This is a genomic window from Ramlibacter agri, from assembly GCF_012927085.1.
In the GTDB taxonomy this organism is placed as follows: domain Bacteria; phylum Pseudomonadota; class Gammaproteobacteria; order Burkholderiales; family Burkholderiaceae_C; genus Ramlibacter; species Ramlibacter agri.
The window spans coordinates 1106380-1555358 of sequence record NZ_JABBFX010000001.1 but is presented as its reverse complement, the minus strand read 5'-3'; the positions used below and the strand labels follow the sequence as shown (position 1 = coordinate 1555358).

Genomic DNA, 448979 nt, shown 5'->3' with positions numbered 1-448979 from the left:
ATTCGGCGGCGATGGCGTCGCGGGTCTTGCGGCCCTGCACGCCGTCGGGCACCACGTCCGCGTGCCCCTGGTCCACCAGCCACTGCTGGAATTGCTTCACCTGCGCGCGGCTCAGGCCCGGGTCGTCGGTGGGCCACGGCGTCCAGAAGTCGCGGCCGCCCGCTATCTTGTGCGCCAGCAGCGAGACCTCCATCACGTAGCGCTCGGCGCCGTTGTAGCGCAGGATGGTGTTGAAGTTGCGCGTGACCAGGAAGGCCGGCCCGGGCAAGCCGACCGGCAGGAAGGGATAGACCTCGGGGTCGCCCGCGCGCTGCAGCGGCACGCTTTCGCCATTGGGCCCGAAGCCGCGCCAGCCCTGCGCCGCCCAGGCCGACAAGGGCTTGATCTGGTCCTGCTGCCGGATCGAATCGCCTTTGCCGGCAAAAGCGGCCTGCTGGTCCGGCGGGATGCTCACCTCGATCCAGACCGGCGCGCCGGCGATCCAGCCGCCGCGCGTCTTCAAATGGTTGGCCGTCGAGGCCCAGGCATCGGCGTCGGAGCCGACGACGTCGACGACCCCGTCGCCGTCGAAGTCCACGCCCACCTGCTCCAGCGTGTCGGGTACGAACTGCGTGCGGCCGAAAGCCGCAGCCCAGGAGCCGACGAAGTCGTCGCGCCGCACCTTGTTGTCGCGCAGCAGGCGCACGGCCGCGAACGCGCGCTCGCGCGAGCGGCAGGTGGCGGGCTTGCCCGGCTGGCCCGTGTCGGGCGGGCAAGGCCGCAGGCAGGCCAGGCTCATTGCCGCATCCAGCACCGGGATGCGGCCGCCGGCCGGGCCGTAGTTGGTCTCGATGCCGTAGATGGCGACCACGATTTCCTTGGGCACGCCGAACCGGGCCTCGATGCGATTCAGCACGTCGGCGTTCTGCGCGATCACGCGCTGGCCGTCCGCCACGCGCTGCGCATCGGTGGTTGCGGCGAGCTCGTCCCACCAGTAAGTGGGTTCACCGGCGGCGACCTGCATCGACTGCCGCACGCGGTCGTCGTAATGCGCGTCGGCCGCGATGCGCAGGAAGTCGTCGCGCTTCAAAGGCCGCAGCGCGCTGTCGGTCACCTGGCTGAGGTCCTGCACGCAGGCCTGGAACTGCTCGGCGCCGAGCGGCTGGTCCAGGGTCTGGGCGTCGGCCTGCAGAGCCAGCAGCCCGACGAGAAGGAGGAGACGGATGTGCTGCACGGATCCCCGGGAGGAAAGGGTGCGGACCAGTATAGGGTTGGGCGCCGGATGCGTGGGGCTCAGCCGGAGGCGCGACAATCGGGGCATGGAAGAAGAAACCAGCAGCAGCAACCGCCCGCCCCTGCCCGACCACCTGTCGGTCGACCCGAGAAGCCCGCACCACGTGGCCGCCGTGTTCGAGCACGAAGTCGGCATCCGCTTCAACGACAAGGAACGCCACGACGTGGAGGAGTACTGCATCAGCGAAGGCTGGGTCAAGGTGCCCGCCGGCAAGACGCTGGACCGCAAGGGCAAGCCCCTGATGATCAAGCTCAAGGGCAAGGTCGAAGCCTTCTACCTCTGAGTCTGAAGGATGAACTCGCGGATGGTGTGCGCGGCGGGGTTCGCCGCGTCCGGCCGCCACGCGAGGTAGATCTCGGCCACCACGTCGGCACGCCACAGCGGCCGGAACACCACGTGCTCGAAGCGCAACTGCTGCGCCGATGCGGGCACGATCGCCAGGCCCAGGCCCGCGGCCACCAGCGCCATGATCGTGTGCGTCTGGCCGATGTGGTGCAGGTACTGCGGCTGCGCCGCGCTGGCGGTGAACAGCGCGGCGATCTTGTCGTGGAAGTACTTGCCTTCCTTTTCCGAGTACATCACCAGCGGCTGGCCCGCCAGGTCCGCCAGCCGCGGCTTGGCCTTGCGCGCCAGTGGATGCCTGGCTGGCAGCGCCAGCATCATCGGCTCGCGCGCGACGCGGTGGTAGCGGAAGGCGCCGGCCGTGTGCAGCGGCCGCGCGAAGGCGAGGTCGATCGTCTCCTCCTCCAGCGCCTTCAGCTGCTCGGTGGACACGGCCTCCATCAACTCGATCTCGATTTCGGGGAAGCGCCGCCCCGCCTCGGCCAGCAGCGCGGGGATCAGCTTGTAGCCTGACACCGCGGTGTAGCCCACCACCACGCGGCCGGCTTCGCCCTTGCCGGTGCGCTCCGCCGCCCGCGCGGCCTGCTGCGCCAGCCGCAGCAGCGTGGCGGCGTCCTTGTACAGGACGGCGCCGGCGGCGGTGAGCTTCACGCTGCGGCTGGTGCGTTCCAGCAGCTGCACGCCCACCGCGTGTTCCAGCAGCTGGATCTGCCGCGACAGCGGCGGCTGCGTCATGTGCAGGCGCACGGCGGCGCGGCCGAAGTGCAGTTCCTCGGCGACGGCGACGAAGCAGCGCAGTTGGGCCAGGTCCAGCATCGATGCACGGATTGTATGGATCGATCCACGAATCGGCTTGGACTTGTCTCGATCACCCGACTATCCTTTTTTCGGCAGACCCCAGGAGACAAAAGGCATGAAGTCGAAGATCGCCGCCCTCACCGTGCTGGCATTCACCGCGCTCGGCGCGCTGGCACAGGGCAGCTGGCCCAGCCATCCGGTCACGCTGGTCGTGCCCTTCCCGCCCGGCGGCGGCACCGACACCGGTGCGCGCATCCTCGCCGAGCAGCTCTCGCGCAAGTGGGGCCAGACCGTGCTGGTGGACAACCGCGGCGGCGCGGCCGGCCAGATCGGCGCCGACTTCGTCGCCAAGGCCAGGCCGGACGGCTACACCATCCTCATGGGCAACATCGGCACGCAGGCGATCAACCCCGCGCTGTATCCGAAGATGAACTACGACCCGGACAAAGCCTTCGCGCCGATCACGCTGGTGGCCGAACTGCCGCTGGCGATGATGGTGAATCCTTCGGTGCCGGCGAAGACGGTCAAGGAATTCGTGGCGCTGGCCAAGGCGCAGCCCGGCAAGCTGAGCTACAGCAGCAGCGGCGCCGGCGGCGGCCCGCACCTGGCGGCGGAGATGTTCAAGGACGCCACCGGCGCCTACATCCTGCACGTGCCCTATCGCGGCGGCGGCCCCGCCATCGCCGACCTGCTGGGTGGCCACGTGCAGTTGTCCTTCATGACGGTGCTGGAAGCCAGCGGCCACATCAAGCAAGGCAAGCTGCGCGCGCTGGCCGTCACCAGCGACAAGCGCGTGAGTGCCCTGCCCGACGTGCCGACCTTGGCCGAGAGCGGCCTGCCCGGCTTCAACAGCATCTCCTGGATCGGCCTGCTGGCGCCGGCCGGCACGCCCAGGGAGATCGTCGACAAGATCGCGGCCGACACGCGCGAGACCATCTCGCGCGAAGAGGTCAGGGACAAGCTGGTGGGCCTGGGCGCCGTCCCGGGCGGCACCACGCCGGCGCAGTTCACCAGCTTGATCGACAATGACCGCAAGCGCTATGCGCAGATCATCCGCGAACACAAGATCACCGTGAACTGATGTCCCAGAACAAGCCCAAGCTCCTGCAAGCCCTCGCCCTCGTCCCCGCGCTGGAACGCGCGCTCGCCGAGACCTACGACGTCGACAAGCTGCCGCCGCCCGGCGCGGAGCGCCAGGCCTGGCTGGCCGCGCACGGTGCGCGCTACGAAGCGTTGGTCACGTCGGCTGCACATGGCGCCGATGGCGCGATGATCGGCGCGCTGCCCAAGCTGCGCGTCATCTCCAGCTTCGGCGTCGGCCTGGACAAGCTCGATCTGGCCGCGGCGAAGGCGCGCGGCATCCCGGTGGGCTACACGCCCGACGTGCTGAACGACTGCGTGGCGGACATGGCGTTCGCGCTGCTGCTGGCCATCGCGCGCCGCATCGGCGAGGCGGAGCGCTACGTGCGCGCCGGCCGCTGGGCGGCGGCGCCGGGCACGCCCGCGTCCACGCCCTTCCCGCTGGGCCGCCAGGTCAGCAACGCGAAGCTCGGCATCCTGGGCCTGGGCCGCATCGGCCGCACGATCGCGAAGCGGGCGAGCGGCTTCGACATGCAGGTGCGCTACCACAGCCGCCGGCCCGTGGCCGATGCGCCGTGGCAGCACGAGCCGCAGCTGCTGGAACTGGCGCGCTGGGCCGACTTCCTGGTGGTGATTACTGCCGGCGGGCCGGAGACTAAGCACCTGGTGAACGATGCCGTGCTGGATGCACTGGGAAGCAAGGGCTTCCTGGTGAACGTGGCGCGCGGCTCGGTCGTGGACGAAGCGGCACTGGTGCGCGCACTGCAGGAAAAGCGCATCGGCGGCGCCGGCCTCGACGTGTTCGAGCGCGAGCCGAGCGTGCCGCCCGAACTCTTCACGCTGGACAACGTGGTGCTGGTGCCGCACATCGCCAGCGCCACGGTGCAGACGCGCGAGGCGATGGCGCAGCGGGTGCTGGACAACCTGGCGGCGTTCTTTGCGGGCAAGCCGCTGGTGAGCGCAGCGGGGTGATGGATTGCGGGTCAAGCCCGCAATGACAAGGCGGTCAACGTTCGAACGGCGGGCCGTTGACGACGATGCGATGCATCAGCCGCTCGCCGGCCGCGTAGTCGTTCACGGCGAAGTGCCAGGTCTGGTAGTTGTCCCAGAAGGCCAGCGAGCCTGGCTCCCAGCGCCAACGCATGGCGAACTCGGGCCGCTCGCCATGCTGGAACAGGAACTGGAGCAGCGGCCGGCTCTCGGACTCGGTCCAGCCCTCGAAGCGCATCGTGTAGCCGGGGCTCACGTACAGGATCTTGCGGCCGCTTTCGGGATGGCGGATCACCACCGGGTGCACCACGTCCGGTTCCGGCTCGCGCCCGGTCTTCATGCGCGCCTGCACGCCGGCGTTGGAGTGCACCGCGCGCAGGCCATCCAGCGTCTTCTTCAGGCCGTCCGACAGCGTGTCGTAGGCGGCGCCCATGCTGGCCCATAGCGTGTCACCGCCCGTGGGCGGCAACTCGCGGCACAGCAGCATGGTGCCCCAGCTCGGGTTAGGCCGGTACACCTGGTCGGTGTGCCAGCTGCCGCCGACGTTGCGCTCGCGGCCTTCCTCCTTGCGCACTTCGGCGATGACGCGCGCGCCCTGCAGCTTGGGAATGATCCCGCTGTTGGGAAGCACGGCCTCGCCGAAGCGGGCGGCGAAAGCCTCGTACTGCTCCGAGTTCAAGGCCTGCTCGCGGAAGAAGATGACGCCGTGGTCGACGATGGCCTTGCGGATGGTGCCGATGGTGGCGTCGTCCAGCGGCGCCGCCAGGTCGACGCCGCGGATCTCCGCGCCCACGGCGGGCGTGACGCGCTCGATGCGGATGCTCATGGCTTGTTCCTTCAGCGGCCCGAGGCCTTCTCGTAGATTTCGCGGAAATTCGTGCGCTGCACGAAGGCGCCATAGCGCTGCCAGTCCGCCTTCAGCGCTTCGGCAAAGGCTTCAGGCGCCATCACGTCCGGCTCCATGCCCATGAGCTGCAACGCCTCGGTGCCTTGCGGCGAACGCTGGATCTCGCCGACCAGCTGGCTCAGTTCACGCACGCGGGCGGGCGCGGTGTCGGCCGGGGCGAACATGCCCAGCCAGTCCTGGAACAGCACGTCCTTGTAGCCCAGCTCGGTGAAGGTGGGCACTTCGGGCAGGTAGCGCGAACGCGTCGAGCGCGCCACGGCGAGCACCCTGATCCGGCCCTGCTTGTGCAGCGGCAGCGCCGCCGCGATCGGCAGGACCACGGCGGGCACGTGGCCGCCCAGGGTGTCCTGCAGCGCCGGCGCGTCGCCCTTGTACGAGACGTTCTCCAGCGCCACGCCGGTGGCCTGCGCCATGATCGCGCCCATCAGGTGCTGGCTGGACCCGGTCTGCGCCGCGTACAGCCCCTGCTTCGGGTTGGCCTTGACCCAGGCCAGGTAGTCCGCCAGCGTCTTCACGCTGGCCGGCGTGCCGGGCCCGACCGCGAAGGTCATGCCGGACCGGCCCGTGGTCGCCACCGGCACGAAGTCGCGCAGCGGGTCATAGGGCAGGTTGCTCACCAGATGCGGCGTGATGACGATGGGGTATGCCGGCGAGATGAAGAACAGGCTGCCGTCCTTGACGCCGCTGCGCTTCACGTAGTCGTAGGCGATGACGCCGCCGGCGCCGGGCCGGTTGTCCACCACGACGGTCTTCGCGTAGTGCTGCTGCAGGCCCTCCGCATACATGCGCGCCAGTTTGTCGGTGGTGCCGCCGGCCGGCGAGCCGACGACCATGGTTGCCAGCTTCAGCGGCTCCTGCGCCAGCGCGAAGCGCGGCACGGCGGCCCCGAATGCGGCTGCCTGCAGCAAGGTGCGCCTGGAAATCACGCTCATGCGCTTCTCCTCAATGGCGGGGCGGATGCGCGCGCACCACGTCCTCGACGATGTCCGCGCCCCAGCCCGGGCCGGTGGGCAGCTGGAAGCTGCCGTTCTTGACGGTCCAGGGCTGCGTCAGCAGGGCGCGGCGCCAGGGCACCTCGTCCTCGTCGTACTCCATGATCCGGAAGTTGGGGATCACCGAGCAGAAGTGCGCGCTCATCAGCGAGCCCAGCGGCCCGTGCGAGTTGTGCGCGGCGACGTTGACGTCGTAGGCATCGAGCAGCGCCGCCATCTTCACCGACTCCAGCATGCCGTTGAACACGACGTCGACGATGGCCACGTCCACGGCCTGCGCGTCCAGGTAGGGCAGCAGCGCGCGCCGGCCCAGCACCGCCTCCAGCGAGGCGATGGGCGTACGGCTCGTCGCGCGAATGCCCGCCAGCGCCGCAGGCGCGTGGCTGTCCATCTCCAGCCAGGTCATGTCGAAGTCCTCCACCGCGCGGGCCATGCGGCGGAAGCCTTCGGGCTTGAAGTTGAAGTTCAGGTCCATCATCAGCCCGACCCCGGCGCCGGCACCGCCACGCAGCGTCTCCAACTGCGCGACCACCATGTCCACCAGCTCCTTCGTCACGTTCAGCTCGAAGGCGCCGGCGCCGCGCGCCACCGCGGCGTTCTGGCCCGGCGCAAAGCGCAGCAGGTTGGTCTTGAGCGCGCCGAAGCCCTTGGCCTTCACTTCGGCGCCCAGCGCTTCCAGGTCGGCCACGCTGCGCACCGGGGCGGCGTCGATGACGCTGCCGAACAGGTGCGCGCTCTTCGCGCGGTACAGCCCGCAGTGCGACCAGTAGACCGGCATGGACTGTCGCAGCGCGCCGCCGAACAGCTCGTACACCGGGACGCCGAGGGCCTTGGCCTTCAGGTCCAGGCAGGCGTTCTCGTAGGCGCCCGCGGCCAGCGACTGCAGGCCGCCCGTGGTCGATTGCGTCGCGGAATACAGCTTCGCCGCCAGCTTGCCGACGTTGCGCGGGTCCTCGCCGATCACCAGGTCCGCCAGCCCGCGGATCACCTGCGCCAGGCCGCGGCGGCCGCGCGCCTGGTTGAACTCCGACCAGCCCACCAGGCCGGTGTCGGTGGTGAGCTTGAGGAAAGACCAGTCGTCCCAGCCGCCGTCGACGTGCAGGTCCTCGACCGCGACGATCTTCACGCCTCGATCTCCACGCGATGCTCCAGCGGCTGGCCGGCGCGGAAGCGCTCCAGGTTGGCGGTCAGCACCTTGGCGATGCGGGCGCCGGTGCGCGTGCCGCCGTGGCCCGCCGCGTGCGGCGCGATGTAGAGGTTGGGCGCGTCCCACAGCGGGTCGTCCGCCGGGAAGGGCTCCGGCTCGGTGACGTCGAGGAAGGCCGAGCGCAGCCGGCCTTCGGTGAGCGCGTTGCGCAGCGCGACCTGGTCCACGATCTCGCCGCGCGCGACGTTGACGAACAGCGCGCCCGGCTTGATGGCCGCGAAGGCGGCCGCGTTCATGAGGTGGCGCGTGCTGCGCGCCGAGGCGATCGTCACCGCCACCACGTCCGCGCGTGCCAGCACGGCATGCAGTTCGGACAAGGGCTGCATCTCGTCGGCCAGCGGGTCGCTGGCGAGCGAGCGCGACAGGCCGATGATCTTCATGTCGAAGCCGCGGGCGCGCTGTGCCAGCTGGCGCCCCAGGTTGCCGTAGCCGACGATGGCCAGGGTGCGGCCTTCCAGCGCGAGCAGCGGCGGCTCGAACTTGGGGTTCCACTCGTGCTTGGCGCTGCGCCACAGGATTACCGGGAGCTGGCGCGACATCGCAAGAATCATGGCCATGGCGCTCTCCGCCACCGTCGGCGCGACGGCGCCGCCCTGGTTGGTGACCGTCACGTGCGGCGGCACGCCGGCACCGAGCAGGCCCTGGGCGCCGGCGGTGGTCATCTGGATCCAGCGCACCTTGCAGCCCGGCGCGCGCAGCGCCTGCGCGATCGGCGCGCCTTCGTTCCCCTTGGGATCGGACAGCACCAGCACGTCGGCGTCGTGGATGGCCTGCGGCACTTCGCCGTGGTCCTTGCAGGCATGCAGCTCGATGCCTTCGAAAGCCTTGATGGCGGTGAGGACGGGGTCGACGGCGACCCGGCTGGCAACGACTACTTTCATGTCAATGTCCCTTGCTGGAAAATTCCTGGTAGACCCGGTCGTAGACCTTGGCCCGTTCGTGAAACTGCGGCACCGTCGGCCGCGGGTCGGCGGCCGTGAGCCACAGGCGCAGCAGCAGCCGCTTGTGTTCGGCGTCCGACCCGTTCTCGAACTCGGTGCGCGAATGCAGGTTGGTGAAGTTGTGCCAGAGCAGCATCTCGCCCGGCTCCAGCATGAAGCGCAGCGCCAGGTCCTCGCGCTCGGCGGTCTGCTGGAACAGGCGGATGCCCTCTTCCAGCTGCGGCGGCAGCGGCGTGCCCAGTTGCTCCGCGGCGGCGCGCATGAAGCTGCCGGCGAACATGCAGCTCACCTGGCCGTCCACGTAAGAGAACACGGGGATGGGCGTGTCGGTGATCGGGCGCGAGCTGGTGCGCGCTTCCGGGATGGCCATCGGGAAGCCCTGGTACAGCGCCGGCAGCAGGTCCGGGCGCTGGCGCGCGATCTCGTTGTGGATGGCGAGCGAACTCACCAGTGCGCTCTGGCCGCCGCTGGCCGCCTTGCGGATGCACAGCAGGCCGATCAGCTCGTAGGAGTCGGTGTGCATGCGCAGCTCGCCGCTGCTGCGGTAGCCGCGCTGCACCGGGTCCTGGTCGTCCTGCTCCACGCGGCCCAGCCGGTCGCCGGTGCGGCTTTGCACGGCGGACGTGCCCAGGTGCGTGCCCATGCCCCAATAGATGCGTTCCAGCGCCTCGGGCGAATAGCGCTTCGGGTCCAGGCCGGCGAGCAGCAGCACGCCGCGGCCTTGCGTGATCTCGCGGCGGACGTCGTCGATCAGGCGGCCCAGCGCCGGTTGCTGGAAGTCGGCGCGCGTGACGGCCTGCGGCGCGAGCTGCGCAGTGCGCGCCAGCACCTCGTCGAAACCGGCCAGTTCTTCGGCCGTCAGGTGGCGGGTGATGGCAGCCTTGCCGCCCAGGGTGGCGGCGGTCCAGGCAGCAGGATGGCGAATGGCTTCGGTGCGGATGGCTTGCATGGCGCGGTCCTCAGTTGGCGACGCCCAGTGCCTTGGCCATCGCGCGGCGGCGCTCTTCGGGCACGTCGAAGCGCATCAGCTCGCCGTCTCGGAAAGGCACGCAGCCCTGCGCGCCCTTCGGGTCGCCGAACACCGAAGTCTTGATGTAGGTGCAGTAGGTGCGCACGCCCTCTTCCGACACCAGCCAGTTCACCAGCAGGCGGGCGGCGTTCGGGTGCGGCGCCTTGGCCGCGATGCCGATCGAGCGCGCCGAGATCACGGAAGGATTCGCCAGGTACTGGATCGCGATGGGCGCATGCTTGGCGATCAGCGGCCGCGAGAAGGCGGTGAAGGTGGGCGCGTTGAACAGGTAGGCGCCCGCGGCCACCTGCTGCACGCCGGAGGCGCCGCTTTGCGTGACCTTGTAGTTCTGCGTCGCGATCTTCTTCAGCAGCTCGGTGCCCTGCGAGCGCTCCACCGCGTCCAGCCAGCCCATGTAGTTGTCGGCCACCTGCGGGTCGGTCAGCAGGAACTTGCCCTTCCACTTGGGGTTGGCGAGGTCGGCCCAGGTCTTGGGCACTTCGTCCGGCTTCAGCAGCTCGGTGTTGTAGACCAGCGCCACGATGTCCATCGTGTGGTTCAGGAAGTTTGCCTTCACCTGCGCCTTGGGCCAGCCGCCCAGGTTGGGGATGACCTGCGGCGTCAACGCGAGGAAGCGGTCGGCCTGCTTGTCGAAGGGCACGGTGGAACTCACGCTGACCACGTCGGCCTGCACCTTGCCGGCGTCGTGCTCGGTGTTGAAGCGCTGCATCAGCGGGCCGGTGGGGAAGCGGATGAAGCTGCCCTTGATGCCGTACTTCTTCTCGAAGGCGGCCAGGGTCGCCTTCTGCGTCGATTCGTCTTCCGAGGAGTACAGCATGATGCTGCCCTCGGCCTGCGCCGCCTTCACGAGGTCGGCGGGCTCCTGGGTGCCGAGCGCCTGCGCGCCGGCCGTGCCGGCACAGGCCAGCGCCGCGGCGGAAAGAATGAGCTTGCGGATCATGGTGCTTGCTTGGGGTGGAAGTTCAACCTTGGTAGCGGGGCCGGCCCAGCAGCAGCACCAGCGACACCGTGGCCGCCGAGACGATGCCGATGATGCTGGCGATGGCCGCGAGCTGCGAGTAGGTGCCGTTGTCGAACAGCGTGAGGATCACGTAGCCGATGGTGGGATTGCGCGGGCCGGACAGGATGGCCGCCGCGTTCAGTTCGCCCAGCACCAGCGCGAAGATGGAAGCCCAGCCCGCCGCCAGCCCGGGCAGGATCAGCGGCAGCTGCACGCGCCAGAAGGTGCGCGCGGGCGTCGCGCCGAACACGCGCGAGGCCTCCACCAGCTGGCCGCCCACTTGGCGCACCGCGGACTCCGCCGCGATCGACGCTGTGGGCAGGTAGACCGCCAGGTAAGCCAGCAGCAGGATCAGCCAGCCGCCCTGCAGGTTGAAGGGCGCGAAGCCGAAGGCGATGAGCACGCCCACCGCGAACACGATGTGCGGGATGGCCGAGGGCAGCTTGGTGGCGATGCCCAGCGCCTTCTCGGGCGTGCCGCCCAATGCAGCTGCGACGACCGCCAGCAGCCCGGCGATCAGCACCACGCCGGTGGACGTGGCCACCGCGAGCAAGGTGCTGTTGACGATCGCGGCGCGACCAGTGCCATCGGCGAAAAGCTCCTGGAAGTTGGCGAAGCTCAGCACCGAGACGTCGATGGCGGGCCGCCAGAACGGCTGCAGCGCCACCACCACCAGCGCCAGCAGCGGCAGCACCGAGGTGAGCACCACATAGGCGAGGATCAGCGCGCGCGCCGGCCAGCGCCAGCCGCCCAGCTCCACGCGGTTCGCGCGCACGCCCATGCCACCCAGCGTGGCCGCGCCGGTGCGCGAGGCCAGCTTGCGCTGCGCCAGCCACAGCGCGCCGATGAACAGCATCAGCAGCAGGCCGATCACCACTGCCTGGCCGGTCTTGGGCGGATAGGAGAAATTCAGCAGCCGGTAGATGTACACCGCCAGCACGTCGATGCGCGCGGCTGTTCCCATCAGCGCTGCGATCGAATAGAGGCCGACGCTGGAGATCATGCACATCAGGACCGATGCGCCGACGGCGTGCCGAATCGAGGGCAGCGACACCTGCCAGAAGATGCGCAGGCGTCCTTTGCCGCACATGCTCGCCGCTTCCTCCAGCGCCGGGTCCAGGTTCCCGAAGGCGGCGGCGGTCATCACGTAGACGTGCGGCACAGCCCACAGCACGTAGAGGAACACCAGCCCGGGCCAGCTCTGGATGGCGAAGTCGTTCGGGTCGAGCGCGAGGCCCAGGGATGCGAGCGCGGCCACCAGCGGTTTGGCCAGGAAACCCGCGCGCGGGTCGGCCAGGAACAGCCAGCCGATCGCCATGGCCACCGGCGGCAGCAGCAGCGGGATGACGGGCAGCAACCGCGACAGGGCGCCCCAGTGCGCGTCGGTGCGCGCTATCAGCCAGGCGAAGAAGGTGCCCAGCGGAACCGAGATGGCGGTAGTGGCGACGGCCAGCACCAGCGTGTTGCGCACGGCCACGTAGAGGTCGGGCGCGGCCAGCGTCTCGCGCCACAGTGCGGCGTCGAAAGTGCCCTGCGGAAACAGCGCGCGCAGCGCGATCACCAGCATGGGATAGAAGACGACGAACAGCGTGCCGGCCGCGAGCAGCGTCACCGCGGCCTTGCCCGCCCAGGCCGCGCGCGGCTGGCGCGCGGGAACGCCGGCCAATGTGTCGGGCAGCGCTACGCCGGCAGCCACAGCAGCTTCTCCCGCGGCAGGATCATCTCCACCTGCGCGCCCGGCTCCAGCTCGCCGCCCTCGCCTTCGGGCAGGCTCGCGGTGACGGCCTGCGCGCCGGCGCGCAGCCGCATCTCGATGCGCGCGCCGAGATGCACGCTGTCCTCCAGCTGCGCCGGCACCCGCAGCGCATCGGTCGTGGCGGCACGGCCCGCCGGCACGACGCGCACGTGTTCGGGCCGGATGCCGATGTGGCCTTGCGTGCCGGCCGGCGCGCTCAGCGCCACGTCGCCCAGCGAGCAGGCAACACGGCCATCTGCACCGGCACGTGCCGGCCAGCGATTGATCTCGCCGACGAAGCCGGCAACGTAGCTGTTGGCGGGCCTCCGGTACACCTCGCGCGGCGGCGCGGCCTGCACGATGCGGCCGGCCTCCATCACCACCAGCGTGTCGGCGAGTTCCATCGCCTCCTCCTGGTCGTGCGTCACGTACACGCCGGCGAAGCCGTTGTGCCGCTTCAGCTCGCGCAGCTCGGCGCGCAGCTTGCGGCGCACCTTGGCGTCGACGTTGGACAGCGGCTCGTCGAACAGGACCAGCGACTGCGATGCGATCAGCGCCCGCGCCAGTGCCACGCGCTGCTGCTGGCCGCCGCTCAATTCACCCGGATAGCGGTGGCCGAGGCCGGCAACGCCCAGCCGCTCCAGCATCTCGGCGACACGCGCCTCGCGCTGGACGCGCGGCACCGAAGACGGCAGCGGATAAGCGATGTTCTCGGCCACCGTCATGTGCGGCCACAGCGCGTACGACTGGAACATCATCCCGATGCGGCGCTGCTCCGGCGGCACGAACACCTGGTCCCGCGCCGAGAACACCGTGCGGCCGGCCACGCGGATCTCGCCGGCCGGCGGCCGCTCCAGGCCGGCAATGCAGCGCAGCAGCGTCGTCTTGCCGCAGCCACTGGGGCCGAGCAGCACCACCAGTTCGCCGGGCCGCACGACGAGGTCCACGCCATCGAGCGCATGCACCACGATCTTGCGACCGGCGTAATGCTTGCGCAGCCCGCGCACCTCCACCACGAAGTGGTCGTTGGCCGCCACCACGGGCGTGTCGCCTTGCACGGGCGCCGCCTCCGAGCTCATTGAAAGTTCAGCGCGCACAGCTTGCTGGTTCCTTCTGCTGGTTCCGAGCGCCGGATGATGGCCGTATTCGCCAAATTTCAGCTTTGGTGTTTACCCCGAGAACACTTTGTCCACTATGTGAACACACTACAGGCTATTGTGAACGGAACCGCTATGTCCGCCGTCATCCCCGAAATCGAAACCAGCGCTGGCGACGCCTCACCGCAAGCCGCCGTGAAGACCCTGGGCAAGGCCCTGGCCCTGCTGGACCTCGTCGCGCGCGCCGGGCACCCGCCCACCATCGGCGAGCTCGCCGTCATCGCGAAGCTGTCGCGCCCGACCACGCACCGCCTCGTGCAGACGCTGGTGGCTGCTGGCTTCCTGCAGCAGAACGCGCGCGACGGACGCTTGTCCATCGGCCTCGCCGTGCTGCCGCTGGCCGCGAGCCTGCTCGACACGCACAGGCTGCGCGCGGATGCGATGCCGCACATCCAGGCGCTGGCGCAGAAGCTCAATGCGCGCGTGAACCTGGGCATCCTGCACCAGCAGAAGATCATGATCCTGGGCGGCGCCGAGAAGCCGACCCTGCCGGTGATCCACTCGCGCTTCGGCCGCACCGTGCCCATGCACTGCTGCGCGCTGGGCAAGGCCATCCTGGCCTGGCTGCCGCCGGCGGAGACGCAGGCGATCCTGCGCGACCAGCCGCTCGTGGGGCGCACGCCCAACACCATCACCACCGCACCCGCGCTGCTGGCGGACCTGGAGAAGACGCGCGAGCGCGGCTGGTCCACCGAGTTCCGCGAGAACACCGCGACCTCCTGCTGCATCGGCGTGCCCATCCTCGATGGCATGGAGCGGCCGGTGGCCGCCATCAGCGTCGCCGGCCGCTCCATCGAGCTGCTGGAGCAGGACGTCGGGCCGGTGCTGGAAACGGCCGAAATCATCTCCCACATGCTGCAGTAGGACCATGAAGATCAAGAGCATCGACTGCGTGCGGCTGGAGCTGCCGCCCCGCGCCAACCCGACGAAACCGCGCCGCGCCAGCTACAACCAGTCAGCCCGCCGCGCCTTCCCGATCAACAAGTACCCCGAGTTCCCGCGCGAGCTGCGCAAGATCCCCGGCGAAGTGGCCGGCGAGATGTGGGTGAAGGTCACCGCGGAAGACGGAACCTGGGGCATGGGCACCTGCCACTGGGGCAACCTCGTCGAGCCGCTGGTGCGCGAACACTACGCGCCGCTGCTGGTGGGCCGCGACTGCTTCGCCATCGAGTTCCTCAACGACCTGATGTGGCGCTCGACGCAGCGCTTCGGCGCGACGGGGCTCGCGTCGGTGGCGCGCAGCGCGGTCGACCTCGCGCTGTGGGACCTGAAGGGCAAGCTGCTCGAAGTCCCGGTGTACAGCCTGATCGGCGGCCCGTGCCGCGAAGCGATCAATTGCTATGCCACCAGCGACGACCTCGACTGGTCGATGGAGCTGGGCTTCAAGGCCTTCAAGGTCAGCAACCCCGTGCACTACGAGGAAGGCACCGAAGGCCTGAATCGCCTCGAGGAAAAAATCGCGAAGGCGCGCGAGACCGTCGGCCCCGATGCGGACCTGATGTTCAACCCGGTGATGTCCTTCAACGTGGATTTCGCGGCGCGGCTGATGGAGCGGCTGAAGCCTTACCGGCTGCGCTGGATCGAAGAGCCGCTGATGCCGCACGACACCGACGGCCTGGTCGCGCTGAAGAAGGCCGTGCCCACGCTGCCTATCGCCACCGGCGAGGACCACAAGGGCCGCCATGCGCTGCGCGAACTGGTGGACCGGCGCTGCGTCGACGTGATCCAGCCCGAGCTGCGCTGGGCCGGCGGCCTGAGCGAAGCGCTGAAGGTCTACACCATCGCCGAGGCCGCAGGGCTCACCACCATCCCGCACTCCGGCGCGGGCCTGCCCTTCGGCCAGCACTTCCACTTCTCGCTGCCGGAAGCACAGCTGGCCGAATACTGGCTGGGCTCCGACCCCGGCATCCCGCTGGCCGAAGCGCAGAAGCTGCCCGGCGTGCCGGTGCCGGTGGATGGCAAGGTGAAGCCTTCCGACGCGCCGGGCTTCGGGATCGAGGTGCAGGAGAAGCAACTCGTGCCCTGGCGAGCCTGATGCCGCTCAACCGAGCAATGTTTGGCCTAGTGCCAAGCCAGGAAATCCCTTAAGAACTCTTACCCGGCCGTGCCTGTCCCACCTGTCGGAGACGACAACACGACATGACCACGGCCGCACAAATAGATCACAGTTCCGAGGCGCTTCCAGAGCGCGCGTCGCCCGCGCGCGGCGCGGCGCGCAGCACCTTTGCCGGGCTCGGCCTGGCGTGACCGCGGGCAAGCGCATGCGCAAGCTGATGCAATGGGCCACCTCGCGCGGCGACTGGCAGCGTTCCGACTTCCTGGCCCTGCCGACGGTGGACGCGCAGGACGACGCCATGCTGCAACGCTGGCAGGTCGTGGTGGGCGGCCTCGCGCTGCTGCTCTCGCGCGAATCGCCTTCGGGCCGGAGCGCCCGCTTTCCCCACACCATGCGCCTGTACCAGGGCCTGCGGCAGCGCCTGCGCCAGGGCCGCTACGTCGATGCCAGCCCCGAGCTGATCGGCGACGTCATGCACGAGACCGCCAGCGTGGCGGATCCGCTGACGACGCGCTGCCTGCGCGCCTGCTTCCAGGCCAGCCTGGGCCGCGACCCGGATTCGGCCCTGCCCTCGCAGTTCGACGCCAGGAACACCTCGCGCCTGCAATCGCAGCCGACGTGGGAAGACACGCGGCGGGACTGAAGCAAGTCCTGATCACCCGCGCGGGATCGCCTCCCACCAGCTGCCGCCGAAGCGCCCCTGCAGGAAGGCGATGAAGGCCTGCACCTTCTGCGGCACCAGCTTGGGCGAGGGATAGACCGCGTGGATCTCCTGCTCGGGCAGGCTGTGGCCCTTGAGCACCTCCACCACCGCGCCGCTCGCCAGCGAATCCGAAGCCACGTACCAGGGCAAGGCCGCGATGCCCAGGTCGGACCGCGCCGCCGCCAGCACCGCCGACAGGTTGTTGGAGCGCAGCCGCGCCGTCACCGGCACCGTCACCGCCTCGCCGCGCGGTGACAGCACCCGCCACACGTCGTTGCCCTGCACGCTGCTGTAGATGAGCGTCTCGTGCCCGCTCAGGTCGGCCGGCTTGCGCGGCATGCCGGCCTTCTTGAGGTACTTGGGCGAGGCCACCATCAGCCAGGGATTGGTTCCGAGGAAGCGCGCGCCCAGCGAGGAATCGGCCAGCTTGCCCATGCGCACGGCGACGTCGATGCCCTGCGCCACGAGGTCCGTGTAGCGGTCCTCGAAGCTCAGGTCCACCTGCAGCTGCGGGTGCTGCCCCATGAACTCCAGCGCCAGCGGCACCAGCACGCGGCGGCCGAAGGCGACCGAGCTGCCGACCCGCAACAGGCCCTGCGCCTGCGTCTGCCGCACCTGCACCACGCTGTCGGCTTCCTCGGCCGCCCGCACGATGGCCTTGCACTTGTCGTAGTAGAGCGCGCCGGCCTCGGTCAGGCTGACGCCGCGCGTGTTGCGATTGAGCAGCCGCACCTTCAGCCGCGCCTCGATGGCGGCCACCTGCTTGGTCACGGTCGGCTGGGTGGTGGCGAACTCGCCGGCCGCCTTCGAGAAGCTGCCGGTCTCCACCACCCGCACGAACATCTCCATCGCCTGCAAACGGTCCATGGCTTATTCGCTCCTGGAATAGATCTTATGGACCGGCGCCCTCTTCATCAACGCCACTCAGGTTCCTAGAGTCTCAACCAGTGAACAGGAGACCACCATGGCAAAGATGACCGCGGCCCAGGCCGCCGTTTGGGTGCTGGAAAAGGAAGGCATCACGCAGGCCTTCGGCGTGCCCGGAGCCGCCATCAACCCCTTCTACGCGGCGCTGCGCAAGCAAGGCGGCATCGCCCACGTGCTGGCGCGCCACGTCGAAGGCGCCTCGCACATGGCCGAGGGCTACACGCGTGCCGCGGCCGGCAACATCGGCGTGTGCATCGGCACTTCCGGGCCGGCCGGCACCGACATGATCACCGGCCTCTATTCCGCCCTGGCCGACTCCATCCCCATCCTCTGCATCACCGGCCAGGCGCCGCGCGCCCGCCTGTACAAGGAGGATTTCCAGGCGGTGGACATCGAATCCATCGCCAAGCCGGTGACCAAGTGGGCGGTGACGGTGCGCGAGCCGGCGCAGGTGCCGCGCGCCTTCCAGCAGGCCTTCCACCTGATGCGGTCCGGCCGGCCGGGCCCGGTGCTGATCGACCTGCCTTTCGACGTGCAGACCACCGAGATCGAGTTCGACCCGGAAACCTACGCGCCGCTGCCGGTCTACAAGCCGGCGGCGACCCGCGCCCAGGCGGAAAAAGCCATTGCGATGCTGCAGCAGGCCGAGCGGCCGCTGATCGTGGCGGGTGGCGGCATCTTCAATGCCGCCGCCGACGCCTTGCTGGTGGAATTCGCCGAGCTCACCGGCGTGCCCGTGATCCCCACCCTCATGGGCTGGGGCAGCATTCCCGACGACCACCCGCTGATGGCCGGCATGTGCGGCCTGCAGACCAGCCACCGCTATGGCAACGCCACGATGCTCGCCGGCGACTTCGTGCTGGGCATCGGCAACCGCTGGGCCAACCGCCACACCGGCTCGGTGGACGTCTACACGAAGGGCCGGACCTTCGTCCACGTGGACATCGAGCCCACGCAGATCGGCCGCGTGTTCGCGCCGGACTACGGCATCGTGTCGGACGCGAAGGCGGCGCTGCAGCTGTTCATCGCGGTGGCGCGCGAGCTGAAGGCGTCCGGGCGGCTGAAGGACCGCACGTCCTGGGCCGCCGACTGCCGCGAGCGCAAGGGCACGATGCTGCGCAAGACCAACTACGACGAAGTGCCGATGAAGCCGCAGCGCGTCTACCAGTGCATGAACCGCGCCTTCGGCCCCGACACCTGCTACGTCAGCACCATCGGGCTGTCGCAGATCGCCGGGGCGCAGTTCCTGCACGTGTTCAAGCCGCGCCACTGGATCAACTGTGGCCAGGCTGGCCCGCTGGGCTGGACGGTGCCGGCGGCACTGGGCGTGCGCGCCGCCGACCCGTCGCGCAAAATCGTCGCGCTGTCGGGCGACTACGACTTCCAGTTCATGATCGAGGAGCTGGCGGTGGGCGCGCAGTTCCAGCTGCCCTACCTGCACATCGTGGTGAACAACTCCTACCTGGGGCTGATCCGCCAGTCGCAGCGCGGTTTCGACATGGACTACTGCGTGCAGCTCGCCTTCGACAACATCAACACGCCGGCCGGCGGCGACCGCAGCTACGGCGTCGACCACGTCAAGGTGGTGGAAGGCCTGGGCTGCAAGGCGATCCGCGTGCACACCGCCGACGAACTGCGTCCCGCCATCGCGCAGGCCGAGCGGTGGATGGAGGAATACCGCGTGCCGGTGGTGGTGGAGGTGATGCTGGAACGCGTGACCAACATCTCCATGGGCACCGAGATCGACAAGGTGGTGGAGTTCGAGGAGCTGGCGACCACGCTGGCCGACGCACCGACCGCCATCGCCGCGATGCTGGATTGAGGAGCAACAGCATGCCGAAATTCGCCGCCAACCTCACGATGCTCTTCACCGAGCTGCCTTTCCTGGAACGCTTCGCCGCCGCACGCGAGGCCGGCTTCACCGCCGTCGAATACCTGTTCCCCTATGACTTCCCCAAGGAGGAACTGGCACGCCAGCTGCGCGCCAACGGCCTCAAGCAGGTGCTGCACAACCTGCCGGCCGGCGACTGGGCCGGCGGCGAGCGCGGCATCGCCTGCCATCCGGGCCGCGAGGCCGAATTCCGCGAAGGCGTGGCGCGCGCGATCGCGTACGCGCATGCGCTGGATTGCCCGCAGCTGAATTGCCTGGCCGGCAAGCTGCCCGCTGGCGTGACGCGCGAACAGGCGCAGGCCACGCTGGTTGCGAACCTGCGCTTCGCCGCTGCTGAATTGAAGAAAGCCGGCTTGCGGCTGCTGGTCGAACCGATCAACACCTTCGACATTCCCGGCTTCTTCCTCACGCGCAGCGACCAGGCGCTGGCACTGATTGAAGAAGTGGGCTCGGACGCCCTGCTGCTGCAGTACGACATCTACCACGCGCAGCGCATGGAAGGCGAGCTGGCGGGGACGCTGGGCAAGCATCTCGCGCGCATCGGGCACATCCAGCTGGCCGACAACCCGGGGCGCAACGAGCCGGGGACGGGAGAGATCAACTACGGCTTCCTGTTCGGCCACCTGGATGCGCTCGGCTGGAAGGGCTTCATCGGCTGCGAATACAAGCCGAAGACGACGACCCTCGAGGGCCTCGGCTGGCTGAAGAAGCTGGGGTCGGCTGCGCCGAACCCGGCCTACGAACTGGGCCTCTGACAAGGAATCAAATGACCAGATCGGGATTGAAACTGGGCTTCATCGGCCTCGGCGTGATGGGCGCACCGATGGCAGGCCACCTGCTGAAGGCGGGTCACCTGCTGTTCGTGCATACGCGCGGCAAGGTGCCGGCGGCGCTGGCGGAAGCTGGCGCTACCCTGTGCACCAACGCGCGTGGCGTCGCCGAGCGCGCCGACATCGTCTTCCTGATGCTGCCCGACACGCCCGACGTCGATGCCGTGCTGTTCGGCGAGTACGGTGTCGCGAGCGGCCTGGCCCGCGGCAAGGTCGTCGTCGACTGCAGCTCCATCGACCCGATCGCCACCCGCGGCTTCGCGAAACGGATCATGGAGCTGGGCTGCGACTACCTCGACGCGCCGGTGTCCGGTGGCGAGGTCGGCGCCAAGGCGGCCAGCCTCAGCATCATGGTGGGCGGCAGCGAGGCGGCGTTCATGCGCGTGCAAGCGCTGCTTGCGCTGATGGGCAAGAACATCACGCGCGTCGGCAACGCCGGCGACGGCCAGGTCTGCAAGGTCGCCAACCAGGTCATCGTCGCGCTGAACATCGCGGCCGTGGCCGAAGCGCTGGTGTTCGCGGCCAAGGCCGGCGCCGACCCGGCGCGCGTACGCCAGGCGCTGATGGGCGGCTTCGCCAGCTCGCGCGTGCTCGAAGTGCATGGCCAGCGCATGCTGGATCGCACATTCGAGCCAGGCTTCCGCATCGCCCTGCACCAGAAGGACCTGGGTCTCGCGCTGCAAGGCGCGCGCACGCTCGGCGTGGCGCTGCCGCAGACGGCGATGGCCGCGCAGCTGATGCAATCCTGCGCGGCCTTGGGCCTCGCGCAAGCCGACCATTCCGCGCTGGTCCGCGCGCTGGAAAACATGGCGCAACTGGGCAGTGTGAAAACAGTTTCACCTCCCTAGCGGCCAACTGTCGGTAGAGAATGAATGGGCGTACCGTGAAGCTGGAACAAGAAGGAGACGCCCATGAAAGAACCCACCTCCCAGGCCGAGCTGGCCCTGCGTGAAGCAGCCCGCGAATACCATCGCACGCCCACGCGCGGCAAGATCGCCGTCACCCCGACCAAGCCCCTGTCGAACCAGCGCGACCTGTCGCTGGCCTATTCACCCGGCGTCGCCTATCCCTGCCTGGACATCCAGGCCAACCCCGCGCTCGCCGCCGAGTTCACATCGCGCGGCAACCTCGTCGGTGTCATCACCAACGGCACCGCGGTGCTCGGCCTCGGTGACATCGGCCCGCTGGCCGGCAAGCCGGTGATGGAAGGCAAGGGCTGCCTGTTCAAGAAGTTCGCCGGCATCGACGTGTTCGACATCGAGCTGGCCGAGCGCGACCCCGACAAGCTGGTCGACATCTGCGCCGCGCTGGAGCCCACGCTGGGCGGCATCAACCTCGAGGACATCAAGGCGCCCGAGTGCTTCTACATCGAGAAGAAGCTGCGCGAGCGCGTCAACATCCCGGTGTTCCATGACGACCAGCACGGCACCGCCATCATCTCGGGCGCGGCGCTGCTCAATGGCCTGGAGCTGGTCGGCAAGAAGATCGGCGACATCAAGCTGGTGTCCTCCGGTGCCGGCGCCGCCGCCATCGCCTGCCTCGACCTGATGGTGGGCCTGGGCGTGGCCAGGAAGAACATCTACGTCGTCGACTCCAAGGGCGTCATCTTCCAGGGCCGGCCGGGCGGCTACGACGAGAGCAAGGCGGCCTACGCGCAGGACACCTCGGCCCGCACGCTGGCCGACGTGGTGAAGGGCTCGGACGTGTTCCTCGGCTGCTCCACCGCCGGCGTGCTGACGCCGGACATGGTGAAGACGATGGCGGACAAGCCCATCATCCTCGCGCTCGCCAACCCCGAGCCGGAGATCCGGCCCGAGCTGGCCAAGGAGGCGCGGCCCGATTGCATCATCGCCACCGGCCGCTCGGACTACCCGAACCAGGTGAACAACGTCCTGTGCTTCCCCTACATCTTCCGCGGCGCGCTGGATTGCGGCGCGACGAAGATCACGGAGCAGATGAAGCTGGCCTGCGTGCGCGAGATCGCCGACCTGGCCAAGGCCGACATCAGCGAGGAAGTGGCCAACGCCTACGCGGGCAAGGAGCTGTCCTTCGGGCCGGACTACATCATCCCCACGCCCTTCGATTCGCGGTTGATCCTGCGCATCGCGCCGGCGGTGGCGCGCGCGGCGGCGGAGTCGGGCGTGGCGACGCGGCCCATCCAGGACTTCGACGCCTACACGCACAGCCTGACGCGCTTCGTCTACCAGACCGGCATGATCATGCGGCCGGTGTTCGTGGCGGCCAAGGCGTCCACGGCCAAGCGCGTGGCCTTTGCCGAAGGCGAGGACGAGCGCGTGCTGCGCGCCGCGCAGATGGCCATCGACGACAAGCTGGCCACGCCCATCCTGATCGGGCGGCCGGCGGTGATCGAGGCGCGCATCCACAAGGCCGGCCTGCGCATGCGCCTGGGCGTGGACGTGGAGAACGTCAACCCCGAGAGCGACGTGCGCTTCCGCCAGTACTGGGAGGCCTACCACCGCATCATGGGCCGCAACGGCATGACGCCGGAAGCGTCCAAGGCGCAGGTGCGGCGCTCCAACACGCTGATCGGCGCCCTGGCCGTGCATCTCGGCGACGCCGACGCCATGCTGTGCGGGCTGGTGGGCCGCTTCGACCACCACCTGGAACACGTGCGCGCCGTGATCGGATCCGCCGAGGGCGAACCGGGCCTGGCCACGCTGAACGGCCTGATGCTGCAGGACCGCACGCTGTTCATCGCCGACACCTACGTCAACGAGGACCCGGACGCGGAGCTGCTGGCCCGCATCGCCAAGATGGCGGCGGAGCAGGTGCAGCGCTTCGGCCTGCCGCCCAAGGTGGCCTTCCTGTCGCACAGCAACTTCGGTTCGTCCACGCGCGGCTCGGCCGCCAGGATGCGCAAGGCGCGCGACATCTTCCGCGAGATCGCGCCGGACATCGAATGCGACGGCGAGCTGCAGGGCGACGCGGCGCTGTCGGAAAGCGTGCGGCGCTCCAGCCTGATGGATTCGACGCTGGGCGGCGAAGCCAACCTGCTGATCTGCCCCACGCTGGACTCGGCCAACATCCTGTTCAACGTGCTGAAGATCACCGGCGGCCACGGCATCACCATCGGGCCGATGCTGCTGGGCGCGAAGGCGCCGGTGCATGTGCTGACGCCGTCCGCCACGGTGCGGCGGATCGTCAACATGACGGCCTTGGTGTCCGCCGCGGCGCGTACGGTTTAAACGAGAAGCTGGGCGAGGCGCGCCAGCGGCACCGACCAATCGCCCGCCTTCTCCTGCCGCAACAGCTTCGCCGTCGGGAACCACGGCGAATCCTCGCGGCCGGCCAGCCAGCGGAAGTCGGCGCTGAACGCGAGCAGCATGTAGAGACGGCAGCCCAGCGCGCCGGCCAGGTTGGCGATCGAGGTGTCCACCGACACCACCGCATCCATCAGCACCGCCTGCGCCGCCGTGTCCGGGAAGCCGTTCTCCTCGAACACCGCGACGCGCTCGCCCATCACCGCGCGGTCCGCCGGCGCAATGTCCTTCTGCAGGCACCAGTAGCGCGGCCCCTCGGGCAGCGCCGGCAGCAAGCTCGCCAGCTCCAGCGAACGGCGGCGGTCCGCCGCGTTGCCCGGGTTGCCGGACCAGGCCAGGCCGATGTTGGGCCGGTCGGTGGGCAGCACGGCGCGCCAGCGCGCGATGCGCTCCGGCGCGGGATGCAGGTAGGGCACCGCCGCCGGCAGCGTGTCCAGCGTCGTGCCGAAAGCCAGCGGCAGGCTCATCGAAGGACACCAGCAATCGAAGGCCGGCAGCGCATCGTCCAGCCCCAGCACCTCGATGCCAGGCAAGGTCTCGCGCAACAGCGCCCTCAGCGGCTTCTGCGCCCGCAGCAGCACGCGCGCGCCGCGCGCCATCAGCAGCGGCAGGAAGCGGACCAGCAGCAGCGTGTCGCCCAGGCCCTGCTCCGCGTGCACCAGCAAGGTCTTGCCGGCCAGCGGCTCGCGCCCCAGCCACTTCGGAGCCTCGTAGCGCGGCTCGGGCACGCCCAGGCCCGGCGCCCGCCAGCGCCACTCGTTCTCGGACCAGCCGCGTTCGTAGTCGCCCGCGGCCAGCAGCGAGAGGCCGTAGTTGAAGTGGATGTCCGCGTTGCCTGGCGCCAGTGTGAGAGCGTGCTCGTAATGCGGGCGCGCCAGTTCGTTGCGCTGCAGTTCGCGCCAGGCGTTGGCGATGTTCATTTCCAGTTCGGCGTCGTCCGGGCGCGCGCCCAGCGCCTGCGCGTAGGCGCGCAAGGCTTCCTCGTGGCGGCCCAGGTCCTGCAGCGCGTTGCCGCGGTTGACGGCGAGTTCGGGCGCGCCCGGCGCCAGCGCTTCGGCCTTCGCATAGGCGTCCAGCGCGTCAGCGGGGCGGCGCTGGCCGTAGCGCGCCACGCCCAGGTTCATCCAGGTTTCCCAGGCGCCGGGGTCGGCGCGCAGCGCCTGCTCGCAGGCCGCGGCCGCCTCGTCGAAGCGGTATAGCGCCTGCAAGGTGGCGCCCTGGTTGCTCAGCACGCGGGCGTCGCCGGGGCGCAGCTGCAGCGCGCGGGCGTAGCAGGCCAGCGCGTCCTCGTGCCGGCCTTGCAGGTGCAGGGTCCAACCCAGGTTGTTGTGGATCTCCGCGGCGTTCGGCTGCGCCGCGGCCGCTTCCTGGAAGCTGGCCGCCGCTTCGTCCAGCCGGCCCTGCTGGCGCAGCAAGGCCCCACGGTTGTTCAGCGCCTCGGCGAAGTGCGGCGCCTTCGCCAGCGCCTGTTCGTAGGCAGCCAGGGCTTCGTCCGCCCGGCCCAGCGCCTTCAGCGCCAGCCCGCGCGCATTGAGCACGGCGGGGTGTCCCGGCGCGAGTTGCAGCGCGGCGTCGAAGCAACCCAGCGCCGCGGCTTCATCACCCAGCGCGCGGCGCGCCAGCCCTTCGCGAAAAGCCAGTTCCGGGTTGCGCGGATCAGCGGCGCGCGCCTGCACCAGCAGCTGCAAGGCGCCGGCGTAGTCGCCGCGGGCGCCGGCATCCAGGGCCAGGGCGACCAGCGCCTGGAGGCCCCGACCGTCAGCGGCCGCCACTGTGGTCCTTCTCCTCCACGATGGCCGAGCCGAGCAGCTGGTTGATCTGCCGCTTGATGGCGGCGCGGCGGTCGTTGTTGTCGTAGATGGACTGGGCGGCGGCCACGAAATCCGCGCCGTGGTCCTGGGCGCGCGCGAACGCCCGCACCTTGTTTTCCAGGTCCCACAACGTGGAGTTCACGGCCAGCAGCTGCGCCTGCAGCGCGTCCAGCTGGGCGCGCATGGCGGCCGTGTCCAGCTTGGCAGCGGTTTCCTCCAGCAGCGCCAGCTCGCGCCGGACGTTGGCAAGCTGCTGCGCGTCGGTCATGCGCTCGCGCTTGATCTGCAGGATGGTGATCTTGTCGACGAGTTCGCCCGCGGAAACGGGCACCCACACAGGTTCGGTCATAGCCCCCAATGGTAGGCGCAAAGAAAAAGGGCGCCCAAGGCGCCCCAGCATGCGGGGCAAGCCCCGCGGTTTCAGTTTCTTGTGTGCAGGGCCGTGCTTAGCGCACGCGGCCGCGGCGGAACAGGTTCACGATGGCCAGCAGGATGATCGCGCCGACCAGCGAGACGAGGACCGAGCCGATGGTGATGCCCTGGTTGATGGTGCCCACGCCCACCAGCGGGGAGATCAGCAGGCCGCCCAGGAAAGCGCCCACGATACCGACCACCACGTTCAGCAGGATGCCCTGCTGCCCGTCAGTGCGCATGACCAGGCTGGCCAGCCAGCCGACGATACCGCCAATGATCAACCAAATCAGAAAACCCATAGTCGCACTCCTTGTGCCGCGAACGGCGTTTTGTTGATAGCGGCTGCCGCCTCGGGGCCGCAACCACCTGCCTTGCAGGGCCGGTGCTGTTCACTATGGGCACACGCCGTCAAAAGGGTCGTAGGGACCTGTAACGCAAAAGGGTCCGGGCGAGTCGCGTGGCCGCGTCGGACAAGGACTTACCGCCGGCGGCCCTTTTTTTCACGGGTTAGACCCGACCGTCCCAGGCCGGGCCTGCGGCCACAATCGACCGGCCCCGCCAGCTCGGCGGCACCGTTCTTGCTACCTCCGTCCGCACAAGCATCTCCGGAGCATCGAACCATGAAAAAACGGGTCTTCCTGCAAACCCTCCCTGCCCTGGCGCTGGCCGCCAGCGGCGTCGCCCACGCCCAGGCCAACACGCCGGTCAAGTTCCTGCTGGACTGGCGCTTCGAAGGGCCGGCCGCCCTGTTCCTGCTGCCGGCCGCCAAGGGCTACTTCCGCGACGCCAGGCTGGACGTGACGGTGGACGCCGGCACCGGCTCCGGCGCCGCCGTGCAGCGAGTGGCTTCCGGCACCTACGACATGGGCTTCGCCGACCTCGCGGCGCTGATGGAGTTCCACGCCAACAACCCCGACGCGCCGAACAAGCCGGTGGCGGTGATGATGGTCTACAACAACACGCCGGCCGCCGTGATGGCGCTCAAGAAGTCGGGCATCAAGGCGCCGGCGGACCTGAACGGCAAGAAGCTGGGCGCGCCGGTGTTCGACGCCGGCCGCCGCGGCTTCCCGATCTTCCAGAAGGCCAACGCCATCCCCAACGTCACCTGGGTGTCGATGGACCCGCCGCTGCGCGAAACCATGCTGGCGCGCGGCGACCTGGACGCCATCACCGGCTTCAGCTTCACCTCGCTCTTGAACCTGGAAGCGCGCGGCGTGAAGCCGGCCGACGTGGTGACGATGATGTACGCCGACTACGGCGTGAAGCTGTATGGCAACGTGATCATCGCCTCGCCCAAGCTGATTCGCGAGAACCCGCAGGCCGTCAAGGCCTTCCTGCAGGCCTTCACGCGCGGGGCCAAGGAGGCGATGGCCAACCCGGATGCGGCGGTGGAATACATCAAGCAGCGCGACGGTATCATCAACGTGGAGATGGAGCAGCGGCGGCTGAAGATGGCGATCAACGACGTGATCGCCAGCCCCGACGCCCGCGCCGAAGGCTTCGGCGTCGTCAACCCCGCCCGGCTGTCGCTGATGGCGTCGCAGGTCTCGGACGCCTTCGCCACCAAGACGCGCGTCAACCCCGACACCGTGTGGAACGGCAGCTTCCTGCCGTCCAGGGCGGAACTGAACATCCTGCCGCCCGCGAGGAAGTAAAGCAATCTTGTCGTTCATCGATTTCAAAGACGTCTGGCTCGCCTACAACGACGAACTGTTCGCGGCCGGCCAGTTCGCCGTCGAGGCCATCGACCTGCAGGTGGGCGCCGGCGAATTCATCGCGATCGTCGGGCCTTCGGGCTGCGGCAAGTCCACCTTCATGAAGCTGGCGACGGGCCTGCGCATGCCTTCGCGCGGGCGCATCGCCATCGGCGGCCAGCCGGTGACGGGGCCGCTGAAGATCTCCGGCATGGCCTTCCAGGCGCCTTCGCTGCTGCCCTGGCGCACGACGCTGGACAACGTGCTGCTGCCGCTGGAGATCGTCGAGCCGTACCGCAGCAGCTTCAAGGCCAGGCGCAAGGAGTACGCGGAGCGCGCCCGCGCGCTGCTGCGCAAGGTGGGCCTGGGCGGCTACGAGGACAAGTTCCCGTGGCAGCTTTCGGGCGGCATGCAGCAGCGCGCCAGCATCTGCCGCGCGCTGATCCACGAGCCGCGCATGCTGCTGCTGGACGAGCCCTTCGGCGCGCTGGACGCCTTCACCCGCGAGGAGCTGTGGTGCATCCTGCGCGACCTGTGGGCCGAGCAGCGCTTCAACGTCATCCTGGTCACGCACGACCTGCGCGAGTCCGTCTTCCTGGCCGACACGGTTTACGTCATGAGCAAGAGCCCGGGCCGCTTCGTGGTGAAGCGCGAGATCGACCTGCCGCGCCCGCGCGACCTGGAGATCACCTACACGCAGGAGTTCACGTCCATCGTGCATGAACTGCGCGGGCACATCGGCGCCATGCGCAAGACGGGCGCGGAGGTGGCGCAATGAAGGTGAACAAGCAATTCGAGCGCTGGGCGCCGCTGCTGCTGGCGGTGGCCTTCGTCCTGCTGTGGCAGGTGGTGGTGTCCGCCTTCGAGGTGCCGGAATTCCTGTTCCCCAGCCCCTGGGCCATCGTGCAGCAGTTCGGCGAGTTCAAGGGCCCGCTCATGGCCGCGGCCTGGTCGACGTTCTGGGTCACGATGGTCGGCTTCGGCCTGGCCATCGTCGTCGGCGTGCTGCTCGGTTTCCTGATCGGCTCCTCGCGCATCGCCTATTCGGCGATCTACCCGCTGATGGTGGGCTTCAACGCCGTGCCCAAGGCGGCGATCGTGCCGATCCTGGTGGTGTGGTTCGGCATCGGTATCGGACCGGGCATCATCACCGCCTTCATGATCTCCTTCTTCCCGATCACGGTGAACATCGCCACCGGGCTGGCGACCCTGGAGCCGGAGCTGGAAGACGTGTTGCGGGTGCTGGGCGCGAAGCGCTGGGACGTGCTGGTGAAGGTGGGCCTGCCGCGCGCCATGCCCTACTTCTACGGCTCGCTGAAGATCGCGATCACGCTGGCCTTCATCGGCACCGTGCTGGCGGAGATGACGGCGGGCGACAGCGGCATCGGCAACCTGATCCAGACGGCCGGCAGCCAGCAGCGCATGCCGCTCGCCTTCGCCGGCCTGGTGGCAATCAGCGTGATGGCGATGGCGATGTACGAGCTGTTCAGCGCGATCGAGAAGCACACGACGGCCTGGGCGCATCGCGGCGCGCAGTCGTGAGCTGGCAAGCCAGCCTCCGGCTCGATTACACGCGGCAGGGCGATCGCACGGTCGCCCGCTTCGCCCACGAAGGGCCGCTGCGCATCCTGCAAAGCCTCTGGCCGGAAGGTGACGCCATCTGCCACAACGTGCTGGTGCATCCGCCCGGCGGACTGGTAGGTGGCGACCACCTGGATGTGCGTGCGACGGTCGCCGCCGGCGCGCATGGGCTGGTCACCACGCCGGGCGCCTCGCGCTTCTACCGCAGCGAAGGCGCGGCGGCGGTGCAGGACGTGCAGCTGCAGCTGGCCGAAGGCGCGCGGCTCGAGTGGCTGCCGCTGGAAGCGCTGTACTACAGCGGCTGCGAGGCGCAGAACCGCTTGCAGATGACGCTGGCGCCGGGCGCCGAGCTGCTTGGCTGGGACATCGCCGCGCTGGGCCTGCCGGTGGCGCAGCAGCCTTTCGTGCGCGGCAGCGTGAGGCAGCACCTGGAGCTGCAGGGCGCGTGGCTCGAACGCGGCCGCATCGCCGCCGACGACCGCCGCCTGCTCGATGGGCCGCTGGGCCTGGCCGGCCACCGCTGCCTGGCGACGCTCTTTTTCTGCGCCGGCAGCGAGATCCCGCGGCCGCGGCGCGAAGCGCTGCTGGAGGCGGCCCGCGGCGTCATCGATGCGCAGTCGCAAGCCACGGCCGGGGCTACCGCGCCGGGGCCGCAGGTGGTCGCCGTGCGCGTGCTGGCGCCGTTGGTGGAGCCGGCGCTGCAGCTGTTGAAGGCCGTGCGGCGGGCATGGCGGCCGCTCCTGTGGGGCGTGGATAGCGCCGATCCCCGCGGTTGGGCCATTTGAAACGGGGCTGCGAGGTCTCGTCCTACCCGGCCATAGGGACGCCGGGACGGCCGGAGAAGCATCTCTCCGGCAGTCCTCGGCCGTAGCGCCAGCCAGACTTCGGGCATCGATTGAATGCAAGGAGTCCCCCATGAAAACCACGGACGTCCGCTCGCGCAAGAGCCTCGTGTCCTTCGGCGTGGCCGCCCTGCTGGCCCTCGGCGCCGCCAGCGCCCAGGTTGCGACCGCCGCCTCCGGCCAGCCCGATTCCACGGGCAGTTACCAGCATGAAGTGCAGTCCTGCCTGAGCGGCAACACCCAGCAGGACCAGGCCACCTGCCTGCGCGAAGCGCGCAATGCCGCCGCCGAAAAGCGCCGCGGCCTGCTGCCCACGATGGGCAGCCTGCAGGCCAATGCCTCGGCCCGCTGTGACGTCTTCAAGAGCAGCATCGACAAGGCCGCCTGCGAGGCCCGCCTGAGCGCCGGCAACACCGAAGGCAGCGTCGCCGGTGGGGGCCTGCTGCGCGAAGCGGAAGTCACCATCCCGGCTGGCCAGGTGATGGGCAACCGCTAAGCGACATGCCGGACCGCAAGGAAGGCGGCGGCCCTGCCGCCCATGGCTGGGCCACCGAGGTCACCTGGGATGGCGGCCGCGGCCGCCAGCCTTACGCGAACCAGGGCGCCGAAGAGCAGGGGCCGGTCGCAGCTGAAACGGAAGCCGGAGACCGCGGCGCGGCCTCCGGACGCAACTACGAGCAGTCGCAGCAAGTGCTCGGCTTCCCCGTCACCGACAAGAGCGAGGCGGACCCCACCGTGGCGACGGAGCGCGCCGCGCCCGCCGAACGGACCAAGCCGGAGTGACTCCGGCCTGGCCGCGCTGGCTCAGCGCTTGAACATCTGCATCGACTTGATGCGGTTTTCCTGGCGCGCATCGTTGGCCGACAGCTGCAGCTGGTCGAACACAGTGCCAGCCGCATAGCCGCCGTTCGAGTCGCAATGCGCGTCGCCGCTGCTTTGCCGCGAGCAGGTGATGGTGGCGCCGCGCGTGCTCTGGCTCACACCCAGGGAATCGTTCCAGCGCGAGCTGCTGCTCTCGGACATGCGGCCGAAAGCCTGCACCTGCGTCGGGTCGACCGCGCCGGAAGGCACCATCCAGCCATCGCCGCCGGCGGCCGTGCCGACGCGGATGCTGGCACCGGCGTTCAGCACGATGTGGCTGAGCGCGGACGAAGCGGCCAGCAGCTGCGACTTGTAGGCGTCGGTGAATTGCGCGAACTTCTTCTGCGCCAGCTCCAGCAGCGTGGCCGCGCGGGCGAGCGTGGTGGCGTACTGCACCACGTCCGCCTTGCCGCTGGTGTTGCCGGCCAGGAAGAACTCGGCCTTCCAGGTGCCGACGTTGTTGACGGCGGCCAGTTCGGCGTTGGTCCAGTCACGGTCGACGCCGCCCGGAGCGGGCGACCAGTAGATGCCCGTGTCGCGCGTGCGGGGCGCTCCCGTCGTCGAGGCGGCAGCGAAGCGGCCCGCCATGCGGACGACCGAGGTGTTGGACAGCGAGCCGTCCGGCAATTGCACCGCGAGGTAGCTCAGGCCGGCGCGCGGCTTGAAGGTGTAGGTCACGCCGGTCGGCGAAGTCACCAGCACGTGGTCGAACGCGGACTGGCCATTGGCCTGCGCATTGCCGATGTTGAGGTTGAAGCCGGTGTTCAGGTAGCTGGCCTCCGGCGAGTTGATGAACTCGCGGTCCTCGGCCCACGGCGACACGACGAAGCCGTACAGGTACTGGTTGCCGGCCATGTGAAGCACGTCGCCATCGAGGCGGACGACCAGCGTGCCGAACGACGTGGTGCCGGACGGCGACTTGGCGCGGTAGCTGACGATCATCAGGCCGTCGGCGCCGGTGAACTCCAGCTGCCCGCGGTCGAACACGATGCCGTTGCCGTTCGCCGAAAAAATCCCGCTGAACGCGCCGTTGGGCCCGACCGTGGCGCCGTTGAAGCGATAGCGGGTCGGGTCGTTGGCCGGGAATAGCGCCAGGCAGTCCGCCGCGACGATGGTGCTGCCACTGGCGCGCTGCGCGAGCGGCAGGCCGTAGCACTTGGTCCACTGCGCCATCAGCGCGCGCACCCGCGCGTCCATGTTGGCGGGCGGCAGCGAGGCCTTGGCTACCGCGGCGGGCAGCGCCGGCGGCGTCGAACCGCTGGCGTAGCTGATGCTGGGCGCCTGGTCCCCGTTGGCCACCATGCTCTTGACCGTGACGACGACGTTCGCGCCGTTGCCGGTCGGATTGACGACGACGGACAGCGCCTCCAGCAGGCGGTCGTGGCCGGTGCCGTCTGCCTTGAAGGAGCCGGTGATCGGGTTCGTGCTGTCGCCGATGTTCTGCTCCAGCGGCTGCAGCGCCGTCATCAGGTCGCCCACCGCCTTGGTGACGCTATCCGAAGTCACCGTGGCCGAGCCGGCCGCCACCTGCGAGGCCAGCGCCGAGGGATCGCCGGTGGGCGACAGCGCCACCGCGACCAGGTTGGTGAGCTTGGTGACGTTCGCGGTGGCCGTGCCGCGCGCGGCCACGGGCGTGAAGTACGCCAGGTCGTCCAGCGACGCCGAGACCACGAAGGGCGGCAAGGCGTTGGCGGGCACCACGTACCTGTAGCTGCCGTCCGTGCCCGTCGTCACCGTGTTGCCGACGACGCCGCCGCTGCGGTCGTAGACCCGCACCGTCGCGCCGGCCAGGGCAGCGCCCTGGGCGGCGACGCCGGACAGCGTGAAGTCCGTGGCCTGGGGTGCCGCCGGCGTGTTGGCGCCGGTGTCGGCCGGCGTGTCGCCGCCACCACCGCCACCGCAGGCGGCCAGCCCTGCCAGCACGCCCGCTGCCAGCGCCCCGCGCCAGCGCGGGAAGGGGGATCGTTCTTGCATTTGGAACCTCGCTTCTTGATGGACTGCCCCGGCTCTGCGGGGCGCGTTCACCATAGGAGGCTCCGGATGCACCGGCATCATCGATAGAAGCGAGACGGGGGCGGATGCCTTCCCCAAACGGGAGAAGCATCCGCCCCCTTGCTGCCTCAAACCGGCGGCCGCGGCGTCAGATGATGTGCATGAACATCAGCAACAGCACGACGACGAGCGGAACGCCCAGAAGCCAGAGGATGACCGGCATGGTTGAACTCCTTCAGAACTTGTTGGTTCCAGGATAAGGAACCGTCCTCGGGAGCGCTGCCGGGCGGCGGCGTGTGCTTCAGTAGGCACGTACCTACCGGTATCAGATAGCGACCATATCGCGCACGCCGTCGCTTTCCATGTCCTTGCCGATGCCGCTCTTCAGCACCTCGCCGCGCTCCATGACGAGGTAGCGGTCGGCCAGTTCGCGGGCGAAGTCGTAGTACTGCTCCACCAGCAGAATCGCCATGTCGCCGCGGTCGGCCAGCATGCGGATCACGCGGCCGATGTCCTTGATGATGCTGGGCTGGATGCCTTCGGTGGGCTCGTCCAGCACCAGCAGCTTGGGCTTGGCGGCGAGCGCGCGCGCAATGGCCAGCTGTTGCTGCTGGCCGCCGGACAGGTCGCCGCCGCGGCGATGCAGCATCTGCTTCAGCACCGGGAACAGTTCGTACAGCTCCGGCGGCACCGGCGTGCTGCCGGACTTCGTCGCCAGGCCCATGCGCAGGTTCTCGTCCACCGTGAGCCGGGCGAAGATCTTGCGTCCCTGCGGCACGAAGCCGATGCCGGCGCGGGCCCGCTCGTAAGGCGTGGCGCGCGTGATGTCGCGGCCGTCGAACTGGACGGACCCGGTCTTCACCGGCACCAGGCCCATCAGCGACTTCAGCAGCGTGGTCTTGCCCACGCCGTTGCGCCCCAGGATCACGGTGACCTGCCCCACCTGCGCCTGCAGGCTGACGTCGCGCAGGATGTGCGAGCCGCCGTAGTACTGGTTGATGTTGTTGATCTGAAGCATCTCAGCGTCCCAGGTACACCTCGATCACGCGCTCGTCCGACTGCACCTGCTCCAGCGTGCCTTCGGCCAGCACCGAGCCTTCGTGCAGCACGGTCACCTTCTCGGAGATGGTCTTGATGAAGCTCATGTCGTGCTCCACCACCATCAGCGAGTGCTGGCCCTTGAGCGACAGGAACAGTTCGGCGGTGCGGGCCGTCTCTTCGTCGGTCATGCCCGCCACCGGCTCGTCCAGCAGCAGCAGCTTGGGGTCCTGCATCAGCAGCATGCCGATCTCCAGCCACTGCTTCTGCCCGTGGCTCAGCGTGCCGGCCAGGCGGTTGACGCTCTCGGCGAGGTGGATCGTGCGCAGCACTTCGGCGAGGCGGTCGCTTTGCTCCGAGTCCGGCTGGAAGAAGATCGACGCGTGCACGCCCTTGTCCGTCTTCAGCGCCAGCTCCAGGTTCTCGTAGACGGTCAGCTGCTCGAACACCGTGGGCTTCTGGAACTTGCGGCCGATGCCCAGCTGCGCGATCTCCGCCTCCTTGTAGCGCAGCAGGTCGATGGTGCTGCCGAAGAAGACGCTGCCGGTGTCGGGCCGCGTCTTGCCGGTGATGATGTCCATCATCGTCGTCTTGCCGGCGCCGTTGGGGCCGATGATGCAGCGCAGCTCGCCCGGCGCGATGTCCAGCGACAGCTTGTTGATGGCGCGGAAGCCGTCGAAGCTGACGCAGACGTCTTCCAGGTACAGGATGCGGCCGTGCGTGGTGTCCACCTCGCCCGGCACCACCGGCCGCGCGAAACCCGCCTTGCGGCCCCCGGACTCGGTGCGGCCCTTCGGGGCGTGCTGCCGGTATGCGGAGACGCGCTCGGCGCCTTCGTCCATCAGGTCCGGCGTCATACGCGCTTCCTTCCCAGTTTCTTCGCCAGGCCGACGACGCCATCCGGCAGGAACAGCGTGACGGCGATGAACAGCGCGCCCAGGAAGTACAGCCAGAACTCCGGTGCGGTCACGGTCAGCCAGCTCTTGGCGCCGTTGACGATGAAGGCGCCGACGATCGGCCCCACCAAGGTCGCGCGGCCGCCGACCGCCGCCCAGATGGCGATCTCGATCGAGTTCGCCGGGCTCATCTCGCCCGGGTTGATGATGCCCACCTGCGGCACGTACAGCGCGCCGGCCACGCCGCACATCACGGCCGACAGCGTCCAGATCGCCAGCTTGAAGCCGATGGGGTTGTAACCGGAGAACATGACGCGCGACTCGGCGTCGCGGATCGCCTGCAGCACCCGCCCGAACTTGCTGGCCACCAGGAAGCGCGCCAGCAGGAAGAAGCCCAGCAAGGTGCAGCCGGTCAGCACGAACAGGAACATGCGCATCTGCGGCGTGGCGATGGCGATGCCCGCGATCCGCTTGAAGTCGGTGAAGCCGTTGTTGCCGCCGAAGCCGGTCTCGTTGCGGAAGAACAGCAGCATCGCCGCGAAGGTGAGCGCCTGCGTGATGATCGAGAAGTACACGCCCTTGATGCGCGAGCGGAAGGCGAAGTAGCCGAACACGAAGGCGACCACGGCCGGCACGGCCACGATCAGGAGGCAGGTGGCGAGGAAGCTGCCGGACAGGGACCAGTGCCAGGGCAAGGTCTTCCAGTCCAGGAACACCATGAAGTCCGGCAGGTCGCTGTGGTAGTTGCCGTCGCGGCCGATCTGCCGCATCAGGTACATGCCCATCGCGTAGCCGCCCAGCGCGAAGAACAGGCCGTGCCCCAGCGACAGGATGCCGGTGTAGCCCCAGATCAGGTCCATGGCCAGCGCGCAGATGGCGTAGCACATGATCTTGCCGACCAGGGCGACGGCGTAGTCGCTCATGTGGAAGGCGCTGGACGCCGGCACCACGAGGTTCAGCACCGGCGCGAGCGCACAGACGGCGACCAGGGCGAGGAGGAAGGCGGTCCAGCCGGTTTTTGTCAACAAGGGATGCTTGGCTGGCTTTCGCGCGTCGATCGAAGACGCACGCGCCACCGGCGCAATCACCACATCATCCAGAACTGCACTCATGCCTCCGCACTCCTCCCCTTCACCGCGAACAGCCCTTGCGGCCGCTTCTGGATGAAGACCACGATGAAGACCAGCACCGCGATCTTGGCCAGCACGGCGCCGGCCCAGCCTTCGATGAACTTGTTCAGGATGCCCAGGCCCAGCGCCGCATACACGGTGCCGGCCAGTTGCCCCACGCCACCGAGCACCACCACCATGAAGGAGTCGACGATGTAGGCCTGCCCCAGGTCGGGCCCGACGTTGCCGACCTGGCTCAAGGCGCAGCCCGCGAGGCCGGCGATGCCGGAACCGAGCGCGAAGGCATAGGTGTCCACGCGCGCCGTGTTCACGCCCATGCAGGACGCGATCGGCCGGTTCTGCGTGACGCCGCGCACGAACAGCCCGAGCCGTGTTCGCGCGATCAGCAAGGACATGCCGGCCAGCACCGCGAAGGCGAAGAGGATGATGACGATGCGGTTCCAGGGCAGCTGCAGGTTGCCCAGCACCAGGCCGCCGCTCATCCAGCTGGGGTTCTCGACGCCGACGTTCTGCGCGCCGAAGGTCGAGCGCACCAGCTGCATCAGCATCAGGCTGATGCCCCAGGTGGCCAGCAGCGTTTCCAGCGGCCGGCCATAAAGGAAGCGGATGACGCCGCGCTCCAGGATCGCACCCATCAAAGCGGATGCCATGAAGGCCACCGGCACCGCCGCCACCAGGTACCAGTCGAAGGCGCCCGGCAGGTACTTGCGGAACACGCCCTGCACGACGTAGGTGGCGTAAGCGCCGATCATCATCAGCTCGCCGTGCGCCATGTTGATCACGCCCATCAGGCCGTAGGTGATGGCGAGGCCCAGGGCGACCAGCAGCAGGATGGAGCCCAGGCTGATGCCGGAGAAGACGGCGGCGGCGCGCTCGCTCCAGGCAAGCGAAGCCTCCACGCCGCGCAGCGACAGCTGCAGTGCGGCCTTCACTTCCGCGTCGGTCTCTTCGCCGATTCTTTGCAGCAGCAGGCTGCGCGTGGCCGGGCTCTTGCTGGCCGCGAGCGCTTGCGCCGCTTGCAGGCGCTTGCCCTTGTCGCTGCTGCCCAGGAGCGCGGCGGCGCGCACCAGGCCCAGCCTTTCCTTGATGGCCGCGTCGGTTTCGGCGGCGTAGGCCTTCTCGATCAGCGGCAGCCGCGACTCGTCGGGCTCTTTCTGCAGTTCGGCGACGGCCGCCGCGCGCAGCTTCGCGTCTTTCGAAAAGAGCTTCAACGCCGCGAGCGCCGTATCGAGCTCGCCGCGCATGCGGTTGTTGATGACGACGTCGTCGGCGTCGGCGGGCACTGCGGCGGCAGCGCCGCTGACGGGATCGCTGCCCTGGCCGTCACGGACGATGAAGACCTGGCCGGCCGGCGTGGCCTTGACCGCTTCATCGGACAGGGCCTGGATGAATGCCGCCGTCTTGTCGTCGGCGTGCTCCACCGCCTTGCCCAGCGCCTCGATGCGGGCGTCGGACTCGCCGATGGCGATGGCCTTCGCTTCGTCGGCGGTGAGGGCGTGGGCAGTTGACCAGGAAAGCGCCAACAGGAAGATGAGTTGCCGAAGCATGAATTCTTTCGATACGCGAGGTGCGCGCGGGGGCGCGCCGCGCCGGGCCGCCCCAAGCGGCCGCGCCGCCCCCTGGAAGGGGAGGCGGCCGCGGGCCGCTTCGGGGTGGGCCTTTACACCTTCGACTTGCCGTCCGGCTCGTCCTTCTTCTTGTCGTTGCCTTCGATGTACGGCGACCACGGCTTGGCCTTCACCGGGCCCGGCGTCTTCCAGACGATGTTGAACTGGCCGTCGGACTTCACTTCGCCGATGAACACCGGCTTGTGCAGGTGGTGGTTCTTCGGGTCCATGGTGGCCGTGAAGCCCGAGGGCGCCTTGAAGGTCTGGCCGGCCATCGCCGCGATCACCTTGTCGGTGTCGGTGGACTTGGCCTTTTCCACCGCCTGCGCCCACATGTGCACGCCGATGTAGGTGGCTTCCATCGGGTCGTTGGTCAGCGGCTTGTCCTTGTGGCCGGGGATGTTCTTGGCCTTGGCGTAGGCCGACCACTTGGCGATGAAGTCCGCGTTGGTCGGGTTCTTCACCGACATGAAGTAGTTCCAGGCGGCCAGGTGGCCCACCAGCGGCTTGGTGTCGACGCCGCGCAGTTCTTCCTCGCCCACCGAGAAGGCCACCACCGGCACGTCCTTGGCCTTCAGGCCGGCGTTGCCCAGCTCCTTGTAGAAGGGCACGTTGGAGTCGCCGTTGATCGTGGAGATCACCGCGGTCTTCTTGCCTTCGCTGGAGAACTTCTTGATCTTGCCGATGATCGTCTGGTAGTCGCTGTGGCCGAAGGGCGTGTACTCCTCCATGATGTCCGACTCGGGGATGCCCTTGGACTTCAGGAAGGCGCGCAGGATCTTGTTGGTGGTGCGCGGGTACACGTAGTCGGTGCCCAGGAGCACGAAGCGCTTGGCACCGCCGCCTTCCTTGGACATCAGGTATTCGACGGCGGGGATGGCCTGCTGGTTGGGCGCGGCGCCGGTGTAGAACACGTTCTTCGACAGCTCTTCACCCTCGTACTGCACCGGGTAGAACAGCAGGCCGTTCAGTTCCTCCACCACCGGCAGCACCGACTTGCGCGACACCGAGGTCCAGCAGCCGAAGATGACGGCCACCTTGTCCTGGGTCAGCAGCTGCTTGGTCTTCTCGGCGAACAGCGGCCAGTTGGAGGCGGGGTCGACGACCACCGGTTCCAGCTTCTTGCCCAGGACGCCACCCTTGGCGTTGATCTCGTCGATGGCCATCAGGGCCGTGTCCTTCAACACGGTTTCCGAGATGGCCATGGTGCCGGACAGGCTGTGGAGGATGCCGACCTTGATGGTGTCATCCGCCGCGAAGGCCGGCATGCCGGCGGCGGCCAGCGCGGTGGCGGCCACGAGGGCCTGGAGGGTGAATCGACGCTGCATTGCTCTTCTCCTGTGAGTGGATGAGGTTCATCCTAGGGAGGGGGGCCGGGACGGCATATACGGCACATGGCGTACGGCGCATGCAGCTCGGGTTGCCGTCCGACAGGCCGCCGCGCCGAGGCACGGCTCAATGGCGACAACCGGATCCACCCGCCCGCACACCATGTCGCCCCTGCTCGCGCAACTCTCCCCCAGCGTCACCAACCTGATCCGGCTGGACCACACGCATGTCCTCAGCGCCTTCCACCAGTACGAGATCGGCTCGTCGGACCGCCTGAAGCGCGGGCTGGCGGACAGCGTGTGCCTGGCCATCGAGCTGCACACGCAACTGGAAGAAGAGGTCTTCTATCCCGCCCTGCGCGTGGTGGCCGACACCGAGATGCTGCGCAAGAGCACGCCCGAGCACGACGAAATGCGCGGCCTGATCGCCCGCCTGCGCGCCATGACGGTCAGCGACCCGGTCTACGACGACACCTTCTTCGAGCTGATGCGCCACGTGATGCACCACGTGGCCGACGAGGAGACACTGCTGCTGCCGGCGGCCGAGCGCCTGATCCCCGAGCAGCTGGCCGAACTGGGCGCGCGCTTCAACAAGCGCCGGCTGGAACTGGCCGCGCCGCGCACGCCCGAGCTGGCCGCCAGCTTCGCGCGCTCGCTGAGCGCCGGCACCTTGCTGGCGGCCGGCGGCGCCGTGCTGGCCGGCGCCCACCTGCTCACGCGCCACCGCCTCGGCGAGCGTGGCCTGGGGCTGGGCCGCGGACGCAGCGCGCGCCCCATTTGACGGTCAGCAGTGCCAGAATGGGGCGACTGCGGAGGTCGCCCGATGAACCCAAGAACACCTGCCGTCACCCGGCACCGTCGGCTCTACCGTTCCCTCTACGTCCAGGTCTTGTGCGCCGTGGTCATCGGCGTGCTGATCGGCCATTTCTTCCCGGCGACCGGCGAAGCGATGAAGCCGCTGGGCGATGGCTTCATCAAGCTCATCAAGATGATGATCGCGCCCATCATCTTCTGTACCGTCGTGACCGGCATCGCCGGCATGGAGGACATGAAGAAGGTGGGCAAGACCGGCGGCCTGGCCCTGCTCTACTTCGAGGTCGTCAGCAGCATCGCCCTGCTGGTCGGGCTGGTGCTGGTCAACACCATCGGCCCGGGCCACGGCATGAACGTCGACCCCGCCTCGCTGGACACCAAGGGCATCGCCGCCTACACGGACCCGCACAAGCTCGGCACGACCACCGAGTTCTTCATGAACATCATCCCCGAGACGCTCGTGGGCGCGTTCGCGAAGGGCGAGATCCTGCAGGTGCTGCTCATTGCCATCCTGTTCGGTTTCGCGCTGCACCGCTTCGGCGGCCGCGGCACGCTGGTGTTCGACTGGATCGAGAAGGCCTCGCACGTTCTCTTCACGATGGTCGGCTTCATCATGCGGGTGGCGCCGATCGGCGCCTTCGGCGCGATGGCCTTCACCATCGGCAAGTACGGCATCGGCTCGCTGTTCCAGCTGGGCAAGCTGATGGGGACTTTCTACCTCACCTGCCTGATCTTCATCTTCGTCGTGCTGGGCCTCATCGGTCGCATGCATGGCTTCTCGGTGTGGAAGCTGGTGAAGTACATCAAGGAGGAGCTGCTGATCGTGCTGGGCACCTCCTCGTCCGAGTCGGTGCTGCCGCGGATGATGGAAAAGCTGGAGAACCTGGGCGCCCGCAAGACCACCGTGGGCCTGGTCATCCCCACCGGCTACTCCTTCAACCTGGATGGCACCAACATCTACCTGACGATGGCGGCGGTGTTCATCGCCCAGGCCACCAACACGCCGATGACGCTGCTGCAGGAGCTGACCTTGCTGGGCGTGCTGGTCATCACCTCGAAGGGCGCGGCCGGCGTCACCGGCAGCGGCTTCATCGTGCTGGCGGCCACGCTGTCGGCGGTGGGCCACGTGCCGGTCGCCGGCCTGGCGCTGATCCTCGGCATCGACCGCTTCATGTCGGAAGCGCGGGCGCTCACCAACCTGGTGGGCAACGCCGTCGCCACGCTGGTGGTGGCGCGCTGGACCGGCGACCTGGACATGGCGCAGTTGCACGCCCGCCTGAACAACCAGGACTGGGAAGAGACCGGCGAGCCGGAGCTGCTGCACGAAGCGAAGACGGCGCACATGAAGCCGACGGAGGAGATTTCGCCCTAGCTGTCACCTCGCCGCGACACGCACATGTATCAGCGGCGCGAAACGTGCGGAATCCGCAGCTTCCGTCACGCGCGCTTCCTACACTGCGGGCATGAACGAGCTCCTGGGGCACCCCGAAGAACTGCAGCGTGCCTATGCCGTCGCCACCCCGGCCGCGCGCCTGCGCGTGATCCGGCAGCGGCTGGCCAGCGCGCACGGTGAGATGGGATCCACGCGCCTGGTCACGGTGGTGTCGGCGGTGGAAGCGCTGGCGCGCTCGCTGGTCGTGCACGCCCCCGGCCGGCCGGCCAGCACGGCGGAGATGCGCCACCGGCAGTTCCGGCACACCGGGCCGGTGGAACTGGTGGAGGAAGTGCTGCGCCTGCGCGGCGCCAAGCCGCCGCAACAGCATTTCGACGCCGACACCTGGAAACTGTTCGAGGCCGCCACCTGCTACCGGGACCTGATCGTGCACGAGTGCACCTTTGTCGGCCAGGACCGCCATCCGCACCTGATCGCGGCGGCGGACGCCGTGCTGCACGGGCTGGTGGAACTGGCGGGACTGGAAGCGCGGCCCAAGGCCGTCGCGTAGTCAGCCAGCTACGCGCAATTCCTCGACGAACGAAGCCGCAGCCGGCGACAGCTCGCGGTGCCGGCGCGTGATGAGGTGCACCGGCGGCACCTTCAGCGGCAGCTCCAGCGGCACCACTTGCAGCAACCCGAGCCGCGCGTAGTGCGCGGCCAGCGAGGCCGGCATGATGGCCGCCATGTCGCTCGCCTCCAGCAAGGCGGTAGTGGCGACCGTCGACGCGGTTTCGGTGATGTCCAGGCGCGCGTGCACGCCCGCTTCGCGCAGCGCCGCCTCGAAGCGGCTGCGCTGCGGCGAGCCATGCGGCTGCAGGATCCAGGGCCAGCGCGCCAGGTCTTCCAGCGCCGGCTGGCGCAGCTCCAGCAGCGGATGGCCGTTGCGCACCACTGCCACTTGCGGCTCTGCCAGCAGCGCGCGCAGTTCCAGTTCCTCCTCGTCGTGGCCCTCGGCCAGCCGGCCCAGCACCACGTCGACGTCGCCGCGCTGCAGGTGCGCCAGCATCACGTCGCTGGTCTCCACCAGCACCGACACCGCCACCTTGGGATGCTTGCGTTTCCACACTGCCAGCGCCGGCGCCAGCAGCTGCGGCAGCGCGCCGGGAACGCTGCCCAGGCGCAGCCGGCCGCGCAGGCCGGAGCGCAGCGCCGCCATCTGGTCGCGCGCGAAGCCGAAGTCCACCAGCGCCTGGCGCGCATAGCGGATCAGCACCTCGCCGCTGGGCGTGGGCTCCATGCCGCGGGCCAGGCGCGTGAACAGCGGCACGCCGACGGCTTCTTCCGCCTGCTGCAGCAGCTTGGTGGCGGCCGGCTGGCTCATGCCCAGCGCGGACGCGGCGCGGCCCAGGTTGCGTTCGCGGCCCAACCCCTCCAGCAGCAGCAGCTGGCGGGTGCGCAGGCGCATCAAAAGCGCGGCGTCGGAAAGCGTCTTGGCCAAGAGAAAAGGGCGCGAGCCATATACATCCGTGCATGGATTCTTCAGGCAAATTCATTGGAGTGGAATGGCAACGACCCTTACCCTGGCGGCGAGCGCGGGCCCACCCGCGCCGCAACAGGAGACAAGACATGCTGTTCCGTCCCGCCCGCCGCCACGCCCTGGGCCTGGCCGCGTCCGCCCTGCTGTTCGCCGCCCTGCCGGCCACCGCGCAGACCTGGCCCGACAAGCCGCTGCGCATCATGGTCGGCGCCTCGCCCGGCGGCGGCACCGACATCCTGGCCCGCATGCTGGCCGACAAGTTCGCGCCGGACTTCAAGCAGACCGTGGTGGTGGAGAACCGCCCGGGCGCGTCCAACACCATCGCCGCCGACCTGACGGCGCATGCAGCCGCCGACGGCTCCACGCTGCTGCTGGCCACCAACACCGGCCAGGCGATCGCGCCACACCTGCTGAAACTGAAGTTCGACCCGCTGAAGGACCTGCAGCCGGTGGGCCTGGTGGCCGTCATGCCCAACGTGCTGGTGGTCTCGGCCGCCTCGCCGTACAGGTCCGTGAAGGACATCGTCACCGCGATGACGGAGCAGCCCGGCATGCTGAAGTACGGCTCCTCCGGCGTCGGCAGCACGCAGCACATCGCTGGCGAAGCCTTCACGCTGGCCACCGGCACCAAGGCGATCCATGTGCCTTACAAAGGCAGCTCGCAGGCGCACATCGACATCATCGGCGGCGCGGTGACCATGATGTTCGATTCCACCTCGTCGGCCATGGGCCAGATCCGCAACGGCAAGCTGCGCGCGCTGGCGGTGATGTCGGACCAGCGTGCGGCCGAACTGCCCGACGTGCCGACGATGGCCGAAGCCGGCTACAAGGGCTCGGACGTGCAGACCTGGTACGGCCTCTACGTGACCGCCGGCACGCCCAAGCCCGCCGTCGACGCGCTGGTCGGCGAGCTGCAACGCGTGCTGAAGCTGCCCGACGTGCAGGCCCGCATCAAGGGCCTGGGTGGCGAAGTCGGCGCGGTCAGCGCCGACCAGTTCGCGGAGATGAACCGGCAGGAATTCGAGCGCTTCCGCAAGCTGGTGAAGGACGCCAACATCAAGGCGGACGGCTCGTGAGCGCCGGGTCCCGCAAGCCGCGGCTGGCCGTGCTGGCCGGCGACCCCGCCGGCGTCGGGCCGGAGATGGCGGTGAAGCTGCTGGCGCGGCAGCAGAACCAGCAGGCGGCCGACCTGCTGCTCATCGCCCCGGCCTCGGTGCTGGCCGGCGGCGAACGCTTCGCCGCCACGCCGCTGGAGACGCTGCCGGCCCAGTCGCTGGACACGCTGCGCTTTGCGCCCGGCCGCATCGCCCATTGGGTGCAGCCGGAGCCGGCCGGCGGCCCGGCGCCGCTGGGCGCATGCAGCGTGCCGGCCGGAGCGGTGGCCTTGCAAGGGCTCGCCTGGGCGGCCGAAGCGGCGCAACGCGGCGTGGTCGACGGCATCGTCTACGCGCCGCTGAACAAGCACTCGCTGCGGCTGGCGGGCATGGCGGAGGAAGACGAACTGCGCTTCCTGCAGGCCTGCTTCAGCGGCCGCGGCTTCGTCTGCGAGTTCAACATCACCGGCGCGCTGTGGACTTCGCGCGTGACCTCGCACGTGCCGCTGCGCGAGGTGGCGGACCTGGTCACGCCGCAATCGGTGAGCGATGGCGTGCGCATCATCGACACGGCGCTGAAGCGCGCCGGCATCGCGCGGCCGCGCATCGCCATCTCGGGCCTCAACCCGCATGCGGGCGATGGCGGCTCGATCGGCCGCGAAGAAATCGAAGTGATCGCGCCGACGGTGGAAGCGCTGAAGCGCGAAGGGCTGGAGGTGAGCGGCCCCTGGTCGCCCGACATCGTGTTCATCGCGGCGCGCCGCGGCGACTTCGATGCGGTGGTCTCGATGTACCACGACCAGGGCCAGATCGCGATGAAGCTGATGGGCTTCGAGAGCGGCGTGACGCTGCAGGGCGGGCTGCCGGTGCCGGTGGCGACGTCGGCCAGCGGCAGCGCCTTCGACATCGCCGGCCGCGGCATCGCGCGGGTCGATGGCCTGCAAGCGGCCTTCGACCTGTGCGTGCGGATGGCCGGCGCCGCCTAGCTTACTTCCGCAGCTTCGCCACTTCCGCGTCGAGCTCCTTCACGAGCTCGGCGTGGCCGGAGGCGGCGAACTTGGTGGTGGCCGGGCGGGCCGTCTGGCGCATCTTGTCCAGTTCGGCTTCGTTCAGCACCGTCACCTGCATGCCCTTCTTCTTCAGGTCTTCCAGGGCGCGGGCGCCCTCGGCGCGGCTGTCCTTGCGCTCGAAGTCACGCGAAGCGACGGCGGACGCCATCACGGCCTTCTTCTCGTCGGCGCCCAGGCCGTCCCACCACTTCTTGCTGGCCAGGACGATCCACGGGCTGTATACGTGGCGGGTGATCGACAGGTACTTCTGCACCTCGTAGAACTTGCTCGACTCGATGGTGTTGACCGGGTTCTCCTGGCCGTCCACCGTCTTCGACTCGAGCGCGGTGAACAGCTCCGAGAAGGACAGCGGCACGGCGTTGGCGCCCATCGAGTTGAACATGTCGATGTACATCGGGTTCTGCATCACGCGCAGCTTCACGCCCTTCAGGTCGTCCATCTTCGCGATGGCGTGCTTGGAGTTCGTGAGGTTGCGGAAGCCGTTCTCCCAGTAGGCCAGGCCCACCAGGCCCTTGGCTTCCAGCTTGGCCATCAGCTTCTGGCCGACCGGGCCGTCGAGGACGGCGTCGGCTTCCTTCTCGTTGGCGAACAGGAAGGGCAGGTCGAACACGCCGAAGTCGTCGACGATGCCCACCAGCGTGGCGGTGGACACCACCGTCATTTCCTGGGCGCCACCGATCAGCGCGTTCTGCATCTGCAGGTCGCTGCCCAGCGCGGCGCTGGCGAAGCCCTTCATGCGGAACTTGCCGTCGGTGCGCTTGGCCAGGTCCTCGGCCAGGAACTTCGCGGCGCGGCCCTGGTTGCTGTCTTCCGCCAGGCCGTAGCCGAAGCGGACGATGTGCGGCTTGAAATCGGCGGCCTGGGCCGCCAGCGAGGCGGCGCCGATGGCGATGGCGAGCAGCAGTCGTTGGAATGGTTTCTTCAAGGTTTGCTCCATGGGTTAGTGGAACCAGGTCATCGGGACGGTGATGAACTCCGGGTAGGCGACGAACAGGAAGACCAGGACGGCCTCCACCAGCAGGAAGGGCCAGACGCCGCGGGTGGCGCTCTCCAGCGAGATGCGGGCGATGCCGCACACCACGTTGAGCACCGTGCACACCGGCGGATGGATCAGGCCGAGCGTGCCGACCAGGATGAACATCACGCCGAAGTAGGTGGGATCGATGCCGGCCTTCATGACCAGCGGCATCAGCACGGGACCGAGCACCAGGATGGTGGGCGTCAGGTCCATCACGCTGCCGATGGCCAGCAGCAGCAGCATCACGGCCGCCATCAGCAGCTTCGGATGGCCCATCACCGGCGCCAGCGCGTCGGTCACCTGCGCCGGCAGGTCGGCCAGCGTGACCATGTACGAGGAGACGAAGGCCGCCGCGCACAGGAACATCACGGTGGCAGTGGTGCGCGCCGCTTTCACCAGCAGCTCGGGCAGCTGCTTCAGGCTTACTTCGCGGTACACGAACAGGCTGACGACCAGCGCATAAACCGCGGCGACGGCGGAAGCCTCGGTCGGCGTGAACACGCCGCCACGCAAGCCGCCGACGATCAGCACCGGCAGCACCAGCGCCCACAGCGAATCGACCAGCGCGCGGCCCCGCTCGCCCCAGCTGCGGCGCGGCTGCACCGCGGTCTCCATCTTCCGGGACAGCAAGGACCACACGGCCACCAGGCCGCCGGCGCGCAGCAGCGCCGGCACGATGCCGGCCACGAACAGGCCGGTGATCGAGGTGTTGGTGGCGACGCCGAAGATGATGAAAGGCATCGACGGCGGCACGATCGGCGCGATCACGCCGCCGGCGGCGATGAGGCCCGCCGAGCGCGGCACGGGGTAGCCGTTGTCGCGCATCATCGGGATCAGGATGGTCGCCACGGCGGCCGTGTCGGCGATCGCCGAGCCGGAGAAGCATCCGAGCAGCAAGGTCGCGCCGATGGCGACGAAGCCGAGGCCGCCGCGGATGTGGCCGACCAGCGCCGCGGCCAGCGCGATCACGCGGCGCGAGATGCCGCCCGCGTTCATCAGCTCGCCGGCGAGGATGAAGCAGGGCACGGCCATCAGCGGGTAGATATCGGCGCCGGCGATCATGTTCTGCGCCACCAACTGGGCGTCGAAGAAGTTCAGCTGCACCATCAGCGCGACGCCGGTGAGCATCAGCGCGAAGGCCACGGGCATGCCCAGCGCCATCAGGCCGACCAGCGTGCCGAGGAAGATGAAGATGCTGGTCATTCGGCGACTCCCACGGCGGGCTGCAGCAGCGGGTCCGGATCGCCGGGCACCATGGCGTCCGGGCGATCGAGCACGATGCGCAGCAGGTTGGCCCCGACGATCAGCAGCATCGAGGCGGCGCACACCAGGCCCGAGGCAGCCATGAAGGCGTTCGGATAGCGCAGCACGGTCGAATAGGTGGTGAGGCCGATCTGCGTCTGCGTCCAGCTGCCCGCGAGGAACAGCCACAGCGCGTACAGCATCAGCACGTGCGTGAGCACCGCGCAGCCGCGGCGCCAGGCGCGCGGCAGGCGCGCCTGCAGCAGTTCGACGCCGAGGTGGGCGCGGCGGCGCAGGGCGAGGATCGCGCCCAGGAACACCAGCCACACGAACAGCAGCCGCGACACCTCCTCCGCGCCGGCAAAGCCGGAGCCGAAGCCATAGCGGGCGACGACGTTGGAGAAGACCAGGAGGACGATCAGCGCGAGGTCCAGCGCCATCAGCGCCTCGACGCTGCGCTCGGCCAGGCGCACCAGCTTGTTGCGGTTCATGCTTGCTTGGTTTCGTTGTTGGGAGCAGCGGCGCCCATCCAGTCCAGGATGCGCGCCGTCACTTCGGCGGCGGGCAGCCCGCCATCGACGCGCAGCACGCCGGGTTCGGTGCTCGGGTCTTCGAGCGTGGCGAACTGGCTGTCCACCACGCTGGGCGGGAAGAAGTGGCTGCCGGCGCGGGCGAGCACGCGCTCGCGCGCCTGCTGCGGCGTGATCGCGAGGAAGGCGAAGCGCAGGCCTGGCGCGGCGGCGCGCAGGCGATCGCGGTAGGCGAGCTTGAGCGCCGAACACGAGACCACCACGCCGGCGTCGTGCGCGGCGAGCTGCTGCGCGATGCGCGCCAGCCATTCGCGGCGGTCGTCGTCGGTGAGCGCCAGGCCGGCGCCCATCTTGCGGATGTTCTCGGGCGGATGGAAATCGTCGCCTTCGACCAGCACGCGGCCGGTGCCGGCGGCGACGGCCCGCGCGATGGTGGACTTGCCGCTGCCGGCCACGCCCATGACCACGAGCGGTGCGGCAGCGGATTGGATAGCGCTATCCGATTGCGGCGAAAAACAAGAAGAAGAGGACAACGGGTACAACAAAGGGGAAAATGCGACAGGCTGGTGCAGGTAAAGTCCCGAACGGGCCTGCACTTGGATACCGCTATCCTAAACCAGCATCGGCTAGGGACTTACCCGTATGACCCATTCATTACCGCCCCGTGGCCGCCGCGCCACCGGCCGCATCACGCTGAACGACGTCGCGCACAGCGCCGGCGTCAGCCCGATCACGGTGTCGCGCGCGCTGCGCGGCGAGCGGCGGGTCGCGCCCGAACTGATAGCCCGCGTGCAGGCGGCGGCACGCAAGCTGGGTTATGTGCCGGACCCGGCCGCGCGCGCGCTGGCTTCGCAACACGGCTCCCACGTGGGCGTGCTGGTGCCCGCACTGTCCAACGCGCTGTTCGTCGACGTCATCGAGGAGGTGCAGCGCACCCTGCGGCCCGCCGGCTACCAGGCGCTGATCGGCATCACGCACTACGACAAGAGCGAAGAGGAACAGCTGCTGCGCGAGCAGCTGCTGCACCGGCCGGCCGGCCTGGTGCTGGCCGGCTTCGACCAGAGCACGGCGGCCCGCGCGCTCATCGCCGACAGCGGCGTGCCCTGCGTGCACGTGATGGAGACCTCGGAGGAAGAAGGCGTCTACAGCGTCGGCTTCTCGCAGCGCGAGGCGGCGTCGGCGCTGACCCGCCACCTGCTGGAACGCGGCCGGCGGCGCATCGCCTTCGCCGCCGCGCAGCTGGACCCGCGCACGCTGCAGCGGCGCGATGGCTGGCGCGGCGAGCTGCAGAAGCAGGGCCTGCACGACCCCAAGCTGGAGTGGATGAACCCCGCGCCTTCGTCGATGGCGCTGGGCGGCCAGATGTTCGAGCAGATCCTGGCGCAGACGCCGAAGGTCGACGCCATCTTCTTCTGCAACGACGACCTGGCCCAGGGCGCCCTCACCGCCGCCTTGCGGCTGGGCGTGCAGGTGCCCGCGCAGGTGGCGGTGGCCGGTTTCAACGACCTGACCGGCAGCGACCAGATGGTGCCGCCGCTCACCACCGTGCGCACCCGCCGCGGCGAGATCGGCGCCGCCGCGGCCCGCATGCTGCTGGGGCTGATGCAAAGGCAGGCGCCGGCGCAGAGCGCCATCGACGTGGGCTTCGAAGTCGTGGTGCGCGGGAGCACCTGAGCTGGGGTCGCGTCGCAGGGCTCCGCGAACCCAGCCTACGGGTTGAAAGGCGGCGTCGCGACGACTTCGCAACGCTGCGCCAGGAACGCGCTGAAGCGGTTGCGCATGTTCTGCACTTCGGCGCTGCCCGCAGTACCCCGCACGAGAATGGCCGGACCTTTCACGAGCCGCTTTTCGGGCAGCGTGCAGTCCAGCCCCTGCCAGTAGCCTACGAACACCTTCTTGGTGCCGCTGGGGTCCCTGGCGACGATGCTGCCCGTCCCCGGGCCGCCGCGCGAGTTGTAGGCAAGCGCCAGGTATTCGTCGTTGGTGAAGCCGCTGTACTCGCGGACGAAGTCGCCCACCTCGCTCTTCGCCTTCAGCACGCGGTCGTTGTTGCGCAGCTTCAGCGCTTCCTCGAACAGCGCGCAGTTGCCTTGCGCGTCCTTGATCTCGCTGCCCACCAGCGTCCACGTGCCGCTGATGCCACGCTTGCCCAGCACGAAGGCCTTGAGGTCCGGATAGGCCGCCTTGGCAAAGGCGCCGGCAATGGCTGCCAGGACGGGGACGACGTAGTCGGTGGAGAGGTCCATCCCGCATTTGTCGCCAAACGCGGGGCCGCGGTCAACCCTCGAACTGCGGGTGCAACTGCCGGATGCGGTTCATCGCCATGCCGGCGGCCGAAGTGCGTGTCTCCACGCCCAGCTTGGCGAAGATCCGCTCCAGGTGCTTCTTCACCGTGGCCGGGCTCGCGCCGACGATGTCGGCGATGTCGCGGTTGATCTTGCCCTTGACCACCCAGTACAAGACTTCCGCCTCGCGCGCCGTCAGCTTGAAGGCGAGCGACATCGACTCGATGATCGCCGCGTCCGACACCTCGCGCATCACGATCAGCCAGTCGTCGTCGCCGGTCTGCTGGTGCAGGCGGATCGACAGCCGCCGCGCGCCCAGTTCGGCGCACAGCCGCGGCGGCTCGATCTGGCGCTCGGCGTCGGCGAGGTGGCGGCGCAGCCAGTCGAGGATGGCCGCCGGCGTCTGCGGCGCGACCGTGCCGTAGTAGTCCTGCAGCAGCGTGCGCGCCAGCGGCGTCTGCCACATCAGGCGGCCGTCGCTCGCGCGCACCGTGAAGCTGGCGTAGCCGAAGGCGTCCAGCGCGTTGCGCGTCTGCCGCGCGAGGCGCGCGCCCTGCAGGTGCACGCCCATGCGGGCCAGCACCTCCTTGGGCTTGATCGGCTTGGTGACGTAGTCGACGCCGCCCGCCTCCAGCGCCGCCACCAGGTGCTCGGTGTCGGTGAGGCCGGTCATGAAGATGATCGGGATGTGCGCGGTGGCGGCGCCGGCCTTCAGGCGCTTGGCGACCTCGAAACCGTCCAGGCCCGGCATCATCGCGTCCAGCAGCACGATGTCCGGCAGCGCCTGCGCGGCGCGCTGCAGCGCGGCTTCGCCGCTGGTGGCCACCAGCACGGTGTAGCCGGATTCGTCGAGTGCGTCGTGCAGCACCGACAGGTTGTCCGGCACGTCGTCGACCACGAGCACCACGTCACTCGCTTCACGCACGGGGTCCAGCATGGCGTTCATCGCGTCTCTCCTTCCATGGCCAGCGCGCGGCCGATCGCTTCGAACTGGAACTGGCGCGCCTGCTCGCGCAGCGCGGCGCTGAAGGCCGCACATTCGGGCTGGGCCGCATCGATGGCATCCAGCTGGTTCAGGATGCCGCGGTACCAACCGAGCTGCACCGCCTGCTGCAGCGGCGCCAGCAGGTCGGCGCGCGGCCAGGTCCACTCGCTCGCCGCCGTCTTCGGTGTTTCCACCGCCTTCGGCTCGTGCAGCCAGGCCAGTCCGAGACGCCGCTCCAGCCAGTCCAGCAGCTCGCTGTGGCGCACGGGCTTCAACACGAAATCTTCGGGCCGGATGCCGGCATCGTTGTCCAGGCCCTTGTCGAAGGCGTTGGCGGAGACCACCGCAATCGCCGCCTGCAAGTCCATGCGGCGCAGGCGGCGGATGGTCTCCCAGCCGTCGATGCCAGGCATCGCCAGGTCCATGAAGATCGCGTCGGGCCGCAGGCCCGCGGCCAGCAGGTCCAGCGCATCGTGGCCGCTGGCGGCCGTGCGCAGCTCGAAGCCCAGCGGCTCCAGCAGGTGCACCAGCAGCTCGCGGTCGGCTTCCTCGTTGTCGACGACCAGGATCTTGCGGCGCGCGCCCGCGTAGCCGCGGCGCGGCGGCGCCTGTACCGGCCGGGCCGGCGTGCCGTGCACCTCGGGCAGGAACAGCCGCACGCGGAACACCGAACCGACGCCCGGCGTGCTGGTGGCCATCAACTCGCCGCCCATCAGGTCGGTCAGCATCTTGGCGATGGTCAGGCCCAGGCCGGCGCCCGGCACCGAACTGCCCGCGGCACTGCTGCCGCGCGCAAAGGGATCGAAGATCTGCGCCAGTTCCTGCGGCGCCAGGCCCGGGCCGGTGTCTTCCACCTCGACCAGCGCCATCTCGCGCGCGTGCCGCATGCGGAAGACCACCTGCCCCTGCTGCGTGAACTTGATCGCGTTGCCCAGCAGGTTGATGAGGATCTGCCGCACCCGCTTCTCGTCGGCCCGCACCACCTCCGGCACCGCACCCTCGGTGTCGAAGCGGAAGGCCAGGCCCTTGGCCGCGGCCTGCAGCTCGAACAGGCCGGCCATCTCGTGGACGAAATCGGCGAAGCGCATCGGCTTCACGTTCAAGGTCAGCTTGCCCGACTCGATGCGGGCGATATCCAGCGTGCCTTCGATCAGCGACAGCAGGTGCTCGCCGCCGCGCTTGATGACGTTGATGGCGTGCTTGCGGTGCGCCGGCATCGAAGCGTCTTCGCCCATCAGCTGCGCGTAGCCCAGGATGCCATTGAGCGGCGTGCGCAGCTCGTGGCTGATGGCGCTGATGTAGCGGCTCTTGGCCTGGTTCGCCTGTTCGGCGGCGATGCGGGCCTGCTGCAGCGCGGCGTCGGTCTGGCGGTGCGACTCGATCTCGCGCAGCAGCAGGTGGGTCTGGCGGTTGGATTCCTCCTGCGCCACCTGCCGGCTCTTGTGCGCCAGCACCAGCCACCAGGCGACGATGCCCGCCACCACCAGCAGCGCGCAGTAAGCCTTGACGAAGGTGGCGCGCAAGGTGCCGTGCGCCATCCAGCCCGGCTCGCCGCCCGGCACGGCGGAGGCCATCTCCTGGTGGTACAGCAAGCCGAACAGCGCCGCCAGCAATGGCGCGATCACCAGCATCAACAGCAGGAAGTGGCCCAGGCCGGTATCCAGGTAAGGCCAGGCACGGCGCGGCAGCAGCGCCCGCAGCGCGCCAGACCACTGCGCGGACAGGCTCGCCTGCGGCTTGCACAGGTCGCCGCAGCGCGCGTCGAGCGTGCAGCACAGCGAGCAGATCGGTCCGCGGTAGGCCGGGCAGTGGGCCATGTCGGGGCCTTCGTAATCGCGCTCGCAGATGACGCAGCGTTGCGTCGCGAGGTGCGCAGCGGAGCTGCGCACCCTACGGGCGTCGCTGTCGGCGCCACGCGCGATGTAATACCGCCCTTTCGTCCCCCACGCGATCAGAGGCGCGGCCACGAACGCCACGCCCATCGCAATCAACGCCGAAAACGCCTGCGCCATGGGCCCGAACACGCCCAGGTAGGCGCTGATGGACACCGCCGAAGCCAGCGCCATCGCGCCCACGCCCACCGGGTTGATGTCGTACAGGTAGGCGCGCTTGAACTCGATGCCCTTGGGCGACAGCCCCAGCGGCTTGTTCACCACCAGGTCGGCCACCACGGCCATCATCCAGGCGATGGCGATGTTGGAGTACAGCCCCAGCACGTCGCCCAGCGCCTCGAACACGTTCATCTCCATCAGCATGAAGGCGATGAGCGTGTTGAACAGCACCCACACCACGCGGCCCGGGTGGCTGTGCGTGACGCGCGAGAAGAAGTTGGACCAGGCCAGCGAGCCCGCATAGGCGTTGGTGACGTTGATCTTCAGCTGCGAGATCACGACGAAGGCCGCAGTCGCCGCCACCGCCCACCCGTAGTGCGGGAACACGTACTCGTAGGCAGCCAGGTACATCTGGTTCGGGTCGACCGCGCGGTCCGTCGGCACCATGTGCTTGATCGCGAGGTAGGCGAGCAGCGCGCCCCCCAGCATCTTGACCACGCCCAGCACCACCCAGCCCGGGCCGCCCGCCAGCACGCCCGCCCACCAGGCGCGCCGGTTGGCCGCGGTGCGCGCCGGCATGAAGCGCAGGTAGTCGGCCTGCTCGCCCATCTGCGTGATGAGGGCGATGCCCACGGTCAGGGCGGCACCAAACAAGTGCAGCTCGAAGCCGCCAGCCTGCGATTTCTCACCGGCATAGTGCAGGATTCCGGCAAATGCACCAGGATCGCGCGCCAGGACGAAGGCGAAAGGCACCACCAGCATCACCAGCCACAGGGGCTGGGTCCAGGCCTGCAAGCGGCTGATGGCGGACACCCCGTGCGTCACCAACGGGATCACGACGAGCGCGCAGGCCAGGTAGCCCCAGGTGGGCGGGATGCCCAGCGCGAGGTCCAGCGCATAGGCCATCACCGCCGCTTCCAGCGCGAAGAAGATGAAGGTGAAGCTGGCGTAGATCAGCGAGGTGAGCGTCGACCCGATGTAGCCGAAGCCGGCGCCGCGCGTCAGCAGGTCCATGTCGACGCCGTAGCGGGCCGCGTAGATGCTGATCGGCAAGCCGGCGACGAAGATGATGAAGCCCGTGGCCAGGATCGCCCAGAAGGCATTGAGGAAGCCGTACTGCACCAGCAAGGTCGCACCCACGGCCTCCAGCACCAGGAAGGACGCCGCGCCGAAAGCGGTGTTGGCCACGCGGAAGGCCGACCAGCGCCGGAAGCGCTGCGGCGTGTAGCGCAGGGCGTAGTCCTCCATCGTCTCGCTGGCGACCCAACTGTTGTAGTCGCGGCGCACCTTGACGACCTGCTGGGGGATGGGGTGGGACTGGCTCACGCAACCGAGCTGCATCTTTCGTGCCGGGGAAGACGGGCTTCCGAACTGCAGGACTTCCGAACGCAAAAGACGCAAAGGGGCGCAAAGGACGCAAAAAAGTCCTTTGATTTTCTTTTGCGTCCTTTGCGTAGCTTTCGCGTCCTTTGCGTTCGGAAGTCCTGCCTTCCGGAAGTCCGCATTGGAAATCTCACCTTGGCCCGGGACTTGCACTAGGATGGTTCACACCATGGAACTCACGCCCCGCGAGAAAGACAAGCTGCTGCTGTTCACCGCCGCCCTGCTGGCGGAACGGCGCCGCGCCCGTGGCCTCAGGCTCAACTACCCCGAGGCGATGGCCCTGATTTCGGCCGCCGTCATGGAGGGCGCGCGCGATGGCAGGAGCGTCGCGCAACTCATGAGCGAAGGCCGGACCGTCCTCACCCGCGAAGACGTCATGGAAGGCGTGGCCGAAATGATCCCCGAGATCCAGGTCGAAGCCACCTTCCCCGACGGCACCAAGCTGGTCACCGTGCATCAACCCATCGTCTGAACCGCCATGAAAACAAGAACCTTCTGGCTGGCTGCGGCCGCCCTGCTCGCCACCGCCGCCCAGGCCCACAACGGTGACACGCCGCATACGCACGCGGGCTTCCTCGCCGGCTTCGTGCACCCGTTGACCGGCTTCGACCACCTGGCGGCGATGGTCGCCGTGGGCTTGTGGAGCGCCCTGGCCGTGCGGCCGGTGTGGCTGGCGCCCGCGGCCTTCGTCGGGACGCTGCTCGCCGGCGCGCTGGCCGGCTTCGCCGGCCTGCAGGTTCCGGCCGTCGAACCCATGATCGCCGCTTCGCTGCTGGCGCTGGGCCTGCTGGTGGCCACGCAGCGCCGGCTGCCGCTGGCCGCCGCGGCGGCGCTGGCCGGCGGCTTTGCCTTCTTCCACGGCGCCGCGCACGGCTTCGAGCTGGCCGAAGGCGGCGGTGCCGCGCTCGCCGGCATGGTGCTCGCCACCGCGCTGCTGCATGCTACCGGCATCGCGCTGGGCCGGCTGGTGCTGGCGCGCCATCGCTGGCTGCCGGTGGTGTCGGGAAGCGGCGTCGCCCTGCTGGGCGCCACCCTGCTGGCCCGCCTGGCATGAGCCCGCCGGGCCGCCCCAAGGGCGAATACCGCAATGCGCAGCATGGAGGTTGCTGAATGACCCCGGGCGAACTGTTCACCGATGCCGGCGACCACGCGCTCAACGCGGGCCGCCGCACCGTCACGCTGGCGGTGCAGAACACCGCCGACCGGCCGATCCAGGTCGGCTCGCATTACCACTTCGCCGAGACCAACGGCGCGCTGCAGTTCGACCGCGCAGCAGCCAAGGGCATGCGCCTGAACATCGCTTCCGGCAACGCGGTGCGCTTCGAGCCGGGCCAGCAGCGAACGGTGGAGCTGGTGGACTTCGCCGGCGACCGCGTCATCCACGGCTTCCGCGGCTTGGTGCAAGGAAAAGTCTGATGGCCACCATTCCCCGCCGCGCCTACGCGGAAATGTTCGGGCCCACCAAGGGTGACCGCATCCGCCTCGCCGACACCGAGCTGGTGATCGAAGTCGAGGACGACTACACCCTGCGTGCCGGCGGCTACGGCGAAGAGGTCAAGTTCGGCGGCGGCAAGACCATCCGCGACGGCATGGCGCAGTCCCAGCGCACCAATGCCCAGGGTGCGATGGACACGGTGCTGACCAACGCGCTGATCATCGACCACTGGGGCATCGTCAAGGCCGACATCGGCTTGAAGGGCGGCCGCATCGCCGCCATCGGCAAGGCCGGCAACCCCGACACGCAGCCGGGCGTGGACATCGTCATCGGCCCGGGCACCGAGATCATCAGTTGCGAAGGCTCCATCGTCACGGCCGGCGCCATCGACAGCCACATCCACTTCATCTGCCCGCAGCAGATCGAGGAAGCGCTGGCTTCCGGCGTCACCACCATGTTCGGCGGCGGCACCGGCCCGGCCACCGGCACCTTCGCCACCACCTGCACGCCGGGACCGTGGAACATCGAGCGCATGCTGCAGGCTGCCGATGCCTTCCCGATGAACCTGGGCTTCATGGGCAAGGGCAACGCCAGCCTGCCGCAGGCGCTGCGCGAACAGGTGGAGGCCGGCGTCATCGGCCTGAAGCTGCACGAGGACTGGGGCACCACGCCCTCGGCCATCAGCAACTGCCTGGACGTGGCGGACGAGATGGAAGTGCAAGTCGCCATCCACTCCGACACGCTCAACGAATCCGGCTTCGTCGAGAACACGATCGCGGCCACCAAAGGACGCGGCCTGTGCGCCTTCCACACCGAGGGCGCCGGCGGCGGCCACGCGCCGGACATCCTGCGCGTGGTGGGCGAGGCCAACTTCCTGCCCTCGTCGACCAACCCGACGATGCCCTACACGGTGAACACGCTGGACGAGCACGTGGACATGCTGATGGTGTGCCACCACCTCGACCCCGCGATCCCGGAAGACCTGGCGTTCGCGGAGAGCCGCATCCGCAAGGAAACGATCGCGGCCGAGGACATCCTCCACGACCTGGGCGCGATCAGCATGTTCAGCAGCGACTCGCAGGCCATGGGCCGCGTGGGCGAGGTGGTGCTGCGCTGCTGGCAGACTGCGCACAAGATGAAGCTGCAGCGCGGCAAGCTGCCGGGCGACGGCGAGCGCCACGACAACTTCCGCGCCAGGCGCTACGTCGCCAAGCTGACGATCAACCCCGCCATCGCGCACGGCATCTCGCATGAAGTGGGCAGCATCGAACCGGGCAAGTGGGCCGACCTGGTGGTCTGGAAGCCGGCTTTCTTCGGCGTCAAGCCGGCACTGATCCTCAAGGGCGGCTTCATCGCGATGGCCGCGATGGGTGACCCGAACGCCTCGATCCCGACGCCGCAGCCGGTGCACTACCGGCCGATGTTCGGCAGCTTCGGCGGCGCGCTGCATCGCGGCTCGATCACCTTCGTGTCGCAGGCGGGGCTGGCCGCGGGCGTGAAGGAGCGCTACGGCCTGGCGAAGAACATCAGCGCGGTGAAGGACATCCGCCGTGTGCGCAAGCAGCACCTGGTGCATAACGACTACCTGCCGAAGATGGAGATCGACCCGCAGACCTACGCGGTGCGCGCGGACGGTCAGCTGCTGACCTGCGAGCCGGCGACGGTGCTGCCGATGGCGCAGAGGTATTTCCTGTTCTGACGCCCCCGTCATCCCTCGCGATGACAATAGCGACATGCTCCACGTCAACAAGATCCTTCCCCAAGGCCAGGGCCTCGCGCCCGTCCTCCTCAAGCGCGCCGCCACCGTCGAACTCGATTGGGACGTGCGCCAGAAGAGCCGGTTCGACACGACCGACTCGCAGGGCCGGCAGCTGGGCGTGTTCCTGCCGCGCGGCACCGTGGTGCGCGGCGGCGACGTGCTGGTGGCGGAGGACGGCTCGATGATCCGCGTGATCGGCGCGCCGCAGCCGGTGCTGGTGATCACGCATTGCACCGAGCACGGCACGCCCTTCGACCTGCTGCGCGCGGCCTACCACCTGGGCAACCGGCACGTTCCCATCGAGCTGAAGCCGGACCACCTGAAGATCGAGCCGGACCACGTGCTGGCCGACATGCTGCGCGCCATGCACCTGATCGTGAACGAGAAGCAGGAGGCCTTCGAGCCCGAAGCCGGGGCCTATGGCGCTTCTTCGGGCGGGCACTCGCACGGACACGGACACGGCCATGAGCACCACGATCATGACCACGGGCATGGACACGGACACGACCACCACTCTCACTGACGCCGCGCTGCTGCGGCTGACGTGGCTGGCCTCGCCCGCCTTGCCGGTGGGCGGCTTCTCGTATTCGGAGGGGCTGGAGGCGGCGGTGGAGGCCGGGCTGGTGCGCGACGAGCAGAGCGCGGGGGATTGGCTGGTGGACCAGCTGCACCTCGCGCTGGCGCGGGGGGATCTTGCAGTTGTTGCCAAGGTCGCAAGCGATCCGCAGCGCGCGGGCGAGATGGATGCGTGGGTGCGGCAGACGCGGGAGACGAGCGAGTTCCGGCTGCAGAGCGAGCAGATGGGGAAGTCGCTGGGGGACTGGGCCAAGTCGCTCGGGAGAGCTGGAGTGCCTGCAGCGACCCAGCCTAAGAACACCACCTACCCCGTGGCGTACGCAATCGCGGCGCAGGGTACACCCTTGCGCGCCACCCTCCTCGCCTACGCCTTCGGCTGGTCCGAGAACATGATGCAGGCCGCCATCAAGTCCGTGCCGCTCGGCCAGTCGGCGGGGCAGCGCATCCTGGCGCGGCTCGCCGACGAGATCCCGCAGGCCGTGGCCCACGCGCTGCAAGCCGAGCCGCAAGCCTTCACCCCGATGCTGGCCATCCTCTCGGCCCGCCACGAAACCCAGTACTCCCGCCTGTTCCGATCATGAGCGCCGTCCTCCACCACATCCTCAACAGAACCAGGAAGCTGCCCCCGCTGCGCGTGGGTATAGGCGGGCCCGTCGGCTCGGGCAAGACCACCTTGCTGGAGATGCTCTGCAAGGCCATGCGCGAGCGCTACGACCTGGTGGCCATCACCAACGACATCTACACCAAGGAAGACCAGCGCCTGCTCACCGTCAGCGGCGCGCTGCCGGCCGAGCGCATCATGGGCGTGGAAACCGGCGGCTGCCCGCACACGGCCATCCGCGAGGACGCGTCGATCAACCTCGAGGCGATCGACCGCATGCTGGAGACCTTCCCCGACGCCGACGTCGTCTTCGTCGAGTCCGGCGGCGACAACCTGGCTGCCACCTTCAGCCCCGAGCTGTCGGACCTGACCATCTACGTGATCGACGTCGCCGCCGGCGAGAAGATCCCGCGCAAGGGCGGCCCCGGCATCACCAAGAGCGACCTGTTCGTCATCAACAAGACCGACCTCGCGCCTTACGTGGGCGCGGACCTCGGCGTGATGGAAGCGGACACGAAGCGCATGCGCCGCGACAAGCCCTTCGTCATGACCAACCTCAAGACCCGCGCCGGCCTCGAGGAGGTGGTGCGTTTCATCGAGCGCAAGGGAATGTTGCAGCCGCAATGATTCGAGAGCGTAGTCACCAGCTGTAACCGCTCATGCGGCGTTGTCCTACACGCGCTCGGACAGCGCCGCGCGTACCGTCGCGGCCATGAAGCTGCTGCACGACCCCGCCCCGGCCGGCTTCGAGGGCATCACACGCGCTTTTGCGATGGCCCGCGAACTGCCCACGACCCACCGGCTCGCGCTGAAGATCGGCGTGTCCTGCGACGGCGTCCTGGTCGCCGAAGGCGAACTCGATGGCTACCGGCAGGTGCGCTTCTTCTCCGACCACCTGCGCAGCCTCGGCTGCGACGAATTCCTGCTGGGTGGCGACGAGGAGATGTTCGGCTGCGACATGCTGTTCTCGGTGTTGCCCATGGCGACCGAGGCCGAGGACGACGACCCGTCGTTCATCCGCCGCCCCGCGCGCTCGCTCTGGCCCGAGCAGTCCTAGGCGTGGCCCCCGCGCTGGTGGGCCACGCGATTTCAGCTCACTGGATGCCCTTGAGCAGGGTCGTGTTGATGTTGGTCACCCACTCCATGCCGCGCGCGTCGTAGGCGAACAGCTGCACCAGGTTCACCCGCGTGTTGCCCGAATACGTGCCGGCGGCGGTGCCGCAATGGAGGTCGCTCGAGGTCTGCGCGGAGCAGTTGATCGTCGTCGTGCGCGCGAGGCTGCTCACGCTGGTGTTGTCGTTCCAGCGCGGCTGGGGCGTGCCGGCGTTCGCGACGAAGCCCTGGGCCTGGACCAGCGTCGGCGCAATGGCGCCCGCCGGAACGGTCCACCAGTCCGGCGGCGTGCCAGCCACGTCCAGCTGGATCGTGTCGCCCGCCGTCATTGCGAAGTTGCCGGTGGCGGAGGTGCCGGCCACCACGTCGGCGCGGGCGGCGGCGGTCGCCGTGGCCCACTGGCGCGACTGCAGTTCGGTCACCGTCAGCGGACGCTCCAGCGTCTGGACGTATTCGGTCGCCGCGATGACGTTCGGATTGACCGCGAGGTAGAAGTCGGCCCGCCAGCTGCCCACGTTGTTGATCGCCATCACCTGTGCGTCGGTCCAGTCCGCCGTGCCCGCCCAGGCCAGGTTCTCGCCATTGGTCGTGGTGAGCCGGCGCGGGACGCCGGCGGTCGCCGGGTTGACGAACTTGCCGGCGATGCGCAGCACCGAGGTTCCGCTGGTGCCCTGCACCGGCAGGTAGCTCAGGCCCGGGTTCGGCGCCATGGTGATCTGGGTGCCATCAGGCGCCGTGACCACGACGTGGTCGAAGATCGAAACGCCGCCGCTCGTGGAGTTCGGGATGTTGATCTCGAAGCCGGTCGCCCAGTACGTCAGGTCCTCGCGATTGAAGAAGTCGCGCAGCTCCGCCCAGGGCCGCACCAGGAAGGCGTACGGGTTGGTGTTGCCCACCGCCTTGAGGACGCCGGCGTCGCGCGTGAGCCAGGTGGTGCTGTACGACACCCCGCCCGTGCCGGTGTTGGTCCACCCCAGGAGCAGCTTGCCGTCGCTGGTGAGGTAATAGACCTGCGGGTTGCTGAACTGCACGCCCGTGGCGCCGTCGCGGAACAGCCCGGGGAAGGCGCCGTTCGGACCGACGGTGGCGCCGTTGAAGACGTAGGCCGTGGGATCGTCGTGCAGGAAGATGTTCTTGCATTGCGGCGCCGACACCGAGGCGGCCGTCGTGCCGGTCACGCGCACCGTGCGCGGCAGCGCGTAGCAGGCCTGCAGGCGCGACATGTAGTTGGCCACCAGGGTGTCGGTGTCGCTGGCCGGCAGCACCGCGGTCGCCACCGCGGCGGGCAGGGCCGGCGGCGTCTGGCCGCTCGTGAAGCTCACGCCCGCGGGGCTCGTCCCGTCGGCCACGGCCATCTTGACCGTGATCATGATGTTGGACTTGGCGCCGGACGGGTTGATCACGACGTCGAGGGCCATGAGCACCTTGTCGTGGCCAGTGCCGTCGGCCGCGAACGTTCCGGAAATCGGATCGGTCTTGTCGCCGACGTTTTGCAGCAAGGGCGCGAGCGCCTGCTCGAGCGCGCCGACCGCGGCCTGCACCTTGTCGGCGCTGACGGTCGCCATGCCGCCGGCGACCTGCGCGGACAGCCTGGACGGATCGCCGGTAGGCGAGAGCTGCGCGGCGACCAGGTTGGTGAGCTTGGTCACGTTGACCGTTCCCGTCCTGGCCTGCGCCACCGGTGAGTAGTAGGTCGTGCTCGCATCGCTGGCCGAGAGCACGAGCGGCGCCTTCGACGAGGGCGGGACCGTGAGGCTGTACTTGCCGTCGGTTCCGGCCGTGGCCGTCGCAACCTGCGCGCCGGTGGCATCCACCAGCACCATGGCCGCACCGCTCATGGCCGCGCCTTGCGCGGCGACACCCGAGAGAGTGACGGCCGCCGGCGGCGTCGTGTCGCCGCCGGTGGTGGTGGTCGTGCCGCCGCTGTCGCCGCCACCGCCACCACCACCGCATGCCGCCAGGAACAAGGAGAGACTCGCACACCCGAACCAGGCGCGAGCCCATTCACAGGGTTGGATCTTCATGTTGGTTTCTCCAGCGCCGCAAGCTGCGGCCGGAGAACTGTAGGAAGCGCGCATCGCGGCTGCGTACCGCAAGAAGCTGAAAGCGGCGCGCGGCCGAGCCGGATCGTCATCCCGATTGCGCAGGCAGCAGGATCTCTGGGATAGTGCTGGGCAAACAAACTTGTCGCCATGCCGCCTCACAACGAGCAGTTCCCTTCGGTGGCCCAGGCAGCCTTGCTGCTCCTGGCCAACTTCCTCCTCGAATACATCATCGGCGTCCTGTTCTACGACTTCCGCGGCACCGTGGGCGTGACGTCGGCGCAGGCGCAAGCGCTGGTCGTGCTGCTGGCGAACGGCATCGTCCTGGTTTCGGTCATGCACTACCGCGGCATGGGCTATCGCGATCTCGTGCACCCGGCCAAGGCGTCCATCCCGGTGACCTTGCTGCTCCTGCTGCCGCCGGTCTTCCTGCTGGTGCCCCTGGTGCTGCTCCTGGACCACCAGTTGATGCTGCTGGTCCAACAGCTGATCCCGATGTCGCGCTGGGAGGAGCAGGCCTTCACCCGCATGGTGGCGGCCAACCTGCCGACGGTCGTCGCGGCCTGCGTGCTGGCACCGGTCCTGGAGGAAATGCTGTTCCGCGGGGTGCTGCTGCGCGCCTTTCTCCAGAAGTACCCACGCTGGGCAGCGATCTCGTATTCGGCGCTGCTGTTCGGCGCCGCGCACCTGAACGTCTACCAGTTCCTCTTTGCCTCCGCGCTGGGGCTGCTGCTTGGCTGGCTGTACGAACGCTCGCGCTCGCTGCTTCCCTGCATTGCCCTGCATGCCGCGGTGAACACCACCATCGTGATGCTCGAGGCCACGAAGGCTTCTCCGGGCGAGGAGGTGCTGAGTGACGCGAGCGTGGCGCTCTGGCTGGGCGCTGCGCTGGCGGCGATTGCGGGCGGGCTTGCGTTGCGGCGCTTGCTGGTCGGAACCTCACGCAGGTCGACTGATACGGCCTGAGGGCATTGCCACTGCTCAGGAATCGAATCAGACTTCATTCATCATCTTCCTCCTCCCCATGCCGCTCCACCTCCCCGCCTTCCTGGTCAACCCCATCCCGTTCCAGTACGTCGACGACGACTGGCACGTGATCGCCTATTTCTCGGGCCACCCGGAGTTCGAGTGCGTGGAGGCCATGTTCTCCGCGCGCGGGGACGGGACGTACTCCGTTCGCGCCATCCTCACCCGGCACGACCAGGTACAGGTCGACTACGTGAACGATCCCGCGCTGCTGAAGGGCGAGACCGGCCCCGAGCGCGTGCGGGTGCTGCGCGCCATCGAAGTCACGCTCGACGGGCAAGGCGGCTTGCCGACGGCCGAAGTCCGCTTCGAATCCCTGGCGAACGGGCTTGTCGTCCTGAAGGTCGCCTGTGCGTCGCCGCCGGATCCGTCGCGAGGCGGCCTGACGGACCCTGGCGCGCACGCGCTCGGCACCAGCCTGCCGATGATGTGGCGCCACTCGAGTGCCGTCGCGGGGCCGGATTCGAGCGTGCACATCGCGGGTGTCCGCTATCCGATCCCCGAAACATTCCGCCGCGGTCCGCATTTCGTGGCGCTGCGGGGCTTCTACACGCGAGGCTTCCACATGGCCGCCATTCGCAACGAGTCGCGCACGCTGCGCGTGTTGCGGCAACCGCTCAGCCTGGCAGCCGGCGAGCGATGGGTGTACGAGACGCCATCCGGCGAGCTGGCCTACGAGATCCAGGCCAGGATCGACGACCAGACGCTTCGAATCACGTCGTCCGCGCGCCAGGGCGAAACCGTGTTTGCCAGGGAGACGCGCGATGGACTCGCGCTGGATCGCATCGAATTGCAGTCCCTGCACGCCCGCGGCCCGGCAGCGGCCATTTCCTTCGAGGATCCGGATGCGTTCTCGATCGGCGTGGCTGGACGCGCCGACGTGGTGGCGGGCAGCTATTCCGTCTCCGGCTCGGGCCTGGTGCTGCAACCGCACAGTCCTGCGTGGGCCGTTGCGCGGCCGGTCGGCATCCGCTGGACGATCAAGGACGATGGGGTCTCGCTCGAGACCGTGTGCCGAGAGGCTTCCGGCAACTGAGGATCTCGGCTACGCTCGGGTCCGTCGAGCAAGCACCGCGCCCAGATGGACCTCACGACATCCCAACTCATCGTCCGCCTCTGCCTCATCGCCTTCTGCGCGATCGGCATCTTCGGCGGCTCCGTGCAGATGATCCTGGGCCAGCCGCAGACCACGGCGCGCCTGGACAACGTGCATCGCTTCATGGCCGGCGTCTATCTCGCGATGGGCGTGATCTGCGGCTGGGCGGCCGTCACGGTGCGCGAGCAAGGCACGCTCGTCTACCTGATCGCGGGCGGCGTGTTCGTCGCCGGTTGCGGGCGGCTGCTGTCCATGAGCAAGGTGGGGCTGCCGGAACCGCGCGGAGTCTGGATCGGCTACCTGGTTCCGGAACTGGTGCTGCCGGTGGTGATGGCCGGCGCGCACGCCTGGCGCTAACGAAGCAAGCTACGCAGGCGCGTACTCCGGCTCCGTCGGCGGGACGTGCAGCACCACGATCTCCGCGCCGCGCGGGCCGGCCTGCAGCGTGAGCCGTTCGTCCCGCGTCGCGAAGGCGGACTCCCAAGGCGAAAGCTCCTCGCCCGCCACCGTTCCCGCGCCGGCCAGCACGAACACGAACAGGCTGCTGCTGCCCTCCACGTGCTGCAACTCGCAAGCCGCACCCGGCGGCAGGCGGACGTGGCGCACGGCAAGCCCGCGATCGGCAGGAATCGCGAAGGCATCCTCCGGCGCCTTCAGCGCCGCCAGCGCAGCCTCTTCCCACGGTGCGCCCAGCGTCACCTGCGCATGCCGCTTGGGCCCGCGCACCATCTTCTCGCGCGCCTGCGTGGCGGGGATGATGCCGGTGTCGAACACCGGCCGGATCGTGAAGTACTGGACGCCCTCGGGCCCGGACAGCAGCGGGCCGTAGCCCGTGTAGGCGCCGGCATAGTGCACGGTCACCGGGTCCGTGCGCACCGGTCCCATCGAGCCCGAGCCGGCCACGAACAGCTGGAACTGGTTCTGCCGGTGGAAGTGCGGCTCCAGCTTGTAGTTCGGCGGCTGCTCAGCGAGGAAGACGGTCGGCGACAGCCGCGGGTCTTCGCCCGCCTCCATCCATTCGCCCTTGTAGAAGGTCGTCTCCGCGACGGGGATCACGCGGCGGCGCTGCTCCGCGCGCGCCCGGGTGCCGATGGCGATCATGCTTCGTTCCTCACTCCGGCTTCACGCCGGCTTCCTGCGCCACTTCCTTCCAGCGCGCCAGCTCCGAGCGGATGTACTGGCCCGCTTCCTCGGGGCTCGTGGGCGTGGGCACGGCGCCCTGCTTGGCGAACAGCTCGCGCGTTTCCGGCATGGCCAGCACCTTGGCGACCGCCGCGTGCAAACGCTGCACGATGGGAGCCGGCGTACCGGCGGGCACCACCAGCGCCTGCCACGAGCTCACATCGTAGCCCGGGGTGCCGGCTTCCTGCGCCGAGGGCAGCTCGGGCGCCGCGGGCGAACGCTGCTTCGTCGTCACGCCGAGGCCGCGCACCTTGCCCGCCTTCACCATCGGGTAGAGCGTGGAGATCGGATCGAACAGCACGTTGATCTGGCCGCCCACCAGGTCGGTGATCGCCGGCGCACTGCCCTTGTACGGCACGTGCAGCATCTTGATGCCGTTCATCTTGTCGAACAGTTCCACGGCCAGCTGGATCGACGTGCCCGCGGTGCCGAACGACAGCGTGCCCGGCTTGGCCTTCGCCAGCGCCACCAGCTCCTTCAGGTTCTGCGCCGGCACCGAGGGATGGACCGCGATCACGAGCGGCTGCGAAGCCAGCAGCGACACCGGCGTGAAGTCCGCGGCCGGGTCGTAGGGCAGCTTGGCGAAGGTCGCCGGGTTCGTGCCCAGCGTGGAGATGTTCCCCAGCAGCAGCGTGTAGCCGTCGGCCGCGGCCCGCGCCGCGAAGGCGGTGCCCGGCACCCCGCTGGCGCCAGCCTTGTTCTCCACCACCACGGTCTGCCCGAGCTCGGTCGACAGGCGCGAAGCCACCGCGCGCGCCACGACGTCGGTGACGCCGCCGGCCGGGAAAGGCACGACCAGCGTGATGGTGCGGCTGGGGTACTGCTGCGCGCCGGCCGTGGCTGCCGCGAAAGCGATTGCAATGCCGGCAAGCGCGCGGCGGGTCATGCGATTCATCGATGTCTCCTTTGGAATGTTCTTGCAACTACGCGAACACTTCGCGCGCGAGATCCACGAACAATGCGTCGCTGCGCTGCACGCACAGCGCGCCCAGCGCGCGGTGCCAGTACGTCTCCGAGCCGTCGGCCATGCGCCATTCGTGCAGGCGGCGGGTGTACAGCTGCAGGTCGTACTCCTCGGTCACGCCGATCGCGCCGTGCACCGCGTGGGCGGTCGAGGCGACCAGCTGCGCGGCCTCGCTGGTGCGCGCCTTCGCCACCGCGCAGGCGGCGTACGCAGGCAGGCCCTGGTCTTCCGTGTGGTACGCCGCCTCCGCCGCGATAGCCGCGGCCGCGACGTGTTCGGCCATCACGCTCAATTGATGCTGGATGGCCTGGAACTTGCCGATCGGCTTGCCGAACTGGGCGCGCTCGTTGGCGTAGCCCATGGCCAGGTCGAACACCTTCTTCATCGCGCCACTCAGCAGCGAAGCGTGGATCGCCGCCGCCAGGCCTTGCAGCCGCGCGGCCGGCAGCGTCACGTCCAGCGCTGTGCCGGCGTCGGGCTCCCAGCGCAAGGAGGCCGCCAGGCTGCCGTACACGCCGTTCGCTTCCATGCGCGCGTCCGCTACCGGCAACAACAAGGCCACATCGCCCGCCATGCCGACCACATGCGACGCCGTGCGGCCGAACGGCACCTGGCCGGCGCGCAGCGAACCATCGGCTTCGCGCACCAGCCAGGGCGCGAAGGTGATCCAGCCATTGGGCAGCGGCTGCGCGCGCACGACCGCGCGGGCGGCCATGGTCTGCGCCAGCGGCAGCGGCAGCGCATGCGCGCCACAGAGTTCGATGACGCGGTGGAAGTCCGGCCAGCTGGCCCCACCGCCTCCCGCATCCTCGGGCGCCAGCAGTTCATGGAAGCCCGATTCCTCCAGGGCAGCGGACAGGGCGGCCGGCGAGCCGCCCTGCTCGATGGCGCGGACGGCCTGCGGCGTGCAGCGGTCCTGCAGCAGCGATGCGATGGCTTCGGCAAACATTCGCGTGTCTCCTAGCGCAGGCCGAGGCCGCGCGCGATCATGCCGCGCAGGATCTCGCGGGTGCCGCCACGCAGCGAGAAGGTGGGCGCCATGTGGCTCAGGTAGGCGGCGGCGCGCAGCAGCTCGGGGTCGGCCGGCTGGCCGGGCGATGCGCCCAAGGCCGCTTCGACGATCGAAGGGATCTCCTGCTCGTAGGTCGTCCCCAGCTCCTTCACGAGCGCTGCCTCGACCAGCGGGCTCTCGCCGGCGGCCAGCTTCGCAGTGACGGCGATGGACATCTGCCGCAAGGTGGCCAGGTGCGCCAGCAGGCGGCCCAGCGTTTCGGCATGCTGCTCGATCTGCCCGTTGCGGCGCATCCAGCGGATCCACGCATCGACCAGAACGACGCTGGAGTAAAGGCGCTCCGGCCCGCTGCGCTCGAACGCGAGTTCGGCGTTGACCTGCTGCCAGCCCTGGCCTTCCTGGCCGATGAGCGCGTCGCCGGCGAGCAGCACGTCGTCGAAGAACATCTCGCTGAAGTGCGCGTCGCCGCTCAGGTCCACGATGGGCCGCACCGTCACGCCGGGCAGCCGCAAATCGACGATGAACTGCGACAGCCCCGCCTGCCGGTCGGCCGGCAGGCCCGAGGTGCGGACCAGCGCGATGCTGTAGTCGCACTTGTCAGCGTTGGTCGTCCAGATCTTGCGGCCGTTCAGCACCCAGCCGCGCTCGGTGCGCACCGCGCGCGTGCCGATGCTCGCGAGGTCCGAGCCGGAGTTGGGTTCGCTCATGCCGATGCAGAAGAAGACCTCGGCGCGGCAGATGCGCGGCAGGTAGCTCTGCTTCTGCGCTTCGCTGCCGAACTTGTTGATCAGGGGCCCGCTCTGGCGGTCCGCGATCCAGTGCGCGGCCACCGGCGCGCCGACGGCCAGCAGCTCCTCCACCAGCACGAAGCGGCGAAAGGCGTCCAGTTCGGCGCCGCCGTAGGCCTTGGGCAAGGTCACGCCGACCCAGCCGCGTGCGGCGAGCTTGCGGCTGAAGGCCGCGTCGAACCCCATCCAGGACCGGGCCCGCACGTCCGCGCCCAGAGGCGGCATTTCGCGCGCGATGAAGTCCTTCACCTCCGCGCGGAAGGCCTGGGCCGCGGCCGGCAGTTCGGCGCGCTGCAGTCGGTCGAGAAGTTCGGCCATGGCTTACTGCCCGAACTGCGGCTTGCGCTTTTCGAGGAAGGCCGAGACAGCCTCGCGATGGTCGTCCGTCTTGTGCGACACGGCCTGGAACACGGCGGAGAGCTCCAGCACGGTGTCCAGCCGCGAGTGCAGCGCTTCGCGCATCAGGCGCTTGGTGAGGCGCAGCGCGTGCGCGGGGTTGGCGACGATGCGACTGGCCAGTTCGCGCGCGGCGGGCAGCAGCTGTTCGTGCGGCACGACGCGCGAGACGAGGTTCCAGGCCAGCGCTTGCTGCGCGTCGATGGTGTCGCCGGTGAAGGCCAGTTCGGCGGCGCGCGCCAGGCCGACCGTCCGCGGCAGCAGCCACGCCCCGCCGTCGCCCGGGATGATGCCGACCTTGACGAAGCTTTCCGCGAACACCGCCTTCTCGGAAGCGATGCGGATGTCGCACATGCAGGCCAGGTCCAGGCCGGCGCCGATGGCGTGGCCGTTGACCGCCGCGATCACCGGCACTTCGAGGTTGAAAAGCGCCAGCGGCAGGCGCTGGATGCCGCGCCGGTACTCCTGGCGGATGTCCATCTCGCTGACTTCGGGCGTGGCCTGGCGTTGCATCTCGCGCAGGTCGCCGCCGGCGGAGAAGGACGGGCCGTTCGCGGTGAGGATGACGCAGCGCACGCTGCGGTCGGCGTCGATGCGGTCCAGCGCGGCCAGCAGCTCCGGCACCGCGGTGTTGCCGGTCAGCGGGTTGCGCTTGGCCGGCTGGTTCATGGTGAGCGTGACGACAGGGCCGTCCTGCTCGTAGACGAGGAAATCACCCATGGCTGTCTCCATTCGTTGGTCTCTCGTTCCCGGGAACGCTTCAGTGCGCCAGGCGCGCCACTTCGGATTCGCTCACGCCGGCTTCGCGCAGCACTTCGGCCGTGTGCTCGCCCACGCGCGGCGCATGGCGCTGCAGGCTGTAGGGCGTGGCACCGAAGCGCAGCGGCGACTGCACCAGGTGGTAGGCGCCTTCGCTCGGGTGCTCCGCCACCGCCATGAAGGACGTGGCGACCACATGCGGGTCGTGCTGCAAGTCTTCGATGCGCAGCACCGGCATGCAGGGGATGCTGACGCGGTCGCAGAACGCCACCCATTCCTGCGTCGTGTGGCCGGGCGCGTGCTCGGCGACCAGGCGGTACAGGCTGTCGATGTGGGTCACGCGGTCGGTGAGCTTCTGGTAGCGCGGGTCGTCGCCGAGTTCGGGCTGGCCGATGAAGGCGAAGAAGTCCTTCCAGTTGCGGTCCGAGTACGGCAGGATGCAGGCCCAGCCGTCCTGCGTGCGGTACGGCCGGCGGTCGCGTGCCAGCTGCCGCTTGAAGCCCGCCGGGCCCAGCGCCGGCTCGAAGGCGGCGGGACCGAAGTGTTCCACCAGCATGAAGTCGATGGCCACTTCGAACATGGGCACTTCCACTTCCTGGCCGCTGCCGCCGCGTTCGCGGTGCAGCAGCGCGCCCATCACCGCGGTGGCGATGGCCTGGCCGCCGACCTTGTCGCACCACGCCGTCGGCGCGTAACCGGCCTGGCCGGTGGTCTGTTCGACGAACGCGCTGTAGCCGGACCCGGCCTGCAGCAAGTCGTCGTACGCAGCCTTGTCGCCGTAGGGGCCGGCCTGGCTGAAGCCGCGCGCGGCGCACAGCACCATGCGCGGGTTGATCCTGGAAACGCTGTCCCAGTCCAGGCCCGCGCGTGCGGCCGCCTGCGGGCGCAGGTTGTGCACCAGCACGTCGGCGTCGGCGATCAGCTTGCGCAGCGCTTCACGCGCGCCTTCGTCCTTCAGGTCCAGCCGCACGCTGCGCTTGTTGCGGTGCAGGTTCAGCACCGAGCCGTTCATCTGCTCGTGGCGCAGCGGGCCGTAGTTGCGGAAGGTGTCGCCCTCGGGCGGCTCGATCTTGACGACGTCGGCGCCCAGGTCCCCGAGGATCCGGGTGCCATAGGGCCCCATGATCACCGTGGTGAGGTCCAGGACGCGCAGGCCGGCCAGCGGGCCGGTGGGGGGAGCGGAGCTGTTCAAGGCAAGGCAGGGGCGGCAGATGTATGCGCATCGTGACGCACGCCCCCACGAAAGTAAAATTAATTATCCTTGTCCTGTGATTAGAGTTTCTGCAGGGGCGGCTTCAGCATCGCCACGAAGCCCTCGGCCGCCGGGCTCAGCTGCGCGGCCGCCGGCCACACCAGGTAGATGGGGCGGTTCAGGTCGGCGCCCTTGAGCGGCACCGCAGCCACCCGACTGCGGTCGAAGTACGCCAGCGAGGACAGCGGCACGATGCTGATGCCCAGCCCGTTGGCCACCAGCTGCGCCAGGGTGGCGACCTGCTCCACCTCCAGCCCGGAGTCCTGGACGTGCACCTCGCGCATGGCCTGCTCCAGGTGCTGCGCGATGCTGCCGCTGCGAATGAGGCGGATGAAGCGCTCGCCCTCCAGGTTGGCGATGGTGAGCGACTTGCGCTTCGCGAACGCGTGGTCCACCGGGCAGACCACGGCGAAGGGATCGCGAAACAGCAGCCGGTGCTGCAGGCCGGCCAGGCCGGGGCCGCGTGCCGTCAGCGCCAGGTCCGCCTGCCGCTGCCGCACCTGCTCCAGCGCCTTCTCGGGCGGCGCATCGTACAGGCCCACCTGCACGCCGGGATAGAGCGCCTGGTACGCCTTGATGATGGGCGGCAACCAGTGCGCCGCCAGCGAGGGCTGCGCCGTCACGACGACGCGGCCCTTGCGCAGCTCGCTGCTGTCCCGCAGGTCCGCGCTGATCTCCTGCAGTTCCGCCATGACGCGCCGCGCCGTCGCCACGAAGCGCTCGCCCTCCGCCGTCAGCACCACGCGCCGGCGGTCGCGGTCCACCAAGCGCAAGCCGACGTCGCGTTCCAGCTTGCCGATCATCTGGCTCAGCGCGGATTGCGTGACGTGGCACCGCTCCGCGGCCAGCGAGAAGTGGCGCAGTTCGTCGAGCGCGATCATGGCCCGGAGGACGCGGGTGGAGAGGTCGATCATGGGCGCGGGGGGAAAGGCCCATGATGGCATAGGGGTGCTGGAACCCTCTGGCGGAAGCGGTGACCGCCTCCGCCTAATTCCGAACCGTTCCAAACAATGCGCGTCCGACGCGTTTTCCCTCTGGTGAGGGTATTTCACGTATTCCGATCAATCCTTCCCAATTCCGGCCAATGCCACTAGTATTGATGGGTGCCACGTGGGGTGGCGGAAAATGGCGGAAGGAATATGTGACATGGCTCGGAAAGCGCAAGAGCTATCAGCGCTGGTGGTCGGCCGGCTGAAGGAGCCCGGCATGCATGCAGTCGGCGGCGTCTCGGGCCTGTACCTGCAGGTGCTCGACTCGGGAGCGCGTACGTGGGTGCTGCGCGCCAGCATAGCCGGCCGACGCCGGGACATGGGCCTCGGTGGTTTTCCGGACGTGACGCTCGCGCTGGCCAGGGACAAGGCCCGCCAGGCGCGGGCCCTCATCGACCAGGGCGTCGACCCCATCGAGGCTCGCCGTGAGCAGCGCAGTGCGCTGAAGGCCAGCACCGCCGCCGCACGCTCATTCAAGGAGTGCGCGACGGCGTACATCGAGGCGAAGGCGCCGGAGTGGCGCAACCCGAAGCACGAACAGCAATGGACGAACACCCTGGAGCAGTACGCCTATCCCGTGGTCGGCGACATGCTCGTTCGGGACGTGGAGCTGGCGCAGATCATGAGGGTGCTGGAGCCGATCTGGCGGAAGAAGACCGAGACTGCCAAGCGCCTGCGCGGTCGCCTGGAGGCGGTGCTGGATTGGGCGGCTGTGCGTGGCTACCGCTCGCGCGAGAACCCGGCGCGCTGGCGCGGCCACCTCGACAAGCTGCTGCCGGCGCCAAACAAGGTCGCGAACCGCGAGCATCACGAGGCCATGCCGATCGACGATGCAGCGGCGTTCATGGTGGAACTGAGAGCCAAGCCGGGCCTCGGCGCCCGCGCGCTGGAGCTCGCGATCCTGACGGCCGCGCGATCCGGCGAAGTGCGCGGCGCGCGCTGGCCAGAATTCGACCTGCAGGCGGCAAGTTGGACGGTGCCCAAGGAGCGCATGAAGGCGGCCAAGGAGCACCGCGTGCCGCTGTCGCCCGCAGCGGTGAAGCTGCTGCGCGCCCTTCCCCGTGTTGACGGCGCGGACCTGCTCTTCCCGTCACGGAAGAACACGATGCTTTCGGACATGACGCTCACCAAGGTGATGCGCGACATGGATCTGGAAGCGGTGCCGCACGGCTTCCGCAGCACGTTCCGAGACTGGGCCAGCGAACGCACGAACTACGCCCGCGAAGTCGCGGAGATGGCACTGGCGCACACGATCGGCGACAAAGTCGAGGCCGCGTACCGGCGCGGTGAGCTGTTCGACAAGCGCCGGCAGATGATGAACGACTGGGCGGCATTTCTGGCCAAACCGCTGCCTGCCGGGGGCAAGGTCGTGCCTATGAAGGCCAAGCGCGCCACCTAAGCGCGCGTTCTTGTACGCCCCCCCCGCGGCGTAAGGACGAACGGTGTTTGCTTGTCGTTTGATTTGGGTTTACCATTTCATTTATGAAGTCGCAACGCCCTAGAGGTGGAGCTCGTCCCGGAGCCGGCAGGAAGCCGGTTGGGAGCGAGGCCATGGTGCCCGTGATGATCAAGATGGAGCCGACGCAGAAGCAAAAGCTTTTGCGGCTAGGCGGCGCGCCGTGGGTGCGCAAGAAGATTGATCAGGCAAACGAGCCCGAATAGGAATTCGGCCCTGGCGATCTCTTCGCCACGCGGTCAGTCTCGCCGACGGCGCAAAGACGCTCTAGGCATCCAGCAATCGTCAGGAGTACGACATGGCCAAGGAAATTCTCGAATCGCGTCTCAGTACAGAGGCCGAAATTGCTGCCGAAGCAGGTGCGATCTCGGCAGAGCAGCAGAGGAACACCGCCAAGCCCCGCGGCGGCGCGAGCGGGGCAAGAGGCGAGGCCGGCAGGTGCAGCAACACCAAACCGGCCTCTGACCACAGCCATACCTTTACAGGAGGTCTGACCATGGCTAACGGCATTGTCGCGGAATCATCGGTACGCCCGAAATCGCCCAGACGAAGGAGGCAAAACGAGAGCAGCCGCAAGTCCGCGTCGAAGCGGCCTTTCGGAACCAATGAGGCGGCCCAATGGAAGCAGCGGCTGCTCGGTCTGGGAAACGCCCTGGTTGAACTGTTCGTCCTCGCCGAGGACGCCAACTGCGAGGCAGAGGATGTCAGCGTCCGCGACCTGATGGCCAACGCGGAGGGCAGCCTGCATGCATGGCTCGCCGCGGCCGCCACGCAGGAGCCTTCCATGGAGGTTGCAGCGCGGTGGGTGAAGTGGTTCGGCGAGATCGAATCCATGGTCCTGGGCGCCGCTCTGCAAGCGCGCGCGGGCAAGCAGGCGATCGAGGCTGTATTGAAGCAGTGTCGCGACATGCAGGGCGATCTCTATGACACGCTGGAACAGCGCCTGCTTCCTTCCATCGGTGAGGATGTCTTCTATGCGGCAGAGATGGAGCGCGGCTTCGTTCTCCTCGCCGACATGCTGCAAAGAATTTTCGACCGCGAGGACGACTCGACTGACATCGATCCGCAGTATCGGGGCCGCGACGTTGCGCAGTGGGTCGACGCAGTCATGGATGTCATCGAACAACTCGCCTTCGACCCTTGGGGCCGCGATGGCTACGCAGCGGCGCTGACGGCGTACCTGGCCATGAGCGAAACCGGCACGTGGCCCAACCCGGTGAGGTACTTCCGAACCCTTACGCATGCGGCATACGTGGGCGGCCCCGACACCAAGTACCTGGACGAAGAGGCCGAAGAGCTGCCGGCTGCGCAACCCAGCGCCAACGCCTGGAGCGCGGACGTGGCGCCGCTGATCGACCGCGCCGAGAGCGCGATGGGCGAAGCCTTCCATATCGAACCGCGCAGCAGCAACGACGCGTTCGCCAGACAGTTGGTCCACGACGCGCAGAAGGTACTGGACGCCGGCACGACCCTGCTGAAGATCGGCAACGCCGACGACTACTACGGCGAGATCGTGCTGCCTGCGCAGGCGATGATTCTCGGCGCGCGGTTCATGCCGGACACGCATCCTGGCTTAGGTGCGACGCTGCAGCCTGCACTCGACGCCTTCGCCGCTGCGGCCAAGATCCTGGACCAAGCGCAACTGGAGGAAGGGATCCGCCAAGCCTCGTCAAAACTGGTTGAGACGGACTTCCCCAGCGCGGCGCGCCTGGAGACGGTGCGCCAAGCCGGCTGCTACGTCTCGCGCATGATCAGTGAGTTCAAGGAGGGCCGGCACGAGCCCACCGCCGCAGATTGGGATGCATTGCATGGCGCCGCCAGCATCGTGATGTCCGGCGTAGGCGACCCGGTGGAAAGTGACTCTTCGTTGGAAGAGCGGTTTGATCGAGCCATGGACTTGGCCCACCTCCTGCTCCAGGATCAACTTCCACGCCATCTCGCAAACGGCGGAGCCATGCGCCAGCAGGATATAGGCAAGGTGTTGGTCGACGCGCAGGATTGACCGCCACAGGCTCCGCCGACAATGTGCGTGCCGCGCCTAGGCTGATCCCCGAACACCCGCAAACCTGGCGGGTCGGCGCGGCTCCTTTCATTCAGGATTTCCATGAGGTATGGAAATGCGACCGTCAGGCTCGACCGAGCCCTTCCTGCGCCCGTCGTGGCGCGATGCTGCCGCCTATGCCGCGCTCCAGACCGCGTCGCTGGTCCGCGTCGCATGGGAGTTCCTTCGGCGAAACCCGGCATACCAAGAGGCGTGGGGCGCGCTGAAGGACTATGCGGCAACGCTAGAAAGCCGCGATCCGCAACTGGTTTTGCAGGAATTCGGAGACGACCTGCCGCATGTGCTGCTTCGGGCGTCGGTCGAGCGCGCGCAGCAGTGGGGCCTCAACGTGATGGTGGACCCATCCAGCAATGGAGGTTCATTCGTGTTCGCCAGCGCTGGCTGGGACTACACGCTTGTGGACAAAGGCACGGGTATTCCTGAGACGGCGGATAACCCGCATGGCCTGCAGAAGAACACAAAGTGGCTGGTCGCGAAGGTTGATCTCTCACTACCGCTGAACGTGATCGAATCGCAGTTGCTCGCGGCGGTCCGTGCGGAGCGTCAGGCGCGAATCAAGCGCGGCGTTTTTGAGCCTATCGAAAGCCGCGCTCAGAACACGGACCGGTATGTCGAGTATCTCCGCATTCTTGATGCAGACGCCGCGGGAGCGAGCGTGAAAGAAATCGGCGATGCGCTGGCGCCGATGGCGGCCAACGATGAAGACCGGCAGCGTGACAAGCGCTTCCGCGCCGCACTGAAAGAGGCCCAGCGCCTCCAGCAAGAGGGTTACCGAGTACTGCCGCTATTGCAGCCTGCCGCGCCGCGCAAGAAAAACTAGAGGCACCGGTCAGTTTTGACCGGGGCAACTGCTTTTTCTAGTGGAGAGTTGCACGTCCTCAGAAACTGCGTTCATCCCACAACGGATGAACGCAATGGAACGAGTCGAAACCGAAGACGTTAAGCCCACTTGGATCCGCGGTCCGCGGCTCCGCGCCCGTTGGGACAACATGTCCAACACCGCCTTCTACGCGAAGGTGAAGTCGGGCGTGATCCCTCCGCCGCATTACCCATTCGGCGACGCCACGCCGTACTGGTCCCTGGCCGAAATCGAGGCCTTCGAAGCGAAGGCGCAGGGTCGGAAGGTAGAGGCCTCGTGATGGAAGCCTGCCTCTCCAATCCGAGGCCCTCAGGGTCCCGCACCGCCTCTCCGAGCGAGCAGCACCTGCGTATTGCCTGCGGTGCACGTGGCATCACGATCTTCGTGAATGCCCGGGCGCGCGCCGCAGGCCTTCCCCACATCGAACTGCGGATGCGTAGCAGCGGTCTGGACCTCGGCCTGCGCGAATTCAGCAACTACAAGGCGGCCCTCCAGTGGCTGGCGGGGAGCGCACCGTGACCTACGCCGCCGCACACGCCCCGCTCCGGAAGATCATCGCCACGGCTTGCGCCGAAGCCGCTCTCCTCGGCATCGTCGCCACGCCCAGTCGCAACGACAGGGGTGAACCCACCATCGTGCTTACCCGCGGCGCCTGGACCCGCGAGATCCGGCCAGACGAGCTCGCCGAGGCCCTCGCCCAAGCGCGAGCCCTCCTGCAGCAGGAGGTGGCGCAATGCTGAGCCCAGACAAGCGAACGGCCCGGGTACCAGCCGAGCCGAGCGCAAACGAGAAGCAACCGAAGGCCTCCATTGTGCCGACCCCGGCCGATCCGGGCAAGAACTTGGTGCTGACATCCGCTCGCGATCAGCCCCGCGTCGACAGTCGCCTCCTCGCGCAGGAACTGCGCAACCAGCACCGCCCCGTGCTGGCGCTGGTCGACAAGTACGCCGACAGGTTTGAGCACTTCGGCAAGGTGCTTTTTCAAAAAGCACCTTCGGTGGAAAGCCGCACCGGGCAACGTGAGCGGTACGCACTGCTCACAGAGGATCAAGCCTTCCTGCTGCTGACGATGTCGCGGAACACGGAGCGTGTGGTCGATCTGAAGGTGCGGCTGGTCGCCGCCTTCCAGGCCGCGCGCAGGGCCTCGCAGATGCGACAGACCGAGTACCTGCCGACGTACCACCAGCTGCACGACACGCTCCACGCGCTGGGCGCCGACGCAGCACACGAGCGCTTCCTGCACATGAACGTGAATCGGCTGGTGAACAAGGTTGCCGGCGTTGCGCCAGGCTCGCGCGCCAGCGCTGCGGTGCCGATGCAGGGCATGCTGATCGTGGCCCAGCTCATCGCGGCCGACGCCTTGCAAGGCGCCGCAGACTATCGCGAGGCCTATGACCGCGTGAAAGCGGCGCTGGTACCGCTGGAGCGGGCTCATCTGACAGGCGAGGTGCGAGCATGAAGCCACAGCACTTCGACAGTCCCCAGAGCAATGCGCAGCGCCACGAGCCAGGCAGACTCGCCAAGTTGCAGGAGCGCGCTGCTCGCGCCGGCCACAGCCTCTTGGAGGTGCCTTCCGGGTTCCTACTGGTGACAGCCTGCGGCACCAGCTACAGCGGCAGCTTGGACACCTTGGCGCGGCTGCTTCACGGTGCGGAGGTCGCAGTATGACCGCAGTCACCATCGCGCAAATTTGCGCAACTGCCGGCGTCTCTCCGCGGCTGTACTCCATGGTCGCCAAGGTGCACCGCCTCGGCTGCGGAGAGCTCTGGGCGCAGCTGGTGGCCGGCAAGGTCAGCGCGCACCTGGCGCTGCAAATTTGCAGTCTGGACCACGCCGGCCAGCAACATGTGCTCGCCGAGATGGCGCCAATGCGAGCCCGCGAGCGCACGCAGTTCGTGCAGCGGGTGCTGGCGATCGCCACCAAGCCCGCGGAGGTGGCGTGAGTGGCCGGCAACAAGGCTCCCAAGGATCCGCGCGGCGGCCACGTCAGGCTGTACTGGGAGCTGCTCGACTCCAACGCATGGAGAGCGCTCAGCGCCACGGACCAGCGCATCTACATCGCGCTGTTGAGGCACCTGCGCAGCACGAACAACGGCGACCTGTCGCTACCGCTGTCGGTGGCTCGGCATCACGGTATCACCAGCAAGACCACGCTGGCCAAGAGCCTGCGAGCGCTGCAGGCGGTGGGCTTCATTGCGGTCACCAGGAAGGGCGGCGCGACGCGCGGCGGCCAGCGCATGCCGACGCTGTATCGCATCACAGACCTGCCTGTGCTGGAGGTACCCGCGAAGCACATCGAGGCGCGCAAGGCGACGTTCGACTGGAAGCAGTTCGCCAGCATGGCGCAGGCCGAAGCGGCGATCAGGGCGAGCGAGAAGGCGGCCGAGGACGATGCGGGGAAAACAGAAACCCAGGGTCAAAAAATGACCCATACCGGGTCAGAAATTGGCCCGGTTGAGCCCATAACCGGGTCAAAAAATGGACCATGGCTCCCCGGACCAGGTCAAAAACTGACCCTGGGGAAATGCGCCGAATCGGCCGCAAACCCAATGCTGGCGCGGGTTTCACGATGAAGGCGGAATTTCTTGGTTTCGAAAGCCATGGGTCAAAAACTGGACTCCTAAGTACTTATTGCCATCCCTGTGCAGCGAGTGGCAGGACCATCGGCCGTGGCAACCGTTGCGACCACGCTTGGCTCGCGGACGCCGAAAACGAGTTTCGCAAGGACTTCACCGTGAGCGAGCGGGTGGAGATTGGGAAGGCGCTGGAGGGCGAGCTGCGCGATCAAGCCGATAAGCGCATGAAAGCTGGAACCGCCAACCCTGTGGAAAATTTTCCCGAGGGTTCCCGCACCCGCGACATCGCCGCCAAGGCCGCCGGCTTCGGCAACGGCAAGACCTACGAGCACGCAAAGAAGGCGGGCGGCCAGGAATCGCAAAACCCAGCGGGAGCCCAGTCGCAAGCCACGCGTAACCCACGGGAAACCGAATCGGTTTCGAGGGGAACGTCATGCTGACCAAGATCTACGACGTCGCTTTCGAGATCGACGGCGACAGCATCGAGTTGGAGCAGGATTGTGGCATCGGCGAGGTGGCGAGCATCACGCTGCACCGCATCCACCTGCGACACCTCGCGGAGCAGGCCGGCTTGATCCTCGCCAGCGCGCACCAGAACCCGGATGCGGCGATCGCGCGGCTCACGCGCCAACTGCGGACGCTTCAGGCGCGCATCAAGCACCTGGACGAGTGCCTTTGGGCGGTTGCCAGCGCGGGACGTGAGGACCTGGACCACGAAACCACCTACAGCCTCGCAACGCTGGAGCTGGCCGACGAATTCATCGCCGACCTTGACCCCGTCGTGCAGGGGCACGCGGCGTCACGCGATGTCACATCGAGTCACGCCAGCATCACGCGTGACTCCGATGTAGCCACGCTGGATTCCAGCGTGATAAGCGACCCCGAAAACGGGACTGTTAGGAAGACCAACGCACCCGAAAGCGGGACTGTTTCGCCTGCCAACGGTCCCAAATCCGGGGGCATTCAAGCCGATTTGCTATCCGCTGTAGATGGCAAAGCGGATGGCACCGCGATGGCAATTGCCACCCAAGAAGGAGCTACGACTTGAACACGAAGCGGAGCGGTAACGCTCGAAGCGTTACAGAGGCGTTGCCGATGGAACCTGAATCAGAGTCAGCCCCCGACGCAGGGCACCGAGTGCTTGCAGCGCTGTCGGAAGCGCTCGCGGCTAACGCGCTGACTTCACCTTTCGCGCCACCCTGGCGCATGCGGTATCTGTCGCCGGCTCCGACGCGCCGCGGTTCCGCGCACTTCCTACCGGAGATCGAGGAATGATGATGCCTCATCACACCATGCGGCTAGCGTTGCCGCCCGCCGATGCCCTCCTGAGCGCCGGTGCCTGGGCGCAGCTGCTGGCGCAGCGCATCACGGACAGCAGCACGATCGAGTGGCTGCTTCGCTTCCAAGGCGTCGTCCACGGCGGCGATGGGCCGCGCCCGCGGTATCCAAACGGTGTCCCCGTTGCGCGGCATCAGCTGGTCGCCGGCGGGTCGCCTTGGTTCTCGTCGGCTGACGTTGCGGCTTGGCTGGCCGGCATGGGCTTTGTCGCGTTTCACGAAGCGGAGATTGAGCCGCCCTTCGACGCGCCCTCACTTTTAGAGCGCGAGGCACCGACTGTGCCTGCCTCAAGTCCGACCGAACACGCGTGGCTACTCGAGCCGAAGGAAGTCGCAAACGCATTCCGGGATCTGCGTGGATGGAGTGAGGAGAGGTGGCGCAAGGAACTGGGCGATCCGCCCGACTGGCTGGTCGAAGCACGACGCATTGCGGGACAACAGGGAGTCAGAGCCGCGCTGTGGGACCCTGTTCCCATCGCCGACGCCCTGGTCCGCCGGTTCAGCGTACCCGTTCGCAGTGTGCGCGCCCGATTTCAGAGGGAGCCAGCGTTGCAGCAATGGCTGCCTGGCTGGATCGAGCATCAGGCGACCTACTGGCCTGACGAATGAAGCAGGCCTGGAAAGCGGTCATCAATACCCCCCCGGCAATACCCTTTTTTCGGAAGGCATCGTCCGCTAACCCGCGCCAGAGCTGAATACCCGATACCCGTCGGCCTCGCCGAAAAGGCGGGGTTCCTACATTCCCCACATCGCCCAACCGCGAAGGAATGAGCCGATGCCTGACAACAAGTTCAACATCACGATCACTGCGACGGACCGCGCAACGAAGGTCGTCAACAAGGTCAACAAGCAGATCGGCTCGATCTTCCGGCCGTACGACAACGCGAAGCGCTCCCTGACGTCCTTTTCGCAGGCCCTGGGGCGCAACGACCTGGTGAAGCGGCCCCTGTGGGCGCTGGAGAAGGTTGGCAAGGGTGTGACGGTCTTCGGCAGCACCTTCGGGTTAGCGGAGAACTCCATTGTCGGCGGCAGCGCCCGCATCGCGTCCGCGCTCGGGATGATCGGCGGCCCGGTCGGCGGATTCCTGGCGGCTGGCGCGGCCATCGTCGGCGGCAGTGCTGCGGTCAGCGTGACGATGGCGAAGATGGGCCAGAACATCGGCCGGACGGCGAAGGGCCTGAACATCACGACCGATCAGCTGCAGGAGTACCGTGGCGCGGCGAAACTCGCCGGCCTGGAAACCGAAGTAATGGACCAGAGTCTCCAGTCAATGGGCAAGGTCCTGACGGATGCTCTTGCTGGCCGGAACCAGCAGGTGCCGGTTCTCATGTCGCAGATGGGCGCCTCGATCAAGAAGACGAAGGACGGCGCAGTCGACACACTTGCCACCTTGCGCGATGTGGCCGATCTCGTGAGCCACATGAAGGACCAGAACCAGGCGCGCAACCTCACGGACATGCTCGGGATCACCGACTTGCTGCCGCTGCTGAACCAAGGAACACTAAAGCTGGACGAGTACATCGGCAAGGTGCGCCGGCTCGGGATTCTGAGCGAAGAACAGGTCAAGACGAACGAGCAACAGGCGCAATCCTGGAACCAGACGAAGACGGCGATCGATGCGGCCGGCGTCTCGGTGGGCAACCTGATCGCGAAGTGGCTCGATTTGAACGTCGCAGCCCAATCGACTAGCGCAGTGGCGGAGAAGCTCCAGAAGGCAACTGGGTTCTCGGGGGCGATTGGGACGCTGTTCAGCGAAGCTGGCAAGAACATCTGGAACAACGGGCCCTGGTCCTGGGCGGCGCGCTCTATCTTCGGAGAGATCGGCAAGCAATTTCAGGGCGGCGGCGCGACGGGTTTGTGGGGCAGCGGAGCGACTGGAACCTGGGGCGGCAACGACGCCAGCGGCGGCCAGGTCCCGCGCGGAAACTCGCCGCAGGGCATCCGGCAGAACAACCCGGGGAACTTGCGCAGCTGGCCTGGCGCTGGATCCGCCGGTGGATTCGCTACATTCGCCACGCCGCAGGCCGGGCTTTCGGCCATGGGTAAGAACTTGATGGCCTACCAGGATAAGTACGGCATCAACACCCTGGGCGGCGTCATCAACCGATGGGCGCCGGCTGGTGACGGCAACAACGTGCCGGCCTACCTCTCCGACGTGTCCCGGCAGACCGGATTTGGCATCGACCAGAAGCTTGACCTGCATGACCCGAAGGTGCTGGCGCCGCTGATTTCGGCCATCACAAAGCATGAGAACGGTCAGAACCCCTACACCCCGGAAATGATCGCCCAGGCGGTCGCCGCGGCGCTACGGGACAGCCAAGTCGCAAAGGGCGGTGACAGCGGCGAACGTCCGATCAAGCTGGAAGTGATCGCGCCGCCTGGGGTGACGGTCCGGGCCGTGCGCGGCCTGGGTCAGCCCACCGTGGGCCTGACGATGCAGCCCGGAGGCGCGTCTTGAAAAACACCTCAACTCTTCACGCTAAGGACGGAGACATGAACACCACTCTTCCCGCCGGCTACGAACTGCCGGCCGAACTGCTCGCGCACCAAAAGACCCTCGACGAACTGATCACGAAGGCGAAGAAGACGCGCGCAGCCATCGACGAAACCGCGGCGCAGATCCCGCTCCTCGATGTCGAGGCCCAGGAGCTGACGGCGAAGCTCGCCGTGACCGACGCGGACCGCTGCACGGCCGAGGACAGCGAAGTGAAGGCCCTCGATGCCGCGATCAAAAAGCTGGCGGAAGCGCTCGATTCGAAGCAGCGCGCCCTCGCCAGGGCAAAGAACGTGCTGATCGTGCACGAAGCGCGGGCGCCGGAGCATGACGAGGCCGTGCAGGCTGCGGTGATCGTATTGCAGAACGACCTGATCGCCTTCGGCAACGGCGTCATGGAGCAGGCGCGCGCGGAGCTCCTTGAGAAGGTCAAGCCTCTGCAGGGGCTGTTCGCCGCACTCCGCACAATCGGCGCGACGGGAGAAGCGAGGGCTGTGCGGGAGTTCGTCGAAGCGGCCTACGTGCCCGACCCCAAGGGCTTCAGCAACTCAGTCGGCTACGAGCGGCGCTTCGGCACAAATCTGCTGGCCGAACAGCCGGATCCCGAACACGCGCAACTGGCGGCCCATCTCTCTGCTGCTCTGGCGCCGATCCGAGCGAGCCTCGCCGCCGGCAAGGCCCTCGGTACGTTCGTGCCCTTGGATCGTCGCCCCAGGCCCTACATCCGACGCGGCGACTCTCCCGGCGAACTTACTCGCGCGGGCAATGCGGCCCGCATCGCCGCCCAAGGACAAGTTGCCCCCTCGGAGATCACCAGTTCGGCGCCGCAGGCGAGCGGATTCACCCGCAAGCACCGCGCCGACGGGACGTCAATCGACGCCGAGGAGTCGCGGATCAGTTCGCTGGTGCGCCGACTCGCATAGCCGCGAGAGCCGCGGCATCTCTCAACAACGACAAGGAGTCTGCATGTTTCGTATCGATGACCCCACCGCTCAAGCGTCGCTGCCGACGCCCGAGGCGGCGGGCACGCAGGGCTATTTCACCGAAGGCAATCCCGGTAGCGGCGTGTCGGCAACGCTGGTGCGCGCCTCTTTCCTGAACATGCTTCAGGAGGAGATCATGTCGGTGCTGTCTGCGGCGGGAATCACGCCCAGCAAGTCAACGTACAACCAGCTGCTCACGGCAATTCGCAAATCGGCCGTGCTGTTCCCCGGCACCGTCATCGCGGACCCCGGCTACCTGCCATTGGGCGTCGGCGGCATGATCCTGCAGTGGGGATCGAAGAACGTGCCGACCGGCAGCGGCGGCACGCTTTACACCTTCGGCACCACGTTCCCCAACGGCCCGATCGGCATCGTTGCATCGCACTACGGAGCCAGCAGCGGGATCATCAACGTGGAAGCCGTTGGGGTGTCGGCATCCACCTATCGCCTGACCCACAACAGCGGCAGCACTGCGGCGGTCTTCATGATCGCCATCGGCACTTGATCACCGGGAGAGTCAGCTATGAAATTCTTTGCCAAGTCCACGGGCGGCTTCTATGACACCGTCATCCACGGCACACCCGGCGACGAAGGATGCATCATCCCGCAAGATGCCGTCGAGGTATCGGACGCCGATCATGCGGCGCTGCTGCGGGCCGAGGCCGAGGGCAAGCAGATCGCTGCGGACGCCGAGGGACATCCGGTAGCGATCGAACGCGTCGTGAACGACGAGGAGTTGGCGGCGACGGCGCGAACGCAACGCGATGCGCTGCTCCTCGCCTGCGACTGGACGCAGCTGCGCGACGTGCCCGACTCCGTGTGCACGCCCTGGGGCACCTACAGACAGGCGCTGCGCGACCTCGCCGGCCAGGCCGGCTTCCCGCGCAACATCGAGTGGCCGGCAGCGCCGCAGCAGTGAGGCCGCAGTGACAATGCCACAGGCGAACATGGGCAGCATGGGCAAGGCACTGAGAGCCGGCCTCGCGCGCGTCCTGTCATTCGCTCGGCTTGCCGTGCTGCGCGCGCCAGCGCCCGCGCCGCGCGCACGCCGGGAAGCAAAAGAGGCCACGCCGCGCGCGCCGGGGGCAGCGAGTCCCCCTAAGAGCCAGCGCGCGCCAGCGAAGGCACCCACGCCCCGCCAGCACTCGCGCACCGCGCGCAGCCGCGAGCCGGAGGCCGAGGGACAGCATCGCGAACGTGCGCGATGCGCTGCCATCATCCAGGCGCCGGAGGCTAGGCGGAATCACGAGCTCGCGGTGCAACTGGCGACGGACACCGACCTGACTGCGGCCCAAGCCATCGCTGTCCTCTCCAAGGCGCAGCCGGCCAGAATGGCGCTGCACCCGGAGCGGGCCGATAGGAACCCACGCATCGCGGCCGCGGGTGACCCCGCACGGTCCCCGGCGCAGGCCGCCGCGGCACGCATGGACCGCGCCATCGCCGATGCGAATCCCAGCGCGCGGCAGCCAGCAGGCGCGCAGGAATGACGCAGCGCAACCCCGGCCAGGGCCTGGGAGCCCCAGCCCTAGGAAGAGAACGCCGTGGTGGATAGCGCGGTCGCCGCCCTGGTGCCGAGCGCCGCAGGCGGCAGCGCAACTGCGCCCGTCGAGACCGCGACGGCCTCTGTGTGGGGTTGCTCCTGGCGATCCGGCCAGCCAGACAGCGCGCACTGGTTCAGGCACTCGGCGTACGCGGCCGCGCCCAGGCCTGCGCCGATTGAGAGGGCCACCGTCGCGGCCACGCCTTTTGATCCGAAGGTATTCACAGCCGAAAAGGTAGCAGAGATCACAGCCGCGTGCGTTTCTGACGATGTAGGACAGTCGGCAGAGGCCGCCCAGACGGCTCCGGGTCCTTGGAAACGGTTTCGCAAGACGCGGGCACTTGCGCGCCCCGTTTTCTCCCACCGTGTAACGGAAAAATGTGCGTTACACGGCCAGCGTTACACGGTGCCGGGAGCGCGATGACGGTAGCGATCGAGCAGCAGCGCGGAGCCGTTGGGAAGGCGGAGCTCGCGGAGGCGCTCGGATGGACGCGGCCGCGGCTGGACCGCCGCCTGCAGCAGGACGCGCAGTTCCCGGTGCAGCAGCGCGGCTCGCGCGCGGGCGGCTGGGAGTTCAACCTCGCGGCGGTGCTTGCATACCTCGGCGAGACGCAGGACGGGGCGCGTGCGGAGCCGTCGGGCCGCCCCCAGCTGGCTGGACGCGCCACGGCACCCACTGAGGGCCGCAGGGTGGCGGCGCCTGGCGTGCAGCACCACGGCGAGCTGACGGCCTCCCAGCGCCACAAGTTGGCCCAGGCCCGGCTGCTGGAGGACAAGCTGGAGCAGTCCCGGCGCGCCTTGATCGACGCCGAGGAAATGCGCCTGGTGGTGGGCACCATGCTGGCCCACCTCGGGAAGGGCTTGGACGGGCTACCAGACGCGGCGCTGCGCCGCCTGGAGCTGCCGGAGGAGGCCCGGCCGGTGCTGCAGGCGCTGGTAGACGACCTCCGCCGGAACGTGGTCGCGGACCTGAAGGGGCTTCTGCAGTGATCGCTGAGCCCTCCTACGCCAGCGCCGCCGAGATCGCCCTCGGCACCCTGGACATCCTGCTGCCTCCGCCTCGCCAGTCGGTGGCCGAGTACGCCCGGGAAAACCGGTATCTCTCGAACCAGGGCGGGGGGTACGTGGGCCGCTGGACGGACGACATGGCGCCCTACCTGGTCGAGCCCATGGAGACGCTCACCAGCCTGGATCACCTCACCCTGGCCATCGTCGGCCCGGGCCAGAGCGGCAAGACGGAGATCGCCCAGAACTGGCTGCTCAAGTCGGTATCGACGGATCCGGCGGACATGCTCTGGTTCATGCAGTCGGATCAGAGCTTGGAGGCCTTCTGCAAGGCGCGGATCAACCCAATGATCGACGGGCACCCGCCGATGGCGGAACGCCTTGGGCGCCGTCCTGTGGACGACAGCCTGCACTTCAAGCAGTTCCAGGGCATGCGGCTTGAGCTGCTGTCGGCGTCGCCGAACAACCTGATCAACAAGTCGGCGCCGCGCATCGTCGCCGACGAAATCGACGCTTACCCGCAGTCGCTCGGCGACATCAAGGCGCTGTTGGACGTGCGCCGCCAGACCTTCGGGCGGCAATCGAAGCTGCTGGCAATCAGCCACCCGGACCAAGCCCGCGGCCTCAACCCTGCCCGCGACTGGACCGCCGGGATCATGGCCATCTTCGGCGACAGCGACCAGCGCTTGTGGTACTGGCCGTGCCCGTGCTGCGGGGCATGGTCCAGCCCGGCGCCGATCGCACCGCGGCACATGGCGATCGACTACCCCGAGGCCGGCACGCTCGATGAGATCGAGGAGAAGGCCCGCCTGCTGTGCCCAGTGAACGGGTGCCTGATCGAGGACCACCACCGCAAGGCGATGAACCGCGCCGGCCGCTGGATCGGCCTTGGCCAGGAGATCGACCAGCAGGGAAAGGTAGTGGGCAAGCTCGCGCGCAAGCGCACCGCCGGCTTCTGGATCGTCGGTGCGATGTCGCTGTTCGTGATGGGTGGCATTGGCGGTTTGGCACGCGCCCGGGCGAAAGCGCAACGCGAGATGGAGGTGTCCGGCGAGGACGAGTCGCTGCGACAGGTGATGGTGAAGCAGTGGGGAGTGCCGTACGCGCATGCGAAGGGGCTCGGCTCCGTCAGCGCCAACGACCTTGCAGACCGCGCGGATCCGGACCTGAAGACCGGCGTCGTGCCTGACGGCGCGCGGTTCCTGACCGCGGTTGCGGACGTCCAGGCGGCGCACTTCGAGTACCTGGTGCGCGGCTGGGGCGTGATGGGCGAAAGCTGGGTGATCGAACACGGCAAGATCGAGGGCGACCCAGCCACCTCCTCGCAGGACTGGGACACGCTGCTTCAGCGGGTCTTTCTGAGGGCCTATCCGCTCGCGGACGGCAGCGGCCGCGCGATGCGCGTGCTCGCCGCAGGCTACGACTCAGGTGGCCTGCCGGGCGTGACGCAGCAGGCCTATGCGGCGTGGCTGCGCTGGCGCAAGGCCGGCCACGTGCGGAGGATCGGGCAGATTAGCGGCCGCGACGCCTGGACCATCATTCCGCTGAAGGGGAATAACAGGCTCATGGCCCCGCGGCTGACCGTGAGTTATCCAGACACTGGGCGCGCTGCGAATCTGCGCGCAGGCGGCGGAAACGTCCCCGTGGGCATGTTCAACCCCAACCTGTTCAAGGACGACCTCGCCGGGCAGCTGCAGGCCGCGGACGCGGGCCCTTGGCACGTGCACTTCCCGCACGCGCTGCGCTCGGCGGAGGCACCGCATGTCTGGTTCGAGCAGCTGGTCGCGGAACACCGGCTGCCCAATGGAAGCTGGGACAAGACCAGCCCCACGGTGCGCAATGAGGCGATGGACCTGATGACGATGGCGCACGTGCTCGCGCACCTGATGGGTCTCGGGCGCGTCGACTGGGGGCGTCCCTATCGCTGGATGGCCCCATGGGACAAGAACCCGCTCGTGCAACCTATGGCGGCCCCGGCCGCGAGGGCCACGCCCCCCGCAGCACCCTCTGTGTCGGCAATACCTGCTCCGGCTGCAGTTCCTCAAGCTGCGGCGCCGGCTCCCGCTGCCTCCCCCTTGTCGCCCCTCGATGCCGAAGCGAAAAGGGTCATGTCGCTGGTCAGCCGACTGGCGTGATCAATTTTCCGAAGGAGAGATGAAGATATCGACGTTCAAGAAGGTAATTCAGGAACACCGCGCAGCAGTTTTGGCCGCGGCCGAAGCGAAGAGGCTCGGAGAACTGCAGAAGCAGGAGGCGCAGCGCAAGTTCGCCAGTTCCTTCGCGGAAGTGGCGGGCATCGCTAGGCCCATCTTCGAGCGCTTCGTGGCGGAGCTCCAAGAAGAAGGGCTGCAGGCAGTCGTCGACATGCAGCCGGACGAGAGCGGCAACCCCGCCATAGCGATGCGGTTTTCGTGCAACCCGGAGAACGTGTCCGGCCCGGACTGCATGTTCCGCCTTGCCGGCGACGTTGCCGTTTCGAAGGTCCAGCGCATCACCCGCGTGCGACACGACGATCCTGGATCCGGCGCGGCGCACGAGCTGCAGTCGATCAACCCCACGATGATCAACCAGCAGTTGGCGGAAGCTCTGAGGCGCGGCCTGAAGGAGTTCGCCGCCTAGGACTCCCCATAGAACTTCGTTTTAGTCCTTTGGGAGGAGGGATCGGGTTTGCCATGCGCCTAGCATTAGGGACAAAGGACGGAGAGGGCACATGAACGGAACCGGCGTTTTCATCACGGGCATCTGCGCGGCAGCGATCGTTGGAGGTGCGCTGGTAGCGCCTTCGATTATCCAAGCGAAGGAGATCGAGGCGCTGCGATCTCAGTGTTGGTCCGAAAATACGCAGGACATTTTCAAAAGGCTGGCCACTGGAATTCTGAAGGATCAGCTTGCTCTGATGGCGAAGGGAGACGGAGGCCTATCGCGGGCCGACATTGATGCTGCGACCAGCATCGCGGCTCAGAGTTTCCATACCCTCTCCGTGGACGAGAAGGCGCAGGCTGTGCGGTGCGGCGCCCAATTGGACTTCACCTTCAAGCGAAAAGACGGAAAGCTTCTGCGGAATCCTGGTTCCATCGTGGAGTTTGCTGTCCATCCTTCTACCTCTGGCCACGTTGTGGTCACGTCAAGTCGAGGCGACATCTTCCAGCACATCATCGAGGCTGCCCAGGTGCAGGACTGATGCCGATTGCCGCCAGCGAGATGAACATCATGTTCGACTGGTTCGCCGCGCAACCTGATACGGTGAAAGGTGCCGTGGTCGGCGCCATCATCGCGGTGGGCGGAGTTGTGCTGAATAACGTGGTCACGTACCTGAACACCGGCCGTCAGTTGCGCCACGATAGGAAGCAGAAGGAGACCGAGAGGTTGCTCTCGATGCGGCGAGACATCTACATGGGGGTCGCTGAACACCTCTTCGGAGGGGTCTGGGTGGTCATGGCTCTGTCTGACGAGCGAAGCGATCAGCAAGCGCTCATGACGTCATGGAGAGAGTCATCCCGGTTCATGGCGAAACTCCATATCCTGGCTTCGCCCAAACTTCTTGAAGCCACCGACGTGACGAATGAGGAACTCTCGCGCGCAGTGATGCAAATGGCAATCTTGCGGTCAATGTTGGTTAGCGAAGCGGACCCTGCAAAAAAGAGAGTTCTCATTGTCTCGACCTACAAGCAAGCGCTCGAAATGGTCGCAGCGATTCAACCCAGGATCGCGACCGTGGCTGCTGCGGCACGGAGTGAGCTTGGGATCAAGATCGACGAAGCGGCTTATGCCGCCTTGATGCACAGAAGCTCCACTCGACTTCGCGCCTACGCAGATGAAACGGTGCAGAAGATCGAGGGACTGCTCAACGCATAGTCTATGGAGCAAATTGCATCAGGCCAGACAAGTGTCGGCCTTGTCGCCTTTCCGAGCGTAGAAGCCGTCGCGCAATGGGCCAAGGAGCATGGCGGCGAGGCCGCAGTTCGCGAGCTGATTGCAAACCAGGCGGAACGATTTCAGGCACATGACACAAGCAGTCGCCGCTTGGCGATTGCTTGGCTGGAGATCGCCGTCCGCGCAAGCGAGCAACGGAATATCCTCGCCCAGCAGGAGCTCGCCAAACGCTCCACGGAAGCGTCGGAACGTTCAGCCGATGCGGCAGAGAGCGCGGCGATCGCGGCGCACCGCGCGGCGCGCTGGGCTGGCTGGGCTCTAGTCATTTCGCTTGCAGCCCTAGCAGTGTCCGGGTGGGAACACATGGCAAAGTGGCTGGATTGAGGGGGCCCGTCCAAGCGCGCTTTTGCTACTCCCCGGATGAACGGGACGCTCGGCGCAACGATGGATGCAGAATACTGGATATTCGACCAGTATGCACAAGTCCATCATCCCGCCCTCATTCGAGCACGGCTCCGGTTGGTACCGGCAGACCGGTGCCTGGGCGCCAGGCTCTATGCGCGATCAAGAAGCACGCGCGCTGGCAGCGCGGCAATGCGCCGTGGTCGTCCTGTATCGGGCTGGCCAGCGCATCCCTGCGGCAGAACTCCTGCGCGCCGATCACCTCAGTGGCTCCCTCTTGCTCATGGACGACTACACGCACCCGCACTGGCACGCCCGCCTCCTGAGCGATCCTGCTGTGGACATGGACCTCCTGCCACGGCTAGCCCGAGCGCAGTTGGAGCGGGAGAACGACGGCGTGCGCCTGTATGGCGGCATAGAGATCGAACGGCACGAGGAGCGACGGCAGGCCTGGCTGGTCACTCCAACGCTGCGACGCGCAGAGGAGATTCTGCGTGCCATGGTGGCGCAGGGCGGCTAGTCCGCGCCTTGGTACGGGTGGATTGCACCAGCCGGCCTGGGGGTATGCTGGCCCCCATGGATCTGCTCAAGCTCCTCCCCCAGGAACGCGAACTGCTGATGCGGTGCATCGCGGAAGTCCGACAGGTGTGCTGCAGCAGCGCAATGGCTGCCTGCTCATCCCGCAGGGAGTCGAGCCCGCACAAGCAACCGACGCGGACATCCACGTCATCGACGATCACGATCTGATGGACATGCTGGAACTGGCTGAGGGCATTCTGGGCGTCCAGCGGGTTTCCGACACGAGCGATTGCTGACCATCCCGGGCTCCTGTGCCGGGCCGCGGATGCCGTTCCCGTCCAGCGGGAGGTGATCTACGTCACAGCTCGCGTCTACGCCGCCCGCGCAGAATGTTCGGGCCGGCACTTGCAGGCCGGTGCAGTCTTCAGGCTCGCCGTCGCGGCGGGCCTGCCTTTTTCCTCAGAGCGTTCTAGAGGACGAACATACGAACGTACGCGGAAATATCCTCGCCGGACTTTCCTTCGCAGAGCTTCTTCCATATTGGCTTAAAGATCCGCTTTTCGTCGGACGTCACGAGCTTCGTCCCATCGAACACCGCGGCGCCTCTGTCAATAGCGTTGAAGGAGTTTCTAGCGCGGTACGTATAGCAGGCACTGCCGTCCGGCATGAACAACGCGTCTTCCAGCTGGAAGGAGTCGGGATTCTTCATACTCGCCTTGAGCGCTTTTGCCACCGCGGCGGCGGCACCTCTCTGTCGGTCTCGGGGAGACGATGGAGGCTCGGCACCCTGGGCCGCGGCAACCACTGGAGGCCCCGGAGGCGGCTTCTCGCCCACAAACGGGCCTGCCATGCAGAAAGCCAGACCAGCGACGCAACCGGCAACAACGAAGATGCGCGCTAGCAACCCCAACCGACCAAATGCCCGGCCGAGGCTATAGGCAACTGATCCCGCCATGTCCCCTGCCCTCCTCCGCGCGGCTGCAGTGCCCGCTCGCCGGACTGTGCCAGCGTCTCGTAACGATGTCACTCGGTGGCTTGGCCCGGATGCTCGCGGAGCCGTGATGTTCGACTGAATCTTCAGCCCCCTCGCAACCAGCAGAAAGCCGGCCCGCACACACGGGCGGGCCTGAAGACTGCACCGGCTGCAAGTGCCAGAAGGGGGATCATTCTCGCCGGGCATTCGCCGAAGCGATTCTGTGACGCCGTTCACACCGACGGCGGCTTGACCTGCTCAGGCCCATGCGGACAGCCAATGCCAGAAGCGGCTACGGCCCAGCGGCTTCAGCGCGTGCCTCGCTTGGGTGCGCGGGCGCGGCCGGAAACCGCGATTGCGACGAATGTTTTCACCGGACCCGAAGCACCCCACTGCCGGGACGCGGCCCAAACAAAAACCCGCCGAAGCGGGCCTTTTCTGGGAGCTCCGCGAAGGGGGCTACTTTTTCCAGCCGAAAACTTCGCCGAGAACGGACTTCAGCTTGCTGGTTTGTGCAGGGGTCCACTCAGAGTACATCCCGTCGCACGGCGCCGTCGGCGAAATCTCGCCATTGGCGATTTTCGCTTGAACTTCCTTCAGCTCCGGATCATTCGCCGCCGCTTCCTTCAACTTGAAAGGCGGCTTGCTCGTACCGTTGACCGCGATTTCCATGACCATTCCCCTATCATTAAGCGCCTTGAGCACGTCATCTACCGTGACCTCGACAGCCGGGCTAAACAGGTTGTGCTTGCCGCTGTCGAACTCGAAAAACTTCACATCGCCGCCAGACGAAAAGTCGAACTGCTTCGCCGTTTCCACAGCCCGCTTGGCGCAGCGGTTGTCGTTCCAGCAAACATAGGCGTACCGGGAACCCGAGCCCGCAAAAAACGCGCCATCCTGCACGATGTCCTGACGCTCCTTGAACAGGACTTGCTTGTCCGATACCCTGGCAATGCACACGCACATCTTGTCGCAGCTCGGCATGTTCGAGTCGTCGGCTGGGTTCGACCGAATCCAGCTCTTCCACTTCTGGACGGCGTGACCGTCACCAGCGAACATGAAGACTGCGTCGTTGTAGCGTTCAATCTTCTCGAAGCGGGCGTCATCCACGTAGATCAGGTAGTTACCATAGGCCGCAGACCACCGGGAGTCTGTCGTCATGAGTCCTACATTGCCGTCATACACATTCGTCGTCATCGGGACTTCGCCTTACTTTTTTGTCAACCCGGAGCCCCGGGATTGTAGGCATGGCACAACCGGTTGTATAGGAGTCGGCTTTACGCTCGGAGACGCATGAAGCTTCGTTGACCGACTACCAGCCAGCGCGTGATGGATGTATTGATGGGTGTCGACTGATTCAACCGCCGCAACCCGCCACAGACCTGGCTTCCTGGCGGAAGCGGTGAGATTCGAACTCACGGGGGTGTCGCCACCCCGGCGGTTTTCAAGACCGCTGGATTAAACCACTCTCCCACGCTTCCCCAGGCGGGGGATTGTAGGCCGGGTGGCGGGGACGTGTGGAAAGCTGGGGTCGCTTGCGCGAACCCAGCCTACGAGATCCAGCGAACCGGATGACCGGGTTTACCGGAACGACACCGACCCCAGCGCCGGCACGACGAAGCTCACGCCGTTCAGCGTCACCGTCACGTCCACCGTGAAGTTCTGGGACATCGCAGTCGCCGTGGTGCCGGTCAACTCGCCCGTCGCCGGGTCGACCGTGATGCCCGCTTGCAGCGACGAGGCCGGATCCAGCGCATACGCGTACCCCAGCGCCAGCGTCCCGCCGTAGTTGTGGGTGTAGTTGTTGTAGATGGTCGGCAGGCACGAATACGGCACGCCGATGCGGCCATCCACGCACGAGTAGTTGATGTACACCGGCGACTCCACCACCAGCGTGGGCTGGATCGTCGTCGTGAAGCTGCCGCCGCCGCCGCTGGTCGTCACCTGGATCGGATAGGCCGTGGAGTTCGACGGCGTGGTCGCCGTGCCGGTGATGGCGCCGGTCGCCGCATCGATGGACAGCCCCGCCGGCAATGCGGCCGCCGAGAAGTTGTAGTTGCCGCCGATCAGAGGCAGGTCCGGCGCACTGCTGAATGGCATGCCCGCCCACGCCTGGGTGTTGCGGTAGAGGAACGTGGGCATGCTCACCGACACCGCGTCGGGGTAAGCCTGCACCTGCGTGGACGTGTTGCCGCCGTTGCTGACCACGACCTGCACCTTGAACTGGTAGTCGCCCGCGGTCGTCGCCATGCCGGTGATGCGTCCGCTCGTGGCATCGATGGCGAGCCCCGGAGGCTGCGTGCCGACAAAGGAATACTGCACCGTGTCGGCCGGCCCCGCCGTCCAGAAGCTGTTCAAGGTGGGGATATTGACGTCGGCCCCGGCCGTCAGCGTCGACGGCATCATGTAGTCGACGGGTGGCCCGAGCACCAATACCGCGCCGTTGAAGTCCAGCGTGTTCGACACGCCGTCCGCGCTGAGGTGCACGGTGATCGGGAAGCTGCCCGCCTGCGTCGGCGAGCCGGAGATCGTGCAGTCGCCGTTCAGGCGCATGCCCGCGGGGATCGTGCCGGCCTGCAGCGTGCAGTGCGGCGCGTGGCCGCCCAGGCCGGTGATGGAAGGCTGGATGGTGGACTGCCGGAACAGCAGGGCGTTGCCCGTGTAGTTGAAGCCGACCTGCAGGACGCCGCCGTCGTCGCCGCTTCCGCCACCTCCACCGCCGCCGCCGCAGGCGGCGAGCCAGGCCAGGGCCAGGACACACGAGGCCGCGCGGGCCGCACGAACAAAGGACTGATAGGCCGGCGCGGGCCGGCGGGCCTGGAACTGCATCTCTCCTCCTTGGTAGGCGGCCAGGCTGGCCGCTTCCCGTATACGGCGCTGGGCGCCAGGGAGGGTTAAACGCGGCTACTGCGGCGGGATGGCGGTCCTGTGCGGCGGTGTTTCGCGTCGGTCAGGGTGCCCTCACCCCAGCCCTCTCCCAGAGGGGGAGGGGGCAAAGCCCGTCAGGCGAGGAACAGCTCCTGCAAATCGCTCAGGAAATCGAAGCCTTTCTCGGTCGGCCGCACGCGCGCGAAATCGCGCGTGACGAGGCCCTTGGCTTCAGCTTCCTTCAAGGGCGCTTCGATGGCGCTCAGGGGCAGGCCGGTGCGGTCGCGGAAGTCCTGCAGCAGGAAGCCTTCGCGCAAGCGCAGCGCGTTCAGCATGTACTCGAATGGCAGGTCGCCCCGCGCCACTTCTTCTTCCTGGGCGATGGCCTTGCCGGCCAGCGCGTTGTCCATGTACAGCTTGGGCTCGCGGTAGCGGATCTGCCGCATCACGCGGTGCGGGAAGCTGATCTTGCCGTGCGCGCCCGCGCCTATACCCAGGTAGTCGCCGAACTGCCAGTAGTTGAAGTTGTGCCAGCAGCGATGCCCCGCCCGCGCATAGGCCGACACTTCGTAGCGCTCCAGGCCGGCGCCGGTGGTCATCTCGGTGATGCGATCGAGCATCGCGTAAGCCGTGTCCTCCGGCGGAATCACCGGCGGGAACTTGGCGAAAAAGGTGTTCGGCTCGATCGTCAGGTGGTAGATCGACAGGTGCGAGGGCATCAGCGCCAGCGCCTGCGTCACGTCCGTCTCCAGCTGCGCCAGCGTCTGCCCGGGCAGCGCGTACATCAGGTCGATGTTGAAGGTCTCGAAGGCGGTGGCCGCCTCCTCCACCGCCGCGATCGCCTGGCCGCTGTTGTGGACGCGGCCCAGCGCCTTCAGGTGGGCGTCGTTGAAGCTCTGCACGCCCACCGACAGGCGCGTCACGCCGGCCTGGCGGAAGGCCTTGAAGCGCTCCTTCTCGAAGGTGCCCGGGTTGGCTTCCAGCGTGATCTCGCAATCGGGCACCAGCTTCAGCCGGGCGCGGATGTCCGACAGCAGGCGGCCGATGCCGTCCGGCGAGAACAGGCTGGGCGTGCCGCCGCCCAGGAAGATGCTGTGCACTTCGCGGCCCCAGATGAGGGGCAGCGAGGCTTCGAGGTCGGCCACCAGGGCGTCGAGATAACGCTGTTCCGGCATCGCGGCCGGCTGCATCTCATGGGAGTTGAAGTCGCAGTACGGGCACTTCTTCAGGCACCAGGGCAGGTGCACGTACAGCGACAAGGGCGGCAGCGCGGGCAGCTGCAAGGTGCCCGGTCGCATGTACGCCTGGATGTCGGTGCTCACAGCCATCTTTCGCGAATGAGCTGCACCATCTGCTTCGCGGCCTGGCCGCGGTGGCTGTTGGCGTTCTTCACTTCCGGCGGCAGTTCGGCGAAGGTCTTGCCGAAGGCGGCGATGAACATCACCGGGTCGAAGCCGAAGCCGTGGCTGCCACGGCGTTCGCGCGTGATCTCGCCGGGCGCGCGGCCCACCGCGATCAACGGCTCGGGGTCGAAGGGCGCGCGCACGGCCACCAGCGTGCTCACCAGAGCGGCACGCCGATTGGTGACGTCCTTCATCTGCTCCAGCAGCGCGGTGACGTTGTTGTCGTCGCCCTTGGCGTAGCCGAACTTCGTCGCGTAGTACGCGGTGTCCACGCCCGGCAGGCCGCCGAAGGCATCGACGCACAGGCCGGCGTCGTCGGCGATGGCCGGCAGGCCGCTGTGCTGCGCTGCGTTGCGCGCCTTGGCCAGCGCGTTCTCGACGAAGGTCTGGTGCGGCTCCTCGGCTTCGGGCACGCCCAGTTCGCCCTGGCGCACCAGCGTCACGCCCAGTGGCGCGAACATGGCCTGCAGCTCCGCAAGCTTGCCCTGGTTGTTGGAGGCAAGGACGATGCGATCGATCACGAGGCCAGCGCCTTCTTCTGCAGTTCGACGAGCTCGCCAATGCCCTTCTCGGCCAGGCGCAGCAGTTCGTCCATCTCGGCGCGGGTGAAGGCCGCGCCTTCGGCCGTGCCCTGCACTTCCACGTAGTGGCCGGCGCCGGTCATCACGACGTTCATGTCGGTGTCGCAGGCGACGTCCTCGACGTATTCCAGGTCCAGCAGCGGCGTGGCTTCGACAATGCCCACCGAAATGGCGGCCACGTGGCCCAGCACGGGCGATTCCGCGAGCTTGCCGGCGGCGATCAGCTTGCCGACGGCGTCCTGCGCGGCGACGAAAGCGCCGGTGATGGCGGCAGTGCGGGTGCCGCCGTCGGCCTGCAGCACGTCGCAGTCCAGCGTGATGGTGCGCTCGCCGAGCTTCTTGAGGTCGAACACGGCGCGCAGCGACCGGCCGATCAGGCGCTGGATTTCCTGCGTGCGGCCGCTCTGCTTGCCGCGTGCGGCTTCCCGGTCGCCGCGCGTGTGGGTGGCGCGCGGCAGCATGCCGTATTCCGCCGTGACCCAGCCTTCGCCGCTGCCGCGCTTGTGCGGCGGCACTTTCTCTTCCACCGAAGCCGTGCAGAGGACGCGCGTGTTGCCGAACTCGATGAGCACGGAGCCCTCGGCATGGATGGTGAAGCCGCGCGTGATCTTCACGGGGCGCAACTGGTCGGCGGCGCGGCCGGCGGGACGGATGAAGGAAGACATCCGCGGATTATCGGCGCGCGCCAAAGGGCGCGCCCGGGAAAGGTCAGGCCTTCTTCGCCGCCGAGCGCTTGATCGCCTCGTTGATCTCCGCGATCGACCTTTCGATCGCGGCGTCGTCGAGGTCGTCCACCAGCGTGTCCAGCACGCCGGCCTGGATGGTCGAGGCGAAGACGCCGTCGCTGATGGAATCGGTGCTGATGCCGCGGGTGGATTCGAAGGAATCCGGCGTTTCCCACTCCATCGCGATCACGGTGACGTTGTCCGAATGCTCACCGCCGTTGCGCAGCGCGCCTTCCACGAGGTCGGGCACCGCTTCGGACACCGGCTTGGCGCTCAGTTCGCGGACGATGTCGGCATCGGTCAGGCTGCTCCACAGGCCGTCGGAGCACAGCAGGATCTTGTCGCCCTGCTGCATCTGCACCGGGCCGGTGACGTCGAACACCGGCTTGGTCGGCGAACCGAGGCAGGTGAACAGGATGTTGCGGTTGATCCGGTCCATGCGGATCACGCCGGCGTTCTGCTGTTCCAGGTACGAGTGGTCGCGCGTGCGCGTCAGCATCTCGCCGGCGCGCACGACGTACAGCCGCGAATCGCCGCAGTGCACCCAGGTGGCGTGCTGGCCTTGCACGACCGCCGCCACCAGCGTGGTGCGGGGCGTGTCCAGCATGCCTTTTTCGCTGGCGTAGCGGATGATCTGGTGGTGCGCGGCCATGAGCGCGATGGAGAGGAACTCCGTCACGTCCTTCACGACCGGCCGCGCTTCCTTCTGGTACAGCGCGGAGATGGTCTGCAGGGCCAGCTGGGCGGCGATCTCCCCTTCGGGGTGGCCGCCCATGCCATCGGCGAGCAGGAACAGGCCCGACTCGCGCGTGTAGCAGTAGCCCATGCGGTCTTCGTTCTTTTCGCGGCCGCCCTTGCGGCTGACCTGGAAGACCGAGAATTTCATCTTGCCTTCACCCCGCCGCCGAAGCCCGTTGCACGCTTCATGCTTTTCTTGGTGTCCGTGACCATGTTGTCGAACTGGAGCCGCATCTTCTCACCGACCGACAACTTCGTGTAGCGGCGCTCCCCCTCGCGGCTCAGCTCCTTCTGGAGCGCGAACACCGACTGGGGGCGCGACAGCGGGTCCAGCGACATGCACCACTCGACCACCTCGATCAGGTTGTCGGAGTAGACGCCGCGCAGCCGGGACAGGGCCAGCGCCAGCCGGTCCTTTTCCAGGCGCTGGGGCGCGTCGTTGGGCGGGTAGCCCTGCATGCAGGCGTAGATGCAGGCGCCAATGGCGTAGATGTCCGTCCACGGGCCCATGCTGGAGTCGCGGCGGTACATCTCGGGAGCGGCAAAACCGGGGGTGTACATCGGGCGGATGAAGTTGCCTTCCTTGGACAGCACTTCACGCGCCGCGCCAAAGTCGATCATCACCGCACGGTTGTCGTCCGTGATGAAGATGTTGGCCGGCTTGATGTCCAGGTGCAACATCTTGTGCTGGTGCACGATGCGCAAGCCGCGCAGGATCTCGTCGAACAGCGAGCGGATGGTCGACTCGCGGAACACTTTCTGCTTCTTCAGCTCGCGGGCCGTGATGACGAAATCCTGCAGGGTCGCGCCCTCCAGGTAGTTCATCACCATGTAGACGGTCTCGTTCTCGCGAAAGAAGTTGAGCACGCTCACCACGGAGCTGTGCGAGATCTGGGCGAGCGAGCGGCCTTCTTCGAAGAAGCTTTTCAGGCCCAGGCGGTAGAGCGACAATTTCTCCGGCGCGACCTGGGGGAGCAGCTCACCCGGGGGGCGGGTGGCCAGGGAGGAAGGCAGGTATTCCTTGATGGCAACCTGCTGCCCTTCGTTGTCGACGGCCAGGTAAACCACCCCGAAACCCCCGGCGGAGAGCTTGCGCACCACCCGGTAGCCGCCGATGACGGTGTCGGGCGGCAGGGGGGCGGGTTTGACCTTTGACATAATTTGAAGATTCTGCGGGCCTGCCGACGGCCTGTTCTCACTTCCTCGCAACGAACAGCAAAGAACTCCTCCGTGCCAGTTTACAGCATGACCGGATACGCCTCGGCGCAATACAGCCCGGGCCAGGCGCCGGTGGCGCCCGAAAGCGGCAAGCCCGCAACACCCGCGAGCCGCCTCGGGCTGGAAATCCGGTCCGTCAACAGCCGCTTCCTGGACCTGGCGTTCCGCCTGGGCGAGGAACTGCGGGCCCATGAACCCGCCCTCCGTGAATTGATCACGGCCCGTGTCAAGCGGGGCAAGGTCGAAGTGCGGGCCGCCGTCGAAGGCACCGCGGCCGAAGCCTTGCGCGACCCCTCGGTGCGCACCTTGCAGCGGCTTTCCGCTTTGCAGGACACCGTGCGCAGCTGGATGCCGGAGGCCGGCCCGCTCACGGTGGCCGAGATCCTGCGCCTGGCGTCCTCGGAAGGCGGCGAAGCCGCCGACTGGACCGAGCCCGTGCAGAACCTGGCCAAGCAGGCCCTGGACGACCTGCTGGCCGCCCGCGAGCGCGAAGGCGCCCGCCTGGCCACCATGCTCCTGGGCCACCTCGAGCAGCTGCGGGCCCTGGCCAAGCAGGCCCAGCCCCTGGTGCCGCAGCTGGTGGAGCAGCAGCGCCAGCGCTTCCTGGAGCGCTGGAAGGAAGCCATGGCCCTCACCGAGGGCGCGGCCACGCCGGAAGCGGCCCAGGACCGGGCCCTGACCGAGGCCACCTCCTTCGCCATCCGCATCGACGTCCAGGAGGAACTGACCCGCCTGGCCGCCCACCTGGACGAGATCGAACGCATGATCAGGAAGGGCGGCGAGATCGGCAAGCGGCTGGATTTCCTGATCCAGGAACTGCACCGGGAAGCCAACACGCTGGGCTCCAAGAGCGCGGCGCTGGAGCTGACCCGGATCTCGGTCGACATGAAGGTGTTGATCGAGCAGATGCGCGAGCAGGTGCAAAATTTAGAATAGTCCCAAGCCGTCCCACACCCTTTTTAAGTCGTTGATCTGAAACGATTTTTTCCCGACGCAGCAACCCTTCGCGGCAGGAATATCGAGTCGTCTGGCCGGGTCACTGGTGGGTTTTCAAGTGGGTTCGAAGGCGGACTCAGTGTTCGAGCTGATTTCCGGGACGCGAACCCACCAAACGCGGCTGCAGGCCGCTCCCTGACTGGGTTTACACAGAACGTTTCAGGTAGAACGCTGCACGCGGCCTGGTTGAACGCCGATCCCGTGAACGCGACGCCGATCGGTGGGAACTGCGGATCAAAATGCGCCTGCGCCAGAACTGACGGGGGCTGTCCTGCTCAGATGGCGGCTCTGCAAGTCCTCACCACCCGCGGAGTATCAGCGTCGGTCGTGAGCCCTGCCCGTTGGAGGCAATGGCGCTCGTGCTTCTTGGTCAGGCCCGCCAGCGTGCGGCGCTCCCGCTGCAGGCGGTGGATCGCCCGGGTCTGCTCGCGGTCCTCGTTCACCGAGAGGACCAGGCAGCGGTTCATCAGCTCCTCGTCGATGTCGATCGCCGTGGTCGTCATGAACAGGCTCATGGGGCCCTCCACGCGGTATTCCTGAGTGACCAGGTTGCCGGTGCTGGGGTCGGTGCCGGTGGAGGCGATGGTCAGTTCCCCTTCCGACTGCAGCAGCTTCAGGGCATAGGCGGCGCGGTGCGCGCCCTCCTCCTCGGCGATCGCCAGGATCTTGTGCTTCAGGTTCGTCTGGCCCATGTAGAACAGGGACTGGCCCGTCATCGCGCTGTACTGCACGCGCTCCTCCTCGGGCACGAATGCCAGCACGGCGTCCATCAGGCTCGACTTGCCCGCGGCGCTGCTGCTCTGGATCACCACAGCCAGCGGCCGATCGAGCTTTCGGCTCACGGCGGCGAGATACCCCACCAGCTTGTTGGTGGCCTCCACCAGGCGCTGCACGCTGACTTCTTCTTTCAGCCGCTTCAGGTCCGCTTCGGGGATATTCAGGAGCAAGTGCCGGCGCGAGCGCGCCCACCCGGGCCGCGACAGCCGTTGTGCTTTTGGGAGGACAGGGCGTGCTGGGGCTGACCACCCACCCCGATGTCTCACCCCGGACAAACGGAGGGCCGCATCAGCGGCCCTTGTGTGTTCCCGGCATTACTGGACAGGGGTCACCGGCTTGCGGCGGCGTGTCCCTCGCAGAGTTTCGCAACGGCCTCCGGTGGGCTCCCGGCGCATCGCCACGACAATTCATTTCCTTCAACCCGCGGCGTTAGGACGACAGTCACCTCATTGGATCTGTCGACCCCCGTCAACGCGCCTTCGTCCGTGACCCCGTAGACCACATTGGACGACGACGCTGTCGACAAAAGGCCTTTCAGCGCTTCGCACTCCTTCAACCCAAGGCGTCTTTCCCTCCAGCATTTGTCCGCGGCAGCGCGTGCAGGTGACAGCGTCTGAGTCATTGTCATGAAGGAGGCCTTCGCGTCGGGCACGCTATCGCTGCGGAGCAATGCCCACGCGATTCCAAGCAACACCACGGCGACGCCCAAACCCAAGATCACAATCCAACGGCTTTCATTGACGCTCTCCTCATCGCGAAGGACACGTGCAGCTGTCCTGCGGAGTGGCCTTGCGCCTGCGCTGAAATTCTTTGAGGACGTTCGCCGCAATGATCTCCGCGTTGCTGTCTATCTGCGAATGCAAGGGTCCGTGGGTTAGAGCCTTCTCGAAGGTGCTCTGCTGAACATGCAGCCATTCGTGAGCCACGGTCTGCAAGAACTCTGATGTGAGAAACGGATCCACAGGCGTCTTGCAATCGCCGTAGAGGTTGGCGTTGATTTGGATGTTGTTGCTCAGGTCTGTATAGCCCTGAAGGGACCCGCCCATCCAGTTCGATAGGTCGCGAACCGGTGTGATCGAAGTGGGCGCAACTGGGTAAAGCTCGGGTGCGAAGTTTTTGATCACGGTCATCGCGATAGCCATGTCGGACGGCGTCGCAAGCCCAGTGGGGTCGATAAGCGCTGTGGGTGCGCCGTGAACATAGCTGAAGCTATTTCCGTGAGCGCCTGATAGCAGCCAAGTAGATCACGGACACAAGCAGGCACCAGGCCGCCGAAGCGTTTCGTCCCTCGAGCGCACGATTCGGCCACTCCGTTAGCTCTACTCCATTCAAAATCAGAACGCCTGCCGCAAGTACTGCAGAAAGTAGAAGGCACAAGAGCACCGCTGCCCGCGCACGAGCAGTCCGCCCCCTTCGTGCCATGAGCGCGAGAAGTATCAGCCCCGCCGATAGAGCGACCGCGGTGTATATGCCCATGATTAGTGCAAACTCACGCCCCGAAGGTATCGCCCCTCGAAACTCAATTGTCTTGTATAGCGCAAGCACGTCGTCACCCAGCACGAGAACGGTCCCGACTGCGGCAATCCAGAGAAGAACTGCTGAAAGTGCCTTCATTTCAGCTTCCCCGGGAGCAGTCTGGACATCACCGAGCCCATCGCGCAGCTAGCTTTACATGCCAGCACTCGCTGGTTCTTCTGGGCATCCAACACATCCTGCCTTTCAGGATCGCCGCAGGCCTTTACATCGTCGCCATGTGTGAGATCACACATCTGCTCGCAAGACCGTTGTTTGCTGAACATGGTGGAAAGGCCGTAGACCGTTACGGCGACGCCCCCCGCCGCACCGATCAATCCCGCTTCGCCTCTCGGATCCATGCGGCGAAGAGGATCTCCCTCGACATAGGCAAAGGTGTTGATGCCGCCGCCGAGCCCGATCGGATCGCTTTGCGCATAGCGCCCCCACTTGGCGTTGTACTCTCGATTCCAATTCTGGGCCAGGCCCGTTTCCTGGTCAAACACCTGCCCGGGGAAGCGCTGATTGAACACGAAAACGCCCAGGCTGCTCGGATTCTGGTCCGGCGCCGTGGCACCAAAGGCTTCGGCCGCATCCCATCGCCAGACGATCGCGTGGTCTTGCCTGGTGATCAGCCGCACCGTGTCGATCTGGTCGGCGTAGGCGTTGTACACCGTCATCGCGACGTCGTTGGTGGCCGCCGATCCCGATTGCTTCAGCACTCCTACTGGGCTCGTACCCAAGTAGGCGGTCTCGTAAAGAGGAGTGCCGCTGGCGTCATACTCGCCCAGCAGCTGCCCCGCTTCATCAAACACGTAGTACGCCGCCCCCGTGGGCACCAGCGCCGTCGGGCCCGCCTTGCTCGCCCGCAGCTCCAGCCCGTTGTACGCGTAGGTCACCGTGCCGCCGGCGTTGCTGGCCGTGACCATCCGGCCGCGGTCGCTGTAGGCGAAGCTGTTGGTGCCATCGCTCGTGACATTGCCCGCGGCGTCATGGGCGATGCTGGCCGTACCCGTCACATCGCTGGCCTGCGTCAGGCGGTTGCTGCTGGCCGCGATGGTGTTCGTGTAGCTCGTGCCGCCGATGGTCTTGCTCGTGCGGTTGCCGTTGTCGTCGTAGCTGTAGACGGTGGAGATCGCGCCCAGCGTTTGCGATGTCAGCCGGTTCAGGTTGTCGTAGCCGAAGCTCTGGTCCAGGTTGGTGACCGGGTTGCCGTTGTTGGTGTGCGAGTAGCCGGTGATTCGTCCGGCAGCATCGCGCGTCAGGGTGCGCAGCACGCCCGCGGCCGTCCCGGTCCCCAGCGGGTCGCCCAGCGTGTAGCTGGAGACCATGCCGTTGGCGTCGTAGCCGATCGTGCGGGCCTTGCCGTCCGACCACTGCCAGCTGGTGACCTGGCTGTCGGCGTTGTAGGCGATCCCGCTCAGCAAGGTGACGCTCGTCGCGCTGGTCCCTGCGCCGTTGGTATTGGGCGGATTGACCGTGATGCCGGCGACGCTGCCGTACGGGTCGTAGCTGTAGTTCACCCGCGCGCCGCTCGGGTAGGTGATGGCCGTGAGCTTGTCCAGCGCGCTGCCGCTGTCGCCCCAGGCGTAGCCCACCGTGAAGGTCCGGGAGCCGATCGTCACCGTCTTGCTGGTCAAGCGCCCCATGGCATCATGCGCATAGGTCGTCTGGCCCGAGGCATCGGTCATCTTGGTCAGCTCACCGGCCTCCGCGGGCGTGGGGCTGGCACCGCCGTCGTATTCGAAGGTGGTGCCAGTGCCCGTCGGGTAGCTGATGGACACCAGCCGGTCGAGCGCGTCGTAGGCCAGGGTCGTCGTCTTGCCGCGCGCGTCCGTGCTGCTCACCACGTTGCCCTTGGCATCGAAGGCGTACTGTGAGTTGCCGCTGTCCGGGCTGCTCAGCGCCTTGGCGTCGCCCAGGCCGTTGCGCGTGTAGGTGGTGGCCAGGTTGCGCGGGTCGGCCACGCTGGTGAGCGAGCCCATCGGGTCATAGCCGAACTGCGTGACCGTCGGCGTGCTCGATCCCGTGTTGGCGGGCTGCTGGGTCTGGATCGGCCGCCCCAGGCTGTCACGGTAGATATAGGTTGCGTTCGCGTTGGGATCCACCACGGTGTTGGGCCGACCCATGGCGTCATAGCCGTATTGCCAGACATAGCCGGCGCGCGCCACCACCGTCACCGTCGCGGACTGCGGCGTCGTCGATCCAGCGGCGCCGGCGTCGCCGCCGTAGCTCGCAGCCAGGCTATGGGTGCCGACCGAGAGGTTCGTCACGCTCAGCGTGGCAGCCCCACTGAAAGGCACGGCCGTGCCGATGCTGACGCTGCCATCGGTGAATGTGACCGTGCCCGGCGCAGTGGACGATGCCCCCGAGACCCTGGCGAACAAGGTCAGGTTCTGCCCCAGGGTGGTCGTGCCTTGCGAGACGCTCAGGGAAATCGAAGACATGGTCAGCGAGCCCCCGGTAGCACCATCCGCCAATGCGGGCTGCGCAAGACCCAGCAGTCCCATCGCCAGGACGCCAACCAACGACCACCGAGCGCGCGAGCGCAACGCCGGAATGCTCCAAGGCAACTGGGCGCACCCCATTTCAGTTCTGTTTGTCATGCCGATCCTATTGCTGGGAGCCCGTGACCTGCTGCAGCCGATTCAGCCCATCGAAGGAGCGGCCGATCGCGCGGCGCAAAACGCCGCTGGAGTCCTTCACCTCCTCGGACACCCGGTTGCCCGAAGCGTCCAGCGTGTACGTCACGGAGTTGCCGCGCGCATCGCTTGCACCGGTCATGCGGCCGGCGCCGTCATACGTGAACGACAAGTGCGTTCCGTCGGGCTGGTCAACTTGGGTCAACTGCCCCACGCCATCGTACGTATACGTCATCACCCGGCCGGGACCGCCAGGCGGCGTCGAAGTGAAAGTTTTGACCAATCCGCGTGGCGTATACGTGATGTCAGTCACCACCCCCTTGGGATCGATGCTCTGGCGCACTCGGCCGACTTGATCGTGCAGCGAGATCTGCGTCACGTGCCCGAGCGCGTCGGCCACCGACTTCACATCTCCCACCCTGTTCCCGATCGAACTGGGATCGAGCGTCACCGCGTCCGGGAACGGTGCAGCAGGCGGAGTGAAGTTTGTCGTATACCGCGCTACACCGCTCGTAATCCGCAGTTCATCGATGTAGCCGTTCAGGACGCCGCCCCAAGTCTGTGCTCTTCCGATCCAGAAGCCTCCTGAGGTGTCGTTTAAGTTTGCGGTGCAACTGGCAGAGGCGTCCTGAACGCCGTCGACCCACCACGTGCACACACCTGAGCGCCGTGTGAGAGCCCAGTGCTGCCAAACCCCAGTCGCTGGGGTGGTGAGCGAAACCAAGTCAGCGGCACCCGCACCCAAACGGGCGCTAATCCTCGAAGGCGTCGTGGTATTGCGATAGATCACCCAACCTGCGGTGCCATCGCTTTGTCTCTGCCCCACCACGCCAGAACTACCAGACTGCGAAGTCCAAGCAATCGGAAGATACATCTGGAACTCGACTGTGAAGTCTCCGGTTCCAAACCGGAAATCCGGCGAATTGGGGGCTGAAAAGTAGGCGCCCGACCCGTTGAAGTAGAGAGAAGTGCCTCCGAACTTCGACTGGGCCGTACTGGACTGCGCCCCGGAATTCGAGGTGAAGGACTTCTGGGATGCCGATGAATCAATCGGACTGACGCCGCCGTTTCTACCGTCGCCATGCAGCAGCAGCGAGACGCTGTCTAGATAGGGGTCATCAATCGCGGATCCACTACGCGTGTACGCAGTCGTCGCGTAGTACGTCATCGTTGTGGTCTTCCCCCGTGGGTCAACGCTGCTCGTGACGTGCCCACCGGCGTCGTAGGCGAAGCTGTTGGAGCTTGCGGTTACGCTGGTGTCCGCACTGCCGTTGGCAAGCAGCGCCTGCTCCACTTGCTTGCAAAGCAGCGGCAGGGCCGTTCCGTCGGGCATTGCCGCTGCAGTGGTGCAGCTCGCCACGGCGCCGCCATTGAACGGGTCAGCCTGGCCGTTGTAGACGTAGGTCGTCTTCTTCAGCGGCTGCGTGCTCGTCGCCTGCAACCGCCAGTTCGGATGCCAGGTCGTGGCGATCTTGCGTGCTCCGGTGGGCAACGCTCCGCCAGCGCTCAGCGCCGCGCAATCAACCGTCTTGTCCAGGCCTTCAATGCGCAAGGTTTCCCGGCGCAAGGCGTCGTAGGCATAGCACGTGCGATTGCCCTGGTAGTCGTCGCGGATGCCGACGTTGCCGTTCGCATCGGGCGTGATGCTCTTTGTGGCCGCGGGGCTGCCGGAACCCGCCGACTGGTATTGTGTCAGTGTCATGGGGACGCCTTGCACCGATGCGCCTTGCCATGTGCTCTGCTCTCCATTGGGCTGCGCTATGACCACGGGAGACTCGGGAACGTACCACTCATGCACCCGATACAGAATGTGGTTGGGCAGATCCGCCGTCTCGGTGATCAGCCGATGCGGCAAACCCGTGTATTGAACTTCGTAGTGATCGACCCCGCCTGCGCGCTCTGTGCTCAGCGCCCGGCCCTGCGGGTCATACGTGAAGGTCGCCGCCCGGTTCGAATTCTCATCGAGGATGCCGGTAAGCGCCCAAGGCAGGCCGGTGTTCTCATACATGAAGGTCGCCACCTTGCCGTCCGCCCACGTCAGCGACTTCAGGTTGCCTGCGGCATCGTAGGCGACGGTTGTCCCCGAGCCATCCGGCCCTACGATCTGGCTGACCCGGTTGCTGCCGTCGTACAGGAAACTCACCGTGCGGCCATTGGCGTCAAGCACACTCACCAGGTTGCCGCCCGAGTAGGAGAAAGTCAGCAGCGTTCCGTCGATCCTCGCCAGTGAGGTGATATTCCCGCTCGAATCGAAGGTCTCGATCACGCCCATGTCGACGTCGGTGTAGCGGTAGCCGCCCGAGATCACCACCAGCTTGTTCGGGTTGCCGTCGCTCGACGTGAAAGTACCGGCACCGTTGCCACTGAAGTTGCGCAGGTACCCGTCGCCCAGCGACACGAGCGCGCTGCGCTGGCCGTTGCTCACCTTCAGTCTGTGAAAGACGTTGGCCTGCCACAGCGCGCCAAACGCGCTGGGAAGACTCAGTGTCGTGCTCGTGTCTACTTGGCTGGCAGCCATCTTGTCGGTCGAGTCATAAGTCAGGCTCAGCGAAAGTCCCGCCAAGTTGATGCCGGTAGACACGCGGTGCTTCATCGCACCGGTCAGCGGGTAGATCGGATCACCGACGGAAAACAGCTTGAAGAGATCCAGCTCGCTCAATGCGCAGGCCAAGCAAAATGGCGGCATCAGCTTGGTGCGCACCGTGTCGACCATCGTCATGCATTGATTGCTCGCGCTGTCCCACGCTTGGCCGTCCGGGCATGCGCAGTGCGCGTCCTGGGTGATCACAGAGCCTCCGGCACACTGGCACGTCGGGCCTACGTAGCCACCTCCCCACGTGAAGTACACGGGGCCCGATCCAAAGTTCCAGGGAGTCGTGTCCCGTGCGCTGAGGTTCACCCCCACCGCTGCTGCGGGGACTCCTGCCGAAGCAGGCTGCACCGCGGGATTCTGCAATTCACAGGCGAGAACAGTCGAGCCAACAGAGCCACACCCAACAGAGCCGCCATAACCGTTGTTGTTCATGTGGCCCTCGGCGTACTGCGTGCAGAATTCCGGCGCTGCTGTCGCCGCCCCCGTGAAGGTCTTCGGGGCGTAGCACTCGCTTCTCGCATTGACCGTGCAGATCGGCTCCGGGGCGGGACCGCCTGGGTTGAAGGCTAGTGCCGGTCGCCCGAGCAGCACTGTCCATAAAAGCACCAGCGCCACTGCGCCCCGTCTCAGGAATTGCACTTCAATCTCCCTATTGAATCCACGATTACGCTCGCCGGTTCGGCCACCGGGGTTCGTCGGCCCCAGCACTCTCGATCGCAGGGTGCGCCCTTGGCAGGTCACACAGCCTCCGGAGCGGCGCGCTAGTCGTCGCGCGCTTTCCGAAAGGTCGCATGTCCATCGGCCCTACACTCATCCCCGGCTTTGAACAACCGGACAAGGCTCCGCCAAGTGCGCATGCGCACCCGAGCGACAGGTATAGCGACGGATGGAGTGGGTCTAGTCGACGCCAGCTAGCCTGCTTGACCTCGGAGCTGAGGCTCGACGCTGGCCGCCGCAAGCGCGCTGGCGCGCGTCTTTGTTGATGTCTTTTTTCATTTCTTCTCTTTGATAGATGGCTCGAGGGCGGCACGCGTCACCGAGCGACAGGCCGACCTCGAGCATCCTTCCCTCTGCAAACACTCTAAACCTTACCGAGGCGAGAAGGCAATCACCCAAACGAAGCGCCACTCAGCACTCCGCTTCTCCCAACCGCGCGGCCACAGGAAAGGGCGCCCATCCGAAACATTCGCACGCCGCTTACAGTCAGCCCCCTCGAAATCCGCCCGCTCTACTCGGACGGCGCGCTGGCAGGGACCGCACAGAACTGCTCCTGCTGGGACGGACAAGCCGCAAGCGTCGGGAACCCATTCCGTAAGAAAATCACTTAGGCAGCATGTTGTTGTCATGCACATCGATCTGTCTCTTAGAACGATGACGTGGATGCCGGCGCTGCAGCTGTTGCCGAATGGCTCGCGCAAGAAAAATCGCATGCCCCGTCCCGCGTAGGTTGTCTCGCCGCTCAATTAGCACGGTATAGTTCAAGCCAACAGTACACAGCGCTTGATCACTTGCGCGAGGGGGAGGGACCAATGATCCGCGGTATTGCCGGCGTGGCAGGCATCCACGTCCGCGCGACGGACCATCGAATCCAGAAGGGATTCACGTTGTTGGAGCTGATGGTCGTTGTGGTGATCATTGGCCTGCTGGCCGCCTTGGTTGTTCCGCGTTACTTCAATACGGTCAGCAAGTCCAAGGCCACGATCGCGCGCGCGCAGATGGACTCTCTCGAGAAGGCATTGGAGGAGTACCGGCTGGATGTCGGCTCGCTGCCGACACGCGAGCAGGGACTGCAAGTACTCCTTGTTGCTCCGGCGGGAGGAGCAAGGTGGCGCGGCCCTTACTTGAAGAAGGACGTGCCATCCGACCCCTGGGGGAATCCTTACTTGTACCGACCAGGCGACGGCGGTCACGACATAGAGATCATCTCGTTGGGGTCTGACGGCCAACCAGGTGGAGCCGGCGACGCCAAGGACATCTACTTGTCCGGTACCGACTAGCGATCTTTGCCGTGAGTACGAGTTTCAGGCTGCTGGTCCTGGATGGAACTGGGGCGGTAAGCGACCGGAGGTTGGATGCCGCGTCGGAAGATGACGCGCGTAAGAAGGCAAGTGCCGAAGGTTACGACGTCCTCCGTTGCGACCGCGATCAGCCAGTCGCAGGTTTCGGCGTTTTCGCCCGATTCACGCACCGCAGCGTCGATGCCATCTCGTTCGCTCAGGACCTGTCCACGTTGCTCGCTGCTGGCATCACCATCAAGGAGTCGGTCGGCACATTGGCACGCAGGGCTGGCACATCGCGGCATGCCCAGGTTCTGCGTGAGCTGCAGGCATCTATCAGCCATGGACTTCGCCTGTCCCAAGCGATGGAGGTGTCCGGCGCATTTTCGCCCTTGCTCATTGCTACCGTGGCGGCCAGCGAACAGACGGGAGATGTCCCGATCGGATTGAGCCGATTCGCGCGCCACCAACAGAACCTTCGCGCGTTGCGCGACAAGGTGCTCGGGGCCTGCGCCTACCCCGCCCTGCTGCTCGTATTTGGTTCGATCGTCCTGATGGTTCTGCTTGGACTCGTCGTGCCGCGCTTTGCGCAGGTCCTCGACGTCAGCAACCGGCGGCTTCCAGAACTATCCAAGCTCCTCATGGCCTGGGGACGTTTCGCCGCCGATACACCGGCTGCCACACCCGTCATGATCGCGCTCGTCCTTGGATCGCTCGGATTCATTGCGGTGATACTTGCAAGTCAGCGCCACCGACATTGGCTGCTGGAGCGCGTGCCGGGCGTCAAGACTGTGTCCTCGGAATTTCAGCTGCTTCAGGCCTACCGCGCCGCTGCGATCCTGACTTCCCGCGGCATCCCCATCCATCGCGCGCTGGAATACACGTTCGATCACTTGGGCCCTCGGCCGCGGGCGCAACTGAAGCGGGGGCTGGCCTCCATCCGTGAAGGCACGGCCATCAGTACGGCCCTGGGTGGCAGCGGGTTCGCCGACGAGATGGTTGCCAGCATGCTCGGCGTGGCGGAGCGCACTGGCGCGCTGCCCGAGATGCTCGATCGGATCGGCGACCTGTATGAGCGCACCTTGCAGCGCAACGTCGATATCGCCAGCCGGCTGGTCGAGCCGGTGTTGATGATCGTGTTCGGCGCACTCATCGGCGGCGTCGTACTGCTGATGTACCTGCCGATCTTCGACTTGGCGTCCAGCGTGACATGAACCGACCGCTGCCACGACAAGTCGTCGACGCCGCGCAGATGGCGGAGCTTTGCTCCCGGGCCGCGACCGCGCCAACTGGCGAGCGGCTTGCGCTTCTATGCGCTGAGTTAGCCCTGGATGAAGGCAGCGCCGTCCAGCGACTGGCGGACTACCTCGGGATGGAGGCCATGGATGCGGCGGGCCTCGCCACGCTCCAAGCCGACTTCCAGCTCGCTTCGTTCGCGGAATGCAAGCGGCGCAGAGCCGTGCTCGCACGGCCCAAGCCGCCGATGGAAGACGTTTGTTCGCTCGTGCTCATCTGCCACGACCCGTTCGACTTGGACGTGCAGGCGTGGTTCGAACCCCTGATCGAATACCAGGCGCCGCGGGACTTTGCGCGAGTCCTGGTGCGCGCACAGGACTTCGAGCATTTCCTGTCGGTCGCCGAGGGCGAACTGCGCGCGCTGGACTCGGTAGTCGCGCTCAGTGAGGGCGATGGACATGCAACGGACCGTGGAACCGAGGCGAACATCCAGCTCTCGATGGCGTCCATCGAAGCCACGGCCAACAGCACCGTCCGCCTCGTCGATTCGACGCTTTACGACGCACTGAAGTCGGGTGCCTCGGACATCCACTTCGAGTTGCAGGGAACCGAATTGGTGATCCGCTATCGGCTTGACGGCGTGATGCAGACCATCAAGCGCATCGAAGGCCTGGAAGTCGCCAACCAGGTGATCTCTCGAATCAAGGTGCTCGCCGACCTGGACATCGCGGAGCGCCGGATCCCGCAGGACGGACGATTTCGCGCCGAACTCGATCGCCGTGGCATCGACTTCCGGGTGTCGGTGATGCCGAACGTCTCGGGCGAGGACGCCGTGCTGCGGATCCTGGACCGCAAACACCTGACCAACGGGGGATCCTCGCTGACGCTCGATGCCCTGAGCTTCTCCGAGGACGTCAAGGGCTTCATCCGCCAGTCCTCGCATCTACCCTACGGACTGCTCCTGGTCACAGGCCCCACGGGCAGCGGGAAGACCACCACGCTGTACGCCGCGATCTCCGAGATCAACTCCGGCCTGGACAAGATCGTCACCATCGAAGATCCGATCGAGTACCAGCTGCAAAGCGTGCTGCAGATTCCCGTGAACGAGCGCAAGGGGCTCACCTTCGCCAAGGGCCTGCGCTCGATCCTCCGTCACGACCCGGACAAGATCATGGTGGGGGAAATCCGCGACAGCGAGACGGCGCAGATCGCCGTGCAGGCCGCCCTGACCGGCCACCAGGTCTTTACCACCGTGCACGCGAACAACGTGTTCGACGTCATCGGCCGCTTTTCGAACATGGGCGTGGACAGCTACAGCCTGGTCGCGGCGCTCAGCGGCATCATGGCGCAGCGCCTGGTTCGCAAGGTCTGCCCCAAGTGCGCCACCTGGCACAGCGCGTCCCGCGAGGACTGGATCGCGCACAGGATGTCCGAGGATTTGTGGACCAGCGGCGGCGGAAAGCTGCGGCGCGCACAAGGCTGCCCGGAATGTCGCGGCACCGGCTATCGCGGCCGAGCAGCCATCGCTGAAATCCTCGGCATCGACGACGAAATGAAGGACTTGCTGGTGCAGCAAGCGCCGATTACCACGCTGAAGCGGTTCGCGCGCGAACGTGGTTTCAAGAGCTTGCGGGATTCCGCAGTGTCACTGGCCCTGGCAGGCGTGACGACGCTCGACGAGATCAACCGCGTCACTCCGGCTCATTGAAAAAATGGCTGTGCACTTGGTCTTGTCGCTTGGCTCCGGAATCTTGCAACTTGAACGCAAGGGCACGCATAGTGCGTCTCTGTCGTTCTTGAGAATTCGCAGGGGCCGCGAAGGCGCACCCACGCTTCAGTGCACCGAGACCTTTGCGCACAAAGAAGGCGAGCTGCAGGCGGCCCTCGATCGCGCGCTGGTGGGCGTAGGACTGGCCGAGGCTCGCAGCCAGGCCGGCGCGAAACTGGAAGTCGCGCTCGGTTTCCAGCATTCCCGGGTTGCCGTCATGACGCTGGCCGGCCTTCGCGAGACCGAGGCCAACCTGAGTCGCGCGGTGGAAGCTTGGGCCCAGACGCGCCTCAACCTGAACCCTCATGAGCACGTGCTGCGCTGGGAGCGCTTGCCTCGAGGCGGCCGGTACCTCGTCTCCTGCGTCCGGCGCGACGGCCTTAACCATCTGCGTGAGTTCACGACACAACGCCGGATGCAGCTGGCTTCCGTCCGGCCGGCGGTTCTTGAAGCACTCGATGCCGTGAACGGTCCGCACAGGAAGGATAGGCTTCGACGCGATCTCGTCTGGACCGAAGGGGAAGCACCAGGCAGCACCGCGGTCGCACAGGTATTCGCGTTTGCAGGTGGTTCGCTCCAATGTGATTGGCGCGGCAGCATGCAGTCGCCAGACGGCCTGCTGCGTCGGCTACACGCTTCGCACGCGCTCGAACCCGGCGAATTGATCCGTCGAAGCTGGCCGATGTAATGGCATCCAGGCACTTCGATCTTGGCTTGCAAGGTAGCCGCCCCACGCTAGCGAGCTACGTTCTGCTTGCAGTAGCCATAGGCGCACTCATCACAGGCGCACTGGATTTTTCAGCCAGTCTCGACCTGCGTGAGGACGCCCTGACGCGTCTGGACCGTGCTCGCCGGCGGCAAGACGCGGCGCCAGCGCTCACCTCACAGGCGGCGCCGAAGGGAACGCTCGAGTCAGGGAAGCGCGAGGCTTCCGCATCGCTGCAGCGGCGGCTGGAGGCACCGTGGGACGCGGCACTCGCGGCGGTCGAGGCCTCGGCGGCAACGACAAAGGGCGAAGTGTCGCTCGACTCCTTGCAGTCACGCCTTGCCGATTCAGGCCGCTGGGAGGTGGCCGTCACTGCGCGCGCGCGTTCGACCGAAGCTGCTCTCGCGCTCGTGGAGGCGATGAATGCAAGGCCAGACGTCGACGACGCCCGGTTGTTGGACCAGAAGCGGGAACAGGGCGATTCGGCGGAAGTGCGCTTTCGGCTCAGCTTCCAGACACGGGTTCCGCAGAGATGAAGCCACAGGCCCGCTTCCTGCGCATCATCGACCGCGCCGTGGCGACGATGCGCCGAGCCAGATGGCCAGCGCGACTTGCCGGTGTCTTTTGCTTGACAGCGGCAGTCCTGTTCGTGGCAGCCAGTCTGACGCGAGCGGACGCTGAGCAAATCTCCAGGCGCGCGGCCACGCTGAACCGCGAACTGACAGCCGCCCGAAGGACAGCACCAGCCGCAGACGAAGCATCTCGGCTTGCGACATACGCGGCGGACGGAGACCAGCACGTTGATGACGTTCGAGATGTCTTCCAGCTAGCTGAGCGCTTCGACGTCTCTCTCCTCACGGCACAATACGACGCCCCCGATCGGTCGGCAGGCAACCTTGTCGTGCGCCGGGTTCGCCTGTCCGCCCACGACGAGTACCCGCAGGTCAAGCTGCTGTTGCAGGCCATTCTCTCCAACGCACCCCACGCGTACATCTCCGACTTGCGGCTGGACCGGCCCGACGCGACCAAACGCGAAATCAATGCCACCTTCACGCTGGCTTTCGTGTATCGGGGAGGAGAACGCCTGCCATGAGCATGCCCCCGATGCGCATCAGCCTGCTGCTTGGCGTCGCTGCAATCCTCCTATGGCTGGTGATCACCCGTTCTGCGGAAGACAGTGAACGCGCCGCCGCTCCCGCGCGGTCTCGCCAGTTGGCGGTATCAACGCGGACTGCCGCGCCGGCCCCTGCCATTGCGGCGGATATTGAGCCGCAGCGCGCCTGGCCAGGTTCGGCTGACGTGCAGGTGGATCCCTTTCTGCCACTGGGCACCATAGCCTCGACGAAGAGCGGAACGGCAACCGCCAGCGTCGCGCCTCCGTCAGCACCCAAGCCGGCAGCTTCCGTTGCGCCCCCCGCCGCTCCGGCGGCTCCCGCCATTCCGCCGATGCCGTACCAGGCCATCGGCTCCGTCACCAGTCCTGACGTCGCCGGTGGCGTGCCGGTCGCCTTCCTCACGCAGCACGACCAACTTCTGGTCGTCAAAGTGGGGGAGACCCTCGCCAACACCTATCGCATCGACGCCATCACGCCGCAACAGGTAGAGCTCACCTATCTGCCAGCCATGCAGAAGCAGTTGCTGCGGTTCCAGCCTTGAAGTCCATGTCTTTGCGTTCCCACATTCCTGCCAGCCTCGTGCGCCCGCCCACCGGCAAGTTCCGGCTCTCCAGAAGTCTGACATATGTTCTCTGCGCCGCGGCGGTCGGCGGGTGTTCGACGTACCAGAACATGAAGGGCCACGCTCAACTTATGTCGGGCGACACGACCGGTGCGATCGAATCGTTTGGCATCGCGGCGAAGGACTCGACGGACGCCGGCTACAGGATGGACTACCTGGATCGCCGGGAAGATCAGGTTCGTAAGCTCGTGCTCCAGGCCGATGCAGCGCGTGCAGAAGGCAAGCTGGCCGACGCACAGGCCCTCTATCAGCAAGCCCTCAAGATGGACGCCGGCAATGCGCGCGCCCGGGCGGCACTGGTCGCCTTGCCACAGGACTTGCGCTCGGAAAGGCAGCTGGTTGAGGGCGAGAACTACCTGTCCGAAGGCCGGTTGGATCTTGCGCGGGAGCGCGCCCTTGTGGTCCTGGAAGTCAATCCCAACAACCGGCGAGCCATGCGGCTCAAGGAGGCCGTGATCGATGCCCAGGCGCAGGCGGACGCCGAGGCCGCGAAGGCGCGAGCAGCCCGTGCCATCCTGCAGAAGCCCGTCACCCTGCAATTCAACAATGCCCCACTGCGCACGGTGCTTGAGGCGCTGTCGCGCTCGGTGGGCGTGAATATCCTGCTAGACCGCGATGTCAAGCCCACGGCTCAGGTTTCGATCTTTGTCAAGGACATTGCCTTGGCGGATGCGATCGACTTTCTGCTGCTGCAGAACCAACTGGAGCGCCGCGTCGTGAACGCGAACACGCTCATGATCTATCCAGCCACCGAAGCGAAGAAGGGGGAGTACGAAGATCTGTCCATCCGCTCGTTCCAGATCACCAATGCCGACATCAAATACCTCTCGGGCATGCTCAAGACAATGTTGAAGGTCAAGGAGATCTCCGCGGACGAGCGGACCGGCATCCTAGTGCTGCGGGACACGCCAGAGAAGCTTCGCCTCGCCGAGCGCCTGATCGCGGCGCACGACGTTGCCGATCCGGAAATCATGCTGGAGGTCCAGATCCTGGAGGTGAGCTTCGCGCGGGACAGCAATATCGGGATCGTCCCTCCGAACAGCGTCACGATCACCACGCCCGGTGGGTCAGCCCTGACCTGGGGCCAACTGAGCGCGATGCGAAAGGACGACCTTCTAGTGACGCCGCTCTCGGCCACCATCAACCTCAAGCTGCAGGATTCTGACACGAAGATCCTGGCCAGCCCGCGGATCCGCGCCCGCAACAAGGAGAAGGCAAAGATCCTGATCGGGGACCGTGTGCCCACGATCACCAACACGGTGACACCGATTGCCACGGGCGCTTCGGTCGTGACCGGCAGCGTCACCTACCAGGACGTCGGCCTGAAGCTGGAGTTCGAACCCCAGGTGTACTCCAACGACGAAGTCGGCATCAAGATCGCCCTGGAGGTGAGCAACATCGCCGCGGAGTTCACAGACTCCAATGGTGGGCGGTCGTACCAGATCGGTACGCGCAATGCCAACACGAATCTGCGGCTGCGCGACGGCGAGACGCAGATCCTGGGCGGCCTGATCACCGACGATGACCGCAATGTGGCATCCAAGATTCCCGGCCTGGGCCATCTGCCAGTGATCGGGCGCATCTTCGGCAACAACGCAGGGACTAGTTCTCAAAGCGAAATCGTGCTGGCGATCACACCCCACATCGTGCGGAACCTGGCCGCGCGTTCCGCGGACGTCAGTAACATCTTCAGCGGTACATACAACGTCCCCCGCGAACGGCCAATTCTTGCCGAACCCTTGACGATCATTCGTGGGGGCGGAGCGGGCATCATTGCAGGGGCGCCAGGAGCAGCGGGCACGACAGGAACGACCGCTGCGGCCTTCACACAACCCGCGGCAGCAGCACCAAGCGATGCAATTGGTGCCACCGCGCCGCTACCAGTCCAGGTCATCCCGCCGCCAGCGCAGGCCCTTCCGACGCCGCCCGCAATGTATGTTCGCCCGGCACCGAGCAAGTAGCCCTATGCGACGTGCCAGGCGTAGCGGCTCGTCTGCTCAGGGCTTCACACTCGTCGAATTGATGGTTGTGTTCGCCCTCCTCGCGATGCTGCTGACGATCGCCCTGCCCCGCTACCTGGGCAGCACCGACAGGGCGCGGGAGAAGGCGCGCGAGCAGAACATGGAGGTCTTGCGCGATGCGATCGACAAGTTCAAGGGCGACCAAGGCCGTTACCCGACCGATCTGAGCGAGTTGGTACAGCGGCAGTACCTCCGGCGCGTTCCCATCGACCCCGTATCAGGCTCGGTGAGCTGGACGCTGATCGCCTCCCCCACCGGCGAAACTGGCGTCTTCGACATCGCGATTCCTGCGCAGGCCGCTGCATCCACCCCCGTGGCGCAGGAGCCTGCTCAATGAAGCGCGCAAGTGCCGCCTTCACGCTCGTCGAGATGCTGGTGACGCTCGCGCTTGTCGGCATTGCGGCAACCGTCGTCCTGCCCTACGCCGCGCTCGTCGAAGCGCGTGCCAAGGAGTCCGAACTGCGACTCTCCCTTCGCACGCTCCGTCAGGCGATCGACCAGTACAAGGCAGCCGCCGACGCAGGCCTCATCGAGAAGAAGACGGGGGATTCAGGCTACCCTTCCAGTCTCGAGTCGCTCGTCAACGGAGTTCCTCGCTCCACAGCCTTCGGGATCAGCGTCACACCGGTTGTCTTTCTGCGGAGGATTCCTCGAGACCCGTTCTTCCCGGATCGCACAGTGCCGGCGTCCGAAACCTGGAACCTGCGTGCTTACGGCTCCCCGCCAGGGGATTTCTCACGCGGAAACGACGTTTTCGACGTGTCGTCCAAGGCCGGCGGCAGCGCGCTGGACGGGTCGCAACTGGGCGACTGGTAGTGCGAAGCCACATCTCACGCCGGCGAACGCAGACAGGAGCCATGCTGCTGGCCGTCCTGCTATTTATCCTGGTGAGTTCACTCGCAGCCAGCAGCCTGTTCGTATCTCAAGGTACACAGGCGCGACGCGAGAAGGAAGAACAGTTGCTCTTCGTGGGTGACCAGTTTCGCAAGGCCCTTCTCTCCTACTACAACTCAATTCCACCTGGGGGCGCGCGCGCACTTCCCAGGTCGCTCGACGAGCTGCTCGCAGATCAGCGGTTTCCGGTGCCGATCCAGCATCTGCGTCGGCTCTATCTGGATCCGATGACCGGCCGCGCAGACTGGCGGCTCTTGATGGCGAACGGCCAAATTCTGGGCGTCAGCAGCACGTCCGAACAATCCCCGATCAAGAGCGGTGGATTCTCGCGGCCTTACGAGGGTTTCGCTCGCGCAAAAAGCTACTCGGACTGGATCTTTCGGCTCGATCTGCCAAGCTAGGGAAAGTCTGAAGGGTCCACCGATCATGCCGCGGCGCGTTGAATGACGCAAAAGAACCTGCGCGATGAGCCAGATCAGTTTTCGGACGTGGAGTACGCCGGCAAGCGCAGGAAGACGCGGCGCGAGGTGTTCCTCGAGGAGATGGAGCAGGTGGTGCCGTGGAAGGTGCTGCTCAAGATCATCATTGAGCCGCATTACCCCGTGGCCGGCCCCGGTCGCACGCCATACACGCTGGAGTCGATGCTGCGGGTGCACCTGAGGCAGAACTGGTTTGCTCTGAGCGACCCGGCGATGGAAGAGGCCCTCTACGAGATCGCCTCGCTTCGCGGGTTCGCCCACCTGAGCCTGAACGAACTGATTCTGGAAGAGACGACGATCCTGAACTTCCGGCACCTGCTGGAGGCCAACGACCTGGCCGACGACATCTTCAGGGCTGTCAACGCGCTGGTCGCGCGCAAAGGGTTGCTACTCAAGCGCGGCAGCATCGTGGACGCCAGGATCATTGCCGCGCCCAGTTCCACAAAGAACGCTGAAGGCGAGCGCGATCCGGAGATGCACCAAGCCAAGAAGGGCAAGGCATCTTTTCCCGGGCCGGCATGGAGCTGCCACGCTCGCCCCTGGCGCAGTGGGCGGGCCAGTGCGGCGTGCAACTGCAGCCACTGGTGCAGGCGCTGCGCACCGAGCTGCTGCGCCACGGCGTGGTGCATGCGGACGAGACGCCGGTGGCGATGCTCAAGCCGGGCAACCGCAAGACCCATCGCGCGTACCTGTGGAGCTACTGCACCACGACGTACAACCCGACGCGGGCGGTGGTGTTCGACTTCGCCGACAGCCGCGGCGGCCAGCACGCGCGCGACTTCCTCGGGTTTGCCTGGCGAAGACGGCTGGCACGGCAAGCTGGTGTGCGACGACTTCAACGGCTACAAGTCTTGCTTCGAAATGGGCTTGACCGAGGCCGGTTGCCTGGCGCCCCGCGCAAGTTCCACGAGCTGTGGGTCAATCACCAGAGTACCGTGGGCGAGCAGGCGTTGAAGTTCTTCCTGCAGCTGTACGAGATCGAGCGTGAGGTCCACCAGCTGGTGAGATAGCCCCCTGATTCCCCGGACACGGTCTATCGCTTATCGTTCGAGATAGGAGTAGGACTGTGAGTACGACTAGGAATACGGACTCTGTAGAGGTGATTTTGAAAGACCAGCGCCGCAGGCGCTGGTCCCCCGCGGAGAAGGAAGCGCTGGTGCGGCGTACGTACGAACCCGGCATGAGCGTGTCGCTGGTGGCGCGCCAGGAGGGCGTGGCCGCCAGCCTTCTGTTCCAGTGGAGGAAGCTGGAGCGGCAAGGTGCCCTGACCGCGGTGTCCGCCGGCGAGGCCGTGGTCCCGGCCTCCGAGTTGGCGGCCGCACGCGCGGAGATCGCCAAGCTGCAGCGGGTGCTGGGCAAGAAGACCCTGGAGAACGAAATCCTGAAGGAAGCCGTGGGGTACGCGGCTGAAAAAAAGTGGATTGCGCGCTCACCCTTGTTGCCCGGGAAGACCTGTGAAGACGGTCTGCCGGGTGCTGGGGTTGGCGCGCTCACACATCCACGAACTGCACCGCCGCGCCGAGGACTGGCGCGATGGCCGAACCGGCCGCACGCCGGAGACGGACGCCCACTTGGTTGCTGAAATCCGTGAGCAGGTCGCGGATCTGCCCAGCTACGGCTATCGACGCGCCTGCGCCCTGGTGAATCGCCAGCGCGCCCAGGAGGGCGCGGCGCGGGTCAATCCGAAGCGCGTCTACCGGGTCATGGCGCAAGCAGGCCTGTTGCTGCCCAAGGCGCCACGCCGGCGCCAATCGAGCCGGCCGCATGACGGCGTGGTCGCGGTGGACCGCAGCGACCTGCGCTGGTGCTCCGACGGTTTCGAGATCAAGTGCGATTCCGGCGAGACCGTGACGGCCACGTTCGCCAAGGACTGCTGCGACCGCGAGGTGATGGCCTGGCGCGCTTGGGAGGGCAAGGGCCTGCCTGGCGAGCCGGTGCGCGAGATGCTGATCGAAGCAGTGGAGCGGCGCTTCGGAGCCGTCGAAGCCATTCCCGCCGACCACGAGTTGGAGTTCCTGAGCGACAACGGCGGCGCGTACATCGCCGCCGATACGCGCAGCGTGGCCCGCCAGCTCGGGCTCAGGCCGATCAACACGCCCGTTTGCAGCCCGCAGAGCAACGGCATGGCCGAGAGCTTCGTCAACACGTTCAAGCGCGACTACGTCAGCCGCATGGACCTGACCGACGCGCCCACAGTGATGGCGCAGTTGCCGGCGGCCTTCGAGCACTTCAATGAGGTGCATCCGCATTCGTCGTTGAAAATGCGATCCCCCAGGGAGTTCAGGCGGCTACAAGCCGCCCAGGCGCGCCAAGTCAGGCAAGAGGAACCGGCGCTAAGTTGCGACTAGAACGTGTCCGGGAATACGGGGGCAAGATCACTGGATCCAGGCGAGCGAAAACGAATACTACAGGAACGCTCGCGACCGGTGGCCGAAGCCATGCACCGATGGCTGACCGGACAACGCCAGAAGGTGCCCGAGGGCTCGGCCACCGCCAAGGCGATCGACTACACCCTGGGCCAATGGCAGGCGTTAATGCGCTACACCGACGACGGCGACCTGCCCGCCGACAACAATTGGGTGGAGAACCAGATCCGCCCGATTGCGATCGGACGTTCCGACTGGCTGTTCGCCGGATCGCTTCGCGGGGGCAGCGCGCCGCCGCGATCATGCGCCTTGTGCTCTCGGCCCGAGTGAACGGACACGACCCTTCGCGTATCTGCGCGACGTCCGGGAGCGGCTGCCCACACAACCAGCCAATCGCATCGACGAACTACTGCCGCAGCGCTGGCAGGTGGCTGCGGCGGCGGGCTGATGCTGCTGCCGTCGTCAAGACGGGATCGCCGCGCGTTTACGCTTCGCCCAAGGCTCTCGAGTCTACGCGTTGCACTGCAGTCGATCTCGACTCAGGCAGGCATGGCCCCCTGCGCTACTGAGTAGGCGTCGGGGACATGCAACCGGCAAGCCATCAGGAGGGAAACCGGCCGTGCTCACAAGGTAGGCGCAGCGGTAGAGCGGCACAATCATGAGTCTCCGCACTCAACACGCGGATCCTGCGGGTCACTGCAGTCGCACATATTATTGTCACTTGGGCAATCCTCGGTCACGCTATACGCTCGTCCATCCGAGTCCCTGCAGGTGCAAGTTACCGAGCGCATCACTTGCGCAGTAGTATCTTTAGGCACGAACTTCTTCGAAACTATTATGCCGTCTCCGCCTGCAGCAGGCTTGATTTCCACTTCGACAACGTTCCCAGACTCAAGATTGATGTAGTGGCGCATCTACCTCACCTCAGCAGCAATGTTTCGACACGCCCCTTTGTCGCAGGCTTTAGCGTACGGTTCAGAGGACACCCTCAGACCTGGAGAGGCATTGCACTCTGCTTTCGTCATCGAGCGATAGTGCATAGCGACTGTCGTATCCTCGAAAGTCGAATCTCGTACGATGCCGGCAAAATCAAAAACCAAATCCTCCGGCTTCAGCACTTGTGAAATGCGGTTGACTCCCGCCATGTTTGAAGCCAGAGGAGCGTCCAATTTGACGGTGCCCTTGAACTTGATGGGAACGTCTCGTTGGATCCAATAGTGAGTTGCCGTAGTGAGTCCGTTGGCGGCCGCAGTGACCGGCTGGGTAACCTCAAGGGCATGCTCGGTTCGATAGTTTTCAGTGGACGAGTCCGTGATCGATGTCGATCTACTAAAGCTAATGGTCGTCTTCGCGTCGCCGAAGAAGTCGAACCCTATTGATTGATCGATTTTTATTGAAGTCTGAAGCGTCTTTGATTTGGTAACCTGTGCTCCCTGTTGGACGTTCTCAGTGTGGCGGAAGGTTGTCAATTGATCCTTCGGCGTGCAGTTCGTAAACGTCAGCCTGAGACCCAGCATCTTCAAGGGAAGCGCTTCCCAGTTGGGAGGGTCGATTGTTGCTGTAGGTCCAGCAATTACCGTGAACGGACCGGAAACCGTCAGTTTCCCCATAACCGGACTGCAAACGGTTTTCTTAATGTTGTGGCAGTAGGGGCGGGGTGGCGGTCCGCAGATCGGAAGAACCGCTTGCTTTTCGTTCGCGGCGTTGCCTACGGCCGGCAGCACCGGACATTCAAAGGGGAGCCGCTCGGTTTTTGACGACGACTCGCATACTCGACCAGCGTCTTCTTCGTGGCATGCGTCGCGCAAGTGAAAGTCACCCTGTGCAGCCAACTTTGCGTTAATCGACTCAGTGACGTTAGTTACTTGAGCCATCTCTTCTGGATGGTTTTCAACGTCCGCCATGAAGAGTGCTGCTGATGCTGGAGGCCTCGAGATGGTGCTGCCACTTTTTCCGCTACCTTTTGTTGGGTCGAGGAAGTAGAAGCGCTTGACGGCGGTTCGATTCGCGCGCGACCGGTTCGCGGGAACGCAGTTGCACGTTGGACTGGCACTACCTGTAGCGTCGCTGCACACCGCTGCCTCATCTGTACTGCAGCTGATGGAGCAGCGTTCGTCGTTGTTATCGTTCTTGGCGGTACAGCTTGAATCGTCAGCGAGACAATGCGGCAGGACGCAAGCTAGTGCCAGAGCAGCCAAAAACTTTCGCACCTTTGACCCCCCATTGCTGGATTTCGGGCAAATATCCTCGAAAAGCGGCGACAGTACAAGCGGTGTCAAGTTAATATTTTGGTTCCAATAGGGAGCTGCTAGGCCCGACACCGATCTTCCCCTCGGAGCCGCCCGAGATTTCATGGCCCTTCCCCTACGGCGAATCGGCGCTTCCGGCTTACTGAGTCAGCCCAGTGGGGGCGAGCAAAAAGCCTGAGGGTATGAAGCGCAGGTCAAACTTGCACTGACCAATCAATTCATGCGTGCGCATTCTCCAATACCGCTCCCACCCCAAGGCCGGCAGGTCCGTGTGCGCGCATTGATAGCTGCCCGCAGCGCGCCCAGTGCTGCTTTTGTGGGTGCCGTGCAGCCATTGCTCCTAAGCATCTTGCTACAAGGCGACGATCGTGCGCTTCTCCTGGCACTCCTGGCTGATTTCCGATGGCGTGCCCTCCAGCATTCCGGCGCTAGGGAAACTCTGAACAGGCCCTGATTTCCGGCGGCGGGCTGGCACGTCGGGATTTACTTATCAGGAAATGAGTTTCAGGTCCCTCTTCGGGTCTCCGGGGTCCTGTTTGTGCTGCTCGGGCGCAGCTATCCCTTGGCAAGCTGCAGCAAGGGCCTGCGCACGATGTACAGGTTGGCCAACGCGGCTGTCACGAACAGCCGATTGCCCTTCTTGGCCAGTCCGCGGTAGCGAACCTTCGCGAACCCGAACACGCGCTGATCACGCCAATAGTGTGCTCCACGCGGGCGCGCACCTTGGAGCGCTTGCGATTTACCTGGCGCTGCATCTGGCTAAGGTACTTGTACGCGGGTGGAGTCTTGCGCCCAGGGCGTATGCTGCTGGATGACAGGACCCTGGCCGCTATAGGCCGCATTGCCCCAGACGGCCACGGCAGCACTTTGCCGTCATGCAAGTTGCCGGAGGTAGCCACTAGCCACGTTTTAGTGCGGCTCGTCAGCCGACGCTGGCGCCACCTTTGGCGATGGCTGACGGACGGCCATCAGCTGTTCTATGCCGATCGCAGCGGCGGTTAACTGCGCATCCCCGCTGATGCACGCGTCCCCCGCGCAAGACGACTGTGAAGGGATGTCCCCTATCCCCTTGCGCTCGATCCGAGCTCGGTGAGCAATGACCGAATACGTTGCTGTGTGGTATCAGCATTTGGGTCAAACCAGGAGGTACTTATTTCGGAAAGCGCGGCCTCGATGTGCCGATCGGCTGCACGGCGGAACCCGAGGTCGGGGTCTCGGTCGGGACCGAGGGGGATTGTTTCATCCAGCGTGGTCTTGAGAAGAAGCCCATACCGCTTCACATGGTGCGCCGCGAGTCCGTAGAGATAGGCGCGCTCTTCACTCGTGACGTGTCGACCGGTCGCAGCCAGCGCGGCTTCGAGGTACCCTAACGCATCGGGAACAGGACGGTCGACGATGACGAGTTCAGCCCTTAGTCCTGCCTCAAGCTCCGCCTTGACTACGGAGGTCATGATCCAGAGCGTGCTCTCAAAGGTGTGGTCTTTGAGAATGGGAAACCCCGCGTCCCTGCATCTAGTTGCGGTGTCGCTCACCACAGCCGCAGAGAGTTGATGTTCTCTGGCCAACTGCAACACATTTTGAACGAATGTAGTCTTGCCAGTCGAATGCGTGCCAGCGATACCGAGATAGATTGTCATTAAAACAATGTTCCCTGTTGATCTCGAAGAAGCGGATCGTCGCGACTGGCTCCCAGTCGCGCGAGCGTGAGTAGATCCAGATGCATTTGACCGGCTAACCTCGACGCGAACTCGATGAACAGACGCGCTGTCGCTTGGGCGTCCTCTCGGGCGCGATGACAGACCGAGGTGTCCTTGAGTCCGAGCCGTCTAGTGAGCGCTTCCAGCGAGTGGCCACCAAACGTGGGAAATAGATGTTTTGCCAGCCTGAGCGTATCGATGCTCGTGCCAGGCTGCCAATTAGGAATTTCGCGAGCTAAGAGGCTCAGATCAATTCCGACATGATGCCCCACAATGATCGCGGAGCCTAGGTCGGCCCTGATTTCCTCGGCGAAATCAGCGAATGGACGCTCTCTTGCCACGTGCTCGTTTGTAATGCCGTGAACGCGAGTGGCTTGCGTCGTGATTGGCCGACAGGGGCGCGCCATCCAGACGCGTGTCGCTTGCTCGCGTCCCTTGTCGATGTGCACCGCGGCGACTTCCACAATATCTTGCGGCGAGCATCCGTTTCCCTCGACGTCGACGACCACGAAGTCACATTCGGTCCAGTGGAGGCGATGCATACCGTCATCCGCCACTCAAGAAGTGCTTGGTGCGACCATCGACCGTTGCTCTTGCGCATATTGCTCAACCTCCGCACGGCGGATTCGGCTAAGGAGGCTTGCGAGAGCATCCGAGTCCAAGAAGTCAAGTAGACCTTCCATCGCATCGGATTTCATTCGAGCGATCACTTCATTCAGTCGTTCAATCCTGTGAGAGACTACCCGCGGGTCGACTTGGTTGGGCATCGTCTCCGCCGGCGTATTGGGCCGTGCAGAAAACGGAATGGCGACGTTGATGTGGAACGCCAGTTCTTGGACCAATGATACGGTTCTAAGGAAGTCCGAGTCTTCCTCGCCCGGAAATCCGACCATCCAATTCCCATACAGGATCGTGGGCGTGTGGGCACGAAAGGTACCGAGCGTTTTCGCCAGCCGTTGAATGTCGTAGCCTCGATTCATGGCCTTGAGAATCTTGGGCGAGCCACTTTGGAGCGAAATGTAGAGCAAGCGGATGCGCCCGGCCATGCTCCAGGCAAGGAGCCGATCCACGTACTTCAAGAATGGCTTGGGCTCGATATACCTGATAGAGAGCTTCACAGCCGAGTCGAGGGCGAGAAGCCGTTCAATGAGGTCCGGCAGCTTGACGTTCCCCGCACCAGCACCGTAGTTCCCGACCTCGTCGCCGATCAGGACGAAGTGACTGATCCCGCGCGCACGCGCCGCCCGAGCCTTGGCAAGAACGTCCTCGAGTGAAACGGATTCGAAGGGCCCCCGGCCCAGCGGAATGTTGCAAAAGCTGCATTTATATGGGCAGCTTCGGGTGACCGTGATCATTTCACATGGGTCGGTCTCATCGTAAAAGACGAATCCCTTGGTCGTCTCGCGGTATTGACGTTCCACGCGTGAGCCGAAACGCCGGTCGATCTCCTGAAGTTCCGCGACCACCGACGCCTTTGCTGCACCGACGCGGAGACGCAGGTTTTGGAGCCCACTGGATGAGGCCGATTCGAACTTGATCGAGGAGTTCTGAGACAGCCGCCGGTCAATCGCAGCGAACTCTTGTCCCGTACTGGCCTGCAAGATGCCCTTCATGGAACGGAAGGTGATCGCGCGCTCGGGAAGCTTCGCCGCTAGCGATTGCGCGCTCGTATTTGCCACACAGCCTGTGACGGTCAACTTCGCGCCGGGCGCCCGGTTGCGGGCTTCGGCGATTTGTGATGCCGCATCGTCGACCCAGTGTTCGCGCACTGAACATCCCGAAAAGATGATTTCGTCGGCGAGCTCTGGCCGTTCGACGATCTCGAATTCGCCTTGCGCGAGGCCAGCCTGAAGTACGTTGAGATCATATGCGGCGTTCAGGCACGTGTTGTGGGCGAGGAACACCTTCTTCTTCTTTGGCACTGTGCAAGACCTCCTGTACATCGGCAGCGCGTGCCTTACGGAATGGTAAGCGCAAAGTCGGGGCGCTCACCGGCGCAAGGCGCCGCCCGCCCGGAGCAATGGGGCATACCGTATCTTCACCTCCAGACACGGTCGCTCCGCCAATTCGGCGGAAATCCCATACTGGACATGTCTCGCGCGAACACCGGAACGCTCGCGAACATGCTAGTCATGAAGGTTTCGATGCCATCCGGAATCCCTTGCGCTTTACAGAGCACTCTCAACATCAAGAGATGTGAATAAAGGCGGTTGGGGTGGCTTGGTCGTATAGCGTGCTTGCTCTTCAAGCCGCCAGGGTTCTGAAGGTTTCGATTCCAAAGACGATTGTGGTGCGCGCACAAATTTCTGAGCTCAAGAATGCAGCCCAGATTCGTAATAAGCGAGCCATAGGAGGGAAGGCCAAACGGGGATGCGACATCGTCCAGCTTGTTCTTCCCTGCTGAAACCATGAACTTCGGGCACTTCTCGTTGAGGCTTTTGCATACGCTGAGCGTCTGCTCGAGGGTAAAAATCTCGGAAATGACCCAGAACGGCGGCGTTCTTCGGTACTCGTATGACTTTGTAGTGAAGTACCGGTTTCGGTGATGCACGACAAACTCCTGCTTGCCCTGCTCGAAGCGCTGCTGGGCCTTCTTGAGTGCGCGTTCAACGTCTGAGAAGTTCTTGAAATACTCCGGATTGATGTGCCAGAACGGGTCTGTAGTGACGCTTGTAACCACGTTGTCGACCGTCGCGCGAATTCTGACCTCTAGCTGAGCTAGCAGCGGGATGAGAAAGTCCCGCAGCGTCTGATCCGCGCGATAAAGACCATGCATATCATCGAAAGTTGTTCCTACGTGGAACTTATCGATGGTCTTATCTAAAAACGGAATCGCGTAAGCTTTGAACCGGTAGTAGTTCTCACGGAAAATTGTGGCCTCTGCCAGCTTGCGATCCGGCACGTGCAGCCCTTGCAGCATGAGTTTGTAGACCAGGTCATGCGGAGTACGGTATGGCTTTGTGTACTCAACTAAGCTTGGGTGCTGCGCCCTGAAGGCGGCCCAACGGCGTTGCGTGCGATAGGCAATGAGCTTCTGGACCGGGGCGGTAGCGAGGATCTTGGCCTTGCACACGACACTTAGGCGCGTGAGCGCGGCCGAAACGATTGCAAACATACTCGTAGCCAGCTCAAGTGCGTGTTTGCGGAGCTGCAGTGTTGCCTGCGTATGCTCGACAATACGGACGTTAAAAAGCCCACACAAGCCGGCCACAAGGACAAGCGTCCTTGCTTGATTGACCGACCCGTGTGGGCGTTGTTGCCGTGACTATAGCTCACTGTCGGGCGCGGTGTCAAGTGCCGTTCCCCACACCAAGCATCCGGCGTCGGATGGGCGCGATATCTCGTTCAAGGACATCCATCTGTGCTCCGTGAGCATTTGGCTAGCATGCCTCAGCGGTGAGGCATCAATGCGAGTGAATATCTACTTACATAATCCCATGCACAGGACAATCCAACGCGATAGCCACGGATGGATGCCCAAAGCCCTGCCGCGAGGGCATTGTAAAATTGGACCTGCTTGATCTGGCCGGTTGAGGACGCGAGGCGTCTCATGAGGCCCCATTCCAGCGCACATTTTTGTGGTGGATTCCATGGTGGGTTCATGAGTACACAGGAAGAAAAACTCGTTAAAAATCAACAGCTTGGCGCGCAAGTCGTGGTTCAGGTGCAGAACCTGGAGTAGAGTCGTTCATGGATTACCCGGGGAACCTTTTCGTCGTCGCCGCGCCTTCCGGAGCCGGCAAGTCCAGCCTGGTCAAGGCCTTGCTGGAGCTCGACTCGCACGTCCTGCCCTCCGTCTCGCACACCACCCGGCCGCCCCGCGGCCAGGAAAAGCACGGCCGCGAGTACTTTTTCGTGCCGGACGCCGAGTTCGACCAGATGGTGCAGAACGACGCCTTCGTCGAGTGGGCCAACGTGCACAGCCGCCGCTACGGCACCAGCAAGAAGATGATCGAGGACCGCATCGCCCACGGCTCCGACGTCATCCTGGAAATCGACTGGCAGGGGGCGCTGCAGATCAAGCGCATCTTCGCCAACGCGGTGCTGATCTTCATCCTGCCCCCCAGCTGGGACGAACTGCGCTCCCGGCTGGAGCGCCGGGGCGAGGACAGCCCCGAGGTCATCGAAACCCGACTGAAAAATGCGGCTGACGAACTGGCGCAGGCAAAAGAATTCGACTTCGTTATAATCAACGAGTTATTTGAGCGAGCGCTTTTTGACCTGAAAGCGGTCGTCCACGCCCAGCGGCTCAAATACCAGGCCCAGCGCCGCGCCCGCGCTGATACCTTCGCCGCTCTCGGCATCCTCTAAGCGCCCCCCGGAGAACACGACATGGCCCGCATCACCGTCGAAGACTGCCTCGAGAAGATCCCCAACCGCTTCCAGCTGGTGCTGGCCGCGACCTATCGCGCCCGCATGCTGAGCCAGGGCCATGCGCCCAAGATCGAGAGCAAGAACAAGCCCGGCGTGACCGCGCTGCGCGAGATCGCGGAAGGCAAGATCGGCCTGGAGATGCTGAAGAAGGTGCCGGGTTAAACCGCTCCGCAGCGCACGAAAGCCGCCTTCGGGCGGCTTTTTGCGTTGGGGCCGCGCAGGACCGCGGGTTAAGGCCGAGGGTCTAGGGGCCTTGTGGGCATTTGCCTGCTTCCCCAGCCCCTGCTCCCCAGGCCCTATCATGTGTCCATGAGCGCGGTGCTCCCCACCACCTCGGGCCGGGGCAAGCGCCCCTCGAGCCCGATCCTCCCCTCCCCCGCCGCGGCCAACGCCGCCGCGGCGAGCTTTGCCGCGTTGACGGCCAGGCTCGACTACCTGGACCCGGGCGAAATCGACTGGGTCCGCAAGGCCTACCGTTTCGCCGACGAGGCCCACCTGGGCCAGCTGCGCGCCAGCGGCGAGCCCTACATCACGCATCCGATCGCCGTGGCGGCCCAGTGCGCCGAGTGGAAGCTCGACGCCCAGGCGCTGATGGCGGCGCTGCTGCACGACGCCATCGAGGACTGCGGCGTCACCAAGCCCGACCTCATCGAGCGCTTCGGCGCCCCGGTGGCGGAGCTGGTGGACGGCCTGACCAAGCTGGACAAGCTGCAGTTCAACACCCGCGAAGAGAACCAGGCCGAAAGCTTCCGCAAGATGCTGCTGGCCATGGCCCGCGACGTGCGCGTCATCCTCGTCAAGCTGGCCGACCGCTCGCACAACATGCGCACGCTGGAAGACGTGCCGCGCGAGAAGTGGAACCGCATCGCCAGCGAAACGCTGGACATCTACGCGCCCATCGCCCACCGGCTGGGCCTGAACGCCACCTACCGCGAGCTGCAGGAGCTGTCGTTCAAGTACCTCAAGCCGTGGCGGCACGCGACGCTGTCCAAGGCCGTGGCGCGCGCCCGCAGCCGCCGGCGCGACCTGATCCAGAAGGTGCAGCGCGACGTCGAGTCCACCTTCGAGGCGGCCGGCATGAAGCTGCGCATCGCCGGGCGCGAGAAGACGCTGTACTCCATCTACAAGAAGATGGACGAAAAGCACCTGTCCTTTGCCCAGGTGACGGACATCTACGGCTTCCGCGTGATCGTGCCCACGGTCACCGACTGCTACACCGCCATGGGCCTGCTGCACCAGCTGTACAAGCCGGTGCCGGGCAAGTTCAAGGACCACATCGCCATCCCCAAGATCAACGGCTACCAGTCGCTGCACACGACCCTGGTGGGCCCGTCGGGGGTGAACGTGGAGTTCCAGCTGCGCACCGAGGCCATGCACCTGGTGGCCGAGTCGGGCGTGGCCGCGCACTGGCTGTACAAGGCCAGCGCGCCGCAGGAAGACAGCCAGGAGCGCCTGGGCACCAAGTGGCTGCAGTCGCTGCTGGACATCCAGAACGAGACGCGCGACGCCGCCGAGTTCTGGGACCACGTCAAGATCGACCTGTTCCCGGACGCCGTCTACGTCTTCACGCCCAAGAGCCAGATCCTGGCGCTGCCGCGCGGCGCGACGGTGGTCGACTTCGCCTATGCGATCCACTCGGACGTGGGCGACCACACGGTGGCCGCGCGCATCAACGGGGCGCAGGTGCCGCTGCGCACCGAGCTGAAGAACGGCGACGTGGTGGAGGTGGTGACGGCCCCCGTGTCCTCGCCGAACCCGGCCTGGCTGGGCTTCGTGCGCACCGGCCGCGCCCGCTCCAAGATCCGCCATCACCTGAAGACCCTGGCACAGGCCGAGTCGCAGCAGCTGGGTGAAAAGCTGCTCGCGCAGGCGCTGCGCGCCGAGGGCATGGAAAAGCTGCCGCCGGACACCGAGCCCTACCACCCGCTGTGGGACAAGCTGCTGCGCTTCACCGGCAACAAGAGCCGGGCCGAGCTGCTGACCGACCTGGGGCTGGGCAAGCGCATCGCCAGCATCGTCGCCAAGCGGCTGATGGTGCTGCTGGGCGAGATGGGCGAGAAGCCCGATGCGCTCCTGATCAGCCGCGAGCGCTTCACCGCGCACGAGAACGTGTCGCAAGGCGGCCTGACGCTGGACGGCAGCGAGAACGCGAGCGTGCAGTTCGCCACCTGCTGCCGGCCGATCCCGGGCGACAACATCGTCGGCTACCTGGGGCGCGGCGAAGGCCTGGTGGTGCACGTCGAAAGCTGCGCCGTGGCGCGCCGCCTGCAGCACAAGGATGCCGAGCGCTTCATCGGCGTGGAGTGGTCCGACGAGCCGGTGCGCCAGTTCGAGACCGGCGTGCTGGTGACGGTGGCCAACGGCAAGGGCACGCTGGCCCGCGTGGCGGCGGCGCTGGCCAACGCCGAAGCGGACATCATCCACGTCGACATGGACGACGGCCGCGCCCAGGACGCCACCGACCTGCGTTTCGTGGTGTCGGTGCGCGACCGCAACCACCTGGAAAGCGTGCTGCGCAACCTGAAGCGCACGCCGTCGGTGCTGCAGGCGCAGCGGATCAAGCCGGGGGCGTAGCCTCGGGGTACCTCACCTCGATCACCTCCACCTCCTGCGCCCCCGCCGGCGTCACCAGCTTCACCACGTCCCCTTCGCGCGCCTTCAGCAGCGCACGCGCAATCGGCGAGATCCAGCTCACCTGCCCGTGGGCGCTGTCGGCCTCGTCGATGCCGAGGATGGTCACGGTGCGCTCCTGCCCGGTCTCGTCCGCGTAGGTCACCGTCGCGCCGAAGAAGACCTGGTCGCGGCCGGCGTGCACGGAAGGATCGGTCACCTCCGCGATCTCCAGCCGCTTGGTCAGGAAGCGGATGCGGCGGTCGATCTCGCGCAGCCGCTTCTTGCCGTAGATGTAGTCGCCGTTCTCCGAGCGGTCGCCATTGCTCGCGGCCCAGTGCACGACCTCGACCACCTTGGGCCGCTCGTCGTCGATCAGCTGCATCAGCTCCGTCCGCAGGCGCGCGTAGCCCTGCGGAGTGATGTAGTTCTTGCCGCCGGCCGGCAGCGGCGGCAGCCCTGCGCCTTCCTCGTCGTCTTCGCTGTCGGTCTCGCGCGTGAACGCCTTGCTCATGCCGCAAGCATAGGCGAAGCGCCAGCGCCTTCAGGCTCGACCGTGTCCTACACGCGCATGAGCCGCGATCCTCGCGCCGCCGATTCGCGGCCCCGGGAAGATGCGCCCATCCCAGGAGCCACGATGCCGCACGCCCCCGCCGTCAACCCCAGCGCCGAAGATGCCTACTGGCGCGAAGCCTACCGCCGCGAACCCTACTACCGCGCCGGCTACAGCTACGAGGACTACGGCCCGGCCTACCGGGTCGGCTACACCGGCCCGGTGCGGCGCACGGGTGAGTTCGAGCAGCTCGAGGGCGCGCTGGAAGCCGATTTCCGCCGCGTGCGCGGCCGCTCGCGCCTGCCATGGGCGCAGGCGCGCGAAGCCACCCGCGCCGCCTGGAGCCGCGTGACGCGCGGCGAGCATCCGCACTGAGCGGACCTCCTGCGTTATGGGGAGGCGCCATGCGAAGGCTGCTTCCTAGAATCCGGCCAGCCCCACTCTGCCCGGCCGTCCACTTGAAAGCTCCCACCGACCGCACCCCCTGGTCCGATGAGGACGCGGACCTCATCGAGGCCGTGCGCCGCCCCCTGGTGGCCGTGCTGCCCTTCGCCGCAGTCGGCGGCGACCCCGCCCTGCGCCTCCTGGGCAGCGAACTGGCCGACCTGCTGCGCGAGCGCCTCGCCCGCGTGCCCGCGCTGAGCGCCATCCTCATCAGCTCGGAATTCCTGGAGCGCGCCCCCGAGCACGCGCTGGAGCTGATCTGCCGCCAGTTGCACATCGGCCACCTGGTCACGGGCAAGTGCTACCGCCACCCGCTGGGCGAATCGCTCTACCTCGAACTCACCGAGACGCGCCACTGGAACGTGCAGTGGGCGCGGTTCTGCCGCGGCGACGCGCGCGCGCTGTTCGCCCCCGACAGCCACGTGCTCGCCATGCTGCAAACCGCGCTGCAGGAAACCCTGCTGCCCTCCCCCTCACATTAGACGAAGGTTCGCAGCCATTCCACCATTCGGGGGATGGAGGGAAAGTGCCACGCTTCCTAAGATGAATTCGCTCTAGGGAGTGGAACGAATGCCCAGCTTCTACATCGACCGGCGGGCGCAGGCGGACGGCAGCCATGTCGTCCACGCCCGCAACAGCTGCCCGCCCGAGCGCTTCCCTTCCGGTGAAGCGGCCGAATACCTGGGCGAACTGCTCGATGCGCGCCAGGCCATGGCGCTGGGCCGCCTGATGTACGGCCACGTGCAAGGCTGCCCGTGCTGCGACTACGCGCTCCCCGTCCGCGTGGAAGCGCAAGAACCGCGTCCCTCCTACGTCGACAGTTTGCGCACGGCGCGGATACTGGCGGCGGCATGCCTCTCAACCTCGTCGACGTCGCCCTCTTCCTCGTCGTCCTGGCTGGCGGCCTCGGCGGCTGGTCCCGCGGATTCGTCTATTCCGTCCTGGACCTCCTGACGCTGGCGGCCAGCCTGGCCGTCGCGCTCCTGGTTTACCGCTGGCCCGCCGAGTGGGCCGGCACCTTGATGCCGCAGCTGGGTGCCTGGGCGGCGCCGCTGGCCTTCGTCATCCTGTTCTTCCTCGCGCATTTCCTGCTGGGCGCGGCCACGCTGGCCGTGGCGCGCCAGGCGCCGCCAGCCGTGCACCGCAACGTCGCCAATCGCCTGCTGGGGCTGCTGCCGGGGCTGGCCAACGGCTGCATCCATGCGATCGTCGTGGCCGTCGTGCTGCTGACCGTGCCGCTCGGCCCGCTCACGCCGTGGGCGCGCGACAGCGCACTGGCCAACGGCATGGCGCGGCCCGCCGAGTGGGTGGAGCTGCAGCTGGCGCCGGTCTTCGATCCGGCGGTGCACCGCACGCTGCAGGCCCTGACGGTCGACCCCGAATCGCGCCAGACCATCACCCTGCGCACGCGCGTGGCTCACTCGGAGCCGCGGCCGGACCTCGAAGCCGCGATGCTGGACCTGGTGAACGACGAGCGCACGCAACGCGGCCTGGCGCCGCTCGCGGCCGATCCCGTGCTGGCCGAACTGGCGCGCGCACACAGCCGTGACATGTTCGCGCGCGGCTACTTCTCGCACCTCACGCCCGACGGCCGCGACTTGAGCGACCGCATGCGCACCGCGCGCCTGGGCTACCTGTCCGCCGGCGAGAACCTGGCCTTCGCGCCCACCCTGGCGCTCGCCCACAGCGGCCTGATGCATTCGCCCGGGCACCGCGCCAACATCCTGCGCAAGCAGTTCGGCCGCGTGGGCATCGGCGTGCTCGATGGCGGCCTGCTAGGACTGATGGTGACGCAGGACTTCCGCAATTGACATGCTGGCCGACAACGAGCTCACCGCCCTGCCGGCGGACCCGAAGGAAGCCGCGGAATCCGCGGGCCTGGTCTACGTCTGCGACGAGGACCGCGGCATCCGGCGCGAACGCAAGGGCGATGCCTTCGAATACTTCAAGCCCAATGGCGACAGGCTGGCGGACGAAGCGACGCTGGCGCGCATCCGCAAGCTCGCCATCCCGCCGGCCTACGTGGACGTTTGGATCTGCACGCGCGCCAACGGCCACCTGCAAGCCACGGGCCGCGATGCGCGCGGCCGCAAGCAGTACCGCTACCACCCGCAGTTCCGCGAGGTGCGCGAGAGCACCAAGTACGAGCACATGCTGGAGTTCGCGCGAGCGCTGCCAGCCGTGCGCGCCAAGCTCGCCGAGCACATGGCGCTGCGCGGTCTGCCGCGCGAGAAGGTGCTGGCCACCGTCGTCCACCTGCTGGAAAGCACGCTGATCCGCGTGGGCAACGACGACTACGCGCGCGAGAACAAGAGCTATGGCCTTACCACGCTGCGCAACCCGCACGTGAAAGTGGAGGGTTCGGAGCTGCGCTTCCAGTTCAAGGGCAAGAGCGGCAAGACCTGGCGGCTGCAGGTGAAGGACCGGCGCATCGCGAAGATCGTGCGCGCCTGCCAGGACCTGCCGGGGCAGCGGCTGTTCCAGTACGTCGACGAAGCAGGCGAGGCGCGCGAGGTGAGTTCGGCCGACGTCAATGCCTACCTGAAGGAGATCACCGGTACCGAAATCACGGCCAAGGATTTCCGCACCTGGGCCGGCACGGTGATGGCGGCGCTGGCGCTGCGGGAGTTCGAGGCCTGCGAAACGCAGGCGACGCAGAAGAAGAACATCAAGGCCGCGATCGAAAGCGTGTCGGCCCGCCTGGGCAACACGCCGACGATCTGCCGCAAGTGCTATGTGCACCCGGAGGTGCTGAACGCCTATGCGGAGGGGAACCTGCTGCTGGAGCTGAAGGACGAGGAAGCCGGCAGCCTGCGGCCGGAGGAGGCGGCGGTGCTGGCGATGCTGGAGGGGCGGATGAAGCGGAGCCTGGAGGATTCGTTGAAGGAATCCCTGGCGGCGGTGAAAAAACGGCGTTCGTAATTCTTGGCGCCGCGACTCAGTAAGCCGCGCTCGGTCCGGCAACGGCCGCCGACAGGCCGAACTCCCCGGCCAGCTTCCGCGCCGCGCTCGCATACACCAGCACATCGACGCCCGTCGCCACGAAAGTCGCGCCCAGCTCCAGGTAGCGCCGCGCCAGGTTGTTGTCGCCGGTCAGGATGCCCGCTGCCTTGCCGTTGGCGACGATCTTCTTGATCGCGCTTTCGATCGCTGCCTGCACTTCCGGATGCCCCGGCTTGCCGCGGTAGCCGAGCGAAGCAGACAAGTCCGCAGGCCCGATGAACACGCCGTCGATGCCGTCCACCGCGCAGATCGCGTCCAGGTTCTTCAGCGCCGTCACGGTCTCGGCCTGCACCAGCAGGCAGACTTCGTCGTCGGCCACATCGAGATAGTCCGTCCGCGCGCTCCAGCGCGAGGCGCGGCCCACCGCGCTGCCCACGCCGCGGATGCCCCAGGGCGGATAGCGCGTGGCCTTCACCAGTTGCTGCGCCTGTTCGGCGGTGTCCACCATGGGAATCAGCAGGTTCTGCGCGCCGATGTCGAGCAGCTGCTTGACCAGCGCCACCTCGCCGGCGACCGCTCGCACCACCGGCTGCGAGCGGTAGGGCGCCACCGCCTGCAGCGCGGCCAGCGTGCTGCGCAGGTCGTTGGGTGCGTGCTCGCCGTCGATCAGCAGCCAGTCGAAGCCGGCCGTGGCGCTGACTTCGGCCAGGTAGGGGTCGGCCATCGACAGCCACAGGCCCACCTGGGCCTTCTTCGCGGCCAGCGCCGCCTTGAACGGGTTGCCAGCTTTCACTTCAGGCCTCCTTGGCAAAGGTATTTCACGTGCAGGTAATCCTCGAGTCCGTGGCGCGAGCCTTCGCGCCCGTAGCCCGATTCTTTCACGCCGCCGAAGGGCGCCGCCTCGGCGGAGATCGCGCCTTCGTTGATGCCGACGATGCCGGTCTCCAGCCGGTCGCCCACGCGCCAGATGCGCGCGGCGTCGCGGGTGTAGAAGTACGCGGCCAGGCCGAAAGGCGTGTCGTTGGCAAGCGCGATAACCTCGTCCTCGGTGGCGAAGCCGAACACCGGCACCACCGGGCCGAAGGTCTCCTCGTGCGCCAACTCCATCGTGGGATTGGCGTCGACCAGCACGGTCGGCGCGTAGTAGTGGCCGGCCCCGATGCCTTGCAGCACCTGGCCGCCGACGACGACGCGCGCGCCCTTGGCGACCGCATCCTGCACGTGGCGATCGATCTTCTCCACGGCCCGCGCGTTGATCATCGGCCCGATCTGCGAGCGCTCGTCCGTCGCCGGGCCGACACGCAGCGCCGACACGCGCACGGCCAGCTTGTCGACGAAGCGGCCCCGCACGCTGTCCTGCACATAGACGCGGTTCGGGCACACGCAGGTCTGGCCGCCGTTGCGGAACTTGGCGGTCAGCAGGCCGTCGACGGCGGCATCGAGGTCGGCGTCCTCGAACACGATGAAGGGCGCGTTGCCACCGAGTTCCAGCGACAGCTTCTTCAGCGTGCTCGCCGAAGCGCGGGCCAGGTGCTTGCCCACCGGCGTCGAGCCGGTGAAGGTGATCTTGCGCACGCGGCTGTCCGCGAGCCACACGTCCACCACTTCCGGCGTGCGCTCGCGCGAGGCGGCGACGATGTTGATGGTGCCGGCCGGAAAGCCCGCTTCCTCGGCCAGCGCCACCAGCGCCAGCGCGGTCAGCGGCGTGTCCTCGGCGGGCTTGGCCACCACCGTGCAGCCGGCGGCGAGCGCCGGCGCCAGCTTGCGCGCGATCATGGCCAGCGGGAAGTTCCAAGGCGTGATGGCAGCCACCACGCCCACCGGCTCCTTCACGGCCAGCAGCTTCTTGCCGCGCACCGGCTCGGGGATGACGTCGCCGTGGGTGCGGGTAGCTTCCTCGGCGAACCATTCGACATACGACGCGCCATAGAGCACTTCACCGCGCGCTTCCGCCAGCGGCTTGCCCTGCTCGCTGGAGATGATCTTGGCGAGGTCATCGGCATGGGCGAGGATCAGCGCGTTCCACTTCTTCAGCAGCTGCGCCCGCTCACGGCCGCTGCGCTCGCGCCAGGCGGGAAAGGCGGCCTGCGCTGCTTCGAGCGCAGCCTGCGCGTCGGCGGCGCCGCTGTCGGCGACGTCCAGCAACTTGTCCAGCGTGGCCGGATCGGTGACGGCCAGCTTCGCGCCGCTGCGCGCGGCGAGCCATTGGCCATTGATGAAGTTCTGCGCGCGCAGGAGTTCGGGGCGCTTGAGGGTGTCCAGCATCTGGCCTCTGAAGTGGTGGGTGTTCGAGATGTCTTTCAACGCAGAAGACGCAAAAGCTCCGCAGAAGGCGCAGAACCCTGAATGACTTTCCTTTTGCGTCTTCTGCGTACTTTTGCGTCTTCTGCGTTCTAAAAACGCGCCGAGCGGCGTGACCTCAGCTCACGATGCCCAGATGCCACGGCACGAACTCGTGGTCGCCCAGGCCCAGCGCCTCGCTCTTGGTCTTTTCGCCCGAGGCATGCGCCAGGATCTGCTCGAAGATCCGCTGGCCCATCTGCGGCACGTCCACTTCGCCGTCGAGGATGGCGCCGCAGTTGATGTCCATGTCGCCTTGCAGCTTCTTGAACATCGGCGTATTGGACGCCAGCTTGATCGTCGGCGCCGGCTTGCTGCCGAACATCGAGCCGCGGCCCGTCGTGAAGCAGATCAGGTTGGCGCCGCTGGCGATCTGGCCCGTCACGGCGACCGGGTCGTAGCCGGGCGAGTCCATGAACACGAAGCCATTGCGGTCGATGCGCTCGGCATACTCGTACACGCCCTGCAGCGGCGTCGTGCCGCCCTTCATCGCGGAGCCCAGCGACTTCTCGAAGATGTTGGCCAGCCCGCCCGCCTGGTTTCCGGGGCCGACGACACCATTGAACTGGCCGTTGTGCCCGCGGGTGTATTCCTCCCACCAGGCCAGGCGGTCCAGCAGTTTCTGCCCGACCTCTGGCGTCACCGCGCGGCGCGTCAGCATGTATTCGACGCCGTGGATTTCCGGCGTTTCCGACAGGATCGCCGTGCCGCCATGCTGCACCAGGATGTCCATGGCCGCACCCAGCGCCGGGTTCGCCGTGATGCCGGAGAAGCCGTCCGAGCCGCCGCACTCCAGGCCGATCTTGATGTGGCTGGCCGGCACACGCGTGCGTTGGTAGGCGTTCGCGAGCGGCAGCATCTCCTCGATGGCGCGGATGCCTTGGGCTATGGTTTCCACCGTGCCGCCCACTTCCTGCATCACCATCGTGCGCAGCATGCGGCCCTTCTCCAGGCCTTGGGAATCCACGAGGTCGGCGACCTGGTTGCGTTCGCAGCCCAGGCCGACGATCAGCACGCCCGCCATGTTGGGGTGGCGCGCATAGCCGGCCAGCGTGCGGCGCAGCAGGTCGAAGTGCGGGCTGGGCGAGGACATGCCGCAGCCGGTGGTCTGCGGGAAGGCCGCGACGCCATCGACGTTGGGGTAGTCCTTCAGCCGCTCCGCCGTGAAGTGCGCGGCGATGCGGCTGATCACCGTCGCCGAGCAGTTCACGGACGACAGGATGCCGATGAAGTTGCGCGTGCCGACGCTGCCGTCCTCACGCACGTAGCCCATGAAGCTGGCGCGCTTCGCCTCCGGCACGAAGGCGACCGGCTTCACGTCCAGGCCGAAGCCGGGGTCGCGGTCGAAATCGACCAGCGCCAGGTTGTGCGAGTGCACGTAGTCTCCCGCCTCGATGGCGCGTGCCGCCACGCCGATGACGGCGTTGTACTTGCGCACCGGCTCGCCCTGGGCGATGGCGCGGGCGGCGATCTTGTGGCCGGCCGGCACCTGGGCCCGCGTGCGCAGGCCCAGCTCGGGCAGGTCCTGGCCGAGCGCCAGCTGCGTCTTGGCGACCAGGACGTTGTCGGCCGGATGCAGCCGGATCAGGGGACTCGTGCTCACCGCGCTCAACCCTTTTCCAGCAGTTCCTTGAGGTGCAGGCGCTGGATCAGCACCGTCTCGCGCGCGTAGACCTCGTTGACGTACTTCTTGTAGTCGGGCCCGTCCAGGTACATCACCGGCGCGTCGATCTTCGCGGCCACGGCCTTGAACTCGTCGCTGTTGACGGCGAAGCGGAAAGCGTCGCGCAGCTTCTTCTCGATGGCGGGCGGCAGGCCGGCCGGCGCACCGATGCCGTTGGGCGCATCGACGACGACGTGGTAGCCCAGGTCCTTGAGCGTGGGCGTGTCCTTGAAGCGCGGCGTGCGCTCCTCGCCCCAGGTGGCCAGCAGCCGCAGCTTGCCGCTTTCCACGTGCGGCGCCCAGGAGCTGGAGTCGGCCAGCATGTCGACCTGGCCGCCCAGCACGTCGTTCAGCGCCGCGGCGCCGCCCTTGTAGGCGATGGCGTTCAGCTGGATGCCGGCGGCCATGCAGAACTCCTCCATGCCCACGTGCGTGGCGCCGCCGACGCCGGCGTGCGCGTAGCTCACCTGGCCGGGGTTGGCCTTGGCGTAGGCCACCATGTCCTTCAGGGTCTTGAACTTCGAGTTGGGCAGCACCGCGATGCCGAAGGTCTGGCCGGAGGTGCGGGCGATGTAGGTGAAGTCCTTGCGCGGGTCGGCCTGCAGGCTGCCGATCTGCGAGAAGCGGGTGACGGAAATCGGGATCTGGCCGATGGTGTAGCCGTCGGGCCTGGCCTTGGCGATGGCCGCGGCGCCGATCATGCCGGCGGCGCCCGCGCGGTTGTCCACGGCGATCGGCTGCTTCAGCACGCCGGAAGCCACCTGGCAGATCGCGCGCATCGACACGTCGGCGGTGCCGCCGGCCGGCCAGGGGCAGATGAAGTTGATCGGGCGCGACGGGTAGTCGTCGGCGGCGTGCGTCCACGCGGGCAGCAGCAGGCCGGAAGCGGCGGCGGCGCCTGCCAGCAGCAGCTGGCGGCGGTTCATTTCTGTGTTGTGGGACATCTTGTCTTCCTCACGGGGTGGGAGCGCGATTGTTCGCCGGCCGGCCATAACGGTCCAATCACGTTCCGGAATCGCTTCATGAGTCCCTGGTTAACATCGGGCCATGCCCCAGATCGATCGCGTGCTGCGCTCCAACATCAAGCTGCGCCACCTGCAGCTGGTGGTGGCGCTGGATGAATTCCGCCATCTCGGGCGCACCGCGGAGTTCCTCTCCGTGACGCAGCCCGCCGTCTCCAAGATGCTGACCGAAGTGGAGAACATGCTGGGCCACACCCTGTTCGACCGCTCCACCCGCGGCAGCGAGCCCACCGCCAGCGGCCGCGCCATCGTGCGCTTCGCCCGCTCGGTGCTGGCCGAGTATGAACGCACGCGCGACGAGATCGCCGCGGTCGAAAGCGGCGCCGCCGGCCGCTCCCGGGTCGGCTCGATGGTGGTCGGCCTGCCCGTGCTGCTGGGGCGCGCCGTCGAACTGCTGAAGGCGCGTTCATCGCAGGCCACCGTGCTGGTGAAAGAAGGCGACCTGACGCGCCTGCTGCCCGAGCTGCGCCTGGGCGAGCTGGACCTGTTCGTCGGCCGTCTCGAGCCAGGCTATGCCGCGCCGGACCTCGTGCCCGAGCCCTTGTTCAACGAAGCCATGGTGGTGGTGGTCGCGGCGGGACATCCGCTGGCCGACAAGGCACGGCCGACCTGGGCCGACCTGGCGCAGATGCCCTGCGTGCTGCCGCCGCCCTGGGCTTCGCTGCGCGTCAAGCTGGAGCAGCAGTTCCACAAGCACGGGCTGGAGCCGCCCAAGGACATCATCGAGACGGCGTCCTTCCTGGCGCAGGCCACCTTCCTGCAGCGCCGCGGCGCGGCCGGCTTCATGGCGCGCTCGGTCGCGGCCTATTTCGAGGAGCAAGGCACGGTGCAGGTCCTGAAGCTCGCCGTGCCGGTGGAGCTGCCCCCCATCGGCCTCATCACCGTCCGCGGCCGGAAGCTCACGACGACGACAGAACAGTTGATGGAGTGCCTGCGCGCCGCTGCGGGCGAGATCACCGCATCGACCGCACCTTCACCAGCACCCGCAGCACCTCCGCCACGCTCCAGGCCTGCGCGACGCAGCCGCGCGGCGTGAAGGGCGGCTCGGCGTCGAAGATCTCGCTGATCTGGCCGATGCAGGCCTGGCTCAGGTGCGCGGCGAAGCCGTCGATCAGCTTGTTCACGGTGTCCTTGTCGTTGGGATGCAGCTTCAGCCACGCATCCGCGAACGGCCCCGCCAGCCAGCCCCACACCGTGCCCTGGTGGTAGGCGGCGTCGCGCGAGCGCAGGTCGCCGTCGTAGTTGGGCTTGTAGTCGGGGCTCCCGGGAGCGAGTGAACGCATGCCCACCGGCGTGACCAGCAGCCGCTGCGCCACTTCCAGCACGCTCTGCCAGCGTTCCTGCGCCAGCACGGGGTTGGGCAGCGAGATCGAGAACACCATGTTGGGCCGGATGGCCGGGTCGTCGCCCTTCTCGCCGTCGATCACGTCGTACAGGCAGCCGGTCTGCGGGTTCCAGAAGCGCTGGTTGAAGCTGTCGTAGCAGCGCTGCGCATGCTGCGCCATCTCGCCGGCGCGCGCCTCGTCGCCTTCCTCGCGCAGCCAGCGCTCCATCAGGCGCAGCGCGTTGTAGAACAGCGCGTTGATCTCCACCGCCTTGCCACGGCGCGGCGTCACCACCCAGCCTTCCACCTTGGCGTCCATCCAGGTGAGCTGGTAGCCCTCCTGGCCCTGCTTCAGCAAACCGTCGCGCGGGTCCACGCCGATGTTGAAGCGGGTGCCGCGCAGGTGATGTTCGATGATGTCGATGAACTTCGGGATCGCGTGCCGCAAGGTCACGCGGTCGCCGCTGGCCTGGATGTAGCGGTCCATCGCATGGAAGAACCACAAGGTGGCGTCGGCCGTGTGGTACAGGCCTTCGTTCTGCCCTTCGGGGAACATGTTCGGGATCAGGCCGTCCTTCACGTAGTGCAGGAAGGTGCGCAGGATGTAGCCCGCTTCCGACTGCCGCCCGGTGCACAAGGTCAGCCCTTCGAGGCTGATCATGGTGTCGCGGCCCCAGTCGGTGAACCAGTGGTAGCCGGCGATCACCGTGCGGGCCTGGTCGCCTTCGGCCAGCGCGCGCGCCGCATCGGCCTTGCGGCTGAAGGGCGCGATGATGAACTGGTCGGCCGCCAGCACCAGCTCCGCGGCGCGGCCGCTGCGCGCGGCGGGACTGGCCTGCTCGATCAGGCGCTCGCGCCGCAACAGCTCGGAGCGCTGGGCCGCATCGGGCGTCAACGCATGGATGGTGTCCCAGCTCTCGGTGGAGGCGACCAGCGTGCACTCGTGGTCCGGTGTCAGCTGCGCCCGGAAATAGCCCGGCGTCCACACGCGGCCGCGCGACGCATAGCCGCGCGCCGCCTCCAGGCGGTAGAAGAAGTCCTCGAAGCCGCCGCCTTCCAGCACCAGCTGCGCCTGCGGACCGAGCAGCGTCATCCGCAGCGGTGGCAGCTGCGCATTGCTTTCCGAATAGACCTCGATGCGGCTGGCCAGCGCGTGCAGCCGGCAGTGCTCGGTGTAGCCCGCGTCCACCGGCATCTCGTGGCCGCGGAAGTGGATCTGCGGCCGCAGCACCAGGCGCGCCTCGCCGCCGCTGATGCGGTAGTTCAGGTGCACGGTGTTCTGGCCATAAGGCATCAGGATGCGCTTTTCCACCACCACGTCGCCCGCGTGGTAGGTCCACACCGGCAGGCCCATCTCGAGCCGGAACTCGGTCAGGACCTCGGGCATCTCGAAGGTCTGGTCCGCCTTCTCCTCGCCCGCGAGGCGCGCCACGCGGCCGCCGGGCAGGCGCAGCCATTCGCCCAGGTGGCTCAGCATCACGGTGCGGCCGATCGGCGTCGGCAAGGCCGCGATCAGCAGCCCGTGGTAGCGGCGCGTGGCGACGCCGGCGATCGAGCCCGAGGCGTAGCCGCCCAGGCCGTTCGTCACCAGCCATTCGCGCGTCAGCCGCTGCTCGTTGCTTTCATTGCGCCCCGACCAGGGCACTTTGTTCAGGATGGCTTCGGCCATCATCGTCCTCCACGGGTTGAGGGGCGAGCACCGCCGCCGCATGCGCGGGCAGGCGCCAGCTGTGCTCGCCGTCGGGTTCCATCATTCCGCTGCCGCCCCAGCGCGGGTCCTCGCTGTTCCACAGCAGCTTCCAGCGTTGTCCTGCAGGCGGGGCCAGCAGGGGTTCGGGCATCGGCAGCAAGGTCAGCGTCGCGCCCAGGTTCACCAGCAGCAGGCGATCGTCGCCGTCCGCTGCCAGGAAACGCAGCAGGAAAGCCTCCGGGCCCAGCACGGCGCCGTGCATCCGGGTGCGATCCTGCGCGGCGAACACCGGTTCCTCGCGCCGCAGGCGCAGCAGTTCGCGGTGCATGCGCAGCACGGGCGCGTGGCGCTCGCGCTCTGCGTGGTCCAGCTTGCATGTGCGGAAAGTTTCTTCGTCACTGGGGTTTGCGAGCAGCTTGCCACCTTCCGCGCTCGCCATGTTGGGGAACTGCGTGAGGAATTCGTGCCGGCCCTTGCGAATGAGCGGATTGAGCCCGTCTTCGTGGCGCGCGAAGTAGAGGAAGGGCGCGCTCGCCGCGAACTCCTGGCCCTGGAACAGCAGCGGCGTGCCCGGGGTCAGCAGCAGCAAGGCCGTCAACGCACGCAGGCGCCCGGGCGAGGTCAGCTGGTGCAGGCGCTGGCCACGCGCGCTGTTGGCCACCTGGTCGTGGTTCTGCAGGAACTGGATGAAGGCGTGGCCCGGCAGGTCCAGCGCAGGCGTGCCGCGCCGCTGCTTCTGCCACGCGTAGTACTGGCCCTGGTACAGGAAGCCCCACTTGCAGGCCGACACCAATTCCTGCGGCGTGCCGCGCGTCTCGGTGTAGTACGCCTCGCTGGCGCCCGTGGCGGCCACCATGGCGCTGTGGTGGAAGTCGTCGTTCCACAGCGCGTCGAGGCCCTGTCCGCCCTGGTCGCGCGGACGCGCCAGCTGCGCGTGCTGCGGTTCGTTCTCGGCGCTGAGGTAGACGCTGCGCTCGCCGGCCGCCGCCCGCACGCGCTCGTCAAGTTCGACCAGGATGTGCGTCTCACTGTCGTCGTACACGCACTGCGTGGCGTCGAGCCGCAAGCCGTCGAAGTGGAATTCTGCGATCCAGTAGCAGCCGTTGGCCAGGAAGAACTCGCGCACCGGCCCGCAGCCGGGGCCGTCGAAGTTGACCGCCTCGCCCCATTCGTTCTTGTACTTGTCGGTCAGGTAATGCGGCGAGAAGCGCGGCAGGTAGTTGCCGCTGGGGCCAAGGTGGTTGTAGACCACGTCGAGGATGACGCCGAGTCCGACCGCATGCGCCTTGTCCACGAAGCGCCGCAGTTCGTCGGGCGTGCCGTAGAGGCGCGTCGGCGCGAACAGGTTGACGCCGTCGTAGCCCCAGCCGAAAGGGCCGTTGAACTCGTTGACCGGCATCATCTCGATGGCGGTGATGCCGAGGTCCTTCAGCTCAGGCAGGTGCTTCTCGGCGGCCGCGTAGGTGCCTTCGGACGTGAAGGTGCCGATGTGCAATTCGTAGAGCACCTGCCCCTGCGCGGCCAGGCCCGGCCAGCGCTCGTCGGTCCAGGTGAAGGCTTGCGGGTCGACCACTTCGGAAGGGCCATGCGGTCCCTCGGGCTGCAGGCGCGACACGGGATCGGCGAAGGCCTCACCTTCGTCGAGCCGGAAGCGGTAGCGCGTACCCGGCCCGGCTTGCGGCGCCAGGGCGGAGAAGTAGCCGTCCTGCTCCGCTGTCATCCGCAGCGGAGCCTTGCCCTTGTCGAACACGAGGTCCACGCGCTGCGCGGCTGGGGCCCACACACGGAAATGCGTTCCTGCGCCGGAAACTTCGGCACCGATCGGCATGCGGCGAGCAGGTGTTGTCGTTGTGTTTTTCGAAACGGGAGCCACTGCAATGATTCTGCATGGCACCCGTGTTGCCGTGTGTGAATGGCGCGGTGTTTCCTACCTGCCCAGCAACCACTGCCGCGCCGTTTCGCGCTGACCCGCCGGAAAGTGCCTCATCTCTGCAGCGATGAAATGCGAGCCCAGCTTTTCAGCCACGGTCGCGAGCGGCGCGTCGGTCACCAGCGCGATGCGCTGCACCTGCCGGTGGTGGTCGCGGATGAAGCGCAGGTGCGTGGCCATCGCGCCGAGGCTGTCCCAGCCCGGGAAGCTGGTCGCTTCCACCAGCACGCCGTTCAGCTTGCCGTGTTCGTGGATGTACGGGTCGACGGTGGCGGCCAGCTGCGTGAAGTCCTGCTGGGCCAGCGCGGCGCGCGGGTGCAGGTACAGGATGCCGTCGTCGGACTCGAGCGCGTGTTCGAGCATGCCGGATTTATACGCGCCGGCCGCCGAATGTCCAACCTCTACAGGCCCAATCCCACCCCGACGATGACGCCTACCACGATGGCCGCCACGAAGAAGCAGGCGATGCCGGCAACGGCCAGCAGCAGCGGCTTGGCCCAGCCCTTGCGCGGGTAGAGCTTGCCGAAGCGCACGGCCAGGTAAGTCTGCTGCTCCTTGGCGCTGGCGTAGTACCAGCCAATCAGCAGGCCCAGGCCGGCAACCCGGCTGAGGCCGTCGAGCGCCTTGGAATCCGGCAGCACTGCGGAGACGATGGTGAGGATGACGATGAAGGCGAACGACGCCCAGGCCCAGGCCTTGGCGCGCGCCGCCTTCTCCGGCTCGCCCAGCGCCTGCCAGTTCCTCATGTGCAGGATGGCGCCGAACACCGGCGTGAAGAGCAGGCTCCAGCTGGCGGCGGCGCGCGGGTTCCACAGCGCCGGTGCGGTCTGCACCGGTCCTTGCGTGGCTGCGATGTCGGCGACTTCGGCGCGCGGTGGCGCGTAGGGATTGCGCAGGGCTTCCATGGTCTGACCCTCCTTGCCATTGCATTCTGGCGCGGAGCGCAAGCGGCGTGCGCATGCCTGTCTCGTGCCGTCCACATCCGGAAGGCGGATTCCGTGACGCAGTGGACGGGATAATCCGCGGCATGAACGAGCGCCTGGACCTCCTCACGCTGCGGGTCGTGATCGCGGTGGCCGAGTCCGGATCCATCAGCGCCGGCAGCGACCGCCTGCACCTCGCCGTGGCCGCCGCCAGCGCGCGCATCTCCGCCATGGAGACGGCGCTGGGCATCCGCATCTTCGAGCGCTCGCCGCGCGGCGTGGAGCTGACGTCGGCCGGCCGCATGCTGGTGCAGCGCGGGCGCGAGCTGCTGGCCGAAGCCGACCAGCTGGCCACCGACCTGCGCGACTGGAGCCTGGGCCTGGCCGGCCAGGTGCGCATGCTGGCCAATGCGTCGGCGCTGCTGCAGGTGCTGCCGCAGCGGCTGGAGGAATTCACGCGCAGCCATCCGCGCATCCGCGTGGACGTGGAGGAGCGCATGAGCCCGGAGATCCTGGGCGCGCTGCTGGAAGGGCGGGCGGACGTCGGCGTGGTCGACATCGCGACGCCCGCGCGCGGTCTCGCTTTCCACCCCTTGTTCCGCGACCAGCTCGCACTGGTGGTGCCGGCGGGCCATTCGCTGGCCGGCGCGAGCGAAGTGCGCCTGCCGCAGATGCTGGGCGAAAGCTTCATCGTGATCGGCGGCGCCAATGCGGTTTCCACGCGCCTGTTCAACGCGGCGGCGGCGCTGGGCGAGCCGATCCAGGTGCGGATGCAGATGCGCAGCTTCGATGCGGCGGCACGCATGGTGGCGGCGGGGCTGGGCGTGGCGGTGCTGCCGGTCGAAGCGCTCGCTCCGCAGCTGGCGCATCTACCGCTGCATGCGGTTCCGCTGGCGGAGGAGTGGGCGCAGCGCACGCACTACCTCGCGCTGCGCACGGGGGAAGAGGCGCCGGCGGCGGCGCGGACGCTGGTGGACACGCTGCGCTCCTCTTAGCCCGCGGTGCGCCCGAAGCGCACCACGGCTCTCAACGGACCCAGTGCACCTTGCCCCGCAAGGCCGGCGTCACGCCCTCGCAGTGCTGCTCGAAACGCAGGTCCAGCGCCGACAGTGCGCCGAGCGCGTCGTAGCTCACCGCGTCGACCATGAACCAACCCTTCAATGTGTTGCAGCCGCGGCCCTCGCCGGACCAGTCGAGGCCGCCGAGCGCCTGGTTGTTGAAGGGGTAGCGCTGCAAGCCGGCGTAGTACCCCGGCTGCAACCGCGACAGCGTGTTCATGCCCGCGAAGCTGCCGGTCCAGCCGCCTGCACCGCCGCTACGCACGACCGCCAGCGCGCCATTCGCCGTCACCTGGATCGTGCTGGTCGCATCGGTCAAGATGCTGGTCGCTCCCCCTCCGATGTAGTCGCCGACATCGCTCGCCAGGTAGACGTAGTTGCCGCTGCCCGGCGTGGCGCCCGGTGGCGGTGTCCACAGTCCGGCGGGCTCCGCCGCGGGACCGGCCGGCTGCGCGGTATCGCTGGCATCCCAGTGGATCACGCCGTGCAGGGCCGGCGAGCCGAACTCGCAGTGCTGTTCGAAGCGCAGGTCCAACCGGCTCAAGCGGCCATTGCCGTCGTACATCACGCTGTCGACCGTGAACCAGCCGGACAAGGTATTGCAGCCGCGGCCTTGGCCGTACCAGGACAGGCCGCCGCGCTTCGGGTTGTTGAAGGGATAACGCCGCAGGTTGCCGTAGTAGCCGGGCTGCAGTTGCGACAAGCTGTTCATCACGACGAAGTCGCCGCTCCAGGACTCGTTGCCGCCGACGCTGACCGTCACCCTGCCGTTGGACTCGAGGAGGGACAGCACCGCGTTGCTCCGGGTGTAGACGGACAGCGGAACGCCGGCGCCGACGTAGTCGCCCGTGTCGCTGGACAAAGCCACGTAACTGCCGGAAGCCGGCAAGCTGGCCGGTGCCGGCGTCCACAGGCCGGCGGGCAACGGGTTCACGGGGCCCGCCGGCAGCGTGGGATCGCTGGCGGACCACGTGATGTGGCCACGTAGCGTGCCGGTGCTGGCATCGCATTGCTGCGAGAAATCGAGGTCGATGCCGACCAGTTGCCCGCTCGCGTACCACGCATTGTTGATGGTGACGGCGCCGCTCGACTGGTTGCAGCCGCGACCCTGCCCGGTGATCGACAACGCGCCGACAGCAGGATCGACAGCCGCGTAGCGCGGCAGGCCGGTCCAAGCCCCATGCTGCAAGGCTGCCGCCGAATCCGGAAGCTGCAGGTCGAAGCTCCAGTTCTCGTCGCCTTGCAGGTTCATGTTGAAACGGTTGCCGCTGGCCGAAGCGGTCACCACCGCGTCTGCCAGGGTGTACGAGTAGCTGCTGCCCTGCGTGATGAAGTCGCCCGCGTCGCCTTGCAGGGCGATGCTGGTGCGCAGGGACGACGCGGGGCCCGCGAGGACACCCGTCGACAATCCGAACGAACTGTTGTCGTCGCGCGGATCGCCGGCAGCTCTCGCCTGCATGGAGTTGCCGACCGTGGTGCTGTCGGCAGCCACGGTCGCCAGGATGGTGAACGTGAGAACGCCACCGGACGGCAGGTTCGGCACCGTCATTTCCGCGCCCAGCACCGCCGCCGGGCATGGGGCCGCGCCATCGCTGCGACAGCTGATCGTCGCGCCCGGCAACAGGCCCGGTCCGAGCGTGTCTACGATGGAGACGTTGCGCGCCGCGTCGGGGCCGATATTCCACACGACGAAGGTGTAGTCCACGCGGTCGCCCTGGTGCGGGAGTGCGGCGGGGGCATATCCCCAGACGGCGACGTCGGCGCTGTATGCCGTCACCAGCGCCTGGGCGCTGCTGCCTGCCGGCGTGCCGCCGTTGCCCGCTGTGGCACTGAGCGTGCTCACGAGGGCCCCGCGCGAGCCTGCCGCGATAGCGGCCTCGAACTCGAAGTGCAGGCTGCCGCCGGGCGGCACCGCCGGCGGCGTGAACGTCGTGCCCGAAAGCGGTGGGCAAGTCGCTCCGCCTGCAGCGCTGCAGGTCGCGTTCTTCAACGTCAATCGGGCATCGAGGGTGGCGCTCACGGCCACGTCGGTGGCGGCTGCTTCGCCATTGTTGGCGACGTCCACGACCAGCGGCACCGTGGTTCCGGCGGGAACAGGGTCTGTCGGACCGGTGGCCGTGACCACGAGATTGCTCTTTGCCAGGGACGTGGACTCCGCTCCACCCCCACCGCTGCCACCGCCGCACGCCGCGACCATCACGGCCAGGCAGGCCGCTCCCACGAACCGAAAACGCATCTACTTTTCCTCCAGCCCCCGATTCTGACCGCAAGCTGATCGGTGCCGCGATGGCTCGGCTCCTTCGAATGGCCTAGGAAGTTCGGCTTCGTTCGAAGGTGGCTCGGGTTAACACGGACTTCGCCAACCGCGAAAGCCCCTTTCGCGCACCCCGCTTGCCCGTCCCGGTTCCAGCCCGCAGACTAGCCGCGCTATGAAGATCGCTGCCGTCCGCGCCACCCCCCTGAACCTGCCCGTGAAGATGGGCGCCAAGAACACCTCGCTGTCCCTGTGCCTCGTCGACGTGGAGCTCGACGACGGCCGCGTCGGCACCGGCATGACCGCCATCACCGAGGAGGAGGCGATCGCCGCCATCGTCAACGATGTGGCCGCCCACCACCTGGTCGGCATGGACCCGCTGCGGCACGAACAGATCTGGGACAAGCTGTATTGGCTGCTGACGCCGCGCGGCCAGTCCGGCTACGCCAGCCACGCCATCGCCGCGATCGACCTCGCGCTGTGGGACCTGAAAGGCCAGATCCTCGGCCAGCCGGTGTGGCGGCTGCTGGGCGGCGCGCGCCAGCAGGTGCCGGTGTATGCCACTTTCGGCTTCGCCTTCTTCGACCGCGACGAACTCGCCTCGGCCGCGAAACAGTGGGTCGAGCGCGGCTTCAAGCGCCTGAAGATGACCGTGGGCCACCACGCGCTGGCCCGCCGCGACGAGCCGCGGCCGCTGGCCGACGTGATCGCCGAGGACGTGAAGCGCATCGAGGCCGTGCGCAACGCGGTCGGCCCGGACGTGCAGATCTTCATCGACGCCAACTGCAGCCTCGACTACTTCCACGCCGCCGCGCTGGCGCAGCGCATCGAGGACTTCGGCATCGCCTTCTTCGAGGAGCCGGTGACGCAGAACGACATCCCCAACATGGTCAAGCTGCGCCAGAAGACGCGCATCCCGCTGGCCGCCGGCCAGAACGAAGGCCACGCCAGCCGCTTCCGCGACATGCTGGTGGCGCAGGCCGTGGACGTGGTGCAGCCCAATGCCTGCATCACCGGCGGCTACACCCAGTGCCTGCGCATCGCCGGCATGGCCGCGGCCTTCAATACCCAGTTCGCCAACGGCGGCGCCTGGCCGCACCACAACATGCACCTGCACGCGGGCCTGGCCAATGGCTCGCTGGTGGAGTACCACTCGGTGGCCGTCGAAGTGTGCAAGCAGGTGTTCGACGGCCTGCCGGAGCCGACGCAAGGCGTGCTGCAATTGCCCGATGCGCCAGGCCTCGGCTTCCGCCCGAACCGCGAGCGCGTCACCGAACTGGCCAAGCGCCCCGGCTCGCGCGGGGCGGGCAAGGCCTGAGCGCCTGAGCGCCGATCCAGACCTATAAAAGGAGACAGAGTTGAAAGCAGTCCTTTCCCGCCGCGCCCTGCTGGCCGTCGCACTGGCCGCAACCGCCATGGCGAACGCCAACGCGCAGTCGTATCCCAACCGCCCGATCCGCCTGCTGGTGGGCTACAACGCCGGCGGTGGCGTCGATGCGCTCGCGCGGCTGCTGTCGGCACGGCTGCCGGCCGTCCTGGGCCAGCCGGTCGTCGTGGAGAACAAGGCCGGCGCCACCGGCGTGATCGCCGCCGACTACGTCTCCAAGCAGCCCGCCGACGGCTACACGCTGCTGATGGGAGAGACCGGGCTGCTGATCGCGCCCTTCCTGCAGGCCCGCAGCACCTTCGATCCGCTGAAGGCGCTGGTGCCGGTGGCCGGCGCCTATGTCGCTCCGCTGATGATCGTGGCCAGCAACAGCTTCCCGGCCAAGAACCCGAAGGAGCTGATCGCGCTGCTGAAGTCCAGCCCGGGCCGCTATTCCTACGCGACCTCCGGCGTCGGCACCGTGCACCACCTGGGCTTCGAGATGATGAAGGCGAAGACCAACACCTTCGTCACGCACATCCCCTACCGCGGCGCCTCGCAGATCATCCCGGACGTGATCAGCGGCCAGGTGCCGATCGGCGTGGTCAGCGCCGCCGCCGGCCTGGCGCAGGCGAAGGGCGGCAAGCTGAAGGCGCTCGCGCTGATGAACACCGGCAAGCTCGCCGGCGCCGAGAACGTGCCGGCGATGGCCGATGCGCTGCCCGGCTTCAACGTGGCGCCGCGCCTGATGGTGCTGGCGCCCGCGGGCACGCCGGCACCCATCGTGGAGAAGCTGAACGAAGCGGTGAAGACGGTGCTGGCCTCGCCAGAGATGGTGCAGGCCGCCGCACAGCAGGGCGCCTTCCCGGCCTACCTGCCGCCCGCGCAGCTGGGCCCGGAGATGCAGCGCGAATCGGCCGAGTGGGCCAAGGTCATCAGGGACCAGAAGATCTCGGCCGAATGAACAGCAACAATCCCTGCATCGGCCTCGTCGTGCCGCCCGGCCATGGCCGCGTGCCGCACGACGGCCCCATGCTGTACGGCGAACGTTATCGTTTCATCGCGCGCGGCCTCGGCATCGGCGGTGTCTCGCCGGAAGGCTTCGCGCCGGTGGTCGACACGATCGTCGAGCGCGCGGTGGAGCTGCGCAAGGCCGGCGCCGAAGTGGTGTCGATGATGGGCACGTCCATCAGCTTCTACCGCGGCCCGGAGTTCACCGAGTCGCTGCGCCGCGCGATGGAGGAAGCCACCGGCGTGCCTTGCACGACGATGAGCCACGCGATCGTGCGCGCGCTGCAGACGCTGGGCGTGCAGCGCGTGGCGGTGGCCACTTCCTACATCGACGAACTCAACGACAAGCTCGTCGCCTATCTCACGCATTGCGGTTTCACGGTGACGGCGATCGAAGGCCTGTCCATCACCGGCGTCCAGGAAGTCGGCGAAGTGAGTACGGAAGCGCTCGTGTCGCTGTCGAAAAAAGTCTACGCGCAGGACCGCAGCGCGCAGGGCATCTTCATCTCCTGCGGCGGCCTGCTGACGCTGGATGCGATCAAGCAGCTGGAGGACGAGCTGGGCCTGCCGGCCACGGCGAGTTCGCCCGCAGGCTTCTGGGATGTCGTGCGCCTGGGCGGCCGGGACGCGCGCGTACCAGGTTTCGGACGGCTGTTCGCCGCCTGAGCGGGCGCTGCGAGGCTAATATGCAGAAGGCAAGAACAACAATGCCTTCCGGCCGTGCTCCGTCGTCCGCCTTCCCGTGCCTTGATCGCCGGTCCGCTGCTCGCAGCGGCGGTCGTCATCAGCTTCGTCGCCTGGACCCTTACCGCCACCCTGAAGGAAACTGAACGGGCGGCCGGCTGGGTCCGCCACTCGGAAGAGGTGCTGGGCACGCTCGGCCGCTTCCGCGAAAGCTTCTCCGCCATCGACGCCGCGCAGCGCGGCTTCCTGCTGGACGGCCGGGCCACCTTCCTGCAGCAGCGCGACCTCGCCATCACCGATGCCGGGCAGGCCGTGCTGCAGCTGCGCCAGCTGACCTCGGACAACCCGCAGCAACAGCAGCGCTCCCTCGACCTCGGCCTGCTGCTGGCCGAGCGCGCCGACGCCACGCGCGCCGTCGCCCGCGAAATGCAGCCGCCGCTCGCGCTGCAGTTGCCGCCGGAACAGCTCGCGCGCCTGCGCAGCACCGCCGACAACATGCGCAACCTGTCCCGCGAGCTCGAGGACGAGGAGAGGCGCCTGCTGCAGGCGCGCCAGGCGGTGGAAGTGCAACGCCAGCGCCGCACGACGCTGGTGCTGGCGGCCTCCTTCGTGGTCTTCGCGCTGATGGTGCTGCTGGCCTACCTGTTCGCCATGCGCGAGGCCAAGCGGCGCCGCCGCACCGAGCGCCAGATGACGGACCTGGTGGAGAACCTGCCCACCACGGTCTGGCAGATGGTCACCGACCTCGACGGCCGGCGCCGCTTCATCTACGTAGGCAAGGGCTCCTACACCTCGCGCGGCCTGCACGCGGAGGAACTGCTGGCCGACCAGGCCGCGGCCCTGGAGAGCGTGGCAGACGAGGACCGGCAGCGCGTGGCGGAGGCGCTCTACGTGTCGGAACAGACGCTGCAGCCGCTGGACGTCATTTACCGCGTGCGGCCGCCGCACGACGGCGCGGCCGAGCGCTGGGTGCACAAGCACGCGCGCCTGCGCCGGCGCGGCGACGGCACGCTGCTGTGGACCGGCCACTGGACCGACATCACCGAGCAGAAGCAGATGGAGCGCGCCCTGCGCGAAGCGACCGAGGAGGCGCGGCGCGCGAGCCGGGCCAAGGGCAGTTTCCTGGCCACCATGAGCCACGAAATCCGCACGCCCATGACCGGCGTGCTGGGCCTGCTGGAGCTGCTGGGGCTGTCGCGCCTGGACGGCGAGCAGCGCTCCACCGTCGCCATGATCCGCGAGTCCAGCACGGCGCTGCTGCGCATCATCGACGACATCCTGGATTTCTCGAAGGGCGAGGAAGGCCGGCTCACGCTGGACCCGGTGCCGGCGTCGCTGCGCGACGTGGTGCGGCGCGCCTGCGAAGTGCACAGCGGCATGGCGCTGGCGCAGGGCCTGCAGCTCGAATACTCGGTCGACCCGCGGGTCGCGCCGATGCACGTGTTCGATCCGGTCCGCGTGGGCCAGATCCTCAACAACTTCCTCAGCAACGCCGTCAAGTTCACCGAGACCGGCGGCGTGCACGTGCAGGTGGAGCTGCTGGAGCGGCACGTGTCCATCGAGCGCTTGCGGCTCACCGTCATCGACACCGGCATCGGCGTGCCGCCGGACACCATCCCGCAGCTGTTCCAGCCCTTCGAGCAGGGCGCGCCCCGCATCGCCAGCACCTATGGCGGCAGCGGCCTGGGCCTGGCCATCAGCCGCAACCTCGCCGAGCAGATGGGCGGCACGGTGCAGATGCGCAGCACGCCGGGCCGCGGCACGCAGATGACACTGGAGCTGGACCTGCCGCTGGCGGACCCGGCGGCCATGGGCGCCGAAGCCGTGGCCGACGCAGCCCAGCGCCGCCTGCACGCCACGCTGATCGCGCGCCGCGCCGCCCCGCCGGCGGAGGTCGCGGAGGCCGAGGGCACGCTCGTGCTGGTCGTGGACGACCACCCGACCAACCGCGTCGTGCTGTCGCGCCAGGTGGCCACGCTGGGCTACGGCGTGCTCGTCGCCGAAGACGGCGTGCAGGGGCTGGCGCTGTGGCAGTCGCGGCGCATCGGCCTGGTGCTCACCGACAGCGCCATGCCCCACATGAACGGCTACGAGCTCGCGCGCGCCATCCGCCGGCTGGAAGAAGCGGCCGGGCGGCCTCGCACGCCCATCCTCGCCTGCACGGCCAACGTGCTGCACGACGAGCCGGCGCGCGTGGCCGCGGCCGGCATGGACGGCTGCCTGTTCAAGCCGGTTGCGCTGCCCGAGCTGCTGCAGCAGCTGGAACACTGGCTGCCGCTGCCGGACGGCGCCGGCCACGTCGCGCCGGCGGACCAGGCGCGCGCCGCCGACGGTCCGTTCGACGGCGCGCTGCTGGAGTTGATCAGCGGCGGCGACCGCCAGCTGGAAGGCCGCATCCTCGAAGAGTTCCTGCAGGCCAACGAGGAGGACCTGGCGCAGCTGCAGGCCGCCACCGACGCCTACGACACGCGCGAGGTGGCGCGGCTCGCGCACCGCGTGATGGGCGCCGCGCAGACGCTGGGCGCCACCGAGCTGCGGCACGCCTGCCGGGGGCTGGAGGAGAACGCGATCGTCGCCGAGCCGCAGGCCAACCTGGCCGCGGACCTGGAACGGGTGAAGACCCACGCCGCCGCGCTGCTGGAGCGCCTGCGCGCGCGGATGGCTGGCGCCTGAGGCGCGGCCTCAGGTTCGCGGCGCCGCTGCCGATAAAAGCAGAATGCCTGTCCACCCAGACCTCGCCGCCTGGGCCGACCGCCTGGCCGCGGTCGACCTGCCCGTGCTGCGGGCCAGCGCCCTGGCCTTGTCCGCCCGCGCCCGCCGCCCCGACGAAACCGACGCCCACTCGCTCGCCGCCATCGCGCTGCGCGACCCGCTGCTTTGCCTGCGGGTCTTGCGCGCGGCCGCACGCCGGCAGGCCCATCGCGGCACGCAGGTGGAAGGCGTGACCGCGGCGCTGGTGCTGACCGGCATCGATCCCTTTTTCCGCGAATGCGCGGGCCTGCCGGTGCTGGAAGACGCGCTGGACAGCCAGGGCCGCAGCGCGGTGCACGGCATCGTGCAGCACGCGCGCGCGGCGGCGCGGATTGCCGCGGCCTTTGCCATCCATCGCGGCGAGGACGACGTGGAGGCGGTGCACCTGGCGGCCTTGCTGCACGATTGCGCGGCGCTGCTGATCTGGCATGTGGCGCCGGGCGAGGCGCCCGCGGACCTGCCGCTGGCGGAGCTGGGCGCGGCCTTGCTGGAACGCTGGGAGATTGCCGACAACCTGCGCCGCCTGGCCGGGCCGCCACAAGGCGACGCGCCGGGGCCGCGGATCGTGGCCTTGGCAACGCGGCTCGCGGATCGCGGGGCGCCGGCCAAGGACCTGGAGGAGGCGGCGCAGCTGCTGCACCTGCAGCCGGCGGGGGTGGCCACGCTGCTGCGGCAGGCGTTGACGTGAAGGGCTGGGGTTACGAAATCAAGTCGAACAGCGAGGTCTTCCCCAACGCCGCATAACTGCGCAAGGCCGCCTCATACGCCGTCTGGCCGTTCTGCATCTGCGAGATGCCCTGCGCCATGTCCAGCTCCGTCAGGTCCTTCAGGCGCCCGCTGGCATCGATCTGGCCCTGCTGGCCCGTGGCGGTGGCGCCATCGACCACACGCATCTCTTCGGCCGTGCGCGAGCGCGCCAGCTGCATGCCATCGAGCGCCCGGTCGACGCCGGACTGCACGCGCTGCAGCCGTTCGTTGTAAGCGGAAGAAGTGACCGAGTTGTCTTCCAGCAGCGAGATCGCATCGTCCAAGGTGGAGAACACGCTCTGCTGCCCCGCCGGCGCCAGGGTGAAGCTGTCGCCCGCGGCCGGCGTGCCGGAGATCGCGAAACGCTGGCCTTGTACCTCGATGTCCGCACCGGCGGTGAAGGGCTGGGCGCTTGCGACCGTGGCGCCCGAGGTCGTGTCGGTCACCGAGTAAGTCTGTGCTCCCGCGCTGCCGGCCACGGTGACGGCATAGGAGTGGCCGGTGAGCTGCGTCGCATCGCTCACCGAGCCGCTGGAGATCCAGCCGCTGCCGGTGTTGGCGGACGCGGATGCCGTGGTGAACACGCCATTGCCCTGGGGCAATGCAAGGAAGGCGGCGCGGCCGTCGACCGTGCTGGCGAAGCGCCCTGCCTCGCCGACGCGCTGCGTGCCCGCGGCCGCGGTGTAGCCCGAGCCATCGGCGCTGAAAGGCGCGCTGGTCACGCCCTGGCCGCCGAACACGTAGCCGCCCGCGCCATCCGAAGTGTTGGCCACGGCCAGCAGCTGGTCGCGCGTGGCGCGCAGCTGCTGCGCGAGCGCCTGGCGGTCGCTGGCCGTGTAGCTGCCGTTGCCCGCGGCCACCAGCGCTTCGCGCGCGCTTTGCAGCTCGTCCACGCCTTGCGACAGCGCGCCGTCGGCGGCCTGCAAGGTGCTGGTGGAGAGCTGCGTGGCGCGCTGGTCCTGCGCGATGTGCGCCAGGCGCGAGCGAGCCAGTTCGGCCTGGGCCGCGGCCACCGGGTCGTCGCCCGGCGTCTGCACCCGCACGCCGCTGGAGATCTGCGTCTGCAGCTTGGCCTGTTCGGCTTCGCGCTGCTGCAGCACCTGCAGGCTGGCGCGGGACGTCTGGAGGGTGGGGACGCGCATGGTTTGGTTCAGCGGGTGGTGGCGGACAGCAGCGCCTCGAACAGGGTCTGGCTGGTCTGGATGATGCGGGCCGAGGCCTGGTAGGCCTGCTGGAAGCGCAGCATGTCGGCCGCTTCCTCGTCGAGGTTGACGCCGGCCAGGTTCTGCTGCCGCGAGACGGCGTCGCTCTGCAGCTTCTGCGAGACGTCGGCTTCGGCCTGGCCGGCCTGCACGCGGCTGCCGACGTCGCCCACCAGCGCCGCATAGCTTTCGTTCAAGGTCGCGCCGGCGGCGAGGCCCGCTTGTGCGAGCGCACTCAGGGCCAGCGCGTTGCGGTTGTCGGCGCCGGGGTTGGTGGTCGGCGCGACGTTGAACGCGTCGCCCGCGGCCGGCGTGCCCTGCAAGGTGATCGACCAGCCGTTGTAGTCGGCGGGCGCCGCCGGCACCTGCTGCCCCGGCGTATATGGCACGTTGGCGAGGTTGCCGCCCGCGAGGCCGGTGACGTTGAAACTCGTGGGCGGATTGTTGAAGGTGATCGTGACCGGCAGCGTGTTGTCGCTGGACGTGCGCGTGATCGCGAAGTTGCTGGCCGTCGCGCCGCCGGTGTTGCCGGCGGCCGCCTGCACGGTGGCCGCCATACCGGTCGCCACCTGGCGCGCCGACAGCGAGTTCGCGCTGATGCCGGTGGCCGCCGCCGCGAAGGGCCGCACTTCCCAATGGTCACCCGCGGCCGGTGTGCCGCTCGCCGTGAACTGCAAGCCGTCCAGTGTGGCAGGCAGGCTGCTGAAGCCCTGCACCTGGCCATCGGCCAGCCGCTTCACCTGGTAGGCGCTGCCGTCCCAGCTGACCTGGTAGTCGCTGGCCTGCAGCGCACTGGCGTCGGCGACGGTCGCGCCCAGCGCGCCGCTGCCGGTGTTGGTCGAGGCGGAGAGCGTCGTCGGTCCGGGCACCGTGAACAGCGCCGCGCCGGCCTTGCCGTCCATGTCCACGCCGGCGGCCTGCTGCGCATTGACCGCGCCGGCCAGCACCTGCGCGATGCGTCCGACCTGGTTCAATGCGGCCGGATAGTCCTCGTCACGCAGCCGCATCGCGCCGGCCAGGCTGCCGCCGCCCAGCGCCGCGCCGTCCATGGTCTTCGAGGTCGTGCCCAGCGTCAGCTGGATCGCATGCTGCGAAGCATTGTTCGGGTCCGTCACGGAAGCCAGCTTCGCCTGCTGCTGTCCCACCAGCAGCGGCGAGCCGTCAGCGGTGAAGAGATTGATGGTGCCGTCGTCCTGCGCGACGCTGTTCACGGACAGGAAGCCGCCCAGCGCCTGCACCGCGGCATCGCGCTGGTCCAGCAGGTCGTTGGGCGACTGGCCCTGGGCCAGGCCCAGCGCGATGGAGGCGTTGAGCTTGGCGATCTCGGCGATCTTGCCGTTGGCCTGCGTCGCGTCGGATGCGAGCCGGCTGTCTGCTTCATTCGACAGCGCCGCGATCTGCGAGCCCACGCTGGTGATGCGCTGCGCCAGTTGGCTGGCGCGCGCCACGAACACCTGCCGCGCCGACAGGTCGGACGGCCGGTTGGCCAGGTCGCCCGCGGCGCCGAAAAAGTCGTCGATAGCCGAACCGATGCCGAGATCGCTGTTGCCGAACACCGAGTCCAGCGCCTGCAAGCCGCTCGCCCGCGTCGCGTCGGCGGCGCTGGTGGACGCGGCCGATTGCACGGCGCCGGTGAGGAACTGGTCGTACTGACGGCGCACGCCGGTCAGGTCGACGCCGTTGCCGAAGAAGCCGCTGCCGGTGTACTGCCCGCCCGCCGTCGCCAGTTGCGCCTGCTGGCGCGAGTAGCCCACGGTGTTGGCGTTGGCGATGTTGTGCGAGACGGTGGACAGCGAGCCCTGCGCCGCGGTCAGCGCGCGGCTTCCGATGTTCAGCAGCGAAGTCATGCGTGCGTCCTCAGGTCGGCGTCGCGCGCTGCAGCGACTGCGCCATGTGGATCGTGCGCGCCAGCTTGCTCGCGTAATGCGGGTCGGTGGCGTAGCCGGCACGCTGCATGCCGCCGGCGAAGGCTTCGGCCGTGCCGGCCTGGCGCACCACGTTGCCGTAGCGCGGATGGCTGGCCAAGAGGCGCGCGTAATCGGCGAAGGCCTCGGAATACGAGCCGTAGCTGCGGAAGGCCGCCTTGTGCTTGTACGCATTGCCGCCGGCGTATTCGGTGGTGGTCACGCTGGTGCTTGCGCCTTCCCAGCCACGCGTGGCCTTGATGCCGAACAGGTTGTACGAGTTGCTGCCGTCCGGGTTGCGGATCTCGCCCTTGCCCCAGCCAGATTCCAGGCCGGCCTGGCCCAGGATGAAGGAGGCCGGCACGCCGGTCTGGCGCTCCGCTTCCTGCGCGTAGGGCAGCATCTGCTGCAGGAAGGCTTCGGCGCGGTTGCGCGGCGTGGGCGCGGTCGCGGGCGCGGTGGCTTGCGCCGGCGCGGCCGGCGTCGTGGCCGTGAGGTTGTCCGGCACCGGCGGGTTCAGGTTGGCAGGCGCCGCTTCCGGCAGCTTCTGCATGTGCTGCGTCAGCTGCTTTTCCAGCATGTCGGCCAGGCCGCCGGGGCGGCCGGCGAGCTGGCGCGAGAACTGCTGGTCCAGCATCGCGGTGAAGGTCTCCTGCCCCTGCGAAGTCTCGGTCTGCGGCGTGGCGTCGCGCATGCTTTTCAGCACCATCTGGTTGAACAGCGACTCGAACTGCACCGCCGTCTGGCGCGCCGCGCCGCGCGGGTCGCGCGCAGCCTGGCTGCGCAGCGAATCGAGCGCGCGCTGGTCCGGCGAAGTGCTGTTGTTGCTGCCAACCGCGTCCATCAGATGATCTCCAGGTCCGCCTTCAAGGCGCCCGCCGCCTTCAGCGCCTGCAGGATGCCGATCAGGTCCTGCGCGCTCGCGCCCAGCGCGTTCAGCGACTTCACGACGTCGGCCAGCTCGGCCGCCTGCGGCATGGCGAACAGCGTGCCGGGGCCTTGCTGGATGCGGATGTCCGCCTTCTCGGCCACCACGGTCTGGCCGCCGGTCGTCAGCGGCGCGGGCTGGCTCACCACCGGCGTGCTGGACACCGTCACCGACAGGTTGCCGTGCGCCACCGCGCAGGCGCCCAGGCGCACCGACTGGTTGATGACGACGGAGCCGGTGCGTGCATTGACGATCACCTTGGCCGGCGGCGCGGCCAGCGCCACTTCGATGTTCTCGAGGTCGGCGATGAAGCGCACGCGGCTGCCCTGGCCGGGGAAGCGCACGCGCACGACGCGCGCGTCCAGCGGCTCAGCGACCTCCTGCTTCAGCGTCTTGTTGATCGCTTCGGCCATCAGCTGCGCGGTGGAGAAATCGGTCTGGTTCAATTCCAGGTGGATGTCGCCCGCTTCCAGCGCCTTGTTGGCCACCGCGCGTTCCACCGTGGCGCCGCCGGGCACGCGGCCCGCCAGCAGGTGGTTGATGGCGACCTTGCTGCCGCCCGCGGAAGCACCGGCGCCGCCGATCACCAGGCTGCCTTGCGCCATGGCGTAGATCTCGCCGTCGGCGCCGCGCAGCGGCGTCAGCATCAGCGTGCCGCCGCGCAGGCTGCGCGCGTTGCCCAGCGACGAGACGGTGATGTCGATGTTCTGGCCCGGCTGCGCGAAGGCGGGCAGCGCCGCCGTCACCATCACCGCCGCCACGTTCTTCATCTGCGGCGTGACGCCCGGCGGCAGGGTGACGCCGAACTGCGACAGCAGCGACTGCACGCTCTGGCCGGTGAACTGCACCTGGTTGGTGGCGTCGCCGCTGCCGTCCAGGCCCACGACCACGCCGTAGCCAATGAGCTGGTTCACGCGCACGCCGGACACGGTGGCGAGGTCGCGGATGCGCTCGCTGCCGCCGCCGGCGACCGCGACGGCGGCGGCAGCCGGGTTGGTGAACAGCAGCAAGGCCGTGGCGGCCAGCGCGGGCGCAGCGACGAAAGCCGCCGCGAGCAGCGCCAGCAGGACCTGCCGGATGTGCCTGCGCATCGCCATCACACCGGCGCGATGCTCATGAAGAAGCGCGACAACCAGCCCAGGCCCTGGGCCTTGCCGACGTCGCCGCGGCCGCGCTGCTCCAGGCGCGCATCGGCGACCTGGGTGGAGCTGACCATGTTGCCCACGCGGATGGTCGTGGGGTTGACGATGCCGGAAAAGCGCATCACGTCGACGTTCTGGTTGACGCCGATCTGCTTCTCGCCGGACACCAGCAGGTTGCCATTGGGCAGCACCTGCTGCACGGTGACGGTGATGGTGCCGGTGAAGGTGTTGTTGCTGTCGGTCTTGCCGTCCGCCTTGTTGCTCAGGTCGGAGTTGGCGCCGACGTTGAGGTTGCCCAGCAGCTTCTTCGACGCATAGGGCAGCCCCGTCACGCCGCCTGACAGCGTGCCGTTGCGCGCCACGTTGGTGGTGGACTGCTGGCTGGCCGTCACCGTCTCCTCGATCTGGATCGTCAAGGTGTCGCCAGCCAGGCGGGCACGGCGGTCCTCGAACAGCGGGCGGTGGCTGGCGGCGTTGAAGATCGCGCCGGTGGTCGGCAGCGGCAGCGGCGCGACGGCGACGGGCTGTGCCGGCGCCGGGTGCATGTCCACCTTGGGCGCTTCGACGGTGGCGCAGCCGGCCAGGGCCAGCGCGGTGAGGAGGGGCAGGTACTTCATGGCGAGTCTTCAGAGTTGGGTCAGGCGCTGCAGCATCTGGTCGGAAGTCTGGATCGCCTTGGAGTTGATTTCGTAGGAGCGCTGCGTCTGGATCATGGCGACGAGCTCTTCGACCACGTTGACGTTGGAGCTCTCCACCATGCCCTGGTTGAGGGCGCCCAGGCCGTTGGCGCCGGGGTTGCCGGATTGCGGCGTGCCGGAAGCGGCGGTCTCGGCAAACAGGTTGCCGCCACGCGGGTCCAGGCCCGCGGGGTTCATGAAGTTCACCAGCTGCAGCTGGCCCACCTGCTGCGGCGCGGCCTGGCTGGGCATGGTGACGGACACGATGCCGTCCTTGCCGATGGTGATGCTCTGCGCGTTGGCCGGCACGGTGATGCCGGGGTTCAGCGTATAGCCGGCGTTGGTGACGATCTGGCCTTGCGCATCGAGCTGGAAGGAGCCGTCGCGCGTGTAGGCCGTGCTGCCATCGGGCATCTGCACCTGGAAGAAGCCCTGGCCGTTGATGGCCAGGTCCAGCTGGTTGCCGGTCTGCGACAGGCTGCCCTGCGTGAAGTTGCGCGAAGTGGCCACGGTGCGCACGCCGCTTCCCAGCTGCAGGCCCGTGGGCAGCTGCGTCTCCGCCGTCGACGGGCCGCCGGCCTGCCGGATGTTCTGGTACATCAGGTCCTCGAACACGGCGCGGCTGCGCTTGTAGCCGTTGGTGCCGACGTTGGCGAGGTTGTGCGTGATGGCGTCCAGCTGCGTCTGCTGCGCTTCGAGGCCGGTCTTGGCGATAGAAAGGGAACGCAACATGGCGGTAAGTCCTTAGCGGGCCGGCGCGAGCAGTTGTGCCGCGCGCTGGTCGTTCTGCTCCGCGTTCTGCAAGAGCTTCATCTGGGTTTCGTACTGGCGCGAGGCGGCGATCATCCCCACCATCGATTCGACGACGTTGACGTTGCTGCCTTCCAGCGCGCCGGGCGTGAGCCGCACCTGGTCGTCGGCAGCGGCGTCCTCGCCGGTGGCCATGCGCAGCAGGCCGTCTTCGCCCTTGCGCAGCTCGGAGGCCTGCGGGTTCACCAGCTTCAGCTTGCCCACGGTCTGGGCCGGGCCGGTGGCCGGTTGCGCGGACACGGTGCCGTCACGCGTGATGCTGACCGCCGCGCCGGGCGGCACGGTCAGCGGGCCGCCTTCGCCTTGCAAGGGCAGGCCGGAGGCAGTGACCAGCTGGCCGTCGGGGCTGACCTGCAGCGAGCCGCTGCGGGTGTAGGCCTCGGTGCCATCGGGCGCCTGCACGGCGAGCCAGCCCTTGCCCTGGATCGCGACGTCGAGCGGACGGCCCGTGGTTTCGAGCGCGCCGGACGCATCGTCGAAGCCCGCCGTCGCTTCCACCGCCGCCACGCGCGTCGGCACGCCGTCGCCGCGCACCGGCACCGCGCGGAACACGGCCTGGTCGGCGCGGAAGCCGGTGGTGTTGGCGTTGGCCAGGTTGTTGGTCAGCGCGTCCTGGCGCTGCATCAACGCACGGGCACCCGACGCGGCGGTGTAGATCAGGCGGTCCACGGGCTACCGATCAGCGCAGGTTGACCAGCGTCTGCATCATCTGGTCTTCGGTCTTGATGGTCTGCGCGTTGGCCTGGTAGGCGCGCTGCGCGGTGATCATGTCCACCAGCTGCTGCGTGAGGTCGACGTTGGATTCCTCCACCGCGCCGCCCTGCAGCACGCCGAGGTTGGCGGAGCCGGGCGCGCTGATCGCAGCCTGGCCCGAGGCTGGCGTGGCCTTCCACAGGTTGCCGCCGACCGGCGCCAGGCCCTGCTCGTTGCGGAAGTCGGCCAGCGCGACCTGCGCGGCGGGCAGCGTCTTGCCGTTGGAGTAGCGGGCCTGCACCATGCCGTTGCTGTCCACGGCGAAGCCGCTCAGCTGGCCGGCCGCATAGCCGTCCTGCGACACCGCGGTGACGCCGAAGGCGCTGCCGAACTGCGTACTGTCGCCGAAGCCCAGCGCCAGCGGTGCGCTGGTGGTGGAGGCGGCGCCGGCCACCGGCAGCGTGGACGTGGGGAAGGGCAGGTTCAGGCCGAGGTCGCCGGCGGTGAGCGTGCCGCCAGACAGCGTGCCCGATTGCGTCGTGTCGATCTTGCCGTCGGCGCCGAAGGTCAGCTGGCCCGCGGGCTGCTGCGTCGCACCGGCGGCGGCAGCGGGCACGCCCGCGCCGTCCAGCGCGGTGTAGACCTCCCACTGGTTGTCGGTGGCCGTGCGGCGGAAGTACAGCGACAGCACGTGCTCGTTGCCTTGCTGGTCGTACACGTTCATCGCCGTCGACGAGGTGTAAGAGCTGGTGTCGGCCATAGCGAATGCCGGCGTCGTTGCCGTGGGCGCGGCGGTGCGGCCGTCGAGGTTCAGCGCCACCGAGGCGGTCGAACTCACTTTGGGCGCAATGCCCTGGGTGGGCAGCTGGATGTCACCCGTGGTGCCGTTGGTCTTGCCGGTGGCGTCGACCGCGTAGCCTTGCAGGCGCAGGCCCTGGTTGGTGACCACGTAGCCCTGGTTGTCCATCTGGAACTCGCCGTCGCGCGTGTAGGCCGCGTCGCGCGTGCCGGGCGTGGACACCTGGAAGAAGCCGCGGCCGTTGATGGCCATGTCCAGCGGGTTGTCGGTGGTCTTGACGCTGCCCTGGGCGAACTGCTGCGTGACGGCCGCCACGCGCACGCCCATGCCGGACGCGCTGGACAGCTCGTGCAGCGCCGCGTTGGCATAGATGTCGGCGAATTCCGCGCGGGCCGACTTGGCGCCCACGGTGTTCGCGCTGGCGATGTTGTTGCCGATCACCTCGAGGCTGCGCGAGGCGGCGTTCAGGCCGCTGATGCCTTGCTGGAAACTCATTGCGGGAACTCCGTGTGTTCTTGTTTAGAGGAAGGACTGGATCGCGGACCAGGCCTTGCTGCCCAGGCTGCCCAGGTCCAGCTCGGTGTCGCCGTCCTTGCTGGTGACCGACTGCACCTTGGCCGCGGTGAGCGCGGTGGCATCCACCGCCTTGCCGTTGGCCGTGGCGGTGACACGCATTTGCCAGTTGCCGTCGGCCACTGCATTGCCGCTGCTGTCCTTGCCATCCCAGGTGAAGCTGCGCACGCCGGCGCTGGACTTGCCCAGGGAAATGCTGCGCAGCACCTGGCCGGCGGGGTCCAGCACGTCGACCTTGACGGTGTCGGCATCGGCCGCCAGCGACACGCCGCCGGCGGCGCTGCCGTTCTGCAGCGCCAGGGTGCTGCCTTCGACCAGCACGTCGCGGCCCGGCAGCTGCAGCGCCGACTGCGACTGCATGTTGTTGAAGGCGGACAGCAGTTGCGTGACCGTGGTGTTCAGCTTCTCGATGCCGCCGACGGTGTTGATCTGCGCGATCTGGCTCGTCATCTGCGAGTTGTCCATCGGGTTCAGCGGGTCCTGGTTCTGCATCTGCGCGACCAGCAGCTTCATGAAGCGGTCTTCCTGGTCGGCGGCACTGGTGGCGGAGCTGACCGAGGACGCGCTGCCGGTGGCGGCGCTGGAGGAGGTGGTGGAGGAAACGGTGGTCATCTCACTGGCCCATCTGCAAGGTCTTGGACAGCAAGGTCCGGGCGGTGTTCATCACTTCGACGTTGTTCTGGTAGGAACGCGAGGCGGAGATCATGTTGACCATCTCGTCCACCACGTTCACGTTGGAATGGGTCACGTAGCCGTCGGAATCGGCGAGCGGATTGCCCGGCTCCAGCACGCGGCGCACCGGCGCCTGCGTTTCCAGCACGCCGGCCACGCGCACGCCGGCCACATCGCCTTCGCCGGACGCGACGGTCTCGAACTGGATCTGGCGCGCCTTGTAAGGCTGGCCATCGGGGCCGGCCACGGCGTCGGCGTTGGCCAGGTTGCTGGCCACCACGTTGAGCCGCTTGCTCTGCGCCGACACGGCGCTGCCGGAGATGGCAAAGACATTCATCAGGGACATGGTTCGTTTTCCTTACTGGCCCGTGATCGCCGAGAGCATGTTCTTGACGTCCTGGTTGATGAAGCGCAGCGTGGCTTCGTAGCGCAGCGCGTTGTCGGCGAAGCTGGCGCGTTCGCGGTCCAGGTCCACCGTGTTGCCGTCCAGCGCGGGCTGGTCGGGCGTGCGCCATTCCAGTTGCACGGTGGGCGTCACGCCCGCGGCGCCGCCGCCCGTGTCCAGGTGGCCGGCCGCGGTCGTGGCCAGCGCGCTGCCGCCCTGCCCGCGCGCTTCGGCCAGTGCGCGCGCGAAATCGAAGTCGCGCGCCTGGTAGCCGGGCGTGTCGGCGTTGGCGATGTTGCCGGCCAGCACCTTCTGGCGTTCGGCCAGCAGCTCCAGGGCCTGGCCCTGGGCGGCGATCTTGGCGGTGAGCAGGTTCATGGAGGCGGTCTGGCAGCGATGGACGGGCAGTATCGGCAGCGGGCCGGAAAACTGAAGCGCGGATAAGGCGGGGCTTTGCCGGCTTATTGCCCGCCGCCTTTGCAGGCGCGTGCACCTACAGTGCTGTCCCCATGCGCTTCCTCTTTCTCCTTGTTGCCCTGGCTGCGGGCTCCGCACTGGCCCAGCCGGCCGCGCCCGCGATCGACGAGAACGCGCTGCGCGCCTTCGTCTCGCAGCAGGTCGCCGCCGCCGGCTCGCAGGTGACCCGCTTCGACGTGCAGGTCGGCCTGGTGCAGACCGCGCACCTGGCGCCCTGCCGCCGCACCGAGCCTTTCCTGGCCGCCGGCGCGCGCCTGTGGGGCCGCGGCTCGGTGGGCGTGCGCTGCGTCGACGGCGCGTCCTGGACGCTGCTGGTGCCGGTGACCGTGCGCGCCTGGGGCCCGGCGCTGGTGGCCGGGGCGCCGCTGGCCATCGGCAGCACCCTCGACGCCAGCCAGGCGACCGAACAGGAAGTGGAACTGACGCGCGAAGCACCGGGCGTGCTGCGCGAGCTGGCGCAGGTGCAGGGCCGCACCTTGACCCGCGCGCTGGCGCCGGGCCAGGTGCTGCGGCCGGAGATGTTCCGCGCCGCCCAGGTGGTGCAGGCCGGCGACCCGGTGAAGTTGCGCGTGGCCAGCAGCGGCTTCCTGGTCACGGCCTCCGGCCAGGCGCTGGGCGCGGCGGCCGAGGGCCAGACGGTGCGGGTGCGCACCGACCTGGGAAAAATCCTCAGCGGCGTGGCCCGTGAAGGCCGGGTGGTCGACCTGAACCTCTAAATGACCTGCCAAATCCCTTCTTTTCGGCCTCAAGTTCCGGCCGTTGCTGCCGAATAATCCCTGGCAAGGCCCCGTCCGGGCCCGGAGAACCCCATGAAGATCGGCGCCAACCTCGACCCCACGGCCATGGCTGACACGGCATCGCGCACCAGCCGCGCGGCCACCGCGCCGGCGTCCGCCACCCGTGCCGCCAGCGGCGAGCAGGTGGCCGTGTCCGCGGCCGGCGCCCAGATGGCGGCCGGCTCCGGCAACGATTTCGACAGCGCCAAGGTGGATGCGATCCGCCAGGCCATCCGCGACGGCCGCTTCAAGGTCAACGCGGGCGCCATCGCCGACCGCCTGATCGCCGACGCCGCCGCCCTGCTGGCGCCGCGCGCGTGAACACGCAGCCGCAGCTGGCCGAACTGCAGGCGCTGCTGGCGCGGCATGGCGAAGCCGTGCGCGACGGCGACGGCGACGCGGTCGCCGCCCTGGCCGAACAGCTGCGCCAGCGGGTGCTGGCGCTGGGCCGCAGCCGCCTGCCGCTGCGCGAGGCCGACATCGCCCAGCTGCAGTCCATGCTGCGGCAATGCGTGCAGACGCAGGCCCAGCTGGCGCGCCGCCAGCACGACACCGAGCGCTCGCTGCGCGCCCTGACCGCCGGCACGCCGCAGGCCGGCGCCGCGCAGCGCATGTACGGCGCGCAGGGCGGCCTGGCCGCGGGCGGCGCCCTGCGCAACGCGTACTTTCGGGCATAAGCGCTTTTCCAGTGTGCGCGCGGCCCCGCGCGCCGAAGAAGGTCATGCGGCAGTCCGCCGCTTTCAACCGACCTTCGTCCATGAAACTCCCCCAACTCCGGATCGGCCAGCGCCTCGGCCTGACCTTTGCGCTGCTCGCCCTGATCGCGCTGGCGGCCGCCGGCTTCGCCCTGTATTCGCTGCGGGCGGCGCACGAGCGCTTCGAACACTTCGTGCAAGGCGTGAACGCCCGCGCGGCCGTGGCGGCGCAGCTGCGCGCCGCGGTCGATTCGCGCGCCATCTCCGCCCGCAACCTGGTGCTGGTGAAGAAGCCGGAAGACATCGCGCTGGAGCGCCGGCTGGTCACGCAGGCCCACTCGGACGTCCAGGCCCGCCTCGCCGAGCTGCAGAACCTGGCCGCGGCGGATGCCACGACCTCGGAGCACGCGCACGCGCTGATCGCGGAGATCGCCCGCGTCGAAACCGACTACGGACCGGTGGCGCTGCACATCGTGAACCAGGCCCTCGCCGGCAAGCACGATGCCGCCGTCCTGGAACTGGACGAGAAGTGCCGCCCGCTGCTGGCGGCGCTGACCCGCGCGACCGACGAATATGCGGACTTCTCGATCGGCGTCGCGCAGAAGCAGGTGCTCGAGTCCAGCCAGGCCTACGGCGTGGACCAGGGCATGCTGGTGACGGCCGCCGCTGTCGCGATGCTGCTGGCGCTGGCCAGCGGCTTGCTGGTGACGCGCTCCATCACGCGGCCGCTGGCCGAAGCCGTGCGCCTGGCCGAAGCGGTGGCCGCCGGCGACCTGCGTTCGACCGTCACGACCGAGCGGCGCGACGAAGCCGGCCAGCTGCTGCGCGCGCTGCAGGCCATGAACGCCAGCCTGGTGCGCATCGTCGGCGAAGTGCGGCAGACCAGCGACAGCATCGCCACCGGCTCGACGCAGATCGCCACCGGCAATGCGGACCTGAGCCACCGCACCGAACAGCAGGCGTCCAGCCTGCAGGAGACGGCGGCTTCGATGGAGCAGCTGACGTCCACCGTGCGCATCAACGCCGACACGGCCCGCCAGGCCACCGAACTGGCGGACACCGCCAGCAGCGTGGCCGCCCAGGGCGGCGTGGTGGTGAACGAAGTGGTGGAGGCGATGCAGGCCATCACGGCGTCCAGCCGGCAGATCGCCGAGATCATCGGCGTGATCGATGGCATCGCCTTCCAGACCAACATCCTCGCGCTGAATGCAGCGGTGGAAGCCGCGCGCGCCGGCGAGCAGGGCCGCGGCTTCGCCGTGGTGGCCGCCGAGGTGCGCAGCCTGGCTCAGCGTTCGTCCAGCGCCGCCAACGAGATCAAGGCCTTGATCCAGGACAGCGTGCAGAAGGTGGAAGCCGGCAGCCGCCAGGTCGGCGTGGCCGGCCGCACGATGGGCGACATCGTCGGCCAGGTGCAGCGCGTGAGCACGTTGATCGGCGAAATCAGCGTCGCCAGCCGCGAGCAATCGCAAGGCATTGGCCAGGTCGGCGAAGCCGTGACCCGGCTGGACCAGGTGACGCAGCAGAACGCGGCGCTGGTGGAGCAGAGCGCCGCTGCGGCGGCGAGCTTGAACCAGCAGGCGGATCGCTTGGTGGGGATCGTGGGGGCGTTCACCTTGGCCGCCGCCGCCTGATTCCTCGTCATTCCCGCGAAGGCGGGGACCCAGGGCTTCCCAAGTCAAGCGGCCATGGGCCGCTTTTTTGTCGACGCTCCGGTGGCATCCCGGCGCTCCTCGATGCGCGCGATCCCGGCTTCAAGGCTTGAGCCGCGCGCGCAGCCGCGCCACGGCCTGGCTGTGCAGCTGGCAGACGCGCGACTCGGTCACGCCGAGCACGGCCGCGATCTCCTTGAGGTTCATGTCGTGCTCGTAGTACATGCTCATCACGTACTGCTCGCGTTCGGGCAAGTTCTCGATGGCGGCCACCAGCGCTTCGCGGAAGCGCCGGTCGGCCAGCCGCGCCGCGGGATCGGCCTGTTCGTCCGGGGCGACGTGGCGGTCCAGGAAGTGCATGTCGCCCTCCCCCGCTTCGTAGTCGTCGGCATACACCAGCTGGGCGCCGTGCACGTCCACCAGCATCTCGTGGTAGTCCTCCAGCGCGATGCCCAGGTGCCTGGCGATCTCGCCGTCGGTGGGCGCGCGCTTCAGGCGGTGTTCCAGCAACTGCACGGCGCCGGCGATCTCGCGCTGGTTCTTGCGCACGGAGCGCGGGACCCAGTCGGTGCCGCGCAGCTCGTCGAGCATCGCCCCGCGCACGCGCTGCATGGCGAAAGTCTCGAACTGCGCGCCGTGGCCCTGCTCGTAGCGCTGCATGGCGTCCATCAGGCCCAGCACGCCGGCCTGGATCAGGTCGTCCATCTCCACGTTGGGCGGCAGCCGGCCGATCATGTGGCTGGCCGCGCGGCGCACCAGCGGCAGGTAGTTCTCGATGCCGGGCTGCGGGCCCAGCGTTCCCTTGGCGGTGTACATGCTTTCCTCGTTCAGGAGAACGCGACGGTCGGTGCCGGCGGGTAGCCCACCAGCGCCTGGGCGGCGCAGGCGGCTTCGTGGCGCGCGCGGGCGGAAGTGGCGGGCGGCAGCCAGCCGGCCCAGTCGGCGGCGACGTCGACGAAGCGGCTGGCCGTGGCGGCAATGCGCTCGAAGGCGCCGCGGGCGGCGGCGGCGTCGTGGCCGCCGACCACCACGCACAGGAAGCGGCGGTAGCCGAAGCTGCGCGCCAGTTCCTTCAATGCGCTGTAGCTGTCCATCAGGCCGTTGCCGGCGGATTCGATGGCAAGCACCGGCGCGTGGTCGGCGGGCGCGGCCATGCAGGCCATCTCCGTGGCCGGCATCGCGAGCAGCACGTCGTCGAAGCCGTGCGACAGCGCGGCAAAGCCGGCCAGCAGGCGCTCCGGCGGTTCGCCGCTGGCGGCGAAAGCTTCGACGCCGCGGTCGCCGCGCAGCACGTGCACGCCCTCGCGCGTGCGGTGCGCCACGTTGTCGAAGCTTTCGCGGCCTTCCAGCATGTCCATCAGGTCGCCGCGCGGGCGCAGGCCGAAGGCGGAGGCGGCGGCGCCGCGGGCGGCGTCCACCACCACCGGGTTGCGTCCCAGTTCCTGCAGGCCGCCGGCGAGCTGGGCGATCCAGCCAGTGGACTGGCCGCGCACGACAGCGAGCGGCAGCAGGTTCACGGGCCGCTGCTGCAGCATGCGGCGCAGGCCCGCGGCCTGGTCATGTCCCTGGTCAAGCATGGGCGGCTCCCGGCTTCTGGGCGGGCGGCGCGGTGAGCACCAGGCCCAGCTCCGCGTCGTCGGGCATGAAGGTGCCGCTGGCCGGCTTCATCAAGGCCTTGTGCACCAGCAGTTGCGCACGGGCGGCGTACCAGTCTTCCGGCACGCGCTGGCCGTTGGCGAAGCCTTCCACCACCAGCTGGTGGCGGATGGCGACGTCCACCGCGGCGCCGCAGCGGACCGCTTCGTCGAGCTTGGAGATGACGCAGCGCGTGCCGCGGGTGCCGCCATAGGCCTGCACCACTTCTTCCAGCATCTCGCCCTGCGCGCCGGCGTTCAGCACCAGCAGGCGCTGCAGGCGGCCCGCGGGCAATGCGGACAGCAGTTCGGCCAGCCGGCGATCGCGCTGGCCCACGCCCACGGTGTCCACCAGCACCAGCTTCTTGCCGGCGAACAGGTCCAGCAGGTCGGCCAGCGAAGCGCTGTCGCGCGCGGTGTGCACCGGGATGTTGAGGATGCGGCCGAAGGCGCGCAGCTGGTCCGACGCCGCCATGCGATAGGTGTCGACGGTGATCAGGCCCACCGAGCCGGCGCCGTGCTCCATGGCGAAGCGGGCGGCGATCTTGGCGGTGGTGGTCGTCTTGCCCACCCCGGTGGGGCCGACCACGGCGAACACGCCGCCGCATTGCTGGATGCCGGCATCGCCTGCGCAGTGCAGGTTGCGCGCCAGCGCGTCGGCCAGCCACTGGTCCGCCTGCGTTTCGCTGCCGTCGGCCGGCACGCGTTCGACCAGGTAGCGCGCCAGCGTCGGCGAGAAGCCGTTGGCGATCATCAGGCGCAGCAGGCGCGTCTGCGTGGGACTGCGGCGCACGTTGTCGAACCACGAGAGGCTCGCGAGCTGGCCGGACAGCATGGCGCGCATCTGGCGCATCTCCGCCATCAAGGCTTCGTTGGCGGCGGATGTGGTCGTCACGGCGGGCGCCGCTGCGGCTGCAGGCGGCTGGCGCAGTTCGCGCTGCAACTCCTGCGCGGCGAAGCGCGCGGGCTCCACCGGCAGCTGCGGACGGGCCGGCGGCTTCGCCGGCGCTTCGGCGCGGCGCGCGGTGGCTTCGGTGGCGGCGGCGTCCTGGCGCTGGCGCTCGCGCACGAAATCCTGGAAGGACACGGTGCTCATGGGCTCGACCGGCGCAGGCGCCGGTTTGGCGGCGGGCGCGGGCGCCGGCGCGCGCGCGGGCTCCTCGCCGTTCTCCATGGCGAGGATCTCGACACCGCCCGGCACCGGGCGGTTGGACAGGACGATGGCCTGGTCGCCGAAGGCCGCGCGGGCCAGGGCCATGGCCTCACGGGCGTTCTTGCCTACAAAGCGGCGGACATTCATGCATGGGCTCCGATCACGCGCTGGATCTGGATGGAATGGGTACGGGGAATCTCGGAATGCGACAGCACGTGCAGCCGCGGCGCCTTGCGGCGCAGCAGGCGGGCCACGGGCACGCGGATGCGGTCCGGCACCAGCAGGCAGGCGGGCTGGCCGTCCTGCTCCTGCTGTTGCGCGGCTTCGGCGGCGCGGGCAGCGAGCAGCTCGCCCATCGCGGGGTCGAGCGGCGCGGCCGATTGCGGCGCCAGCGCCTGCACCAGCACCTGCTCGAGCCCGGGCTCGATGGCGAGCACCGGCAGCTGGCGCACCGGGCCGTAGAGGCTCTGCACGATGGCGGGCGCGAGCGCCATGCGCACTTCGCGCGTCAGTTCGTCGGCGTCCTTGCCGGCGTGTTCGGCCAGCACTTCCAGGATGCCGCGGATGTCGCGCACGTGGACGGTCTCGTCCAGCAGGTTGCGCAGCACCTTCTGCAGCACGGGCAGCGCGACCTGCTTGGGCACGGTCTCGTCGACCAGCGCGTGCGCGTACTTGCGGGTGTGGTCCAGCAGCTCCTGCAGCTCGGTGCGTCCCAGCAGCTCGGACGCATGCGACTGCATCACGTGGTTCAGGTGGGTGGCGAGCACGGTCGATGCGTCGACCACCGTGTAGCCGGCGGCCTGCGCCTGGTCGCGCGCGCGCGCTTCGATCCAGGTGGCGGGCAGGCCGAAAGCGGGGTCGGTGGTCGCCGTGCCCGCCAGCGGCACCTTGATGTGGCCCGGGTTGATGGCCATGTGCATGCCGGCGAAGGCCTGGCCTTCGCCCACCACCACGCCCTTCAGCAGGATGCGGTAGGCGGAAGGATGCAGCTCCAGGTTGTCGCGGATGTGCACGGCGGGCGGCAGGAAGCCGACTTCGCCCGCGAACTTCTTGCGCACGCCCTTGATGCGACCCAGCAGGTCGCCGCCGCGGTCCTTGTCCACGAGAGCGATCAGGCGGTAGCCGACTTCCAGGCCCAGCAGGTCCACCGGCGCGACGTCGTCCCAGCTCGCTTCGCCGTTGGGCGCCGCGGTCTTGGCGGCAGCCGCTGCGGCATCGGCAGCAGGCTTCTTCCTCGCGGCCTGCGTCAGAGCCCAGGCGGCCCAGCCGCTCAATGCAGCGAGCACGAGGAAGGGGATGTGCGGCATGCCGGGGATCAGCCCCAGCAGGCCGATGACGCAGGCCGTGAGGCCCAGCGCGCGCGGGATGTTGAACAGCTGGCCTGCGATCTGGCGGCCGATGTCCTCCTCGCCGACGCGCGAGACGATCAGGCCCGCGGCCACCGAGATCACCAGCGCCGGCACCTGCGCGACCAGGCCGTCACCGATGGCCAGCAGGATGTAGTTGTTGGCCGCGGTCTCCAGCGGCAGGCCGTGCTGCAGCATGCCGATGACCAGGCCGCCGACCATGTTGATGAACAGGATCAGGATGCCGGCGATGGCGTCGCCGCGCACGAACTTGGAGGCGCCGTCCATGGAGCCGTAGAACTCGGCTTCCTGCGTCACCTCGTTGCGGCGCTTGCGGGCTTCCTTCTCGTCGATGCTGCCGGCGGCCAGGTCGGCGTCGATCGCCATCTGCTTGCCGGGCATCGCGTCCAGCGCAAAGCGCGCGCTGACTTCCGCGATGCGGCCCGCGCCCTTGGTGATGACGACGAAGTTGATGATGGTCAGGATCGCGAACACCACCAGGCCGACGGCGAAGCTGCCGCCGATCAGGAAGTGCGCGAAGGACTCGATCACCTGGCCGGCCGCGCCGGTGCCGGTGTGGCCCTTCAGCAGCACGGCGCGGGTGGAAGCGACGTTCAGCGACAGCCGCATCAGCGTGGTCACCAGCAGCACGCTGGGGAAGCTGGCGAAGTCCAGCGTGCGCTTGGTGTAGCTGGACACCATCAGCACGACCAGCGCGACGGCGATGTTCAGCGTGAACAGCAGGTCGAGGATGAAGGCCGGCAGCGGCACCAGCATCATCGCCAGGATCAGGACGATCAGCAGCGGCGCGCCGAGCGCGCGCAGGCCGGGCAGCTGCGCCAGCAGGCCGTCGGGGCCCTTGAGGCTCAGCGTGCTCATGCCGCGGCCTCCTGCGGATCCATGCCGGCGGGCACGGCTATGACGGGTTCAGGCGGACGCTGCAGCGCGCTGCGCAGGCGATACACCCAGGCCAGCACCTGCGCGACCGCGGTGTACAGCTCCACCGGCACGTCCTGGCCGACGTCGCCGTGGCGGTACAGCGCGCGCGCCAGCGGCGGCGCTTCCAGCACCGGCACGCTGGCGGCCGCGGCCACTTCGCGGATCTTCAGCGCGAGGTGGTCGGTGCCCAGCGCCAGGATGCGCGGGGCGCCCATGCCTTCTTCGTATTGCAGGGCGACGGCGTAATGCGTGGGGTTGGTGACGATCACGCTGGCCTTGGGCACGTCGGCCAGCATGCGGCCGCGCGACAGCTCGCGGGCGCGGCGGCGCCGCTCGCCCTTGAGGTGCGGGTCGCCTTCGGATTCCTTGTGTTCCTGCCGCACTTCCTCCTGGGTCATGCGCAGGTTGGCGCGGTGCTGGAAGATCTGCAGCGGCACGTCGGCCAGCGCGGACACGCAGCAGACGCCGGCCACCATGCCGAAACCGGCGACCAGCCAGTCGAAGCCGGTGCGCAGGCCCGCCACCAGCGACAGGCGGGCCAGGCCTTCGATGCCCTGCGCGTGCTGCACGAGGTAGACGCCGGCGATGCCGACCAGCGCCGCGGCGACCAGCACCAGCCGCAGGTGCTGCAGCTGCTGGCGGCCGTCGAACATGCGGCCGAAGCCGGCCATCGGGTCGAGCCGCTCGAACTTCGGCTGCAGCGCCTGCAGCGTGAAGTTCCAGCCGCCCACGGCAAGCGCCGTGCCGGCAAACAGCAGCGCCAGCACGCCGGCCACCGGCACGATGATCTGCAGGCCCTGCAGGCCGAACGCGCCGAGGCGCGGCGTCATCAGCGCCGCGTCGAAAGCGGTGTTGCGGTCGAAGCGCAGGCCGGCGCCGACCAGCGCCAGCGCCGAATGCGCGATCCAGGGGCCGGCGCCCATGAGAAGCGCGAGCAAGGCCAGGGCCGCCGCGAGGTGGCCCAGCTCCCGCGAACGCGGGACCTGGCCTTCTTCGCGGGCCTGCTGCAGGCGCCGTTCGGACGCCGGCAACTGGCGATCTTCACGGCTGGCTTCGGAGGACATGGACGGACTTCATGACAGTGAGACCGTCATTGTTCGAAGTCCGGCGAAAAGTGAAGAGGTGAAGAGAGGGGGGAAAACGGCGCTTCTCCCCCCGCGCGCTCAGAAGCCGAGGCTCGCCAGCAGGTCGTCCACCTGCGCCTGGTTCGCCACCACGTCGGTGCGGCTCGTGTCCGTCACCGGGCCGTCGAGCGCGACGCGCGGCAGCGGCACCACGCTGGTTTCCAGCAGCAGCTGCAGCAGCGCGTCCTCCACCGTCGACGCGATGTCCACCACCTTGCGCACGGTCTGGCCCGTGAGGTCGTGGAAGTCCTGCGCCATCATGATCTCGGTCAGCTGCGCGCCGGCGTCGTTCGCGCTGGCCTTCACTTCCTGCACGAAGGCCAGGGCTTCGGGCGCAGCACCCGCGGCCAGCAGGCGGGCTTCCTCCGCCGCCGCGCGCTCGCCCAGCGCCAGCTGGCGGGCCTGCGCGGCGTCGACGGTGTTCAGCACCTTTTCGGCGGCATCGCCCGTCACGCGGGCGATGAAGGACAGGCGCGCCTTGGCGTCGGGCACCTGGCCCAGCGACGCTTCTATGCGCTTGTCGTGTCCCAGTTCGCGCAGCGCGTCGTGGAGGCTGCGCGTGATGTCCCGCACCCGGCCGTACAGGACGGCCGCGTCGGGCGGCTGCGGGTTTGACGTGCTTGCGTCCATCCCCGCCTCACGCCGCCGCCTGCAGCTTCTGCAGGATCTTGCCGACCTTCTCCTCCAGCGTCGCCTTGGTGAAAGGCTTGACGATGTAGCCGGAGGCGCCGCCCTGGGCGGCCATGACGATGTCTTCCTTGCGCGCTTCGGCGGTGATCATCAGCACCGGCAGCGCCTTCAGCTGGGCGTCGGCGCGGATGGCCGCGAGCAGCTCGAAGCCGTTCATGTTGGGCATGTTGATGTCGGTGACGACGAAGTCGAAGCCGCCGTTGCGCAGCTTCTGCAGGGCCACCACGCCGTCCTCGGCCTCGTCGGCGGAGGCATGGCCCGCTTCCTTCAGCAGGTTGCGCACGATGCGGCGCATGGTGGAAAAGTCGTCGACGATCAGGAACTTGAGGTCTTGGGGGGTCGTCATGGTTGCTTGGGGGATGAAGAGGCGGCCGCGGCGGGAGCCGGCGCGCCTTCGCGGCGCTCCAGCAGCCGCTCCAGCGCCTGCGTTTCGGAGATCGGCACTTCGGCGCCGGACTGCCAGCGCTCGCTTCCCAGCTGGCCCAGCACCAGCACGGTGATTCGGCGGTTCAGGGGCGACAGCGGGTCGGCGGCGTCGTAGGGGACGGAGGAGCCGAGGCCCAGCACGCGCACCACGCGGTCTTCGCGCAGGCCACCGGCCAGCAGCTCGCGCCGCGAAGCGTTGGCGCGGTCGGCGGACAGCTCCCAGTTGGAGTAACCGCGTTCGCCGCCGCTGTAGGGGGACGCATCGGTGTGGCCGGACAGCACCACGCGGCCATCGGCGGCGTCGACCAGCCGGCCGATGCTGCGCAGCAGCTCGCGCATGTATTCCTTCACGTGCGGGCTGCCGGCGTCGAACATGGGCCGGCCCTGGTCGTCCACGATCTGGATGCGCAGGCCGTCGGGCGTGAGATCCATGCGCAGTTGCTGGCGCAGCGCACCCAGAGTGGGGTTGGCCTGCATCGCCACATCCAGCTGCATCTGCACCGCGCGCATGCGCCGGACGTCTTCCGCTTCCACCTCGGCGCGCAAGGCCTGCAGGTTGAAGTTGCGCGAGGGCGACTCGACCTCGCCCTTCTTCACGGCGCCGTTGGTGCGGGTGAGGAGGGTGCCGCCGCCCTTGATGACGCTGGAGCTGTCCCCGGAGCCGGAACCGCCGGTCAGCGCCACCTTCAGCGGGCTCTGGAAATACGACGCGATGCCCTGCAGGTCGCCCTGCGAGGTGGAACCCAGCAGCCACATCAGCAGGAAGAAGGCCATCATCGCCGTCACGAAGTCGGCATAGGCGATCTTCCAGGCGCCGCCATGGTGGCCGCCGTGGCCGCCCTTCTTGATGCGCTTGATGATGATCGGTTGCAGCTTGCCGGCAGAGCTCATGTCAGGCCGTCGCTTTCTTGCCCTTGACGTGGCCTTCCAGCTCGCTGAAGCCGGGGCGTTCCGTCGAATACAGGACCTTGCGGCCGAATTCCAGCGCCACGGCCGGCGCGTAGCCCTGCACGGTGGCGAGCAAGGTGGCCTTCACGCACTGCAGTTCCTTGGTGCTCTCGTCGATCTTCTGGTTGGCCAGCGAGGCCAGCGGACTGACGAAGCCGTAGGCCATCAGGATGCCGAGGAAGGTGCCCACCAGCGCGCCGGCGATCATCTGCCCCAGCACGGCGGGCGAGGCGCCGACCGAGGCCATGGTCTTCACCACGCCCAGCACGGCGGCGACGATGCCGAAAGCGGGCAGGCCGTCGCCCACGGCCTGGATGGCGCCGGCCGGCACGCCGGCCTCGTGGTGGTGCGTGTCGATCTCGTTGTCCATCAGGTTCTCGAGTTCGTGCGCGTTGAGGTTGCCCGAGACCATCATCCGCAGGTAGTCGGTGATGAACTCCATCAGGTGGTGGTCGGCGGCGATCAGCGGGTACTTCTTGAAGAGCGCGCTCTCGCCGGGCTTCTCGATGTCGCCCTCGATGGACATCATTCCTTCCTTGCGGGCCTTCACCAGCACGCCGTAGAGAAGGGACATCAGTTCCAGGTAGCGCGCCTTGCTGTACTTGCTGCCCTTGAGCAGCGAGGGCACGTACTTGAGCGTGGCCTTGATCGTCTTGCCGCTGTTGCCCACCAGGAAGGCGCCGAGCGCGGCGCCGCCGATCACGAACAGCTCGTGCGGCGCGGCATGCAGGATCACGGCAAAGCTGCCGCCAGCCAGCGCATAGCCGCCCAGCACGCAACCGATCACCATCAAGTAGCCGGCCATCACGAACATGTTTCAAATCCTCCGCGTTACCTGAGCACTATCGGCGGCGGTGGGCATTACTTGAGGGAGGACTTCCGGACGCAAAGGGCGCAAAGGTTTCGCAAAGGTCGCAAAAGAACTTCCAATTTTTTTCGCGTTCTTTTGCGTACCTTTGCGTCCTTTGCGTCCGGAAGTTCAAGAAAAAACCCGGCAGCGCCGGGTTGTGTTTCAGTGGATCGCGCCGGTTCGCCGGCTCTTGCCGGCGCGGGCCGGCACTTCGCACAGGCCGCAGACGAAGGGCTTGAAGCCGGGGCCGTATTCGTGCGTGTGCGTCACGAAGTGGCCGCCACATTTGGTGCAGGAGGTCAGGCACAGCATGTCGCTGTCGACGAATTTCACCAGGCGCCAGGCGCGGGTGATGGTGAGGATCGGTTCGGCACCCATGGCGGACGCGTCCTCGGCGTACAGCTGCCAGGCCTTGATCAACAGGTCCACCTGCTCCAGCGCGCTCGCCTTGTTCATGTTCTCGTAGATGTTCATGAACAGCGAGGAATGGATGTTCGGCTGCCAGGCCGTGAACCAGTCGGTCGAATAGGGCAGCTGGCCCTTGGAGGGCGACTGGCCCGTCACTTCGCGGTACAGGCGCACCAGCCGCTCGTGCGACAGGGGCGTCTCGGACTCCAGCACAGCCATCCGCGCGCCGAGCTTGATCAGCTCCACCGCCCGCGTCAGGTGCAGGTTGTCGTCGAGGAGGCTGCGCGTCGTCATGCCGTGGCCGTCGCGGCGCGGCTGGCCATCAGCACGCTGGCATGCAGGCGGTCGGCATTGGCGTCCACCGCCTGGGCCGCATGGCGCTCGGTCAGCAGGCTCCAGACCACGTCGTCGCCGAAGCGCATGGAGCACAGCATCATGTTGCGCGAAGCCACGCGCACCAGCTGCTGCACGGACATCTGGGCCAGCAGTTCGGCCGCCGCCTCGGACATGCCCAGGCGGAACAGCGCCTGCGCCTTGTCCTTGCGGATCATGGCCTGCGCGAGCATGAGGAACGAGAGATTGAGCTCCCGGATCTCGTTGGACAACTGTTCCGTCTGCATTTGTATCTGAACCCCTAATGTGTTTGTAATTGTGTACTCGTCATGACGAGCAGGCTGTCGCCATTTGCCGCGACTTGATAGGAAAAAAGCCTAGGCGCCTAAACGGATCGCTTAATCCGCGCCTGCACTTTTTGCGCGGGCAACGCTCAAGCCGGCGCGCGGCCGGCCGATATGTTGGCAACGGGAGTCCATCCCGCCAGGGCCGCGAAGCGATCGCGGCGTTCCAACCGGCCGCTCGCGGCCATCCTCAGGAGTCTGCCGCCATGGCATCCGTCATCAATACCAACATCGCGTCGCTGAACGCGCAGCGCAACCTGACCAGCTCGCAGGCCAGCCTCAACACCTCCATCCAGCGCCTGTCGACCGGCCTGCGCGTGAACAGCGCCAAGGACGACGCCGCCGGCCTGGCCATCGCCCAGCGCATGAACTCGCAGGTGCGCGGCCTCACGGTCGCCGCCCGCAACGCCAACGACGGCGTCTCCCTGGCGCAGACCGCCGAAGGCGCGCTGGGCAGCGTCGGCGACATGGTGCAGCGCATGCGCGAACTGGCCGTGCAGTCGTCCAACGCCACCAACACCGCCGACGACCGCGGCGCCCTGCAACAGGAAGTGGGCCAGCTGAAGGAAGAAATCGACCGCGTCGCCACCACCACGAACTTCAACGGCACCAAGCTGCTGGATGGCAGCTTCAACTCCGCCAAGTTCCAGGTCGGCGCCAATGCCGGCGAGAGCATCACCATCAGCAGCATCACCAACGCGCAGCTGGCCGGCATGGGCACCGTGAAGCACGCGAGCACCCAGAACTCCACCGCCGTCACCGACCTCACCGCCACCAGCGCGGGCGACGTGACCATCAACGGCGTGGACATCGGCGCGCTCTCGGCCGCCGGCACCACGCAGGAACGCCAGGCCCAGGTGGTGGACGCGATCAACCGCGTCTCCTCGTCGACCAGCGTCGGCGCCTACCTGGACACGACCAACAACAAGATCGTGCTGAGCTCCTCCGGCGACATCACCATCGGCGGCGCCGGCGCCGCGGCCAAGGTGGGCATTTCCTCCGCCGACAACGCCACGGCGGCGACCAGCGCCAACATGTCCAGCCTGGACATCAGCTCCTACGGCGGCGCCCAGCTGGCCATCCAGCAGTGCGATGCGGCCCTGAAGCAGATCAACAGCTCGCGCGCCCAGCTCGGCGCCGTGCAGAGCCGCTTCACGAACGCCGTGGCCAACATCCAGCTGACCTCGGAGAACACCTCCGCGGCCCAGTCCCGGATCATGGACACCGACTACGCCGCGGAAACCGCCTCCATGACCCGCGCGCAGATCCTGCAGCAGGCCGGCAACGCCATGCTGTCGCAGGCCAACCAGCTGCCGCAGCAGGTCCTGTCGCTGCTGCGCTGATGGCGGACGCGGGCCGCCGGCGTAAATAGCCGGTTTCCCGCGCTCTTATCGGGGCATCGCGAATCCGGGGACGGTTCAAAGTCGCAAGCTGCGAACCTTCCCCAACCTCAGCACGGAGCCTCCCATGCCCTCGGTGATCAACACCAACATCGCTTCGCTGAATGCGCAGCGCAACCTGAACGCCTCGCAGTCGAGCCTGAACACCTCCATCCAGCGCCTCTCGAGCGGCCTGCGCGTGAACAGCGCCAAGGACGACGCCGCCGGCCTGGCCATCGCCGAGCGCATGAACGCGCAGGTGCGCGGCCTCACCGTGGCCGCCCGCAACGCCAATGACGGCGTGTCGCTGTCGCAGACGGCCGAAGGCTCGCTGGGCAGCATCGGCGACATGGTCCAGCGCATGCGCGAACTGGCCGTGCAGTCGTCCAACGCCACCAACACCGCCGACGACCGCGCCGCCCTGCAACAGGAAGTCGGCCAGCTGAAGGACGAAATCGACCGCGTGGCCGGCAGCGCCAACTTCAACGGCCAGAAGCTGCTGGATGGCAGCTTCAGCGCCGCCCGCTTCCAGGTGGGCGCCAACGCCGGCGACAGCATCGACATCGACGGCATCACCGACGCCCGCCTGTCCGGCATGGGCACCGTGAACCGCGCCAGCACCCAGAACGCCACCGACATCACCGACCTCACCGCCACCAGCGCCGGTGACCTCACGATCAATGGCGTCGACATCGGCACCCTGCCCGCCGCCGGCACCACGCAGGAACGCCAGGCCCAGGTCGTGGACGCGATCAACCGCATCTCCACCACCACCGGCGTCGGCGCCTATTTCGACACCGCCAACAACAAGCTGGTGCTGACGTCGTCCAGCGACATCACGATCACCGGCGCCGCCGCCGCCAAGGTGGGCCTGGCCGCCGGCGACTCCGCGACCGCCAGCAGCAGCGGCAACATGAGCACGCTGGACATCAGCTCCTACGGCGGCGCCCAGCTGGCCATCCAGCAGTGCGATGCGGCCCTGAAGCAGGTGAACGGCGCGCGCGCCAAGCTGGGCGCCGTGCAGAGCCGCTTCCAGAACGCCGTGTCCAACATCCAGGCCACGGCCGAAAACACCACCGCCGCGCGCTCGCGCATCATGGACACGGACTACGCCGCCGAAACCGCGGCGATGACGCGTTCGCAGATCCTGCAACAGGCCGGCAACGCCATGCTGTCGCAGGCCAACCAGCTGCCGCAACAGGTGCTGAGCCTGCTGAAGGGCGGCTGATCCCAGGAAAGCACTGAATGAGCAGCATCAGCCCCACGATTTCCAGCACCGGGGTCGGCAGCGGACTCGACGTCAACTCGATCGTCACCGCCCTCATGAACGTGGAGCAGCGGCCGCTGACGCTGCTGCAGTCCAAGGGCTCGACGATCCAGACCGAGATCTCGGCCTTCGGCAGCTTGAAGAGCCAGCTGGCCAACCTGGGCGACGTCGCCACGCGGCTGGCCAAGCCGGACAGCTGGAAGGCCTACAGCGCCACCAGCAGCGACAGCAGCGTGGCCACGGTGTCGGCCGGCGCCAAGGCCGCCGCCGGCGAGCACACGCTCTCGGTGTCGCAGATGGCGCAAGCGCAGGTGCTGGCCAGCGGGACTTTCGCGTCTTCCGCTTCCACGGTCGGCACCGGCAAGCTGACGATCGAAATCGGCACGACGGCCAACGGCGCGTTCACCGCGAAGAGCGGCACGTCGCCGGTTTCCGTCACCATCGACAGCGCCCACCAGACCCTGGCCGGCGTGCGCGATGCGATCAATGCCGCGGGCAGCGGCGTCACCGCCAGCATCGTCAATGGCACCGGCGGCGCCCGCCTGGTGCTGCGCAGCGCCACCGGCGAAGCGAGCTCCGTGCGCATCTCCGCCACCGACGACGACGGCAACAACACCGACGCGTCCGGCCTTTCGGCGCTGGCCTACGACCCGGCCGCGACGGCAGGCGCCGGCCGCAACCTCACGCAGACGCAGGCGGCGCAGGACGCGCAGTTCCAGATCGACGGCATAGACCTCACCAGCGCCACCAACTCGCCTTCCGATGCCCTGGAAGGCGTGACGCTGAGCCTGAACAAGGTGTCGACCGACCCGGTGACGATCAACGTCAACGTCGACACGGCGTCGGTGCGCAAGAACGTCACCGATTTCGTCAGCGCCTACAACGGCATCGTCACCCTGCTGCAGAAGCAGACCAAGGCCGACCCGACCGGCGCAGCCCGCGGCGCGCTGCAGGGCGACTCCACGGCCGACACCTTGCTGAACACCCTGCACAACATGCTGCACGGCACCGTCTCGGGCCTGGGCAACGGCGTGTCCAACCTCGCCACCGCCGGCATCACGCTGCAGCGCGATGGCACGCTGGCCGTGGACGACGCGAAGCTGTCGCCCCTCCTCAGCCAGCCGGACCAGCTGTCCGCGCTGTTCTCACAGGCCGGCACCGGCGACGCGCAGGGCTTCGCCGTGCGCTTCCAGTCCTGGGCCCAGGGCCTCACGGGCACCGGCGGCACGCTGGATTCGCGCATCGACGGCCTCAAGCAGAGCGCCGACCTGAACCAGAAGAGCCAGGACTCCGAACAGACGCGCCTGGATTCCATGGAGACGCGGCTGCGCACGCAATACCAGCAGCTCGATACGACGATGTCGACGCTCAACGCGCAGATGGCGCAGATGAAGTCCGCACTGGGCCTGTCCTGACGCGCGTCCCGCCTCAAGTTCCGCCCGTCGCGGCCGACATGATGGGCAGGAACCCCGAGATGTTCACCAGTTTCACCCGCCCCATCGAACAATACCGCCAGGTCGGCACTGCCACGGCGGTCTCACAGGCGGACCCGCACCAGCTCGTGATCCTGCTGTACGACGGCGCCATCGCCGCCGTGCTGCAGGCCCGCCATGCCGTTGCGACGGGCGACGTCGAGACCCGCCACTCGACCATCACCAAGGCGATGCGCATCATTGACGAAGGGTTGAAGGCTTGCGTCGAGACGCAGGACGGCGACCCGGCGCTGGGCGACAATCTGCGCAACCTCTATCAATACATGGTTGCCCGCCTGTTCACCGCCAACACGCAAGCCGTCGACGAGCCGCTCGCCGAGGTGCTCACCCTGCTGGGCGACCTGCGCTCGGCCTGGGCCGCCATCGCCCCGGCCACGCCCAAGGGCCACGCGGACCTGCAGGCATGACGGGCAGCAAGCTCCTGCGCCACTACGGCGCGCTCGAATCGGCCAGCAGCGAAATGCTGGATGCTGCCCGCAAGGGCGACTGGGACAGCGTGTGCCGGCTGGAAGCCGCCTGCGTGGTGGTGATTGCGCAGCTGCGCGCGCTGGCCGAAGAACAACCGCTGCCGGCCGCCGAACAACCGGAACGCCTGCGCATCCTGCGCACGATCCTGTCCAACGACGCCGAAATCCGCCGCATCACCCAGCCGCTGCCGGCCATGATCGAGATGCCGGTTTCGGGGATGACGTTGCATTGAAGGCCTGCACTTCCGAACGCAAAGGGCGCAAAAGGGACGCGAAGGACGCGAAAGAAATCCAAATGAATTCTGGAAGTCCTTTTGCGACCTTTGCGTAACCTTTGCGCCCTTTGCGCCCTTTGCGTCCGGAAGTTCTTGTCACACCTGCATGTTCATGATGTCGGTATAGGCCGACACCAGCCGGTTGCGGACATGCAGCGCCGACTGGAAGCCGATCTGCGATTGCTGCATGGCCACCATGGCCGATTCCAGGCTGGTGCTGGAAGGGTCGGCCTGGAAGGATTCGGCCAGGCTGGCCGCTTCGTTCTGTGAGGCGCTGACCGAGCGCAGCGCCTGGTCCAGCGCGCCTGCGAAGGAGGGCCCGCCCGCCGTTGCCGGAGCCTGCTGCGCTTGCCGCTGCGCCGCGGCGTTGCGGCGCAGGGCGTCGAGCAGCGGGGTCGGGAGGCCGGCGGAGGCGGGAGCAATGGTCATGGTGCCTCCACTCTAGGCGGGCCACCCCGCGCGCGCGAGCGGATAAGAGGCGGGAATGCCCCGCATATCGCCATACGCCCTCAAGTTCTCCGCAGGAACAATCTCGGCTGCCATGGACAACCGCGCCACCCCCGTGCCCGCCACCAACGCCCTGCCCGCGGGCGACTCGCCTCTGCAGCGCCTGCTGGCCCTGCCCCAGCGCAGCAAGCTCGCGCTGGGCGTCGCTTCGCTCGCGCTCGCCGGCCTGCTGGCCTTCGCGCTGACCGCGGGCCGCGAACCCGACTGGCGCATCCTGTACACCAGCCTCAGCGACAAGGACGGCGGCACCGTCATCGCGGCGCTGGCGCAGATGAATGTGCCTTACAAGTATTCCGAAGGCGGCGCGGCCATCCTGGTGCCGGCCGAAGCCGTGCACGACACGCGCCTGCGCCTCGCCTCGCAAGGCCTGCCCAAGGGCGGCACCGTGGGCTTCGAGCTGGTGGAAAACCAGAAGTTCGGCACCACGCAGTTCCAGGAACGCCTGAACTTCCAGCGCGGTCTCGAAGGTGAACTGGCGCGCTCCATCATGGCGCTGTCGGCAGTGCAGAACGCGCGCGTGCACCTGGCCCTGCCGAACCAGACCGCTTTCCTGCGCGAGCAGCAGAAGCCTTCCGCCTCGGTGCTGCTGACGCTCTACACCGGCCGCAGCCTCGAGCGCCAGCAGGTTGCCGGCATCGTGCACCTGATCGCCTCCAGCGTGCCCGAGCTGCAGACCAAGGCGGTCAGCGTCATCGACCAGAGCGGCGCCCTGCTGTCCGAAGCCTCCGACAACGCGACCGGCCTCGACGCCCCGCAAATGCAATACGTGCGCCAGACCGAGCAGGACCTGTCGCAGCGCATCCTGGCCATCGTCGAACCCATCGTCGGCGCCGGCAACGTCAAGGCGCAGGTCACCGCGGACATTGACTTCACGCAGAGCGAATCGACCGCCGAACTCTATGCGCCCAACCAGGGCAGCGCGCCCGCCAGCGTGCGCAGCCAGCACCTGACCGAAGCGCCCGGCAACGGCAACACCACGGGTGGCAGCGGCAGCCCCGGCGCCTTGTCCAACCAGCCGCCGGCCACGCCCACCTCGCCCGTCAACGGCGCGCCGCAGGCGATCGGCCCCGTGGGCAACAGCGCCGGCAGCGCCGCGGCCGTGGGCATCCGCCGCGACGCCGTCACCAACTACGAAGTCGACAAGACCGTGAAGGTGGTGCGCAGCGCCACCGGCAACATCCGCCGCCTGAGCGCCGCCGTCCTCGTCAACCACCTGCGCGCCGCACCCGGCGCCGACGGCAAGCCCGTGGTCGCCAAGGCCTTGAGCGACGCCCAGATGCAGCAGGTGAACGCGCTGGTGCGCGAAGCCATCGGCTTCAACAAGGACCGCGGCGATTCCGTGGAGGTGGTCAACGCGCCCTTCACCGGCGCGGCGCCGGACGCCAAGGAGCTGCCGCTGTGGCGCCAGCCCGAAATGCAGGACCTGGCGCGCGGGCTGGCCCGCTGGCTCGCCCTGCCGCTGGTGGCGCTGATCGTGGTGTTCGGCTTCGTGCACCCGGCCCTGCGCGGCCTGCGCCGGCCGCCAACCCTGGCCGCCGCGCCGCGCTTGACGGCCACAGTGGAAGACGCCATTGCCTTCCCCACGCCGCTGCAGTCGGCCGCGGCCGCGGCCGTGCCCGACCCGAACACGCCGCTGCTGCCCACGGCCCAGGCCGCGCGCCAGCACGAACGCAGCACGCAGCTGGAAGCCATCCGCCAGCTCGCCCGCACCGACCCCGCCACCGTGGCCAACGTCGTGCGCAACTGGGCCAGCCAGCCCTCCTGAGGAAGCAAGGAACACGACATGGCCGCAGCCGCGATCGAAGACGAAGGCCTGCATTCCGGCGCCATCCTGCTGCTCGCGCTGGGCGAGGATTGCGCCGCGCAGGTGTTCAAGCACCTGTCGCCCAAGGAGGTGCAGCGCCTGGGCGAACGCATGGCGCGCCTGACCACCGTCGCCGACGTGCAGTTCGACGACGTGCTCTCGCGCTTCCACAACAGCGTCGATTCGCAGCGCTCGCTGGTCAGCGACACCGGCGCCTACGTCAGCAACGTGCTGAAGCTGGCGCTGGGCGAGGACAAGGCCGGCCTGCTGATCGACCGCATCGTGCAGGGCCGCGACGTCAGCGGCATCGAGAGCCTGAAGTGGATGGACCCCGGCGCCATCGCGGAGCTCATTCGCAACGAGCATCCGCAGATCATCGCCACGATCCTGGTGCACCTGGATCGCGACCATGCCTCCGGCGTGCTGAGCGGCTTCGACGAGCGCCTGCGCAACGACGTGGTGCTGCGCATCGCCACCCTGGACGGCATCCAGCCCAACGCGCTGAAGGAACTGAACGACGTGCTGTCCAAGGTGCTCGCCGGCGGCGAGCGCGTGCGCAAGGCGCCGCTGGGCGGGCCCAAGACGGCCGCCGAGATCCTCAACTTCCTCGGCTCCAGCGTGGAGCAGTCGGTGCTGGGCTCGATCCGCACCAACGACATGGACCTGGCCCAGAAGATCGAGGACCAGATGTTCACCTTCTCCGACCTGCTGAAGCTGGACAACAAGAGCATGCAGCGCGTGCTGCGCGAGGTGCAGAACGACCAGCTGATCGTGGCGCTGAAGGGCGCCGAACCCGAGCTGCGCGAACGCGTGTTCTCCAACATGAGCACGCGCGCCGCCGAGACGCTGCGCGAGGACCTGGATTCGCGCGGGCCGGTGAAGCTGTCCGACGTGGAGACGCAGCAGAAGGACATCCTGAAGCTCGCGCGGCGCCTGGCCGACGAGGGCGAGATCGTGCTGGGAGGCGGCGGTGACGAGAGCTTCGTTTGAAGCCATGGAAGCCCTGCCGACGCCGGCGAGCCGCATCATCGCGGCCGAGGCGCTGGCGGGCGTCGCCAGCTTCGACCTGGACGAACTCGAAGGCGCGCTCGCACGGCCGGTGCGGCCGCTCAGCTCGCGCGACTTCAGCAACGAGACGGCGCGCGCCGCCTTCGAGATGGGCCGCAAGCGCGGCTACACGGCCGGCGTGCGCGATGGCTTCCAGCAAGGCTACGACCAGGGCTCCGAATCGCTGGCGGCCTTCGAGATGCAGAAGACGGCGGAGATCGCCCGCCGCATGCAGCCGCTGGCCGATGGCTTCCGCGCCGGCCTCGCCTCCCTCGAATCCGACGTGGCCGCCGACCTGGTGTCGCTGGCCATCGACATCGCGCGCCAGGTGCTGCGGCGCGAACCGGCGCTCGACCCGCAGGCCTTGCTGCCCGCGGCGCGCGAAGCGCTGCGCAGCGTGGCCGAAGGCGCGTCGCAGCTGACCTTGCACGTGCACCCGGACGACGCCGCCGTGCTGGCCGAGCACCTGGACGAAGTCCGTAGCGGCCAGAGCCAGTTGAAACGCGACGCCACGCTGCCGCGCGGCAGCTGCCGCGTCGAAGCCGACACCGGCATCGCCGAAGCCGGCTTCAACGAGCGCTGGCATGCCGTGATGGGCACCCTGGGCCGCGAGTGGGAAGTGGCGCCGTCCGTGGGCGAAGAAGAATGAGCATCGCCCTCGGTACCGCCGAACGCCTGGGCCGCCACCTGCAGGCGCATCGCCAATTGCTGGCGCCCGACGTGCCGCTGGCCGTGCACGGACGCCTCGTGCGGGTGTCCGGCCTCGTCATGGAAGCCACCGGGCTGCGCCTGCCGCTGGGCAGCGTGTGCGTGGTGCGCGATGGCGCGCACCAGACCGAAGCCGAAGTGGTCGGCTTCGCGCAGGGCCGCCTGCACCTGATGCCCACCGGCGACATCCAGGGCCTGGCGCCGGGCGCCATCGTCGAAGCGCTGGACTATCCCTTCGAAGGCGTGCATTACGGCGAACCGGTCCCTTCAGCCACGCTGCGCAGCTCGCACCTGCGGCGCCTGCCCATGGGCGATGCGCTGCTGGGACGCGTGGTCGATCCCTCCGGCCAGCCGCTGGACCACGGCGAACCGCTGGCGGGAGCGCGCAGCGAACCGCTGCAGCGCGAGGCGATCAACGCGATGGAGCGCGCGCCGGTGCGCGAGCCGCTCGACGTCGGCCTGCGCGCCATCAACTCGCTGCTCACCGTGGGCCGCGGCCAGCGCCTGGGCCTGTTCGCCGGCTCCGGCGTCGGCAAGTCGGTGCTCATGGGCATGATGGCCCGCTACACGCAGGCCGACGTCACCGTGGTCGGCCTGGTGGGCGAACGCGGCCGCGAAGTGAAGGAATTCGTCGAGGACATCCTGGGCGAGGAAGGCCTGCGCCGCGCCGTCGTGGTGGCCGCGCCCGCCGACCTGCCGCCGCTGATGCGCATGCAGGGCGCGGCCTATGCGACCGCGCTGGCCGAACATTTCCGCGACCGCGGCAAGCACGTGCTGCTGCTGATGGATTCGCTGACCCGCTACGCGATGGCGCACCGCGAGATGGCTCTCGCGCTCGGCGAGCCGCCCGCCACCAAGGGCTATCCGCCTTCGGTGTTCGCGCGCCTGCCGCAGCTGGTGGAGCGCACCGGCAACGGCCTCAACGGCTGCGGCTCCATCACCGCCTTCTACACGGTGCTGGCCGAAGGCGACGACCAGCAGGACCCGATCGCCGACAACGCCCGCGCCATCCTGGACGGCCACATCGTGCTGTCCCGGGCGATCGCCGAACAGGGCCACTACCCGGCGATCGATATCGAGCAGTCGATCTCGCGCGTGATGCACAACGTGACCGACCCGGCGCAGCTGCAGCGCGCCCGCACGCTGAAGGCGCTGTATGCACGCTACCAGCGCAATCGCGACCTGCTGGCCGTGGGCGCCTACGTGGCGGGCGCCGACCCGCAGACCGACCTGGCGATGAAGATGTGGCCGCAGGTGGCGGCCTTCCTGCAGCAGGACATGCGCGAATGCGCCACCCTGCCGGCCAGCCGCGCCGCGCTCGATGCGCTGCTCGCACAAGGGCTGCGCGGATGAGCCCGCCGGGCCGCCCCAAGGGCGAGCACCGCCGTGCGCAGCACGGAGGTCTCCTGTGATTCACGCCTTGCCCCGCTTGATCGAGACCGCAGAGGCCGTGCGCGACCAGGCGGCGGCCGCGCTGGCGCAGCTGCGCCAGGCGGTGGCGCAGGCCGCCACCACCTTGCAGCGGCTGCAGGATTTCCGCGCCGAGTGCCTGGCGCGCTCCGCGGCGGGCACCCTGGGCGCCACCGACGGCGCGGGTTTGCAGGGCTACCAGCGCTTCGTCGGCCGGCTGGACGAGGCGATCGCCTTGCAGCAGCAGGAAGTGCGGCGCCGCGAGGCGCGCGTGCAGGAACAGCAGCTGCGGCTGCAGGAATGCCAGCGCAAGCTGATGGCCTTCCAGGCGCTGCAGCGGCGCGAGGTGGAAGCAGCGAACGCGCGCGCGCAGCGGCGCGAGCAGCGCGAAGCCGATGAATTCGCTGCCCGGGCTTTCGGGCGGCAACTGCGAGGATCGATGCCATGAAGGCGGCCGCCCCCCATGTTCAAGCGCCGCGCGCCGCTGCGGCGCACGGCGCACAGGCCGCGTCCGCCAAGCCAGCGAGCGGTGACGCGGCGTCCGATGCCTTTGCTGCGCTGCTCGATGGACTCTGTCCCGATGATGCCGTCCCGGTGACTGCCGCCGATGCCAAGGCACTCCCTGCGGACGAGCCAGGCGCCCAGAAGAAGCCCGCGGCCAAGGCCGCCGAGGCGGTGCCGGACGCCTTCCTGGCCGCGCTGCCGCAACAGCAGCAGCCCATCCCGGCAACGCAACTCACGGTGCTGCCGGATGCCAAGGCGCAGGCTCAGCTTCCTGACCAACAAATCACCGGCGCCGATGCCAAGGGCCGCCCCGCCACGCCGGACCTGCAGCTCGCCGCCACGCCCGAGCCCGCGCACCACGTCGCGACGGGCGCTTTCCAGGCCTTGCTGGCAGCCGTGCCAGGAGGGTCCCCTGCCAAACAGGAACACGCCGCGGCTGAAACACCGTCGCTGCAGGCGGCCGATCTCTCCGCGCTCGCCGCAGCCAGCTCGCAGCCGCAACAACTGGCGCCCGCCGTGCCGGCCACGGCTGTCCACCAGGCCGCCTTGCCCTCGCACCCGCTGGACGCCGCCTTCGCGGGCGACCTGGGCGTCGAGGTGCGCTGGATGGTGGAGTCCGGCCTGCAGCAGGCTGAACTGCACCTGCACCCGGCCGACCTCGGGCCCATCCACATCCAGCTGAGCGTGCAGCAGCAGGCGGCGGAGATCAGCCTCAGCGCCGCGCACGCAACGACGCGCGAAGGCCTGCAGCAGGCGCTGCCGGCGTTGCGCGAGATGCTGGCGGGACAGGGCTTGCAGTTGGCGCAGGCAGGGGTTTCGAGCGGGCAGCAGCAACGGCAACAAGCGCGCGAGCAGCCGCCAGCGCGTGAAAAGAACACGCAATTGCCGGGCGTGGGAGCGATCAGCGCAGCTCCACGCAGGAGTGGAGGAGCGCGAACGCAAGGGACGCTGGGGCTGCTCGATCTCTACGCCTGACCGAAAAACGCCGGCTTTCCCGCCCTTATCCGCCCATCGCGCAATCGGGTGGCTTCGCACAATCTCGCCATGTCCGAAGCCGCAGTTGCACAAGCCCCGAAGAAAGGGGCCAAGCTGGTCCTCGTTGCCCTGCTGGGCGTGCTGCTGGCCGCCGGCGTGGGCGGTGGCACCTGGTTCGCCATGCGCGGCCACGGCGAGGGCGGCGACGAAGAGCCGTCCAAGCCGCGCGCCCACGCGAAGAAGGCGGACAAGAAGCCGCTCTTCACCACGCTGGAACCCTTCACCGTCAACCTGCAGGACCCGCGCGGCGAACGCTTCGCCCAGATCGGCGTGACCCTGCAGTTCGAGGACGCGTCCGTCGAGTCCGACCTCAAGGACCACCTGCCGGCCGTGCGCAACTCCATCCTGATGCTGATCTCGTCCAAGCAGATCGAGGACCTGCTCAGCGTCGAAGGCAAGGTGAAGCTGGCCGAGGAGATCCGCTACCGCGCCGGCAAGTCCATGGGCGTGGACCTGCCCGAGCCCGGCCAGAAGCCCGGCAAGAACGACCCCGAGAACCCGCTCACCCAGGTGCTGTTCTCGCAGTTCATCCTGCAGTAGGACGACGATGGCCCAGCACACCCTGTCGCAGGAAGAAGTCGACGCGCTCCTGGCCGGCGTCAACGGCGAGGAGGCCGACAGCGCCAGCGCGCCGGAGGACGACGGCTCGGGCGTCCGGCTCTACGACCTCTCCAGCCAGGAGCGCATCGTGCGCGGGCGCATGCCCACGCTGGAGATCGTGAACGAGCGCTTCGCGCGCAACTTCCGCATCGGCATGTTCAACTTCATGCGCCGCAACCCGGAGATCGCCATCGGCCCGGTGAAGGTGCAGAAGTTCAGCGCCTTCCTGCGCAACGTGGTCGTGCCGACCAACATCAACATCATGCACGTGCGGCCGCTGCGCGGTTCGGGCCTGCTGATCTGCGATCCCACGCTGGTCTTCGCCGTCATCGACAACCTGTTCGGAGGCACCGGCATGCAGAAGGTGCGGGTCGAAGGCCGCGAGTTCTCCGCCACCGAGCAGCGCATCATCCTGCGCCTGGTGGAAGTGATCGCCGCCGAATACGCCAAGGCCTGGGGCGCCATCTACCCGATCGAGCTGGAATACGCCCGCTCGGAGATGCACACCCAGTTCGCCAACATCGCGACGCCTTCGGAGATCGTGGTCACCACCACCTTCGAGCTGGAGTTCGGCGACGTCGGCGGCGCGCTGCACATCTGCATTCCCTATTCCACCTTCGAGCCGATCCGCGAAATCCTCTACTCGCCGCTGCAGGGCGACCAGGGCGCGGACCGGCGCTGGCTGAGCCTGCTGACGCAGCAGATCCAGTCGGCCACCGTGGAACTGGCGGCCGAACTGGCCTACAGCGAAGCCACCGTCCGCGAACTGATGGCGCTGAAAGTCGGCGACTTCATCGAGCTCGATCGCGCGCCCACGCTCACCGCCAAGGTCGACGGCGTGCCCGTGTTCGATTGCGGATACGGCACCGTCGGCGGCCGCTACGGCCTGCGCATCAACGAATTCCTGACCCAGCCCGTTCCCCAGGAGAACCCATGACTGCCCCCCAGAGCGGCGACGCGCTCACCGACGACTGGGCCGCGGCCCTGGCCGAAGCCGAGGCTTCGCAGCCCGCGCCCGTGGCCAGCGAAGCCGCCGACCTGTTCCCGCGCCTGGGCGCCGGCGCACCCGGCGCCCCGCGCGAAGACATCGACCTGGTCCTCGACATCCCCGTGCAGCTGACGGTGGAACTGGGCCGCACGCGCATCCCGATCAAGCACATCCTGCAGCTGGCGCAGGGCTCGGTGATCGAGCTCGACGCGCTGGCCGGCGAGCCGATGGACGTGCTGGTCAACGGTTTCCTCATCGCCCAGGGCGAGGTGGTGGTCGTCAACGACCGCTTCGGCATCCGCCTGACCGACATCGTCACGCCCTCCGAGCGCATGCGCCGGCTGAGCCGCTGAAGGAAGGACCGGAAGATGGCTTCGACCGCCTGGTCCGTGCTGATGCTGTTCGTGGTGCTGGCGCTGATCCCGCTGGTGCTGTGGGCGCTGAAGAAGGTGCAGACCTTCCGCCCCGGCGGCAGCGCGCGCGTGCTCGAACTGGCGGCGCAACTGCCGCTGGGCGCGCGCGAGCGCGTGGTGCTGGTGCGCCTGAACGAGCGCTTGCTGGTGCTGGGCGTGACGCCGCAGCAGGTCACGCTGCTGGCCGAGGACAGCGCAGCCTCGCTGCCGCAGGGCGGCGGCAAGGCCGTGCCGCCCGCCTTCGGCAAGCTGCTGCGCAACGTGGTGGCCGGCTACACCGGCGGCAAGGCGCAGTGATGAAGCGCATCCTGTTCGCGCCGGCCCTGTTGCTGGCGGGTGGCGCCGCCTGGGCGCAGACGACGCCGCTGGGCTTCGTCGCGCAGACCAGTGGCAACACGACGACCTACTCGGTGCCGATCCAGACCCTGCTGGTCTTCGCGGCGCTGTCCTTCCTGCCGGCGGTGCTGCTGCTCATGACCAGCTTCACCCGGCTGATCATCGTGCTGAGCCTGCTGCGCCAGGCGCTGGGCCTGCAGACCACGCCGCCCAACCAGGTGCTGGTGGGGCTGTCGCTGTTCCTCACCTTCTTCATCATGGGGCCGACTTTCGAGAAGGTCTATGACGAGGCGTACAAGCCGTACAACGAGCAGAAGATCCAGTTCGAGGAAGCGCTCTCGCGCGGTGGCGCGCCGCTGAAGGCCTTCATGCTGAAGCAGACGCGCGCCGGCGACCTTGCCCTGTTCAACCGCATCGCGGCGCAGCCCGCGGCGGCCAAGCCGGCCGACACGCCGCTGCGCATCCTGGTGCCGGCCTTCGTCACCAGCGAGTTGAAGACGGCCTTCCAGATCGGCTTCATGGTCTTCATTCCCTTCATCGTCATCGACCTGATCGTGGCGAGCGTGCTGATGTCCATGGGCATGATGATGCTGTCGCCGGTGCTGATCGCGCTGCCCTTCAAGCTGATGCTGTTCGTGCTGGCGGACGGCTGGAACCTGCTGCTCGGCTCGCTGGTCGGCAGCTTCGGAATGGGAACATGACGCCCGAATCCGTCCTTGCCTACGGGCGCAACGCGATGGAAATGCTGGTGACGCTGTGCGCGCCGGTGCTGCTGGTGGCGCTGGTCGTCGGCCTGGCCGTGAGCCTGTTCCAGGCCGTCACGCAGATCAACGAATCCACGCTGTCCTTCCTGCCCAAGCTGCTGGCCGTGCTGGCGACCTTGGCAATCGCCGGTCCGTGGATGCTGACGATGCTGGTGGACTGGATCCGCCAGGTCATCACGTCCATCCCTTCCGCTATCGGCTAGCGATGGTCACCTTCAGCCAGTACCAGCTCGATACCTGGCTGGCCGGCCTGCTGCTGCCCTTCCTGCGGGTGCTGGCGCTGTTCTCCGCGGCGCCATTGCTGTCGCACCGCAGCTTGCCGGTGCGCGCGCGCGTCGCGCTGTCGCTGGCCATCGCCGTGGTTGTCGCACCTTTCGCCGGCGTGCCACCGGGACTGCCGCTCGCCTCGATGGCGGGGCTGGGCCTGGTGGCGCAGCAGGTGCTGGTGGGGCTGGCGCTGGGATTCGCGGCACGGCTGCTGTTCACCGTGTTCGAGGTGGCCGGCGAATTCATCGGCCTGCAGATGGGCTTCTCCTTCGCCGGCTTCTTCGACCCGCACGGCGGCACCGAATCGGCGGTGGGCAGCTGGCTGCACACGCTGGCGATGCTGCTGTTCCTGTCGCTCGACGGCCACCTGCTGCTGATCGACACGCTGGTCGGAACCTTCCGCACCATCCCGATCAGCGACCAGCCCTTCGCGGTGCTGGGGAGCTTGCGCCTGGACCTGCTGGCCGGCGAGGTGTTCCGGCTGGCGCTGACCCTGGCGCTGCCGGCGACGATGCTGATGCTGTTCGTGAACCTCGTGCTCGGGTTCACCTCGCGGGTGGCGCCGCAGTTGAACCTGTTCGCGGTGGGTTTTCCGGTGACCTTGCTGGTGGGGCTCGTCGCGCTGGCGATCGGCGCGCAGCACCTGACCGAGCCCTTGACCGAGGCGCTGAAGGTGTTCCTCGGTCCGTGGCGCTAGCCGGCTTTCAAGCCGCCTGCGGCAGCGGCCGCCGCAAGGCCGCCAGCCGCGCGACGAGCCGGCGCGCGATGTCCGGCAAGGCCACCACTTCATCCGCCGCCCCCGCCGCGATCGCCTCGCGCGGCATCCCGAACACCACGCAGCTGGCCTCGTCCTGGACCAGGTTGTAGGCGCCGCGGTCACGCATCTCGCGCATCGCCGTCGCGCCGTCCGAGCCCATGCCGGACAGCATGATGCCGGTCGCCCGCGCACCGGCGCAGCGCGCCACCGAGCCGAACAGCACTTCCACCGAGGGCATGTGGCGGTTCACCGGCTCGCCGGCCGCCACCCGCGTGACGAAGCCGTTGCTGCTGCGCTCCACCGTCAGGTGCGAACCGCCCGGCGCGACATACGCGTGGCCGTAGCGGATCACTTCGCCATCGATGGCTTCCTTCACCCGCACGCGGCACAGCGCATCCAGCCGCGCCGCGAAGCTGGCCGTGAAGCCGGGCGGCATGTGCTGCGTGATGACGATGCCCGGCACGCCGGCCGGCAGGTGCGTGAGGATCTCGCGGATCGCCTCGGTGCCGCCGGTGGAGGCGCCGATGGCCACCAGCTGCTGGCTGGGCAAGGTCATGGGCGCGCTTTTCTGCACCGGCTCCGGCGCCGCCGGCGGCACCACGACCTTGCGCTTCACCTTGGCCTGGGCGGCGGCGCGCAGCTTGTCGGCGATCTCGCGCGCCAGCTGGTCGAGGCCCGTGCGCACGTCCAGCGTGGGCTTGGCGACGAAGTCGACCGCGCCCAGCTCCAGCGCGCGCAAGGTCGTCGCCGCGCCGCGCTCGGTGAGCGTGGACACCATCACCACCGGCAGCGGCCGCAGCCGCATGATGCGTTCGAGGAAGGCCAGGCCGTCCATGCGCGGCATCTCCACGTCCAGCGTGATGACGTCGGGGTCCAGCTCGCGGATCATCTCGCGCGCTTCGTAAGGGTCGGCGGCAGCGCCGACCACCTGCAGCCCGGGGCTGCGGTTGATGATGTCGGTGAGGACGGCGCGCACGAGCGCCGAATCGTCCACCACGACGACACGGATGGTCATTTGAACAGCTCCACGGCCCCGGCCGGCGCGCGGCCCAGCTCGGTGCGATAACGCGCCTCCTGCACCGCGAACGCCGCGCCGGCCGCGGCCGGCAGGCGGCGGCACATGACGATGCCGCTGCGGGGAAAGAGGCAGATGCGGCGCGGCACGACGTCCAGCACGTCGCTGCCGCGCAAGGGAATGCCTTCGGTGGCGAGGAACTCGCGCACGAAGGCCACGTTCTTCTCGCCGATGAAGGTGCTGGCCAGGCTCTTCATCACCGAGCCGCCGCCGAAGATCTTGGCTTCCAGGCAGCCGCGGCGGGCGCCGCGCCGGACCAGCTCGTTCACCAGCAGCTCCATCGCGAAGGCGCCGTAGCGCGCGCCGGCGGCCAGGTCGCCGGCATCCGGCAGCATGAAGTGGTTGAGGCCGCCGACACCGGCGCCGGCGTCGTGCAGGCAGGCCGAGACGCAGGAACCCAGCGTCGTCGTCACGACCACGTCCTGGTCGTGCACGTAGTACTCGCCGGGCAGCACCTTCACCGCGGCGCGGCCGAAGTGCGGGTCGGTGAAGAAGATGCCGGCCTCGTGCTCGCGCCGGGCACGGGCGCGCAGCGCGTCCAGCGCGCCGGGCGGCGGCGCCAGCGGCATCTTGTCAGCCCGCACGGCGATACACCGTCTTGCCGGCCAGCTCGAACAAGTCGCGCTGGTCGGTGAAGTTCTCGGCGTGGCCGGCGAACAGCAGGCCGCCCGGCTTCAGCGCGGCGTGCAGCCGCGCGAGCACCTGGCGCTGCGTCGGCCGGTCGAAGTAGATCATCACGTTGCGGCAGAACACCGCGTCGTAGACGCCGCGCTCCCACTGCGTAGCCAGCAGGTTGAACGGGCGGAAGCTCACCAGCTTCTGCAGCTCCGCGCTGACGCGCGCCTTGCCGGCATGGACGCCGCGGCCCTTCAGGAAGAAGCGGCGCAGCCGTGCATCGCCCAGCGCCATCGCCGATTCCAGCGGGTAGACGCCCGCGCGCGCCGTCTCCAGCACCTGCGTGTCGATGTCGCTGGCGTCGATGCGCACCTGCGCGCTCGCGCCCAGGGCTTCCAGCGCGGTCATCGCGATGCTGTACGGCTCCTCGCCGGTACTGGCCGCGCAGGACCAGATGCGCACCGGGCCGGCCAGCTTGGGCAGCGCCTGCGCCAGCGTCTCGAAGTGGTGCGCCTCGCGGAAGAAGGCCGTGAGGTTGGTGGTGAGGCAGTTGATGAAGGCCTGCCACTCGGGCCCGCTGTCGGACTGCAAGGCGTCCAGGTAGCTGCGGAAGCTGGCGTGGCCGTGCTCGCGCAGGCGCCGCGCCAGCCGCCCGTACACCAGGTTCTGCTTGCCCGGGTGCAGGTCGATGCCGGCCTTGGCGCGGATCAGCGAGCGGACGCGCTCGAAGTCCGCCGCCTCGAAGGGAATCTCGCGCGGCACGGCGAGCGCGCCCGGGCGCGTCGCGACGAAGGCGTCCATGGCATCAACGCGCGCGCTGTTGCGCTCGGGCCGGGCTCACTGGACCTCCGGGATCTCGCCCAGTGTCGTGCCCAGCAGGCGGTTCATGTCGACCAGCATCAGCATGCGATCGCCGACGCCGGCGATGCCCGTGATGAAGTCGGAGGCCGGGCTGTCGGCCAGCTCCGGCGGCGGCATGACGGACGCTTCCGGCAGGTCCATCACGTCGGAGACCGAGTCGACCACCACGCCGACGACGCGCTCGCGTGCGGCCAGCACGATGACGACGGTGAAGGGCGTGTACTCGGCCTCCGCGCAATCCAGGCGCAGGCGCAGGTCCACGATGGGGACGATCACGCCGCGCAGGTTGACGACGCCCTTGACGAAGGACGCGGCGCCCGGCACGCGCGTGGGCTGCTCGTAGGAGCGGATCTCCTGGACGGTCTGGATGTCGACCCCGTATTCCTCGCCCCCAACGCGGTAGGTGAGGTATTCGCCGGCGCGCGGCGCGGCCGGCACGCGTCCGGCTTCGTGGCGCGCGATGTGCGCGCCTTCGGTCATCATTTCCATGGCATCAGGTGGAACAAGCGGTCTCGGGTCCGGCCGCGGGGGCCGGGGCGATACCGTCTTGTCGGCCGCCGGCGGCGGAACTTGAGGCCGGCGGCGTGCCGCGCACCAGCGCCGCCACGTCCACGATCAGCGCGACGCTGCCGTCGCCCAGGATGGTGGCGCCGGAAATGCCGTTGACGCGCCCGCAGTTGGCTTCCAGGTTCTTCACCACCACCTGCTGCTGGCCCACCAGCGCGCCCACTTCCAGCGCGATGCGGCGGCCGTCGGCCTGCACCAGCACCAGCATGGGCGTGGCTGCGCTCTCGGGCGCACCGGCGCCTACCGCGTCGGCCAGCGAGATCACCGGCAGGAATTCGCCACGCACCTTGACCACGCGCTGCGCGGGCGGCATCGTGTGGATGGCGCCGGGCTGGGCCTGGAAGGATTCGATGACGCTCGCCAGCGGCAGCAGGTAAAGCTCGCCGGCCACCGACACCGAGATGCCGTCCATGATGGCGAGGGTCAGCGGCAGGCGCACGCGCACCGTGGTGCCATGGCCGGTCTTCGAATCCAGTTCGACGGTGCCGCCCAGCGCCAGGATGTTGCGCCGGACGACGTCCATTCCGACGCCGCGGCCGGACACCTCGGTCACGGTCTCCGCGGTGGAGAAGCCGGGCGCGAAGATCAGGTTCCAGACCTCGGCGTCGCTGGCCGTGTCGGGCACCAGCATGCCGTTGCGCCGCGCCTTGGCCAGGATGCGCTCGCGGTCCAGGCCGCGGCCGTCGTCCTGCACTTCGATCAGGATGCAGCCGCCTTCGTGGCGCGCGCTGAGCGTCAGCGTGCCGTGCGGCGGCTTGCCGGCGGCCATGCGGTCCGCGGGCAGCTCGATGCCGTGGTCCACCGAGTTGCGCACCAGGTGCGTCAGCGGGTCGGTGATCTTCTCGATCATGCCCTTGTCCAGCTCGGTGGACTCGCCGATCGTGCGCAGCTCCACCACCTTGTCCAGGCGCGCGGCCAGGTCGCGCAGCATGCGCGGGAAGCGGTGGAACACGTCGGACATCGGGATCATGCGGATCGCCATCACCGACTCCTGCAGGTGGCGCGTGGTGCGCTCCAGGTCGTTGAGGCCCGTGCCCAGCTGCTGGCGCGCGGCGCGCTCCAGCCGGCCGGCGCGCTGCGCCAGCATGGCCTGGGTGATCACCAGCTCGCCCATCAGGTTGATCAGCTGGTCGACCTTCTCCACGGAGACGCGCAGGGTCTCGGCGCTGGCGCCGCCGCGGCGGGGCGCGGCCGGCGCCGCCTGGTTCGGCGGCACGGGGTCGACGGTCTGCGCTTGCGGCCAGGGCGCGATCTGCACCTGCTCGCGCTGCGCGTGGAAACTGCACAGGTCCAGCACCTCGGCGTCCGACGACGTGGTGAGCAGGCGGAAGCGCAAGGTGGTGGCCGGCTGGCCTTCGCGCGCTTCGGCCGCGGCCAGGGTGCCGGCGCCGGTCACTTCACCGAACAGCTCCAGCAGGTCGCTGGCCAGCACGGGCGTGCCGTCGCTCACCAGGACCTCCAGGTCGCGCTGCGCGCCAGGCACGGCGGCGGCCAGGAATTGCGTTGCGGCCGCTGGCGCGGCAGCCGCGGCCGGCGCGGCGATGTGGGCGGACAGGCGCGCGAGCAGCGGCGCGGCATCGGGCGCCTGGCCGCCGTCCTGCCGGCAAGCCAGCATGGAACGCAGCAGGTCGCCGGCTTGCAGCAGCGTGTCGACCATCGCTGCGGTGCAGCCCTGCTCGTGCCGGCGCAGCCGGTCCAGCAAGGTCTCCATCGCGTGCGTCAGCGCCGCCACGTCGTCGAAGCCGAAGGTGGCGGCGCCACCCTTCACGGAATGGGCACAACGGAAGATGGCGTGCAGCGCTTCTTCCTCCGGAGCGGCAGGGTCGAGCTCCACCAGCAGGCGCTCGAAGTTGTCCAGGTTGTCCGCGGCCTCCTCGAAGAAGACCTGGTAGAACTCGCCCAGTTCGGCGATCACGGAAGTCAAGGGAATCTCCTGCGACCCGGAGATGGAAGGGGCCGCCGGATCATTCTGCGGGCCCGGCCGCAGGGGCGATCCACGCGAAAGAGGGGCGCAATCCCCTCTTTTCGTTTCCGCTCAGAGCGCGACCAGGCCCTTGCGCACGGCGTACAGCGTGAGGCTGGCGAGGTCGCCGATGCCCAGCCGGCCCATGATGCGGGCGCGGTGCGCGTCCACCGTCTTGGAGCTCAGGCCCAGGTCGAAGCCGATCTCCTTGGACGACTTGCCTTGCGCCATCATCCGCAGGATCTCCAGCTGCCGATCGGTCAGCAGCTCGGTGGGCGGCGTCTCCGCCGGCTTCAGCAGCTGCTGGGTGACGGCACGGCTGAAATAGGAGCCGGAGCTGACCACGGAGCGCAGCGCCTGCTCCAGTTCCTGCGCCGACGCGCCCTTGGGCACGTAGCCGCGCGCCCCGGCAGCAACGGCGCGCCGGATGAAGTCCGGCGTCTCGTACATCGACAGCATGAGCACCGGCAGCTCGGGATGCCGCTGGTGGATGCGCGCAATGGCGCTGATGCCGTCGATGCCCGGCATGGAAATGTCGGTGACCACGACGTCGGGTCGCACGCGCTCGAGCAAGGCCAGAAGCTGTTCGCCATCGCGTGCCTCCCCGACCACCTCGACGCCCGGAATGGCGAGCAGCACGGCCTTGATGCCGGTGCGGACCAGGTCGTGGTCATCGGCGAGGATGACCTTGATGGATTGCATGTGTCCATGATGCATCAGGCACGCACGCCTGAGCCGTCCGCACGGCGCCCATCGCGCATTGGCGCAAATAATATTTCTCACGGAGCGTGCCGACTAGGCGACGTACCTAAACCGTAATCGCTCAACGAAGGAAACGTTCAGCCAGCTGGCTCCAGAAAGCTGCGCCGTAAGGCAGGTTGCTGTCGTTGAAGTCGTAGCGCGCGTTGTGCAGCCCGCGGCCGCCGTCGGCGGGTCCGTTGCCGATGCGCACGAGCGCGCCGGGGCAGCGCTGCAACATATAGGCGAAGTCTTCGCTGCCCATGGAGGCCGGGAAGTCCACGTCGACCGCTTCGTCGCCCACCAGGTCCCGTGCCACTTCGGCTGCGAGCGCCACCGCTTCGGGCGCGTTGACCAGCACGGGATAACCTTCGATGTAGTCGATTTCCGCGCGCGTGCCGTGGGCCTCGGCGATGCCGTTGATGAGCGCGGTGATGCGTTCCTTGAGCAGCGCGCGCACTTGCGGTGAATAAGAGCGCACGCTGATACCGAGGTCGGCCTCGGACGGGATCACGTTCAGCGCGTCGCCGGCCCGCAGGCGGCCGACCGTGACCACCGCCGACTCCGCCGGGTCCACGTTGCGCGCCACCACGGTCTGCAGGCTCATCACGATGGCGGCCGCGGCCACCAACGGATCCACGGACAGGTGCGGGCGCGCCGCATGGCCGCCCACGCCGAAGATCTTGACGAAGACCCGGTCGCCGGCCGCCGTGAAGGGGCCGCTGCGCATCAGGAAGCGCCCTTGCGGTGCGCCCGGGTGGTTGTGCATGGCATAGACCGCATCGCAGGGAAAGCGCTCGAACAGGCCGGCCTCCACCATCACCTTGCCGCCGCTGCCGAAGCCGCGCTCCTCCGCAGGCTGGAAGACCAGGTTCAAGGTCCCGGAGAAGCTGCGACGGCGCGCCAGGTAGCGGGCCGCGCCGAGCAGCATGGTCATGTGGCCGTCGTGGCCGCAGGCGTGCATACGGCCCGGCGTGAGGCTGGCGTGCCCGGCGCCCGTGGCCTCCTGGATGGGAAGCGCGTCCATGTCGGCGCGCAGGCCCAGCCGGCGCGGGCCGTCGCCCAGCTTCAAGGTGCCGACGAGGCCCGTGCCGGCGATGCCGCGCGTGACCTCGTAGCCCCACTCCTGCAGCTTGCCGGCCACGAAGTCCGAAGTGCCGTGCTCGGCGAAGGCAAGCTCGGGATGCTGGTGCAGGTGGCGGCGGATGGCTACCAGCTCCTGCTCGTAGGGCAGCAGCTGGTCGACGCGGGTGTAGGCGGCGGAACTCATTGCCGCCATGATGCCTGTTCGCCTACGCACCGGTGCGGCGTTTTCCCGCATGCGGGCCTGCCCGCGCCGAGGGCCGCACCGCGCACGGCTCTGCCATGCTGGACGCATGGACGCCAGCACCACCGCCCCGCCGCCGGCCCGCAACTGGATCGGCCCCGGCCTGGTCACTGGCGCGTCCGACGACGACCCCAGCGGCATCGCGACCTATGCGCAGGCCGGCGCGCTGTTCGGCACCGGCATGCTGTGGGTGATGCTGTTCACCTTCCCGCTGATGTCCGTGGTGCAGATCGCCAGCGCGCAGGTGGGCCGCGTCACCGGCCGCGGCCTCGCCGCCAACCTGGCCAAGCTGATGCCGCGCTGGCTGCTGGTGCCGCTGCTGCTGCTGCTGTTCCTGGTCAATGCCATCAACATCGGCGCCGACCTGGCCGCCATGGGCGAGGCCGCGGTGCTGCTGTTCCCCGGCGAGAAGGCCGTCTACGCGCTGGGCTTCGGCGTGCTGTCGCTGCTGCTGCAGGTGTTCGTGCCCTACTCGCGCTACGTCAACTGGCTGAAGTGGCTGACCATCTCCCTGTTCGCCTATGTGGCCACGGCCTTCAGCCTGCACGTGCCCTGGGGCGAGGTGCTGCGCGCCACGCTGCTGCCGCACCTGAGCCCGACGCGCGATTTCTGCAGCATGCTGGTCGCGGTGCTGGGCACCACCATCAGCCCCTATCTCTTCTTCTGGCAATCGGCACAGGAAGTCGAAGAGCAGCGCGCCGCGCCCGACGAACAGCCGGTGAAGTGCGCGCCGGAGCAGGCGCGCAAGCAGCTGGGCGACATGCGGGCCGACACCTTGCTGGGCATGGGCGCCTCCAACACCGTCGGCTTCTTCATCATCCTCACCTCCGGGCTGGCGCTGGCGCCGCACGGCATCCGCCACATCGACACCGCGGCGCAGGCCGCGCAGGCGCTGCAGCCCTTCGCCGGCCACTGGGCTTTCCTGCTGTTCACGCTGGGCATCGTCGGCACCGGCCTGCTGGCGATCCCGGTGCTGGCGGGCAGCGCGGGCTACGCGCTGGCGGAGTGCTTCGCCTGGCGCCGCGGCCTGGAGCGCACGGCCGCGGCGGCACCACGCTTCTACGGCACGATCGCGCTGGCCTCGGTGATCGGCATCTGCATCGCCCTGTCGCACATCAACCCGATGCACGCCCTGGTGGTCACCGCCATCCTGAACGGGCTGGTCTCGGTGCCCGTGCTCGCCGCGCTGATGCTGCTGGCGACGAACAAGGCGCTGATGGGCGATTTCACCATCGGCCGTGCCATGCGCGTCCTGGGCTGGGCCACGACCGTCCTCATGGGCCTGGCGGCTGCCGGCCTGCTGTGGACGGCCTGAGCCGGGCTCAGAGCTTCGTGAACCCGATCTTCTGCAGCATGCTGCCCCACTGGTCGTAGGTTCCGTGCACGATGCCGGCGAACTGCTCCGGCGTCGAGCCCTGCGCCTCGGCGCCGCCCTGCTTGTACTCCTCGCGCAGCTGCGGCAGCTTCAGCACCTGGTTGATGGCCTCGTTGAGGCGCTTCACCGTCGATGGCGCCATGCCGGCCGGGCCGAACCAGCCCACCCAGCTGTCGATGTCGACGCCGCTCACGCCTTGTTCGCCCATGGTCGGCAGGTCGGGGAACAGCGGGCTGCGCTTGGCCGAGACCACGGCCAGCATGCGCACTTCGCCGGTCTTGGCCAGCGCCACCGCGGCCGACGAGGACGCGAACTGCATGTGCACGCGGCCGGTGATGAAGTCCTTGGCGACGTCGTTCGCGCCCTTGTAAGGCACGTGCACGATGTCGATGCCGGCCTGCCGGGCGAAGATTTCGCCGTACATGTGCGACGAGGTTCCGATGCCTTGCGACACGTAGTTGATCTGGCCCGGGTGCGCCTTGCAATAGGCCACCAGCTCGCGCACGCTCTGCGCCGGGATCGACTTGTGCAGCACCAGCACCAGCGGGCCCAGCGCGCCGAGCGACACCGGCGTGAAATCCTTGAACGGGTCGTACTTGACCACGGCCAGCGTGTGCGGCAGCTGCGCCAGGGTGGAGGACGGCGTATACAGCAGCGTGTGGCCGTCGGGCGCGGCCTTCTGCACCTCCATCGCCGCCAGCATGGTGCCGGCGCCGGGCTTGTTGTCGATGACGATGGGCGCGTTGTTCAACAGCGGGCCGAGGCGCTGCACCACCTGGCGCGCCTGCAGGTCGGTGCCGCCGCCGGCGGGAAAGCCCACGACGACGCGGATCGCCTTGCCGGGAACGGGGAAGTCTTGCGCGGCGACGCGGCCGGCGAGCGGCAGCGCGGCCAGGCCCAGCAGGGCCTTGAGCTTGTCGCGATGGTTCATGTCTGGTCTCCTTGTCGTTCTTATGCGCGCAGGAACTGCACGGCCGCGCGTGCGGCTGCCACGCCGTCCGCGGCGCAGTCGGCCAGCAGGCAGGGCACGCCGCTGCGGATGTCGCCGGCGGCAAACACGCCGGGAAGCGAAGTGCGATGCGCCTCATCGGTCTTGATCCGGCCTTCGCCGTCGCGCTCCACACCACCGGCCAGGAAGCCGCCGTCGGCCTGAAGGCCGGCGTAGACGAACACGCCCTGTACCGGGATCTCGCGCACGCCAACCGCGGTGCGCACGCGCACCGCCTGCACGCCTTGCTCGCCCGTGATCTCCAGCACCTCGGCGCCGGCCAGCAGTTCGATCTTCGGATCCGCAGCAGCATCGGCGACCAGTTGCGCCTGCGCATGCGGCTGCGCTTCGCGGAACACCAGCGTCACGCGCGCCGCATGGCCCGCCAGCACGATGGCTTCACCGAAGGCGGAATCGCCGCCGCCCACCACGCACACCGCGTCGCCGCGGAACAGCGGGCCGTCGCAGGACGCGCAGTGCGAGACGCCGCGCCCTTCCAGCTCCTCCTCGCCGGTGACGTGCAGCTTGCGGCGCGCCGAGCCGGCGGCCACGATGACGGCGCGCGCACGCACCGTCTCGCCTTCGCAGCGCAGCACCAGCCTGCCGTCTTCCGGCTGCAGGCTTTGCACGGTGTCCAGCAGGAACTGTGCGCCCGCCTCCTCCGCTTCTTCCTGCAGCAGCGGGCCCAGCTCGAAGCCCGAGATTTCCGCGTGGCCGGGGAAGTTGGTGATGCGCTCGACGTTCATCACCTGCCCGCCCGCGCCCATGCGCTCGACCACCAGCACCTGCAGCCCCTGCTTCGCGGCTGCGGCCGCGGCGGACAGGCCGGCCGCACCGGCGCCGACGATCGCGATGTCGGTCTCCAGCATGCTCAGCGCCATTCGTCGATGTTGACGGTGGCCTTGTGGCGGGCGCCGTACATCTGCCAGTAGCCGTTGGACTCGCCGCCGGCCACCACCACGTGGATGTCTTCCTCTTCGAAGATGCGCACCGGCGCGTCATGCGCCACGTTCAGGTACTTCGTCTTCGGATGGCCGCCGAAAGTGGCGCGCGTGTAAACGTAGTTCTGGATCAACTGCAGGTCCCAGTAGCGCGCAGCAGGCATCTCCGCCGTCTCGTGCAGCCAGCGAATGAGCTTCGCCTTGGTGTCGAAGCCGCCGCGGTCTATGAACTGGCGCGCCGTGATCGGGTCCAGCACCAGCACCGGCGGCGTCAGCGCGTCGGTGCCCAGCAGCATGTCCTTGACGTGCTCCTTCCAGTACTCCTTGCGCAGGCCCAGGCCGAAGGTGGTGGAGCGGCAGCCGTGGAACACGGTGACCGTGCTCGCGCTCTTGTCGAAGCCCTTCTGCACGTGCAGCGGCTCCCAGGGCGAGCGCTCCTCGTTCTCGGCGTAGGTGATGCCGTTGTAGCAGTAGTTGTTGCCGGTGGAGCCCATGAAGGTCTCGCCGGGCACCGAGCCGCCCTGCAGGTTCTGCGACAGCAGGCTGTAGGCGCGGCCGATGGTGGCGTTGGCGTGGTTGTACGGCCCCATCGCGCCGATGCCGCAGTTCATGCCGATCTCGTGGCGGATCGGGCCGTTCACCACGCTCATGACGGCGGCGGACGACGAGGTGCTGCCGCGCGCCGACAGGCCGGTGGACGCCAACGCCAGGATCACGGGGAAATACTCCGGCTTCGCGCCCGCCATCACGGCGTTCACGGCGACCTTTTCCACGGTGTATTCCCACAGCCCGCGGTTCTCGGTGGGCTGCATGCGGCCGACCACTTCATCGGGCTTGCGGCTGGTGCCGCGCAGCATGGCCTGTACGCGCTCCTCGGTGGGCAGCACGATGGGCAGGAAGTCGGTCCAGCAGTTGCGTTCGAACAGCGCACGGAGATTGTCTTCGGTGTCCGGCTCGCACAGGCGCGGCGTGCTGCGGTCGTAAGGCTCTTCCTTCGCTGCCGCCAGGCCCTTGGTGAGGCCGTCGATGATTTCCTGCATCACCGGCTTGCCGGTGTACGGGTCGTTGCCTTCGACGTAGGCGCGCAGCTCCGCTTCGCTCTTGCCCATGACGGGCTGCGGCACGAAGACCAGCGGCGCCTGCGGCAGGCCGCCCATGCGGGTGACCGACTGCACCACCTTCACGAACTTCTCGGTGTGCACGGCGACCGTGGGCACGCCGTACTGCGTCTCCAGCGTGATCGCGTGCGTGGACGTTGCCGGTGCGCAGGTACTGCAGTGGCCAACGCCGATGACGGCAACGCCGCCGGCGTCGCGGATCTGCGTCCACAGCTCGGGGTCGTCCTTGCCGTAGTAGCTGGCCAGCTGCACCAGCCTGGTCTGCACGCCGGGCATCTTGCGGCCGAACCAGGCCTGCACCTGCTTCAGCAGCTCGACGCCGTCGTCGAAGCGGGTGTCGATCAGGTAGACGGTCTTGCCGTCCAGGGTGCTGGGGCGTGCTGCCGGTTGCTTGCGGGTGATCTTGGGCGGGTAGCCCATGGGGTTGTGGACGGTCAGCATGCTCAATTTCCTCGGGTGATCAGTGCGCGGCCCGGCTCGGCGCGCCGGCGCGGACGCGCTGGATGGTTTCGAATTCGTGCACCTTCTCCGGGCGCAGCTGGCGGTAGGGCGGCGCGACGCTGCGGTCTTCGTCCACCAGCGTGATGCGGTCGATCGCGACCAGGTCTTCAGCGGTGAAGCGCACGTCCAGCGCCTTGACGTTCTCGCGCAGGTGCTCCGGGCGGTCGGCGCCGGCGATGACGGTGAAGGTCGCGGGCCGCTGCAGCAGCCAGGCCAGCGACATCTGCGGCAGGGTCCAGCCCCGCTCGCGGGCGAAGGCCAGCAGCTTTTCCTGCACGCCCCAGTTGCGGTCCGACTGCCAGGCCGCCGTGTTGGGGTTGTTGGCCTGGCGCGTCCCAGGCGTGATGCTGTCGCGGGTGTAGGCGCCGGACAGCATGCCGCTGGCGAGCGGGAAGTAGTGCGTCATGCCGATGCCGTACTTGACGCAGAAAGGCTCGAAGCGCTTCTCGATGTCGCGGTACAGCAGGCTGTAGTGGTCCTGGGCGGAGATGAAGCTGCCCCAGCCATGCTTTTCGGACGCGTGCAGGGCCTCCAGCAGCTCCCACGCGAACATGTTGGAGCAGCCGATGTAGCGCACCTTGCCGGCGCGCACCAGGTCGTCCAGCGCGCGCAGCGTCTCCTCGATGGGCGTCGCGTGGTCCGGCCAGTGCAGCTGGTAGAGGTCGATGTAGTCGGTCTTCAGGCGCTTGAGGCTGGCCTCGCAGGCGTTGATGACGGCCATGCGCGAGGCGCCGGCGTCGTTGGGGCCGTCGCCCCAGCGGTTGCCGAACTTGGTGGCGACCAGCGCCTTCTGCCGCTTGCCGCCTTCCAGCGCGGCGCCCAGCGCCTCTTCCGACTTGCCGATGCCGTAGCTGTTGGCCGTGTCGAAGTAATTGATGCCCAGGTCCAGCGCCTGGTCCACCACCTTGCAGGTGTCCGGCACGCTGACGAAGCCGCCGAAAGGAAAGCAGCCGACGCCTATGGCCGAGGCCACCAGGCCGGAACGGCCGACGTGGCGGTACTGCATGCCGCTCCTGTTCTCCGGCGTGAGGCCGATGGCCGTGATGCGCTTCTCTGCGTCGGTCATGTCATGCGTCCATCTTGATGCCGGCGTCCTTGATGACCGGCGCCCAGCGTGCGCGGTCGGCCAGCACCTTGCGGTGGAACTCCGCCGGCGTGCCGCCCACCGGCACCAGGCCCATCTTGTGCAGCGCCTCGACGATGGGCGCCGAAGCCAGCGCCTCGGTGACGATCGCCGCGTAGTCGTTGGCCAGCTGCGTGGACGTGCCTGCCTTCGCAAACAGGCCGAAGGACGTCAGCGCCACATAGCCTGGATAGCCGGCCTCGGTGATCGTCGGAATCTCGGGGGCCAGCGGCGAACGCGTCTCGCTCGCGTGCGCCAGAATCTTCAGCTTGCCCGCGCGGTGCTGCTCCAGGTAGTCCGGCAGGATGGAACCGCTGCAGGGGATCTGGTTGCCCAGCAGGTCGGTGAGCAACGGCGAGCCGCCACGGTAGGCGATGGCCTGCAGCGGCAGGTTCAGCTGCTTGCCCAGCTGGTGGATCACCAGCGCGCCCATGCTCACGGGGCTGGGCACGCCGATGGATCCCAGCTTGCCGTTCTTGCGCACGCTGTCGAAATATTCGGCCAGCGTATTCACGCCGGACGCAGGGTTCACCGTGAAGGCCATCGGCGCGGCGGCGCATTCCACGACGGCCTGCAGGTCCTTCTCGAAATCGAAGGTAGGCTTGGTGGAGAACAGCGGCAGCAGCGAGACGGCGGAATTGGGCGCCATCATCAGGTAGTCGCCTTCGGCGGGCTGCAGTTTCAGCGCCTGGATGGCGACCAGGCCGCCGGCGCCGGACTTGGGCTCCACCAGCACCGTGCGATTCAGCTTCACGCGCAGGCGGTCGCCCAGCAGGCGGGCCAGCGTGTCCGACGAAGTACCCGGCGGCACAGTCAGGTAGATCGTCAGCGGACGCGTCTGCGCGAGTGCCGGGAAGGCGAGCGGCACGGTGGCCGCGGCGACGGCGCCAGCGAACTGGCGGCGGTTGAGGGAACGGGGCATGGCTTGTCTCCAGCTGCGCCCGCCACCGTGGTTAACGGGCGTCTGGGGCCGATTATTCGGTGAGGCGCCCGGGGCCGTCCATTGAAAAGAAAGCCCTCCCCGTTAAACTGCGGTTAACACCTTGGGAGCGCCATGAACCTGCGGCAGATGGAAGTCTTTCGGGCCGTCATGTTCTCGGGCGGCGTCAACAGCGCGGCGCAGCTGCTGCACGTTTCGCCGCCGGCCATCAGCAAGGTGCTGGCGCAGGCGGCCAAGGCGAGCGGCATCGTGCTGTTCGAACGGGTCAAGGGCCGGCTGATCCCGACGCCGGAAGCGCACCAGCTGTATGCGGAGATCGACCAGCTCTGGCGCGGCGTGGAAAAGGTGCGCGACTATTCGCGCGAGCTGTCGCAGCCGGCGCGCGCGCGGCTGCAGCTCGTTTGCTCGGCCAGCCTGGCGCCGTACATCATGTCGCGCACGGTGGCGAAGCTGTACGAGAAGATCCCGCGGCTGCAGTCCCGCATGACGGTGTACCCGCCCGAGACGCTCAACGACGCGCTGCTGGATCGCTCCACGCACCTGGGCGTCGCGCTGCTGCCGCACGAACACCCCAACATCGCCATCGTCAAGAGCTACCAGTGCGGGCTGGCCTGCGTGATGCGCAAGGAGCACCCGCTGGCCCAGCGCAAGCTGATCCGGCCCGCGGACCTGGCGGGCGAGCGCGTCATCTCCTCGCCCGAGAGCACGCCCTTCGGCCAGACCTTGCGCCGCGCCTTCGGGCCGGCGGCGGAGAAGATGCACCTGGACTTCCAGGTCACCTCATCGAACACCGCCTGCTGGTTCGCGCAGGCGGGCGTGGGCGTCGCGGTGGTGGACCAGGTGTCCATCGCCGGCGGGCTGCTGGCTGGCCTGGAGGTGCGGCCCTTCCAGTCTTCCGAGAAGCTGGCCGTGCACATCCTGCGCAACCGCTACCGGCCGATGTCGGTGGCGGAGAAGGCTTTCGTGGAGGCTTTCGATGGGGTGTGGAAGGCGATGGCTTAGGGTTCCGACCGCCAGGACAGCCCCACCAGCCGCTCCCGCTTCTCTTCCTCGTCGAAGTGGATCAGCGAAGGCTTGATCAGGTCGCTGCGCGTGACGATGCCCACCAGCTGCAGCGAGCTCGCGTCCTGCACCACCGGCAGGCGCTCCAGGCGATGGCGGGCCAGGCGCGTGGCGACGGTGCGGCAGTTCTCATGGACGAAGGCCACTTCGGGCTGCATGCCTTCGCACAGTTCGCCCATGGTGCGATCACTGGCCGCACTCGCCAGCATCTGCCGATCGACCACGCCCAGCAGCTTGCCGTCTTGCACCACCGGGAAACCGCGGTGCGCCTGGTGCGGGCCGAAGAAGTCGCGCATCGCAGCGTCGACCGAGGTGGAGGCGTCGATCGCCATGACCGACGCCGTCATGATCTCCTCGACGAAATGCCGCTCCAGCGGATCGACACCGTACTCTCGGTAGATGTGATAGCCGCGCCGCGCGATCTTCTCCGTGAGGATCGAGCGCTTCATGGTCAGCACCGTGAAGCCATAGGACGTCGCGCAGGTGGCCAGCAGGGGCAGCAGCGCGTTGACGTCGTGCGTCAGGCCGAAGGCGAACACCGCCGCCATCAACGGCGCGCGCATCGTTCCGCCCAGGGTTGCCGCCATGCAGACCAGCGGCCACAGGGCCGGGTCCGAGCCCGGGAACAGGTGGCTCAGCACCACGCCGAGGCCCGCGCCCATCATCAGCAGCGGCGCCAGCACGCCGCCCGAGGTGCCGGAGCCGAGCGCGATCACCCAGATCACCGCCTTCACCGCCAGCAAGGCCAGGGCCACGCCCAGGGCGAGGTGGTTGTGCAGCAGGTCACCGATCACGTCGTAGCCGACGCCCAGGGCGCGCGGCTGCAGGTAGCCGCCGATGCCCACCGCGACGCCGCCGAGCGCCGGCCACCACATCCAGTGCACCGGCAGCTTGCTGAACAGGTCTTCCACCTTGTACAGCGAGAGGGACAGCGCCGCCGAGAGCGCGCCCGAGCAGATGCCGGCCACCACGCACCACAGCAGCGTGACGCCGGCGACGTCCGCCGTCTGCAGCGGGAACAGCGGCCCGGAGCCGATCAGGAAAGGCCGGCAGAAGCCCGCCGCCGCGCAGGCGATGGCCACCGGCAGCAGGCTGCGCGGGCGCAGTTCGAACAGCAGCAGTTCCACCGCCAGCAGCACCGCCGCCACCGGCGTGCCGAAGACGGCCGTCATGCCGGCCGTCGCGCCCGCCACCAGCAGCGCCTTGCGCTCGGCGGCCGTCATGTGGAAGTGCTGGGCCAATAGCGAGCCGATCGCCCCGCCCGTCATGATGATCGGGCCCTCGGCGCCGAACGGGCCGCCGCTGCCGATGACGATGCCGGAGGACAGCGGCTTCAGCACCGCGACCTTCGCCGACATCTTGCTCTTGCCGAACAGGATGGCCTCGATCGCCTCCGGGATGCCGTGGCCGCGGATCTTGTCGGAGCCGAAGCGCGCCATCAGGCCCACCAGGATGCCGCCGATCACTGGCACCACGATCACCCACGCGCCCAGCGTGTGCTCCGCCGGCGAGCGGTCGGCGATCGAGAAGGTCTGGAAGAAGAACAGGTTGGTGAACAGGCGGATCAGGTCCAGCAGAACCAGGGCCGCGACGGTGCTGGCCGCGCCGATGATGGCGGCCAGCAGGGTGATCCGGAGGAGGCGGGCGTTGACGGCGAAGTCGCCTCGATGAGCGTGGGACATGCGGAAACGGGCAGGCAAGGCGCCCGGGGGCCGGACGCGCGTGAGGGGAAGTGCGGATCCTAATTATATCGTGCCGTGATATATCTGGTTTGCGCTATGGTTGCAGCTGGAGCACTGCATTGACTTCCGCCACCGAACCCCTGGACAAGCCCCGCCTCGAGCAGCTTTCGCTGTTCCGCTACCAGCTGCGCCGCTTCCTGCGCTTCAGCGAGGACGCCGCCCGCGACGCCGGCATCACGAGCCAGCAGTACCAGCTGCTGCTGCACACCCAGGGCTTCCAGGACCGCGACTGGGCCACCATCGGCGAGCTGGCCGAGCGCCTGCAGACCCAGCACCACTCGGCCGCCGCCCTGGCCACCCGCTGCGAGGAACTGGGGCTGGTGCAGCGGCGCCCGCACGAATTCGATGGCCGCTTCGTCGAGGTGCACCTGACGCCGGAAGGCCGGGCCTACCTGGACCGCATCGCGGCCCAGCACGCCTCGGAAATCTCGGCGCTGGCCGAAGTGGTGGAACGCACCCGCTCGCAGGCCCGCAAGCGCAAGGGCTAGGCGCCCGCCAGCAGGCGCACGACCACCGCCTGCCGCTCGGTCAGCAGCGGCCGGCCACCGGCCTCGGTGTAGGCGTTGAGGCTTTCGAAGAACACCATCTCGCCGCCGCGCGGGCCGCTGCGCTTGTGAGCGCCTGCCAGCACGCTGCGCACGCAGATGCGCTCGCCCGGGCGCGCCAGCGAATGCACCTGCACGCGGTTGCCCGCATTCATGCCACCGGCCGCGGACAGGCCGAAGCGCGGCGCCAGGTCGCGGCCGACTTCGTTGACGCCTTCGCGGCCCTGCGCCATCGCGTCCTCGCCCAGGGGATAGCTCCCAGGCAAAGCTTCCAACCCGTGCAGGGGGAACAGCGGCGGCGCCACCACGCCGCCCCAAGGCGAAGGCGCGGCAGGGTCGAAATGCACGGGGTCGGGGTCCATCACCGCGTCCGCGAACAAGCGCAACCGGCTCAGGTCCAGCGGGTAAGCGGACTCGCGGCGCTCCAGTTCCTGGCCCAGCATGGCGCGGGCCTGCTCCAGCGTGCCGGGGCCAGGCTCTTCGGCGTCGTGCGGCAGCGCCATGCCGGGCGCGCCCTCGAAGCCCAGCGCATCGAGCACCGGGCAGCGATCATCGTCAGGCAGCACCAACACCGCGCGGCCGCGGGTGGTCGTCTCGTCGCGGTCGAGGTTGGCGATCTGCACGTCCACTTCCAGCAAGGTGCGGCCATCCACGCGATGGCTCGCGCCGGCCGTGCCGCGCACCTGCAACTTCTGCCCCACGGAGTCGGGCCCGCGGAACTGGTAGTCCACGCGCCAGGGCCAGCTGCCGGGGCAGGCCTGCGCCAGGAACTGCATGATCAGGTGCTGCTTCAGCGCGCCATTGACCACCGGCTGCTCCAGCCGCGCGAAGTCGCGGCAGAAGGCCTGGTCGAAATGGATGCGGTCCCAGTTCTGCTGCGCGGCCATCCAGCGCACGATGTGCGCCGGCGTCCAGCGCGGCTTGTCCAGCGGCGGCAGGACCATGCCCGGCGCCGGCAGGGCGCCCATGGCTCAGCGCTCCACGATCGCGACGACCTGCCCGTCCTCGACGGCCTCGCCCTCGCCCACGCGCAATTCGACGACCGTGCCGCCTTCCTCGCTGATGACGGGGATCTCCATCTTCATGGACTCGACCACCATCACCGGCTCGTCCGCGTCCACGCGGGCGCCCACGGGGACGAGGATCTTCCACACCTTGCCGGTCACTTCGGCCTTCACTTCAATGCGTGCCATGTTCACTGTTCTCCTCATGCGGTGGCCAAGGCGGCGGCCTTGGCGCGTGCCAACACTTCTGCGCCCAGGCCCGTGTGGACGTCGCCGGCCTGGAATTCGGGACTCGCCAGCACCTGCCGGACGAAAGGGATGTTGCTCTTCACGCCCTGGACCAGGGTGGCTTCCAGCGCGGCGTCCAGCCGCGCGATGGCCTCGCTGCGCGTGGCGCCGCGCGCGATCACCTTCGCGATCATCGGGTCGTAGAACGGGGTGACGCGGCAGCCCTGGGCATAGCCGGTCTCCACGCGGATGCCTTCGCCCTGCGGCAGTTCCAGCGTGGACAGCAGGCCCGGCGAGGGGAAGAAGCGCACCGGGTCCTCGGCGTAGACGCGCGCTTCGACGGCGTGGCCGTTCATGGCGATTTCCGGGGGCAGCACGGCGTCCAGCCGCTCGCCCCAGGCCAGCCGCACCTGCGAAGCGACGAGGTCGATGCCCGTCACCTCCTCGGTCACCGCGTGTTCCACCTGCAGCCGCGTGTTCATCTCCAGGAAGCCGAAGCCGCCGGCGGCCGGGTCGTACAGCGTCTCCACCGTGCCGATCACGTCGTAACCCAGCTTCGCCAGGATGCCAGTGATGGTGGCGGCGGTTTCCGCCAGCTGCGCGCGCGGGATGCGCGGCGCGCCCGCTTCCTCGATCACCTTCTGGTGCCGGCGCTGCACCGAGCAATCGCGCTCGAACAGGTGGCGCACGTTGCCGTGCCGGTCCGCCAGCACCTGGAATTCGACGTGGCGCGGACGCTCCACCAGCCGCTCCAGGTACAGCTCCGCGTTGCCGAAGCTGCGCTGCGCGAGCGAGCGCGCCTGGGCCACGGCCTTCAGCAGTTCCTCGCCATTGCGGGCGGGCAGCATGCCGATGCCGCCGCCGCCGCCTGCGGGCTTCACCAGCACCGGGTAGCCCACGCCTGCGGCCTCGGCCAGGGTGCGGGCCTCGTCTTCGTCCAGCAGCGCCGAGCTCTTGCCCATGGGCATGCCATGCATTGCCATCAAGTCGCGCGCCCGCGTCTTGTGGCCCATCGCTGCGATCCAGCGCGGGCTGGGGCCGATGAACCCGGCGCCACTGGCCATGACGCGCTCGGCGAACGAAGCGTTTTCGGAAAGGAAGCCGTAGCCGGGATGCACGCCGTCGGCGCCGCTCTCGCGCAGCACTTCCAGCAGGCGGTCGGCGTTGAGGTAGCTGGCGCGGGGATCGGACTCGCCGATGGCACAGGTCTCGTCGGCGAGCGCGAGATAGGGCAGGCCGGCATCCGCTTCGGAGTAGACGGCCACGCTGCGGATGCCGAGCGACTTCAGCGCCCGCAGCACCCGCGCGGCGACCGCGCCGCGGTTGGCGACCATGACTTTGTGGAACATGGGCCCTCCCGCTTCAACCGGCCGCGGCCTGGCTGGAGGCCGGCATGGGGTGCTCGCCGGCGCCGCACCAGACGGCGCCCGCGCGCTCGAGCCGGTCGACCTCCGCGGCGCTCAGGCCGAGGTCCTGCACCAGCACCTCGCGCGTGTCTTCGCCGACGCCGGGACCCGCCTTCACCACCTGCCCCGGCGTCCGCGACAGCTTCGGCACCACGCCGGCCATCGTCACCTCGCCCAGCTTCGGATGCGGGATGCGCATCAGCATCTCGCGGGCGCGGTAGTGCTGGTCCTCGAAGATGTCGGCGATGGTGTAGACCGGGGCGACCGGCACCTCGGCCTCGTCCAGCAAGCGCCGCACCTCGGCGGCGCTGCGCTCGCGCGTCCAGGCGCTCACCAGGTCGTCGACCTCCTGCACCCGCTCGCCGCGGGCCCGCTGGGTGGCGTAGCGCGGGTCGGTCGCCCATTCCCGATGCCCCATGATCGCGGCGAGGCGGCGGAAGATGGCGTCGTTGTTGGCCGCGATCAGCACCCAGTGCTCGTCGCTGGTGGGATAGAGGCTGTTCGGCGCGGTGTTCATCAGCCGCGGTCCCTGGCGCATCGGGACGCTGCCGGTGGGCTCGTAGGCCGTGACGACCTCCTCCATCTGCGAGAAGGCGCTTTCGTACAGCGCCACGTCGATCATCTGGCCCTTGCCGCTGCGGGTGCGCTCGTACAGCGCCATCATCGTGCCGAAGGCCGCGTAGACCGCGGTCAGGTAGTCGGTGGTGGGCAAGGCGCAGCGCGCCGGCGGCCGGTCGGGGTCGCCCGTCATGTGGCGCACGCCGGCCACGGCCTCGCAGATCGCGCCGTAGCCGGGCAGGTCCCGGTAGGGGCCGGTCTGGCCATAACCGCTGATGCGCACCGTGACCAGGCCGGGATTGCGCTCGCGCAGCACGGCCTCGCCGAGCCCGAGGCGGTCCAGCACGCCGGGGCGGAAGTTCTCCACCAGCACGTCGGCCTTGTCCAGCAGCTTCAGCGCGATGTCGCGGCCTTCGGGCGTCTTCAGGTCCAGCACGATCGCGCGCTTATTGCGGTACATGGAGCTGCCGTAGAGGGACACGCCCTCCACTTGCGCGCCGAAGTTGCGGCCGGGATCGCCCTCGCGCGACTCGATCTTGATCACCTCGGCGCCGAAGTCGGCGAGCAGCCGCGCGCACACCGGCCCGGCGATCGTCGAACACAGTTCCACCACCCGGTGGCCGCGCAGCGGTCCGCCATTCACCTTGTCATCCTGCTTCATCATGTCCCTGCCTATTGCTTCGCGAGGTGGAGTTCGCGCAGGATCGCGCGCATTTCGACCAGCTGCTCCTCCGCGAAACGCTGCGCCTCCGGCCCGGTGATCAGGCGCGGCGCCCACTGGTTGCGCTGGCAGAAGGCGGCCCATTCCGGCGTGGCCGTGGCGCGCGTGAGGGTCTCGGTCCAGTATTCGTGCTGCGCCGGCGTCAGGCCCAGCGGCGCCATGATCCCCTGCATCGAGGCGAATTCCGCATCGATGCCCTGCTCCTTCCAGGTCGGCACCTGGGCGAACACGCCGCCCAGCCGCTTGGGCGAAGAGATCGCCAGCAGCCGGATCTTGCCCGCTTCGACCTGGCCCACCAGGTTGGCGGTCGTGGCGGCGACGACGTCCACGTGGCCGCCCAGCAGCGCGGTCACCGATTCGGCCGAGGACTTGAAGGGCACGACCGTCATCCTGGCAACGTCCACGCCGGCGGCCAGCAGCGGCTTGGCCGCGCCGATGTGGATGTGATTGCCGAGCGCCGTGGCGATCGCGACGCTGACCGATGTGGGGTCCGCCTTCAGCTTGGCGACCAGGTCGTTGGCGTTCTTCAGGGGCGAGTCCGCACGCACGGCCAGTCCCACGTATTCGCTGAACAGGATCGCGAGCGTGGTGTACTCCGCTGTCGGCGACTCCTTCCAGTCACCGATCACGTAGTTGGTCAGCCACTGTTGCGACCAGGAAGCGAGGTAGTGCGCGTCGCCATGGTGCTGCCTGAGTCCGCTCAAGGCCACCACGCCGCCGCCCGCGGGGCGGTCGGTCACGATCATCGGGGTGGGGATCGTGTTCTGCTGGTCGGTGATGTTCTTGAGTGTCCGCGCCACCTGGTCCAGCGCCCCGCCGGGGCCGGCCCCCACGGCGAATTCGACCGGCTTGGTCGGCTTCCAGGCCTGCGCCTGGGCGGCCGGCAGCCAGGCGCAGGCGGCGACCGCCAGGGCGGCGACCGCGATGCGTTTGAGTGATTTCACGAAGGTCTCCTGCTAGCGGAAGGTGCGGGTACGGATGCCGGTCTGCCCCTGGGTGACGCCGTAGGCGTCCTGCACCCAGTCGCACAGCAGCGCGCGCGTTTCGCGCGGCTTGATGACGTCGATGACCCCGAAGCGCTCCGCCGTGCGGAAGGGCGAGCTCAGTTGCTGGTAGTACGCCTCGAGTTCGTCCTGCCGCTCGCGCGGGTCCCCCGCTTCGGCCAGTTCGCGCTTGTAGGCGGCCGCCACGCCGCCCTCGACCGGGATGGAGCCCCAGCGCGCGGTGGGCCAGGCGAAGCGGTGCAGCAGCGCGTAGCCGTCGGGGCCGTGCTGCGGCCCGTGCATCTGGCCACCGACGCCGAAGGAGCGGCGCAGGATGATGGCGCACCAGGGCACGCGCGACTGCTCGATGGCGGCGACCGCGCCGATCGCCGCGCCCAGCGTGCCGGCTTTCTCCGCTTCGCTGCCGAACATCACGCCGGGCTGGTCGACGAAGTTGACGATCGGCAGGTGGAAGGTGTCGCAGACGTCGACGAAGCGTTCCAGCTTGCGCGCCGCCTGCGAGGTGAGCGCGCCGCCCATCACGCGCGGGTCGTTGGCGAGGATGCCGACCGCGCAGCCGTCCAGCCGCCCCAGCATGGTCAGCGTGGAAGCACCGAAGCCGCGCCCCAGTTCGAACAGCGAGTCCTGGTCGAACACCGACTTGAGGATCTTGCGGACGTCGAAGACCTTGCGCGTGTCCAGCGGGATCGCCTGGTCCAGCCACTCGTCGGCACGGCGCGGATCGTCCGCCCGGGCTGCGCGCTCCGGCACGCTCCACACGTTGGCCGGCATGAAGGACAGGAAGCGGCGCACCTGCGCGAAGGCATCGTCTTCGCTTTCGGCCGCGTTGGTCACGATGCCGCTCAGGCGCGTGTGCACCGCGGCGCCACCCAGGTCCTCCTTGTGGATTTCCTCGCCGATCCCGCGCTGCACCACCGGCGGCCCACCGGCGAAGAGCTGCGCCATGCCCTTCACCATGACGGAGAAATGGGACATGCCGACCTTGATGGCACCGAGGCCCGCGCAGGCGCCCAGCGCGACGCCGACCACGGGCGACTGCGCCAGCAGCGGCATCCAGGGCCAGGACGGGTAGCCCGGGATCTTGGTCGACTGGTTCTGCTCCAGGATGCGGATGCTGCCGCCGGCGGTCTCCACCAGCCGCACCAGCGGCAGGCGCATCTGGTGCGCATAGCGCTCGGCGTAGATCCACTTGTCGGACACCGTCGACTCCGAGGATCCGCCGCGGATGGTGAAGTCGTCCGCGGACACCACCACGCGCCGCCCCTGGACCTGGCCCGCGCCCATGACGGCGTTGGCCGGGGAGAAGGAGACGAAGGCCCCGTGTTCGTCGTAGCGTCCCTTGCCCGCCAGCATGCCCATCTCGCTGAACGATCCTGCATCGAGCAGGCGGTCTATGCGCTCGCGGGCGGTGAGCTTGCCGAGGGAGGCCTGCTTCGCCAGGCCTTCGGGCCCACCCATCTGCAGTGCCGCGGCGCGGCGGACGTCGAGTTCGGCGGCCGCCGGATGGGTCGCAGGCGGTGCGCTTTGCGGGTCGGGTTTCATCTCAGTAGCTGGTGGGCCAGGTGCGCATCAGGTGCTCGCCGACGCCGTTGGAAAGCCGCATGCGGTGCACGTCGAGCACGCGGATCAGGTAGTCGCGCGTCTCGCGCGGGTCGATCACCGCGTGCACCGCGTTGGTGGCGGCCGCGTCGTAGGCGGAGGTGTCCTTGGCCATCTCCACCAGCAATTCCTGGTAGCGCGCCGGGTCGTCCTGCTCGGTGATGCCGTGCACCACCGTCACGCCATGGCGCGGGTCCATGAAGTTCAGTTCCGCGGTGAACCAGGACACGACCTCGTCGGCGTTGCCGGCGCCGCCCATGTTCAACACCGCCTGGCCGTAGGACTTGCGCATGTTCACCGAGATCTTGGGCACGCTCACCAGCGACAGCGCGTTCATCCAGTTCATCACGCGGCCGATGGCGCCGGCGCGCTCGCCCTCGATGCCGATCAGGAAGCCCGGCTGGTCCACCATGAAGACCAGCGGGATGTTGAAGGAGTCGCACAGCACCAGGAAGCTGGTGACCTTGCGGCAGCTGTCCGGGTCGATGGCGCCGCCCTTGTTCATCGGGTTGCTGGCCACCACGCCCACGGTCTTGCCGTCCAGGCGCGCCAGCGCCGTCACCACCGACTTGCCGAAGCGCGGCTTCAGCTCGAACAGGCTGCCCTCGTCGTAGACCAGGTTGAGGATCTTGCGCACGTCGTACACCTTGGTGCGCGACTCGGGCAGGATGTCCAGGATCTTGTGCGCGTCCTTGCCGGAATTGGGCGGCACCGGCCGCACCGGCGGCGCCTCCTTGTGGTGGCTGGGGAGGTAGGACAGGAAGCGGCGGATCGCATCCAGCGCCTCTTCGTCGGTGTCCACCGCCAGGTCCACCATGCCGGTCACTTCGGTATGCAGCTTCCAGCCGCCCAGGTCTTCCGGGTCCACCTTCTCTGAGATGGCCATCGAGGTGAGCTTGATGCTGGACACCGCCGTGATCGCGCCCTTGCGCATCACGCAGAAGTCGGCCAGCGCCGCATACCAGGAGGAGGAACCGTAGCAGTGCCCCAGCACGGCCGACACCCATGGCGTCTCGCGCTTGCGCAGGTACTGCGTGGGCCGGTCGCCGCCCATGATGGCGGCGGCCCCCATCACGTCGGGCATGCGCGCGCCGGTGGATTCGCCGAGGAACACCATGGGCAGGCCGCGCGCAGTGGCCACCTTCTTCATGTGGCCCACCTTCGAGGTGTTGACCTCGCTGCTGGACGCGCCCATGACGGTGAAGTCGTTGGAGACGATGCCCACCTCGCGGCCGTCGACCCTGGCGAAGCCGGCGATCTTGCCGTCGGCCGGCGACTTCTCGCGCATCTCCGGGCGGATCGACACGCCGAACAGGCCGGACTCCAGGAAGCTGCCCGGGTCCGCCAGCCGCGCGATGCGCTCGCGGGCGTTGAGGACACCCTGCGCCTTGCGCTGGGCCAGCTTGCCTTCGCCGCCCATCGCAAGCGCCTTGCTGCGGCGCGCCTCGAATTCGGCCAGCTCTTTCTCGAATGCCATCGTCCCGTCCTTACTTCTGCACCAGGTGGGGCAGCACCTTGGCGGTCTGCTGCCACATCGCCGTTTCCGACTTCAGCTGCGCCTGGAATTCCTCGGGGCTGCTGGTCGCGGTCTCCGCGCCGGCGCCGCGCACCTTGGCCACCATGTCCGGCGTGGCCATGATCTTCTTCGTTGCCGCGGCGAGGCGGTCGACGATTGCCCTGGGCGTGCCGGCCGGCGCCATCACGCCGTACCAGATGGAGATGTCGTAGTCGATGCCCTGCTCGGTGAGCGTCGGCACGTCCGGCAGCACCGCGAGGCGCTTGCCCGAGGTCACTGCCACCGGCTTCAGCTTGCCGGCCTGGATGTGCGGCAGCAGCACCGGCGTGAGCGCGAACACCATGTTCACCTGGCCCGAGATCGCATCCATGGTCGCCGGTGCGCCGCCCTTGTAGGGCACGTGCAGCAGCTTGATGCCGGCCTTGTTGTTCAGGAGTTCGACATAGAGGTCCAGCTGCGCGCTCGACACGCTCAGCTTGCCCGGCTGCGCCTTGGCCGCGGCCAGCAGTTCGGCCGGGTTGTTCACCGGCACCTTCGGGTTGGCCGCGATCACGAAGGCGATGCGCGACACCAGGCTCACGGGCTCCAGCGCGCTGAGCTCGAAGGACGGATTGGGGCCGAACACGGGGTTCAGCACCTGGCTGTTGTTGGCCAACAGGAGCGTGTAGCCGTCCGGCTTGGCCCGCGCCACCATCTCGGCGCCGATGTTGGTGCCGCCGCCCGGCTTGTTGTCCACCACCACCGCCTGGCCCAGCTCGTGGCCCAGCGCGTCGGCGTAGTTGCGGGCGATGAAGTCGGTGGTGCCGCCCGGCGGGTAGGGCACCACGATGCGGATGGCCTGGACCGGATAGCGGTCCTGCGCCCGGGCCGGCGCAGCGAGCGACAGGGCGCAGGCGCCCAGAGCGAGGAGATGGAGGACTTTCCGGTGGCGCGTCATGTCTTGTCTCCGTTATTCGTTGCGGCCAAAACACCGGACCGCGAACAGCCACTCTAGGCCGGTTCCGCCAATTGGTCAACATTGTTTACCATCTATCTGCAAGTGCTAAAGTCGAGCCATGGCCACCCGTTCCCGACTGCAAGCCCTGCAAGCGTCCCGCCGCCAAGGCATAGGGCGGCTGCTGCTGCTGGCGCGCCGCGACTTCCTGGCCCGGCTGGGCGACCTGATGGGCGGTCCCGACGAGACCGTGCTGGCCGCGCGCGGGCGCCTGCTGCCCTACATCGACATCGAAGGCACGCGCAGCGTCGACCTGGCGCGGCGGCTGGGCGTGACCAAGCAGGCCGTGGGCCGGCTCGTGAAGGACCTGGAGGAAGACGGCCTGCTGTGCCGCGAGACGGACGGCGCCGACGGCCGCGCCTTCCTCGTCAAGTTCACCGACACGGGCCTCGACTACCTGACGCGCATGCACAAGTGCATCTCGCAGATCGAGCGCGACTACGAGCGCATGGTCGGCGGCGAGCGGATGGAGGTGGTGCGCGAGGTGCTGATGCGCATCTCCTACGGCGAGGACGACGCGGCGCACTGAAGCCTGGTGGCTTGCACCTCACCCGGATGGCGCGCCGCCCGCCTGACGCGCATGCTGCGCGTGCTGCCGAGGAGAACAACCATGCGCACGCTGCCCGCCCTTGCCATCGCCCTGCCCTGCTGCCTGCTCGCCGCGCCGGCCGCCCAGGCGCAGTCCTGGACTTTCGACCTGGCCATCTACGGCTACTTCCCGCGCGCCGGCGGAACCACCAATTTCCCGCCTGACAACGGCGGCGGGGGCGGCAGCGACACCGTCACCATCGACGGCGACCCGCTGCTGAACCACCTGAAGTTCGCCTTCATGACGCAGTTCGCGGCGCACAAGGGGGACTGGGGGCTCTTCGCCGACTACATCCGGGTGGACTTCGGCAGCTCCAAGTCCGGCAGCCGCGCCATCAACATCGGCGGCGTGCTGCCCGTGGGCGCCGCGGCGGACATCGACTACAGCCTCAAGGGCAACCTGTTCACGCTGGCGGGCTCGTGGAAAGTGCCGACCTCGCCGGCGTTCACCATGGACCTGCTGTTCGGCGCGCGCATGCTGGACATCGATACGCACCTGGGTTACGCGCTCTCCGGCAACATCGGCAGCATCCCCCTGCAGGAGCGCAGCGGGGACCGCAACGCCAGCCAGACCAACTGGGACGCCATCATCGGCGCGCGCGGCCGCGTCCCCTTCGGCGCCGGCAGCCGCTGGTATGCGCCCTATTACGTGGACGTCGGCACCGGCGACTCCAGCCTCACCTGGCAGGCGATGGCGGGCGTCGGCTATTCCTTCGGCTGGGGCGACGTGGTCGGGGCGTGGCGCTACGTGGACTACCGGATGAAGTCAGGGCGGGTGATCGATACCTTGAACTTCAACGGGCCGGCGATCGCGGCGGTGTTTCACTGGTAGCAGGGTAGGCGGTGCGCAGCAAAGCTGCGCACCCTACGAATACTCGATCCCGCCATCCTTCTGGATCGTCGTCCCCGCCTCGCCGGCGATGATGCGCTGCAGGTCGTCCAGCGCGCCGATGGCGGCCTTGCGGCCGGTGGCGCGGACGAAGCGGCAGGCGGCGTCCACCTTCGGGCCCATGGAGCCCGCGGCGAAGGAGAAATCGGCCAGCGCATCTGGCGTCGCGCGGCGGATCGCCCGCTGCGTCGGCTTGCCCCAATCGGCGTAGACCGCGTCGGCATCGGTCAGCATCACCAGCAGGTCGGCGTCGAGGTCGCGGGCCAGCAGTTCGGTGGCCAGGTCCTTGTCGATCACGCACTCGATGCCGTGCAGCCGCTTCTCGCCGTCGTACACCGCGGGGATGCCGCCGCCCCCGGCCGCTATGACCACCGCGTGCTTCTCCAGCAGCCACTTGATCGGCCGCAGCTCGAAAATGCGCTTCGGCTCCGGTGAGGCCACCACGCGCCGCCACTTGTCGCCGTCCATCTTGAAGGCCCACTGCTTCTCGGCGGCGAGGCGGTCGGCCTCTTCCTTGCCGTACTGCGGGCCGATGAACTTGGTGGGGTTCGCAAAGGCCGGATCCTGGGCGTCCACCTCGATCATCGTGAGCAGGGTGGCGAAGGGCCGCTCGAAAGGCAGCAGGTTGCCCAGCTCCTGCTCGATCATGTAGCCGATCATGCCCTCCGTCTGCGCGCCCAGCACGTCGAGCGGATAGGTCTCCACCTTCGTATAGGCCGCGCCCTGCAGCGCCAGCAGCCCCACCTGCGGGCCGTTGCCGTGGCCCACCACCAGGTCGTGTTCCATGGCGACGGGCGCCAGCGACTTCGCCGCGGTGCGGACGTTGTTGCGCTGGTTCTCCGCCGTCATGGCCTCGCCACGGCGCAAGAGGGCGTTGCCGCCCAGGGCGGTGACGACCAACACCTCAATCTCCCAGCGTGGCGACCATGATCGCCTTGATGGTGTGCAGCCGGTTTTCCGCCTGCTCGAAGGCGACGTTGGCCTCCGACTCGAACACCTCGTCGGTCACCTCCAGGCCGTCGGGGATGCCGTGCTCCTCGGCCAGCTGCTTGCCCACCTTGGTTTCGGTGTCGTGGAAGGCCGGCAGGCAGTGCATGAACTTCACCTGGGGGTTGCCGCTGGCCTTCAGCAGCGCGGCGTTCACCTGGTACTTCATCAGCAGCGCGATGCGCTCCTTCCAGACCTCCTTGGGCTCGCCCATCGACACCCAGACGTCGGTGTGGATGAAGTCCACGCCGCTCACCGCCTCCTTCGGGTCGTCGGTGATCGTGAGCTTGGCGCCGTACAGCGTCTCCAGCTCGCGGGCGATCTTCACGTACTCGTCGGCCGGCCACAGCTCCTTCGGCCCGCAGATGCGCACGTCCATGCCCATCAGGCAGCCGACGATCATCAGCGAGTGACCCATGTTGTTGCGGGTGTCGCCGAGGAAGGCGTACTTGATCTGCGTGACCGGCTTGTCGCTGTATTCGCGCATGGTCATCACGTCGGCCAGCATCTGCGTCGGGTGGTATTCGTCGGTGAGGCCGTTGAACACCGGCACGCCGGCGTACTTGGCCAGCGTCTCGACCCCGCCCTGGGCGGCGCCGCGGTACTCGATGGCGTCGAACATGCGGCCCAGCACCCGCGCCGTGTCCTTGAACGACTCCTTGTGGCCGATCTGCGAACCGGCCGGGTCCAGGTAGGTGACGTTGGCGCCCTGGTCGTGGCAGGCCACCTCGAAGGCGCAGCGCGTGCGGGTGGAGGTCTTTTCGAAGATCAGGCAGATCTCCTTGTCCAGCAGGTGCTTCTGCTCGGTGCGCGCGTACTTGGCGCGCTTCAGGTCGCGCGCCAGGTCCAGCAGGTAACGGAACTCGCGCTGGGTGAAGTCCTGCACGGTCAGCAGCGAGCGGTTGCGGAGGTTGAGGCTCATGGAAACTCCCGTTCAGAAGGCGACGTCGCGCGCGATGGGACAGGTCATGCAATGGCCGCCGCCGCGTCCGCGCCCCAGTTCGGCGCCGCGCACGGTGATCACTTCCACGCCGGCCTTGCGCAGCAGGGTGTTGGTATAGGGGTTGCGGTCGTAGGCGAAGACGACGCCCGGCTCCAGGGCGACGACGTTGTTGCCGTCGTCCCACTGCTCGCGCTGCGCCTGCCAGGCGTTGCCGCCGGTTTCCACCACGCGCAGCTGGCGGAAACCCAGCGCCTCGGCCACCACCTCGAACAGGTGGCCCTCGTCGCGGTGCACCTCGATGCCGCCCTTGCCGTCCGGCCGGCAGGAATAACAGCGCACCAGGTCGGCCACGTCGCGGTAGGCGGTGACGAGGTCGCGGTCGCAGAAGCTGAAGATGGTGTCCAGGTGCATCGCCGCGCGGCTCTTGGGCATCAGGCAGCCGATGACGCGGGTGGCGGCGCCATGCTCGAACAGCTTCGCCGCCACCTGGTAGACGGCCTGCCGCGTGGTGCGCTCGCCCATGCCTATGAGCACCACGCCACGGCCTATCGGCATGACGTCGCCGCCTTCCAGCGTGGACCGGCCGAAGTGCTCGTCCGAGTCGCCCCACCAGATCTTGAAGTCGCCGCCGGCAAAGCGCGGGTGGAACTTGTAGACGGCGCGCTGCAGCAGCGTCTCCGGCTCGCGCGCGGGCCAGAACATGGGATTGACCGTCACGCCGCCGTAGATCCAGCAGGACGGGTCGCGCTGGAACAGCGTGTTGGGCACCGGCGGCAGCAGGAAATCGGTGCCGCCATAGGCCTCTTCGAGCATGGAGGACCACTCGCTCTTCGGCACGTCGAGCACTGCCACGCCGCCGATCAGGTGCTCGGCCAGCTGCTCCGCCGGCATCTCCTCCATCCACGGGCGCAGTGCCTTCACGCCGAAGCCGACGTCGTTGACGGTCAGCCGCCGGTCCAGCACGAAAGCACGCGCCTCCGGGTTGCGCATGGTTTCGGCGAGCAGCTCGTGCAGTTCCAGCACCTCGGTGCCGCGCTCGCGCATCTTCATGGTGAAGTCGTAGTGGTCGCGCTGTGCCTCCGGCACCCACAACATGTCGTCGAACAGCAGTTCCGCCGCGTTGCCGGGCGTCAGCCGCTGGTGGGCCAGGCCGGGGCGGCACACCATCACCGTGCGCAGCTTGCCGACTTCGCTATGGACACCCAATGCTTGCATGTTCAGCTCCTTAGTCGGGCAAGGCGACGAGATTGAAGAAGTCCTGGGTCATCGCTGGCGGCGGCCCGAAGTACTTCGTGTACAGGGCCACCATGTCGCTGCTGCGGTACAGCTGGCTCAGGCTGCGGTCCACCAGCAGGCGGAAGTCGGCGTCGTTGCGGCGCACCGCCAGCGCCACGACGTCGCGCCGGAAGATCCGGTCCAGCACCTGGATGCCGGCCTGCTGCTTGTCGCGGGCCACGGCGTCCACCAGGAAGGAGCGGTCGTTCAGGAAGGCGTCGGCGCCGCGGGAGGCGAGCAGCTGCAGGCCGGCATCGGGACTTTTCACCGTCACGATGTCGGCCACGATGCGGCGCTGCCGCAGGGTCGAGGCGAGGGCCTCCTCCAGCGGGATGCCCTCCACCACCGCGAGCCGCACCCGCTGCGGCGCCTGGTCGGCCGAACCGCGCCAGACCGGCCAGTCAGGCCGGATCAGCCCGGACAGCGCCTGCACCAGCCGCGGCGGCGCATCGCTGCGGACCGCCGCCCCCGTGCCGGTCAGGGCGATGGGGATCGAGAAGTCGACCAGCGCCCGTCGTTCCAGGCTCGGGACCGCGCCGCACAGCAGGTCGATGCGGCCCTGGTCCACGGCCTTGAAGGCCTCGTCGGGCTTGACCGCTTGCCAATCCACCGCCAGCGCCGGCAGGTTCAGCTGCGCCTTGATCGCGTCCGCCAGCTTCTCGCAAAGGGCGATGGCGAAGCCGCCGGCCTTGCCGCCTTCGGTGTAGGAGAAGGGCCGGCTGTCCATGAAGCCGATGGTCAGCTTGCCGCTGTCGCGGACCTTGTCCAGGGTGCCGGCGGCGCCGGCGGCCGTGGCGCACAGGGCCAGGGCCGCGGCGCAGAGCGCGTGAAGTGCTTTCATGCTCAGGCCCTCGCGAGGTTGGCTTTGGCGGCGGCCTGGCTCTTGGCTGCCGGCGCGATGGCGCGCTGCAGCCGCGCTGCCACCAGCCCGAAGGCCAGGTAGCCCAGCGCCAGCACCAGCGTGCCGCCCATCACCGCGTCCTTGCCGGAGGCGTAGAGCGCGTACACCGAATACACGATGGCGATCACGGCGACGGCGGCGTTCAGCCGGTAGCTGCGCTGCTCCACGCCCGCGCGCCGCATGATCACGAACAGCGCCGACAGCGCGACGATGTAGGGCACCACGTTCGTCACCACCGCCAGGTTCACCAGCGCGGCGAACTGCTCGCTCAGGTTGGGCGAGATGGTCGACAGCGCCAGCACCGACTGCACCACGCCCATGATCACCATGCCGACGATCGGCGCGCCGGCCGCCGTGGCCTTGCCGAAGATGCCCGGAAACAGCCCGGTGTCGGCCGCGTCCTTGGCCGTGGAAGCCAGCGTGAACTGCCAGCCGAGCAGGGAGCCGACGCAGGCCAGCGCCGAGAGCGCCATCACCACCTGCCCGACGCCCGGCGCGAACATCTTCGCGAAGGCCAGGCCGAAGGGCCCAGTGGATTCGGCCAGCTCCTGGTTGGGGACGATGCCCTGGATGGCGGTGGTCGACAGGATGTAGATGACCGCCGCGCCCAGCGTGCCGAACATGCACGCAAGCGGCACGTCGCGCTTGGGGTTCTCCACGGCGGAGGCGTTCTGCGAAGCCGACTCCATGCCCAGGAAGGCCCATAGCGTCAGCGAGATGCTGGAGCCCATGCCCTGGCCCAGCGTGAGGCCCTTGGGGTTCCAGGCGGCGGCGAAGGTGTCGCCATGGAACCAGAACCAGCCGAAGATGGACATGAACCCCACCGGCAGGATCACGCCCCACACCGTCACCGAACCGATGCGCCCGGTGATGCTGGGCCCTCCGAAGTTGGCCGCCGTGGTGATCCACAGCAGCACGATCACGCCGACGCAGGTGGCGATGGGCGAGGCGGTGAGGATGGGAAAGAACGCGGCCAGGTAGCCCAGCGCCGAACTCGCCACGGCGACGTTGGCGATCGCCAGCGACAGGAAGTACAGCAGGAAGACCTGGAAGTAGCCGTCGCGCCCATACGCGTCCTCCGCATAGGCCGCCATGCCCCCAGGCCGCTGGTTGAAGATGCCGCACTGGGCGAAACCCCAGGCGATGGCCAGCGAACCGATCGCCGTGACCAGCCACGACAGGAGCGAGATCGCGCCCACCTTGGCCATGTTGGACGGCAGCATGATGATGCCGGAGCCCATCATGTTGACCGTGACGATGAACGTCAGCTGCGTGACGCTCATCTTCTTGCCTGCTTCAGCCATGGCTGCCTCCTGCTTCTTCCCGCACGACGTAGGTATGGAAGGCGATGCGGCCGTCGACCTTCTCCTGGTACACCCCCTGGACCTCGTAGTTGAAGCCCGGGAAGCGGTTGAACGACTCCTCGAAGGCGAGGAAGTAGTCCAGCATCGGCTGCGCGCGCTCGTCCCAGCGCTCGCCCGGCACCACCACGCCTATGCCCGGCGGGTAGATCAGCGCCAGGGTCGCGGAGATGCGGCCCTTGACCTGCGTGAGCGGCAGGTAGTCCACCTCGTTGCCCACCAGCGCCTGGTAGGCCTCCTGCGGCGTGATCGCCATCTTGGGGAAGCTGTCGGCGCGGAAGCTCTTGCGCTGCAGGTCCTTGATGCGGCGTTCGCGGTAGAAGGCATGCATCTCGTTGCACACCTGGCGCAGGCTGTAGCCGGCGTAGCGCTCGGCGTTGTTCATGTACAGCGAGGGCAGCACCTGCGACAGCGGCGCGTCGCGGTCCCACAGGTTCTTGAACTTCACCAGCTTGGCGATCAGCGTGTTCAGCTTGCTTTCGTCCTCGGCCGGCGTCAGCAGGAACAGGATGCTGTTCAGGTCGCACTTCTCGGGGACGACGTGCTCCTCGCGCAGGAAGTTGGCCACCACGGTGGCCGGCACGCCGAAGTCCAGGTACTCGCCGGTCAGGCGGTCGATGCCGGGCGTGAGCAGCGCCAGTTTGCACGGGTCGACCATGGTGTAACCGTCGCTGTAGCCGGCGTAGCCGTGCCAGCGCGCGCCGGGCTTGAAGTTCCAGCATTGCTGCTCGCGCTTGATCACCTCGGTGGGCAGGCTTTCCCAGGGCACGTCGTTCGCGTCCTGCGTGAAGCGCGAGCCGCGGATGCTCACCTGGTCCGGCACGAAGGGGTCGAAGAACCACTTCTCCGCCTCCGTGGCGCCCTGGCCCCGGTAGAAATGCACGAACTCGCGCAGCTTCTTGCGGGCGTCGATGCCCAGGGCGATGCAGCGGTCCCACAGCATCTCGCCGGCCTTGCCCTCGTGCACCTTGGCGTTGACGTCCAGCGAGGCGAACAGCGGGTAGAAAGGCGAGGTGGACGCGTTGATCAGGAAGGATTCGTTGAAGCGCTTGTGCTCCACGTAGCGCGGCTGGCCCTTGATGTGCTCGTCGCGCTTGTGCACCTGCGAGGCCTGCGAGAAACCCGCGCCCTGCTTGTGCACGGACTGGGTGGAGAACAGCCCCGGCATCTCGGGCGTGAGCTTTTCCAGCCGCATCGGGCTGTGGTCGTGGAACAGCGGGTGGAAGGCGTTGTAGCCGATCCAGGCCTCGTCCCACAGCACGTAGTCGCACAGGTGGCCGATCTTCTCCAGCACCTTCTGCACGTTGTAGATGGTGCCGTCGTAGGTGCACAGCTGGATGCAGGCCAGGCGGAAGGGCCGCCCCGCGTTCGCCCGTTCCTTGTCCTGCACCAGCGGGTGCTGCCGGATCTGCTCGCGCAGGTATTTCTCGTCCCAGGCGTCCCAGTCGACCGCGCCTATCATGCCGAAGGCATTGCGGGCGGTCGGCAGGAAGATGGGGATGGCGCCCGCCTGCACCAGCGCGCCCTGGTGCAGCGACTTGTGGTTGTTGCGGTCGAACAGCACGAGGTCGCCGCGCCGCAGCACCGCGCCGGTCACGATCTTGTTGGACGTGCTGGTGCCGTTCAGGACGAAGTAGGTGCGGTCGGCGCCGAACACCTGCGCGGCATGCTTCTGCGCGGCGGCCGCCGCGCCTTCGTGGATCAGCAGGTCGCCGAGGTCGACGTCGGCGTTGCACAGGTCGTTGCGGAAGATCTGTTCGCCGAAGTGCTTGTAGAACAGCTGGCCGGCCGGCGATTTGCGGTAGAACTGCCCGCCCTGGTGGCCCGGGCAGTCGAAGGCGATGTAGCCCTCGGCGTCGTAAGCCATCAGCCCGCCGAAGAAGGGCGGCAACAGCGAGGTGCAATAGTCCTTCAGGCTCGTGAGCACCTGCTTGGCGTAGAAGTCCGCCGACTGCTGGCCCAGGTAGAGGTAGCCGTCGACCTCGCCGGTCAGCGACAGCACCGCCATGTCGCCGATGCGGTGCGCATCGGCCAGCGCCCACACCGGCGTGCGGAAGCCGGCGTCGCGCACCGCGCCGCCCAGGCGCCGCGCGGCTTCGCGCCGCTCGCCGTCGATCATCACCACATAGGCGCCGACGTCGGCGTCCTCGGTGACGTCGCGTTCGTAGCTGTCGGCCGCCTCCACCTCGAACCGCTCGCCGCGCAGGCACTCCACGAGCTGCTGCACCTGGCGGTTGCCGGGGTCGGCGACGACCACCACCTTCATCAGGCGGTGGAAGGGGATGGGGAGGCTGGAACCCTTGACCGGATACGGCGTCATGGCGCCCTCCTTTGCTTTACAGCTGGACGCAGTCGACCAGCCACCGCTTGCCGCCGCCCGCGATGGGCTCGAAGCGCAGCCCGTGGACGTCGCTTTCGAAGCCCGGGAAGCGTTCGTCGAAGTCGCGGCAGAACTTGAGGTAGTCGACGATGGAGCTGGTGGTGAAGCGCTCGCCGGGCATGATCAGCGGGATGCCGGGCGGATAGGGCACCACCATCACGGCGGCGACGTGGCCACCCAGTTCGTCGATGGGAACCGGCCGCACCTTGCCGTGCACCAGCCGATCGTAGGCGTCGGCCGGCTTCATCGCCGGCTCGGGCAGCTCGGTGTACATGGCGTTCATCGAGCGCGCCGTGTCGTCGTCGCGGTAGCAGGTGTGCAGCGCCTGGCAGAGGTCACGCAAGCCCCAGCCGGCATAGGCCGCGCCGCCCACGGCCGCCACGGTCGGCAGCACCTTGGACAGCGGCACGTTGCGGTCGTAGTCGGACTTGAAGTCCGCCAGCGCGTCGACCATCGTGCTCCACTTGCCGCGAGTGATGCCGAGCGAGAACAGGATGAGGAAGCTGTAGAGGCCGGTCTTCTCCACCACCAGCCCGCGTTCCCACAGGTACTTGGTGACTACCGCGGCCGGGATGCCCTGCGCCTCCAGCTTGCCGCCGGCGCCGAGGCCCGGCGTGAGCAGCGTGACCTTGATCGGGTCCAGCATGATGTAGTCGGGCGCCAGGCTGCCGAAGCCGTGCCAGCTGGCGCCGGGTTCCAGCACCCAGTCCGCCGTCTTCGGCGGCTGCTCCAGGTCCAGCTTGTCGGGCTGCCAGACGCGGAACCACCAGTCGCCCTTCTTGTAGCCCTTGCCCAGCGAGGCCAGCGCCAGCCGGAAGTTCATGGCCTCGGTGTGGGTCTCGTGCACGATGCTGCGGCCGGCCGGGCCTTCCATCATCGCGGAGCTGACGTCGAGCGACGCGATGATGCCGTAGTGCGGCGAGGTCGAGCCGTGCATCATGAAGGCGTCGTTGAAGCGCGTCGTGTCGATCTTGCGCTTGTCCGACTCCTGGATGTGGATCATCGAGGCCTGCGAGAAGGCCGCCAGCAGCTTGTGCGTGGAGTGGGTGGCGAAGACCAACGTGTGGTCGGCCCGCGGGTAACCGCGCGGCACGCCCATCGCGTGCCGGCCCTTGTAGAACTCGTGGAAGGCGGCGTAGGCGTACCAGGCCTCGTCGAAGTGCAGCGCGTCCACCTGGTCGGCGACGGCGCCCTTGATCTTCTCGGCGTTGTAGCAGAGGCCGTCGTAGGTGGAGTTGGTGACCACCGCGATGCGCGCCGGGCCGGGATGGCCGCGCGCGATGGGGCTGGCCGCCACCTTCTCCTTGATCGCCTCCGGCGTGAACTGGTCCAGCCCGATCGGCCCGATGATCCCGTACTCGTTGCGCGAGGGCGTGAAGTAGACCGGCGTCGCGCCCGTCATGATCAGCGAGTGCAGCAGCGACTTGTGGCAATTGCGGTCGACGATGACCAGGTCGTCGCGGCCCGCCATCGAATGCCACACCACCTTGTTGGCGGTGGAAGTGCCGTTGGTGATGAAGTAGGTGTGGTCGGCGCCGAACACCTGCGCCGCGTAGGTCTCGGCTTCCTTCACCGGCCCGGTGTGATCGAGCAGCGAGCCCAGTTCCGGCACCGACACGGAGAGGTCGGAACGCAAGGTGTTCTCGCCGAAGAATGCGTGCAGCGCATGCCCCGCCGGCGACTTGAGGAAGCCGACGCCGCCCGCATGGCCCGGCGTGTGCCAGGAATAGGCCGAGCGCTCGGCATGGTGCGCCAGCGCCTTGAAGAAGGGCGGCAGCAGGCCGTCCAGGTAGTCGGCGGCGAGGCGCATGATCTGCCGCGCCAGGAATTCGGTCGTGTCTTCGTACAGGTAGAGGATGGCGTTGACGTTGCGCAGCGCCTCGCCGGCCTGCGGCTGGTCCGCCCGCAAGGTGGCGCTTTCGCCCAGCGCGACGATCGGCAGGCCGGGCGCGCGCTCGTGCACCGCCTTCAGCTGCGCCACGATGTCCTGCAGCGCCGCGGAATTGCCCTGGGCGGCGTGGGCGCCGACCACGATGGCGGCCAGGCCGCGGTGCGCGCCGGCCACGATGCCGGCGTCCTCGCGGGTGTCGACCGCGATCACCTTCCAGCCGGCACGCTCCAGGTGCTGCTGGATTTCGCGCAGGCGCACGCCTGCGACGCTGCGCCCCGCCACCTCCCGGTGCGCGAGCAGGATCGGGAAACTGCCTTGGAACTGCATGGAAGCCTCGCTGTCTAGAAAGTGACCTTGGTCGAGAACTGGATGCGGTTGTCGCTGGCCGCGCTGCCGTCCTTGTTCTCGCGCCGGCCCCAGACGTATTCGCCGCCGATCAGCACGTTCTTGGTCAGCGAATACAGCAGGTTGCCGCTGGCATAGCTGCCGCTGCGGAAGGCGTTGTCGGCCTGGCCACCGGCGTTGTCCTGGCGGTGTTGGCTGTAGCCGATCGAGCTGGTCAGCTGCGGCGTCCAGGCGTGGCCGTAGTAGGCAAACCAGCCGAGGGAACGGACGGTTTGCGCGTGGAAGCTGGCATCCGGCGCGAGGTCGATGCCGCCGTCGTTCATGTAGCTGGCGATGGCCTTGCCGCCGGCGACACCCCAGCTCAAGGTGTCCTTGCCGAACAGCTTGAGCGCGCCGCTCACGTTCAGGCCGTAGCCGGTCTCGGTGTTGGACGGGTTGCCGCTTTGCGTGGTCGACGTGGTGAAGCCCACTTCGCGCACGATGGCCGCCGCCTTCACGTGGCCCCAGTCGCGGTCGACGCGGAACGACCCCACCAGGTCCGGCAGCCGGTTGTGCGCCGTGACGCCGGCGCCGAGGTTCGGGTCCACCTCGGTCACCTTGCCGGTGTCGATGGCGGAGTTGGGCGCTTCCAGCGACACGGCCCAGGTCAGGCCCTTGCCGGCGCTGGCCGTGTAGCGGACCTGCGGGTTGCGCAGGAACACCATGCCGGGCGGGCCCCAGTAGTCGATCGTGTTCGGGAACGCGTCGATGTTCATGAAGTTGGAGTCGGTCTGGCCCGCGCCCCAGGCCCCGAGCTCGCCCCACATGCGCAGCCAGTGGATGTTGGTGCCGCCGTCGCTGCCGAACAGGTCGAAGGCCAGGTCGGTCTTGATCAGGCCCAGCGAGGTGGGAATGGTGGCCTTCATGCCCAGGCTGGACTGGCGCACGCTCATGACGTAGAAGCCCTCCTTGCCGCAGCCGGGTTCGCCCGGGCAGCTGACCGGGATCTGCGAGGGCCGCAGCGTCGCCTGCCACTGCGGGTTCATGCGCTTGAAGTCGTAGATGGCGTCCAGCATCGCCTGGCCGTAGAAGGCGACGTGGGCCTTGTCGGCGTCGGGTGTTCCAGGTTCCGGAACGATGTTGGGGGCGACCACCGGCGCGCCATGGGAGCCCACGACCGCGGGCGGTCCGGGTTCGTTGCTGGCAGCGGCCGCCGGCGCCTGCGCGGGCCTCACCCCCGGTGGCTGCTGCTGCGCCTCGAGCGCGCGCACTCGCCCCTGCAGGTCCTGGATCGTGCGCATGGCCTGATCCAGCATGCCCTTGAGCTCCTCGTTGCTCTGCGCGTGCGCGCTCGCCCCGAGGGAGAGGATCGCGGCGGCGATGACGCTCTTTCGCATAGGCTGCCTCCGTCCACCGCTTTTTCCGCGGGGTATGGCCGAGCAGTTTGGGGAGCAGCCTCGCGGGCTGGAATTGGACCTAAGTCCTACCGGTTCGGTGCAACCGCAGCGGGCTCCACCTGTCCGTCTTCCCAGTCGACCCAATCCACGGGGTGGCGGCGCAGGTAGGCCTTCACGGCCTCGCCCAGGGTGGCGTGGAAGTCGGCCCGGAACTGCGTGTAAAGACCGAAGCGCTTGAGCTTGTCCTTCACGGGGTCCTTCATCTCGGCGAACCAGAGCTCGATGCCCTGCTTCATCAAGTTGTCATCGAGTTCCGCCAGCATGTCGGCCGCTGTCACGTCGACACTCGTCACCGGCTCCGCCGCCACCACCACGCAGCGCACCAGCTGCGGGGCGGCGGCCACCGCGGCCAGCACCTTGTCGCTGAACAGCTCCGCGTTGGCGAAGAACAGCGGCGCATCCCACCGGAACAGCACCAGGCCGGGGATCACGCTCGCGTCCGGATAACGGGTGATGTCGTGGTAACCCTTCACGTGGTCCACCCGGCCCAGCACGGCGGAATGCGGGCGCCAGCCGTCCCAGAGGAATTCGATGACCGCCAGCACCACCGCGATCGCGATGCCCTGCACGGCGCCCAGCATGACGACGCCGGCGAAGCAGGCCATGGACAGCCAGAACTCCCAGCGCTGGATGCGCCAGATGCGGCGCAGGTCGGTGATCTCCACCAGCGACAGCGCGGAGCAGATCACGACGGCGGCCAGCGCGGTGGTCGGCAGGTCTTCCAGCAATTGCGGCGCGGCCACCAGCAGCACCGCGATCGCAAGCGCCGCGACCACGCCCGTGAGCTGGGTGCGGGCGCCGGCCGCTTCGGCCACCGGCGTGCGCGACGCGCTGCTGCTCACCGGGATGCCCTGGAACAGGCCGGTGGCCAGGTTGGCGATGCCCAGCCCCAGCATCTCGCGGTTGGCGTCCACCCGCGTGTTCAGGCGCGCCGCATAGGTGCGTGACAGCACGCTGGTGTCGGCAAAGGCCACCAGCGCCACCGTCAGGCCGCCGACCACCACGTCGCGCAGGTTCTCCATGGCGATCGCGGGCAGCCGGAAAGCCGGCAGGCCTTGCGGCAAGGCGCCGACGACCGGCACGCCGGCGCGGGTATCCAGGTCGAACACGTCCACCACGATCGTGGCGGCGGCCACCGCGATCAGCATGCCCGGCAGCCGCGGATGGCGGCGCAGCGCCAGGATGCCTACCAGCACGCAGCCGCCCACGGCCAGCGCCGGCCCGTTGGTCTTGCCATCCAGGACACCCTGCACGATGGCCTCCACCTGCCGCAGCGGGCCGTCGGCGCCGGTGGAAAACCCGAGCAGCTTGGGGCACTGGCTCAGGAGCACGGTGAGCGCGATGCCGTTCATGTAGCCGTAGCGAATGGGCTTGGACAGCAGCTCGGTGATGAACCCGAGGCGCGCCAGCCCCGCAGCGATGCCGGCCAGGCCGGCGACGATGGCCATGCCGCTGGCCAGGGCGATGGCCCGGTCCGGATCGCCTCCGGAGAGCGGCGCCACCACGGCCAGGATCACCGCCACCAGCGCCGAATCCGGCCCCAGCACCAGGATGCGGCTGGGGCCGAACACCGCATACGCCAACAGGGGAACGATGGTCGCGTACAGGCCGTAGATGCCCGGCACGCCGGCCGCCTGCGCGTAGGCCACGCCCACGGGCACAAGCATGGCGGTCAGCACCAGGCCGGCGGCCAGGTCGTGGCGCAGCCACGCGCGCTGGTAGCCGCGCAGAGTCTGCAGGCCCGGCAGCCACGACGAGTCCGGCTGGACGGTCACAAGCTTGGCGTTGCTCATGCGCTATTCTGCGCGGCAATGCCGCAACTGACCCAATCCATCCTGATCGCGAACGTCGTCGTGTTCCTGCTGCAGCAGGTGCTGGGCGACGGCTTCACGTCCCTGCTGGCGCTGTGGCCGCTCGGCTCGGGCCGCTTCATGCCCTGGCAGCTGGTCACCTACGCTTTCGTGCACGCCAGCCTGACGCACATCGCCTTCAACATGTGGGGCCTGTGGATGTTCGGCTCCGAGCTGGAGCGCGTGTGGGGCCCGCGCCGGATGGCGGTGTTCTACGGCGCCAGCGTGCTGGCCGCGGCCTTCGCGCAGCTGGCGGTGTCGGCGCTGCTTGGCAACTACGCGCCCACGGTGGGCGCTTCCGGCGGCCTGTTCGGGCTGCTGGTCGGCTTTGCCATGCTGTTCCCCGAGCGCCGCATCGTGCTGCTGATCCCGCCGATCCCGATGCCGGCCAAGGTCTTCGTGTTCGTCTACGGCGCCATCGAACTGGTGCTGGGCGTGACGGGCACCGCCTCCGGGGTGGCCCACTTCGCCCACCTGGGCGGCATCGCGGGCGGCTGGCTGGTGATCCGCTACTGGCGCGGGCAGCCGCCGTTCGGGCGGGGCCGGCGCTGACCTGAACAATGCTTCAGATTATTTGATTTGTCGCCCGAGCGGGCCGGCCGTACCCTTCCCGCCGACAAAGGCTTCCCCTGGAGACAAACTTGCAACGCAGACACCTGCTGGCCTGCGCGCTGGCCGCCGCCTTCGCCGCCGGCGCCCACGCCGACGACTTCCCCTCCCACCCGATCACGCTGGTCGCGCCCTTCCCGGCCGGCTCGGTGACCGACGCCGTCACCCGCGTGCTGGGCAAGGCGCTGACGCAGTCGCTGGGCCAGCCAGTGATCGTGGAGAACAAGGCCGGCGCCCAGGGCACCATCGGCGCCGCCTACGTGGCCAACGCCAAGCCGGATGGCTACACGCTGTTGATCGGCTCGTCCGCGATGTTCGTCGCCCGCAGCCTGTACAAGACGCTGCCCTATGACCCGGACAGCTTCGTGCCGGTGGCCGCCGTCGGCTCCACGGCGATGATGTTCCTGGTCTCGCCCGGCTCGCCGGTGCGCAACATCGGCGACCTCGCCAAGGTCTCGAAGAAGGCCAACCCGCCGCTGACGCTGGGCTACGGCTCGCCCAGCGGCCAGGTGGCCGTGGCCCTGTTCTCCGCCGTGACCGACTCGCAGCCGGTCGGCGTCAGCTACCGCGGCATCCCGCAAGCCGTCACCGACATGATCGGCGGCCAGGTGCAGGTGGCGGTGGTCGACATCGGCACCGGCCTGGCGCAGGTCAACGGCAAGAAGGCGCGCGCGCTGGCCATCTCCTCGGCCTCGCGCTACGCCGGCGCGCCGGAGATCCCGACCTTGCAGGAAGCCTACCCGCGCGCCAGCGGCGCGCTGGAAACCATCATCGCCGTGCAGGCGCCGGCGGGCACGCCCGCGGCGGCGGTGCAGAAGCTGGACGCCGCGATCCGCAGCGCGATGGCCACCACCGAAGTGAAGGCGCAGTTCCAGGCGCTGAACACCTCGGTGCTGTACCTGTCGTCCAGGGACCTGGGCGCGCGCGTGAAGGCCGACAACCCGCGCTGGGAAAGCCTGATGAAGAAGGCGGGGATCGAGCCGCAGTAAGCCGGCTCAAGTCCCCTTCTTCGCCCTGGGCGGCGCCAGCACGCCGCACATGTCGACGAAGCGCGCCGCCGAGGGCGACAGCGTGTGCCCGCGGATGGTGATGATGGCGATCGTGCGCGTCATCACCGGCCGCACGATGCGCACCGCCTTCAGCGCCGTGCCGGGCGGCACCGCCACCGCCGGCATCACGCCCACGCCCAGCCCCGCCTCCGCCATGGCGACCATGGTGCTCACGTGCGTGAATTCGTAGTGCAGTTCCGGCGCCAGGTCCTCCTCGCGCAGCGCGGTCAGCAGGTGCCGCTCGAACTGCGAGGCGCCCAGCGTCAGCAGCGGCAGCTTGGCCAGTTCACGCAGCGTGATTCCGGCCTTGGCCGCCGCCGGATGCGCTGCCGGCACCAGCGCCACGTAGTCGTCGTCGAACAGCGCCTGGGCATCCAGCTCGCCCGGCCGGTCCGGCGCCGGGCCGATGCCGAAATCGACGTCGCGCCGGCGCACGGCTTCCAGCAGGTCCGGCTGGGCCAGTTCGCGCACGCGCACGGAGATGCCCGGGTAGCGGCGCGCGAACTCCACCAGCAGCGCCGGCAGCCGCGTGCCGGCGATGGTGGGCACGCAGGCGAAGGACAGGTGGCCCTGCTGTGCTTCGGCGGCCTTCTGGATGCGCGCCAGCGAAGCGTCCAGCTCCGCCATCGCCTTGCGGGTGCTGATCATCAGCTCCTCGCCTTCGCGCGTGAGCTCCACCTTGCGCGTGGTGCGCTGGAACAGCGCCACGCCCAGCCGCTCCTCCAGCTGCTTGATCTGCATGCTCACCGCCGGCAGCGACAGGTGGGTCTGCTCCGCCGCCTTGCGGAAGCTGGCGTTCTCGGCCACCGCCAGGAAGGTCGACAGCACCTTGAAATTGATCTTCATGGCTCGCGTTTGAACAATCGCTCAGATTATTTGACTTGTTGCCCGCGGGGCGCAAGCCTAGCATCGCTGGCAAGCTGACAAGGAGAGCGCCGTGCCGCGCAAGCAGAAAGAAATACGCACCGACATCGGCTGGAGCGACGCCTCCAGCATCACCCTGTTCGGCAAGGACTTCACCAACGAGATCCTCGGCCACGTGAACCTGGGCGACATGGGCTTCATGGAGCTGACCGGGCGCGTGCCCACGCCGGCGGAGTCGCGCATGTTCAATGCGATGACGGTCACGCTGGTGGAGCACGGCATCACCCCCAGCGCGCTGGCGGCGCGCATGACCTACCTGGGCGCGCCCGAGTCGCTGCAGGCCGCGGTGGCCGCCGGCCTCAACGGCCTGGGCACCGTCTTCGTCGGCAGCATGGAAGGCGCCGCGAAGATGCTGCGCGAGGCCATGCCCGAGCCGGACGCCCAGGCCGACTTCGCCGCGCTGGCCGCGCCCGTGGTGGAAAGCTTCCGCCAGCAGAAGCGCATCATCCCCGGGCTCGGCCATCCGTTCCACAAGCCGATCGACCCGCGCACGCCGAGGCTGCTGGGGCTGGCGAAGGAAAACGGCTTCTACGGCCCCTACGTGCAGCTGATGGAGGCGATCGCCGTCGAGGCCGGCCGCGCCAGCGGCAAGGTGCTGCCCATGAACGCCACCGGCGCCGTCGGCGCGCTGTGCGCCGAGATGGGCTTCGACTGGAAGATCTGCCGCGGCCTGGGCGTGATGGCCCGCGCCGTCGGCCTGGTCGGCCACATCCTCGAGGAGTCGCGCCGCCCGATGGCGCAGGAAATCTGGCACCGCGTCGAGGACGTCGCCACCGCCCACATGCGCCCGCCTCAGGAGAACGAATGATGCAGACCGGAACTTTCGTGCAGGACAAGGTGGTGCTGGTCACCGGCGCCGGCGGCGGCATCGGCCGCGACTTCGCGCTGGCGCTGGCGCGCGAAGGCGCCAGGGTGGTCGTGAACGACCTGGGCGTGTCGGTCAACGGCGAAGGCCGCGACCTGTCGCGCGCGCAGGCCGTGGTCGACGAGATCAAGGCCTTCGGCGGCGAAGCGGTGGCCAACGGCGACAGCGTGGCCGACTGGGACGCCGCCAACCGCATGGTGACGCAGGCGGTGGAGACCTTCGGCCGCATCGACGGCGTCATCAACAACGCCGGCATCCTGCGCGACCGCTTCTTCTTCAACATGAGCGTGGAGGAGTGGCGCGCCGTCATCGACGTGCACCTCAATGGCGCCTTCTACGTGTCGCGCGCCGCCGCGCCGCACTTCAAGTCGCAGCAGTCCGGCAGCTACATCCACATGGTGTCGACCTCGGGCCTGATCGGCAACCTGGGCCAGGCCAACTACTCGGCGGCCAAGCTGGGCATCGCGGCGTTGTCCAAGTCCATCGCCATGGACATGGCGAAGTTCAACGTGCGCTCCAACTGCATCTCGCCCTTCGCCTTCAGCCGCATGATCGGCGCCATCCCGACGGAAACGCCGGAGCAGAAGGCGCGCGTGGAACGCCTGCAGAAGATGGAGACGAACAAGATCGCGCCGCTGGCCGTTTTCCTGGCCAGCGATGCTGCGGCGGACGTCAGCGGCCAGATCTTCGCCGTGCGCGCCAACGAGATCTTCCTCATGAGCCAGATGCGGCCGATCCGCGGCATGCACACCGAGCAGGGCTGGACGCCGCAGACGGTGGCCGAGCGCGTGATCCCGGCCATGAAGCCTTCCTTCTACAAGCTGGACCGCTCGCAGGACGTGTTCGACTGGGACCCGGTCTGAAGCAATGATGGACCCGCACGCAGTGCGCAACTGGGACTTCCCGGTGCTGCGCCAGGCCTGGACCGAGCAGGACGCGATCCTCTACGCGCTGGCGCTCGGCTACGGCAGCGACCCCGTGGACGAGGCGCAGCTGCGCTACGTCTACGAGCCCGGCCTGCGGGTGGTGCCCACCTTCGCGAACGTGCTGTGCCATCCCGGCTTCTGGGTTAGCGATCCGCGCACCGGCATCGATGCGACCAAGGTCGTGCACGGCGAGCAGCGCGTGCAGTTCCATGCGCCGCTGCCGGCGCGCGGTGCGGTGCGCAGCGAGACGCGCGTGCTGGACGTGGTCGACAAGGGCGAAGGCAAGGGCGCGCTGCTGGTGTTCGAGCGCAAGCTGTTCGACGAAGCCAGCGGCGCTCTGCTGGCCACCATCGAGCAGCACTCGCTGTGCCGAGGTGACGGCGGCTTCTCCGGCACGCCAGTCGCCGCTTCAGCGCGCGGCGCCGCGGCGCCGCAGGAGACGCGCGCGCCCGATGCCGTGGTCGAACTCCAGGTGCTGCCGCAGGCCGCCCTGCTCTATCGCCTGAGCGCGGACCGCAACCCGCTGCATGCCGACCCGCAGGTCGCGCGCGCCGCCGGCTTTCCGCGCCCCATCCTGCACGGTCTCTGCACCTTCGGCATCGCCTGCCGTGCGCTGCTGCAAGCCTGCGCGGGTGAAGAGCCCGCTCGGCTGAAGTCGCTGGCGGGCCGCTTTTCGGCGCCGGTCTATCCCGGCGAGCTGTTGCGCACCGAGATCTGGCAGGAAGGCGCGGACCTGCGTTTCCGCTGCCTGGTGCCGGCGCGCGAAGCCGTCGTCTTCAGCAACGGCACGGCCACCCTGAACTGAAAGAGAAGAAGAGATGATCCGAACCCACGTGCAAGACGGCATCGCCGAGATCCTGCTGGACTCCCCGCCGGTCAACGGCATCACCGAGGAACTGCTGGCTGCGCTGATGACGGCGCTGCGCCAGGCCGGCGACGACCCGCAGGTGCGCGCCATCATCCTGGGCAGCGCGGTGCCGGGCCGCTTCTGCGGCGGGCTGGACCTGCCCAAGTTCCGCCGCAGCACGCCGTCGGAGATGCACTCCATCGTCGGCAAGCTGTACCACGACTTGCACGTGCTGCAGTCCAGCCTGCCGAAGCCGGTGATCGCGGCCATCACCGGCTCGGTGCGCGGCGGCGGCATGTCGATCTCGATCACCTGCGACATGATCGTCGCGGCCGAAGACTCCAACTTCGGCTACCCGGAGATGGAGATCGGCCTGCTGCCCTCCATCCACTACAACCACCTGCCTCGCATCGTCGGCCGCTACCGCGCCTTCGACCTGCTGTTCACCGGCCGCGTGTTCGATGCGCAGGAGGCGCTTGAACTGGGCCTCGTGAGCCGCCTCGCGCCGGCGGACCAGGTGCTGGAGAAGGCGCGCGAACTGGCCCGCGTGTTCGCCGGCAAGTCGCCCGAGCTGATGCGCCTGGGCAAGGCCGCTTTCGTGCGCGCCACCGACAACGGCTACCGCGCCGGCGCCGCCGCCGCCGTGGACCTGGTCTCCACCGTGTTCGGCACCGCCGACTGCGCCGAAGGCCTGGCCGCCTTCGCCGAGAAGCGCAAGCCGAAATGGGGCGCCGCGTGACCGGCCTGCCGACCCTGGACGGCCTGCGCGTGCTGGACCTGTCGCGCGTGCTGGCCGGCCCGCTGGCGGCGCAGGTGCTGGCGGACCTGGGCGCCGACGTCATCAAGATCGAGCGTCCCGGCAAGGGCGACGACACGCGCGAGTGGGCGCCGCCCACGATGGTGCCCACCGAGGGCCCGCGCCTCGACGAATCGGTGTACTTCTGGACCTGCAATCGCGGCAAGCGCTCGGCCACCGCCGACATCGCCTCGCCCGCAGGCCGCGCGCTCGTGCAAAGGCTGGCGCGCGAGGCCGACGTCGTCATCGAGAACTACAAGGTCGGCGACCTGGCGCGCCACGGGCTGGACTACGACAGCCTGCGCGCGCTGAACCCGCGCCTGGTCTACTGCTCCATCACCGGCTTCGGCCAGACCGGCCCCTACCGCGAGAAGCCCGGCTACGACACCATCGTGCAGGCGCTGGGCGGGCTCATGAGCATCACCGGCGACGGCGAGCCGCGCAAGTCCGGCGTGGCGGTGGCCGACCAGCTGACCGCGCTCTATGCGGTGGTCGGCATCCTCGCCGCGGTCACCGAGCGCAACGCATCGGGCCAGGGCCAGCACATCGACATGTCGCTGCTGGACGTGCAGGTGGCCTCGCTGACCAACATCGGCATGAACTACCTGGCCACCGGCAAGGTGCCGCAGCGCATGGGCAACCGCCTGGCCACGGTCTACCCGAGCGACAACTTCCGCTGCCGCGACGGCGAGATCATGCTGATCGTCGGCAACGACCAGCAGTTCCGGCGCTTCTGCGAGGCGATGGAACTGCCCGGCGTGGCCGACGACCCGCGCTTCGCCCGCAACCCGGACCGGCTGCGCCACGTGGACAGCCTGGCGCCCTTGGTGCGCGCGGCTTTCGCCAGGACGACCGTGGCGCACGCACAAGCCGTGCTGGACGCCGCCGGCGTGCCCGCCGCGCAGATCAACGACATGCAGGGCGTGTTCGACGACCCGCAGGTCGTCGCCCGCGAACTGGTGCGCGAAGTGTCGCGGCCCGACGGCCGTTCCGCCCGGCTGATCCGCAACCCGATCCGTTTCTCGCGCTCGCCCTTGCAGGACGTGCGCGTTGCTCCCCGCCTGGGCGAACACACCGACCAGGTGCAACAAGGCTGGCCACAAACCACGAAGGAACAAGCATGAACATCCAACGCATCGCCGGCGCCCTGGGCGCGGAAATCTCGGGGGTCGACCTGACGCAGCCGCTGACGGAAACGCAGGCCGCGCAGGTGCGCCAGGCCTTCCTGCAGCACAAGGTCATCTTCTTCCGCGGCCAGGCCCTGAGCCCCGAGCAGTTCCTGCGCTTCGCCCGCGCTTTCGGCCAGCCGATCGAATACCCCTTCGTCAAGGGCATCGAGGGCTTCCCCGAGATCATCGAGGTGAAGAAGCTGGAACACGAGAAGGTCAACTTCGGCGGCGTCTGGCATTCGGACACCACCTACCTGGAAGTGCCGCCCATGGGCACCATGCTGATGTCCAAGCAGATCCCGCCCTATGGCGGCGACACGATGTTCGCCAACCAGGTGCTGGCCTACGAAGCGCTGTCGGACACGATGAAGCGCCTGCTCGAAGGCCTGAAGGGCATCTCCAGCGCCGCCAAGGCCGACGTCTCGAAGACCCGCGAAGACCGCATCAAGTCCGACGGCAAGGCTTCCGAAGGCGCACCCAAGGACTACACCGCCCTCCACCCGATCGTGCGCACGCACCCGGAGACGGGCGAAAAGGCGCTTTACGTCAACACCGCCCACACGGTCGGCATCGAAGGCCTGACGGACGCCGAAAGCGCTTCGCTGCTGCGCTTCCTGTTCGAGCACCAGGTGAAGCCGGAATTCACCTGCCGCTTCATGTGGCAGCCGGACTCCATCGCCTTCTGGGACAACCGCGCGGCCCAGCACAACCCGGTCAACGACTACCACGGCTTTCGCCGGGTGATGCAGCGCATCACGCTGGCGGGGACGAAGCCGTATTGAGCGGGCGGATCCGCCTCGAATCCCCTGAAGGGCCGCTTTTTGCGGCCCTTTTTTCGTCACGCTGCGCACGGTCTGCTAGCATACGATATCCATTCATTGCAGCGAGGAACAGCCATGGCAGGCCTTTGGTTCGAGGAGTTCAGCGTGGGCCAGGTTTTCGAGCACGAGATCCGCAAGACCGTGACCGAAAGCGACAACGTGTGGTTCAGCGCCGCCACCTACAACCCGGCGGCCGTCCACATCGACGCCGAGTACTCCAAGGGCACCGAGTTCGGCAAGCCGCTGGTGAACAGCATCTTCACCCTGGGCCTGGTCATCGGCCTGTCGGTGCAGGACACGACCCTGGGCACGACCATCGCCAACCTGGGCATGAGCGACACCCGCTTCCCCAAGCCGGTGTTCGCCGGCGATACCATCCGTTCGCGCACGACGGTGCTGGAAGTGCGGGCGAGCAAGTCGCGCCCCAACGCCGGCATCGTCACCTTCCAGCACCACGGCATCAACCAGCGGGGCGAGGAAGTCTGCCTCTGCACCCGCCAGGCGCTGATGCTGCGCAAGCCGGCCTGAAGCCGAATACACACATAACAGGAGACAAGATTGTTCAAACTATCCGCCGTCCTCACGGGCCTGCTGCTCGCGGCCTCGTCGCTCGCCGCCCACGCCGAGGCCTACCCCAGCAAGACCATCAAGGTGATCGTGCCCTATGCCGCCGGCCAGGGCACCGACATCGTCGCGCGCTACATCAGCGACGAACTGTCCAAGGAAGTCAAGGGCACGATCTTCATCGACAACCGGCCGGGCGCCGGCGGCAACGTGGGCGCCAGCCTCGCCGCCCATGCGCCAGCCGACGGCTACACGCTGATGGTGGGCACCAACGCCACCAATGCGGCCAACGCCTTCATCTACGCCAACCCCGGCTTCGAGACCGAGGACTTCGAGCCGATCGGCATGATCGGCATCCTGCCGCTGGTCTACGTCGCCAACAACAACAGCGCGGTCAACAACATCCCGGAGCTGGTGCGCGCCGCGCGCGCCCAGCCGGACAAGCTGAACACGGCGATCTCCACCACCACCTGCCGCACGGCCCACGAGTTGTTCAAGCAGAAGGCCGAGGCGCCGATGTTCCCGGTGGACTTCAAGGGCAGCGGCCAGGCCATGGCGGCCGTCATCGGCGGCCAGGTCGAGTTCATGGTGGATACCATCACTTCGCTGCGTCCCGCCATCACGGCCAAGCAGGTGAAGGCGCTGGGCGTGACCTCCGCCCACCAGAGCAAGCTGCTGCCGGGCGTGAAGTCGCTCGCCGAGCAGGGCGTGCCCGGCTACGAACTCGTGGGCTGGACCGTGCTGTACGCGCCCAAGGGCGTGCCGGCGGACGTGACCCGCACCCTGTCCGCTGCGCTGAACAAGATCCTGGCCCGCCCCGAAGTGCAGGAAAAGCTGCTGACGATGGGCGTCGAGCCGCAAGCCAAGTCCGGCGAGGAACTCAAGGCCTTCTCCGCCGCCGAGAAGGAGAAGTGGGGCAAGCTGATTCGCGGCGCCGGCATCAAGCCCAGCTGAGGCCAGAGCCATGCACCACACGCCTGATCCCATTCGCCCCGCGCGCTCTTTCCTGTTCGTCCCCGCGGACAGCGAGCGCAAGATGGCCAAGGGCGCCGACAGCGGCGCCGATGCCCTGATCCTGGACCTGGAAGATTCCGTCGCCGCCAGCCGCACGCAGGTCGCGCGCGGCATGGCGCTGGACTACCTGCGCAGCCGCCCGGACCGCAGCAAGCAGCAGCTGTGGGTGCGCGTCAATCCGCTGGACACCGAAGCCGCGCTGCTGGACCTGGCCGTCGCGGCCGGTGCCCCGGACGGCATCGTGCTGCCCAAGGTGCGCAGCGCCGCCGACGTCGTGCGGCTCTCCAACTTCCTCGATGCGCTGGAAGTGCGCGACGGCATCGCGCGCGGCAGCATCCGCATCATGCCGGTGGCCACCGAGACGCCGCAGGCGCTGTTCACGCTGGGTTCCTACGAAGGCTCGTCTTCGCGCTTGGCCGCCCTGACCTGGGGCGCGGAAGACATCGCCGCGGCCCTGGGCGCCAGCACCAACCGCGGCGCCGACGGCGAGTACGACCATGTCTACCAGCTGGCCTGCTCGCTGTGCCTGGCCGGCGCGCATGCCGCCGGCGTGCAGCCGATCGACACCGTGTGGACCGACTTCAAGGACGACGCCGGCCTGGCGAAGGACTCGCAGCGCGCGCGCCAGCGTGGCTTCACCGGCAAGATCGCGATCCACCCGGCGCAGGTGGCGACCATCAACGCCGCCTTCACCCCCAGCGCCGACGAACTGGCCTGGTCGCACAAGGTGGTGGACATCTTCGCCAGCAACCCGGGCCTGGGCACCATCGGCCTGGACGGCAAGATGCTGGACATGCCGCACCTGAAGCAGGCGCAGCGCGTGCTGGCACTGGCCCGGCGCTTCGCCTGAGGAGATCCCCGCAATGAGTTCCCTGCCGATGCGCGGATTGCGCGTGCTGGACCTGTCCAAGGTGCTGGCCGGCCCGCTCTGTGCCCAGTACCTGGGCGACATGGGCGCCGACGTCATCAAGGTCGAAGCCACCAAGGGCGGCGGCGACGAAACCCGCGGCTGGCCGCCCTTCCGCGAGGCCGAAGGCACGCGCACCGGCGCCATCTTCGTCAGCGTGAACCGGAACAAGCGCTCCATCGCCGTCGACCTGGCCAGCGAGGCGGGCCGCGAGGTGGTGCACCGCCTGGCGCGCCTGGCCGACATCGTCATCAGCAGCTTCGGCCCCGGCGTGGCCACCAAGCTGGGCGTGGACGCGGCCACCTTGCGCGCGCTGAACCCGCGCCTGATCACCTGCGACATCTCCGGCTTCGGCAGCGTCGGCCCGATGCGCGAAGGCAAGGGCTACGACGTCATCCTGCAGGCCTTCTGCGGCATGATCTCCATCACCGGCGAAGCCGACGGCGCGCCGGTGCGCAGCCCGTTCTCGCCGGTGGACCAGGGCACCGGCCTGCATGCGCTGATCGGCATCCTGGCCGCGCTGCACGAGCGCGATCGAACCGGTGTCGGCGCCACCGTCGAAGCCTCGCTGTTCGACACCGCCACCGGCTTCCTCGGCTACTTCCTGCAGAACTACTGGGAGCGCGGCACCGAGCCCGTGCGCCCCGGCTCGGGCCACGAGTCGCTGTGCCCTTACCAGGTGTTCGAGACGGCTGACAAGCCGCTGATCCTGGGCGTGGCCAACGATTCGCTGTGGCATCGCTTCTGCGCCCTGGCCGGCCTGGACGACATTCGCGACGACCCGCGCTTCGCGACCAATGCGGCTCGCGTGCAGCATCGCGCGGAAACGGTCGCGCGTGTCGGCGAGGCCATGCGCAAGCGCGGACGCGCCGACTGGCTGCAGGCGCTGGACGCCGCCGGCATCCCCTGCTCGCCGCTGCACACGCTGGGCGAACTGTCGGCCCACCCGCACACGCGCGAAAGCGGCATGGTGTTCGAGTACGAGCACCCGGTGCTGGGCAAGCTGGGCACGGTGGCGCAGCCGCTGCGCTTCGACGGCGCGCGCACGCAGGTGCGGCGGCCGGCGCCGATGCATGGCGAGCACACGCGGGAGGTGCTGGCCGAACTGGGGTATTCCGAGGCGGAGATCGCCCGGCTGGCCAAGCACTGAGGATTGCGATGCTGAAAAGAAAGCTGTTCGGCCCCGAGCACGACGCCTTCCGCGACACCGTGCGCAAGTTCATCGCCAGGGAGATCGCGCCGCACCACGCGCAGTGGGAGCGCGACATGGTGGTGCCACGCGAGCTGTGGCGCAAGGCAGGCGCTGCCGGCATGCTGTGCTGCACGGTGCCGGAGGAGTACGGCGGCCTGGGCGCCGACTACCTGTTCGACGTGGTGGTGTTCGAGGAGATGGCGCGCTCGGGCTTCAGCGGGCCGGGCTTCATGATCCACTGCGACCTGGTCGCCACCTACATACGCTCCTTCGGCACCGACGCGCAGAAGCAGCAGTGGCTGCCGAAGATGGTGGCGGGCGAGGCGATCGGCGCGCTGGGCATGACCGAGCCGCACGCCGGCTCCGACCTGAAGGCGATCCGCACGAAGGCCGTGCGCGACGGCGACGACTTCGTCATCTCCGGGCAGAAGGTGTTCATTTCCAACGGCCAGTTATGCGACGTGATCGTGCTGGCCACCAAGACCGATTCCACCGCCGGCGCCAAGGGCGTCACGCTGTTCCTGGTGGACACCAGCCTGCCCGGCTTCCGCCGCGGCAGGAACCTGCACAAGCTGGGCATGAAGGCGCAGGACACGTCCGAGCTGTTCTTCGATGAAGTCCGCGTCCCCGCCTCCGCCATGCTGGGCGAGGAAGGCCAGGGCTTCCAGCTGATGATGACCAAGCTGGCCCAGGAACGGCTGGCGCAGGCCATCCGCTCCGCCGCCGTGGCCGAAGCGGCCATCGAGTGGACCATCGACTACACCGCCAACCGCAAGGCCTTCGGCCACACCATCGCGGACTTCCAGAACACGCAGTTCAAGCTGGCGGAGCTGAAGACCGAAGCCGTGGTGGGCCGCGAGTTCACCGACCGCTGCATCACGGCCTTCATGCAGGGCGAGCTCGACGCCGTCGATGCCGCCATGGCCAAGATGTGGCTCACCAACCTGCACTGCAAGGTGGTGGACGAGTGCCTGCAGCTGTTCGGCGGCTGGGGCTACATGTGGGAGTACCCGATTGCCCGCGCCTATGCGGACGCACGCATCGTCAAGATCGCGGGCGGCTCCATCGAGGTGATGAAGCACATCATCGGCCGCCAGCTGTTCGCGGACTACCGCGCGCGGCATCCGGGCTGAGGCCGTGCAGGACTCCCGCCGCGGCCCGCTGGCCGGCCTGCGCGTCGTCGAATTCGCCGGCATCGGCCCCGGGCCCTTCGCCTGCATGCTCCTGTCGGACCTGGGGGCCGATGTCGTCACGGTCGCACGGCCCGGCGAGCAGCGTGGCGGCGGTCCCGTCTTCGGCCGCGGCCGCCGGCAGGTGCAATGCGACCTGAAGGACGCCGCGGCGCGCGCCGAAGTGCTGGAGTTGCTGGCGCAGGCCGACGTGCTGGTCGAAGGCTTCCGCCCCGGCGTGATGGAGCGCCTGGGCCTGGGGCCGGACGACCTGGCGCAGCGCAATCCGCGCCTGGTCTACGCGCGCATGACGGGCTGGGGCCAGTCGGGACCACTGGCCGAGGCCGCGGGCCACGACATCAACTACATCGCCATCACCGGCGCGCTGCACGCCATCGGCCCCACTGGCGGCGCACCCGTGCCGCCGCTGAACCTGGTGGGCGATTTCGGCGGCGGGAGCCTGTACCTGGTCACCGGCATCCTGGCGGCGCTGCACGAGCGGCAGGCCAGCGGCCGCGGCCAGGTGGTGGACGCCGCCATCACCGACGGCACGCTGTCGCTCATGAGCTACTACGCGCAGGCCGCCTTGCGCGGCCAGTTCCGCGAGCAGCGTGGCAGCAACCTGCTGGATGGCGGCGCGCCCTTCTACGGCACTTACGAGACGGCCGACGGCCAGCACGTCGCGCTGGGTGCGATCGAGCCGCAGTTCTTCGCGGAACTGGGCGAGCGCATCGGGCTGGACCCGGCCTGGCGCGCAGCGCAGATGGATCGCGAGCGCTGGCCCGCCCTGCGCGCGGAGCTGGAACGCATTTTCCGCAGCCGCACGCGCGCGCAGTGGGTGGATTTGCTGGAAGGCTCCGACGCCTGCTTCGCGCCGGTGCTGGCGCTGAGCGAAGCGCGGGCGCATCCGCACAACCTCGCGCGCGAATCCTTCGTCGAAGTGGACGGCGTGACGCAGCCGGCACCCGCGCCGCGCTTCTCGCGCACGCCGGCGCGCGTGCAGGGCCCGGCGCCCAGGGCGCCGGTGGCATTGCAAGAAGTCCTGGCCGGCTGGCGTTAGGCCAGCAGGCGGCGCAGCTCGCGCCGCAGCAGCTTGCCTTGCGCGCTGTAAGGCAGCGCCTGAAGCACCCGGAACTCGCGCGGCCGCTTGATGCGCCCCAGGCGGTCGCGGCACCAGGCGTCGAGCCGCTCCACGAAGGCGGCCGGGTCCTGCACCGAAGGACGCGGCACCACGAAGCAGACCGGCTTCTCGCCGAACACGGGATCGGGCGCGCCGATCACCGCCGCTTCGGCCACCTCCGGCATCTCGGAGATTGCGCCTTCCAGCTCCTGCGGGTAGATGTTGACCCCGCCGGAGATGATCATGTCGTCGAGGCGGTCGGTGAGGAACAGGTAGCCTTCTTCATCGACATGGCCAACGTCGCCAAAGGTCTGGAAGCCCTGCCGGCTGGTGCGCGCGGCCGTCTTCTCAGGGGCGTTGTGGTACGCGAAATGCGAGATGCCGGAAAAGAAGATGCGGCCGGTCTGGCCCGCGCCGAGCTCCTGGTCGTCGTCGCCCAGCACGTGCAGCACACCCTTCTTCGCGCGACCCACCGAGCCGGCGTGGCCCAGCCACTCCGCGGTGGAGATCGCCGTCAAGCCGACGCCTTCGCTGCCCGAGTAGTACTCCTCGATGATCGGGCCCCACCATTCGATCATCGCGCGCTTCAGCGGCACGGCGCACGGCGCGGCGGCGTGCACAGCCATCCGGTGTTCGGGCGCATGGAAGGCGCGGCGGCGCTCTTCCGGCAGCGCCAGCATGCGGTGGAACATGGTCGGTACCCATTGCGAATGGGTGATGCGTTCGCGCTCGATCAGGTCCAGCGCCTCGGCGGCGTCGAACTTGCCCATGGCGATGACGGAGCCGCCGGCGGCGAGGAAGGCCAGGCCCCAGCGCAGCGGCGCGGCGTGGTACAGCGGCGCCGTCGACAGGTAGCGCGCGCCGGCGGTGATGTCGAACATCGCGCACAGGTCGGCGGCGAACGCCGGCGTGGCCTGGCGCTGCGCGGGCAGCGGCCGGATCACGCCCTTGGGCTTGCCGGTGGTGCCCGAGGTGTACATCATCAGCGCGCCGGAATGCTCCTCGGCCACCGGCGTGGCCGGCGCGTCCCGCAGCAGCGGCTCCATCGCCTGGAAACCCGGCATGGCGCCGTGCACCGACAGCCAGGTGCCGACCGAAGGCGCCAGCGCCGGCAGGCTGGCCATGGTCTCGGCAAGCGCCGCGTTCACGACAACGACGCTCGCGCCGCAGTCCGCAACGACATAGGCCGCGTCCGCCGCAGAGGCCGTGGACGGGATCGGCGTGATGTAGGCGCCGAGCCGGTAGGCGCCCCATACCACCGCGAAGATCATGACGTCGTTGCCGATCACCGCGGCCACGTGGTCACCGCGGCGCACGCCCTGGCGCTGCAGCACGTGCGCGATCTGGTTGGTCAGCGCCTCCAGTTCGCCGTAGCTGGTGTCGCGGCCCGCGGCGCGGACGGCGAGGCGCCCGGGGTCCTGCGTGGCCCACAGCCGCAGGTCAAGTTCCATTTGCTTGCTCCAGGGAATTGCGGCGCGCGCTGGCGGCGGCCATCTGTTCGCGGATGGGCACGAATTCCGGCATCCGCATGGAGCGGCGCAGGCGCTCGGCGCCGTCGAGGATGAAGTTGTGCCCGGTGAGGTAAACGGCGTAGGGCGAGCACAGGTAGGTGGCCGCCCAGCCCAGTTCATGCGTGCGGCCCACCCGCAGCGCCGGGATGCGCTTCCATTCGGCATCGTAGCCCTCGGGCCGCTGGCTGCGCATGTCGGCGCTGTGGTCCCCGTGCGGGAACAGACCCGGCGTCAGCGCATTGACGCGGATGCCGTCCGGCGCCCATTCCACCGCCAGCGTTTCCGTCAGGCTGAGGACGCCGGCCTTGGCCGCGGCGCTGTGCGCGTGCCCCGGTGCGCCGCCGTGCGTGTAGGCCACCGAGATGTTCAGGATGGCGCCCGGCCGCTGCGCCGCCACGCGGCGCCGCGCGAATTCCTGGCTGCAGAAGAAGGTGCCATCGAGCACGATGTCGGTCACCGCGCGCCAGCCATTGGGGCTCAGGCTTTCGGCGGCCACCGGGAAGTTGCCGGCCGCGTTGTTCACCAGCACGCCGACCGGGCCCAGCGTGCGCTCCGCTTCGTCGAAGGCCGCCGCGACAAGCTCCGGCTGGCGCACGTCGACGGCGACCGCCAGCGCCTTGCCGCCGGCCGCCCGCACCGCTTCCACGCCTTGCACATGGTGCTCGGGCCGGCGGCTCGCAATGACGACCGAGGCGCCCAGGCGCGCGAACTCCACCGCCATGGCCTTGCCCAGGCCGGTGCCGCCACCGGTGATCAGCACCACCTCGCCGGCGAAGGTGCCGGGCGGCAGCATGGGCGTGCCGGCGGCCACGGGTTCCGGCAGGCCGGGCGTCCTCATGCGGCGTGCCTTCGCGCGTAGTCGGCAAACCAGTCGAAGGCCTGCGGGTTGGCGCAGGCGTCCTTGTTCACCACGTCCTCCAGGCGGCGCCCCAGCATCAGCTTCTTCACCGGCAGCTCCTGCTTCTTGCCGGTGAGCGTACGCGGGATCTCCGCCACCTGCCTCACTTCGTCGGGCACGAAGCGCGGCGACAGCTCCTGCCGGATGCGCTTGCGGATTTCATCCTGCAGCGGGGCATCGAGCACGACGCCGGGACGCAGCACCACGAACAGCGGCATGAAGCTGGGACGGCCCAGGAACTCGATGTCGACCACCAGGCTGTCCAGCACCTCGGGGATGGCTTCGACCACGCGGTACAACTCGCTGGTGCCCAGGCGGTGCCCATGGCGGTTGAGCGTCGCGTCGCTGCGCCCATAGACGACGGTGCTGCCAGCGGGCGTGATGCGCAGCCAGTCCCCGTGCCGCCACACGCCCGGATAGACGTCGAAGTAGCTGTCCAGGTAACGCTTGTTGCCCTGGTCGCCCCAGAAGAACAGCGGCATGGAAGGCATGGGCTGCACGCAAACGAGTTCACCCACGTCGTCGATCACGCCCTGGCCCTGCTCGTTCCAGGCGTGGATGTCGGCGCCCAGGCAGCGCGCCTGCATCTCGCCGGCCACGGTGGGCAGTTCGGGCGTGCCGCCCAGGAAGGCGCTGGCCAGGTCGGTGCCGCCGGAGATGACGGCCCACCAGATGCCGGGCTTCACGGCCTGGTCGCCCCACTCATACGCTTGCGGCGGCAGCGGCGAGCCCGTGGAGCCGAGCGCGCGCAGGTGTTCAAGCCGCAAGTTCTTGCGCGGCTCGATGCCGGCTTTCATGCAGGACGTGTAGAAGGCCGCGCCGGCACCGAGGAAGCTCAGGCCCACCTGGTCGGCGAAGCGCCACAGCGTGTCGGCTTGCGGACAGGCGGGGTGGCCGTCGTAGATGCAGACCGTGGTCCCGAGCAGCAAGGCGGACACGGCCAGGTTCCACATCACCCAGCCCGAACTGCTGTACCAGTGGAAGCGCTCGCTCGTGCCCGCGCTGGGCTGCAGGTTCAGGTGGAAGGCATGCAGCTTCAGCATCTCCAGCATCACGCCGCCATGCCCGTGGACGATGGGCTTGGGCAGGCCGGTGGTGCCGCTGCTGTAGACGATCCATAGCGGATGCGAGAACGGCACCGGCTCGGGCGCGACGCGCTCCTTGCCGGCCAGCGCCTCGTCCCAGGCCACGACGCGTCCTTGCCAGGCGCCGGGTTCGAAGGGGAAAGGTCCGCCGCTTGCGCCCGCTGATTCGAGGTAAGGCACCAGCACCAGCGAGCGCACCGTGGGCAGCTCCTGCAGCAGCGAGGCGACCAGTTCGCGCCGGTCCGCCGTCTTGCCGCCGTAGACGGAGCCGTCGCAGGCGATCAGCACCTTCGCATCGACCTGCCGGAAACGGTCGCGCACCGTGGCCAGGCCCATGTCGGGCGCGCACAGGGTCCAGACCGCGCCAAGAGAAGCGCAGGCGAGAAAGGCGACCAGCGCCTGCGGGATGTTGGGCAGGTAGGCGGCAACGCGATCGCCACGCTCCACGCCCTGTGCCCGCAAGGTTGCCGCCAGCGCCGCGGCCTGGTCCAGCAGTTCGGGCCAGGCGATCTCCTCGCTGCGGCCTTCGGCCTGCAGGCGTTCGTTGCGGAAGACGACGGCGGGCACGCCGGCCGCACCCGCGCCTTCCACATGGCGCCGCAAATGTCCCGCATAGTTGACCTGAGCGCCCTCGAACCAGCGCGCACCCGGCATGGCGTGGCCGGACAGCACGCGCTCGTGCGGCGTGGGCGATTGCACGCCGAAATAGGTCCACAGCGCCTGCCAGAAATCCTCGACGTGCTCCACGGACCAGCGCCGCAGCGCCTCGAAGTCTTGCAGGTCCGGGCCGCCTTCGGCGCGCAGCCAGTCGCGCAATCGCCGCGTGTTCGCTTCCACCAAGCGTCTCCTCCTCAGGCCAGCACGGCCCGGCCGTTGTTCAAGACCACGACGTCGCGTTCGGCCACGCGCGTGCGGAAGCTCACCTCCCTGCCATCGCGCCAGACTTCCGTCACCAGCGTCTCGCCCGGGTACACCGGCGAGGAGAAGCGCAGCTTCAGCGACTTCAGCCGCTCGGGGTCGTCGTCGCAGCAGGCGCGCAGCACGGCGCGCGTGGCGAGGCCCAGCGAGCACAGGCCGTGCAGGATGGGCCGTTCGAAGCCGGCCTTGCGGGCGATCGCCGGATCGGCGTGGATCGGGTTGAAGTCGCCGGACAACCGGTAGATCAGTGCGGCGCGCTGCAGCGTGGGCAGCGACACCTCCGCATCGGGCGCGCGTTGCGGCAGCGCATGCGGAGCCGGCGCTTCGGCCAGCGTGGAGCCGCAGCCGCCGTCGCCGCGCAGCACGTAGGTACTGTCGATGGTGCTCACCAGGTCGCCGCTGCCCACCTCGTGCAGCTGCTTGCGCAGGAACAGCATCGCACCCTTGCCCGCGCCCTTGTCGACGACGCCCAGGATCTGGTTGCTGCTCACATAGCTCGTGTCCGGCTTCAGCTGCTTGTGCATCTCGAAGCCCTGCTCGCCATGCAGCAGCTTCACCCAGTCCACTTCCAGCTCCGGCGCCATGATCCAGCCACCCGGGTGGCAGATGACGTTGACGTACGAGGGCACCACCTTGAAGGGCTGCGCCCGCTCGTACACGAACTGCAGGTCGGCGGGGTCTTCGGGCCGGTCGCCGACGCCCACGCCCAGCGCATAGAGCATCGCGTCCTTGGCCGTCATGCGCGCTTCGACGGCAGGCACCTGGAACTTCAGCAACTTCTCGAGATTCATGTCTCCTCCTTGCCTTTTCAGTCGTGCAGGCGGATCACCCGCTTGCCGAGGTTCTCGCCGCGGTACAGGCCGGCGATCGCATCGGGTGCGGCCTCCAGGCCTTGCAGCACTTCTTCGCGGACCTTCAGGCGGCCGTCACGCACCCAGGCGGCCAGCTTGGCCACTGCTTCTTCGTAGCGATGCTCGTAGTCCCAGACCAGGAAACCCTGCATGCGCGCGGCCTTGTTCAACAGGTGGCGCTCCACCCGCGGCCCGGACGGCCAGGGCTCCCAGCTCGCCACCGACGCGGTGCCGCAGATGACGATGCGCGCGCCCTTGTTGATGCGGGGCAGCACGGCGTCGCTGACCGCGCCGCCGGTGTTGTCGTAATAGACGTCCACGCCCTGCGGCAGGGCGGCTGCCAGCGCGCCCGCGAAGTCCGCGGACTTGTAGTCGACGGCGGCATCGAAACCGAAGAAGTCGCGGCACAGCGCCGTCTTCTGCGCGCCACCGGCGATGCCCACGGTGCGGCAGCCCATCATCTTCGCGATCTGGCCGGCGGCGGAGCCGACCGAGCCGGCGGCGGTGGAGACCACCACCGTGTCGCCCGGACGCGGCTCGCCGGCTTCCGTCAGCGCGAAGTACGCCGTGACGCCGTTGATGCCCAGCACGCCCAGCGACAAGGACAGCGGCAGGTCGGTCTCGCGCACCTTGCGGCGGATGCCGCTGCCGTCGCTGACCGCGTATTCCTGCCAGCCCAGCATGCCCATCACGGCATCGCCTTCGGCGTAGCCCGGGTGGCGCGAAGCCACCACCACGCCGGCGGCGAAGCTGCGCATCACGCCACCCACCGGAACCGGGTCCGAGTAGTTGGCAGCAGCGTTCACCCAGCCGCGCATCGCAGGCTCGACCGACAGGAACTGGTTGCGCACCAGGAATTCACCCGTGCGGAGCTCCGGCACCGCAGCTTCTTCGATGCGGAAGTGCTCCCCCTGCGGGATGCCGTGCGGGCGCGACGCCAGCACCACCCGCCTCTGCATTTGCGCCGCCATGCCTCAGCCCTGCAGGCCCAGGATGGAGATCGCGGCCACGCCCTGGAAAGGCACGCCGCCCAGGTTGTGCGTCAGGCCGATGCTGGGCGCCTTCAGCTGGCGCTTGCCCGCGCGCCCCAGCAGCTGCGTGTAGACCTCGTAAGCCATGCGCAGGCCGCTGGCGCCGATGGGATGGCCGAAGCACTTGAGGCCGCCGTCCACCTGGCAGGCCACACCGCCGCCTTCGCGGTCGTAGAAGCCGTCGAGGATGTCCGAGACGGCCTGGCCGTCGCCCGAGATGCCCAGGTCCTCCATGGTCACCAGCTCGGTGATGGAGAAGCAGTCGTGCACCTCGATCAGGTCCAGTTGCTCGCGCGGCTTGCGGATGCCCGCCTCCGCGTAGGCCCGCTGCACCGCGTTGCGCGTCGTGCGCACGTAGCTGCCGTCCCACTGCGTGGTGCCGGCTTCGACACCGGATGCCGCCGACAGCTGCAGCGCCTTGACGGTCACGAGATCCCTCTTGCCCAGCGCGCGGGCAATCTCCGGCGTCGTGACGATCGCCGCCGCCGCGCCGTCGCTGACGCCGCAGCAGTCGAACAGGCCCAGCGGCTCGCAGATCATCGGCGCGTCCTGGATCTGCTCCTTGGTCACCGCCTTCTGCAGGTGGGCCTTGGGGCTGAGCGCGCCGTTCTGGTGGCTCTTCCAGGACACGTGCGTCAGCGCGCGCTTCAGCTGCTCCTTGGAGATGCCGTGCTTGGCACGGTAGCCGGCGGCGAGCTGGGCGAAACCGGCCGGCGCGGCGCCGAGGTTCAGCCACAGGTCGTTGAAAGTGCCCTTGAAAGGCGTGGGCAAGCCGCCGTAGCCGGTGTCCTTCAGCTTCTCCGCGCCGACCGCAAGCGCGATGTCGTAGGCGCCCGAAGCCACCGCGTACACCGCGCCGCGCAGCGCCTCGGTGCCGGTGGCGCACATGTTCTCCACCCGGCTCACCGGGATGCCGTCGAGGCGCAGCGCCATCGCCGCCGGGATGCACGAGTTGCCGACGTTGACCTGGTCCACGCCGGAGCCGTACCACGCGGCCTGGATCTGCTTGCGCTCGATGCCGGCGTCCGCCAGCGCTTCTTCGAAGGCTTCCGCCAGCAGTTCCGCGGTGCCGGCGTCCCAGCGCTCGCCGAAGCGGGCGCAGCCCATGCCGAGGATCGCGACCTTGTCCTTGATGCCTGTTGCCATGGCGGGTGTTTCCTTTCAGGCCTGAACCGGCGTTGCTTTCCAGAAGTAGCGCGGGTAGCCGCGGCTGCGATCGAGGTCCTTGATGCGATAGACCATGCGCAGTTGCGTCCCCACCTCGACGCCGGCCCCGCCCACGTCGACCATCTCCATCTGCAGGCGCGCGCCGTTGTCGAACTGCGCGAAGCCCACGTAGAGCGGCGGCGCCGGGTGGTAGGACAGCCAGTCGGCGGTGTGCGTCAGCACCTGGCAGGGGACGTCGGCCAGCCCGACCTGATCGAACTGCTCGCGCGGCGCCACGCAAGTCGGCTCCACGCAGTAAGGCAGTTGCGGGAACTGCACCGTGCCGCACTTGCGGCAGCGGCCCGCACGGAAGCCGGAGATCTGCTCACGCGAGCGGTATTGCTCGGTCAGCGCGGTCTTCACCGGCCGCTCCGCGCGCATGCCCCACTCCAGCTCGATCCCGTCCTCGAAGGACAGCATGCGCAGGTAGGCATCGTGCGGCTGGGCGTCGGCCAGCGCGCCGCTCACGCCACGGCGTGGCTTGAAGGCGGTGATGGCGTCCGTGGCTTGCAGCACCAGCGCGTCGCAGCCCTGGCCGAAGCCGACCAGCAGGATGCGCTCGCCCGGCTTCGCCTTCTCCAGCACGTTCGCCAGCATCAGCAAGGCGTGGGCGCTGCCGCTGTAGCCGCAGGACTCGTCCAGCGCGTCGGCCAGGCTGCCCTCGGGCAAGCCGAGCTTCTTCGCCAGTGCCGCCACGACGCCGCGGAAGGGCGAAGCCATGACGAAGTGCTGGATCTCGCCGGCGGTGACGCCCGCCGCCTTCAGCGCAGCGGCGGCCACGGGCGGCACGAGCTTCAGGTAGCCCTCGTCGCGGATCCAGCGCTCTTCCCAGAAGTAGTCGTACTTGTTGTCGGCCGAGCGGAAGTGGTCGACGAAGACGGTGGAACTGCTGGCGCTGCCTTCCAGCGTGGCGAGGACGTTGTCGCGGCCGATGCGGAAAGCCGCGGCGCCGGCACCGAAAGTCATTTCCTGCGTGCTCGCCGGCTTGCCGCGCGGCTTGTCGCTCGCGAGCACCAGCGTGTCGCCCGCCTGGCCGCTGGCCAGCGCCTGCAGCAGCGCCGCGGTGCCGGCGCGCTGCGACTGCCCGATGTCCGCGCTGCGCACGTCCTGCGGCAGGTCCAGCGCAGCGCGCACGAGGGCGCTGTTCTGCAGGTCCGCGAAGGGCATGGTGGTGGACGCGAACAGCAGGTTCGTGAAGCCGGACGTGGCACGCCCGTCGAGTGCGTCGCGCGCGGCTTCCACCGCCATCGTCACGCTGTCCTCGTCCCAGCTGCAGAAAGCGCGCCGGCCCTTGGCCAGCGAGCGCAGCGAGGGCGCCATCCACTTGTGGGCGGCCGCGATGGCCGTCCGCTCCATGCGCAGTCGCGGGACATACCCGCCGAATCCGGTGATCCCCGGGGCATCCTTGCTGGCCATCGCCGCCTTTCGGGTTGGTTGCTCTGGAAAATATTATGGCATACAGTACGCAACCATACTAATTCGGCGCCCGCACTGCGCAGCCGAGGAAACGACATGCTGGAACGCACCCTGTACGGCCCGGAACACCAGGCCTTCCGCGACACCGTCCGCCGCTTCATCGATACCGAGATCGCGCCCTTCCACGCGCAGTGGGAACGCGACGGCCAGGTGCCGCGCGAGCTTTGGCGCAAGGCCGGCGCCGCCGGCCTGCTGGGCTGCTCGATCCCCGAGGAATACGGAGGCGCCGGCGCCGACGCGCTCTTCAACTTCGCGCTGGTGGAAGAAGTGTCCGCCGCCGGTTACACCGGCCCCGCCTTCGCCGTCCACAACGAGATGGTGATGCCCTACATCCTGGCTTTCGGCAGCGAAGCGCAGAAGCAGCGCTACCTGCCGCCCATGGTGCGCGGCGAGCTGATCGGCGCGCTGGGCCTCACCGAGCCGCAGGCCGGCAGCGACTTGAAGGGCATGCGCACGCGCGCCGAGCGCGACGGCGACAGCTACGTCATCAACGGCCAGAAGACCTTCATCTCCAACGGCCAGATCTGCGACGTGCTGGTGCTGGCTTGCAAGACGGACCCCGGCGCCGCCGGCGGCGGCATTTCGCTGTTCATCGTCGAGACCAACCGGCCCGGCTTCGTGCGCGGCAAGCGGCTGGAGAAGCTGGGGCTGAAGGCGCAGGACACTTCCGAGCTCTTCTTCGACAACATGCGGGTGCCGGCCTCCGCCTTGCTGGGCCCGGAGCACGGCGGCTTCAAGCTGCTGATGAAGAACCTGGCGCAGGAGCGGCTGACGCAGGCGGTGCGCTCGGCGGCCGTCGCCGAAGCCGCGCTGCAGTGGACCATCGACCACGTCAAGGAACGCAAGATGTTCGGCCAGACGCTGGCCGATTTCCAGAACACGCAGTTCAAGCTGGCCGAACTGAAGACCGAGGTGACCGTGGGCCGCGTATTCACCGACCACTGCGTGCGCCAGTTCATGGACGGCAAGCTCGATGGAACCGACGCCGCCATGGTGAAGCTGTGGCTGTCCGAGCTGCATGGACGCGTCGTCGACCAGTGCCTGCAGCTGTTCGGCGGCTGGGGCTACATGTGGGAATACCCGATCGCGCGGGCTTACGCCGATGCGCGCATCACGCGCATCGCAGGCGGCTCCATCGAGACCATGAAGTCCATCATCGGCAAGAGCCTGTTCAAGGCGGACGCCGCGCGTTCATGAGCGCGGACCATCTCCTCGTCGCGGTCGAGGACGGCGTTGCGCGCCTGACGTTCAACCGGCCGGAGGCACGCAACGCAGCCAGTCCCGAGATGCTGGAGGCGCTGCTGGCCTTCCTGCTGCGCGCCGAAGAAGACCGCCGCATCCGCTGCATCGTGCTGGCCGGCGCCGGCGAGCATTTCATGGCCGGCGGCGACATCCGCAGCTTCGCGCAGTACGCGCAGCTGGAGCCCGCGCAGCGCCGCCAGGCAGTGGAAGCACGCGTCGCGAAGAACACCTACCTGTTCAACGTGCTGCAGCGGATCCCGCAGCCCGTCATCGCCATGGTGCATGGCACGGCCGCGGGGGCGGGCGTGGGCTTCGCGGTGGGCTGCGACCTGGTGGTGGCGGGGCGCAGTGCCGGCTTCCAGCTGGCGCACGTGAACATCGGAGCGTGTCCCGACGGCGGCACCAGCTGGTTCCTGCCGCGGGCGATCGGCAGCAAGCGCGCGATGGCGATGGCACTGCTCGGCGAGCGGCTCGATGCGACTTCGGCGCTGGCACAAGGGTTGGTGAGCCACGTGGTGGACGACGCCGAACTGGAAACCTTCACACTGGCCCTGGCGCACCGGCTGGCCCGCGGCCCGGCGATTGCGCTGGCACAGGCCAAGGCGCTGATCCACCGCTCCCTGGGCAGCACGCTCGCCGAACAGCTGGCGGCCGAAGCCCGCGGCATGGGCGCTGCCGCCGCGAGCGAGGATTTCCTGGAGGGCCCGCGCGCCTTCCTGGAAAAGCGCAAGCCCGTCTTCCGCGGCGAGTGATCAGTCCAGCTCGATCTTCTGGGCGCGGATGATCTCGCCCCAGTACCTGGAGTTCTCTTCGACGTAGTGCGCCACCTCCGCGCCGCTGCGCGGTGGCGCGATGACGGCGCCCTGGGCGATGAAGCGCTCGCGGAAGGCAGTGTCCGCCAGCGCCTTGTCCGCCGCCAGGCGCAACTTGTTGGCCACGGGATCCGGCGTCGCGCTGTGCACGTACAGGCCGTACCAGGACGCCACCGCCAGGCTCGGGAAGCCCGCCTCGGCGGCGGTGGGCACGTCCGGCAGCACCGGCAGGCGCTGCGCGGAGGTGACCGCCAGCCCCCGCAGCTTGCCGGCCTGCACGAAGGGAACGGCCTGGCCCGCGATGGTGCACATCATCTCGACGTCGCCGGCGAGCACCGCGTTGATCGCGTCCGCCGAGCGCCCGGCATAGGGCACGTGCACCATGTCGAAGTTGCCGACCTGCTTGAGCTTTTCCGCGCCGAGGTGCAGCACGTTGCCCGGGCCGATCGACGAGTAGTTGGCCTTGCCCGCGTTGGCGCGTGCCCAGGCCGCGAACTCGGACAGCGTCTTCGCCGGCACCTTCGGGTTGATCACGTAGATCAGCGGCGTCTCGATGCCTATCCACAGCGGCTTCAGCGACTTCGGGTCGTAGGCCAGCTTCTTGTACAGCATCGGGTTCAGGATGGCCGTGCTGGTGGCCTGGTACAGCATGTGGCCGTCCGGCGGTGCCTGCCCCACCGCCGCGGCGGCAAGCATCTGGTTGGCGCCAGGCTTGTTCTCGACGATCACGGTCTGGCCCAGGTCCTTGGCCATGATCTCGCCCGCGACGCGGGCGAACACGTCGCCGACGCCGCCGGGCGTGAACGGCACGACGATCTTCACCGGCCGGCCGGGCAGGTCGATGGCGCGAGCTGCGAGAGGGGAAGCGCCGGCCGCGAGCGCGGCCAGCAGATGGCGACGGGAAAGGGACACCACGGGCTCCAGTGCGATTGATCCGGAAGCCGCCATATTAGTACGGCACCATACGGTATGTAAACCGACGAAGCCCCGGGACTACCCTGAGTCCCGCGTTCAGACCGCCAGCCAGGTGTCGCGGTCGATGCCGGCGTTGGGGCGCGCGAAGCGCACGACCTGTTCGATCTTCTCGCCCAGGCCGGCGGGATCGCGCGAGGCTTCGGTGATGGGGCCGTGCTGCCAGCTCTCCGCCACCGTGTAGCCGTAGCCCCAGGCCTCGAACACGCGTCCGCTCACATCCGCGGCTTCCGGGCTGGCCAGCCAGGTGACCAGCGCGGCGATCCACTCGGGGTCGCGGCGCTCCAGCTGTTCCGGCGTCCACTCGCGCAGGCCGTGCGTCATGCGGGTTTCGGCGCGCGGAGCAATTGCATTCACCGTGACGCCATAGCGCTGCAACTCGCGCGCGGCCACCAGCGAGAAGCTGGCGATGCCGGCCTTGGCGGCGGCGTAGTTCGCCTGGCCGATGTTGCAGAACAGGCCGGAGTGCGAAGTCGTGTTGATCACGCGCGCATCGACGGTCTTGCCCGCTTTCTGCTGCTGGCGCCAGTAGTTGGCCGCATGGTGCGTGGGGGCGAAGGTCCCCTTCAGGTGGACGTTGATGACCGAATCCCACTCCTGCTCGGTCATGTTCACCAGCATGCGGTCGCGCAGGATGCCGGCGTTGTTCACCAGGATGTCGAGGCCGCCAAAAGCGCTCACGGCGCGATCGACCATGGCCTTGGCGCCCTGCCAGTCGGCCACGTTGTGCGTGTCGGTGACGGCCTCGCCGCCGAAGGCGCGGATCGTGGCGACCACTTCCTCCGCCGGTGTCGCATCGTGGCTGCCGCTGCCGTCCGCGGCGCCGCCGAAGTCGTTGACGACGACCTTGGCGCCGTGCTTCGCCAGCATCAGGGCATGGGCCCGGCCCAGGCCGCGGCCGGCGCCGGTAACGATGGCCACGCGGCCTTCGCAAAGCTTCATTTCTCTCGTCTCCTCGGGTTTCTCAATACGACTTGGGCAGGCCCAGCACCTTTTCGGCGATGAACGACAGGATCAGCTGGATGGACACCGGCGCGATGCGCGGCAGCATGGCTTCGCGCAGGTAGCGCTCGACGTGGTATTCCTTGGCGTAGCCCATGCCGCCGTGCGTCAGCACCGCCGTCTCCGCGGCACGGAAGCCGGCTTCGGCGCAGAAGAACTTGGCGGCGTTGGCTTCGGCGCCGCAGTTGCGGCCCTGGTCGTACAGCCAGCCGGCGCGGCGGTACAGCAAGGTGCCCGCCTCCAGGTCCACCCAGCGCTCGGCCAGCGGATGCTGCACGCCCTGGTTCTTGCCGATCGGCCGGTCGAACACGATGCGCTCACCCGCATAGCGCGCGGCGCGGCGCAGCGCGGCGCGGCCGATGCCGGTGGCCTCGGCGGCCAGCAGCACGCGCTCGGGGTTCATGCCGTGCAGGATGTATTCGAAGCCGCGGCCTTCCTCGCCGATGCGGTCTTCCACCGGGATCTCGAGGTTGTCGATGAACAGCTGGTTGGAGTCGACCGACTTGCGCCCCAGCTTCTCGATCTCGCGCACCTCAATGCGGCTGCGGTCCAGGTCGGTATAGAACAGGCTGAGGCCATGCGTGGACGACTTCACCTCGTCGATCGGCGTCGTGCGCGCCAGCAGCAGGATCTTCTGCGCGACCTGCGCAGTGGAGATCCAGATCTTCTGGCCGTTGACCACGTAGCGGTCGCCCTTGCGCACCGCCATCGTCTTCAGCTTCAGCGTGTTGAGGCCGGTGTTGGGCTCCGTGACGCCGAAGCAGGCCTTGGCCTGGCCGTTGATGATGGGCGGCAGCCAGCGCTGCTTCTGCTCCGGCGTGCCGTGCACCACCACCGGGTGCAGGCCGAACACGTTCATGTGGATGGCCGAGGCGCCCGACAGGCAGGCGCCCGTGGCGGACACCGTCTCCATCATCAGCGCCGCCTCGAGGATGCCGAGGCCCGAGCCGCCGTACTCCTGCGGCATCGCGATGCCCAGCCAGCCGGCCTTGGCCATCGCCTGGTAGAAGTCCTCCGGGAAGCCGCCTTCGCGGTCCTTCTTCAGCCAGTACTCGTCGTCGTAAGGCGTGCAGATGTCGGCCACCGCCTCCTGGATCGCACGCTGGTCGTCGCTGAGATCGAAATCCAAAGCCTGCCTCGCATATCAGTTCGTATCGAGATCGTATGGTAGCAGACCTATTTTGCGGCGGCCAGCAAAAAGGGCGCCCGCAGGCGCCCTTGGCATCGATGGGAGGCGCGCTCAGCCGCCGTTGCCGCGCGTCTTCTGCACCTCGGCGCGCAGCGCCAGCAGGTTGGACTTGACCAGCGCCAGGTTGTCCAGGAGCGTGCGGCGGGCCGGGAGGTCCAGGCCCTCGAGGATGCGCTCGCTGACCTCGTGGCCCTTCACGCGCATTTCCTGGATGGCCTGCGCGCCCTTGCCCGTGAGGTAGATGCGCTTCACGCGCCGGTCCGCCTCGTCGGCGCGGCGCTCGATCTGCTGCGAGGCTTCCAGCCGGTCCAGCAGGCCGCCGAGGGCGGCCTTGCCCAGGTCCAGCATGTTGGCCAGGTCGCTCTGGATCATCCCGTCGTGGCGCGACAGGTGTGCCAGGATCCACCATTGCGAGCGCGTCAGCCCGCTGGGCCTCATGAACTCGTCGAACACGCTGCGGCGCAGCCGCGACACGTCGTGCATGAGGAAGCCGAGGCGGGCGTCCCAGTTGTCCGCGTCCGGGACTTTTTGCACGCGAGCGCGCGGGGCGGCAGCCGGTGCGGCCGCCTTGCGCTGCGGGGTGGCACGGGTCTTGGTGGCAGCTTTCATGGGCTTGCGAAAATACGGCAGATTTTTGATTTTACGCTAGCGCCCCAATCGGCAGCCCAGTCCGTTCAGACCGGGTCCCAGGAGAACACGTCGCGCGACTTGTCCAGCGGATAGAACGAAGGTTGCATCATCGGGATGGCCACCTCCAGGCAGGCTTCCACCGTCCAGCCTTCGCCGCGGTGCGCGGTGCGGATCGGCCGCGGCTGCGAGAACAGGTAGATCTCGTTGTTGCGGACGCCAAAGATCTGGCCGGTGACGCCCTTGGCGGCGTCGGTGAGCAGCGCGCAGGTGAAGGGCGCGATCTTGGCCGCCTCCAGCCGCTGGTTCACTTTCATCCGTGCCAGGCCTTCCGGCGTGTCGGTCGGAATGGTGTTGACCATGCGAGTGAAGGCGAAGGGCGCGATGCAGTTGGAGCGGACGTTGAAGCGCTCCATGTCCAGCGCGATCGCCTTCGACAGGCCCACCACGCCCATCTTCGCCGAGCAGTAGTTGGCCTGGCCGAAGTTGCCGATCAGGCCGGAGGTGGAGGTCATGTGCACGTAGGCGCCGCTCTCCTCGGTCTTGAAGTGCGGCGCCGCCGCGCGGGCCATGTTGAACGAGCCCTTCAGGTGCACGGCCACCACGGCGTCGAAGTCCTCTTCCGGCATCTTGTGGAAGATGATGTCGCGCAGGTTGCCGGCGTTGTTCACCAGGCCGTCGATGCGGCCGTACATGTCCAGCGCCATGCCGACGATGCGCTGGGCCGACTTCCATTCGGCCACGCTGTCCGTGCTGGCCACGGCCTCGCCGCCGGCGGCGCGGATCTCGTCCACCGCCTGCTGCGCCGGCCCGGCGCTGCCGCCGCTGCCGTCGATGTTGACACCGAGGTCGTTGACGACCACGCGCGCGCCCTGCCGGGCAGCTTCGAGCGCGATTTCCTTGCCCACGCCGGCGCCCGCGCCGGTTACCACGATCACCTTGCCTTCGAGCAGTCTGGCCACGTCGCCTCCGGAACCGTTGAAAGATAACGTATGCAACGATACCATATGCACGGTGACGTAAAGATCATGAAGGAGACAGAACCGATGCGCCGCATCCTGCTGAAGACCGCCATTGCCGCCCTGGCCTGCACCGCCGCAGCCTCCTGGGCCGAGGACCGCTACCCTGCCCGGGCGATCCGCTTCATCGTGCCCGCCTCGGCCGGCGGGCCGAGCGACGTCGTGGCCCGCCTGTTCGCCGAGAAGCTGGGAGGGGCCCTGGGCCAGCCCGTGCTCGTGGAGAACAAGCCCGGCGCGTCGCTGACGCTGGGGACGGTGCTGGTGGCGCAGGCGCAGCCCGATGGCTACACGCTGCTGTTCACGACCAGCACGCCCATCGTCATGGTACCTTTCACGATGAAGAAGGTGCCCTACGACGTGCAGAAGGACCTGACGACCGTGTCCCACCTGGGCAGCACGCCGCTGGTGCTGTACGTGAACGCCACGTCGCCCGTGCAGAACGTCAAGGACCTGGTCGCCGCCAGCAAGGCCGCGCCGGACAAGGCCAACTTCGGTTCCTACGGCAACGGCTCCAGCGCGCACGTGCTGGGCGAGATCCTGAACCGCGAGGCCGGCATGAAGATGGTCCACGTGCCCTACAAGGGCGTGGCGCCGGAACTGCAGGACCTGATGGCGGGCAACCTGATGTCCGCCGTCGCGGACATCGGCACCGCCGCCGGCCAGGTGAAGGCGGGCAAGATTCGCCCCATCGCGGTGACGGGCACCAAGCGCTCGGCTTCGCTGCCCGACGTGCCGACCTTCGCCGAGCAAGGCATCGCCGGCATGGAAGCGTTCTCGCCCTGGTGGGCCGTGTTCGCGCCGGCCCAGACGCCGCACCCCATCGTCGACCGGCTGTCGACCGAGCTGGCGAAGATCGTCAAGTCGCCGGACATGCAGTCGCGCCTGCTGTCCTTCGGCATCGACACGACCGGCACGAACTCCGCGCAGGCCAACGAGATCACGCGCACGGACATGGCCCGCTGGCAGGCCATCATCCGCGACGTTTCCTACATCAACTTCGAGTAAGGCCTGGGCTCAGGCGGCCGTGGCGACGGCCGCCTGCTGCGCATAGCGGTCCCGCAGCACGCGGCGCAGCAGCTTGCCGTTGTCGCTGCGCGGCACCTCGGCGACGAAGTCGACGGTGCGCGGGCTCTTGATCCGCGACAGCCGGCCGCGGCACCACTCCACCAGTTCGCCGGCCAGCTGCGGGCTGGCAGCGCAATGCGGCTTCAGCTGCACCACCGCCTTCACCTCCTGCCCGAACTCCGCGTGCGGCACGCCGATGACGGCCGCGTCGGCGACGGCTTCGTGATCCAGCAGCGCGTTCTCCACCTCCTGCGGATAGATGTTCACGCCGCCGGAGATGACCAGGTCGGTGCGGCGGTCGCTGATGAACAGGAAGCCATCGCCGTCCACGTGCCCGAGGTCACCGTAGGTGCCCCAGCCCCGGCCGTTGAAGGCGCCGCGCGTCTTCGTCGCGTCGCGGTGGTATTCGAAGCCGACACCGCCGCTGAAGTAGATCAGGCCGATTTCGCCCGGCGGCAATTCCCGCTCGGGGTCGTCTTCCGAGGTGATGTGCACTTCTCCGGTGATGGGCACGCCCACCGAGCCGGGATGCCGCAGCCAGTCCGGCCCGTTGATGTAGGTGACGCCCACGTTCTCGGAGCCGCCGTAGTACTCGTTGATCACCGGTCCCCACCAGTCGATCATGGCCTGCTTGACCTTGGGCGGGCACGGCGCCGTCGCATGCAAGGCCACGCGCACGCAGGACAGGTCGTAGCTTGCGCGCACCTGCGGGTCCAGCGCCAGCATGCGGATGAACATGGTCGGCACCCAGTGGCCGTGCGTGACGCGGTAGCGCGCCATCGCGGCCAGCGCGCCTTCGGCGTCGAACTTCGGCAGGATCACTGCCGTGCCGCCGGTTTCGATGACGCGGATGACGAAGCGGCCGGTGGCGTGGTACAGCGGCGAGGGCGAGATGTAGACCGTCTCGGCATCGAGCTGGAACATGGTGCGCAGCTGCCGCTCCAGCTCCGGCAGGTCCATGCGCCGGGCATAGGGCGCGAGCGCGCGCTTGATCCCTTTGGGAAAACCGGTCGTGCCCGAGGAATACATGAACTCGCGGCCCTGGCTGCGCGGCGGCAGGTCCGCGGAGGCGGAAGCCGCCGCGATGGCCGGCTCGTAGCGCGCGAAGCCGGCGAGCTCCCCGCCCATGGCATAGCGGTGCCGCACTTCGCCGTCCTCCAGCAGCGCAAGCACACCTTGCGCGACCTCGGCCAGGCAATCGCTCGTCACCAGCACGCTGGCGCCGCTGTCACGCAACAGGTAGGCAACTTCGGCCGGCTTCAGGTGCGTGCTCACCGGCACGTAGTAGACGCCGGCCCGGCGCGCGCCCCACCACAGCTCGAAAGTCTCCAGTCGGTTTTCCAGCAGCAACGCCACCGAAGCGCCCTCCGGCAGGCCCAGCGACAACAGCCAGTTCGCGACGCGGTTTGCGCGCGCATCGAGCTCCTCGTAGCTCAGTGCGGGCCCGTCGGCCATCTGGATGGCCAGCTTGTTGGGCTGGGTCGCGGCCCACTGGTGCAGTCGCGGCATTGCTTTGTCTCCGTTGTCTTGTTGATCTGCTTATCGTATGCTACCGTACCGATCAGGGCAAGGCGCCGGCGACCTGCACCAGCGCGCGGCCCACGGCGCGCCGCGCCAGCACTTCGTCGAAGGCATCGGCCAGCCGCGGCAAGGGATAGATGACGGAACTGGTCGGCTTCAAGTCGCCGGCGGCCACGTGCGCGAACAACTTGTCCATCAGCTGGCGCAGGCGCTCCTGGTACTGGGCGCGCTCGTCGACCTGGCCCCAGCCGAGGTAGAGGCCGAACCAGAAGCCGATGACCTCGGCGTTCTTCACCAGCAGGATGTTGCCGGGGATGCGCGGCACCTCGTTGCTGGCGAACCCGATCAGGACGATGCGGCCTTCCGGCCGGATGCAGCGCAGCGCCTCGTCGAAGAAGCTGCCGCCCACGGGATCGAAGACGACGTCCACCTTGCGCCCGCCGGTGGCCGCGAGCACCTTGGCGGACAGCGGCGCCTCGCCCTCGCCGGCCCGGTGCACGACGACTTCATGCGCGCCGTGTTCGCGGGCCACTTGCGCGCGCTCCGCCGACCCCGCCACCGCGATCACCCGCGCGCCCGCGAGGCGGGCGATCTCCACGGCCGGCAGGCCCACGCCTCCGGCCGCACCGTAGACCAACACTGTCTCGCCAGGCTGCAAGCGCGCGCGCCAGTGCAGCGCCGCGTACGCCGTGCCGTAGGTGAGGGGAACCGTCGCCGCGACCTCCAGCGGGATGGCATCCGGCACGTGCCAGGTCGTCGCCGCGGTCGCCACCGCCTGCTCGCCATAGGCGCCCCAGTCCAGCGACGCAGCGACGCGGTCGCCCGGCTTGAACGCCGTGACGTCGGGCGCGGCCTCCAGCACCACGCCCGAAGCCTCCGTGCCCGGCACGAAGGGCAGCGGCGGCTTGCGCTGGTACTTGCCGGCGATCACCACCGTCTGGCCATAGCCCGCCGTCGCGTAGTGGACGGCGATGCGCACGTGGCCGGGCTGCAGCGCGGGGGGATCCACGTCGCAGAAGTCCAGGTCGCGGTAGTGCCCGAATTGCCTGCAGAGGAGTGCCTTCATAGGTTTGCTAGGATATCGTATGTCAGCTTACTGAACGGCGATGAGAATCCCGGAACTGCCCCGGCTGTCCGACGCACTGGCCCCCGGGCAGCGCGTGTGGACCAGCACCCTCTGCAGCGAGCCGCTGCTGCTGCAGGACGAACTGCGCCGCGACCCGGCACGCGCGGACGGCGTCACCTTCACCGGCGTCCAGTTCCCGGGCATCGACAGCATCGACTATCTCGCGCTACACCCCGGCGCGCGCGCCGAAGGCTTCTTCATGTCACCCGGCCTGCGCCAGGGCATCCGCGAGGGCCGCGCGACACTGCTGCCGATGGAATACGGCACGCTCGCGCGGCACCTGGAAAGCAGCGAGCCCGTGGACCTGGCCATCGCGCAACTCAGCCTGCCGGACGCCAACGGCTGGTGCAGCCTAGGCCTGACCAGCGACTTCCTGCCCATCGTGTGGCCGCGCGCGCGCCGGCGCATCGCGCACCTCAACCCGCGCATGCCGCGCACGCCGGGCAGCTTCCGCGTGCACGTGTCGGAGCTGGATGGCGCGGTGCTTGCCGAGCACGCCATCACGCAATACGCCACCGGGACGCCAGGCGAGGTGGAGGCGCGCATCGCGGCCTCCGTCGCGGCCTTGGTGCGCGATGGCGATACGGTGCAGGTCGGCATCGGCGATGTGCCGCTTGCGGCCGGTGAAGGATTGCGTGGCCATCGCCGCCTGCGCCTGCGCACGGGCATGCTCACGCCTGCCTTCCGGACCTTGTGGGACGCCGGCGCCCTGGAAGAAGACGCACAGATCATCACCGGTGCCATCCTCGGCGACACGGAGTTCCAGGCCTTCGCGGCTTCGCGCCCCAACCTGTGGATGACGGACGTGCGGACCACGCACGACCCGTGCGCCAGCGGCGCCATCCCGCGCTACGTCGCCATCAACGGCGCCGTCGAGGTCGACCTGTTCGGGCAGGTCAACGCGGAGCGCGCGCAGGGCGCGCTGCTGGCAGGCGCCGGCGGCCTGCCCGCATTCGCCGCCGCCGCGCTGCGCTCGCCAGGTGGACGCTTCCTCACTTGCCTGCCGGCGGCCACGCGCTCGGGCGCCATCTCGCGCATCGTGCCGGCCATCGAAAGCAGCGGCCTGGTGACGCTGCCGCGAACGAGCTGCGACGTCGTCGTCACCGAGCATGGCCGGGCGGAGGTGCGCAACCTCTCCATGGATGCCCGCGCGCAAGCACTGATTGCCATCGCCGCGCCCGCGCACCGCGACGCGCTGTCGAACGCCTGGGACGCGATGCGCGCGCGCATGTAGGCCGCGCCGCGCATATCCACGCGGCAAATAAACGATATCCGTCCCGCCCGCTGTCCATGGCAGCGGCCTCTGCTTACGATCCCCCGCGGAGACAAGCGCCCGGAGGCGCGGGATGACAATGAACACACAAGCGATCCAGCTGATCGTCCCCTATGTGCAGGGCGGCGGCAGCGACCAACGGGCGCGTCTCGTGGCGCGCTATCTCGCAGGCGAGCTCGGCGAAAGCGTCGAGGTCGTCAACCGCACCGGCGCGATCGTCGGCCACACGGCCATCGCCGAAGCGGCGCCGGACGGCCGCACCATCGGCCAGGTCAGCGGCGAGATCGGCATGATGCATTGGTTCGGCGGCCTCACGCCGCTCACGCCCGAGGACTACACGCCGCTGGCCGTGCCCTTCGTCGAAGCAGCGGCGGTCATCGTGCGCCAGGACGCGCCCTGGAAGACGCTGGCCGAATTCCTGGAAACCTGCCGCGGCCGCAACATCGTCGGCTCTGGCGGACCCAACTTCGGCGTCTGGAAGTTTTCGCTGGTCGGGCTGCTGGACAAGCTGGGGATCGACGCCGGCCGCCTGGAGTGGGCCGAGACGCTCAGCGGCGAGCAAGGCCTGGCCAAGGTGATCGCGGGCGAAGCCGAAGTCGCGCCGATCACATTGACCGATGCCCGCGGCCCGCTGCGCAGCGGCGAAGCGCGCGCGCTGGCCAACATGGATGCGGCGCGGCATCCGGCTTTCCCCGACGTGCCCACCGTGCAGGAGTTGCTCGGCATCCCCTGGTCGGTGGCGCACTGGCGCGGCCTGGTCGCGCCCAAGGGCCTGCCTGCGAAGATCCGCGAGCGCTACGTCGCCGCGCTGCGCCGCGTGGCCGCCAACCCCGACTTCCAGCGCGAGGCCCAGGCTTCGTCGTTCACCGTGGACTGGCGCTTCGGCGACGAGTTCACGCGCTACATGGCCGAAGACGACGCCATGTTCGGCCGCATCATCCGCCTGCTCGGCCCGCGCGCCGGCAGCGCTTCGAACCTGCACTGACGACAACCAAGGAGACAAGCGATGCAAATGCGACGCACCTGGGGCGCGCTGGCCGTCCTCGCGGCCCTGCTGCCCTTCACGGCCACCGCGCAACAGCAGTGGCCGACGAAGGCCATCCGGATCATCGTGCCGCTGGCCGCCGGCAGCGTCACCGACGTGGTGATGCGCGCCGCGGCGCAGGAGATCCAGCCGCGGCTGGGCCAGCCTATCCTGATCGACAACAAGCCCGGCGCCAGCGCCATCGTCGGCACCGAAGCCTGCGCCCGCGCGGCGCCGGACGGCTACACCTTGTGCTCGGTCTACTTCGGTTCGATGTCGCTGAACCCGCACACGACGGCCAAGCTGCCTTACGACCCGGAGAAGGACTTCGCGCCGATCGCCAAGCTGTTCCAGGTGACCGAAGGCCTGTTCGTGCCGGCCACGCTGCCCGTTTCCACGGTCGCTGAACTGCGCGCCTACGCGGCGAAGAATCCCGCCGCGGTGAACTTCGGCACGCTGGGCGAAGGCTCGCTGCAGGAGATGATGCTGGCCTGGGTCAACCACGAGTGGAAGACTTCCATCGTCGGCGTGGCCTACAAGGGCGGCGGCCCGATCAGCACCGCGCTGGCCGCGGGCGAGATCCAGCTGGCGCAGATGGGCATCGGCAATTTCACCGGCGTGCTGCAGGCCGGCAAGGTCAAGCCGCTGGCCGTGTCCGCCGAGAAGCGCACGCCGTCCATGCCGCAGGTGCCCACCTTGAAGGAAGCAGGACTCGACGGCTTCTCCGCCCGCGTGTGGTGGGGCCTCGCCGCGCCGGCCGGCACGCCGAGCGCGGTGGTGCAGCGCGTGAACGCGGAGTTCGTGCGCGTGTTTCAGGACCCGAAGTTCATCGCTTTCCTGGAAGAGCGCTACATCGAGTCGACGCCCATGTCGCCGCAACAGTTCGCGGCTTTCATGAAGACCGATCGCGAGCAGGCGGGGGCGCTGGTCAAGCTGGCGCAACCCGCGCGCTGAGGCGCATGCCCCTACTCGTTGCGTGTTCTCGAATTCATACGCATAATCGCGCTCCCATGAAGCAATTCAACGTGATCCAGGCGAGCATCGCCACCTAGACGCCCCTCGATCGCGGAATCGGAGGGCCTTGCGCCTTCCGGCTCGAAAACCCCGGCAGGCACCCGCCCTCCGGGGTTTTTTGCTTTTGAACCCGACCATGCGCACCTACGACAAGCTGATCGCCACGATTCCCGACCGCCGGAGCAAGAGCCCCGCGCGCCCGGGCTCCGGCCGCAGCACCCCTCTCTCGCGCTAGCACCGGGCGGATCCCCGCCTGGGCTGGCACCAGCCAACCAGGCGGCAGCAGCACGCAGGAATGCGTGCGGCCGCAAGAAGGATCCGACATGAACTCCCGCAACAACAAGAACCTCCGCAACATCGGCGTCATCGCGCACGTAGACGCCGGCAAGACGACCACGACCGAACGCATCCTGTTCTATACGGGCGAAAGCCATCGCATGGGCGAAGTCGACAAGGGCAACACCCGCATGGACTTCGACCCGCAGGAGCGCAAGCGCGGCATCACCATCCAGAGCGCGGCCATCACCGTGCGCTGGAAGGACACGCACATCACCGTCATCGACACGCCCGGCCACATCGACTTCAACATCGAGGTGAACCGCTCGCTGCGCGTGCTGGACGGCGCGGTCGTCGTGTTCGACGGCGTGGCCGGCGTGGAGCCGCAGACGGAAACGAACTGGCGCCTGGCCGACCGCTACGGCGTGCCGCGCATCGCCTTCATCAACAAGCTCGATCGCGTGGGCGCGGACTTTGCCCGCGTCGTGGACATGATGCGGGACCGGCTGGGCGCGAAGGTCCTGCCGCTGCACCTGCCCATCGGCGCCGAAAGCGGCTTCCGCGGCGTGGTCGACCTGGTGACGCTGCGCGCGCTGGCCTGGGACAAGGACGATGCGAGCGAGCCGTATCGGGAAACCGACGTGCCCGCCGAGCTGCTGGAGCAGGCGCTGCGGCGCCGCGCCGAGCTGGTCGAGGCCGTTGCCGAAGTGGACGAGGCCGTCCTGCATGCCTTCGTGGATGGCAAGTCCGTGAGCGTGGAAGCGCTCCGGCGTGGCATCCGCAAGGCTGTGCTCGCCAGTGCCTTCGTGCCCGCGCTGGCCGGTTCTGCCTTCCGCAACCGCGGCGTGGAGCCGCTGCTCGACGCCGTCGTGGACTACCTGCCGGCGCCGGGCGACATCGCGCGCGACGTCCGCGGCGACGCGCTCGCGGCCCTGGCCTTCAAGGTCGTCACCGACGACCACGGCGCCAAGGTGTTCGTGCGCGTGTATGCGGGGACGTTGCGGCGTGGCAGCGTCGTGCTGGACGCGAACACGGGCAAGGCCGAACGCGTGAGCCGGCTCTACGAAGTGCGCGCGAACGAGATGGTCGAGCGCGACGAACTGGTGGCCGGCGACATCGCCGCGGTCGCGGGCCTGAAGGGCACGCTGACCGGCCACACGCTGTGCGATCCGGCGCACCCGGTGCTGCTGGAGGAGATCGTCGTGCCGGAGCCCGTGATCGACGTGGCCATCGAGCCGCGCGCCCAGGGCGACCAGCAGCGCCTGGCCGAGGCCTTGCAGGCCATGGTGCGGGAGGACCCGAGCCTGCGCGTGCGCCAGGATGCCGAGTCCGGGCAGACCCTTCTCTCGGGAATGGGCGAGCTGCAGCTCGAGGTGGCGGTGGAGAACCTGCGCACGCGGCGCGGCGTGGAAGTGGCCGTGGGGCAGCCCCAGGTCGCGTACCGCGAGACGATCTCGCGCGAGGCGGAAGTGCACCATGTGCACAAGAAGCAGAGCGGCGGTCCCGGCCAGTTCGCCGAGGTCCGGCTGCTGCTGCAACCGCTGCCGCGCGGTGAAGGGATCCGCTTCGAGAGCCGGATCGCCGGCGGCGCCATTCCGCGGGAGTTCATCCCCGCGGTGGAGGCAGGCGTGCGACGCGCGGCGCTCACGGGCGTGGTGGCGGGCCACCCCGTCGTCGACTTCGCGGTCCTGCTGCTGGATGGCTCGTACCACGAGCGCGACTCGTCGGCGCTTGCCTTCGAGCTCGCGGCGCAGGCCGCGATGCGCGAGGGCTTCGCCCAGGCGGACGCCCGGCTGCTCGAGCCCGTGATGGCCGTCGAGGTCATCACACCGCTGGAGTACCTGGGCGACTGCATCGGCGACCTTCATCGCCGGCGCGGCACGGTGCGGGCGCAGGACCATCGCGGCAACGCGGCGGTCGTCGAGGCCCACGTGCCGCTGCAGGAGATGTTCGGCTACATCGGCAGCCTGCGCGCACTGTCGTCCGGACGGGCGCAGTATGCGATGCAGTTCTCGCACTACGGCCTGGCGCCGGAGCACGCGATGGCGTGATGTGCCTTGGGGCGCGGGCTTCGGTCCGCGCCCTTTTTTCATCGCACGCTCAATTCCACTCGAACCAGATCCAGCCTGTGGCCGCCGCGCCGATCAGCCACAGCAGCCAGGTCTGCGGCACGACGTAGGAATACAGCATCGTGGCGACGCCGATCCACGTGAGCGCGGTGTTGCCCGACTTGCGGCCGCGGCGGTAGGCGACGTAGCCGACGACGCTGAAGACGATCAGGCCCAACAGGTAGGCGGGGCTGGGGAGATGCAGGCCGAGGGAGAGCGGGTCGCCCATGGGGCTTTCAGGAACCATCAGTTGCACCACTTCATCATCGTGACTTCTTGTCCCAAAAGAATGTGAAAAAATGCGCTGAATTTCTACAGTTGGAGGAATATATGAGAAAGCTTGCCGTCCTGTCGCTCATCGCTTTCGCGTCCCTGTCGCATGCCGCCGACTCCGGCTGCCTGAGCGCCGCCAAGGACAAAAAGCTGGCCGGCGCCGCACAGAACTCCTTCGTCAAGAAGTGCGAGGCCGACGTCAAGGCGAAGTGCGAGGCCGCCGCCACCGAAAAGAAGCTGGCCGGCGCCGCCAAGAACAGCAACGTGAAGAAGTGCGTTCAGGAAAGCGGCCCGGCCGCCTCCTGAAAGTCCGTCGAAACACTCAGCGCCCGCCACTGCAGGTCCGCCGCCTGCTTCGCCTGCTCCGCGGCCTCCACGATCCGCACGGCGTCGCTGCCCAGGAGCAAGCGCAACGGCGGGTTTTCCATGGCCGCGAGCTGTAGCAACACCGCCGCGGCGCGCGCCGGGTCGCCCGGTTGCCGGCCGTCATAGCTGCGCTGGAAGCGGGCCGCCGCACCGACGGTGGCGTCGTAGGCCGGGTCACCTTCGGTCACGGTCGTGGAGGCGCCGGCAAAGTCGGTGCGGAAACCACCGGGCTCGATGATCGTCACCTTGATCCCCAGCGGCCCGACCTCCTTCGCCAGGACTTCGGAGAAGCCCTCCACGCCCCACTTCGCCGCCGAATAGGGCGCACGGCCCACCGAGCCGATGCGGCCACCGACGGAGGAGAACTGCAGGAAGTGTCCCCCGCCCTGGCGCCGCATGATGGGCAGCGCGGCCTTCGTGACGATGATCGTGCCGAACAGGTTGGTCTCGATCTGCTGGCGAAAGGCGGACAGCGGCGTGTCCTCGATCGGTGCGAGGTCGCCATAGCCCGCGTTGTTGACGACGACGTCGATGCGGCCGAACCTGTCCAGTGCGGTTTGCATCGCCGCGGCCACGGCGCCTTCATCCGTCACGTCGAGCGTGACGGGGCAGATGTTCTCTCCATGGCGCTCGACGAGATCCGCCAGCCTGCTCGTGTCGCGCGCGGTCGCGACCAGCCGGTCGCCCGCCGCGAGCACCGCCTCGGCGATGGCGCGGCCCATGCCGCGGGAAGATCCTGTCACCAGCCAGACGCGTGTCATCGTTTTCATCCTTTCAGGTTCAGCCGAACGTGAACGCGTAGCCGCGCGCACCGGCATCGAGGAACCGGATCTCCACGGTGCGCGGCTTCACCGCGCCGCCCTGGCGAACCAGTTGGTAGAGGCGGCTGGCGTCGGCCACGCCATTGCCTTGCGCGTCGACGTCCGCGCCATGGTCCGGTCCCGGTGGCTGGCCATCCAGCAGCACGCGGAAGCGCACCGGCTGGCCGGCCGCCGGGCCGAGCACGAGATTCGCATCGCGCGCCTGGAAGCGCACCGACAGCGCGCCGCCCGGCTCGTTGGCTTCCACCCATTCCGGCCGCAGCGTCCAGTTGCCGGCCAGCGACCAGGTGTTCAGCAGCAGCGGATCCGGCCGATAGTTCACCGGCTGGTCCGGCACGGCGCTGACCGCGACGCGCGGCCCCGCGGCCTTCTCGTAGCCGAGATAGGTCTCACCGCTGCGCAGGGTGGCGGCGTCCGCCGCCAGGCCGACACCTCGCGTATCGGCCTGGACCGCAGTGGCAGCGCCCGCAGGGGCACCGGCTTCCCGCAGCAAGTCCTCGATCACGCGTTCGGAAGCGGCGTACCCGCCTTCGCCGAACTGGTGATGCCGCACGCGTCCCTGCGCATCGAGGACGTACAGCGCCGGCCAGTACTGGTCGCCGAAGGCGCGCCAGATGCGGAACTGGTTGTCCTGCACCACCGGGTAGGAGATCCCCAGGTCCCGCAGCGCCTCCTGCACGTTGCCCGCCTCCCTTTCGAAGGCGAACTCCGGCGCGTGCACGCCCACGACCACCAGGCCGCGGTCGCGGTACTTCTCCGACCACGCCTTCACATAAGGCAGAGTGCGCAGGCAGTTGATGCACGAGTAGGTCCAGAAGTTCACCAGCACGACCTTGCCACGCAGCGAGGCGATGGACTGCGGGCCCGCATTCAGCCAGTTGCTGCCACCCTCGAGGCTGACTCGCGTGGACTCGATCGGCAGCACGCTGGGGCGCGGCTCCGCTGCGTTGGCAGCAGGCATTGCACGCTGCAGCAGGCCGGCCTCCAGTCCCACGCCGTCCGGGCTGGAGAAGCGGGCCAGCAGCGCGCCATCCAGGCCGGTAGCCACAGCGACGACGCCGGCGAGCATCGCAACACCGGCGAGGCCGCGGGCGCTGCGGCCAGGAGCGAACTGCCTCTTGAGACGCGCGCCCAGTCGCAACGCTGCCCACAGGGACACGCCCGCGCCAGCGCCGAAGGAGAGCAAGAGCAAGGAGGTTCGCGCGCTGGGTCCGGCAAGGGCCGCTGTCGACAGGATCACGCCGAGGATGGGGCCGGCGCACGGCGACCAGACCAGGCCGGTCGCAACACCGAGCAGCGCGGAGGTCAGCCACGGAGTTCCTGTCTCGGTGCGCGCCAAGCGCTCGCCGGCGCTGACCAGCGGACGCGTCCACCAGGCCGCAAGCCGGGGAAGCAGCAATGAACTCGCGAACAGCGCCAGCGAGGCCAGCGCCGCCCAGCGGCCGAACTGGTTCAGCTGCGCCGCCCAGGCCCCCGCCACCGCGCCCAGCGAAGCCACCGCCGCGAACGCGACGGCCATCCCCGCCAGCAGCGGCAGGCTGCCTTGGGCGAACGGCCGGTCATTGCGGGCGAAGACGAAGGGCAGCACCGGCAGGATGCACGGGCTCAGGATCGTCAACAGGCCACCGAGAAAGGCGACGAGGTAGAGGGTCATGACAGTGCTCTCAAAGGCGCGTGACGTCGATGACCGCCTGCGCAAACGCGGCCGGGGCCTCCTGCGGCAGGTTGTGGCCGATGCCGCCCTGCACGTTGCGGTGTTGGTACTTGCCGGTGAACTTCCTCGCGTACGCGGCCGGGTCGGGATGGGGCGCACCGTTGGCGTCGCCTTCCATCGTGATCGAGGGCACGGCGATGTCGGGGGCCGTCGCCAGCCTGGCCTCCAGCGCGTCGAAGCGGGATTCGCCCTCGGCGATCCCGATGCGCCAGCGGTAGTTGTGCACGACGATGGCCACGTGGTCCGGGTTGTCGAAGGACCGCGCACTGCGCTGGTAGGTCGCTTCATCGAAGCGCCACTGCGGCGAAGCCTGCTGCCAGATGAAGCGGTTGAACGCCCACACGTTGGTCGCATAGCCGTCGCGGCCGCGATCGGTGGCGAAGTAGGACTGGTACCACCAGGCATATTCGGCCGCCGGCGGCAGCGGCTTGGCGTTGGCCTTCGGGTTGCCGATCAGGTAACCGCTGACGGAGACCAGGCCCGTCACTCGCTCCGGCCAGATGGCCGCCATGATGCACGCCGTCCGCGCGCCCCAGTCGAAGGCGCCCAGCACGGCCTGGCGGATCTTCAGCGCGTCCATCAACGCGATGATGTCCTGCGCCACGGCGGCTTGCTGGCCGTTGCGTGGGGTGGCATCGGAGAGGAAGCGCGTGCCGCCATAGCCACGCAGGAAGGGAACGATCACGCGGTAGCCGGCGGCGGCCAGGCGCGGCGCCACGTCCACGAAGGCGTGGATGTCGTAGGGCCAGCCGTGCAGCAGGATGGCGACCGGGCCGTTGGCCGGGCCGACGTCCGCGTACTCGATGCGCAGGTCGCCGGCGTCTATCGTCTTCAAGGACGCGAACCCCTGGGTTTCGCTGGCTCGCGCCGCCGTAGGCACCAGCAAACCGGCCTGCGCGGTGACGACGGTTGCGGTGGCGGCGCGCAGGAAGCCGCGGCGGTTGAGGGAGGACGGTGCGAAGAGGTTCATGGCGGTCGAGGCGTGTGGGAGTGCGATGGACGCATTGTTTGAGCTAGCATCCGTTCGAACAAGAGCAATTTGGGCAGCACTTCGTTGCCTGCCAGGCAACACCATGCGAGAGATCAACCACAAGCGGCTGCGCTACTTCCGCGAGGTCCTGCACCACGGCTCGATCCGTGGCGCGGCGGACGCGCTCAACACCGCGCCTTCGGTGATCACCCGGCAGGTCTCGCTGCTCGAGGAGGAGCTGGGCCTGGTGCTGTTCGAACGGCAGGCGCGCGGCGTGGTGCCCACCGAAGCGGCGGCGCACCTGCTCGACTACTGGCGCGGCTGCCAGGCCCACCACGAACAGCTGGCCGAGCGGCTCAAGGCCGTCGAGTCCATGGACGCGGGCTCCGTGCGCATCGTGGCCAGCGAAGGCTTCATCGACGGCCTGCTGGAGCAGGTCGTGGCCCGCTTCTGCGCGGCCCACCCCGCGCTCTCGGTCGCCGTCGACGCCCTGCCCGTCAACGACCTGGTCGATGCGCTGCTCGAAGACGCGGCGCACATCGGCATTGCGTTCAACCCGCCTTCGGATCCTCTGCTCGAGATCGTCGCCAGCGCCCCCGCGCCCGCGAAGGTCCTCGTGCGCAAGGGCCACCCCTTGACGGAACTGAGCGGCCCGCTGCGCGTGCGCCACCTGCTGCAATACCCGCTGGGCCTGATGCCGCAAGGCTACGGTGTCGGACGCCTCGTGGAACTGCTCGAGTTCGCCGAGCATGTGAAGCTGCGCCCGAGCTTCACGAGCAACTCGGTCGCCGCCCTGAAGCGCTTCGTGCAGGCGACCGATGGCATCACGCTGGTGGGCGCAGGGCTCGCCGCCGAGCCCGAGATCAAGTCCGGCCGGCTGGTCGCCCTGGACCTGGCGCACCCCTTGTGCCGCTCGGCGAAGGTCGACCTGCTGGCGCGCCAGGGCCGGCCGCTCTCCGCCGCGTGCCAGCAGCTGCTGGCCGACATCCGCGGCAAGTTCTCGCCGTTCAGCGGCCGTTAGGACGCCCGTTCGCGCGGCGCGGGGCGGCCTGCGCCTTCCCTTCCCGCACGCTCGCGTCGATCAGCGCATCCGCCATCCACAGCACGGTGCGCTCGATCTCCTTCTCGCCCATGCCCCACATGTCCTTGAGGATGGTGTAGGCCTCGATGCCATAGAGCACCGACAGCGCGCGATGCAGCCGGTCCCGCACGGCCGGCTGCAGGTCGGGCTTCAGCGGCGCCAGCGCGGTCGACAGGATGCCGACGCGATGGCCGCGCCGGTAAGGCTCTTCTTCCAGCAGCCCGGCGCGCTGCAGCGCCCACTGCTCCAGCGCCAGCTGCAGCGCCGCGCGCAGCTGCGGCTCGAACTGCAGGAAACGCGGGAAGGTGGCCTTGAACATCGCGTGCACGCGCTCGCGCGCGTCGCCCGCGTCGGTGCCCGGCGGCACGCTGCGCACCGGGCCGAGCGAGGCGTCGACCACGCTGGTGATCAGCGCGCTGCGGCTGGGGAAATAGCGATAGGCCGTCGCGCGCGACACGTTCGAGCGCACCGCCACTTCCGCGATCGATGGAATGTGGCCGTCGCGCTGGATCAGGTCCATCGCGGTGTCCAGCAACAGCTTGAAAGTGGAGGCGCGCACGCCGCTGCTCGGCAGCGGCGGGGCCTCGGTGGGTTTGATCCGGATGGGCTGCAAGGGTAACTCCGGGGGTGCATGGTGCCCGAAGGGCGTTGCGGGTCAAGGTGGCTTGTGCCTATCATGGCCTCCCCGTTTTGAGACGCAAGTCTCATATTGGTCTTGGCGTCTCACGCCAGTGCCACGACGGGGCGGTCTGTGGTTCAACGCGATGGAGGAGACACCATGCGCATGGCAACCCGGCTTTCCTGCGGCTCGCTGCGAGCCGCCCGCGCCCTGGGCGCGGCGCCTCCCTGAGGCCGCAGTGCTCCACGTCATGGACCGGATCGCCGTCGAGGAAGACGGCGAAGGCGACGCCATCCTCTGCCTGCACGGGCTGGGTGGCGACTCGAACACCTGGGCGGCGCTGATGCCCGCCCTGGCCGGCTACCGCGTGATCCGGCCGGACCTGCCGGGCAGCGGCCGCTCCGCGGGCGCCGGCGGCGCGCTCAGCATCGAGAAGCTCGCGGACACCGCGCGCGACATCTGCACGAAGCTGGGCGTCGGCCGCGCGCACGTGCTGGGCCACTCGATGGGCACGATCGTCGCCCAGCACCTGGCAGCCGCGCAGCCCCACCTGGTGCGCAGCCTCGCGCTGTTCGGCCCGCTGGTCGCGCCCAACGAAACAGCGCGCGCCGGCATCCGCGCCCGCGGCGCCAAGGCACGCGGCGAAGGCCTGCGCGGCATGCACGACATCGCGATCTCGCTCGTACAAGCTGCGACCGCCGCCGACACGCGCCAGCGCCAACCGGTGGCCGCTGCCTTCGTGCGCGAGAGCCTGATGCGGCAAGACCCCGAAGGCTACGCGCGCAACTGCGAGGCGCTTGCCGCCTGCCTGCCAGCCGCCGTGGAGCGCATCGCCGCGCCCGTGCTACTGGTCACGGGCGACGAAGACGCCGTCGCCCCGCCGCAAGCCGTGCGCAACATGGCCGAGCGGCTGGTGCAGGCCAAGAGCCTGCGCACCGTCATCCTGAACCGCTGCGGCCACTGGACGCCCATCGAACGCGCCGAAGACTGCGCGCGCGAGCTGCGCGCCTTCCTGGCGGCCCAGCGCTGAACCGAGGACAACCCCATGGCCGACGTGCTGTTCACCAACGCGCGCATCTTCGACGGCTCCGGCGCCCAGCCCTTCCGCGGCGAGGTGCTGGTGCAGGGCAAGCGCATCAGCCGCGTCACGCCTGCCACCGGCGGCGTGCGCACCGCGCCCGTGGGCGGCGTGACCGTGGTCGACGCGGCCGGCGCCTTCCTCATGCCCGGCATGGTGGAGGCGCACACGCATTTCGCCTGGAACGACCAGCCCAGCCTGGACGCCATCCAGCGCATGCCGCCCGAGGAACACATCCTGTGGTGCGCGCAGGTCGCCGAGCGCTACCTCGACATGGGCTGGACCTCCTGCGTCGGCGCCGCCACGGCCAAGCCGCGGCTGGACGTGGTGATCCGCAACGCCATCAACGACGGCACGATCATCGGCCCGCGCTACCTGGCCGCCAGCCAGGAGATCACGGTGCCGGGCGGCCTGGGCGACACCACGCAGCCGCACCTGCCGCAGCCCGAGTTCGCCTTCGGCGCCATCGTCAGCGGCTGCGAGGACATGCGCCGCTGCGTGCGGGTGTTCTGCAAGTACGGCGTGGACTCGCTGAAGATCAACCTCTCCGGCGAATCCATCACCGGCATGCCCAGCGAGGCCTCGCAGTTCACCGAAGCGGAGGTCGCCACCTGCGTGGAAGAAGCCAAGGCCTGGGGCAAGCGGGTCGCGGCCCATGCACGCTCCACGCAGTCCATCAAGCGCTGCGTCCACCACGGCATCGAGGTCATCTACCACGCCAGCTTCGCCGACGAGGAAGCGCTGGACCTGCTGGAGGAGCACAAGAAAGAGCACTTCATCGCGCCCGGCCTGGCCTGGCTGATCAACACCTGCCACCACGCCGGCGAATACGGCATCACGCCGCAGGTCGCGCGCGGCATGGGCTACTTCCGCGAACTGGAAGCGGCGATCGAGACGATGAAGGCGCTGCGCCGGCGCGACGTGCGCATCCTGCCGGGCGGCGACTACGGCTTCGCCTGGACGCCGCACGGCACCAACGCCAAGGACCTGGAGTACTTCGTCCAGCACGTGGGCATGTCGACGATGGAAGCGCTGCTCTCGGCCACGGCCTGGGGCGCGCCCATGATGAAGCTGAAGAACCAGATCGGCCAGGTCCGGGAAGGCTGCCTGGCCGACCTGCTGCTGGTCGACGGCGACCCGCTGGAGGACATCGCCGTGCTGCAGGACAAGCGCCGGCTGCTGGCCGTGATGAAGGACGGCGAATTCCACCGCGCCCCGCCGCTGCGGCGCGACGCGCACACCCAACACACCCGCTGGGCAGCCTGAGGAGAGCGGCATGGAAAGCGTCCTGTTCACCAACGTCCGCATCCTCGAAGGCCCGGTCCATGCCACCCCTTACCTGGGCAGCGTGCTGGTCGAGGGCAATCGCATCAAGCGCGTCAGCCGCTCCGTGGCGTCGGTCGCGTCTGGCGCCACGACCGTGATCGACGGCGCCGGCGCCACCTTGATGCCGGGCATGTGCGAGGCCCACACGCATTTCTCCTGGAACGACGCCGCCACGCTCTCCGGCATCCAGCGCATGCCACTGGAGGAACACGTGCTGTGGTGCGCGAAGGTCGCGAAGCGCTATCTCGAAGCCGGCTTCACGTCCTGCGTCGGCGCCGCCTGCGCCAAGCCGCGGCTGGACGTGGTGATCCGCAACGCCATCAACAGCGGCCAGATCCCCGGCCCGCGCTACCTGGCTGCCAGCCAGGAGATCACGGTGCCCGGCGGGCTGGGCGACGAGACCCTGCCCCACCTGCCCTTCCCCGAGTTCAGCTTCGGCGTCAACGTCAACAGCGCCGACGAGATGCGCAAGGCCGTGCGCCTGTTCCTGAAGTACGGCGTCGACTCGATCAAGCTCAATCTCTCGGGCGACAACTTCACGCCCGACTCGCCGGCCGAAACCACCTGGATGAGCGACGCCGAAGTGGCCGCCGCCATGGACGAAGTGCGGGTGCGCGGCAAGCGCGGCACGGCGCACGCGCGGTCGGCGGCCTCGGTGAAGCAGGCGCTGCGGCACGGCATCGACGTCATCTACCACGCCAGCTACACCGACGAGGAAACATTGGACATGCTGGAAGCCGCCAAGGGCCGCGTGTTCGTGGCGCCGGGCATCGCCATCATCTACGCGATGCTGCACGAGGCCGAGGCCTACGGCATCACGCACGCGAAGGCCGCCGAGATGGGCTACGAGCGCGAATGGGAAGCGGCCATCGTGTCGCTGCGCGCCATGCACCGGCGCGGCATCCGCGTGCTGCCCGGCGGCGACTACGGCTTCGCGATGACGCCGCACTGCCAGAACGCGCGCGACCTCGAGTTCTTCGTCAAGTACCTGGGCATGACGCCGGCCGAGGCGATCCGCAGCACCACGGTGTACGGCGGCCAGATCATGATGCGCGGCGAGGAACTGGGCCAGGTGAAGGAAGGCCAGCTGGCCGACCTGCTGCTGGTGGACGGCGACCCGCTCGCCAGCATCGCGATCCTGCGCGACCCCAAGCGCCTCCTGGCCGTCATGAAGGACGGCGTGTTCGCCAAGCGGCCCGAGGCCGAAGAGTCGCTGTTCAGGCGGGCCGCATGAGCCGCAACCAGAAGCTCGCCACCTGGCTCGTGTTGGGCCTGCCCATCGCGGCGCTGTCGCTGTGGGCCATCGCCGACAACGCCAGGCTTTACTTCACCACCCTGCTCAATTCACTGACCCTGGCCTCGCTGTACTTCCTGGTCGCCAGCGGCTTCACGCTGGTGTTCGGGCTGATGCGCAACGTCAACCTCGCGCACGGCTCGCTCTACCTGTTCGGCGCCTACGTGGGCTGGATGGTGGGCGAGCAGACCGGCTCCTGGGTGCTGGCGGTGGTGGCCGGCTTCCTGTCGGCCGCGGTGGTCGGCCTGCTGCTGCAGGTCGTCATCTTCCGCCACATGCAGGGCCAGGACCTGCGCCAGACGCTCGTCACCATCGGCATCGCGATCGTGCTGGCGGACCTGATGCTGTGGATCTGGGGTGCGGAGATCTACACCTTCGACCCGCCGGCGTGGATCTACGGTTCCACCGCGCTGCCGCTGGTGGAGAAGTTCCCGACCTACCGCATCGCGGTGCTGGTGGGCGCCATCGCCATCGGCCTGGGGCTGTGGTGGTTCCTGGCGCGCACCCGGGTCGGCATGATGATCCGCGCCGGCGTCGACGACCGCGGCATGCTGGCCGCCTCCGGCATCAACGTGCAGCTGGTGTTCGCGGTCACCTTCGCCATCGGCGCCGGCATGGCGGGGCTGGCTGGCGTGGTCGGCGGCAGCGCGCTGTCGATCTCGCCGGGCGAGGACACGCGCTACCTGCTGGCCTCGCTGGTGGTGGTGATCGTCGGCGGCATGGGCAGCGTCGGCGGCGCCGCCATCGGCGCGCTGCTGATCGGGCTGGCGGAACAGTTCGGGCTGGCCTACGCGCCGACCTACAGCGTCGTGTTCACCTTCGTGATCATGGTGCTGGCGCTGGCTTTCCGGCCGCGCGGGATCATGGGGAGGCCGGCATGAGCGCCGCGCAATGGCGAAACGCGATGAACTCCGGCGCCGCGTCGGCGCGTCCGGCGCCGCTTGCGACCCCGGTGGCCGAGCCGCTGGCGCACGGCGAACTGCCCTCGTGGCTGCAGCGCCTGGGCCGGCACATCGGTGTCCGCCATGTCGTGGTGCTCCTCGCGCTGCTGCTCTACCCCGCGGTCGCCAACTCCTTCTTCACTTTCCAGATCGGCGCGCAATCGCTGGCCCTGGGCCTGGTCGCGCTGTCGCTCACCTTCCTGGGCGGCTACGGCGGCATGGTGTCGCTGGCGCAGATGACGGTGGCCGGGCTCGCCGGCTACCTGGTGGCCATCTTCGGCAGCAGCAGCCTCGCCGCCATCAGCCTGGGCTGGCCGTGGTGGCTGGCGGTGGCCTTCGCGATCGTGCTCGCCACCTTGTTCGCCACCGCCGTGGGCTGGCTCTCGGTGCGCACCGAAGGCATCTACACCATCATGATCACGCTGGCGATCGGCGTGGCCTTCTTCTACCTGGCGCAGCAGAACTACACACTGTTCAACGGCTTCCAGGGCTTCAACAAGATCTTCCCGCCCAAGGTGCTGGGCATCGACTTCCGCGCAGCCACGCCCTTCTACTACCTCACGCTGGCCTGTGCGCTGGCCGGCTATTTCTTCGTCAAGCTGCTGGTCCGCGCGCCCTTCGGCGTGGCGCTGCAGGGCGTGCGCGACAACCCGCGGCGCATGCATTCGCTGGGCTTCAACGTCACGGCGCATCGCGTCGCGGCCTACGCCGTCGCGGGCCTGCTGGCCGCCGTCGGCGGCGTGCTGCTGGTCTGGTACAACAACCGCATCTCGCCCGGCTCCATGAACACCGGCGCGATGATCAACATCCTCGTCATCGCCGTCCTCGGCGGCATGAACCGGCCGATCGGCGCCTTCGTCGGCGCGCTGGTCTTCGTCCTCCTGCAGAACTTCGCCATCGACCTGGTGAGCCGCGAGCGCTTCAACCTGGTGATCGGCGGCGTGTTCCTCGCCATCGTCCTGTTTTCCCCCAACGGCCTGGTCGGCATCTGGACGCAGCTTCGCGCGCGCCTGGGCGCCAGGAAGGCCATCCACACCCCAAGGAGACAGCAGTGAAGACCGGAAGAAAAATCTTGGTTCGCTCGATGCTGGCGGCTGCGACTGCAGCAGCCTTCACGGGAGCGGCCTGGGCCCAGGAGACCTTGAAGATCGGCCTGCTGGCCACGCTGGAGGGGCCGTTCGCGGCGCCCGGGCAGGACAGCATGCGCGGCGCCGACCTCGCGCTGAAGCAGAAGAACGGCATGGCCGGCGGCAAGAAGGTCGAGTTCATCAAGGCCTCGTCCGACGCCACGCCGGACAAGGCGGTGGCCGCCACGCGCAAGCTGGTCGAACAGGACCACACGCCCATCGTCATCGGCCCGCTGTCCGGCGACGAGGGCATCGCGGTCAAGAACTACGCCAAGACGCAGCCGAACACCACCTTCGTCAACGGCTCGTCCGGCGCACAGGCGGCGACCTGGGGCGACCCGGCGCCCAACTTCTACCGCTTCAACACCGAAGGTGCGCAGTGGATGGTGGGCCTGGGCGAGCACGCGCTGGCCAAGGGCTACAAGCGCACCTTCCTGATCGCGGAGGACTACGGCTTCCCCTACTCGCAGGTGCAGGGCTTCATGGCCAGCTATTGCGCCAAGGGGGGCAAGGTGGTCGACAAGGCCTGGGTGCCGCTGGGCACCAAGGACTATTCCTCGGTCATCGCCCGCATCCCGAAGGACGTGGACGCGCTGCTGGTGGTGCTGGGCGGCTCGGACGCGGTGAACTTCCTGACCCAGTACGAACAGGCCGGCGGCAACAAGCCCATGATCGGCGGCTCCATCACCGTGGACCAGACGGTGCTGAACTACAAGGGCAAGCGCCGCGAGTCGCTGCTGGGCACCGCATCGGCCGGCCCGATGGCCGACTCCATCGACACGGCGGAGTGGAAGAAGTTCGTGGCCGACTACAAGGCCAACTTCAAGGACGGCTTCCCGAGCCCGTCGCTGTTCGCCTACCTGTACTACATCAACACCAAGGCGACGCTCGATGCGCTGGACGCGGTGAAGGGTGACCTTTCGAACGGCCAGAAGGCCTACCGCGACGCGCTGCAGAAGACCAACTTCAAGGGCCCGGCCGGCATCGTCAAGATCGACGAGAACCGCAATGGCGTGGGCACGACCTACATCACCGAGGTGGCGAAAGCGCCGGACGGCTCCTTCTACAACAAGGTGGTCAAGGTGGTGCCCGACATCACGCAGACACTGGGCCTGCCCAAGGAGCAGTTCATGAAGATGGGCCTGGGCTCGCGCGACGTTCCGGACTGCCGCAACTAGGGCGAAGGGCGGGACGGCACGATGGCCTCGATCACCTCCCTGCGCCCGCGCTCCGGTGCGGCGTTGCCGGCACCGGCCGCCGCCGCGCTGCTGTCCGACGACGCGCTGGTGCTGCGCGGGGTGAGCCGGGCCTTCGGCGCCGTCCGCGCCGTGGACGACGTTTCGCTGACGGTGGCCGCGGGCGAGAAGGTCGCCATCCTCGGCTCCAATGGCGCCGGCAAGACGACGCTGTTCAACGCGATCACCGGCGACTTCCCGGCCACCGCGGGCAGCATCCACTTCTTCGGCGAAGACATCACGGCGCTGCCGCCGCACGAGCGCATCCGCAAGGGCTTGCGGCGCACCTACCAGTCCTCGCTGCTGTTCCGCGAGCTGTCGGTGCGCGACAACCTGTTCCTCGCGGTGCGCGGCGTCGCCAGCGGCCGCTTCTCCTTCCTGCCGGCGCGGGCGCGCCACGCGTCGACCTTGGCCACGCAGGACCTGCTGGAACGCGTGCGCCTCTCGCACCTGGCCGACGAGCCGGTGTCGAGCCTGGCGCACGGCCAGCAGCGCCAGCTGGAGATCGGCATGGCGCTGGCCGGCGCGCCGCGGTTGATCCTGTTCGACGAACCGGCTGCCGGCCTGTCGCCGGCGGAGCGGCGCGAATTGGTGGCGCTGCTCGCCGCGCTGCCATCGCACATGAGCTACGTGCTGATCGAACACGACCTGGACATCGCGCTGCGCGTGGTGGAGCGCGTGATGGTCATGCACAACGGGCGCGTGCTGCGCGAAGGCACGCCGGCGGAGATCGAAGCCGACGCCCAGGTGCAGGCGATCTACATGGGAGGCAAGCACTGATGGCCGACCGTCCCCTGCTGGAAGTCCGGGGCCTGGACGTCTTCTACGGCCGCGCGCACGCCTTGCAGGGCGTGGGCTTCACCCTGGCGCGCGGCGTGCTGGGCCTGGTGGGCCGCAACGGCATGGGCAAGACCACGCTGTGCAACGCGATCACCGGCCTGGTCCCTGCCACAGGCAGCGTCAAGCTCGCGGGCGAGGAGATCCTGGGCCTGGCGCCGCACGCCATCACGCGGCGCGGCATCGCCTATGTGCCGCAAGGGCGGCGCATGTGGCCTTCGCTCACCGTCGACGAAACGCTGCGCCTGGTGGCGAAACACAAGCGGGAGATCGATCGCATCTACGCGATGTTCCCGCGCCTGGCCGAGCGCAAGGCCAACGGCGGCAGCCAGCTCTCGGGCGGCGAGCAGCAGATGCTGGCGATCGGCCGGGCACTGCTGCTGGAGCCGAAGCTGCTGGTGATGGACGAACCCACCGAAGGCCTGGCGCCGGTGATCGTGGAGCAGGTCGTGCAGGCGCTGCGCCAGTTGGCCGGCGAAAGCGGCATCGGCATCCTGCTGATCGAGCAGAACCTGGGCGTGGCCATCGAGGTGGCGGACCGCATCGGGGTGATGGTGAACGGGCGGATCGCGCAGGAGTTGCCGGCGCGGGAGCTGGGCGCGGATACGGGCTTGCAGGAGCGGCTGCTGGGCTTGCGAGCGAATGGGGAAGAGGAAGAGGTGCGCGCGCCGGAGCCGTCTGCGGAACCGGTGCGGATGTTCACGGTGCGGCGGGCGCATGCGGAAAGCGATGCGACGCCCTTGCCGCCGCCCCTGCGGGTGGTGGGTGGGGTCAATCGATGGAATGCAGGAACGGCGGACCTGGGCAGAGCAGATCAGGTGGCATCTGCTCCCGCAGCCAGTGCGCCCACGCCCGCGCCGCCGGCAAGCGCCGACATCCTCACGCTCCCCGTCGCCGCCAGCCTTCACGCCGCCGCCTACGTGGCAGGCACCTTCGACACCAAGGGCCGCGAGCTGATGTTCGTCAAGCAGTGCCTGGAGCGGCGCGGGCTGCGGGTGGTGACGGTGGATCTCTCGACGTCCGGAAGACCATCGTCAGCCAGCATCCACCCGCGCGAGGTCGCGCGGCATCATCCACAAGGCGAGCCCGCGGTGTTCAGCAAGGACCGCGGCACCGCCGTCACCGCGATGGCGCAGGCCTTCGAGCGCTTCGTGTTGACGAGGCGCGACCTCGGCGGCCTGGTCGGCGCGGGCGGCTCCGGCGGCACCTCGCTCGTCACGCAAGGCATGCGCGCGCTGCCGGTGGGCCTGCCCAAGGTGATGGTCTCCACCATGGCCTCGGGCGACACGCGCGGCTGGGTCGGACCCAGCGACATCTGCATGATGTACTCGGTCACCGACGTCTCCGGCCTCAACCGCATCAGCGAGCGCGTGCTGGCCAACGCGGCCCACGCCCTCGCCGGGATGATGGCGCACGCTGCCTCGCTGCCTGCGAGCGCCAGCAAGCCGGCGATCGGACTCACCATGTTCGGCGTCACCACGCCCTGCGTGCAGGCGCTGACGCGCATGCTGGCCGACGACTACGACTGCCTGGTGTTCCACGCCACCGGCGTGGGCGGCCAATCGATGGAGAAGCTGGCCGGCTCCGGCCTGCTGCAGGGCGTGATCGACGTGTCCACCACCGAGGTGGCCGACGAGATCGTCGGCGGCGTGCTCTCCGCCGGCCCCACACGCATGGACGTCTTCGCGCGCCACGCCCTGCCCTACGTGGGCTCCTGCGGCGCGCTGGACATGGTCAACTTCGGGTCCTGGGACTCCGTGCCCGAGCGCTTCCGCGCGCGCCGCCTGCACCGCCACAACGCCAGCGTCACCCTGATGCGGACGACGGCGGACGAGTGCCGCGCCATCGGCGAGTTCATCGCCCGCAAGCTCGATGCGATGCAGGGGCCAGTGCGCTTCCTGATCCCCGACGGTGGCGTGTCGCAGATCGACCGGCCCGGCCAGCCCTTCCACGACCCCGAGGCCGACCGCGTGCTGTTCGCGGCGATCGAAGCCAACTTCCGCGCCGGGCCCGACCGGCAACTGCGGCGCCTGCCGCTCCACATCAACGACGAGGCCTTCGCGCAGGCGCTGGCCTCCGCCTGGCACGAAGTGGCGGCGCCGCGGCAGCGTGCGCGCGGCGCGTCGGCCTGAACCGCGAAAGGACACGCCATGGCACGCATTCCCCGGGCGGAAATCCTGGACAGCCTGCGCAGCAAGGTGGAGGCCGGGCGGCCCATCGTGGGCGGCGGCGCCGGCACCGGCCTGTCGGCGAAATGCGAGGAGGCCGGCGGCCTGGACCTCATCGTCATCTACAACTCCGGCCGCTACCGCATGGCCGGGCGCGGCTCGCTGGCCGGCGTTCTCGCCTACGGCAACGCCAACGACATCGTCTGCGAAATGGCGCACGAGGTGCTGCCGGTCGTGAAGCGCACGCCGGTGCTCGCGGGTGTCAACGGCACCGATCCCTTCATGATCGCCGACGAGTTCCTGCAGCGCCTGATCGCGCTCGGCTTCTCGGGCGTGCAGAACTTTCCCACGGTGGGCCTGATCGACGGGATGTTCCGCGCCAATCTCGAAGAAACCGGCATGGGCTACGGCCTGGAGGTGGAGCTGATCGCGCGGGCCCATGCGCTGGATCTTCTGACCACGCCCTACGTCTTCGGCGAGGACGACGCGCGCGCCATGGCCCGCGCCGGCGCCGACGTGGTCGTCTGCCACATGGGGCTCACCACCGGCGGCAGCATAGGCGCCGACACGGCGCTCGCGCTCGAAGGCTGCGTGGAGCCGATCAACGCCTGGGCGGCCGCGGCGCGCGCCGTGAAGCCGGACGTGCTGGTGCTGTGCCACGGCGGGCCCATCGCGGAGCCGCAGGACGCGCAGTGGATCCTGTCGCAATGCCCCGGCTGCCACGGCTTCTACGGCGCCAGCTCGATGGAGCGCCTGCCGACCGAAGTGGCACTGACGGACACGGCCCGGCGCTTCGTCCAGATCACCCGATAAGACAAGGAGACAACCATGACCGGCGCCCAATTCGGCACCTTCCTCCTCGGCCTCGTCGTGGCCGCGATCGTCGTGGCCATCGCGGTGTGGCTGCTGCACTGGCTGTACCTGCGCAGCAGCAAGGAGCGGGCGTTCGTGCGCACGGGCCTGCGCGGCCAGCGCGTCGTCCTCGATGGCGGCGCCTTCGTCCTGCCCATCGTGCACGAGGTGATTCCGGTGAATATGAACACCTTGCGCCTGGAGGTCGCGCGCGGGCGCGACAAGGCGCTCATCACCAAGGACCGCATGCGCGTGGACGTGGTGGCAGAGTTCTACGTGCGCGTGGCGGCCGAACCTCAGGCCGTGGCGGCGGCAGCGCAGACGCTGGGCCTGCGCACGCTGGCGCCCGAGCAGCTGAAGGAATTGGTGGAAGGCAAGTTCGTCGACGCCCTGCGCACCGCGGCCGCCGAGATGACCATGGAGGAACTGCACGAAAAGCGCGGCGCCTTCGTGCGGCGCGTGCGCGAGTCGGTGGCGGAGGACCTGACCAAGAACGGCCTGGAGCTGGAATCGGCCTCGCTGACGCAACTGGACCAGACCGCCATGGAGTACTTCAACCCGAGCAACGCCTTCGACGCCGAGGGCCTCACCCGTCTCACCGAGCAGATCGAGCGGCGCAAGAAGCAGCGCAACGACGTGGAGCAGGACACGCTGGTCGCCATCCGCAACAAGAACCTCGAGGCCGAGAAGCTGTCGCTGGAGATCGACCGCGACAGCGAGTACGCGCGGCTGGCGCAGGAGCGCGAGGTGGAAGTCGCCCGCGCCCGCCAGCGCGCCGAGCTGGCCACCGAGCGGGCTGGGCGCGAGCAGGACGCCGAGACCGTGCAGATCGCGGCCAAGCAAGCCATCGAGGCCGCGCGCATCCGCAGCGAGCAGTCGCTGGAGGAAGAGCGCATCGCCCGCGAGAAGGCCTTGCAGGCCGCCGAGATCCTGCGCCGCCAGGCGATGGACCTCGCCGAGCAGCAGCGCGCGATCGCCGTGGCCCGCGAAAGCAAGAACCAGAGCGAAGCGCAGGCCGCGGCCGACGTTGCCCGCGCCGCGGCCGTGGCGGCCGAGGAGAAGGTGTTCACCACCCGCGAAGTGGAAGTCGCCGAGCGCCGCAAGGCGATCGAGCTGATCGCCGCCGCCCAGGCCGCCGAGCGCGAGGCTCTGCAGCTGACGCGCGCCGCCGAAGCCGAGAAGCTGGCCAGCGTGGACCGCGGCGAAGCGATCCGCCTGCAGGCGCAGGCCGATGCCGAAGCGGAGAAGATCAAGGCGCTGGCGGTCCGCGTGCGTTCGGAGGCCGAGGCCGAGGGACTGCGGTTGATGAACGAGGCGCATAACGTGCTCTCGCCCGAGGCGCGCGCTTCGGCACTGCGCCTGCGTGTGGTCGAAAAGGCCGAAGGCATCATCCGCGAATCGGTCAAGCCCATGGAGCGCATCGAAGGCATCAAGATCCTGCAGGTCGACGGCCTGCTGGGCGGCGGCAACGGCCTGGCGCCGATCGCCACGCAATCCAGCTTCGCCGACGGCGTGGTGAATTCGGCGCTGCGCTTCCGCGCGCAGGCGCCCATCGTCGACCAACTGCTCAAGGAGATCGGGCTGCAAGGCGGCGCCGACATCAACGGCCTGGTCGGCGGCGCGCTCGGCGTCTCGCAGGCGGTGGCTCCCGCGGGCGGCACGGTGCCGGCGATCCCGGTGCAGGACCCCGGCAAGAAGGCCTGAGGCATGGTCCGCGTCTACGTTTCCAGCGTCATCGACGCCGATGCGGCCGCCGTGTGGCAGCGCATCCGCGATTTCAACGCGCTGCCGCAGTGGCATCCCGGCATCGCCGACAGCCGCATCGAGAACGGCGAGCCGGCCGACAAGGTCGGCTGCGTGCGCAACTTCCACACGCGCGACGGCGGACGGATCCGCGAGCGCCTGCTGGCGCTTTCGGACTTCGACTACAGCTGCAGCTACGCCATCCTCGAAAGCCCGATGGGTGTGGAGAACTACACGGCCACGCTGAAGCTCACGCCGGTGACGGATGGCGGGCGCACCTTCGCCGAGTGGAGCGCCGAGTTCGACTGCGAGCCACGGCGCGAACAGGAGCTGTCGGACCAGATCGGCGGCAACGTGTTCCAGGGCGGCTTCTCGGCGCTGAAGCGCCACTTCGGGTCGCGCCGCTGATGCTGCAGAAGGTCGTGCGCTCCGCGATCATCGACGCGCCGATCGCGCGCGTGTGGGAGGTGCTGCGCGACTTCAACAGCCACGACCAGTGGCACGACGTCGTCGATCGCAGCCGCATCGAGCACGGCGAGCCTTCCTCGCGCGTGGGCTGCGTGCGCAGCTTCACGCTGAAGGACGGCAACCGCATCCGCGAGCAGTTGCTGGGGCTGTCCGACAGCGAGTGGAAGTCGACCTACTGCATCCTCGAAGCGACCGTGCCGCTGCATCGCTATGTCGCGACGGTCACCCTGAAGCCGGTGACGGATGGCGACCGCACCTTCTGGCATTGGGAGTCGAGCTTCGAGGCGCCGCCAGGTCGCGAGGCGGAACTGCGCCAGATGGTGGCCGAAGGCGTGTACGAAGCCGGCTTCGCCAACCTGCGCCGCTTCCTCTCCCTTGGCCACCCACCCCTCGTCATCCCCGCGCAGGCGGGGACCCAGGGCCTCCCCGCGCGCGAAGTGCGCCTGTCCCGCTATGGCGGTCCGCAGGAACTGGAAGCCGTTCCCTGCACCGCAGCGTCGCCGGGGCAAGGCGAAGTCCGCATCTGCCAGTTGGCCATCGGCATCAACTTCCTCGACGTCTACCTGCGCCGCGGCTGGATCCCCGGCATGCTGCCGCTGCCCGGCGTGCTGGGCATGGAAGCCGCCGGAACCATCATCGACGTCGGCCCCGGCGTGGCCGGCCTGCTGCCCGGCGACCCCGTCGCCTATCTCTGCCCCGAGCCCGGCGCCTACCGCAGCATCCGCACGCTCGCGGCCCGGCACGTCGTGCGCCTGCCGCAGCAGGTGGACGCGGAAACCGCCGCGGCCTTGCTGCTGAAAGGCATCACGGCCGATTACCTGTTGCGCGACCTGGGGCGCATCCGCCCCGGCACACGCCTGCTGGTGCACGCGGCCGCGGGCGGCGTGGGCTCGCTGCTGTGCGCCTGGGCCGCGCGCCTGCGCGCCACCGTGGTGGGCACCGTCTCCAGCGAGGCCAAGGCGCGCATCGCGCGGGAACAGGGCTGCGCGCACGTGATCGTCGCGCCCGACGGCAAGTTCGCCGACACGGTGCAGGCCTTGTGCGGCGGCGCGGACGTCATCGTCGACGGGCTCGGCGCTGCCGCCGTCGACGAGAACTTCGCCGCGGCCGCGCGCCGCTGCCACTGGATCAGCCTGGGCCAGGCCAGCGGGCCGCTGCCGCCACTGGACCCCGACCGCCTGCTGCACAAGTCCATGAGCTTCTCGCGCCCGGTGGTGTTCGACTACGTTGCCACGCCGGGCGAGTTGCAGGAGCGCGCCGACCGCGTGTGGCGCGCGCTGGAAGCCGGCGTGCTGCCAGCGCCGCGCATCGAGCGTTTCGCGCTCGCGGCCGCGCGTGACGCGCATGCAAAGCTCGAATCGCGCGCCAGCACCGGCTCGCTACTGCTGGTCCCCTGAAACGACGGAGCCCCCATGATCGAAGGCCTGAACCATGTCACCGTGATCGCCGAGGACTACGAGCGCACGCTGGCGTTCTACACGCAGCTGGTGGGGCTCGAGCTCGGGCACCGCCCCGACCTGGGCTTCCCCGGCGCGTGGCTCTACGCCGGCGGCCGCGCCATCGTGCACTTGTATGCGGATCGCCCGGTGCCGGCGCAGCGCGCGGGCGTCATCGACCACATCGCCTTCACGGCCAGGAACCTGGCGCAGGTGAAGGCGCGCTTCGATGCGGCCGGCACGCCTTACGAGCTGCGGCGGCAGGCGGGCGCGGGCACGTGGCAGCTGTTCTGCCATGACCCGAACGGCGCGCGCGTGGAGCTGGACTTCGACCCCGGCGAAACCGCCTGAAATCGCCCCTGAAACCAGGCCCCGCGGGTGGCACACTGGCGGCTTCCTTCCCGAATCCGCAACAGATGAACCCGCTCTGGATCGACACCGACATGGGCTTCGACGACCTGGCCTCCGTGCTGGCCGTCACCGGCACGCCCGGCTGGTCCGTCGCCGGCCTGTCCCTGGTGGCCGGCAATGCGCCGCTGCCGGTCGTGATCGACAACGCCCTGCGCTCCGCCGCCTGCTTCGGCTGGAGCTTTCCCATCCACGCCGGCGCGGCCGGGCCGCTGGTGGGCGAGCTGGAAACGGCCCAGGCCATCCTGGGCGGCGACGCGATGCGTTCGGCCGGCCGCAGCCTGCCGCCACAACGCACGACACTCAGCTCGGAAGATGCCGTGGGCGCGCTGGCCGCGTGGCTGCGCGCGTCGCCGACACCCGCGACGATCCTCGCGCTGGGGCCGCTGACCAACATCGCCCTGCTGATGCGCCGCCATCCGGAACTGGCAGCGCGCATCGGCGAGCTGATGTGGATGGGCGGCAGCGCGGGCCCCGGCAACCACACGGCGGCGGCGGAGTTCAATGCCTACGTCGACCCGGAGAGCATCAACGAGGTGCTGGCCGCGGGCCTGCCGCTGGCGATGGTGGGGCTGGACACCTGCCGCCAGGTCCGCGTGGACAAGGCCGATGCCGATGCGCTGCGCGCGCTGGGCACCGACCGCGGCATGCTGATCGGCGACCTGCTGGAAGGCTACGTGCGCATCGCCGGCGCCGACGGCCGCAGCACGATGGCGCTGTACGACCCGACGGCCACCGCGGCGCTGCTGGCGCCCGGCAGCATCAGCTTCACGCCGGCGCACCTGGTCGCCGAATGCAGCGGCGAGCACACGCGCGGCATGACCGTGGTGGAGTGGCGGGTGCCGCGCAAGGCGCAGGCGAACGCGCGCATTGCGACGACGGCCGATGCGGCTGCCGTACGCGCGGTGGTGCTTGGAGGATTGGCGGCGGTCGCGCGGTGATGCGCGAAGGCCAGGGCCACGCTTCGCGCTTGCCCTGGCCTCCGCAAACCGGCTTAGAACTTGTAGCCGACGCCCAGCGTCACGCCATCGACCTTCACGCCGTTCTTGTCGGCGAGGCGCGTGTAGTCGAGGCCGACGTTCACGCGCGGCGTGACGTTGTACTTGACGCCGGCGCCATAGGCGAAGTCGCTGGACGAGACGTCACCGGTGGTGGACAGGTTGACGTTGGTGTGGGCCCAGCCCACGCGGCCGAACACTTCGGTGTTGCCGAAGTCGTACTTGGGTTTGACGAACAGGCCGTAGCTGGAATTCAGCTTGGCGGAGACGCCGTTGTCGGTGTCGTGGCCCGTGCCGCCTTCCACCATGCCTTCGACGGCGAGGTTGGGATGCAGCTCGTAGCCGAGGATGCCGCGCACGGCGCCCGGCGTGGCCTTGATGCCGTTGCCGTGGATCTGGGTCCAGGAGTATCCGAGTTCGCCGTACAGGGGCGAGGTGGCGGGAGCTTGTTGGGCGTGGGCGGCAGCGCCCAGCAGCAGGCTCGCGGCGGCGGCCGCGATTGCGATGGCTTTCATTGGCTTTCTTTCAGACTGGTTTTATTCCCGCATCGCTGCGGGAAAAACCAGTGTGCGCGGCGCAGATGTCCGCCACGTAGCGCCACTTGAACCGCGGGTAAAGAGCCGCTACTGCGTGTAGAACCCGTACTTCTGGATCAACTGCTTGGCGGCCGGAGGCTCGCGCAGCATCATCTCCGCGTAGTCGCCCATCATCACGCTGTCGCTGCCGTCCAGGGCCACCGCATCGCGCGTGCCGATGTGAGCCAGCGTTGCGCCGGCCGTTGCCATGAAGGCCGTGCCCGCGTTGCCGACGCACACGAGCACGCCCTGGAACGCCTCGTTGCTGCCTGGCACGCTGAGGTCCGCGTCGCCGAAGTCCGCACGCTTCAACATGACGCGCTCCGAGATGTTGGCCGGCGTGCCGTCACTGGACCTGGGAACCTCGACGCCCGCGGGATCGACGTCGATGGGGACGATGCCCCACGCGACCAGGCCGGCGCGCTGCGAGAGCGATTCGAAACTCTCGTAGTAGTTCGCCGCGCCCTTCGTGGCGGAGGTCGGGAAGAAGTGCCGCACGATCGGGATGGTTCCACCGATCACCTCCAGCATCTGCGGCGGGTTGCCGTCGCCGACCGCGTAGGTATCGAGCGTGGAACCCGTGCGCCCCAGGTACACCAGCCCGCCGAAGCCGCGGCCGACGTCGTCCACGGAATGCGTCGTTCCGTGCACCCGACCGAAGGGAACCCAGTCCTTGAACACGGCTTCCTTCGCGGCCTCGTAGCCGATGAAGAAGCCGAAGACGGCCCCGGCCAGCCCGCCGATCAGGGCGCCCCAGGGGCCCCCCAGGAAGAAGCCGACCACGGCGCCGATCACGGCCCAGTTGATGCCGTCGAACAGCATCTGCAGCGCGAACGCCTTGCGGACTTCCCACTTCGAGAACTTGTCCATCATCGGGCCGTTCGTGAAGACGGCGGCGCTGAGCGCCCGCGCGGACCTGGCGTAGTCGTCGTCGGCGTTGCCGCTGCGTTTCCACACGCAGAGCGGATGGCGGCGCGGGTCGATGACGGCCCACCAGAGATCGCCGCTCTTGCCGTAGACGACGCCATGGTCGTGGAAGCGGTGGTCCTGCACGCACTGGGGAATGAAAGTGCGGCCGGAATTGATGTCGTAAGGGGAGATGTCTGGCATCGCGCTCACCCCGCTGGATCTGGCGGGAATGTTCCCACCGCGATGCGCGGAACTCAACCCGGCGGCCTCCTCCGGAAGTTGCTCCTCCCATTGGGGGAAGCCGGTGGCGATGAGCGGCATCGCCAACGAAGAAGAGCGGGCTTGCGCCGAGCGCATATGCTTCCCGCAACCCTTCGCGACAAGATATGCAAGACATCGGAGCCCAGAAATTCGACGCCGGCCGCGCCGGCGAATACGAGCGGCAAAGCCGCATCGGCCTGGCCGGTTACGAGGCCTGCCACGAACTCACGGCCTGCGTGCTGGCGGCCACGCTCGGCGACGAACCGCGGCATGTGCTGGTGGTAGGCGCCGGCGGCACCGGGCAGGAAGTCCAGGCGATCGGCCGCTTGCAGCCAGCGTGGCGCTTCACGGCCGTCGATCCCTCGCCGCCGATGCTGGAGCAAACCATCGCACGGCTCGGTGCGCTGGGACTTGCCGATCGCATGACCGCCGTGCCTGGCTACGTGCAGGACCTCCCACAGGGCGCCCAGTTCGACGCCGCAACGATCGTCGGTGTGCTCCACCACGTGCCGGGCATCGAGGCCAAGATGGAACTGCTGCGCTCGGTCGCGGATCGCTTGCCCAGCGGCGCGCCGCTGATCCTGGCCGGCAACGCGCATGCGTATGCCAGCCGGCCGCTGCTGCTGAAGGCATGGGCGCAGCGCTGGCGCATGTTCGGCGCCGGTCCCGAGGAAGTGCAGGCGAAACTCGGCAAGATCCTGCACGGCGCCGAGCCGCCGGAATCCGAAGCGCATGCGCTCCAGATGCTGGAGCAGGCAGGCTTCGAGCGGGCGGAGCGCTTCTTCTCCAGCCTGTTCTGGACGGCCTGGATCGCGTTCAGGAAGTGATCAGTTCGCCGGCATGTCGGCCCGCGCGTGGCCGGCGCCGCCCGCGTGATGCTCGTGGCGCTGCATGCGGGCCATGACTTCGTCGAGCACCTTCTGCTGCTCGGGATTCAGCTGCGTGTACAGGGTGTGCATGGCCTGCTGGTGGCGCTCCCTGGCGTTCGGCTCGCGATGCGGCTGCGGCTGCATGGCCTGGACGAAAGCGCCCCACGCGCCCTCCTGGGCGGACGTGATCTTCAGGCGCTCCTTCAGATGCGCCATGCGCTCGTTGAAGCGCTGCGCGCGCTCGGCGGGGGTCGCGGCCGAAGGCGGCTGGGAAGCCTGGGCATAGGCGCCGCCGCAAACGGTGGCGGCGACGGCCAGGCACAGGGCGGGAAGGATTCGGCGCATGGGTTTCTCCTCAACTGGAGAAACGAGTCTCGGTGGGCTCTGTCAAGCAGCGGTGAAGACGGCGAAAAGATGCGACGAACGCGCCGGCCGCGTCGCCAGGCGGCCTGCGGTGTCAACTTGTGGGCCGCCGCCGGCCCGTGTGCGTGGCCCAGGCCGGCCGCATGCCGCGGCCGCTGTCCACGACGACCATGTAGCGGCCCGCGTCGGCCACTGGCTCGCGGTCCATCTGCAGCACCTTCAGCCGCTGGCCGCCCTCGGCGAGCTCGTCGTACTCCGCGTCGAGCAAGCCGTAGTGGTCGATGAAGCGGTTCAGGCTGGCCGGGATGCGCACGCAGCCTTCGGACTGGATGGTGCCGACCCGTTGCTCCAGCTGGTCGGGATCGGTGGCGTGCATCTGCAGCCGCATCTGGATGACCGCATGGTCGCCCCATCCTTTGGGCACCTGCTGCCAGCCGTAGTCGAACACGCGCATGCCTTGCACGCCGTAGCCGCGGATGCCGTTCTCGTTGTACGTACCCTCGGCGCGGTAGTCCATGTTGGAAGGGGTGTGCTCGAACACGCCCAAGGGCGTCTGGAAGTGGTCGAAGGTGCCGGGGCGGCCGGTAGACACGGGCGATGCGCCGGCGAGCTGGTATTCGCCGTCCATGGAGCGCCACATCAGGAGCAAGGCCTGCACGTGCGGGTTGCGATCGACGACCACAACGTACTGGGGCATGACTGGCATCACGCTGGCCTGCGCGAAGGCTTGCTCCGCGAGGTTGGCGTAGCGCTGCAGCTCCTGCGGCGGGACGTCCAGGCGGCGGTCGACCTCGGTGTTGAAGATGGAGGCGAGCTCGTCCGGGGAGGATGGCGCAAACGCGAGGGCGCTTGCGCAAGCGGCCGCGAAGGTGGCGAATGCAATCAGGGTTCGGCAGGAACGGAGCGGCTTCGTCATCGCCCCACTGTGTGGGAGCGCCGAGTGCTGCGCGCGGGATCGGAGACGCATCCCGGCGTAGGCGGAGTCGGACGAGCTTCGGTGTTGAGCAGGAAGGCTTCTGCTCACCCCCGCAACACCCACCCGCCATCGCCCAACTTCAACAACGGGCTGTCAAACACTCCCACGACGCGCGCTGCGCGCTGCTCCCCGAGTGCCTCAACCCATCGCCGCCCCTGCTTCATCGCCACCCCCGCGCCAACCACATCCGCCCCCAGCGACTCCAGCAGATCCCAAGCCGCCTTCATCGTCGTCCCGGTGCTCACCGTGTCGTCGATCAACACCAGCCGCCGGCCCTTCAGAAGCGGCATCAGGTTCGGATCCAGGTAGATCCGCTTGCCCGGCACCGGCGAGGTGATCGACTGCACGGGCGCCGACAGCGCCTCGTCGTACCAGAACTTGCGCGAGTAGCCCATGGGCAGGTAGCGCGTGTGGCCCAACGCCCGCGCCACCGGCGCGGCCAGCGACAGGCCCAGCGTGGGCAGGCCCACCAGCAGGTCGGGAGACAGCGACGACGAGAGCTCGCGCGCGAGCATCGCGGCCAGCGCATCGGCCACGTCCAGCGAAGCCTGGTTCAGGATCAGCGACGCGACCGCATGCGTCGGCTCGGCCGCCATCGCACGGATAGGCAAGACCAGCACTCGGCCATCGGGCAGGCGGGCCGGGTAGCCGTGGCGCCAGGGCGGCTGCGCGGAAGGGGCGCGGTCGGCCGGCAGGATTTCCTGCCAGTAGGCCGTGGTGGCTTCGGTGAAGGGAGCAGGGGACGTCATGCGAGCTGGCGGCGTGGGTCAGGCACCGGCGTGGCGGCCAGCAACTGGCGGGTGTATTCGTGCTGCGGGTCGGCGAACAGCGCATCGGCGCTCGCGGCTTCGACCACGCGGCCGCCGGTCATCACGATCACGCGGTCGGCCAGCGCGCGCACCACACCCAGGTCGTGCGTGATGAACAGCAGCGCCAACCCGCGCTCGCGCTGCAGGCCGGCCAGCAGGCGCAGCACCTGCGCGCGGATCGAGACATCGAGAGCCGACACCGGCTCGTCGGCCACGATCACGCGCGGCTGCGAAGCGAGTGCACGCGCAATCCCCACGCGCTGGCGCTGCCCGCCCGAGAGTTCGTGGGGCAGGCGATGGCGGAACTGCGCCGCGGGCAAGCCCACCTGGTCCAACAGTGCGTCCGCTTCGGCCGCCGCCGAAGCAGCAGACAGGCCGCGGTTGTAGCGCATCGGCACGGCGACGCTGTCGGCAATGGCATGCCGCGGGTTCAGCGAGCCACCGGTGTCCTGGAACACCACCTGCACTTCGCGGCGATAGCGCTTCCAATCCTCGCCTTGCAGCGAGCGCAGATCGCGGCCTTCGTAGCGCACCTCGCCGGTGGAAGGCGGCGTCAGGCCCAGCAGCATGCGGCCCAGCGTGGTCTTGCCGCTGCCGCTTTCGCCGACCACCGCCAGCACCTCGCCGGGGTTGACCTGCACGCTCACGCCTTGCACCGCCGCCTGCATCGTGCGTTTGCGCAGAAAGCCGCCGCTGCCACGCACCGGGAACAGGCGCGACACGTCGATCGCTTCGAGCAGCGCGCTCATTCCTGCTTCTCCCACGCGTGCAAGGCAACAGGCTCGCCGCCGAAGTGGCAGCGGTCTTCGCCGCCCAGGCGCTGCACCAGCTGCGGCTCGACGACGTCACACACGCCGGGCTGCGCGATGGGGCAGCGCGGATGGAAGCGGCAGCCCGTGGGCCAGCGGCCCGCGGCCGGCACGCCGCCGGGGATCGAGAACAGCGCATGGGCCCGCGAGGCGGGGCTCAGCATGCTGCCAAGAAGGCCTTGCGTGTAAGGATGCAACGGCTGCTCGAACAAGGGCACGACCGGCCGCCGCTCGACGATCTCGCCCGCGTACATCACGTTCACCTGCTGGCAGGTTTCGGCCACCACGCCCAGGTCGTGCGTGATCAGCAGGATGCCCAGCTGCAGCTCGCGCCGCAGCCGCACCAGCAGCTTCAGGATGCCGGACTGCACCGTGACGTCGAGCGCCGTCGTCGGCTCGTCGGCGATCAGCAGCGCCGGTTGCAGCGCCAGCGCCGCGGCGATCAGCACGCGCTGGCGCATGCCGCCGCTCAATTCGTGCGGATACTGCCTGGCCACCTGCGCGGCGCGCGGCAACTCCATCAGGTCCAGCAGTTCCACGACGCGCGCCTGCAGGCCTTCGGTGCGGCCGTGGGCGCGCAGCGGCTCGGCGATCTGCTTGCCCACTTGCACCAGCGGATCGAGGTAGCTGGTCGGATCCTGGAACACCATACCCACGCGCGCGCCGCGCACCTGGCGCAGCGCCGCGGCGTCCAGCGCGGTCAGGTCCTCGCCTGCCAGCAGCACCTGGCCGCCGGCCACGCGCGCCTGCGGCGTGGGGAAGAGCCGCATCACCGCGAAGGCCGTCATCGACTTGCCCGAGCCCGACTCACCGACCAGCGCCACGGCCTCGCCGCGCCGCACGGTCAGCGAGACGTCGCGCACCACGCGCACGGCGCTCGCGCCCTGCCCGATGTCGACCGACAGCTGGCGCAGCTCCAGCAGCGGCGCGGAGGAAGTGTCGGGGCTCATCGTTCGCGCCTCTTCGGGTTGAGCGCATCGTTCAGCGCGTCACCCAGCATGTTGAAGGACAGCACCGTCAGCGCGATCGCGAGGCCAGGGAAGGCCGACATCCACCAGGCATCGCGCAGGTACTGCTGCGCGTCGTTGAGCATCGCGCCCCAGGAGACGCGGTTGGGGTCACCGAGGCCGAAGAAGGACAGGCTCGCTTCCATCAGGATCGCCATCGCGACGTCCAGCGAGGTCAGCACGATGATGGGCGCCGCGGCATTGGGCAGGATCTGCTTCGCCAGCAGCCCCACGTGCCCCATGCCGGCAACGCGCGCCGCCTCCACGAACTGCGCATTGCGCAGCGTGGCCACGCTGGCCCGCACCACGCGCGCGAGCTGCGGCCAGGCCAGCAGCGCGATCACGAGGATCATCTTGGGCACGCTGGCGCCGAACAGCGCCACCACGATCAGCGCCACCACGAAGCGCGGCAGGGTCTGGAAGAACTCCGCCACGCGCATCAGCAGCGGGTCGACCCAGCCGCCGCAGTAGCCGGCCAGCGCGCCCACCAGCACGCCCAGGCACACGGCGACGAAGGCACTGGCCAGGCCCACCAGCAGCGACACGCGGCTGCCATCGAGCGTGCGCGAAAGGATGTCGCGCCCCAGGTTGTCGGTGCCCAGCAGGTAGCCGGCTGACAACGGCGGCTGCAGCGCGTCCTGGCCGCCCACCAGCGGATCGTGCGGGCTGATCCACGGCGCCAGCAGTGCGCACAGTACCAGCAGCACCAGGAAGCCCAGTGCGAAACGCGTGCTCCAGCGCCCCAGCAATCGACGGGTAAAGCTCATGCCCGCTCCACCCGCGGATCCAGCCAGCGATGCAGCACATCGGTGAGCAGGTTGGCCACGACCACCGTCGCCGACACCATCAACAGGATGGCGAGCATCACCGGGTAGTCGCGCTTGGAGATCGACTCGTACAGCAGCCGGCCGATGCCGGGCCAGCCGAACACCGTTTCCACCAGTGCAGAGCCGGCCAGCACGAAGCCCACGTTGTAGCCGATCACCGTGAGCACCGGCGCGCCCGCGTTGCGCAGCGCGTGGCCGACGATCACGGTCCATTCACCGGCGCCGCGTGCGCGCGAGGCCAGGATGTAGTCGGCGTGCAGCACTTCCAGCATCGCGGCGCGGGTGATGCGCGTGATCAGCGTCAGATAGCGCAAGGACAGCGCGAAGGCCGGCAGCACCAGGTAGTGCAGGTGCTGCACGAAGCCTTCCCAGCCCGGCGCCGCCCCGCGGATCGGGTTGTAGCCCTGCGAAGGCAGCCAGCCCAGGCCGATGGCGAAGGCCAGGATCAGCAATTGCCCGAGCCAGAAGTCCGGCACCGAGTAGCCGATGGAACCCAGGGCCTGGATGCCGCCATCCAGCGGCTTGCCGGCGCGCATGGCGGCGATCACGCCCAGCGCGATGCCGACCACGCTGGCAAACAGCAGCGCGGTCAGCGTCAGCTCCAGGGTGGCGCCCAGCCGGTCCAGGATCAGCGAGGACACCGGTTGCTGCGCGGCGAAGGAATAGCCGAAGTCGCCATGCAGCACCTTCCACAGGTAGTGGCCCAGTTGCACCCAGACCGGCTGGTCCAGGCCGTACTCGCTCCGCATCTGGGCCAGGTATTCCGGCGGCGCGGGGAAGTCGCCCACCAGCAAGGTGATGGGGTCGCCGGGCGTGAAGGCGATCAGGAGGAAGTTGAGCACCACCACCGCCAGCAGCAGCGGCAGCGCGTGCAGCACGCGACGCAGGATGAATGCAGCCAAGCGCCTCAGCCCACCATCTTGACGCCGGCCCACTGGTCGCGCGCGTCCAGAGCCGGGAACACGTTCTGCAGCTTCAGGCTGGCGGTGTCCACCGTCTCCTCGTCGAACAGCACCAGCGTGGGCAGGTCCTCGTTCAGGATCGCCTGCAGCTCGCGGTAGGCCTTGGCGCGCGCGGCGCGGTCGCTGAGCGTGGCGCCCTGGGACAGCAGCTCGTCGACCTTGGGGTTGGCGTAGCCGCTGGCGTTGGTGTTGGGCGAGGTGCCGGTGTAGGTGCTGTACAGGCGCGTGTAGCCGATGGCGGGGTCGCCGGCGGAAAAGTACGAGCCCAGCGTCACGTCGAAGTCGTGCTTGGCGAACACGCGGTCGTAATACACCGAGCGTTCCAGCGGCTGCAGGCTCACTTCCAGCCCGATGGCGCGCAGGTTTTCCTGGATGATCTGCGCCTGGCCGCGCATCTGCGCGCGCGCCGCATCGAAAGGCATGCGCAAGGTCACCGTGTCGGGCTTGACGCCGGCCTTGGCCAGCAGCGCCTTCGCCTTGGCGGGGTCGAAGGGATACTTCTTCGCGTAGCTGGCTTCCTCGTTCAGCAACCACTTGAAGCCGTCGCCGAAGGCGCCGTAGCCGGGGCGGGCCAGCCCGTTCATCACCTGCTTCACCAGCCGCGGCCGGTCGATGGCGAAGGCCAGCGCGTGCCGTGCGTCCTTGTTGGCGAACAGCGGCGAGCGCACGTTGAACATCATGAAGTAGACGGCCGGGATGTTGACGCCGCGGCGCGCGTACAGCTTCTTGTCGGCGAGGATGCGCGGCACCTCGGGCTTCGGCGTGTAGAAGTCCAGCAGTTCGTCGACTTCGCCGGCCTGCAGCGCCGGCACGCGGTTGGCGGCCTGCGGAATGATCTGGAAGATGATAGCTTCCAGGTAGGGCTTGCCGGCGTCCCAATACTGTTCGTTGCGCACCAGCGTGATGCTGGTGCCGCGCTTCCATTCGCCGAACTTGAACGGGCCGGTGCCCACCGGCCGCTGGTTGGCCGGGTTCGTCACGACGGCCGGGCCTTCGTAGATATGGCGCGGCAGGATCGGCGCGTCGAACACCGTCATCTGCGCCAGGAAGGGCGCGTAGGGCTTCTGCAGCCGCACCACCACCGTGCCGGCGTCGGGCGCGTCCACTTCCACGCCCAGGTTCTTGAACACCGGCGCGGCGCGCGGGTGCAGCTTGCCGACGATCTCCATCAGGCTGTAGCGCACGTCGGCGCTGGTGAACTCGCGGCCGTCGTGCCACTTGACGCCGCGGCGCAGCGTGAAGCGGTAGGTCTTGCCGTCCGGCGACACCGTCCAGGCCGTGGCCAGCGCGGGCTTGGGGTTGTAGTCCTTGTCCAGCCACACCAGGCCTTCGAGGATCTTGGCGGAGATGTCGCCGGCGGCGAAATCGCTGGTGGTGCCGAGGTTCAAGGTCGGCGGGTCGGCGTCGATCGCCAGGACGGCCGTGCCCTTGCCGCCGGCCGCCCACAGCGGCGGGGCGGCCAGGCCACCGGCGAGGGCCAGGGCCGAGCCCATGACCCGGCGTCGGTTGATGGTGGGCTGGAAGTCAGGGAACGGCACTTGGTTCGGCATGGCGGAATATTGGGGCAAATGGAGCGGAACGAGCGAGCAAAATATAAGCCATGCTGGAACTGCCCATTCACCCCGGAATCGCCGCCACCCGCGACGAAATGATTAACCTGCGCCGGCAGATCCACGCCGAGCCCGAGCTGGGGTACGAAGAACACGCCACCTCCGACCGCGTGGCCGAGCGCCTGGCGCGCTGGGGCTACACGGTGCATCGCGGCCTGGGCGGCACCGGCGTCGTCGGGCAGCTGAAGGTGGGCGACGGCAGCAAGCGGCTGGGCCTGCGGGCCGACATGGACGCCCTGCCCATGACCGAGACCACCGGCCTGGCCTGGGCCAGCCGCACGCCGGGCCGCATGCATGCCTGCGGCCACGACGGCCACACCGCCACCCTGCTCGCGGCGGCGCAGCTACTGGCCGTCACCCGCGGCTTCGACGGCACGCTGAACCTGATCTTCCAGCCCGCCGAAGAAGGCCTGCTGGGCGCCAAGAAGATGGTCGACGAAGGCCTGTTCGAGCGCTTCCCCTGCGACAACATCTACGCCTTCCACAACGAGCCGGGCTTCCCCGCGCAGCGCTTCGGCTTCCTGGCCGGGCCGGTCTACAGCTCGTCCGACACGGCCACCATCACCATCGAAGGCAAGGGCGGCCACGGCGCCATGCCGCACACCACGGTGGACCCGATCATGGTGGCCGCCCATTTGATCCTGGCGCTGCAGACGCTGGTGTCGCGCGAGGTCGACCCGAACGACATGGCCGTCGTGACGGTCGGCGCGATGACGGCGGGCCGCGCACCGAACGTCATCCCTTCCACCGCCGAACTGAAGCTGACCGTGCGCGCGCGCCGTCCCGAGGTGCGCGCCTTCCTGCGGGATCGCATCATCGCCATGTCGCAGGCCCAGGCCGCGGTGCACGGCGCCACGGCCAAGGTGGACTACCAGTGGAAGTCGCCGCCCTGCATCAACGACGCGGCCGCCGCCGAATTCGCGCGCCAGGTGGCGGTGGAGACGATGGGCGAGAACGCGCTGATCCCCGGCATGGCGCCGCTGCAAGCCAGCGACGACTTCGCCTTCATGCTGGACACCGTGCCGGGCTGCTACTTCATCGTCGGCAACGGCAACGGCAAGCCGGGCGAAGGGCCGGGGTGCATGGTGCACAACACCGGCTACGACTTCAACGACGACATCCTGCCGACGACGGCGAGCTACTGGGTGTCGCTGGTGCAAGCGTATTTGCGCTGAACGCACGGAGGGCCGTCGTCGGTATGATGGCCCCGCGCAGCCCTCGATGAGGGCGCGTCCGGCGAACCCATCGTCGGCTGACTCAGCAGGAGCATCGCCCTCATGACGGACTGGCCTCCCGGTGGCGGCGAAATGGCCCGCCGCATTCGCGCGCACGACTGGGCGGCGACCCCTCTCGGCCCGATCGCGGCATGGCCGCAGAGCCTGAAGACCGCGGTGGACCTGATGCTGGCCTCCGGACACGCCATGCAGCTCGCGTGGGGACCGGAACGCATCGTCCTCTACAACGATGCCTACGCCCCGATGCTGGGGAGCCGGCACCCCCACGCGCTCGGCATCCCTTTTCGCGAAGCCTGGCCCGACGTCTGGGACGAGATCGAGCCGCTGGTGCGGCAGGTGTTCGCCGGCGAGACGGTGCGCTTCGACGACATGCCGCTGGTCATGACCCGGCGCGGCTACCCCGAGGACACCTGGTGGAACTTCTCCTATTCGCCGGTGCGGGACGAAGCAGGCGCCATCGCGGGCCTGCTGAACGTCACGGTCGACGCCACGGGGCAGCATCGCGCGGACGCCGCCGAGCGCGAGCGCGACGCCGCCAACGCCCGCCTGCGGGACAACGAGGCGCGCTTCCGGGCGCTGGTCACGGCCGGCGCCAACTCGATCTACCGGATGAGCCCGGACTGGCGGCTGATGTACCAGCTCGATAGCCAGTCCCTGGCCAACACGACGGCTCCCATCGAGAACTGGGTCGACAAGTACATCCCGCAAGAAGACCTTCCCGCCGTCCTGCACGCGATGGAGACGGCGATCCGCACCAAGTCGCTGTTCCAGCTGGAGCACCGCGTGCACCTCGCCGATGGCGGCGTGGGCTGGGTGCTGTCGCGCGCCGTGCCGCTGCTGGGGCCGGATGGCGAGATCACCGAATGGTTCGGCGCCGGCAGCGACGTGACGGACCGGCGCGAGGCCACGGAGCGGCTGCACAAGAGCGAGGAGCAGTATCGCGAGATGTTCGGGGCAGCCGAACGCCGGGCGGCCGAACTCGGCGCGGTGATCGAAAGCATGGGCGATGCCGTCTACATGGGCGACGCCCAGGGCATCAACCTGGCCAACCAGGCGGCCCTCGACCAGCTGGGATACGCCAGCCAAGAAGAACTGGATCGCCGCATCGGCCTGCTCGCCCAGGAGATCCAGACCCGCGACGCGGCGACCGGGGAAGAGATGAGCGAGCAGGACCAGCCGTTCTCGCGCGCGCTCCAGGGCGAGCGCGTCGTCCGCAACGTCAAGGTGCGCCACCGGCTGACGGGCGAAGAGCGCATCGTGCGGACCTCGGCGTCGCCGGTGGTCAGCGGCGGCCGGGTGCTGGGCGCCGTGGCCGTGAACACGGACATCACCAGCGCTGTGCGCGCCGTCGAGGAGATCCGCCTGCTCGAGGAGCGCCAGGCCTTCCTGCTGAAGTTCAGCGACGCCCTGCGGCCCATCGCGGACCCCGCCCGGATCAAGGTGGTGGCGACGGGCCTGCTCGGCGAACAGCTGGCCGTGCATCGCGCCTTCTACGCGGACGCGGACAACGGCCACTGGATCGTCACCCGCGGGTTCGAGCGCGACATCGAGCCGCTGCCGGAGCGCCCCTTCGAGATGTCGGCCTGCGGCGACTGGATCGTCGAGGCCTTCCAGGCCGGGCAGTCGGTCGTCATCGACGACATGGCGACCGACCCGCGTCTCGGCAGCCAGGAGCGGGACGCGCACCTCGCGCTGCAGATCCGCGCCGAGGTCGCCCTGCCCCTGGTCAAGAACGGGCAGCTCGTGGCCATGCTCGTCGTCCACTCCGCCGCACCGCGCGCGTGGTCCGGGCCGGACCTGGCGCTGCTGGAGGAGGTTGCGCAGCGCACCTGGTCCGCGGTGGCCCGGGCCCGCGCGGAGACGGCACTGCACCTGGCGGACCGCCGCAAGGACGAATTCCTGGCCGTGCTGGCGCACGAACTGCGCAACGGGCTGGCGCCGATGGTCTACAACGCGGAGATCGGCAGCCGCAGCCTGGCCGACCCGGCCTTGCTGCAGCAGCTGTCCGCGCGGACGGGCCGCCAGCTGCGGCACGTGGTCCGCCTCGTCGACGACCTGCTCGACGTGGCCCGCATCAACAACGGCAAGATCCAGCTGGATCTGGAGCTGGTGAAGGCGCGCGAGATCGTGAGCCAGGCGCTCGATGCCTGCCGCGCGGACATCGACCGCAAGCACCATCGGCTTGCGATCATCGAGGAAGCGGATTCCGAGCTGGCCGTGCGCGGCGACCGCGTGCGGCTGACGCAGGTGGTCTCGAACCTGCTCTCCAATGCCACCAAGTACACGGACGGCGGCGGCACGATCACGGTGCGCATCGCGCGCGAAGGCGAAGAAGCGGTGATCGAGGTCAGCGACACCGGCATCGGCATCCCGGCCGCGGCGCTGCCGCAGGTCTTCGACCTCTTCACGCAGGTCCGCAACCAGCAGGCCTATTCGGCCGGCGGCCTCGGCATCGGCCTGGCGCTGGTAAAGCAGCTGGTGGAGATGCAGGGCGGCCGCGCCACCGCCGCCAGCGGCGGGCCGGGCCAGGGCAGCACGTTCACCGTGCGCTTGCCGGTGGCGTCCGCTACTGCTGTCGAACTGGCCGAGGCTGCAGCGGCCGACGCGTCCTCGGCGCTGCGCGCCCTGCGCGTGCTGGTGGTGGACGACCTGCGCGACTCCGCCGATTCGCTGGCGCAGCTGCTGTGCCTGGAGGGCCACGACGCCGAGGCGGCGTACAGCGGTAAGCACGCGCTCGAGAACGCGCGCCGGCGCCGGCCCGACCTGGTCCTGCTGGACCTGGGCATGCCCGGCATGGACGGCTTCGAGGTCGCCCGCCGGCTGCGCGACGAATTCACCGGCGAGCCGGCGATGCAGATCGTCGCGCTCACCGGCTGGGGACAGGAGTCCGACCGGCAGAAGACCAGGGCGGCTTCCTTCGACGGCCACCTGGCCAAGCCACCGAGCAGCGCGGACCTGCAGGCCGTGCTGGCGGCGGCGCCGCGGCTTCCTGCCTGAGCGAGCCGCAACATCCACCGGGGACACGCATGAAATCGTTGGGCAGCCGGGCCGCCGGCGCGCGGCTCGAACGCATGAAGGCTTCGCCGCTCTGGGCCGGCGACCGTTTCCAGAACGTGCATCCGGTCCTGCCGGGCCTGCGCGACCCGCAGGTCAAGATGCCCTCGTTCACCGATTTCCTCTGCGGCGGGGAACACCGCGTGCCGCTCGCGCCGCTGCCGGCCATGGACCCGCGCGACACCTGGGCGCGCACGCCTGGCAGCGGCCTGCGCGTGACCTGGCTGGGCCACTCCACGCTGCTGCTCGAGATCGACGGCGTGCGCGTGCTCACCGACCCGGTGTGGGGCCCGCGCGCCTCGCCTTCGCGCTATGCCGGGCCGAAGCGCTTCCAGCCCGTGCCGGTGCCGCTGCGCAAGATGCCGCCCATCGACCTGGTGCTGGTCTCGCACGACCACTACGACCACCTCGACTACCCCACCATCCGCGAGCTGGCCGGCGTCGACGTGCCCTTCGTCACCTCGCTTGGCGTCGGTGCGCATCTCGAAGCCTGGGGCGTGGAAGCGCGGCGCATCACCGAGCTGGATTGGTGGGAGACGCACCGGCTTCCGGGCACGGGCCTCAGCGCGACCGCCGCGCCTTCGCAGCACTTCTCGGGCCGCGGGCTGAAGGACCGCAACGCGACGCTCTGGTCCTCCTTCGTCCTGCGCACGGACCGCCACAGCGTGTTCTTCAGCGGCGACACCGGCCTGACGACGGAGTACCAGGCGATTCGCGACCAGCTGGGTCCGTTCGACCTGGTGATGCTGGAAGTGGGCGCCTTCCACCCCGCCTGGGGCGACATCCATCTCGGGCCCAAGAACGCGCTGGAGGCGCTGCGCTTGCTGGGTGGCGGGCCCTTCCTGCCGGTGCACTGGGGCACCTTCAGCCTGGCGATGCATGCCTGGGACGATCCCGCCGAAACCCTGCTGAAGCTCGCGCCCGGCATGGGCGCGCAGCTCGTCATGCCGCGCCTCGGGGAAGCCGTGGAGCCCGCGCACGCGGAAGACGTCCGGCCCTGGTGGCGCGGCGTCGACCAGGGCGCGCCGCACGTGGCTCCCGAGCCGGCGCCTGCGCCCGAAGTGCTGCCCAAGCAGATGCCCTGGCCGATCGACTGACGCTAGCCCTGGTAGGACAGCAGCACCACGTCCGCAGCCTCCTCGCGCAGCGGGATGAGCGCCTGGTAGGCGGGCGACGTGAACCACTGGTTCAAGGCCGCGAGGTCGGGGAACCGGATCACGACGATGTCCGCGTGCGGGCTCGCGCCGGCCAGCGCCGCGACCTGCTTGCCGCGGAAGACGAGTTCCGCGCCCCAGGGCTGCAAGGTGCCCGGCACCTGCCTCGTGTACTCGGCCCACTTCCCGGGCGACTTGACGGTGATGTTGCCGACCAGGTATGCGTGACTCATCGCTGTCTCCTGTTCCTGCGCCAATGATGGCACGCCCCTGCCGTCCGGCCGCTATGCTGCGCGCATGACTCCCAAGACGCTCCTCGTCGTCTATCACACGATGACGGGCGGCACCGAACAGATGGCGCAGGCCGCCGCCGAAGGCGCGGGCGACGAGCCCGGCGTGCGCGTGCGCCTGCTGCGCGCGCCGCAGGCGCAGCCCGGGGACGTGCTGGGCGCAGACGGCTATGTGTTCGCCACGCCCGAGAACCTGGCCGCGATGGCGGGCCTGATGAAGGACTTCTTCGACCGCTGCTACTACGCCGCGCTCGATCGCGTGAACGGCCGCCCTTACGCCTTGCTGGTCTGCGCCGGCAGCGACGGCCAGAACGCCGCGCGCCAGCTCGATCGCATCGCCACCGGCTGGCGGCTGCGCGCCGTGGCGCCGGCTCTGATCGTGTGCACCCACGCCCAGACGCCGGAAGACATCGCGCGGGCCAAGCAGATCGGCGAGGCCGACCTCGCACGCTGCCGCGAGCTGGGCGCCGGGCTGGCGGCGGGGATGGCGCTCGGGGTGTACTGACAGACCCTTCGCGGGTCGAAGGCGGGCGGTACTCAGTGCAGCACGCCGCGCAGCAGCCACACGCGGCTGTGCGAGCCGATCTTCAGCGCGCTGTTGACGACCGCGATCTCGCCATCGGCGCGCACCGCCAGCTTGTTCATCAACAGGCCCTGGCTGCTGCCGTTGAAGCCGCCTTGCGGGTCCGCGCTGGCGGGGATTTCGGATGGCGCACCGAAAGTCCTGCCGTCGTCGGACACGGCGATGGCGAGGCCGTAGGACCGATGGGGCGGTGCCGCGCCACGCAGCAACTCCCAGGCCACCACAACGCGGTCGCGTCCATCGATGCCGATCGCGGGAAAGCCGGCGCCGCGATAGCCTGGAGGCAGCGGCTTGGAGATCTCGCGGGCGGGGCCAAAGGTGTGCCCCCCGTCGCTGGAGCGCCGGTGAAGGATGGCCGAATCGGTGAACGGGCCGCCGCGGCTTTCGGCATACACGAGGTGCAGCCCGCCCTTCGTGTCGAAGGCCAGCTTCGGCGCATCCGAAAAGCCTGGCGTGACCGCCACCACGCGTGGCGGACCGAAGCTCTTGCCGCCATCGCTGGAGACGGCGATGTGGATGTCGCCGGCCTTGTCTTCGCCCACCGACCAGGCCAGGGCTACCGCGCCGTCCTTGCCGACTGCCAGGGCCGGCGCGCGTGCGGGGGATTCGGGCGGCTCGCCCGCCACCAGGACCGGATCCGCGAAGCTGGACCCGCCGTTGGCGGAACGCGCGGACCAGAGCCGGCCGTCGAATTCGGTCCAGGCCGCGAGGACCGTCCCTCCGGGCGCCGTGGCGATGTCGAAGCTGCCGTTGTCCCAGACGGCGCGGCTGATGCGGCCCTTGCCGTCACCTTCCTTCGATTGCGACAGGTTCCTCGTCGCAGCGAACGAGCGTCCGCCGTTGTTCGAGGTCGCCGTCAGCATCTCGCCACCGTGGGAACCGCCCGAGAAGATGATCTCCTGCCACAGCACATGCAGCTGCTGGCCATCCGCCTCCGGCGCCCAGGCCAGGCGAGGCATCCACGAGAAGGTCCTGGCTTCGCCCGAGAGAAGCACAGGCGTGGGCCTGAGTGCCTCGCCAGTCGCCGAATAGCGCTGCACCAGCACCGCCCTGCGCTTCTGGTCCGCCCAGGCCACGGCCAGTTCGCCCCGCGGGCTCCACGCCACGGTCGCATCGTCGACGAAGTCGTAGTGCGTCTCTGTCTGCCGCCAGGCGCCGCGCTCGCCCTTTCCCTGCGCGATGTCCAGGGGAGCTTGCCATCGGATGTCCGCGGCCGCGGCGTCGATGACGGCCAGCACCAGGCCGGCCAACAGGCCCGCGCGCCAGGGGGAGCGCTTGGCGGTGTTCACGATGGTGTCCCGGGGCGGGCTGGCCATTGTGCGCGCAGTGGCGGCGTGGAAGAAGGGGCATCCCCTGCGCAAGAAGGTGGCTTCCCATCAGGAGTGCGCATGGCTCCCGAAGGCCATCGGCTTCAAAGTTCGAGCTGCCAGGCGAGGTACAGCGTTCCGCGGTTGGCGGACACGCCCTGCAAGCCGCGCCCGATCGACAACAGCAGGTTGCGGTCCTTGGCCATGCGTACGGTGGCGCCCACGTTGAAGCCCGTCGTGTGCGGGGCAGCGTCCGCGACGGGAGTGCGGTGGAACACTTCGGCGCCGAGTTTCAGGCGCTCACCCAACGCGCGCTGCGCCAGCAGGCCGAAGAACCAGCTGTTGCGCGCTCCCGGCGCCGGGTTCGTCAGGTACCCGGTGCCGGCATCCCAGGTCCAGGTCCCCGAGGATTGCTGCAGCCAGAGCGGCAGCCAGACCTGCGGGCGACCATTGCCGAGACCGCGGGAGGAGTCACCGGTGGGCAGGAACACGGTCGGATAGACCGCCGCCATGAAGCCGCTGGCGGTCCGGTTGACGAAGCGGTACTTCACGCCTAGTTCCACGTCGCCGACTCCTGCCTGCATGCTCCCGCCGGCCGGCCGGTTGAACCCGACGGGCACGGCGATGTGGCACTGGGTCTCGCTGGCGCATCCGTGGTTGACATCGGCGGCGACACTCCCTGAAGTGGCGTCGGCTGCACGCGTGCCCTGCAGCGCGAGGTTGACCTCCGTGTGGTGCAGGTCCACCGGCTCCGGATCGTCGGTCAGGAAGGGCGGCCCCGCCTGGACCACGGTGCAGACGCCCAGCAACGCCAGCAGCACTGGCCCTTTCGTGCATGCCATGGCGCGGCTATGCAGCGGTTCCAGGCGCCGCCGGCCGTTGCGGGATGAAGTGCACGCACAAGGCCATGAACGCCAGCAGGACGAGAGAGGCATAGAGCCGGCTCAGGTTCATGCCGCCCTGCGCCAGCGGCTTGTCGAGCAAGTCGCCCAGCGTCGCGCCCAGCGGTCGCGTGAGGACGAACGCAAGCCAGAACAGCAAGGTCCGCGACACGCTGGACCAGAAATACAGCCCCGCCACGATGACGAGACCGACGCCGAACACGAGCGCGCCGTTCTCGTAGCCCAGCCCCAAGCCTCCGCGATCGGTGCCGGCCAGCCAATCCCCGAGGGCCGTGCCCAGGGTTTGCGAAAACAGGATCGTGCACCAGTAGAACCATTCCACGCGTGGCTTGGTGATGCTTCGAAACGAGACCGTCCCCTCGGATTTGTGCCAGACGCCCAGGCTGATCAGCAGCAAGGTGGCCACCAGGGCGACACCGCCCGGGTAACCCAGCCCGACCGAACGGTCCGCGAAATCGGCGATCGTGGTGCCCAGCGTCGTGGTGCCGACGATCGTCGCCCAGTACAGGTACGGGTGGAAGCGTCCGGCCTTGACCTGGGCGGCGACGAGGAGGATGAACAGGACGGCAAAGATCAGCGTGCCGACGATGTAGCCCAGGTTCAGCGACATGGTCACCCAGTCGCCGCCGGTCTCGCCCAGCGTCGTGGCCGCGATCTTGATGACCCAGAAACCCAGCGTGATCTCCGGCACCTTGCTCACTACGGTGCGCAGCGTCGAATGGGAGCTTGGGACCGGATGTCCCTGGTCAGGCGCTTCGTGCATGTTCTGTTTTCCTTCTGTCGCGAGGCAGTCTTGCAGCAAGGCTAGCCGCCGGACCTGAGGCCTGGCTGAGAACCCTGTAGGAGGAAGGCTCCTGGTCGCGTGGTGCAACGCGAGGCCCACGCCCGCATCCAACTTCGACACAATCCCCGGATGCAACGCAATCCATCCACCGCGAACCACGAGAAGTACGGAGCCGCCGCGCAGGCCTTCCATTGGCTGATAGCGATCCTCGTGCTGGTCGCGTTCATCTATGGTCCTGGCGGTTCCGAGCAACATGTGTATTCCGCGTCGACGGACTTCGACCGGCGCCTGCACGAGACGCTCGGCCTGTGCGTGCTGGTGCTCTCGGCGCTGCGCCTCGCGTGGCGGATGATCGACCGGCAGCCCGACCCCGAGCCGGTCCCCCGCTGGATGGGATGGGCCGCGAAGGCCGTCCAGGTGGCGCTGTACGTGCTGCTGTTCGTGGTCCCGCTGACCGCCATCACGGGCGCCTGGCTGGAAGGCCATGCGCTGACCTGGCTGGGCGGCGACATCGCTCCGAGGTTGACCGAGTCGCATGCCCTCGGGGCGAGCATCGCCGAACTCCACGGCTGGCTGGGCGACGCCATCCTCTGGATTGCCGGTCTGCACGCCGCGGCGGCCCTTTACCACCACTTCGTGCTGAAGGATGGCGTGCTGCGCTCGATGATGCCGGGGCGCTGAACCGGGGACCCGACCCGCCTACATCGGCGGCGCGAACCCATTGCGGCCGACGAGCACCCGCAAGGCCGTCGGCTTGGAGTCCTTTTCCTGCGCGGTCACCATCACGCGCGCGCCGGGCTGCAGCAGCACGTTCTCGTCCTCCTTGCCCGGCTTGAAAGTCACCACCGGCACGTTGGCGGGAACGATGACGACCTTTTCGCCGCCCTTGTAGCGCAGCGTCAGCTTCTGCCCGCCGGGAACCGTCGCGGGAGCGGCAGCAAGGTCCGCCACGGTGGCGTTCGTCATCGTGCTTTGCGGCTGCAGGTCCCAGGGATAGTGGCCCTCGCCACTGCCGCGCGCCGACTCGGGAAACACCAGCACCTCCAGCGCCAGCTGCGTGCCGTCCGCTTGCGGCATGGCGGCGGTGCCGATGAAGCTGCCGGGCTTGATGTCCGCCAGCGCGATCGGCACGACCTCGGTCACGGCCATGTCCGCCGGGCGGACCAGGGTGATGACCTCGCCGTTGCGCTCCTTCACGGTCAGCGACGTGGCATCGATCTTCTCGATCGTGCCGCGCAGGCGCACGGCAGGGGCGCTTTGGGCCAGCGACAGGGTGGTGGCGAGGACACCCAGGGCCACGAGGAAAGGTTTGAACATGGGAGCTTTCGAAGTGGGAGCGACGGCGCAATCAGACAGCGACAGGGGCGACCTTGTCCAGCCGAAGGGGATCGCTCAGGTGGTTCCCTAAGGCTTCTCGAGGGTCAGGGCGTCGACGAGCGTGCGCTGCAGCCACGCCTCGTACTCCTGCGGCGACCAGCGTGATTCATGCACCAGCTTGTGGTAGATCTCCCGGCCCGTGAACATCCACAGCAGCGTCCCGGCGGTTTCGCGCGTCAGCCCGGGGCGCGCGCGGCGCGCCTTGAACAGCGCGTCGATGCGCTCCGCCTGCATCTTCCGCCGGAGTGCTTCGAAGGCGTCCTGGGACTTGCGCAGCTCGGGCGAGAAGGCCGACGCCTTCATCAGGAGGCTGAGGCCCGCACTTTCCCCCTCGTAGATCGCCCGTGCCACGCAGGCGCTCAGCGCGATCCTTCGCACCGGGTCCGGCTCTTCCTGCACCTGTTCCTGCGCCGCCTGGAAGCGGGGGCCGAAGAGCGCGTCCTGCATCAGGGCCTCGATGAGGCCGCTCTTGGACTTGACGGTTGCATAGACCGTCGCCTCGGACACCCCCGCGCGGGTCGCAATCTCCGCGATGGTCGTCGCGTCTATGCCCTTGCGCGAAAACAGCGAGCGTCCCGCCTCCAGCACCTTCCGTCGTGTCGCCTCGGCCGCCGCCGTGCGGGCTTCCGACCGGTAGGGTCTTTTGCTGGAGTCCACCATATTGGATATAGTTTACGTTATCCAATCAAGAGGAGATCGGATGAACTTCGAAGCGTACATCAGGGCCATGCCGAGGGGAGGCCGGGCATGAGCTGGACCCAACGCATCGGCGTCGGCTTGTCCGCGCTCGCCACGCTCTTCTTCGTCGCGGACGCGATAGGAAAGCTGGTCCAGGCCGGGCCCGTGCTCCAGAGCACGCAGGAACTCGGCTGGCCGGCGACCGCCGTCATCCCGCTGGGCGTCCTGCTGCTGGTCGGGGCGCTCCTCTACGCGATCCCGAACACGGCATTCGTCGGCGCCATCTACCTGACCGCCTTCCTTGGCGGCGCCGTGGCCACGCACTACCGGATCGGCTCGCCCTTGGGCACGCACGTCCTGTTCGGCGTCTACGTCGCCTTGATCATGTGGGGAGGGCTCGCGTTGCGCTATCCGGCCGTCTTCGTCGCGGCGCTGCGGCCCGGGAACGCATAAGGCCACAGCGCTCACAGCCCGCCGCGCTGGTCCTGCACGAGAGTCCGGATCTCCCCCAGCAAAGCCTCCGCGCCCGGCGGCAACTGCGCCCCGCGCCGGGTCGTGATGCCGATCTCCCGCCGCAGTCCATCCAGGGCTATCGGCAGCACGCGCACCTGGCCGGCTTCGAGCTCGTAGCGCAGCTGGTGCGTCGACAGCACCGTGACCATGCCGCCATCCAGCAGCATGCCGCGCACCATGGCCAGGTCGCCGGTCTCGACCGCCGGCACGGGCGCGGGTTCGCCGTGGCGCGCGAAGTACGCGTCGAGATCGGCGCGCAAGGGCGTGCCGGGGCGTGACAGCACCCAGGACTCGCCGCGCACGTCCGCCAAGGACAGGCGGCGCTTGCGCTGCAACGGGTGCGAGGCCGCCGCGATGATGCCCAGGTCCTCCACGAACAGCGACTCGTTGCGCAGCGCCTCGTCCACCAGCGGCCGCAGCGCGCCGATGATGAAGTCGATGCGCCCGCGCAGCAGGTCGGCGCAGAGCTGCTCGTACGGGCTCTCGATGGAATGGATACGCAACTGCGCGTGGCTGGCGCGCACGGCGGCGATGGCGCGTGGCAGCAGGCGGGTGCGTGCCATCGGCAGCGCGCCGACAGAGACCACGCCTTGCACCTGGCCGCGCAGCGCGGCCAGGTCGTCCTGCAGGTAGCGCAGCTCCGCCAGCGCGCGGTCGAATCGCAGCACCCAGCGCGCGCCGAGGTCGGTGGGCAACAGGCCGCGCGCCGTCCGCAGGAACAGCTTCTGCCGCAAGGCGCCTTCGAGGCGCGCGACCGCGGCGCTCACCGCGGGCTGCGTCACGCCCAGCCGCCGCGCCACCGTGGGCATGTGGTTCAGGTCCGCCAGCAGCGATGCCGCCATCAGCCGGCGTTCGTCGAACAGGACGTCGATCGCCGTGGCGGGCAGCGGGTCGCTTCGGCTCGCTGCCGCGGCTGCCTCGGCTTCCACCGCGGACAGTTCCGCGGCGATGGCGGCGTAGCGGCGCTGCAGCAGCGCGCCGGCCGCCGTCGGCACCATGCCGCGCCCCTTGCGTTCGAACAGCGGCAGCGCGCTGGCCTGCTCCAGCAAGGCGATCGAACGACTGACGGCCGAGGCCGCGCGCAGCAGCGTTTCGGAGGAGGCGCGCACGCCGCCGCCCGCGGCGACGGCATTGACGGTGCGGAGGTGGCGCAGGGGCAGCATGGCGCCCTCCATTGTGCCCCGATCAATCGATTGGAACGGTGCGCCAGCGCTTTGCAACGCTGGCGCGGCCCGTTCTTTCGACAATTCCGGCAACGCCTGCCAGAAGGAAACCTTGCCATGAACACCCGCTCTCCCCGCCTGACCCGTCGCGCCTTCTCGCTGGCGGCCCTGGGGACGCCCCTGCTGGCTGCGCTCGCGCGGCCGGCCTGGGCGGCCGAGTTCCCGGAGCATCCCGTCAAGTTCGTCGTGCCCTTCAACCCGGGCGGGAACGTCGATTCCGTCGGCCGGCTGCTGGCCCAGGCCATGGGAGCGACGCTGCACCAGCCGGTGGTGGTGGACAACCGTTCCGGCGCCGGTGGCGGCGTCGGCGCCTCCATGGTGGCGACGAGCCCGGCCGACGGCTACACCCTGATGGTCGGCTCCAATGGCCCGCTGACGATCAACCCTTTCGTACAGAAGCTGAGCTACAAGCCGCTGGAGGACCTGGCGCCCATCGCGCTCGCCGGCACCGTGCCGCACGTGCTGATCGTCACCAACAAGCTCGCCGCGAAGAACCTGAAGGAGCTGGTCGAGCTGTCGCATCACGAGAACCTGAGCTGCGCCAGCTCGGGCCTGGGCAGCGCGACGCACCTCACGCTGGCCCGCTTCGACGCGCAGACCGGCGCCCGGATCGTCCACGTGCCCTACCGCGGCGGCAGCGCCTTCGTGACCGACCTGATCAGCGGCATCGTGCAGGTGGCCTCCATGGAGTTATCCACGGCGGTGCCGCTGCATAAAGCGGGCAAGGCTCGCATCCTCGGCGTGGCCGGCACGCGCCGCAGCCCGCTGGTGCCCGAAGTGCCGACCTTCATCGAGTCCGGCATCGCCGGCTTCACCGCCGAGAGCTTTGTCGGCCTGCTCGCGCCCGCGCACACGCCCAAGCCCGTGCTGGGCACGCTGGAGAAGGCCGCGCTCGCCGCACTGGCGACGCCGGACATGGCGCAGCACCTGCAGGCCCTGGGCATCCAGCCCGCCATCGGCGCGGAGCGCAGCGCCGCCGGCTTTGCCAGGCTGCTGAAGATCGACTCCGAGCGCAACCGCGAGGCGGTCCGCATCGCCGGGGTCCAACCGGAATGAGCCTCCCGCTGCCAGGCGACGGCGGCCCCCAGGTTCCGCCGCCGCTCGAGCGCCCACGCAAGCCGCGCCTGCAGCTGCCCGCCGGCGCCTGCGACAGCCATGTGCACGTCTACGGGCCGGCCGCGCGCTTCCCCTACGCGCCCGAGCGGCCTTACACGCCGCAGGACGCGCCGGTCGAACGGCTGTGGGCCTTGTACGAGCTGCTGGGCATCTCGCGCGCCGTCTACGTGCAGGCCACCGTGCACGGCTACGACAACGCCGCCATCCTCGACGCGATCCGGCGCGATCCGCAACGAGGCCGCGGCGTGGCCCTGGTGCGCACCGACATCGCCGGCCGCGAGTTGCAGGACCTGCATGTGCGGGGCATCCGCGGCGTGCGCTTCAACTTCGTCAAGCACTTGCGCGAGACGCCGGACACCGACGCCGTGCTGCGCCTCGCGGAACGCATCGCGCCACTGGGCTGGCACGTGCAACTGCACTTCGGCGCGCAGGACCTGCTGGAACAACGTGCTTTCCTGCAGGCGCTGCAGTCGCCCTTCGCCATCGACCACATGGGCCGCACGCCGGTGGCGGACGGCCTGCGGCAGGAAGCCTGCCTCGCGCTGCTGGAGGTCCTGGCCGACGAACGCGCCTGGATCAAGCTGAGCGGGCCGGAGCGCATCTCCGCCGTGCTGTCGCGCGGCGCGGCCTTCCCTTACGATGACGTCGTGCCCTTCGCGCGCCAGCTGCTCGCAGCGGCGCCGCAGCGCGCCGTGTGGGGCACCGACTGGCCCCACCCCAACGTGCGCGAGATGCCCGATGACGGCGATCTCGTCGACCTGCTGGCCCACTACGGCGACGCTGCCACGCTGCAGCGCCTGCTGGTCACCAACCCTGCCCGCCTCTACGGCTTCGATCTCTAAGGAAACTCTCATGCAAACCACCATCGGCATCATCGGCTTCGGCGAAGTCGGCGGCATCTTCGGCCGCGGCCTGCTGGGCAAGCCCGGCGTGCAGGCCATCCAGGCCTGGGACCTCAAGTTCGCCGACGCGCAGGCCAGGCAGGCCGTCGAAGCCGACGGCGTCCGCGCCGCCGCCGGCATGGCGGACCTGTGCCAGCAAGCCACGCTGCTCATCTCCGCCGTCACCGCGTCCAACACCTTCGCAGTCGCCGAAGAAGCGGCGAAGCACGTGCGCCCCGGCTCCATCTTCCTCGACCTGAACTCCGCTTCGCCGGGCACCAAGCAGCGCGCCGCTGCCGCCCTGGAAGCCGCCGGCTGCCGCTACGTCGAAGCCGGTGTCATGACCTCGGTGCCGCCCTATGGCATTCGCGTGCCCATGCTGCTGGGTGGCGCGCAAGCTGCGGAGCTGGCGCAGACGCTGGTGGCCTGGGGCATGGATGCCAAGCCGGTGTCGGAGAAGCTGGGCGTGGCCTCGGCCATCAAGATGAGCCGCAGCGTCATGATCAAGGGCCTGGAAGCGCTCGTGATCGAAAGCTACACCACCGCGCGCAGCTACGGCGTCGAGGACTACGTGCTGCCCACGCTGCAGGAGACCTTCCCGCAGATCGACTGGGCGCAGCAGGGCGCGTACTTCTTCAGCCGCGTCGTGCAGCACGGCAAGCGCCGCGCCGAAGAAATGCGCGAGAGCGCCAACACGGTGAAGGAAGCCGGCTTCGCGCCGCTGATGACGACCGCCATCGCCGAGAAGCAGGACTGGGTGGCCGGCCTGGCGCGCGACCAGGTGTTCGCGGGCCTGGACGCCAAGGCGAAGTGGCAGGAATACGCCGACCGCCTGATCGCCCACGCCGCCAAGAAGAACTGAGCGGCGCGCAACGATGCGGGAGAAGTCCGCCACCATCGCCCGCATCGCGCCGCCCACGAGCATTGCCGCCACCTACCGCGGCTTTCTCGATGCACTCGGGGCCTCCGGCTTCCGGGGTGAGATCGGTACCGGCTACGCCGAGCGCACGGTCCTCGCGACCGACAACTCGGTGTACCAGCGGCTGCCGCAGGCCGCCGTGTACCCGTGCGACACCGCGGACGTGGCGTGCCTCGCGCGCCTCGCCGCACAGCCCGAATGGCGCCGTGTGGCGCTGGCCCCGCGCGGCGGCGGCACGGGCACCAACGGCCAGTCGCTCACCGACGGCATTGTGGTCGACCTGTCGCGCCACATGAACCGCATCCTGGAGATCGACCCCGTGCGGCGCCGCGTGCGCGTGCAGGCCGGCGTCGTGAAGGACCAGCTCAACGCGGCCTTGAAGCCCCATGGCCTGTTCTTCGCGCCCGAGCTCTCCACCTCCAACCGCGCGACCCTAGGCGGCATGGTCAGCACGGATGCCAGCGGGCAAGGCAGCTGCACCTATGGCAAGACGCGCGACCACGTGCTCGCGCTGGACTACGTGCTGCTGGGAGGCGAGGCGCTGCACGGCGCTCCGGTGGGCGATGCGGAACTGTCGCAACTCTGCGCGCGTGCAGGGCGAGTCGGTGACGCCTACCGCGCGGCCGAGGCGATCTCGCGCGAGCAGGCGGCGCTGATCGCCGAACGCTTTCCGCCGCTGAACCGCTGCCTCACCGGCTACGACCTCGCCCACCTGCGCGAGCCGGACGGCCTGTTCAACCTGAACAGCGTGCTGTGCGGCTCCGAAGGCTCGCTGGGCTTCCTGGTCGAAGCGACATTGAACGTGTTGCCGATTCCGAAGTATTCGGCGCTGGTCAACGTGCGCTATGCCGGTTTCATGGACGCACTGCGCGATGCGCAGGCGCTGATGGCGCACCGCCCGCTGTCGATCGAAACGGTCGACTCCAAGGTGCTGCTGCTGGCCATGCGCGACATCGTCTGGAACGGCGTCGCCGAATGCTTCCCGCAGGATCCCGGTCGCCCCACGCTGGGCATCAACCTGGTGGAGTTCAGCGGCGACGACGAAGCCGATGTGGCCTCACGTGTCGCAAGCTTCGTTGAACACCTGCGCGCCGACCGCAGCGTCGAGCGCCTGGGCCACACCATCGCCAGCGGCCATGCGGCCGTGGAGCGGGTCTATGGCATGCGCAAGCGCTCGGTGGGCCTGCTGGGCAACGTCGAAGGCGAAGCGCGGCCCCAACCCTTCGTCGAAGACACCGCGGTGCCGCCCGAGAAGCTGGCGGACTACATCGCCGAATTCCGCGCGCTGCTCGATTCGCACCAGCTGCAGTACGGCATGTTCGGCCACGTCGACGCGGGCGTGCTGCACGTGCGGCCACTGCTGGACATGAAGGATCCCGAGCAGGCGAAGCTGCTGCGCCCGGTGTCCGACGGCGTCGCCGAACTCACGCGCAAGTACGGCGGCCTGCTGTGGGGCGAGCACGGCAAGGGCGTGCGCTCCGAGTACGTGCCGCATTTCTTCGGCCCGCTCTACCCCTCGCTGCAGCGCCTGAAGGCGGCCTTCGATCCGCACAACCAGCTGAACCCCGGCAAGATCGCGACGCCCGAAGGCAGCGGCGCCGCGCTGCTGAAGATCGACGAGGTGCCGCTGCGCGGCGAGGCCGACCGGCAGATCGACGAGCGCGTCTGGCAAAGCTTCGGTTCCGCGATGCACTGCAACGGCAACGGCGCCTGCTACAACTTCGATCCCGACGATGCGATGTGCCCTTCGTGGAAGGCCACGCGCCAGCGGATTCATTCGCCCAAGGGCCGCGCATCGCTGCTGCGCGAGTGGCTGCGCCTGCAGGGCGCCGCCGGCATCGACGTGCTGGAAGCGCAGCGCAGCGCACGCTCCTTCCTGCGCAGCCTGCCCGAGCGCTGGCGCAACAGCCGCGCGCAGCGTACCGGCCGCGAGGACTTCTCGCACGAGGTGTACGACGCGATGGCGGGCTGCCTCTCCTGCAAGTCCTGCGCAGGCCAGTGCCCGGTGAAGGTCAGCGTGCCCGACTTCCGTGCGCGCTTCCTGCAGCTGTACCACCAGCGCTACCTGCGGCCGCTGAAGGACTACCTGGTCGGCTCGCTCGAGTTCACCATCCCGCATCTCGCGCGCTGGCCTGGCGTGTACAACGCGATGTTCTCCGCAAGGCCGGTGCGCAGGTGGCTGGAGAAGCATGGGGGCATGGTCGACAGCCCGCAGCTCAGTCGCTTTGCCATTTCACGCACGATGAAGCAGTGGAATGCGACGGTGGCGACGCCCGAAGCGCTTGCCGCGCTGAGCGAGCAAGAGCGCAGCCGCAGCGTGATCCTGGTGCAGGACGCCTTCACGCGCTACTTCGAGACGCCGCTGGCAGCGGCCTTCATCGAGCTCGCCGCGCGCCTGGGCTATCGCGTCTTCCTCGCTCCCTTCCGTCCGAATGGCAAGCCGCTGCAGGTGCAGGGCTTCCTGGCTCCGTTCAGCCGGGTGGCGGCACGCAATGCGCAGGGCCTGGCGCAGTTGGCGGCACATGGCGTGCCGCTGGTGGGCCTGGATCCCGCGATGACGCTCGTCTACCGGCAGGAGTACCGCAAGCTGGAAGGCGCCAAGGATTGCCCGCCCGTGCTGCTGCCGCAGGAGTGGCTGGCGCAGGCACTCCCCGCTTCGCCGATTGCATCCCGCCAAGCAAGCTACCGCCTCATGGCGCACTGCACGGAGAAGACGACCGTTCCCGCCAGCACCGGGCAATGGCAGCAGGTCTTCACGCAGGCCGGGCTGCAGTTGCAGGCCCAGGCCAGCGGCTGCTGCGGCATGGCAGGGACCTACGGCCACGAGACGCGCAACCAGCACACCTCGCGCGTGATCTTCGAACAATCGTGGGGGCCCGTGGTGGACGGGAAGAAGGAGGGCGGCGAGCTGCTGGCGACCGGCTATTCCTGCCGCAGCCAGGTCGACCGCCTGCGCGGGCAGCGGATGCGGCATCCGCTGGAAGTGCTGCTCGAGGTGCTGGCAGCGCGCGCCAGCACCCCTTAGGGTGCGGTGGGCTCAGCCTACCTTCACGCCGCCCTTCTGGATCACTTCGCGCCAGCGCACCATTTCGCTGTCGATCAATTTGCCGAACACCTCCGGCGTGTTGGGCGTGGCTTCGGCGCCTTCGCTGGCCAGCCGCTCGCGGATCTCGGCGGACGACAGCGACTTGTTGATCTGCTGGTTCAGCTTGGCGATGACGTCCTTCGGCGTGGCCGCGGGCGCCACCACGCCGTACCACTGGTCGGCCTCGAAGCCGGGGTAGCCGCTCTCGGCCACCGTCGGCAGGTCGGGCATCGCCTTCACGCGATGGGGCGAAGACACCGCGATCGCGCGCAGCTGGCCGGCCTGCACCTGGCTCAGCACCGCCGGCACGCCGGTGAACATCAGCTGGATCTGGCCCGCGACGAGGTCGATGACCGCCGGCGCCGTGCCCTTGTACGGCACGTGCTGCATCTTGGCGCCGGTCACCAGGTCGAAGTATTCCGTGGCGATGTGGGCGGCGCTGCCGTTGCCTCCCGAGCCGTAGTTCACCTTGCCCGGGTTCGCCTTCACGTAGGCCACCAGTTCCTTCACCGTCTTCGCCGGCACGGAGGGATGCACGACCAGCACGTTAGGCACGCGCGCGATCCACGCCACCGGCGCGAAAGCCTTGACGGGGTCGTAAGGCAGCTTCGGGTACAGCGAGGGCGTCACCGTCAGCGTGCCGATGTGGCCCATCAGCAGCGTGTAGCCATCCGCCGGCGCCTTGGCAACCTTGTCGGCGCCGATGGAACCGCCGGCGCCGGGCACGTTGTCGATGACGACAGGCTGGTGCCAGGCGTTCGTCAGCTGCTGGCCAATCGTGCGGCCCAGGATGTCCGTGGAACCGCCGGGCGTGAAGGGCACGACCAGGCGGATCGGCTTGTCGGGATAGCCGTCGGCCATCGCGAAGGCCGGGAAGGCAGCGGCGGTCGCGGCCACCATCTTGAGCGCGTGGCGGCGGTTGATCTGGTGTTGCATTGCGTTGTCCCGGATGGTTTTCAAAGTTGGAATGAATCGAATTTTACCGGCGCAGCTGCCCGGTGAGCGTGTCGATTTCTGCAACAGGCATGCCCAGTTCCGCGAGTACTTCGTTGGTATGCTGGCCTTTCACCGGCGGCGGCAGGTAGTCGCTGCGCGCACCGGATTCCAGCCGGTTCGGCAGGCCGATGTTCCAGATCGGGCCTTCGCTCGGATGCTGCACGCGTTGCAGCAGTTCGACGTCCTCGAGATGCGGATCCTCCATCAGGCTTTCGAAGGTGTGGAAGGGCATGGCCGGCACGCTGTGCTGGTCGAAGATCGCTATCCACTCGTTCGTGGTGCGCTCGCGCAGCGCGTTGTAGCGGAAGTCGAAGTACTCCTGCACATTGGCGAAGCGCGCTGCCACGGAATTGAAGCGCGGGTCGGTGCGCAGCTCGGGCCTGCCGATCGCGTCGAAGAAGGCGAAGGTCTGCGCATCGGTGTTCGCCGAGATGCAGATATAGCCGTCCTTCGTGGGCACGGGGCGGTTCTGCGGGTCGAGGATGCGAGGGTCGCCGGTGGGGCCCAGCGGCGGCTCGAAAGTCTGCAGCGACATGTGCTCGGTGAGCATGAAGGCCGCCATGTTCTCGAACATCGGCACCTGGATCGCGTCGCCGAGACCGGTCTTCTCGCGCCGGTACAGCGCGAGGAGGATCATCTGCACGGCGATCAGGCCGACGGTGTGGTCCGCCATCAGGAACGGCGAGTAGGACGGTGTTCCGTGCAGCCGCTGCAAAGCCGCCGAGACGCCGGACGATCCCTGGATGATGGTGTCGTAGGCCGGCTTGTCGGCGTAGCGTCCGCCTTGCCCGAAGCCTGCGAGCCAGCAGTGGATCAAGCGCGGATGGCCTTTGCGCAGCGCCTCTGCACTGAGGCCTGCGCGCTCCAGCGCGGCGCCGCGCATGTTGACGACCACCACGTCGGCCTCGGCGCACAGGCGCTTCAACACTTCACGCGCGTCATCGCGCTTCAGGTCCAGCACGATAGACCGCTTGTTGCGGTTCACGTGCAGGAACTTCGCGGACATCTCGCCGGAAGGCGACTTGCCACCCAGCTTCCGCAGCAGGTCGCCCTCGGGCGGTTCGACCTTGATGACGTCGGCGCCGTAGTCGGCCAGGAACTGCGTCGCCACCGGCCCGACGACGACCGAGGTCAGGTCCAGGACGCGCACGCCCTCCAGCGGTCCGCCGCTCATGGGGCGCTCCCGGCGGACGCGCCCAGCGTGAGTTCCATGCGCAGCAGCTCCGATCCCTCTTCATCGACCGCCCACGCGGCCAGCGTGTCACCCGACACGGCCGATGCCCGCAAGGTGACCCGCCGGTTGGCGAACGCGGGCTTGAGGTTGCGGGATTGCGAGGCGGCGATTCGACGGCCGGTGTGGCGGATCACCATGTCCCACAGCTTGATCGTGGTGATCCCGCCGTTGACCACCAGGGCGGGATGGTTCTCGACCCCGGTCGTGTACGGACTGTCGTAGTGGATGCGATGCGCGTTGAAGGTGATCGCCGAGTAGCGGAACAGCATAGTTTCATCGGGCCGGAAGCTTTCCTCGAATGCCGCCTGCGGTGAAGCAACGCCGGCCCCTTCCGGCCTGGAAGCGGAGGGCGTCGCCGACGGCGCCGAGCGATAGACGATGTCGTGCTCTTCCTCCACCAGCAGCCGGCCGTCCGCGCCGCGGATCGCGTGCTGCACCGTCACGAAGCAGATCTCGCCGCTGCGCCCGATCTTCGGCATGATGCCCTGGATGCTGCTCGTTCGCGTCACCACGTCACCGATGCGCAGCGGTGCCACGAAGCGCACGCGCCGGCCGGCGAACATGCGGCGCGGCAGCGGCACGGGCGGCAGGAACTCGCCCTTCTCCGGGTGGCCGTCGGCCGCCAGCTTCGATTGCGGATCGAAGGGCGTGAAGAGCGCCTGGTACCAGTGGCCGGGCAGTTCGTCGCCCACCTTGATGCGGGTGGCGTCCTGGTCCAGCAGCGCCGCCATGCGCCTCGCCGAATTGAGTGCGACGACGTCCTCGGCGCTTTGCGTCCGCCCCAGCCAATCGGCAAGCGGCCCTTGGAGATGGTTCTCTGTCATCCCCGCATTGTTCCGGCCTCCGGCCTGCGGGAGAAGCGCAAAGATCGCCAGCCATAGAGGCGCCGAATGCAATAATCGACGCATGTCTTCCCGCCTCGACATCCTGGGTGTCCAGGCGTTCGTCGCCATCGCCGAACTGGGGACCTTCCGGCGCGCGGCCAGCCACCTGCACCTGTCCGAGTCGGCGCTGGGCCGGCGGCTGAAGAAGCTGGAAGACGACCTGGGCGTGCGGCTCCTGCTGCGCACGACGCGCGCGGTGTCCCTGTCGCAGGAAGGCGCGGAGTTTCTTCCGCGCGCCCGCGCCGTCGTCCACGATCTCGCCGCATCGCTGGACAGCCTGCGCTCGCCGGGCGGCAATCCCACCGGCACCGTGCGCATCGGTTGCCTGCCCACCGTGGCTGCCCTGCTGCTCTCGCCGCTGTTGCGGGACTTTGCCGAAGCTTATCCGCAAGTCCGGGTGCAGATCTTCGACCGCTCGGCCACGGAGATCCGCGAAGCCGTCCTCAATGGCGAAGTCGATTTCGCCATCACCGTCGCCGGGCAGCCGCACGCCAAGCTGGTCGCCGAGAAGCTGTTCTCCGAACCGATGGTCGTTGCATGTCCCGCGGGCCACCGGCTGGCAAAGCGCAAGTTCGTGACCTGGGCCCAGCTTGGCAAGGAGGCCTTGATCAGCATCGGCAACCAGAGCGCGAACCGCGCGCTGATCGAAGACCTGGTCCGCGGCCAGTCGCTGCAGCTGTCCTGGGCCTACCAGGTGGAGCACCTGGCGACGGCCGTCTCGCTCGTGGCCGGGGGCCGGGGCGTGGCGATCCTGCCGCGCGCCGCAGTGGCCGAGCGCAAGGACGAATCGATCCGCGTGCTGGCGCTGCGCGAGCCGGTCCTCAAGCGCGATGTGGTCCTCTTGAGCCGGCGGCTGCCGATGTCATCGATCGCCAGCCTGTTCGCCAGGCTGGTACGCCGCGAACTGCCCGCGTTGGAAGGCCAGGGGCGCGCGCGGTCCGCCTGAAAGACTTCAATGCGCCGGGTCGTCCCCGATCTCGCGCATCTTCGCCTCCAGCGCCTGCGTCATCTCCTTCACGACGTCCGCATACGCCGGATCCGCATGGACGTTCATCAGCTCCAGCGGATCCTTCTCGCAGTCGAACAGCTCCCACGCCGGCGGCTCGCCGCCGGGGCGCGTGCCGGGCAAGCCGTAGTCCTGGTTGTACCAGTAGATCAGCTTGTAGCGGTGCGAGCGGATGCCGTAGTGCGCATACGTGTTGTGGAACACGTCGCGGTGCATCCAGTAGCGGTGGTAGGCGTATTGCTGCCAGCCGGCAGGTGACTGACCGCGCAGAATGGGAAGAAGGCTATTGCCCTGCATGTAGCTGGGGACCGGCACTCCCGCCAGGTCCAGGAAGGTCGGCGCGAAATCCACGTTCGACGCCATGTCGGTGCAGATGCTGCCCGCGGGAATCGAGCGCGGATGCCGCGCCACGAAAGGCATCTGGAACGACTCCTCGTACATGTAGCGCTTGTCGAACCAGCCATGCTCGCCCAGGAAGAAGCCCTGGTCCGAGGTGTAGATGACCAGCGTGTTCTCGGCGAGCCCCTGCGCGTCCAGGTAGTCCAGCATCCGCCCCACGCTCTCGTCGATGGACGCGATGGTGCGCAGGTAGCGCTTCATGTAGCGCTGGAACTTGAAGTGGTTGTAGGCGCGTTCGTCCTCGAAGCTGTAGCCCTCGCCCGTGCGCCGGTCGATCAGGCGCAGCGCGCGCGCGAACGGCGGCAGCTTGCGTGAATCCTGGTAGGGCTCGCCGACCTCGTGCCCGCCCTCGGGTTGCACCAGCCCCAGGTCCAGGTAGGTCATGTCGTCGGCGATGCGCATCTTCGCCGCCGCCGCGCCCGCCGCGCGATTGCGGTAGTCGTCGTTGAACGTGGGCGGCAGCTCGATGTCTTCGGCGTGCAGGTGCTCGTACTTCGGGTGGTATTCCCAGGAACGGTGCGGCGCCTTGTGGTGGCACATCAGGAAGAAGGGCCGCTCGGTGTCGCGCCGCTCCAGCCAGTCCAGGCTCATGTCCGTGATGATCTCGGTGGCGTAGCCCTCGTGCCGGCGCGCGCCCTTCGGATGGTGGAACACGGGGTCGTGGTACTCGCCCTGGCCGGGCACGACGGCCCATTCGTCGAAGCCGGTCGGCTCGTGCGCCGCGCCTTCGCCCAGGTGCCACTTGCCGAAGATGGCCGTCTGGTAGCCGTGCGAGCGCAGGTGCTTGGCGACGTTGGGCAGCCGGTTGTTGAGGCTGTCGTCCAGCGTCATCACGGCGTTCACGTGGTTGTACGTGCCGGTGAGGATGCTCGCGCGGCTGGGCGTGCAGATGGAGTTGGTGACGTAGCAGTGGTCCAGCCGCACGCCGCCGGCCGCGATGCGGTCGATGTGCGGCGTGGCGTTGATGCCGTGGCCGTAGCAGCTGATGGCCTTGGACGCGTGGTCGTCGGCCATGATGAAGAGGATGTTGGGCCGCGCGTCCATGACCGTGCTCCTACCGTGCTTCGGACATCAGCGTCATCGTCTGCACTGAACTCTCCATGCGCCACTCCAGCAGCACCTGCAGCAGCCGCGCCTTCTCGGCCTGCAGCGCCGCGTCGTGCCACAGGTTGTGCATCTCCTTCGGGTCCGCGTCCAGGTCGAACAGCTGGCCCTCGGTGCTGCCGGTGATGTGCATCAGCTTGTAGCGCTTCTCGCGCACCATCGTGAACAGGCTGGCCCCGGTCAGCGCCACGTCGCCTGCCTGTTCGGAGAACACCGCGTCGCGCCCACTCCACGCTTCACCGCGCAGCGCCGGCATCAGGCTTTGCGCCTGCGCGGCCGGCGGCTGCGGCGCGCCGGCCCAGTCGAGGATGGTGGCGCCGATGTCGAACAGCTGGCACAGGCCGTCCAGGCGCTGGTCCTGCTTCACTTCTCCCGGCGCCCAGAAGATCGCCGGCACGCGCGTCACCACGTCGTACATCGACCACTTCTGCGACAGGCCGTGCTCGCCCAGCGCCTCGCCGTGGTCGGCGCAGAAGATCACCAGCGACTCGTCGAGGTAGCCCTTCTGCTCCATCACCTTCAGCATCTTGCCCAGCGCCTCGTCGATCATCGTGACGTTGGCCAGGTAGTAGGCGCGCAGGCGCCGCAGCTGCTCGCGCGTCGGCTCCATGGACCACAGCACCGCGTCGTGGTCCACCTTGCTGTCGTGCGCGCGCTTGTGCTTCAGGAAGGACGGCAGGTCGTCCAGGTCTGACGGCCGCGGCTCCGGCACCGGCAGGTCCGGGTTGTCCAGGTAGGGCTTGGCGTAGCTCGCCACCGGGTCGTAGGGTGGATGCGGGCCGAGGAAGCCGACCTGCATGAACAGCTTCTCGGGCTTCGGCCGCGTCTCCAGCCACCAGCTGGCCATGTCGCCGACGAAGAAGTCGGCGTGCGACTCCGGCGGCAGCGGCCATTCGTAGGCGCCCAGGCGCTCCTTGTAGTCCGGCAGGTCGCGATAGCGCTCGCGCGAAGGCTTCACCTGCTTGCGCGCGGCCAGCGCCTTGTCCCATTCGTCGGCGAACCAGCGGCCTTCGTAGTAGCGGTCCTTGTTCTCGCAGACGAAGCGCTCGTGGAAGCCGGCCTTGGCGTCGTAGGGGATCGTGTGCATCTTGCCGATGTTCACGCAGTGGTAGCCCTGTTCCGCCAGCGAGCCGACCCAGGTGCGCTGCCAGTGCAGGCCGTTGCGCAGCACGCCGGTGGTGTGCGGCCAGTAGCCGTTGAACAGGCTCGCGCGCGAGGGCACGCAGCTGGGCGCGGTGACGAAGCAGTTGTCGAAGCTCGTGCCCTCGCGGACCAGCCGGTCCATGTTGGGCGTGTGCATGTGGCCGAAGCCGAGCGCGGCGATGGTGTCGAAGCGCTGCTGGTCGGTGATGATGAGGAAGATGTGCTTGCGCTTCACGGCTGGCTCTGAAGGGGATGGGGTTCGCCGCGCCAGAACGCGACCTGGGCCGCGACCTGGTGCTCGATCATGGGGCGGCCGCCCAGGGTGGGCAGGGCTAGGGCTTGCGACGCGGCCATCAGCTCGGTATCGCGGGCGGCGATGATGTCGAAGACGGCGGTGCCGGGCTGCAGCAGCGCGGGGTCGAAAGGCAGCGCGTCGCTTGCGTGCAAGCCCAGCGAAGTGGCATTGACGGCAAGGCCGGCTTCGCGCGCATGCGCGATGCCGATGCGCACGCGCACCTGCGGATCCGCTTCACGCAACTCGCGCGCCAGCTTCTCGGCGCGCGCCGGTTCGCGGTTGACGAGGATCAGGTCCTTGACGCCCGCGGCGGCGAGCGCGAAGGCAATCGCGGTGCCGGCACCGCCGGTGCCGACGATCAGCGCCGGCTGCTGCGGCCGCAGCATGCCGTGGTGGCGCGCAGCTTCGACGAAGCCCGCGCCGTCGAAGCTCTCGCCGGACCAGGTGCCATCGGCCTCGCGCCGCAGCGTGTTGGCCACGCCGGTGCGCAGCGCCTCGGGGCCGACCCGGCTGCACAGCGCAAACGCAGAAGCCTTGTGCGGGATCGTGATGTTCAGGCCAACGAGGTTCTCCACCTTCGCCAGCTGCGCCAAGGTGGCGGGCAGGTCGTCGGGATGCACGCCCATCGGCACCTGGCACCAGTCGAGACCGGCCGCATCGAAAGCGGGGTTGTAGACGCGCGGCGCCTTCACATGGACTATGGGCCAGGCCAGGACCGGGATGATCCGCGTCGCGCCGGTGAGTTCGGACGTCCTCACTTCAGCCCTTCACCGCGCCGGCGGTCAGGCCGCTCACCAGGTAGCGGCGCACCATCAGCGAGAACACCAGCACCGGCGCCATCACCAGCGAGCCGCCGGCGGCGATCTTGCCCCACTCCCAGCCTTCGTAGTTCATGAAGTTCACCACCGCCACCGGCGCGGTGCGCGCGTCGGTGCGGGTGAGGATCAGCGCGAAGAAGAAGTCGTTCCAGGCGTACAGGAAGCACAGGATGGCGGTGGCGGCAATGCCCGCGGTCGCCATCGGCATGACGATCTCCAGGAACACCGTCGGGAAGCCCGCGCCGTCCATCAACGCTGCTTCTTCCAGCGAAGCCGGCACGGCGTCGAAGAAGGGCTGCATCATCCAGATGACGAGCGGCAGGTTGAAGGTCATGTAGATGATGATCAGCCCGGTGCGCGTGTCCAGCAGGCCCAGGTAGCGGTAGGCCAGGAAGAAGGGGATGGTGAACGCGATCGGGGGCGCCATCCGCGTCAGCAGGATGGACAGGCCCAGGCCGAAGCGGCCGCGGCCGCTCCAGCGCGAAAGCGCATAGGCCGCCGGCACCCCGAGCAGCAGCGCCAACGCCGTCGACACGGTGCTCGTCACCAGGCTGTTGACGAAGGACGCAGGGAACTCGCCGTTCCACAGCCCGCGGTAGTGTTCCAGCGTCGGCATGAACACCATGCGCGGCGGGAACTCCAGGATCATGTCCGTGGGCTTGAAGGACATCTGCAGCAGCCACAGGAAGGGCAGCAGCATCACGAGCAGCAGCAGCGGCACGGCCCACGCCGTGTAATGGAAAGGACGCTTCATTCCTGGTTCTGCAGTTTGCCGTTCAGCCGCATGGCGAGCCAGCTGATGACGACGGTAAAGGCGAGCAGCACCACGGTGACCGCGCTCGAATAGCCCAGCTCGCCGTAGTTGAAGGCCAGCAGGTAGGCGTAGTAGTTGGTGACTTCCGTGACCGAGCCCGGGCCACCGCCCGTCAGCAGGAAGATCAGCGGGAAGGCCTTGATGCTGTCGATGACGCGGAACAGCGTGCACACCACCAGCACCGGCGCGATGTAGGGCAGCACGATGTGCTGGAAGATCCGCGGGCCGTTGGCGCCGTCCATGCGGGCGGCTTCGACGTATTCGCCCGGCAGCGTCTGCAGCGACGCCAGCACCATCAGGAAGGTGAAGGGCGCCCACTCCCAGGTGTCGGCGACGACGATGGACGCCAGCGCGAAGTCCGCGTTCGACGTGAACGCCGGCAGCATGAAGCCCAGCGCCTTGGCGGTGTGGAAGATGGGGCTGATGTCCGGCGTGTACACCAGCTTCCAGATGACGGCCACCACGATGGGCGGCAGCACCATCGGGATCACGAACAGGTGGCGCAGCGACTTCCAGCGCTCCTGCCCGGCGTGCACCAGCATCGCCATGCCGGTGCCCAGGATCACCTGCAGGATCACCGTGTAGACCGACAGGCGCGCCTGCACCAGCAGCGACTCGTGGAAGCGCTTGTCTTCCATGAGGTAGCGGTAGTTGCCCAGGGGCTCGCTGAAGTCGGTCAGCGAGCCGGCCTGCACCAGGGTGCCGGGCGTGAGGCTCGTGACCAGCAGGAACACCGTGGGCAATCCGGCCACCAGCAGCAGCAGGATGACGCTGGGCGAAATGGCCCAGCGCGTGAAGCGGCGGCGCTGGCCCTCGTAGGAAAGGGCGTGGGCAGCAGGCATGCGTCTGTCTTCCTTGCTCTCGCTTTACACCTTGGAGCCGGCCGGGCGATGGCGGCCCGCCGGGCCACCTTCGCCGCCGGGCACCGCGCCGGCGCGGCGCAGCGCGTCCAGCGCGGCTTCCTGCGCCGCCTTCATGGAATCGGCCGCCTTCATCTGGCCCGACACCACGCGCTCCACGCCCTTGTTGATGGCGTCGCCCACCAGCGGGAACTCCTTGACCGTGCGGTAGGCCATGTAGTTGCGCGTCTTCGCGGGCTGGTCCAGCACGTCCAGGTACAGCTTGCCGAGGTCCTGGCCGTTGATGGTGTTGATCTTCTTGTAGTCGGCGCTCTCGATGATGGAGCGGCGGCAGATCGACGAGTGGCCGGTGTCCTTGACGATGCGGGCGCTGATCTCGGGGCTGAGCGCCCACTTGATGAACTCCCAGGCCGCTTCCTTGTTCTTGGCGTTCTTGGGAATGCCCAGGCCCTGGCTGTTGGAAGCCGGGAAGTCGCCCTTGGGGCCGGCCGGCATGCGCGTGACCAGCGCCGTGTCCTTCACCTTGCTCTCGGGCGCGGTCAGCATGGCCGTCACCCAGGAACTGGAGTGGATGAAGATGTTGGAGCGGCCGCCGATCAGCGCGGCGCGCGCCTGGTCTTCGGTGTAGCCCAGCACGCCTTGCGGGCTGTACTTGGCGAGCAGGCGGCTGTAGAAGTCGGTCGCCTCGATGGCGGCCGGCGTGTCCAGCGCAGGCGTGATGTTGGACGGCGGGTTCACGAACACGTCGCCGCCGAAGCCTTGCATGTACGGGGGCAGGAACCAGTGGTGCAGGTTGGAGCTGACGAAGCCGGTGACGTCTTCCTTGCCGTGGATGGCTTCGGCCACCTTGCCCAGTTCGTCGAAGGTGGTCGGCACCTTCTGGCCGTATTTCTTCATCAGGTCCATGCGGCTGATGCCCATGAGCATGGCGCCGCCTTCCCACGAGTAGCCGTAGGTGCGGCCGTTGGCGCCCACGTAGGGCAGCTGCGCGCCCTTGACGAAGTCGTCCGGCTTCCAGCTGGCGGGCGTGTACTTGGCGTCGTGCGCGAAGGTGTCCAGATCCTGCAGCAGGCCGGCGGCCACCCAGCGGGCCGCGAAGATGAAAGTGACGTTGCAGAAGTCCCAGGAGCTGCCGCCGCTGGACAGCTCCAGGTCGGCCTGCTGGTTGTAGATGGGGAAGGCCGAGACCTGCAGGTCCACCGTCATGCCGGTGGCCTGCTCGAATTCGGGGATGTACTTCTTCAGGTGGTTGAAGAAGCCGTGCTGGTAGGTGGCGCCGCGCAGCTTCACGCCGGCGAACTTCATGCTCTGGGCGATGGCGGGGAAGGCCAGGCCGGCGCCGGCCAGGGCGGCGGTGGCGCCAGCGGCCTGCAGGAGCTGGCGGCGGGTAGGAGCGACGGAGCGCATGGATGTGACCTCTTGGTTGATGTTCGAGGGGAAGGCGAGCGAGGATATGTCAGACAATTAGAGTGACTTATTGGGAATTACCCGTAACAATCTTAAGTGGGACTCCACTTAGACTCTCTTCCTCTTTGCATATATTGTCTGACTAATAAGGAACGACCCCAGTGCCTCCTCCCCCGTCATCGCAGGGCGGCCGCCGCGGCGGCGATTCGGTCGCGGACGTCATCGCGCGCAGCGTCGTGCGCGGCGACTGGGCCGAAGGCGAAGTCATTCCCACCGAGCTGGAACTGGCCGAGTCGCTGGCGGTGGCGCGCACCTCGGTGCGCGAAGCGCTGGGCCAGCTGAAGGCCAAGGGCATGCTGGTGTCGCGGCCCAAGACCGGCACGCGCGTGCTGCCGCGCGTGCAATGGAACATGCTGGACGAAGACGTGCTGCGCTGGTGCTGGGCCGACGGCGATCGCGGAAGCACGGCGCTGCACCTGATCCAGCTGCGGCGCATCGTCGAACCGGCCGCCTGCGAGATCGCGGCGGCTTCCGCCTCGGACACCGACATCGCGACGATCGAGCGCGCCTACCGCGCGATGGACGCCGCCGGCATGGACGCGGTGGCTTACGCCGGGCCCGACCTGGAGTTCCACCGCGCGATCCTGCTGGCCACCGGCAACCCCTTCCTCATCTCACTGGGCGCGACCATCGAGTCGGCGCTGCAGTCGTCGTTCGAACTGTCGTCGCGCCAGCCCGGCGCGCCGCGCAAGAGCCTGCCCATGCACCGCGAGGTGCTGGACGCGATCTGGGCCCGCAAGCCCGCCGAAGCCCGCAACGCCATGGAGCGGCTGCTGGGCGCCACCGAATCCAACATCCAGCGCGGCCTGAAGGCCAGCTGATTCCACCGAGACCCATGGCCGACATCCAGCTCCACTCCATCGCCAAGCGCTTCGGCGACGTCGAGGTCATCCCCAACCTCGACCTCACCATGCCGCACGGCAAGTTCACCGTGCTCCTGGGCCCGTCGGGCTGCGGCAAGTCCACCTTGCTGCGCATGATCGCGGGCCTCGAGACGCCCACCGAAGGCGAGGTGCGCGTCGGCGGCCGCGTCGTCAACGACGTGCCGCCGGCCGACCGCGGCTGCGCGCTGGTGTTCCAGAACTACGCGCTGTACCCGCACAAGACGGTGCGCCACAACCTGGCCTTCCCGCTGCGCATGGCCAAGGTGCCGGCCGCCGAACAGGAGCAGCGCGTCACCGAGATCGCGAAGGTGCTGGAACTGACGCCGCTGCTCGATCGCTACCCGCGCCAGCTCTCCGGCGGCCAGCGCCAGCGCGTGGCCATGGGCCGCGCGATGATCCGTCGGCCCGAGGTGTTCCTGTACGACGAGCCACTGTCCAACCTGGACCTCGAGTTGCGCGTGCGCCTGCGCCTGGAGATCGCGCGCACGCAGCGCGCGCTGGGTTCGACCGCGGTGTACGTCACGCACGACCAGACCGAAGCGATGACGCTGGCGGACCAGATCGTCGTGCTGCGCAAGGGCCGCATCGAGCAGGTCGGCGCGCCGCTGGAGCTGTATCGCCGTCCCGCCAACCTGTTCGTCGCCGGGTTCATCGGCACGCCGCGCATCAACCTGTTCAAGGTGGACGCCAGCGAGCCGGCCGGCGAAGGCACGCGCCTGAAGATCGGCGAACTGTCGGTGTTCGTGCCGCGCCGCTTCACCGCGCCGGTCGCCACGCTGGGCTTCCGGCCCGAGCAGGTGCGCCTCGGCAGCCCCAGCGCGGGCGAAGTGGGCTTCGCGCTGGCCGATTGCGAGACGCAGGCCGTCGAGCATCTCGGCGACCGCGCTTTCTGCTACCTGCGTTCGGCCCTGGGAGAATTGGTGGTGCTGGCCCCCGGCGCGGAAGACCGGCTCGAAGGCACGCTACCCTTGGCGGTAGACGCCGGCGCGCTGCACTTCTTCGATGCGCAGGAGCAGGCGCTGCACTGAGGCTGCCATGAACACTTTCGCCCCCGACTCCTGGCCCACCGCCCTGCCGCTGGTGGCCATCCTGCGCGGCATCGAAGCCCGCGAAGCCGCTGCACACGCGCACGCGCTGCTCGATGCCGGCTTCGATTGCATCGAGGTGCCGACCAATTCGCCGAACTGGGCCGACAGCGTGCGCACCATCGTGCAAGTGGCCGGCCAGCGCGCCGTGGTCGGCGCCGGCACCGTGCTCGATGCGGCGCACCTCGCCGCCTTGCTGCAGGCCGGCGGCCGCATGGCCATCTCACCGCACACCGACACGGCCTTGATCGCCGACGCCGCGGCGCGCGGCCTGTTCGTGCTGCCCGGCGCCATGACGGCCAGCGAAGTATTCGCCGCCCGCAAGGCCGGCGCCCACGCCGTCAAGCTGTTCCCCGCCGGCAACCTGGGCCCGGCCTACGTGAAGGCCTTGCGCGCGGTGCTGCCGCCCGCCCTGCCCTTGCTGGCCGTGGGCGGCGTCACGCCCGCCAACCTCGGCGATTTCCTGGCGGCCGGCTGCGCCGGCGCCGGCCTGGGCAGCGACCTGTACCGCCCCGGCCAATCCGCCCAAGACACCGGCGCTCGCGCGCGCGATTTCGTCGCCGCCTTCCGGGCCGCGCGTCCCCAACGACAGACACCATGAAGATCACCCGCCTCACCACTTTCCGCGTGCCCCCGCGCTGGATGTTCCTGAAGATCGAGACCGACGAGGGCATCACCGGCTGGGGCGAACCCGTCATCGAAGGCCGCGCCCGCACCGTCGAAGCGGCGGTGCACGAACTGTCCGAGTACCTGGTGGGCCAGGACCCGCGCAGCATCAACGACCTGTGGCAGGTGATGTACCGCGGCGGCTTCTACCGCGGCGGCCCCATCCTCATGAGCGCCATCGCGGGCATCGACCAGGCCCTGTGGGACATCCTCGGCAAGTCGATGAACCGGCCCGTCTACGCGCTGCTGGGCGGCCGCCTGCGCGATCGCATGAAGACCTATTGCTGGGTCGGCGGCGATCGCCCCGGCGAAATCGTGGAAGGGATCCACCGCGCCCGCGCGATGGGCTTCGACACCGTCAAGATGAACGGCACCGAGGAATTCGCGCGGGTCGAAAGCCACGCCGCGGTCGACCGCGCGTTGGAGAAGTTCGCACTGATCCGCAGCACCTTCGGCAACACGGTGGACTTCGGCATCGACTTCCATGGCCGCGTCTCATTGCCGATGGCGAAAGTGCTGCTGCGCGAACTGGAGCCGCTGCGGCCGCTGTTCGTCGAAGAGCCCGTGCTGGCGGAGCACTGCGAACAGTACGCGAAGCTGGCGGAACACACCGCGATCCCGCTGGCGGCCGGCGAGCGCATGTTCTCGCGCCCCGAGTTCAAGCGCGTGTTCGAAGCCGGTGGCATTTCCATCCTGCAGCCCGACGTCTCGCATGCGGGCGGTATCACCGAGTGCGTGCGCATCGCCGCGATGGCGGAGGCGTACGACGTGGCCCTGGCGCCGCACTGCCCGCTGGGCCCGGTGGCGCTGGCCGCCTGCCTGCAGGTGGACCTGGTCTCGCACAACGCGGTGTTCCAGGAACAGAGCATGGGCATCCACTACAACCAGGGCGCGGAACTGCTGGACTACGTGAGCAACCCGGAAGACTTCCGCGTGAAGGACGGTTTCGTCGCCGCCAGCGAGAAGCCCGGCCTGGGCGTGGAGATCGACGAGGAGCGCGTCGTCGCGGCCAGCCGCAATGCACCCGATTGGCGCAACCCCGTGTGGCGCCACGCGGACGGAAGCGTCGCCGAATGGTAGGCAAGCCCGCGCTGCTGGCGCTCGATTGGGGCAGCACGTCGCTGCGCGCTTTCCTGATGGATGGCGCGGGCGCCGTGCTCGCGGAGCGCGCCAGCGAGGACGGCGCTTCGCGCATCACCGGTGGCGCGGAGGCCTTCGAGCAGGCGCTGCGTCGCGTGGCCGGTGAATGGCTGCAGCCGGACCTGCCGGTTTGGGCCTGCGGAATGGTCGGCAGCCAGCATGGCTGGCGCGAGGCGCCCTATGCGGAGTGCCCGGTGGCTTTGCAGGAGCTGAGTCGCGGTGCCGTTAGAGCCGATGGCTCGGAAGGCCTGCGCGTTCGCATCGTGCCGGGCGTCTGCTGGCGTTCGGGCCAGGATGGCGCCGACGTGATGCGCGGCGAGGAGATCCAGGTGGCCGGCCTGCTGGCGACGCAGCTGTCGCTGGCAGCGCGCTGCCGGATCGTCCTGCCCGGCACGCACTCCAAGTGGGTCGAGGTGCGCGATGGCCGCATCCTGTCCTTCCGCACCTTCATGACCGGCGAGCTGTTCGCGGTCTTGAAGCAGCACTCGGTGCTGGGACGCTTGATGGCTTCATCGACGACCTTCCACGCCGAGGCCTTCGATGAGGGACTGACACGCGCGCGCATGGCCGCAGGCCGCGGCTTGTCTGGCGACCTGTTCTCGACGCGCGCGCGCGTCCTGCTCGGCCAGTTGCAGGCCGAGCACAGTGCCGACTACCTGTCGGGGCTTCTGGTCGGACACGAACTCGCCGCCGCATTGCCTGCAACGGATGCCGACGAGCCGCTGGCCCTGATCGGCGATCCGGCGCTGTGCGCGCGCTACGCCCACGCCTTGCAGGCCTTCGGCCGGCCCGCGGCGGCGGTAGCGGGCAACACTGCGCCGCAAGGCTTGTGGGCACTGGCCTGCGCGTAGCGACCTCGCCACGGCCTCGCTTCGGAATGTGTAACGTTGCCGAATGCGAACACCAAGGGTGTAACCGCGCTCCAGGCCTTAGCGCGAAAGCATTCGGTCGGGCCCCCCCGCACCTTTTAAAATGCCGCCCATGACCACTCCAGCCCTTCCCGAGTGAAGGCGGCCCTGCTCGGCGCCGCCTTGCTGCTGGCCGCCCTGGCCGGACCCGCAAACGCGCAGGAGGCGGACGCGCCGCAAGCGGACCCGCCCGAGATCGTGCAGCCGCAGGACGTCGAACTCGAACACGGCGTCGCCACCTGGTACGGCGCGAAGTTCCATGGCCGGCGCACGTCGAACGGCGAGCGCTTCAACATGAATGAAATGACGGCGGCGCACCCCACGCTGCCCTTCGGCACGAAGGTGCTGGTGCGCAACATCGCGAACGGCAAGGAAGTGGTGGTTCGCATCAACGACCGCTTGCCGGGCCTGCGCGGCCGCATCATTGACCTGAGCCGCGCAGCCGCCACGGCCCTCGGCATCCTGAAGGCGGGCGCGGCGCAGGTGGTGCTGGTCGAACGCTGAGCGTCAGTCGACGATCGCGTTCAGCAACTCCGGGCTCGGGGCGAGTTCGCCCTTCTCGATGCGCTTGATGACGTCGTTGACGCGCCGGTGGTAGCGCACGTCGACGCCCAGCGCCTCGCCGCGGCGCGCGACCAGGCCGTTGATGAACTCGGTCTCGGTGCGGCGCCCCCGCTGGATGTCCTGCCCCATCGAAGGCCGCTGCGCGTCGGTGCGTGAGTTGGCCACCTCGAGGATCATGCGCGTGATCTCGGCATGCGCGCCGGCGTCTTCGTCGGCGCGCGCCAGCAGGTCCAGGTCGAGGCCGCCCACCGGTTCCAGCGCCAGCCCCATCGCGCGGCCGACCCGGATACAGGAACTGCCCAGGCGCACCGTCAGCTCACGGGCGACTTCGTTCGTGTCCCGCTGCTTGCCTGTCATGCCGGTCAGCGCGCAGACGCCATTGCGCATGGCATTGATCGTCAGCTTGGACCAGCGCTCGCCCCAGAGATTGGTGGTGACCTTGCAGGTATCGCCATGCGCCAGCAGTTCGGCGAGCAGGCGTGCGCGCGGCGTCACCTGCCCGTGCAGTTCGCCCACGCGCAGGCCGGCCTTCTTGTCGTCGCCCAGCGGCGAATTGCGGACGATGCAGGCGGGCTCCACCAATTCCGCCGCCAGCGCGCTCACCGAGCAGCCCAGGGTGCGCTGCCAGCCGGCGATGGCCGCGATCGTCTCTTCGTTGATGCCGTTCTGCAGCGAGACCACGCAGCCGGTGGGCGCCAGGTAGGGCAGCACCAGCTGGGTCGCCCATTCGGTGTCGTAGGCCTTGACGGCGATGAAGGCGACGTCGAAAGGCTGCTCGCGCACCAGTTGGGGAACGTCGCTCACGTGCAGCGCCCGGACCTTCGCATGCACCGAGCCGGCGCCGTTCATGCCGCGCACGCTGAGGCCGCGCTCGCGCATCGCCTGCACGTGCTCCGGCCAGGCGTCGACCAGCACCGCATCCACCCCCGCGCTGGTCAGGTGGGCTCCCACATAGCCGCCGACCGCTCCCGCGCCGACGATACAGACTCTCGTCATCGTTCCTGCTCCTTAGTCCCGGAATCGGCGCGCGTCGGCGCCCAGTGTTTCAGCTTCCTTCAGCAGCTCCGCATGCAATTGCGGCACCTGCTGCTCTCCGTACAGTTCGGGCGTTCCCAGCAGCGCGATCGCGGCGAAGGCTGCGCCGGCGCCGTCGCGCACCGGGACGCCGAAGGCGTGGATGCCCGGCACCACGTCGCCCAGGTTCACGCCGAAGCCATGGCGGTCGGAACGCTCGCGCATGCGCTGCAAGGCCTCCAGCCGGCCACTGCCGCAACGCCCGACTTCCTGCGCCACGTTGTCCGCCAGCACGGCCCGCGCCTCGGCGGGCGCCAGCGCCTGCAGGACGGCGACGCCACCCGCCGCGGTAAAGAGCGGCCGCCGCGTGCCCGGGTACAGCACCGACCCCGTGAGCGGCAGCGCGCCCACGCGCACGCTGCACACGTATTCGTTGCCGCTTCGCAGCAGCAGCAAGGCGATGCCACCCATGCGGCGGGCGAAAGCAGCCAGTAGCGTCTCCGCACGCCGCTGGAACTGCACATGACCAGGCAATGCCTGCCCCAGTTCGAACATCAGCGGGCCGGGCAGGTAGTGCCGGTCGCTCGCGCGCTGCTCCACCAGCCGCTCCTCCACCAGGCAGGCCAGCATGCGGTGGACGGTGCCCCGATCGAGCTCGCAGGCCACGGCCAGGTCGGACAGGCGCCAGCCGAACTGCGGGCGCGCGGCCACCGTGCGCATCACCTTGACGAGGCGGGCGATGCTGCGCGTGCCGGGCCGCTCGCTGCTGCCTTCGGCCGGCACCTGCAGCAGCTCCGACAGCAGGTCAGCGCCCGAAGCCATACAGCCGCTCGGGGTTGGCCACGAAGACCTGTTGCAGATGCTCGCGGCTGTCCAGCCATCCCGCCAGCGAGGCGAGCACGTGGCGCAAGTCGACGTCATGCGGCGGGCAGACGTCCTCCGGCCGCGGGCGCACGCCCGGCTGCGGATGCGGCCAGTCGCTGCCCCACAGCATGCGCTCCGGGTTGGCGCGCAGGAACAGGCGGGTCAGCGGCTCCAGGTCCGCGTAGTCCTGCTCGCTCGCGCAGCGGTAGGGCGCCGACAGCTTGACGTAGGCCTTGCCGGCTTCCACCAGCCGCAGCACTTCGGGCAGGCCCTGCTGCTGCAAACCGAGGCGCGCGTGGGCGCCGGCATAGTGGTCGAACACCAGCGGCACGCCCAGCGAGTGCAGCAGCTCGCTGCAGGCGCCGAGCAAGGGCAGGTTGGCGAAGACCTGCACATGCCAGCCCAGCGGACCGACGCGCTCGGCGACCTCGCGCAACCAGCGCGAAGCCTTGCGCGTGTCGGTCTCTCCATCCACCTCCAGGTTGACGCGCACGCCGCGCACACCGGCGGTGGCCAGCTCGCGCAGTTGCTGCGACGACGTGCCCCCGTCGATGACGGCCACACCGCGCGCCCGTTGCGGCCCTAGCACCTGCAGCGCCTGCAAGGTCGCGGCGTTGTCCGCGCCGTACACGCTGGGCTGCACGATCACCACCCGCGCGATGCCGAGCGCGTCGTGCAGCTTCACCAGGTCTTCGATCGACGCCGGCGGCGGCGTGTAGCGGCGCCCCGGCCAGAAGGGGTAGGCCTGCGCGGCCAGGAAGACGTGCGTGTGGCAGTCGCAGGCGCCGGCGGGCAGTTCGACTTGCATGTCCATGGCCAGCGTCATTCGAGCTGGATGTTGGCCTTCTGCACCACGTTGTCCCAGCGTGCTTCGTCCTCGACGATGCGCGCGTGGACCTGCGCCGGCGTCGCGGGGGGCGACATCTCGACGCCGCCGACCGACTTCACCTTCTCGTAGAAGGCCTTGCTGGCGATCACCTTGTTGGCGGCGGCGTTGAGCCGGTTCAGCACGTCGGCGGGCATCTGCTTCGGGCCGAGCAGCACGAACTTGACGGTCGCCTTGAAGCCGCGCAGCCCGCCTTCGTCCATGGTCGGCAGGTCCGGGTAGTCCGGATCGCGCTTGTCGGCGGCCAGGCCGAACACCTTCAGCTTGCCGCTCTTCACGAACTCCATCGCGCCCGTGGGCAGGAAGGCGAAGGTGATGCGGTCCGTCATCAGGTCCAGCTGCACCTGGTTGCCGCCCTTGTAGGGGACGTGCAGCGTCTTCACGCCGATTTCCTTGTTGAACATCTCCGCCATCAGGTGGATCGGCGTCGCGATGCCGGAGGAGCCGTAGGAGACCTTGGACGGATCGGCCTTCACCATGGCGATGAAGTCCTTCAGCGAGTTCGCCTGCACGTTGGGCGAGGTCACCAGGATGAAGCCGATGGAGAGCAGGTCCGCCACCGGCGCGAAGTCGCGCAGGCCGCTGTACGGCAGTTGCGCGCGCAGCGAAGGCGCCACCACGGCGGGCAGGTTGGCAAAGAACAGCGTGTAGCCGTCGGCGGGGGCGCGGGCGACGAAGGCGCCGGCGATCGTCTGGTTGGCGCCCGGGCGGTTGTCCACGATCACGGTCGTGTTCAGCACCTGCCCGAAATCGGCCGCGAAGGCCCGCGCCGCGACATCGGTTGGACTGCCGGCCACGAAGGGCACGACCAGCGTGATCGGCTTGGCGGGGAAGGACTGGGCCAGCGCGGGCTGCAGGGCCGCGCCCAGGGTCAAGGCGGCCAGCGCGCGCAGCGCCACCCGCCTCACATGGGAAATGCTCATGGTGTCTCCGTTGGTTTTTCGTGTCTCGCGTACAGGATAGGAAGCGCGAAAACCAGCGTCCAGTCCGCGGCCGGCGGCCGTTTCAAGCCATGAACTTTTTGTCTGGCGCGGCCCGGCCCCGCTACGGCGCGAGGTAGCGCAGCACCACTTCCGCCGCCATCCTGCGCGTGCGCGCGAGCTGCGACTCGCTGCCCAGGTCGCGGCCGAAGATCAGCCCGAAAGTGTGGCGGTTCGACACGTTGAAGATGCCGATCGACACCATCAGCTGGTGCAGGTCGAGCGGGTCCACGCCCTTGCGGAACGCGCCTTCGCGCTGGCCGCGCTCCAGCACCGAGCGCGTGCGCGCCAGGTTGTGGGTGCCGCGGTCGCGCACCACCTCGGACTGGCGCAGGTAGGCGCCTTCCAGCTGGTTCTCCACCGCCACCAGCGCGACGAAGGTCGGGTTCTGCGCATAGAAGTCGATGCGGAACTCGACCAGCTTGCGCATGGCCTGCAGCGGCTCGAGCCGTTCGACGTCCAGCGCCATCTCGGCGGCGTTGATGCCGCGGTAGGCCTCTTCGAGGGTCGCGATGTACAGGCCCTCGCGGCCGCCGAAGTAGTAATAGACCATGGCGCGCGTGATGCCGGCGGCGCGCGCGATGGTCTCCAGGCTGGCGCCGCGCAGGCCGTGGCCCGCGAATTCGGTGGCCGCGGCGGCGAGGAGCGCGCTGCGATTCAGTTCCTGCTCGCCGGCGGACTCGGCGGGCTTTGCCGCGGCGGATGCACTTCGGGAACGGGCCATGGTCCGAGTATGCGCGATGCGCTCCTGCGGGAAATCCCGGACTGGCGGCCGCGTTAACAAGATTGTTAACATGCGCCGAACTTCGGGAGACCACCGATGAAACTGCTGGGCATCTGCTCGCTCGCCTTGTCCGCCGCCCTGCTGGCGGGCTGCGCTTCGCAACCCGCCGCGCGGGCGCCACTCGCCTGCGACGACGGCATCCAGGCGGCCTTCCATCCGGATGCGCAGACGCGCGTCATCGCGGTCCGCCGCATCGCGAAGGGAACGCCCATCACCGCGGTGGACTCGCAGAAGCCGGTGGTCGCCGCGCGCGACATGTGCCTGGTCAAGCTGCTGGTGGGCCCGGGCGCCACGGCGGAAAAGGATGCCAACGCGCGTTCGTACACCGAAGGCATAGGCATGGAGGTGTGGTTGCCCGACGGCTGGAACGAGCGCATCCGCAACTACGGCGGCGGCGGCTGGGTAGGTGGCGGGCATCGCTACCCGGACAAGATCGGCAGCAAGGTCCCGGCGATCGCCATCGCCAACATGGGCTTCGCCTCCGGCACGCACGACGGCGGCCAGCCCTGGTACCAGGACGCGTCCTTTGCCTTCCTCTCCAGCGGCGCGGTCAACCTGGAGAGCATGCAGGACATGAGCCGGCGCGCGATGTACGAGCAGGCCGTGAAGACGCGCTCGCTGGTCGAGGCCTACTACGGGCACGCACCGCGTTACGCCTATTACGACGGCCATTCCACCGGCGGCCGGCAGGGCCTGAAGGTGGCGCAGGAATGGCCCGCGCAGTACGACGGCTACCTCGTCGCCCAGCCGGCGGTCAACGCCTCGCTGTTCGGGTTGGCCGCTCTCTATCCACAGGTGGTGATGCAGTCCGACCTGCACATCTCCGCCCTGGACAAGCCGGCGGCCACGGCCTTCGCCCGCAAGGTGTCGGTGGCCACCGCGCGCGCGGTCGCGAGCTGTGACAAGGAGAAGCTGGGCTACCTGGTGGACGCGCCCGCCTGCGCCTACGACCCCGTGCGCGATGCCGGCATGCTGTGCGCCGGCGTCGCGGGTGAAAGCGTGACCGGCACCAATGCCGACGCCGCCAGCTGCATGTCGGTGGCCGAAGCCCGCGCGCTGGACAAGATCTGGTACGGGCCCACCACCGATGGCAGCTACGACCCGGGGCAGACCCGCGATGGCCGCGCCGGCGTGGTGCTGGGGCCCAAGCAGCTCTGGTGGGGCCACATGCGCGGCACCAACATCACCGGCGGCATCACCAATGCCCGCACCGACATCCTGGCGCTGACGATGCAGGACGTGCGCTATGCCGCCGACGCATCCGCCAATTCGGACGCGCCGATCGTCAACGCGTCTACGCAGGAGCGCAACCGCTGGCACGAACTGAACTACGCCACTTACGCGCAGGCCATGCAGCGCGTGCCCACCATCGCTTTCCTGCGTGAACACCTGGCGGACAAGGCCGACCTCTCCGGCGTGCGCGATGACGGCCGCAAGATGATCCTGTGGAACGGCTGGGCCGACGACGCCATTCCGCCCGCCGGCGCCACGCACTACTACGAGAGCGTCGTGGCCTGGGCCGGCGGCGAAGCGCAGGTGCAGCGCTTCCTGCGCATGTACAACATCCCGGGCATGGCGCACAGCTCGCAAGGCCGCGGCTACACCGTGGCCGGCGCCAACGACACCATCGCCATGCCGGCGCTGCCCGGCGACAACAACCAGCTGCCCACCCGCGAGCAGGACCAGATGTTCAGCGCGCTGCAGGACTGGGTGGAGGGCGGCACCGCGCCCGGCACGATCGTGATCACCTCGCGCGACAAGGGCACCACCTTCCCGATCTGCGTCTACCCGAAGAAAGCGACGTGGAACGGCACGGGGCCGGCGCGCAGCGCTTCTTCGTATTCCTGCCTCTGAGTTTCCCCAGGAGCTTCCATGCGTTCCCTCTTCCTCGGCGCCGCGCTGGCGACCCTCCTGACCGGCCCGCTGCAAGCGCAAATCGTGGCCCAACGCGTGCCGGGCGACCCGGTGCAGATCGACTCCGGCAAGGTCGCGGGCAAGGTGCTGCCCTCCGGCGTGAAGGCGTATTTCGGCATTCCTTTCGCCGCGCCGCCGGTGCGCGAGCTGCGCTGGCGCGACCCGCAGCCGGTAGCGGCCTGGCAAGGCGTCTACAACGCCGACCGCAAGGGGCCGGAATGCATCCAGGTACTGCGCCGCAAGAACCTCAACCACTACTTCGGCGAGGAATCGACCAACGAGGACTGCCTGACCCTCAACGTGTGGGCGCCGCAGAAGGCCCAGGCCGGTGCGAAGCTGCCGGTGGTGGTGTTCTTCTATGGCGGCGGCTACTCGATCGGCTCCAGCGGCTCGGCGCTGTATGACGGCGAGAACGTCGCGAAGCGCGGCGCCGTGTTCGTCAACTTCAACTACCGTCTCGGCATCCTCGGCAACATGGCGCACCCGGAGCTGGCGGCGGAGTCGCCGCACCACAGCTCGGGCGACTACGGCTTCCTCGACCAGGTCGCGGCGCTGCAATGGGTGCAGCGGAACATCGCGCGCTTCGGCGGCGACCCGCGCAACGTCACCATCTCGGGGCAATCGGCCGGCGCTTCTTCCGTGTCTGCGCACACGGCCAGCCCGCTGTCCAAGGGCCTGTTCCACCGCGCCTTCGCCATGAGCGGCACCTTCCTCGACCCCGGCCGGCCGATGATGGGCCGCGCGGAGGCCGAGAAGGTCGGCCTGGAAGTGCAGAAGGCCTCCGGCGCCGCCACCTTGGCCGAGATGCGCAACCTGCCGGCCGACAAGCTGCTGGAGCTGCAGAAGGACTGCCAGCTCGGTTGCGCCGGCACGATCACCGTGCCTCCCATCGTCGATGGCTGGTTCTTGCCCGACACGGTGGCCAACATCTACGCCGCCGGCAAGCAGAACGACGTGCCCGTCCTCGACGGCTTCACGCACGACGAGAGCTCCAACGCGCTGCGCACCGCGGCCAACCTCGACGAGTACCAGGCGACCGCGAAGAAGCTGTTCGGCGACAAGTCCGAACGCTTCCTGCAGCTGTACCCGGCGTCTTCCGACGCCGAGGCCAAGGAGATGGGCAAGACGGCCGCCCGCGAAGGCCTGATCGAACTCGGCGCGCACAGTTGGGCCGCCGCCCACAGCCGCACGGGCAAGGCGCCGTTCTACATGTTCATGTTCTCGCGCGTGCATCCCTTCACGCCGGGCGTGAAGTTCTACGACAACCCGGCGGCCATCGGCGCGTACCACACCTCCGACCTGCCCTACTTCTTCGACACGCTGGATGCGTTCAACATGTTCCGCACGACGCGCGACTGGACGCCCTTCGACCGCGAGCTGTCGGCGCGCATGATGGACAGCCTGCTGGCCTTCGCGCGCACCGGCAATCCCGCCACGCGTGCAACGCCCTGGCCACGCTGGACGCCGGAGCAGCAGCAGCTGGTCGAATTCGGCAACGAGACCCGCGTGCTCGGCGAGAACCGCGAGCGCATGGCTTTCCACACGCCGGACACGCTGACCTCGTCGTCGCCGCGGCTGTCGCGGGACTGAGCCGGTCCTTCAGACTGCGACCTGCAGGGAGGGCGCGGGCACCGTGGCCAGCAGCGACTGCAGCAGCGCCCAGCCGAGCGGCCATTCGCCGTGCCCCGACTCGATGTTGATGTGCCCGGCCTCGGGCAGGCGCAGGAACTCGCTGCCCCAGTTGCGCGCATAGGCGCCGGCCAGGCGCGCGGGGCAATAGGGGTCGTTGCCGCTGGCCACCACGATGCTGCGATAAGGCAGGCGAGCATGCGGCACCGGCGCGAAATCCTGCAGCGCCGCGCGCCGCTCCGGGTCCGCCGGCGCGACCAGCAGCGCACCGTCGATGCGCTCCGCCACGTCATCGGGCAGGTGCACCGTGGCGATGCAACCCAGGCTGTGTGCGACGATGACCACCGGTCGGTCCGCCTCCAGCACGCTGCGCGTGATGGACGACACCCAGGCATCGCGCGTGGGGTGGACCCAGTCGTCCTGCTGCACGCGCAGCGTGCCGGGAATGCGCTGCGCCCACAGGCTCTGCCAATGCCCGGGGCCGGAATTGCGCCAGCCGGGAACGATCAGGGGCACGGCATCCGGCTGGTCGAACGCGAAGCCGCCATCGAAGTCCGTAGCCTTGGATGCCGTGAAGCCGGCGCGATGGGTCTCTTGCATCTGCCGCATTCTGGGCAGCGCGCCCGCCGTTTCCAACGAATATCTCGTGCCTAACTTATGCGCATGTGCAAATCGAAATTCGTTGGTTAGCGCCGGGGACCAATCCGCCTAGACTGCAAGCGTCATCCGAGAGTCGGTTGTCTCCCTGCCCTCGCAAAGGGCAATTCACCCCGCCGGGCCCAGCCTGGCGGGGTCTTCTTTTTCTTGAATCAGGCGCTGGCCTGCCGCGAGTCCGCCTGCGTGACGTTGCCGCCCGCCGGCACATCGTGCGTCAGCCACACGTTGCCGCCGATCACCGCACCGCGGCCGATGGTCACGCGGCCCAGGATGGTCGCGCCCGCATAGATCACGACGCCGTCCTCCAGCACCGGATGGCGCGGATGGCCCTTTTGCAGGTGGCCGTCCTCGCCGACCGGGAAGCGCTTGGCGCCCAGCGTGACGTTCTGGTAGATGCGCACGTTGTTGCCGATCACGGCGGTCTCGCCGATGACGACGCCGGTGCCGTGGTCGATGAAGAAGCCCGCGCCGATGCGCGCGCCGGGGTGGAGGTCGATGCCGGTCTGGCCGTGCGCCAGTTCGGCGACGATGCGCGCCAGCAGCGGCAGGCCCAGCGTGTACAGCGTGTGCGCCAGCCGGTGGTGGATCATCGCCAGCACGCCGGGATAGCACAGCAGCACTTCGTCGACGCTGCGCGCCGCGGGGTCGCCCTGGTAGGCAGCCAATACGTCGTTGTCCAGGAGCCGGCGCGTCGCCGGCAAGCTGGCGGCAAAGCTGCGCACCGCATCCTGCGCGGCGGCCTCCAGGGCCTCGGCGTCGGCGTCCTGGCCACTGCGCCGCGCGGTGTAGCGCAGCTCCAGCCGCGCCTGGGCCAGCAGCACGTTCAGCGCGGCGTCCAGCGTGTGGCCGACGTAGAAGTCCTCGGCTTCCTGCCGCACGTCCGGCGGCCCCAGGCGCATGGGGAAGAGCGCGCCCTTCAGCCCTTCCACGGCGCCGGCGAGCGCTTCGCGCGACGGGAACTCGCGTCCCCCGGGTTCGCGCGAACGCCTTTGCTGCTCGCGCCAGTCGTGGCGTGCTGCGCGCAGGTCGCGCACGATCGCATCTACATCGAAATCGGCCATCGCCCGACTGTAGAGGGCCGAGCGGGGTCCGCCAAAGATCAAGATGTTGGATCCTTATGCGGCGGGGGGTCTTTGGGGCTCAAGCCTCCTCTCCGTCCTCCCCCATCAGCGCCAGCAACTGCCCGATGAAGCTGTCCTGCGCCGGCAACGGCGCGGGCGGTTCAGCCACGTGCAGGCCCTCGGGCACCGCGACCCATTCCCCGGCCTCGCACAGCAGGCCGGCCCAGCCGTCCGCGAGCGCCAGGTAGAAGACCGCCGCCTCGCCTTGCGGGCGCAGCACCGGCACGCCCGGCGGTGCCTTGCCACGCCCATGCACCACGCCCAGGGCTTGCAGGCCGCCGCGGATGCGGCCCTCGCAGACCAGCGTCTCGCCCCAGGCGCCGTCGCGGTCGAAGTACACCAGCGCGCTCATCGTGAAGGCCTCAGGCCCAGGGCGAACGGGCGACGTCGCGCACCTGGATGCGGCGCGGGATCAGCTTCAGGTCGAAGAAGGTGTCGGCAATCTTCTGCTGCTCCGCGATGATGGCCGGCGTGACCGGCCCGGTGCCGTACTCGGAGCGCGCGGTCGACAGGTCCACCACCGGCTTCGGCAGCCCGAACAGCGGCGCCAGTTCGGCGGCCAGCAGCTCGCGGTTGACCTTGGACCAGATGTCGATCTTGTTGATCTCCTCGATGGCGATGCGCAGCACGTCGGTGTTGCGGTCCGCGTAGGGCAGCGAGGAGAAGTAGTAGGCGCGGTTGCCGACGACACCGCTGGCGTCGGCGAGCAGGCGTGCATCGAGCGTCCTTTCCGCGGCGGCGAAGAACGGGTCCCAGATCACCCAGGCGTCCACGGAGCCCTTCTCGAAGGCGGCGCGCGCATCGGCCGGCGGCAGGAAGGCGACTTCGACGTCGCCATAGCGCAGGCCGTTCTTCTCCAGCAGCTTGACCAGGAAGTAGTGGACGTTGCTGCCCTTGTTGAGGGCGACCTTGCGGCCCTTCAGATCCGCGACGCTGCGGATGGCGGAGCCCTTGGGCACCAGCACACCCTCGGCGCGCGGGCGCGGCACGGTGGCGGCCACGTAGGCGAGCGGCGCGCCCGCCGCCTGCGCGAAGATCGGCGGCGCCTCGCCGACGTCGCCGAAGTCGATGGAGCCGACGTTCAGCGCCTCCAGCTGCACCGGGCCCGCGGTGAACTCGGTCCACTTCAGCGACACGCCCAGCGGCGCAAGCCGCTTCTCCAGCGTGCCGCGCGCCTTCAGCAGGCTGAGGAAACCCTTCTGGTGCCCGACGCGGAGAACGCGCGGCGACTGCGCGAAGGCGGTGAGCGCCGGCGCGCCCAGCGCGGCGGCGGTGGCGACGAGCAGGTCGCGCCGCTTGCGGATCAGGTTGAAGCTCAATGGAGTTCTCCGTTGGATGCGTTGTCGAAAAAGTCGCCCAGCACGTCGTCGCGCAGCCGGATGAACGCCGGGTCGCTGCGGTTGCGCGGATGCGGCAGCGGCACGTCGACGATGCGGCGGATGCGGCCCGGCGAGGGCTGCATCACCACCACGCGGTCGCCGAGGAACACGGCTTCCTCCACGTCGTGCGTCACCAGCAGCATCGTGATGCGCTCCTTCTGCCAGATGCGCTGCAGCTCGTTCTGCAGCCGCGAGCGCGTCAGCGCATCGAGCGCGCCGAAGGGCTCGTCCAGCAGCAGCACGCGCGGGCGGTTGACCAGCCCGCGCGCGATGGCGACGCGCTGCGCCATGCCCCCGGAGATCTGGTGCGGCCACGATTTCTCGAAGCCGCCCAGGCCCACCAGCGCGACGTGCTCGGCGACCAGTTCGGCCTTTTCCTTCTGCGTGAAAGGCGCGTTGCGCAGGCCGACCGCAATGTTCTGTTCCACGGTCAGCCAGGGGAAGAGGCGATGGTCCTGGAACACGATGCCGCGCTCGCGCCCGGTGCCGGCGATGCGCTGGCCGCCCAGCAGGATCTCGCCTTCGTATTCGGTGTCCAGGCCCAGCACCAGCCGCAGCAAGGTGGACTTGCCGCAGCCGCTGGCGCCGACGATGCTGACGAAGCTGCCTTCGGGGATGTGCAGGTCGATGTGCTCCAGCACCTGCAGTTGCCCGCCGCGGGCCTGCGCATGCGCGTAGCGCTTGCCGACGTCGCGGATGTCGAGTTGGTTGGAAATGACGGTGCCCATGGTTCGGTTCAGTTGTTGCGGCCGGTCCAGCGCGCCAGCCGGCGCTCCAGCAACCGGGCCGATGCGTTCATCAGCCAGCCGACCGTGCCGACCACGGCCATGCCGAAGATCACCAGGTCCATCTGGAAGTGCTCGCTGCCTTCGATCAGCGTGTTGCCTATGCCCTTGCCGGCCACCAGCAGGTACTCGGCGCCGATCGTGGCGAGCCAGGAGTAGATGAGCGCGAGGTACACGCCCGTGAAGATGGCGGGCAGCGCCGCTGGCAGCACCACCTGCGTCACGGTCTGCCAGCGCGTGTAGCCGTAGACCCGCGCCACCTCCAGCAAGCCGGTGGGCACGGTGCGGATGCCGTCGCAGGTGTTCACCACCACCGGCACCAGCGCGGCCAGCGACAGGAAGACCACCTTGGCGACGTCGCCCAGGCCGAACCACACCGAGATCAGCGGGATCCACGCGAACAGCGAGATCTGCTTGAAAGTGTTGAAGCTGGGGCCGGCGACGCGGTTGAACAGCGGCGACAACCCGAGCAGCGCGCCCAGCACCAGGCCGGTCACGGTGCCGATCGTGAAGCCGGTGAACTCGCGCGCCAGGCTGGCGCCCAGCGCGCGCCAGAGCCGGCCGCTCACGACCTGGTCGGCCGCCGTGTGCCACACCTGGGCCGGCGAGACCAGCAGCGCGGAGTTGACGATGTCCAGCGAGGCCAGCAGCCACCACAGCGCGATGGCCGCCAGCGGCAGCACCAGGCCGCGCCAGCGGCCCTGGGCCGCGGGCCGCGGCGGCTGCAAGGCGGCAAGCTCGGCGCTCATCGCGCGGCTCCCGGGCGACGCTGCGCCGCCGTCTCGAAGCGATCGAGCAGCCGGTCGATCGCATAACCGATCGCGCCCACGACGAACACCGCGGCCATCACTTGGTCCAACTGGAACAGCTGCCGGCCATAGACGATGAGGTAGCCCAGGCCTTCGCTGGACGCGACCAGTTCCACCACCACCAGCGACAGCCAGGCCTTGGTGAAGCCCAGGCGCACGCCGGTGAACAGCGTGGGCACCGCGTGCGGCAGCACGATATCCAGCACTTCCTGCCGGCGCGTGTAGCCGTACACCTGCCCCACTTCGCGCAGCGCCCCCGGCACCTGGCGGAAGCCCTGCAGCGTGTTCAGCGCCACCGGCACCAGGGCCGCCTTGGCGATCAGGATGTACTTCAGCGGCTCGCCGATGCCCACCAGCAGCAGCACGAAGGGCAGCCAGGCGAGCACGGGGATCTGCACCAGCGCGTTGAACGTGGGCAGCACATAGGCCTCGAAGCGGCGCGACAAGCCCATCGCCGAACCGAGCGCGAGCCCGCCCAGCGTGCCGGCGAGGAAGCCGACCCCGACCCGCGTGAAGCTGGTGCTGACGTGGTGCCACAAGTCGCCGCTCGCGGCCAGGTCGCGCAGTGTTTCCCACACGTACTGCGGCGGCGGCAGCACCTGCGGCGAGATCCAGCCGCGCTCGGCGCCGGCGAACCACAGCGCCAGCAGCACGGCCGGCAGCAGGAAGGGCAGCACGCCGTCGGCAAGGCGGCGCCACGGCAGCGGCGCGCGCGCCGGTGCGCGCAGGGTGTCGGAGGTAGGCAGGACTGCGGACATCGGTTCTCCTGCCTTCAGCGCGCGGCGAGCGGCTGCGCCTTGGCGCGCCCCTTGGCGTCGGCCGGCGTCCAGTAGTTCTCCAGGCCCTGCTTCTTGAGCGAAGCCTTCAGGTAGCGCGTCTCGAACCAGTCATCGACCGTCACCTCGCGGCGGATCAACTTCAGCTTGAGCGCGTCGGCGACCACGGCCTTGTAGCGGCCGATGATGAAGTCGTCGACCAGCGGCGAGTTGCGCGCGGCCAGCGACTGCTGGTCGAACTCCGCGGCCCAGGACGCGACCGGCGTGCCGCTGCGCGCCCAGATGCCGAACAGCTCGTCGCGGTTCTTCTCGTCGGAGGACCACTTGGCCGCGCGCACGAAGACGTCGACCACGCGCTGCACCTCGGCCTGGTTGGCCTGCTCGAAGTCGCTGCGCACCAGCAGCGAAGCCTGGCGCGTGAAGGCCGGGTCCTGGCCGCGAGTGGAATAGACCACCTTGGCCAGCCCCTGGTCACGCACCTTGAACCACTCGTAGCCGCCGAAGGCCGCGTCCACGCCGTTGGACACCAGCGCCGCCTGTGAGCTGCCGGTGTCGAGGTTGACGCCCTTGACGTCGCGCTCGGCCAGCCCGTTGGCCGCCAGCACGTTGATGGCGACCAGGTGGCCGTTGGTGCCGCGGAAGATCGACACCGTGCGGCCCTTCAGGTCCTTGATCGAGTGCACGTCCGACTTGACCGGCGTCACCAGGTAGAGGTTGTTGCGCTGGCCGCTCACCAGCAGCACCTTGGTCTTCAGGCCGTTGGAGCGGCCGACAATGGAAGGCAGGTCGCCCTGGTAGGCGAAGTCGATCTGCTTGTTGGACAGCGCCTCGTTCACCGCCGGGCCCGCGCCCTTGAAGAACAGCCACTCCACCTTGATGCCGGAGGCCTTGAACTCCTCCTCCAGCCAGTTGTTGACGCGCGCCACGCCGCCGGGCGAGCCGCCCCAGGTGACGGGATCGCCGCCGCCGGCAGTGGCGACGCCGATGCGGATGACTTCCGGCGCGGCATGGGCGCTGGCCGAAGCGGCGAGCGCGAGGGACAGGACAGCGCCCCAGCGGCGCGCGAGGGCTTGCACGGTCTTGTTCATTTACTGCTTTCCTTTCGCGGCGAGCTTGCGGCCGACTTCAGTGCCTTCGAAGAAGCGCGGGTTGGCTTCGGTGTAGAAGCGGTAGGGGTTGTCGAAGACGAAAGCCTTGAAGTCCGCGGCGCTGAGCACGCCCTGTTCGACCAGGTCCCAGGTCTCGGCCAGCGGCTCGGTGAATTCGGGCACGTCCCAGTGGCCGACGTCGGACGACCAGATCGCGTTGACCTTCACGCGCAGCGGATGCACGCGCTCGTTGAAGGCAGCGGCCACCGTGCGGTCGTCGGCCTCGGAGCCGAAGAAGAAGCTGTTGACCCAGCGGTCGCGGATGTCCTCCACCTTCTCGATGCCGGCCAGCGCGAAGTCGTCGATCTCGGATTCGTCGGGCTCGCGGCTGTGCGGCAGCGCAGAGATGCCGAGGCTGTCGCGCAGCAGCGTTGACTTGTCCACCTTGCGCCCCTTCAGCAGCTCGGCGCCATGGCGCTCGAACAGCGCGGCCAGCAGGTCGACGTCGGCTTCGGCCGGGTCGTAGTTGCGCACGGCCACCTTGTTGCGCTTCTCCCAGCGGTCCACCAGGTGCGTGTAGACGTGCGAACCCCAATCGGCGCCGCCTTCCAGCAGGCCCACGCGCAGGCCGGGGAAGCGCCGCGTGACGCCACCGAAGAACAGCGCCTTGGCGAAAGCCTGCGAGCCGTCGGCGAAGTGGCCGACGTGGTTGAACATGTAGTTGCTGATCGACTGGCGGCCGGTCCAGCCCTGGCTGCCGTAGTGCGTGGTCACCGGCACGCCGAGCTCCACCACCTTGGCCCAGAACGGGTCGTAGTCATGCTCGCTGTCGATGCCGTAGAAGTCGATGTAGCCGGCGTGCTTGGCGACTTCCGGGTGTTCCTTCGCCGGGTATTTCTCGGCGATCGCCCGGATCGGGCGCCGCACACCGCCCGGAATGTTGATCACCTTCAGGCCCAGCGTCTTCACCGCGAACTCGAGCTCCTCGATCGCCTCCTTGGGCGTGTGCATCGGGATGCCCGCCACCGGCGTCAAGCGGTCGGCGTAGGCCTGGTACTGGTCGGCGTGGAAGTGGTTCAACGCGCGGTGGAGCGGCTGGCGGAACTCGCTGCCGGCGGCGGCCGGTGATAGCACGTCGTTGGGGAACAGCACCGAGTAGTCCGAGCCTTGCTCGCCCAGGCGCTCGTGCAGCAGCGAGGGAATGGTGTACGTGGCCAGGTCGTAAGTGTTGCGCGTGACGCGCGCCCACCAGGGCGCGCGCAGCGTGCGGTTGTCCTGGCGCTCCTGCGGCGTCTGCTGGTACCAGTCCTTGCCGCCGCTGCGGGTGACGAAGCGGCCGCCCAGCGCCTTGCGCAGCGCGTCGACCAGCTGGTTGCCGCCGTACTGCGCCACGTAGTCCTCCAGCACCGGGGCGAAGCTGTTGACGTGGACGTCGGTGTCGATGACGGGATGGTCCAGGCCGGCCTTGACGGCGGCGGAGCGGGAGGCATGCGCCTGCTTCAAACGATCGTTCATGGTTCTTCCTTGGTGGGGGTTCAGGCGGCGAGTTCTTGCGCCGATGCGGTGTAGCGGCTGGCCGGACGCTCGAGACCGAGGTTCTCGCGCAGCGTCCTGCCTTCGTAGGCGGTGCGGAACAACCCGCGCCGCTGCAGTTCGGGCACGACGAGTTCGACGAACTCGTTCAGCGACTGCGGCAACACTGGCGGCATCACGTTGAAGCCGTCCGCCGCGCCGTTCTCGAACCATTCCTGCATGCGGTCGGCAATGGTCTGCGGCGTGCCGACGACGACCCAGTGGCCGCGCGCACCCGCCAGGTATTCGTACAGCTGGCGCACCGTGAACTTCTCGCGGCGCGCGAGTTCGATCACCACGTGGGCGCGGCTGTTGATGCCCTTGGGCGGCTCGGGGTACCAGGGCGGCGGCGCATCGAGCTCGAAGCGGCGCAGCTCGGCGATCGGCCAGAAGCTGGCCAGCGTGTTCAGGCCCACGGCGGGGTGGATCAGGCCTTGCAGCTCCGCCCACTTCGCCTTCGCCTCGTCTTCGGTGCGGCCGATCACCGGCGAGATGCCGGGCAGCACCAGCAGCTGTTCGGGCCGGCGACCGTACTTGGCCATGCGGCCCTTCACGTCGCGGTAGAAGGCCTGCGCTTCGCCCAGGCTGGTCCAGGCGGCGAAGATGGCTTCGGCCGTGGCCGCGGCCAGCTCCTTGCCGTCCTCGGAGGAGCCCGCCTGCACGATGACCGGGTGGCCTTGCGGCGGCCGCCCGATGTTCAGCGGGCCCTTGACGCGGAAGTGCTTGCCGACGTGGTTGAGCGCATGCAGCTTCTGCGGGTCGAAGTACACGCCCGATGCCTGGTCGCGGAGGAAGGCATCGTCGTCGTAGCTGTCCCACAGGCCCTTGACCACGTCGACGAATTCGTGGGCGCGCTCGTAGCGCACGGCGGGATCCGGGTGCGCCTCCAGGCCGAAGTTGCCGTGCACGTTGTCGGCGGAAGTGGTGACCACGTTCCACGCGGCGCGGCCCTTGCTGATGTGGTCCAGCGAGGCGAACTTGCGCGCCAGCAGGTAAGGGTCTTCATAGGTGGTCGACGCGGTGGCCACGAAGCCGATGTGCTTCGTCACGGCCGCCAGCGCGGCCCACAGCGTCACCGGCTCGAAGTACGAGACGCGGCCCTGCCGGCGCAGGGCTTCGTCATCGCCCTTGTACTGCAGGCCCGGGCTGTCGGCCACGAACACCTGGTCGAACAGGCCGCGCTCGGCGGTCTGCGCGACCTCGATGTAGTGGTCGATGTTGGTTCCCGAATCCGCCTGCGAGCCGGGGTGCCGCCAGGCGGCGACGTGGTGGCCGGTGGCCATGATGAATGCGCCGAGGCGCATCTTCCGTTGCGACATGTCGAGTCTTGCCTTGCTTGAAAGCAACCGACTCTAGGGATGCATGCGCACCAATGGAAATGGTCATTTTTCGTTAGCACAGAACGGAATCATCTGTGCTGGTGGACGCGCGCAAACGACCGCGCCCCGGCAGCCTGGGCAGGCCGTCGGGGCGCGGGTCGGGGGGACGTTCAGAGCTTCGCGATCGACACCTCCGTCGACTTCACCAGCGCCACGACGTCGGAGCCGACCTTCAGCTGCAGCTCGTCGACCGAGCGGGTGGTGATGACCGAGGTGACGATGCCCCACGGCGTCTGCACGTCCACTTCGGACAGCACGTCGCCGCGGAGGATTTCCTTCACCTGGCCCTTGAACTGGTTGCGCACGTTGATGGCCTGGATAGGCATGGGTTTCTCCTGTCGGGGTTTGGAATTCAGATGGCCCAGCGCAGGGCATGGGCCGGCGGCTGCAGCTGCCAGGGCGAGCCGGGCTCGTCCCTGGCCGGCAGCTGCAGCACGCGGTCGAGGATGCGCCGCTCGATGGCGGCGAAAGCCGCGTCGTGCACGCGCGGCCGCGGCAGCGCGACGCGCTCGTCCAGCGCGATGCGGCCTTCGTCAATGAGGATCACGCGGTCGGCCAGCGCGACGGCTTCCTGCACGTCGTGCGTCACCAGCAGCGCGGTGAAACCGTGGCGCAGCCACAGGCTTTCGACCAGGCGGTGCATCTCGATGCGGGTGAGCGCGTCGAGCGCGCCCAGCGGTTCGTCGAGCAGCAGCAGCCGCGGCTGGTGCACCAGGGCGCGTGCCAGCGCCACGCGCTGGCGCTGGCCGCCGGACAGGCGCGCCGGCCATTCGCCGGCGCGGTCGCCCAGGCCCACCTGCCCCAGCACTTCGCTGGCGCGCGGGCGCTCGGCCGGCGGCAGCCCGAGCACCACGTTGTCCCACACGCGGCGCCAGGGCAGCAGGCGCGCGTCCTGGAACATGATGCGGGTGTCTTCGCGCAGGCCCGCCGCCGGTTCGCCGTCGATGCGCAGCTCGCCGCCCGTGGGTGTCTCGAGGCCCGCGACCAGGCGCAGCAGGGTGCTCTTGCCGCAGCCGCTGCGGCCGACGATGGCGACGAACTCGCCCGGTGCCATGGCCAGCTGCGTGCCGCGCAGCACCTGGCGCGCACCGTATTGCTTGGACAGGCTGCGCAGCTCCAGCCGCAGGCCGGTGGTGGATGGCGTCGTCATGCAGGTTCCTCAGGCGGCGTTCTGGTAGCCGGGATGCCAGCGCAGCCACCAGTGCTCCAGCCCGCGGGCGAACACGTCGGCCAGCTTGCCGAGCACGGCGTACAGCAGGATGCCCACCAGCACGACGTCGGTCTGCAGGAACTCGCGGGCGTTCATCGTGAGGTAGCCGATGCCGGACTGCGCGGAGATGGTTTCCGCGACGATCAGGATCACCCACATCAGGCCCAGCGAGAAGCGCAGGCCCACGAGGATCGACGACAGCGCGCCGGGCAGGATCACCTGCCGGTACAGCTGCCAGCGCGAAAGGCCGTAGGTGCGGCCCATCTCGACCAGCCCCGGGTCCACGTTGCGGATGCCGTGGAAGGTGTTGAGGTAGATCGGGAAGAACACCGAGATGGCGATCAGGAACAGCTTGGCCGTCTCGTCGATGCCGAACCACAGGATCACCAGCGGGATCAGCGCCAGCGCCGGGATGTTGCGCAGCATCTGGAAGCTGGAGTCCAGCAGCGTCTCCGCCGTGCGCACCGAGCCGGTGAGCAGGCCCAGCGCCAGCCCGAGGCCGCCGCCGATCGCCAGGCCCAGGAAGGCGCGCGCGGCACTGATGCGCACGTGCGTCCACAGCTCGCCCGAGGCGGCCAGGTTCCACGCCGCCGTGACCACCTCGCTGGGGGCCGGCAGCACTCGCGTGGAGAGCCAGCCGAAGGAGGATGCGGCCTGCCAGGCCACCAGCAGCAGCAGCGGCAGCAGCCAGGGCAGCAGGCGCTGCACCAGGCCGTGCGCCAGCGCGCGCAGCTGCTCGCCGGTGAACAGGCCCGCGCCCGCAGGCGCGCCGGCCGCCGTCCGCAGGAAGTCGCGGTCACGCGCGGCGAGCGTGGCCTCGTTGGAGGCACCGGCCGCGGTCTGCAGTTCTGGAACATCCCCGCTCATGGCTGCCGGCTCCTTCAGACGCTGTAGCGCAGTTCGGAAAATTGCACGGAGGGGAACGCGGCCCGGGGCTGCAGGCGCTGCACCTCCTGCACCAGCGCGTTCACGCCGTCGTCCAGCCTTTGCGCGATGTCCGCGGCGACGTGGCGGCTGCCTTCCGGGATCAGCGTCACCTGCGAATCCGTCGCGTACACGCCGGGCAGGATGTGGCGCGCCGCCAGCGACTGCAGCACGGGCCGCAGCGCGTAGTCCAGCGCGAGCATGTGGTTGGGTGAGCCGCCGGTGGCGATCGGCAGCACCACCTTGTCCTGCAGCGCCGTCTGCGGCAGCAGGTCCAGGAAGGCCTTGAGCACGCCGCTGTAGGCCGCCTTGTAGACCGGCGTGGCGATCACGACGGCCTGGGCGCGCTGCACTTGCCCGGAGGCCGCGACGATGCCGAGGTGGTCGAAGTCGCCGGTCAGCAGCGCCTGGCCGGGCAGGTCGCGCACGGCCAGGCGCTCGATCTCCAGGCCGCGGCCGCGCAGCCGCGCCGTGACCTCGTCGAGCAGCGCCGCGGAGCGCGAATATTCGGACGGGCTGCCCGCCAGCAGGAGAACTGTCACGGGCTTACTTCTTGGTGTAGATCTGGTCGAAGCTGCCGCCGTCGGCGAAGTGTTCCTTGTCGGCCTGGGTCCAGCCGCCGAAGGCCTGGGCTATCGTGAACAGGTTCAGCTTGGGGAACTGCTTCGCGTACTTGGCCTGCGCCTTCTGCGAGATCGCCGGGCGATAGAAGTTGCGGCCGATGATGTCCTGGCCTTCCTCGGTGTACAGGTACTTCAGGTACTCGTCGGCGATCGCGCGGGTGCCGCGCTTGTCCACCACCTTGTCGACCACCGTCACGGCGGGTTCGGCCAGGATGCTGATGGAAGGCGCGATCACGTCGAACTTGGGTCCGAATTCCTTCTCCAGCAGGAAGGCTTCGTTCTCCCAGGCGATCAGCACGTCACCCTGGCCGCGTTGCGCGAAGGTGATGGTGGAGCCGCGGGCGCCGGTGTCCAGCACGGGCACGTTGTTGTAGACCTTGCCGACGAACTCCTTGGCCTGCGCGTCGCCGCCGTACTTGCGCTTGGCGTATTCCCAGGCGGCCAGGTAGTTCCAGCGGGCGCCGCCGGAGGTCTTGGGGTTGGGCGTGATGACGCTGACGCCGGGCTTGGCGAGGTCGTCCCAGTCCTTGATGTTCTTCGGGTTGCCCTTGCGCACCACCAGCACGATGGTGGAGGTGTAGGGCGAGGCGTTATGCGGCAGGCGCTTCTGCCAGTCAGCGGCGACCCAGCCGCCGTTCTTGACCAGCGCGTCGGTGTCGCCCGCGAGCGCCAGTGTGGCCACGTCCGCTTCCAGGCCGTCGATGATCGAGCGGGCCTGCTTGCCCGAGCCGCCATGCGACTGCTTGATGGTGACGTCCTGGCCGGTCTTGCCCTTCCAGTACTTGGCGAAAGCCTGGTTGAAGTCGACGTACAGCTCGCGCGTCGGGTCGTAGGAGACGTTGAGCAGCGTGACGGGCTGCTGCTGCGCGAGCGCCGGCGCCGCGGTGATGCCGGCGGTGGCGCCCAGCAGCGCGAGCGCGGACAGTTGGAGGAATTGGCGGCGGATCGTCATGGGTGCTCCAGGCATTTGTTGTGTCTGGGCATTCTGCGAACCGCAGCCGCCTAAGGGAACGACCGAGTTTTCACTTGCTTATCGGCATAAGCTCATATCGCCAATTGCAGCAACATGTCGGTCAGCGCATCCGGCGCGCTGATCATGGCATCGTGGCCCGTCGCCAGCGTTCGCACGGTCCAGGAGGCATCGGCGCGGATGCGGGCCTTGGTGGGCTCCAGCGTGGCAATGGGACCGTCGGTGCATTCGATGTAGGTCTTGGGACGCCCGTTGCCCACCGGATGCCGCAGCACCAGGGGCTGCAGGTAGGTTCCGACCGGCTGGGGCGTCATGCGCCGGGTCACCCATTCGCTGTCGGCCGGCTGCTTGACGCCGAAGGCCGCGGGGGAAAGGGGCGCGGCGGCGCCGACGCCGCCACCCGTGTCGCGAATGGCCTTCAGCCGCTGCTGCACCACGTCGTCCGGGAAGCTGGAGAAGATGCTCTTGCCGGAGTCCAGCATCAGGGAGTCGAGGTAGACCAGCTGCCGCAAGCGCGGCGCGATGCGATCGGCCACGCCCGTGATGACGATGCCCGCATAGCTGTGGCCCACCAGCACGACGTCCTGCAGCTCCTCGAACTCGATGAGGTTGACGACGTCGTCGATGTGCGTGTCAAGGTTCACCTGCGCGGAGATCAGGTGGCGCCGCTCGCCCAGGCCGGTCAAGGTGGGCGTGAAGACGCGATGGCCCTGCGCCCGCAGCCGGTCGCCCACGTGCGTCCAGCACCAGCCGCCGTGCCAGGCTCCGTGCACCAGCACGAAGTTGCGTGCGCTTGCGGGTGTCGCTGCGCGCACGCCCATGAATGCGGTGGCCGCTGCGGCCGCCGCGAAGAGGTTCCTGCGTTTCATCTTGTCTCCATTGGCTGGTTCGACTGCAGGACGATTTCAGCCGGCCGGAGCCTTGTCCGCGCGCGTTCTCGTGATCCGAAGAATCACGCGGCGTGATGGAGCGCCTATGCGGTGCGCGGCAACCGCATGGACATGACGAGGCCGCCGCCTTCGCGGGCCGACGCCTCGATGGATCCGCCATGCACGTCCAGCGCGCGCCGGGCGATGGCCAGGCCCAGCCCGACGCCGCGCACCGAGGACGAGCCTTCGAGCCGCGTGAAGGGCTCGAACATCACCGACCGCGAGGCCTCCGGCACGCCGGGCCCGCGGTCGGCGACGGTCACGACGAGCGCGCCGTCATCGGCTCGGGCGCTGACCTCCACCGCCGTGCCCGGCGCCGTGTACCTCACCGCGTTGCGGATCACGTTCTCGAACGCGCGGTACAGCAGCTCGCCGCGCACTTCGGCGACGAAAGTGCCGGGCGCATCCAGCTGCACCTGGCGCGACTGGGCCTGGGCCTCGAAGTCGGCGTCCTCGGTGACGGCATGCAGCAGGTCCATGACGTCGATGGTGTCGCGGGACCAGCTCTCGGGTGCGGCCTCCAGCCGGTGCAAGGTCAGCAGCTCCTCGATCAAGGCATCGAGCCGGTCGCTTTCGCGCTGGATGCGGTCGACCATCGCGGAGGTCTGCGCCGGGTCCTGGCGCAGCAGGCCGATGGCCGCCTGCATGCGCGCCAGCGGCGAGCGCAGTTCGTGCGAGATGTCGTGCAGCAGCACTTGCCGCGAGTGCGTCAGGTGCTGCAGCTGCGCCGCCATCCGGTCGAAGTCCCGGGCCAGCTCGGTGAGCTCGTCGCGCCGGCGGCCCAGCAACGGCGCGACGCGTATGTCGAAGCGACCCTGCGCCACGCTGCGCAGCCCGCGGCGCAGATGCCGCAGCGGCACCGCCAGGTACCAGGCCACGGCCACGCCCGCCACCAGCATGGCCACCAGCCCGGTCACCAGCGGCGGCACCGGCAACCCCCAGAGCGTCAGCATGCCCGGCGGCGGCTTGACCGGCGCGCCCATGTAGCGGAAGTAGGCCAGCGCAGCGAACATCGACAGCACCATGCTGACCCACAGGGCCAGCAGCAGCTTCCAGAACAGGGCTCCCTTGAAACGCGGACGCGGCATCGTCATTCCTCCAGCAGCTGGTAGCCCTTGCCGCGCACGCTCTGGATCCAGGGCTGGCCGTCGAGGCGCGCACCCAGCTTCTGCCGGATGCTGCTGATATGCACGTCGATGCGGCGGTCGAAACGCGCGAGCGGCTGGCCGAAAGCCTGCTGCGAGATGTCTTCCTTGCTCACCAGCTCGCCGGCGTGCCGCACCAGCACCTCCAGCAGGTTGAACTCCGTCCCGGTCAGCGCCAGCGGCTGGCCCTGCCAGGTGGCGCTGCGGCTGCCTGGCACCAGCACGAGTTGCCCGGACTGCAGCTGCGCCAGCCCGCGCGCGTCCGCGGGTTCCTCGCGCCGCTGCGTGCGCCGCAGGATGGCGCGGATGCGCGCCACCAGCTCGCCGGGCGTGCAGGGCTTGGGCACGTAGTCGTCCGCGCCCATGTCGAGGCCGACGATGCGGTCCACGTTGTCGCCGCGCGCGGTGAGCATCAGCACCGGCACCTGCTTGCTGGCGCGGATGCGCCGCAGCGCCTCCATGCCGGACAGGCGCGGCATCATCACGTCGAGCACCACGATGTCGTAGTCGCCGTGGGTGGCTTCGCGCACGCCGGCCTGGCCGTCGTGCACGGCCTGCACCTCGAAGCCTTCGCGCAGCAGGTACTGCGACAGCATCGCGGTCAGTTCGAGGTCGTCGTCGACAAGGAGAACCCGGGTCATCGGATGCAAGTATCGGGGCAGGCAGGCCGCCGAGGGGCTCGGAAGGCGCGGATTTAACCCAACTTAACGCTCGCGGCAGGCACGAGGCAGGGTGCTTTCCTAGCATTGGTGCATCCATGCTTGCGTCTACTTTCCGCCTGCGGCGTCCGCTGGCCACCCTCCTTCTCCCCGTCGTCCTCGCCGGCTGTGCGGCCGTCGGGCCCGACTACCAGCAGCCTGCTGCTGCCGCGCCCGCCCAATGGGCTGCGCCCTTGCCGCATGAAGGCAGCCTGCAGGGTTTGCAGGACTGGTGGGGCCGCTTCCACGACCCCGTGCTCGCGCGCCTGCAGCAGGCCGCCGAAAGCGACAGCCCGACCCTCGCCTCCGCCTGGGGCAACATCGAGATCGCGCGCGCCACCTTGTCCAGTGCAAGGTCCGGCGCTTCGCCCAGCGTGAGCGCCAGCGCCTCGGCCACCCGCTCGGGGCAGACGGGCGGTTCCGCCGTGCTCACGCGGTCCGCCAGCGCCGACGCTTCGTGGGAACTGGACCTGTTCGGCAAGGTCCGGCGCAACGTCGAATCCGCCGACGCGCAACTCGCGGCGCGGCGCGCCGACTGGCACGACGCCCGCGTTTCGCTGGCCGCCGAAGTCGCGACCGACTACGTGCAGTACCGCGCCTGCGGGCTGCTGGTGGACACCTACGAGCAGGAGCTGGTGTCGGTCGGCGAGACCACCAAGGCCACCGAGTCGCTGGTGCGCGCCGGCCTCAGCGCCAGCAGCGACGCCGCGCTGGCGCGGGCCACCCAGGCCAGCACCACGTCTTCGCTGCAGGACCAGCGCTCGCAATGCGAGCTGCTGGTGAAGTCGCTCGCCAAGCTCACGGGCCTGCAGGACGCCGAGCTGCGCAAGCTGCTGGCCAACGGCAGCACGGCCATCCCCGCGGCGCCCGCGCTGGCCGTGACGACCGTGCCTGCGCAAGTGCTGCGCCAGCGTCCGGACGTGGGTGCGAGCGAGCGCGCAGTGGCCGCGGCCAGCGCGAACATCGGCGTGGCCCAGGCCGACCTCTATCCCAGCATCAAGTTGAACGGCTCGATCGGCCTGTCGGCCGGCGCCGGCAGCTCGCTCACCAGCTGGTCCTTCGGTCCCTCCCTCTCGCTGCCGATCTTCGACGGCGGCGCGCGCAAGGCCGCGGTGCAGTCGGCCCAGGCCAGCTACGAAGTCTCTTACGCGCAATGGCGCGACACGGTCCGCAACGCCGTCACCGAAGTGGAGAAGGCGCTGGTGCAGCTGGACACCGCGGGCCAGCGCACCGAGCAGGCCGACCAGGCCGCCAGGGAATACCGCAGCTACCTCGCCAGCGCCGAAGCCGAACGCCGCGCCGGCACCACCGACCTGCTCACCTTCGAGATCGCGCGCCGGCAGTCGCTAGCCGCGCAACTGGAGCTGATCGCCCTGCAGCGCGATCGCGTCACCGACTGGATCACGCTGTACCGCGCGCTGGGCGGCGGCTGGGACGCCGATGCACCCGTCACCGCGCCCCTCAGCCGCGCCCCCTTGAACGAGAAGTCCCCATGAAGAACATCAAGAAGAGAACGCTGGCCATCGCGGCCGCCGCCGTGGTGGTGCTTGGCCTGGCTGCCGTCATGGTCACCCGGCCCAAGACGCCGGTAGCCGCTGCCGCCCCGGCCTCCGCCCTCACCGTCGAACTCGTCGCGCCCGAAGAGCGCAGCTGGCCGCAGGAAGTGCAGGCCAGCGGCGCCGTCGCGGCCTGGGAAGAAGTGGTGATCAGCCCCGAAACCGGCGGCCTGCGCGTCGCCGAGCTGCTGGCCAACGTGGGGCAGCAGGTCGCCAAGGGCCAGCTGCTCGCGCGGCTGGCCGACGACACCGTGCGCGCAGAAGTAGCGAAGCAGCTGGCGCTGGTGGCCCAGGCCGAAGCCAGCTTGCAGCAAGCCGAAGGCAACCTGCAGCGCGCGCAGTCCGTGGACGTGGCCGGCGCGCTGGCCCCGCAGAAGATGGACGAATACAAGGCCAACGCAGCGACCGCGCGCGCTTCGCTGGCCTCCGCGCGCGCCGACCTGCAGAGCGCGCAGCTGAAGCTGGCGCAGACGCGCATTACCGCGCCCGATGCCGGCGTCATCAGCACCAAGACCGGCGTGGCCGGCAACGTGGTGAGCGCCGGCACCGAGCTGTATCGGATGATCCGGCAAGGCCGCATCGAGTGGCGCGCCGAACTCGACGCGCGCCAGCTCGCGCAGCTGCGTGCCGGCCAGTCCGCGCAGGTGCAGTTGCCCGACGGCCAGGCCGTGACGGGCAAGGTGCGGCTGGTCTCGCCGACGCTCAGCACCACCACCGGTCGCGGGATCGCCTACGTGGACCTCGCATCGGGCAGCGCCGCGCGAGCCGGCGTGTTCGCCAGCGGCACCATCGCCTTGCAGCAGCAGCCCGCGCTGACCTTGCCGGAAGCGGCGGTGGTGTTGCGCGACGGCCGCTCCTACGTCTACACGGTCGCCAATGGCGGCAAGGCCGCCAGCCGGCCCGTCACCACGGGACGCCGCCAGGGCGACCGCGTGGAGATCGTCGCCGGCCTCGACGCGAGCACGCGCGTGGTCGCGAAGGGCGGGGCTTTCCTGTCCGATGGCGCGCAAGTGACGGTGGCCAGCACGGCGGAGGTGCGCCCGTGAACGTCTCCTCCTGGTCGATCCGCAATCCGGTTCCGGCGGTCCTCATCTTCCTGCTGCTCACGGTGCTGGGCCTGATCGGCTTCCACCGCCTGCAGATCCAGGACTTCCCGGACATGGACCTGCCCACCATCAACATCGCTGCCAGCCTGGAAGGCGCGGCGCCGGCGCAGCTGGAAACCGAGGTGGCGCGCAAGCTGGAGGACAAGCTCGCCTCGCTCACCTTGCTCGATCACGTCACGACGACGATCACGCAAGGCTCGGTCGCCATCGGCGCCAGCTTCCAGTTGGACAAGGACAGCGAGCAGGCGCTGAGCGAAGTGCGCAACGCCGTCGACAGTGCCCGCGCCGACCTGCCGGCCAGCATGAGCCCGCCCACGGTGTCCAAGCTCACCACCAGCGGCGGCGCCATCCTCACCTTCACGCTGGAATCCAGCCAGCGCGACGAGCAGGACCTGTCCTGGTTCGTCGACAACGACATCGCCAAGGCCATCCGCGCCGTGCAGGGCGTGGGCTCGATCGCGCGCGTCGGCGGCGTCGACCGCGAGGTGCACGTGGACCTGGACCCGACCCTGATGGCGGGCCTGGGCGTCACGCCGGCCGACGTGTCGACGCGGCTGAAGTCCGTGCAGCAGGAGTCGTCCGGCGGCGAAGGCAGCGTCGGCAAGCAGCGCCAGGCCACGCGCACCATCGCCACCGTGGGCACGCCCACCGAAGTGGCGGCCATCACCGTGCCGCTGGCCGACGGCCGCTACGTGCGGCTGGACCAGGTGGCGCGCATCAGCGACGCCCACGCCGAGCGCTCCACGCTCGCCTATCGCGACGGCCAGCCGGTGATCGGCTTCCAGGTCACGCGCTCCAAGGGCTTCTCCGACGTGCAGGTGGCCAAGGACGTGCGCGCGGCGGTGCAACGCTTCGCCGCGGCGCACCCCGACGTGCGCATCGCCGAAGCGAGCAACGGCGTCACGCCGATCGAGGACAACTACGAAGGCTCGATGCACCTGCTGCTGGAAGGCGCGCTGCTGGCAATCGTCGTGGTGGGCTGGTTCCTGCGCGACAGCCGCGCCACGCTGATCTCGGCCACCGCGCTGCCGCTGTCGATCATCCCGACCTTCGGCGCGATGTACCTGCTGGGCTACTCGCTGAACACCATCACCTTGCTGTCGCTGTCGCTGGTGGTCGGCATGCTGGTGGACGACGCCATCGTGGAGATCGAGAACATCGAGCGCCACCTGAACATGGGCAAGACGCCGTTCCAGGCGGCGATGGAAGCGGCCGAGGAGATCGGCCTGGCGGTGATCGCCACCACCTTCACGCTGGTCGCCGTGTTCCTGCCGACCGCCTTCATGGGCGGCATCCCCGGGCTGATCTTCCGGCAGTTCGGCATCGTCGCCTCGGTGGCCGTGCTCGCTTCGCTGCTCGTGGCGCGGCTGGTCACGCCGATGATGGCGGCCTACCTGCTGAAGGCCAAGAACGCGCAGGCGCACGACGCCACCGACGACCCGCTGATGACGCGCTACCTGCGCTGGGTGCGCAATGCGCTCAAGCGGCGCAAGACCACGGTCATCATCAGCATCGCCTTCTTTGTCGGCGCGCTGCTGCTGATCCCCTTGCTGCCCACCGGCTTCATGCCGGCGCAGGACAAGGCGCAGACGCGCGTGACCCTGACCTTGCCGCCCGGCGGCACGCTGGACGAGACGTCGGCGATGAGCCTGCGCGCCTCCGAACTGGTGAAGAAGATTCCCGGCGTGACCAGCGTCTTCGTTTCCGCGGGCACCGCCACCACTGGCGGCGGCCCGGGTGCCACCGCGACGACGGACGTGAGCGGTTCGACCCTGACCATCGACCTCGCGCCGCGCGGCGAGCGCAAGCTGACGCAGGCCGGCATCGAGGCGAAGATCCGCGAAAGCCTGCGCAGCCTGCCCGGCACGCGCGTCGCGGTCGGCAACGGCGGCAATGGCGAGACGCTCACCATCACGCTGGCCGGCGACGACGCCGGCGCGCTGACGCGCGCCGCGTCGCAGGCCGAAAGCGAGGTGCGCACGTTGAAGGGCATCGGCAACGTCACCTCCTCGGCGGCGCTGCAGCGGCCCGAGATCCAGGTGCGGCCCAACTACGAGCGGGCCGCGGCGCTGGGCGTCACCTCCGAAGCGCTGGGAGAAGCCGTGCGCATGGCGACCTACGGCGACTACTCCACGGCCTTGCCCAAGCTGAACCTGCCCGAGCGGCAGATCGCGATCCGCGTACGCATGGATCCGGCGGTGCAGGCGAACACCGAAGCCATCGGCCAGCTGCGCGTGCAGGGCAGCCAGGGCGCGGTGGCGCTCGCCTCCGTCGCCGACATCACGATGGGCAGCGGGCCTTCGCAGATCGACCGCCTGGACCGCTCGCGCAACGTCACGCTGTCCATCGAGCTGGCCGGCCGCAGCATCGGCGAGGTGCAGCGCGAGGCCATGCAGCTGCCTTCGCTGCGCTCGCTGCCGGCCGGCGTGCACCAGATCGAATCGGGCGAGATGCAGCGCACCGGCGAGCTGTTCCAGAGCTTCGGCATCGCGATGGCGGTCGGCATCTTCTGCATCTACGCCGTGCTGGTGCTGCTGTTCCACGACTTCCTGCAGCCGGCGACCATCCTGTCGGCGCTGCCGCTGGCGCTGGGCGGCGCGCTGGTGGCGCTGTGGATGTCGCACCAGGCCTTCTCCATGCCCGCGGTCATCGGCACGCTGATGCTGATGGGGATCGTGACCAAGAACTCGATCCTGCTGGTGGAGTACGCCATCATGGCGCGGCGCGAGCACGGGCTGGGCCGGCTCGCGGCGCTGGTCGATGCCTGCCACAAGCGCGCCCGCCCGATTATCATGACGACGATCGCGATGGGCGCCGGCATGCTGCCCAACGCGCTGGGCCTGGGCGCGGAGCCCAGCTTCCGCCAGCCCATGGCGATCGTCGTGATCGGTGGCCTGCTGGCCTCCACCGCGCTGAGCCTGCTGGTCGTGCCGGTGGTCTTCACCTACGTCGACGACCTGCTGCAGGGTTTCCGGCGCCTGCGCGGCGCCGCGCTCGGTGCGCCGCAGCCGGCCGCCTGAGGATGGCCGCTGCTAGCGGCCGTGCGGCACGGCCCGCAGCATGGCGCGCATCGCGGCGGCTTCGCCGGCGCCGAAGTGCCGCTCGAAGTCGGCCTGCGCGCGCCGCCACAGGGGCCGCGCCTGTGCCAGCCGCGCGCGGCCGCGCGGGGTCAGCCGCACTTCCTTGCGGCGCCGGTCGGCCTCGGCCTGGACGATGGCCACCAGGCCATCGCACTCCAGCGGCGTCACGTTGCGCGTCATCGTCGTCCGGTCCATGACCAGCGCCTCGGCCAGCTGCGCGATGCCCGCCGGGCCGTTGCGTTCCAGGTGGCCGAGGATCGCGTACTGCGTGGAGCGCAGCCCCGCCTCGGCCAGGTGCTGGTCGTAGAGCTGGCTGATCCAGCGCGCCGCCTGCCGCACCGCGAAGCAGTGGCAGACGTCCGCGGGCGACAGGCCGGCTTCAGCCATGCGGCAAAGCCCCGCGCAGGGCGCGGGCAAGCAGGAATGTGCACATGCACGTATTATCCCGCCGATCCGGTTTTGTGCATATGCACGGAAATGTCCCGGATCCGAGGAAGCCCATGACACCGAATGCTCCCGCGTTGAACGCGCGTACCCGGCGCCTGCTGGAAGCGCCCATCGCCTCCACCCTGCTGCGGCTGGGCGCGCCGAATGTGGCGGTGATGGTGGCGCAGGCCTGCGTGGGGCTGATCGAAACTTACTTCATCGGCCGCCTGGGCCTGGACGCGCTGAGCGGCGTGGCCCTGGTGTTCCCGACCGTGATGCTGATGCAGATGATGTCCGGCGGCGCGATCGGCGGCGGCATCTCCTCCGCCATCGCCCGCGCGCTGGGCGCGGGGCGCCGGGAGGACGCCGATTCGCTCGTACTGCACGCCGTGCTGGTGTCCGTCGCTTTCGGCCTGCTGTTCACGCTGGCGGCCTGGCTGGGCGGCGAAACGCTTTACCGCCACATGGGCGGCAGCGGCGCATCGCTGGAAGTCGCGCGGACCTACTCGGGCTGGGTGTTCGGCGGCGCGGTCCTGGTGTGGTTGTTCAACGCGCTCGCTTCCGTCGTGCGCGGCACCGGCAACATGGCCGTGCCGGCGGCGGTCACCTGCGTCGGCACGCTGGCGCTGATCCCGGCCTCGCCGCTGCTGATCTTCGGCTACGGCCCGGTGCGGGGCTTCGGTGTCGCGGGCGGGGCGATCGCGCTGCTGCTGTATTACCTGCTCGGAACGCTCTGGCTCGCCCGCTACATCGCGGCCGGGCGCAGCGTGGTGGCGCCGCGGCTGCGCGGCTTCCGCGTGCGGCGCGCGCTGCTCGCGGACATTCTGCGCGTCGGCCTGGCCGGCGCGGTTTCGACGGTCGCGACCAACGTCGCCATCGCGATCGCAACCGGGTTGGCCGGCGGCTTCGGCGTGGCGGCCATCGCCGGCTACGGCACGGCCGCGCGCCTGGAGTACCTGCTGGTGCCGCTGGTGTTCGGCCTGGGCGGCCCGCTGGTCGCGATGGTCGGCACCTGCATCGGGGCGGGCCGGCGCGAACGCGCGCTGCATGCCGCGTGGATCGGCAGCGGGCTGGCCATCCTGTTGACGGAAGCGATCGGCCTGCTCGCCGCCGCCCTCCCTGCCGCGTGGATCGGCCTCTTCAGCCAGGACCCGGCCGTGATCGCCGCGGGCTCGCTGTACCTGCGCCAGGTGGGTCCGTTCTATGGCTTCTTCGGCCTCGGGCTGGTCCTCTACTTCGCCTCGCAGGGCGCCGGCAAGCTCAAGTGGCCCGTCATCGGCAACCTGGCACGGCTGGCGATCGCCGGCGCCGGCGGCTGGCTCGGCCTGCGCGCCGGCTGGGGCCTCGCAGGGGTGTTCGCGGCGCAAGCCGCGGCCCTGGTGGCCTATGGGCTGCTCAATGCGGCATCGATTGCCGGCGGCGCCTGGTTCGGCCCGGTGGGCTGGCCGGTCCGCCCCGCGGCGCTGTTGCGCCGCCTGGAGGCGCGCTCCGCCTGAAGGCCAGTCTCAGCGCGCCACCCGCGCGTCCTGCAGGATCCGGGGCGTGATGAAGACCAGCATCTCCTGCTTGCTGCGGGACGTGGTGCGGGCACGGAACAGCATCCCCAGGCCCGGCAGCTCGCCCAGCACCGGCACGTGCGAATCGGAGTCGCTGTCGGTCATCTCGAAGATGCCGCCGATCACCACGGTGCCGCCGTTCTCCACCAGCGCCTGCGTGTGCACGTGCTTGGTGTCGATGGCGACGCCGGCGGCCGTGGTCTCGCCCTTGCTGTCCTTGCTGATCTCCAGGTCGAGGATGACGTTGCCGTCCGGCGTGATCTGCGGCGTCACCTCCAGCTTCAGGGTGGCCTTGCGGAAGGACACCGAGGTCGCGCCGCTGGACGTGGCCTGCTGGTAGGGGAACTCGGTGCCCTGCTCGATCAGCGCCTTGGCCTGGTTGGCCGTGATCACCCGCGGGCTGGACACGACCTTGCCCTTGCCGTCCGCTTCCAGCGCCGACAGCTCCATGTTCAGGAAGCGGCCCGCGCCCACATTGAACAGCGACACCGCAAAGCTGGCCGGGTCGTAGCCGCCCTGGCCCGTGGCCGGCAGGTTGACCATGGTGGTGCTGGTGCTGGACGCGGAGGTCTGGCCGGTGGACGCACTGACGGCGTCATAGGTGTTGCCGACCGCGACGCTGGTGTTGCCCACCTTGTAGCCGCCGCTGTTGTCGGTGATGCCCAGCTTGGCGCCCAGCGACTTGCCGAAGCTGGTGGACGCCTCCACGATGCGCGCCTCGATCAGCACCTGGCGCACCGGGATGTCGATCTTCGTGATCAGGTCCTGCACTGCTTCGAGCCGGCTCGGGATGTCGGTCACGAACAGCTGGTTCGTGCGCGGCTCCGGCATCGCGCCGCCCCGCGTGCTGAGGAGGCGGGCCGCGCCGGTGCCGGCAGTCAGCTGCGCGGCCACGTCCGCTGCCTTGCTGTAATTGAGCTGGAAGGCCTGCGTGCGCAGCGGCTCCAGCGTCTGGATGGCGGCGCCGGCCTCCAGCTCCTGTTTTTCGCGGGCGGCGATCTCGTCGCGCGGCGCCACCCACAGCACGTTGCCTTGGCGGCGCATGCCCAGGTGGCGGGCCTGCAGGATGATGTCCAGCGCCTGGTCCCAGGGCACGTCCTGCAGGCGCAAGGTGAGCGCGCCGCTGACGCTGTCCGCCGTGATGATGTTGAAGTGCGTGAAGTCCGCCATCACCTGCAGCAGCGCGCGCACCTCGATGTTCTGGAAGTTCAGCGACAGCTTCTCGCCCGTGTAGCCGGGCCCCGCGGTCAGCTTGTCCGGGTTGTCCTTGCGCGGGCGCACCTCGATGACGAACTGGTTGTCGGTCTGGTAGGCGCTCTGCTCCCAGGCGCCGCTGCCCTCGATCTCCATGCGCACGCGGTCGCCGGTTTCGACCGTGCTGATCGCGCGCACCGGCGTGCCGAAGTCGGTCACGTCCAGGCGGCGGCGCAGGCCCTGCGGCAGCGAGGTGCGCAGGAATTCGACGACGAGCTTGTTGCCCTCCTGCCGCACGTCCACGCCGGCGGGGTCGCGGGGCAGCTCCACCAGCACGCGGCCGACGCCGTTCGCGCCGCGGCGGAAATCGATGTCCTTCAGCGGCTGCACGCCGCGCTTCGCGAGCTCCGGCGCGGACTGCGGCCGCGCGCTCACTTGCGGCGCCGTCGCCGCCACGCTGACCAGCAGCAGGTTGCCCTCGAGGCGCGCCTTCCAGGACGCGGGGCTGCGCAGCGCGAGCACCACGCGCGTGCGGCCTTCGGCCTCGACGATGCGGGCCGAACGCAGGTTGCCCTGCTCCAAGGCCAGCTCGCCTTGATCGGTGCCGTTGACGGCGCCCGGCAGGTCGAAGGCCAGCCGCGGCGGCGACTGGATGGCGAAGCCCGCCGGCACTTCCGCCAGCGGCCGCGACAACTCGACCCGCAGCATGTCCTCGCCGTCCTGCGAAACCGCCGTCACCGAGCGCACCGCCAGCGGCTCCTGCGCGGGCTGCGCCGCGGCCGTCGTGGCGCCCAGCGCCACCACCATGAAACAGGCCGCGATGCGCGCGCGGGTCCTTGCCAAATCCTGCATCTGCCTTGACTCCCCTACCGAGATGGCAGGTGAATCTAGGCAGGCTCTTGGGAGGAATTGCGCAGGACGCGCAGGTGTTGCGCGAATGCGAACGCGGGCCGTCCTCCTTCATTCCTCCACTTTCGGTTCGAACAATGGGCCGGCGCGCGTGAGCGCGCGTGCAAGAGGAACATCCATGGACGAACAACGAAACCCGGGCAGCGGCGAGCACGCGCTGCGCATTCCCTTGCTGATGCCTGGAGAGCCAGGGGCGCCCGCCGCCGTCGTCGTCGCCGCCAACCCGGATGCGCGGCGCGCCACCGCGCTGTTCCTGCGCCTGATGGGCGAGTATTCGGTGCTTGCAACGGGCACGCTCGCCGAGGCGCTGGCCGCCTGCGAGGATTTCGCGCCTTCGCTGCTGCTGCTCTATGCCGAACGCGGCCGGCCCTGGCCCGAGGCCGAACTGCACGCCTGGCGCAGCCGGATCAAGGCGCCGGCCCTCGTGCTGGTCGACGACCCGGACGACTACGACTGCCGGACCTTGCGCGAAATGGGCGCCACCGACGTCGTCCCCATCCCGGTGGACCCGGCGCAGCTGATGGCGATCGTCGGCGACACGACGGCGCAGGCAGCCGGGCGCTAGGCCATGGAGGAAAGGACTTTCAAGACGGTCGTTCAGGATACGGATGCGCCCCAGCTGCGCCAGCTGGCACACCGGCACGGCCTGCGGGTGGCGACGCGGGGTTGGGTGATCCAGGAAGCCCTGATCTCGGGGCCGGCCGACGCAGTGGCTGGCTTCATGCCGGATCTCCGGGCCTTGCAGGAGGAGTGGAACGCGCGCGACGCGTGGTGAGGTTCTCGCAGATCGCGAGCCTTGCCATCGCGAACCACGCAAGCCGCGGGCGCAAACCGCGCCTAGCATCGCTGGATGACCCAGACCGAAAGCGATGAAGGATTCCAGCACTGGCGGCGCAACCTCGCCGTCTGCATTTGCGGCTCGTTCACGACCATCGTCGCGATGACGCTGATGCTGCCCTTCCTGCCGCTCTACGTGCAGCAGCTGGGCGTGCAGGATCCGGCCGCCATCGTCCAATGGTCCGGGGCGGTCTACGGCGCGGCCTTCCTCACCGCGGCCCTCACCGCGCCGCTGTGGGGCCGGCTGGCAGACCGCTACGGGCGCAAGCTGATGCTGGTGCGCGCCAGCCTCGGCATGGCCATCGTCATGTCGCTGATGGGATCCGCGCACTCCATCTGGCAGCTGCTGGCGCTGCGCCTGCTCACGGGCCTGCTCGGTGGCTATGCATCGGGATCGATGGTGCTGGTGGCTACGCAGACGCCCAAGGCACGCTGCGGCTGGGCGCTGGGCCTGCTCTCCTCCGGCATCATGGCCGGCAACGTGGTGGGGCCGCTGGTGGGCGGGTCGCTGCCGCCGCTGATCGGCATCCGTGCGACCTTCCAGGTGGCGGGCGCCGTCATCTTCCTGGCCTTCCTGGCGACCGTGCTGGTGATCAAGCGCGACACGCCTGCGGCCAAAGGCCAAAGCGGCCAGGGCGGCTCCTGGAGCGCCATTCCCGACAAGCGTCCGGTGCTGGCCATGCTGTTCGCCGGCATGCTCCTGATGCTGGCGAACATGTCGATCGAGCCGATCATCAACGTCTACGTGCAGACGCTGGTGCCGGCCGACAACGCCGTCTTCGTGTCGGGACTCGTCATGTCCGCGGCGGCGCTGGGCAGCATCCTGTCGGCGTCGCGCCTCGGCAAGCTCGCGGACCGGGTCGGGCACTGGAACGTGATCGTCGCCTCGCTGGCCGCGTGTGCCGCATTGCTCTTGCTGCAGGCGCTGGTCACGACGGGCTGGCAATTGATCGCCCTGCGCTTCGCGATGGGACTTGCCCTCGGCGGGCTGCTGCCGTGCATCGCCAGCGTCATCCGCCATTCGGTGCCGGCGCGCGTCGCGGGGACGATGCTCGGTTATTCGACTTCGTCGCAGTATGTCGGCCAGGTCACCGGCCCGTTGGCAGGCGGCTTCTTCGGCGGACACTTCGGCATGAGGTCGGTGTTCTGGGGCACGGCGCTGCTGATGGCGGGCGGAGCGGTGGCGACGGCCTTGGCCCGCACGCGCATCATCCGGGTCACGCCAGGGGACGCGCCCGCCTAGAATCCTTCGTGCTCTCGACGGCATCCCTCCCATCCCTCGTCTACGCGCTGGACCTCGCCGGCACCTTCGTGTTCGCGCTCAGCGGCGCGATGGCGGGCGTGAAGCACCGCCTCGACCTGTTCGGCATCCTCGTGCTCTCGTTCGCCGCGGCCAACACAGGCGGCATCACGCGCGACCTGCTGATCGGGTCCGTGCCGCCCGGCGCGGTCAGCGACTGGCACTACCTGGGCGTGTCGGTGCTGGCGGGGCTGGCCACCTTCTTCTTCCCCGCGCGCATCCGGCGCGAACAAGGAGCGGTGCAACTGTTCGACGCCGCGGGGCTCGCGCTGTTTGCGGTGACCGGCGCCGCCAAGGCGCTCGCGCACGGCCTGAACCCGGTCATGGCGACCCTGCTCGGCATGCTCACGGGCATCGGCGGCGGCATGGCGCGCGACGTGTTGCTGGCCCAGGTTCCCACGGTCCTGCGCGCGGACCTTTACGCGGTCGCCGCGCTCGCGGGCGCAGCCGTCGTGGTGACGGCGTCCGTCCTGGAATTGCCTGCCACGCCGGCGACGGTCGTGGGAGCCTGCCTGTGCTTCGGGCTGCGCATGCTCGCCATCAAGCATGGCTGGCAGCTGCCCGTCGCGGCGGCGCCGGCTGATCCGCCCTCCGGCCAAGACGGACCCGGCACGTAGTTAGAGCACGCTGAACGAAGCCACGTACTCCAGGTCCCCCGTCGATCGCAGCGGCACCCGGTACACGCGCCGGGTCTCGGACGGCGTGCCCTCGCCTTCGATCACCGTCACCTGCGCGATGCTCATGCTGTGGTCGCCGCCGCCACCGTAGTAGTTGACGTAAACCAGCCAGGTCCCGCGTTCGGGCCGCGCAGTGGCGAAGATCTCCGGCCCGTAGCCGGAGGTGACGTCCACGTCCAGGGCGCCCCCGCCGGCGATGACGCGGTTGCCATAGAAGCAATGCTGGCCGTTGGGGCTGATCACGTGCAGGTCCATGTCGGTCCCCGGTGTGTCCCAGCTCAGGACCACGCGCAGGCGTGGCCGCGCGCCGCCGGTGGCCGCGTCGTAGAACTGCACGCGGCGCGGCGGGCTGGACGGCGCGCCCCGCACTTCGACGCTGTTGGAGCCGGCCGCGAAGGCATAGGGGCGCGCAAAGCCGCCCGCCTCGTCCGTTTCCACCGGCATCGGGACGCCATTGACCACGAGGGTCGATGGCCCCTGCTTCGGCCGGTCGCGCACGGTGCCGCGGATCTGCGCCGCGACCGAAACGTTGCCGCGCAGGTTGACCGTGGAGGCCGGGTAGTGCACCTCCTGCACGAAGTTGTTGTCCGGCACGGTGGCTCGCCAGCCGCCGCGCGGGACGGCGAGCTCCGGCGCTTGGGCCTGCGCCGCGGCGGCGGCCACGCAGAACAGCCAGGGGCTGCATCGTTTCATGGAAGGACTCCCAGGAGCTTGCGGGCCTGCGCTTCGACGAAGGCCTCGTCGCGGCCGGCCGGATGGCCGGCAAAGGCCAGGTGAACGTATTCGTGGGCGACCGCGATGCGCTCCTCCAGGGAGCGATAGCCCGCCACGTCGATCCGGTGGCCGCCGCCCGCATGGGCGCGCCCGCGCGCCAGCCGGCAGACCTGCAGTTCGCCCGGATCTTCGAAGCCCGGCTGGCCCGCCAGTTGGCGCTTCCAGCCCGGGCGCTCGCGGGCTAGCCATTGCAGCACCAGCGGCAGCGGATCGCAGGCCAGCGCGCCATGGTCGGCGGCCGTCGCGATGCCGGCGCGCGGATAGGCGCGGTGCAGGATGCGCAGGTAGTCCTCGCCGGCGCCGGCCTGCGCCGTCGCGTCGCGCCAGGACAGCACGCCGTCGCGGCCCTGGTCGCGGTGGTATTGGCCCGGGATGGCATAGCCGCCCGCCAGCACCAGGCCGGCGGTGGCCCGCGCGGCCTCCAGCGCGGCGGCAGTCGCCGGCCGCGGCGACACGCGCTGCGTGGCGGTGGTGTCCTCGATCTGCAGGCAGCCGCGGCTGGGCGTGCCTTGCGCCAGCACGTAGCTGCGCGCGGCGACGGCCAGCGCCCATGCGGCCTGCAGCGGCTGCGCGGCGGCCTCGCGGTCGATCACGCGCGCCACGTAGTCTTCCAGCGCCAGGTCGCCGGTGATCACCGGGTGCGCGTCCACGTTGGCCAGTTGCAGTTCGCCCGCGCTCTCGATCTCGATCGCCGTGCCGCTGCGGAAATGCACGCGGTAGCGCCCGCGCAAGCTGCCCGGCGTGCGCAGCCGCGCGCCCGCCAGCGGTTCGACCGTGGCGATCGGGTAGCGCGCGAAGAACTCGACGCGCACGCACTGCCGGCCCTCGAGCGCGCCGGTTTCGCGCGGCACTTCCTCCGAGCGCGTGAGCGACAGCACCGGCCCGGCCCAAGCCGGCACGACGTCGGCGCTGGAACCGGCCGCGGCAAACCAGAGCGGCCGGTCCTGTGCCGTCCAGCCGCTCGCGCCCGCGGTCCGCGTGCCATCCGCATGTTCGACCGTATAGGTCTTCACCCGCAGTTGCGCCGCCACCTGTCCCAGTTGCCGGACGCCGGCGCCATTCACCCAGTAGGCCAGCAGGTCGTGCTGCGCCTGTTCGCGCAGGCCAGGCGGCCAGGCGTCCAGCCAAGCCAGCCACTCACGCGGACTCACGCGTGTCTGCGGGCCGAGGTCGCCGCGCTGCACGGCCTGGGCCAGCGCGGCCGGCAGCGCCTGCATCACGGCTCCGGCGGGGCGTTCCCACGGCACGCGATCGCGCGCGAAGTACAAGCCGCAGGACCGCGCCAGCGCCGCGCCGCGGGCGATCGAATCGCCGGGCGCGCAGCAGTACACCTCCTCCGGGTCGTGGCCCTTGCATTGCAGCGGCTTCTCCGCCACGCCGGCTTCGACCCATTGCGCATAGGCGACGAGCTTCCACAGGCTGCCCAGGGGCACCGGCTGCCCGGCGTCGAAGCTGCCGCGTTCACGCCCTTGCGCATCGACGGCAATGGCCTGCAGCCGCCCCTGCGCGTCCAGCCAGGCCAGGCGCAGCACCGGATCGGGCCGCGCTGCCCAGGCGATAGCAGCCAGCAGGGCCAGGCCAGCCACCGCCAGCGCGCGGCAACTTCGGAAGCTCACTGCACGGTCCACGCTGCGCCGTCCGCCCCGGCCTCGTAGGCCTTGGCTTCCGGCTGGTACATGCGCCAGAGGCGGGCCGCCGGCAGCGTGAAGCGGCCCTTCTGCCCGAAGCGCACCAGGTGGCGGACGGTGCGCGTGCCGTCGAGCGCGTCGAAGGGCACGGTGTAGCCCTGCCGCGTCGCCTCGCCGGCAGCGCGCTCCAGCGGCGCATGCTTGTCCGTGTCCCCCACTTCCACGCCCCAGGTCGAAGGCTCCATGAAAGCGCCGGGCGGCAAGGCCACTTCCAGCAGGCCCTGGCGCAGCGGCCTGCCGGCGCTGACGGTGACCTGGTCCAGGTACAGCGCCGAGGTGGAAAGCGCCTCCCCGCGCTCGATCGGCACTGCCTTGAACAGCTTGTCCTTGCGCTCGAGGCGGAACAGCTTGCGCTCGATGCGCACGGGCAGCGTCTCTCTGCCGCGTGCGTGGCTCTCGTAGCGCACCGACAGCGTGAAGGCTTCGGCCGCGGGGCGACCCAGGGCCAGCGACTGCGCTGCGGCGCCCGGCGCGGTCCACGCCCATTGCGCGGCGCCGGTCGCCGTCTTCAGCGATTGCCAGCCCGCGCCAGGGGCCAGCACCGGCGCCGCTGCGCCCGCCTTCAGGCCGCTGGCCTTGGCCAGCCAGGCCAGGGAAATCGCCCGTTCGAAGGTGGTATCCGATTCGGCCGCCTCCTGCAGCGCCTTCTGGATGCCCTCGGGACGGCCCGCGCCGGTCGTGGCCGCGAGCGCCTGCGCGAACAACTGGGGCGCGTCGGCCAGCGCGCGGCGCGCCTGCTCCAGCGGCTGCTCCAGCGCCGCCGGCCAGGCGATGTTGTCGGCGGCGAACAGCTGGCGCACCAGCACCAGTGCCACGGCCTGTTGCGGCGCCTCTTCGCCGAACACCCAGCTGCCGCCCGGCGCGGGCGCGGCCGGATGCAAGGGCATCGCCGCCAGCACGTCGGCCAGGCCGCGCGCATAGGTGGCCGTCGGCAAGCCCATCTCGCGCATCATCCACAGCGCCAGCGCGCGCTGCACCGGCGTTTCGTTCTCCTGGCCCTTGCCGTAGATCTCCACCAGCCTTTGCCAGTGCGCCGCCGGCAGTTGCATGCCCAGTGTCTGCGTCGCCAGGAAGTCCGCGTAATAGGCATAGGCGGAGAAGAAGGCGCTTTGCCGCGTCGCGTCGCCCCACCAGCCGAACACGGCATCGGGGCCCGCCATGCTGGCCAGCCGCAGGCGGCTGGCGTACAGGCGCTGGCGCAGCGGCGAGTTCGGATCGTCCGCGCCCGGCAGCGCTCGCAGGCCCAGCGCCAGGGGCAGCATGCGGCTGGCGGTCTGCTCGAGGCAGCCGTAGGGGTAGTCCAGCAATGCATCGGCGACGCGGTTCCAGTCCGCGGCGCCCGCCGCCAGCGCCCTGATCCTGACCGCGGATGCGTCGGCAGGCAGCTTCAAGTCCGCGTGATCCTGGCCGGCCGCGACGGTCACCAGGCTCTCGCGCACGTCGGCCCATTCCGCAGGCAAGGTCTGCCAGCGGGTCTGCAGCTGGTCCAGCACGCGCCCGCCCTGGCGCACCTGCAATGTCAGGTTGGCGTCCTGCGCCGAGGGCGGCAGCTCGAAGGCGACGAAGTTCGCCCCCGGCGCCAGGCTCAGCGTGCGCGATTGCGCAGCGCCCGCGCCCTCCAGCGCCACCTGCACATCGCGTGCCGCCGTTCCCTGGTTGAACACAGCCAGGCTGGCCACCGGACGGTCACCAGCGCGCGCCCAGTCCGGGCTGGTCCACTTGGCGTAGACCTCCTTGTCGCTCTGGAACCAGGCGCGCTTCTCGCCCACCAGCCCTTCGGCGCGGCCCAGGCCGACGCCGCGCGCCGTGACGCGCCAGCGCGTCAGGGCATCGGGCACCGTGAAGCTGATGCGCGCGTGCCCCTGCGCGTCGGTCGTCACGCGGGCCGACCAGAAGGCGGTGTCGCGCTCGTCGCGCCGCGGCCGTTCCAGCAGCTTGATGCCGCGCTCCTGCGTGCCGCGGCTGCGCGGCACTTCCTGGCCGGCGGGCGCCGCCGCTTCGTCGTAGCTGATGAAGGCCAGGCTGGAATGCGTGCGCACGTTGTTGCGGCGCGGGTGGTAGAAGAAGTCCACGATGCCGGGCGCCAGCTCGGGCTGCAGGACGTACACCATCTCGTCCACCACGCCCAGGGCCAGGCTGGCGGGCGTGGCCACGCCATCGGCCTGCGTTTCGATGTCCACCGTGGCCGTCTCGCCCGGCGCATACGAAGGCTTGTCGGTCTTCAGCACCACCTGCAAGGCCGGTTGTTCCACCAGGATGCCGGCGTTCTGGAAGCCGAACTCGCGCCCGCGCACGTAGGCCACCGAGAAAGTGATGTTGGGGGCGAACTCCGCGCTCACCTGCAGCACCGCCTCCCACTGGCGGTCGTTCAGCCGGCGCAGCGCGGCCACCTTGCCGGGCCCCGCCAGGCGGCCCCAGCTTTCGACGCGGTCGCGCTCCAGCGTCAGCAGCGCGTCGTCCACCGCATCGGGGAAGGTGATGAGGGCGCGCGCGGTTTCGCCGGGGCGATAGCGCGGCTTGTCCAGCACGATCTCCACCGCGCCTTGCGGCGGCTTCAATTCGCCGCCAGCCACGTAGAAAGGCGCGGCGCCCAGCAGGCGGTCCTGCGCGTCGCGCAGTTGCACCATGTAGGACCCGGGCCGCTCCAGCTGCAACGCGAAGCCGTCGCCGCCGGCGACGTTGCCGCGGGTACTGGTCTGGCTCTCCTGGTGCACGGCCACCCACTGCGCGGGGGCGGCACCGGCCGGAGCGCCATCGGCCAGCGCGAAGCGCCACTGGACGGCTTCGCGGGCCGCCGCGAACTGCTTCTGCGGCCGCAGCATGTAGGCGCTGGCGGAACGCTCGATCAGCAACTGCTGCGTGGCACGCACGCGTTGCGCGGCGCCGTCGGTGGCCAGCACGGACAGCACCAGCCGGCTGGGTTCCTTGGCCGCGGGCAGCTTGAACGAGGCATAGCCCTTGGAGTCGGTGCTGAGGTCCTGGTTGTTGCCGATCTGCAGCGGGAAGGCGCCGCCATAGACCAGGTCGCCTTCGACCATCGTCAGCATCTGCGCCCGGGCCGACAGGCTCAGCACGGCGTTGGCCACCGGCTTGCCGTCCGGGTAGGCCAGGCGGATGCGGCCGGTGATTTCCTCTCCGGTCTTGAAGGCCGGCTTGCCCGGCTCCACCAGGATCTCGAAGTGCGGCTTCACGTATTGCGCGACGCGGAAAGCGGCGCCGTATTCGTCGTCACCGCGGGTCATGCGGATTTCGTAGCCGCCCGCGGGCGCCTCCGCCGGCAGGCGGAAGCGAGTCTCGCCGCCCGCCGCCGGGTCGTAAGCCACCTTGTCGGTGAAGACCGGGGTGCCCTGCGCATCCAGCACGGTCAGGGCGATCGGTCCCGCCGCCATGGCGCGCGAGGCGCGCGCGCCGGTGAACTCGCGGCCATAGAGCTTGATGTTCACCTCGTCGCCCGGCCGGTACAGCGGGCGGTCCGTCAGGGCGTAGAGCTTGTTGTTGTAGATCTCGCTGTCGTAGTAGAAGTTTTCGCTGACGAACACGCCGCCGGCCGCATCCGCGCCGAACACGTAGCTCGTCTCGGGCACGCTGCGCGAGAAGACGGCGACGCCGTCGCTGTCGGTAGGGCCGCTGGCCAGCACGCCATTGAGGTCGCTCCACATCAGCCTGGCGCCGGCGGCGGGGCGCCCACCCGCGCGCTGCGCGACCCAGACCAGCATCTGGTCGCGCGAGGTCTTGCTGACGGCGACCGCATCGCCCACGAACAGCAGCGCCGTGGCGCGGTGCCGGCCGATCGCCGCTTCCACCACGTACAGGCCAGGCTGCTGCCGGCCCAGCGGGATGTAGACGTTGCCCTTGGACGGCGGCGTGAACTGGCTGGAAGCGCCCTGCAGCACCAGCCCCTTGGGCGGCGCGATCGGCCGCGCGGCCTGCACCGGATACCGGAAGCGCGCGGCCGCCTGCATGCCGGGCGGCGCCTGGAAGACAGGCTGCGCCACGTACGGCGGCGGCTTGCGGATGTCCGCGTGCGTCTTCAGTTGCGGCGCCTCTTTCGTCACGCTCACGCGCGCCGCCGGGGCGAACAGCGACTGCCACAGCTTGCGCGCCTTGATCCAGGCGCCGTCCCACAGGAAGCTCAACGCGTTGCCCAGGCCGTCGGGACGGGCGCTTGCCCGCAGGTCCACGCGATGCAGGTTCTTCTGCTGCCGCAGGAAGGCAAGGGGATCGGCCACGCGGTACAGCGCGACGTCGACACCGCCGGTTTCGTCCAGCGCGGACAGGTCGCCCGCTGCCATTTCCAGGCGGACACGCGCCTCCTCGCCGGAGCCGAAGCTGCTGTCGGTCAGCAGGAAGAAGGGAGCGCCGGCCGGCGCCTCGTAGTCCTGCGCCGGCGCCGCCGGGGCGAAGACAAGCGCCGCCAGCAGCGCGAAGATGCGAATGGCCAAGGTGTTCATGCGAGGAACCGGAACCGGAACCAGCCGGCGAAATTGGGGTTGCCGGCTTCGGGACGCCAGCGCGTGTCGGGGTGGCGCAGCAAGGCGCCGAGCGTGGTGCTGCGCAAGCCGCTGTCGGCAGGCGTCGGTTCGGCGCCCGTGTGGTAAATGATGCGGCGGCCGGTCCACGCCATCAGGTGCTGGTCGGCGCCCTGGTCGAAGAACAGCAGGTCGCCCGGCAACACGCGCGCGCCGTCCTTGCCGACCGGGCGCGTGTTGCCCTGCACCAGCGCCAGCGCGCCGGCGAAATCGGAGCGCGCGCCATCGGGCAGCGTCCATCGTGTGAGCGCCTGGGCGTCGGCCGGGCCCAGTTCGACGTCGGGCGGCAGGGGGCGGTCCTGGGGCCAGCCCATGCTGGCCAGCCAACGCGCTTCGTGCGGCAGCAGGGCCTCGCGGGCCGCGAAGCGCACCAGGCCGGCGCAGTCTCGATGCACCCAGCGCGGGCTGGGGCCGCGCCTGACGGTCTCCTCCAGGATGGCGCAGAACCACGCCCGGAAGGCCTGCGCATCGGCGGGGCCCAGCGGCCTGGGTGCCGCGGCCTGTGCGTCGGCCGAGCCCTGTCCCTTGGACACCGCGGCCTGCGCCGCGCGGCAGGCGCCCCACGCCAGGCCCGCGGCCAGCATCGCGCGCCGCGTCGATTCGAGGCGAGTCTGCATGCCGGCCCTCAGTTCGACCGCGCCGCGCCCAGGACCAGCGGCTTCCAGAGCCAGTCGCCGCGGCTGCTGCCGGCGTTGTCCGGGTCGGGCCGGAAGGCCAGCTTGCCGCCGGCGGCCAGCGCGTCCAGGCGCGGTTTCAGTTGCCGCTGCACGACCTGCCGGAACGCCGGCGTGTCCTGCGTCAGGCGCAGGCTTTCGGCCTGCAGCATCTCGCCGAGCGCAGGCAAACCCGCCACCAGCAAGGGGCTGCCGGGGTAGTCGTCGGCCAGGGCGGGATAGCGATGCTCCGCGACGGCCAGCGCCTGCTCGATCGCGCGATGGTCGACCGACGCCAGTACGGTGTCGCCGAGCCGCAGCACCGCGATGCGATGCGCGCGCTGCTCGCCGGAGCCGAGGTAGCCGCGCTCGTTGGCCACGTCCGCGGTCCACAGCTTGCCGCCGCCAGCCACCGCTTTCTGCGCCACGTCGACGGCGCCATCCTTGGGCTTCGCCAGCATCCTGGCCAACAGGCCGGCCACCGCTTCGTCGTGGCTGGCGCCGGTCCCGGGCTGGAAGCGCAGGGCCAGCACCGGCGCGTAGAGGCCGTTGCCCGGGTACCAGCAGGCGCCGGCGCCGGCCTGCAGGTCGTGCGCGAGCGCCGCCGCATCGAGAGGCGCGGCGGCCTGGTCCCAGCTGACTGGCAGGGCCGCGCAGAACGCGGCGCCACCGGGCAATACGCTCCAGGCCGCCGTGGCCTGCGCGGGCCATTCCTTCCAGGCCTGCGGCGTCGCGGCAAGCGACAGGGACCAGCGTGAGCCCGCGAGCTCGAAGCGCAAGGCCTGCACGGCCGGGAAGAAGTGCTGGTAGCCGAAGGACAACCAGGCGGCCTTGGCGGTGATCGCATGCCGCGCTTGCGGCGGCAGTTCGGCCAGGGCGAAGTCGTGGCGCCAGGCATCTTCGGGCCGGGAGCCCAGCAAGGCGCCGGCGGCCGCGGCAGCGCCGGAAGCCAGCGCCCGATTCGCATCGAGCAGCATGCCTGGATGCGTCAGCACCAGCAGGCGCTTGCCGGACGATACGAACAGCAGCGTGCTGTCGGCCCGCAGCTTCAAGGCGTAGACCGTGCTGTCCTTGCCGCCCACCGCGATGGAACCGGCACGCGTCAGCTGGCTGTCCGGAAGGGCCACCTTGCCGATCTGCTCCAGCGCCTGCGCCGCGGCGTTCTCATCGAGCAGCAGCGCCGCGTAGGCGAGCCGGCCCTTGCCATCGCTCCACAGGGCGAGCTGCGCCGGCGCGTCCAGCAAGGTGGCGACCAGCCGGTCGCGCCAGGTGAGGCCGTGCTCGAAGGCCAGGCGCCGCAGCGTGCCCTCGAGAGTGAGGCGGTCCGGATGTTCCTCGTAGTACTGGACGAAGTCCTGCGTGAGGACGTCGCGCAGGCCGGGGAGAGCGACCAGCTCGCGCGGCAAAGCCGAAAGCTGGCGGGACTGGATCAGGACGTCGGGCCGCGCGAGGTCGATGCCCAGCGACGCAACAGGACCCTGGAAACCACCGCGCCAGTACAACGCGACTCCAATCAGCACGCCAGCACCTGCCAGCACGCCGACCACCCAGGCCGCCAGCTTCCTCCCGCCAATCATCCTGCGCTCCCGTCTGCGGCCATTGTTGGCCGCATGCGAAAAGCAGTTTACAGCCCGGCAGTAGCGATCGGCCCAGCGAAAAGCCGGGCCGGAACCGGGATCCGCCAAAGGGCGGATGCTTCGAAGCGAAGTCTCGAAGCCCCGAATGGGCACTTACGTACTAAGCAATCTACCCATCGACAGCATTGACACGTTCTCTTACTTTCGCGGAGGGAAGAGGAGAGCCTATGCGGTTCACGCAGTGCACTTGCGGATCGAATTACTACGTCCGAATTCCGCGCTCCTGGTGGATGCGACTGCTGGCCGGCCGCCGCCTCCACTATGGCTGTGAGGGCTGCGGCACCACGCTTTTCATTCGCCCGCCGAATGGACAGTGGGACCCGGAAGCGACCTTGCGGCCCACGCCGTCCACCACGCTGACGCAAAGCAGGCCCTGAGCGGAGGGCTCCCTACCTTTTTGTACGGCCCCGGTCGAACACGCTTGGGGCCTTTTCGGCCCGCCACGTGCGGGCCGTTTTCTATGGTCCGCCACCGCGCAAAAAATCGCGCCCATAAGAAAAGGGCCATCACGCTTGTGGCGTGATGGCCCTCGAAAAAGTCTGGTGCGGCTGGCAGGATTCGAACCCACGACCCCTTGGTTCGTAGCCAAGTACTCTATCCAACTGAGCTACAGCCGCGCAGAAGCGAGAGTATAGCATCATTTTTGCGGCGGAGTCGACTCCCATCCTCCGCCCATTGCCTGGCTCAGTGCGACAAGGCCATTCAGTTCGTCCGCCACCGTCTGCACTTCGGCCAGGTCGGCGTTCAGGACATTGCGCTGGGCATCCAGCAGGTCGAAAAACGAGGAGTAGCCGGCGACGTAGCGGTTGCGCGCGTGCCGCACCACGTCGTCCAGCACCGTGCGCTGGGCCTGCACGCGCACCCGCTGCTCGCGCGCGCGCGCCACGGTGCTCAGGCTGTCCTCCACTTCGCGCAACGCGGTGAGCACGGTGCGCTGGTAGGCCAGCACGGCCTGCAGCCGGCGGGCGTCCGCCGCGGCGAACTGCCCTTCCAGCCGGCCCCCTTCGAAGATCGGCGCCAGCACGCTCGCGCCCAGCGACCAGATGCGGATCGGGTTGTAGTTCAGCGTGGAGACGAACACGTCGCCGAAACTGCCGGTCAGCCGCACGCTGGGCAGGAACTGCGCCCGCGCGACGGCGAGGTTGGCGTCCGCGGACGCCAGCGTCCATTCGGCCTGCACGATGTCGGGGCGGCGGCGCAGCAGGTCCGAAGGCAGGCCGTCGGGGATAGCGGGCGGCTTCAGCTCCGTCACCTCCAGCCCGCGCGCGATATCGGCCGGCGCCTGCCCGGTCAGCAGCGCCAGCGAATGCTCCTGCCGCTCGATCGCCAGCTGCGCGGGCGGCACCTGTTGCGCGATGCTTTCGAGTTCGGCCTGCGCCTGCTTCCATTCCAGGTCGGAGGTGTAGCCCACTTCGGCGCGGCCGCGCGCCAGCCGCACGGCTTCGCCGCGCTGGTCCACGGTGTCCTGCAGGATGCGCAGCTTCGCGTCGAGCGCGCGCAAGGTGATGTAGCCGCTGGCCGTGGCCGCGGCCACGGCCAATGCCGCCGCTTCGCGGCCCACGACTGCGGCCTCGGTGCTCGCGGAGGCGGCCGACACCTGTTCGCGGATGCGGCCGAACAGGTCCACCTCGTAGGCGGCCTGGAACACGGGCGTGAAGGTGGCGGCGTCGCTGGCCACGCCGAAGGCGTTGAGGGCGCGCGCACGCGAGACCGGCAAGGAGAAGTCCAGCGTCGGCAACAGCGCCGCGCGCGCGACCACCTCGGTGCCGCGCGCCTCCGCCACGCGCGCGGCGGCCGTCGCCACGTCGTAGTTCTGCGCCAGCGCCAGGTCCACCCAGTGCGTCAGCACGGGGTCGCCGAAAGCGCGCCACCAGTCCAGGGCCTCCGGCGCCTCCGGGCCGATGGGCGTGCGCCAGGCGGAGGAGATGACCAGCGGCGGATCCTGCAGCTGCGCCGGCGGATGCGCGCAGCCGGCCAGCAGCAGCGCGGCAAGCAGGCAGGCCGGCTGCTTCATCGCGGCCCCGTGTCCACCCGCACCTCGACCGACATGCCGGGGCGCAGCCGTGCCACCAGGGGCTGCCCGGGGTCGAACTCCACCCGCACGCTGATGCGCTGCGGCACCTTGACGAAGTTGCCGGTGGCGTTGTCCGACTTGATGATGGCGAACTCCTGGCCCGCAGCCGGCGCCATGCGCGCCACGTGGCCATGCAGCTTCTGGCCGCCCAACGCGTCCACCTGCACCGTGGCCGGCTGCCCGGGTTGCATGCGCGCGGTCTGCCCCTCCTTGAAGTTCGCGATGACGTAGACGACCTCCGGCACCAGGAACATCAGCTGGCTGCCGGCCGTGACGTACTGGCCCAGGCGCACGCCGACGTCGCTGACGGTGCCATCGCGCGGCGCCTGGATCACGGTGTTCGCAAGGTCGATCTCGGCCAGCTTCAGCGCCGCCTGCGCGCTTTCCACGCCGGCCTCCAGCCCGCCGCGGTTGACGGTGACCGTGCGCACCTGCTCCTGCGCCACGGTGTGCTGCGCCTGCGCCTGCCGCAGCGCCGCCTCGGCCTGCCGCAAGGTGGCGATGGCCTGGTCGCGTTCGCGCAGCGACACCGAGCGCTGCTCGGCGAGTTCCTCCACCCGCGTCAGGTCCGCGCGGGCGCGCACCACCTGCGCATCCGCGCTGGCGATGGCCGCGGCCTGCGACTCCGCCTGCGCCGCGCTGGAGCGCTGCGTCTGCGCCCAGTTCGCCAGCGCGGCCTGCTGCGTCGCCAGGGCCGCCTTCGCCTGCTCGACCCGCTGCGCATAGATGCGGTCGTCGATCTTCACCAGCATCTGGCCGCTCGCCACGCCCTGGTAGTCCTGCACCAGCACCTGCGTGACGTAGCCGCTCACCTGCGGGCTGATCACCGTGGTCTGCCCGCGCACGTAGGCGTTGTCGGTGACCTGCGTGCTGGTGGCGAAGGGCGGCAGCTCCCACGCGTAGAGCGCGATCAAGGCGCCGGCGACGGCCAGGGCCGCGAACAGCAGCGTGCCCAGCAGGCCGCGCCGCGGTGGCGCCCAGCCGCGCGGCGCCTCCTTGGGCGCTTCGCCGGCCGGTGCGCTCGCGGGCGGCGGCGCGGCCTCCACCAGCGGCGGCTCCTCGACCTCCAGCGGATCCTCCATGCGTTCGTTCGGCCGTTCACCCATTTGTGTTCGAGCTCCTCATCCGCGCCAAGGTCGCCAGGTCTTCCGCCAGCGGGTTGATGCCATGGATCCGGTTGTAGACCCAGCGCATGCCGAGGCCCACGAACACGAAGGTCGCCAGCACCGCGATGGCCTGGAACACGTCGTTGTAGGCCAGGATGTTGGCCTCGCGCGTGACCTGCTGCCCCAGCAGCGCGGCGCCCTCGGCGCGGCGCAGCACCGGGTCCGCCAGCACGCGGCCGTAAGTGGCGGACAGCGCATCGAGGCGGGCCGCGACCTGCGGGTCCGTCGCCAGGATGTTCTGCACCAGCTCGTTGGAATGGAAGCGCTCGCGCACGACCTGCAGCGTGCCCAGGGCGGCGGTGCCGGCCAGGCCGCCCACCGTCTGCGCGATGTTGAACATCGCGGTGAAGGTGACGATGTGGCTCGCGCCCTTGGCATAGGCGCGCAGCATGCCGGACATCATCAGCGGCCCGACGAAATACATCGCGGCGAACGCGATCATCGTCTGGCTCGCATACAGCTGCGCCGGCCGCGTGAGGTTGCTGGCGGTGCTGTCCATCCACGCGCCCAGCGCGATCAGGCCGCAGGAGATGATGATGGGCCGCAGCAGGTCCTGCGGGTTCAGCGTGAGCAGGCTCGCGACCAGCGCCGCCAGCGTCGCCGCGCTGACGATCAGGTAGAGGGTGACGAGCTGGTCGGTGCCCATGCCCAGCAACAGCAGCAGGCCGGCCGAGCCGAAGTTCTGCTCCGACAGCAGGATGCGCATGGAGGCCGCCAGCAGCGCGAAGCCGACGATCTCGCCGCTGGCCATCCAGCGGATGTTCAGCAGCGGGTTGGCGCGGTTGTGCTCCACGATGTGCGCCGCGCCTATCAGCAGCACGGCGCCGGCCAGCGCATAGCCGAGCCACGGCGTGGTCCACCACACGGTGCGGCCCTGCGCCAGCACGGCGCACAGCAGCGCGATGCCGGGCGCCATCAGCAGGAAGGTCAGCCCGTCCAGCGGCTCGAAGGCCTTGACGGTGTCGGCGGGCGGCAGCGGCAGCAGCGCGGCACAACCGATGGCCAGCAAGGCCATGCCGAGTTCGAACAGGAACAGGTGCTGGATGTTGCCGGACGCCAGCAGCAGCGGCGAGAGCACGCGTGCGAGCGGCAGCGCCAGCTGCGTGATGCCGATGCCCAGCACCATGCCGCCCAGGCGCGACTTCGCCGGCAGCGACTGCATGATGTAGAACATGCAGAAGCTGGTGAGGGCCGAGCCCACCGCGCCCGACACGGCGCGCAGCAAGAGCTCCAGCGAATAGCTGTGGAGGAACAGCTGGGCGAAGCAGATCAGCGCGAAGGCGGGCAGCGTCAGGCGCGCCAGAGCGCCGACCCCGAAGCGCTGGCGGAACTTGATCAGCAGCAGGCTCGCGCAGACGTTCGAGATCGAATAGGCCACGTTGAGCCAGTTGGCCTCCACCGCGGTCATGCCGAACGCGCCCTGCACCAGCTGCATGTTGGCGACCAGCAGGCCGTTGAAGAAGCCGGCCGCCAGGCCCATCACCACGCCGATGACGAAGTAGGCGATGCGCCGCCCCATCGGATGCTCGGGCGTGGCCGGCGATCCAGGCAGCGAGGGCCGCTCGTGCGGCTTGAACTCGTAGGGCGTCTGCTGACGAGGCACCGAACGAGTATCGGTGAATCGCGGTTCTTCGTGGAAGCGGCAGGGGCTTCCTCTTTGCCGTAGCTGCTGGGCAGTCGCACGTTCGCGGAGCGCCCCCACCGACCTCTTACACTGCGCGGCATGACGCAATACAGCATCTCCGGCAAGAAGCCCCAGGTCGCGGCCACCGCCTTCGTCCCGCGCGAAGCCACCCTCGTCGGCGAGGTCATCGTCGGCGAGCGCGCCAGCTTCTGGTTCGGCGCGGTCGCGCGCGGCGACAACGAACCGATCAAGGTGGGCGACGGCAGCAACGTGCAGGAAGGCGCGGTGCTGCATGCCGACCCCGGCTACCCGCTCACGCTGGGCGAGAACGTCACGGTGGGCCACCAGGCCATGCTGCACGGCTGCACCATCGGCAATGGCTCGCTGGTCGGCATCCAGGCCGTCATCCTCAACGGCGCCGTCATCGGCGCGGAAAGCCTGGTGGGCGCCGGCGCGCTGGTCACCGAGCGCAAGGAATTCCCCCCGCGCTCCATGATCCTCGGCTCCCCGGCCAAGGTGGTGCGCCAGCTCAGCGACGAGGAAGTCGCGGGGCTGAAACGCGTGGCGGAAAACTATGCAAAACGCTCGGCCACCTTCAAAGAGGAACTGAAGGCGTTAGACTAGCTCCCAGTCTTATGCCCGGATTCGCACTCTTCATCGGTGACCACCTTGCGCGCAGCGTGCGCGGGGTGCCGGGCGCGCCTCCCGCCTGACGCGAAAACTTCACGCATCTGCCGGCCGCAGCCGGCGCCCCGTTTTCGTCGTTTGATTTCTTTTTCCAGGCAGGAGCGCAGCAATGGCTGATCTGTTCGACAACCCCATGGGCCTTTGCGGATTCGAGTTCGTCGAGTTCGCCTCCCCCGTCCCCAACGTGCTGGAGCCCCTCTTCGAGAAGATGGGCTTCCAGCTCGTGGCCAGGCACCGCTCCAAGGACGTGCTGCTGTACCGCCAGGGCGACATCAACTTCATCGTCAATCGCGAGCCCAAAAGCTTCGCCGGCTACTTCGCCGCGGAGCACGGCCCGTCCGCGTGCGCGCTCGCTTTCCGCGTGAAGGATTCGCACCAGGCGTACAGCCGCGCGCTGGAACTCGGCGCGCAGCCGGTCGACATTCCCACCGGCCCGATGGAACTGCGCCTGCCCGCGATCAAGGGCATCGGCGGCGCGCCGCTGTACCTGATCGACCGCTTCGAGGACGGCAAGTCCATCTACGACATCGACTTCGAGTGGATGCCCGGCGTGGAGCGCCATCCCCGGGGCGTGGGCCTGAAGGTGGTGGACCACCTCACGCACAACGTCTACCGCGGCCGCATGGCGCACTGGGCGGCCTTCTACGAGAAGCTGTTCAACTTCCGCGAGATCCGCTACTTCGACATCAAGGGCGAGTACACCGGCCTCACGTCGAAGGCGATGACGGCGCCCGATGGCCTGATCCGCATCCCGCTGAACGAAGAGTCGGGCAAGACCTCGGGCCAGATCGAGGAGTTCCTGATGAAGTTCAGCGGCGAAGGCATCCAGCACGTCGCGCTGCTGACGGACAACCTGCTCGAGACGGTGGACGCCTTGCAGATGGCGGGCGTGCCGCTGATGACGGCGCCCAACGACATCTACTACGAGATGCTCGAAGAGCGCCTGCCGGGCCACGGCCAGCCGGTGCCGCAGTTGCAGGCGCGCGGCATCCTGCTCGATGGCGACACCAGCAACGGGCAGGCGCGCCTGCTGCTGCAGATCTTCAGCGAGACCATGCTGGGCCCGGTGTTCTTCGAGTTCATCCAGCGCGCCGGCGACGACGGCTTCGGCAACGGCAACTTCAAGGCGCTGTTCGAATCGCTGGAACGCGACCAGATCCGCCGCGGCGTGTTGCAGGTCGACAAGGCCTGAACAAAAAAAGGCCTGGCGGTGAGGCCAGGCCCTAATGCGGTTCCGTGCTCGCGCCGCGCGTCGGAGCCGCGTTCAGGCCTCTACGATGCGCCAATAAGTTCTCTTCGCCCATTGGACCTTCGGCCAATTCAGCGCGCGGGAACGGTGATGAGCGGCGCGGTCTGCGTGCCCGATGTCTCCGTCAGCGAGAACAGCAACATCAGGAAACTGAAGGCCGCCTTCGACTGCAGGTCGCGGTCGTCGATCCAGAACCAGTGGCCGCGATAGGCCACGCTGACGAAGCTGTCTTGCGGCGCGGCGTCGCCCGTGCGCACGCGCACCGGCGTCGCGAGGCCGCGGCCTTCGGGCTCCTGCCGCGGCGCGACGACGCGACCCTGCTCGACATCGACCGCCGGCGTGTCCAGGTAGGAACCCACGTCGATCATCACCTGCAGGATCGAGCGCGTGAGCATCGCGATCTCGATGTCACCGCGCGGGAACGAGCCGTAGCCGACGTCGTACTCGGCCGCGTCCTTGCGCAGCCGCAGCAGGTCGCGCAGGCGCTGCTGGCGCGCGGCGAGCACGCCGTCGGCCGGCGTGCGCAGCTGGATCAGCGTGCGGCTGCGGCCCGTCTCCGTGCGCGCCTCGAAGCCGAGCAGTCCGTCACGCTGCGCCTCGCGCAGCAGCTGCAGCAGCTCCGCGAACTCGGGATGTCCCGCGTTCGGCACCAGGCCACCGTGCGAGTTCTCGACGCCGTTGACGCTGTTCACGCAGAAGCGCAGCACCAGGTCCGCCGGATAGCCGCTCTGCAACAAGAGCAGCACCGAAGGCACCGGGATCGGCGACATGATGCTGCGCGCGAACTTGTCGCCGGTGAGCGGCACGTAGGTGATCGTGGGCTTGTCGGAGTACTGCAGCGAGCCGCCGAACTGCAGGTAGGTGTCGCCGCGGTTCGGCGGCGCGGCCTCGGCCTCCGCGCGCACGATCTGGTCCAGCGAGTACGCATTGATCACGGAAGTGACGTCCAGGAATACCGGCACGTCGCCATAGCGCACCCGCACCAGGTTCAGCAGCATCTGGCGCTTCCACGAATCCGAGATCGCGGACACGTACTGGATGCGGTCGCGGTTGACGGTCTCCGGGCCGATGCTGCCGCAGCCGGCCAGCGAGAGGGTGGCGAGCAGGACTGCCGCGCGCCTCATGGCGCGCCGAAGCGCACTGCTCCCTGGATCGCCTCCAGCAGCATCGCGTCGTCGACGGGCTTGCGCAGGTAGGCCCGGGCGCCGTCGCGCAGCGCGCGCTCGCGGCTGTCGGTGGTGTCGTCGCCCGTGATGATGATGACGGGCACGCCGGCGCCCGCGCGCATGATGCCCTGCTGCACGTCGAAGCCGGTCACCCGCGGCATGCGCAAGTCCAGCACCACGCAGCGAGGCAAGCGCAATTGCAGCGACTGCAGGAAGTCCGAGCCGGAAGAAAACACCGCGGCCTCGTAGCCCGCCGAGCGCACCAGGCGGCCCAACGCCTTGCGCACGGACTCCTCGTCGTCGACGATTGCCACGAGCGAAGCTTCGGTGTCCATAGGGCAAGCACGCTAGGTCCTGTGCCCCCCAAAGCCAATAAGACCTTGGTCGTATGAAGCCCGCCGGGGTGACGGGCGGCGGCCGGACTAGCCCAGTGCGCCGGCGAAGCGCGCGCGTTCCACCATGCGCACGAGTTCGGCGACGGAGCGCACGCGCATCTTCTCCATGCCGCGGGCGCGATGGACCTTGACGGTCTTTTCGGCCGTGCCCAGGTCGGCGGCGATCTGCTTGTTCAGGCGGCCGGCCATGACGTGCGTGAGCACTTCGCGTTCGCGCGGCGTCAGGCTGTCCAACCGCGACTGCGTGGACTCCTGTTCCGCGCGCGCGGAACGGGAGGTCATGTCCCGCGCGATGGCACGACTGACGGCGTCGAACAGGATGTCCGCGTCGACCGGCTTGGTGAGGAAGTCGACCGCCCCGGCCCGCATCGCGCTGGCGCACATGGGCACGTCGGCGCAACCGGTGAGGAAGATGATCGGCTTCGCCCACGCGCTGTCGGCCAGCATGCGCTGCACGGCCAGGCCGTCGAGGCCAGGCAGGCCGATATCCAGCAGGATGCAGCCGGGCGACGGGTCGTCCCCCAGCGCCTGCAGCAGGCTGTCGGCGCAATCGTGCGCATGGATCGAAAAGCCGCCCTCGGACGCGAGCAGGCGGCACAGGGCCGTACGCACGGTGGCTTCGTCATCCACCACGTGCACCGTCGGGCGGCTGGCGCCCGCCTGGGTGCTCGCCCTGGTTTCCACAGGAGCCGTGTTCATCGCTTCCCCTCTTCTGGCTTTTGCAGCGGAACTACTCTGCCCGGCTCAGTTTACGGAGCAGTCGCCGCGCGTCAATTGCTGATTGGTTTAAACCGAAGTATTGTTGCCATTGGTAACTCGTAGAACAACCTTAGGCTAAAGTCGTATTGCCTGAAGCAGCCGGACCAACCCAGACTGGACGTGAAAGGGCGGGACCGATGGAACATCGCGCAACGGCTCCGGCGCATGCCGGGCAGGAGGTCGTGCCGCCATCGGCACGCGAGGGCGCCGCGCCGCCCCTGCCGCGCATGGGGTGGGCGATCGCCGCCCTGGCGATCGCGTACTACGGCGGCTCCCGCCTGGGCCTGGCACTGGTCGTCGGGCCGCCCCACGTCTCCCTGTTCTGGCCGCCCGCCGCCCTCCTGATGGGGGCCCTGGCCCTGGTGCCGCTGCGCTGGTGGTGGGCCATGCTGGCCGCCACCGCCCCGATCCACGTCCTGGCCCAGGTCGAAGCGGGCGTGCAGGCCGCGCAGATCCTGTCCTGCCTGCTGGCCACCACCACCGACGCCGTCATCGGCGCCTCCATCCTGCGCTGGGCGGCGCCGGTCCACGAGCTGGTTTCGGTGCGCGCGGTGCTGGCCTTCTGCGTGGCCGCCGTGGCCGGCCCCTTCGCCGCCTCGATGGTGGACATGGGCGTGATGCACCTGCTGGGCGGCCCCCTGATGCCGGCCAAGGTGTGGCAGCTGCGCTTCTTCGCCGAGATGGTGGCCATCCTCGCCTTCACGCCGGTGATCCTGACCTGGAGCCACATGCGCGGGCTGCGGCTGCGGCCGGACAGCGGCACCGTGCTGGAACTGGGCGCGCTCATCGCGGGCCTGTTCGCGGTCAGCGTGCTGGTGTTCGACTCGCTGCTGGCAGGCTCCGCCTCGCCCTCGCTGCTGTACCTGCCCATGCCTTTCCTGATGTGGGCGGCGCTGCGCTTCGGGCCGCCCCTGACGAGCGCTTCGTATGCGCTGGTCGCCTTCCTCGCGATCTGGGGCGCCGCCCACGGGCGCGGGCCCTTCCTGGCCGAAAGCTACGGGCCGGAGGCGCTGCAGGTGCAGCTGTTCCTGGTGATGCTGGCGGTGCCGCTGCTGCTGCTGTCCGCCGTCATCGAGGAGCGCCGCGACGCGGAACGCCGCCTGCAGGCTTCGCAGGAACTGTTCTCCGTCGCCTTCCGCGAAGGCCCCGGCGCCGTCGCCATCACCCGCGGCGCCTGGGAAGTGGTGGAAGCCAACGAGCGCTGGCTGGCCCTCCTCGGGTATCCGCCCGATGCGCTGGCGCGCGGCGGCCGGGTGGCCAGCTTCGACACGCACCTGGAAGGCCCGAACGCGCACGCCTTGCTCGAGATGGGCCGGGCAGGCGGCCCGAAGGGCCAGGCGATCGAGATGGCCCTGCGCGATTGCCTGGGGAACCTGCACACGGTGCTCGCTTCCGCCAGCGACGTGCAGGTGCGCGGACGCAGTTGCAAGATCTGGATCCTGCGGGACATCACGGCGCAGCGCCAGGCCGAAGCCGACGCGCAGGACCAGCGGCGCCAGCTCACGCACCTCACGCGCGTGGCCTCGCTGACGGATTTCTCCAGCACCATCGCCCACGAACTGAACCAGCCGCTGACCGCGATCCTGAGCAACGCGCAGGCGGCCTTGCGCTTCCTCGCGCAGGACCCGCCGCAGGTCAGCGAGATCCGCACCATCCTCGGCGAGATCGCCGACGCCGACAAGCGCGCCGGCCTCCTGATCCACCACCTGCGCCTGCTGCTGAAGAAAGGCGAGGAGGAATTCGTGCAGCTGGACCTGAGCCGCCTCGTCGAGGAAGTGCTGAACCTCGTGCGCGGCGAGTTCCTGGTGCGCAACGTGCAGCTCCGTTCCAGTTTCTCGCCCGATCTCGCGCAGGTGACGGGCGACCGCGTGCAGCTGCAGCAGCTGGTGCTGAACCTCGTGATCAACGCCTGCGAGGCGATGCAAGCCTCGGGCAAGGCTGAACGCATGCTGACCGTGACGACCATGCACGGCTCGAATCGCAGCGTCGACGTGCTGGTGAGCGACACGGGCCCGGGGCTGTCGTCGCAGCTGATGGCGCGCGTGTTCGAACCCTTCTTCACCACCAAGCCCAACGGGCTGGGGCTGGGCCTGTCGATCTGCCGCAAGATCGCCACCGCGCACGGCGGCTCGCTCACCGCCGAAAGCCGCGACGGCCAGGGCACCACGTTCCGCATCTCGCTACCGGCCGCGGCGCCGGCGCGGATGGCGCCGCGCGCGGCTTCGGCCGCGCCCGCGCAGGCCTCCGCGGCCACCCTCAACTGAACTGCGTACACGGCGCGTCCTTATTGGACCTTTGTCCAATTTTGCCGAGGGGGACTGCCCCCAATACTGAGGACCATGAGCCATGCAGAGTGTGTCTACGAGGCCCCCACGGGCCACGCGATCGCCGCGCCCACCGGCGTGGTCCACCTGATCGAGGACGATGTCTCCCTGCGCACCGCGCTGCAGCGGCTGCTGGTGTCGGAAGGCTTCGTCGTCGCCACCTATGCCACCGCGGGCGACTACCTGCTGCCCGCGGCCACCAAGGACCCCGGTTGCCTGCTGCTGGACCTGCACCTGCCCGGATGCAGCGGGCTGGAATTGCAGGAAGCGCTGCACGACCACCCGGACTACGAACACCCCATCGTGTTCCTCAGCGGCGCGGCGGACATCGCGACCAGCGTGCGGGCCATGCGCGCGGGCGCCTGCGAATTCCTCACCAAGCCGGTCGACAGCGAAGTGCTGCTGGCGGCGGTCCGCACCGCGGTCGGGCGCGACGTCGCGCAGCGCGCGTGGCGCGCCGGGCAGCAGCAGGCGCGCGCGGGCCTGGCTTCTCTCGGGCGGCGCGAAAAGCTCGTGCTGCAAGGCATCACCGACGGCCGCCGGCACAAGCAGCTCGCCGCCGAACTGGGCGTGAGCGAGCGCACCATTAAGCTGGATCGGGCCCGCATCATGTCGCGCCTCGGCGTGCGCACGCTGCCCGCGCTGCTGCGCACCGTGATGATCGCCCAGAGTGGCGTGCCCCGCTGAGAAGCAAGAAGGAGAAAGCCATGTCACGCAGAAAGCTGCTCGCCGCCACCGCGGCGGCCCTGGTCCTTGCCGCCTGTTCCACCACGCCCATGGATCCTGGCGCCAAGCGCCGCGAGATCGACGCCAAGGTGGACAACGCGCTCGCCGAGCTGTACCGCTCCGAAGGCACTCGCCAGCTGGTGGACCGGGCCGAAGCCGTGCTGGTCATCCCCGACATCGTGTCGGCCGGCTTCATCGTCGGCGGCAGTTACGGCCAGGGCGCGCTGCGCCAGAAGAACCAGACCATCGGCTACTACAGCGTCGGCGCGGGCTCCGTGGGCCTGCTCGCCGGCGCCCAGACGCGCACCATGTACCTGCTGTTCATGACGCCGCAGGCGCTGGCCAAGTTCCAGCAAAGCGACGGCTGGACCATCGGCACCGATGCGTCGGTGGCTGTGATCCAGGCGGGTGCCGGCGTGCGGGCCGACACGCTGAATGCCAGCAACCAGGTGATCGCACTGGTGCGCGACCAGACCGGGTTCATGGCGAACCTCAGCCTCGACGGCACCAAGTTCAACCGCCTCGCCCTTTAGGGCCGGCCCAGGAACAGGTACCAGGCGTTGAAGCCACGCGAAGCGTGGCCCCAGCCCAGGTACAGCGGGCCGACCGGCGTGTCCACGCCCAGGAACAGCGCCCCCGAATAGAGCGTGCCTTGCTGGTTGTTCGGCACCAGCGGCTTGTCCACGCGCCCGACTTCCAGCGAGCCGCCGGCGTAGACGCCATCGAGCAGGGCCCAGCGGCGCACGCGGTTGTAGTAGACCACCCGGCCGAAGCGCAGGTCCTGCCCCATCAGCGCGCCGGTGGGGTAGCCCGATTGCTGCAGCAGCCCGCCCCACTGGAATTGCCGCCCGGGCGGCAGCGGGTCGCTGCCGATGCGCGCGCCCGCGCGCGCGGCCACCTGGAAGGTGTGCTCGCCGAAGGAATGCACGTACACGCCGCTGAATTCGCCGCGCGTGAAGTCCAGGTCGCTGCCCAGGCTCTTGCGCGCGCCGAAGAACTCCAGCGAGGCGCCATAGCCCTTGCGCGGGAAATTGACGTTGTCCAGCTGGTCCACGAGCGAGCGCCACGACCAGCCGGCCTGCGTGACGTAGCTCGAATCCACCGCCAGCACCGGCAGGCCGGTATCGAGTGCCGCACTGGTGCGCGTGAACAGGTAGCCGAAGCGCGTTTCGCCGTAGCGCGTGAACTGCGCGCCCAGGTCGAGGCCGACCCGCCCTTCGTTGGTGTCGTAGCTGGCGACCCGCTGGTTGCCCTGGAAGACGTCGATGGTGCGCCGCCAGTATTCGGCCTTCGGCGCGATGAACAGGCCGGGCCCGCGCTGCAGCGGCTGGTAGAACTCGGTGGAGATGCCGCTCGCGCGGCCCACCTGCGCGTCCCAGCGCCATTCGCCGCCCAGCCGGTTCAGCCAGGTCATGCGGTAGCTGGCCAGCAGGTTGAAGAAGGCGTCGCCCTTGAAGTCCGAGGACAGGCCTAGGCCCAGGCGCAGGTAGTCGGGGCCCCAGGCCTTTTCCACCGCATCCACGGCCAGGATGCGCTTGCCCGGTTCTTCCAGCAGCCGGTAGCTCACGTGCTCGAAGTCGCCGGTGCCGAACAGCCGCTGCATGTCCTTGTCCAGCACCGGCTGCTCGATGGGCTGGCCGGCCTCCGTCTCCATCTCGCCCTTGGCGATCAGCGGATTGACGCGCTTGAGGTTGTCGAAGCGGATCTCGTCGATCGGCCGGTTGTCCGGCGGCTTCAGCTTGACGCGGCGCGCCTCCCAGGCGGCATAAGCCTCCGGCGACACCGAGTAGCGCGCCAGCCGGTCCGCCACGAGGCGCGTCGCGGCCTCGCCGACCGGCACTGTCTCCGTCATGTGGTCGAAATCGGCCGCCGAGAAGTTGTCCAGGCGCGGAATGACCAGGATGTCCTCGGGATGCAGGCTCTCCAGCGAGGCGCGCACGTTCTGCTCGGTCAGGATGTTGACCATCTGCCCGGTGACGCCGAGCACCGAGTGCAGTTCTTCCGGCTTGGACAGCGGCGTGCCCAGGTTGACGGCGATGACCACGTCGGCGCCCATCGCCCGCGCCACGTCCACCGGCAGGTTGTTGGTGAGGCCGCCATCGACCAGCAGCTTGTCGTCCAGGCGCACCGGCTGCAGCACGCCGGGCACCGACATGCTGGCGCGCATGGCCGCTGCCAGTTCGCCCCGCGCCAGCACCACCGGCTTGCCGGTGACGAGGTCGGTGGCGACGGCGCGGAAGGGGATCGGCAGGTCGTCGAAGCGGTAGAAGCCGCGCGCCTTGGCCAGGTCGCGCAGCACCGTCTCCAGCTGCACGCCGGACACCAGGCCCTGCGGCAGCTGCAGGCCGCGGCCGTCCAGGCCCATCTCCAGCGGCGCGAGATTGGTGGTGTCGTCGCGCTTGAGCCGCACGGCGCGCTCCTCGCGCGGCGGCTTTTCCTGGAACAGCAGGCGGGTGGAGAGCTGGCCCAGCACCTCCTCCATCTCGCCGACCGGTGTGCCCGAAGCGTAGGCCGCGCCGACGATGGAGCCCATGCTGGTGCCGGTGATGCAGTCGACCGGGACGCGCAGTTCCTGCAGCACCTTGAGCACGCCCACGTGCGCCGCGCCGCGGGCGCCGCCCCCCGAGAGCACCAGGCAGACCTTCGGCCGCGCTGGCTCAGCCGCGCCGGCAGGCTGGGCCTGCGCCTGGGACTGCGTGGCGGCCGCGACGAGCGCCGCCAGCAATGCCGTGCGCGGCAACAAGGCACGGCGTCGGCGGACGGCTTTCTTCATGCGCGGGCAACCGGTGCACCGCCGTCACAAGGCGGCCAGGGGCACGCCGACCGCGCGGTCTTCCTGCAGCGACCGCCCCCGCATGGCGCCCTGCCGGGGCAGCTTCACCGCGAACACCGCGCCGCCACCGGGGCGCCGGCGCGCCTCGATGCCGCCGCCATGCGCTTCGACAATCGTGCGCGCCACCGGCAGCCCCAAGCCGAGGCCGTTAGCCTTGGTGGTGTACCAGGGCTGGAACAGGGCATCCGTGTGGCGGCCGCCGAAGCCATGGCCGCGGTCGCTGACCAGGATCTCGATGAGCGCGCCGGCGTCGCGCGTGCTCACCACCACGCGCCGCATCGCCGCGGGCGTGTCCGCCATCGCATCCATCGCGTTGGAAAGCAGCTGCAGCACCACCTGCTGCACCTGCAGCCGGTCCCAGGTGACCTGCGGCACCAGCGCGCAGGGCTGCAGGATCAGCTCGATGCGCCGGGCCGCGGCTTCGGCCTGCAGCACCCGCGCGGCGTCGGCCACCATCTCGTGCACGTCGAAGGCCTCGGGGCCGGCATCGCGGCGCGCCAGCAAGGCCACGAGCCTTTGCGCCATGGCGCCGGCGCGCTCGCCTTCCTGGTTCAATTCGGCGAGCAGGCGCTGCAGCTCGTTGCGGTTGATCGCCTCCTGCGCCAGCAGCAGTTCGGCGGTGGCGGACTTGCCGAGGATGGCGGCCAGCGGCTGCGCGATTTCCGTCAGCACGCCGGCACCCAGCTGGCCCGCGAGGGCAAAGCGCGTCGCGTGCGCCAGCTCGCGCTGCAGCTGCGCGCAGCGCGAGCGCTCGGCGCGCAGCCGCTGCCACAGCCAGGCCAGGGCCGCCAGGGCGGCAGCCAGGATCATTGCCGCTATCATCATCCGCAAGGTCGTCGAGTCCATGCGCGGCAGTATTGGATTCGAGTGCTGGTCGGTCCTATTGGACCAATGGCCAATTCCTCGTATGGTCGGCGGCGCGATGATCCAATCAGGAGGTTGAAGGATGCTTTCGCTTCGCTTGCTAGTTTTCTGCGTCGCGTTGGCGTGCACCGTATCGCCGGCGCAAGCGGCCGGCGCCCGCTGGGCCTCCGGCTTCGGCCTGGGCGGCGACCGCAACGTCGCCATGCGCCTCAGCGCCACCGGCACGGTCCTCGCGGTCGATTCCGCGGCCCGCCTGATGACCCTGAAGTCGTCGCGCGGCGACATCACTTTCCGCCTCGACCCCAAGGTCGCCAATGCCGGCGATATCCACGTCGGCGACCGCGTGAAGGTGGATTACGTCGCGGCGCTCGTCCTGACCCTGCGGCGCGGGGGGGACGAACAGCGCGACGAGGTCGAACGCAACGCCGCGCAGCGCTCGGGCCCGGACGTGTCCCTCGCCGCTGCCTACAGCCGGCCGATCACCTTCCTCACCGAGGTCGTCTCGGTCGACACCGACAACCTGATGGTGCGCCTGAAGGGCCCGGCCGGCGAGATCGGCGAATACGTGGTGCACGACCGCACCGACCTCGTCAACGTGCGGCCGGGCGACCAGGTGATGGTCGCCCTGAACCAGGCGGTGGCGGTGGGCGTGACGCCGGCCAAGTAGGGCGCAGGCTCCGGGTCAGCGGCGCACGCGGGCTTCCTCGCCGGCGCCGTCGATGCGCACGCGGTCGCCGACGCGCAGGTTGGCGTCGGCCGGCTGGGTGATCGAGACCATCTCGCCGGTGTCCATCTGCAGCGTGATGCGCTGGCCCGGCTGGCCGGCGTAGCGGTTCTGCACCTGCTGGCCCGCGAAGCCGCCGGCCACCGCGCCGGCCACGGTTGCGATGTCCCGGCCCGTGCCGCCGCCGATCTGGTTGCCCAGCAAGCCGCCGACCACGGCGCCCGCCACGGCGCCCAGCCCCAGCCGCTGGTTGGCCTCGATCGTCACCGCCTCGATGCTGGTGATCTGGCCGAAGCGCACCACCGCTTCGCCCGCGGGGTTGCCGGCCGTGGGCGGCGTCTCGCAAGCCGCCAGCAGCAGGGCGAGCGAAAGGGAAATCAGGGCGCGCAGCATGGCAACCTCCGTTCTTGGTGGGAGCTGCATGCTGGCAAGCGGCTGGGGGCGGCGGAATGGGACCTTGGTGCAATTTCGCCGTCAGGCGGCGGGGAAGCGCAGCGTCACGGCAAGGCCGCCGAGTTCCTCCGAGCGGCCCAGCACGATCTCGGCCCGGTGCAGCGCCGTGATCTCCTTGACGATGGCCAGGCCGAGGCCGCTGCCCTCGCCGGTCATGCCGCGCCCGCGCACGAAGCGGTCGAACACCTTGTCCGTTTCATCGGCGGCAATGCCCGGGCCCGAATCCGCGACGCCAAGCGCCGGCGGCTCCGGGCGCACCGAGATCGTCACGCGGCCGCCCGGCGGCGTATAGCGCAGCGCGTTGTCGATCAGGTTGCCCAGCGCCTCGCTCAGGAGACTGGGCTGCCCCTGCACGTGTACCGGCTGCTCGCCGGCGTCCAGCTCCAGCGTCGTGTGGCGGGCCTGCGCCGCGTCCATGTAGGCCTCCCCGACTTCGCGCGCCAGCGCCACCAGGTCGACGTCGACCATCTCGATGGCGCCCCGCGCCGCCGGGTCGACCCGGCTGAGCGCCAGCAGCTGCTGCACCATGCGCGCCGCGCGCTGGGTCGACGACGCCAGTTCGTCCAGCGCGGCGCGCGTGCTCGCCAGGTCCGGGCAGGCGGCGGCGCGCGCCAGCCCCAGCTGCAAGCCGGCCAGCGGCGTGCGCAGCTGGTGCGCCGCGGTCGCCGCGAAGTGGCGTTCGCGCAGCAGCAGTTCGCGCACCCGGGCCAGCAGGTCGTTGAGCGCCACCGCGAAAGGCATCAGCTCGCGCGGCACGTCCTGCGTGGCCATCGGTTCCAGCGAAGTGTGCGAGCCGTCGTTCCAGGCCTGCGCCATGCGCCGCAGCGGCCGCAGCGTGCGGCGCACCGCGCTGCTCACGACCAGCCACGCCACCACCGCCAGGATGGCCACGGGCGCGAACACCAGCACCTGCGCGCGCAGCGCCAGCTCGCGCTTGGTCCGCGTCTCGGCCACCAGCACCACCGCGGAATCCCCATGCGGACCCTGCACCTGCACCCGGCCGACGCGCACGTCGATGCCGCCATAGCTGGCATCGAAGGCTTCCGAGTTGTGGCGGTAGCGGGTGGCCTTGCGCCCCAGCTGCGGCAGGCCCGGCTGGCCGGCGACGTGCCGGCCGTCCTGCAGCACCTCGTAGAAGATGCGGTCGACCACGTCGTAGGTCAGCACCGATTCCGACTGCGGCGACAGCTGCACGCTGGCCTGGCCGCCCTGGAAGCGCACCTGCGAGCCGAGCGAATGCGCCGCATCGAGCAGCCAGCGGTCGAAGATGCGCTCCACCAGCGCGTGCGCGTTGAAGGCGCTCACGACGACGCTGATCACCACGATGGCCAGCACCGGCAGCATCAGCCGGCGCCGCAGCTCGCGCTGCAGCCAGCGTCCGGGCGGCCGCGTCACGCGCCGTCCGCCTCGATGCGGTAGCCGAAGCCGCGCACGGTGACGATGGCTGCGCCCGAGCCGGCGATCTTGCGGCGCAGGCGCGAGACGTAGACATCGACGGCGGTGTCGCCCATTTCCTCATTGCGTTCCGCCAAGGCGTCGAGCAGGAAGCGGCGGGCCACCAGCCGCGGCGCGCGCCGCAGCAGCAGGCCCAGCACCTGGAGTTCGCGCGGATGCAGTTCCAGCGGGCGGCCGTCCACCAGCGCGCGGCCCTCCCCGCCCAGCAGCACCAGCCGGCCGCAAGCCATGCGCTCGCCGCGCATGGCGGCGCTGCGGCGCTCCAGCGCCTCGATGCGCGCATCGAGTTCTTCGGCAGCGAAGGGCTTCACCAGGTAGTCGTCGGCGCCGCGGCGCAGGCCTTCGACGCGGTCGCTGACGCCGTCGCGCGCGGTCAGCGCGATCACCGGCATGTTGCGGTCCTGCGTGCGCAGGCGCTGCAGCCAGTCCAGGCCGTCGCCATCCGGCAGGTGCAGGTCCAGCACCACCACGTCCGGCTGCAAGTCCTGCACGGCGCGCCAGGCGGCTTCGAGCGTGCCGCAGGCCTGCACGCCCCAGCTCCGGGCCTGCCAGCGCCAGGCCAGTTCGCGGGCGATGGTGGCGTCGTCTTCGACCAGGAGGATTTGCATCGCGGCGCCGGCGCGGGCCGGATTGATAGGTGATTGCAATGTTTCGTAACTAGTGTAGCGGGAGATCCGCTGCGCCCGTACGAGGCAACGATCCCCATGACACAACACCTTCACAAGCGCCCCTCGTCCGCCGATTGGGCGCTCGCCCTGGCGGTCGCCCTGGGCGCCGCGCTTCTCTGGGGCGCCGGCCTGGCCCTCACCCGCGATGCACCGGCACTGGACAGCGCGGAGCAGCTGCTCTGGGGCTACTCGATGGAAGCCGGCTACTGGAAGCATCCGCCGGTGCCGTCCTGGATCATGCACGCGTTGCTCGGTGCCTTCGGTCCCTCCGTGAGCCTGACCTACTTCGCCGCGCAGGCCTGTGCCGGCGTGGCGCTGCTGCTGGCCTGGCGCCTGGGCTGCGAGTTCATGCCGCCGCTGCAGTCGCTGGCGGCCATGGCGCTGTCGGCGCTGGTGACCTGGCACAACCTTTCGGCTGACACCTTCAACCACAACACCGTGCTGCTGCCCTTCCAGGTGGCCGCGGCCCTGGCCTTCTGGCTGGCCGTGCGCAGCGGCAGCTGGCTGCGCTGGTTCGTCTTCGGCCTGGCGGCCGCCGCGGCGATGCTGGTGAAGTACATCGCGCTGCTGCCGCTGTCCGCCCTGCTGCTGTACCTGGTGGTGGAGCCTTCGGCGCGCACCAGGCGCAACGTCGCCGGGCTGGCCGTCGCGGGCGCGGGCGGGCTGCTGCTGCTCGCCCCGCACATGCTGTGGCTGGCGGGCACGGGCGCCGCGCCGCTGCACTACGCGACCGAAGTCGCCGCCGCGGCCCCGAAGGCGTCGGAGTGGTGGCGCAGCCTGGGACTGTTCGTGCTGGAACAGTGCCTGGACCTGGCGCCGCTGGCCTTGCTGCTGTTCTGGCTGCATCGCCGTGCGCCTGCCGGCACCGCCCCCGAGGTCACGGGCTCGCGCCGCTTCCTGTGGTGCGCCGGCGCGGCGCCCCTGGTCATGATCGTGATGTACAGCGTGTTCACCGGCACCGAGCTGCAAGCGCGCTGGGGCAGCACGCTGTGCCTGTTCGCGGGCTGGCTCGCCATCGACGTCTGGCGCCGGCTGGCGGCGCTGCCGCCGCAGCGCGTGCTGCGCGCGGCGCTCTGCGCGCAAGCCGCCCTGCTGGTCTACGGCGCGCTGCTCGCGCCGGGGGCGCTGCGCCTGCTGGACTTCAACAGCCGGGTGAACTTCCCGAGCCGCCAGCTGACCGCCATGGCCAACGCCACCTGGCACCAGTTCAACAAGGCGCCGCTGCGCATCCTGGTCACCGACAGCTGGCTGGGCGGCAACGTGGTGGCCAACAGCGCGCGGCCGATGGCCGTGGTCATCGACGGCTACTTCCAGCGCGCCGCCTGGGTGACGGCGGAAGACGTGCGCCGCTGCGGCGCGCTCGTGATCCGCGACCCCGGCGCCGGCCCGGAGGTGGTGCAGGCGCTGCGCGGCTTCCTGGACGAGGCCCGGATGCGCGGCCACTGGCGGCTGCCCTGGTCGCCCAACCGCGGGCTGCACCAGGTCAACCCGGAAGGCACGGTCCTCGACTGGGGCATCCTGCCGCCCAGCGGCGAAGGCAACTGCACGCTGTGACGCGCGGGGCTTGAGCTGGCGGCCGCGCCGAGGGACACTCGGCGCCCGGACCTATCCGATGGAGGGCGCACCGTGCACCTGAGCGCGAGCGAGCTGGCCCGGGTCGAGGCCATGATGGAACGCGGCCAGGTGTCCAGCGAACCGGCTTCGCCTTGCCGCACCAGCCGGATGCTGGATGCGCTGCAGGCACGCAGCGCGCCGCCTCCCGCGCAGCGCCAGCCGGCCGGCGCACGGCCGCCACGCAGTACCGCGGACTGGCTGGACCTGCCCTCGCTGCCGGAACTGCTGGAGGCGCGCCGCACGCTGCTAGCCGCGGACGGGTCGGCGGGGTAAGCAGCGATGCCTTCGCCCGGCGTCATCGCCTGCGTCCTCGTCGCCGCCTGGCTGCTGGCCACCCTGGCCTACCAGTACAGCCCGGTGCAGGTGGCCGTGGCGCGGCGCGACCCGTTCAAGCTGCTTCCGAGCTGGGCCTTCTTCGCGCCGCATCCGGCCTACCGCGACTACCACCTGGTCGTGCGCGAACTGCGCCGCGACGGCACTCTGGGGCCGTGCCTGCCGGTCGGCCTGTTCCCGGACCGCCGGCTCGCCGACCTGGTGTGGAACCCCGCCAAGCGGCCGCGCAAGATCCTGCAGGACGCGATGCAGGCCATCAAGCGCCTGCGGCGCTGGTCGGCTTCGGAACAGGTGGTGCAGTGTTCGCTGCCCTACCTGCTGCTCCTGCACTACGCGAGCACGCAGCATGCGTGCGGCCCGGACGCGATCGCGCTGCAGTTCGCCGTGGTCGAAAGCGCCGGCCGCGACGGAAGGCGCCTATGGATTTCCTTCGTGTCGGGCTTCCACAGGCTCTCGCCGCGTTCGGGGCCGGGCCCTTCGAGCGCGGCCTGAGCTGGACCTGCTTCCTCCTGGGCCTGTGGTGCGTGCTGTGCACGGCGGAGTGGATCAGCCGCTTCGACCTGTTCCGCGACGACGGCCTGCTGTCCTGGCGCGTGATGGCGCTGCGGCCGCAATGGGTGCATCGCAGCGCGCTGCTCGCGCCGCTGCAGCGGCCGCGCGGCGTGGCGGCGCTGCTGGCGGTGCGGCTGGCCTGCGGCGTCGCGCTGCTGCTGCCGCTGGCAGGCTGGCCGCGCATCGGCCTGCTGCTCGCCCTGGTCGCCACCGGCTGGCTGTTCAAGCTGCGCAACTGGCTGGGCGAGGACGGCTCCGACCAGATGGGGCAGGTCGTCGCCAGCGGCAGCGTGCTCACGGCGCTGGGCCTGCAATGGCAGGACCTGGCGCTGGCCCTGGCCGGCTGCCTGCTGGTGGCGGGCCAGCTGACGATCTCGTACTTCCTGGCCGGCGTCGCCAAGCTGGTGTCCTACGAATGGCGCAGCGGCCGCGCCGTGGTGGGCGTGATGGGCACGCGGGCCTATGGGCATGACCTGGCCGCGCGCCTGGCCAGCGCCAGCCTGTGGTTCCCGATCGCCTTCTGCTGGTTCGTGATCGTGACGGAGACCGTGTTCCCCGTCTTCCTGTTCGGCCCGCCGGCCGTGCTGGCCGTGGTGCTGGCGGCCTTCGGCCTGTTCCATGTGGCGACCGCGCTGTTCATGGGGCTCAACACCTTCGTCTGGGCTTTCGTCGCGGCCTATCCTTCGGTGCTGGTGCTCAACGCGCTGCTGGTTCGCGCCTGGTGAGCAGGTTGGCGAGGATCTGTTCCACGGCCGGCGGCCACGTCTGCGAAGCGGCCTGGGCGAGATCCGCGCGGCGTTGCGCGGCCAGGCGTTCCAGCGCCTCCGCGTATTCGGAGTCGGGCGCGGCCTCGGGCGGGATGCCGGCAGCCGCGAGAAAGCGCGGAAAGACGAGCCGCTCCGCGGCGGCGGCAAAACTGTTCCACACGGCGTCGAACAAGTTCGCCGCGCCGGGCGCCGACACCTGCAAGGCCACGCAAACGAAAGGCGGCACCTCGTTGTGCCGCGCCGCCGACTTGCGCGCGGCGGCCAGCAGATCCGCCAGCGGCGTCACGGTGGCGATGCCGGCCTGCGCATCCAGCCGCAGGCGGGCCGGGTCGAGCGAGCGCAGGCCGCCGGCGTCGACGCGCCCCAGGTAGTGCCGCAGCAGCACCTGCACCGCGGTGCCATCGCGCGCCAGCATCGCGCCGAACAGGCGCGCTTGCCGCGCGGTGTCGCCCCAGCGCTCGCGCGGCAGGCCCGCGCGGGCCGCGAGCTGCGGCACCACCGCCAGGATCTCCGCGATGGCGAACAGGCCCGGCGCATGGCGCGCAGCCGGACGCAACACCGCGCGCACGACCGAAGCCTGCAGCTCCGGCGCGAGCGGCAGCTTCCCGATCGCTGCCTGCCAGCCCAGCGCGGGCTGCACCTGCTCCGCCGCCTGCACGATCTCGATCAGCATCCAGCCGGCCAGCGAAAAGGTGGCGAGCCGCACGTCGTCGGCCGGCACCGAAGCATCGACCGCATGCGCGGGAATGCGCGCCGGCTCGGCCAGCCAGGGCAGGCGCGCCGCCATCAGCTCCGACTGCTGCCGCAGCAAGGCCCGCCGGGCCCGGATCGCGTTCCAGGCCGGATCGGGCATCAGGCAGGCACAGTGTCGCGGATGCGCGTGGCCAGCACCACGCGCGTGGACCAATCGAGTTCCACCGCTTGCAGCGAAGGATGGCGCAGCAGCGCGAGCCGCAGGCCATCGCGCTCCGCCATTTCCTGGCGGGTCGCCGTGGGCGTGGCGCAAAGGTCGTCGACCACCAGCACGCCGCCCGGGCGCAGCAGCCGCAGCAGCGCGTCGAGCTGGCCGTACTTGACCGGCGCCGCGTCCGCGAACACGAGGTCGAAGTCGCCCAGCGTGGGCAGCAGCTCGCAGGCGTCGCCGGCCAGCAGCCGCACGCCCTCGGGCCAGGGCCAGGTACAGGCCGAATCCAGCAGGCGCCGGTCGCCCTCGATGCTGGCGACCTCGACGTCCCGGCGCTGGTGCAGGCCGGTCGTGATCCACGCCAGCCCGACGCCCACGCCGGTGCCGACTTCGAGCACGCGGCCCGCGCGCGGCACCGCGGCCGCGAGCATGGACAGCAACCGCCCGACCTCGTCCTGGCTGGAACCCACGAAGCGCATCTCGCGGGCGCGCCGCTTCGCCGCCGCCACCGCGCGCGGCACGCCGGCCTGCGCCAGCACCAGGTTGTCGCTTCCGAGCTCCACCATCCGCCGCACCGCGAGGTCGGCATCGAAGCCATCCTTCGCGCGAGTGTTGAGCCCGTAGCCGCTGGGCGAAGCCTGCAGCAGCGCCTGCGCGATGCAGCGCCGCACCTCGGGGAACTGCTGCTCGGGTTGCGCCAGCTGGCGATCGAGCTGTTCCAGCTGCGGCTGCGCCCCGACCGCCGACAGGATGTAGCGGCTCGCCTCGATCTCCAATTCTGCGGCGTTCGCGAGTTCGCGCACGAAGGCGGGCGCGACGTCCGGCGCGCGCAGCAGCATCTCCATCCGGTTTGCTTCGCGCACGTACAGGTCCAGCATCAGGTGCACGTAGGCGCCGCGCGGCGGCGGCGCCGGGTCCAGGTGCTCCAGGATGGTCATCAGCCAGTCGCGCATGCGCAGCCCCGCCAGCCCGAGGTGGCTGGCGCACTGCGTGTGCAGTTCCTCGCCGAGATAGCGCGCTCTATCCAGCGCCTTGCGGCTGGACACCATGCCGCGGAAGGGACCGTAGCGCGGCTCGAGCTCGCCCGCGCGCCGCTCCGCCAAGGTGGCCAGCAGCGCCAGCTGCGCGTAGACATGGAAGGCGGCGAAGGCGCGATGCGTGTCCCAGTGGTTCGCGCGGTTGAATTCCTGCGCGTTCCACAGCGACACCACGCGCGGCGAGTTTTCCATCGGCGCATCCACGTCCAGCAGCGAATGCCCGTGCCGGAAGTCGTACAGCTTCTGGTGCAGCGACTCGTGCAGCAGGTGTTCGGCCGTGCACCACGGGTTGCGCAGCATGTTGCGGTTGAGGAAGATCGTCCCGCCCATGCGGATCTGCGAGCTGGAGACCTTGCCGCGCCAGAACCCGAGGTCGGGGAAGCAGCCGACCTGGTGCGCGTGCGTCAAGGCGCTGCGGCCCAGGTCCGGCAGCAGTTCGCGCAGCAGCTGTTCGCCCTGGCGCAGCATCGCCAGTTCGCTGTCGTCGATGGAGCACAGCACGCCGCCATATTCCAGGTCGAGGATGCGGCGGAAGGCGTGGCCGTAGGCATCGTCCGGGTAGGCGTCGTTCCAGATCCAGCCGTGGAAGTCCTGGTCGCCCAGGCGCTGCAATGCGATGGAGCCGTTCTCGTGCGGCGTGCCGCCACGGCCTTCGGCCAGGTGCTGCAAGGTGCGCAGGATCACCTGCTCCGACTCCGCCAAGGTGAGGCCGACGTCCTTGCCGGTCTCGAGGCGCGTATAGGCGTGCTGCACCGCGCAGCGCAGCACCGTGTTGCCGGCCAGGCGATAGCGCTGCTGCGCATCGCACCGAGCGAAAGCCGCGACCAATTCGCCCGCCGCGGGGATGGCTTCGGCCACGCGCTCGAGCCGCCGCAGGAATGCGACTTCGAGCTGGCCGACGATATAGGCGCTGTCACCGAAGGCGCGATGCTGGACGAGCGCCTCCTCGATGACCGCGAGGACTTCCGGCGTGGGCGTAGTCATGTCGACCCCTCAGCGAAGCAAGCACCGGGCGCGCCAGCGCCCGGCGGGACTTTCCCTCGCAGGGAGGTACGACTACTTCTCGCGCGAAATGATGTCGACGGCCTGGGGCCTTTCGAGCTGCCACGACAGGTCGGCAAGCGACGAGTGGTCGTGGTGGCCGACGCCGCCTTGCGAATCGTGGTGGTGTTCGCCATCGAGCATGGCCAGCCGCACCAGGGTGTCGACCTTCAGCTGCATCTGCAGCAGGTCGCCGGAAGACATGTTGCCGAGCAGCTCGTCGCGCAGCCGGTCCATTCTCTTGGACAAATCGCCATCTGCCATGTTGCACTCCTCGTTGCGGGAGGCGCACTGCTCGATGCCAGCCCAAGGTCAGCATATATCGCACGTTGCTTCTTGCCGTATCCAATGGTGACAGCGCGGGCCTTGCGCGATGGTGATGCGCGCGTTCAATATGCGCGTGCTGCCATGAACGCCGCGCCTGCCTCCGAACCGGCCGCCCCAGGCCTCGATGGGCCGCAGCATCGCGCGCATTGCCGCGACCGCGAGGACGAGTTCGCCGCGCGGCTGGCCTTCCTGCACAAGGCGCAAGCAGCGGCGGGCGACGACGGCGGCTACCGCGCGCTGCTGGCGCTCGTGATACGCGCGGTGACGGATATACACCGCCATGGGTACGCCGTGATACCGCGCCTGCTCGATGCGCACTGCATCGAGCGGTTGCGCGATGGCTTGGCGCCGCTCATCGGGGTCTCGGACGAACAGTTCCAGCGCCTGCATGCGGCCGGCGTGCACACCGCCTTCCACGTGCACAACGCGCTGGCCAAGACGCGCGCGGCGGACGAAGTGGCGCTCAACCCCACGGTGCGTGCGGTGATCGGCGGCATCCTCGGTTTCGACTTCCTCTTCCACGCAGGCGCGATCGTCACCGCGCACAGCGCGGGCTGCGTGGAGCAGCCGCTGCATCGCGACGATGCGTCCTTCTACGCCTTGCCGCGGCCGCGCATGCCGCTGGTCATCACCGCCACACTTGCGCTGGACGACTTCACGCGCGAGAACGGCGGCACGCGCCTGGCGCCGGGCAGCTGCTGGTGGGAGCGCGAGCGCCGCCCGCAGGAAGAGGAGATGACTTCCATCGAAATGGCCGCCGGCTCCGTGCTGCTGTGGGACGGTGCGATCTTCCACGGCGCCGGGGCGAATCGCTCGCGCGAGGCGCGCCGCACGCTGTTCCTCGTCTACACCCGCGGCTGGCTGCGCACCCAGTACAACCAGTTCCTGTCGGTGCCGCGCGAGCTGGTGCTGTCCCTGCCGGCCGAACTGCAGAAGGACCTGGGCTACACGCGCAGCCTGCGCGCGCTGGGCGAATGCGATGGCCACGATCCCCTGCCCTACCTGCAGGCCCTGCAGGGCCGGGGCGACGGAGCGCAGCGATGCCTGGGACCCGAAGCCGCCTGAGGGCCTTACTTCAGCTCCCACGGGCTCGTGACGGAGCCGAACGTGAGCACGTCGTTGTGCGGCACGTAGTCGTGCGGCTGGATCTTGATCCAGGCGCGGCTGTTCTGCGCCTTGTTCTTCTTGCCGTGCGCGGTCTCGGTGAGGTTGATCAACTGGAACTCGCAGCTGCGCACGAGCCGCTGCATGGCATCGACCTCCTGCTGCGACGCACCGTCCACCAGGTGGCGCGGGATCTTGCCGGCCTGCAGGCTTGCCACCACGTACCGCAGCAGCAGCCATGCATGGTTGATCGTGCCGGCGCGGTCGATGAAGATGGACGCGTAGTCGCTCACGCGCGGCAAGTAGTACTTGAGCAGCGCGAGGCAGCCTTCGGCGTGCGAAGGCGTCGCGTCGGCAAACAACATGTCGACTTTCTGGCCGGGGTCGAAGAAGGTTTCGCCATCCAGCGTCATTTCCACCAGCGACAGGCGCTCGGCCAGGCCGAGGCGGTCGCACAAGGCGTGGATGAAATCCGGATACGAAATCGTGGACTCGCCATAGCCGCCGGCGTACAGGCAGGGACCGCGGACCACGTCGCTGTCCCAGTCGCTGCCGTTGTCGACGGTCCAGAGCCGGCCATGCCCGTTCTCGTGCAGCGCCTGCGCCGCCATCAGCGCGGTGGCCGCGCCGCCGCAACCGAGTTCGACGACCGTGGCGGGCCGGTCCATGCGGACCAGGCTGTAGAGGAAGTGGCAGAAGTTCTCGGTGCCGTACAACTCGCCGACGGTTCGTGCCTCGGGCGACTGGCGCCGGCTGATGTAGGCCTGCACGGTGCTCGGAGCGTCTGACATGGGCCACCTCCCGGCGGCATTCTCGGCGGCGCCCGTGGTGCTGGCAAGCATGCCCTTCGGCATCCTGCACAGCCCTTCGCTGGCGCTGGGCATCCTGCAGGCGCGGCTGGCGGGCGCCGGCATCCGCACCGCCTGCCGGCACTTCACCATCGACTACGCGGCGCGCATCGGGACGGCGGCGTACCAGCGCGTGGCCGGCGGCTTTCCGCGCACGACGTCCCTGCTCGGCGAATGGATCTTCAGCCACGCGATCCGCCCGAAGACGCCCGCGCAGCAGGAAACTTACTTCCGCCACGTGTTCGGCGACTACGCGGCGGCGCGCGGCGTCGAGCAGGAACTGCGCATCCGATCGATCGAGCAGATCCTGGGATGGGCGGAGGCGGCCGGCGACTTCGTCGACTATGCGGCGCGCGAGATCCTGGCGTACCAGCCGCGCATGGTCTGCCTCACCTCCGTGTTCGAGCAGAACCTGGCCAGCATCGCGCTGGCGCAGCGGCTGCATGAGATCGCGCCCGGCGTCACCGTCGTGATGGGCGGCGCCAATTGCGAAGGCGAGATGGGGCGGGAGCTGGCGCGGCGCTTTCCGTGCATCGACGTCGTCGTCTCGGGCGAAGGCGATCGCGTCATCGTGCCGCTGGTCGAAGGCTTGCTGCGCGGCGAACGCTGGCAAGACATCGCCTCACTGGCGCCCTTGGTCGACCCGCAGGCGAGCGCCGGCAACTTCCTGCAGGCGCGCATGGTGCACGACCTGGGCGACCCGCCGCGCCCCGACTTCGACGCCTACTTCCACGACCTCGCGCAGCGGCCCAGCGTCGGCGCCGGCCTGCCGGTCGAAATCCCGATGGAGTCGTCGCGCGGCTGCTGGTGGGGCGAGAAGCACCACTGCACCTTCTGCGGCCTGAACGGCGCGACCATGGGCTTTCGCAGCAAGGCGCCCGATGCCGTAGTGCGCGAGGTGCAGGCCTATGCGGCCAGCTATCCGGGCCGCAAGATCGCCTTCGTCGACAACATCATGGACAGCGGCTACTTCGCGACGCTGTTGCCCGAACTGGCGCGGCTGGAGACCGGCACGGAGTTCTTCTACGAGATCAAGAGCAACGTGACGCGCGCGCAGGTCCGCGCGCTGCGCGACGCCGGCGTGCGGCATATCCAGCCCGGCATAGAAAGCCTCAGCGACCACGTGCTGGGCCTCATGAAGAAGGGCGTCAGCGCCATGCAGAACCTGCAGCTGCTGAAGTGGTGCATGGAATACGCGGTGCGGGTGGACTGGAACGTGCTGTGGGGCTTCCCGGGCGAGTCGCCGGAAGACTACGAGGCGATGGCGCGCATGGTGCCCTGGCTGGTGCACCTGGAGCCGCCGGCGCGCGGCTCGCGCATCCGGCTGGACCGGCACAGCCCGAATTTCAAGGAGGCCGAGGCCTTCGGCTTCACGCGTGTGCGTCCATATCCGGCTTACGGGTTGGTGCATGACGGCTTGCCGGCACAGGCCGTGGCCAAGCTCGCTTACTTCTTCGAGGCCGACCATGCGCTGGATGCGCAGGTCGATGCGTACACGCGTCCGCTGGCCGAGGCGATCGCCTGCTGGCACGAAGTGCACGCCCGCAGCACCTTCTTCTCGCTGGAGCGCGAGGGCGCGGTGGTACTGGTGGACACCCGGCCGGCGCGCACAGGGCCGCAGACCCGCGTGCTCCAGGACGTGTCGGCACAGCTGGTGATGCGCTGCGACACGGCCCGCACGGTGAGCGGCCTGGCGCGCGAGCTGCCCGAATATTCGCCCGCGCGCATCCGGGAAGAACTGGATGCGCTGTGCGCGCAGGGCGTGGTGTGGAGCGATGGCCGCCGCTACCTGGGCTTGGCGGTGGCCTTCACCACCTTCCTGGAATCGCGGCGGCGCGGCCGGCTGGAGCAAGGAATGGATGCGATGCTCGCAGCCGCGGGCACATGACCCTATCATCGGTGCCGATGCCTCACCCGAACGCAGGCGCCTGCCCTTGAACAACGCGACTCCGACGCCCAGCAGCCAAGCCTCCACCGATCCGGAACAAGACTGGGTCCGGTACCTCCACGTGCAGGCGGAAGTCCTGGACGGCATCGAAGTCGCCATGTGCGCCTTCGACCTGGCCGATTGCGCCGTGGCCTGGAACCGCACCTTCCTTCGGCTGTTCCCGGAGCACGACGGCCACATCACCCGCGGCGAACACTACAGCGTCAACCTGCGGCGCTTCTACGAAACCCGGCTCGATGCGTCCGAGATGGGTGAGGTCGAGCGCTACATCGAAGCCGGCGTGGCCCGCCACCAGCAGCAGGCGCAGCCTTTCGAGTTCGACCATCGCGGCCAGCGGGTCCAGGTGTCGTCGCTGCAGCAGCCCGGGCTGGGCCGCATCCGGGTGTGGCGCACGCTCGCGCCCCTGGCGGAGTCCAGCGCGGTGACCGGCTTCGCGACCGGGCTGGGGCACGAACTGCTCGAATACGTGCCCGACGCCCTGGTGGTCTGCGACCGCGACGGCGCGATCGCCTGGGCCAACGCGAACTTCTTCGCCCTCTTCCAACTGCAGGACCGCGCGCGCGTGCTGGGATCGACGGTGGAAAGCCTCTACGTCGGCGCCTGGGGTGGCGCCAGCGCGGCCGACCTGGCTCGCCGCGACCAGGGCCTGCGCACGCTGAAGGAGAACCTGCGCTTCGCCGGCGCGCCCTTCGAGCTGGCCTTGCCGGGCGGAGCCTGCTGCCGCGTCATCGCGCGGCCGGCGCGCGACGGCGCCATGTTCTACGCCTTCGTCGACATCTCGGCGCTGAAGCGCTACGAAGCCGCGCTGCAGCTGACCCTGGACAGCGCGGCGCGCGGCATCATCCGCTACGACGCCAGTGGCCGCATCCTGCTGTTCAACCGCCAGGCGCGCGAACTGCTGGAGCTGCCGGAGGACCTGCTGAACGGCCGGCACAGCATCGGCGACGTCGTGCGCTTCCAGCAGGAGCGAGGCGACGTCGACGCGATCGAGCTGGCCGGCGGCGCCCAGGATTCGCTGCCATCCGACATCTACTCGAACGGCAAGTACCTGCGGCGCACGCACAACGGCCGCGTGCTGGAGGTCGTCACGCTGGCCCTGGCCGAAGGCGGCGCCGTGCGCACCTATTCCGACGTGACGGCGTATTTCGAGGCGCAGCAGGCGCTGTCCGAAAAGACCCACGCCCTCGAGATCACCCTGGACAGCATGTCGCAAGGCATCTCCGCGATCGACCGCGACGGCCGGCTGGTGTTCTGGAACCGGCGTTACCAGGAGCTGCTGCAGCTGCCTGCCAGCCTGCTGGCGGGCAAGCCCACGATGGACCAGCTGGTCCGCTTCCAGATCGACCGGGGCGATTTCGGCCCGGATTTCTCGTACGTCGACGCCGTCACGCGCGGCTACGTGGCCAGGGGGGACCGGCTGTCGGCATTGACCGGGCCCGAGACCTACGTGCGCAAGACGCGCGACGGCCGCACCTTCGACGTGACCACCCGCCCCTTGCCCGATGGCGGCGTCGTGCGGACCTTCACCGACCTCTCGGCCTACGTCGCCTCGCAGGCGGCGCTGGCGCGCAAGGAAGCGCAGCTGAGCGCGCTGGTGAACAACCTGCCGGACCGGGTCTGGCTGAAGGACCAGGACGGCGCCTTCGTGCTGTCCAACCCCGCGCACCGCAAGTACCACGGCGTCACGGAGCCGCAGGTACTCGGGCGAACCGGGGTCGAGCTGTTCGGCGAGGAGAAAGGCGCGCGCCAGGCGGTTTCGGACGAACAAGCCCTGCGCTCGCAGCAGCCCGTGGCCTTCGAGCAGTTCGAGTTCGGGCCCGATGGCGAGCTGCGCTGCTCCGAGGTGGTGAAAGTGGCGATGCGCGACGAAGAGGGGCGCTGCGTAGGCCTGCTCGGGATCGCCCGCGACATCACCCGGCGCAAGCAGGAGGAAGCCGCGCTGATCGCAGCGAAGGAGGAAGCGCTGCTGGCGAGCGGCGCCAAGAGCCGTTTCCTTTCGAGCATGAGCCACGAGATCCGCACACCCATGAACGCCATCCTGGGCATGCTGACGCTGCTGCGAGGGACCGAGCTGACGGCGCGCCAGGACGACTATGCCGGCAAGGCCGAAGGCGCGGCGCGTTCGCTGCTGAGCCTGCTGAACGACATCCTCGACTTCTCCAAGATCGAGGCCGGGAAGATGCGGCTGGACATGCATCCGTTCTCGCTCGAAGGCCTGCTGTCGGACCTGTCGGTGATCCTCTCCAGCAACCTCGGGCAGCGCGACGTGGAAGTGCTCTACGACCTCGACCCGCAGGTGCCCGACCACCTGGTCGGCGACGACATGCGGCTGCGGCAGATCCTGATCAACCTGGGCGGCAACGCCATCAAGTTCACGGAGCGCGGCGAAGTCGTCGTCGGCACGCGGCTGGTGGAGCGCGATGCGACGCACGCCACCATCGAATTCAGCGTGCAGGACAGCGGCATCGGCATCACGCCCGAACAGCAGCAGCGCCTGTTCGGCGAATTCGTGCAGGCCTCGGACGAAACCGCGCGCCAGTACGGCGGCACCGGGCTCGGCCTGGGCATCTGCCGGCGCCTGACGGAGCTGATGGATTCGCGGCTGCACCTGGCCAGCGCTCTGTCCAAGGGCAGCCGCTTCTGGTTCACGCTGCGGCTGCCGGTGAGCGCTGTGGTTGCGGACCCGGTGGATATGCAGGAAGCGCGCGTGCTGATCGTCGACGACAACGCGATGGCGCGCGACACGCTTGCAGCCTTGTGCCGCGGTTGCGGCTGGCAGGTCGACACCGCCGCGACAGGGCGCGAAGCACTGACACGCATCACGGCCTCCGCGGCCGCGGGCCTGAGCTACCAGGCCGTGTTCGTCGACTGGATCATGCCGGAGCTCGATGGCTGGCAGACCTGTGCGCGCATCCGCGCCTTGTCGCTGCCCGAGGACACGCCGCTGGTCATCATGGTCACCGCACATGGCCGCGAGATGCTGGACCAGCGGGCCGCGAGCGAGCAGGCGCTGTTGCAGGGTTACCTGGTCAAGCCGGTGACGGCAGGCATGTTGCGTTCGGCGCTGGCGCGGGCGCGCCATCCCGGCGAGCCTTCGCCTGCTCCGCGTCTCGTGGCTCCTTCGCAGGGCTTGGCAGGCATGCGGCTGCTGCTGGCCGAAGACAACCTGGTGAACCAGCAGATCGCCATCGAGCTCCTGGAGCGCAGCGGCGCCGCCGTCGAAGTGGTCGTCAACGGCCAGCTGGCGGTGGAGCGCCTGGCCGGCGGCGGGCGCTTCGACGCGGTGCTGATGGACGTGCAGATGCCGGTCATGGACGGCTTGGCGGCCACGCGCGAGATCCGCAAGGCTATTGGTCCTGCGGACTTGCCGATCATCGCCATGACCGCGAACGCGATGGAGAGCGACCGGCAGGACTGCCTGGCCGCGGGCATGAACGACCATGTGGGCAAGCCCTTCGTAATCGAAGAGGTGGTGCGGACCGTCCGCCGCCACGTGCTGCCGGACGAAGATTCCGCGTGGGCGCCGGTCAGCCCGGTGCCTGATCGCGCCACCGGCACTTTCGACCGGCGCATCGCGCTCGAGCGCCTGGGCAACGACGAAGGCCTGCTGCGCTCCGTGCTGCCGGTGTTCCGCGACAACCTCCAGGGTGCGCTCGCGACGCTGGCGAGCGCGACGGCCACGCCTGAAGACCTGGCGAGGTTGATGCATTCGCTGAAGGGCATGTCGGCGAATGTCGGGGCCGAGGGACTGGCCGGCGATGCTGCGCGCCTGGAGGAGTGCCTCAGGCGGGGAGGCGGCGCGGGCGGTCGCGAGGCACAGTCGGTGGCGGAGGCGATCCGGGGGATCCTGGTCGCCACCGAGCGGTGGTAGCCCGGCCTGCGTCCTCAGGTCCATCTCAGGAGCCCCGCGCATGATCCCGCCGCGCGCCGCCATCGGGGCAGCGTGACGACCGATGGAGTCCATGATGCTCAAGCCCACCTTCCCGGCTCTGGCCCTGGCCGGCGCCCTGTCCCTCACCCATGCTGTTGCCGCGGAGCCGTCCCAGGCGCAATTGCAGGCGCAGGCCCGGATCGGCCAGGACCAGGCCGAACGGACGGCCCTGGCCCTCGTGCCGAACGGCAAGGTTCACAGCTCCGAGCTGGAGCGCGAACACGGCAAGCTGGTCTGGTCGTTCGACATCTCGCAGGACGGCAGCCGCGACATGACCGAAGTCCAGGTCGACGCCCTGACCGGCAAGGTCGTTTCGAAGAAGAAGGAAAGCGCGGCGCAGGAGGCGGCCGAAGCCGCCAAGGAAGCGCGGGGCAAGTGACGGCAAGCGCCCGGCGCGGCCCCTTCAATCCGCCGTGATGTTCTTTTCCTTCACCACCTTGCTCCAGCGCACGGTTTCGCCGTTCACGAAGCCCTGGAATTGATCGGGCGTGCCGCCGCCGATGATGTTGCCCGGCTCCTGGATGGCCCTGGCGATCTCGGGATCCTTCAGCGCCTTGTTGGCGGCGTCGTTCAGCTTGTCGATGACCGCCTTGGGCGTCTTCGCCGGCGCCACCAGGCCGAACCAGTTGGACATGGCCATGTTCTTCAGGCCCATCTCGTCGAGCGTCGGCACGTCGGGCAACTGCGGCAGCCGCTTCTCGTTCGCCACGGCCAGCGCGCGCATCTTGTGCTCCTTGATATGAGGCAGCACCGCGGGCGCCATGTCGAACATGAAGCTCACCTGGCCGCCCAGCAGGTCGGTCGTGGCCGGGCCGCCGCCCTTGTAGGGTATGTGCACCATCGGCACGCCGGTGGCCGAGGACAGCAGTTCGCCGGCCAGGTGGTAGGCGCCGCCCACGCCGGCGGAGGCGAAGGTGATCTTGTCCGGGTGCGCCTTGCCGTAGCTCACGAGGTCCTGGAAAGTTTTGAAGGGCGAGTTCTCGGGCACCACCAGCACCAGCGGCCCACGCTCGATGAGGATGATCGGGGCCAGGTCCTTCGCGGGGTCGAAGGGCACCCTGGCCATCATCGCCTTGTTGACGGACAGCGGCGCGAAGTTGCCGATGCCGAAGGTGTAGCCGTCCGGCGCGGCCTTGGCGATCAGGTCCGTGCCGATGTTGCCGCCGCCGCCGGCCTTGTTCTCGACGACGATCGTCTGGCCCAGGGTGGCCTGCATCTTCGCGGCCAGCATGCGCGCGCGCGTGTCGGAGCTGCCGCCCGGCGCATACGGAACGACCAGGGTCATCGTCCTGGCCGGGAACCTGGCGGCATCCTGCGCGTGCGCGCCCGCGCCGGCCAGCGCCAGGCATGCGGCCGCAAGCAGGCGGGTCGCGTTGAGTTGGCTCATCGGAGTCTCCTATCAGTGGAATGCTTGCAAGAAAAATCGGGGATGCGCCGGGGCGCATCCCCGCAAACGGGAACGCCGTGCCTTGGAGAAAATCTGGCGTCAGGGAGCCATCAGGTCAGAAGCGATAGCGCATGCCGACGCCGAACTCGGTCTGCGTCTTGAAGCCATGCGCCTGCGCAGCCAGGTAGGTGCCGGTGGTGCTCAGGTGGTCGGCCGCCAGGTAGAACTCGGTGACCTTGTCCAGGTGGTAGAACGCCGAGCCGTACAGCGTTTTGCGGTCGCCGCTGGCCACGCCGGTGATGCCGCTCGTGTCGCTGTAGGCGTTCTGCACGAAGCCGCCGGCAGTGCCTGCGTTGTGCGCGCGCATGACCTGGTAGCCCAGTTCATAGTCGAAGGCGCCCGCGGGGGTGAGCTTGGTCGAGACCGTCCAGGCGTTGTCCTTGCGGTCGCCGAAGTGGCCGCCCTGCTCCGCCGTGTAGTGGAAGTAGCCGGCATTCAGGCGCACCAGCGGCGTGACCTGCACGTTGCCGCCGATCGATTGCGTGCGATGTTGCAGGTTGGCGATGTTGGCGTCGGTCAGGAAGCCGGCCACGGTGAAGTGGTCGCCGTTGTACGCCAGCGTGCCGGTCTTGGTGGAGCCGGTGTTGAAGCTGCCGGGGACGTCGCCGAACTGGTAGCCCAGGCCCGCGACGACGCGGTCGAAGGCCTTCTTCCAGACCACGCCGCGGTCGTAGCGGGTGCCGGTGGCGCTGCCCGCGTAGAAGATCATCTGCTTGAAGTTGTTGTTGTTGGTGTAGCCGCCTTCGTCCAGGTTGGCCTTGGCCGGGCCGTAGGGATCGCCGTACACCGCCGACCCCGCCGGGTCGCGCGCCAGCGCGTTCTGGCGGCCGATGGTCAGCTTGCCCAGCGACTTGCTTTGCACGCCCAGCCAGGCGTCGCGGTTGAACAGGTTGCCGGGCGTGTCCATCTCGCCGGTCTGCGACTCGAATTCGCTTTCCAGCCGGAAGATCACGCTCAGGTCGCCCGAGGCGACATGCTGGCCGGTCAGGCCCCAGCGGTTGCCGCTGAACCAGGACACCGGCGGCGTGGTCAGGCGGTTGCCCGCCGCGTCGGCATGGTCCTTGGTGACCAGGGTGATGTCGATCAGGCCGTACAGCGTGGCGCTGTTGGCGCCGCTGGACACGGTCAGCGGGCCGCCGGCGGCGGGACTCGGGGCGGCTGCGGCGGTCGCGGCTGCGTCCTGGCGCGCCCGGGCCGCGGCGTCCAGCGCCTGCTGCAGGGCGGCCTGCGCCTGCTTGGCGGCATCCTGGGCCTGGGCGGCAGCGGCCTGGGCCTTCTGCACCTCCACCTGCAATTGGGCGGTGCTCTGGCCGTGGGCCACCACGGATGCCAGCCCCAGCGCGGCGCCGGTCAGGGCGATTCTTTTCTTGGTCATGAAGTGTGGTTCTCCTCGAGGTCTGTCGATGCGGCCCTCGCAGGCCGTCTGTTGGCGCCGGGTTCAGCTCCGGCAGCCGGGCGAACTCTAGGGAGCCATCGCTTTCCATCCGCTTTCGACGCAGGCAGGAGTTCCCCCTGTGACGACGGGCCGACAGCGGGAGCTTTCGAAAGCGGATCGAAAGGTGCCGTGCGCTAAGCTGGCGCGGGGACCAGTCCGTGGCCGGTCACCGGATTTCCAGAAAGACAAAGGAGACGACGATGCGACGCGCACTGGGGCCGCTGCTCGTGGTGCTGGCGCTGGCAAGCGGAATGGCCGGCGCCGGGGAGGCGAAGACGATCCTGATCGTGGCCGGCACCGAGAAGCAGATCTTCCTGCCGGCCATCCTGGCCGAGCGCCTCGGCTATTTCCGGGACGAAGGCCTCGACGTGGAGCTGCAGAGCGAGCCCTCGGGCGTGCGCGCCGCCGATGTCCTGCTGGCCGGCTCCGCCCATGGCGTCATCGGCTCCTACGACCACACGATCGACCTGCAGGCCAAGGGCAAGTCGGTGCAATCGGTCGTGCAGTTGGCCATCGCGCCAGGCGAGGTGGAACTGGTGGCCTCACGCGCAGCCGACCGCATCCGCTCGCCGGCCGATTTCAAGGGCGTGGCCCTCGGCGTGACGGGCCTGGGTTCGTCGACGAGCTTCCTGACGCAGTACCTGGCCCTGACCCATGGGCTTCGGCTGGCCGACCTGAACCTGGTGCCGGTGGGCGCCGGCGCCCCCTTCACGCAGGCCATGCGCCAGGGCCGGATCGATGCCGGCATGACCACGGAGCCGACGGCCTCGCTATTGCTTGCCAGCGGCGATGCGAAGGTGCTCGTGGACCTGCGCACGCCGGAAGGCACGCACAAGGCGCTGGGCGGCCTCTATCCCTTTTCCTGCCTGTACATGGAGACGCGCTGGATCCGCAAGCATCCCGAGCAGGTGCAGAAACTGGTCAACGCGTTCGTGCGCACGCTCCGGTTCATGGCGGGACATTCCGCGGCGGAAATCGCGGCGCAACTGCCGCCGGAGATGCTGGGTGGCAACCCGGCGATCTACGTCCAGTCACTGGCCGGCAGCAAGGCGATGTTCACGGCGGACGGCCTCATGCCCGAAGCCGGCCCGGCGACGGTGCTGCGCGCGCTGCAAACCGTGAACTTCGCGGTGCGCAACAAGCCCGTCGACCTGCGCGAGACCTACACCACCGATTTCGTCCGGGCCGCGCACTAGCTGGCCGCAAACGCCACGCGCACCAGCAGACCGCGGCCGCCGGACGCGGTCTCCAGCGCGATGTGCGCATCGTGGCTGCGCACGATTTCCCGCACGATCGCGAGCCCCAGCCCGCTGCCCTCCGAATCGCTGTCGTGGAGGCGGTAGAAGCGCTCGAACACGCGTTCGCGCTGCGCTTCGGGAACGCCGGGCCCGTTGTCCTCGACCTGCAGCGCAATGCCGCCCTCGTGCGGCTCGACGGACACGTTGACGATGCCGCCGCGCGGCGTGTAGCGCAGCGCGTTGTCCACGAGGTTGGCGACCAGTTCCGCCAACAGGCGCGCGTTGCCTTGCACGAGCGCCGCCCCCGCGCTGCCCTGCCAGCCCAGGTCGATCCCCCGCTGCTGGGCGCTCAGGGCCATGGTCTCCAGCACCTCGTGGGCGACGGCGGCCAGGTTGACCGGCACGCGCTCCGACTGCGTTCCGGCCGCTTCCGCCCGCGTGAAGGCGAGCAGCTGCTGCACGGCGTGGATGCCATGCTGGACGCTGGCATGAATGGCTTCCAGCGCCTCCTGGCGAGCGGCGGGCTGCGCATTGCGCAGGGCGTAGACCACCTGCGTGTTCAGCAGCGTCAACGGGGTGCGCAACTGGTGCGAGGCATTGGCGATGAAGCGGCTGTGCGCGTCCATGTGCCGGTCCAGGCGCTCGGCGTAGTCGTTGACCGCGTCGACCAGGGGCTGCAGCTCGGTCGGCACGCGCGCCAGGCCGATCGGCTCCACGCCGCCGGGGCTGCGCGCCAGCACGCGATCGCGCAGCCGCAGGATGGGCGCGGTCGCGTGGCGCAGGCCCAGCCAGAGCATCACCGCCACCAGCAGCAGCAGCGCCAGCTGGCGCGCGAGCGTGGCACCCCACAGTTGGCGGGCGAACTGCTCGCGCCCTTCGCCGGTCTGTGCCACCTCGATTTGTACGGCCGCCTCCTGGCCGGCAAAAACCGGTTGGGCGAATGCCACGACGCGCACCGGGCGCCCCTCGACGGCGGCGTCAAAGAACACCGCGTCTTCGGCCGCGGGCAGGCGCGCCGGCAGGGGCAGTTCGGCCGATCCGGAAAGTAAACGGCCGTCGGCCCCCGAGGCCCGGTAGTACACGCGATCCAGGCTGGGCGACGCGAACATCTCCAGGGCCGCCGGCGGGATCACCACCTGCACGACTCCGTCCTCCAGCCGCACCTGCTCGCCGATCACGCGCGCGGCGCCGAGCAGCAGCCGCTCCTGCATCAACAGCGCGGTGTCCTGGCTGCTGCGATAGGCCAGGCACCCGTCCAGGGCGCTGACCACGGTCAGGGGCAGCAGCAGCCACAGCAGCAGCTTCGCCCGCAGGCTGCCCGCGGCCATCAGATGCCGTCGTGCCGCAGCAGGTAACCCAGGCCGCGCAAGGTGACCAGCGAGGCGTCGCAACCGTCCATCTTGCGCCGCAGGCGGTGCACGTAGACCTCGATGGCGTCCGGCGAGGCCTGGTCCTCGATCGAGTAGAGCGATTCGGCGAGCGCCTGCTTGCTGACCGTGCGGCCCGCCTTGAGCATCAGTGCCTCGAGCACCGCGCGTTCCCGCGGCGTCAGCGCCAGCGGCCGATCCGCCACCGAGAACAGGCGCGTGTGGCTGTCATAGGCCAGGTTGCCGCAACGCAGGACCGGGTTCTTGCTGTGCGCCCCGCGCCGCAGGAGCGCGCGCATGCGCGCCTCGAGTTCGGCCATCTCGAAGGGCTTGGCCATGAAGTCGTCCGCACCGCCGTCGAGGCTGCCGACGCGATCCTTCATCGTGTCGTGGGCCGTCAGCACCAGCACCGGCATGTTGTCATCGCGTTGCCGCAGCCGGCGCAGCACCTCGTCGCCGGTCATCCGGGGCAGGCCCAGGTCCAGGATCACGCCGTCGTAAGACTCGGCCGTCAGGCGCCGGTTGGCGTCCTCGCCGTCGTAGGCGCACTCGACGACGTAGCGCTCGCGACCGAGCGTGCGGGCCAGCCATTCCGAGAGGGAGCGATTGTCTTCAACGAGCAGGATGCGCAAGATTCGTGTGGGCTCGGCAAGGGTTTGCGTCGGGCGCGCGCGTTGCCGGCGGGCAGGCTGCCTGGACCGGTTGCGCATGGCGCGCGCGACTCTACGGGGGGTGCTGTTAAGGCGGCGTTAAGTCGCGTGGGCACGCGGCTTCCTGTTGGCGTGTCGGGCTCCGGCCTTCCGAGGCGGGAGGAATCTGTTTCGAAATCGCGCTCACCAGGCATCGAGGGCCGAATGCTTCATGGTCTACCGTGGGTCCACGTTGACGATCAAGCGGACGGAGACATCCGCGCCGACCTCCTTGGCGACACCGAGATCAAGCCGTCGACGCGGGTTGAAGTCTGGGCCTCGTATTGGCGAATCCGCCAGTTCTCGCCCATTGGCCAGCCGCCGGTCACTGTCTGGCGGGAATTGCGGCGCGTTCGCGAATCGCACGCGCGAGCGGCGGCCTGGACAAGTTCATTTCTGGCCCATTCGGCCTTGCTGCACTGACTTCGCCACGAGGGTCAACACAAGTGGGACTCTATCCAATCAGCTTGAGTAGCGCGGTTGCCTGATTCGCCAGACCTTCTTCGCCTCCATGCTCATTCGCAGCTCGCTTCAGCAGGCGGACCGCCTTACGGGCGTCGTCGCCCATTAGAGCCTTACCAAGCTCTAAGCTCAGCTTCTGACGAATTCGCGCTTTGTCATGCGGCCGCACCGCGAGACCAATCGCCTCGGAGTAGAGCTGTTCAGCGCCTTCTATGTCGCCTTTGCGCAGGCGCAGAAGACCAGATGTGGCAGTTGGGTACGGACTCTTGTGAATCTCAGATGAAATCGCCTGGAGATAGATTTGAGCCTGTTCTAGCCTTCCAAACTCTGCAAAAACAAACGCGATGTTGTTCAACAGCCTTACGCGCATCTCTTTGTTCGGAATAGGTCCGTGCAGCGCGTATTGAGAGAAGCTCTCTGCGAGCTGAAGCGCTTTCGAGCCATTCGGATCATGCAGCGAATGCAGCGTAAGCAGATCGATGGCCATTCCGGCCCTAAGTTCCGCATTCGAATCGCTCCATGAGAGAACCTCTTCGCCGAACGCAATCGCATCACGAATGAATCGTGACTTAACCAGAGCTCTCAGCTTTACCTGGAAGATCCCTGCAAGATCCGTCCTAGCAGCGAACTTTCCAAGGTCCGCCGAACCGACCGCGGCGTTGACATACGAAAGAACTTCGCCTGGCGGCCGGCTTTCCGCAAGCAGAATTGCCAGGTTTGTTGTCGCGAGGCAGAAGCCGTCATCCTCGGGCCCAGTCCCTACTTGTATGGCGTGTTTGAAGCACGCCGTGGCTCTATGGGAGTCACCCTTTCTGTAGTAGGCGACGCCAAGATTGTTCCAAACCTCACTGTCTTCCTTAAGGCTCGCCTGTCTCTTGGTCGCGGCGATTGCCTCGCCAGCCTCCCCAACTTCCAGCAGACTTCGCGCGAGACGGGCCCAAACAGCGGCGTTCGCCTGCTCGAACTGAACCAAGTAACGCAAACTCGGCACAGCATCTTCATTGCGACCTAGTGCGTGCGCTACGTCCGCCAAAAAGATGACGGCGTTTGTACTCAGAGGGTCGAACGATACAGCGAGCTTGAGGCTCTGCAGCGCCTTTTCCTTCTGGTGTAACCGCACATATGCGACCGCCATATTCGTGTGCAAGGCGGCTGAATTCGGGCGTCGTTCTGCCGCAATTCGGAAGCTCAGTATCGCCTTCTCGTACTCCCCACCCCAGAGCCTCAGCGCACCTTCGAACAGTCTCGCACCATAACTAAGGGGGTCTGCAGAGAGCGCAGTTCTCACGTGCTCCTCCGCACGAGCAATGTCTCCCCGCACCGCGAGCAAGCCTGCAAGGCGCAAATTTCCGTAGACATCGATTCGAAGGTCTCTCGTCAGGAGTCTCGACTCCGCCTCCGAGTCAAGCCTCCTTGCCAATAGGTTTTCAATGACGCGGTTCGATAGGAATTGGTCCGCATCGAGCTCCACCGCCTTGTCCAAGTAGTTAGCTTCCGCCTCAAGGTCGCCAGCGATCGACGCGAGATTCGCAAGTCGATTTAGATAAGTAGACGACTGCTGAAATTTTTGCCGTTTGGACAGTAACCGTGCTGTTTCAGCATGCACGCTTTCGAGTAGCGAGGCTTGCGCCAACAGGCCCCAATTCTTGATAGAAAAGTGCTTGCCTTTTAAGGCCTCAATGTCCGCCATATCTTCGTATGGAGGCATAACGAGAGATAGAGGCGAAACGCCATCCTCGTTGATCACAACCTCCACAGGAGAGGGCTCGACCACAAGGGCTTTGACCTCACTGTTCTGGTCATTAGTTTCCATTCTTCAGCCCTCGATGTGGTTTCGGTTTGCCAGCGACTGACGGAGTCGATTCTCCCGCCGTTTGATCTTCTCGATGCGGTTGGCTCGCGCATCCTGGGCCTGCTTTATCCGCCTCCGACACGCTTTCTCGTTAGCAAGCACCGCTAAAGCGGACCTCAGCCTAGCGTGAATCCACTGCAGCTGAGGTCGTCTGCGATAGTCGATGTTTGTAAGAGCAAAAAGGATCTCATTGACCAGTCCTGCTATGCCCGGAGGAATATCGCTCCCGGCTCCGTTCACCGCTACCGGAACAAGCGAGTTTCCAAGAGCGGCCAATGTTCGAATCCAATCGTCCTCTTGTTGTCGGTCAGAGGTGGTTGGACGCACGCCAGTACGCATTGCTAGGAGCATGGCCGGGTATCCAGGATTTTTTGTCAGCAGGGCATTGAAGTAAGAGTCCTTATTGAAGAGCTCGAAAAGCATACAGCCAAGAGCGTAGACGTCAGTGCGAGGGGCGACTCTTCGATTCCCAGCAAGGCCGCACTGGCTCTCGGGGGACGCATAGAACAGGTGTCCGACTTGGTAGGTGTAACCTGCAGCGATCTGTGGCGATGTGTACCGGGCAGCTGTTCCGAGATCAATTGCGACTACGGCAGGCTGCCCTCCGTTCCGCAACAGCCGCATGTTGTCCGGCTTCAGATCGCGGTGGAAGACTTCGTGTGCGTGGAGAGTCGCCACTGCCGACACAATCTTGGCGAACAGCCTCAGCTTCTCCTGCGCCGAGTATTGCTGCTGGCACAGAAAGTACCCGTCGATCTCTTCGTCGATCCATTCGATTGCGAAATACTCACACGGGAACGGGACCGTTCCGCCGGTCGCCACGGTCAAAGGCAGGTTGTATGTGGTCCGCCCTGCAGCCAGTTGGAGGCAACCCGGCACTCCCAGAAGGCCCTCCAAAATTTGATGCTCTCGCCTGAAGGCCTCTAGACGGTAGGTGTCCATCATGCCTTGCGGATCAAAAAACTTCAGGGCGACATCTGTATCGGTGGTCTTGTCTCGCGCTCGAAATACGAGGGAGAAGCAGCCCCGCCTCTGGTCAACTACCGAGTTGTAGTTCACCAGCTTCATCTGCTCAAATCGTCCGTCGAGGGTTACCAGTGCCTCGATGGCGTCGACCAGGAACTGGCTTGTCGGATGTAATGGCATTCGCGCTCACCACCGCCTGTTCTTGACTGCTGATCCGTATTCTGCCCCCAAGCCAGGGGCATAGCATCGCCCAATAGGAGTCTCGTTTCGATGACACCTAGGCTACATGCACGCGATCCATACCAGATTGCTCCTGTTTTGCAGCAGGAAATCGCGTATTTGACTGGTAGGCCGTGCTGGACTTGAACCAGCGACCAAGGGATTATGAGTCCCCTGCTCTAACCAACTGAGCTAACGGCCCGCCAGCCGGGATTGTAGGGGGCCGGACATACGGCCTTGGTCCCATTCAAACGGCAAGCCGCCGGCACGAACATCGCAGAGATGTGGCTCATCCGTGCCGGCGCCCTGCCCCCGCTGCTGCTCGTGGCGGCTGGCGGCGCCTGCGCCGACGAAGGCCCGCGCTGGGGCGTGGAGCTGAAGCGCCAGAACACGGGCCGCGGCACGCCGGAGGAGCAGACCAGGACCACCCTGCGCTTCGAAAGCTACGCCACCGGCCCCTTCGTCCTGGTGCGGCTGGACCTGCCCTTTCCCGACGCCAAGCAGGATTTCGGCGGCAGCCCCTTCGACCCGCGGCTGGGCGACATCAAGCTGCGCGCCGATCCCCAGCCGCTCCGGCTCGGCGACGTCCCCTGGACGCCACGCGTCGAACTGACCATGCCCACCGCCAACCCGGACAGCCTCGGCGCCCGCAAGTGGCAGCTCGGTCTGGGCGCCCGCACCTCGGGGCCGCTGGCGCAGCAGTTCACCTACGGCCTGCTGCTGCAGCAGAACCTCGCCGTCGCCGGCGCCTCCGACGCCAAGGACATCAACAACACCAAGGCCGAACTGGAGGTGCTGGACACCTGGGCCAGCGGCCATTCGCTGAAGTTCACCCTCAAACCCGTCGTCGACTGGGTGATGGACGGCCAGACCGGCGCCGTCGCCGAGATCGAAGGCGGCCGGCGCTTCGCCAACGGCTGGCGCTGGACCCTCATGGGCGGCCTGCGCGCCTGGGGGCCGGCCGTGGCCGGCACCTACGGCAAGCGCATCGAGCTGACCGTCGGCCACCGATTCTGAGCTAGGGGACCCGCCATGCAAGCCTGGCCTGCGCATCCTTCCATCTACGAGATCAACACCTGGGTCTGGCTCGCGGAACTCGGCCCGGGCGTCACGCTGGCCGACGTGCCTGCCAATGCCTGGGACGACATCGCGGCTCTCGGCTTCGACGCCGTCTGGCTCATGGGCGTGTGGCAGCGCAGCCCCGCGGGCATCGCCGTCGCCAATCGCAACGCCGGCCTGCTTCAGGACTTCCGCCGCGCGCTGCCGGATTTCCGCCCGGAGGACAACGTCGGCTCGCCTTATTGCGTGCGTGACTACAGCGTGGACCCGCGCCTGGGCGGACGCGCCGGGCTGGCCGAAGCGCGCGCCGCACTGGCCAGACGCGGCCTGCGCCTGGTGCTGGACTTCGTGCCGAACCACGTCGCGCCGGACCACTGGTGGGCCAGCAGCCATCCGGACTACTTCGTGCGCGGCACGCCGCAGGACGCCGAGCGCGACCCGGCGTCCTTCCTCGCCGTCGGCGCCAACGTCTACGCCAACGGCCGCGATCCCTACTTCCCCGCCTGGCCCGACGTGCTGCAGCTCAATGCCTTCTCCGCCGGCCTGCGCGCGGCGGCGATCGACACGGTGCGCGACATCGCCAGCCAGTGCGACGGCGTGCGCTGCGACATGGCCATGCTGATGTTGAACCAGGTGTTCGAGCGCACCTGGGCCGGCCGCGCCGGCGTCGCCCCCGAAACCGACTACTGGCGCGAACTCATTCCCGCCGTGCGCGCCGAACACCCGGACTTCCGCTTCATCGCCGAGGCCTACTGGGACCTGGAGTGGGAACTGCAGCAGCAGGGCTTCGACTTCTGCTACGACAAGCGCCTGTACGACCGGCTGGAGCACGGCGACCCCGAGGCGCTGCGCGAGCACCTCTGCGCGGACCTCGCCTACCAGCGCAAGCTGCTGCGCTTCATCGAGAACCACGACGAACCGCGCGCGGCGGCCACCTTCGCGCCAGACCAGGCCCGTGCGGCCGCCGTGCTGGCGTTCACGCAATGCGGCGCACGCCTCGTGCACGAAGGCCAGATGGAAGGCCGCAAAGTGCGCCTGCCCGTGTTCCTGGGGCGGCGTCCCGCCGAAGCGCCCGACGAAGCGCTGCGCGCCTTCTACCGCCACCTGCTGCAAGCCAGTGCAGCGAACCTGTTCCACGCCGGCGAATGGCAGCTGTGCGAGCGCATCGGCTGGCCGGACAACGCCAGCTACGAACGCATCGTCGCCTGGTGCTGGCGCCTGGGCGAAGAGCGCGCGCTGCTCGCCGTGAACCTGGCCGACACGCCATCGCAAGGGCAGGTGAAGCTGCCCTGGGACGAGCTCGCCGGCGCCACCTGGGGGCTGGACGACGAACTGGCAGGAACCACATTCGAACGAGAGGGAAACACGATGAGGAATCCGGGTCTCTACATCGCCCTGCAAGCCTGGGGCTGCCACTTCCTGCGCCTGCGGAGGGCCGGCTCATGATGCGCGTCCTGATGCTGCTGCTGTCCGTGGCGCTGCTGGCCGGCTGCGCGCGCTTCGGCCGCCTGCAGGACGACATCGACGCCTACCAGGCCAGCGTCGCGCGCATGAGCGGCACGCTGGCGTCCGCCTGCGCCGACTGCCCCGTCATCGTGGTGCCGCTGGACGCCCAAGGCCAGCCCCTGGGCTACAAGGTGTTCGAAGGCCCGGGCCGCTTCGAGATGATGGTCGACAAGTCCACGCGCAGCGTGTTCGCTTTCCATGACACCGACGGCGACCTGCGCTACGACGCCGGCGAGGCCTTCGCCTGGCAGCCCATCGCCGGCGGCGACATGGACGCCGTGAACCTGAACCTGCGCGCGGCGAGCGCGCAGCCCGCGCCCGGCGTGCTGCCGCAAGGCAGCCTGTTCGCGCTGCGCAACCGCGGGCCCGGCGGCGTGGAGATGCAAGTCGGCACGCCCGCGCAGCTTGCCGACGCGCGCTTCGACCGCGAGAAGGCCAAGCTGGGCATGTGGCAGCCGGTGGGCTTCATGCGCGAAGGCCTGGCGGGCGTCTATTTCCTGCAGCCCTATTCCGCCGGCAAGACGCCGGTGTTGCTGGTGCACGGCATCGGCGGCACGCCGCGCGACTTCGAGCCGCTGCTGGCGCACATCGACCGCACGCGCTTCCAGCCCTGGGTCTTCTACTACCCGTCCGGCCTGGAGCTGTCCGCGGTGGGCACGGGCCTGATGCGGCTGCTGAACGAACTGCAGCGCCAGTACGGCTTCCGCGAGCTGCACGTGGTGGCGCACAGCATGGGCGGGCTGGTGGCGCGGTCCTACCTCAACGAATGCCGGCAACTGGAGGAGTGCAGCTACCTGCGCACCTTCACGTCGATCTCTTCGCCCTTCGGTGGCGCATCGGCCGCCCAGGTCGGCGTGGAGATTGCGCCCGCGGTGATGCCGGTGTGGCGCGACATGAGCCCGCAGAGCCGCTTCCTCGGCGAGCTGTTCGCCAGCCCGCCGCCGGTGCAGGTGCAGCACCACATGGTGTTCGGCTACAGCGACAAGACGGTGCCGCTGCGCAGCCAGCTGCCGCTGGCGGCCCAGCAGCAGGCAGCATCGGTGCGCGGCTTCGACGAGGACCACATGGCCATCCTGGCCTCCCCCGCGGTCGCGGCGCACCTGAACGCCGTGCTCGCGGGCCAGGTCGGCCCGCACTAGCTCTTGTGGCTGAGGGCGTTGCTGACCAGACGTGACGTGATGTCCACGATCTGGATCATGCGGTCGTAGGCCATGCGGGTCGGGCCGATCACGCCCAGCGTGCCGACCACGTGGCCATCCACCTCGTAAGGGGCGCTGACCACCGACAGGTCCTCGAAGGGCACGATCTGGCTTTCGCCGCCGATGAAGATGCGCACGCCCTCGGCCTGGCTGGACACGTCCAGCAGGCGCATCAGCTGCGTCTTCTGCTCGAACAGCTCGAAGGCGCGCCGCAGGTGCGTCATGTCGCTGGAGAAGTCGCTCACGGCCAGCAGGTTGCGCTCGCCGGAGATGACCACCTCTTCCTGGTCTTCGCTCATGGCCTGCGAACTGGCCTCCACCGCCGTCTGCATCAGCGTGACGATTTCGCCGCGCAGCTGGTCCACCTCGGTCTTCAGGCGCGCGCGAACCTCCTCCATCGTCAGGCCGGCGTAGTTGGCGTTGAGGAAGTTGGCGGCCTCGGCCAGCTGGGACTGGCTGTAGTCGGCCTCGGTGTGCACCACCCGGTTCTGCACGTCGCCATCGGGCGAGACGATGATGACCAGGAAGCGGCGCTCCGACAGGCGCAGGAATTCGATGTGGCGGAAGACCGAGCTGCGTCGCGGCGCCACCACCACGCCGACGAACTGCGACAGGCTGGACAGCAGCTGTGCGGCGTGGGCGATGACCTTCTGCGGCTGGTCGGCCGGCAGCGAGGGCGCGGCGAGGTCGCCGTGCTTGGCCGTCAGCATGGTGTCGACGAACAGGCGGTAACCGCGCGCGGTGGGGATGCGGCCGGCGGAGGTGTGCGGGCTGGCGACCAGGCCGAGCTCCTCCAGGTCACTCATCACGTTGCGGATGGTGGCCGGGGAAAGCTCCAGCCCGGACGCGCGCGAGAGAGTGCGCGAGCCCACGGGCTGCCCTTCGGCGATGTAGCGCTCGATCAGGGCTTTGAGCAACAGCTTGGCGCGGTCGTCGAGCATCATGAGGGGTAACGGGGCAATTTTAATGATGTAATTTGCCGATGAAATCCATCTTCCGGCAGGTCGCGCTGATCGGCAAGTACCATGCCGCAGTTCCGCCGGCTCTGGCGGCCTCGTCGCGCGCCGCGCTGGAAGACATTGCGAATTTTTTGGCGCAGGCGGGCTGCGAAGTGGTGGTGGAACGCGACACCGCGGCCAGCACCGGCCTCAACGGCCTGCCGGTGGCGGACGTCGCCGGCCTCGGCGCCCAGTGCGACCTGGGCCTGGTGGTGGGCGGCGACGGTACCATGCTGGGCATCGGCCGCCAGCTGGCGCAGTACGGCGTGCCCCTGATCGGCATCAACCAGGGCCGCCTGGGCTTCATCACCGACATCGCGCTGGACGCCTACCGCACCGTGCTGCCGCCCATGCTGGCCGGCGAGTACGAGGAAGACCTGCGCAGCCTCATGCACGCACGCGTGCTGCGCGACGAACAGTGCGTCTTCGACGCCCTGGCCATGAACGACGTGGTGGTGAACCGCGGCGCCACTTCCGGCATGGTCGAACTGCGGGTCGAGGTGGACGGCCATTTCGTCGCCAACCAGCGCGCCGACGGCCTGATCATGGCTTCGCCCACGGGTTCCACGGCCTATTCGCTGTCCGCGGGCGGCCCGCTGTTGCATCCCGGCATCGCCGGCTGGGTGCTGGTGCCGATCGCTCCCCACACGCTGTCCAACCGGCCCATCGTGCTGCCGGACGCGGCGGAAATCACCATCGAGCTGGTCGCCGGGCGGGACGCCAGCGCCAACTTCGACATGCAGTCGCTGGCTTCCCTGCTGCATGGCGACCGCGTCACCGTGCGCCGCTCGCAGCACAAGGTACGATTCCTGCACCCCAAGGGCTGGACCTACTTCGATACGCTGCGCAAGAAATTGCATTGGAACGAAGGCCAATGAGCCTCAAGAGAATCGCCCTCCGGGATTTCGTCATCGTCCGCGAGCTCGAGCTCGAGCTGGGCGAAGGCTTCTCCGTGCTGACCGGCGAGACCGGCGCCGGCAAGTCCATCCTCATCGACGCGCTGCAGCTGGCGCTGGGCTCCCGCGCCGAGGCCAGCGTCGTGCGCGAAGGCGCCGCCCGCGCCGAGATCAGCGCCGAATTCGACCTGCCGCCGGCCCTGGTGCCCTGGCTGGAAGAGTCGGGCTTCGACAGCGGCGACACCTTGCTGCTGCGCCGCAACGTCGACAGCCAGGGCAAGAGCCGCGCCTGGATCAACGGCAGCGCCGCCACCGCCACCCAGCTGCGCGAAGCCGGCGAACTGCTCGTGGACATCCACGGCCAACACGCCTGGCAGAGCCTCACGCGCCCGGCCGCCGTGCGCGACCTGCTCGATGGCTACGCCGGCCTCAGCACCGAAAAGCTGCAGTCCCTGTGGCAGCGCTGGCGCACGGCGCAGAAGACGCTGGCCGATGCGCGCTCCGCGCAGGATTCGCTGCAGCGCGAGCGCGAGCGCCTCGCCTGGCAGATCGGCGAAGTCGACAAGCTGGCACCCGGCGCCGACGAGTGGGACGAACTGAACACCAGCCACACGCGCCTGTCGCATGCGCAGGCGCTGCTGGACGCCGCCCATGGCGCGCAGGAAATGCTGGATGGCGAAGACGGCGGCGCGCGGCAGGGCTTGAGCCAGGCGCTGGATGCGCTGCGCGGCCAGGAACACCTGGAGCCGGCTTTCAAGGAAGTGGCCGACGTGCTGGCTTCGTCGCTGGCGCAGCTGGAAGACGCCGCGCATTCGCTGCAGGGCTACCTGCGCAAGACCGACCTCGATCCCGAGCGCCTGGCCGAACTGGACGAGCGCATGTCGCTGTGGGTGTCGCTTGCGCGCCGCTACAAGCGCACGCCGCCCGAGCTGCCGGCGCTCCTGGCGACCTGGAAGGAAGAAATGGCCAAGCTCGACGCGGCCGCCGACCTGGATGCGCTGGAAGCCGCCGAGAAGAAGGAAGGCGAGGCCTTCCTGGCCGAAGCGCGCAGCCTCTCCAAGGCGCGCGCCAAAGCGGCGCCGGCGTTGTCGAAGTCCGTTACGCAAGCAATGCAGGGGCTGGGCATGCAAGGCGGCCGCTTCGAGGTGGCGCTGGAGAAATCCGATGAGCCTTCCGCCTACGGCCTGGAGGACGTGAGCTTCCTCGTCGCCGGCCACGTGGGCAGCACGCCGCGGCCGGTGGGCAAGGTGGCTTCCGGCGGCGAGCTGTCGCGCATCGCGCTGGCCATCGCCGTCACGACCAGCCGCCTCGGCACGGCCGATACGCTCATCTTCGACGAGGTCGATTCCGGCGTCGGCGGCGCGGTCGCCGAGACGGTGGGCCGCCTGATGAAGCAGCTGGGACGCGACCGCCAGGTGCTGGCCGTCACGCACCTGCCGCAAGTGGCCGCCTGCGCCGACCATCACTTGGTCGTCGCCAAGCAGGCCGAAGGCAAGGGCGTGGCCAGCAGCGTGGCGCCGGTCGAAGGCGAAAAGCGCGTGGCCGAAGTGGCGCGCATGCTGGGCGGCGAACGCCTGTCCGGCACGACGCTGGCGCACGCCAAGGAAATGCTCGAAGCGGCGGGAGGCTGATCGCCGTGTCGTCGACCTCGCTCGAACTCGTCCTCATCACCGGCATGTCGGGGTCCGGCAAGTCGGTGGCGCTGCGCGCGCTGGAGGACGCCGGCTATTTCTGCGTCGACAACCTGCCGCCGGACCTGCTGCTGGCCTTCGTCGACCTGGAGCAGAAGCATGCTGCGCGGCGCGTGGCCATCGCCATGGACGTGCGCAGCGCGACGTCGCTGTCGCAGGTGCCGGCGCAGCTGCGCGACCTGACGACGCGCGGCGTGGCCGTGCGGCCGCTGTTCCTGGACGCCACCACCGACACGCTGGTGCGGCGCTTTTCCGAGACGCGGCGGCGACATCCGCTGTCCAAGCCGGGGCCGGAGGACGTCGACCAGCACCGTGCGGTGACCGAGGCGATCGAGCTGGAGCGCGAACTGCTGGCGGACCTGCGCGAACATGCGCACGTCATCGACACCAGCGTGCTGCGCTCGGCGCAGCTGCAGGACTACGTGAAGTCGCTGCTGTCGGCGCCGCATGCGCACATGACGCTGGTGTTCGAGTCCTTCGCGTTCAAGCGCGGGATTCCGGTAGATGCGGACTACATCTTCGACGTTCGCATGCTGCCGAATCCGCACTACGTGCCGGAGCTGCGCGACCTGACGGGGCTCGATGCGCCGGTGGCGGACTACCTGCGCGAGCATCCGGAAGTGGATGCGATGTATGCGGACGTCGCGGATTTCCTGGACCACTGGCTGGAGCCGCTGGCGAGGAACCATCGGAGTTACGTGACCGTGGCGATCGGCTGCACCGGTGGGCAGCACCGCTCCGTTTATCTCGTGGAGAAACTCGCTGAGGAATTCGGCGAGCATTGGACGACGCTGAAGCGGCATCGCGAACTCGCCAACCGGTAAGGCGTCAACGCGAGAGGAGTTTGCGGATCGGCGACGGCAGGCCCAGCTCCGGCCACTTCTTGCCGGCAAACCAGGCGCCGGCCATGCCCTTCCAGCTGGCGGGCAGCACCACTTCCACCGGATGCAGGTGCAGGTCCTTGTGCGTCAGCACATGCAGGAACGGCTCCGCATCTCTCAACTCGGACGAGCCAGGCACCGCCGCCGCCAGCGCCTCCCGGCTCCCGAACACCGGCAGGCAATACAGCCCCGCCCACACGCCCGGCGTCGGCCGCTTCTGCAGCCACACCTGGCCATCGTCCGCGCGCGCGTGCAGCAGCCACAGCGACTCCGAAGTGCGCTTCAGCTTCTTCGTCTTCACCGGGTAGTTCTGCGGCTGCCCTTCCCGCGCCGCGGCGCAGTCCGATTGCACCGGGCACAGCAGGCAGCTCGGGTTGCGCGGCAGGCACACCGTGGCGCCGATGTCCATGATGCCCTGCGTGTAGCGGGGCATGCTCTCCTTCAGCTCGCGCGCTGGCAGCAGTTCGCGCGCGTGGTCCCACAGCACGCGCTCGTTCGCGGAGGACGCCAGGTCTTCGCCATAGGCCAGCACGCGCGAGAGCACGCGCTTGACGTTGCCGTCGAAGATGGCGACCCGCTCGCCGAAGCAGAAGGAAGCAACGGCCGCGGCAGTCGAAGGCCCGATGCCCGGCAGCGTCTGCAGCTCCTGCGCCGTGCGCGGGAATTCGCCGCCGAAGCGCTCCACCACCTGCTGTGCGCAGGCGTGCAGGTTGCGGGCGCGCGAGTAGTAGCCCAGCCCGCTCCACAGCGCCAGCACGTCGTCCTGCGGCGCAGCGGCCAGCGCGCGCACATCTTGAAAGCGGGAAAGGAATCTCTCGTAGTAGCCCAGGACCGCTGCCACCTGGGTCTGCTGCAGCATGATCTCGGAGAGCCACACGCGATAAGGATCGCGGGTGTTCTGCCAGGGCAGCGTGTTGCGCCCATGGGTTTTCTGCCAGCGCACCACGCGGCCGGCAAACCCCGTCGGAAGTTCTTTCACGCCGTCTTGGCGATGGCTGGCGCGGCCGCCGGCTTGGCCGCGGCCATGGGCGTGTTGGTGAGGTGCGAAGTCAGTTCGCCCAGCTTCGCATCGAGCAGGTCCAGCGCGTTTTCCTGCGACTCGATCTCGGCGATGCGGTCGTCCAGGCCGCTCGCGGCCTGCTGGATGCGCTCGATGGCTTCCAGCCGGCGGCCGAAGTTGCGGCGGCGTTCGCGCAGCTGCGCGTCCAGTTGCGCGGCGGCGGACTTGTTCCACAGCTCCACTTCGCCCAGCGCCGACTCGTAGATGACGCGCAGGCGGGTGGCCAGCGCGCGCACCAGGCGGTCGGCGAATTCGGGTTGCGCCAGCTTCAGCGCGTTGCTCACGCCCAGGTACTGGTTGTGGCTGCGCTCCACCAGGTCCAGGTCGCGCTCGTAGCGGGCCAGGTCCGGCTCGCGCGGCGCCTGCAGCGAGAAACCGTATTCGGCGTTCAGCTGGCGGAAGGTGCCCGTCAGCATGGTCTGGATCTCGGCGCTGGTCTTCTCCGCCTTGCGCAGGCCTTCGCGCAGCCGGTCGAAAGTGGACGCGTAGGCCTTGCGCACGCCCAGCTTGATGCCGGGCTGGCGCAGCGCATTGGTCAGGTCGGCCATTTCGGCCTTCATGGTCTGCGTGCCGAGCAGCGTGAACACTTCACGCAGCAGCCGCAGGTGCACCGAGCGCACTGCGTGGATCTTGGCGCCGCTGGCGTCGAACTCGCCCTGCTCCTGCTCGATGCGCGCGCGCATGTGCTTGATGACGGAGGTGTTCTTGCCGCGCAGGCCCTTCAGCTCCACCATCTGCTCGGCCAGGTCGCGGCGGCGGATGCCCAGCACGCGGGTGGCTTCGGTGCGCAGTTCGCTGATGTTGGAGCCGACGGCGGCGCGCAGGATCTTCTGCCGCTGGCCCATGACGCCATGCGCCAGCGCCTGTTCCAGCACCGGCAGGCGGCTGGCCATCAGCAGTTCCGCGTTGCTGCTCACCTTGGCGACCAGGCCCTTCTGGCCGGACACCGGGATCACCTGGTGTTCCTTCAGGCCGAGGATTTCGGCAGTGGTCGCGCGCTGGCGGTCGATCTGCGCCTGCACCTGGGCCGGCGTGCTCAGCGCGTCCCACATGGTGTCGATCTTGTTCAACACCACCAGGCGGGAATCGGCCGCGTTGTCTTCGGCGATCAGGTGCTCGCGCCAGATGGCGAGGTCCGACTTGGTGACGCCGGTGTCGGCGGCCAGGATGAAGACGACCGCGTGCGCCTGCGGGATCAGGTTGACGGTCAGCTCGGGCTCGGCGCCGATGGCGTTCAAGCCCGGGGTGTCCAGGATGACCAGCCCCTGCTTCAGCAGCGGGTGGGCAATGTTGATCAGCGCGTGGCGCCACTTGGGCACTTCCACCAGGCCGTCGTTGCCCTGGATGGGGTTGTCCTCGGGCGAGTCCTCGTGCCAGAAGCCCAGGGCCTTGGCCTCGTCCACCGTGACCCGGCGGATTTCGGAAACCTTTTCGAAGGCCTGGGCCAGCTGCGCGGGGTCGTTGACGTCCAGGTCGACGCGGGTCCACTTCTCGGGGACCATGCGCCATTCCATCAGCGGCTGCGGCTGCAGGCGGGTTTCGATGGGCAGCAGGCGCAGGCAGGGCGGGACCTCGGGGTCGTAGCCCAGCTCCGTGGGGCACATCGTGGTGCGCCCGGCGCTGGCCGGCATGATGCGGCGCTTGTAGCCGGCGAAGAAGATCGCGTTGATCAGCTCCGACTTGCCGCGCGAGAACTCGGCGACGAAGGCCACCATGACCTTGTCCGTGCGCATCTGGCCCTCGAGCCGGCGCAGGCGCTCTTCCACCGCGCTATCGAGGAGGTCGTGGTCCTTGAGCCATTCCGACAATAGCTTCAGGCGCAGGGCGAACTCGCGCCGCCATGCGCCGTGCTGGTCGAACTGTTCGTTAAACGACGTGCTTGCCAATGAGCCCTCACTACCCGCTTTCACTATAGCATCCGCCCCTTCGCCACAGATCAGCTTTTCTGGCAATGCGGGCAGAAATACGTCGCTCGCTGGCCTTGCCGGATCGTCCGGATCGGCGTTCCGCATACTCGGCAAGGCTTGTTCGCACGGTCGTAGACCATCGCTTCCAGCTGGAAGTAGCCCGTTTCTCCCCAGGCGTTGGAGAAATCACGCAGGGTGCTGCCGCCTTTTTCGACGGCCCGCGCCAGCACGTCGCGCACCGCCGCCTGCAGGCGCGCGGCACGCGGCCGGCTGATGCGTGCGGACGACAGTGTGGGCCGGATGCCGGCCAGGAACAGGGCCTCGGATGCGTAAATATTGCCGACGCCCACCACCAGGTCGCCCGCCAGCAGCACCTGCTTGATCGGCGCCTTGCGCTTTTTCAGGCCCGCATGGAAGGCATCGAGGTCGAAGTCCTCGGTCAGCGGCTCCACGCCCAGGCTGCCCAGGAGCTTGACCGCCTCGGGCGCCAGTTCGCTGGCGGAATAAACGACGGCGCCGAAGCGGCGCGGGTCGTTCAGGCGCAACACCCCGCGGTCGGTGAGCAGGTCGAAGTGGTCATGCAAGGCGGCTTCGGGCAGGTTCGGGTCGAAGCGCAGGCTGCCGGACATGCCCAGGTGCAGCAGGAGCAAGCCCTCGCTCAGGTCCACAAGCAGGTACTTGCCGCGCCGGCGGACGCCGTGCACCGTGCGACCGACCAGGCTTTCCGGCTCGATTCCCAACGGCCAGCGCAAGGGCTTGCCCAGCCGGACGCCTTGGACCCGCGCGCCGGCGATGCGTTCCGCAAAGCTGCGGCGCGTCACTTCTACTTCCGGAAGTTCTGGCATGAATGATTAACAGGCTTCAATTATTATGAGTCGATGATGCGACTCCCCACCGCAGCAGCCGCCGTGCTGCTGGCGTTGTGCGCAACCTGCGCACCGGTCCTGGCCCAGGGCCAGGCCCCCGAGACCCCGCCGGCCGAAGTCCAGAACAGCGGGTTGGACGCCCAGCTGTTCTACCAGCTTCTGCTCGGTGAACTGAACGCGCGCAACGACGAAGTCGACGCCGGCTTCGGGCAGATCCTCGATGCCGCGCGCATGACGAACGACCCCGAACTGTTCCGCCGCGCCGTCGAAATGGCTTTCGAGGCCCGCAACGGCGACGCCGCGCTGCAGGCCGCCCGCGACTGGAAGACCGCTTTCCCGGATTCGCGCGAGGCCAACCGCTACGTGCTGCAGATCCTGGTAGCGCTGAACCGCGTGCCCGAGAGCCTGGAGCCGCTGAAGACGGAACTCGCGCTCGCCGACGCCAAGGACCGCATCGCCGTCATCGTCACCATTCCCCGCAACTACGCGCGGGTCACGGACAAGAAGCAGGCCGCGATGGTGGTGGAACAGGCGCTGTCCGGTTACACCGGTAATGCAGCGACGGCCGCCTCCGCCTGGACCGCCATCGGCCGCATGCGCCTGGCCGCCGGCGACACCGCCGGCGCGCTGGACGCCGCCAAGCGCGGCCAGACTGGCAACCCGCAAGCCGAAGGCCCGGCCCTGCTGGCGCTGGAGCTGATGGACCCCAAGCTGCCGGAAGCCGAAGTCCTGGTGCGCAAGTACATGGACGGCCAGCCGCTGCCCGAGCTGCGTATGGGCTATGCCCGCGCCCTGCTGGACGCCAACCGCTACCCCGAAGCGCTGCAGCAGATCCAGCTGGTCACGCAGCAACGCCCCGAGTTCGCCGAAGCCTGGCTGGTGGAAGGCACGCTGCTGGTGCAGGACAACCAGCTCGCCCCCGGCGAAGCGGCTCTGAAGCGCTACGTGGACCTGGCGCAGAAGCAGGGCAGCGACGAGCGCAAGCGCGGCCTGGCCCAGGCCTACCTGTCGCTGTCGCAGGTGGCGGAGAAGCGCAAGGACTATGCGCAGGCCAATGCCTGGCTGGACCGCATCGACGACCCGCAGGACCTGCTGGCGGCGCAGACCCGCCGCGCCTCGCTGCTGGCGCAGCAGGGCAAGATGGACGAAGCGCGCAAGCTGATCCGCGCGCTGCCGGAGCGCAGCCCCGCGGACGCCCGGATGAAGACGCTGGCCGAGGTCTCGCTGTTGCGCGACAACAAGCAATACAAGGCCGCCTACCAGCTGCTGGGCCAGGCCGTGGCCAAGGAACCCAAGGACCCCGACCTGCTGTATGACCAGGCCATGATGGCCGAGAAGCTGGCCGACTACGGCGACATGGAAAAGCTGCTGCGCCAGGTGATGGTGGTCAAGCCCGACTACCACCACGCGTACAACGCGCTGGGCTACTCGCTGGCCGAACGCAACACGCGCCTGCCGGAAGCCAGGCAGCTGGTGCAGAAGGCGCTGGAATACGCGCCCGGCGATCCCTTCATCAGCGACAGCCTGGCCTGGGTGGAATTCCGCATGGGCAACAACCAGGAAGCGCTGCGCATCCTGCAGGCGGCCTACAAGGACAAGCCCGATCCCGAGATCGCCGCCCACCTGGGCGAAGTGCTGTGGAGCATGGGCCAGCGCAACGAGGCGCAGAGCATCTGGCGCGAAGGCCTGATGCTCAACGGCGAGAACGAGACGCTGAACGAGACGCTCAAGCGCCTGAAGGTGAAGCCGTGACGGCGTCACGCCGACTCTTCGTGGGCAGCGCACTGGCGGTGGCCTTGCTGGCCGGCTGCGCGACGCCGCCCAAGCCGCAGGCCGCGCCCGGCGAACAGGCGTGGAGCGGCCGGCTGGCGCTGACGGTGCAGGGTGAACAGCCCTTCTCCGCCGGCTTCGAGCTGAAGGGCGCGCCGGAGCAGGGCGAGCTGACCTTGCTCACGCCGCTGGGCGGCACCGCCGGCGTAGCGCGCTGGGCGCCAGGCAGCGCGACGCTGCGCACCGACAAGGGCACGCGCGAATTCGGCTCGCTGGACGAACTGGCCACGCAGGTGGCCGGCGCGCCGATCCCGATCGCCGCGCTGTTCGACTGGCTGCAGGGCCGCGCGACGCAGGTGCCGGGCTGGAACGTGGACGTGAGCCAGGTGCCGCAAGGACGCCTGCGCGCGCAGCGCACTTCGCCCCCGGCCGACCTGCGCCTCGCCTTCGAGCACTGAGGGGCCGCATGCGGTCGCTTCACGACGTGCCGGCGCCGGCCAAGCTGAACCTGTTCCTGCACATCACCGGCCGCCGTCCCGACGGCTACCACCTGCTGCAGTCGGTGTTCATGCTGATCGACTGGCACGACACGCTGCACTTCGAGTTGCGTCCCGACGGCGCGCTGAGTCGCGAAGACCTGGGCCCGCCGCTGCCGCCGGAAGACCTGGTGCTGCGCGCCGCGCGCGCGCTGCAGCAGGCCACGGGCAGCAGCGCGGGCGCGCACATCCAGATCGAAAAGCGCGTGCCCGCCGAGGCCGGCATGGGCGGCGGCTCGTCCGATGCGGCCAGCACCCTGCTCGCGCTGAACCGCCTGTGGCAGCTGGGACTGAAGCTGCCCGCGCTGGAGAAGATCGGCTTGTCGCTCGGTGCGGACGTTCCCTTCTTTCTTCGCGGCCGCAACGCATGGGTGGAAGGAATCGGTGAGACAATCACGCCTCTCGCGCTGCCGTCCGCCCGGTTTGCAGTCGTGAAACCGGCCCACGGACTGGCGACGAAAGGAATCTTTCAGGACCCGTCCCTGAAACGGGACAGCAACAGTGCTACAATCGCAGGCTTTGCTGCTGACCCCTACGGTTTCGGTCACAACGACCTGGAACCAGTGGCTCGCAGGCTTTGCCCGGATGTGGCGGAAGCACTGCAATGGCTGGGCTCGCAGGGTTTGCATGGCCGGATGACCGGTTCCGGAAGCGCGGTCTTCGCGTTGCTTCCTGGGGGAAAATCCCTCGTGCAGGCACCGGCGGGCTGGGTGGCGAGGGAATGCGGCAATATGGATGTGCATCCGCTGGTCGGGTGGGCATCCAGCGACGATTCGGTTTGACGCTGTTCGCAGCGGCAGACCCGTGTAGGGGAGTCGCCAAGTTGGTTAAGGCACCGGATTTTGATTCCGGCATGCGAGGGTTCGAGTCCTTCCTCCCCTGCCAAACCGTTTTCTAGTCCATTGGGGCCCGCGCGCACTTCGCGAAGGCCTGGCCCGCAAAGACTTACGATGCAAGCAGCTCCCACTCCCGACTTCATGGTCTTCACCGGCAATGCCAATCCCGCATTGGCCGAAGAGATAGCCGGCCACCTGGGCATCTCTCTCGGTGCCGCCTCGGTGAGCCGTTTCTCCGACGGTGAAGTGACCGTCGAGATCAACACGAACGTGCGCACGCGCGACGTGTTCGTGGTGCAGTCCACCTGCGCCCCGACCAACGAGAACCTGATGGAGCTGCTGATCATGGTCGACGCGCTGAAGCGCGCCTCGGCCGAGCGCATCAGCGCCGTCATCCCCTACTTCGGCTATGCCCGCCAGGACCGCCGCCCGCGCAGCGCGCGCGTGCCGATCTCGGCCAAGGTCGTGGCCAACCTGCTGCAGACCGTGGGCGTGGCGCGCGTGCTCACCATGGACCTGCACGCCGACCAGATCCAGGGCTTCTTCGACATCCCCGTCGACAACATCTACGCGTCCCCGGTGCTGCTGGGCGACCTGCGCGAGAAGAACTACGAAGACCTGATCGTGGTCTCGCCGGACGTCGGCGGCGTGGTGCGCGCCCGGGCCCTTGCCAAGCAGTTGGGCACCGACCTCGCCATCATCGACAAGCGCCGCCCGAAGGCCAACGTGTCCGAAGTGATGCACGTCATCGGCGAGATCGACGGCCGCAATTGCGTGATCATGGACGACATGATCGACACCGCCGGCACGCTGGTGAAGGCGGCCGAGGTGCTGAAGGAGCGCGGCGCCAAGAAGGTGTACGCCTATTGCACGCACCCGATCTTCTCGGGCCCGGCCATCGACCGCATCTCCAAGGGCACGGCCCTGGACGAAGTGGTCGTGACCAACACGATTCCCCTGTCGGACGCGGCGCATGCCTGCACCAAGATCCGCCAGCTCACCGTCGCCCCGCTGATCGCCGAAACGATGCAGCGCATTTCCAAGGGCGAGTCGGTGATGAGCCTGTTCTCGGACCAGGTCAACCTGTTCTGAGTCTGTCGCGCCTCCTTCACGGGAGGCTTTTTGAAACGCGGGACGCACTGGTCGCGGTGGTCCCGAAATGGAGAACGCAATGAAATTCGTCGCTTTCGAGCGCGCCAAGCAAGGTACGGGTGCGAGCCGCCGCCTGCGTAACGTCGGCAAGACCCCCGGCATCGTCTACGGTGGCGAGGGCCAGCCCCAGCTGATCGAACTGGACCACAACGCGCTGTGGCACGCCCTGAAGAAGGAAGCCTTCCACTCCACCATCCTCGAGATGGACCTGGGTGGCAAGACCGCCAAGGTGCTGCTGCGTGACGTGCAGTACCACCCCTTCCGCCAGCAAGTCCAGCACATCGACTTCCAGCGCGTGGACGCCAACACGCGCATGCACATGAAGGTGCCGCTGCACTTCAAGGGCGCGGAAGAGTCCGACGCCGTC

Annotated in this window: 421 protein-coding genes, 4 tRNA genes and 5 pseudogenes (2 of these 430 only partly in view); 209 read left to right on the top strand and 221 right to left on the bottom strand. The window is 68.7% G+C overall.

All coding sequences use genetic code 11. From position 1 onward, the window contains the following. Positions 1-1213: the 5' portion of a lytic murein transglycosylase gene (locus HHL11_RS07515; RefSeq protein ID WP_169417788.1), read on the bottom strand. 74 nt of this gene lie to the left of the window's left edge; 1213 of the gene's 1287 nt are visible here — the first part of the coding sequence; its start codon is at positions 1211-1213; its stop codon lies off the left edge, out of view. Positions 1214-1298: 85 nt separating this feature from the next. Here HHL11_RS07515 and HHL11_RS07510 point away from each other — a divergent pair, with 85 nt between their 5' ends. Continuing rightward, positions 1299-1556: a DUF3297 family protein gene (locus HHL11_RS07510; RefSeq protein WP_169417787.1), complete on the top strand. Its 258-nt coding sequence runs from the start codon at positions 1299-1301 to the stop codon at positions 1554-1556. Here HHL11_RS07510 and HHL11_RS07505 read toward each other — a convergent pair. Further along, positions 1547-2431, bottom strand: a complete 885-nt coding sequence (locus HHL11_RS07505; RefSeq protein WP_169417786.1) for a LysR family transcriptional regulator — start codon at positions 2429-2431, stop codon at positions 1547-1549. The genes HHL11_RS07510 and HHL11_RS07505 overlap by 10 nt on opposite strands. A 97-nt stretch (positions 2432-2528) precedes the next feature. On the opposite strand from HHL11_RS07505, the gene HHL11_RS07500 reads away from it, so the two are divergent. Further along, a complete protein-coding gene (locus tag HHL11_RS07500) occupies positions 2529-3494 on the top strand; it encodes a Bug family tripartite tricarboxylate transporter substrate binding protein (RefSeq protein WP_169417785.1) in 966 nt (321 codons plus the stop codon). Continuing rightward, entirely contained in the window at positions 3494-4465 is a 972-nt protein-coding gene (locus HHL11_RS07495; RefSeq protein ID WP_169417784.1) for a 2-hydroxyacid dehydrogenase, read from the top strand. The genes HHL11_RS07500 and HHL11_RS07495 overlap by 1 nt, the downstream gene beginning before the upstream one ends. 34 nt (positions 4466-4499) lie before the next feature. Here the strand turns inward: HHL11_RS07495 and HHL11_RS07490 are convergent, their stop codons facing one another. The 8 genes from HHL11_RS07490 to HHL11_RS07455 are packed head-to-tail and all read right to left on the bottom strand — an operon-like array spanning position 4500 to position 13374. Further along, positions 4500-5309 carry a TauD/TfdA dioxygenase family protein gene (locus HHL11_RS07490; RefSeq protein ID WP_169417783.1) on the bottom strand — a complete coding sequence of 270 codons (810 nt, stop codon included), beginning with the start codon at positions 5307-5309 and terminating at the stop codon, positions 4500-4502. Positions 5310-5320: 11 nt separating this feature from the next. Next, on the bottom strand, positions 5321-6322 hold the full coding sequence (locus HHL11_RS07485; protein WP_169417782.1) for a Bug family tripartite tricarboxylate transporter substrate binding protein: 1002 nt from the start codon (positions 6320-6322) through the stop codon (positions 5321-5323). Positions 6323-6332: 10 nt separating this feature from the next. After that, complete coding sequence (locus HHL11_RS07480) at positions 6333-7508, bottom strand: enolase C-terminal domain-like protein (RefSeq protein WP_169417781.1); 1176 nt, start codon at positions 7506-7508, stop codon at positions 6333-6335. After that, complete coding sequence (locus tag HHL11_RS07475) at positions 7505-8470, bottom strand: D-2-hydroxyacid dehydrogenase (RefSeq protein WP_169417780.1); 966 nt, start codon at positions 8468-8470, stop codon at positions 7505-7507. Before HHL11_RS07475 ends, HHL11_RS07480 begins: the two co-directional genes overlap by 4 nt. A gap of 1 nt (position 8471) precedes the next feature. Then, positions 8472-9479, bottom strand: coding sequence for a TauD/TfdA family dioxygenase (locus HHL11_RS07470; protein WP_169417779.1), 1008 nt, complete (start codon positions 9477-9479; stop codon positions 8472-8474). Between the two features lie 10 nt (positions 9480-9489). Next, a complete protein-coding gene (locus tag HHL11_RS07465) occupies positions 9490-10500 on the bottom strand; it encodes an ABC transporter substrate-binding protein (protein ID WP_169417778.1) in 1011 nt (336 codons plus the stop codon). A 22-nt stretch (positions 10501-10522) separates the two neighbouring features. Next, a complete protein-coding gene (locus tag HHL11_RS07460; protein ID WP_169417777.1) occupies positions 10523-12256 on the bottom strand; it encodes an ABC transporter permease subunit in 1734 nt (577 codons plus the stop codon). Beyond that, on the bottom strand, positions 12241-13374 hold the full coding sequence (locus HHL11_RS07455; protein WP_169417776.1) for an ABC transporter ATP-binding protein: 1134 nt from the start codon (positions 13372-13374) through the stop codon (positions 12241-12243). The genes HHL11_RS07460 and HHL11_RS07455 overlap by 16 nt, the downstream gene beginning before the upstream one ends. A gap of 153 nt (positions 13375-13527) precedes the next feature. Between HHL11_RS07455 and HHL11_RS07450 the strand changes: the two genes are divergently transcribed. From HHL11_RS07450 to HHL11_RS07440, 3 genes are all read left to right on the top strand, one after another. Then, positions 13528-14316, top strand: a complete 789-nt coding sequence (locus HHL11_RS07450; RefSeq protein WP_169417775.1) for an IclR family transcriptional regulator — start codon at positions 13528-13530, stop codon at positions 14314-14316. A gap of 4 nt (positions 14317-14320) precedes the next feature. Continuing rightward, entirely contained in the window at positions 14321-15487 is a 1167-nt protein-coding gene (locus tag HHL11_RS07445) for an enolase C-terminal domain-like protein (protein WP_169417774.1), read from the top strand. A gap of 226 nt (positions 15488-15713) precedes the next feature. After that, complete coding sequence (locus tag HHL11_RS07440; protein WP_169417773.1) at positions 15714-16151, top strand: hypothetical protein; 438 nt, start codon at positions 15714-15716, stop codon at positions 16149-16151. Positions 16152-16163: 12 nt separating this feature from the next. Here the strand turns inward: HHL11_RS07440 and HHL11_RS07435 are convergent, their stop codons facing one another. Beyond that, positions 16164-17078, bottom strand: coding sequence for a LysR family transcriptional regulator (locus HHL11_RS07435; RefSeq protein WP_169417772.1), 915 nt, complete (start codon positions 17076-17078; stop codon positions 16164-16166). Positions 17079-17175: 97 nt separating this feature from the next. Here HHL11_RS07435 and gcl point away from each other — a divergent pair, with 97 nt between their 5' ends. The 4 genes from gcl to HHL11_RS07415 all read left to right on the top strand — a co-directional run bounded on the left by gcl (position 17176) and on the right by HHL11_RS07415 (position 23065). Further along, a complete protein-coding gene (gene gcl / locus HHL11_RS07430; protein ID WP_169417771.1) occupies positions 17176-18960 on the top strand; it encodes a glyoxylate carboligase in 1785 nt (594 codons plus the stop codon). 11 nt (positions 18961-18971) lie between these two features. Next, positions 18972-19784, top strand: coding sequence for a hydroxypyruvate isomerase (hyi, locus tag HHL11_RS07425; protein ID WP_169417770.1), 813 nt, complete (start codon positions 18972-18974; stop codon positions 19782-19784). Positions 19785-19795: 11 nt separating this feature from the next. Continuing rightward, positions 19796-20707 carry a 2-hydroxy-3-oxopropionate reductase gene (locus tag HHL11_RS07420; protein WP_169417769.1) on the top strand — a complete coding sequence of 304 codons (912 nt, stop codon included), beginning with the start codon at positions 19796-19798 and terminating at the stop codon, positions 20705-20707. A 63-nt stretch (positions 20708-20770) separates the two neighbouring features. After that, on the top strand, positions 20771-23065 hold the full coding sequence (locus HHL11_RS07415; protein ID WP_169417768.1) for an NADP-dependent malic enzyme: 2295 nt from the start codon (positions 20771-20773) through the stop codon (positions 23063-23065). Here HHL11_RS07415 and HHL11_RS07410 read toward each other — a convergent pair. From HHL11_RS07410 to HHL11_RS07400, 3 genes are all read right to left on the bottom strand, one after another. Continuing rightward, complete coding sequence (locus HHL11_RS07410) at positions 23062-24912, bottom strand: tetratricopeptide repeat protein (protein ID WP_169417767.1); 1851 nt, start codon at positions 24910-24912, stop codon at positions 23062-23064. The two genes, HHL11_RS07415 and HHL11_RS07410, sit on opposite strands and share 4 nt — an antisense overlap. Then, positions 24899-25300 carry a DUF6165 family protein gene (locus tag HHL11_RS07405; RefSeq protein WP_169417766.1) on the bottom strand — a complete coding sequence of 134 codons (402 nt, stop codon included), beginning with the start codon at positions 25298-25300 and terminating at the stop codon, positions 24899-24901. Before HHL11_RS07405 ends, HHL11_RS07410 begins: the two co-directional genes overlap by 14 nt. 97 nt (positions 25301-25397) lie before the next feature. Further along, complete coding sequence (locus HHL11_RS07400) at positions 25398-25664, bottom strand: GlsB/YeaQ/YmgE family stress response membrane protein (protein ID WP_169417765.1); 267 nt, start codon at positions 25662-25664, stop codon at positions 25398-25400. A gap of 321 nt (positions 25665-25985) precedes the next feature. Here HHL11_RS07400 and HHL11_RS07395 point away from each other — a divergent pair, with 321 nt between their 5' ends. From HHL11_RS07395 to HHL11_RS07370, 6 genes are all read left to right on the top strand, one after another. After that, positions 25986-27020: an ABC transporter substrate-binding protein gene (locus HHL11_RS07395; RefSeq protein WP_169417764.1), complete on the top strand. Its 1035-nt coding sequence runs from the start codon at positions 25986-25988 to the stop codon at positions 27018-27020. 4 nt (positions 27021-27024) lie between these two features. Beyond that, positions 27025-27837: an ABC transporter ATP-binding protein gene (locus HHL11_RS07390; RefSeq protein WP_169419950.1), complete on the top strand. Its 813-nt coding sequence runs from the start codon at positions 27025-27027 to the stop codon at positions 27835-27837. Continuing rightward, positions 27834-28601, top strand: a complete 768-nt coding sequence (locus HHL11_RS07385; RefSeq protein WP_169417763.1) for an ABC transporter permease — start codon at positions 27834-27836, stop codon at positions 28599-28601. The genes HHL11_RS07390 and HHL11_RS07385 overlap by 4 nt, the downstream gene beginning before the upstream one ends. After that, a complete protein-coding gene (locus tag HHL11_RS07380; RefSeq protein WP_169417762.1) occupies positions 28598-29425 on the top strand; it encodes an urease accessory protein UreD in 828 nt (275 codons plus the stop codon). Before HHL11_RS07385 ends, HHL11_RS07380 begins: the two co-directional genes overlap by 4 nt. A 130-nt stretch (positions 29426-29555) precedes the next feature. Continuing rightward, on the top strand, positions 29556-29978 hold the full coding sequence (locus tag HHL11_RS07375; RefSeq protein ID WP_169417761.1) for a hypothetical protein: 423 nt from the start codon (positions 29556-29558) through the stop codon (positions 29976-29978). A 5-nt stretch (positions 29979-29983) separates the two neighbouring features. Then, positions 29984-30265, top strand: a complete 282-nt coding sequence (locus HHL11_RS07370) for a hypothetical protein (RefSeq protein WP_169417760.1) — start codon at positions 29984-29986, stop codon at positions 30263-30265. A gap of 21 nt (positions 30266-30286) precedes the next feature. Here HHL11_RS07370 and HHL11_RS07365 read toward each other — a convergent pair whose 3' ends face one another. From HHL11_RS07365 to urtA, 6 genes are all read right to left on the bottom strand, one after another. Next, entirely contained in the window at positions 30287-32317 is a 2031-nt protein-coding gene (locus HHL11_RS07365; protein WP_169417759.1) for a hypothetical protein, read from the bottom strand. Positions 32318-32660: 343 nt separating this feature from the next. Further along, positions 32661-33353 carry an urea ABC transporter ATP-binding subunit UrtE gene (gene urtE, locus HHL11_RS07360; protein ID WP_169417758.1) on the bottom strand — a complete coding sequence of 231 codons (693 nt, stop codon included), beginning with the start codon at positions 33351-33353 and terminating at the stop codon, positions 32661-32663. A 1-nt stretch (position 33354) separates the two neighbouring features. Then, positions 33355-34230, bottom strand: coding sequence for an urea ABC transporter ATP-binding protein UrtD (urtD, locus tag HHL11_RS07355; RefSeq protein WP_169417757.1), 876 nt, complete (start codon positions 34228-34230; stop codon positions 33355-33357). Then, entirely contained in the window at positions 34227-35381 is a 1155-nt protein-coding gene (gene urtC / locus HHL11_RS07350) for an urea ABC transporter permease subunit UrtC (RefSeq protein WP_169417756.1), read from the bottom strand. Before urtC ends, urtD begins: the two co-directional genes overlap by 4 nt. Beyond that, complete coding sequence (gene urtB / locus HHL11_RS07345) at positions 35378-36946, bottom strand: urea ABC transporter permease subunit UrtB (RefSeq protein WP_169417755.1); 1569 nt, start codon at positions 36944-36946, stop codon at positions 35378-35380. Before urtB ends, urtC begins: the two co-directional genes overlap by 4 nt. A gap of 113 nt (positions 36947-37059) precedes the next feature. Then, entirely contained in the window at positions 37060-38334 is a 1275-nt protein-coding gene (urtA, locus tag HHL11_RS07340; RefSeq protein ID WP_169417754.1) for an urea ABC transporter substrate-binding protein, read from the bottom strand. A gap of 130 nt (positions 38335-38464) precedes the next feature. Between urtA and HHL11_RS07335 the strand changes: the two genes are divergently transcribed. The 3 genes from HHL11_RS07335 to HHL11_RS07325 all read left to right on the top strand — a co-directional run bounded on the left by HHL11_RS07335 (position 38465) and on the right by HHL11_RS07325 (position 41090). Next, positions 38465-39115 carry a hemerythrin domain-containing protein gene (locus HHL11_RS07335; protein WP_240980025.1) on the top strand — a complete coding sequence of 217 codons (651 nt, stop codon included), beginning with the start codon at positions 38465-38467 and terminating at the stop codon, positions 39113-39115. A 42-nt stretch (positions 39116-39157) separates the two neighbouring features. Next, positions 39158-40519: a dicarboxylate/amino acid:cation symporter gene (locus HHL11_RS07330; RefSeq protein ID WP_169417753.1), complete on the top strand. Its 1362-nt coding sequence runs from the start codon at positions 39158-39160 to the stop codon at positions 40517-40519. A gap of 91 nt (positions 40520-40610) precedes the next feature. After that, on the top strand, positions 40611-41090 hold the full coding sequence (locus HHL11_RS07325) for a hypothetical protein (RefSeq protein WP_169417752.1): 480 nt from the start codon (positions 40611-40613) through the stop codon (positions 41088-41090). Here the strand turns inward: HHL11_RS07325 and HHL11_RS07320 are convergent, their stop codons facing one another. After that, a complete protein-coding gene (locus HHL11_RS07320) occupies positions 41091-42020 on the bottom strand; it encodes a LysR family transcriptional regulator (protein ID WP_240980024.1) in 930 nt (309 codons plus the stop codon). Between the two features lie 128 nt (positions 42021-42148). Here HHL11_RS07320 and HHL11_RS07315 point away from each other — a divergent pair, with 128 nt between their 5' ends. Beyond that, positions 42149-43135 carry a Bug family tripartite tricarboxylate transporter substrate binding protein gene (locus HHL11_RS07315; protein ID WP_169417751.1) on the top strand — a complete coding sequence of 329 codons (987 nt, stop codon included), beginning with the start codon at positions 42149-42151 and terminating at the stop codon, positions 43133-43135. Then, positions 43132-44139, top strand: a complete 1008-nt coding sequence (locus HHL11_RS07310; RefSeq protein WP_342593188.1) for a 4-hydroxythreonine-4-phosphate dehydrogenase PdxA — start codon at positions 43132-43134, stop codon at positions 44137-44139. Before HHL11_RS07315 ends, HHL11_RS07310 begins: the two co-directional genes overlap by 4 nt. Position 44140: 1 nt before the next feature. On the opposite strand, the gene HHL11_RS07305 is transcribed toward HHL11_RS07310, so the two are convergent. Genes HHL11_RS07305 through HHL11_RS07290 form a run of 4 tightly spaced genes read right to left on the bottom strand, consistent with a single transcriptional unit; the run spans position 44141 to position 47474 of the window. Then, positions 44141-45160 carry a TRAP transporter substrate-binding protein gene (locus HHL11_RS07305; RefSeq protein ID WP_169417750.1) on the bottom strand — a complete coding sequence of 340 codons (1020 nt, stop codon included), beginning with the start codon at positions 45158-45160 and terminating at the stop codon, positions 44141-44143. 3 nt (positions 45161-45163) lie between these two features. After that, a complete protein-coding gene (locus HHL11_RS07300; RefSeq protein WP_169417749.1) occupies positions 45164-46444 on the bottom strand; it encodes a TRAP transporter large permease in 1281 nt (426 codons plus the stop codon). Further along, positions 46441-46974 carry a TRAP transporter small permease gene (locus HHL11_RS07295; RefSeq protein ID WP_169417748.1) on the bottom strand — a complete coding sequence of 178 codons (534 nt, stop codon included), beginning with the start codon at positions 46972-46974 and terminating at the stop codon, positions 46441-46443. Before HHL11_RS07295 ends, HHL11_RS07300 begins: the two co-directional genes overlap by 4 nt. After that, on the bottom strand, positions 46971-47474 hold the full coding sequence (locus tag HHL11_RS07290; protein WP_169417747.1) for a gluconokinase: 504 nt from the start codon (positions 47472-47474) through the stop codon (positions 46971-46973). The genes HHL11_RS07295 and HHL11_RS07290 overlap by 4 nt, the downstream gene beginning before the upstream one ends. Before the next feature lie 181 nt (positions 47475-47655). Between HHL11_RS07290 and gntR the strand changes: the two genes are divergently transcribed. Next, complete coding sequence (gene gntR, locus HHL11_RS07285; protein WP_169417746.1) at positions 47656-48687, top strand: HTH-type transcriptional regulator GntR; 1032 nt, start codon at positions 47656-47658, stop codon at positions 48685-48687. A gap of 35 nt (positions 48688-48722) precedes the next feature. On the opposite strand, the gene HHL11_RS07280 is transcribed toward gntR, so the two are convergent. Genes HHL11_RS07280 through HHL11_RS07270 form a run of 3 tightly spaced genes read right to left on the bottom strand, consistent with a single transcriptional unit; the run spans position 48723 to position 53675 of the window. Beyond that, positions 48723-49259 (bottom strand): hypothetical protein, encoded by a 537-nt coding sequence (locus HHL11_RS07280; RefSeq protein WP_169417745.1) that lies wholly within the window; start codon positions 49257-49259, stop codon positions 48723-48725. Positions 49260-49290: 31 nt separating this feature from the next. Continuing rightward, on the bottom strand, positions 49291-50244 hold the full coding sequence (locus tag HHL11_RS07275) for a response regulator (protein ID WP_169417744.1): 954 nt from the start codon (positions 50242-50244) through the stop codon (positions 49291-49293). Next, the gene (locus HHL11_RS07270) at positions 50241-53675 is read right to left on the bottom strand and encodes a hybrid sensor histidine kinase/response regulator (protein ID WP_169417743.1); all 3435 of its coding nucleotides are present in this window, start codon (positions 53673-53675) and stop codon (positions 50241-50243) included. Before HHL11_RS07270 ends, HHL11_RS07275 begins: the two co-directional genes overlap by 4 nt. Before the next feature lie 211 nt (positions 53676-53886). Between HHL11_RS07270 and HHL11_RS07265 the strand changes: the two genes are divergently transcribed. The 8 genes from HHL11_RS07265 to HHL11_RS07230 all read left to right on the top strand — a co-directional run bounded on the left by HHL11_RS07265 (position 53887) and on the right by HHL11_RS07230 (position 59145). After that, entirely contained in the window at positions 53887-54189 is a 303-nt protein-coding gene (locus tag HHL11_RS07265; RefSeq protein ID WP_169417742.1) for an urease subunit gamma, read from the top strand. 6 nt (positions 54190-54195) lie between these two features. Next, positions 54196-54771 (top strand): HupE/UreJ family protein, encoded by a 576-nt coding sequence (locus tag HHL11_RS07260; protein WP_169417741.1) that lies wholly within the window; start codon positions 54196-54198, stop codon positions 54769-54771. A gap of 56 nt (positions 54772-54827) precedes the next feature. After that, positions 54828-55133 (top strand): urease subunit beta, encoded by a 306-nt coding sequence (locus HHL11_RS07255; RefSeq protein WP_169417740.1) that lies wholly within the window; start codon positions 54828-54830, stop codon positions 55131-55133. Then, positions 55133-56851, top strand: coding sequence for an urease subunit alpha (gene ureC, locus HHL11_RS07250; protein ID WP_169417739.1), 1719 nt, complete (start codon positions 55133-55135; stop codon positions 56849-56851). Before HHL11_RS07255 ends, ureC begins: the two co-directional genes overlap by 1 nt. A 34-nt stretch (positions 56852-56885) precedes the next feature. Next, on the top strand, positions 56886-57434 hold the full coding sequence (ureE, locus tag HHL11_RS07245; protein WP_169417738.1) for an urease accessory protein UreE: 549 nt from the start codon (positions 56886-56888) through the stop codon (positions 57432-57434). After that, positions 57376-58068: an urease accessory protein UreF gene (locus HHL11_RS07240; RefSeq protein WP_169417737.1), complete on the top strand. Its 693-nt coding sequence runs from the start codon at positions 57376-57378 to the stop codon at positions 58066-58068. Before ureE ends, HHL11_RS07240 begins: the two co-directional genes overlap by 59 nt. Then, entirely contained in the window at positions 58065-58715 is a 651-nt protein-coding gene (gene ureG, locus HHL11_RS07235) for an urease accessory protein UreG (RefSeq protein ID WP_169417736.1), read from the top strand. Before HHL11_RS07240 ends, ureG begins: the two co-directional genes overlap by 4 nt. A gap of 85 nt (positions 58716-58800) precedes the next feature. Beyond that, complete coding sequence (locus HHL11_RS07230) at positions 58801-59145, top strand: hypothetical protein (protein WP_169417735.1); 345 nt, start codon at positions 58801-58803, stop codon at positions 59143-59145. Between the two features lie 37 nt (positions 59146-59182). On the opposite strand, the gene HHL11_RS07225 is transcribed toward HHL11_RS07230, so the two are convergent. Beyond that, entirely contained in the window at positions 59183-61225 is a 2043-nt protein-coding gene (locus HHL11_RS07225) for a hypothetical protein (protein ID WP_169417734.1), read from the bottom strand. Positions 61226-61393: 168 nt separating this feature from the next. Between HHL11_RS07225 and HHL11_RS07220 the strand changes: the two genes are divergently transcribed. From HHL11_RS07220 to HHL11_RS07210, 3 genes are read left to right on the top strand one after another with little or no spacing between them, the layout of a single operon-like run. After that, positions 61394-62209 carry a CPBP family intramembrane glutamic endopeptidase gene (locus tag HHL11_RS07220; RefSeq protein ID WP_169417733.1) on the top strand — a complete coding sequence of 272 codons (816 nt, stop codon included), beginning with the start codon at positions 61394-61396 and terminating at the stop codon, positions 62207-62209. A 58-nt stretch (positions 62210-62267) separates the two neighbouring features. Next, positions 62268-63305 carry a hypothetical protein gene (locus tag HHL11_RS07215; protein WP_169417732.1) on the top strand — a complete coding sequence of 346 codons (1038 nt, stop codon included), beginning with the start codon at positions 62268-62270 and terminating at the stop codon, positions 63303-63305. A 45-nt stretch (positions 63306-63350) separates the two neighbouring features. Next, complete coding sequence (locus tag HHL11_RS07210) at positions 63351-63722, top strand: DUF4345 domain-containing protein (RefSeq protein WP_169417731.1); 372 nt, start codon at positions 63351-63353, stop codon at positions 63720-63722. Between the two features lie 9 nt (positions 63723-63731). Here HHL11_RS07210 and HHL11_RS07205 read toward each other — a convergent pair whose 3' ends face one another. The 7 genes from HHL11_RS07205 to HHL11_RS07175 all read right to left on the bottom strand — a co-directional run bounded on the left by HHL11_RS07205 (position 63732) and on the right by HHL11_RS07175 (position 70632). Further along, the gene (locus HHL11_RS07205) at positions 63732-64466 is read right to left on the bottom strand and encodes a cupin domain-containing protein (RefSeq protein WP_169417730.1); all 735 of its coding nucleotides are present in this window, start codon (positions 64464-64466) and stop codon (positions 63732-63734) included. 10 nt (positions 64467-64476) lie between these two features. Further along, positions 64477-65442, bottom strand: a complete 966-nt coding sequence (locus tag HHL11_RS07200; RefSeq protein ID WP_169417729.1) for a Bug family tripartite tricarboxylate transporter substrate binding protein — start codon at positions 65440-65442, stop codon at positions 64477-64479. Positions 65443-65470: 28 nt separating this feature from the next. Next, positions 65471-66460, bottom strand: a complete 990-nt coding sequence (locus HHL11_RS07195) for an acyl-CoA dehydrogenase family protein (RefSeq protein ID WP_169417728.1) — start codon at positions 66458-66460, stop codon at positions 65471-65473. Positions 66461-66471: 11 nt separating this feature from the next. After that, positions 66472-67629, bottom strand: coding sequence for an acyl-CoA dehydrogenase family protein (locus tag HHL11_RS07190; protein ID WP_169417727.1), 1158 nt, complete (start codon positions 67627-67629; stop codon positions 66472-66474). A gap of 3 nt (positions 67630-67632) precedes the next feature. Then, the gene (locus HHL11_RS07185; protein WP_169417726.1) at positions 67633-68427 is read right to left on the bottom strand and encodes a crotonase/enoyl-CoA hydratase family protein; all 795 of its coding nucleotides are present in this window, start codon (positions 68425-68427) and stop codon (positions 67633-67635) included. Positions 68428-68467: 40 nt separating this feature from the next. Next, a complete protein-coding gene (locus HHL11_RS07180) occupies positions 68468-69658 on the bottom strand; it encodes a CaiB/BaiF CoA transferase family protein (protein WP_240980023.1) in 1191 nt (396 codons plus the stop codon). Between the two features lie 80 nt (positions 69659-69738). Further along, positions 69739-70632, bottom strand: a complete 894-nt coding sequence (locus HHL11_RS07175) for a LysR substrate-binding domain-containing protein (RefSeq protein ID WP_169417725.1) — start codon at positions 70630-70632, stop codon at positions 69739-69741. Between the two features lie 232 nt (positions 70633-70864). On the opposite strand from HHL11_RS07175, the gene HHL11_RS07170 reads away from it, so the two are divergent. The 17 genes from HHL11_RS07170 (at position 70865) to HHL11_RS07090 (ending at position 83961) form a co-directional block, all read left to right on the top strand. Continuing rightward, on the top strand, positions 70865-72106 hold the full coding sequence (locus HHL11_RS07170) for a tyrosine-type recombinase/integrase (protein WP_169417724.1): 1242 nt from the start codon (positions 70865-70867) through the stop codon (positions 72104-72106). 355 nt (positions 72107-72461) lie between these two features. Further along, positions 72462-74165 (top strand): hypothetical protein, encoded by a 1704-nt coding sequence (locus HHL11_RS07165; protein ID WP_169417723.1) that lies wholly within the window; start codon positions 72462-72464, stop codon positions 74163-74165. A gap of 109 nt (positions 74166-74274) precedes the next feature. Further along, positions 74275-75045: a transcriptional regulator domain-containing protein gene (locus HHL11_RS07160; protein WP_169417722.1), complete on the top strand. Its 771-nt coding sequence runs from the start codon at positions 74275-74277 to the stop codon at positions 75043-75045. Positions 75046-75214: 169 nt separating this feature from the next. Continuing rightward, positions 75215-75364: a hypothetical protein gene (locus HHL11_RS07155; protein WP_169417721.1), complete on the top strand. Its 150-nt coding sequence runs from the start codon at positions 75215-75217 to the stop codon at positions 75362-75364. After that, positions 75364-75603: a hypothetical protein gene (locus tag HHL11_RS07150; protein WP_169417720.1), complete on the top strand. Its 240-nt coding sequence runs from the start codon at positions 75364-75366 to the stop codon at positions 75601-75603. The genes HHL11_RS07155 and HHL11_RS07150 overlap by 1 nt, the downstream gene beginning before the upstream one ends. After that, complete coding sequence (locus HHL11_RS07145) at positions 75600-75824, top strand: hypothetical protein (protein WP_169417719.1); 225 nt, start codon at positions 75600-75602, stop codon at positions 75822-75824. Before HHL11_RS07150 ends, HHL11_RS07145 begins: the two co-directional genes overlap by 4 nt. Then, positions 75818-76543, top strand: coding sequence for a Rha family transcriptional regulator (locus tag HHL11_RS07140; RefSeq protein ID WP_169417718.1), 726 nt, complete (start codon positions 75818-75820; stop codon positions 76541-76543). The genes HHL11_RS07145 and HHL11_RS07140 overlap by 7 nt, the downstream gene beginning before the upstream one ends. 205 nt (positions 76544-76748) lie before the next feature. Continuing rightward, on the top strand, positions 76749-77027 hold the full coding sequence (locus HHL11_RS07135; protein WP_169417717.1) for a hypothetical protein: 279 nt from the start codon (positions 76749-76751) through the stop codon (positions 77025-77027). Next, a complete protein-coding gene (locus HHL11_RS07130; protein WP_169417716.1) occupies positions 77028-77657 on the top strand; it encodes a hypothetical protein in 630 nt (209 codons plus the stop codon). It abuts the gene before it with no gap. Then, the gene (locus HHL11_RS07125) at positions 77609-78100 is read left to right on the top strand and encodes a hypothetical protein (RefSeq protein ID WP_169417715.1); all 492 of its coding nucleotides are present in this window, start codon (positions 77609-77611) and stop codon (positions 78098-78100) included. The genes HHL11_RS07130 and HHL11_RS07125 overlap by 49 nt, the downstream gene beginning before the upstream one ends. Further along, positions 78094-78708: a hypothetical protein gene (locus HHL11_RS07120; RefSeq protein WP_169417714.1), complete on the top strand. Its 615-nt coding sequence runs from the start codon at positions 78094-78096 to the stop codon at positions 78706-78708. The genes HHL11_RS07125 and HHL11_RS07120 overlap by 7 nt, the downstream gene beginning before the upstream one ends. 223 nt (positions 78709-78931) lie before the next feature. Then, positions 78932-79606, top strand: coding sequence for a hypothetical protein (locus HHL11_RS07115; RefSeq protein ID WP_169417713.1), 675 nt, complete (start codon positions 78932-78934; stop codon positions 79604-79606). Between the two features lie 166 nt (positions 79607-79772). After that, a complete protein-coding gene (locus HHL11_RS07110; RefSeq protein WP_169417712.1) occupies positions 79773-81455 on the top strand; it encodes a hypothetical protein in 1683 nt (560 codons plus the stop codon). 35 nt (positions 81456-81490) lie between these two features. Beyond that, positions 81491-82414, top strand: a complete 924-nt coding sequence (locus HHL11_RS07105) for a hypothetical protein (RefSeq protein ID WP_169417711.1) — start codon at positions 81491-81493, stop codon at positions 82412-82414. A gap of 43 nt (positions 82415-82457) precedes the next feature. Next, entirely contained in the window at positions 82458-82979 is a 522-nt protein-coding gene (locus tag HHL11_RS07100) for a gp53-like domain-containing protein (protein WP_169417710.1), read from the top strand. Positions 82980-82997: 18 nt separating this feature from the next. Then, positions 82998-83393: a tail fiber assembly protein gene (locus HHL11_RS07095; RefSeq protein WP_169417709.1), complete on the top strand. Its 396-nt coding sequence runs from the start codon at positions 82998-83000 to the stop codon at positions 83391-83393. 37 nt (positions 83394-83430) lie between these two features. Next, positions 83431-83961, top strand: coding sequence for a hypothetical protein (locus HHL11_RS07090; RefSeq protein ID WP_169417708.1), 531 nt, complete (start codon positions 83431-83433; stop codon positions 83959-83961). Positions 83962-83999: 38 nt separating this feature from the next. Here HHL11_RS07090 and HHL11_RS07085 read toward each other — a convergent pair whose 3' ends face one another. After that, on the bottom strand, positions 84000-84239 hold the full coding sequence (locus tag HHL11_RS07085; RefSeq protein ID WP_169417707.1) for a hypothetical protein: 240 nt from the start codon (positions 84237-84239) through the stop codon (positions 84000-84002). A 195-nt stretch (positions 84240-84434) separates the two neighbouring features. On the opposite strand from HHL11_RS07085, the gene HHL11_RS07080 reads away from it, so the two are divergent. From HHL11_RS07080 to HHL11_RS07045, 8 genes are all read left to right on the top strand, one after another. Continuing rightward, on the top strand, positions 84435-85004 hold the full coding sequence (locus HHL11_RS07080) for a hypothetical protein (protein WP_169417706.1): 570 nt from the start codon (positions 84435-84437) through the stop codon (positions 85002-85004). Beyond that, the gene (locus HHL11_RS07075) at positions 85001-87154 is read left to right on the top strand and encodes a terminase gpA endonuclease subunit (RefSeq protein WP_342593186.1); all 2154 of its coding nucleotides are present in this window, start codon (positions 85001-85003) and stop codon (positions 87152-87154) included. Before HHL11_RS07080 ends, HHL11_RS07075 begins: the two co-directional genes overlap by 4 nt. 19 nt (positions 87155-87173) lie before the next feature. Next, positions 87174-87638: a hypothetical protein gene (locus tag HHL11_RS07070; RefSeq protein ID WP_169417705.1), complete on the top strand. Its 465-nt coding sequence runs from the start codon at positions 87174-87176 to the stop codon at positions 87636-87638. Between the two features lie 91 nt (positions 87639-87729). Further along, a complete protein-coding gene (locus HHL11_RS07065) occupies positions 87730-88200 on the top strand; it encodes a hypothetical protein (RefSeq protein ID WP_169417704.1) in 471 nt (156 codons plus the stop codon). Further along, positions 88200-88874 (top strand): hypothetical protein, encoded by a 675-nt coding sequence (locus HHL11_RS07060; RefSeq protein ID WP_169417703.1) that lies wholly within the window; start codon positions 88200-88202, stop codon positions 88872-88874. The genes HHL11_RS07065 and HHL11_RS07060 overlap by 1 nt, the downstream gene beginning before the upstream one ends. A 3-nt stretch (positions 88875-88877) precedes the next feature. After that, the gene (locus HHL11_RS07055) at positions 88878-89276 is read left to right on the top strand and encodes a hypothetical protein (RefSeq protein WP_169417702.1); all 399 of its coding nucleotides are present in this window, start codon (positions 88878-88880) and stop codon (positions 89274-89276) included. A gap of 91 nt (positions 89277-89367) precedes the next feature. Further along, positions 89368-89814 (top strand): hypothetical protein, encoded by a 447-nt coding sequence (locus HHL11_RS07050; protein ID WP_169417701.1) that lies wholly within the window; start codon positions 89368-89370, stop codon positions 89812-89814. Positions 89815-89941: 127 nt separating this feature from the next. Further along, positions 89942-90109 carry a hypothetical protein gene (locus HHL11_RS07045; RefSeq protein WP_169417700.1) on the top strand — a complete coding sequence of 56 codons (168 nt, stop codon included), beginning with the start codon at positions 89942-89944 and terminating at the stop codon, positions 90107-90109. 173 nt (positions 90110-90282) lie between these two features. On the opposite strand, the gene HHL11_RS07040 is transcribed toward HHL11_RS07045, so the two are convergent. The 9 genes from HHL11_RS07040 to HHL11_RS07000 form a co-directional block, all read right to left on the bottom strand. Then, entirely contained in the window at positions 90283-90768 is a 486-nt protein-coding gene (locus HHL11_RS07040; RefSeq protein ID WP_169417699.1) for a hypothetical protein, read from the bottom strand. Positions 90769-91245: 477 nt separating this feature from the next. Next, complete coding sequence (locus HHL11_RS07035) at positions 91246-91983, bottom strand: hypothetical protein (protein WP_169417698.1); 738 nt, start codon at positions 91981-91983, stop codon at positions 91246-91248. A 194-nt stretch (positions 91984-92177) separates the two neighbouring features. Further along, positions 92178-92267 (bottom strand) — tRNA-Ser (locus HHL11_RS07030). Positions 92268-92367: 100 nt separating this feature from the next. Then, positions 92368-93615: a putative Ig domain-containing protein gene (locus HHL11_RS07025; protein ID WP_169417697.1), complete on the bottom strand. Its 1248-nt coding sequence runs from the start codon at positions 93613-93615 to the stop codon at positions 92368-92370. 173 nt (positions 93616-93788) lie between these two features. Beyond that, positions 93789-94982 carry a radical SAM family heme chaperone HemW gene (gene hemW, locus HHL11_RS07020; protein ID WP_169417696.1) on the bottom strand — a complete coding sequence of 398 codons (1194 nt, stop codon included), beginning with the start codon at positions 94980-94982 and terminating at the stop codon, positions 93789-93791. Then, the gene (rdgB, locus tag HHL11_RS07015) at positions 94973-95578 is read right to left on the bottom strand and encodes an RdgB/HAM1 family non-canonical purine NTP pyrophosphatase (protein ID WP_169417695.1); all 606 of its coding nucleotides are present in this window, start codon (positions 95576-95578) and stop codon (positions 94973-94975) included. The genes hemW and rdgB overlap by 10 nt, the downstream gene beginning before the upstream one ends. Continuing rightward, positions 95575-96303, bottom strand: coding sequence for a ribonuclease PH (rph, locus tag HHL11_RS07010; protein ID WP_169417694.1), 729 nt, complete (start codon positions 96301-96303; stop codon positions 95575-95577). Before rph ends, rdgB begins: the two co-directional genes overlap by 4 nt. A gap of 43 nt (positions 96304-96346) precedes the next feature. Beyond that, positions 96347-97249 carry a PP2C family protein-serine/threonine phosphatase gene (locus HHL11_RS07005; RefSeq protein WP_169417693.1) on the bottom strand — a complete coding sequence of 301 codons (903 nt, stop codon included), beginning with the start codon at positions 97247-97249 and terminating at the stop codon, positions 96347-96349. Continuing rightward, positions 97246-98259: a serine/threonine protein kinase gene (locus tag HHL11_RS07000; RefSeq protein WP_169417692.1), complete on the bottom strand. Its 1014-nt coding sequence runs from the start codon at positions 98257-98259 to the stop codon at positions 97246-97248. Before HHL11_RS07000 ends, HHL11_RS07005 begins: the two co-directional genes overlap by 4 nt. Positions 98260-98346: 87 nt before the next feature. On the opposite strand from HHL11_RS07000, the gene HHL11_RS06995 reads away from it, so the two are divergent. Beyond that, the gene (locus HHL11_RS06995; protein WP_169417691.1) at positions 98347-99255 is read left to right on the top strand and encodes a YicC/YloC family endoribonuclease; all 909 of its coding nucleotides are present in this window, start codon (positions 98347-98349) and stop codon (positions 99253-99255) included. A gap of 335 nt (positions 99256-99590) precedes the next feature. Here the strand turns inward: HHL11_RS06995 and HHL11_RS06990 are convergent, their stop codons facing one another. The 4 genes from HHL11_RS06990 to HHL11_RS06975 form a co-directional block, all read right to left on the bottom strand. After that, on the bottom strand, positions 99591-100262 hold the full coding sequence (locus HHL11_RS06990) for a hypothetical protein (protein ID WP_240980022.1): 672 nt from the start codon (positions 100260-100262) through the stop codon (positions 99591-99593). Between the two features lie 579 nt (positions 100263-100841). Continuing rightward, positions 100842-101222: a hypothetical protein gene (locus HHL11_RS06985; RefSeq protein ID WP_169417690.1), complete on the bottom strand. Its 381-nt coding sequence runs from the start codon at positions 101220-101222 to the stop codon at positions 100842-100844. A 480-nt stretch (positions 101223-101702) separates the two neighbouring features. Continuing rightward, positions 101703-104210 (bottom strand): RHS repeat-associated core domain-containing protein, encoded by a 2508-nt coding sequence (locus tag HHL11_RS06980; protein WP_169417689.1) that lies wholly within the window; start codon positions 104208-104210, stop codon positions 101703-101705. A 7-nt stretch (positions 104211-104217) separates the two neighbouring features. Beyond that, entirely contained in the window at positions 104218-106965 is a 2748-nt protein-coding gene (locus HHL11_RS06975) for a LamG-like jellyroll fold domain-containing protein (RefSeq protein ID WP_169417688.1), read from the bottom strand. 1403 nt (positions 106966-108368) lie between these two features. On the opposite strand from HHL11_RS06975, the gene gspG reads away from it, so the two are divergent. The 15 genes and pseudogenes from gspG to HHL11_RS06900 all read left to right on the top strand — a co-directional run. Beyond that, positions 108369-108836, top strand: coding sequence for a type II secretion system major pseudopilin GspG (gene gspG / locus HHL11_RS06970; protein WP_169417687.1), 468 nt, complete (start codon positions 108369-108371; stop codon positions 108834-108836). Positions 108837-108847: 11 nt separating this feature from the next. Next, complete coding sequence (locus HHL11_RS06965; protein WP_169417686.1) at positions 108848-110050, top strand: type II secretion system F family protein; 1203 nt, start codon at positions 108848-108850, stop codon at positions 110048-110050. Beyond that, positions 110047-111780: a GspE/PulE family protein gene (locus HHL11_RS06960; protein WP_205964223.1), complete on the top strand. Its 1734-nt coding sequence runs from the start codon at positions 110047-110049 to the stop codon at positions 111778-111780. Before HHL11_RS06965 ends, HHL11_RS06960 begins: the two co-directional genes overlap by 4 nt. Before the next feature lie 4 nt (positions 111781-111784). After that, the gene (locus tag HHL11_RS06955) at positions 111785-112528 is read left to right on the top strand and encodes a hypothetical protein (protein ID WP_169417685.1); all 744 of its coding nucleotides are present in this window, start codon (positions 111785-111787) and stop codon (positions 112526-112528) included. Continuing rightward, positions 112528-113082, top strand: coding sequence for a hypothetical protein (locus tag HHL11_RS06950; protein ID WP_169417684.1), 555 nt, complete (start codon positions 112528-112530; stop codon positions 113080-113082). Before HHL11_RS06955 ends, HHL11_RS06950 begins: the two co-directional genes overlap by 1 nt. Beyond that, a complete protein-coding gene (locus HHL11_RS06945; RefSeq protein ID WP_169417683.1) occupies positions 113079-113639 on the top strand; it encodes a hypothetical protein in 561 nt (186 codons plus the stop codon). The genes HHL11_RS06950 and HHL11_RS06945 overlap by 4 nt, the downstream gene beginning before the upstream one ends. Then, on the top strand, positions 113636-114202 hold the full coding sequence (locus tag HHL11_RS06940) for a hypothetical protein (RefSeq protein WP_169417682.1): 567 nt from the start codon (positions 113636-113638) through the stop codon (positions 114200-114202). The genes HHL11_RS06945 and HHL11_RS06940 overlap by 4 nt, the downstream gene beginning before the upstream one ends. 5 nt (positions 114203-114207) lie before the next feature. Then, complete coding sequence (locus tag HHL11_RS06935) at positions 114208-116244, top strand: secretin N-terminal domain-containing protein (protein ID WP_169417681.1); 2037 nt, start codon at positions 114208-114210, stop codon at positions 116242-116244. Continuing rightward, on the top strand, positions 116219-116641 hold the full coding sequence (locus HHL11_RS06930; protein WP_425355186.1) for a competence type IV pilus major pilin ComGC: 423 nt from the start codon (positions 116219-116221) through the stop codon (positions 116639-116641). Before HHL11_RS06935 ends, HHL11_RS06930 begins: the two co-directional genes overlap by 26 nt. Further along, the gene (locus HHL11_RS06925) at positions 116638-117120 is read left to right on the top strand and encodes a type II secretion system protein (protein ID WP_169417679.1); all 483 of its coding nucleotides are present in this window, start codon (positions 116638-116640) and stop codon (positions 117118-117120) included. Before HHL11_RS06930 ends, HHL11_RS06925 begins: the two co-directional genes overlap by 4 nt. 41 nt (positions 117121-117161) lie before the next feature. After that, positions 117162-117599, top strand: coding sequence for a type II secretion system protein (locus HHL11_RS06920; RefSeq protein WP_169417678.1), 438 nt, complete (start codon positions 117162-117164; stop codon positions 117597-117599). Between the two features lie 42 nt (positions 117600-117641). Beyond that, a pseudogene (locus tag HHL11_RS06915) lies at positions 117642-118190 on the top strand (IS5 family transposase); the annotation flags it as partial. After that, positions 118157-118666: pseudogene (locus HHL11_RS06910) on the top strand (IS66 family transposase); the annotation flags it as partial. The pseudogenes HHL11_RS06915 and HHL11_RS06910, both read left to right, overlap by 34 nt. 77 nt (positions 118667-118743) lie before the next feature. Next, positions 118744-120025: pseudogene (locus HHL11_RS06905) on the top strand (IS3 family transposase). Between the two features lie 21 nt (positions 120026-120046). Next, positions 120047-120491 (top strand): annotated as a pseudogene (locus HHL11_RS06900) (IS66 family transposase); the annotation flags it as partial. A 466-nt stretch (positions 120492-120957) separates the two neighbouring features. Here the strand turns inward: HHL11_RS06900 and HHL11_RS06895 are convergent. From HHL11_RS06895 to HHL11_RS06875, 5 genes are all read right to left on the bottom strand, one after another. Then, the gene (locus tag HHL11_RS06895) at positions 120958-121947 is read right to left on the bottom strand and encodes a hypothetical protein (RefSeq protein WP_169417677.1); all 990 of its coding nucleotides are present in this window, start codon (positions 121945-121947) and stop codon (positions 120958-120960) included. A gap of 1406 nt (positions 121948-123353) precedes the next feature. Continuing rightward, the gene (locus HHL11_RS06890) at positions 123354-123929 is read right to left on the bottom strand and encodes an AAA family ATPase (RefSeq protein WP_169417676.1); all 576 of its coding nucleotides are present in this window, start codon (positions 123927-123929) and stop codon (positions 123354-123356) included. After that, a complete protein-coding gene (locus HHL11_RS06885) occupies positions 123929-124531 on the bottom strand; it encodes a 3'-5' exonuclease (RefSeq protein ID WP_169417675.1) in 603 nt (200 codons plus the stop codon). Before HHL11_RS06885 ends, HHL11_RS06890 begins: the two co-directional genes overlap by 1 nt. 15 nt (positions 124532-124546) lie before the next feature. Then, the gene (locus tag HHL11_RS06880; RefSeq protein WP_169417674.1) at positions 124547-125911 is read right to left on the bottom strand and encodes a radical SAM protein; all 1365 of its coding nucleotides are present in this window, start codon (positions 125909-125911) and stop codon (positions 124547-124549) included. Positions 125912-126027: 116 nt separating this feature from the next. After that, positions 126028-127104 carry an Abi family protein gene (locus tag HHL11_RS06875; protein WP_169417673.1) on the bottom strand — a complete coding sequence of 359 codons (1077 nt, stop codon included), beginning with the start codon at positions 127102-127104 and terminating at the stop codon, positions 126028-126030. 575 nt (positions 127105-127679) lie between these two features. On the opposite strand from HHL11_RS06875, the gene gmk reads away from it, so the two are divergent. The 3 genes from gmk to HHL11_RS06860 all read left to right on the top strand — a co-directional run bounded on the left by gmk (position 127680) and on the right by HHL11_RS06860 (position 130937). Then, on the top strand, positions 127680-128300 hold the full coding sequence (gene gmk / locus HHL11_RS06870) for a guanylate kinase (protein WP_169417672.1): 621 nt from the start codon (positions 127680-127682) through the stop codon (positions 128298-128300). A gap of 21 nt (positions 128301-128321) precedes the next feature. After that, complete coding sequence (rpoZ, locus tag HHL11_RS06865) at positions 128322-128525, top strand: DNA-directed RNA polymerase subunit omega (protein WP_077592946.1); 204 nt, start codon at positions 128322-128324, stop codon at positions 128523-128525. Between the two features lie 147 nt (positions 128526-128672). Further along, positions 128673-130937 carry a RelA/SpoT family protein gene (locus HHL11_RS06860; RefSeq protein ID WP_169417671.1) on the top strand — a complete coding sequence of 755 codons (2265 nt, stop codon included), beginning with the start codon at positions 128673-128675 and terminating at the stop codon, positions 130935-130937. Here HHL11_RS06860 and greB read toward each other — a convergent pair. Continuing rightward, positions 130921-131487, bottom strand: a complete 567-nt coding sequence (gene greB / locus HHL11_RS06855) for a transcription elongation factor GreB (RefSeq protein WP_169417670.1) — start codon at positions 131485-131487, stop codon at positions 130921-130923. The two genes, HHL11_RS06860 and greB, sit on opposite strands and share 17 nt — an antisense overlap. Before the next feature lie 123 nt (positions 131488-131610). Here greB and HHL11_RS06850 point away from each other — a divergent pair, with 123 nt between their 5' ends. The 5 genes from HHL11_RS06850 to HHL11_RS06830 all read left to right on the top strand — a co-directional run bounded on the left by HHL11_RS06850 (position 131611) and on the right by HHL11_RS06830 (position 134892). Continuing rightward, the gene (locus HHL11_RS06850; RefSeq protein ID WP_169417669.1) at positions 131611-131901 is read left to right on the top strand and encodes a hypothetical protein; all 291 of its coding nucleotides are present in this window, start codon (positions 131611-131613) and stop codon (positions 131899-131901) included. A gap of 83 nt (positions 131902-131984) precedes the next feature. After that, the gene (locus tag HHL11_RS06845; protein ID WP_169417668.1) at positions 131985-132452 is read left to right on the top strand and encodes a hypothetical protein; all 468 of its coding nucleotides are present in this window, start codon (positions 131985-131987) and stop codon (positions 132450-132452) included. An 88-nt stretch (positions 132453-132540) separates the two neighbouring features. Further along, entirely contained in the window at positions 132541-132924 is a 384-nt protein-coding gene (locus HHL11_RS06840; RefSeq protein WP_169417667.1) for a hypothetical protein, read from the top strand. Beyond that, positions 132822-133781, top strand: coding sequence for a CvpA family protein (locus tag HHL11_RS06835; protein ID WP_169417666.1), 960 nt, complete (start codon positions 132822-132824; stop codon positions 133779-133781). The genes HHL11_RS06840 and HHL11_RS06835 overlap by 103 nt, the downstream gene beginning before the upstream one ends. Before the next feature lies 1 nt (position 133782). Further along, on the top strand, positions 133783-134892 hold the full coding sequence (locus tag HHL11_RS06830) for a DNA topoisomerase IB (RefSeq protein WP_169417665.1): 1110 nt from the start codon (positions 133783-133785) through the stop codon (positions 134890-134892). 16 nt (positions 134893-134908) lie between these two features. Here HHL11_RS06830 and hpaI read toward each other — a convergent pair whose 3' ends face one another. The 4 genes from hpaI to HHL11_RS06810 form a co-directional block, all read right to left on the bottom strand. After that, the gene (hpaI, locus tag HHL11_RS06825; protein WP_169417664.1) at positions 134909-135706 is read right to left on the bottom strand and encodes a 4-hydroxy-2-oxoheptanedioate aldolase; all 798 of its coding nucleotides are present in this window, start codon (positions 135704-135706) and stop codon (positions 134909-134911) included. Beyond that, positions 135703-137178: an NAD-dependent succinate-semialdehyde dehydrogenase gene (locus HHL11_RS06820; RefSeq protein ID WP_169417663.1), complete on the bottom strand. Its 1476-nt coding sequence runs from the start codon at positions 137176-137178 to the stop codon at positions 135703-135705. Before HHL11_RS06820 ends, hpaI begins: the two co-directional genes overlap by 4 nt. A 154-nt stretch (positions 137179-137332) precedes the next feature. Further along, the gene (locus tag HHL11_RS06815; protein ID WP_425355185.1) at positions 137333-138856 is read right to left on the bottom strand and encodes a UxaA family hydrolase; all 1524 of its coding nucleotides are present in this window, start codon (positions 138854-138856) and stop codon (positions 137333-137335) included. Between the two features lie 5 nt (positions 138857-138861). Beyond that, on the bottom strand, positions 138862-139860 hold the full coding sequence (locus tag HHL11_RS06810) for a Bug family tripartite tricarboxylate transporter substrate binding protein (protein WP_169417661.1): 999 nt from the start codon (positions 139858-139860) through the stop codon (positions 138862-138864). Between the two features lie 103 nt (positions 139861-139963). On the opposite strand from HHL11_RS06810, the gene HHL11_RS06805 reads away from it, so the two are divergent. Continuing rightward, complete coding sequence (locus HHL11_RS06805) at positions 139964-140974, top strand: LysR substrate-binding domain-containing protein (RefSeq protein ID WP_169417660.1); 1011 nt, start codon at positions 139964-139966, stop codon at positions 140972-140974. Here the strand turns inward: HHL11_RS06805 and HHL11_RS06800 are convergent. The 4 genes from HHL11_RS06800 to HHL11_RS06785 form a co-directional block, all read right to left on the bottom strand. Next, on the bottom strand, positions 140892-142931 hold the full coding sequence (locus HHL11_RS06800) for an amylo-alpha-1,6-glucosidase (protein WP_205964221.1): 2040 nt from the start codon (positions 142929-142931) through the stop codon (positions 140892-140894). The genes HHL11_RS06805 and HHL11_RS06800 overlap by 83 nt on opposite strands. Further along, positions 142885-144780, bottom strand: coding sequence for a malto-oligosyltrehalose trehalohydrolase (gene treZ, locus HHL11_RS06795; protein ID WP_169417658.1), 1896 nt, complete (start codon positions 144778-144780; stop codon positions 142885-142887). The genes HHL11_RS06800 and treZ overlap by 47 nt, the downstream gene beginning before the upstream one ends. Before the next feature lie 99 nt (positions 144781-144879). After that, positions 144880-145245 (bottom strand): SpoIIAA family protein, encoded by a 366-nt coding sequence (locus HHL11_RS06790; protein ID WP_169417657.1) that lies wholly within the window; start codon positions 145243-145245, stop codon positions 144880-144882. Between the two features lie 38 nt (positions 145246-145283). Then, the gene (locus HHL11_RS06785) at positions 145284-145787 is read right to left on the bottom strand and encodes a hypothetical protein (RefSeq protein WP_169417656.1); all 504 of its coding nucleotides are present in this window, start codon (positions 145785-145787) and stop codon (positions 145284-145286) included. Between the two features lie 122 nt (positions 145788-145909). Here HHL11_RS06785 and HHL11_RS06780 point away from each other — a divergent pair, with 122 nt between their 5' ends. Then, entirely contained in the window at positions 145910-146800 is an 891-nt protein-coding gene (locus HHL11_RS06780) for a LysR substrate-binding domain-containing protein (RefSeq protein ID WP_169417655.1), read from the top strand. 31 nt (positions 146801-146831) lie between these two features. Here HHL11_RS06780 and HHL11_RS06775 read toward each other — a convergent pair whose 3' ends face one another. Beyond that, a complete protein-coding gene (locus HHL11_RS06775; protein ID WP_169417654.1) occupies positions 146832-149099 on the bottom strand; it encodes a DUF11 domain-containing protein in 2268 nt (755 codons plus the stop codon). A 193-nt stretch (positions 149100-149292) separates the two neighbouring features. Between HHL11_RS06775 and HHL11_RS06770 the strand changes: the two genes are divergently transcribed. Genes HHL11_RS06770 through HHL11_RS06750 form a run of 5 tightly spaced genes read left to right on the top strand, consistent with a single transcriptional unit; the run spans position 149293 to position 155617 of the window. After that, positions 149293-150435: a mandelate racemase/muconate lactonizing enzyme family protein gene (locus tag HHL11_RS06770; protein ID WP_169417653.1), complete on the top strand. Its 1143-nt coding sequence runs from the start codon at positions 149293-149295 to the stop codon at positions 150433-150435. A 40-nt stretch (positions 150436-150475) separates the two neighbouring features. Beyond that, entirely contained in the window at positions 150476-151447 is a 972-nt protein-coding gene (locus tag HHL11_RS06765) for a tripartite tricarboxylate transporter substrate-binding protein (protein WP_240980020.1), read from the top strand. Then, complete coding sequence (locus tag HHL11_RS06760) at positions 151444-152160, top strand: arylmalonate decarboxylase (RefSeq protein WP_169417652.1); 717 nt, start codon at positions 151444-151446, stop codon at positions 152158-152160. Before HHL11_RS06765 ends, HHL11_RS06760 begins: the two co-directional genes overlap by 4 nt. A 54-nt stretch (positions 152161-152214) precedes the next feature. After that, positions 152215-154851: an ATP-binding protein gene (locus HHL11_RS06755; protein ID WP_169417651.1), complete on the top strand. Its 2637-nt coding sequence runs from the start codon at positions 152215-152217 to the stop codon at positions 154849-154851. Positions 154852-154894: 43 nt separating this feature from the next. Next, a complete protein-coding gene (locus HHL11_RS06750; RefSeq protein WP_169417650.1) occupies positions 154895-155617 on the top strand; it encodes an HDOD domain-containing protein in 723 nt (240 codons plus the stop codon). A gap of 10 nt (positions 155618-155627) precedes the next feature. Here HHL11_RS06750 and flgL read toward each other — a convergent pair whose 3' ends face one another. Genes flgL through flgB form a run of 11 tightly spaced genes read right to left on the bottom strand, consistent with a single transcriptional unit; the run spans position 155628 to position 165839 of the window. Further along, on the bottom strand, positions 155628-156818 hold the full coding sequence (gene flgL / locus HHL11_RS06745) for a flagellar hook-associated protein FlgL (RefSeq protein WP_169417649.1): 1191 nt from the start codon (positions 156816-156818) through the stop codon (positions 155628-155630). Between the two features lie 8 nt (positions 156819-156826). Further along, positions 156827-158725: a flagellar hook-associated protein FlgK gene (flgK, locus tag HHL11_RS06740; RefSeq protein WP_169417648.1), complete on the bottom strand. Its 1899-nt coding sequence runs from the start codon at positions 158723-158725 to the stop codon at positions 156827-156829. Positions 158726-158735: 10 nt separating this feature from the next. Next, positions 158736-159626, bottom strand: a complete 891-nt coding sequence (flgJ, locus tag HHL11_RS06735; protein WP_169417647.1) for a flagellar assembly peptidoglycan hydrolase FlgJ — start codon at positions 159624-159626, stop codon at positions 158736-158738. Next, complete coding sequence (locus HHL11_RS06730; protein WP_425355184.1) at positions 159626-160807, bottom strand: flagellar basal body P-ring protein FlgI; 1182 nt, start codon at positions 160805-160807, stop codon at positions 159626-159628. Before HHL11_RS06730 ends, flgJ begins: the two co-directional genes overlap by 1 nt. Beyond that, a complete protein-coding gene (locus HHL11_RS06725) occupies positions 160807-161469 on the bottom strand; it encodes a flagellar basal body L-ring protein FlgH (RefSeq protein WP_169417646.1) in 663 nt (220 codons plus the stop codon). Before HHL11_RS06725 ends, HHL11_RS06730 begins: the two co-directional genes overlap by 1 nt. Before the next feature lie 9 nt (positions 161470-161478). Beyond that, positions 161479-162261: a flagellar basal-body rod protein FlgG gene (flgG, locus tag HHL11_RS06720; protein ID WP_169417645.1), complete on the bottom strand. Its 783-nt coding sequence runs from the start codon at positions 162259-162261 to the stop codon at positions 161479-161481. 12 nt (positions 162262-162273) lie between these two features. Continuing rightward, on the bottom strand, positions 162274-163008 hold the full coding sequence (gene flgF, locus HHL11_RS06715) for a flagellar basal-body rod protein FlgF (RefSeq protein WP_169417644.1): 735 nt from the start codon (positions 163006-163008) through the stop codon (positions 162274-162276). Between the two features lie 10 nt (positions 163009-163018). Then, positions 163019-164326, bottom strand: a complete 1308-nt coding sequence (gene flgE, locus HHL11_RS06710; protein WP_169417643.1) for a flagellar hook protein FlgE — start codon at positions 164324-164326, stop codon at positions 163019-163021. Between the two features lie 24 nt (positions 164327-164350). Beyond that, a complete protein-coding gene (locus HHL11_RS06705) occupies positions 164351-165016 on the bottom strand; it encodes a flagellar hook assembly protein FlgD (protein WP_169417642.1) in 666 nt (221 codons plus the stop codon). A gap of 1 nt (position 165017) precedes the next feature. Further along, positions 165018-165422 (bottom strand): flagellar basal body rod protein FlgC, encoded by a 405-nt coding sequence (gene flgC, locus HHL11_RS06700; protein ID WP_169417641.1) that lies wholly within the window; start codon positions 165420-165422, stop codon positions 165018-165020. A gap of 12 nt (positions 165423-165434) precedes the next feature. Then, on the bottom strand, positions 165435-165839 hold the full coding sequence (gene flgB, locus HHL11_RS06695; protein ID WP_169417640.1) for a flagellar basal body rod protein FlgB: 405 nt from the start codon (positions 165837-165839) through the stop codon (positions 165435-165437). 131 nt (positions 165840-165970) lie between these two features. Here flgB and flgA point away from each other — a divergent pair, with 131 nt between their 5' ends. The 4 genes from flgA (at position 165971) to HHL11_RS34605 (ending at position 169040) form a co-directional block, all read left to right on the top strand. After that, entirely contained in the window at positions 165971-166654 is a 684-nt protein-coding gene (flgA, locus tag HHL11_RS06690) for a flagellar basal body P-ring formation chaperone FlgA (protein ID WP_169417639.1), read from the top strand. 93 nt (positions 166655-166747) lie between these two features. Further along, a complete protein-coding gene (gene flgM / locus HHL11_RS06685; protein WP_169417638.1) occupies positions 166748-167035 on the top strand; it encodes a flagellar biosynthesis anti-sigma factor FlgM in 288 nt (95 codons plus the stop codon). After that, a complete protein-coding gene (locus HHL11_RS34320) occupies positions 167032-167391 on the top strand; it encodes a hypothetical protein (protein WP_169417637.1) in 360 nt (119 codons plus the stop codon). The genes flgM and HHL11_RS34320 overlap by 4 nt, the downstream gene beginning before the upstream one ends. 80 nt (positions 167392-167471) lie before the next feature. Then, entirely contained in the window at positions 167472-169040 is a 1569-nt protein-coding gene (locus tag HHL11_RS34605) for a methyl-accepting chemotaxis protein (protein WP_169417636.1), read from the top strand. 120 nt (positions 169041-169160) lie between these two features. Here the strand turns inward: HHL11_RS34605 and HHL11_RS06670 are convergent, their stop codons facing one another. The 11 genes from HHL11_RS06670 to flhD all read right to left on the bottom strand — a co-directional run bounded on the left by HHL11_RS06670 (position 169161) and on the right by flhD (position 179196). Next, positions 169161-169874, bottom strand: coding sequence for an RNA polymerase sigma factor FliA (locus HHL11_RS06670; protein WP_169417635.1), 714 nt, complete (start codon positions 169872-169874; stop codon positions 169161-169163). An 11-nt stretch (positions 169875-169885) separates the two neighbouring features. Then, the gene (locus HHL11_RS06665) at positions 169886-170635 is read right to left on the bottom strand and encodes a MinD/ParA family ATP-binding protein (protein WP_169417634.1); all 750 of its coding nucleotides are present in this window, start codon (positions 170633-170635) and stop codon (positions 169886-169888) included. After that, positions 170628-171992 carry a flagellar biosynthesis GTPase FlhF gene (flhF, locus tag HHL11_RS06660; RefSeq protein WP_169417633.1) on the bottom strand — a complete coding sequence of 455 codons (1365 nt, stop codon included), beginning with the start codon at positions 171990-171992 and terminating at the stop codon, positions 170628-170630. Before flhF ends, HHL11_RS06665 begins: the two co-directional genes overlap by 8 nt. Continuing rightward, positions 171989-174070 carry a flagellar biosynthesis protein FlhA gene (gene flhA, locus HHL11_RS06655; RefSeq protein WP_169417632.1) on the bottom strand — a complete coding sequence of 694 codons (2082 nt, stop codon included), beginning with the start codon at positions 174068-174070 and terminating at the stop codon, positions 171989-171991. Before flhA ends, flhF begins: the two co-directional genes overlap by 4 nt. Then, a complete protein-coding gene (locus HHL11_RS06650; protein WP_169417631.1) occupies positions 174067-175194 on the bottom strand; it encodes an EscU/YscU/HrcU family type III secretion system export apparatus switch protein in 1128 nt (375 codons plus the stop codon). Before HHL11_RS06650 ends, flhA begins: the two co-directional genes overlap by 4 nt. 99 nt (positions 175195-175293) lie before the next feature. After that, positions 175294-175884, bottom strand: coding sequence for a protein phosphatase CheZ (locus tag HHL11_RS06645; RefSeq protein ID WP_169417630.1), 591 nt, complete (start codon positions 175882-175884; stop codon positions 175294-175296). 7 nt (positions 175885-175891) lie between these two features. Next, a complete protein-coding gene (gene cheY, locus HHL11_RS06640) occupies positions 175892-176290 on the bottom strand; it encodes a chemotaxis response regulator CheY (protein ID WP_169417629.1) in 399 nt (132 codons plus the stop codon). Next, complete coding sequence (motB, locus tag HHL11_RS06635) at positions 176287-177261, bottom strand: flagellar motor protein MotB (RefSeq protein ID WP_169417628.1); 975 nt, start codon at positions 177259-177261, stop codon at positions 176287-176289. The genes cheY and motB overlap by 4 nt, the downstream gene beginning before the upstream one ends. Before the next feature lies 1 nt (position 177262). Next, positions 177263-178132: a flagellar motor stator protein MotA gene (gene motA / locus HHL11_RS06630; protein WP_169417627.1), complete on the bottom strand. Its 870-nt coding sequence runs from the start codon at positions 178130-178132 to the stop codon at positions 177263-177265. A gap of 198 nt (positions 178133-178330) precedes the next feature. Continuing rightward, positions 178331-178870 (bottom strand): flagellar transcriptional regulator FlhC, encoded by a 540-nt coding sequence (flhC, locus tag HHL11_RS06625; protein WP_169417626.1) that lies wholly within the window; start codon positions 178868-178870, stop codon positions 178331-178333. Further along, positions 178867-179196 carry a flagellar transcriptional regulator FlhD gene (gene flhD, locus HHL11_RS06620; protein WP_169417625.1) on the bottom strand — a complete coding sequence of 110 codons (330 nt, stop codon included), beginning with the start codon at positions 179194-179196 and terminating at the stop codon, positions 178867-178869. Before flhD ends, flhC begins: the two co-directional genes overlap by 4 nt. 263 nt (positions 179197-179459) lie before the next feature. Here flhD and HHL11_RS06615 point away from each other — a divergent pair, with 263 nt between their 5' ends. From HHL11_RS06615 to HHL11_RS06595, 5 genes are all read left to right on the top strand, one after another. After that, positions 179460-180596 carry a flagellin gene (locus HHL11_RS06615; protein WP_169417624.1) on the top strand — a complete coding sequence of 379 codons (1137 nt, stop codon included), beginning with the start codon at positions 179460-179462 and terminating at the stop codon, positions 180594-180596. Positions 180597-180720: 124 nt separating this feature from the next. Next, entirely contained in the window at positions 180721-181860 is a 1140-nt protein-coding gene (locus HHL11_RS06610) for a flagellin (protein ID WP_169417623.1), read from the top strand. A 17-nt stretch (positions 181861-181877) separates the two neighbouring features. Continuing rightward, positions 181878-183314 (top strand): flagellar filament capping protein FliD, encoded by a 1437-nt coding sequence (gene fliD, locus HHL11_RS06605; RefSeq protein ID WP_169417622.1) that lies wholly within the window; start codon positions 181878-181880, stop codon positions 183312-183314. 59 nt (positions 183315-183373) lie between these two features. Beyond that, entirely contained in the window at positions 183374-183799 is a 426-nt protein-coding gene (gene fliS, locus HHL11_RS06600; RefSeq protein ID WP_169417621.1) for a flagellar export chaperone FliS, read from the top strand. Continuing rightward, positions 183796-184092 (top strand): flagellar protein FliT, encoded by a 297-nt coding sequence (locus tag HHL11_RS06595; protein WP_169417620.1) that lies wholly within the window; start codon positions 183796-183798, stop codon positions 184090-184092. Before fliS ends, HHL11_RS06595 begins: the two co-directional genes overlap by 4 nt. 138 nt (positions 184093-184230) lie before the next feature. Here HHL11_RS06595 and fliE read toward each other — a convergent pair whose 3' ends face one another. After that, complete coding sequence (gene fliE, locus HHL11_RS06590) at positions 184231-184563, bottom strand: flagellar hook-basal body complex protein FliE (protein WP_169417619.1); 333 nt, start codon at positions 184561-184563, stop codon at positions 184231-184233. Between the two features lie 112 nt (positions 184564-184675). Here fliE and fliF point away from each other — a divergent pair, with 112 nt between their 5' ends. The 13 genes from fliF to fliR all read left to right on the top strand — a co-directional run bounded on the left by fliF (position 184676) and on the right by fliR (position 195214). Beyond that, a complete protein-coding gene (gene fliF, locus HHL11_RS06585; protein ID WP_169417618.1) occupies positions 184676-186406 on the top strand; it encodes a flagellar basal-body MS-ring/collar protein FliF in 1731 nt (576 codons plus the stop codon). 33 nt (positions 186407-186439) lie between these two features. Next, complete coding sequence (gene fliG / locus HHL11_RS06580) at positions 186440-187435, top strand: flagellar motor switch protein FliG (RefSeq protein ID WP_169419941.1); 996 nt, start codon at positions 186440-186442, stop codon at positions 187433-187435. A gap of 4 nt (positions 187436-187439) precedes the next feature. Continuing rightward, positions 187440-188141 carry a FliH/SctL family protein gene (locus HHL11_RS06575; RefSeq protein ID WP_169417617.1) on the top strand — a complete coding sequence of 234 codons (702 nt, stop codon included), beginning with the start codon at positions 187440-187442 and terminating at the stop codon, positions 188139-188141. Next, complete coding sequence (fliI, locus tag HHL11_RS06570) at positions 188138-189553, top strand: flagellar protein export ATPase FliI (protein ID WP_169417616.1); 1416 nt, start codon at positions 188138-188140, stop codon at positions 189551-189553. Before HHL11_RS06575 ends, fliI begins: the two co-directional genes overlap by 4 nt. Beyond that, positions 189522-190058 (top strand): flagellar export protein FliJ, encoded by a 537-nt coding sequence (gene fliJ, locus HHL11_RS06565; RefSeq protein ID WP_281068647.1) that lies wholly within the window; start codon positions 189522-189524, stop codon positions 190056-190058. Before fliI ends, fliJ begins: the two co-directional genes overlap by 32 nt. Beyond that, positions 190055-191089, top strand: coding sequence for a flagellar hook-length control protein FliK (locus tag HHL11_RS06560; RefSeq protein ID WP_169417614.1), 1035 nt, complete (start codon positions 190055-190057; stop codon positions 191087-191089). The genes fliJ and HHL11_RS06560 overlap by 4 nt, the downstream gene beginning before the upstream one ends. A gap of 69 nt (positions 191090-191158) precedes the next feature. Further along, positions 191159-191689, top strand: a complete 531-nt coding sequence (locus tag HHL11_RS06555) for a flagellar basal body-associated FliL family protein (protein ID WP_169417613.1) — start codon at positions 191159-191161, stop codon at positions 191687-191689. 7 nt (positions 191690-191696) lie between these two features. Beyond that, positions 191697-192686: a flagellar motor switch protein FliM gene (gene fliM, locus HHL11_RS06550; RefSeq protein WP_169417612.1), complete on the top strand. Its 990-nt coding sequence runs from the start codon at positions 191697-191699 to the stop codon at positions 192684-192686. After that, entirely contained in the window at positions 192683-193090 is a 408-nt protein-coding gene (gene fliN, locus HHL11_RS06545) for a flagellar motor switch protein FliN (RefSeq protein WP_169417611.1), read from the top strand. The genes fliM and fliN overlap by 4 nt, the downstream gene beginning before the upstream one ends. Before the next feature lie 15 nt (positions 193091-193105). Continuing rightward, positions 193106-193447, top strand: coding sequence for a flagellar biosynthetic protein FliO (fliO, locus tag HHL11_RS06540; protein WP_169417610.1), 342 nt, complete (start codon positions 193106-193108; stop codon positions 193445-193447). Beyond that, complete coding sequence (fliP, locus tag HHL11_RS06535) at positions 193447-194187, top strand: flagellar type III secretion system pore protein FliP (RefSeq protein WP_169417609.1); 741 nt, start codon at positions 193447-193449, stop codon at positions 194185-194187. The genes fliO and fliP overlap by 1 nt, the downstream gene beginning before the upstream one ends. Further along, positions 194184-194453 (top strand): flagellar biosynthesis protein FliQ, encoded by a 270-nt coding sequence (gene fliQ / locus HHL11_RS06530; protein ID WP_169417608.1) that lies wholly within the window; start codon positions 194184-194186, stop codon positions 194451-194453. The genes fliP and fliQ overlap by 4 nt, the downstream gene beginning before the upstream one ends. Before the next feature lie 2 nt (positions 194454-194455). Then, complete coding sequence (gene fliR, locus HHL11_RS06525; RefSeq protein WP_169417607.1) at positions 194456-195214, top strand: flagellar biosynthetic protein FliR; 759 nt, start codon at positions 194456-194458, stop codon at positions 195212-195214. Positions 195215-195221: 7 nt separating this feature from the next. Here fliR and HHL11_RS06520 read toward each other — a convergent pair whose 3' ends face one another. The 7 genes from HHL11_RS06520 to HHL11_RS06490 all read right to left on the bottom strand — a co-directional run bounded on the left by HHL11_RS06520 (position 195222) and on the right by HHL11_RS06490 (position 202363). After that, a complete protein-coding gene (locus HHL11_RS06520; RefSeq protein ID WP_169417606.1) occupies positions 195222-196289 on the bottom strand; it encodes a protein-glutamate methylesterase/protein-glutamine glutaminase in 1068 nt (355 codons plus the stop codon). Continuing rightward, positions 196286-196933, bottom strand: a complete 648-nt coding sequence (gene cheD, locus HHL11_RS06515; protein ID WP_169417605.1) for a chemoreceptor glutamine deamidase CheD — start codon at positions 196931-196933, stop codon at positions 196286-196288. The genes HHL11_RS06520 and cheD overlap by 4 nt, the downstream gene beginning before the upstream one ends. Beyond that, positions 196923-197765, bottom strand: a complete 843-nt coding sequence (locus HHL11_RS06510; protein ID WP_169417604.1) for a CheR family methyltransferase — start codon at positions 197763-197765, stop codon at positions 196923-196925. Before HHL11_RS06510 ends, cheD begins: the two co-directional genes overlap by 11 nt. A 36-nt stretch (positions 197766-197801) precedes the next feature. Further along, complete coding sequence (locus tag HHL11_RS06505; RefSeq protein WP_169417603.1) at positions 197802-198314, bottom strand: chemotaxis protein CheW; 513 nt, start codon at positions 198312-198314, stop codon at positions 197802-197804. A 4-nt stretch (positions 198315-198318) separates the two neighbouring features. Continuing rightward, on the bottom strand, positions 198319-200316 hold the full coding sequence (locus tag HHL11_RS06500; RefSeq protein WP_205964217.1) for a chemotaxis protein CheA: 1998 nt from the start codon (positions 200314-200316) through the stop codon (positions 198319-198321). Between the two features lie 111 nt (positions 200317-200427). Continuing rightward, positions 200428-201057 (bottom strand): response regulator, encoded by a 630-nt coding sequence (locus HHL11_RS06495; RefSeq protein WP_169417602.1) that lies wholly within the window; start codon positions 201055-201057, stop codon positions 200428-200430. A 121-nt stretch (positions 201058-201178) separates the two neighbouring features. Beyond that, positions 201179-202363 (bottom strand): M20 aminoacylase family protein, encoded by a 1185-nt coding sequence (locus HHL11_RS06490; RefSeq protein WP_169417601.1) that lies wholly within the window; start codon positions 202361-202363, stop codon positions 201179-201181. Between the two features lie 106 nt (positions 202364-202469). On the opposite strand from HHL11_RS06490, the gene HHL11_RS06485 reads away from it, so the two are divergent. Beyond that, on the top strand, positions 202470-203735 hold the full coding sequence (locus HHL11_RS06485; RefSeq protein WP_169417600.1) for an NRAMP family divalent metal transporter: 1266 nt from the start codon (positions 202470-202472) through the stop codon (positions 203733-203735). 7 nt (positions 203736-203742) lie between these two features. On the opposite strand, the gene HHL11_RS06480 is transcribed toward HHL11_RS06485, so the two are convergent. The 5 genes from HHL11_RS06480 to HHL11_RS06460 are packed head-to-tail and all read right to left on the bottom strand — an operon-like array spanning position 203743 to position 209388. Next, positions 203743-204726, bottom strand: a complete 984-nt coding sequence (locus HHL11_RS06480; protein WP_169417599.1) for a Bug family tripartite tricarboxylate transporter substrate binding protein — start codon at positions 204724-204726, stop codon at positions 203743-203745. A 20-nt stretch (positions 204727-204746) separates the two neighbouring features. After that, positions 204747-205664 carry an NAD(P)/FAD-dependent oxidoreductase gene (locus tag HHL11_RS06475; protein ID WP_169417598.1) on the bottom strand — a complete coding sequence of 306 codons (918 nt, stop codon included), beginning with the start codon at positions 205662-205664 and terminating at the stop codon, positions 204747-204749. Further along, on the bottom strand, positions 205655-207283 hold the full coding sequence (locus HHL11_RS06470; protein WP_169417597.1) for a UGSC family (seleno)protein: 1629 nt from the start codon (positions 207281-207283) through the stop codon (positions 205655-205657). Before HHL11_RS06470 ends, HHL11_RS06475 begins: the two co-directional genes overlap by 10 nt. A gap of 19 nt (positions 207284-207302) precedes the next feature. Continuing rightward, the gene (locus tag HHL11_RS06465; RefSeq protein WP_169417596.1) at positions 207303-208409 is read right to left on the bottom strand and encodes an aldo/keto reductase; all 1107 of its coding nucleotides are present in this window, start codon (positions 208407-208409) and stop codon (positions 207303-207305) included. Between the two features lies 1 nt (position 208410). After that, complete coding sequence (locus tag HHL11_RS06460) at positions 208411-209388, bottom strand: tripartite tricarboxylate transporter substrate-binding protein (protein ID WP_169417595.1); 978 nt, start codon at positions 209386-209388, stop codon at positions 208411-208413. 132 nt (positions 209389-209520) lie between these two features. Between HHL11_RS06460 and HHL11_RS06455 the strand changes: the two genes are divergently transcribed. Continuing rightward, positions 209521-210408, top strand: coding sequence for a LysR family transcriptional regulator (locus HHL11_RS06455; protein ID WP_169417594.1), 888 nt, complete (start codon positions 209521-209523; stop codon positions 210406-210408). On the opposite strand, the gene HHL11_RS06450 is transcribed toward HHL11_RS06455, so the two are convergent. After that, on the bottom strand, positions 210405-212150 hold the full coding sequence (locus HHL11_RS06450) for a chloride channel protein (RefSeq protein WP_169417593.1): 1746 nt from the start codon (positions 212148-212150) through the stop codon (positions 210405-210407). The two genes, HHL11_RS06455 and HHL11_RS06450, sit on opposite strands and share 4 nt — an antisense overlap. A 119-nt stretch (positions 212151-212269) precedes the next feature. Here HHL11_RS06450 and HHL11_RS06445 point away from each other — a divergent pair, with 119 nt between their 5' ends. Continuing rightward, positions 212270-212698 (top strand): MarR family winged helix-turn-helix transcriptional regulator, encoded by a 429-nt coding sequence (locus tag HHL11_RS06445; protein WP_169417592.1) that lies wholly within the window; start codon positions 212270-212272, stop codon positions 212696-212698. On the opposite strand, the gene HHL11_RS06440 is transcribed toward HHL11_RS06445, so the two are convergent. Genes HHL11_RS06440 through HHL11_RS06405 form a run of 8 tightly spaced genes read right to left on the bottom strand, consistent with a single transcriptional unit; the run spans position 212695 to position 221728 of the window. Further along, positions 212695-213723, bottom strand: a complete 1029-nt coding sequence (locus HHL11_RS06440) for an FAS1-like dehydratase domain-containing protein (protein ID WP_169417591.1) — start codon at positions 213721-213723, stop codon at positions 212695-212697. The two genes, HHL11_RS06445 and HHL11_RS06440, sit on opposite strands and share 4 nt — an antisense overlap. Positions 213724-213726: 3 nt before the next feature. Then, a complete protein-coding gene (locus HHL11_RS06435; RefSeq protein WP_169417590.1) occupies positions 213727-213948 on the bottom strand; it encodes an acyl-CoA carboxylase biotin carboxyl carrier protein subunit in 222 nt (73 codons plus the stop codon). 14 nt (positions 213949-213962) lie between these two features. Next, positions 213963-215336, bottom strand: coding sequence for an acetyl-CoA carboxylase biotin carboxylase subunit (locus tag HHL11_RS06430; protein ID WP_169417589.1), 1374 nt, complete (start codon positions 215334-215336; stop codon positions 213963-213965). 13 nt (positions 215337-215349) lie between these two features. Next, complete coding sequence (locus HHL11_RS06425; protein ID WP_205964216.1) at positions 215350-216615, bottom strand: CaiB/BaiF CoA transferase family protein; 1266 nt, start codon at positions 216613-216615, stop codon at positions 215350-215352. An 8-nt stretch (positions 216616-216623) separates the two neighbouring features. Then, entirely contained in the window at positions 216624-217616 is a 993-nt protein-coding gene (locus tag HHL11_RS06420; RefSeq protein ID WP_169417588.1) for a tripartite tricarboxylate transporter substrate-binding protein, read from the bottom strand. 12 nt (positions 217617-217628) lie between these two features. After that, entirely contained in the window at positions 217629-219218 is a 1590-nt protein-coding gene (locus tag HHL11_RS06415; protein WP_169417587.1) for an acyl-CoA carboxylase subunit beta, read from the bottom strand. A gap of 1 nt (position 219219) precedes the next feature. Beyond that, positions 219220-220752, bottom strand: coding sequence for an acyl-CoA carboxylase subunit beta (locus tag HHL11_RS06410; protein ID WP_169417586.1), 1533 nt, complete (start codon positions 220750-220752; stop codon positions 219220-219222). A 10-nt stretch (positions 220753-220762) separates the two neighbouring features. After that, a complete protein-coding gene (locus HHL11_RS06405; protein ID WP_169417585.1) occupies positions 220763-221728 on the bottom strand; it encodes a Bug family tripartite tricarboxylate transporter substrate binding protein in 966 nt (321 codons plus the stop codon). Between the two features lie 118 nt (positions 221729-221846). Here HHL11_RS06405 and HHL11_RS06400 point away from each other — a divergent pair, with 118 nt between their 5' ends. Beyond that, a complete protein-coding gene (locus HHL11_RS06400; protein ID WP_169417584.1) occupies positions 221847-222314 on the top strand; it encodes a MarR family winged helix-turn-helix transcriptional regulator in 468 nt (155 codons plus the stop codon). Between the two features lie 81 nt (positions 222315-222395). Continuing rightward, complete coding sequence (locus HHL11_RS06395; protein ID WP_169417583.1) at positions 222396-223205, top strand: hypothetical protein; 810 nt, start codon at positions 222396-222398, stop codon at positions 223203-223205. 33 nt (positions 223206-223238) lie between these two features. Here HHL11_RS06395 and arcC read toward each other — a convergent pair whose 3' ends face one another. The 9 genes from arcC to HHL11_RS06350 all read right to left on the bottom strand — a co-directional run bounded on the left by arcC (position 223239) and on the right by HHL11_RS06350 (position 236574). Beyond that, positions 223239-224165 carry a carbamate kinase gene (arcC, locus tag HHL11_RS06390; RefSeq protein ID WP_169417582.1) on the bottom strand — a complete coding sequence of 309 codons (927 nt, stop codon included), beginning with the start codon at positions 224163-224165 and terminating at the stop codon, positions 223239-223241. Position 224166: 1 nt separating this feature from the next. Next, entirely contained in the window at positions 224167-225171 is a 1005-nt protein-coding gene (locus HHL11_RS06385; RefSeq protein ID WP_169417581.1) for an ornithine carbamoyltransferase, read from the bottom strand. 12 nt (positions 225172-225183) lie between these two features. Then, positions 225184-226407: an arginine deiminase gene (locus tag HHL11_RS06380; RefSeq protein WP_169417580.1), complete on the bottom strand. Its 1224-nt coding sequence runs from the start codon at positions 226405-226407 to the stop codon at positions 225184-225186. Between the two features lie 10 nt (positions 226408-226417). Further along, complete coding sequence (locus tag HHL11_RS06375; RefSeq protein WP_169417579.1) at positions 226418-227308, bottom strand: amino acid ABC transporter substrate-binding protein; 891 nt, start codon at positions 227306-227308, stop codon at positions 226418-226420. 2 nt (positions 227309-227310) lie between these two features. Further along, positions 227311-228672, bottom strand: coding sequence for a putrescine-ornithine antiporter (gene potE, locus HHL11_RS06370; protein ID WP_169417578.1), 1362 nt, complete (start codon positions 228670-228672; stop codon positions 227311-227313). After that, a complete protein-coding gene (gene speC / locus HHL11_RS06365) occupies positions 228665-231049 on the bottom strand; it encodes an ornithine decarboxylase (protein ID WP_169417577.1) in 2385 nt (794 codons plus the stop codon). The genes potE and speC overlap by 8 nt, the downstream gene beginning before the upstream one ends. A gap of 16 nt (positions 231050-231065) precedes the next feature. Further along, positions 231066-233327, bottom strand: coding sequence for an Orn/Lys/Arg family decarboxylase (locus HHL11_RS06360; protein ID WP_169417576.1), 2262 nt, complete (start codon positions 233325-233327; stop codon positions 231066-231068). Positions 233328-233341: 14 nt separating this feature from the next. Beyond that, positions 233342-234721 carry a DcaP family trimeric outer membrane transporter gene (locus tag HHL11_RS06355; protein WP_169417575.1) on the bottom strand — a complete coding sequence of 460 codons (1380 nt, stop codon included), beginning with the start codon at positions 234719-234721 and terminating at the stop codon, positions 233342-233344. Positions 234722-234807: 86 nt separating this feature from the next. Then, on the bottom strand, positions 234808-236574 hold the full coding sequence (locus HHL11_RS06350; protein ID WP_169417574.1) for a SulP family inorganic anion transporter: 1767 nt from the start codon (positions 236572-236574) through the stop codon (positions 234808-234810). 18 nt (positions 236575-236592) lie between these two features. Here HHL11_RS06350 and HHL11_RS06345 point away from each other — a divergent pair, with 18 nt between their 5' ends. Then, positions 236593-237183 carry a rhomboid family intramembrane serine protease gene (locus HHL11_RS06345; protein WP_169417573.1) on the top strand — a complete coding sequence of 197 codons (591 nt, stop codon included), beginning with the start codon at positions 236593-236595 and terminating at the stop codon, positions 237181-237183. An 89-nt stretch (positions 237184-237272) separates the two neighbouring features. Further along, positions 237273-238229: a Bug family tripartite tricarboxylate transporter substrate binding protein gene (locus tag HHL11_RS06340; protein ID WP_169417572.1), complete on the top strand. Its 957-nt coding sequence runs from the start codon at positions 237273-237275 to the stop codon at positions 238227-238229. 6 nt (positions 238230-238235) lie between these two features. Here the strand turns inward: HHL11_RS06340 and HHL11_RS06335 are convergent, their stop codons facing one another. Next, on the bottom strand, positions 238236-239135 hold the full coding sequence (locus tag HHL11_RS06335; RefSeq protein ID WP_169417571.1) for a LysR family transcriptional regulator: 900 nt from the start codon (positions 239133-239135) through the stop codon (positions 238236-238238). Positions 239136-239226: 91 nt separating this feature from the next. On the opposite strand from HHL11_RS06335, the gene HHL11_RS06330 reads away from it, so the two are divergent. The 12 genes from HHL11_RS06330 to HHL11_RS06275 all read left to right on the top strand — a co-directional run bounded on the left by HHL11_RS06330 (position 239227) and on the right by HHL11_RS06275 (position 250543). Further along, on the top strand, positions 239227-240021 hold the full coding sequence (locus HHL11_RS06330) for a citryl-CoA lyase (protein WP_169417570.1): 795 nt from the start codon (positions 239227-239229) through the stop codon (positions 240019-240021). Further along, positions 240021-240941: an SDR family NAD(P)-dependent oxidoreductase gene (locus tag HHL11_RS06325; RefSeq protein ID WP_169419938.1), complete on the top strand. Its 921-nt coding sequence runs from the start codon at positions 240021-240023 to the stop codon at positions 240939-240941. Before HHL11_RS06330 ends, HHL11_RS06325 begins: the two co-directional genes overlap by 1 nt. A 7-nt stretch (positions 240942-240948) precedes the next feature. Continuing rightward, positions 240949-241809 carry a MaoC/PaaZ C-terminal domain-containing protein gene (locus HHL11_RS06320; protein WP_169417569.1) on the top strand — a complete coding sequence of 287 codons (861 nt, stop codon included), beginning with the start codon at positions 240949-240951 and terminating at the stop codon, positions 241807-241809. 13 nt (positions 241810-241822) lie between these two features. Then, positions 241823-242590 (top strand): enoyl-CoA hydratase/isomerase family protein, encoded by a 768-nt coding sequence (locus HHL11_RS06315; RefSeq protein WP_169417568.1) that lies wholly within the window; start codon positions 241823-241825, stop codon positions 242588-242590. Beyond that, positions 242575-243771: a CaiB/BaiF CoA transferase family protein gene (locus tag HHL11_RS06310; RefSeq protein ID WP_169417567.1), complete on the top strand. Its 1197-nt coding sequence runs from the start codon at positions 242575-242577 to the stop codon at positions 243769-243771. The genes HHL11_RS06315 and HHL11_RS06310 overlap by 16 nt, the downstream gene beginning before the upstream one ends. Then, positions 243768-244598, top strand: a complete 831-nt coding sequence (locus tag HHL11_RS06305) for a TauD/TfdA dioxygenase family protein (RefSeq protein WP_169417566.1) — start codon at positions 243768-243770, stop codon at positions 244596-244598. The genes HHL11_RS06310 and HHL11_RS06305 overlap by 4 nt, the downstream gene beginning before the upstream one ends. A 114-nt stretch (positions 244599-244712) precedes the next feature. Further along, positions 244713-245165 (top strand): MaoC family dehydratase, encoded by a 453-nt coding sequence (locus HHL11_RS06300; protein WP_169417565.1) that lies wholly within the window; start codon positions 244713-244715, stop codon positions 245163-245165. A 30-nt stretch (positions 245166-245195) separates the two neighbouring features. Further along, the gene (locus HHL11_RS06295) at positions 245196-246155 is read left to right on the top strand and encodes a Bug family tripartite tricarboxylate transporter substrate binding protein (RefSeq protein WP_169417564.1); all 960 of its coding nucleotides are present in this window, start codon (positions 245196-245198) and stop codon (positions 246153-246155) included. 10 nt (positions 246156-246165) lie between these two features. Further along, positions 246166-247065 carry an HpcH/HpaI aldolase/citrate lyase family protein gene (locus tag HHL11_RS06290; protein ID WP_169417563.1) on the top strand — a complete coding sequence of 300 codons (900 nt, stop codon included), beginning with the start codon at positions 246166-246168 and terminating at the stop codon, positions 247063-247065. A gap of 13 nt (positions 247066-247078) precedes the next feature. Then, positions 247079-248272, top strand: a complete 1194-nt coding sequence (locus HHL11_RS06285) for a CaiB/BaiF CoA transferase family protein (RefSeq protein ID WP_169417562.1) — start codon at positions 247079-247081, stop codon at positions 248270-248272. Between the two features lie 8 nt (positions 248273-248280). Further along, on the top strand, positions 248281-249447 hold the full coding sequence (locus HHL11_RS06280) for an acyl-CoA dehydrogenase family protein (protein WP_169417561.1): 1167 nt from the start codon (positions 248281-248283) through the stop codon (positions 249445-249447). Between the two features lie 4 nt (positions 249448-249451). Continuing rightward, positions 249452-250543, top strand: a complete 1092-nt coding sequence (locus tag HHL11_RS06275) for a CoA transferase (protein ID WP_169417560.1) — start codon at positions 249452-249454, stop codon at positions 250541-250543. Here the strand turns inward: HHL11_RS06275 and HHL11_RS06270 are convergent. From HHL11_RS06270 to HHL11_RS06240, 7 genes are read right to left on the bottom strand one after another with little or no spacing between them, the layout of a single operon-like run. Further along, positions 250540-252054: an AMP-binding protein gene (locus HHL11_RS06270; RefSeq protein ID WP_169417559.1), complete on the bottom strand. Its 1515-nt coding sequence runs from the start codon at positions 252052-252054 to the stop codon at positions 250540-250542. The genes HHL11_RS06275 and HHL11_RS06270 overlap by 4 nt on opposite strands. Beyond that, a complete protein-coding gene (locus HHL11_RS06265) occupies positions 252044-252952 on the bottom strand; it encodes an SDR family oxidoreductase (RefSeq protein ID WP_205964215.1) in 909 nt (302 codons plus the stop codon). Before HHL11_RS06265 ends, HHL11_RS06270 begins: the two co-directional genes overlap by 11 nt. Then, positions 252949-254934 (bottom strand): acetoacetate--CoA ligase, encoded by a 1986-nt coding sequence (locus HHL11_RS06260; protein WP_342593184.1) that lies wholly within the window; start codon positions 254932-254934, stop codon positions 252949-252951. Before HHL11_RS06260 ends, HHL11_RS06265 begins: the two co-directional genes overlap by 4 nt. Before the next feature lie 14 nt (positions 254935-254948). Then, complete coding sequence (locus HHL11_RS06255) at positions 254949-255806, bottom strand: MaoC/PaaZ C-terminal domain-containing protein (protein ID WP_169417558.1); 858 nt, start codon at positions 255804-255806, stop codon at positions 254949-254951. 17 nt (positions 255807-255823) lie between these two features. Continuing rightward, positions 255824-256825, bottom strand: coding sequence for an NADP-dependent oxidoreductase (locus HHL11_RS06250; RefSeq protein WP_169417557.1), 1002 nt, complete (start codon positions 256823-256825; stop codon positions 255824-255826). A gap of 15 nt (positions 256826-256840) precedes the next feature. After that, a complete protein-coding gene (locus HHL11_RS06245) occupies positions 256841-258043 on the bottom strand; it encodes an acetyl-CoA acetyltransferase (protein ID WP_169417556.1) in 1203 nt (400 codons plus the stop codon). Between the two features lie 15 nt (positions 258044-258058). Next, the gene (locus tag HHL11_RS06240) at positions 258059-259519 is read right to left on the bottom strand and encodes a hydroxymethylglutaryl-CoA synthase family protein (protein WP_169417555.1); all 1461 of its coding nucleotides are present in this window, start codon (positions 259517-259519) and stop codon (positions 258059-258061) included. Positions 259520-259615: 96 nt separating this feature from the next. Here HHL11_RS06240 and HHL11_RS06235 point away from each other — a divergent pair, with 96 nt between their 5' ends. Both HHL11_RS06235 and HHL11_RS06230 read left to right on the top strand, forming a co-directional pair. After that, positions 259616-260776: an acyl-CoA dehydrogenase family protein gene (locus HHL11_RS06235; protein WP_169417554.1), complete on the top strand. Its 1161-nt coding sequence runs from the start codon at positions 259616-259618 to the stop codon at positions 260774-260776. After that, positions 260773-261573 (top strand): enoyl-CoA hydratase/isomerase family protein, encoded by an 801-nt coding sequence (locus HHL11_RS06230; protein ID WP_169417553.1) that lies wholly within the window; start codon positions 260773-260775, stop codon positions 261571-261573. The genes HHL11_RS06235 and HHL11_RS06230 overlap by 4 nt, the downstream gene beginning before the upstream one ends. On the opposite strand, the gene HHL11_RS06225 is transcribed toward HHL11_RS06230, so the two are convergent. From HHL11_RS06225 to HHL11_RS06205, 5 genes are all read right to left on the bottom strand, one after another. Beyond that, the gene (locus HHL11_RS06225; RefSeq protein ID WP_169417552.1) at positions 261574-262545 is read right to left on the bottom strand and encodes a tripartite tricarboxylate transporter substrate-binding protein; all 972 of its coding nucleotides are present in this window, start codon (positions 262543-262545) and stop codon (positions 261574-261576) included. A gap of 99 nt (positions 262546-262644) precedes the next feature. Then, complete coding sequence (locus HHL11_RS06220) at positions 262645-263547, bottom strand: SDR family oxidoreductase (protein WP_169417551.1); 903 nt, start codon at positions 263545-263547, stop codon at positions 262645-262647. Positions 263548-263569: 22 nt separating this feature from the next. Next, positions 263570-264736, bottom strand: a complete 1167-nt coding sequence (locus tag HHL11_RS06215; protein WP_169417550.1) for an acyl-CoA dehydrogenase family protein — start codon at positions 264734-264736, stop codon at positions 263570-263572. Between the two features lie 111 nt (positions 264737-264847). Next, on the bottom strand, positions 264848-265405 hold the full coding sequence (locus HHL11_RS06210; protein ID WP_169417549.1) for a MarR family winged helix-turn-helix transcriptional regulator: 558 nt from the start codon (positions 265403-265405) through the stop codon (positions 264848-264850). Positions 265406-265470: 65 nt separating this feature from the next. Beyond that, on the bottom strand, positions 265471-266385 hold the full coding sequence (locus tag HHL11_RS06205; RefSeq protein ID WP_342593183.1) for an SDR family NAD(P)-dependent oxidoreductase: 915 nt from the start codon (positions 266383-266385) through the stop codon (positions 265471-265473). An 84-nt stretch (positions 266386-266469) separates the two neighbouring features. On the opposite strand from HHL11_RS06205, the gene HHL11_RS06200 reads away from it, so the two are divergent. Continuing rightward, positions 266470-267447, top strand: coding sequence for a Bug family tripartite tricarboxylate transporter substrate binding protein (locus HHL11_RS06200; RefSeq protein ID WP_169417548.1), 978 nt, complete (start codon positions 266470-266472; stop codon positions 267445-267447). 9 nt (positions 267448-267456) lie between these two features. Here HHL11_RS06200 and HHL11_RS06195 read toward each other — a convergent pair whose 3' ends face one another. Further along, entirely contained in the window at positions 267457-269016 is a 1560-nt protein-coding gene (locus HHL11_RS06195) for an AMP-binding protein (protein ID WP_169417547.1), read from the bottom strand. Between the two features lie 52 nt (positions 269017-269068). Beyond that, the gene (locus HHL11_RS06190) at positions 269069-270094 is read right to left on the bottom strand and encodes an NADPH:quinone oxidoreductase family protein (protein WP_169417546.1); all 1026 of its coding nucleotides are present in this window, start codon (positions 270092-270094) and stop codon (positions 269069-269071) included. Positions 270095-270134: 40 nt separating this feature from the next. On the opposite strand from HHL11_RS06190, the gene HHL11_RS06185 reads away from it, so the two are divergent. The 4 genes from HHL11_RS06185 to fusA all read left to right on the top strand — a co-directional run bounded on the left by HHL11_RS06185 (position 270135) and on the right by fusA (position 275792). After that, positions 270135-271388 (top strand): acetyl-CoA hydrolase/transferase C-terminal domain-containing protein, encoded by a 1254-nt coding sequence (locus HHL11_RS06185; protein WP_169417545.1) that lies wholly within the window; start codon positions 270135-270137, stop codon positions 271386-271388. A gap of 112 nt (positions 271389-271500) precedes the next feature. Then, positions 271501-272412 (top strand): tripartite tricarboxylate transporter substrate binding protein, encoded by a 912-nt coding sequence (locus HHL11_RS06180; protein ID WP_169417544.1) that lies wholly within the window; start codon positions 271501-271503, stop codon positions 272410-272412. A 21-nt stretch (positions 272413-272433) separates the two neighbouring features. Then, on the top strand, positions 272434-273405 hold the full coding sequence (locus HHL11_RS06175) for a Bug family tripartite tricarboxylate transporter substrate binding protein (protein WP_169417543.1): 972 nt from the start codon (positions 272434-272436) through the stop codon (positions 273403-273405). 383 nt (positions 273406-273788) lie between these two features. Then, the gene (gene fusA, locus HHL11_RS06170) at positions 273789-275792 is read left to right on the top strand and encodes an elongation factor G (RefSeq protein ID WP_169417542.1); all 2004 of its coding nucleotides are present in this window, start codon (positions 273789-273791) and stop codon (positions 275790-275792) included. Between the two features lie 49 nt (positions 275793-275841). On the opposite strand, the gene HHL11_RS06165 is transcribed toward fusA, so the two are convergent. Further along, on the bottom strand, positions 275842-276096 hold the full coding sequence (locus tag HHL11_RS06165; protein ID WP_240980019.1) for a hypothetical protein: 255 nt from the start codon (positions 276094-276096) through the stop codon (positions 275842-275844). A gap of 83 nt (positions 276097-276179) precedes the next feature. On the opposite strand from HHL11_RS06165, the gene HHL11_RS06160 reads away from it, so the two are divergent. Then, positions 276180-276428: a hypothetical protein gene (locus HHL11_RS06160; RefSeq protein WP_169417541.1), complete on the top strand. Its 249-nt coding sequence runs from the start codon at positions 276180-276182 to the stop codon at positions 276426-276428. Here the strand turns inward: HHL11_RS06160 and HHL11_RS06155 are convergent. The 3 genes from HHL11_RS06155 to HHL11_RS06145 are packed head-to-tail and all read right to left on the bottom strand — an operon-like array spanning position 276401 to position 279993. Next, entirely contained in the window at positions 276401-277249 is an 849-nt protein-coding gene (locus tag HHL11_RS06155; protein WP_169417540.1) for an oxidoreductase, read from the bottom strand. The two genes, HHL11_RS06160 and HHL11_RS06155, sit on opposite strands and share 28 nt — an antisense overlap. A 19-nt stretch (positions 277250-277268) precedes the next feature. Then, complete coding sequence (locus HHL11_RS06150) at positions 277269-278963, bottom strand: cytochrome c biogenesis protein DipZ (protein WP_169417539.1); 1695 nt, start codon at positions 278961-278963, stop codon at positions 277269-277271. 10 nt (positions 278964-278973) lie between these two features. Beyond that, entirely contained in the window at positions 278974-279993 is a 1020-nt protein-coding gene (locus HHL11_RS06145) for an alpha/beta fold hydrolase (protein ID WP_169417538.1), read from the bottom strand. A 103-nt stretch (positions 279994-280096) separates the two neighbouring features. Here HHL11_RS06145 and HHL11_RS06140 point away from each other — a divergent pair, with 103 nt between their 5' ends. Continuing rightward, positions 280097-281014, top strand: a complete 918-nt coding sequence (locus HHL11_RS06140; protein ID WP_169417537.1) for a LysR substrate-binding domain-containing protein — start codon at positions 280097-280099, stop codon at positions 281012-281014. Here the strand turns inward: HHL11_RS06140 and HHL11_RS06135 are convergent. Continuing rightward, positions 281001-281687 (bottom strand): TetR/AcrR family transcriptional regulator, encoded by a 687-nt coding sequence (locus tag HHL11_RS06135; protein ID WP_240980018.1) that lies wholly within the window; start codon positions 281685-281687, stop codon positions 281001-281003. The genes HHL11_RS06140 and HHL11_RS06135 overlap by 14 nt on opposite strands. 256 nt (positions 281688-281943) lie before the next feature. Between HHL11_RS06135 and HHL11_RS06130 the strand changes: the two genes are divergently transcribed. The 15 genes and pseudogenes from HHL11_RS06130 to HHL11_RS06065 all read left to right on the top strand — a co-directional run bounded on the left by HHL11_RS06130 (position 281944) and on the right by HHL11_RS06065 (position 297547). Next, the gene (locus HHL11_RS06130; protein WP_205964213.1) at positions 281944-282723 is read left to right on the top strand and encodes an alpha/beta fold hydrolase; all 780 of its coding nucleotides are present in this window, start codon (positions 281944-281946) and stop codon (positions 282721-282723) included. 15 nt (positions 282724-282738) lie between these two features. Next, positions 282739-284037, top strand: a complete 1299-nt coding sequence (locus HHL11_RS06125) for a metal-dependent hydrolase family protein (RefSeq protein WP_169417535.1) — start codon at positions 282739-282741, stop codon at positions 284035-284037. Positions 284038-284047: 10 nt separating this feature from the next. Next, on the top strand, positions 284048-285331 hold the full coding sequence (locus HHL11_RS06120; RefSeq protein ID WP_169417534.1) for a metal-dependent hydrolase family protein: 1284 nt from the start codon (positions 284048-284050) through the stop codon (positions 285329-285331). After that, positions 285328-286272, top strand: coding sequence for a branched-chain amino acid ABC transporter permease (locus HHL11_RS06115; RefSeq protein ID WP_169417533.1), 945 nt, complete (start codon positions 285328-285330; stop codon positions 286270-286272). Before HHL11_RS06120 ends, HHL11_RS06115 begins: the two co-directional genes overlap by 4 nt. After that, positions 286269-287387 carry a branched-chain amino acid ABC transporter permease gene (locus tag HHL11_RS06110; protein ID WP_205964212.1) on the top strand — a complete coding sequence of 373 codons (1119 nt, stop codon included), beginning with the start codon at positions 286269-286271 and terminating at the stop codon, positions 287385-287387. Before HHL11_RS06115 ends, HHL11_RS06110 begins: the two co-directional genes overlap by 4 nt. A 29-nt stretch (positions 287388-287416) precedes the next feature. Then, positions 287417-288637, top strand: coding sequence for an ABC transporter substrate-binding protein (locus HHL11_RS06105; protein WP_205964211.1), 1221 nt, complete (start codon positions 287417-287419; stop codon positions 288635-288637). A gap of 21 nt (positions 288638-288658) precedes the next feature. Further along, the gene (locus tag HHL11_RS06100; protein WP_169417532.1) at positions 288659-289474 is read left to right on the top strand and encodes an ABC transporter ATP-binding protein; all 816 of its coding nucleotides are present in this window, start codon (positions 288659-288661) and stop codon (positions 289472-289474) included. After that, positions 289474-289935, top strand: a pseudogene (locus HHL11_RS34600) (ABC transporter ATP-binding protein); the annotation flags it as partial. The gene HHL11_RS06100 and the pseudogene HHL11_RS34600, both read left to right, overlap by 1 nt. A 471-nt stretch (positions 289936-290406) precedes the next feature. Continuing rightward, on the top strand, positions 290407-291663 hold the full coding sequence (locus HHL11_RS06095; protein ID WP_342593240.1) for a Tm-1-like ATP-binding domain-containing protein: 1257 nt from the start codon (positions 290407-290409) through the stop codon (positions 291661-291663). A gap of 18 nt (positions 291664-291681) precedes the next feature. Beyond that, entirely contained in the window at positions 291682-292512 is an 831-nt protein-coding gene (locus tag HHL11_RS06090; protein WP_169417530.1) for a phosphoenolpyruvate hydrolase family protein, read from the top strand. 15 nt (positions 292513-292527) lie between these two features. After that, positions 292528-294255 carry a flotillin family protein gene (locus HHL11_RS06085; protein ID WP_169417529.1) on the top strand — a complete coding sequence of 576 codons (1728 nt, stop codon included), beginning with the start codon at positions 292528-292530 and terminating at the stop codon, positions 294253-294255. 3 nt (positions 294256-294258) lie between these two features. After that, positions 294259-294702: an SRPBCC family protein gene (locus tag HHL11_RS06080; RefSeq protein ID WP_169417528.1), complete on the top strand. Its 444-nt coding sequence runs from the start codon at positions 294259-294261 to the stop codon at positions 294700-294702. Beyond that, positions 294702-296159 (top strand): SRPBCC family protein, encoded by a 1458-nt coding sequence (locus tag HHL11_RS06075; protein WP_169417527.1) that lies wholly within the window; start codon positions 294702-294704, stop codon positions 296157-296159. Before HHL11_RS06080 ends, HHL11_RS06075 begins: the two co-directional genes overlap by 1 nt. A gap of 15 nt (positions 296160-296174) precedes the next feature. After that, positions 296175-296549: a VOC family protein gene (locus HHL11_RS06070; RefSeq protein ID WP_169417526.1), complete on the top strand. Its 375-nt coding sequence runs from the start codon at positions 296175-296177 to the stop codon at positions 296547-296549. Between the two features lie 65 nt (positions 296550-296614). Then, positions 296615-297547 carry a nucleoside hydrolase gene (locus tag HHL11_RS06065; protein ID WP_169417525.1) on the top strand — a complete coding sequence of 311 codons (933 nt, stop codon included), beginning with the start codon at positions 296615-296617 and terminating at the stop codon, positions 297545-297547. A 53-nt stretch (positions 297548-297600) separates the two neighbouring features. On the opposite strand, the gene HHL11_RS06060 is transcribed toward HHL11_RS06065, so the two are convergent. After that, positions 297601-298119: a porin family protein gene (locus tag HHL11_RS06060; protein ID WP_169417524.1), complete on the bottom strand. Its 519-nt coding sequence runs from the start codon at positions 298117-298119 to the stop codon at positions 297601-297603. 108 nt (positions 298120-298227) lie between these two features. Further along, a complete protein-coding gene (locus HHL11_RS06055; protein WP_169416339.1) occupies positions 298228-299289 on the bottom strand; it encodes a DUF456 domain-containing protein in 1062 nt (353 codons plus the stop codon). Positions 299290-299474: 185 nt separating this feature from the next. Between HHL11_RS06055 and HHL11_RS06050 the strand changes: the two genes are divergently transcribed. Next, positions 299475-300176 (top strand): class I SAM-dependent methyltransferase, encoded by a 702-nt coding sequence (locus HHL11_RS06050; RefSeq protein WP_169417523.1) that lies wholly within the window; start codon positions 299475-299477, stop codon positions 300174-300176. Here HHL11_RS06050 and HHL11_RS06045 read toward each other — a convergent pair whose 3' ends face one another. The 8 genes from HHL11_RS06045 to HHL11_RS06010 form a co-directional block, all read right to left on the bottom strand. After that, the gene (locus tag HHL11_RS06045; protein ID WP_169417522.1) at positions 300177-300563 is read right to left on the bottom strand and encodes a Spy/CpxP family protein refolding chaperone; all 387 of its coding nucleotides are present in this window, start codon (positions 300561-300563) and stop codon (positions 300177-300179) included. A gap of 112 nt (positions 300564-300675) precedes the next feature. Further along, entirely contained in the window at positions 300676-301497 is an 822-nt protein-coding gene (locus HHL11_RS06040; RefSeq protein ID WP_169417521.1) for a L,D-transpeptidase, read from the bottom strand. A 104-nt stretch (positions 301498-301601) separates the two neighbouring features. Next, a complete protein-coding gene (locus HHL11_RS06035) occupies positions 301602-302306 on the bottom strand; it encodes a phosphoribosyltransferase (protein WP_169417520.1) in 705 nt (234 codons plus the stop codon). Further along, positions 302303-303115: an ATP-binding cassette domain-containing protein gene (locus HHL11_RS06030; RefSeq protein ID WP_169417519.1), complete on the bottom strand. Its 813-nt coding sequence runs from the start codon at positions 303113-303115 to the stop codon at positions 302303-302305. The genes HHL11_RS06035 and HHL11_RS06030 overlap by 4 nt, the downstream gene beginning before the upstream one ends. Next, positions 303112-304125 (bottom strand): ABC transporter ATP-binding protein, encoded by a 1014-nt coding sequence (locus tag HHL11_RS06025; RefSeq protein WP_169417518.1) that lies wholly within the window; start codon positions 304123-304125, stop codon positions 303112-303114. Before HHL11_RS06025 ends, HHL11_RS06030 begins: the two co-directional genes overlap by 4 nt. Further along, positions 304122-304949 carry an ABC transporter permease gene (locus HHL11_RS06020; RefSeq protein ID WP_169417517.1) on the bottom strand — a complete coding sequence of 276 codons (828 nt, stop codon included), beginning with the start codon at positions 304947-304949 and terminating at the stop codon, positions 304122-304124. The genes HHL11_RS06025 and HHL11_RS06020 overlap by 4 nt, the downstream gene beginning before the upstream one ends. Beyond that, a complete protein-coding gene (locus HHL11_RS06015; RefSeq protein WP_169417516.1) occupies positions 304946-305911 on the bottom strand; it encodes an ABC transporter permease in 966 nt (321 codons plus the stop codon). Before HHL11_RS06015 ends, HHL11_RS06020 begins: the two co-directional genes overlap by 4 nt. Before the next feature lie 5 nt (positions 305912-305916). Next, positions 305917-307521 (bottom strand): ABC transporter substrate-binding protein, encoded by a 1605-nt coding sequence (locus HHL11_RS06010; protein ID WP_169417515.1) that lies wholly within the window; start codon positions 307519-307521, stop codon positions 305917-305919. 50 nt (positions 307522-307571) lie between these two features. Between HHL11_RS06010 and HHL11_RS06005 the strand changes: the two genes are divergently transcribed. The 3 genes from HHL11_RS06005 to HHL11_RS05995 all read left to right on the top strand — a co-directional run bounded on the left by HHL11_RS06005 (position 307572) and on the right by HHL11_RS05995 (position 312967). Further along, entirely contained in the window at positions 307572-308756 is a 1185-nt protein-coding gene (locus HHL11_RS06005) for a M20 aminoacylase family protein (RefSeq protein WP_169417514.1), read from the top strand. 102 nt (positions 308757-308858) lie between these two features. Further along, entirely contained in the window at positions 308859-311813 is a 2955-nt protein-coding gene (locus HHL11_RS06000) for a PAS domain-containing protein (protein WP_169417513.1), read from the top strand. Positions 311814-311842: 29 nt separating this feature from the next. After that, entirely contained in the window at positions 311843-312967 is a 1125-nt protein-coding gene (locus tag HHL11_RS05995; protein WP_169417512.1) for an MBL fold metallo-hydrolase, read from the top strand. Between the two features lie 2 nt (positions 312968-312969). Here the strand turns inward: HHL11_RS05995 and HHL11_RS05990 are convergent, their stop codons facing one another. Beyond that, complete coding sequence (locus tag HHL11_RS05990) at positions 312970-313257, bottom strand: DUF1330 domain-containing protein (protein ID WP_169417511.1); 288 nt, start codon at positions 313255-313257, stop codon at positions 312970-312972. Between the two features lie 64 nt (positions 313258-313321). Here HHL11_RS05990 and HHL11_RS05985 point away from each other — a divergent pair, with 64 nt between their 5' ends. Continuing rightward, positions 313322-313819 carry a flavodoxin family protein gene (locus HHL11_RS05985; protein WP_169417510.1) on the top strand — a complete coding sequence of 166 codons (498 nt, stop codon included), beginning with the start codon at positions 313322-313324 and terminating at the stop codon, positions 313817-313819. 32 nt (positions 313820-313851) lie between these two features. Here the strand turns inward: HHL11_RS05985 and HHL11_RS05980 are convergent, their stop codons facing one another. The 3 genes from HHL11_RS05980 to HHL11_RS05970 all read right to left on the bottom strand — a co-directional run bounded on the left by HHL11_RS05980 (position 313852) and on the right by HHL11_RS05970 (position 316869). Further along, positions 313852-315213 (bottom strand): sialidase family protein, encoded by a 1362-nt coding sequence (locus HHL11_RS05980; RefSeq protein ID WP_169417509.1) that lies wholly within the window; start codon positions 315211-315213, stop codon positions 313852-313854. A 95-nt stretch (positions 315214-315308) separates the two neighbouring features. Further along, on the bottom strand, positions 315309-316046 hold the full coding sequence (locus HHL11_RS05975) for a transporter (RefSeq protein WP_169417508.1): 738 nt from the start codon (positions 316044-316046) through the stop codon (positions 315309-315311). Positions 316047-316053: 7 nt separating this feature from the next. Further along, complete coding sequence (locus HHL11_RS05970) at positions 316054-316869, bottom strand: COG4705 family protein (RefSeq protein ID WP_169417507.1); 816 nt, start codon at positions 316867-316869, stop codon at positions 316054-316056. A 150-nt stretch (positions 316870-317019) separates the two neighbouring features. Here HHL11_RS05970 and HHL11_RS05965 point away from each other — a divergent pair, with 150 nt between their 5' ends. After that, positions 317020-317571 carry a cytochrome b gene (locus HHL11_RS05965; RefSeq protein ID WP_169417506.1) on the top strand — a complete coding sequence of 184 codons (552 nt, stop codon included), beginning with the start codon at positions 317020-317022 and terminating at the stop codon, positions 317569-317571. Between the two features lie 18 nt (positions 317572-317589). Here HHL11_RS05965 and HHL11_RS05960 read toward each other — a convergent pair whose 3' ends face one another. Both HHL11_RS05960 and HHL11_RS05955 read right to left on the bottom strand, forming a co-directional pair. Next, entirely contained in the window at positions 317590-318207 is a 618-nt protein-coding gene (locus HHL11_RS05960; protein ID WP_169417505.1) for a hypothetical protein, read from the bottom strand. Positions 318208-318294: 87 nt separating this feature from the next. Continuing rightward, a complete protein-coding gene (locus tag HHL11_RS05955; protein ID WP_169417504.1) occupies positions 318295-318927 on the bottom strand; it encodes a TetR/AcrR family transcriptional regulator in 633 nt (210 codons plus the stop codon). Between the two features lie 87 nt (positions 318928-319014). Here HHL11_RS05955 and HHL11_RS05950 point away from each other — a divergent pair, with 87 nt between their 5' ends. Continuing rightward, the gene (locus tag HHL11_RS05950) at positions 319015-319398 is read left to right on the top strand and encodes a DoxX family protein (RefSeq protein WP_169417503.1); all 384 of its coding nucleotides are present in this window, start codon (positions 319015-319017) and stop codon (positions 319396-319398) included. A gap of 11 nt (positions 319399-319409) precedes the next feature. Here the strand turns inward: HHL11_RS05950 and HHL11_RS05945 are convergent, their stop codons facing one another. Then, positions 319410-320621: a LysR family transcriptional regulator gene (locus HHL11_RS05945; RefSeq protein ID WP_169417502.1), complete on the bottom strand. Its 1212-nt coding sequence runs from the start codon at positions 320619-320621 to the stop codon at positions 319410-319412. Between the two features lie 117 nt (positions 320622-320738). Here HHL11_RS05945 and HHL11_RS05940 point away from each other — a divergent pair, with 117 nt between their 5' ends. Genes HHL11_RS05940 through ydiJ form a run of 4 tightly spaced genes read left to right on the top strand, consistent with a single transcriptional unit; the run spans position 320739 to position 326622 of the window. Then, a complete protein-coding gene (locus HHL11_RS05940) occupies positions 320739-321737 on the top strand; it encodes a Bug family tripartite tricarboxylate transporter substrate binding protein (protein WP_169417501.1) in 999 nt (332 codons plus the stop codon). Further along, positions 321734-322639 (top strand): amidohydrolase family protein, encoded by a 906-nt coding sequence (locus tag HHL11_RS05935; protein ID WP_169417500.1) that lies wholly within the window; start codon positions 321734-321736, stop codon positions 322637-322639. The genes HHL11_RS05940 and HHL11_RS05935 overlap by 4 nt, the downstream gene beginning before the upstream one ends. 10 nt (positions 322640-322649) lie before the next feature. Continuing rightward, positions 322650-323540: an NAD(P)-dependent oxidoreductase gene (locus HHL11_RS05930; protein WP_169417499.1), complete on the top strand. Its 891-nt coding sequence runs from the start codon at positions 322650-322652 to the stop codon at positions 323538-323540. A 13-nt stretch (positions 323541-323553) separates the two neighbouring features. Next, the gene (gene ydiJ, locus HHL11_RS05925; RefSeq protein ID WP_169417498.1) at positions 323554-326622 is read left to right on the top strand and encodes a D-2-hydroxyglutarate dehydrogenase YdiJ; all 3069 of its coding nucleotides are present in this window, start codon (positions 323554-323556) and stop codon (positions 326620-326622) included. 12 nt (positions 326623-326634) lie between these two features. On the opposite strand, the gene HHL11_RS05920 is transcribed toward ydiJ, so the two are convergent. The 3 genes from HHL11_RS05920 to HHL11_RS05910 are packed head-to-tail and all read right to left on the bottom strand — an operon-like array spanning position 326635 to position 329736. Continuing rightward, entirely contained in the window at positions 326635-327618 is a 984-nt protein-coding gene (locus HHL11_RS05920; RefSeq protein WP_169417497.1) for a Bug family tripartite tricarboxylate transporter substrate binding protein, read from the bottom strand. 43 nt (positions 327619-327661) lie between these two features. Then, positions 327662-328852: a CaiB/BaiF CoA transferase family protein gene (locus HHL11_RS05915; protein WP_169417496.1), complete on the bottom strand. Its 1191-nt coding sequence runs from the start codon at positions 328850-328852 to the stop codon at positions 327662-327664. After that, positions 328849-329736 carry an HTD2 family dehydratase gene (locus tag HHL11_RS05910; RefSeq protein ID WP_169417495.1) on the bottom strand — a complete coding sequence of 296 codons (888 nt, stop codon included), beginning with the start codon at positions 329734-329736 and terminating at the stop codon, positions 328849-328851. Before HHL11_RS05910 ends, HHL11_RS05915 begins: the two co-directional genes overlap by 4 nt. An 82-nt stretch (positions 329737-329818) precedes the next feature. On the opposite strand from HHL11_RS05910, the gene HHL11_RS05905 reads away from it, so the two are divergent. Next, complete coding sequence (locus HHL11_RS05905; protein ID WP_169417494.1) at positions 329819-330742, top strand: LysR family transcriptional regulator; 924 nt, start codon at positions 329819-329821, stop codon at positions 330740-330742. Positions 330743-330748: 6 nt separating this feature from the next. Here the strand turns inward: HHL11_RS05905 and HHL11_RS05900 are convergent, their stop codons facing one another. Genes HHL11_RS05900 through HHL11_RS05875 form a run of 6 tightly spaced genes read right to left on the bottom strand, consistent with a single transcriptional unit; the run spans position 330749 to position 337642 of the window. Beyond that, on the bottom strand, positions 330749-332245 hold the full coding sequence (locus HHL11_RS05900; RefSeq protein WP_169417493.1) for a sulfatase family protein: 1497 nt from the start codon (positions 332243-332245) through the stop codon (positions 330749-330751). Between the two features lie 10 nt (positions 332246-332255). Then, the gene (locus tag HHL11_RS05895; protein WP_342593182.1) at positions 332256-333683 is read right to left on the bottom strand and encodes a sulfatase family protein; all 1428 of its coding nucleotides are present in this window, start codon (positions 333681-333683) and stop codon (positions 332256-332258) included. Then, a complete protein-coding gene (locus HHL11_RS05890; RefSeq protein ID WP_169417492.1) occupies positions 333680-334501 on the bottom strand; it encodes a shikimate dehydrogenase in 822 nt (273 codons plus the stop codon). The genes HHL11_RS05895 and HHL11_RS05890 overlap by 4 nt, the downstream gene beginning before the upstream one ends. 1 nt (position 334502) lies before the next feature. Further along, on the bottom strand, positions 334503-335315 hold the full coding sequence (locus HHL11_RS05885) for a carbohydrate ABC transporter permease (RefSeq protein ID WP_169417491.1): 813 nt from the start codon (positions 335313-335315) through the stop codon (positions 334503-334505). After that, the gene (locus tag HHL11_RS05880) at positions 335312-336217 is read right to left on the bottom strand and encodes a carbohydrate ABC transporter permease (protein ID WP_169417490.1); all 906 of its coding nucleotides are present in this window, start codon (positions 336215-336217) and stop codon (positions 335312-335314) included. The genes HHL11_RS05885 and HHL11_RS05880 overlap by 4 nt, the downstream gene beginning before the upstream one ends. Positions 336218-336241: 24 nt before the next feature. Further along, positions 336242-337642 carry an ABC transporter substrate-binding protein gene (locus HHL11_RS05875; protein ID WP_169417489.1) on the bottom strand — a complete coding sequence of 467 codons (1401 nt, stop codon included), beginning with the start codon at positions 337640-337642 and terminating at the stop codon, positions 336242-336244. A gap of 161 nt (positions 337643-337803) precedes the next feature. Between HHL11_RS05875 and HHL11_RS05870 the strand changes: the two genes are divergently transcribed. From HHL11_RS05870 to HHL11_RS34910, 6 genes are all read left to right on the top strand, one after another. Continuing rightward, on the top strand, positions 337804-338523 hold the full coding sequence (locus HHL11_RS05870; protein WP_169417488.1) for an FCD domain-containing protein: 720 nt from the start codon (positions 337804-337806) through the stop codon (positions 338521-338523). A gap of 14 nt (positions 338524-338537) precedes the next feature. Then, positions 338538-339614, top strand: a complete 1077-nt coding sequence (locus HHL11_RS05865) for an ABC transporter ATP-binding protein (RefSeq protein WP_169417487.1) — start codon at positions 338538-338540, stop codon at positions 339612-339614. A gap of 7 nt (positions 339615-339621) precedes the next feature. Continuing rightward, positions 339622-340272 (top strand): 2-dehydro-3-deoxy-6-phosphogalactonate aldolase, encoded by a 651-nt coding sequence (locus tag HHL11_RS05860; protein WP_169417486.1) that lies wholly within the window; start codon positions 339622-339624, stop codon positions 340270-340272. Then, the gene (gene dgoD / locus HHL11_RS05855) at positions 340269-341417 is read left to right on the top strand and encodes a galactonate dehydratase (protein WP_169417485.1); all 1149 of its coding nucleotides are present in this window, start codon (positions 340269-340271) and stop codon (positions 341415-341417) included. Before HHL11_RS05860 ends, dgoD begins: the two co-directional genes overlap by 4 nt. After that, positions 341411-342328: a 2-dehydro-3-deoxygalactonokinase gene (locus tag HHL11_RS05850; protein WP_169417484.1), complete on the top strand. Its 918-nt coding sequence runs from the start codon at positions 341411-341413 to the stop codon at positions 342326-342328. Before dgoD ends, HHL11_RS05850 begins: the two co-directional genes overlap by 7 nt. Positions 342329-342481: 153 nt before the next feature. Then, complete coding sequence (locus HHL11_RS34910) at positions 342482-342889, top strand: septal ring lytic transglycosylase RlpA family protein (RefSeq protein WP_169417483.1); 408 nt, start codon at positions 342482-342484, stop codon at positions 342887-342889. Positions 342890-342892: 3 nt separating this feature from the next. Here HHL11_RS34910 and HHL11_RS05840 read toward each other — a convergent pair whose 3' ends face one another. The 5 genes from HHL11_RS05840 to HHL11_RS05820 form a co-directional block, all read right to left on the bottom strand. Continuing rightward, complete coding sequence (locus HHL11_RS05840; RefSeq protein ID WP_169417482.1) at positions 342893-343945, bottom strand: ketopantoate reductase family protein; 1053 nt, start codon at positions 343943-343945, stop codon at positions 342893-342895. Between the two features lie 12 nt (positions 343946-343957). Next, entirely contained in the window at positions 343958-344785 is an 828-nt protein-coding gene (locus HHL11_RS05835; RefSeq protein ID WP_169417481.1) for an IclR family transcriptional regulator, read from the bottom strand. Next, positions 344769-345641: an amidohydrolase family protein gene (locus tag HHL11_RS05830; protein ID WP_169417480.1), complete on the bottom strand. Its 873-nt coding sequence runs from the start codon at positions 345639-345641 to the stop codon at positions 344769-344771. Before HHL11_RS05830 ends, HHL11_RS05835 begins: the two co-directional genes overlap by 17 nt. Before the next feature lie 8 nt (positions 345642-345649). Then, positions 345650-346636: a Bug family tripartite tricarboxylate transporter substrate binding protein gene (locus HHL11_RS05825; protein ID WP_169417479.1), complete on the bottom strand. Its 987-nt coding sequence runs from the start codon at positions 346634-346636 to the stop codon at positions 345650-345652. 121 nt (positions 346637-346757) lie between these two features. Continuing rightward, the gene (locus HHL11_RS05820; RefSeq protein WP_169417478.1) at positions 346758-347417 is read right to left on the bottom strand and encodes a TetR/AcrR family transcriptional regulator; all 660 of its coding nucleotides are present in this window, start codon (positions 347415-347417) and stop codon (positions 346758-346760) included. Positions 347418-347513: 96 nt separating this feature from the next. Between HHL11_RS05820 and HHL11_RS05815 the strand changes: the two genes are divergently transcribed. Continuing rightward, positions 347514-349331, top strand: coding sequence for a tannase/feruloyl esterase family alpha/beta hydrolase (locus tag HHL11_RS05815; RefSeq protein ID WP_169417477.1), 1818 nt, complete (start codon positions 347514-347516; stop codon positions 349329-349331). An 18-nt stretch (positions 349332-349349) separates the two neighbouring features. Further along, positions 349350-350981 (top strand): carboxylesterase/lipase family protein, encoded by a 1632-nt coding sequence (locus tag HHL11_RS05810; protein WP_169417476.1) that lies wholly within the window; start codon positions 349350-349352, stop codon positions 350979-350981. A 9-nt stretch (positions 350982-350990) separates the two neighbouring features. On the opposite strand, the gene HHL11_RS05805 is transcribed toward HHL11_RS05810, so the two are convergent. From HHL11_RS05805 to HHL11_RS05720, 18 genes are all read right to left on the bottom strand, one after another. Next, complete coding sequence (locus HHL11_RS05805; protein WP_169417475.1) at positions 350991-351620, bottom strand: RBBP9/YdeN family alpha/beta hydrolase; 630 nt, start codon at positions 351618-351620, stop codon at positions 350991-350993. Between the two features lie 209 nt (positions 351621-351829). Further along, positions 351830-352738 carry a serine O-acetyltransferase EpsC gene (epsC, locus tag HHL11_RS05800; protein WP_169417474.1) on the bottom strand — a complete coding sequence of 303 codons (909 nt, stop codon included), beginning with the start codon at positions 352736-352738 and terminating at the stop codon, positions 351830-351832. Between the two features lie 79 nt (positions 352739-352817). Further along, complete coding sequence (locus HHL11_RS05795) at positions 352818-353150, bottom strand: hypothetical protein (RefSeq protein ID WP_169417473.1); 333 nt, start codon at positions 353148-353150, stop codon at positions 352818-352820. 10 nt (positions 353151-353160) lie between these two features. Further along, complete coding sequence (locus tag HHL11_RS05790) at positions 353161-354117, bottom strand: sulfonate ABC transporter substrate-binding protein (RefSeq protein ID WP_169417472.1); 957 nt, start codon at positions 354115-354117, stop codon at positions 353161-353163. Further along, a complete protein-coding gene (locus HHL11_RS05785) occupies positions 354114-354905 on the bottom strand; it encodes an ABC transporter ATP-binding protein (RefSeq protein WP_169417471.1) in 792 nt (263 codons plus the stop codon). Before HHL11_RS05785 ends, HHL11_RS05790 begins: the two co-directional genes overlap by 4 nt. 8 nt (positions 354906-354913) lie before the next feature. Further along, complete coding sequence (locus HHL11_RS05780; protein WP_169417470.1) at positions 354914-355711, bottom strand: ABC transporter permease; 798 nt, start codon at positions 355709-355711, stop codon at positions 354914-354916. Continuing rightward, the gene (locus HHL11_RS05775) at positions 355708-356529 is read right to left on the bottom strand and encodes an ABC transporter permease (RefSeq protein WP_169417469.1); all 822 of its coding nucleotides are present in this window, start codon (positions 356527-356529) and stop codon (positions 355708-355710) included. Before HHL11_RS05775 ends, HHL11_RS05780 begins: the two co-directional genes overlap by 4 nt. A gap of 14 nt (positions 356530-356543) precedes the next feature. Then, on the bottom strand, positions 356544-357635 hold the full coding sequence (locus HHL11_RS05770) for an ABC transporter substrate-binding protein (protein WP_169417468.1): 1092 nt from the start codon (positions 357633-357635) through the stop codon (positions 356544-356546). Continuing rightward, complete coding sequence (locus HHL11_RS05765) at positions 357636-359150, bottom strand: amidohydrolase family protein (RefSeq protein ID WP_169417467.1); 1515 nt, start codon at positions 359148-359150, stop codon at positions 357636-357638. 20 nt (positions 359151-359170) lie between these two features. Continuing rightward, entirely contained in the window at positions 359171-360526 is a 1356-nt protein-coding gene (locus HHL11_RS05760) for an LLM class flavin-dependent oxidoreductase (protein ID WP_169417466.1), read from the bottom strand. Between the two features lie 170 nt (positions 360527-360696). Then, positions 360697-360912 carry a TOBE domain-containing protein gene (locus tag HHL11_RS05755; RefSeq protein ID WP_169417465.1) on the bottom strand — a complete coding sequence of 72 codons (216 nt, stop codon included), beginning with the start codon at positions 360910-360912 and terminating at the stop codon, positions 360697-360699. 26 nt (positions 360913-360938) lie between these two features. Continuing rightward, complete coding sequence (locus HHL11_RS05750; RefSeq protein ID WP_169417464.1) at positions 360939-361736, bottom strand: ATP-binding cassette domain-containing protein; 798 nt, start codon at positions 361734-361736, stop codon at positions 360939-360941. Between the two features lie 9 nt (positions 361737-361745). Beyond that, a complete protein-coding gene (gene ssuC, locus HHL11_RS05745; protein ID WP_169417463.1) occupies positions 361746-362663 on the bottom strand; it encodes an aliphatic sulfonate ABC transporter permease SsuC in 918 nt (305 codons plus the stop codon). Positions 362664-362677: 14 nt separating this feature from the next. Next, positions 362678-363262: an NADPH-dependent FMN reductase gene (ssuE, locus tag HHL11_RS05740; RefSeq protein WP_169417462.1), complete on the bottom strand. Its 585-nt coding sequence runs from the start codon at positions 363260-363262 to the stop codon at positions 362678-362680. Between the two features lie 4 nt (positions 363263-363266). Next, complete coding sequence (locus tag HHL11_RS05735; RefSeq protein WP_169417461.1) at positions 363267-364295, bottom strand: sulfate ABC transporter substrate-binding protein; 1029 nt, start codon at positions 364293-364295, stop codon at positions 363267-363269. Positions 364296-364387: 92 nt separating this feature from the next. Next, a complete protein-coding gene (locus tag HHL11_RS05730; protein ID WP_169417460.1) occupies positions 364388-365182 on the bottom strand; it encodes an alpha/beta fold hydrolase in 795 nt (264 codons plus the stop codon). Positions 365183-365286: 104 nt separating this feature from the next. Next, complete coding sequence (locus tag HHL11_RS05725; protein WP_342593181.1) at positions 365287-366330, bottom strand: HAMP domain-containing sensor histidine kinase; 1044 nt, start codon at positions 366328-366330, stop codon at positions 365287-365289. A gap of 2 nt (positions 366331-366332) precedes the next feature. Beyond that, positions 366333-367028 (bottom strand): response regulator transcription factor, encoded by a 696-nt coding sequence (locus tag HHL11_RS05720; protein ID WP_169417458.1) that lies wholly within the window; start codon positions 367026-367028, stop codon positions 366333-366335. A 116-nt stretch (positions 367029-367144) separates the two neighbouring features. On the opposite strand from HHL11_RS05720, the gene HHL11_RS05715 reads away from it, so the two are divergent. The 3 genes from HHL11_RS05715 to HHL11_RS05705 are packed head-to-tail and all read left to right on the top strand — an operon-like array spanning position 367145 to position 372767. After that, complete coding sequence (locus HHL11_RS05715) at positions 367145-368581, top strand: efflux transporter outer membrane subunit (protein WP_169417457.1); 1437 nt, start codon at positions 367145-367147, stop codon at positions 368579-368581. Continuing rightward, a complete protein-coding gene (locus tag HHL11_RS05710) occupies positions 368578-369687 on the top strand; it encodes an efflux RND transporter periplasmic adaptor subunit (RefSeq protein ID WP_169417456.1) in 1110 nt (369 codons plus the stop codon). Before HHL11_RS05715 ends, HHL11_RS05710 begins: the two co-directional genes overlap by 4 nt. Continuing rightward, positions 369684-372767: an efflux RND transporter permease subunit gene (locus HHL11_RS05705; protein ID WP_169417455.1), complete on the top strand. Its 3084-nt coding sequence runs from the start codon at positions 369684-369686 to the stop codon at positions 372765-372767. Before HHL11_RS05710 ends, HHL11_RS05705 begins: the two co-directional genes overlap by 4 nt. 12 nt (positions 372768-372779) lie before the next feature. Here the strand turns inward: HHL11_RS05705 and HHL11_RS05700 are convergent, their stop codons facing one another. Continuing rightward, on the bottom strand, positions 372780-373214 hold the full coding sequence (locus HHL11_RS05700) for a MarR family winged helix-turn-helix transcriptional regulator (protein ID WP_169417454.1): 435 nt from the start codon (positions 373212-373214) through the stop codon (positions 372780-372782). A gap of 113 nt (positions 373215-373327) precedes the next feature. Here HHL11_RS05700 and HHL11_RS05695 point away from each other — a divergent pair, with 113 nt between their 5' ends. Beyond that, complete coding sequence (locus HHL11_RS05695; RefSeq protein WP_169417453.1) at positions 373328-374749, top strand: MATE family efflux transporter; 1422 nt, start codon at positions 373328-373330, stop codon at positions 374747-374749. A 9-nt stretch (positions 374750-374758) separates the two neighbouring features. Here the strand turns inward: HHL11_RS05695 and HHL11_RS05690 are convergent, their stop codons facing one another. Next, on the bottom strand, positions 374759-376855 hold the full coding sequence (locus HHL11_RS05690; RefSeq protein ID WP_425355183.1) for a type IV pilus secretin PilQ: 2097 nt from the start codon (positions 376853-376855) through the stop codon (positions 374759-374761). Between the two features lie 175 nt (positions 376856-377030). Between HHL11_RS05690 and HHL11_RS05685 the strand changes: the two genes are divergently transcribed. The 4 genes from HHL11_RS05685 (at position 377031) to HHL11_RS05670 (ending at position 379666) form a co-directional block, all read left to right on the top strand. Then, complete coding sequence (locus HHL11_RS05685) at positions 377031-377477, top strand: response regulator (protein ID WP_169417452.1); 447 nt, start codon at positions 377031-377033, stop codon at positions 377475-377477. Positions 377478-377480: 3 nt separating this feature from the next. After that, positions 377481-377687, top strand: a complete 207-nt coding sequence (locus HHL11_RS05680; protein WP_169417451.1) for a hypothetical protein — start codon at positions 377481-377483, stop codon at positions 377685-377687. A gap of 75 nt (positions 377688-377762) precedes the next feature. Further along, positions 377763-378992, top strand: coding sequence for an MFS transporter (locus HHL11_RS05675; RefSeq protein ID WP_169417450.1), 1230 nt, complete (start codon positions 377763-377765; stop codon positions 378990-378992). Positions 378993-379000: 8 nt separating this feature from the next. Then, positions 379001-379666, top strand: coding sequence for a trimeric intracellular cation channel family protein (locus tag HHL11_RS05670; RefSeq protein WP_342593180.1), 666 nt, complete (start codon positions 379001-379003; stop codon positions 379664-379666). Here HHL11_RS05670 and HHL11_RS05665 read toward each other — a convergent pair whose 3' ends face one another. The 9 genes from HHL11_RS05665 to HHL11_RS05625 form a co-directional block, all read right to left on the bottom strand. Beyond that, positions 379667-380419, bottom strand: coding sequence for a YfaP family protein (locus HHL11_RS05665; protein WP_169417449.1), 753 nt, complete (start codon positions 380417-380419; stop codon positions 379667-379669). It abuts the gene before it with no gap. Then, positions 380416-382116, bottom strand: coding sequence for a DUF2300 domain-containing protein (locus tag HHL11_RS05660; protein WP_169417448.1), 1701 nt, complete (start codon positions 382114-382116; stop codon positions 380416-380418). The genes HHL11_RS05665 and HHL11_RS05660 overlap by 4 nt, the downstream gene beginning before the upstream one ends. Further along, positions 382113-386639 (bottom strand): alpha-2-macroglobulin family protein, encoded by a 4527-nt coding sequence (locus HHL11_RS05655; protein ID WP_169417447.1) that lies wholly within the window; start codon positions 386637-386639, stop codon positions 382113-382115. Before HHL11_RS05655 ends, HHL11_RS05660 begins: the two co-directional genes overlap by 4 nt. Continuing rightward, positions 386636-387334, bottom strand: coding sequence for a DUF1175 family protein (locus HHL11_RS05650; RefSeq protein WP_169417446.1), 699 nt, complete (start codon positions 387332-387334; stop codon positions 386636-386638). The genes HHL11_RS05655 and HHL11_RS05650 overlap by 4 nt, the downstream gene beginning before the upstream one ends. 8 nt (positions 387335-387342) lie before the next feature. Beyond that, a complete protein-coding gene (locus HHL11_RS05645) occupies positions 387343-388947 on the bottom strand; it encodes a DUF2138 family protein (RefSeq protein WP_169417445.1) in 1605 nt (534 codons plus the stop codon). A 600-nt stretch (positions 388948-389547) separates the two neighbouring features. After that, positions 389548-389624 (bottom strand) — tRNA-Arg (locus HHL11_RS05640). A 20-nt stretch (positions 389625-389644) separates the two neighbouring features. Then, positions 389645-391021, bottom strand: coding sequence for an efflux transporter outer membrane subunit (locus HHL11_RS05635; RefSeq protein WP_169417444.1), 1377 nt, complete (start codon positions 391019-391021; stop codon positions 389645-389647). After that, positions 391018-392187 carry an HlyD family secretion protein gene (locus HHL11_RS05630; RefSeq protein ID WP_240980017.1) on the bottom strand — a complete coding sequence of 390 codons (1170 nt, stop codon included), beginning with the start codon at positions 392185-392187 and terminating at the stop codon, positions 391018-391020. The genes HHL11_RS05635 and HHL11_RS05630 overlap by 4 nt, the downstream gene beginning before the upstream one ends. Further along, positions 392180-393850 carry an MFS transporter gene (locus tag HHL11_RS05625; protein ID WP_169417443.1) on the bottom strand — a complete coding sequence of 557 codons (1671 nt, stop codon included), beginning with the start codon at positions 393848-393850 and terminating at the stop codon, positions 392180-392182. The genes HHL11_RS05630 and HHL11_RS05625 overlap by 8 nt, the downstream gene beginning before the upstream one ends. Before the next feature lie 120 nt (positions 393851-393970). Here HHL11_RS05625 and HHL11_RS05620 point away from each other — a divergent pair, with 120 nt between their 5' ends. Beyond that, positions 393971-394495, top strand: a complete 525-nt coding sequence (locus tag HHL11_RS05620; protein WP_169417442.1) for a gamma carbonic anhydrase family protein — start codon at positions 393971-393973, stop codon at positions 394493-394495. Between the two features lie 172 nt (positions 394496-394667). Beyond that, the gene (gene hppD / locus HHL11_RS05615) at positions 394668-395750 is read left to right on the top strand and encodes a 4-hydroxyphenylpyruvate dioxygenase (protein ID WP_169417441.1); all 1083 of its coding nucleotides are present in this window, start codon (positions 394668-394670) and stop codon (positions 395748-395750) included. Positions 395751-395878: 128 nt separating this feature from the next. Here the strand turns inward: hppD and HHL11_RS05610 are convergent, their stop codons facing one another. From HHL11_RS05610 to HHL11_RS05600, 3 genes are all read right to left on the bottom strand, one after another. Next, complete coding sequence (locus tag HHL11_RS05610; RefSeq protein WP_169417440.1) at positions 395879-396931, bottom strand: hypothetical protein; 1053 nt, start codon at positions 396929-396931, stop codon at positions 395879-395881. Then, positions 396928-397308: a response regulator transcription factor gene (locus HHL11_RS05605; RefSeq protein ID WP_169417439.1), complete on the bottom strand. Its 381-nt coding sequence runs from the start codon at positions 397306-397308 to the stop codon at positions 396928-396930. Before HHL11_RS05605 ends, HHL11_RS05610 begins: the two co-directional genes overlap by 4 nt. Before the next feature lie 87 nt (positions 397309-397395). Further along, positions 397396-398067, bottom strand: coding sequence for a response regulator transcription factor (locus tag HHL11_RS05600; protein ID WP_169417438.1), 672 nt, complete (start codon positions 398065-398067; stop codon positions 397396-397398). A 197-nt stretch (positions 398068-398264) separates the two neighbouring features. On the opposite strand from HHL11_RS05600, the gene HHL11_RS05595 reads away from it, so the two are divergent. The 3 genes from HHL11_RS05595 (at position 398265) to HHL11_RS05585 (ending at position 401710) form a co-directional block, all read left to right on the top strand. Next, a complete protein-coding gene (locus HHL11_RS05595; protein ID WP_169417437.1) occupies positions 398265-400391 on the top strand; it encodes an MASE1 domain-containing protein in 2127 nt (708 codons plus the stop codon). Between the two features lie 75 nt (positions 400392-400466). After that, the gene (locus tag HHL11_RS05590) at positions 400467-401138 is read left to right on the top strand and encodes a response regulator transcription factor (protein ID WP_169417436.1); all 672 of its coding nucleotides are present in this window, start codon (positions 400467-400469) and stop codon (positions 401136-401138) included. Between the two features lie 20 nt (positions 401139-401158). Further along, positions 401159-401710 carry a BPSL1445 family SYLF domain-containing lipoprotein gene (locus HHL11_RS05585; RefSeq protein WP_169417435.1) on the top strand — a complete coding sequence of 184 codons (552 nt, stop codon included), beginning with the start codon at positions 401159-401161 and terminating at the stop codon, positions 401708-401710. Here the strand turns inward: HHL11_RS05585 and HHL11_RS05580 are convergent. Continuing rightward, on the bottom strand, positions 401707-403950 hold the full coding sequence (locus HHL11_RS05580) for a patatin-like phospholipase family protein (protein ID WP_169417434.1): 2244 nt from the start codon (positions 403948-403950) through the stop codon (positions 401707-401709). The genes HHL11_RS05585 and HHL11_RS05580 overlap by 4 nt on opposite strands. A gap of 24 nt (positions 403951-403974) precedes the next feature. Then, positions 403975-404856, bottom strand: a complete 882-nt coding sequence (locus HHL11_RS05575; RefSeq protein WP_169417433.1) for a sensor histidine kinase — start codon at positions 404854-404856, stop codon at positions 403975-403977. A gap of 136 nt (positions 404857-404992) precedes the next feature. Here HHL11_RS05575 and HHL11_RS05570 point away from each other — a divergent pair, with 136 nt between their 5' ends. Then, entirely contained in the window at positions 404993-405541 is a 549-nt protein-coding gene (locus HHL11_RS05570; protein WP_169417432.1) for a hypothetical protein, read from the top strand. 15 nt (positions 405542-405556) lie between these two features. Here HHL11_RS05570 and HHL11_RS05565 read toward each other — a convergent pair whose 3' ends face one another. The 3 genes from HHL11_RS05565 to HHL11_RS05555 form a co-directional block, all read right to left on the bottom strand. Further along, positions 405557-405991 carry an outer membrane lipoprotein gene (locus HHL11_RS05565; protein ID WP_240980016.1) on the bottom strand — a complete coding sequence of 145 codons (435 nt, stop codon included), beginning with the start codon at positions 405989-405991 and terminating at the stop codon, positions 405557-405559. Between the two features lie 81 nt (positions 405992-406072). Beyond that, the gene (locus HHL11_RS05560) at positions 406073-407446 is read right to left on the bottom strand and encodes a sensor histidine kinase N-terminal domain-containing protein (protein ID WP_169417430.1); all 1374 of its coding nucleotides are present in this window, start codon (positions 407444-407446) and stop codon (positions 406073-406075) included. Further along, positions 407443-408114 (bottom strand): response regulator transcription factor, encoded by a 672-nt coding sequence (locus HHL11_RS05555; RefSeq protein ID WP_169417429.1) that lies wholly within the window; start codon positions 408112-408114, stop codon positions 407443-407445. The genes HHL11_RS05560 and HHL11_RS05555 overlap by 4 nt, the downstream gene beginning before the upstream one ends. A gap of 96 nt (positions 408115-408210) precedes the next feature. Here HHL11_RS05555 and HHL11_RS05550 point away from each other — a divergent pair, with 96 nt between their 5' ends. The 4 genes from HHL11_RS05550 to HHL11_RS05535 all read left to right on the top strand — a co-directional run bounded on the left by HHL11_RS05550 (position 408211) and on the right by HHL11_RS05535 (position 411398). Next, complete coding sequence (locus HHL11_RS05550; RefSeq protein WP_169417428.1) at positions 408211-409728, top strand: glycosyltransferase family 39 protein; 1518 nt, start codon at positions 408211-408213, stop codon at positions 409726-409728. A 72-nt stretch (positions 409729-409800) separates the two neighbouring features. Continuing rightward, on the top strand, positions 409801-410061 hold the full coding sequence (locus HHL11_RS05545) for a hypothetical protein (protein WP_169417427.1): 261 nt from the start codon (positions 409801-409803) through the stop codon (positions 410059-410061). Positions 410062-410067: 6 nt separating this feature from the next. After that, positions 410068-410613: a hypothetical protein gene (locus tag HHL11_RS05540; RefSeq protein ID WP_169417426.1), complete on the top strand. Its 546-nt coding sequence runs from the start codon at positions 410068-410070 to the stop codon at positions 410611-410613. Beyond that, complete coding sequence (locus tag HHL11_RS05535) at positions 410541-411398, top strand: hypothetical protein (RefSeq protein WP_169417425.1); 858 nt, start codon at positions 410541-410543, stop codon at positions 411396-411398. Before HHL11_RS05540 ends, HHL11_RS05535 begins: the two co-directional genes overlap by 73 nt. On the opposite strand, the gene HHL11_RS05530 is transcribed toward HHL11_RS05535, so the two are convergent. The 3 genes from HHL11_RS05530 to HHL11_RS05520 form a co-directional block, all read right to left on the bottom strand. After that, positions 411370-412293, bottom strand: coding sequence for a hypothetical protein (locus HHL11_RS05530; protein WP_169417424.1), 924 nt, complete (start codon positions 412291-412293; stop codon positions 411370-411372). The two genes, HHL11_RS05535 and HHL11_RS05530, sit on opposite strands and share 29 nt — an antisense overlap. Next, positions 412293-414365, bottom strand: coding sequence for an O-methyltransferase (locus tag HHL11_RS05525; protein WP_169417423.1), 2073 nt, complete (start codon positions 414363-414365; stop codon positions 412293-412295). Before HHL11_RS05525 ends, HHL11_RS05530 begins: the two co-directional genes overlap by 1 nt. A gap of 72 nt (positions 414366-414437) precedes the next feature. Then, entirely contained in the window at positions 414438-414686 is a 249-nt protein-coding gene (locus HHL11_RS05520; RefSeq protein WP_169417422.1) for a hypothetical protein, read from the bottom strand. Positions 414687-414830: 144 nt separating this feature from the next. Here HHL11_RS05520 and HHL11_RS05515 point away from each other — a divergent pair, with 144 nt between their 5' ends. Beyond that, the gene (locus tag HHL11_RS05515) at positions 414831-415814 is read left to right on the top strand and encodes a phytanoyl-CoA dioxygenase family protein (RefSeq protein WP_169417421.1); all 984 of its coding nucleotides are present in this window, start codon (positions 414831-414833) and stop codon (positions 415812-415814) included. 5 nt (positions 415815-415819) lie between these two features. On the opposite strand, the gene HHL11_RS05510 is transcribed toward HHL11_RS05515, so the two are convergent. Further along, positions 415820-416644 carry a class I SAM-dependent methyltransferase gene (locus tag HHL11_RS05510; RefSeq protein WP_169417420.1) on the bottom strand — a complete coding sequence of 275 codons (825 nt, stop codon included), beginning with the start codon at positions 416642-416644 and terminating at the stop codon, positions 415820-415822. On the opposite strand from HHL11_RS05510, the gene HHL11_RS05505 reads away from it, so the two are divergent. The 3 genes from HHL11_RS05505 (at position 416643) to HHL11_RS05495 (ending at position 422959) form a co-directional block, all read left to right on the top strand. Next, positions 416643-418589: a RiPP maturation radical SAM C-methyltransferase gene (locus HHL11_RS05505; RefSeq protein WP_169417419.1), complete on the top strand. Its 1947-nt coding sequence runs from the start codon at positions 416643-416645 to the stop codon at positions 418587-418589. The genes HHL11_RS05510 and HHL11_RS05505 overlap by 2 nt on opposite strands. A gap of 46 nt (positions 418590-418635) precedes the next feature. Beyond that, positions 418636-422520 carry a PAS-domain containing protein gene (locus HHL11_RS05500; protein WP_169417418.1) on the top strand — a complete coding sequence of 1295 codons (3885 nt, stop codon included), beginning with the start codon at positions 418636-418638 and terminating at the stop codon, positions 422518-422520. A 94-nt stretch (positions 422521-422614) separates the two neighbouring features. Then, positions 422615-422959: a PepSY domain-containing protein gene (locus tag HHL11_RS05495; RefSeq protein ID WP_169417417.1), complete on the top strand. Its 345-nt coding sequence runs from the start codon at positions 422615-422617 to the stop codon at positions 422957-422959. A 24-nt stretch (positions 422960-422983) separates the two neighbouring features. On the opposite strand, the gene HHL11_RS05490 is transcribed toward HHL11_RS05495, so the two are convergent. Both HHL11_RS05490 and HHL11_RS05485 read right to left on the bottom strand, forming a co-directional pair. After that, positions 422984-423967 (bottom strand): Bug family tripartite tricarboxylate transporter substrate binding protein, encoded by a 984-nt coding sequence (locus HHL11_RS05490; RefSeq protein WP_169417416.1) that lies wholly within the window; start codon positions 423965-423967, stop codon positions 422984-422986. Positions 423968-424082: 115 nt separating this feature from the next. Continuing rightward, complete coding sequence (locus HHL11_RS05485) at positions 424083-425402, bottom strand: porin (RefSeq protein ID WP_240980015.1); 1320 nt, start codon at positions 425400-425402, stop codon at positions 424083-424085. 260 nt (positions 425403-425662) lie between these two features. Here HHL11_RS05485 and HHL11_RS05480 point away from each other — a divergent pair, with 260 nt between their 5' ends. Continuing rightward, entirely contained in the window at positions 425663-426658 is a 996-nt protein-coding gene (locus HHL11_RS05480) for an ABC transporter substrate-binding protein (protein ID WP_169417415.1), read from the top strand. Here HHL11_RS05480 and HHL11_RS05475 read toward each other — a convergent pair. The 5 genes from HHL11_RS05475 to HHL11_RS05455 all read right to left on the bottom strand — a co-directional run bounded on the left by HHL11_RS05475 (position 426655) and on the right by HHL11_RS05455 (position 432457). Continuing rightward, on the bottom strand, positions 426655-428028 hold the full coding sequence (locus tag HHL11_RS05475; RefSeq protein WP_169417414.1) for a sensor histidine kinase: 1374 nt from the start codon (positions 428026-428028) through the stop codon (positions 426655-426657). The genes HHL11_RS05480 and HHL11_RS05475 overlap by 4 nt on opposite strands. After that, entirely contained in the window at positions 428028-428699 is a 672-nt protein-coding gene (locus HHL11_RS05470) for a response regulator (protein WP_169417413.1), read from the bottom strand. Before HHL11_RS05470 ends, HHL11_RS05475 begins: the two co-directional genes overlap by 1 nt. Positions 428700-429210: 511 nt before the next feature. Next, positions 429211-431031 carry a tetratricopeptide repeat protein gene (locus tag HHL11_RS05465; protein WP_169417412.1) on the bottom strand — a complete coding sequence of 607 codons (1821 nt, stop codon included), beginning with the start codon at positions 431029-431031 and terminating at the stop codon, positions 429211-429213. Between the two features lie 3 nt (positions 431032-431034). Beyond that, complete coding sequence (locus tag HHL11_RS05460; protein WP_169417411.1) at positions 431035-432216, bottom strand: protein kinase domain-containing protein; 1182 nt, start codon at positions 432214-432216, stop codon at positions 431035-431037. 164 nt (positions 432217-432380) lie between these two features. Next, positions 432381-432457: transfer RNA gene (locus HHL11_RS05455), tRNA-Ile, on the bottom strand. 80 nt (positions 432458-432537) lie between these two features. On the opposite strand from HHL11_RS05455, the gene HHL11_RS05450 reads away from it, so the two are divergent. The 3 genes from HHL11_RS05450 to HHL11_RS05440 are packed head-to-tail and all read left to right on the top strand — an operon-like array spanning position 432538 to position 435959. Further along, on the top strand, positions 432538-433272 hold the full coding sequence (locus HHL11_RS05450; RefSeq protein ID WP_169417410.1) for a hypothetical protein: 735 nt from the start codon (positions 432538-432540) through the stop codon (positions 433270-433272). A gap of 15 nt (positions 433273-433287) precedes the next feature. Then, complete coding sequence (locus HHL11_RS05445) at positions 433288-434760, top strand: alpha-amylase family glycosyl hydrolase (protein WP_169417409.1); 1473 nt, start codon at positions 433288-433290, stop codon at positions 434758-434760. Next, complete coding sequence (locus HHL11_RS05440; RefSeq protein WP_169417408.1) at positions 434757-435959, top strand: esterase/lipase family protein; 1203 nt, start codon at positions 434757-434759, stop codon at positions 435957-435959. Before HHL11_RS05445 ends, HHL11_RS05440 begins: the two co-directional genes overlap by 4 nt. Here HHL11_RS05440 and hrcA read toward each other — a convergent pair. Further along, the gene (gene hrcA, locus HHL11_RS05435; RefSeq protein ID WP_169419925.1) at positions 435956-436960 is read right to left on the bottom strand and encodes a heat-inducible transcriptional repressor HrcA; all 1005 of its coding nucleotides are present in this window, start codon (positions 436958-436960) and stop codon (positions 435956-435958) included. The two genes, HHL11_RS05440 and hrcA, sit on opposite strands and share 4 nt — an antisense overlap. 41 nt (positions 436961-437001) lie before the next feature. Here hrcA and HHL11_RS05430 point away from each other — a divergent pair, with 41 nt between their 5' ends. The 3 genes from HHL11_RS05430 to rapZ are packed head-to-tail and all read left to right on the top strand — an operon-like array spanning position 437002 to position 440428. Then, positions 437002-437895, top strand: coding sequence for an NAD kinase (locus HHL11_RS05430; protein ID WP_169417407.1), 894 nt, complete (start codon positions 437002-437004; stop codon positions 437893-437895). Next, positions 437892-439544 (top strand): DNA repair protein RecN, encoded by a 1653-nt coding sequence (gene recN, locus HHL11_RS05425; RefSeq protein ID WP_169417406.1) that lies wholly within the window; start codon positions 437892-437894, stop codon positions 439542-439544. Before HHL11_RS05430 ends, recN begins: the two co-directional genes overlap by 4 nt. Before the next feature lie 5 nt (positions 439545-439549). Then, entirely contained in the window at positions 439550-440428 is an 879-nt protein-coding gene (gene rapZ, locus HHL11_RS05420) for an RNase adapter RapZ (protein ID WP_169417405.1), read from the top strand. A gap of 4 nt (positions 440429-440432) precedes the next feature. Here rapZ and mutY read toward each other — a convergent pair whose 3' ends face one another. The 3 genes from mutY to mutM are packed head-to-tail and all read right to left on the bottom strand — an operon-like array spanning position 440433 to position 444297. Further along, on the bottom strand, positions 440433-441464 hold the full coding sequence (gene mutY, locus HHL11_RS05415; protein WP_342593179.1) for an A/G-specific adenine glycosylase: 1032 nt from the start codon (positions 441462-441464) through the stop codon (positions 440433-440435). Continuing rightward, complete coding sequence (locus HHL11_RS05410) at positions 441461-443431, bottom strand: dynamin family protein (RefSeq protein ID WP_240980014.1); 1971 nt, start codon at positions 443429-443431, stop codon at positions 441461-441463. Before HHL11_RS05410 ends, mutY begins: the two co-directional genes overlap by 4 nt. 50 nt (positions 443432-443481) lie before the next feature. Further along, positions 443482-444297 (bottom strand): bifunctional DNA-formamidopyrimidine glycosylase/DNA-(apurinic or apyrimidinic site) lyase, encoded by an 816-nt coding sequence (mutM, locus tag HHL11_RS05405; protein ID WP_169417403.1) that lies wholly within the window; start codon positions 444295-444297, stop codon positions 443482-443484. Positions 444298-444333: 36 nt separating this feature from the next. On the opposite strand from mutM, the gene HHL11_RS05400 reads away from it, so the two are divergent. From HHL11_RS05400 to HHL11_RS05375, 6 genes are all read left to right on the top strand, one after another. Next, positions 444334-446070 (top strand): tetratricopeptide repeat protein, encoded by a 1737-nt coding sequence (locus HHL11_RS05400; RefSeq protein WP_240980013.1) that lies wholly within the window; start codon positions 444334-444336, stop codon positions 446068-446070. Then, positions 446067-446546: a lipoprotein insertase outer membrane protein LolB gene (locus HHL11_RS05395; RefSeq protein ID WP_342593178.1), complete on the top strand. Its 480-nt coding sequence runs from the start codon at positions 446067-446069 to the stop codon at positions 446544-446546. The genes HHL11_RS05400 and HHL11_RS05395 overlap by 4 nt, the downstream gene beginning before the upstream one ends. Positions 446547-446554: 8 nt before the next feature. Beyond that, the gene (ispE, locus tag HHL11_RS05390; RefSeq protein WP_169417401.1) at positions 446555-447406 is read left to right on the top strand and encodes a 4-(cytidine 5'-diphospho)-2-C-methyl-D-erythritol kinase; all 852 of its coding nucleotides are present in this window, start codon (positions 446555-446557) and stop codon (positions 447404-447406) included. A gap of 26 nt (positions 447407-447432) precedes the next feature. Further along, positions 447433-447509 (top strand) — tRNA-Gln (locus HHL11_RS05385). A 65-nt stretch (positions 447510-447574) separates the two neighbouring features. Further along, positions 447575-448552 carry a ribose-phosphate pyrophosphokinase gene (locus HHL11_RS05380; protein WP_169417400.1) on the top strand — a complete coding sequence of 326 codons (978 nt, stop codon included), beginning with the start codon at positions 447575-447577 and terminating at the stop codon, positions 448550-448552. Positions 448553-448631: 79 nt separating this feature from the next. Next, positions 448632-448979, top strand: the 5' portion of a protein-coding gene (locus HHL11_RS05375) for a 50S ribosomal protein L25/general stress protein Ctc (RefSeq protein WP_169417399.1). 336 nt of this gene lie beyond the right edge of the window; the window shows 348 of its 684 coding nt (coding positions 1-348); its start codon is at positions 448632-448634; its stop codon lies off the right edge, out of view.

Bases quoted from the DNA above. Each gene is read 5' to 3' on its own strand.
- HHL11_RS05985 (WP_169417510.1), top strand. From the start codon at position 313,322: ATGACTCCCAAGACGCTCCTCGTCGTCTATCACACGATGACGGGCGGC.
- HHL11_RS06820 (WP_169417663.1), bottom strand. From the start codon at position 137,178: ATGCTGGACACCCTCAAGCGCCCCGAACTCCTGCGCGCGCAGAACTTC.
- gmk (WP_169417672.1), top strand. From the start codon at position 127,680: ATGGATTACCCGGGGAACCTTTTCGTCGTCGCCGCGCCTTCCGGAGCC.
- HHL11_RS06785 (WP_169417656.1), bottom strand. From the start codon at position 145,787: ATGGAAGCCCTGCGCAATCCCTACGCGCCACCGCGCGCCGAAGTCGCC.
- HHL11_RS05595 (WP_169417437.1), top strand. From the start codon at position 398,265: ATGGAACATCGCGCAACGGCTCCGGCGCATGCCGGGCAGGAGGTCGTG.
- HHL11_RS34605 (WP_169417636.1), top strand. From the start codon at position 167,472: ATGAAACTCCCCCAACTCCGGATCGGCCAGCGCCTCGGCCTGACCTTT.
- urtC (WP_169417756.1), bottom strand. From the start codon at position 35,381: ATGAGTGCAGTTCTGGATGATGTGGTGATTGCGCCGGTGGCGCGTGCG.
- HHL11_RS06195 (WP_169417547.1), bottom strand. From the start codon at position 269,016: ATGCCGCGACTGCACCAGTGGGCCGCGACCCAGCCCAACAAGCTGGCC.
- HHL11_RS07220 (WP_169417733.1), top strand. From the start codon at position 61,394: ATGCCGCCTCACAACGAGCAGTTCCCTTCGGTGGCCCAGGCAGCCTTG.
- HHL11_RS05515 (WP_169417421.1), top strand. From the start codon at position 414,831: ATGAACGCCGCGCCTGCCTCCGAACCGGCCGCCCCAGGCCTCGATGGG.
- fusA (WP_169417542.1), top strand. From the start codon at position 273,789: ATGAACTCCCGCAACAACAAGAACCTCCGCAACATCGGCGTCATCGCG.
- HHL11_RS06430 (WP_169417589.1), bottom strand. From the start codon at position 215,336: ATGTTCCACAAAGTCATGGTCGCCAACCGCGGCGCGGTCGCCGCGCGG.
- HHL11_RS05830 (WP_169417480.1), bottom strand. From the start codon at position 345,641: ATGGACATGCAAGTCGAACTGCCCGCCGGCGCCTGCGACTGCCACACG.
- HHL11_RS06190 (WP_169417546.1), bottom strand. From the start codon at position 270,094: ATGAAGGCACTCCTCTGCAGGCAATTCGGGCACTACCGCGACCTGGAC.
- HHL11_RS05620 (WP_169417442.1), top strand. From the start codon at position 393,971: ATGACGCAATACAGCATCTCCGGCAAGAAGCCCCAGGTCGCGGCCACC.
- HHL11_RS06305 (WP_169417566.1), top strand. From the start codon at position 243,768: ATGAACATCCAACGCATCGCCGGCGCCCTGGGCGCGGAAATCTCGGGG.
- HHL11_RS06315 (WP_169417568.1), top strand. From the start codon at position 241,823: ATGATCCGAACCCACGTGCAAGACGGCATCGCCGAGATCCTGCTGGAC.
- HHL11_RS07265 (WP_169417742.1), top strand. From the start codon at position 53,887: ATGGAACTCACGCCCCGCGAGAAAGACAAGCTGCTGCTGTTCACCGCC.
- cheY (WP_169417629.1), bottom strand. From the start codon at position 176,290: ATGACGACCCCCCAAGACCTCAAGTTCCTGATCGTCGACGACTTTTCC.
- HHL11_RS06730 (WP_425355184.1), bottom strand. From the start codon at position 160,807: ATGGCGATGCGCAGGCACATCCGGCAGGTCCTGCTGGCGCTGCTCGCG.
- HHL11_RS07290 (WP_169417747.1), bottom strand. From the start codon at position 47,474: ATGGGCGTGGCCGGCAGCGGCAAGTCCACCATCGCGCGGGCCGTCGCC.
- dgoD (WP_169417485.1), top strand. From the start codon at position 340,269: ATGAAGATCACCCGCCTCACCACTTTCCGCGTGCCCCCGCGCTGGATG.
- HHL11_RS05520 (WP_169417422.1), bottom strand. From the start codon at position 414,686: ATGGCAGATGGCGATTTGTCCAAGAGAATGGACCGGCTGCGCGACGAG.
- HHL11_RS07510 (WP_169417787.1), top strand. From the start codon at position 1,299: ATGGAAGAAGAAACCAGCAGCAGCAACCGCCCGCCCCTGCCCGACCAC.
- ureG (WP_169417736.1), top strand. From the start codon at position 58,065: ATGAGCGCCGTCCTCCACCACATCCTCAACAGAACCAGGAAGCTGCCC.
- HHL11_RS06935 (WP_169417681.1), top strand. From the start codon at position 114,208: ATGTCTTTGCGTTCCCACATTCCTGCCAGCCTCGTGCGCCCGCCCACC.
- HHL11_RS05485 (WP_240980015.1), bottom strand. From the start codon at position 425,402: ATGACCAAGAAAAGAATCGCCCTGACCGGCGCCGCGCTGGGGCTGGCA.
- HHL11_RS06220 (WP_169417551.1), bottom strand. From the start codon at position 263,547: ATGAAGCTTTGCGAAGGCCGCGTGGCCATCGTTACCGGCGCCGGCCGC.
- speC (WP_169417577.1), bottom strand. From the start codon at position 231,049: ATGACGCCGTATCCGGTCAAGGGTTCCAGCCTCCCCATCCCCTTCCAC.
- HHL11_RS06455 (WP_169417594.1), top strand. From the start codon at position 209,521: ATGAACCTGCGGCAGATGGAAGTCTTTCGGGCCGTCATGTTCTCGGGC.
- HHL11_RS06200 (WP_169417548.1), top strand. From the start codon at position 266,470: ATGCGCCGCATCCTGCTGAAGACCGCCATTGCCGCCCTGGCCTGCACC.
- HHL11_RS06010 (WP_169417515.1), bottom strand. From the start codon at position 307,521: ATGCCGAACCAAGTGCCGTTCCCTGACTTCCAGCCCACCATCAACCGA.
- HHL11_RS06345 (WP_169417573.1), top strand. From the start codon at position 236,593: ATGCCGCAACTGACCCAATCCATCCTGATCGCGAACGTCGTCGTGTTC.
- motB (WP_169417628.1), bottom strand. From the start codon at position 177,261: ATGAGCTCTGCCGGCAAGCTGCAACCGATCATCATCAAGCGCATCAAG.
- HHL11_RS06415 (WP_169417587.1), bottom strand. From the start codon at position 219,218: ATGAAACCCGACCCGCAAAGCGCACCGCCTGCGACCCATCCGGCGGCC.
- HHL11_RS05400 (WP_240980013.1), top strand. From the start codon at position 444,334: ATGCGACTCCCCACCGCAGCAGCCGCCGTGCTGCTGGCGTTGTGCGCA.
- HHL11_RS07400 (WP_169417765.1), bottom strand. From the start codon at position 25,664: ATGGGTTTTCTGATTTGGTTGATCATTGGCGGTATCGTCGGCTGGCTG.
- mutM (WP_169417403.1), bottom strand. From the start codon at position 444,297: ATGCCAGAACTTCCGGAAGTAGAAGTGACGCGCCGCAGCTTTGCGGAA.
- HHL11_RS06285 (WP_169417562.1), top strand. From the start codon at position 247,079: ATGAGTTCCCTGCCGATGCGCGGATTGCGCGTGCTGGACCTGTCCAAG.
- HHL11_RS05865 (WP_169417487.1), top strand. From the start codon at position 338,538: ATGGCCGACATCCAGCTCCACTCCATCGCCAAGCGCTTCGGCGACGTC.
- HHL11_RS06705 (WP_169417642.1), bottom strand. From the start codon at position 165,016: ATGACCACCGTTTCCTCCACCACCTCCTCCAGCGCCGCCACCGGCAGC.
- HHL11_RS07035 (WP_169417698.1), bottom strand. From the start codon at position 91,983: ATGACGACGAATGTGTATGACGGCAATGTAGGACTCATGACGACAGAC.
- HHL11_RS06130 (WP_205964213.1), top strand. From the start codon at position 281,944: ATGGACCGGATCGCCGTCGAGGAAGACGGCGAAGGCGACGCCATCCTC.
- HHL11_RS05530 (WP_169417424.1), bottom strand. From the start codon at position 412,293: ATGCCCGATCCGGCCTGGAACGCGATCCGGGCCCGGCGGGCCTTGCTG.
- HHL11_RS07470 (WP_169417779.1), bottom strand. From the start codon at position 9,479: ATGCAAGCCATCCGCACCGAAGCCATTCGCCATCCTGCTGCCTGGACC.
- fliP (WP_169417609.1), top strand. From the start codon at position 193,447: ATGAAGCGCATCCTGTTCGCGCCGGCCCTGTTGCTGGCGGGTGGCGCC.
- HHL11_RS05885 (WP_169417491.1), bottom strand. From the start codon at position 335,315: ATGAAGCGTCCTTTCCATTACACGGCGTGGGCCGTGCCGCTGCTGCTG.
- HHL11_RS05825 (WP_169417479.1), bottom strand. From the start codon at position 346,636: ATGAGCATTTCCCATGTGAGGCGGGTGGCGCTGCGCGCGCTGGCCGCC.
- HHL11_RS06410 (WP_169417586.1), bottom strand. From the start codon at position 220,752: ATGGCATTCGAGAAAGAGCTGGCCGAATTCGAGGCGCGCCGCAGCAAG.
- HHL11_RS05940 (WP_169417501.1), top strand. From the start codon at position 320,739: ATGAACACCCGCTCTCCCCGCCTGACCCGTCGCGCCTTCTCGCTGGCG.
- HHL11_RS05990 (WP_169417511.1), bottom strand. From the start codon at position 313,257: ATGAGTCACGCATACCTGGTCGGCAACATCACCGTCAAGTCGCCCGGG.
- HHL11_RS06575 (WP_169417617.1), top strand. From the start codon at position 187,440: ATGGAAGCCCTGCCGACGCCGGCGAGCCGCATCATCGCGGCCGAGGCG.
- HHL11_RS05915 (WP_169417496.1), bottom strand. From the start codon at position 328,852: ATGAGCGGCGGACCGCTGGAGGGCGTGCGCGTCCTGGACCTGACCTCG.
- HHL11_RS06105 (WP_205964211.1), top strand. From the start codon at position 287,417: ATGCTGGCGGCTGCGACTGCAGCAGCCTTCACGGGAGCGGCCTGGGCC.
- HHL11_RS05655 (WP_169417447.1), bottom strand. From the start codon at position 386,639: ATGAACACCTTGGCCATTCGCATCTTCGCGCTGCTGGCGGCGCTTGTC.
- HHL11_RS05635 (WP_169417444.1), bottom strand. From the start codon at position 391,021: ATGAAGCAGCCGGCCTGCCTGCTTGCCGCGCTGCTGCTGGCCGGCTGC.
- HHL11_RS06255 (WP_169417558.1), bottom strand. From the start codon at position 255,806: ATGAATCTCGAGAAGTTGCTGAAGTTCCAGGTGCCTGCCGTCGAAGCG.
- HHL11_RS07055 (WP_169417702.1), top strand. From the start codon at position 88,878: ATGGAGCAAATTGCATCAGGCCAGACAAGTGTCGGCCTTGTCGCCTTT.
- HHL11_RS07260 (WP_169417741.1), top strand. From the start codon at position 54,196: ATGAAAACAAGAACCTTCTGGCTGGCTGCGGCCGCCCTGCTCGCCACC.
- HHL11_RS06150 (WP_169417539.1), bottom strand. From the start codon at position 278,963: ATGACCCTCTACCTCGTCGCCTTTCTCGGTGGCCTGTTGACGATCCTG.
- HHL11_RS05795 (WP_169417473.1), bottom strand. From the start codon at position 353,150: ATGAGCGCGCTGGTGTACTTCGACCGCGACGGCGCCTGGGGCGAGACG.
- HHL11_RS05580 (WP_169417434.1), bottom strand. From the start codon at position 403,950: ATGAAGAAAGCCGTCCGCCGACGCCGTGCCTTGTTGCCGCGCACGGCA.
- HHL11_RS05785 (WP_169417471.1), bottom strand. From the start codon at position 354,905: ATGGGCACCGTCATTTCCAACCAACTCGACATCCGCGACGTCGGCAAG.
- HHL11_RS06350 (WP_169417574.1), bottom strand. From the start codon at position 236,574: ATGAGCAACGCCAAGCTTGTGACCGTCCAGCCGGACTCGTCGTGGCTG.
- HHL11_RS05875 (WP_169417489.1), bottom strand. From the start codon at position 337,642: ATGCGCTCCGTCGCTCCTACCCGCCGCCAGCTCCTGCAGGCCGCTGGC.
- HHL11_RS06050 (WP_169417523.1), top strand. From the start codon at position 299,475: ATGCAAGACATCGGAGCCCAGAAATTCGACGCCGGCCGCGCCGGCGAA.
- HHL11_RS06470 (WP_169417597.1), bottom strand. From the start codon at position 207,283: ATGCTGACCGTCCACAACCCCATGGGCTACCCGCCCAAGATCACCCGC.
- HHL11_RS07335 (WP_240980025.1), top strand. From the start codon at position 38,465: ATGGCGACAACCGGATCCACCCGCCCGCACACCATGTCGCCCCTGCTC.
- HHL11_RS06475 (WP_169417598.1), bottom strand. From the start codon at position 205,664: ATGGCGCTGAGCATGCTGGAGACCGACATCGCGATCGTCGGCGCCGGT.
- HHL11_RS07315 (WP_169417751.1), top strand. From the start codon at position 42,149: ATGCTGTTCCGTCCCGCCCGCCGCCACGCCCTGGGCCTGGCCGCGTCC.
- HHL11_RS07110 (WP_169417712.1), top strand. From the start codon at position 79,773: ATGCCTGACAACAAGTTCAACATCACGATCACTGCGACGGACCGCGCA.
- HHL11_RS07280 (WP_169417745.1), bottom strand. From the start codon at position 49,259: ATGGACCTCTCCACCGACTACGTCGTCCCCGTCCTGGCAGCCATTGCC.
- HHL11_RS07120 (WP_169417714.1), top strand. From the start codon at position 78,094: ATGCTGACCAAGATCTACGACGTCGCTTTCGAGATCGACGGCGACAGC.
- HHL11_RS06790 (WP_169417657.1), bottom strand. From the start codon at position 145,245: ATGCTCGAACACGCGCTCGAGTCCGACGACGGCATCCTGTACCTGCAC.
- HHL11_RS06770 (WP_169417653.1), top strand. From the start codon at position 149,293: ATGAAGATCGCTGCCGTCCGCGCCACCCCCCTGAACCTGCCCGTGAAG.
- HHL11_RS07200 (WP_169417729.1), bottom strand. From the start codon at position 65,442: ATGAATCGCATGACCCGCCGCGCGCTTGCCGGCATTGCAATCGCTTTC.
- HHL11_RS05710 (WP_169417456.1), top strand. From the start codon at position 368,578: ATGAAGAACATCAAGAAGAGAACGCTGGCCATCGCGGCCGCCGCCGTG.
- HHL11_RS07065 (WP_169417704.1), top strand. From the start codon at position 87,730: ATGAACGGAACCGGCGTTTTCATCACGGGCATCTGCGCGGCAGCGATC.
- HHL11_RS07275 (WP_169417744.1), bottom strand. From the start codon at position 50,244: ATGAACGCCATGCTGGACCCCGTGCGTGAAGCGAGTGACGTGGTGCTC.
- HHL11_RS06045 (WP_169417522.1), bottom strand. From the start codon at position 300,563: ATGCGCCGAATCCTTCCCGCCCTGTGCCTGGCCGTCGCCGCCACCGTT.
- HHL11_RS06320 (WP_169417569.1), top strand. From the start codon at position 240,949: ATGGACCCGCACGCAGTGCGCAACTGGGACTTCCCGGTGCTGCGCCAG.
- HHL11_RS05730 (WP_169417460.1), bottom strand. From the start codon at position 365,182: ATGAAACGCAGGAACCTCTTCGCGGCGGCCGCAGCGGCCACCGCATTC.
- HHL11_RS05380 (WP_169417400.1), top strand. From the start codon at position 447,575: ATGCAAGCAGCTCCCACTCCCGACTTCATGGTCTTCACCGGCAATGCC.
- HHL11_RS05980 (WP_169417509.1), bottom strand. From the start codon at position 315,213: ATGGCCAGCCCGCCCCGGGACACCATCGTGAACACCGCCAAGCGCTCC.
- fliI (WP_169417616.1), top strand. From the start codon at position 188,138: ATGAGCATCGCCCTCGGTACCGCCGAACGCCTGGGCCGCCACCTGCAG.
- HHL11_RS05960 (WP_169417505.1), bottom strand. From the start codon at position 318,207: ATGTTCAAACCTTTCCTCGTGGCCCTGGGTGTCCTCGCCACCACCCTG.
- HHL11_RS06230 (WP_169417553.1), top strand. From the start codon at position 260,773: ATGAGCGCGGACCATCTCCTCGTCGCGGTCGAGGACGGCGTTGCGCGC.
- HHL11_RS06440 (WP_169417591.1), bottom strand. From the start codon at position 213,723: ATGGGCGCCCTGCCGGCGCCGGGCATGGTCCTGCCGCCGCTGGACAAG.
- HHL11_RS06725 (WP_169417646.1), bottom strand. From the start codon at position 161,469: ATGAAGTACCTGCCCCTCCTCACCGCGCTGGCCCTGGCCGGCTGCGCC.
- flhC (WP_169417626.1), bottom strand. From the start codon at position 178,870: ATGACGACGCGCAGCCTCCTCGACGACAACCTGCACCTGACGCGGGCG.
- HHL11_RS05910 (WP_169417495.1), bottom strand. From the start codon at position 329,736: ATGACAGAGAACCATCTCCAAGGGCCGCTTGCCGATTGGCTGGGGCGG.
- HHL11_RS06895 (WP_169417677.1), bottom strand. From the start codon at position 121,947: ATGGCGGACGTTGAAAACCATCCAGAAGAGATGGCTCAAGTAACTAAC.
- HHL11_RS06505 (WP_169417603.1), bottom strand. From the start codon at position 198,314: ATGGAAATGATGACCGAAGGCGCGCACATCGCGCGCCACGAAGCCGGA.
- HHL11_RS06835 (WP_169417666.1), top strand. From the start codon at position 132,822: ATGCCTCTCAACCTCGTCGACGTCGCCCTCTTCCTCGTCGTCCTGGCT.
- HHL11_RS05495 (WP_169417417.1), top strand. From the start codon at position 422,615: ATGCTCAAGCCCACCTTCCCGGCTCTGGCCCTGGCCGGCGCCCTGTCC.
- HHL11_RS05720 (WP_169417458.1), bottom strand. From the start codon at position 367,028: ATGACCCGGGTTCTCCTTGTCGACGACGACCTCGAACTGACCGCGATG.
- HHL11_RS06145 (WP_169417538.1), bottom strand. From the start codon at position 279,993: ATGAACCTCTTCGCACCGTCCTCCCTCAACCGCCGCGGCTTCCTGCGC.
- HHL11_RS06890 (WP_169417676.1), bottom strand. From the start codon at position 123,929: ATGACAATCTATCTCGGTATCGCTGGCACGCATTCGACTGGCAAGACT.
- HHL11_RS06030 (WP_169417519.1), bottom strand. From the start codon at position 303,115: ATGAGCGCGCTGCTCGAAGCGATCGACGTGTCGCGCCTGTTCCCGGTG.
- HHL11_RS06020 (WP_169417517.1), bottom strand. From the start codon at position 304,949: ATGAGCTTTACCCGTCGATTGCTGGGGCGCTGGAGCACGCGTTTCGCA.
- fliM (WP_169417612.1), top strand. From the start codon at position 191,697: ATGGCCCAGCACACCCTGTCGCAGGAAGAAGTCGACGCGCTCCTGGCC.
- HHL11_RS07070 (WP_169417705.1), top strand. From the start codon at position 87,174: ATGAAGATATCGACGTTCAAGAAGGTAATTCAGGAACACCGCGCAGCA.
- HHL11_RS05590 (WP_169417436.1), top strand. From the start codon at position 400,467: ATGAGCCATGCAGAGTGTGTCTACGAGGCCCCCACGGGCCACGCGATC.
- gcl (WP_169417771.1), top strand. From the start codon at position 17,176: ATGGCAAAGATGACCGCGGCCCAGGCCGCCGTTTGGGTGCTGGAAAAG.
- HHL11_RS06085 (WP_169417529.1), top strand. From the start codon at position 292,528: ATGACCGGCGCCCAATTCGGCACCTTCCTCCTCGGCCTCGTCGTGGCC.
- ureE (WP_169417738.1), top strand. From the start codon at position 56,886: ATGCTCCACGTCAACAAGATCCTTCCCCAAGGCCAGGGCCTCGCGCCC.
- hppD (WP_169417441.1), top strand. From the start codon at position 394,668: ATGGCTGATCTGTTCGACAACCCCATGGGCCTTTGCGGATTCGAGTTC.
- HHL11_RS07155 (WP_169417721.1), top strand. From the start codon at position 75,215: ATGTCCAACACCGCCTTCTACGCGAAGGTGAAGTCGGGCGTGATCCCT.
- HHL11_RS06435 (WP_169417590.1), bottom strand. From the start codon at position 213,948: ATGGCACGCATTGAAGTGAAGGCCGAAGTGACCGGCAAGGTGTGGAAG.
- flhF (WP_169417633.1), bottom strand. From the start codon at position 171,992: ATGAATGTCCGCCGCTTTGTAGGCAAGAACGCCCGTGAGGCCATGGCC.
- HHL11_RS07100 (WP_169417710.1), top strand. From the start codon at position 82,458: ATGTTTCGTATCGATGACCCCACCGCTCAAGCGTCGCTGCCGACGCCC.
- HHL11_RS06560 (WP_169417614.1), top strand. From the start codon at position 190,055: ATGAAGGCGGCCGCCCCCCATGTTCAAGCGCCGCGCGCCGCTGCGGCG.
- HHL11_RS07330 (WP_169417753.1), top strand. From the start codon at position 39,158: ATGAACCCAAGAACACCTGCCGTCACCCGGCACCGTCGGCTCTACCGT.
- HHL11_RS06380 (WP_169417580.1), bottom strand. From the start codon at position 226,407: ATGCAAGCATTGGGTGTCCATAGCGAAGTCGGCAAGCTGCGCACGGTG.
- HHL11_RS06080 (WP_169417528.1), top strand. From the start codon at position 294,259: ATGGTCCGCGTCTACGTTTCCAGCGTCATCGACGCCGATGCGGCCGCC.
- HHL11_RS06000 (WP_169417513.1), top strand. From the start codon at position 308,859: ATGACGGACTGGCCTCCCGGTGGCGGCGAAATGGCCCGCCGCATTCGC.
- flhD (WP_169417625.1), bottom strand. From the start codon at position 179,196: ATGCAGACGGAACAGTTGTCCAACGAGATCCGGGAGCTCAATCTCTCG.
- HHL11_RS05735 (WP_169417461.1), bottom strand. From the start codon at position 364,295: ATGACGATCCGCCGCCAATTCCTCCAACTGTCCGCGCTCGCGCTGCTG.
- HHL11_RS05760 (WP_169417466.1), bottom strand. From the start codon at position 360,526: ATGTCGCAACGGAAGATGCGCCTCGGCGCATTCATCATGGCCACCGGC.
- HHL11_RS07495 (WP_169417784.1), top strand. From the start codon at position 3,494: ATGTCCCAGAACAAGCCCAAGCTCCTGCAAGCCCTCGCCCTCGTCCCC.
- HHL11_RS06520 (WP_169417606.1), bottom strand. From the start codon at position 196,289: ATGACCATCCGTGTCGTCGTGGTGGACGATTCGGCGCTCGTGCGCGCC.
- HHL11_RS06750 (WP_169417650.1), top strand. From the start codon at position 154,895: ATGCCTGTCCACCCAGACCTCGCCGCCTGGGCCGACCGCCTGGCCGCG.
- rpoZ (WP_077592946.1), top strand. From the start codon at position 128,322: ATGGCCCGCATCACCGTCGAAGACTGCCTCGAGAAGATCCCCAACCGC.
- HHL11_RS07240 (WP_169417737.1), top strand. From the start codon at position 57,376: ATGAGCACCACGATCATGACCACGGGCATGGACACGGACACGACCACC.
- HHL11_RS07135 (WP_169417717.1), top strand. From the start codon at position 76,749: ATGACCGCAGTCACCATCGCGCAAATTTGCGCAACTGCCGGCGTCTCT.
- HHL11_RS07370 (WP_169417760.1), top strand. From the start codon at position 29,984: ATGCCGGACCGCAAGGAAGGCGGCGGCCCTGCCGCCCATGGCTGGGCC.
- HHL11_RS05675 (WP_169417450.1), top strand. From the start codon at position 377,763: ATGACCCAGACCGAAAGCGATGAAGGATTCCAGCACTGGCGGCGCAAC.
- HHL11_RS06985 (WP_169417690.1), bottom strand. From the start codon at position 101,222: ATGACCGTGATCAAAAACTTCGCACCCGAGCTTTACCCAGTTGCGCCC.
- HHL11_RS05465 (WP_169417412.1), bottom strand. From the start codon at position 431,031: ATGGAAACTAATGACCAGAACAGTGAGGTCAAAGCCCTTGTGGTCGAG.
- HHL11_RS07490 (WP_169417783.1), bottom strand. From the start codon at position 5,309: ATGAGCATCCGCATCGAGCGCGTCACGCCCGCCGTGGGCGCGGAGATC.
- HHL11_RS06810 (WP_169417661.1), bottom strand. From the start codon at position 139,860: ATGTCCCACAACACAGAAATGAACCGCCGCCAGCTGCTGCTGGCAGGC.
- gntR (WP_169417746.1), top strand. From the start codon at position 47,656: ATGACCCATTCATTACCGCCCCGTGGCCGCCGCGCCACCGGCCGCATC.
- fliS (WP_169417621.1), top strand. From the start codon at position 183,374: ATGTTCACCAGTTTCACCCGCCCCATCGAACAATACCGCCAGGTCGGC.
- HHL11_RS06265 (WP_205964215.1), bottom strand. From the start codon at position 252,952: ATGAGGACGCCCGGCCTGCCGGAACCCGTGGCCGCCGGCACGCCCATG.
- HHL11_RS06325 (WP_169419938.1), top strand. From the start codon at position 240,021: ATGCAGACCGGAACTTTCGTGCAGGACAAGGTGGTGCTGGTCACCGGC.
- HHL11_RS06125 (WP_169417535.1), top strand. From the start codon at position 282,739: ATGGCCGACGTGCTGTTCACCAACGCGCGCATCTTCGACGGCTCCGGC.
- HHL11_RS06510 (WP_169417604.1), bottom strand. From the start codon at position 197,765: ATGGACGCCTTCGTCGCGACGCGCCCGGGCGCGCTCGCCGTGCCGCGC.
- HHL11_RS05955 (WP_169417504.1), bottom strand. From the start codon at position 318,927: ATGGTGGACTCCAGCAAAAGACCCTACCGGTCGGAAGCCCGCACGGCG.
- HHL11_RS05540 (WP_169417426.1), top strand. From the start codon at position 410,068: ATGCCTTCGCCCGGCGTCATCGCCTGCGTCCTCGTCGCCGCCTGGCTG.
- HHL11_RS05880 (WP_169417490.1), bottom strand. From the start codon at position 336,217: ATGCCTGCTGCCCACGCCCTTTCCTACGAGGGCCAGCGCCGCCGCTTC.
- HHL11_RS06070 (WP_169417526.1), top strand. From the start codon at position 296,175: ATGATCGAAGGCCTGAACCATGTCACCGTGATCGCCGAGGACTACGAG.
- HHL11_RS06405 (WP_169417585.1), bottom strand. From the start codon at position 221,728: ATGACGCGCCACCGGAAAGTCCTCCATCTCCTCGCTCTGGGCGCCTGC.
- HHL11_RS07455 (WP_169417776.1), bottom strand. From the start codon at position 13,374: ATGAGCTCGGAGGCGGCGCCCGTGCAAGGCGACACGCCCGTGGTGGCG.
- HHL11_RS06945 (WP_169417683.1), top strand. From the start codon at position 113,079: ATGAAGCCACAGGCCCGCTTCCTGCGCATCATCGACCGCGCCGTGGCG.
- HHL11_RS05535 (WP_169417425.1), top strand. From the start codon at position 410,541: ATGGATTTCCTTCGTGTCGGGCTTCCACAGGCTCTCGCCGCGTTCGGG.
- rph (WP_169417694.1), bottom strand. From the start codon at position 96,303: ATGTCTTCCTTCATCCGTCCCGCCGGCCGCGCCGCCGACCAGTTGCGC.
- HHL11_RS06950 (WP_169417684.1), top strand. From the start codon at position 112,528: ATGGCATCCAGGCACTTCGATCTTGGCTTGCAAGGTAGCCGCCCCACG.
- HHL11_RS06955 (WP_169417685.1), top strand. From the start codon at position 111,785: ATGGCTGTGCACTTGGTCTTGTCGCTTGGCTCCGGAATCTTGCAACTT.
- HHL11_RS06670 (WP_169417635.1), bottom strand. From the start codon at position 169,874: ATGTACACCGCCAAGGGAACGCTGGGCCCGCAGCCCGGCATCGAGAAC.
- HHL11_RS07160 (WP_169417722.1), top strand. From the start codon at position 74,275: ATGGAAATGCGACCGTCAGGCTCGACCGAGCCCTTCCTGCGCCCGTCG.
- HHL11_RS07225 (WP_169417734.1), bottom strand. From the start codon at position 61,225: ATGAAGATCCAACCCTGTGAATGGGCTCGCGCCTGGTTCGGGTGTGCG.
- HHL11_RS05550 (WP_169417428.1), top strand. From the start codon at position 408,211: ATGACACAACACCTTCACAAGCGCCCCTCGTCCGCCGATTGGGCGCTC.
- flgJ (WP_169417647.1), bottom strand. From the start codon at position 159,626: ATGGACGCGGTTGGCAGCAACAACAGCACTTCGCCGGACCAGCGCGCG.
- HHL11_RS05850 (WP_169417484.1), top strand. From the start codon at position 341,411: ATGGTAGGCAAGCCCGCGCTGCTGGCGCTCGATTGGGGCAGCACGTCG.
- HHL11_RS07095 (WP_169417709.1), top strand. From the start codon at position 82,998: ATGAAATTCTTTGCCAAGTCCACGGGCGGCTTCTATGACACCGTCATC.
- treZ (WP_169417658.1), bottom strand. From the start codon at position 144,780: ATGCCGATCGGTGCCGAAGTTTCCGGCGCAGGAACGCATTTCCGTGTG.
- HHL11_RS05970 (WP_169417507.1), bottom strand. From the start codon at position 316,869: ATGCACGAAGCGCCTGACCAGGGACATCCGGTCCCAAGCTCCCATTCG.
- HHL11_RS05430 (WP_169417407.1), top strand. From the start codon at position 437,002: ATGAAATCCATCTTCCGGCAGGTCGCGCTGATCGGCAAGTACCATGCC.
- HHL11_RS05510 (WP_169417420.1), bottom strand. From the start codon at position 416,644: ATGTCAGACGCTCCGAGCACCGTGCAGGCCTACATCAGCCGGCGCCAG.
- urtB (WP_169417755.1), bottom strand. From the start codon at position 36,946: ATGCTTCGGCAACTCATCTTCCTGTTGGCGCTTTCCTGGTCAACTGCC.
- HHL11_RS06555 (WP_169417613.1), top strand. From the start codon at position 191,159: ATGTCCGAAGCCGCAGTTGCACAAGCCCCGAAGAAAGGGGCCAAGCTG.
- HHL11_RS07215 (WP_169417732.1), top strand. From the start codon at position 62,268: ATGCCGCTCCACCTCCCCGCCTTCCTGGTCAACCCCATCCCGTTCCAG.
- HHL11_RS07195 (WP_169417728.1), bottom strand. From the start codon at position 66,460: ATGTTTGCCGAAGCCATCGCATCGCTGCTGCAGGACCGCTGCACGCCG.
- HHL11_RS06270 (WP_169417559.1), bottom strand. From the start codon at position 252,054: ATGGAACTTGACCTGCGGCTGTGGGCCACGCAGGACCCCGGGCGCCTC.
- urtA (WP_169417754.1), bottom strand. From the start codon at position 38,334: ATGCAGCGTCGATTCACCCTCCAGGCCCTCGTGGCCGCCACCGCGCTG.
- HHL11_RS06235 (WP_169417554.1), top strand. From the start codon at position 259,616: ATGCTGGAACGCACCCTGTACGGCCCGGAACACCAGGCCTTCCGCGAC.
- HHL11_RS07000 (WP_169417692.1), bottom strand. From the start codon at position 98,259: ATGTCAAAGGTCAAACCCGCCCCCCTGCCGCCCGACACCGTCATCGGC.
- HHL11_RS07325 (WP_169417752.1), top strand. From the start codon at position 40,611: ATGAACGAGCTCCTGGGGCACCCCGAAGAACTGCAGCGTGCCTATGCC.
- epsC (WP_169417474.1), bottom strand. From the start codon at position 352,738: ATGGCCGATTTCGATGTAGATGCGATCGTGCGCGACCTGCGCGCAGCA.
- HHL11_RS06480 (WP_169417599.1), bottom strand. From the start codon at position 204,726: ATGAACCATCGCGACAAGCTCAAGGCCCTGCTGGGCCTGGCCGCGCTG.
- flgC (WP_169417641.1), bottom strand. From the start codon at position 165,422: ATGTCCCTGATGAATGTCTTTGCCATCTCCGGCAGCGCCGTGTCGGCG.
- HHL11_RS06055 (WP_169416339.1), bottom strand. From the start codon at position 299,289: ATGCCAGACATCTCCCCTTACGACATCAATTCCGGCCGCACTTTCATT.
- HHL11_RS07405 (WP_169417766.1), bottom strand. From the start codon at position 25,300: ATGACCGAACCTGTGTGGGTGCCCGTTTCCGCGGGCGAACTCGTCGAC.
- fliO (WP_169417610.1), top strand. From the start codon at position 193,106: ATGGCTTCGACCGCCTGGTCCGTGCTGATGCTGTTCGTGGTGCTGGCG.
- HHL11_RS06120 (WP_169417534.1), top strand. From the start codon at position 284,048: ATGGAAAGCGTCCTGTTCACCAACGTCCGCATCCTCGAAGGCCCGGTC.
- HHL11_RS06245 (WP_169417556.1), bottom strand. From the start codon at position 258,043: ATGGCAACAGGCATCAAGGACAAGGTCGCGATCCTCGGCATGGGCTGC.
- HHL11_RS05555 (WP_169417429.1), bottom strand. From the start codon at position 408,114: ATGCAAATCCTCCTGGTCGAAGACGACGCCACCATCGCCCGCGAACTG.
- HHL11_RS06115 (WP_169417533.1), top strand. From the start codon at position 285,328: ATGAGCCGCAACCAGAAGCTCGCCACCTGGCTCGTGTTGGGCCTGCCC.
- HHL11_RS05680 (WP_169417451.1), top strand. From the start codon at position 377,481: ATGGAGGAAAGGACTTTCAAGACGGTCGTTCAGGATACGGATGCGCCC.
- HHL11_RS07140 (WP_169417718.1), top strand. From the start codon at position 75,818: ATGCTGAGCCCAGACAAGCGAACGGCCCGGGTACCAGCCGAGCCGAGC.
- HHL11_RS07270 (WP_169417743.1), bottom strand. From the start codon at position 53,675: ATGCAGCTCGGTTGCGTGAGCCAGTCCCACCCCATCCCCCAGCAGGTC.
- flgB (WP_169417640.1), bottom strand. From the start codon at position 165,839: ATGAACCTGCTCACCGCCAAGATCGCCGCCCAGGGCCAGGCCCTGGAG.
- HHL11_RS05840 (WP_169417482.1), bottom strand. From the start codon at position 343,945: ATGACGAGAGTCTGTATCGTCGGCGCGGGAGCGGTCGGCGGCTATGTG.
- HHL11_RS06385 (WP_169417581.1), bottom strand. From the start codon at position 225,171: ATGAGCCTCAACCTCCGCAACCGCTCGCTGCTGACCGTGCAGGACTTC.
- HHL11_RS06355 (WP_169417575.1), bottom strand. From the start codon at position 234,721: ATGCGAAAGAGCGTCATCGCCGCCGCGATCCTCTCCCTCGGGGCGAGC.
- HHL11_RS07040 (WP_169417699.1), bottom strand. From the start codon at position 90,768: ATGGCGGGATCAGTTGCCTATAGCCTCGGCCGGGCATTTGGTCGGTTG.
- flgL (WP_169417649.1), bottom strand. From the start codon at position 156,818: ATGCGCGTCCCCACCCTCCAGACGTCCCGCGCCAGCCTGCAGGTGCTG.
- HHL11_RS05810 (WP_169417476.1), top strand. From the start codon at position 349,350: ATGCGTTCCCTCTTCCTCGGCGCCGCGCTGGCGACCCTCCTGACCGGC.
- HHL11_RS05770 (WP_169417468.1), bottom strand. From the start codon at position 357,635: ATGAACAAGACCGTGCAAGCCCTCGCGCGCCGCTGGGGCGCTGTCCTG.
- HHL11_RS06025 (WP_169417518.1), bottom strand. From the start codon at position 304,125: ATGAGCCCCGACACTTCCTCCGCGCCGCTGCTGGAGCTGCGCCAGCTG.
- HHL11_RS05975 (WP_169417508.1), bottom strand. From the start codon at position 316,046: ATGGCATGCACGAAAGGGCCAGTGCTGCTGGCGTTGCTGGGCGTCTGC.
- HHL11_RS07435 (WP_169417772.1), bottom strand. From the start codon at position 17,078: ATGGACCGTTTGCAGGCGATGGAGATGTTCGTGCGGGTGGTGGAGACC.
- HHL11_RS06930 (WP_425355186.1), top strand. From the start codon at position 116,219: ATGTTCGCCCGGCACCGAGCAAGTAGCCCTATGCGACGTGCCAGGCGT.
- urtE (WP_169417758.1), bottom strand. From the start codon at position 33,353: ATGCTTCAGATCAACAACATCAACCAGTACTACGGCGGCTCGCACATC.
- HHL11_RS06980 (WP_169417689.1), bottom strand. From the start codon at position 104,210: ATGACAAACAGAACTGAAATGGGGTGCGCCCAGTTGCCTTGGAGCATT.
- HHL11_RS05480 (WP_169417415.1), top strand. From the start codon at position 425,663: ATGCGACGCGCACTGGGGCCGCTGCTCGTGGTGCTGGCGCTGGCAAGC.
- HHL11_RS06860 (WP_169417671.1), top strand. From the start codon at position 128,673: ATGAGCGCGGTGCTCCCCACCACCTCGGGCCGGGGCAAGCGCCCCTCG.
- HHL11_RS07465 (WP_169417778.1), bottom strand. From the start codon at position 10,500: ATGATCCGCAAGCTCATTCTTTCCGCCGCGGCGCTGGCCTGTGCCGGC.
- HHL11_RS05820 (WP_169417478.1), bottom strand. From the start codon at position 347,417: ATGGCCCGTTCCCGAAGTGCATCCGCCGCGGCAAAGCCCGCCGAGTCC.
- flgK (WP_169417648.1), bottom strand. From the start codon at position 158,725: ATGACTTCGCTGCTGAACATCGGAAGCCGCGCGCTGACCGCGGCGCAG.
- HHL11_RS05775 (WP_169417469.1), bottom strand. From the start codon at position 356,529: ATGTCCGCAGTCCTGCCTACCTCCGACACCCTGCGCGCACCGGCGCGC.
- HHL11_RS06155 (WP_169417540.1), bottom strand. From the start codon at position 277,249: ATGACACGCGTCTGGCTGGTGACAGGATCTTCCCGCGGCATGGGCCGC.
- HHL11_RS05475 (WP_169417414.1), bottom strand. From the start codon at position 428,028: ATGGCCGCGGGCAGCCTGCGGGCGAAGCTGCTGCTGTGGCTGCTGCTG.
- HHL11_RS06180 (WP_169417544.1), top strand. From the start codon at position 271,501: ATGACAATGAACACACAAGCGATCCAGCTGATCGTCCCCTATGTGCAG.
- HHL11_RS06310 (WP_169417567.1), top strand. From the start codon at position 242,575: ATGGGGCGCCGCGTGACCGGCCTGCCGACCCTGGACGGCCTGCGCGTG.
- HHL11_RS06100 (WP_169417532.1), top strand. From the start codon at position 288,659: ATGGCCTCGATCACCTCCCTGCGCCCGCGCTCCGGTGCGGCGTTGCCG.
- HHL11_RS06830 (WP_169417665.1), top strand. From the start codon at position 133,783: ATGCTGGCCGACAACGAGCTCACCGCCCTGCCGGCGGACCCGAAGGAA.
- HHL11_RS06065 (WP_169417525.1), top strand. From the start codon at position 296,615: ATGAACCCGCTCTGGATCGACACCGACATGGGCTTCGACGACCTGGCC.
- HHL11_RS05750 (WP_169417464.1), bottom strand. From the start codon at position 361,736: ATGACGACGCCATCCACCACCGGCCTGCGGCTGGAGCTGCGCAGCCTG.
- HHL11_RS07300 (WP_169417749.1), bottom strand. From the start codon at position 46,444: ATGACCAGCATCTTCATCTTCCTCGGCACGCTGGTCGGCCTGATGGCG.
- ispE (WP_169417401.1), top strand. From the start codon at position 446,555: ATGCGGTCGCTTCACGACGTGCCGGCGCCGGCCAAGCTGAACCTGTTC.
- HHL11_RS06650 (WP_169417631.1), bottom strand. From the start codon at position 175,194: ATGTCCTCCGAAGCCAGCCGTGAAGATCGCCAGTTGCCGGCGTCCGAA.
- HHL11_RS06090 (WP_169417530.1), top strand. From the start codon at position 291,682: ATGGCACGCATTCCCCGGGCGGAAATCCTGGACAGCCTGCGCAGCAAG.
- HHL11_RS06800 (WP_205964221.1), bottom strand. From the start codon at position 142,931: ATGGCCGAAGCCATCCTGAACAAAGTGCCCTGGTCGGGGCGCAATGAA.
- HHL11_RS05645 (WP_169417445.1), bottom strand. From the start codon at position 388,947: ATGATTGGCGGGAGGAAGCTGGCGGCCTGGGTGGTCGGCGTGCTGGCA.
- HHL11_RS06450 (WP_169417593.1), bottom strand. From the start codon at position 212,150: ATGTCCCACGCTCATCGAGGCGACTTCGCCGTCAACGCCCGCCTCCTC.
- HHL11_RS06925 (WP_169417679.1), top strand. From the start codon at position 116,638: ATGAAGCGCGCAAGTGCCGCCTTCACGCTCGTCGAGATGCTGGTGACG.
- HHL11_RS07060 (WP_169417703.1), top strand. From the start codon at position 88,200: ATGCCGATTGCCGCCAGCGAGATGAACATCATGTTCGACTGGTTCGCC.
- HHL11_RS07205 (WP_169417730.1), bottom strand. From the start codon at position 64,466: ATGATCGCCATCGGCACCCGGGCGCGCGCGGAGCAGCGCCGCCGCGTG.
- fliN (WP_169417611.1), top strand. From the start codon at position 192,683: ATGACTGCCCCCCAGAGCGGCGACGCGCTCACCGACGACTGGGCCGCG.
- HHL11_RS05805 (WP_169417475.1), bottom strand. From the start codon at position 351,620: ATGCAAGAGACCCATCGCGCCGGCTTCACGGCATCCAAGGCTACGGAC.
- HHL11_RS05700 (WP_169417454.1), bottom strand. From the start codon at position 373,214: ATGGCTGAAGCCGGCCTGTCGCCCGCGGACGTCTGCCACTGCTTCGCG.
- HHL11_RS06775 (WP_169417654.1), bottom strand. From the start codon at position 149,099: ATGCGTTTTCGGTTCGTGGGAGCGGCCTGCCTGGCCGTGATGGTCGCG.
- HHL11_RS07165 (WP_169417723.1), top strand. From the start codon at position 72,462: ATGGCCAAGGAAATTCTCGAATCGCGTCTCAGTACAGAGGCCGAAATT.
- HHL11_RS06400 (WP_169417584.1), top strand. From the start codon at position 221,847: ATGGCCACCCGTTCCCGACTGCAAGCCCTGCAAGCGTCCCGCCGCCAA.
- fliQ (WP_169417608.1), top strand. From the start codon at position 194,184: ATGACGCCCGAATCCGTCCTTGCCTACGGGCGCAACGCGATGGAAATG.
- HHL11_RS07475 (WP_169417780.1), bottom strand. From the start codon at position 8,470: ATGAAAGTAGTCGTTGCCAGCCGGGTCGCCGTCGACCCCGTCCTCACC.
- greB (WP_169417670.1), bottom strand. From the start codon at position 131,487: ATGAGCAAGGCGTTCACGCGCGAGACCGACAGCGAAGACGACGAGGAA.
- HHL11_RS07305 (WP_169417750.1), bottom strand. From the start codon at position 45,160: ATGGAGCAAACCTTGAAGAAACCATTCCAACGACTGCTGCTCGCCATC.
- HHL11_RS06060 (WP_169417524.1), bottom strand. From the start codon at position 298,119: ATGAAAGCCATCGCAATCGCGGCCGCCGCCGCGAGCCTGCTGCTGGGC.
- HHL11_RS06290 (WP_169417563.1), top strand. From the start codon at position 246,166: ATGCACCACACGCCTGATCCCATTCGCCCCGCGCGCTCTTTCCTGTTC.
- HHL11_RS05690 (WP_425355183.1), bottom strand. From the start codon at position 376,855: ATGCAGGATTTGGCAAGGACCCGCGCGCGCATCGCGGCCTGTTTCATG.
- HHL11_RS07115 (WP_169417713.1), top strand. From the start codon at position 78,932: ATGATGATGCCTCATCACACCATGCGGCTAGCGTTGCCGCCCGCCGAT.
- fliJ (WP_281068647.1), top strand. From the start codon at position 189,522: ATGCGCTGCTCGCACAAGGGCTGCGCGGATGAGCCCGCCGGGCCGCCC.
- flgE (WP_169417643.1), bottom strand. From the start codon at position 164,326: ATGAGTTTCCAGCAAGGCATCAGCGGCCTGAACGCCGCCTCGCGCAGC.
- HHL11_RS07295 (WP_169417748.1), bottom strand. From the start codon at position 46,974: ATGAACCGCAACAAGCTGGTGCGCCTGGCCGAGCGCAGCGTCGAGGCG.
- fliE (WP_169417619.1), bottom strand. From the start codon at position 184,563: ATGACCATTGCTCCCGCCTCCGCCGGCCTCCCGACCCCGCTGCTCGAC.
- HHL11_RS05450 (WP_169417410.1), top strand. From the start codon at position 432,538: ATGTGGCTCATCCGTGCCGGCGCCCTGCCCCCGCTGCTGCTCGTGGCG.
- HHL11_RS07175 (WP_169417725.1), bottom strand. From the start codon at position 70,632: ATGATCGACCTCTCCACCCGCGTCCTCCGGGCCATGATCGCGCTCGAC.
- HHL11_RS06005 (WP_169417514.1), top strand. From the start codon at position 307,572: ATGCTGGAACTGCCCATTCACCCCGGAATCGCCGCCACCCGCGACGAA.
- HHL11_RS05525 (WP_169417423.1), bottom strand. From the start codon at position 414,365: ATGACTACGCCCACGCCGGAAGTCCTCGCGGTCATCGAGGAGGCGCTC.
- flgM (WP_169417638.1), top strand. From the start codon at position 166,748: ATGAAGATCGGCGCCAACCTCGACCCCACGGCCATGGCTGACACGGCA.
- HHL11_RS06665 (WP_169417634.1), bottom strand. From the start codon at position 170,635: ATGCTTGACCAGGGACATGACCAGGCCGCGGGCCTGCGCCGCATGCTG.
- HHL11_RS06160 (WP_169417541.1), top strand. From the start codon at position 276,180: ATGAGAAAGCTTGCCGTCCTGTCGCTCATCGCTTTCGCGTCCCTGTCG.
- flhA (WP_169417632.1), bottom strand. From the start codon at position 174,070: ATGAGCACGCTGAGCCTCAAGGGCCCCGACGGCCTGCTGGCGCAGCTG.
- HHL11_RS05695 (WP_169417453.1), top strand. From the start codon at position 373,328: ATGACACCGAATGCTCCCGCGTTGAACGCGCGTACCCGGCGCCTGCTG.
- HHL11_RS07050 (WP_169417701.1), top strand. From the start codon at position 89,368: ATGCACAAGTCCATCATCCCGCCCTCATTCGAGCACGGCTCCGGTTGG.
- HHL11_RS05460 (WP_169417411.1), bottom strand. From the start codon at position 432,216: ATGCCATTACATCCGACAAGCCAGTTCCTGGTCGACGCCATCGAGGCA.
- HHL11_RS07415 (WP_169417768.1), top strand. From the start codon at position 20,771: ATGAAAGAACCCACCTCCCAGGCCGAGCTGGCCCTGCGTGAAGCAGCC.
- HHL11_RS05900 (WP_169417493.1), bottom strand. From the start codon at position 332,245: ATGGACGCGCGGCCCAACATCCTCTTCATCATGGCCGACGACCACGCG.
- HHL11_RS06645 (WP_169417630.1), bottom strand. From the start codon at position 175,884: ATGGACGCAAGCACGTCAAACCCGCAGCCGCCCGACGCGGCCGTCCTG.
- HHL11_RS05610 (WP_169417440.1), bottom strand. From the start codon at position 396,931: ATGAGGCGCGCGGCAGTCCTGCTCGCCACCCTCTCGCTGGCCGGCTGC.
- HHL11_RS06840 (WP_169417667.1), top strand. From the start codon at position 132,541: ATGCCCAGCTTCTACATCGACCGGCGGGCGCAGGCGGACGGCAGCCAT.
- HHL11_RS06335 (WP_169417571.1), bottom strand. From the start codon at position 239,135: ATGAAGATCAATTTCAAGGTGCTGTCGACCTTCCTGGCGGTGGCCGAG.
- hemW (WP_169417696.1), bottom strand. From the start codon at position 94,982: ATGGCTGTGAGCACCGACATCCAGGCGTACATGCGACCGGGCACCTTG.
- HHL11_RS07420 (WP_169417769.1), top strand. From the start codon at position 19,796: ATGACCAGATCGGGATTGAAACTGGGCTTCATCGGCCTCGGCGTGATG.
- HHL11_RS06395 (WP_169417583.1), top strand. From the start codon at position 222,396: ATGCGCACGCTGCCCGCCCTTGCCATCGCCCTGCCCTGCTGCCTGCTC.
- HHL11_RS07375 (WP_169417761.1), top strand. From the start codon at position 29,556: ATGAAAACCACGGACGTCCGCTCGCGCAAGAGCCTCGTGTCCTTCGGC.
- fliD (WP_169417622.1), top strand. From the start codon at position 181,878: ATGAGCAGCATCAGCCCCACGATTTCCAGCACCGGGGTCGGCAGCGGA.
- HHL11_RS06460 (WP_169417595.1), bottom strand. From the start codon at position 209,388: ATGCCCCGTTCCCTCAACCGCCGCCAGTTCGCTGGCGCCGTCGCCGCG.
- HHL11_RS07150 (WP_169417720.1), top strand. From the start codon at position 75,364: ATGGAAGCCTGCCTCTCCAATCCGAGGCCCTCAGGGTCCCGCACCGCC.
- HHL11_RS06610 (WP_169417623.1), top strand. From the start codon at position 180,721: ATGCCCTCGGTGATCAACACCAACATCGCTTCGCTGAATGCGCAGCGC.
- HHL11_RS05505 (WP_169417419.1), top strand. From the start codon at position 416,643: ATGGGCCACCTCCCGGCGGCATTCTCGGCGGCGCCCGTGGTGCTGGCA.
- HHL11_RS06615 (WP_169417624.1), top strand. From the start codon at position 179,460: ATGGCATCCGTCATCAATACCAACATCGCGTCGCTGAACGCGCAGCGC.
- HHL11_RS06490 (WP_169417601.1), bottom strand. From the start codon at position 202,363: ATGAGTTCCGCCGCCTACACCCGCGTCGACCAGCTGCTGCCCTACGAG.
- HHL11_RS05780 (WP_169417470.1), bottom strand. From the start codon at position 355,711: ATGAGCGCCGAGCTTGCCGCCTTGCAGCCGCCGCGGCCCGCGGCCCAG.
- HHL11_RS07450 (WP_169417775.1), top strand. From the start codon at position 13,528: ATGTCCGCCGTCATCCCCGAAATCGAAACCAGCGCTGGCGACGCCTCA.
- HHL11_RS06040 (WP_169417521.1), bottom strand. From the start codon at position 301,497: ATGACGAAGCCGCTCCGTTCCTGCCGAACCCTGATTGCATTCGCCACC.
- HHL11_RS06300 (WP_169417565.1), top strand. From the start codon at position 244,713: ATGGCAGGCCTTTGGTTCGAGGAGTTCAGCGTGGGCCAGGTTTTCGAG.
- HHL11_RS05575 (WP_169417433.1), bottom strand. From the start codon at position 404,856: ATGGACTCGACGACCTTGCGGATGATGATAGCGGCAATGATCCTGGCT.
- HHL11_RS07170 (WP_169417724.1), top strand. From the start codon at position 70,865: ATGGCTCGGAAAGCGCAAGAGCTATCAGCGCTGGTGGTCGGCCGGCTG.
- HHL11_RS05920 (WP_169417497.1), bottom strand. From the start codon at position 327,618: ATGCAACACCAGATCAACCGCCGCCACGCGCTCAAGATGGTGGCCGCG.
- HHL11_RS05950 (WP_169417503.1), top strand. From the start codon at position 319,015: ATGAGCTGGACCCAACGCATCGGCGTCGGCTTGTCCGCGCTCGCCACG.
- HHL11_RS06995 (WP_169417691.1), top strand. From the start codon at position 98,347: ATGACCGGATACGCCTCGGCGCAATACAGCCCGGGCCAGGCGCCGGTG.
- HHL11_RS06975 (WP_169417688.1), bottom strand. From the start codon at position 106,965: ATGACGATGGTCGACACGGTGCGCACCAAGCTGATGCCGCCATTTTGC.
- HHL11_RS05995 (WP_169417512.1), top strand. From the start codon at position 311,843: ATGAAATCGTTGGGCAGCCGGGCCGCCGGCGCGCGGCTCGAACGCATG.
- HHL11_RS06375 (WP_169417579.1), bottom strand. From the start codon at position 227,308: ATGAAAGCACTTCACGCGCTCTGCGCCGCGGCCCTGGCCCTGTGCGCC.
- gspG (WP_169417687.1), top strand. From the start codon at position 108,369: ATGATCCGCGGTATTGCCGGCGTGGCAGGCATCCACGTCCGCGCGACG.
- HHL11_RS07255 (WP_169417740.1), top strand. From the start codon at position 54,828: ATGACCCCGGGCGAACTGTTCACCGATGCCGGCGACCACGCGCTCAAC.
- HHL11_RS05905 (WP_169417494.1), top strand. From the start codon at position 329,819: ATGTCTTCCCGCCTCGACATCCTGGGTGTCCAGGCGTTCGTCGCCATC.
- HHL11_RS06960 (WP_205964223.1), top strand. From the start codon at position 110,047: ATGAACCGACCGCTGCCACGACAAGTCGTCGACGCCGCGCAGATGGCG.
- HHL11_RS07125 (WP_169417715.1), top strand. From the start codon at position 77,609: ATGCGCCGAATCGGCCGCAAACCCAATGCTGGCGCGGGTTTCACGATG.
- HHL11_RS05725 (WP_342593181.1), bottom strand. From the start codon at position 366,330: ATGCCGCGTCCGCGTTTCAAGGGAGCCCTGTTCTGGAAGCTGCTGCTG.
- HHL11_RS06495 (WP_169417602.1), bottom strand. From the start codon at position 201,057: ATGCAATCCATCAAGGTCATCCTCGCCGATGACCACGACCTGGTCCGC.
- HHL11_RS07365 (WP_169417759.1), bottom strand. From the start codon at position 32,317: ATGCAAGAACGATCCCCCTTCCCGCGCTGGCGCGGGGCGCTGGCAGCG.
- HHL11_RS07445 (WP_169417774.1), top strand. From the start codon at position 14,321: ATGAAGATCAAGAGCATCGACTGCGTGCGGCTGGAGCTGCCGCCCCGC.
- HHL11_RS07440 (WP_169417773.1), top strand. From the start codon at position 15,714: ATGCGCAAGCTGATGCAATGGGCCACCTCGCGCGGCGACTGGCAGCGT.
- flgG (WP_169417645.1), bottom strand. From the start codon at position 162,261: ATGTTGCGTTCCCTTTCTATCGCCAAGACCGGCCTCGAAGCGCAGCAG.
- HHL11_RS06850 (WP_169417669.1), top strand. From the start codon at position 131,611: ATGCCGCACGCCCCCGCCGTCAACCCCAGCGCCGAAGATGCCTACTGG.
- HHL11_RS06360 (WP_169417576.1), bottom strand. From the start codon at position 233,327: ATGCAGTTCCAAGGCAGTTTCCCGATCCTGCTCGCGCACCGGGAGGTG.
- HHL11_RS06465 (WP_169417596.1), bottom strand. From the start codon at position 208,409: ATGACCGACGCAGAGAAGCGCATCACGGCCATCGGCCTCACGCCGGAG.
- HHL11_RS05930 (WP_169417499.1), top strand. From the start codon at position 322,650: ATGCAAACCACCATCGGCATCATCGGCTTCGGCGAAGTCGGCGGCATC.
- HHL11_RS05630 (WP_240980017.1), bottom strand. From the start codon at position 392,187: ATGGGTGAACGGCCGAACGAACGCATGGAGGATCCGCTGGAGGTCGAG.
- HHL11_RS05685 (WP_169417452.1), top strand. From the start codon at position 377,031: ATGGACGAACAACGAAACCCGGGCAGCGGCGAGCACGCGCTGCGCATT.
- HHL11_RS06165 (WP_240980019.1), bottom strand. From the start codon at position 276,096: ATGGTTCCTGAAAGCCCCATGGGCGACCCGCTCTCCCTCGGCCTGCAT.
- HHL11_RS06140 (WP_169417537.1), top strand. From the start codon at position 280,097: ATGCGAGAGATCAACCACAAGCGGCTGCGCTACTTCCGCGAGGTCCTG.
- HHL11_RS05605 (WP_169417439.1), bottom strand. From the start codon at position 397,308: ATGGACACCGAAGCTTCGCTCGTGGCAATCGTCGACGACGAGGAGTCC.
- HHL11_RS05815 (WP_169417477.1), top strand. From the start codon at position 347,514: ATGAAACTGCTGGGCATCTGCTCGCTCGCCTTGTCCGCCGCCCTGCTG.
- HHL11_RS07500 (WP_169417785.1), top strand. From the start codon at position 2,529: ATGAAGTCGAAGATCGCCGCCCTCACCGTGCTGGCATTCACCGCGCTC.
- HHL11_RS06780 (WP_169417655.1), top strand. From the start codon at position 145,910: ATGAACGAGCGCCTGGACCTCCTCACGCTGCGGGTCGTGATCGCGGTG.
- HHL11_RS06805 (WP_169417660.1), top strand. From the start codon at position 139,964: ATGCCCCAGATCGATCGCGTGCTGCGCTCCAACATCAAGCTGCGCCAC.
- HHL11_RS07090 (WP_169417708.1), top strand. From the start codon at position 83,431: ATGGGCAAGGCACTGAGAGCCGGCCTCGCGCGCGTCCTGTCATTCGCT.
- HHL11_RS06760 (WP_169417652.1), top strand. From the start codon at position 151,444: ATGAACAGCAACAATCCCTGCATCGGCCTCGTCGTGCCGCCCGGCCAT.
- HHL11_RS06250 (WP_169417557.1), bottom strand. From the start codon at position 256,825: ATGCAGAGGCGGGTGGTGCTGGCGTCGCGCCCGCACGGCATCCCGCAG.
- HHL11_RS05565 (WP_240980016.1), bottom strand. From the start codon at position 405,991: ATGCTGCGCGCCCTGATTTCCCTTTCGCTCGCCCTGCTGCTGGCGGCT.
- HHL11_RS06075 (WP_169417527.1), top strand. From the start codon at position 294,702: ATGCTGCAGAAGGTCGTGCGCTCCGCGATCATCGACGCGCCGATCGCG.
- HHL11_RS05585 (WP_169417435.1), top strand. From the start codon at position 401,159: ATGTCACGCAGAAAGCTGCTCGCCGCCACCGCGGCGGCCCTGGTCCTT.
- ssuC (WP_169417463.1), bottom strand. From the start codon at position 362,663: ATGAGCGGGGATGTTCCAGAACTGCAGACCGCGGCCGGTGCCTCCAAC.
- ydiJ (WP_169417498.1), top strand. From the start codon at position 323,554: ATGCGGGAGAAGTCCGCCACCATCGCCCGCATCGCGCCGCCCACGAGC.
- HHL11_RS05490 (WP_169417416.1), bottom strand. From the start codon at position 423,967: ATGAGCCAACTCAACGCGACCCGCCTGCTTGCGGCCGCATGCCTGGCG.
- hrcA (WP_169419925.1), bottom strand. From the start codon at position 436,960: ATGCTCGACGACCGCGCCAAGCTGTTGCTCAAAGCCCTGATCGAGCGC.
- HHL11_RS06595 (WP_169417620.1), top strand. From the start codon at position 183,796: ATGACGGGCAGCAAGCTCCTGCGCCACTACGGCGCGCTCGAATCGGCC.
- HHL11_RS06425 (WP_205964216.1), bottom strand. From the start codon at position 216,615: ATGATGAAGCAGGATGACAAGGTGAATGGCGGACCGCTGCGCGGCCAC.
- HHL11_RS05860 (WP_169417486.1), top strand. From the start codon at position 339,622: ATGAACACTTTCGCCCCCGACTCCTGGCCCACCGCCCTGCCGCTGGTG.
- HHL11_RS07210 (WP_169417731.1), top strand. From the start codon at position 63,351: ATGGACCTCACGACATCCCAACTCATCGTCCGCCTCTGCCTCATCGCC.
- HHL11_RS07485 (WP_169417782.1), bottom strand. From the start codon at position 6,322: ATGAGCGTGATTTCCAGGCGCACCTTGCTGCAGGCAGCCGCATTCGGG.
- HHL11_RS05945 (WP_169417502.1), bottom strand. From the start codon at position 320,621: ATGCTGCCCCTGCGCCACCTCCGCACCGTCAATGCCGTCGCCGCGGGC.
- HHL11_RS07190 (WP_169417727.1), bottom strand. From the start codon at position 67,629: ATGGCCGAACTTCTCGACCGACTGCAGCGCGCCGAACTGCCGGCCGCG.
- HHL11_RS07185 (WP_169417726.1), bottom strand. From the start codon at position 68,427: ATGGGTGATTTCCTCGTCTACGAGCAGGACGGCCCTGTCGTCACGCTC.
- HHL11_RS05600 (WP_169417438.1), bottom strand. From the start codon at position 398,067: ATGAACACGGCTCCTGTGGAAACCAGGGCGAGCACCCAGGCGGGCGCC.
- HHL11_RS05765 (WP_169417467.1), bottom strand. From the start codon at position 359,150: ATGAACGATCGTTTGAAGCAGGCGCATGCCTCCCGCTCCGCCGCCGTC.
- HHL11_RS06485 (WP_169417600.1), top strand. From the start codon at position 202,470: ATGGACGCCAGCACCACCGCCCCGCCGCCGGCCCGCAACTGGATCGGC.
- HHL11_RS07005 (WP_169417693.1), bottom strand. From the start codon at position 97,249: ATGAAATTCTCGGTCTTCCAGGTCAGCCGCAAGGGCGGCCGCGAAAAG.
- potE (WP_169417578.1), bottom strand. From the start codon at position 228,672: ATGGCTGAAGCAGGCAAGAAGATGAGCGTCACGCAGCTGACGTTCATC.
- HHL11_RS06035 (WP_169417520.1), bottom strand. From the start codon at position 302,306: ATGACGTCCCCTGCTCCCTTCACCGAAGCCACCACGGCCTACTGGCAG.
- HHL11_RS07395 (WP_169417764.1), top strand. From the start codon at position 25,986: ATGAAAAAACGGGTCTTCCTGCAAACCCTCCCTGCCCTGGCGCTGGCC.
- HHL11_RS05755 (WP_169417465.1), bottom strand. From the start codon at position 360,912: ATGCCTATCCAGGCCATCAACGTGCGCAACCAGTTCAAGGGCCAGGTG.
- ureC (WP_169417739.1), top strand. From the start codon at position 55,133: ATGGCCACCATTCCCCGCCGCGCCTACGCGGAAATGTTCGGGCCCACC.
- HHL11_RS05835 (WP_169417481.1), bottom strand. From the start codon at position 344,785: ATGGCTTCGGGCGCTGACCTGCTGTCGGAGCTGCTGCAGGTGCCGGCC.
- HHL11_RS06920 (WP_169417678.1), top strand. From the start codon at position 117,162: ATGCTGCTGGCCGTCCTGCTATTTATCCTGGTGAGTTCACTCGCAGCC.
- HHL11_RS05440 (WP_169417408.1), top strand. From the start codon at position 434,757: ATGATGCGCGTCCTGATGCTGCTGCTGTCCGTGGCGCTGCTGGCCGGC.
- HHL11_RS07025 (WP_169417697.1), bottom strand. From the start codon at position 93,615: ATGCAGTTCCAGGCCCGCCGGCCCGCGCCGGCCTATCAGTCCTTTGTT.
- HHL11_RS05715 (WP_169417457.1), top strand. From the start codon at position 367,145: ATGCTTGCGTCTACTTTCCGCCTGCGGCGTCCGCTGGCCACCCTCCTT.
- HHL11_RS05935 (WP_169417500.1), top strand. From the start codon at position 321,734: ATGAGCCTCCCGCTGCCAGGCGACGGCGGCCCCCAGGTTCCGCCGCCG.
- HHL11_RS06875 (WP_169417673.1), bottom strand. From the start codon at position 127,104: ATGTTTGCAATCGTTTCGGCCGCGCTCACGCGCCTAAGTGTCGTGTGC.
- HHL11_RS05665 (WP_169417449.1), bottom strand. From the start codon at position 380,419: ATGAAACGATGCAGCCCCTGGCTGTTCTGCGTGGCCGCCGCCGCGGCG.
- fliF (WP_169417618.1), top strand. From the start codon at position 184,676: ATGGACAACCGCGCCACCCCCGTGCCCGCCACCAACGCCCTGCCCGCG.
- HHL11_RS06940 (WP_169417682.1), top strand. From the start codon at position 113,636: ATGAGCATGCCCCCGATGCGCATCAGCCTGCTGCTTGGCGTCGCTGCA.
- HHL11_RS06175 (WP_169417543.1), top strand. From the start codon at position 272,434: ATGCAAATGCGACGCACCTGGGGCGCGCTGGCCGTCCTCGCGGCCCTG.
- HHL11_RS07385 (WP_169417763.1), top strand. From the start codon at position 27,834: ATGAAGGTGAACAAGCAATTCGAGCGCTGGGCGCCGCTGCTGCTGGCG.
- HHL11_RS05965 (WP_169417506.1), top strand. From the start codon at position 317,020: ATGCAACGCAATCCATCCACCGCGAACCACGAGAAGTACGGAGCCGCC.
- recN (WP_169417406.1), top strand. From the start codon at position 437,892: ATGAGCCTCAAGAGAATCGCCCTCCGGGATTTCGTCATCGTCCGCGAG.
- HHL11_RS06240 (WP_169417555.1), bottom strand. From the start codon at position 259,519: ATGGCCAGCAAGGATGCCCCGGGGATCACCGGATTCGGCGGGTATGTC.
- HHL11_RS06110 (WP_205964212.1), top strand. From the start codon at position 286,269: ATGAGCGCCGCGCAATGGCGAAACGCGATGAACTCCGGCGCCGCGTCG.
- HHL11_RS07105 (WP_169417711.1), top strand. From the start codon at position 81,491: ATGAACACCACTCTTCCCGCCGGCTACGAACTGCCGGCCGAACTGCTC.
- HHL11_RS05445 (WP_169417409.1), top strand. From the start codon at position 433,288: ATGCAAGCCTGGCCTGCGCATCCTTCCATCTACGAGATCAACACCTGG.
- HHL11_RS05650 (WP_169417446.1), bottom strand. From the start codon at position 387,334: ATGCAGACTCGCCTCGAATCGACGCGGCGCGCGATGCTGGCCGCGGGC.
- HHL11_RS07230 (WP_169417735.1), top strand. From the start codon at position 58,801: ATGAAGCTGCTGCACGACCCCGCCCCGGCCGGCTTCGAGGGCATCACA.
- HHL11_RS07505 (WP_169417786.1), bottom strand. From the start codon at position 2,431: ATGCTGGACCTGGCCCAACTGCGCTGCTTCGTCGCCGTCGCCGAGGAA.
- flgA (WP_169417639.1), top strand. From the start codon at position 165,971: ATGCGCTTCCTCTTTCTCCTTGTTGCCCTGGCTGCGGGCTCCGCACTG.
- hyi (WP_169417770.1), top strand. From the start codon at position 18,972: ATGCCGAAATTCGCCGCCAACCTCACGATGCTCTTCACCGAGCTGCCT.
- motA (WP_169417627.1), bottom strand. From the start codon at position 178,132: ATGTTCGTGATGGCCGGCTACTTGATGGTGATCGGTTGCGTGCTGGGC.
- HHL11_RS06280 (WP_169417561.1), top strand. From the start codon at position 248,281: ATGCTGAAAAGAAAGCTGTTCGGCCCCGAGCACGACGCCTTCCGCGAC.
- HHL11_RS06210 (WP_169417549.1), bottom strand. From the start codon at position 265,405: ATGAAAGCTGCCACCAAGACCCGTGCCACCCCGCAGCGCAAGGCGGCC.
- HHL11_RS07080 (WP_169417706.1), top strand. From the start codon at position 84,435: ATGACGGTAGCGATCGAGCAGCAGCGCGGAGCCGTTGGGAAGGCGGAG.
- fliR (WP_169417607.1), top strand. From the start codon at position 194,456: ATGGTCACCTTCAGCCAGTACCAGCTCGATACCTGGCTGGCCGGCCTG.
- urtD (WP_169417757.1), bottom strand. From the start codon at position 34,230: ATGACGCCGGACCTGATGGACGAAGGCGCCGAGCGCGTCTCCGCATAC.
- HHL11_RS06185 (WP_169417545.1), top strand. From the start codon at position 270,135: ATGAGAATCCCGGAACTGCCCCGGCTGTCCGACGCACTGGCCCCCGGG.
- HHL11_RS06885 (WP_169417675.1), bottom strand. From the start codon at position 124,531: ATGCATCGCCTCCACTGGACCGAATGTGACTTCGTGGTCGTCGACGTC.